A 461373-nucleotide genomic window follows, 5' to 3' on the forward strand; every position below is an offset into this window, starting at 1 on the left:
CACGACCCGGTATTTGATCGGCGCTGTTCCATGTATTGTCATAGGCCATAAATGTTGCGCTAACAAAACCGTCTTCTAATTCATAGGTTTGCTTAAGCAATGCATTTGTTTTATCTAAGTCTTCGTTTATGTCAGTCCAAGGGCCGTCATATCCGGTATGAGAAAAGGCATATAATGTATCGCCACCAGCTATTTCAGCATCGTTAAGCACAACAAAACGATGATAGTTGTCTTCACCTAGCGTAAGTTCAACTTGTCCCTGTTCTACTTTTTTAAACGTAGAGAACGCAGCATGACCTGCACCACTGAAGTCACCAACATCGGCGTAGTAAGATCCCTTTTTGTAACTCAAACGTTCAACCGTCTCTGGTATTAAAAAGTTTAAATCTGTATAACCTTGGCCGTGACCGTGCGAGCGCATGTTAACGGGCATACCATCAACAAAAGTAGAGAAGTCGGTGCCGTGGTCTAAATTAAAGCCACGCAAAAAGTATTGGTTCGCTTTTCCTGTGCCGCTATGTTGAGTCACCACCATTCCAGGAACTAACTCTAATACTTCACCTGTTCTTAATAACGGTCGGATTGAAATCTCTTCTTGGCCAACAAGACCTTCAGATGCGGATATGGCGTCACCGATTAAATTTGTTTTACGACCTTCAACAGTAATAGTTTCAAGCGTATTGCTTGCCTGCTCAGCCGCCTCTGCAGTTTCTGCTGTAACAGAAAATGGCATTGCTGATGATCCTAAAACGATTGGTAACAGCCATTGATTATGCGTCATTTGGTATCCTTTCATGTATTAATTCGGAAAACAGCCAGCAGTGTTTTCTATTGTGGGTATTATACGGATACCTCATAAAATTGGATGCAGATAAAATCTGTTCATATGATTAGTTTGTGGAATAGTCGAATTGTGTGGAAAGCCACCACCAAAGCCTTTGTGTTGTAGACCGTTTTTACAACAAAATGGTTGCTGAGTTATTAATATTCTATAATAATTGCGCGCTTCTTCAGTGAAGCCATACGAGGTTGGCAGCCCGCTACCACGGTGAATTGGAGTATAAAATGAGTGAATTGTTAGGCATTGCCATTTTGATATTATTTGGCGCTTTGTTTGCTATGTCAGAAATTTCCATCGCTGCTTCACGGAAAATTAAGCTCAGAGTTATGTCCGATGAAGGTGATGAAAGAGCAGAGGCGGTAATCCGCTTACAAGAGCAACCTGGCCGCTTTTTTGCCATGATCCAAATTGCGTTAAATGCCATCGCTATCCTCGGAGGGATCATTGGTGAGCAAACACTTACTCCCTATACTTCTAAATTAGTTGCGTTGATATACACCGGTCCCTTAGCGGAGCAAATTAGCTTCTTGTTGTCTTTTCTAGCCATTACATCTTTATTTATACTGTTTGCCGACTTATTACCAAAGCGCATCGCCATGATCATGCCAGAAGCCGTCGCTGCAAAAATCGTTGGTCTAATGAACATCATCACTTATGCCCTTACCCCACTTGTGATGTTTTTTAATAGTATTACTAACCTAGTTTTACGTATTTTTAAAGTGCCAACGGTACGCGAGGACATCGTCACCACGGAAGATATCGTTGCAATGATGGACGCTGGCGCAGAACACGGCTCATTGCGGCAACAGGAGTATCAACTGCTGGGTAACGTGTTTGAGCTTGAAGGTCGTACTTTGCCCACAACCATGACAACTCGAGATGCCATTGTTTATTTCGATTTAAAAGATGACAGCGCCACCATTAGCGCAAAAATCCTTGAGCATCCTCATAATCATTTTTTAGTATGCGATGGTCATTTAGATCGCGTGGTTGGCTCGGTCGAGTCAAAGCAAATATTGCGTCAGCTTCTCAAGGGCGAACCCGCACATTTACAAGAAAGTATCATCCAAAAAGAGCTGTTTTACTTACCGGAAACACTCACGCTTTCAGAAGCCCTCAACGAATTTAAGTCTACAAAGCAACCATTCGCTATTGTGGTCAACGAATACGCCATGATTGTTGGTCTTGTTACGTTAAAAGACTTAATGAATAACTTTATGGGTGACTTGATTAACACACACGGTGAAGAGCAGATAGTGCAACGTGATAGTAACTCTTGGTTAGTTGATGGCGTGACACCTACAGTGGATTTAATAAAACTCCTCAATATTGAGGCTTTCCCTGATAATAACCAATATGAAACCATTGCCGGTTTTTTGATTTATACCTTAAAGCGTATACCCAAACGAACTGATTATGTTGTGCATTCTGGTTATAAGTTTGAGGCGATTGATGTTGATGGCATCAGAGTCGAGCAGCTACTCGTTACACGTTTAACCGACCTGTCGGCCTTAAAATCTGCTGACGGTACAGTCGATTAAACCTTTTAAGTAACGTCGCCTACCACCAAGCTAACTGGTTACCGCTTGGTGGTAGATTTGTATTTATGTATCTGCCTTATTTTTTAAGAACATAAATCTCACCATCGAAGCTGCCTTGAATGGTCAGCCCTTGACTCGCTAACTCTTGTAAGTATTCGATGTGGTCATTAGTGATATTTTGTCCCGGTACGAGTAATGGAATCCCTGGTGGATATGGTGTCACCAAGCCGGCACAGATTCGGTTATTAGCCTTACTCATTGGCACAGATTCACGCTCACCATAAAACGCATCACTTGGAATACATGCTAGGTCTATAGCAGGTAGGTTTTCTGGCAAGCGAGATTTTCTTGTGGATTTTGATAGCTTAACCTTGCCGCTGTCTAATTTTTTCAACGCATTGTACAAGCGTATGATTTTTGATCGAGTACCGCCAAGTGTTAGTAAAACCAAGATGGTGCTGTGAGTATATTTTTCTATCTCTAATCCAATCTCATCTAATAGATATTTATGAATATCCTTTAATGAATATGGTAGTTCGCTAATGTCGATAAGAATTTTTAACGGATCGTGTCCCATATTATCACCACTAAAGTGTGGAAATATTTTCATAAAGTCTTCTTTACCAAGCACTTTAATTTTTTTGAGTGACGCCATCTGTTGTTTAAACTCTCCAACATGATTCAATAATCCGTTGAGTAATTTATACCCTTCCATCTCCAATTGTTTTTGGCAAACATCCAAAGACGCAATAAGCTGATATTTAGGCGACGTGCTCGCGTATATACTGTAAATTTCTCTAAAGAAATCGGCATCAAAGTCAGGATCGTTAATGTGAATATAAGACGCTTGTGAGAACGCCGATACGACTTTATGCGCCGAGTGAGTTATGTAGTCGGCGCCCGCGTGTATAGCCGAGTAATAACGGAAATTTGGATGGAACAATGAATATGCAAACCATGCCTCATCAATAAATACCTTGATGCCGTTTTGGTGAGCATAATCAACAATCTGCTTCAAATCGCTAAGTAAACCGTCGTAAGTACAACCCGTAAGAACCAATAACTTAGCATCTGTGTTTTGATCAATTGTTAACTTAATATCGGCCAACGATGGCGGGGCAAAAATGCCGTATTTGGGATTTAGTATACTTGCCAAATAGATAGGAAAACTTGCCGATTGCAAAATGCCATAATGTACGGATTTGTGACAATTACGGTCAATGATTACCTTATCTCCCTTACGCAACAATGTTTGTAAGATAATCTTATTCGAAGTAGAGGAGCCATTAGTAACAAAGTACGTGTGATTGACTTCAAATGTTGCCGCGGCTGATTCTTGCGCGCGTCCAATGGTGTTTGTGCTATCAGATAAAGAGCCCAGTGAGTCTACCGACACCGACAAATCGCCAACAAACACATTGCGGCCATAAAACTGATAAAAGTCTTTGATATATGGTGAATTTCTAAAACTAGAGCCACCACTATGTCCTGGCGTATGCCAAGAATCATTCGACTCTCCTACGTATCGACGGTAAGCCGTCCAAAATGGCGTTTCTGAGCGATCATCGAAGTCGTTGATCATATAGCCTAAAATCGCTTCAGGATCTGAGATTACTTCATCTTTAAAGAAATAAGATTCTATTTCCTCAGACTCGTTAACGATCTCCAGCCCTTTCGTGTCGTCACCAATAACATAAACCGGCAACTCTAGGCGAATTGCCTTTAACTCTTCAATAAAGTGGCTATATATTTTCTCGCCAGCTGTATTATGTATATCCCAACTAAGAACAACCGCTTGAATATCGCCATCTTCCTTTACACAGTTCAGTGCCTGAGATAGATCTAGAGATTCAATGATATCTATTTGAATATCATCTCGTTCAAAGTTTGGAATAGATTTCGATAAATTAGTTGAGATATCTTGTAGGGTTACAGGATCATGCTCAATTAACAAGATACGAAGTACAGGTAACATAGGTGGATTCGCATTTTAATTTGATAGTTTTGCTAGCATAACCAAAGGATTGGTACTTGTGAAATTAATACTTTGCTAATGCTACCTTAATATTTAACGGTGAATAGGTCACGCTGGTTGTGCCGGTTTGTTTATAAGTGCGAACACTATACTTAACATTGCAAAAGCAGGTACTGTTATCGCTAAAGACAAGGCGCCACTTGGAAAGAAGTACCCAACAACGATGCCAACAATTGACGTTATAGTAAATTGTAAAAAACCAAGCACTGACGACGCTTTACCGGCACATTCTGGGAACGGTGCCAGAGCCATACCAATCGAACTTCCCAGGCTAAAAGAAAAACCAAAGCTTCCAATGCTTAAAAATACTAAATACTGAGTTAATGTATCTGGGTTTGGGATCACAAAAAACATAGCCGATGACAGGATCATCAAGGCTAAGCCGATGTAACAGGTTACTTTTGCTGACGTTCTACTAATCAGTTTGGTTGCACAAAATGCAGCAAACATAATTAAAAATGCGTTACTACCAAATACCAAGGAAAACTCGGTTGGCGTGAGACCTAAGTTGTCAATTAACAAGACCGGAGACTTAACGACATACTGAACAATAAACGCCATTGCCGCCATCGATGCAATGGCATTTGGTATAAATCGTGGATCAGATGTAATGGTCCAAAAACTTTTTGACTGTGGCTTGCTTCGAGCTTTTACTTGCTCACTGCAACTATTTGAATCAGCTTGCTTTTCATTGCAGTTCGACGTTAAAACATGAGTATTGGTTTCGGTCATTTTAGCTTTACTAAATATAAAGGTAACAATACCTAATACCACCAGCAGACCAAAGCAGTAACGCCATCCGAATTGAATTGATATGAATCCACCTAATAAGGGCGCGAGTGCCGGCACAATACTTTGCGCACCATTTAAAATAGAATAGATTTTGGCACTTTCAGCTTCATTAAATAAGTCTCGTACCACGGCCAAAGCAGTTACGGCACAACCACATGCACCAATCCCTTGAATAAGGCGACTAGCGATTAACGTTTCCAAGTTTGTGGCGACCGTTGCCAAAATAGAAGCGGCTATATAAATTAATAAAGAAATAAGGGCGATGGGTTTTCGGCCATATTTATCGGACAAGGATCCTAAAAAAAGTTGGCCTATTCCCATGCTAATTAAATAAAAGAAGATACCGAGTTGAACATTATCAACACTGGTATTTAAGTCGTTGGCAATTAACAAAACAGCGGGAAGATAAATATCAACAGGCAACAAATTCAAAATCATGAAAAACATCATCAACCAAACAATTCCGTTTTTGCTTAGTGTACGTGTATTCCTTGAAAAACTATTTTGCACGTCATTACTGTTTAACGAATCCGACAACTCAGTCCCCTGTCTTTCTATTTATAATACAACGCGGCCACTGTGACTGCTGCGCTGCATTATAAGGCGCTCTTTCTGATAAACAAGCGTGGTGTAGATTACCCTAATCAAAGATCACAAAAGTGATAACTGACTATTTTAAAGGATCATTGTTACGCTTAAACCACCAGCGTCCTTATTTTTCAGATTTAAAGAGCCTGAGTGCGCTAACACGGCCTTTTTAGCAATTGCCAATCCTAGTCCAGCTCCGCCACTATTACGCTCTCTTGCATCACTATGGCGATAAAAAGGTTCGGCTATTTTAGATAATAAATAGTCGGGGATCCCTGGGCCATCATCATCAATAACAATACAAACTTCTTCATCTAACGCTTCAATTTTTACTTCTATGGTTTTATTGGCATAACGAATAGCATTTCGAAGAATATTCTCAATTGCACTGGATATAATATTTTGATCAATTGTAATTGTTATATTGGGAATGGTTTGAATATGAATCTGTTTACCCAATATCTCAGCCTCAAACTCTGCATCTTGCAAAATTGGGCTTAATACATCTGATAACACAGTTGACTGAAGGTCTAAGTGTTGCTGCTTGGTCTCTAAGCGTGACAACATTAATACTGAGCCTATCATCTGATCAAGCTGTTCAGCTTCTTTTTCAATGCGAGCAAGATAATTCTCTCGCTTTTCACCCTTTGTTTCTTTGGCTAATCCGGCTGCCAATGATAAGCGTGTTAACGGTGAACGGAGCTCATGAGATATATCAGCGAGCAATCGCTTTTGCACACCCATCGATGTTTCTAGTTGCTCGGCCATGATATTAAAGTCGCGTGATAATTCCCCGAGTTCATCTTTGCCAATGTATTCTTCCTCAACTCGACTATTTAAATTCCCTTTACCTATTTTATCTGCTGATTCACGTAACGCTCTTATTGGCCTTACAATGCTTCGAGTAAACAAAAAGCTGAGTCCTAATGATACTAGTATTGGTACTGTTAATTTTATCCACAGTGGCATTAAGCTAAACTTGATTAACAACGGCGGATTCCGCTTGGGGCTTATTTCATACAAGTAAAACGTTTGATTGTTGATGGTTAGCTTTGCAGGACCGATCGCGTGATAAAACTCGGTAAATATGTATTGCGGCGTCAGATCATCTAGATCGGATAACAAATTCAAATCTATGTTCGCTGGCAGTGGCGCGCTTAGCACAGACAATTCAGACGTTGGGCCTTTTAAAAATAGTTCTCGCTTACGTGATGAGCGATGCAGCAGTCTTTTTAACTGAGCGCTAGAAGGAATCCCGGCAAAACGCTCTTGAATAAATAATGCATACTTTTGTATTGAGCGTGCTTTTCTATCGTCTAACGGTTTAGATACGAGGTCTGTAAAACTAACCGAGCTAATGACTAATAAGATCACAATTGTTACAGCAATTGAACACCAGAACCAAGCAAACACTTTGAATAACAGGCTATTTAAGCGTCCCATTATTGACCTCCGACCATAATATAACCTGACCCTCTAATAGTATGAATACGTTCATGATGGGAGTATTGCCCGATTTTTTTTCGTAGGTTACTCACGTGCATGTCAATAGAACGGTCATAAGCGGCTAAGCGTCGCCCAAGAACTTCTTGGCTAATTTTTTCTTTGCTGATAATCGAAAGTGGATCTTTTAGTAGCAGGTTTAAAATTTCAAATTCGGTGCCTGTTAACGTTATCGTATTCTGGTTTACTTTCACTGTTCTACTTTGTAGACAAAGTTCTATGTCTTCAAATACAACGGTATGATTGTTCTGCGGTTGAGTAAGTAAATCTACTCGGCGGACCATGGCTTTTACACGTGCTAATAGTTCTCTGTGATTAAATGGTTTAGCAATATAATCATCTGCACCGACTTCCAAACCATAAATACGATCGTAGTCTTCACCTTTAGCGGTGAGCATAATAACGGGAGTTGATTTTGTTTTACGCAGTTGCTGTAAAACTTCGAAACCGTTAAGAGATGGCAACATCACATCAAGCAATATAAGATCAAAAGACGATGTGAGCGCTACATTTAGTCCTGATTGGCCATCATGTATGCACTGAACTGTAAAATCATTACTCATTAGGTAATCAGATAGCAGTTGAGTTAACTCAGTATCGTCATCGATTATTAATACAGACTTATTATTCACATAATTCTCTTTTTTAAACGTTATGTTGGTATTTTATTCAAAAAATCACACTAACCGTTAATCTTTACATTACTTTGCATTGTCTTGGCGTTTATTTGCATTGCACTCGCTAATATTAATTCAACTTAACAAAGCGAGGTGCTTATGAAAACTAAATTACTATTACCTTTAACTGCGTTTCTAGCGTTGGCTAGCGTTACCATTTCAGAACCAGCTCATGCTATTGGTAAACATCAAGGTTATGACATTGAGAAACAAGAACGCACTCCAATGATATTGACAGATAGAGCGGTTAATAAACTTGGCTTGTCGGAAGAACAGCAGGAAAAAATACAGGCATTATATGACCAGGCCAAAGTGACCACTGCAAAAGACAAAGAGCAACTCGGTTCACTTAAAAAGCAATGGAAAACGTTAGCAAAAGAAGATGTATTAAATACTCAAGAACTTGAGGCTGTAGCAAATCAGCAAGCGCAAATTAAAGCGAAACTGAAGGTGAAACGCCTTCAATTGCATAAGGCTGTGCACAGCCTGCTGAGTGAAGATCAACAGGCTATGGTCGCAAAATTAAAACACAAGAAGCGTAAAGGGCAACGTAGACTGCAACGTGGTTAGTCCTTAACGCGTCCGTTCAGATTACTGTAACTTAAAGCTCGAAACTGATTCACTTAATGATGCGGCAAGTTGGGACGTCCCTCTTGCTGCTTTTTCATTGTTTCAGCTACATTGATGTTTTCTTGTGTGTCATGCGACAATTTATCAATAATACAAACGCCTGGTTTGATAAAGATCACGGTCGGCATTTAATACGCCTGAAATAACCAGATTAAAGTTATCGCTAAAAAAGATAAAGCACATTTTGTTACATCAAAGAAAATAAACATTTCGCAATAAATTCGATTTATCTTTAATATTTTCAATACAATAGATTTATGATTAAGGATAATGTAATGAAAAAAATAATCTTAAAAGCGGTAATGGCTATCGCAATTTTCGGGTCAAGTGCAGTCAGCGCGAACGACGTAAACTTTTCCGTTGGAACCGGCTTTCCATACCTCGTGACCGTAGAGGGCGCATACACGGTTAATGACAATTCAAATTTGTTTTTAAACTATAAGATTGGTTTAGATGACGGCTTTGCTTTTGGTTATCAACACGCCTTCGAAAATACAAATCATGTTATCGGTACTTATGTTGGAGCCGTTGGCATTAAAGATAGTAAATGTGACGACTCTCCTGAGGCTACAGACTATATTGAGCGTATTGCATCTTCTTTTGGTTGCGCGTTGCAGTCGGCGTTTGGCGATGAAACAACACAAGGTATAGCCGCTTTTTATGGTTATAGCTTTTCTGGATTAAATAATCCGGGTTGGCACTTACGCTTTGAAGCCGGTTATGGCAACAATAAAAATAGAGAGAACAATACCGGCCATTTTAACTTTAGTGCACGTTATCAGTTTTAACTGAATATTAACTAAACTGCGCCTTTCCTTTTAGCTATAGCCCTCTATTCTTATATGTGTTGTGAAACTAAAATACAGTTAGCAACGTAAACCTCCACGTTAATAATTGTAATTAAAAGGAAAGTAATATGACTAAGGCTTATGCAGCGGAAAGTGCTGGTGCAAAATTAAAACAAGTAGACATTGATTTAGGCGAATTGGGATTACAAGACGTTCTTATCGATGTTGAGTACTGCGGAATTTGTCACTCAGATTTATCGATGATTAATAATGAGTGGGGAATGTCTTCTTACCCTCTTGTGGCGGGCCATGAAGTTGTAGGAAAAATAAGTGCAATTGGCGACAATGTAAAAACCCTCAAAGTCGGCCAAACGGTTGGCTTAGGATGGCACTCTGATTATTGCCAAGCTTGCAATAGCTGTGGTACTGGCGATCATAACCTGTGTGATACAGCCGAGTCGACCATTGTAGGTCGTCATGGCGGATTTGCAGATCAAGTAAAGGCTAACGAAGCTTCTGTTATTGCGTTACCAGAAGGAATGGATGCTACTACCGCTGGACCTCTTTTTTGCGGCGGCATTACTGTATTTAACCCAATGGTTCAATTTGATGTAAAACCGACAGATAAAGTCGCAGTGATTGGTATCGGCGGGTTAGGTCACATCGCATTACAATTTTTAAATGCATGGGGCTGCGAAGTCACTGCGTTTACGTCAAGCGAAAGTAAGACTGAAGAAGCCAAGAAACTCGGCGCACATCACACTATCAACTCCCGTAGCGAAAAAGAAATTGAAGCAGCTGCTGGAAAATTTGATTACATACTATCAACAGTAAACGTTAAGTTAGATTGGAATCTTTATATTTCGACTTTAAAACCAAAAGGTCGCCTTCACTTTGTTGGCGCTACATTAGAGCCTCTTGATGTAAGTGTCTTCGGTTTGATGGCAAAACAACGTTCTATATCGTCGTCACCAGTCGGAAGTCCATCTACCATTAAGTCGATGCTGGATTTTGCATTACAGCACGATATCAAGCCACAAGTAGAGTTTTTTGACTTCGATAAAATTAACGATGCAATTGAACATTTAGAGAGCGGAAAAGCCCGTTATCGCATAGTGTTAAAAAAATAGCGATAACGTAGCTTTGGGTTACTTTGATTAGTTAGTTATTTTGTGCACATTGGCTTTTGTGTACTGTTTAAAAACATTGGCTGAGTTACTTTTAAGTGTTCAGTCAATTTTTTAATTCTTGTTTCATTTGATGGATGTGTCGACAAAAATTCAGGTGGCGCGCCGCTGCTTACTTTAGCCATATTTTTCCAAAGTTTTATTGCCGCTTGCGGGTTAAATCCAGACTGAGCCATCAGTTCTTGCCCAATAATATCGGCTTCTTTTTCATGAGTACGACCGTATGGCATTAACACGCCGTATTGTAGGCCCACACCCAATCCAGCCATTACTAAACCTTGAGTTTGTTGATCTTGCCCAGACAATAAAACCCCAGTTAGCTGCAATGTTCCTTGAGCAACAGAGCTTGAAGATAAGCGCTCATTGGAGTGATTGGCTATAACGTGGCCGACTTCATGCCCCATAATGGCGGCTAACTGATCTTGGTTTTCCGTTATTGCTAAAATACCGGTATACACACCTATTTTACCACCAGGCAAGGCGAATGCGTTAATTTGGTCCGATTCAAATAACACCACTTCCCAATCACCTGAATGTGCCGATTTGCTAACGTTTGGTGTAATTTGGTCAGCGACACATTGAACAAATTTAATTAGGTTTTTATTTTGGCTAATAGGTATTTCTTGTTTCATTTGTTCAAAAGACTCTGAACCCATTGCAGACATTTTCTCGCCCGAAAACATCGTAATTTGACTACGCCCTGTCGGGGAAGTACTACAACCGGACATGACAAATACTAAGCCTATGGCTACGAGAACTTTAATTATTACGTTCATTATTAATGCGCCTTAAAATTATGTTTTACTTACTATAATTTAGATTATTGTAAATGTTGAGCAAATACCCTAATAAATAGCGTATTGAGCCACCCATAAAAATCAAACCATACTTTCAAAAATGCCAAAGCATTGTTTTATATAGATTTAAATAAAAATAAACCTTTGGGCCATTTATTGCTACTAATACCTATATATTAGAATAATAACTAGGGAATCTAATGAAATTAAAAACTATTGCTTCAGCTATCATTATCAGTACAACGTTAACAGGATGCGTAGTCCACGTTGGTCATAGCAACGCAGCTGATATCGAGCTTAACCAGGAGCTAATATTAAATACTTCGGAAGTAGACTCATTGTTTGTCGATAATGGGGCTGGTTCTATTGATATAGTTGGCATAGATGGCCAACAAGACATAAAAGTTATGGCGAATATCTGGACCGATGAAGCGAATAACTACAAATTATCTTTAACAAAGTCGGGAACGCGCGCTGAATTAATTGCACATTCCAATCAATCGTCTTGGAATACAAACGGTAACTCTTCAAAAATAAACTTAACAATCACGATGCCACAGAAATTGGCCTTAGAAATTGACGATGGGTCGGGATCGATTAGCGTCGCAAACTTGAATAACTCACTAACGATTGATGATGGCTCTGGTGAAATTAAAGTGTCCGATGTAACGGGTGTGGTTAAGATTGAAGACGGCTCAGGCGGTATTGAAGCGACTAACATTAATGGAAATTTAACAATATCCGATGGCTCTGGCTCTATCGAGGTTGCAGATGTAACCGGTGACGTAAAAATAAAAGATGGCTCTGGTGAGTTAGGAGTTCGTCGCGTAAGTGGCGGCGTAGACATTGATGACGGTTCTGGCTCTATTAGTGTTGTTGACGTCAAAGGTTTTACTAAGATAATCGATAACTCTGGAAATTTACGCGTTGAGAATATCGATAATACTGTCTACATCGAAGATGGCAGTGGCGATATTACTGTGAGAAATACAAAAGGGTTAGAAATTAACGGTGCAGGTAGTGGTCAGCTATATATAAAAGAAATAAATGGTCCAGTTTCGTTAGATAACTAATAAGGGTCTACCATGAATATTCTGAAACAATTATTCATTCATTTAGTCGGCGGCACTTTAGTATTGCTAGGGCTGATTTTTATAGTCGTTCCTGGACCGTCTTTATTGCTCTTAATACCTGGCCTGTATATTTTAAGTTTTGAATACGAAATTGCGAGAGTATGGCTTAGAAAATGCCAAGTCATGTTAAAAAAGAGTGCAAATTGGCTCGATAATAAAATACGAGCACGACGTTATAAGCACTAACCTGGTCATTATCGTTAAACTTTAGTTTTAGTTTTAGTTTTAGTTTTAGTTTTAGTTTTAGTTTTAGTTTTAGTTTTAGTTTTAGTTTTACGCAGACAATAAAAAAGGCTCCCATTCGTTAGAACAGGAGCCTTTCTTTTATCTTTTTTGTTAATCAGTTTACAGCTGACTGCAACCTCTTAACAACGCAGAATTACGCTACGATTGATGCTACAACACCAGCACCAACTGTACGGCCACCTTCACGGATTGCGAAACGTAGACCTTCGTCCATCGCGATTGGTGCGATTAGCTCAACAACCATCTTGATGTTATCACCAGGCATTACCATTTCTACGCCTTCTGGAAGCTCAACTGCACCAGTTACGTCAGTTGTACGGAAGTAGAACTGTGGACGGTAACCTTTGAAGAATGGAGTATGACGACCACCTTCTTCTTTTGATAAAACGTATACTTCTGATTCGAACTTAGTGTGCGGCTGGATTGAACCAGGCTTCGCTAGTACTTGACCACGTTCAACTTCATCACGCTTAGTACCACGTAACAATGCACCAATGTTCTCACCTGCACGACCTTCGTCTAGAAGCTTACGGAACATTTCAACACCTGTACATGTTGTAGTCGTTGTATCTTTGATACCAACGATTTCTACTGAGTCACCTGTGTTAATGATACCTTGCTCAACACGACCTGTTACTACTGTACCACGACCTGAGATTGAGAATACGTCTTCGATAGGCATGATGAATGGCTTATCGATGTCACGCTCTGGCTCTGGAATGTAAGTATCTAGTGCTTCTGCTAGTTCGATGATCTTCGCTTCCCACTCTGCTTCGCCTTCAAGAGCTTTAAGAGCTGAACCAGCGATTAGTGGAAGGTCGTCACCAGGGAATTCGTATTCTGAAAGAAGTTCACGAACTTCCATTTCTACTAATTCTAGTAACTCTTCGTCATCAACCATGTCACATTTGTTCATGAATACGATGATGTAAGGTACACCAACCTGACGTGAAAGTAGGATGTGCTCACGTGTTTGAGGCATTGGGCCGTCAGTTGCAGCAACAACTAAGATCGCGCCGTCCATCTGTGCAGCACCAGTGATCATGTTTTTAACATAATCGGCGTGTCCTGGACAGTCTACGTGTGCGTAGTGACGAGTTGGAGTGTCATACTCGATGTGAGAAGTATTGATTGTAATACCACGCTCACGCTCTTCTGGAGCATTATCGATTTGTGCGAAATCTCTAACGTCACCACCGTATGTCTTAGAAAGTACTGCAGAGATTGCAGCTGTTAAAGTTGTTTTACCGTGGTCAACGTGACCGATTGTACCAACGTTAACGTGCGGTTTAGTACGTTCAAACTTTTCTCTTGCCATTTTTAAGTTTCCTTAAATTAAAGTGATCTAATTTTAGACCCAAATATTAATAATAAAATTTAATTTCTCGCTGACATTATTGTATCAGCAACATTGTTAGGCGCTTCCGCGTACTTTAGGAATTCCATAGAGTACGAAGCGCGCCCCTGAGTTGCTGAACGCAAGTCAGTGGCATAACCAAACATTTCCGCTAGTGGTACTTGAGCTTTAATAGCTTTCAGTCCTGCCGGAGCTTCATCCATTCCTTCAATCATACCGCGACGTCGATTTAAGTCACCTACTACATCACCCATAGATTCATCAGGTGTGATAACTTCAACTTTCATCATCGGTTCAAGAAGCTTAGGTTTAGCGTCTAAAGCGCCATTCCTAAATGCCATTGATGCAGCAATTTTAAACGCCATTTCGTTAGAGTCAACATCATGGAATGATCCATCGTACAACGTTGCCTTAACGCCAAGCATTGGATAGCCCGCAAGCACACCATTTTTCATTTGCTCTTGGATGCCTTTATCAACAGCTGGAATATATTCTTTTGGAACTGTACCGCCTACAATCTCGTCGGCAAACTCATAAGTAGTTTCACCTTCAATACTAATAGGCTCTAGCTTCAGCCAGACATGGCCATACTGACCACGACCACCTGACTGTCGTATAAATTTACCTTCAACTTGGACAGGTGCTGTAATGCACTCTCGGTATGCAACTTGAGGCTTACCAACATTACATTCAACACTAAACTCGCGACGCATACGGTCGACGATTATGTCTAGATGAAGTTCGCCCATTCCAGAGATAATAGTTTGGCCAGATTCTTCATCAGTCTCAACACGGAATGAAGGATCTTCTGCGGCCAGTTTGCCTAGGGCAACACCCATTTTCTCTTGATCAGGCTTAGATTTTGGCTCTACTGCTATAGATATAACTGGATCAGGGAACTCCATACGTTCTAGCGTAATTTTGTGATCAATATCACATAATGTGTCGCCTGTAATAACTTGTTTTAATCCTACTGCAGCAGCTATGTCACCCGCGTGAACTTCTTTTATTTCTTCGCGGTTGTTTGAGTGCATTTGAACAATGCGCCCAAAACGTTCTTTTTTGCCTTTAACTGGGTTGTATACACTGTCACCAGTTTTAACAACGCCAGAATAGACACGGAAAAACGTTAAGGTACCAACAAATGGGTCAGTGGCGATCTTAAATGCTAACGCAGCAAATGGCGCGTTATCGTCCGCTGGACGCTCACCTTCTGAATCATCTTCATTGATACCTGTAATAGCAGGAACTTCGGTTGGCGAAGGCATAAATTCGACAACCATATCAAGAACGGCTTGAACACCTTTGTTTTTGAACGCTGAGCCACACGCACAAAGAACAATTTCGTTATCAAGAGTACGTTGGCGTAACGCATCTTTGATTTCATGCTCAGTTAACTCTTCGCCTTCTAGATACTTATCCATTAACTCGTCATTAGCTTCTGCAGCCGCTTCGATCATCTCTTGGCGGAATGCTTCAGCGTCATTAACCATGTCAGCTGGAATATCTTCGTAAGTAAAGGTCATACCTTGGTCAGCTTCGTTCCAGTTGATCGCTTTCATTTTGAAGAGATCAACTACACCACGGAAGTTTTCTTCCGCGCCGATAGGTAATTGTACTGGCACAGGGGTTGCCCCCAGGCGATCTTTAACTTGTTCTACAACTGATAAAAAGTCTGCACCTGTACGATCCATCTTATTGACGAAAATCATACGAGGGACATGGTATTTATCTGCTTGACGCCATACGGTCTCTGTCTGAGGTTGTACGCCCGAAGACCCACATAACACTACTACAGCACCATCAAGTACACGCAAAGAACGTTCAACTTCAATAGTGAAGTCTACGTGCCCCGGAGTATCGATAATGTTGATACGGTGTTCATCAAACTGAGCATCCATACCACGCCAAAAACAAGTGGTAGCAGCAGAGGTTATGGTAATACCACGTTCCTGCTCCTGCTCCATCCAATCCATAGTCGCAGCACCATCATGTACTTCACCAATCTTATGAGAAAGACCGGTGTAAAAGAGTACACGCTCAGTTGTTGTCGTTTTACCAGCATCAACGTGAGCCACAATGCCGATATTTCGGTATTGTCCAATCGGTGTCTTACGCGCCATAAATTCCTCTGTGTTCCTGTATTATAATTTTGTTTTCTACCAACGGTAGTGAGCGAACGCTTTGTTAGCTTCAGCCATTTTATGAACGTCTTCACGTTTCTTAACAGCAGAACCTTTGTTATCAATCGCGTCAGCAATTTCGTGAGCTAGACGTAGCGCCATAGATTTCTCACCTCGTTTACGGGCAGCTTCAACTAACCAACGCATGGCTAGAGTGTTACGACGAACTGGACGAACTTCTACAGGAACTTGGTATGTAGAACCACCAACACGACGAGATTTAACCTCGACTGTAGGGCGAACGTTGTCTAGAGCTTCGTCTAAAACTACAAGGTGATCTTTACCTGTTTTTTCAGCAGCTACATCTAACGCGTTGTAGATGATTTTTTCAGCAACAGCTTTTTTACCATCTAACATTACTACGTTGATGAATTTGGTCAGTAATTCCGATCCGAACTTAGGATCTGGAAGAACTTTACGTTGACCTACGACTCTTCTTCTTGGCATTTTAAATTCTCCGGTTGCTTCAGGATAATCCCAAAACTAATAAATTAAGTTTGCTTGGCCTTACTAACGGAGAACCGTTATGATTTTGGCTTCTTCGTACCGTATTTAGAACGGCCTACTTTACGATCGGCTACGCCGGCACAGTCAAGTGCACCACGAACGGTGTGGAAACGTACACCTGGTAAGTCTTTAACACGACCACCACGGATTAAGATTACACTATGCTCTTGAAGGTTATGACCTTCACCACCGATGTAAGATGTTACTTCGTTACCATTAGTTAGACGAACACGAGCTACTTTACGTAGTGCAGAGTTCGGCTTCTTAGGTGTTGTTGTATAAACACGAGTACATACACCACGTCTTTGAGGACATGCGTCCAATGCTTCAGACATATTACGCTTTGTCTTCTGGCGACGAGGCTTACGTACCAACTGGTTAATAGTTGCCATTAAATAAGCTCCTGATTAGTTGTTACTACCCATTTGCGCACTATTGCGCCTCCCCCAAAATTAGGGGTGACGTATTCTAATGTTCAGTTTTTAAACTGTCAATCAAATGCGTCCTGGATCAAGTAAAAAGACGGTATCATGCTCAAATAACTGGATATTCTTTATTTATAGCTATGATCGCCAGTATCTGGCTAATTGATGATTTGCGGTTTTAGCTTGCTCATTTGGTAAAATTTAGGTGATTGACCAAAAAAACACTTAAACGCTTTACTGAAATGACTCGTGTTTAAAAAACCAACTTCAAAACCCGCTTCAGTAATTTGCATGCCTCTTTCCATTAATTTGGCCGCGAGTTTTAAACGCTCTTGCTGTTGAAAGGCAATTGGCGTGCAACCTAGGTGATTTTTAAATACATTAAAAAACTTTGTTCTTCCCATCACTGCAATCTTACATAAATGATCAATATCTATGGGCACTGCCAAGTGACTCAAGATATATTGTATTACCCTATTAATCTGATTAGCTTCTGGATCTTTTGCACTATGTGCAATTATAAAGTCACGGGACTGCTGTCTTAACAGGCGTGCACTGAGCTCATTAATAGCGAGGTCAATAAGGTATGCTCTGTCTGGTGTATTTTCAGAATATAGCGACACTATTCTTGTAAGCAATTGTTGGGTTTGCTCTGAATGGTGAGTGTGCAAGGCGGTTGGATTATATTGCCACTCACCAAAGTCTTGCAACATAGGCGCGCAGCTATTGAGGTTATCAGAGACTTGCTGTACTCGCTCCGAGGCAATCTCTATAGCAATACATGTTGTGGGTGAGTCTAGCTTAGCTATAGGAAAATCAATTTTAACGAGTTGATTTGGTGCCAATATAAAAGACTCATGTGGAGAGAATTCTATGTTGTCTCCGTTAATATGCATTATCTTTTTGCCAGTAACCATTCCACAGAACAGAATCTGGTCTGAGCGTAAGTCTACTTTCTTAGCTACTTGGTAAGTATCGTAGATACCTAATTCGCTGTGCTCTGCGGCAAAGCTAATCTTGTTTTCGACTAATGTTCTCGGTTCTCTTTTTATTATATTGCTAATCATTCTGTCTCCCTGCGGACTGCCAGTTAACAGAAATGAACTAGCAGCAAAGAACTCATTTGAAAATACAACTAATGTAACCTGTGTTTTGTCTAAAAAAACTACAAATATTAAGCACAAAAATAAAACAATAAGCAACTAAATATTAACAGGTATTTATTATGATCTATTCAAAACCCGGAACAGATGGTTCACTCATCACCTTCAAAGATACTTATGCTAATTTTATCGGCGGGGAATGGGTTGCACCAGTAGATGGTGTGTACTTTGACAATGTTAGTCCAGTCGACGGTAAAGCGTTTTGTAAAATACCTCGGTCAAACCATAAGGATATAGAACTAGCGCTAGACGCTGCACACAAAGCAAAAGATGCGTGGGGCAAAACGGCAGCAGCAGAACGTTCTAATAAGCTTTTAAAAATAGCCGACGTTATGGAAGCGAACCTAGAGCTTTTATCAGTAGCAGAGACTTGGGACAACGGCAAAGCAATTCGCGAAACCTTAGCCGCTGACATCCCGCTAGCAATTGACCACTTTCGCTATTTTGCTGGCTGTTTACGAGCACAAGAAGGTTCTTTAGCAGAGCTCGATGAGCATACTATGTCGTATCATATTCACGAACCACTAGGTGTTGTAGGCCAAATTATTCCATGGAACTTCCCTATTTTAATGGCAGCTTGGAAGCTTGGCCCTGCACTAGCAGCTGGTAATTGTGTTGTACTCAAACCTGCTGAACAAACACCAGTTTCAATACTCGTTTTATTAGAGTTAATACAAGACGTGTTACCTGCTGGTGTTTTAAATATAGTGAATGGCTTTGGCGCAGAAGCTGGTGATGCATTGGCTCGCAATAAACGAATCGCAAAAATCGCCTTTACAGGCTCCACTCCTGTGGGTTCTCATATTCTAAAATGTGCCGCTGAAAATATCATTCCTTCTACCGTAGAGTTGGGCGGCAAGTCCCCTAACCTGTTTTTTGCGGATGTTATGGATCACGAAGACAGTTATTTGAGTAAATGTATCGAAGGCGCTGTGCTTGCCTACTTTAACCAAGGCGAGGTTTGTACTTGTCCATCACGTCTTTTTGTCCATGAAGACATTTATGACCAGTTTATTGAGAAAGTTATCCAGCGTAGTTTGGACATAAAACGTGGTGACCCATTAGATACAGAAACTATGGTTGGTGCACAGGCTTCTCAAGAGCAGTTTGAAAAAATCCTATCTTATATTGAAATAGGTAAAAACGAAGGTGCAAAAGTACTTCTCGGTGGTGAAGTTGAAAAATCTGCTGAGGATTTAAGCAACGGTTTTTATATTCAACCGACTTTACTCGAAGGCCATAATAATATGCGAATTTTCCAAGAAGAGATTTTTGGTCCGGTAATTTCTGTGTCTAAGTTTAAGGATGATGAAGAAGCTTTAGCCTTAGCAAATCAAACTGAATTTGGCTTAGGAGCTGGTGTTTGGACACGAGATACAAATAAAGCATTTAAAATGGGCAGAGGCATTCAAGCCGGTAGAGTTTGGACTAATTGTTATCATATGTATCCTGCTCATGCCGCATTCGGTGGATATAAAAAATCCGGAGTGGGCAGAGAGACACATAAAATGGCATTAGAGCATTATCAACAAACCAAAAACTTATTAGTGAGCTACGACACTAACCCGCTAGGCTTCTTCTAATCTGTAAAAGTTTAATAGCCAAAAATAAAAACCCGCAATTAAGCGGGTTTTTGTCTTTACGAACTATTTCTTCGTTATTCAGCGTTTAACGCGTCAGCCAAAGCTTGCTCTGCATCTTCCATTGATACCGACTCTTCAACTTCATCAAATGCAGCAGCAGCTGCTGCTTTTTCTTGATGATAGCTAAAACCAGTACCTGCTGGAATTAAGCGACCAACGATTACGTTTTCTTTAAGACCACGTAGATCGTCACGCTTACCACTTACTGCAGCTTCTGTAAGAACACGAGTTGTTTCTTGGAAAGAAGCGGCTGAGATAAATGACTCAGTTGCAAGTGATGCTTTAGTAATACCTAGTAAGTCACGAGTGAACTTAACTAAATCTTTACCTTCAGCAGCTAGCTTACGGTTAGCGATTTTCACTTTAGATACTTCAACCTGCTCTCCAACTAGGAACTCAGACTGACCTGCATCAGTAATAATTGCTTTACGTAACATCTGACGACAGATAGCTTCGATGTGCTTGTCGTTAATTTTAACGCCTTGCAGTCGGTAAACTTCCTGTACTTCATTAACGATGAAGTTAGAGAATGCTGTAATACCACGTAAACGTAAGATGTCATGTGGAGACTCAGGACCGTCGGCAATAACTTCACCGCGTTCAACTGTTTCACCTTCAAACACATTAAGCTGACGCCACTTAGGAATCATCTCTTCGTGTGCATCACCCTCTACTGGAGTGATAACAAGACGTTTCTTACCTTTAGTCTCTTTACCAAAGCTTACTGCACCGCTGATTTCAGCAAGGATTGCAGGCTCTTTAGGCTTACGAGCTTCAAATAGGTCGGCTACTCGAGGTAGACCACCCGTAATATCACGAGTTTTTGAACCTTCTTGAGGAATACGCGCTAGTACGTCACCTGGAACTACGTTTGAGCCGTCTTTAGCTTCGATTGTAGTAAATGAAGGTAGACGAATTTCCTGCATACCAGAATCACCAGAGTCGATAATTAACTTAGGTTCTTTAGCATTTGCAAGAGATAGATCTTTAACAACAGTACGTGTAAGACCAGTAAGTTCATCAGTTTGAACTTCGGTATTCGCTTCTTCAACGTCAGAGAACTGAACTTTAGCAGGACGTTCTACGATGATTGGATGCGAATGCGGGTCCCAGTTAGCAACAGTATCGTTACCTTTAACTTCCGCACCGTCAGCAATAGTCATTACTGCACCATAAGGAAGTTTATAACGCTCACGCTCACGACCATGGTCATCAATTACTGTCACTTCCGCAGAACGTGAAGTAATAACTAACTTACCATCTGCATTAGTTACGTGTTTAGCGTTATGAAGACGGATAGTACCATCGCTCTTAACTTGAACACTGTTCGCTGCTGTGTTTCGTGATGCTGCACCACCGATATGGAACGTACGCATCGTAAGCTGTGTACCTGGCTCACCAATTGATTGTGCTGCAATTACACCAACTGCCTCACCTTGGTTAATCAAGTGACCACGTGCTAAGTCACGACCATAACATGCCGCACAAACACCAAAGTCATTATCACAAGTAATGATTGAACGTACTTCAACTTCATCAACTGAGTGTTCTTCGATGAGATCACATAGTTTTTCGTCAAGCATTACGCCAGCTTCTACTAAAACTTCATCTGAGTTAGGTGCTGTTACATCATTTAGCGTTACACGACCTAATACACGTTCACGTAATGGTTCAACAACGTCACCGCCTTCAATTAGAGGCTTCATTGTTAGACCTTCAGTCGTACCACAGTCATGCTCGTTGATAACCAAATCTTGGCCAACATCAACAAGACGTCGAGTTAGGTAACCAGAGTTCGCTGTTTTAAGTGCCGTATCGGCCAAACCTTTACGCGCACCGTGAGTAGAGATGAAGTACTGTAGTACGTTCAGACCTTCACGGAAGTTCGCTGTGATTGGTGTTTCGATGATTGAACCATCTGGCTTAGCCATTAGACCACGCATACCAGCTAGCTGACGAATCTGAGCGGCACTACCACGAGCACCAGAGTCGGCCATCATAAATACGCTATTGAACGAAGGCATTGTTTCTTCTTCGCCGTCACGATTGATAACTTTCTCAGTAGATAAGTTGTCCATCATAGCTTTCGATACTTTTTCGTTGGCCGTTGACCAGATATCGATTACTTTGTTGTACTTCTCACCCGCTGTTACTAGACCTTGTTGGAACTGGTCTTGAATCTCAGCAACTTCAGCTTGAGCGTCATCAATTAGGTCGTATTTCGCTTGTGGAATAACCATATCATCGATACCGATAGAGTTACCCGCTAACATCGCGTAATGGAAGCCTGTATACATGATTTGGTCAGCGAACATCACGGTATCTTTGATACCAAGACGACGGTAACACTCATTGATCAACATAGAGATTTGCTTTTTACCAATTGCTTGGTTCATCAGATCAAATGGGAAACCTTCAGGTGCAATCATAGATAATATTGCACGGCCCACTGTTGTATCTTTAATCACTAATTGTGAAGTACGAGTACCATCTTCAGCAATTGTTACTTCATTAATACGTACTTTAACGCGCGCATGTAAATCAGCAACACCACTACGGTAAGCTTTTTCAGCTTCTTTAGTATCTTTAAATACTTGACCTTCGCCACGTGCATTTACGCGGTCACGAGTCATGTAGTAGATACCTAATACAACGTCCTGTGAAGGAACGATGATTGGCTCACCATTCGCTGGAGATAGAATGTTGTTAGTTGACATCATTAACGCGCGAGCTTCTAACTGAGCTTCAAGTGTTAATGGTACGTGTACCGCCATTTGGTCACCATCGAAGTCGGCGTTATATGCCGCACAAACTAATGGGTGCAATTGGATAGCTTTACCTTCAATTAGAACTGGTTCAAATGCTTGAATACCAAGTCTGTGAAGTGTAGGTGCACGGTTAAGCATTACAGGGTGTTCACGGATAACTTCATCTAAGATATCCCAAACTTCAGCAGCTTCACGTTCAACCATTTTCTTCGCGGCTTTAATAGTTGTAGCCATGCCACGAAGTTCTAATTTTCCGTAAATAAATGGCTTGAATAACTCAAGTGCCATTTTCTTAGGTAGACCACACTGATGAAGTTTCAGTGTAGGACCAACGGTAATTACAGAACGACCAGAGTAATCAACACGCTTACCAAGTAAGTTCTGGCGGAAACGACCTTGCTTACCTTTAATCATGTCAGCTAAAGATTTAAGAGGACGTTTGTTAGAACCGGTAATTGCACGACCACGACGACCGTTATCTAATAACGCATCTACCGCTTCCTGTAGCATACGTTTTTCGTTACGTACGATAATGTCAGGCGCAGCAAGGTCTAATAGACGCTTAAGACGGTTATTACGGTTAATTACACGACGGTATAAATCGTTCAGATCTGAAGTCGCAAAACGACCGCCATCTAGTGGTACTAGAGGACGAAGATCTGGTGGAAGAACTGGTAATACAGTCATAACCATCCACTCTGGGCGGTTACCTGAATTACAGAATGCTTCCATTAATTTAAGACGTTTAGTCAGCTTCTTACGCTTAGTTTCAGAAGTTACCGTTGGTAATTCTTCTTTCATCTCTGCATATTGCTGATTGATGTCGATGTCTTTAAGAAGATCAAAAACGGCTTCTGCACCCATTTTCGCTTCAAATTCATCGCCATGCTCTTCTAAAGAATCTAGGTATTCTTCTTCTGACAACATTTGACCTTTTTCAAGAGTCGTCATGCCAGGTTCAGTAACCGCATATGATTCAAAATAAAGAACACGTTCAATATCACGTAACGTCATATCTAGCATTAAGCCAATACGAGACGGTAGTGATTTCAAGAACCAAATGTGTGCAACTGGGCTAGCCAATTCGATGTGACCCATACGCTCACGACGTACTTTAGTTAGGGTAACTTCAACACCACATTTTTCACAGATAACACCACGGTGCTTAAGGCGTTTGTACTTACCACACAAACACTCGTAGTCTTTAACTGGGCCGAAAATACGCGCACAGAATAAACCATCACGCTCAGGCTTGAACGTACGATAGTTAATGGTTTCTGGCTTTTTAACTTCACCAAAAGACCATGAGCGAACGACGTCTGGAGACGCTAAGCCGATTCGAATTGAATCAAACTCTTCGCTTTTATTTTGTTGTTTCAAAAACTTAAGTAAGTCTTTCACTTTTGTTCTCCTGAAGGAGTGAAACATTGAGGCGCAGTATATACGCTACGCCCCACCACTCAATTTAAAGAACCAATCGGTTTCCCGACTAGGCTTATTCTTCTTCCAGCTCGATGTTTAGACCTAGCGAACGAATCTCTTTCAACAATACGTTGAACGATTCTGGAATCGCCGGTTCCATACGATGATCACCGTCCACGATGTTTTTATACATCTTAGTACGACCATTAACGTCATCAGATTTAACTGTAAGCATTTCTTGAAGCGTGTAAGCAGCACCGTAAGCTTCTAGTGCCCATACTTCCATCTCTCCGAAACGCTGACCACCGAACTGAGCTTTACCACCAAGTGGCTGCTGTGTAACTAGGCTGTAAGAGCCTGTTGAACGTGCGTGCATCTTGTCGTCAACCAAGTGGTTAAGTTTCAACATGTACATGTAACCAACGGTTACTTTACGCTCAAATGAGTTACCAGTACGACCATCAAACAGGGTAAATTGACCACTGCGAGGCATATCAGCTAGTTCAAATAAGTCTTTAATTTCTTCTTCAGCTGCACCGTCAAATACAGGTGTCGCAATTGGAACACCAGCACGTAGGTTTTGAGCAAGGCGACGTACTTCATCATCAGAGAAGCTATCAATATCAACTTCTTGACGTGATGTACCTGAAGCATAAACCTTTCCTAAGAATTCACGGATTTCCGCAAGTTCTTTTTGCTCTTTGATCATACGGTCTAGTTTTTCACCTAGTCCACGAGCCGCCATACCTAAATGGGTCTCAAGGATCTGACCGATGTTCATACGCGATGGTACACCTAGCGGGTTAAGTACGATATCTACTGGAGTACCGAACTCATCATGTGGCATATCTTCAACAGGAACAATGGTAGAGATTACACCTTTGTTACCGTGACGACCGGCCATCTTATCACCAGGTTGTATACGACGTTTAACAGCTAAATAAACTTTAACGATTTTAAGTACGCCAGGTGCTAAGTCGTCACCTTGAGTGATCTTGCGGCGCTTAACTTCGTATTTCTTATCGTACTCACCACGAAGTTCTTCGTAGCTTGCAGCTAGATGCTCAAGTTCAGCTTGTTTAACTTCATCAGATAAACTTTGCTGGAACAATTTATCACCTGCAATAGAAGCAACAGTATCAGCATCTAATCCACCAGAGATTAGAAGTTCACGTGTTCTTGCGAACGTGTTGTTTTCTAGAATACGGAATTCTTCGTTTAAGTCTTTTTTCGCTTGCGCTAATTGCATCTCTTCGATGTCTAACGCACGCTTATCTTTTTCTACGCCATCACGTGTAAATACTTGAACGTCGATTACCGTACCAGACACAGAGTTTGGAACGCGTAATGAGCTGTCTTTAACGTCAGACGCTTTTTCACCAAAAATAGCTCGTAGAAGCTTCTCTTCAGGAGTAAGTTGAGTTTCACCTTTAGGTGTTACTTTACCTACTAGGATGTCGCCACCCTTAACTTCTGCACCGATATAAACGATACCTGAGTCATCTAATTTACCAAGCGCTGACTCACCAACGTTTGGAATATCAGAAGTGATTTCTTCAGGACCTAATTTAGTATCACGAGCAACACAGCTTAGTTCTTGGATATGAATCGTTGTTAAACGATCTTCTTGTACAACACGCTCAGATACTAAGATCGAGTCTTCGAAGTTGTAACCATTCCAAGGCATGAATGCTACACGCATGTTTTGACCTAGCGCTAGCTCACCTAAGTCTGTTGAAGGACCATCGGCTAACACGTCGCCGCGTTGCACTGGTTCACCAGAACTTACTGTAGTTTTTTGGTTAATACATGTATTTTGGTTTGAACGTGTGTACTTAGTTAAGTTGTAGATGTCGATACCAGCTTCGCCAGGTAAACATTCACTTTCGTTAACTTTAACAACGATACGTGATGCGTCTGCATAATCAACAACACCACCACGTTTAGCAACCACAGTTACACCAGAGTCTTTTGCTACTACCGCTTCTACGCCAGTACCAACTAACGGCTTATCAGCACGTAGAGTAGGAACGGCCTGACGTTGCATGTTCGCACCCATCAAGGCACGGTTAGCATCATCGTGTTCTAGGAACGGGATTAAGCTTGCAGCTACTGATACAACTTGTTGAGGTGCTACGTCCATATATTGAACTTGGTCGATTGATGTAATCGTAAATTCATTTTTGAAACGACAAGGTACTAGTTCATTAACTAGACGACCTTCTGCATCCATCTCAGCAGATGCCTGTGCGATTACGAACTTATCTTCTTCAATTGCAGATAAGTAATCAATTTCGCCAGTAACCTGACCGTCAACTACTCGACGGTATGGAGTTTCTAAGAAACCATATGAGTTTACGCGAGCATAAACTGACAATGAGTTAATTAGACCGATGTTTGGTCCTTCCGGAGTTTCGATTGGACATACACGACCATAGTGAGTCGGGTGAACGTCTCGAACCTCAAAGCCTGCACGTTCACGAGTCAAACCACCTGGGCCTAATGCAGAGATACGACGTTTGTGCGTAACTTCTGATAGCGGGTTGTTTTGATCCATAAACTGAGATAACTGGCTCGAACCAAAGAATTCTTTGATTGCTGCAGATATAGGCTTAGCGTTAATTAAGTCTTGTGGAGTTGTGTTATCAAGATCACCTAAACTTAAGCGTTCTTTAACAGCACGTTCAACACGAACTAGACCAACACGGAATTGGTTTTCTGCCATTTCACCAACAGAACGGATACGACGGTTACCTAAGTGATCAATATCATCAACATCGCCTTTACCGTCACGTATGCTAATTAGCACTTTCATAACGTCAGTGATGTCTTTTTTGCTTAGAGTACCTTCACCAGTCAAGTCATCACGACTAACTCGACGGTTAAACTTCATTCTACCTACAGAGGATAAATCATAACGCTCTAGAGAGAAAAATAGGTTATCGAATAAAGCTTCCGCTGAATCTTTTGTCGGTGGCTCACCTGGGCGCATCATACGATATATTTCAATTAACGCTTCTAAGCGGTTAGTTGAGCTATCAATACGTAGCGTGTCAGAGATGTATGAACCGTGATCTAATTCATTGGTGTAAATAATTTCGAAAGACTTGTGTCCTGCTTCTGCCATTTTAGCTAGTAATTCTAAGCTAATTAGGTCATTTGCATTTGCAACTAGCTCACCAGTTGACTCATCGATGTAATCTTTTGCGATTACTTTATCAATGATGTACTCATGAGGAACTTCGATTTGATTAATACCCGCTTTTTCCATTGAACGGATGTGGCGAGCTGTAATACGACGACCAGTCTCGACAATGACTTCACCGTCAGCGTCTTTAAAATCGAATGCAGCTGTTTCACCACGAAGGCGAGACGGTTGCAATTCCATTAAGATTTTATCGCCTTTAATTTCAATAGCGATACGATCAAAGAATAGGTCTAAGATTTCTTCTGTAGAATACTCTAACGCACGTAACATGATTGAAGCAGGTAATTTTCTGCGACGGTCAATACGTACGAATAAATTATCTTTAGGGTCGAATTCAAAGTCTAACCAAGAGCCACGGTAAGGAATTACGCGGGCATTGTATAAAACTTTACCTGATGAGTGAGTTTTACCTTTGTCGTGATCGAAGAATACACCAGGAGAACGGTGTAACTGAGATACGATTACTCGCTCAGTTCCGTTTATGACAAAAGTACCGTTGTCTGTCATTAACGGCATTTCACCCATATAAACTTCTTGCTCTTTGATATCTTTAACAGTACCAGGAGCAGCTTCTTTGTCCATTAGAACTAAACGCAGTTTCACACGTAATGGTGCTGCATATGTAACGCCACGAATTTGACATTCTTTCACGTCGAAGACAGGTTCTCCAACGCGATAGCTAACAAATTGTAGTTCGGCGCTACCAGAATAGCTCTTAATAGGGAAAACAGAACGGAAAGCCGCTTCGATGCCATTATTACCGTCTACGTCCGCTTCAATAAACTTATTGTATGATTCAAGCTGAACTTGTAGAAGATAAGGCATGTCCAAAACGTGTTCGCGTTTGCCAAAATCCTTACGAATTCGTTTCTTTTCAGAATAAGAGTAAGCCATGTGGTTCCTCAGCTTGCTGATTTTTGACCCTATAAGCCTGTCTCAATTAAGGAACAGACTACCTTTTAACAGCAAAATTTTGCTATAACCCGCTTCAGTATTAAATCATTACACGCCTTTTGGCATTTACTGAGGCAAATCTGCCCCAAGTTGGTTTGCTATTTAGAGCAAATTTTATAACAACTAAATTTGCCTAAGTGCATGTAATTCTTAAATACAAATGGTGGTATAAAAAAGTTTTACCATCATTTTGTGCACTATAAAAGTTTTTACACAGATATAGCGCAAAAAGGCCGGTGATATTTTATCACCAGCCCATGCCTAAATTTTAGGCAGATAATCTAACAGACGTCAGATTATTTAACTTCAACAGTAGCGCCTGCTTCTTCAAGTGCAGCTTTAAGTTCTTCAGCTTCACCTTTAGAGATCGCTTCTTTAACAGCGATTGGAGCAGATTCAACCATAGTTTTAGCTTCTTTAAGGCCAAGACCAGTCGCGCCACGTACTGCTTTGATCGCTGCAACCTTGTTAGCGCCAGCGCCAGTAAGGATTACGTCGAATTCAGTCTTTTCTTCAGCAGCTTCTGCTGGGCCAGCAGCAACAACAGCAGCAGCTGCAGTTACGCCGAATTTTTCTTCCATAGCTTCAACTAGTTCAACTACTTGCATTACTGACATTTCAGCAATTGCGTCTAAGATTTGTTCTTGAGTTACAGACATTTTATAATTCCTAACTTGTTTAAGCGATTTAATCGCTTGTAATAACTTTCACCTAAAAACTGTATATTTACTAGCAATATGCTAAATAAAATTATGCAGCTTCTTTCGCTTCTTTTACCGCAGCTAGTGTCTTCACTAGTTTGCCTGCAGAAGCTTCTTTCATAACACTCATCAAACGTGCGATCGCTTCGTCGTATGTAGGTAGTGAAGCTAATACTTCAACATCTACTACGCTGCCTTCAAATGATGCTGTTTTAAGTTCAAACTTTTCGTTTTTCTTTGCAAAGTCTTTGAAAAGACGTGCACCAACACCTGGGTGTTCTTTAGAAAATGCGATAAGAGTTGGACCTACAAACGCTTCAGAAAGACATTCGAAGTCAGTACCTTCAACTGCACGTTTAGCTAAAGTGTTGCGAACAACCTTCATCCAAACGCCATTAGCACGCGCTTCTTTACGAAGTGCTGTAATTGCAGTTACAGATACACCACGAGCGTCTGCTACTACTGCAGACAGAGCGTCTTTGGCTGCTTCTTGGACTTCAGCAACTACTGCTTTTTTGCCATCAAGATTTAATGCCATTAGCTTTTCTCCTGGTTGTGGAAACGGATAAACCGTTTACATTATGTTCAAGACTAGTCTTGAACGGTTCCGGTGAAAGCCAGAAGTGGAATCTTCTGGGGTCATCACCATCTGCGTAGGACATTAAGTCAAATAAGATATCTATTTAACACCTACGGTCTTGGATGGAGGCATTGCAAGCAATACCTCAACCCGAATTTTTTACTTGTCAGCTTTGATTGAAGCTTGTTCAATCGCTACGCCAGCACCCATTGTTGTAGAAAGACTAACTTTCTTAACAAATGTGCCTTTCGCAGAAGCAGGTTTTGCTTTTACGATTGCGCCTAATAGAGCTTCTAAGTTTGTTTTGATCGCTTCAGCGTCAAAATCAACTTTACCGATAGAAGCGTGAACAATACCGTTTTTATCGTTTCTATAACGAACCTGACCAGCTTTAGCATTTTTAACTGCTGTTGCTACGTCTGGAGTAACTGTTCCAACTTTCGGGTTAGGCATAAGGCCACGTGGACCTAAGATTTGACCTAATTGACCAACAACACGCATTGCATCAGGAGATGCAACAACTACGTCGAAGTTCATTTCGCCAGCTTTAACTTGCTCAGCAAGATCTTCCATACCAACAACGTCTGCACCAGCTGCTTTAGCTGCTTCAGCGTTAGCGCCTTGTGTAAATACTGCTACGCGTACGTCTTTACCAGTACCGTTAGGTAGTACAGTAGCACCACGAACGTTTTGGTCAGATTTACGAGCGTCGATGCCTAAGTTAATAGCAACATCAAAGCTTTCTGTGAATTTAGCAGTCGCTAATTCTTTAAGTAGAGCTACAGCTTCTTCGATGCCGTATTCACGAGTTGCATCAACTTTTTCACGAATTAAACGTGCGCGTTTTGTTAATTTAGCCATTGATTAACCCTCTACATTCAAGCCCATTGCACGAGCTGAGCCGGCAATAGTGCGTACTGCTGCATCCATATCGGCTGCAGTTAGGTCTGGTTGTTTGGTGTTTACGATTTCTTCCAACTGTGCACGTGTTACCGTACCCACTTTTTCAGTGTTTGGACGACCAGAACCAGATTTGATACCAGCAGCTTTCTTAAGTAAGTAAGATGCAGGTGGAGTCTTAGTTTCGAATGTAAACGAACGATCACTGTAAACAGAAATTACTACTGGTACCGGAGCACCTTTTTCCATTTCACCTGTTTTTGCGTTAAACGCTTTACAGAATTCCATGATGTTCACACCGTGTTGACCTAGAGCAGGACCAACCGGAGGACTTGGGTTTGCCATACCAGCTGCTACTTGCAACTTGATTAGGGCTTCAACTTTTTTAGCCATTTTAGCTTCCTCATTAATGGGTCATCGCCTAGTAAGAACGAGGTTTCTTACTTATCGGCTTCCCGTTTTAAATATTTTATACCTGTCTAAATTCTCACCCAGACACATACAAAAGGGTCGCGCATTATATAGACAATCGCGACCCTTTTCAAGACTGTAATTCGAAATTAACTTCGATTATTTATCTTTTTCTACCTGACCAAACTCAAGTTCAACTGGAGTTGAGCGACCAAATATAAGTACAGAAACTTTAACTCGGCTCTTCTCATAATCCACTTCTTCAACAACACCGTTAAAGTCAGCAAATGGACCTTCGGTAACGCGAACAACTTCACCTGGCTCGAATAATGTTTTAGGCTTAGGCTTATCAACATTTTCTTCTAGGCGGTTTAAGATCGCTTCAGCTTCACGGTTAGAAATTGGCGCTGGGCGATCTGACGTTCCACCGATAAACCCTAGTACACGTGGTGTATTCTTTACAAGATGCCACGCATCTTCATTCATCGCGATTTCTACTAAAACATAGCCAGGGAAAAACTTACGTTCTGAACGACGCTTTTGGCCTGCACGCATTTCTACAACTTCTTCAGTTGGTACTAAAATACGGCCAAAGTAATCTTCCATTGCGTTTACTTTAATGTGCTCTTCTAGAGCTTTTGATACACGACCTTCATAGCCTGAGTAAGCTTGAACAACATACCAACGTAATTTGTTTTCTGCTTGTTCTTCAACATTAATATCTGAATCAGACATGCATTAAGCTCCTATACCTGTAAGTAGAGCTACTGCCCAGCGTAAAAACATATCTAAAAAATAGAGCATAATTGCTATAACGGCAGTAGCAGCAAAAATAATAAATGTAGTTTGAGTCGCTTCTTGACGAGTAGGCCAAATAACCTTGCGAATTTCTTTATTCGATTCTTTAGAAAAGCTAATAAAGTTTCTACCTTTTTCTGTCGTCCCGGCAAAAACGCCAGCTATAACAACAGCAGCAACAACACCAATTGCGCGAATCAGTACTGATTCTTGATCGAACATATTGTTTGCAACAACCGCACCTGCTAATAACGCAATAGCGATTACCCATTTAACTAAATCCAGTCCTTTGTTTGACTGTTCAACATTGGCACTCATCGAAACACCTTAATTACTACATTTGTGAAAATTGTTATAAACCTCAAAGGACAATACTATTCACTAATACTGTTCTTTGAGGTTTGGCAGGGGCGGAGGGACTCGAACCCCCAACCATCGGTTTTGGAGACCGCTGTTCTACCAATTGGAACTACGCCCCTGCAACAACACCATTTATGTCTATTAATCAATCAATAGACAGTTACACCACTTTTGTGAATCTTAATTTTTAAGGGAATCATAAAGTGGGGAGCGCCATTATACTTAACTGGTTTAATGACGCAATTAAAAACTAATTTTCGCTAATAATTTATGGGTTCTTATATACCAGTTTACCTGCGACCCATGTTTCCAGCACATTCGACTTCCATATATTTTCTTTTGGGATAGTAAATATATCTTGGTCTATTATTATGAAGTCAGCATATTTGCCCGCTTGTAATCCGCCAATTATTTTATCTTGGTGCGCACCGTAAGCCGCGTCAATGGTAAATGAACGAAGCGCTTCCGCCATACTCATAGACTGATTAGGACGCCATCCGCCTTTTGGCATATTAGCTCTGTCCTGACGAGTAACGGCAGCATGCAAACCTAAAAATGGATTTGCCAACTCTACCGGGAAATCAGACCCTGAAATAATACGACTGCCTTGTTTTAGAAATTGTTGCCAAGCATATGCGCCTTCTAGTCTACTTTGTCCAATTCGTTTTGGTGCCATTTCCTTGTCTGACGTTGCATGTGTTGGTTGCATCGAAGGGAGAATATTCAATGTTTTAAAGCGCGGAATATCCTCAGGGTGAACAACTTGCGCATGCTCTACACGGTGTCTAAGCTCCTCGCCATTATAGAGAATAGACTCTGGCTTTTTAAATACTCTTTCAAATTCATTTAACGCTATTCGATTAGCTCTATCGCCGATAGCGTGAATATTAATTTGAAATCGATGACTTAGGATTTCATCGAATAAAGGCGTCAGTTTTTCAGGTGATGTAACTAAAAGCCCTACGTTATCCTTATCATCATGATACGGTTGTAATAAAGCGGCTCCGCGGCTACCAAGCGCACCGTCTCCATATATCTTCACACTTCGTATTGATAGGAAGTCTTTATTATCTTTTATGTAACCATGCTTCAACATATCAGAGAGATGGGGGTCTGTTGCAGCGAGCATCGCATAGACACGCACGTCTAAATCGCCTGCTTTAGCAGCGTCTTTATATAGATGATAAGTTTCATGATCGATCCCAGCGTCATGCATACTGGTAACCCCTAATGAAAGTAAATGATCAGTCGCTTTTTCTAAAGCGGCCTTCATTTCACCCTTGGACGGGTTTGGTATTTTATCCATTACAAGTATTTCTGCGTTATCGATAAGTACACCTGTCGGATTGCCTTGCGCATCTTTAACGATTTCACCTCCTGGAGGGGAGATTGTGTCCTTTGTAATTCCCGCTAACTCTAAAGCTTTTGTATTTAACCATGCTGCATGGCCGTCTACTCGACTTAAATAAACTGGGCGATCAGAAATATACTCGTCTAATTGTTTGGCTGTTGGGTATGTATTAGAAGGCCAGATTTCTTGATTCCAGCCGCGGCCTTTAATCCAACTAATATCTGGGTTTTGCTCACTGTAAGCAGCAACTTTTTGGGCCGTTGCCTCAGCGCTACGTATATCACGAACATCCACATTTAATAAATTAAAGCCTAAACCAAGCATGTGTCCATGTCCGTCGACTAAACCAGGCAACATTACTTTCTGTTTCCCATCAATTCGTTTAGCGCTCTTATATTGGTCTATTAATTCGTTATTCCCAATTTTAAGTACTATTCCATTCTCAAAGGCAATAGCTGAGAATGTCACTAAGTTGCGTTCATTTGTGAATGTATATCCTTTGACGTTATGTATTATTGTCGGCTCCGCCATAACGGAAATACTGACTAACAGCGATATTATTGATAGATAAATTTTCATAACACTTCCTTTGATAAACTTCACTAAAACATAACACGATATAGACAACTGTATATTATTATTCGCTGAATATATGAAATCTGGCGACAAAATTTAAAGTTTTATCAATATAAAAAATTCATACTCGACGTTATAAGCACTAACCTGTGATTATCGTTAAACTTTAGTTTTAGTTTTAAGCAGACAATAAAAAAAGGCTCCCATTCGTTAGAACAGGAGCCTTTCTTTTATCTTTTTTGTTAATCAGTTTACAGCTGACTGCAACCTCTTAACAACGCAGAATTACGCTACGATTGATGCTACAACACCAGCACCAACTGTACGGCCACCTTCACGGATTGCGAAACGTAGACCTTCGTCCATCGCGATTGGTGCGATTAGCTCAACAACCATCTTGATGTTATCACCAGGCATTACCATTTCTACGCCTTCTGGAAGCTCAACTGCACCAGTTACGTCAGTTGTACGGAAGTAGAACTGTGGACGGTAACCTTTGAAGAATGGAGTATGACGACCACCTTCTTCTTTTGATAAAACGTATACTTCTGATTCGAACTTAGTGTGCGGCTGGATTGAACCAGGCTTCGCTAGTACTTGACCACGTTCAACTTCATCACGCTTAGTACCACGTAACAATGCACCAATGTTCTCACCTGCACGACCTTCGTCTAGAAGCTTACGGAACATTTCAACACCTGTACATGTTGTAGTCGTTGTATCTTTGATACCAACGATTTCTACTGAGTCACCTGTGTTAATGATACCTTGCTCAACACGACCTGTTACTACTGTACCACGACCTGAGATTGAGAATACGTCTTCGATAGGCATGATGAATGGCTTATCGATGTCACGCTCTGGCTCTGGAATGTAAGTATCTAGTGCTTCTGCTAGTTCGATGATCTTCGCTTCCCACTCTGCTTCGCCTTCAAGAGCTTTAAGAGCTGAACCAGCGATTAGTGGAAGGTCGTCACCAGGGAATTCGTATTCTGAAAGAAGTTCACGAACTTCCATTTCTACTAATTCTAGTAACTCTTCGTCATCAACCATGTCACATTTGTTCATGAATACGATGATGTAAGGTACACCAACCTGACGTGAAAGTAGGATGTGCTCACGTGTTTGAGGCATTGGGCCGTCAGTTGCAGCAACAACTAAGATCGCGCCGTCCATCTGTGCAGCACCAGTGATCATGTTTTTAACATAATCGGCGTGTCCTGGACAGTCTACGTGTGCGTAGTGACGAGTTGGAGTGTCATACTCGATGTGAGAAGTATTGATTGTAATACCACGCTCACGCTCTTCTGGAGCATTATCGATTTGTGCGAAATCTCTAACGTCACCACCGTATGTCTTAGAAAGTACTGCAGAGATTGCAGCTGTTAAAGTTGTTTTACCGTGGTCAACGTGACCGATTGTACCAACGTTAACGTGCGGTTTAGTACGTTCAAACTTTTCTCTTGCCATTTTCAGACCTATTTCAGTTTTATTAAAGTAATACGCTATAAGCGTGGTTTATAAATTTGAAAGTTTGGGCGAGAAATTTTTAGATGGTGCTGATAGGCAGATTTGAACTGCCGACCTCACCCTTACCAAGGGTGCGCTCTACCAACTGAGCTATATCAGCAAAAAATACTTGGAGCGGACGGCGGGAATCGAACCCGCGTTATTAGCTTGGAAGGCTAGAGTAATACCATTATACGACGTCCGCTTTGTTCAATTTCTCGCACAAAGCACAAAAGGTCGCGAGCCGACCTTATTTATATCAAAATAATAATCTTGATATGAGAATGAGATGGTGGAGGGAGGTGGATTCGAACCACCGAAGGTAGAACCGTCAGATTTACAGTCTGATCCCTTTGGCCACTCGGGAACCCCTCCACACTTTATTTGATGGTGCCGGCTGCCGGAATCGAACTGGCGACCTACTGATTACAAGTCAGTTGCTCTACCAACTGAGCTAAGCCGGCACTGCATCAAGTGGTGCGAATTCTATGGTATGAGTTTTGATTGTGCAAGCATAAAACGTCTTTTTTTTGTTTTTTTTGTTTGTTTGGTGATGTTTTAAACAAATAAAACCAAGGTCGGTTAATTAACAATCGCAATTATGATTGTATTAAGAAAATAACGACAAACCCTCAAATATAAGAAATTTATTTTCGACATAATCACACGTTAATAAACGAGCAATTTTTCCTCTATCACCCCCGGTTAATACAATTAATATATTGTTTTTCTCGTTATCGCTTAACTGACGTCTGATTTCCTCTCTTGCTTTGTCAATTGTACCAACGAGACTAAATAGACATCCATTCAATAAAGCAGAAGGTGTGTCTGTACCAATTCGTTCATCGTCTATGTTGTTATTTACAAAAACTAAGGGTGCTCGTTCTACGATTGAGTTTTTCATTAACGTCAATCCTGGTGTAATCCATCCGCCTATATGAGTTTTATTTGGCAAAACAAAATCTATAGTCATAGCAGTACCACTATCAACTACGATTAAAGGTCTATTGGGATAACTTATTGTTGCGGCGAGTACACCTAACCAGCGATCTATCCCTAGGTGTTTAACGTTCTTATATCCACACGTGACGCCAAAACTTATAGGTTCGACCTTAGGAAATATGACTGGAACATCGTATTCTTTTGCTTTAGATTCGACGTCTATAAACAAACTGTATTCTTTTACTTTTGCTATGACAATAACGTCAGCATCTTTGATTAGTGACATAAATGATGATTGAGGTAACTCACTACATCGGTGGTTCTCGAATTTAGCAAACTTAATGTTGGTATTGCCGGCGTCTATAAGTAACTTCACTATCTAGCTTTCCTTAAACTTAATTCACCGCCATAAGCTTTAAATATTCGCTTCGTCAATTCATCTTCTAACATTAGTGAACCCGTATCATCTATACCTAAGCACTTACCCTGCTTTTGTTCCTTTCCACTAGACAAGGTAACAAGTAACCCTTCGTATGCGTTCATTTCGTTCCATACCGAATACAACGTTTCTAATCTGTTTTGCTTAAATGTAATCATTATTTTATCGATTTCCCGCAAAAGCCGTGCGACAAATTCATTTCTGTCGATATTAGAATTGGTGTTGCTCTTAACATCTGTCCAGGGTTGATCTATCTCGATATTATTTGGCATATTGATATTTACACCTATACCGATAACTAAATGGCAAAGGCCATCGCTTTGACCTTCTGCCTCTACTAATACGCCTGCTACTTTTTTATCGTTTATTAGTACATCATTTGGCCACTTTAACTTTGCCGTACCTTCAATAAACTGATTAATACAATTACTAACAGCGATACCAAGCGCTAAACTTAATCCAGCGGCTTCAGATAGGCCGTCCTGTGATTGATAGTAACGAGACAAATAGACATGACTACCATAAGGACTTGCCCACTCTCGGCCTCGCCGTCCCCTTCCATGTGTTTGACACTCTGATATAACGGTATAACCGTCGCTGACTTCGTTAGTCTCACGTAACATTCGAATTAGATGTGCATTGGTTGAATCTATAACGTGATGCAAAGTAATAGTAGAGTTATGCCGATATAAATGACGAATTTTTTCTTCATTTAATAGCGAGAGCGGTTCTGCAAGTCGATAGCCTTTTCCTTTTACGGAGAAGACTTCTAAGCCTAATGTATTAATCCCCTTTATATGCTTCGCCACCGCTGTACGGGAAAGATTTAGTAACTCTGCTAATGCTTGCCCTGAGACGAATTGTCCTCTGGAAAGTTCTTTAATAATTATTAGCTTCGCATCGGTCTCAGCTCGCATAGTAATCTGCCAAGGTAACTTCTTTGTCTTTATTAAAAAAACGAACTTCTGGTTCTAGTTTAATCCCGAAGGTCGAATAGACCGTATCAATGATTTTATTAGCCGCTAACACGACATCTTGCCCTTGCGCTTCGCCGTTGTGGTTCGTTAGTACTAACGCTTGTTTTGGGTTTACTCTTACGTTCCCGAATTCTTTTCCTTTTAGCCCAGCTTTATCAATTAGCCAACCAGCCGCAATTTTAAATGTTCCATCTTTCAGCGGATATGAAGGTAATGAAGGAAATAGTTCAGTAACTCGATTAAGTTCTAACTTAGTAATAATTGGGTTTTTAAAAAAACTACCAGCATTTCCAATAATCATTGGATCGGGAAGTTTGGAATTTCTTATACTACATACTTCGTTAAAAATACTTATCGGTGTTGGGCATTCTAAGTTTTTTAATTCACCATATTCTAAAACTGGACTCCATTCCTTAGGAAGCTTAAATCTCACTGTTAAGATAATGCTATTAGTCGCCAGCTCATGTTTAAAAATGCTATCTCTATACCCAAAGTTACACTCTAGGTTAGTAAGTGAATTTATTTCGCCTGATACTAGGTCAATGTAAACGACTGAATCTATGAATTGGTTAACCTCAACTCCATAAGCTCCAATATTTTGTATCGGAGCGGCACCAACAGTGCCTGGTATTAAAGCAAGATTTTCTAATCCATATACTTCGTTTTCTAACGACCAACTCACCAAACTATGCCAGTTTTCACCCGAGTTTACGTCGATATAATAAAAATCATTGTCTTCAAATAAAGTCTTTCCTAAATACTCGTTTACATAAAGCGGTATAGCTAGGTTTTCTAAAAATAGAGTATTGCTCCCTGAGCCTACTAGCACGAAATCTTTATTTAGTATCTGTCCCACTAAAGCTTTAAAGTCATCTTCTGATGTGATTTTAACTACATCATTAGCGTAATGATTTAATTGAAAAGTATGAAACTGCTTTAATGAATTCAATTTAAGGGACCAAAGTGATTAATATGAGTGTAATTTAACATTAACACAGCATTTACTCACTACTGCTAATAAGAAATTTCTATAGGTGCAAAGTATACGATAGTCTCACTGTAAAAATTTAGCAGAGATAGTATGAAACGCTTCGACAAAACATTAATACTCAAGAGCCGTGCATGCATGGATGCAGGAGTTAGAGCAACGCAGGAGCAGTTGCCGAGAGCGACGAAGTAGCGAGCCGTGATGGTTGGGTATAAATCGGAGGCAATAAAAAACCCCTCGCACATAGTGCAAGGGGTTAGTATGGGAGCCTGGCGGTGAGCTACTCTCGCATAGCAAATGCTACACTACCATCGCCGCAGCTGCGTTTCACTTCTGAGTTCGAAATGGAGTCAGGTGGTTCCACAGCGCTATTGCCACCAGGCAAAGCTGTTTGTAATCGATGTTATAAAAACACCGCTTACGTAAATTGTCTTAACAATCAGAAAGCTGGATATTCAACCAAAATAATTTTGAGTCTCTGTAGGAGAACACTTAAGCGTTGTATGGTTAAGCCTCACGGGCAATTAGTATAAGTTAGCTTAATGCCTCACAGCACTTCCACACCTTACCTATCAACGTTGTAGTCTTCAACGACCCTTTAGGACAGTTAAACTGTCAGGGATGACTCATCTCGAGGCTCGCTTCCCGCTTAGATGCTTTCAGCGGTTATCGATTCCGAACGTAGCTACCGGGCAATGCCATTGGCATGACAACCCGAACACCAGCGGTTCGTCCACTCCGGTCCTCTCGTACTAGGAGCAGCCCCTCTCAATCATCCAACGCCCACGGCAGATAGGGACCGAACTGTCTCACGACGTTCTAAACCCAGCTCGCGTACCACTTTAAATGGCGAACAGCCATACCCTTGGGACCGACTTCAGCCCCAGGATGTGATGAGCCGACATCGAGGTGCCAAACACCGCCGTCGATATGAACTCTTGGGCGGTATCAGCCTGTTATCCCCGGAGTACCTTTTATCCGTTGAGCGATGGCCCTTCCATACAGAGCCACCGGATCACTATGACCTACTTTCGTACCTGCTCGACGTGTCTGTCTCGCAGTTAAGCTTGCTTCTACCATTACACTAACCGTACGATGTCCGACCGTACTTAGCAAACCTTCGTGCTCCTCCGTTACTCTTTGGGAGGAGACCGCCCCAGTCAAACTACCCACCAGACACTGTCCACAACCCCGATAAGGGGCCAATGTTAGAACATCAAACATACAAGGGTGGTATTTCAAGGATGGCTCCACCTGAACTGGCGTCCAAGTTTCATAGCCTCCCACCTATCCTACACATGTAGGCTCAATGTTCAGTGTCAAGCTGTAGTAAAGGTTCACGGGGTCTTTCCGTCTAGCCGCGGGTACACAGCATCTTCACTGCGATTTCAATTTCACTGAGTCTCGGGTGGAGACAGCGTGGCCATCATTACACCATTCGTGCAGGTCGGAACTTACCCGACAAGGAATTTCGCTACCTTAGGACCGTTATAGTTACGGCCGCCGTTTACCGGGGCTTCGATCATGAGCTTCTCCGAGGATAACCCAATCAATTAACCTTCCGGCACCGGGCAGGTGTCACACCCTATACGTCATCTTTCGATTTAGCAGAGTGCTGTGTTTTTAATAAACAGTTGCAGCCACCAGGTCACTGCGACCCACTTCAGCTCCGATAGCAAGTATCTTCACCTAATGTGGGCGTACCTTCTCCCGAAGTTACGGTACCATTTTGCCTAGTTCCTTCACCCGAGTTCTCTCAAGCGCCTTAGTATTCTCTACCTGACCACCTGTGTCGGTTTGGGGTACGGTTCTTAATCATCTGAAGCTTAGAGGCTTTTCCTGGAAGTATGGCATCAATGACTTCATCACCTTAGTGACTCGTCTCGTATCTCAGTATTAGCCGCCCGGATTTACCTAAGCAGCCTACCTACATACTTTCACACGGACAACCATCGCCGTGCTCACCTAGCCTTCTCCGTCCCCCCATCGCAATGATTAAAAGTACAGAAATATTAATCTGTTTCCCATCGACTACGCATTTCTGCCTCGCCTTAGGGGCCGACTTACCCTACCCTGATTAGCATGGGATAGGAACCCTTGGTCTTTCGGCGTGGGGGTTTTTCACCCCCATTATCGTTACTCATGTCAACATTCGCACTTCTGATATGTCCAGCACACTTCTCAATGCACCTTCAGCCACTTACAGAACGCTCCCCTACCTAGCGTAATAAATTACGCTACCGCAGCTTCGGTGTTATGCTTAGCCCCGTTACATCTTCCGCGCAGGCCGACTCGACTAGTGAGCTATTACGCTTTCTTTAAAGGGTGGCTGCTTCTAAGCCAACCTCCTAGCTGTCTAAGCCTTCCCACATCGTTTCCCACTTAGCATAAACTTTGGGACCTTAGCTGGCGGTCTGGGTTGTTTCCCTCTCCACGACGAACGTTAGCACCCGCCGTGTGTCTCCCGGATATTACTTTACGGTATTCGGAGTTTGCATGGGGTTGGTAAGCCGGGATGGCCCCCTAGCCCAAACAGTGCTCTACCCCCGTAAGTATTCGTCCGAGGCTCTACCTAAATAGATTTCGGGGAGAACCAGCTATCTCCCGGTTTGATTAGCCTTTCACTCCTAGCCACAGGTCATCCCCTAACTTTTCAACGTTAGTGGGTTCGGTCCTCCAGTTGATGTTACTCAACCTTCAACCTGCCCATGGCTAGATCACCGGGTTTCGGGTCTATACCTTGCAACTTATTCGCCCAGTTAAGACTCGGTTTCCCTACGGCTCCCCTATTCGGTTAACCTTGCTACAAAATATAAGTCGTTGACCCATTATACAAAAGGTACGCAGTCACAGAACAAGTCTGCTCCTACTGCTTGTACGTATACGGTTTCAGGTTCTATTTCACTCCCCTCACAGGGGTTCTTTTCGCCTTTCCCTCACGGTACTGGTTCACTATCGGTCAATTGGGAGTATTTAGCCTTAGAGGATGGTCCCCCTATCTTCAGTCAAGGTTTCTCGTGCCCCGACCTACTTAATATGTCCAACATGGCTTGTCGTGTACGGGACTATCACCCACTATCGTTGCACTTTCCAGAGCATTCCACTAAACCATGCTGATTCGGCTGTTTCCCGTTCGCTCGCCGCTACTTAGGAAATCTCGGTTGATTTCTTTTCCTCCGGGTACTTAGATGTTTCAGTTCTCCGGGTTCGCTTCGCATAGCTATGTATTCACTATACGATACCCTAAAAAGGGTGGGTTTCCCCATTCGGAAATTCTGGTTTATAACGGTTTTTATCACCTTAACCAGACTTATCGCAGATTAACACGTCCTTCATCGCCTCCAATTGCCAAGGCATCCACCGTATACGCTTATTCACTTAACCATACAACCTTAAATGCTCTCGCAAATTCAGTCGCAGTTTATGTGTCATATTTATTGGTTACTTGGTTTGTATAAGACCAAGAACCTGACATAAATAACGCTTGAGTTTTCTCTTACAGTGATAATCAAAATTATTTTTTTAGTTGTTGAATAACAAATAAATAAACAATAATGTTTACCTTATTTTTTTATCAGCTTTCCAAATTGTTAAAGAGCATGAGTTTATAAAAAACTCTAAACGATGCACACTCACTACAATGTGTATGGTTTAGGGTTTTGAATCGAGAAACTGAGTGTCAGTATGGTGGAGCTACGCGGGATCGAACCGCGGACCTCTTGAATGCAAATCAAGCGCTCTCCCAGCTGAGCTATAGCCCCATACTGAAGTCACGTCATTAAAACGTTGGTCCAAATCGAAGATTTGGTAGGCCTGGGCAGACTTGAACTGCCGACCTCACCCTTATCAGGGGTGCGCTCTAACCAGCTGAGCTACAGGCCTATCGTTTATGCTACAAACTCTCGAATGCAGCTAACAGCTTGCAGCTTTCTCGCTCATTATTCGTAATTAATTATTTGTGTGAACACTCTGAAGGTGTAACTTCGTTTATAAGGAGGTGATCCAGCCGCAGGTTCCCCTACGGCTACCTTGTTACGACTTCACCCCAGTCATGAACCACAAAGTGGTAAGCGCCCTCCCGAAGGTTAAGCTACCTACTTCTTTTGCAGCCCACTCCCATGGTGTGACGGGCGGTGTGTACAAGGCCCGGGAACGTATTCACCGTGGCATTCTGATCCACGATTACTAGCGATTCCGACTTCATGGAGTCGAGTTGCAGACTCCAATCCGGACTACGACAAGCTTTATGGGATCCGCTTACTCTCGCGAGTTCGCAACCCTTTGTACTTGCCATTGTAGCACGTGTGTAGCCCATCTCGTAAGGGCCATGATGACTTGACGTCGTCCCCACCTTCCTCCGGTTTGTCACCGGCAGTCTCCTTAGAGTTCCCACCATTACGTGCTGGCAACTAAGGATAAGGGTTGCGCTCGTTGCGGGACTTAACCCAACATTTCACAACACGAGCTGACGACAGCCATGCAGCACCTGTCTCATAGTTCCCGAAGGCACTAAAGCGTCTCTGCTAAATTCTATGGATGTCAAGAGATGGTAAGGTTCTTCGCGTTGCATCGAATTAAACCACATGCTCCACCGCTTGTGCGGGCCCCCGTCAATTCATTTGAGTTTTAACCTTGCGGCCGTACTCCCCAGGCGGTCTACTTAATGCGTTAGCTGCGCAAGACAACTCTTAAGAGTCAAACTGCTAGTAGACATCGTTTACGGCGTGGACTACCAGGGTATCTAATCCTGTTTGCTACCCACGCTTTCGTACATGAGCGTCAGTGTCGACCCAGGTGGCTGCCTTCGCCATTGGTATTCCTTCAGATCTCTACGCATTTCACCGCTACACCTGAAATTCTACCACCCTCTGTCGCACTCTAGCCATCCAGTTTCAAATGCAGTTCCCAGGTTGAGCCCGGGGCTTTCACATCTGACTTAAATGGCCGCCTGCGTACGCTTTACGCCCAGTAATTCCGATTAACGCTCGCACCCTCCGTATTACCGCGGCTGCTGGCACGGAGTTAGCCGGTGCTTCTTCTGCGAGTAACGTCACACCTAGCCGGTATTAACGACTAAGCTTTCCTCCTCGCTGAAAGTGCTTTACAACCCGAAGGCCTTCTTCACACACGCGGCATGGCTGCATCAGGCTTTCGCCCATTGTGCAATATTCCCCACTGCTGCCTCCCGTAGGAGTCTGGACCGTGTCTCAGTTCCAGTGTGGCTGATCATCCTCTCAGACCAGCTAGGGATCGTCGGCTTGGTGAGCCTTTACCTCACCAACTACCTAATCCCACTTGGGCTTCTCTAAAGGCGGGAGCCGAAGCCCCCTTTGAGCCGTAGCTATCATGCGGTATTAGCAGTCGTTTCCAACTGTTGTCCCCCACCTAAAGGCAAATTCCCAAGCATTACTCACCCGTCCGCCACTCGTCATCTTCTAGCAAGCTAGAAATGTTACCGTTCGACTTGCATGTGTTAGGCCTGCCGCCAGCGTTCAATCTGAGCCATGATCAAACTCTTCACTTAAAAGTTTAATCGCTACCCATTGAATTCTGTTCAAATAAATTTCGTTCAGACACTCAATTGATAGTTACAAGTACTAAGCTGCCTTCCGAAGAAGAACCTTAGTGTGTTTGTTACTACTCATCGGAGTGCCCACACAAATAATTAATTACAAATTGTTAAAGAACGTTCAGAGCCTTTCTGCTCTTGGTCGAGACCTTGTCTCAACCGGGATGCGCATTCTACACTTCCCTAATTCGTTGTCAACGTTTTTATCAAATCTTTTTCATTATGTTGAAGAAGTTTTCTAAACCGTTTTGAGTCAAATCAAACCACCTTTACTTAACGTTTCAAGCCGTTTGATGTCTCCCTGACAACGAGGACGCATTATAGAGATCTAATTCCGTTGCGCAAGTGCTTTTTTCAAAAAACTTACTTTTTTATGTTGTTAGTCCAAATAAGAAGCTAAACGTATCGTTTTTATACTATAAGTCGCTAAAACTGACTAAAAAAAACGCCTTTAAACTTAAATATTTCCAAAACATACCTATTACCTTTGGGGACCTTGCTAAGTAGATAAGTAGATAAGTAGATAAGTAGATAAGTAGATAAGTAGATAAGTAGATAAGTAGATAAGTAGATAAGTAGATAAGTAGATAAGTAGATAAGTAGATAAGTAGATAAGTAGATAAGTAGATAAGTAGATAAGTAGATAAGTAGATAAGTAGATAAGTATAATTTTAGAGTTTTATCGTTTACAACCCATAAAGGTAAAAAAGCCGGGAAAACCCGGCTTTTTTATTTACTCTTCAGTAGCTTCAACTACTTCAGCATCTGCATCAAGTTCTGGTCTATCAACCAGTTCAATGTACGCCATTGGTGCTTTATCACCAGTACGGTATCCACACTTGATAATACGAGTGTATCCACCAGGACGTTCATTGTAACGTTGACCCAAGTCAGTAAATAATTTACCAACTACTTCAGCATCTCTCGTACGAGCAAATGCTAAACGACGATTTGCTACGCTGTCAGATTTAGCCATTGTGATCAATGGTTCAATAACACGACGTAATTCTTTCGCTTTAGGCAACGTTGTCTTGATGATTTCATGCTTCACCAATGAACCCGCCATATTACGGAACATCGCTTGACGATGACTGCTGTTGCGGTTTAATTGACGACCACTCTTACGATGGCGCATGAGCTTTTCCTTCTAACTAATTCGTTTAAAAATTTAGTCGTTATCTAACAGACTAGCCGGTGGCCAGTTCTCTAAGCGCATGCCTAGAGATAAACCACGAGACGCTAAAACGTCTTTGATTTCTGTTAGAGACTTCTTACCAAGGTTAGGAGTTTTTAATAACTCAACCTCAGTTCGCTGTACTAAATCACCGATATATTGTACTTGTTCAGCTTTCAAACAGTTAGCTGAACGAACAGTCAATTCTAGATCGTCTACTGGACGTAATAGAATTGGATCAAATTCTGGCTTCTCTTCTTCTTGAGCTACTTCAGTAACGTCACGTAAGTCTACGAACGCTTCTAACTGTTCTGCAAGAATAGTAGAAGAACGACGAATTGCTTCTTCAGGATCTAAAGTGCCATTCGTTTCCATATCAATGATCAATTTGTCTAGATCAGTACGTTGTTCAACACGAGCACTTTCAACATTGTAAGCGATACGCTCAACAGGGCTGAAAGAAGCATCAAGTAACAAGCGACCGATTGGACGATCTTCTTCGTCTGAGGACACACGCGCAGAAGCAGGAACATAACCACGGCCACGCTGCACGTTTACACGCATAGAAATTTCAGAGTTCGCACTCGTTAAATTACAAATAACGTGCTCAGGGTTGATGATTTCTACATCACCATCGTGCTGAAAATCAGCAGCTGTAACAGGGCCAACACCTGACTTACTTAAAGTCAAAGTTACTTCGTCCTTTCCCTCTACGCGAACTGCTAAACCTTTCAGGTTTAACAAGATTTCAATCACATCTTCCTGTACACCTTCTTTTGCACTGTATTCGTGCTGCACACCGTCGATTTCTACTTCGGTCACGGCACATCCAGGCATAGACGACAACAAGATTCTGCGTAACGCATTACCAAGAGTATGGCCGAAACCACGCTCTAACGGCTCAAGCGTTACTTTAGCTCGAGTTGCACTAACTTGTTCAATATCTACAAGCCTAGGCTTAAGGAATTCAGTTACAGACCCCTGCATTTTATATCCTCTTATGTTTCAACTTTACTTAGAGTAAAGTTCAACAATTAACTGTTCGTTAATCTCTGTAGACAACTCAGAGCGTTCAGGGTGTGATTTGTATACACCTGTCATCGCTTTCGCATCTACGTCAATCCAAGTCGGTTTTTCACGTTGTTCAGCTAACTCAAGAGCAGCAACAATACGACCTTGCTTTTTCGATTTTTCACGAACAGCAACAACGTCTTCTGCAGACACTTTGTAGGAAGGAATGTTCACTACGCTACCGTTAACAACAATTGACTTGTGGCTAACTAGCTGACGAGCTTCCGCACGAGTACTCGCGTAACCCATACGATAAACAACGTTATCTAAACGGCTTTCTAAAAGTTGTAATAGGTTCTCACCAGTATTACCTTTAAGACGTGCCGCCTCTTTATAATAGTTACGGAATTGTTTTTCTAAAACACCGTAAATACGACGTACTTTTTGTTTTTCACGAAGCTGCAAACCGTAGTCAGACAAACGTGGCTTACGCGCACCGTGCTGACCTGGAGCAGTATCGATTTTACATTTAGTCTCTATAGCACGTACGCCACTCTTAAGGAACAAATCTGTTCCTTCGCGACGACTAAGCTTTAGCTTTGGACCCAAATATCTTGCCATGTTCTTTCTCCACTAACAGTCGTTATACACGACGTTTCTTAGGCGGACGACAACCGTTATGAGGAATAGGTGTAACGTCAGTAATGTTAGTGATTTTATATCCCACTGCATTAAGAGCGCGAATCGCTGATTCACGGCCTGGACCAGGTCCCTTAACGAATACTTCAATATTCTTCAAACCGTATTCTTTAGCTGCTTCGCCTGCGCGTTCAGCTGCTACCTGTGCAGCGAATGGTGTTGATTTACGTGAACCACGGAAACCAGAACCACCTGCAGTAGCCCAAGACAATGCATTGCCTTGACGGTCGGTTAATGTAACGATTGTGTTGTTGAAAGACGCATGGATATGAGCCATACCATCAGCAACCTGCTTTTTTACTTTCTTACGTGAACGAGTTGGAGCTTTTGCCATTTCTTGCTACCTCGCCTTATTTAGTAATAGGTTTACGTGGACCTTTACGGGTACGCGCATTTGTTTTAGTGCGTTGACCACGTAGAGGAAGACTGCGACGATGGCGCATGCCACGGTTACAACCTAAATCCATTAAACGTTTAATATTTAAAGTTACTTCACGGCGAAGATCACCTTCAACGGTGTACTTGCCAACTTCTTCACGTAATTTATCTAAATCTTGTTCAGATAATGTTCCGATTTTCGTATCTTCAGCGATACCAGTAGCTGCCAAAATTGCTTTTGAACGAGTTTTACCGATACCGAAAATCGCTGTTAAAGCGATAACTGAATGTTTACGATCGGAAATGTTAATGCCAGCGATACGGGCCACTAACACATCTCCTATAGTTTTGGGTCAGTCGAAAAGCCCGTTAGGATACTCGACCTATGACCATTTGTAAATATGGGCGAGAAAAACTTCCTCGCCCCCATCTTACGTCGTATTAACCCTGGCGCTGTTTATGCTTAGGGTCTGTACAGATTACACGAACAACACCTGAACGTTTAATTACTTTACAGTTACGACATATCTTCTTAACGGAAGCACGTACTTTCATTGCTTTTACTCCGCAATCTAACGGCTATAGCCTTTCAGGTTAGCTTTATCTATCGCTTTCCCTGCAAGGTTCGCCTTCTTAAGAACAGAATCATACTGATGAGACATCAACAGTGTTTGAATCTGCGCCATAAAATCCATGACAACAACAACGATGATTAACAACGATGTTCCGCCAAAATAAAATTGGACATTCCAAGCGATCATCATGAACTCAGGTACTAAACATACAAATGTAATGTACATAGCTCCTGCTAGTGTCAAACGCGTCATCACCTTATCGATGTATTTCGACGTTTGCTCACCAGGTCTGATACCTGGAATAAATGCACCTGAGCGCTTCAAGTTATCCGCTGTTTCTCTCGGGTTGAAAACCAACGCGGTGTAGAAAAAACAGAAGAATATTATAGCAGCTGCGTACAACATAACATATAGGGGTTGTCCCGGTGATAAAGTTAAAGACACTTGTTGCAAAAATTCTGCAACGGCGCCTTCGCCTGTACCAAACCAAGCAGCAATAGTGCTTGGGAACATTATAATACTACCAGCAAATATCGGTGGTATTACGCCAGCCATATTTACCTTTAATGGTAAATGAGAGCTTTGTGCTTGAAACACTTGGCGACCTTGCTGTCGTTTTGCGTAGTTAACAACTATACGTCGTTGGCCACGTTCTACGAATACAACAAAGTATGTAACCGCGAATACAATAACTGCAATCAACAATAGTAACAACATGTGAAGTTCGCCTTGACGAGCTTGCTCTGCTGTTGAACCGATTGCAGATGGCAACCCTGCTACGATACCGGTAAAAATCAGTATCGAAATACCGTTACCAATACCTCGCTCAGTAATTTGCTCACCTAACCACATTAAGAACATGGTACCGGTTACCAAACTAACTACTGCTGTGAAATAGAAACCTGGACCTGGATTTAAAACCAAACCTGGCATCATATTCGGCAAGCTAGTAGCTATACCAAACGACTGGAATGTCGCTAATACAAGCGTGAAATAACGAGTGTATTGACTGATTTTCTTACGACCAGCCTCACCTTCTTTCTTTAGCTCTGCTAAAGAAGGGTGCATCACCGTCAATAACTGCATAATAATTGACGCAGTTATGTATGGCATGATACCTAACGCTAATACCGAAGCACGCTCAAGCGCACCACCGGAGAACATGTTAAACATTTCTACGATGGTACCCTTTTGCTGTTCGAATAATTCAGCTAGTACTGCAGCATCTATCCCAGGAATTGGAACAAAAGAACCCAATCGAAACACAACAATAGCTAAAAAAACAAATAATAATCGTTGTTTTAACTCGGCAAAGCCTGTCTGTCCGCTTTGTAGGTCTAATCCTGGTTTAGCCATAATGTACTTGTCCTTATTCTACTTTTCCGCCGGCTGCAACAATCGCGTCTTGCGCACCTTTAGTAACACGTAGACCAGCTACAGTTACCGAGCGTGCAAGCTCACCAGATTTAACAACTTTAACGAAAAGTATGTCTTTCTTCACTAAGCCAGCAGCTTTCAAAGTTTCTAAAGAAACGATGTCGCCATCAACTTTTGCGATTTCTGACAATGTTACTTCATCAGTTACCAACGATTTACGAGAAGTGAAACCGAATTTCGGTAAGCGACGTTGTAAAGGCATTTGACCGCCTTCAAAACCTGGCTTAACACTTCCGCCTGAGCGTGATTTCTGACCTTTGTGTCCACGACCACCAGTTTTACCTAAACCAGAACCGATACCGCGTCCAACGCGTTTCTTATCCGTTTTAGCGCCTGGTGCTGGAGATAGAGTATTCAAACGCATCGATTACCCCTCCACTTTAACCATGTATTGAACTTGGTTTACCATACCACGCACACATGCTGTGTCTTCCAACTCAACAGTGTGGTTAATACGGCGTAAACCCAAGCCACGTAATGTAGCTTTATGCTTCGGTAAACGACCGATAGAGCTACGTATTTGTGTTACTTTAATCGTCTTCTTAGCCATGGTCTATTACCCCAAAATTTCAGAAACGTTAAGACCACGTTTAGCTGCGATTTGTTCAGGAGAATTCATTCCTGCCAAAGCGTCAACTGTAGCGCGAACTACGTTAATTGGGTTAGTTGAACCGTAACATTTAGATAGTACGTTTTGTACACCTGCTACTTCTAATACTGCACGCATTGCACCACCTGCGATGATACCCGTACCTTCTGAAGCTGGTTGCATGTAAACTTTTGAACCAGAGTGGCGACCCTTAATAGGGTGCTGCAATGTTCCATTAGTTAACTCTACATTTACCATGTTACGACGCGCTTTTTCCATTGCTTTTTGAATAGCAGCTGGAACTTCACGCGCTTTACCATAACCAAAACCTACACGGCCGTTTTTGTCACCAACAACAGTTAAAGCTGTGAACGAGAATATACGACCACCCTTAACTACTTTTGATACACGGTTAACCGCAATAAGCTTTTCTTCGAATTCTGTTTGCTTTGCTTCTACGTTAGACATGAGCTACTCCTAGAACTGAAGACCGGCTTCGCGAGCAGCGTCTGCTAACGCTTTCACACGGCCGTGATATTTAAAACCGCTACGGTCAAATGACACTTTCTCAACGCCATTTTTTACCGCACGTTCTGCTACTGCTTTACCAACCGCAGCTGCTGCTTCAACGTTACCTGTAGAAGCAACCGCTGAACGGATGTCTTTTTCTACAGTTGACGCCGCCGCTAACACTTTACCTTCAGGAGAAATTACCTGAGCGTAAGCGTGACGAGGCGTACGGTGCATTACTAAACGTGTAACACCGTTTTCGATAAACGTTCTGCGAGCGCGCTTGGCACGACGTAAACGAGCTGTTTTCTTATCCATCGTCTTACCTTACTTTTTCTTCGCCTCTTTGCGACGAACGATTTCGTCGCTATAACGGATACCTTTGCCTTTATAAGGCTCTGGCTCACGATAAGCGCGAATATTCGCTGCAACTTGACCAACTAAATGTTTACTTGCACCCTTCACAACAACTTCTGTTTGTGCAGGAGCTTCGATAGTCACACCAGCTGGCACTTCAAAGTCTACTGGGTGAGAGAAACCAAGAGATAGACTTAACACGTTACCTTTTACCGCAGCACGGTAACCGACACCATTAAGGATCAATTTTTTCTCAAAACCAGCACTTACACCAACAACTAGGTTGTTAATGTTTGCACGAGCAGTACCTGCCTGTGCCCACGCGTCGGCAAAACCGTCACGAGGAAGTGTGCGAACTACGTTGTCTTCAACAACAACTTCAACAGCAGGGTTAACGTTTAAAGTCAACTCGCCTACTTTACCTTTAACTTTTACTTCCTGACCATTTACGGCGATTTCAACACCGGCAGGAACATTAATAGGTGCTTTTGCTACACGAGACATTATGACTCTCCTATTAAGCTACGTAGCCGATGATCTCGCCGCCAATGCCCGCTTTGCGTGCAGCACGGTCAGTCATCAAACCTTTTGATGTAGAAACGATAGCTATACCTAGACCACCCATAACTTTAGGTAGGTCTGAAGTCTTCTTATAAATACGAAGACCAGGACGGCTAACGCGTTTGATAGTTTCAATTACTGGTTTGCCTTCAAAGTACTTAAGAGTAACGTTTAATTCTTTCTTAACGTCACCTGATACTTCGTAGTCAGCAATAAAACCTTCGCTCTTCAAAAGTTCAGCCAAAGCTGTTTTTAACTTTGATGAAGGCATTGCAACGGTTACTTTGTTTGACATTTGACCGTTACGTACGCGGGTGAACATATCCGCGATAGGATCTTGCATGCTCATCTTTCAATACTCCCAGATTCTTACCAAGAAGCCTTTTTAAGGCCTGGAACTTCACCACGCATCGCTGCTTCACGAAGTTTAATACGGCTTAAGCCGAACTTACGTAAATAGCCATGTGGACGACCTGTCACGTTACAACGATTACGTTGACGCGCAGGGCTTGAATCACGAGGAAGCTCTTGAAGTTTAAGCACAGCTGCCCAACGATCTTCATCAGACGTGTTAACGTCTTTGATAGTTGCCTTTAAATCGGCACGTTTTGCAGCAAATTTTTCAACTAATTTAGCACGTTTAACATCACGCGCTTTCATTGATTGCTTAGCCATAACTCTACACCTTATCCTTTAAATGGGAAGTTGAAAGCAGCTAACAGAGCGTGACCTTCCTCATTTGATTTAGCAGAGGTAGTAATTGTGATATCTAAACCACGTACCTTGTCTACTTTATCAAAATCGATTTCAGGGAAGATAATTTGCTCGCGTACACCCATGCTATAGTTACCGCGACCGTCAAATGACTTAGGATTCAAGCCACGGAAGTCACGAACACGAGGAAGAGCGATTGTAATTAAACGCTCTAAGAAGTCCCACATACGCTCGCCGCGTAGAGTTACCTTGGCACCGATTGGGTAACCTTCACGGATTTTAAAGCCAGCAACTGACTTACGCGCACGAGTTACAACAGGCTTTTGACCGGCAATAGATGCCATGTCAGCAGTTGCTGCTTCAAGTACTTTTTTATCCGCTAGAGCTTCACCCAGACCCATGTTCAGGGTAATCTTCTCAAGACGTGGGACTTGCATGACAGATGTGTAGCCGAACTGTTTAACTAGCTCAGGCACTACGCTGTCTTTATAAGTATCATGCAGTTTCGCCATCATATACTCCAAGATTAGATAGTTTTACCATTAGATTTGAAGAAACGAACCTTTTTGCCGTCTTCAAATTTAAAACCTACACGATCAGCTTTACCCGTTTCTGGGTTAAGGATCGCAACGTTTGATACGTTGATTGACGCTTCTTTCTCAACGATTCCACCAGGCTGCTGTAGTTGTGGTACAGGTTTTTGGTGTTTCTTGATAAGGTTCACGCCTTCTACGATTAATCTGTCAGTACCAGTGATAACTTTTAAAACTTTACCAGTTTTACCTTTATCTTTACCAGCTATGACGATTATTTCATCTTCACGACGAATTTTGCTTGCCATTTTCAGCTCCTTAAATTACTTCAGGTGCCAATGACACGATTTTCATGAACTTATCACCGCGAAGTTCGCGAGTAACAGGTCCAAAAATACGAGTTCCGATTGGCTGCAAGTTGGCGTTCAAAATAACAGCTGCGTTACTATCGAATCGGATGGCTTGACCATCTGGACGACGAACCGCTGCTTTAGTGCGAACTACCACCGCGTTAAGTACATCACCTTTTTTAACTTTACCGCGTGGAATTGCTTCCTTTACAGTAACTTTAATGATGTCGCCTATACCGGCGTAACGACGGTGAGAGCCACCAAGAACCTTAATACACTGTACGCGACGTGCGCCTGAGTTATCAGCCACATCTAACGTAGTTTGCATTTGGATCATGTTTAGTGCTCCGCTAATTAAATTATACTTCAATGTCCTTTCGGACTTGCTGCTTTCTAGTCATTATTGACTACCCCCTACAAAAGGGCGCGCAAGTATAACTAAGTGATGGTTGAAATACAACCTAATTAAACACGTGATTAAATAATAAACGGTTATTAAATTATAAGTCATTGCCTAGCTTAGTTATCTTCTGAAAGAACAAAACTAAAAATAAAAAACCGGAGCGTACGCCCCGGTTTTATTAGCTAATTACTTCAAAAAAATTAAAGTGTTTTAGCTTTTTCGATTACGTCTACCAAAGTCCAAGTTTTTTTCTTAGAAATTGGAGCGCATTCACGGATTGTAACCGTGTCACCGATACCACACTGGTTAGTTTCGTCATGTGCGTGCAACTTAGTTGTACGCTTTACGAACTTACCGTAGATAGGGTGTTTAACCTTACGTTCGATAGAAACAACGATAGACTTATCCATCTTGTCACTAACTACGCGGCCTTGTAATGTACGGATAGTATCGCTCATTACGCACCTGCCTTGTTTTGTGCAATTACTGTTTTAACACGCGCAATGTTGCGACGTACTTGACGCAGTAAATGTGTTTGAGCTAGTTGGCCAGAAGATTGTTGCATGCGCAAGTTAAATTGCTCACGTAACAAACCTAGTAGTTCAGCTCTTAGCTCTTCTACAGTTTTATCTTTAAGATCGCTAGCTTTCATTACATCACCGTTCTAGTTACAAAAGTGGTTTTGAATGGCAGTTTACGAGCCGCTAAGCGGAACGCTTCACGCGCCAATTCTTCTGCTACACCGTCCATTTCGTAAAGTACTTTACCAGGTTGAATTTCAGCAACCCAATATTCAACATTACCTTTACCTTTACCTTGACGAACTTCTAACGGCTTAGCCGTAATTGGTTTGTCAGGGAATACACGGATCCAAATTTGACCTTGACGTTTTACGTGACGTGTCATTGCACGACGAGCTGCTTCGATTTGACGTGCAGTCATACGACCACGGCCAGTAGCCTTAAGGCCGAAAGTACCAAAGCTAACCTTGTTACCGTTCTGAGCTAGACCACGGTTGCGGCCTTTATGCTGCTTACGGAATTTTGTACGTTTTGGTTGTAACATCGTCTACTCCTACTTAGCGCTTTTGCTACGACGCTTCTTCGCTGGTTTAGGTTGTTTTGGTTCTTCTTGAGAGATTGAACCGAAACCACCAAGTACTTCACCTTTAAAGATCCATACTTTTACACCGATGATGCCGTAAGTAGTTAATGCTTCAGAAGTTGCATAGTCGATATCAGCACGTAAAGTGTGTAGTGGTACACGACCTTCACGATACCATTCTGAACGTGCAATTTCTGCTCCGCCCAAACGACCGCTTACTTCAACTTTGATACCCTTTGCACCAACACGCATTGCGTTTTGTACCGCGCGCTTCATAGCACGACGGAACATAACACGACGCTCAAGCTGGCTAGAAATGCTTTCAGCTACTAGCTGTGCATCTAACTCAGGCTTGCGAATCTCTGCGATGTTGATTTGAGCAGGTACGCCTGTCAATTTTGCTACAACATTACGAAGTTTTTCAACGTCTGCGCCTTTCTTACCAATTACAACACCCGGGCGAGCCGTGTGGATTGTAACTTTGATAGATTTAGCAGGACGTTCAATCGTAATCTTAGAAACTGAAGCGTTCTTTAATTCTTTAGTCAGATACTGACGAACTTTAATGTCGCCATTAAGATGACTAGCGTAATCTTTTGTATTCGCGTACCAGGTAGCAACCCATGGTTTAGTGATACCTAGGCGAATCCCCGTAGGATGTACTTTTTGACCCATTAGTTAATCTCCTAGTCCGCTACTACAACAGTAATATGTGAAGAGCGCTTAAGAACGCGGTCTGCGCGGCCTTTTGCACGAGTCTTAATGCGTTTCATGGTTGGACCTGCGTCTATCATGATTGTCGCAACTTTAAGTTCGTCGATGTCTGCGCCTTCATTATGCTCAGCATTTGCAATTGCAGACTCTAAAACTTTCTTCACTAATACAGCAGCTTTTTTATTGCTGAAATTTAATACGTCTAACGCCTTGTCGACTGGTAGACCACGAATCTGGTCAGCTACCAAGCGAGCCTTCTGAGGAGAAGTGCGGGCAAAACGATGTTTAGCTATAGCTTGCATTATTTACTCCTTACTTCTTCTTAGCTTTCTTGTCAGCCGCGTGACCGCGGTACGTACGAGTAGGTGCGAATTCACCCAACTTATGGCCAACCATTTCGTCAGATACAAACACAGGAACGTGTTGACGACCATTATGGACAGCGATGGTCAATCCAATCATATCAGGAATGATCATTGAGCGACGAGACCAAGTTTTAATTGGTTTCTTGTTCCCGCTTTCCAAGGCTGCTTCAACCTTCTTCAGCAAGTGTAGGTCAATAAAAGGACCTTTCTTGAGAGAACGTGGCATGGTATTACCTCACTAATTATTTATTACGACGACGAACAATGTACTTATCAGTACGTTTGTTCTTACGAGTCTTAGCACCCTTAGTCGGTTTACCCCAAGGAGTAACCGGGTGACGACCACCAGAAGTACGACCTTCACCACCACCGTGCGGGTGATCAACCGGGTTCATTACAACACCACGGACAGTCGGACGAACACCACGCCATCTGCTTGCACCAGCTTTACCAAGCTGACGAAGCATATGCTCAGCATTACCTACTTCACCAAGAGTCGCACGACAATCAGAAAGAACTTTACGCATTTCGCCTGAACGAAGACGTAGAGTAACGTATTGACCGTCACGTGCTAATATTTGCACATATGCACCAGCTGAACGAGCAATCTGAGCGCCTTTACCAGGCTTAAGCTCAACATTGTGTACAGTACTACCTACAGGCATGTTACGCATAGGCATAGCATTACCAGCTTTAATAGGTGCATTGATACCAGACATAATCTGATCACCAGCTTTTAGGCCTTTAGGTGCAATGATGTACTTACGTTCACCGTCTGCATAAAGAACTAACGCGATGTTTGCGCTTCGGTTTGGATCATATTCCAAACGCTCAACTGTTGCCGGGATACCGTCTTTATTACGCTTGAAGTCAACCAAACGATAGTGTTGCTTATGACCACCACCGATGTGACGTACAGTAATGCGACCATTATTGTTACGGCCACCAGATTTAGATTTTTTCTCTAAAAGTGGTGCGTATGGTGCGCCTTTGTGCAAGTCAGTGTTAACTACCTTCGTCATATGACGACGACCAGCAGATGTTGGTTTACATTTTACTAGAGCCATTTTTTACTCTCCAATTACTCTGCTGCGCCGTCTTCAAGATCAAGGCTTTGACCGTCTGCAAGAGTTACGTAAGCTTTTTTCCAATTCTTACGACGACCCATGCGAGCACCAGTGCGTTTTGCCTTACCTTTAACGTTAAGAGAGTTAACTCGCTTAACTTCAACTTCGAAAAGTTTTTCAACAGCAGCTTTAATTTCTTCTTTAGTAGCGTCAACAGCAACTTTGAATACTAACGTGTTGTTAGCTTCAGATGCTAAAGTGGTCTTTTCAGAAACATGTGGAGCTACTAATACTTTTAACAAACGTTCTTCGCTTATCATGCTAGCATCTCCTCAATTTGTTTAACTGCACCAGCAGTTACCAATACTTTATCGAACGCAATTAAACTAACTGGGTCGATTGTTGCCGCATCACGAACGTCAACTTTATATAAGTTGCGAGCTGATAAGAACAAGTTCTCAGATACTTCTTCAGTAATGATCAATACGTCTTTTAAGCTCATTTCATTTAACTTAGCAGCTAGTGCTTTAGTTTTTGGAGTTTCAACTTCAAAGTTTTCAACTACCACGAAACGCTCTTGACGAACTAACTCAGAAAGAATGCTTTGAATAGCACCACGGTACATTTTCTTATTCACTTTTTGTGAATGATCCTGTGGCTTAGCAGCGAATGTTACGCCACCAGAACGCCAGATAGGACTACGAATAGTACCGGCACGAGCACGACCAGTGCCCTTTTGACGCCATGGCTTCTTACCGCCACCGCTAACTTCTGAGCGAGTTTTTTGAGCTCTAGAACCCTGGCGAGCGCCTGCAGCGTATGCAGTAACTACCTGGTGAACTAATGCTTCATTGAACTCACGTCCGAAAGTAGCTTCTGAAACTTCAACAGCGCCTGTTGCGCCTGTATAATCTAATTTCATCACTATTCTCCGGATTACGCTTTAACAGCAGGTTTAATGATGACGTCGCCGCCAATTGAACCTGGTACCGCGCCTTTAACTAGAAGTAAATTACGCTCTGCGTCCACACGTACTAGCTCAAGATTTTGAGTTGTTGTACGTACGTTACCCATTTGGCCGGCCATTTTCTTACCTTTAAATACACGACCTGGTGTTTGGTTTTGACCAATAGAACCAGGAGCACGGTGAGAAAGTGAGTTACCATGAGTCGCGTCTTGCATGCTGAAATTCCAGCGCTTAACACCACCTTGGAAACCTTTACCTTTTGACGTACCAGTTACGTCAACCAATTTAGCGTCATTAAATACTTCTACAGTAATTTCGCTACCAACTTCGATACCTTCGCCTTCATTTGCAGTTAAGCGAAATTCCCACATACCACGACCAGCTTCAACACCTGCTTTCGCAAAGTGGCCAGCTTGTGCCTTAGTAACGCGGTTCGCTTTCTTAGTGCCTGCAGTCACTTGAAGTGCGCGGTAACCGTCGGTTTCTTCGTTACGGATTTGAGTAACACGGTTAGGTGTCGCTTCAATCACTGTAACTGGAATTGATACACCATCTTCTGTGAAGATACGTGTCATTCCCACTTTACGTCCGACTAGACCAATAGTCATTTTGAAACCCCTTTAATCTCTCGATTAACCCAGACTGATCTGAACATCTACACCAGCGGCAAGATCTAAACGCATTAAAGCATCAACAGTTTTTTCTGTTGGCTCAACAATGTCGATTAAACGCTTGTGCGTACGAATTTCATATTGGTCACGCGCATCTTTATTTACGTGTGGAGATACCAATATAGTGAAGCGTTCTTTGCGAGTAGGTAGTGGAATAGGACCACGAACCTGTGCGCCTGTACGCTTTGCCGTTTCAACGATCTCTTGTGTTGACGCATCGATTAGACGATGGTCGAACGCTTTCAATCGGATACGAATACGTTGACTGTTCATTTTATACCTCAAAAGAGCATTTTAGAAAGAGCATAAAAAAACATCGCATTACCCCCGTTTTACCGGATATAAGCGGTGTTTCTTTATCTATTAATTGGACCCACAATTGGGGCCCCTGTACATCAGCTAACAAATCGTTAGCTTTTCAAACCGATAAAAAGAGCATTTTTACATATTTCGGTTTGCCTTAAAGATTCCTCGCGGAAAATTTAAGAGTGCGCATTATAAATATATTGAGTATAAATGCAACACTTTATTGTTAATAACTTAAGCTCAAGCGGTTATCTATAAAGACATACCGCTAAGTGCTTAATTATTGTGCACAATTAAATTTCGTCCGCTGTAAATTCAAATAACAATTCTGCGCCGGACTCTATTTGTTGCTTCAAAGAGTGTATTTTTGGAAGCAATCGAGCAAAATAATAAGTTGCTGTTTTTTGTTTACTTGTCGCGAGCGTTTGTTCAACACCCTCTTCCTTAGAAGCAACTACCATTTTTGCCCACATATACCCGTAAAAAACATATCCGCACAAATGTAAGAAATCCACCGAAGCAGCCCCTAATGCGTTTTTGTCACGAGAAGCTTCATCTAATACAGATGTGGTTACTTCTTTTAATAGAATTGCACTGTCATTAAGTTGTTTCATCATCTCGCCATTTACGCTTTGATTTTCCAAACTAAACGCCAAGATTTCATCTATCAACAGATTTAACGTTTTACCGCCATCCATTGCAACTTTTCGGCCCATTAGGTCTAAAGCTTGAACACCATTCGTACCTTCATATATCTGCGTGATACGACAGTCTCTAACTAATTGCTCTTGTCCCCATTCTCTGACATAACCATGACCACCTAGAACCTGTTGGCCAGCAATACAAGCTTCAAGGCTTGTATCTGTAACAAATGCTTTTGCAATCGGCGTCAACAATTGTGCTTTAGCGTTAGCTACATTTGCTTCATCTTCGTCTTTGGTAAACTTAGATATATCTAATTGAACTGAAACATAAGTTCCAAATGCTCTAGCTGCCTCATTCATTGCTCTCATGTTTAAAAGCATTCGACGTACATCAGGGTGAACAATAATTGGATCACATTCCTTATCGCTCATTCTTTCAACGCCTTTACCTTGCCCTCTGTCTAACGCATACAATTTTGCATTTTGATAAGAGCGCTCAGCGGCACCCAGACCTTGCAGACCGACAAGTAAACGCTCGTAATTCATCATAGTAAACATAGCTGCAAGACCCTTGTTTACTTCACCAACTAGATAGCCTTTAGCTCCATCAAAATTAATAACGCATGTGGCACTAGTATGAATACCCATTTTATGTTCGATTGAACCACATGATACAGCATTGGACTCACCTAGGTTTCCTTGCGCATCAACATTTATTTTGGGTACCAAGAATAGCGATATACCGCGAGAGCCAGCTGGAGCATCAGGCAGTTTCGCTAATACTAGATGAATGATGTTCTCAGTTAAATCATGCTCACCGCCAGATATAAATATTTTACTACCAGTAATTTCGTAACTACCGTCATCTTGCGGTATCGCTTTTGTTTTTATTAATCCTAAATCTGTTCCTGCATGTGCTTCAGTTAAACACATTGAACCAGTCCATTGACCTGAATACATATTCGGTAGGTATAGTTCTTTTAATTCTTCAGATGCATGTGCATTAATAGCCAAACATGCGCCAGCAGTTAGGCCAGGATATAGAGCAAATGCCAAATCAGCCGAACACATCATTTCTTCATGCATTGCCGTAATCGTTTTTGGCATACCCATACCACCAAAGTCTGGATTACCTGCTAATCCGATCCAGCCACCTTCAGCAACGACGTTGTATGATTCTTTATATGTATCTGGAGTCGTGACCGCTCCTTCAGAGAAGATCACACCAACTTCATCTGCAGCTCGACTAAACGGTGCAATTGCTTCTTCTGTTACTTTTGCACTTTCAGCTAAAATAGCGCCAGCCGTTTCAATATCAATTGATTCCGCTAGCTCAGGCGTGTTCTGCCAAAACTCTTGAACTTTAAAAGTATTAAATAACAAAAAGTTCATATCATTTAGTGGGGCATTATATTGACTCATAGTACTCTCTTATTCATTTATATGTTCTGAACTATACAACCATTAAGACTTATAAAACAGGGGAAAACACGTAATACGCGTTTAAACATACGTTAATTGTTCACAAAAGGTTTTAACTTCTTATTTTAATGAAAGTCCCTACTAATAATCTGTAAATCATTCATCTCATTTGATAGGTCGACAAGCTTACCTGCTATCACATGAATGACCTTTCCTTCACGCTCCAGTATGCCTTTTACTTTTACCAGTTTAGACGTTAAAAATGATTTTTTCTGCGCTTTTGCAGTTGCGGCCCAAACAATAACATTGGTATTTCCGGTATCGTCTTCTAGTGTCATAAATGTTATGCCGCCCGCTGTTCCTGGACTCTGCCTTGCGGTAACTAAACCAACAACTGTAACGATGGATTTATTTCGACATTGAGGTAATTCGCTTGCAGGGGTATACCGACCTAATAACCCTGCTTTCCGTAGGAGTTGCACTGGATGAGCATCAAGACTCAAACTAGTTGAGGCGTAATCCTCTAGCATTGATGCCACTTTACTCGGGCTTTCAATGATTTCATTGTAATCACTCTCGTTAGCTTTAAATAGTGGTAAGTCACTTTCTTGATTCATCAGTTTCCACCTAGTGTTATAGCGATCGCCACTAATAATACTTAATGCATTGGCGCTTGCTAATAACTGTAAATCTCTCTTAGTGATTTGCGTATCTGTAAGTTGCGAAAGAGATTTAAACCCTTCTGCATAGTCTTTTCGAATGCATACAATTGTCTTTGCCGAGGCCTCAGATAAGCCTTTAACCATTCGATACCCAAGTCTTAATAAGAGCTTATCATTATCCAGTACCAATTGATGATCCCAGCATGAGTGGTTAATACAAATTGGTAATACAATTACACCATGCCTTTGTGCATCTTGTAATAGCTGCGCAGGACTATAAAAACCCATTGGTAAACTATTTAGTAACGCACAATAAAAAACACTCGGATGGTAATATTTTAACCAAGCAGAAACGTAGGCTAACAAAGCGAAACTTGCGGAATGTGATTCTGGAAATCCATATTCCCCGAAACCACAGATTTGCTGAAATATTCTATTCGCATATTCTTCGGTGTAACCTCTGTCTGCCATACCATTTATAAGCTTGGCCCTAAACCTTTCTAACTCGCCGTCTTTTTTCCACTTCCCCATTGCTCGGCGTAATTGGTCGGCTTCTCCTCCGGAAAACCCAGCGGCTACCATGGCAAGTTTGATGACTTGTTCTTGGAAAATAGGCACACCTAATGTTCTAGATAATACCTCCTCAACGTCTTTTGATGGATACTCAATCTGTTCCTCGCCATTACGACGACGTAAATAGGGATGCACCATTCCACCTTGAATTGGACCTGGGCGAACAATGGCGATTTGAATTACTAAGTCATAATAAGTTTTAGGCTTAAGTCTAGGTAGCATGCTCATCTGCGCTCTTGACTCAATTTGAAAAAGGCCAACGGTGTCAGCATTTTGAATCATCTGATAGACATTTTTATCATCCCCACCAGCTGTAATATCATTAATACTAAGACTTTTTTGGTACAACTCTTTTATATAATCAAATGACTTTCTAATCGCGGTTAACATTCCAAGAGCTAATACATCGACTTTAAGCAAGGCTAAACTCTCTAAGTCATCCTTGTCCCATTGAATAACTGTTCGACCGTCCATCGCAGCATTTTCAACTGGAACTAGCTCATGCAATGGACCTGATGAGATGATGAAGCCACCAACATGCTGAGATAAGTGCCTAGGAAAGCCTTTGATTTGTTCAACTAATGAAACAAATAGTCGTCCTTTTTTAGAATCAACCGTCAAGCCTAACTCAGATAACTGCGAAGACCATGATTCAGATCGATCACGTCGGTTGATATTCTTAATAAAAAAGTCGAGTTGCAACTCTTCAAAACCCAGTGCTTTACCCACCTCTCTAATCGCACTTTTTGTTCTGTAAGTTACAACTGTAGCGGCTATAGCCGCATGGTTTCGGCCATACTTTGAGTATATGTATTGAAAAATTTCTTCTCGGCGTTGATGCTCAAAATCAACATCAATATCCGGCGGCTCGTTTCGCTCCTTGGAAATAAACCGCTCAAATAGAACATTAATCTGAGATGGATCAACAGCTGTAATCTCTAAACAGTAGCAAACTACTGAATTTGCAGCTGAGCCACGACCTTGGTATAGAATTCTTTGACTTTTCGCAAATTGAACAATGTCATATATAGTTATAAAAAAATGTTCATATTGCATCTCTTGAATTAGGTGCAATTCTTTATCAATTAATTTTTGAATATTTTGAGGGATGCCATTTGGAAAACGAAATTGCGCGCCTTTTTTTACAATTTGATTTAAATATTGAGTTGGAGTTAAATTAACCGGTATTAACTCAGACGGATACTCATACCTCAACTCACCTAAATCAAAACTACATTGGTTCGCGATATTTACAGACGCCTCTATATACTCTTTCTTATATAACTTTTGTAATTTAAACAGTGGTCTTAAGGTTTGCTCTGCATTACTAATTGCATCTCGACCTAACTTATCGACTTGTGTTCCGCTTTTAATAGCCGATAACACATGCTGAAGAGGAAGACGACTCATGTCATGCATTAATACTTGCCCGCATGCCACGATGGATAAATTATAGATTGAAGCTATCTTCTCGCAGTTACTAATGTAGCGATGCTCATTTTGTGATAGTTTTCTTGTAATACCGACATACAGACGCTTCTTTATCGATTTATTCAGTCCAAGTAACCAGGCTACATTAAAAGTATCTGTCTCTATTTCGCCGCTCGCATGCCAAATGATCAAACACTCACGGACAGATTTTAAATCCCAAGCATTAAGCTCGTATTTCCCTTTATCACATCGACGCCTCGCATTGGTAATCACTCGGCATAATTCTGCATAGGCTTTACGATTTGGGCAAATCAGCGTAAGTGAGATTTTCCCCTGATAGTTAAAATAGCTTCCTATTATTAGCCTAATATCTAAATGGCTTTGCTTGATATGAGAATAAGCTCTAACTACCCCAGCAACAGAGCACTCATCGGTAATTGCTAATGCTTGGTATCCTAACCTCGCAGCTTGCTCAATATGCTCTTCTGGTGTTGATGCTCCTGTTAAAAAAGAAAAATTGGAGAAACAAACTAGCTCGGCATAATCTACCTTATGGCTGATGTCTTTATCGTTCATGAAAACCACCCATGAACAAACCAATCTTGATGAGACGTGCGATAAATCCAAAGCCACTGACCTTCATTATTTTTAGCAATAAAGTAATCTCGATATATAAGCCTGTCAGTCCACCAGCTCGTTAGGATTCGTTCGGGTCCATGGATTATAACGACCTCTTCAACGAGCTGTGTCGGCGTAGGTTGTAAGTAACTTGGTCTCAACAAAAGGTTACTCACGTTGTTTAATTTTGAAGTGGCTGATTGATGAATGTTGAATGTCAGACTATTCACTTGCTCGGGGTTGATTGTTTCTTGATAGATAGGTCGACTTACAGATGTATTGCCAAGTTTAGCGACTAACTGATTTAAAAGAGAAGTCGTCTCTAGCTTTGTTTCTTTATCACTAAAGATGTCATTCATTCGGGGCTCATATGACTGTAGGTCTGAGCATTTCATTCTTATAGTAACCACAGGCTCTGCTAATTTTACAGACTCCAAGTGAAGTCTAATTAAACTAAGCCATTTTACTTTTCTATACTCGCCACCTGCAGCTTCAATCGTAAAGTCTAAACCCTCATCATATCGGTATAACAAACTAAATATCAGCTGATGGGTAACTAAGTTCCTATTTTTTAGATACTCCTCCAGTTCTTGCAGCAAGGTTTTGATTGGATGAATAAGTATTTCTGAATTTGATATTTCATATAGTAACTCGAGTGTTCTCTGGTAACGCCTTGTTGGAACAAAAAGAGCCATCGGGTACTTAATTTGCCCTGACAACTGCCCTAAGTATTTAAATACAGACAAGTCGAATCGTTTGGATAATGCTTTTAAAGGTATATTGAGCAATTGACCAATGTTATTTAAACCGACTCTACGAAATTGCTCTTTTTGTTTATGTGTTACATCAAGATACCCGACCGGCAAATCATAAAGGTACTTCTGTGCCCTATCTTGATTTTCGTAAAGTGTATTATGATTAGAAAGGGCTAATAACTTAGCGACCAAAGGGCTACTGGCTGAGCTATATGAATATGAAAGCTTTAATACAGACAATTGATTGGTAATAGCCTGCCAATACTTATATACGTTTTTATATAATCTCAGCATAGTATCTATTCTGATATAGATACCATGAGGTAAATCTAGGCAAATATCAGCGGTATACTTATAAAGCCGGTTAGCAATATCATTTAAACGTTCCTCTTCAATTTCTTTTTTATACTCCAATACTTTTATATTCGCTGTCATCGATATAGCCATTGCTAGGCCCATATCTATTTTTATTCCCATGTCTAGTGCTGGTTTATTTAGCTGAACAACACGCATATTTATATTATCAACAATGATTACCGCCTGTGTATTGTCAGCTTCTGTACTATCTAATTGCAAAGAGTGGAAATTTAAGTAGAGCCAAAGCATTACAGATCATGACCTAATTAGTTATTAACAATATTAGGGAAGGCCACAACGTTACTATTTCCGTTGCTTAATTTTATTTGGTCTTCCGTCGTCAACTCACCCCATTTTTGATTCATATCAACGACAAAGGCTTTTGAAGCTGTGCCTCCTTTTTGCTTATCTACTTTTACTTTTATGCCACTCGGATCTGGAAATAGTGACAAGCTAAGCGCACTTGGCAATGATAAAAACTCTGTCTTTGAAATGTTAGAATAGCGATTAACGTTCTGATTTTGCAGATGGGAATACCTTATCAAAACGAGACTTGCGCCACCTCGTTCGCAAGCCAACATTAATCGCCTTACTTGCTTTATAGATAATTGCGCTTGCCATAACACAACCGTGCTGCAACAACCGCTACTCAAAGCCTGTTCGGTGGCCCAAAGTGCTTTTTTATCGTCGTAAACAGGCAATATTAATGTTGATGTTAACTCCAACCCATTTGCTAATAAAAACTCTGCATTTAATTGAATCGGGGGAGCGATAAACACACACTCTTGTTTTTCAGCCTTTTGTTTATTGACTAAATATGGGAATAAAAGCCTAAGTTCACCAATGCCTAATGGTGTTTTTACCTCAATGATCCCTTCTGTTGGAAAACCGCCATGAAGAATTTGATCTAGCTCATCGTATTGTGTGGAGACTTTACAAATATGATTATCATTTTTACAACCATACCAAAGTAAGCCTTTATTTTGATATTCATCTAGTTCTAACATAACACCACCTACTGTTTATTTATACAGTATAATAACAGTTAGAGTTTATGCAACGCGATAAATAAAAAAAGCCACCGATTGGTAGCTTTCTGTTTGAATTATATGGCGTTATTTTAAGCGTACTGTAATGCCGTGGTGATATTGCCTAGTACTTTAAAAAGGACTGTGTTAAACAAGATCAGTAGTCAAAGCCTTGTAACGCCTTAACTCCTGAGTCAAAGGCATGTTTAATATTTTTTACTTCACTTACTGTATCTGCCGCTTCAGCCAACTCACGATGGGCCGCTCGCCCTGTCACGATGACAGACTGCATTTTAGGTCTATTAGCTATGGTTTCTAATACTTCTTCTAATGGTAAGTACTGATATGTAATCATATAAGTCAATTCATCTAATAACACGACATCAATTGATTCGTCTTGTAGAAAGACTTTGGCTTTTTGCCATGTTTCCAATGCGGCTTTTGTATCGCTTTCACGATTTTGGGTATCCCAAGTAAATCCAGTTTTCATAACAGCAAAAGGAACGCCTAACTTTTCTAGAAGATTACGTTCGCCACATTCCCACTCACCTTTAATAAATTGAGCAACCGCTGCTTTTTTATCATATCCAACACAACGGGTAACTACACCAAAACCAGATGTAGACTTACCTTTACCATTTCCTGTTATAACTTGAAAAATGCCCTTTTCCACTTGAGCAGACTCAACTCGTTGATCAACTTGTTCTTTCAAACGTTGCTGACGTTCTTTATGTTTTTGATCTTTAGTTTGTTGTGATTCTTCGTTCATCATTTTCCAAAAGTTATTCTACACTGTTATCCATACAGATTATGTAAGGACTTGGGCCAATGCAACTAACAAAATTTGATAGAAAACCACAAATATAAATAAATTTTTACGAAAAGTGTGCTGTTCTGGTTAATTAATGATAGAATCCGGCGGCTTTTTTTAACCAACTTATTGAGAAGATAGAGTAAGACAATGGCTGACTTATCGAAGTATAGAAATATAGGTATCTTCGCTCACGTAGATGCTGGTAAAACCACTACAACTGAGCGTATTTTGAAATTAACTGGTCAAATCCACAAGACTGGTGAAGTACACGACGGTGAGTCAACAACTGACTTCATGGAACAGGAAGCTGAGCGTGGTATTACTATCCAGTCAGCTGCAGTAAGCTGCTTCTGGAACGATCACCGTTTTAACGTTATCGATACTCCTGGACACGTTGACTTCACAGTTGAAGTTTACCGTTCTCTTAAAGTATTAGACGGTGGTATTGGTGTATTCTGTGGTTCTGGTGGTGTTGAACCACAATCAGAAACTAACTGGCGTTATGCGAATGACTCAGAAGTTGCACGTATTATCTTCGTAAACAAATTAGACCGTATGGGTGCTGATTTTTACCGCGTAGTTAAGCAAACTAAAGACGTACTAGGTGCTAACCCACTAGTTATGGTTCTTCCTATCGGTATCGAAGACGAGTTCTGTGGTGTTGTTGACCTATTATCACGTAAAGCATACATTTGGGATGACACTGGTCTTCCTGAAAACTATGAAATCACGGACATTCCTGCTGATATGGTTGACAAAGCAGAAGAATATCGTGAAATGCTTATCGAAACTGCTGTTGAGCAAGACGATGACCTAATGGAAGCGTACATGGAAGGTGAAGAGCCTTCAATTGAAGACATCAAGCGTTGTATCCGTAAAGGTACTCGTACAATGGACTTCTTCCCGACTTACTGTGGTTCTGCATTCAAAAACAAAGGTGTTCAATTAGTTCTTGACGCTGTTGTTGACTACTTACCATCTCCTACAGAAGTTGATCCTCAGCCTCTTACAGATGAAGAAGGTGAGCCGACTGGTCGTCACGCAATCGTTTCTGCTGACGAGACATTCAAAGCATTAGCATTCAAAATCATGGATGACCGTTTTGGTGCACTTACGTTCGTACGTATCTACTCTGGTATGTTGAACAAAGGTGACACAATCATGAACGCTGCGACAGGTAAAACTGAGCGTGTTGGCCGTATGGTTGAGATGCAAGCAGATGAGCGTAAAGAACTTACTTCAGCACAAGCGGGTGACATCATCGCTATCGTTGGTATGAAAGGTAACGTTCAAACTGGTCACACATTATGTGATCCTAAAGACCCAATTATCCTAGAGGCAATGGTATTCCCTGAGCCAGTAATCTCAATCTCTGTTAAGCCTAAAGATAAAGGTTCAACTGAGAAAATGGGTATTGCGATTGGTAAAATGGTTGCTGAAGATCCAACATTCCGCGTTGAAACAGACCAAGATTCAGGTGAAACAATCCTATCTGGTATGGGTGAGCTTCACTTAGACATCAAAGTTGACATCCTTAAGCGTACTTACGGTGTTGAATTAGAAGTTGGTGAGCCTCAAGTTGCATACCGTGAAACTATCACGCAGCCAGTTGAAGATTCATACACGCACAAGAAACAGTCTGGTGGTTCTGGTCAATTCGGTAAAATCGATTACCGTATCAAGCCTGGCGAACCTGGTTCTGGTTTCACGTTCACATCAACAGTTGTTGGTGGTAACGTACCTAAAGAATTCTTCCCAGCAATCGAAAAAGGTTTTGCTGGCATGATGGAAACTGGTGTTCTAGCTGGATTCCCTGTTCTTGACGTTGAAATCGAACTTTACGATGGTGGCTTCCACGCAGTCGATTCATCTGCTGTAGCATTTGAATTAGCAGCACGTGGCGCATTCCGTCAATCAATTCCTAAAGCAGGTGCACAACTACTTGAACCAGTAATGTTAGTAGACGTGTTCACTCCTGAAGATCACGTTGGTGATGTTATCGGAGACCTTAGCCGTCGTCGTGGCATGATCGCTGGTCAAGAAGCAGGCGCTACTGGTGTTCGTATTAAAGCTGACGTACCACTTTCAGAAATGTTTGGTTACATCGGTTCACTACGTACAATGACTTCAGGCCGTGGTCAGTTCTCTATGGAGTTCAAAAACTACATGCCTTGTCCAAGCAGTGTTTCTGACGAAGTAATTGCAAAAGCAAAAGAAGAGAAAAACGCTAAGTAATTAGCACTAACTCTTAATGGAAAGCCTGCCTAGTGCAGGCTTTTTTGTGCTTAAGATTTACGGCGACCAAATGGTAGTCCGCCAAATAAGACTTATGCTACAATTTACCCCTACAATAAAATTGAAACCAGATTAGAATTATGTTGTGTACACCATCAATCGTATCCAACTAATCTTCTTTATATAGGCTCATCAGTGACTGAACAACAAGGCAAACGACTCAATAAATTCATCAGCGAATCTGGATATTGTTCACGACGCGAAGCGGATAAACTTATTGAGCAAAAGCGCGTTAAAATCAACGGAAAACTACCTGAGCTTGGCACCAAAGTACTAGACGGTGATATCGTCACAGTTAATGGTAAAACTATTAACGCTAGTGCTGAAAATAAGTCAGACCGTGTTTACATCGCCTACAATAAGCCTATTGGTATTACTTGTACTACAGAACGTCATGTTCGTGGCAACATCATAGATGCAATCAATCACCCTCAGCGTATTTTTCCTATCGGACGACTAGATAAACCATCAGATGGTTTGATCTTTTTGACCAGTGACGGTGATATTGTGAATAAAATATTACGAGCGGAGAACGCTCACGAAAAAGAATACGTTGTTGTTGTTGATAAGCCGTTAAACGAGCGTTTTAAAAGTCGTATGGAAAAAGGTATTCCAATACTTGGTACAGTGACAAAACCATGCAGAGTGAAATTACTTGGGCCTAAGAAATTCTCTATCATTCTTACCCAAGGTTTAAATCGTCAAATTCGTCGCATGTGTGAATATTTAGGATTTGAAGTTACTAAGCTACAACGCACTCGCATTATGAACGTCGACTTAAAAGGCCTAAAGCCTGGACAGTGGCGTGAGCTTACTAATCAAGAAATGAATCAAATCAATAAAGCGGTTGCAGGTTCTAAAAAAACAGCCGAATAATTAGCCATATAATCAGACCTCTGTAGTAAAGCCAATAATCGCATCAAAACGATGAAAAAGCCTTAACTACAAAGGTCAGTTAAGCTAATATTTTTTATTGTTTAACGTCGGCTCACTCTTCACTACTAGGTGCTCGAAGCAACTCAAGACGACTTGACCACTGCTCCACAATGGACGAGGAAAAAGAAGCAAAGTCTATTGTGTAGTCTTGCTCTTCAGGCTTATTCATTAAGTCCATTTTTTGGAACAAGTCCGATAGCAGATCTCTTGGGTGAGAAAACAAATCTTCCGTCTTAGCAAATTCACCTTTCAGGTCAGCAGCAAAATTCCCTAATGGTTCTACCTGTCTTAATGCAGCAGCACCGGGACGCAAAGAAGCTTGCTCTGACTGATAAGCCTCAACCGCTCTAACGCTTGTACTTTGACTTAAATCCAGTGCAAAAGCGCTAATCTCTGATGAGTCGTATTCCAACTCCAACGCCTTGTTAATAGCCTCTTGCATGTCACCGTCATAAAAATCTGCCGATAAACTATTAATTTTTTCTAATAAGGCATTTATAGCCTCTAGTTCGTCTTCGTCTAAATCACCATCAATACTTAATGAGAACTGCTGCTGATTGACGACTTCACTATAAGAATACGCATAACTACCACTATATGAATTGCCACCGCCTTGGCCCTGACTAGAAAAACGACCATTACCAGACTCAACCGACGCACCTAAAAACGCACTGGCATTAATTTTTATTGTATCGCCATCTCGTGTTTCAAGTTCAAATTCAAACGAGCGAGACTCTTTTGATTGCAAAGACTGGAATAAAGCTTCGCCGATACGCGCTGGCGGAACTGACTCTTCTGCTGAGTCATCCGGTTGATTTAAACTAACTGGCTTTTCGATGACACTCTGATTTTCACCTAAGTATTCATTCGCTAACTCAAACAAGCCTTCTTTTACTTTTTGTGCTGTTAAAGAAATGTCACTTTCAACATCACCTTCTAACAGGCCCATGTCTGACAAAATACCACTGGCTTCTTCATAACCCTGTTCAAAACCTTTTAAGCCTGCTTCGATTCGACTTTGTAGTTGTTCTGATGTAGCGCCATCGGCTTTGTCCATTTTTAAGCGATTAGTGATAAACCCAAGTATTGCGCTAGATGATGCCTCGGCACGTTTGTATCTTTGTTCAATGGCAGCCTGCTCTAACTTATTAGGTTTGAGGTCTTGCGGAACTGAAATTGATTGCTGCACACGTTTTTGTACCGTTTGATGAAAATACGAAAAGCTCGTGCTTGAAGTTGCGCCGGACAGGGTTACGAATGACGCTGGCGGTGATTTTTTTATTTGCTGTTGGCCATTTTGAGAATTTAGTTCGCCCTTACTGCTGGGTTTGCTCAGCCAATTTTGAAATTGATTGGGGTCGAATTTAATCATTGTTTTATACCTTTGTTTGCCTATTCCCGTTATCGGCAAAAGGTCACAATTATTGAACAATATTCATTCAAATATAGCGCTTATATTGCAACTTGTTGATCAATAATTGCATTTATTCGAAAGGAATTTGCCAATTTTACTAATTATTGAACCTCACTCCCTTTGCTACACTATTTACACTAACTAAAAAGAATAGAGGGCATCATGGGATTACTTGTTGACGGCAACTGGAAAGACAAATGGTATGACACCGATAGCAGTGATGGTAAGTTTGTGCGAGAAGACGCTCAACTACGAAACTGGATCACGCAAGATGGCTCTGCAGGACCTAACGGACAAGCTGGATTTAACGCCGAAAAAGATCGCTACCACCTGTACGTTTCTTTAGCCTGCCCTTGGGCTCATCGAACCTTGATCGTTAGAAAATTAAAATCGTTAGAAGACTATATAGATGTGTCAATTGTAAGCCCAGACATGTTAAAGAACGGTTGGGAGTTCGATAAACAAAATCACAGTACAGGCGATGCCTTGTTTGATTCGAACTTTATGCATCAAATTTATACTCGCAATAAAGCCGACTATTCAGGGCGAGTCACTGTGCCGGTACTTTGGGATAAAAAGCAAAACCAAATAGTCAGCAATGAATCGTCTGAAATTATCAGGATGTTTAATTCTGCATTTAATCATTTGACTAACAATTCACTAGATTTATATCCACCTTCGCTTCAAGCGGAAATTGATGAAGTGAACGACTATGTTTACCATAATATTAATAATGGGGTTTATAAATGTGGGTTTGCAACTCAACAAGAGGCATATGAAAACGAATACAACAAACTCTTTGACGCGATCGATCATATCGAACATCGATTAAGTACAAATCGTTACTTAGTCGGCAACTCGCCAACGGAAGCAGATTGGCGGTTATTCACAACACTCATTCGTTTTGATGCGGTTTATGTGGGCCATTTTAAATGTAACAAACGAACAATAGAGAGTTATCCACATTTATCGGCTTATGTTCGTGAATTGTACCAATGGCCTGGTATTGCTGAGACCGTCGATTTTTACCACATAAAACGACATTATTACTTTAGTCATACTATGATAAACCCGACCCAAGTAGTTCCGGCCGGACCTGCAATCGATTACACCCGACCTCATAATCGAAATGAAATCGGTTAACGGTTACAAACGACAATATTTGTATAATGATTAATTATGGCCTTACAATAAGGCCTTAATTTTATGACGTTGTGTCTTTTATAAAATAGGTAATATCATGAGCCAAGCGCCAAGTTCAGTGGTTATGATCAGGCCACATCATTTCCAACCAAATCCACAAACTGCGGCTGATAATAGTTTTCAAAGTGAAGCAAATACAGACGTTTCGCTAAAAACGCTAGCCTATCAGCAAGTGACTGACATGGTAGCGAAGCTAGAAGCACATGGAATAGACGTTAACTTATTTGACGACACAGGGAGCTCTACCCCTGATTCTGTATTTCCCAATAATTGGTTCTCTACTCACGCTGACGGAAAGATTGCTATATATGCCATGTTCCCAGAAAACCGACGCTTAGAAAGGCGCCCGGATATTATCCAGCACCTCATCAATAAATACAAAGTAAGCCAGGTTATAGATTACTCGCCAAATGAGCATCAAGCACGATTTTTGGAAGGTACTGGTGCAATGGTATTAGATCACTCGGCCCGCATTGCCTTCGCCGTTCGTTCTAACCGTTGCTCTGATCAGCTATTTTATGAGTTTTGCCAACAATTTTCATATCGTCCAGTGCTCTTTGATGCAACAAATAAAGATGGTACACCTGTGTATCACACCAATGTAATTATGACGATAGGAAGCGATTACGTATTGTTAGCAACCGACATGATCAAAGACCCAGAACAGCGCTCTATTGTTCTTGAGGCAATTGAATCTGCAGATAAAATGGTTATTCATCTTAGCGAGCAACAAATTGAACAATACTGTGGCAATGCGTTAGAGCTATCTAACGGCAAAAAGAAATACTTAGCCCTTTCGAGTACAGCGTTTGACGCATTAACCAATGACCAAAAACAAACGCTTTCGAGTCGAGTTAACCTCTTACCATTTGATGTAAACGCAATTGAATATGCGGGTGGTTCTGTACGCTGTATGTTAGCAGGCATTCACTTACCAAAAAGAACCGACCATAAATAACTAAACCGGTTTTTAACTTGAACTGTATAGGTACAATACAATAGAATTGTTCGCCCTCATGGTGAGGCTGTAAAATGAGGATTGCATGATAATCAAATCGACATTTAAACCTGCTTGGTGGCTTAATAATCGCCATTTACAAACAATTGTGCCTAGGTTTTATTCTGTCCCAAATACTTTCAAACCTTTTGAGCAAGAGTTTGCTTTATCAGATGGTGACTTCGTAGAGCTTATCTGGAGTCAGTCACCTGCTTATATCAATGAAAATACGCCTATTGTGATCGTTCTTCATGGCTTAGAAGGTTCTTTTGACAGTTTTTATGCAAAACGAATGATGAATGCCATCCATCAAAAAGGTTGGGTTGGTTTATTAATGCAATTCCGTGGTTGTGGTAAGAAACAAAACCGTCTGGCAAAAACTTATCACTCCGGTCAAACCGAAGATGTCTCTGAGTTGGTGAAATACGTAAACAAAAAGTTTCCAACTAATCCGCTATATAGTGTTGGCTTTTCTTTAGGCGGAAATATGCTCGCCAAATATTTAGGTGAAGAAGGTGATAAGTCGGTATTGTCCGGTGGTATTGTCATTTCAGCGCCACTGGATTTGTCACTATGCGCTCATGCTATTGGGCAAGGATTTTCAGCGGTATATCAAAAGTATTTAGTTGATAAACTGAGAAAAAAAACGAAAGATAAGCTTGCGCTCATGAAAGAGCGCTTTCCAGTAAAAGTATCTGCTGAACAGTTAGATGACATCAAAATACTTACCGAATTTGACGAAGCTGTAACTGCACCAATTAATGGTTTTAAAAGTGCAGCTGACTATTATGCAAAATCGAGCGCAAATAAATTTTTAGGCTCAATAGCAACCCCAACATTAGTTATTCACGCCAAAGATGATCCGTTTATGTCAGCTGAGGTTATCCCTAATGAAGGAATGCTTTCTAATGCGGTAAGATTTGAACTCAGTAAATCTGGAGGCCATGTTGGCTTTATCTCAGGATTAAACCCATTTAAGCCGGTTTTTTGGGCTGAAAAGAGAACTATTGAGTTTATTCAACAAGAGCAGCTAAATAAATTTGGACACACTTTCGCATGATAATTCCTTGGAAAGACCTTAGTAACGAAGCGATAGAAGGCATTATTGAAGAATTTATAATGCGCGAAGGCACTGACTACGGCGAGGTAGAGGTCTCGTTTAATGATAAAAAAGACCAGCTACTACAACAATTAAAAAGTGGCGAGGTTGTATTGGTTTTTTCGGAATTACATGAAACCGTAAACCTAATGCCAGCTAAGACCTTTAGTCCCGACGTGAGTCGTGCGGGATGATCATCGTCGACCAATCCAAAGATTGGTCTGATGCAACAAAAAAGTCCGGGTTTAAAAATGACTCTCTTTCGTTATAACTTAAAGGTTTAAATTCCGAGTCAATAATACGACCACCAGCTTCTTCAACAATGATTTGAGGCGCTCCAGTATCCCACTCTCCAGTTGGGCCCACTCGAATATACAAATCGGCTTTACCTTCGGCAACCAAACAAGACTTTAATGCACAGCTGCCAAGGGAAATAAAACTTAAATCAACACCGTCAATAATGTACTTAGTAATTGAATCCAATTTTTGAACTCGACTAATAGCAACCGTCAAAGAGTGTTTAGCGGTATCAATCTTATTACCACTGATTTTTGACGTTGATGACTTTGTTTGCTTAAACGCACCCTGGTCTTTAGTAGCCCAGTAAGTGTCTTCTGTAACAGGAGCATGAATAACACCTAACACAGGTTTATTGTTTTGTATCAGTGCGATATTAACTGCAAAATCGGGACGGCCGGCTACAAACTCTTGAGTGCCATCAAGTGGATCAACAAGCCAATATTCAGCCCACTGTTTGCGGTCACTAAATACTAACCCTTCACTTTCTTCAGAAATAATTGGAATATTTGGAGTAAGGGACTGTAATGATGAGATAACGATATCATTTGCTGCATAATCTGCACTTGTTACTGGAGAATGATCGGATTTATCGTACTGTTCAAAATCACCGTCTTCAAAATATTCTAATATTGCGCCGCCTGCTTTAATGGCAATATCTTTAACGTCTTCGACTAGTTTTTTGAGATCTGTTTCCATGGCTATTCCGACCGCAACATTCAATTCTGAAAGAATAGTAGAATTTATCTGCCAGCGCCTAATTAAACAACCTAAAAGTCTTTGTTTGATTATAAATTAAACACAACTACAGATTTAATGCGTAAACAGACGAAAAGCTGATAATTCCAATTACTTTATCAGCTTCTGTGCTAAGAATAATGCAGCTACAGATCGAGCCTCATTAAAATCTTTGTGTTCTAATAATTGTTCTGCGTGGTCCCAGTTCCAAATGACTTTTTCTAATGGTTCTGGCTCATCACCCACAAGACTCTCTTCGTATAAATCGAACGCAACGTAAATATGCATTTGAGCGCTAAAGTAACTTGGCGCTGTAGAAACCGTTTTTAACTTTACAAAGCGTTTAGCGCCATAGCCGATTTCTTCTTTTAACTCTCTATTTGCCGCTTGTTCAGGCGTTTCCCCAGGGTCAATTAAGCCCTTTGGAAAACCAAGCTCGTAACTATGAATACCGGCTGCATATTCACGTACTAACATAAACTCATTATCGTTCAAACATGGAACAACCATAACGGCGCCACGTCCTGAACCTTTCATTCTTTCGTATTGACGCTTCTCTCCATTAGAAAACTCTAAGTCTAACTGTTCAATTTTAAACAGCTTACTTTCTGCCACCAGCTCACTGCCATGTACCTTTGGTAAACTTGGAGACTCTGAAATTGAGCTTATTTTTTTCCCTGCCATAACTACCTTCTGCTAAAATCGTTTTATTAACTAACTATAACCACTAAAAATTAGAAATCTATGCTTAATTGGCAGAACATTGATACCGTACTTCTTGATATGGACGGCACATTATTAGACCTACATTTTGACAACCACTTTTGGCTAGAGCATACACCCAAAGCATACGCTCAAGTTCATGGTATGCCTTTAGAGCAAGCAAAGGTGTACCTTAAAGAACAAAACGACGCGGTCTACGGTCAACTTGAATGGTATTGTTTAGACTATTGGCAACGTGAGCTGCAACTACCCATTGTGGACCTCAAGCGAGAAATCCAACATCTAATCCAACTAAGAGAAGATACTATTCCGTTTTTAGATGCGCTCAAAAATGCCAACAAACAAGTTGTTTTAGTTACCAATGCGCACCCTGATTCCTTAAGTTTAAAAGTTGAACGTACTCAGCTTGATAGTCACATCGATCACCTGATCTCGTGTCATCAATTTGGCGCCAGCAAAGAAAGCCAATCTCTATGGACACAACTGCAACAGCACTTGAACTTTGACCCAGCACGGACTCTGTTTGTAGATGACTCAGAACGCATTCTTCACTCGGCTAAAGAGTTTGGTATACAGCACCTACTGGCAGTAGCAAACCCAGACAGCAAACGTGTCGCGGTGCCTATTAATGGATTTGTTAACGTTACAGACTACCGCACCTTACTAAACGATATCAGCTAGATTAAGCGACCTTAGCTCGTCGCAACATTATCCATTCGTTAAAGAAATACCATTAGCGCCTTCTATTCGATAGAAGCTCACTACTTGTTACAGCTGCGTAATGGTTTTTCTTTATCAAAAAATATCGTTATGTCAGCAACGGTAATGCCAAACTTTTTCATCGCGGTTTTATTCATTAACCGATATTCATCTAACTGATACATCCAATCATCCATAGCGAACGTGTACTCTGTATCGCCAAGATTTAGATTTAAGTCATATTTCCAGTTAAATGCAAAACCGATTGCCTCGCCACTCGCGTCGCCGTCAACGTCGCCCGCGGTTCCGGTATATATACCTTGGTTATTCTTCTCTAATTTCCAAACCCGACGGTCAGTTTCGCCATCATCATAATAAAAATATTCATCTAAAACGCCGGATTTGCCATTAGCAGCATCTTTCCAAGTACCAGTCATCTCAACACAAAAGCGTCGAGTAACTTTATCGCTGTAATCTTGGATCATTCCCCAAGCTACTACTTCGCCATCAAAAAAAGTATCTAACTCAAACTTAGGACTGGTATTTTGGTAGTCTTCAACATTCGTACTACACCCTAGTAACAGCGTACTCGCTACTATCGAACAAAAAATTTTTTTCATCATCGAGACCTCTATTTATATGAGAGTAATTTTTTACGCAACTTCGGCTCAGAAGTATCATCTGACAGCCAAATATCTAAAAAGATTTTGCCAAACTCACCACCCTCATGCTCCGCTAAAAAACGGTTGTTATAGAAGAAGACGCTACGGTCTGAAAACATATAAAGCGCTAACCGATCACCTTCTTTTAAATTTGGCCAAATCTCGTTTAGCCAACCAACATATGGCAGATATTCTTGCTCAGCGATCTTCAAATGCTGCCATTGCTCTACGGTACTATCTACCAAGTCTTTAGCTTTAATGTCCCGTTTATATCTAATTTCTAACACTAAAGGTGCCTGTTCATACCATTTTTTGCTGGACACAAATTTACCCGACTGGTTATACAAATAACTGTCATACACGTCCCAAAATAAATAACTAAACTCCGCTTTTCCTGACAACTTGTACGACTCACCATTTGATAGCGTTAGCAGGCCTTTTTCTGTCGAGTAAGTCACTGAATTAAAATTTGTGGTTTTAGACAGTAAGTTTGGCGAGAAAAGCAATAACGACGTTAGCGATACAAGCACAAAGGCGGTAGTAGCAGTTTTGAGTTTTAACATCGATTATGCCTCATTTTTTACTGTGAAATTTGAATCGAACTTTTCGTTCAACTTTTTTGAGCATTGAGATAACAACATAAATACCGGCCCCCAAATAATTGAGAATATAAGAAACGTCCACCAAAAATCATATGGCGTTTCAATTGCGCCCAGCCTTGCGCCAGCTAAATAAGAGAGCGGTCCACTTATTGATCCACCAACAAAAGCGAGCAGAGGCTTTTGTTGAAAGTAAGCCAAACTATGATTTAACGTCATACCAAACGCCGCCCATATTAATACCAGCCAAGGAGGGATAAGGAAGTCGATAACAATACCGTGGTTAAATGAAAAGACGCCGTAAGCCATCACCAAAGAGTCGAGCACCAAACCAGTGACGATACAGAGCGCAATAATTACTACGTCTTCTTTTAAAAAGTGAGTTTTATAGAAGTGAAAAGCTATCAGCAAAGCACCAACCGGCACAAAGCTATTGCCTATGTAAATACAGCCAAACCAAATTGTTTGGAATAAAATAAAATTTAAAAGCATGCACTCAATCCTATGTGAACTCTTTGTTCTACGGACTTAGTGTCAATATAGTTCAATGTAGGAAGGCCGCACAGATGTACGGCCAACTTTGTGTTTTTCTTTGCTTGGGAGTTAGAGCTTTATAGGATAGCGGCCTTGCACGTCTATTCGAGAGAACATGCTTATTCCTTTGTGAATATCTTGCGGTAAACTTTCTGATGGCTTCACATAACCTTGAAAACTAAATGATTCTGGTGAAACTATAGTCGCATCACCTTCTAAACCTAGTTCGTTATTGCCATCAAATTGGGCCACGATAGCTCCTGTGTTACAACTAAGCTGCGCCGTTATTGTCCCTAGTGACATTGGCTGTCCAAAAACCACTTCCGCTTTTGTCCACAGTAGCTCACCTTTTAATTCATCACACATCATTTGAGTCTGAGACGGGTCATTAACGGAACTAACTTGATAGTTGTCTAACTCTAAAATGACACGGCCATTCAGCTCACTAGTCGGAATAGGAAGCTCTGAACGGATACTACTAGCTGGTGCTCGCAGGACAACATCCGATAATGACAATGTACTGAATCCAAATGAAATATTAGCCTTGCCACTTAGTTGCTGTGCATTACGCGCTTGACCAAATTTCATTTCATATGACAATTTACCCGTGAATAAGTCAGCTACTTTTACTTCCCATGTAAGATTTGTAAACTGCCACTTATCTATTTGAATAGCTTGAGCTTTACCAGACCAAAGTGTGCCCTTGAGATTTTGTAAGGCGACATGGTTAGGAATCTCTATATATTTCGCAACAAAACTAATTGGCGTATATAGAACGAAAAAAACAATAAAAGCCCCAACAAACAGAACTAACAACTTTTTAAACGACATTAATTACGCTCCAAATCTAATCGTCTTACTCGAACAACACCTGCGACATCCGATTTAGATATATCTATATTACTTGCGTGAATTCCATGCTTATTTTTTAGCTCAGCAAGCCAAGCCATTAACTGATTAAAGTTAATGTCATCCAGCCCTACTTTTACATTATCTGCAGTTTGTGGTTGTAATCGAGCCAAGGTAATTCGGTTTTTACGTGCCGTAGAATTAATCACTTGTGTCATTGATGATGTATTTCCAACTACAGAAGGATTTTGGCCTGATTGTTTAATGATTGCGATTTGTTGTTTTGCCCAAACATTAAGCTCTTGTTGACTGGAGAGTTTCTTCTTTGAGTCGGCTAAATTATTGGCAACCGAAGAATATGTAGATACCAGTATAAAAACGATAAAACATACACCTAATAATAAAATAAGGCGTTGTTCACTCTGTGATTTCGACTGATATAAAGCGATTAACTTTTGTTTAAAATCGGTAATTCCAGCCATATTATCTCGCCTCCTTAATGCTTAACGAGCCTGTAACAACGTTGCCTTCGTTATTCACGGCGCCTGGGTTTACCAATAAACCCGTTTCCGTAACAGCGACTCGAAAACGTTCGAACTCTTGGAATGATGGGGCTACGGCACTTAACCTAAGTTCATTGCGCTTACCGTCAAACCGCAAATTTTCTACCTTAACACTTTGGAATGACTCAAAAATTGGTGTGAGCGTATTCATTACCGCTAAGTAGTCAAAATTACCATCCGAACTTACGGTACCAGATACTGCATTGACCTTTGACTGCAGTTGACGCTTTAATAAATTTACACGTATCTTTTCATTCGGAAACGCTGCGCGATACATATCTACCAATTCAGTTTTAGCTATTTCTAACCTAGACTGATTTTGTTGCCATTGCGCAATCATCATTACAAATTGAATGACTAATAACACACCACCGAGCACAATCACTGGTCGCCAAATTAACCATGCTTTACTCACTGGTTTTTTCGGTGCAAATTCGCCTTGAAGTAAATTCCATTTTTGTTTTGCCGCTTGCTGAGCCAACAGCAACATTGGTAATTCAGGGTCTTCCGCTATCAAATTTAAATTTTTATCTGCATCTGCTGCTACATCCAACAACAATGGAGGTAGAGGACTAAAGTAGTGTAGTGATTTATCCGACAGCTGCTGAGCGTATAACGCTAACCAATCTTTCTCAATGAAACAACCTTGCCAATTACCTTCACGAATCAAATATCCGTCGGCTAATTCTACTAGGGCGAGGTGTGAATCTTCGTCTGATAGTGGTAAACACAATACCTCTGGTAATATATGCTGTACCGCAATATCGTGCTCCGACAAAACACTCAACCACTCCCCTAACGTGGTTTTGTTCACCACGGCAATATTAACGAAGTATTGTTGCTGTTCTTTATCAAAGCCGGTTTCTTGGATCGCAAAGTGCAACTTATCAATATCTTCAGCTAAATCATCTTCCAACATAAAAGGAAGCGCTTTGAGGATCTGACGTGTCGGCTTCATGGTTGTAAGGTGCCTAATTAAGCGCACATCACCACTGTTAGCAATTACGGTAACCGGACGGCCTTGGGCATAACGAGACAACGAGTCCAGTTCAGCTTGCCCCTGCAATTCACCAGAGACAATTATTTCATTGTTTGAATCAGACCAAACTAGCCACGGTATCGGACTAGTCTTTTGACTGCTCATCCTCAGGATTAGCTTTTCGCTCAACTTCCCCTCCAAATCGACGCCCAATTACCCAAGCCTGATACTGATCATCCAATTGGATAAGGCTTGTTAATGCAAATTTGACGTCGTTATAAGTTGCATTGGTTATAAGTTTAAAAAACCTGCTAGAGACAGTAAATAAACTGCGATCTACCGAAGCTATATTGTTAATTGACTTAACCGGCGCTAAAGCCCAAAAGTCATTGATATCAGTAAACCCTTTGTCAGGTCGCTCTGCAATAATTTCTTGTGCCGTAGCTTCATCAATATTTAGCATTGCCATGAGTAACTCAGGCTCATTTTCTTTTATGGTATTAACATTAATGGCTAATTGATGATGTTGCGGAATTGCACATACATACTTTTTAATTTTGTTAAGTGTTAACGGATCAAACCCTGCTATCACTCTAAGTTCGTTTTCATGGGCTAAAGCGCTATTTGCACTTAAATACGGAAACGCCATTGAGGCATACATATCACCGTCATAACCACCGGCTTCTGTCGCATAGTCATCAGGGTCAATCCAGTCATAAACGTTGTTTGCCAAGTCTTCTAAACTGACATCCGATTCTACTTCTAAGGAATCTAATAACCGAACAAAAATATCTCGTCGATACTTTTGTTGCGTTTTATCCATGTCGGGTTGCCACAGACCGTTTAAATTTAAACAGCTATACAAATCAACAACCTGACCTTGAATCACTCCGTTGTTTACCGGAAAGGCCATTCCTTCCGTTGCCCAACTCTGACCTAAATGAACAACACCATCGTCGTCTTCTAATGTTGCGGATAATAACATCTTAACAAAACTTTCTGAGCCTTTTGCATACTGAAACGCTTGTTGTCTATCGAATAAGTTTTGGGCTCTTGCTATACCAAGTCGTTGAGTTTGCATGAGCTGCGAAGCAATGATCACGCACAACGCAACAATCAACATTACCGAAATAAGTGCAATGCCTTTTTGTTGCTTTACGTTAGTACGGTGCGCTAAATGCATAATTACCGCTCCGCCTTAGTGTTATTGTCATCATCATTTGATGAATCAACATCATCATTCGCCGAATTAGCACCTGATGGAATTGTCGTTACCTTGGCCGTTTTCTCGACAAAAGCAAACATACGCTCAATATCTCCAAAGGCTTCAGTAACAAATGTCAATTTGATCAGTGTCGGTAAACCCGAATCTGGCAGATCGTCTTGCCATTGATTATCATAAAAATAACTTAGTCGTAAATCACTGACACCATCTATTAAGTTTTGAATTCTTGGCTCTTCACCGGTGTCCGCATCAACAAAGTTAAAATACAAACGTTGCAATTTACCTTCGTAAACTCGATAACCGACAGCTTGCAATTCACTTCTAGGTAAAATCATTGCTGGGTTAATCCAACCATCTCGAATAAAGGCAAAACCTAACTCTTCGGAATCGAGTAAATAAGGCTGGGCGATAAAATATTTATCCACAGGAGGCTCGCCATTTAGACGAATTTTACGCTGAACAACTTGCTGTAAATCGTTTTCTATAAACATCATCGCACGTTGAATATTTGTGAGTTGCTCGGTCTGACTTTCAATATGGTCTTTACCCGATATTGTCGTGTTCAGCACCGAATAAGTGGCAACACCCAACATGGCAAATATCGCTAATGACAATAGCATTTCGATTAATGTAAACCCACGATTCCGAACGCTAATCATTGCCACTGACCTTATTTTGAACAACGTAAGTCTCTAAATCATAGATACTATTTTCACTATCTTCGGTCTCATATACTGAAACGGTTACAGAACGCATTTTCGAATCAGCAGTCTCAACTACGGTTTGACGCCAAAACCAAGTCACGCCGGCCATTTTAGCCTCGCCTTTTTGATTTTGTTTTGGTGGCCAGTTTTTTTCCACCTGTAACTCTACTAGGCGGTTTTGCGCTACCCATGAGGCAAAAGTCATTTGCTGTAATTGACCAACATTATTTGCACTTTGGCTTATAACGCTGAGTATGGAGGCACTTGCATAAGCAAAAATCGCTAATGCCAATAACATTTCAACTAGCGTAAACCCTGACATTTTGGATTTTACATGTAAGATTCGTTTAATACGCTTAGTCATTATCGTTCGATATCTCGCTGCGCTTGAGGATCATAAAATTTCACTGGCGCCGTGAACAAACCTTGGATCACAAACATTGCGTCGTTTTCCATTGTCGGAAATTCAAGTTCGATCTCAAACGATGATATCTCCCCAGAGGAAAGAATAAATACTTGAGGGAAGGCTAACTTTTTCTCCTCATCACTGAGGTCCGTTTCGGCGTTTAACGTCTCTTCATCTATAAGTTGCACAGCGCTTAATAAGTTTTTTTCTTGCCATGGCAAACCGTCTAATTTCAACGTGATTATTAAGTTTTCATTAAGAGGTTCAGTATCAAAGGGGCGTTTTGTTATTCGTACCCACTTTTCGCCATCATAGATTAAAAATGCATATTGCTGATCAGACACCGCCAGCCCAAGTTGCTGGTTATTTACTACCGCATACTCAGACGCTAAGTTTATAAGTGCGGTGAGCTTTTGAGATTCTTTTTCAACTAAATCATAAGCATTTGGAGATAGACTAGGGAAACGCACAAGCGATACCAAATAACCAATGATCACAATGACTAACATGAGTTCTATTAGCGTGAATCCCTGGTTATTTTTAAATCTTGAGGTCACCTCTGCACTTCCTAGTTTTATTGGTGCGTTAGCCGCTTATTTATAAGTACTCGTCGGCATTCCAGTTACCAATATCATCCTCAGTACCCGCTTCACCGTCTGGCCCCATCGAAAACAAATCGTACTGACCCATTTCGCCAGGACTAACAAGCTGATACTCGTTGCCCCACTTATCCACCGGCACTTTTTTCAAATAACCATTAGCTGGATAGTTGCGAGGAATAGGTTCCATTTCCGGTTTAGTGACTAGTGCCTCAAGACCTTGTTCTGTCGTTGGGTAAGTGCCACCTTTTAACTTATACATGTCTAAAGTAGACTCTAAGTTACGAATTTCAATTGCTGTACTTTGCAATTTAGCCTCGTCAGATTGACCCATTAAATTTGGTACAACTAGACCGGCGATCATGCCTAAAATAGCAATTACGATCATAACTTCTAACAAGGTAAAGCCTGCTTGTTTATTTGCGTTTGTTTTTTGAAACTTTTTCACTGGATACTCCAACAGTTTTCTTATTGTACTAGGTTAACCTAAAAAGGTTACAAACCAACTAAATTATTCATTTGCATAATTGGCTGCAAAATTGATACTAAAATGAACATGACCATACCAGCCATCACTAACACAATCAGCGGTGTTAACAAGCCAAGGCTAATCTTCAAAGTCGCATCCATTTCGTTATCTTGATTGTCTGCAGCACGCGCTAACATTTGTTCTAACTCGCCAGACTTTTCGCCGCTCCCTATCATATGAATCATCATCGGTGGAAACGTTTTACTTTGCTGCAGCGAGTTCTTTAAAGAACTGCCCTCTCTAACGGCATCAGATGCATCTTTAACGCACTTTTGAATATACTTATTTGTTAAAACTTGGCCTGCTATCTTCATGCCATCCAAAATTGGTACCGCACTTGATGCTAAGATACTTAAAGTTCGTGCAAAACGAGCCGTATTGGCACCTAAAACGACCCTTCCTACCAAAGGTACACTCAATAAAAACTTATCAAATTTTAATCTAATTGCAGGTTGTTTTAGTAAACGCTGAGCGACAATGGATAGACCTAAAACGGCAATCAGAACAAATACACCATAATCGATAATAAAGTCACTTAAATTTAACAACAATTGGGTGCTTCCTGGCAGTGCAGCGCCGGAGTCGACAAATTGCCCAACAATTTGAGGCACCACTGAGGCTAATAAGAATGACACAATACCAATAGCAAATAAGGTCAACATGATCGGATAAATCATTGCTTGTGTTAACTGACTTTTAGTTGCTTGTCGCTTTTCGGTGTAATCGGCTAGCCTGTTTAGCACTTCATCTAAGTGCCCCGACTTCTCGCCAGCAGCCACCATAGAACGGAATAAGTGATCAAAAATATGTGGGAATTCTTTCATGCCGTCGGCTAAGGTGTAGCCTTCTACAACTTTTGAGCGAATCGCCATGATAGTACGTTTTAGTCTAGGCTTATCGCATTGTTCGGCAACCGCCAGCAACGCAGATTCTATGGTCAAAGCAGAACCAACTAACGTTGCTAATTGACGCGTAATTAAGGCTAAATCAGACGCTGAAATAGTAGGTTGAAGCAGTGAAAAGCCAGCTGCAGACTGTTGCTCTTTTTGACTTGCCTTACCAATTTCTAGTGGTACCAAACCTTTTTCACGAAGTTGTTGTCGAACTTGTTTTGAAGTATCTGCTTCGATTATGCCCTTTTTGCTTTTTCCTTTTGCATCTAGCGCTTTGTACTCATATGCAGCCATTAGCTATCCTCGCGCGTGACTCTGAGCACTTCTTCTAAGGTGGTAATGCCCTTAAGCACTTTGTTCATACCATCATCACGAATACTTGGTATCGAATTACGAATATGCTTTTCAATTGCTTGTTCGCCATGTCCGTTGTGAATAAGCTCTCTGATTGGCTCATCAACAACTAACATTTCATGAATGCCAATACGCCCACGGTAACCGCTGAAATTACACTTATCACATCCTTTTGGATGATAAATAGTGATGCCTTGCTCCATCGCATCTTGCTCGCTTAATCCTAACAATTTGAGTTCAGAGGCATCAGGCGTGACTTCAGACTTACATTCTTTACACAGTGTACGAACAAGTCGTTGTGATAATACGGCTAATAAACTAGATGATAATAAAAAGGGCTCAATTCCCATATCTTCCATTCGAGTGATAGCACCCGATGCCGTGTTGGTATGTAATGTCGATATTACTAAATGACCCGTTAAACTCGCTTGTACCGCAATTTCTGCAGTTTCTAAGTCTCGAATTTCACCAATCATTACCACGTCTGGATCTTGACGTAATATTGCGCGCAAACCTCGAGCAAACGTCATGTCCACTTTCGGATTAACTTGTGTTTGTCCAATGCCAGGTAATTCGTATTCCACCGGATCTTCAACGGTTAAAATATTGCGATCCTTACTATTTATATCGGACAGCCCAGCGTAAAGCGTTGTACTTTTACCTGAACCTGTAGGGCCGGTAACCAAAATGATGCCATGAGGCTTTCTTAGTAGCTCCGCAAATTGTTTTTCATTTGCTTCATGCATACCAAGATCGGTTAAGTTTAATCTGGCGTTATTTTTATCTAATAAACGCATTACCACACGCTCTCCGTAGGACGAAGGCATAGTCGAAACACGCACGTCTATCGCTCGACCAGCGATTCGAAGTGAAATTCTACCATCCTGCGGAATACGTTTTTCAGCGATATCCAACTGCGCCATAACTTTGATACGAGATACTAGTAACGAAGCAAGTTTTCGGTTTGGACTAAGAACTTCACGAAGCACACCGTCGACTCTAAATCGAATAACTAGTTCTTTTTCAAAGGTCTCAATATGAATATCCGAAGCGCCTTCTTTGATAGCCTCAGACAATGTCGCGTTAATCAATTTGATAATAGGCGCATCATCTTCACTTTCTAATAGGTCTTCTGTGCCTGGCAGTTCATCGGCAATAGAAAATAAGTCTACTTCATTGCCTATATCTTCCATCAACTGCTGCGTTTCAGACGCATTTCGCTGATAGGCTTGTTCAATGGCAATTTCAAACTCATTGTCAGTGATCACCCGATAAGGCAAAGGATGACCAATTAGGCGCCTCGTTTCTAAAAGCGCCGACATCGGTGTATCGGCTTTAATAAGAAGTTCTGTGTTTGAATCACTGTATGCGATCATCACACCAAATCGCTGAGCAAAACCAAAGGGTAAGCGCTGATTTGCAGGTACATCATCGGCTAATGTTGCGTCTTCAGCATCTAATGACACAGTATCTGCAATTTCTTTTTTTAGTTCGGAGTCTAACTGCATAGTCATTACTCTTCAGAGCCAGGTTTCACTTGCTTTTTTGTCGCGGTAGGTGGATTAACACCTTGTTCTTGGCTCTCTAAATACTCGTTAAAACTAGGCGGTAAAGTTAACGTCTCATTCCACTCTTGTAATACTGGCTGATTAGTCAATGGCATTAATGCTATGCCATCGTCATCACGTTTCATTTGCTCGGCACGAATATAATTATACTTTTGCTGGCTGATATCCGATGCTGATGCGCCGTCACGCAAAATTCTTGGACGAATAAAGACCATTAGATTACGTTTACGCTTAGTGGTGCCAGTTGAACGGAATAGATGGCCTAAAATTGGTAAATCACCTAATAATGGTACTTTAGAGACGCTTTCTTGTACGTCTTCATCTATCAAGCCACCAATAACAATAGTACCGCCGTCTTCTGCCAATACATTTGTTTTGATAGAACGCTTATTAATACCAACATCGACGCCAACTGCGCCACTCACGCTAGACACCTCTTGTTCAATTAATAACTGAACCGCCGAGCCTTCATTAATTTGCGGGGTTACTTTTAGCTTGATACCCACTTCTTTTCGATCAACTTTCTGGAACGGATTGCCGTTATTTGCACTGGCCGTTGAACCCGTTAATATCGCAATTTCTGAACCCACTAAAATTGATGCTTCTTCATTATCAATAGTAGTGATTGATGGCGTTGCTAAGATATTAGTATTGGTATCATTACGTACCGCTTGTAAAACAGCGCCCCAACCACCGTTTACCACGCCGGTAGCAAATCCAGAAATACCACCTAACACTTGAGCTAAGCCTGAATAGTCGCCACGTTCGGTTTTGGTCACTTTGTTTTGGGTGGTATTACCGTTGTCATCAAAACCATTAACAATACTTTCTGTTTCTTGATCACGGGCTTGATAAGCAGCACCAGCAATATTTGAGATTGGTGTAACGCCATTATTAAACTGGGTAAAACCGATATCCGTGCTTCCCCACTGGATACCTAAGTTGATACCGTCACTCTCAAACACTTCAACAATAATCGCTTCAACTAATACTTGTTGGCGGCGAACATCTAATTGACGAATGATTTGCTCTAGTGACCGCATCATGTCTGGCTCAGCGTTAATTACTAAAGAGTTTGAATCTGGGTGAGCTTGAATAGAATAGTCACGCGTTGATGACGTTCGAGCGCGCTTATTCGTGGTATTTGTTGTACCACCTTGCGAGTCTGCAGCAATAGAATCAGATACGCCGGTTAATACTTTCACAACTTCTTCAGAGTTTGCGTATTTTAAATAGTAAACTTTGGTATTGCCGGTGCTTTCTAATTCAGAGTCGAGGCGTTTAATCAACTCAATCACCTTCTCTCTTGCTTCTTGTTCACCCGTTACAATTACGCTATTGGTTCGGTCGTCTGCAACAATTTTTGGAACTAAAAAGTCTGGTTGCCCTTTATTACCAGCAGTTGACTTGTAAATGCTTTCTACAATACGCACCATCTCACTTGCTGATGCATACTCAAGTTTAACAATTATAACTTTTTGGTCGCCGGCTCTATCCACACGGCTAATGATATCGACCATACGATTTACCATCGCCACCGATCCCACAACCATAACTACGTTGGACGGTTCATAATGCACAACGTGGCCACTTCCCGATTGGTCGCTTAGTTGGCGAAGTAAAGGTGATAATTCTCGTACCGATACATTTTTAACTTGAACGACTCGGGTGACCATTTCATCACCTTCACCAAGGTATTCATCTCCTACTACCGGCGTTGGTGAGCTTTTTACATCTTTTGCCCTGATTACTTTTAAAATACCATTACCCATATCGATGACGGCGTAACCATAAACTTGTAAAACATTTAGGAAAAAGTGGTAATACTGCTCTTTCGTTAATAAGTCATAAGAGCGAACATTTACTTTACCTCTTACGGCCGGATCAATAATGATGGTCTTTTGTAAAATTTTTCCGACGATATTGATAAATTCATTAATATCTGTGCCTTTGAAATTAGGCGAATACTGTGTTGCCTGTGCAACAGGTGTTACCCAAGCAGCAGAAAATAAACCAAGAGTAATAATTGCTGAAAATGCTGATACTTTTGCCGAACGCATTACTTTTGATTTAACGTGATTAGATTTACTAAAAAATCCCATTTAAATAAACTCCAGGGCCTTAGAACGCCAACATTATTTGAATCGGTGAATCGTCGCGGATAACAGTTATATCTGCCTCCGTGAGTTCTTTCAATTCATTCATTAACGACAATGCTTGTTGCATGTCGGTTAAATCATAACCATTAATATTTATCGCCAAGTCATTTTGTTTTAAACCCGCTTGATTAAACAAGCTTGGGTCATTACCCGGTGATAACCGATATCCTAATAACTCCCCATTTTCTCTATATGGAGCTATTTTAATAAAATCCATTAACTGTTTTGGATCATCAAACAGCTGTTCTCTTTGCTCGCGAAGTGACTCGGCTAGCTCGTCATCTTCACGTTTATCAATTTGTTCTGGTTCAGCCTGATACTTGCGATCTACTGATGACCTACTCTTAGATTGAGGTCTTGTGGGGCCAACATCCACTGCATCAACATCGATATTGTCGTTTAGTTCGGCGGCGCTACCAGGAATAGTAGTGGAGTATTCGATACCCTCGAGCATTAATGTCTCGTAACCGGCACCGTTAGACAAGATAACCCGGTCTAATAATATTTGACTGACCTTTGCCGATGTACCCTCAATTTTATTATTGATACCGTAAGTGGCTTGTCGACCTGAATACTCGATAATAGCCACTGACGTTTCCGACACTTCGCTTGAATTGTCAGCAACAATGCCGGTTAAGGTTAGGTTTAGTCTAGTTTTAGGCGCGTTAGACGTTACTGGCTTTGGTTTCGGCGCTTCTTTTTTTATCTCTTCTTTACCAAATAAATTTAGTTTAAGTAATGAATCTATTGAGACCGTTGACGCGCTTTGTGTTTGCTGGCCACTGGCAGTAGAGGCTAAAGATATCGTTCCAGCGTTTATAGGTGCGTCGAAAAATTTCCACACTGTGATCGCGGCCAAATAGGCACTATAAATCACTAACAACAAAGTTAATGTTTTAGCGACTTTTGTCTGAGGTATTTTTTGGCCAATTTGGCTGAGTTGCTCTAACAAGCGAGACGACTCCATTTATTATTATTCTCCAAGCAATTCGTAATGAACTTCTAACTGATTGCGGCGCCATACCCTATCAAACTAAAACTAAAAATGCTTGTGCTAGATATCGAAAAAATCAGTATAACCTTTCAAGTAGTTTAAAATCACTATTTATGATAAATTTGCGACGTTTTTTCGGCACATTTAATTAAACTGAAACATACCATGACAGATTCAAAAGTTCGATTAGATAAATGGCTTTGGGCGGCACGATTTTTTAAAACTCGGTCTATAGCTACTGACATGATTAATGGCGGAAAAGTTCATTATAATGGACAAAGATGTAAAGCATCCAAAGCGATCGATGTTGGCGCTGAAGTGAAAATACGCCAAGGCTTTGATGAAAAGGTCGTAAAAATAGTTGAGATTAGCGATAAACGCCGCAATTTTAGTATTGCTCAAACACTTTACGAAGAAACCAAACAAAGTATCGAAAATAGAGAAAAGCAGGCTTTAGCGCGTCAGTCTAGCGCCGCTTTATCACCAAGACCTGATACTAAGCCAGATAAGAAACAACGCCGTACATTACTAAACCTTAAAAATTCAGATTTATTCGAGTAATCAATACCATGACAGATTCAAACAAAAAAGACCTATTGCATCGTTATCTTTTTGATAAGTTTCACGTAAGAGGTGAGTTGGTGCAAATCACTGATTCATACAGTGCGATGTTAGAGAATCATGACTACCCAAATGTTGTGAAGCGTATTTTAGGTGAACTTTTAGCCGCAACTAGCTTGTTAACGGCAACGCTTAAATTTGAAGGCGAGATTAGTGTTCAGTTACAAGGCGATGGCCCATTAAGTTATGCGGTTGTTAATGGCAATAATCATCAACAAATGAGAGCGTCAGCAAAATTTGCTGATGATATTAATGAAGGCTCGTTACTCGACCTTATTGGATCGGGCTATATGGTCATTACCATTGCACCTAAAGGTACCGATAGATATCAAGGCGTTGCGGCGCTTGATAAAGACACACTTGCTGAATGTATTGAAAACTACTTTGAGACGTCTGAACAACTTCGTACTCGTGTATGGCTAGCCACTGACATTGGCGAAACAAAGTGCACGACCGCTGGTATGTTGCTGCAAGTTCTTCCTGTCGAGGAGCGAGCGAAAGAAGACTTTACTCACCTTGAAGCACTTACAAACACGATTACTGATGACGAGTTACTACACTTATCGCCAGAGCAGGTGTTAATCAGGTTATACCATGAAGACAACCCACAACTATTTGAACCTCAAGAAGTCACTTATGAGTGCGGATGTAGTCGTGAAAAAACAGCAGATGCTATTTTACGTTTAACTAAAGAAGATGCGTTGTCGTTAGTTGAAGAACGCGGAGATATTGAAATTATTTGTCAGTTTTGTTTAAAACAGTATCTGTTTGACAAAATTGACGTTGAAGCACTTTATAACAACAACGCGGACACGAATAACGCGACTGTTAACTAAGATTGGCTAGTCACTGTTAACTGTTTATATTTAGAAGATAAAGCAGGTTTAGGCCTGCTTTTTTATTGCCTCTTTATGAGCCATGATCGCCATGAGTCATGAGTCATGACCGACTTTTAACTTTCTAATCTTTAAGCAAAAGCTTAATTGCTTTGGCCATTTTAACTTCATCACCTGGTTTAAAACCATGATGGATAGCTCTTACGATACCTTTACGATCGATTAAGTAACCAACGGGCATAACGCTGACGTTAAAGGTACGACCGACCTTCATATTTTCATCATAGGTATTAATATAATCAACCGGATACTTCTCTAAGAAATCACTGGCAAGTTGCTTTCTTTGATCTAAATTAACAGCGAGTATTTCAAATCCTTGCTGATTATATTCTTTATAAAGCTTATTTAACCTCGGAAAGGACTCAATACACGGTTTACACCAGCTCGCCCAAAAATCTACATAAACTACTTTTCCAAGAAGACTTTTTGTATTTACTCGCACCGTATTTTCAACACGAGGCAATTCAAACTCTGGCAACGGCTCACCCACTTTAACTTTTGCTAACAAATTAAATGAGCTAAACCCGATGAATAGAACCGTTAAAACGATGAGCTTAGTAGGTAATTTCATAGTTATCCTTTATGATTAGTCGTGTGCAATTCGCCAATTTGGCGGAATGTGCAAAACAACAGGAGGTTTTCACTACCGTTTTTAAGAAACTAAGTGTGTAAACTAGAATACTGATTTCCATCCAAAAAGTAAGCAAATAATATGAAAACAATAATATCTAGCGTTGGCCTGATGTTAGTGTTGGCAGTCACTACTGCCTGTTCTGACAAAAAAGTCGAACAAACTAACGTTGAGGTAGAAAAATCACGTATCCAAGCTCACCTAGAATTTTTAGCTGATGACCTTCTAGAAGGTCGTGATACAGGCAGCAAAGGTTATGACCGTGCAGCATTATATGTAGCAACAGAATTCAAAAAAATGGGCCTACAACCTGCTGGTATCGACGGCTCATACATGCAACCAGTCACCTTTCGAAAAGGCTTTTTAGATCAGCAAAGCCCTAAAGCATCAATTATTACCGATGCTGGCACAATTGAATTAAAGTACCCGCAGGATTACATTACTGGTCCTAACATGGCTGCAACAGACTCTACGTTAGAAGCTGAAGTTGTTTTTGTGGGTTATGGCATAGTAGCGGAAGACTTTGGTTACAATGATTATGAAGGACTAGACGTTGAGGGCAAAATTGTTGTTACGCTTCGCGGTCGCCCAGAAGCTTGGCCATCAGAAGAAGGCGCTCACCTAAGTCGTGAAAAAACACGTTTTGCCGCTGAACGCGGTGCGGTTGGTGTTGTATCTCTTCATACGCCTAAACGTGAAAAAGTACGTCCATATACCAGCTCTCTAAACTATTTACGTGCACCATCAATGCGATGGTTAGACAATGAAGGCAATCCTTTTGGTGGTTTTGAAAATATCAAAATGGGTGCTTATTTAAATATTAGTGCCGCTGAGAAACTATTCGCAAACGCACCAACTCCATTAGAAGAAATCTTTAATGCTGATTCAGAAAATTTACCAGTTAAGGGTTTTCCGTTGGATGCAAAGCTTTCTTTAGCGTCTAAGTCAAAGCATGAAGAGATTTCTTCACCAAACGTCGTCGCTATTCTTCCGGGAACGGATCCAAAATTAAAAGACGAGTACGTCGTATTTACAGCGCATCTAGATCACATTGGTTATGCACAAGACGTAAGCAAAAAAGATCGTATTAACAATGGTGCTATGGATAACGCATCTGGCGTATCAATTTTACTTGAAACCGCTCGCGTATTAACAGAATCAGCACCTATGCGTCGCTCAGTTCTATTTACGGTTGTTACTGGTGAAGAAAAAGGACTTCTCGGTTCAAGCTACTATGCTAACAATCCAACCGTTCCTGTGAACGACATGGTTGCGAACATTAACCTTGATATGCCAGTTTTACTTTATGATTTTGCTGACATTATTGCTTTTGGTGCAAACCATAGCTCGATGGGTTCAATCGTAGAAAAAGCCGCTGGCAAATTTGATATTGCATTAAGCCCAGATCCAATGCCAGAGCAAGCAATCTTTACTCGCTCAGATCATTACAACTTCGTTAAACAAGGTGTTCCAGCTGTTTTCTTAATGACTGGTTTTACCTCTAAAACAGAAGGCGAAGATGGCGGTAAAGTTTGGGGTGACTTCTTTGCAAATCACTACCACCAACCAAGCGACTCGTTAGATTTACCAATTAACTACAACTCAGCGAAGCTATTCACTGAAATTAACATTGGTATAGCAAGAGAAGTTGCAGCAGCTGATCAACGTCCAACATGGAATGACGATAGCTTCTTTGGTAAAACATACGGACAGAAAGATAAGTAAACACAGTTCGATTTAACATTGTTTACACATAAAAGCAGCGGCTTATCCGCTGCTTTTTTTATGCGTATAAGTACCTCATAGACCATACAAATACGACCCAAAGAACCCCTGTGTAAAATTGCACAAACTAAATCACTTTCCCATGGTAAATTTTAGACAAAAAAAACCAGTCCGAAGACTGGTTTTAATAATTCTGATTTAGTTAAGAGCCGCTGTAAACTAACGACTCTAACTTTCAGTATTGATTAAGCCGTTTTTAAAATTGGCTTAGGCTCGTCGATATTTGATAGTAGTTCCATATCAAACGTATACTCATCAACGGCAATCGCAAGCTTACGTTTTTCGTTGTAAGCCATCAACTTATCGCTTTCTTCAGCTGTAACAACGTTTGCTTGTAGTGAAACTTCTACTAACTCTTCAAACGTTAATTGCTTAGTTACTTTACCTGTACGCTGAGCTTTCTTAATTTTGTCTAGTAAAGGAAGTACATCTAACTTCGCTTTGTATGCGTCAGAAAGAACAGTGAAACCATCACGACCTTTCATGCTTACTAGGCTTGTTAACTCTTCTTTCGCGCCGTCGTTACGTAACGTTGCTTCAGCTAAGTCTGTAATTAACTTGTCAGAAATCTTAGTTTTACCTAAGAAAGCGTTACCAGTTGATACTTTTAAGAAACCAGCAACAACACGGTTAGGGAAGTTATCAACATAAGCTTCTAATGCTTCTTCAGCTTGCTGTAAAGCCCAACGTGTTCCGTATTCAAAATAAGGTGTTAGTTCTTTACGGTTTTCGCTTTGTAGGTAGAACTTAATGTTACCCATCGCCATGAATAAGAAGCTAAGAATGTCGCCTAAACGTGCAGATAACATTTCTTTACGCTTAAGATCGCCACCTAATACAAGTAATGCAAAATCAGACTGCACGGCTAATACACTTGATAAACGTTTAATGCGCTTCTCAAATTTAGCAACTAGCTTGTCTGGGTTGCTTGAACCACCAACACCTGGAACATATGCCGTTGTTAAACCACGGAAGAAGTTCTTCACGCTGTAACCGATTGTTTTACGGAACAAGGCGTTAAATTTCGCATCTGCGTCTGCTTCTTCTGAGTGAATTGCAGTAATTAAGTCTTGTACGTATGGGTGACAACGAGTCGCACCTTGACCAAAGATCATTAGGTTACGAGTAAGTATGTTTGCACCTTCAACAGTAATACCGATTGGCGTTGCAAAGTAAGCCGTCGCTAAAACGTTGCCCGGACCCATTTGAATTGCTTTACCTGCTTGAACGTCCATCGCCGCTTCTAGCGTATCACGACCAAGCTCAGTCATGTGGTACTTCGCCATTGCAGTAATAACTGAAGGTTTGAAACCTAAGTCCAATGAATTAAGAACTAGGTGACGCATTGCTTCAAGGTTATAAGTTAAACCACCGATAAGTGCTAACTGCTCTTGAATACCTTCAAATTTACCAATTGGCATACCAAACTGTTCACGAATTGCCGCGTACTCAGAAGTAGACTTCAAACATGCGTGTCCCGTTGCACAACCGTTTGCTGGTAATGAAATACCACGGCCTGCACCTAAACAAGCAACAAGCATTTGCCAACCGCGACCAACATTTTTCTGGCCACCAATTACGAACTCCATAGGAACAAATACATCAGTACCACGAGTAGTACCGTTGTAGAAGTTAACACCTAATGGGTTATGACGATTACCAGTTTCTACGCCTTCATAGTCAGCAGGAAGTAGTAAACAAGTAATACCTAAGTCTTTTTCTGCACCAATTAATCCTTCTGGATCAAATACCTTAACCGCTAGACCAACCAAAGTAGCGATAGGTGCTAGTGTAATGTAACGTTTTTCCCAGCTAACACGTAAACCAACAACTTCTTCGCCGTTGTACATGCCTTTAGTTACGATTGCACGGTCTGGAATACCACCAGCGTCAGAACCAGCTTCAGGGCTAGTAAGTGCAAAACATGGGATGTCACGACCATCTACTAAACGAGGTAGGTAGTGATTTTGTTGTTCTTCTGTACCGTAGTGCGCAAGTAACTCGCCTGGGCCTAATGAGTTAGGTACCATTACGGTAGTAGCGATTGGGTTACTCTTAGTTGAGATACGCGCAACGATTGTTGAACTCGCGTATGCGCTAAATTCTAAACCGCCAAATGCTTTTGGAATGATAAAAGAGAAAAACTTGTTGTCTTTTAAGTGCTGCATAACGTGCGGTGGAATGTGATTGCTGTTATGCACTTCCATATCGTTCAGCATTTCTAACAATTCTTCTAAAGGACCGTCAATGAACGCTTGCTCTTCGTCAGTTAATTTTGACGGTGCAGTGTTTAACAGCGTATCAAAATCAGGTGCGCCTTGATAAATAGAGGCTTCAATCCACGTGTCACCTGCGTCTAACGCTTCTTGCTCAGTTCGAGAGATTTCAGGAAGTATTTTCTTGAATTTTGTTCTTAGGCTCATGTTTCGCCCCTCAATATGATTAAATAAAGTATTTCCAAATTAACGCTACTTATCCCTCGGCCGTAACTTATCTTAGTATAGACCATGTTTGGGACAACTCACGCACAACTGGTACGATGTCTTACCAGTTTATTCATTTTTAACAAAAAATAAAGCTAAATTTGCATATATATTACACCTCAGTCGTACGTAATAGCTGACAGGTCGGATCAGAAGGTCTAGTTGTTCGCTATATAAGTACAGGATTTATCGCGATATTTATTTCAAATACTATAACTGATTATTTAATAAACAGTTGGGTAAATAATGTCTCTCGCAATCATATTTAGTCGGGCAAGAATTGGTATCGAAGCACCAATTGTTACTATTGAAGTGCATTTATCAAACGGATTACCTTCCTTTACTATTGTTGGATTACCTGAGACTACCGTTCGGGAGTCAAAAGACCGAGTCCGAAGTGCAATTATTAATTCAGGTCTAGAATTTCCACAGCGCCGCATTACCGTCAACTTGGCGCCCGCTGACTTACCAAAAGAAGGGGGACGCTTCGACTTAGCAATCGCCATGGGAATCTTGGCAGCAAGCAAACAAATTTCCGATAAACAACTTTATCAATATGAATTTCTTGGTGAACTTGGTTTAAACGGCGATATTAGGCCTATTGTTGGAGAAATACCCTCTGCCCTTGCCTGTTTATCGGCAAACCGAACCTGTATATTGCCACAGAGCAATGCAATAAAAGCCACAATCATTGAAAAGGCTTTATTGCTGTCGGCCCACAGCCTTTTTAAAGTGGTAGAACATTTTAAAGGTGGTGATTCGTTAACAACTCCAGAACAAGATTGGTCGTTAGATGAAAACCTACAAAACCATGGTGCTCATACATCAACGCTAGATATGTCCGATGTCATTGGCCAACCTATGGCTAAACGCGCTTTAGAAATAGCTGCTGCAGGTCAACATAACTTACTTTTTTTAGGACCACCAGGCACCGGTAAGTCTATGTTAGCAAGAAGATTAAGTACCATTTTACCGCCTCTAACCGACGAACAAGCTTTGCAATCCGCTGCGGTCAACTCTATTAGTGGTAAGTCTTTTAATTTTAAGCATTGGCGGGAGCGACCGTTTCGAGCTCCGCATCACACATCTACTGCAGTCGCATTAACCGGAGGTGGAAGGCCACCAAGGCCCGGCGAAATAAGCCTTGCCCATCACGGCGTTTTATTTCTAGATGAGCTTCCAGAATTTAGTCGATATACTTTAGATGCACTTCGTGAGCCTTTAGAAACTGGCAACATTTGTATTTCGAGGGCGTCGTTGCAAGTAGAATTTCCAGCGCAGTTTCAGCTCATCGCAGCATTGAACCCAAGTCCAACAGGTCATCATATGGATGGACGATGTACATCGGAGCAAGTTTTAAAATACCTGAGTCGAATTTCTAGTCCATTTTTAGATCGCATAGATCTTCAAATAGAAGTGCCCGCGTTACCAAAAGGCACTTTATCCACAATGCAATCTGAGCGATTGAACGAGCAAGGTATAAATACGGATGCTGTGACTCATGATCCTATGAATAATCTCGATATACGTCACGACAACCAAAGTGAATCATCGGCGTCAATAGCATGTCGAGTTTTGGCTGCTCGGGAAATAATGATGAAACGTGCTGGGAAACCAAACGCCTTATTATCGAGTAAAGAGACAGCAATTCATTGCGCCCTGTCATTCCAAGATTCCAAATTTTTAGAGGACACTCTTTTTAGATTTAAGATGTCCATTCGCGCTTATCATAAAATATTAAAAGTGGCCCGAACCATTGCTGATTTAAACGGTGAGGCCCAAATAGCGCGGTCACATATCGCTGAGGCGCTAGGCTATCGCTCTATGGAACGTTTACTACGACATTTATCTCTATAATCGCGCGCTAAATGATATGTTCCTGTTTCAGCCATTCGTAACAGTCGTCTAACATTTCATCTAGAGGAACTTTGTCATTATAGCCAAGTTCATTTACGGCTTTACTGCTAATCGCCAACACTCGTTCGGTAACCATCAATGCCTTTTCAGGTGTCATGTTTGGTTCTTTCCTCGAAATGATGGACCATAAATTACTACATCGAGCGATAAACTTTAGTAACACTGGCGATATCGTTTTATTGTACTTTGGCTTATTAAGCTTGAGCGCTATTTTATTCACAACTTCTAAAAAGCTGTGATCAACGCCAGCAAGTATATAATTTTCACCTATTGTCCCCTGTGTTACTGCGGATACATGAGCTTTTGCCACTTCACGAACATGACAGTACGAGCCCTCTCCACTTGGTACACCAGGCAATGCGTCATGTTTTATTAATGTAAATAACTGTGACCAATTGTGCTTGTCATAAGGCCCCATGATTGCGCATGGATTTAATATTACCGCTGCTAGACCATGTTCCTTAACTGCATCTTTAACGATCTGTTCGCCGAGGTATTTAGTTTTTAAATAGTTAACCTTTGACGTCAAAGCCGTGCTTGAAGACGCCTCAGTTATTAGCTCTTGATGAAACCCGTATGCTGAAATTGAGGAAGTATGAATGAACTTAGCAATTCCTTTTTTTAACGCGCTTTCAACTATGTACTTTGTTGCAGTGACGTTTACCAAGTACTGTTGATTATTATTACGTTCCCATAAATTAGTATCCCCTGCCAAATGAAACACAACATCTACGTCACTATCTAAACACGCGTCAACATCGGCCGGATTAGTTATTTCACCGGTACGCCAATCCACTGGTATGTCAGCTAACGCACTAGTATCAGAGTTTACACGGCATATTGCAGTTACATGCCAGTTAAGTGCATCCAATTGTCGAATTAAGTTGATACCTAAAAATCCCGTGCCACCCGTAACAAATGCCTTCATAAACTTCCCTATATTTTTCCCATAAAAAAAGGCCAAAACAAATACGTTTGGCCCTCTTTTCAACTTTTAAGTTTTAATTACTTCGCTTTTAGGTGCTTCTTCAAGAACTTTTCAATATGCTTAAAGGCATCTAAACGATTGTTGTACTCATCTAAATAATGCGTGCCTGTTTCATATTCAATGTAGTCAATGTCTACGCCTGCATCGTCTGCAGCTTCATAAAAGTCTGAGGATTGATTAAAATGAACTTGCGTATCCTTTCTGCCATGAATTAATAGAATCGGTGCCTTAATTTTATCTAAAAAGTTTATTGCTGATGCATTTTCTAATTGTTTGGCGTCTGCACTAATACTAATGTCACCAATAGCTTGTTTAGTAAATTCACTTAACGCACTGCGTCGCAAACTATTTTCTCTTGCATGGCGTTCGATATCGCTCACGCCCGCAATACTTACGATACATTTAAATGCATCCGGCTGCTGATACGATGCCGTTAATCCTACATAACCACCATAGCTCCAACCTACGACACATGCATTAGAAGTGTCTACTTTGCCTTGGCTTTTTAACCATTCAACACTGTCGTATACATCATTTTGCATTGCCAAACCCCACTGCTTGTAACCAGCTGTTTGGTAAACCGAACCATAACCACCTGACCCTCTAAAGTTTGGCTGAACAACTGCGTAACCTAAATTTGCCAAAAACTGGACTAGGTAATCAAAGCTTTGGTCATCTCTAGGACCAAACGGACCACCATGCGGAAGTACAACAAGTGGTGGTTTTTTTCCGGCCTGAACGTTAACTGGCATCGTTAAGTAACCATGTAACTGCATACCGTCGCGTGCCGTGTAATCGAATGGTTCTGTTTTTCCTAGTTGCTGGCCCTCTAAATAAGGGTACTGACTAAACCAAAAACCCGCTTTACCTTCGGCTAAATCTAACCAAAAGTACTTTGCTGGTGAGTCATTTTTGTATGCAATGATCATCAATTTTTGACTTGATAAGTCGCGACTACCGATCACTGTTTCATAGTTAGGAAAAGAGTTCGCAACTATTGTATTTACAGACGTGTCATTCCCATTAAAATAATGTGTTTCTTGAAAGTGCTCGGTATAGCTAACGCCAATTGCTCTAGTGCGGTCGCCATTCATAACAACCCTTGATACATCATATTTTGGATGTGAATATACTAAGTCACCAAACTTTGCTGTTTGAGGATCAAATTCCCAAATTGCATCACGGTTTAGTTCTCTATCACTTAATACCCATAATTTTTCATTTTGAATAAGCAATGGCGTAAACGTATCGCCTGACATATTTCTATATTCATTGATTAATGCCCACTCGCCCTCGCCATCTTTACGATACCAATACTGAAGCATTTCAGGTTCATTTTCTTTAACACCAATACCTAACGTTACTCGACCTTTAGAGTCAACAAACCACGAATCTACGTTGTATTTATTTATAAATTGCTTTTCGAATTCATTATTTAAGATGTTGACCTTAAATACAGACTGAGCTTTATCTCTAGCATCAAAAACTTGAACTAGTATGTGATCTTGATCTGTTGGTAAGTTAGATATTAAGCGAACTCTTGTGCCAGCTTGCTTCTCCCACTTTGTGCCAATCGCAATAGGCTGTGGCATAATTTGAAGTAAATTGCTTCCGTCAATATTAACGGCATAATAAAAAGACTTTCGCCAATAATCTTTATTTTGTCGTTGGGAAATACTCGATTCGATAATAAGTCTTTTTGGACCACTCCAAGTTACCTGATCTAAGCGATCTCGATCTTTATCTAGTTTCGCTACAACACTGATATCTTGACTACCAAACTTTGATACAACGACCGCAGGTCCACTCTCTGCCTGGTAAATAGCAGCAATGTGTTTTCCATCTGGAGAGACAGTTACATTTGAAATTAATGGTAAGTGTGCAAAGTGTTGGTAGTTTAACGCGCTTTTAGGCGATGCGGCGACTGTAATCGATAGCATTAAACCGAACGTGAGTAAGAGCTTTTGAAATACTTTCAAAATAAGTCCTTTTGTTTGTTATTTTTATAATATTTATGTAATTCCATTGTTATACAAATAGATGTTAAAAGAAAATAATTTAATTTGGTAGACATATATTGTTACATTTAACCTTCATAGGCTTGCAAAATAACAATGAGCAATAGACACTGATTTTCATTAATAACTTCATGAGATTTAAGTAATGAACAACGATTTAACTAACAGTGCCTCACTAGGCAACGTCGCAATATTTGTCGATGTTCAAAATATTTATTACACCACTAAGGAAGTCTTTAATCGCTCCTTTGATTACCGCAAGTTTTGGAAAAGCATCGAAGAAAAAGGCAATATCGTATGTGCAAATGCCTATGCTATCGATAGTAACAACGACGGCCAGAGAAAATTTCAAGATGCACTTCGTCATATTGGATTTAATGTAAAACTTAAACCATATATTCAACGACAGGATGGTAGTGCAAAAGGCGATTGGGACGTAGGTATAACAATAGATATAATGGATGTTGCGCCCAATGTTAATACGATTATATTGTTATCTGGTGATGGTGACTTTGAGTTACTGATGCGCACCGTTCAGGAACGACACAGCGTTTACACTCAAGTCATTGGAGTAAAGAAACTAACCGCAAATTTACTTATAGATGCGGTTGATCAGTTCATTGAAATTGATGATGCACTTTTAAAATAGTCTTGCCTAAATACTTTTCCATTCACCTTTGTAAATCGCTCCGCAGTACCGCTTATCTTAATCATTTATTCATCTCATTTAATAAAGTTGATACTTGTATTTAAGACATAAAAAAGCCCCTCTGTTTTAACAGAGAGGCCTTTATTATTAATTTACGTATATTTTAAATTATACGATTAACGCTTTGTACGTCTTCTTAGCATAGCTAATGGAAGTAACAGCAATGCTGCCCAACCGAAGCTACCACCAGTATCACGCTTAGGCGGCTCAACATACTCAGGTACGTCTGCAACAGATACCGAACTAGTTGCACTCACTGAGTCTTTACCATCAGAAATAACAACTTGGAAAGTCATTTCGATGTTAGCTGAGATTTCAGGAGCTGTGAACGACATAGTTGCAGTGTCTGCACCAGTGATAGTTACTTCATCGCCACCTGTTTGAGTCCAAGTGTAAGTTAACGTATCGTCCGTGTTTCTATCGAAACCTTCAGCAGTCAATGATACTGACTCGCCTTCGTTTACGCTTACGCTTTCAGTTACAGAAACTAAACGAGGTGCTGAGTTATCACACGACTCAACAACACCTGTTGTTACTTCTGAGAACATTGGTGATGCAACATTGCTAAATGTTACGTTATCAACCCACCAACCGAATGTGCTAACAGCACTGTCAGTTGCAAGTCTAAAGCGGAACTTAACCATGTTACCGTTTAACGCTTCACCAAAGTCAATAACTTCTAAACCACCGTTAGCAGCAGCTGGAGCGAAATTCTGACCAGAGAATACAGGACGACCGGCTAACGGCTGATCTTGTACATCTGAAGGAATGATTTCACTATAACCAGATACTAAGAACTCACCACCGAAGTCTGTAACGTCTTGCCAAGCACTACCGTTAACGCTTAACTCAACAACACCACCGTCATATCCAGACTCTAACCAGTATGCGTGCCAGAATGAAACAGTGAAGTTACCCGCGTATCCTACTTCAAACTCAGTTGTTTCATAACCAACATCAGAGATAGCTGATAAATCAGCCATACGTAATGTTTGCGCACCTAGGTTTGTGCCTGATGCGAAGCTTTGGAAGTATCCAGTGTTCACGCCATCAAAGAAGGCTAGGTCAGAAGCAGCGTCACCACCATCCATCACATTTACAGACCAATCGGCAAACGTACTTGCGTCTTCCATGTCTTCAAATGTGGTTAAGTTAGTAGGATCAACTTTCTCAAAGTCAAAGTTAACAGTCACTGGTAACGTAAAGTCTTCTGCTTCAACTGTAGCATCACCCTCAACTGCCTCAGGGAAAGTTACTACAAAGTCGATATCATCTGCAGTAGACGCGTCATTAATAGTAACTTTTAATGCGTCACTTGTGCTTCTTGTAAATGGTGATAGTGCACCAAATGTTACAAGACCGTCATTTTCGATAGTCACATCTGCGTCACCAACAACCGTGATTTGTGCAGTAATGCCTTCTAAAGGCTCGCTACCCGTATTTGCAACCGTTACAGAAATAGTACCTGTTTCGCCTTTATCTAGAACGCCATCCGCAGTACAGAAGCCAGCAGTTTCACCGTCGTAATCTGCATTTAAATCTACAGATACCGCAGAGAATGTCGCTAGTTTAACCGAATCACTTTCAACTACACCTGATAGGTCAGTTGAGAAACGAGATGGAGATACCGCACCTAGACCCATACCACGTTTAGCGAACGCCGCAATAGCTAAGTCAAAATCAGCGTCGTCATTCGACATTGCTGCAGCTAAAATAGCATCACGAGCTTCTGTGTAAGTTGGTGTTACCGGTGTTAACTTATAACCTTCAACTACATAACGAGACATTCTGTCTTTTGCTTCATCAAAACCGTGCTCGTTTATCATAGAAACATAGAATTCCCATAATGAAACAGCCCAAATTTCACCCGCTCCATGCGGAGAAGCATTTGACGTTGCAGGGAATCCAGCTGGTCCTGCACCCGTAGTAATGTGACCAAATGTGTAAGGGTTAACATCCATATCAGTAGTATATGGTGCACGACGGATACCGTAGAAGAAGTCTGCTACGTATGTACCAACGCCATAACCTAAACCAAATTCTGCATTACCTTCAAGCTCTAGGTCTTCTTTTTTGGTTACAAACAACATTGCATGTACGTCTGACCAACCTTCACCCATGGCGCGGCCTTGGAAGTTAGTTAGACCACTTGCGTTACCGATTAAACGGTTTTGCATGTAGTGACCAAATTCGTGCGCGATTACCGCGTTATCAAATGTAGAGTCTTTAAGTGGGAATGTGCTAAACATGCTTACATCAACCGCTTCATCAGCATCGATTAAGCTGTATATAGATGCACCATCTGCAAAACTTAAGCCTTGAGAAGGAATTGATACAGTGTCATCTGCGCCACCCATTGGAGCTGGTGTGCCATCATCGTTATTGTTTACGATAATAACGCCAATCGCACCGGCTGCTTGTGCGTTAAGTACCTTAGCAGTAAATGCACAAGCACCACGGTCGATAATAGCAATGTTGCCTGCTAACTCTTCTGCGTTAGCCGCTGCCTCACAGCCGTCTGTACCTACGTCAGTACCGTCATCAATACGAACAACAGTGCCTGAAACAGAGTATTGTTGTGGACCAAATGACGCTAATTGGCTTGTGCTTAGTAAGCCTAAGTCGTCAGAGTTAGTTACTGTAATACCCCAATCTTCACCAAGTGTTGCATCTTTGTCTGTCCACAAGAATTGTTGCATTCTTGGGCTACCACCGTCTGCTGGAGTAGACATGTTAGCGTTGTTAAGACCAGAGTTATCTTGTGCTTCTAAGCGAAGCGGATCATTTTCTAAACCGCCACGGCCATAGTTTGAAGCCTGAGCGTTACCAGATGCTTCGTCAAAACCATAATCGTAGTAATAATCGTGTAAGAAGTTAGACATGTAGAATAAGTTAACGATAGCCGCTTTTCTGTTGCCTACGCTATTTGCACGTTTTGTATCGTCTAACACATAATCAAAAGTGTTAGCGCTTGTAGTTTCAGCCGTAAAGTCACCTGGGCTGAAGCCATCTGGTGCAATTACGTCGGCATATGCAACCGCGTTGTTACCCGCTGTAATTGTTGCATCTTCTGCTAACCACGGATCCTGTGTACTAAGGAATGGCATGCTTGAAACTGATACAAGTGGCGCGTCCAAAATTACTGATGTGTCATTGCCCGGTTCAAGAGCAGGAACAACATCACCGTGAGGACCTTGCATTGGGGTTAAGTCATCTTTTGCATAAGCTCTGTAGTGGAAAACAGAGTCATCTACTGTTAGGTTGTTTTTAGAAAGAACTTTGCCAGTATTAGCGTCAACTACATAGCTGTATAGGTTACTTGTAACACTATCAACTTCTGATACTTCAACTTCTAGGTAGTAAGCAGGGATAAGGCCATTGCTCGCGTCAAAGTAAACTTTTTTCGCGCGAGTATCATTACCCACAAGTAAACCATTTTCTGCGCCTTGAGCTTTAAAGTGCGCAAACTTACCTTTTTCTTGAGTTGGAGTTAATGCAACATTAACTTGGTTGTTTGTTGCGTCTTGAAATGCGTTTCTAATTGCTGTTTCTGCACTACCAAATGCAAACGCTGGAGATACTTGACCTTCAGGAACAACGTTGCGAGCTAGGTAACCAGATGATGCAACTAGGTTAAACTCTTTATCCATCATGATATTAAATTCACGATTGAATACTTCTACACCCAATACTTCTTGCTTATATTTTGCAATTCGAGTGCCTTTGCCCTCGTCGTGTAGGTTAGCTAGCTTAACTTGAGATACGCCACCTTTAGTAACCGATTGGCCTAATAGTGCGTTTAAATAGTGATTACTTGCCGCCGCTGCTTTATCTTTTGCAGCAACATCAGATAAGTTAGGTGCTTTAATCGAAGCTGGCGCCCATACAAACGTCGCTTTACCTAGGTCGTTATCATAGTGGCTTTTTAAACCTGAAACTGTAGGTTGAGACGCTAATGCTTTTTGAACAGCCGCATCGTAGCTACCTTTAACTTGGTTAAACTGGTTGCCCTTTACGGTTTTGGTTAGCTGACCTTCTGGCGCAGCTTGAGCAGCCGCACTTGCGAGTACCAAAGATACTGCAGCAGATACGCCCGCCATTTTAAAATCTATCATGTTTATTCCTTGTGTTTTCGATAATAAAACGAATTTATTCCCCTGAAATGCAGGGCAACTGTAATAGCTTGTTGTTTTATATTTATTTACAGTTGTCTCCAAAATAGTCGGAAACCTGTCCTCTTTGCAATACCCTATCTTTATATTTGTTTAGCCACAAATATCACAAATCGTTATAAGATTGATTTTAAAGAGATTTATTCGGTCGTTAATTAATCCATAATATTTTGTTACATTTTTGCACTATCGAGATAATAATTTTCAACGTGTAAACCTGCTCTAATGCAACTAACTAAATTAATAAGGAACTGAAATGGCGCAAAAGACATTAACTATTTTTGGAATTGCTCTCTTAGCAACAACACTGAGTGCCTGTAACAACGAATCATCAACCTCTGAAGTTGAAAAAGAGACTCAAAAGGAAGTGGCATCAACTCCATTGAATTTAAAAGAGTCTCAGGTGACCAGCGAAAAACAGGCCAAAGCTATACCCAAGATGGAGCTAATCGATACTAGAGCTGACGCTACCAAAGGTACGTTACTAATAAATAATACCACTTTAGTTGCACAAGCCCTGCCTGTGGTTAAAGGGGTTGCGTTATTTGATCGTTCTGTAAACCAAACAGCCATTGCGACAGGAAACATAATTGTCGTTACCAAGCCGAACACCCCTATTCTAGGATGGGAAAATAATTACGATATTTCTGAGCTCGCCGAAAATACGTATTCGCTCACACCGAAAAGTCCTTCTGATTTAGTTTTAAACTATAAACAACTGAAAAAAGACCCTAATGTAACAACGATAGAGTTAGAATTGGATTACACGCCTGTTTCCAAACAAGAAACCATGTAACCACCATTAAACTATCAAACCGACTCGAGGGGTATTGAAGTGTCAGCTTCGCCCTCCGGGTCAATACTTATAACTAATTGATATATTTATCGAACGTGGTTTGCCTGGGAAATACCGATCGCCAGAAAAAGAGGAATAATCGGCGCGTTCAGCATATCGTTCGTCCGTTAAATTTTGCAACCTAACACCGAGTAGCACTTTAGCGTTTAATTGGTAGCTTGCCCTAAAGTGAAACAGCGTATGCCCTGGGTAACGGTGTTGATTTTCCACGTCGGTAAAATACTCACCGTTATATTGGCCATGCAACTGCCAAGACCACGCGTTGGATTGATAATTCAAAAATACATTCGCCATTTCATTGGGTGATGTATCTATATCCAGACCAACAATGTCCGAGCCACCAGCGTTTGATTCATTTATACCGGGATTGTTGAGATATGTATGATCTGCAAACGAAGCATTTACAGCCAGACTAAACGTCTCTGTTAATACAGTTTCAAAGCTAATTTCTGCGCCGCGATGTTTGGTTTTAGCACCACTAATATTAAAAAAGTCGGTATTTCGAATGATGCCATTGGATTTTTTATACTGATAAAAAGCGATATCCAACGATAAATTTTCATCTTGGAAACGCCAACCACCATCAAAGCCTTTTAACTCAACAGGATCTAAATCCGCTACGGTTTGCGCTCGTTGTAGTCGATACAACTCCGTTGCCTGTGGTGAACGAAAGCCATGAATTAAAGACCCGTACAATTGACTGTTATTTGCTAACTGATAAGTCGCCCCCAATTGCGGTGACAGTTGAAAATAGTCATCAAATCGATTTTCAGGTCGGCTATATCGACATCCACCAAAACCACAGGCTTGCCCCAACTCGTCGGTGCGGCCTGACACCATTTCATTGCGATAATCAAACTCAATATACTCGGCTCTTGCACCAATATTTAGATTTAGCTCAGGAGACATTTTAATATTAGTCACCACAAAGGACGCTATGTTTTTTGAATCGACCTTGTAGTCATAATGTTTGCCCGTTGGAATGGTTGCCTGCAAAAAGGCAGAGCCCTCTGTTTTCTCATCCTGAAACTGCAACAGCGACATCGCTGCGAGTTCAGCATCAACGCCATAATTAATATCTACAGAGTCATTCACGCGCCAATTATTTGAAGTCTGCACACCTAGGCTCGTTTGACGGTTCTTTTCCGTTGGCTGGCCCGGTAAAAAGTGCTGCATAAACGCCATATTTGAATAGCGTAAATAAGGTGAAATCACGAGCCCATTTTGCCAACGATAGGTTTGATACAAGCGAAAGCCATCGCCCTTTCGATAGGCTTCAGGATTGGCGTTGGTTTTGATAAGCGCTTTGTCTTTATAAGCACCTTCACCGACAAGATAACCTGCCGTTTCCTGATCTAAATTAAAGGCCGTTAACCAACTCGTTACATTGTAATCAGCCGATTCGCCTTGATGTTTTATGGTGCCAACTTGGTGTTTCACGCCCGAGTCATCTCGAAAACCACCATCGTCAACCACTGAAAAAGCTAAGCTCCAATCGCCGATTTGGCTCGCGTGACGCAATTTATAATAGTCGTAACTGCCTAGCGTTAAATCCGTTTCACCGCTGCCATTAGGTAACTGCGGCGTAACTAGATTAACCACGCCATGAAGTCCGTTCGAGCCGTATTGCGAAGCCGATGCGCCCCGTAATATTTCAACCGACTCGGCCCAATAATGATTTGCTTCAAACAATTCATTCACGTTACACATACCCGCCGGACGAAGTGGAATGCCGTTTTCCAATATCAAAAACTCACCACAAGCGCCTGCACCTGTTAACACGGGCGAGCGGATTGCAGCGAGATATTCTTGCCCACTATTGCGATGAAAATTCACGCCTGGCATTTGATTAAACAGCTCTTGAACATGCGCATGATTCGTCAGCGAAATTTGCGTTGCATCAATCACATCAACCGTTCTTGCGACAGCGCTTAAATCTTGTGGCACACGCGATGCAGTGACCACGATGGTTTCGATTTTTTCTTTTGATGATGAAGTGTCTTTTTCTGGGTTGTCTTTTACTACTGAAGTGTTTTGTGCCGGATTGCCATTTACTGAAGTGTCTACTGCCAGACTTTCAGCGAAAGTTTGGGCTGAGCTTTGTAAAGAGACAAACAACATGAAAAGCACAAATAACGCAGCAAAAACGAACCGCTCTTTTGTACTAATTTTAAAAAATTTATTCATTCTAAGACGTTACTCATTTTTAGAAGTTTACTTAAACAATTTAATGGTATTTAAACACAGTTAAGAGCGTTGGTTTCGGTTAATTGGGTTGTACGGTAGTGCCGTAAGTAACGATCTGAGCTCGGACGAAATCAAGCCATCGACAATTTCGCCGCTTGTTTCCATATAAATGACGGCATGGCGCTGCGCAACTTCCAAGTGATATTCATGGGCTGACTGCCCGTATGAGACACATAATCGACTTCTCCGAAATTAACGAATCCCATGGTTTTGCCAAACTCATCATTTGATTGCTCGCGCACAAACAAAAACAGGCGTTTGCCGTTGTCTTTATGCAAAATGTAATCTAGCCCTTTGCCACTATCTGGTCGCGTTGAGTTTTGGCTTTGCCAATGAAACAAGTCTTCGTTGATTGCATAGTCATGATACATGGTCGTTGGTGAAAACTGTTTTGCGTTTTTGTTGAGCGTAACAAACAGAAGCTCGATGTTTTGCTCTCTGATATTAAACACACCTTCTCTCGAGTTCGGTTGCCTTTCAAAGGTTGTCGCACCAAAACCCACTAAAATTTGCTCTCTGGCGTAACGAGCATGCAGTTTAATTGGATGATTGCCCATCATCGGCATAGTTGATTGTTTGTGATGAACTCGCTGAATAAGCAAGTCTGTAACACTGCTAATTTCGGAGACAATGGATGGTTGATTCAGGCTTAAAAGACTCTCCTGTAATGACTCAAATCCGGCGTTAGGTCCAGTCTTTTGCCAAAGATCATAATGCAACATCAAGTCATAAATTGGATTTTCTGAATCGCTTACGTTAAAGCCATTTTTTGCCAATGTATTTATTTGTTTAAGATATTGATGATCGTCACATACTAAGAGCCTAGTTTTAATCATACGAGACAGTTGGCGAAGTAATTCATTATCCGATTCAACGTTCATGCCCTCAGGTGCTTTGCTTGTTCCCGTATCTGAATTATCCACTTCATTTACGTTATAAATCACACCTGCCTCTTCACATAATTCCGTCCATGAGTGTTTTTTATAGATGTCTTCAAGCGCGACTTGCGGGTTCACTTTCATGAAATTATCGAGCGTAATCGATAACGTCGTATGTTGCGGAAAATTTCGGATCAGACCTAACAACCGCTGTCTATTCAAAGTGGCTTGTCTGATATTTTTCAAAATGACGTCTTGGGTTTGCTTAGACAGTTCTATGCGACACCCTAAAGGTGCATGAGGAAAGTCATTTTTGATTTCGTCACTGATCGCCCCATCTGTCTTACCCACCAGCGCTCTAAACTTATGCGCAAAGTCATATTCAGCATTGGCATTACCTACAAAATCGAGCACGGTACAAGCTTCTTTGCCATCGGCCAAACGCAGACCACGGCCGAGTTGTTGTAAAAATATCGTTAAACTTTCAGTCGGCCGCAGAAACAATAACGTATCCACTTCTGGGATATCGACGCCTTCATTAAAAATATCAACGACAAACAGGATGTTAATGGCACCGCTTCGAAGGGCTTGCTGTTTTTGAGCGCGCTCCCGGCTATTATCACTAGTCAAATAATCACAAGAAATGCCTTTTAATAAGAATTGCTTACACATGTATTCTGCATGTTTTTTACTGACACAAAAGCCCAATACTTTCATGCTAGAAACCGACGTCACTATTTCGTTAAGGCTTTGATAAATCTTATCTACGCGTTGCTGATTATGCGTGTACAAATTTGTTAAGGCCGCAATATCGTAACGACCTCGGTTCCAATTTACCGTTCGCAGATCGGTATCGTCATCCACCCCAAAATATTGAAATGGACAAAGATGGCGTCGATTGATGGCTTCCGGTAGACGAATTTCAGCCGCGATAACGCCACAAAAATCATCCAAAATATTAGACCCGTCTTGCCGTTCTGGCGTTGCGGTTAAGCCTAATAAAATCTGAGGCTCAAACTTTTTCAATATACTTCGATAGGAATTAGCGGCAACGTGATGGACTTCATCAATAACAATGTAATCAAAATAGTCGGCCGACAAAGAGAGATTATCTATCTGATTATTTAAAGACTGTACTGAAGCAAACAGGTGTTTGTAACTTTCGGGTTTGTGATTCCCAACCCAGAGCTCGCCAAAATTCGAATTTTTTAATACGCCTCGATACGCAAGCCGTGCTTGTTTTATTATTTCTTCTCGATGAGCAACAAATAGGAATTTAGCATCCGGCTTATCTTTGATAAAACGCGCAAAATCAAACGCCGATATTAACGTCTTCCCCGTGCCTGTTGCGGCCACTACTAAGTTTTTAAATCGCTTATGGAGTGAACGCTCAACATCTAACTGTTCCAAAATTTCTTGTTGGTGATTAAACGGCTTAATGTCGAAAAAATGTGATTGTTCTAATTCATGTCCACCGCTACTACCGATACGCGCTTCTTTTAGCGCAGACTTTAGTTTTTCTTTGGCTTCCACTTTGCCATCAAACAGCTCAAATTCTTTGGAATTCCAATAGGTTTCAAAGGTATTAATGGAACGTTCAATAATGTGAGGGATTTCTTGCGACGTAATCTTTAAATTCCACTCTAAGCCACTAGTCAGGGCCGAATGCGACAAGTTAGAGGAACCAATATAGCCGGTATTAAAGCCGGTATCGCGAATAAAGAGGTAGCTTTTGGCATGCAGTCGTTCTCTTTGGGTATTGTAACTAAGCTTAACTTCGGTGTTAGGCAATGACGCTAAAAACTCCACCGCTTTGGCATCGGTTGCGCCCATGTAAGACGTCGTGATGATCTTTAATTGTTTGCCACTTCGAGTGAAGGCTTCCAACTCCTTTCGGAAGATTCGAATTCCGGTCCATTTAATAAACGACACAAGCCAATAGATCGTATCCGACGAAAGTATCTCGCGCTTGAGTTCACTTTCTAACGACAATCCTGCATTACTACCGCAAAACAATTCACTTTGGGTCAGGCCTGTCAGTGGAAATATATCTTTGACGTATTTTTTAAGATCGGCCGCCACCGGATTTTCAAGTTCATACAGCGCAGTAAGAATTTGTCCTTGGCTATTGAGTAGATTCTCATCAAAAAATTCATCGTCTTGAAGCTTATCTTTAAGCCATAAAATCAGCTGGTTAGATAACTCTATTTGGTGCTGCAGTTGATCGTCGCCTGACGGTAAGCAATTAACCGCATATTCAATAACACGACTCAAAAAACGTGATAGCCATAATGCCGCTTCAGACTGCTCAAGGACACGCTCACCAATATAAAACTTATCTTTGTTAAGACGATCTGAAACGAGATTAGTGATCAGCTGTTCGTAAAGGCCGGTTTGATTCATTTTGTGGGCATTCCATTGTATTTGATTGACTATCTTTGCAGCCTGTACCTAATGAAGCAAGTAAATTTGTGATTACAGAGGTGTCAAAATGGAACTGTATTAATGTTTCCAATTGAGGAGGAGAAACACAACCAATTAAGGCATGAAGAAGAATGGCGCTCCCGGCAGGAATCGAACCTGCGCTTCAACCTCCGGAGAAGTACTCCTGCGAATGTAGCCAATTTTCATCATTTGGTGAAATTCGTTTTTAATAGGTATATCAATTGGTTGGGTGTTTTCGCAGGGCTTACCGATTTACGCCGATTAAGAGCTTTTTGCTTGGTCTGGTCACACACAGGTCACAAAATTGGTGGCTATTTTAGCCACTTTTCTTGCTGATTTACCCCTGCGAAAACAATCAACGTTAGTACGATTCAGATAGTACATTCAAATTGGTATCGACTAAAAACCCAGTTGAATTATGACTAACTAATAGATAGACCTATAATCATCTTCATCATTAGGTATCTAGTATTACTACTTTCGGGCTATTAGCTATAGCTCTTTTTTTATCGAAAACGCTACGGTAAGAAATAGGTTCATATAATAAAATAAAAAAGTCCAAATTATTAGTTAATTATCTAAGACACTTACTTTAGTAAAAAACTTGTGTATTATTTTAAACTCAACTTTTGGGCATGGAGAGATGGATTTTGAAATTAGCTTTAATTACTTATATTTTACTTTTCTTAACAACGTTCAACAGCTTATCAGAAAATTTGGCCGTTCCATTCGAAGGGCAGTTCAAAGAACATTTTAGCTCAAATGTCCCAGTTTCTGGCAATGTACTAATGGGGGCTGTGTATTCAACTGCTACGCTAGGCAACAATTTTTTTCTGAACATAGCAAACGATGTTAGTCATGTATGCTTCAAAGTGGCCTCTATCGATGGTACTTACGTGTCTGAAAATGATTATAATACTGCGAGTATAAGCGCCACAGACAGTACGATATTGTTAGATTACCCAACTAAATTTACAAAAATAGTTAATAATTTCAGCAACGAACAGCTCGCTCCTTTGGCAACGACAGGGAGTTGTTCAGACCAACGTTATCAGCACGTATTGCTTTCCTCTCGCTCCGATACTGTTGAAAGTTCCGACGTACTATTTATGGTTAGTTCAGGAAGAAGTGAAGTTTTTATGCAACTCAAACATAATAATGTTCGTATAAAGGCTAACTGCAAACGACTAGAGTCAGGTAAGCGAACATCTTACGACACAATTTGTAAAGTACCGGCTGCATCATTAGTGGAAGACAAATACAGCGCACAAATCGTAAGACGAAAAAATGGTCGTAGCTTACCACCTACTAAGTTTACGATTCAGAAAAGCAAATGAAGTTAAAACTTAAAGCTATTTTAGCCGCGTTACACCGTAGAATATTAGGATTACATGCTGGTCATTACCTAATACTTCTTGTTGTAGTTACTGCAGCCCTCATCCTGTTAGGTGATCGAAAGAATATTTACAGTGTTGAAGGAATATCACAAACAATAACAGTTGAAACTAGTGGCGCAGATATAAATGAATGGTTTTTTGATAACGGGGTTTTAGTCGCTGAAGACCTTTTTATGCAACCTTTAGAGCTTCAGGAAAGTAATACGTTTAAATTCTCTACTAATTCCAAGCTTAGAATTACATCCTCCAAAAACGGAAATGATTTTCAGCTTTTAATCACTGCACGTAATGACAAAAATGTAGGAGTCTTAGTAAACGAAAGTGAAAGCCAAATTTTAACTGGCTATGTCGAAGTCCTCCTCACGATATCAAGAGACTTCATTCTCCCGTTTGAAGGCAAAGCCTTATTAGGGGAAGATGTTGGCGCTGGCGTTGAGTCACTATTACTAGAAGGGGAAGTAAGCATTCTGGAAAGTAAGTTTATTTCCTCTGGCAGATACCAAGGTGAAAATAACAAATTAGACATGGGTGATAGAGTTTCAATCATAGATAATGATTCAGAATACATTTCAAAGGGATTCGTCCGTGTTACGCGACAAAACGCATTTTATTTTTCAGTGATTTCTGAAGGAGATGGTGTACAGGTTACTCGATTTGGAAACGAAGAAATGATTATCACCCCCTCGATTTGGAGTCGAGTAACCAAAGATCCCGTTGTTGCAGCAATGACATCACTTCTTGCATTGATGTTTTTGTTACTCGAATTTACGACACTTATAAAAACAACCCTCAATAATAAAGATTAGACATGTCAAAACGCCTATTAAATATCATTCTACTAATTTCGTTTAACTTTTCTGCTTATGCAGATAATCCTAGCCAGGTATACATCGAAGGCGATGAAATTGGTCAAGGTTTTTCAGTTAAACGGCTAAATTTGTGCTATTTCATTGCACCACTGCACGTTATTAACGATAGCTATTTTCTAACAGTAAAAGGTAGTGATAATTTACGTTCTTTAGGTGAAGGGCAACCACTACAGCCGTTCGGATATGATTTATCTGTTGGACATATTTCAGGATCATTAGCGAATCATTGTGGAATTGAAATAAATAGACTGTCTGTTGATCAATCTGATATTGATAAAGCAAAAACCATCGTTGTTTCGACAGTAAACAGTGACGGCCTTGTTTCCAGAACGCCTGCTGTTGTCCAAGAAACAGGCCTAGTTTACCTAAGCATAAAACCGCTATCGAGCGACAAATCGTTTTTTAAGGGTATGAGTGGTAGTTTGGTATACTCACAAGGAGCCCCAATTGGTATGCTGCAATCAGTCGACAGTGCTTCTGGTTTTGGCAAAGTATTGAGAATGGATCGGTTATTAGAAACGGTGTCACCTTTTTTCACTTCGTCAGGAAATCAAAAACCTGAACCAGAATCCAATCTTCAAATAAAAGATACAGCATCAAAATCAGACCAATTGAATTACGAAATCAGTCATTGGAGTTCGCCACCAACAAATAGCCACCAATCAATCAAACGAGTTTCGGATGGTAGCATTGAAACTTACTACGAGACTAATTTGAACGGCCGAGCAGCAGAGATAGATCTTTCTCTTTTGGGCTTTAAAAACATTGATTACTTAACGATATCGCTACCTGAAAATTCAGGCATAAAAGACATTGAGATTCTGACATCTAAAAAGAAATCGGGTAAACGAGGTTGGATTTCTTCAGCGAGCGGAACAATTTTACCGAAAGATAACCAGTTTAGAGTGACTTTACATAATGTTAAAGCCCAACGAATAAAACTAAAAATGTATTCTAGCTGGAATAACGAAGGGCTTATCCGTATCTCTGAAATAAATATTTTTAAAACAGACTAAGTGTCGCAGAGAATTGTTGTTTATCACAGACCATAGTACCCTTATAAATAAGGTCTTCGGCTAACTTAAAGTCACCTTTACATCCGGCTGACGTTAAAAATAAATTTAATCCTGATATGGTCGCTAAATATCTATTAGTGCTACCCCTTTTAGTTCTAACTTTGATCGTTCCTTTGCCTTTGTTATATTCATAAACAGTAAAAGAAACTTTCCCACCATATTCATTATAAACTTTTATTGCTGAGTCGCCGTCTGCTGGCTTTAAAAGAGTTACAATAAAATTATCAAGTTCACTGAATCTATTTCGAATGGTTAATGCCACTACAGATTCATCAGACGCATTGATTCCGGCTGAAAAAGCCATCTCTCGCATCGCCAAATCTTTTGAGTTTTGCATTGTATCTATCGCAGCTAATCTAAGTGCTGGGTCGGCACTTTGAAACAAAGTTTTTAATTCGGTTATTTCTGCTGCTCTTTTCTTAATTTCTTCAATTGATGAGTTTGCCATCGTAGGTAATGAAGTCGTATATAGCAGGATTGCAGCCACTGTTCCTATTGCTGTTTTGAACATTTTATTTCCCTATTTGTTTATTAAATTAGTAATTTAGCCATTTTTATAAGTAAAAACAATAGCTATTCTTACACCATTAACCAGTGAGCGCTGACTAGTTTTGTGTATCAATGTTATCCGAACATCGGTACAACCAATTATTTTGTCAAGTAGTTTGGTCTTCATGTCTATGGAGTCGACAAGTATCAAAAGTCACTTTTAGATTCGTAATACCTACCTAAGCACTTCAAATACAAAAATTATTTTAAACTATTTTCTAATTAGAATTTGTACCCAAAAGCAAAATAAAATTGTTCTAAATAAACAACTTAGCGCTCTATAAAATCATTTTATCCCTTATTTGTCAATAACTTACAGGTTATAAAAAACAAAATGCACTTGCAATTAAATTTCAACAGGAGTACTGTACACATCAACAGGTGTTGGAGATGATTTTGCACCTTATACAACAACAAATTGATTAAACGAGACCAATTACGGTCTCAAGCGGCCTGTGAGGTCTCGAGCGCAATGCTCGCATCACAAGTCTTAATTTAAACTTTTGTTATTGTGTAAGGAGTAACCTATGCCACATAACACCATTAAAACCCGACAAGAATTAACTTGTCACCCAAGCGCACTAAGTGCGTTTCAATTAACACAGTCTTTGTTTAGAGACGTTGTGTTGTCAAAAGACCCAACTGGGTATAGTCATGGCATTGATTTAGAAGTTGATTGCCTAATGATGACTAATTCTGGAAGCGATGAATCCGAGCGTTTGTTCGTTTCAGGTTGGTATCCACTTTTTTCAAAAAGTTATTCAGAACTTAGTACGTTTCGTATTGTTCAAGAACTCGAACCCAGTGAGATAGAGCTTATTTCGTGGCGCTATGCATTTCATGCTATCAAGGTTTACTCAGCCAGTAATACAAAGCTAGCTCATCTGCATATTGCAATGCAAGCCTGCCCTTTCAATATAAAACAAAAAATACTTGGAAATCATTATTCAATTTCCGACATCAAAAACGTCGCAATAATCTCTGGTTTTAGCCGAGGCGCAATTCGCAGCCAAATTGCATATTTCAACTCAAATAAACAACAATTAGGAGCGTCTTGTTATGCATAAGCTTCAAATACCACATATTAATAGAACCGAAAAGAAACTCGTTTTCAACCGAGACGATCTAAATGACCTTGATATTGTTGCTCTACTCAAGTGTGCGGCTAATTCAACAGGTCTAACCGAGACGTTACTAATTACGAGTGCCTGCACAGGCCGCCCAATTGACAATATTATCGACAATTTACATAAAGTCAGAATTGTAGAAAAAGACAATTGTGGGATTATGCTTACTGATAGTGAATATCCGGGGTCTAATGATATTAGAGATTCTGCGCACTCTATTATTCTGCCTTACAATATTGCCGAAACGTTACTAAACCAGCAGATTTTTGTACATGAGTTGGACTATATTCAACGACAGGCCAAAAACTTTTTACAAAGAATAAACCACAAATTTTATTCTAGTTTAACGCCGGTAAGAATCGCAAATCTGATAAAAAGCAGAGCATTTAAATTTGACTTGGCCCGCGAAGAGTTCATTTGGCTTAATGAACCAGAGATTGGCCGATGTGGTGTAAGTTGTAAGATCCATACCAACAAAGTTTCCTTTAAAGATAATCTTAGTGATCACGTTAGTGGACTGTTTGTTTGCGCTGAAAAGCCTGAGGCTCCTATTTTAAGTCGAGGCACGACCTTTAGTCCAAGCCCAAACGAGCGGATCATAGAACAATTAGAACGATTAAGAATGTCACCAACGTTGGACATAGTGTCTTTTCACAATCGCTATACGGAATTTACGTTACAGCTATTAGAAGTAGCGACGGGTTACCACGCTGTTAAATACCAATTTAATTCAATTGAATGTTTCGATTTAATAGATGGAAACGTCATGATCGATGATAAGCACTGCAGTGGCCCCGAATCAATTCGTCGACATGACTTGGACGCAATAGCTTTTCAACACCTCAATAACTACCTTGAGCATCTTGAAAACCTGCAAAAATGGTACAAGTGGGATCAGGCCGAAATTTCAAATGATATCCAACAGTCACTAAACGCAAACGCTCCTTTATTTCGATATATTAAAGCAGGAAAATTAGTGTCCGATGCCTGTTCGTCGTTTTCCATATTGCATTCTGTTGACTATAAACCGGTTCGCGGCTTATCCGCTAATGTATAAAGGAGTTCATATATGATTATGAAAAACGCCACATTAGCTCATATGAAGCGCCAACAAAAAAGTTTGGTATGTGATTACAACCGACTAAATACTTTTGACGTCGAGACTTTTCTTCAACATACAGTGGGTACAACTTGCATGGTAAAAAACTTACTCATTGCAAGTCTATGTGTTGGTGAACGGATCGAAAACTTACTTTCTAGCCTGCATCAAATAAAGCTATCTCATGTTCACAATTGTGGTGTGAAGATTAAAGTTCTTGAATTTCCACGATATGAGAACTTTCACGACGAAATGCCACTGGCATTTTTGGAAAGTGAAGGCCAGCCATTTGCAATCCTGCCTTTTGACGTTGCGAGTATCCTTAAGGGTATAGATGTTAAAAGCCTTGATATTGAATTTGTCGTAAAGCAAGCCGACAATTACCTTGCATCACTTAATCAAAAGTTTGACACCAAGCTAACGGCTGTAAGACTGGCTCGTCATCTAAGCCACGTGGGTGCGAAATTTGATCTTTCCTGTGCTGAGTTGGACTGGTTAACCGAATCTGAGCTCGGTCGCCATAGTGGTGCATACTACTTGCAAATTAATGCAGCTGACTTAAAGGCTAAGTTATTTAGATATGTGCAAACTCAATATGAGGCCGCAGGCCTGTCAGCTAACTTCAACTACACAGCACCACACGACACGCAGAGCAAGCGAATTGGTAGTAACCTATATGTTCGGAATGAGCACATAAAAGATAAAAGCTTAGAGCTAGTTGCAACAATAGAAACTCTAAAAAGTTCACCAATTATTAATATTGAAGAGTTACACAACCACTATACATATTTTACATTACAACTTTTAAACCTAGCGACCGGCCACCGACCTGGTGAAGGTCAATACAATACCCTTCAGAATTTTGATGTTGATTCCGGTTATGTTCTTGTTCAGGACAAACGAAGTCGTGGGCCAGGCACATGCCGTCTAATTCCATTGAGTAATATTGCAATTAAACAAATAACACTTTATATCGAGCACCTTTCATCTCTTCAAAAGTGGTGTGAATTAGATGGTTCTGACGTTGTAGCTGATATTGCAAATACCCTGAAATTCAATGCGCCAGTATTTCGATTCATGCGTCATGGCAAACTTATTAGTGCAACCTCTTCGCAATACGCTGCTTATGTTCCAATGGCAGATAAAAATAAGTCCAATTGGAACCGTCATTGGTTGCGAACACAACTTGCAGATCAGCTCTCTATTTTAGAGCCTGCAGTCAACGCGTTTATGGGGCATGAAGACAAACTAGATGAAACCTATTCAAAGTTCAGCTCACTATCTTTGGCTCACATAAAAGCAATTGCTTTGTTCCTAGAAGAATCATTAAAAAATTTAGGTTTCAAACCGCTTCGAGGACTGTGCGCTTGTAGTTCAAAGAAGGTCATTGAATAACTATGAAAAAAGTAGTTCAAAGCTCCCGCAATATAGGGCGAGAGCGGAATGTTTTAAATCACTTGTTTTTGAAACGAACTTCATCGTTTTCACAAATTCATGATGCGACCATTCTGCGCCTTTCATCAGCACATTTAGAGGCATCATTAAACCAGCACATAACAAATGTCGCATTTTTTTCATCTGCTTATTCGTTGTTGGGAGATGAAAAAAAATTATTGGCTCTAATCAATGATATTTTGTTGCAACGGTTAACAATCAAAAACTGCCCGTTGGGTTTCTATATTGAACTGTTTGAACACGATGCAAGGCTTGAACAGATCACACTGTCACACCCTTTCAGACTGTTTTTAGACGCTACAACTCATATTGCAATTCGAGCACTTGTCTCGCAATCAAGTACCACAAGTAAGCCTCTTACCCGAATCACTCTTTGGAAAATTATCGTCCAAGAACTGAGCCTTAACAATCACAAAGTTATTAGGAATCTTAAAGCGTTTTGCCAATCTGCCGTGGCGTTTAATATCACAAAATTTAATTCAAAAATGCCGATGTGGCTCTATTCATATTCAACAGGAAACATAACGAGTTATTGTGCCTGTACAAAAAGTTTTGAACGGTTATTTAACGTTAACATATATGATTTAGGCCAACGTTTTGATATGGGCGCATGTGAAACAGAATTTTTTGAGCTAGGTTTAACAACACCTCCGAGCCAAAAGAAACCAACAAAAAGTGCTGCCAAAATTCCAGGTGAACGAATCGCTTCTGTTTGTTTACAAATAAAACGTTGCTTCATTAAAGACTCGTTAGCGTCACCTTCATGCAATATGTTAAGCAACCTTATAAACTTGAAGTCAGAAATGAAAATTTCGCAAGAGATAATTCTGGTCGCTTGGTTAATAAATTTGTTGCGAAATAAACACCCAACCTCAACTGTCAAGCGCTACTACTATGCTGTCGCGGAATATTGGTTGCTGTCTTTACAAGAACTTTGCATAGAGGAGCTAGACCAACAAGAAGTGACTGAGATCCGAGACGAAATCGAGAACTTTCGCCCTGAGCATGCTTCATCAAAAAATAACCTCAATGTATTAAACCAACTCATGCAGTTTGCCGCTGAAAATTACAATATTGCCCCACCTCTTCAGCTCGAAACCAAAGGGCCCAATGTTCGAAACTACTTAATTTCTGAACACGACTTCAACAATGCATTTAATCAACTCATTGGAAAAATTGAACAGGCAAGCCAAAAACAATTAAGCCTATGTATATTGTTTCTGCTGATGGGCCGCTGCGGATTAAGGCCGTCTGAAGCAGTGAAACTCAAGCTGTCGGACATTGAACTGTCTGAAGAGCTACATCTATATGTTCGACCCAACGTATTTGGTAAGAACAAGACATATTGTGCCAAACGTCAAATACCTGTCGCCTATTTTCTCAAGCCAAATGAGTTATCTTTTTTTAAGCAATATTTGAATCGACGGATTGCTCAGTCCAACACATTTATCGTTAACCCTTTGTTTGCTCCAATCGATATTGAACAGAAGTATCCCTTTTCATTATCTGAACTTGATTTCTATATAAGTCGAATTTTAACAAACGTAACTGAAACTAGACTTGTTTCTTACCATTTAAGACACATGGCAATTAGCAATCTACAAATAACATTATATGGAGAAAAGATATCTTCAACCTACCCACACCCCTTCGATGAAAATCAAAGACAAAAAATAAGAAGCTACATCGACGATGCTCGTCAGCAAAATACTGTTTGGAATATTGCTGGTTTCGCGGGTCACCTGTCCCCGAACACAACATTTGGGACTTACTTGCATAATACCGGTGTGTTGTTGGGATCATTTACTACTCAATTGGATTTTGAACATTCTAAAATATTCTGGTGCAACGTATCCGAACATTCAAAATTGATGTTAGCTCGGCGATTTAATAATGAAGATATATCGGCCAAGAAACTAGAACGAGAGTTTTATTCAAAAAGCCAACCGCTGACCGACGATAACTGTACGGTTAATGCAATCACCCCAAATCAATTTAGCCTTAAATCCCACTACACTTACTCAGATTGTATACATGCGCTAAAAGCTTATGACAAAGTCAATAAACAGCAACTAACGGATATCGAAAAAGCAAAGCTCATACAAGATATTTCTCAGGCAATTTCGGTCCCCAAAAGTCAAATAACAGCCTGGATTAACTCGGCAAAGCTCCTCAATAAACTTCACACTGAAAAGGGATCAAAACATCGACGGTTATTCCCCAAAAACTCGAATCGATTATGCCCTATTGAACCACACACCAGACTAGAAAAAGCCCGAGCTGAAAAGATGTTTCGAAAGCTAAGAATGCATTATGTTGAACATAAAAAAGACATAATTGAATTGTGTAAATACCTACTCAAAAACACCCAGTACGGCCATAGCTATTTGAAATTTTGTTCCATCGCCGACTACCAAAAATTTATTAGCACGGCACTTTTATTCTCAGAAGCAAACGATTGGAAAATAGAAATTGATTCGCCATTAAGAATGAGAGAGGCAGCACTCCAATGGAAACATATAAATAGGGCGGTTAACTTTAAAATTGCAAAAACCTCCGTCGCCAATAGAATTAAATTTCCTGTTGGTCGTGCAAAGTTATATCTTTTGCAGAAGCCAAGCAACCAGTCGTTGTCACCGCCCTCAAAAATAAAACCACGGTATTCGAGCAATGTAATGAAGCACATATGTCATGTTTTAGGAATAATGCTTGCTGTGGAAGTTTGACTTATTGGACTAGTTAGCAAGCAGAATGCAAAAATTAACTGACATTAATTTCCGAAAAATGCATCTGGTTTTATGGCAAGGTTACACCATGTTTTAGCGATTTCTTTGCCGCTGGAGATTTAGTATTCCCGGGCGCAGGAGATGAACTAAATACTACAATTTTAAGGAATACAAGGCATGAAACTGTTGTGTTTTTGCCCTACAATTAATGTCTTAAAGTAACTTTAAAAGAGAACCTCATGGCAGCTTTTAAATGGACAATAGAGCGCGACCACTATCTAAAAGAACAATGGCCCGAAAAGCGAGCCGTTGATATTGCTGATGACCTTGACGTTTCAAAACATGTCATCATGCGTAGAGTAAGAAAGTTAGACTTACCCAAAAAACCGCCTCAACGAGTTCTTAAACACCATTACCATTGGTCTACTTCAATGGACGAATTCCTAAAAGACAATTATCAAAAACAGTCAAACCAAGAACTATCAACCCATCTTAATGTAAGTATTCAAGCAGTCATGCGTCGCAAGAAAAAACTAGACCTATTGAGAAACAAAACTTTACGCACCCACTTTAAGTGGGAAAAAGACGATATTAGCCGCTTAATTACCCTATTCAACGCGCGACAGCCCATTAGTGACATTGCCAAAACAATTGAAATATCAGAGCCTGCCGTAAAACGAAAACTTAAGTCTTTGGGTCTAAGCCGACAGGCACAACGAATTGAGATGATGTAAGCTGTTGTTCGGTGTAGTGAATAGCATTATGGGCTTTGTTTATAGGTTTCTGGCTTTTGAACAATGACACTTTGCAACTAAATCCAATTGTACTGTAGTGGTATGGTGATTTTTGTCATGTAATTAGAGGGTGTTATACGGATGAAAAATATAGCTCAATCATCATTTATTAATTTAAGTTTTAACATAAATAATCTATACTGTTTTTATTTACAGTATTATTGGGGCTTAAATGAAAGTAATCCCGATATTCATCGACGCCGGCATAACAGGTTTCGAGTCTCCAGCCGCTGAATATACTGAGCTGGCATTGTCTCTTGATGAATTACTCATAAAGCATCCAAATGCTACCTTTGTTGGTCTAGCAAATGGTGACTCGATGCAAGGTGTGGGCATTTATGATGGTGACTTATTGATAGTTGATAGGTCTGAAACAACTAATCAAAACGACATCATAGTGGCGAACTATAACGGTAATTTTGTCTGTAAAATCCTTGATAAACAACGTCGACTTCTTTTATCGGCTTCTAGTAGACATAACCCGGTAACGATATCGGATGCAGATGAGTTTCAAATTGAGGGTGTTGTTACTCGCTCAGTACGACTCCACCGCAAAAGCAGAGAGCTTCTATCGTGTATGCCTTAGTCGATGCGGTTGCATTCTATGCAAGTGCAGAAAAGGTGTTCGATCCAACAATACGAAAACGTCCTGTTGTCGTGTTAACCAACAATGACGGATGTATCTGTGCCACTAGTCCAGAGGCCAGAAAACTGAAGATCCCAAAGTTCGAGCCGTACTTCAAACTAAAACCTTACCTAGAGCAGCACAATGTAATTGTGCGTTCATCTAATTATGAGCTTTATGCAGATCTCAGTAGTCGAATGATGAACGTAATTGGCAGGTTCTGTGATAATCAATATATATACTCAATTGACGAAAGCTTTCTCCAATTTACAGGCTTTGCATCGATCATCGATGATTGGCACGCATATGGGCAACAAATACGTTTAGCCGTATGGCGCGAAACCAAGCTCCCTGTGGGAGTTGGATTTGGAATTACACCAACGCTATCTAAAGCAGCAAACCACGCTGCTAAGAAGCTTGATGGATATAATGGTGTTGCAGTTATCAATGATGGATATTCCGCAAATGAAGTCCTCGCGAAAATGTCTGTTACTGATGTCTGGGGAATTGGCGGTCGTTTAGGGAAAAAGCTAAATATATTAGGAATTCACACCGCACTCGATTTAAAGAAACAAAGCCCGAAGACTATGAGGAAACAGTTTTCAGTTGTAGTCGAGCGCACGGTAGAAGAGCTTAATGGAAAAATATGTCTATCTTGGGATGAAGTTAAGCAACCAAAGCAGGAGATTTTTTCGACCAGAAGCTTTGGAGAGCGTATTACAGACATAAATGAATTGAAGTCTTCTTTAATAACACACTGCTCCATCGTTGGAAAAAAGTTGAGAGACCAAGGTTCAATGACAAAGCGGCTAATGATATTTGCTCATAGTTCGCCTCATGAAGATAACTTTTATAAGCGCAGCTTTCTTTATGACTTTCCAGTGGCCACAAGTGACTCTCGCATAATGGCAAATGCAGTGAGTGAAGTTTTGCCACATATATTCAACGACGGTGTCCGATTTTATAAGGCAGGCTTAGGTGCGGTTGATCTTCGTTCTGAGCAATTTATGCAATCAGATTTATTCAATACTACGTCAGATAACAGAAAGCTAATGGATAGTCTCGACAATATAAATAAGATCTTCGGAAAAGGAACACTCCGGCTAGCATCTGAGCAACAATCCCAATCATGGGAGATGCGACGAAATTTTTTGAGTCCAAGGTATACAACTAGATGGCAAGACATACCTAAGATACAGTGTTAACAAACCTCCCAATAAAATAATGGAGCAGTTATGGAAATTCCAAAAGAAGCACTTGAATCATTCGTCAAAGAGCAATTCGAAAACGCTTTTGCTTTCAGCTTGCTGACAAAAGACGGAATGGTCATTACAAAATACGGCGATAAGTACTATATGGAAAACTCAGCTGAAGCAGGCGAAGCAGTGTTGGGGTCGATAGGGAAGATAGGCACCAAGAACAAGTAATATAAACTTTTCGCTTTATGTGCTTAATAAAGTCTGCGCATTCTCATTATGTCGTGGTATTAATGAATGGAATTAAGAGCTACTGAAATAATATGCGCTGACTTGATACTGCCCCAAAACGTGTTAAGGCCAACTGCTCAATAAAGCAAGGTATAGACCTTAAAGTCGTAACTTATGATATCAAGGCCGAGACTTTTCTTAACAATTTTCGATGAATACATAATCACAAATTAACTTAATAAATTGAGTCTAACCATTGTTTAAAATGGCTTGTGTGGGTTTTAATCCATTGACTACAAAGTAAGTAACTGCCTCCGTAAACCTTTTTGTAATAACGCTTCTTATCTTTATCTGAGATTAAATTTGTGGTGGTGAGTATTGGATATGATGACATCTTAAATTTTGTTCTCGAATACTCTAAATCCATCAAGTTTTTAATTTCCTCATCAGAAAGAAGATTATTTTCAAATAGTTCTCTAAAAGAAGTTTGAACTAATTTCCCAATTTTAACTTCTGTATCTAGATCATCATCTGGATTACTTGTTGGCGTGGGTTTTGTTTTTCGTTTACTTCCAAATAACTGAGTCAGTTGATAACTCCGTAAAAATAATTCTGATGTATCGGCCACATCATTAGATAATGAAAGAGTAGGATTGAGAATCCTATCTTCAAAGCTTTCATTTGAAATCATTTCTATCGATGTTTCCAAGCCAAATTCGTCAATAAAATCATTGAGCATTTCTAGTCTATCGTCTAGCTTTTTTTGTTCGCTTGGGTTGATTTTAGGTGTGGCAAAGATAACGGTTTTATTGAATTTACTATCAAAGTAAATTTCAAAAATTAGCAGTGTTCGCAAAAGCTTTTTGGTTACATTAGCAACATTATCTCTGTAATTTAAACCGTTTGAATGAAATGCAACATCTACACCGAATAGTTTGTTATTGTTGAAATCGAAACCGATTACGTCAATCTCAGATGATTTAATCAATTGATTGATTGTTCTAAAGTTACCAAATGGTTTATCGAACCTATTTTGAACTTCGTTGATAATATATTCTAAATCCCCGATAGGCTGATGTGCCCATTTATCAGATATTTTCCAATTTAATTGGGCTATCTGACATTGTTTTATATGTCGTAACCAACTGTAGATTAGGGATTCACCCATTTCTATTTTCATAATAACGTCCCCAAAATCTAAATGTTTGTTTTGGTATAATTTGTATAGTTGATACCCAATCAAATCAACTATGTTTCAAAGGTTCCTATGAAAGTTCAGAAAACCTTAAATTTAGTGTTTCTTTAATGGATGTGACAGATGACGATAACTCTTTCATTAATGGAATCCATATATCGGAGCAATCATCAGTTATTAAGTAGAAACCAATTCCATCAACGATAAAAGTCGCTAAACTTTGTGACTCAGACCATTGATTGATAATACTTCTTCTTTTTTCATAACTTAATTTATTGATTGCTTCTCTTAAAAACAGAATGTAGTCACTGCACTGCTTGTCTTTAGGAAAGCCATTTTGTTTTCTTTGCGTGAAGTCTCGATCATTAAGGGATAGTGATTCAAGGTTTTCTAACAACTCAATGACTGCACTTTCAGATGTTAAGTGTGTTACTTTGCTAGAAATACCGCCACAAGTTGTGCAGTAATAACTATCACATTCAGTTTGGTTTTTGTAATTGTTGAATATCTCTCTAAGATTATGGGGCATTTGAAATCCATTTTTTTATGTTTTTAACCAACTGTAGATCAGTAATCTGTTCTGTGTCCATCCTCGCATAACGTTAGAAAAGAATCTAACTTAAGTGCTTTATGTAGAATAACTGAATAATAGAAATCACTCACATTTTCAAAATGAAGAACCTTTCACTTATGCCGAATTGTAACCGCTCTAGGCTCATAACTACCGCTTTAAAGTCAGTAGTCAACATCTGCTAGTGGCACAAAGCAGACCTTTGGCACTAAAACAAGTTGGAGTGATATTGACCTGAAGCAATTAGCTCTTTGCTTCTTCCTTGGGCAGCAGCGATTTAAGTTTTTCAACAATGTCTTCTAAAACTTTAATAGTACAGCGCTCATGATGTAACAACCCCATCATAATATCTTCATCAAAACATTCCGCATCTGCTATTAAACAATGTTGACTGCGTAATTTTACGAGTAACATTTTTTTAAACACTTCCAATTCTTCTATAACGTCGAACAAATCCATAATAACTTCCAGCTGACTGTTATTAGACTACGTTAACTAAGGACAAAAAAAATCCTATTTTGGGATATTCGAAAGTTCAGATTAGCTATTGTTCATTGCATAGTTACACGGTGTTTGTTGATTCGGGGCTTACTTCATGTATGAAGATTTCTCAGGTTCACGCATTTAGAATGTATCTTCATGAACCTAGAATTAACAACAAAACTGTACTGGATGAGTGCAGATATCAGTTGATTTTAGCTTACAGGTGTACTCTAAATACTTTTCCATAGACCTTGATATATTCAATCGAAGATACGACTCCATTTACCTTTATTGACTGGTATATAAGCATGTTAGATGAAATTCACACTTCTGGGCACTTCGATTTGAACCTACAAACAGCAATGTACTAATCACCAATTAGGCCGAAAGCCCTAAAATTAGCTAGCTTCATTCTCACTGCGAGGGCGAAGCTAACTAATCTACAGTGTTGGATTAACTGAATTTCTATTTGTTTACCCAACGAATAATCCCTGACATGAGTTAAGGTCTGTAGCCATTAGTACTTAGAATCAAAGAAAACCTAGGTTTAAACATTTTGGAATATTTCACTGAAATGTCCCAGATTAATATAAGGGCTTCAAATAACATCATCTCAAGCACTTCGATTGTAGTGTGGATAAGTTCATTTCGAATTAAATAGGGGTAAGGTGAAATGTCTGAATATCATTATCAATGTAGATTTTGTTTATGTACGACTAGTATGTAGCATGAAGATGACGGCCAAGATTCTTTTTATGGAGGGGCAATTGAAGATTGATGACGACTGGGACGACGATTAATGAGTTGATTACAACTTCCTCTGTAAGACAATTAAAAAACGTTAAGTTTTGTAATTGAATTGTTTCTTTGCAATATGAAAGTTTATGTGTCAGGTTTTGAACTAACTCACTCAAGTAACTTAGATCAATTCATTCAAAGAACCTCTAACCCTTTTGCTTTGGATCAAAATATTTTTTCGCATACTTGTTGCAACCACCGTAGAAAAGTTCACTTTCACAATTTCGCAAACATTTCTTCACATTATTTTTGAGTGATTCAAAAAACTCTTCTTTCATCAGATTTGATACTTTACCTTCTTCCAGTTTTTCAACTAAAGAGTCCGCTTTCCTCTTTGGTACACTACATTGTTTATTCTCAACATCTTTATATTGTTCACACGTCAAAGATAAATAATCAATAGGTACTTCACAGTTAGCGTTTGCAAAATTCATGTATAAAGTACAAAAAACTAGTAGTATTTTTTTCATATCGCGGTCTCATAAATATTTGATTTTAAACGATGGTATATTTACTATTTATTAATTACAATTTAATTTTGTGTTCGATAGCCATCAACACACCATGTTAAACTCAGCTGGAGCTTTCTTTGTTAAGCATAGAGGTAGTTACGACCAGACTATGGTTTAAAGAAACCCTCTAAAGTGACAAAATAGTAGCTAATCCTGAGGGGCACGGTTGTTGTGGATGGATTACAGCTAAATTACCCGGTATTATTAACCTTTTACTTCTAAGCTGACTTGGCTCCAGTGATAATATATTTCTAACAAATACTCAAACATCTTTCTAAACATAATATTCAATGACTCACTTTATTATGTAGTGAGAGGTCAAATGTAGATGAAAATTAACGGGTGTGGATTATCGTTAATAATTGGTATCTATCTAATTCAATAGGACAGCGAACTATGAAATTATTTTTTTGTATCTATGCTCTTTTTTCTTCGAGTTTGGCTTATGCTTACCAAGCAAATTGCACTACTAATGATGGTAGAAGTTTCAATATTTCAGTTAGAGATAAAGTTTTAACAGTTGATAATAAATATCACCATCCATACCAAGGAAGAACCGACAAAGGATGGTATGAATATGCTAATTCAAAATATACTTATAAAACAGGCTCCTTCAAAGGTGATGAATTTCCGATTGAGGTTATTAAAGGTAGAGGAAAAAGAGCAAGTGGTCAGTGTCGGTTTAGATAAAGCGTTATAAAATATAAAAACATGCGATGACAGTGTCGCTGTTGATGTCGAACACAGATAAGGATATTACAATGAAGATTTTAATTGCCATAGTTTATACTTTCGCTATATCAATTCCTCACGTGTATGCAACTGGAAATAGATTTAGCATCAAACCAATTGAAGACAACACTCGTTTCTTGTGCGAGGCTGAGTTATTTGAATATGGTAACCAACAATACGCCCCACCAGACAGCTTTAAAGCCGCTTCTATTACTTTCACTAACGCTATGGATAGACTCACTCTTAAGTTTAAGAGTGAGTCATCTATATACAGTTTCGACAGCTTCTTAAAAGTGCCGCATAGCTCTAATGGCGTTGAGAAGGGAACGTTGGGAATGACCTTTTCGCTAAAGCTAGAGAATGGAGAAGCTTATATCCTAGACGTTTTTTCTGAAGGGTCGATGATTCTTTTTGCACCAATTGACGGAAAAAGAATGATCATTACATACAAATGTAAAGATTTGCTTCTCTCGATTACTGAACATTATGCAAATGGTGATATGTTTAAGTATTCTTTGTTTAATAGTGTGTTGAATGTAGCATTACCTCATGAGCCACAAAAAATAGATATTGGTGCTTATGGGCTAGAAAAGTATGTAGCTACTGACAAGCCAAATAGTGTCGTATATACCGTCAGCTCGCAACCAACTGATTTAGAACATGACATAGGCGCTTATAAATCTAGCTTTAAGGAAACACTTGATCAAATACTTACTGTGCCTGCAAAGGCCGATAACCAAACACTAATTTCATTCAATTCTAATTTCGATAGAAAAGCTAATAAGTATTATGCAGAAATGACTACTTGGTATATTCAAGATGGAATTAAAAGATTTAAAAGTGTAAAACGGATAATTTATAAGAAAAAAATATATGACTGGGCTGTGGTGTATTCGAACAGTTCCGACAAAAGTGAAGTTTTTGATAACTTTAAAGACTTCATGGAAATTAACTAAAAAAATTAAAGGTTCTATTTGTCACTACAACTGGAGATGGTTAAATGCCAGTTTATGGTCGTACACAAATGGTAAAACAAGAACTATGCTACTAAAAATCGATGTATTATTGATATACAATTTATCATTAAAGAATTGGGTATTGGTAGGATATTAAGGCTTTTAGTTTCGGTATTAAACAATGGAATGTGTTCTCATATAAATCGGTTAAACTTAATGAAAGAAGTAGTGATACTAGGTACTACCCATGAAATTCAAGAAGGAAATAGACTCTCCGTTGAATTTAAAGCTTACATAAATAAACTTGTTAAAATATACAATATAAGCTCCATTGCAGAAGAAATAGAAGATAGTAATGTGCATATAGCAGCCACAGTTTGTGCCGAGTTAGGTCTATCTCACGAGATTATTGACCCTAATCCAAAATACTATAAAAGATTGGGCATCAAACCCATTGCGGACATAGAATATGAAGTCATGCAATTACATTTTTTGAATGTATCTCCACTCAATCGTGACAAAGTGTCGCCAGAAGTTTTGCTTGATTTCGATTCAAGAATGCGCGAAGAACACAGTTCAAAAAGAGAGAAGGAGTGGCTAAAAAATATTTTAGCTCTTAATACGTGGCCACTTTTGGTTATCGTGGGGGCAAATCATTTCACGTATTTTTCCGATTTATTATTAGAAAACAAAATAAAAGTGCATAAAGCTGCTCCAAATTGGCCTAGAGAAAAATGAACTCCTTCGACAATCATTATTATCGAGTTTAGCTACCCATACTTAACCCTAAATCTCTTGTAAGTAAATTGCCATAATATAATGAATCTAAAATCACATAACAAAGAAATGATTTACCATGAACGTGTCTTATTAGTTCGAGAGCTTCATAATAATTACTTTAAATTATGTCTGCGTTCGTATCAAAGCTGCCTTAATCGTTAATTGTCGCTAGGTCTGCTAATGGCACAAAGCAGACCTTCGGTCCAAACACGTTCCTGTCCCATTCGTTTTATTGGTTGTTATAGGGTGATTTCAGTGCCGTCTCATTTAAGACTAAAACGTGTAGGGAATTACGGTCTTATCATCACAATTATCGCTCGTTATTTCTGAAAGTTTAAAGACTGTCTTCCCAGTTTCGTGATCGTCAATTGCAAACATCATCGGTATATTCACACCGCAATACTGCTGATATTTATAGTAGAAAAACTCTCTTGGGTATTTACCCCAAACAGGATCGATGAATTGCATGGATAATTGTTCGACTGTCGCAGATTTCTCATTGACGGCGGCTGATACACTTGAAAGCTCACCTGCAAGATTTTCGTTATTCAAAGTCACTACAAAGCGGTCTTGAACACCAGCATCAACATTCATCAATACCGTGTCATAGATTTCGTCCCAGTATAAAAAATTAAAAGGATGCTCTCGTTTGGCTTGCTTATGCAAGTAGCTTTTAAGCGGATATTGATGTCTAAGCCGCTTGTTAAATCCAGTATCGGAGTCAAACTTGGTTTCTATGTGTCCAAAGAAACCAAAGTCTTGTTTGGATGCCAAGCTAGTTTGTTCGACTCCAATTTAAAATTATACCAAACTAACTTTTGCGAAATATTTAGTTACTTTCGCTGTTGTCGCACTGCCCTACAGAAGTCACACCAGCCCAAAGAAAAGCCTTTTACTAGTTTATCGACTTTATCTATATCGCGCTCATATCGACAGATAAAGGCAATGGAGTTAGTTTCTGGTGGGAAGATAGCTCTAACGTCATTCATGCCATTGTCTATATTATAAGTACTATCCGCCAACTGACTGATATCTTCACTGTCGAACGCATAACGGGCAAACGCCTTGAGTAAAATTATTTGAGGCACGTCATTATTTTCTAATATCTCTAAGGTATAGTTTGAGTATTTCATTAGCTAGACTCCTTCGCTGAATTATTTAATTTTACTTTGTTTGAAACTGAAGCATAGGCGGTGAGTTGCCCGTTTAAACTGGAGTTTTCAATCAGTAGGTCTGCATTTTGTTTAGCTAACTTATCGCGCTCTTTTTCAATCTCGAGTACTTCTTTTTCTAGACGTTGTATTGATTCGTCGGCCGAGATTTCTGACTGCTGGTAGTTGTCTATCTCTTGTTGATACTTCTTACTCGTATCTTCGAGTCTTGATTCAAATGTAGTCTGGCAGCGTATAAAAGACTGAGTGATGACCGTTTCAAGCTGTTGTTTATGTTGGTTTATCATCTGAAAACCGTACTCTGATATATCTGAAGGCAAGTCATCCAAAGCAATTGACTGGAGGGTATCTAAACCACTGTTCCCTTCTAGTTTTTCTAAATATTGATGCCATACCTGTTTAATGCGTAACAAGCCTCCTTTGAATCCCAAAGCCGCTCGAATTGAGCCTGGGTTAGGAATTTTACCGGCTTGTTGGATCTTCAATCCTGCATCGATAATCATTTTTTCTGAAACTTCTGGTGGTCTCGACATTTTCATCTCCAAACACTCAAAATAGAGTTAGTTTCTTTAGTTTCTTTAGTTTCTTTAGTTTCTTTAGTTTCTTTAGTTTCTTTAGTTTCTTTAGTTTCTTTAGTTTCTTTAGTTTCTTTAGTTTCTTTAGTTTCTTTAGTCCGCAGTGTTCAGAAACTAGGGAGTGTTCTGCAAGCTTCCACCACAATAATAAGTCTGTTAATTTCATCAGATAAGTGAGTGGGCTTGGTGTCTGTAAACGTTAATAAATTTTGAAGCTTTGCTGAGATATCAGGCGCAACTTGATGTAATTGAGAAAGTTCATTTCGACACATTTCAATTGTTAATTTACGACCATCTATCATGGTTCCAAGTGCTGTCTCTTTGAGATCTGAAGTAAATGTCTGTGTAAGGCCTATATTGCCAATTAAAGCAGCAACCAATCCTAAATCACGCTCTTCTTGCGTTAAACTCGAGTACATTGTAATGGCGTACCCTGTTTGAATAGCTTCTGCTAGCAGGCCACCAGCAAAGTTATAATTTTCATAAAGGTTTGCTGGGCAAGTTAAGTACTGTACAGCTACGTGAGGATGCATTATTACCTTTTGGACGAAGACTCGAAGGTTAGCGTCTGAAATACGTGAGACTAGCTCTATTAGCCGAATAGTGCCCCCATCCACAGGACATAATGCCGATGGCAGATAAGTTAGGTGCCGCCCAATTAAGCTGAAGTTTGCGGGTTCTATATATTTTCCTTGCCAATAAACTCCTCGCTGACCTTTTACCAATTGCGCCTCTACATGTACCAAGCTATTTGGCCTCAAGTCACCTGAGATACAGAGCTGGTCGCGGCAAAATATTTTCAATTGATTTGTTGCATCAGAGATGTGTAGCACACTGACCAAATTGCCATTTGAATCGGGTTTAGTGACTTGACCAACTAAATAATAATTCCCTTTAAAGCGAAATGCTGGCTCAATGTTGCTTTGTAAATTTTTGGTTTTAGGGTCTGTTTTGCGATCTGCCATAACTTATTTCTCCAATACGTTTTTAAACATTCTGTTAGCTGCACTGCCATCATTTCGAGTTAAATTGGGCACATAGCGCGAATACACACGAAACAACATTTCGGTATTTGCATGCCCCATTTGTCTAGCAATCCACTCTGGTGATTCACCTGATGCTAGCCACAACGTCGCAGCGGTATGGCGCATCTGATATGGATTTCGTTTTTCTATACCTGCCAATCGTAAAAGTGGATACCAAACCCGCTTTGTGACTGAGTTATGATCAAGCGTTTTTCCGTCTTTAGTGACAAACACATATTCCAAATGCCCTGTCCTTGCATGCATTGCTTTAAAGCATTTAAAGACCTCGTCGCTCATATGAATTTCGCGCTGGCTAAAGTCGTTTTTGGTGTAAGATGACTCGCCGTCTGAAATCGTTTCTCTGATAAGTATTTCGGCCCTATCAAAGTCCACATACTTCCATTTCAACCCATCAATTTCGCTGGTTCTCATGCCAGTAAAAAAGCGGATTAGAAAGTACTCATAAAAATCCTCTCGACAGTTGTCGAGGATTAACCTGATCTCTGGCGCAGTGAATGGCTGAATATGAGACTTAGGCACCTTAAGCGGCTTTATCTTTTGGTGTGGTGACTTGAAGTCAAACCGATCGGCGGCTTCATTTAAAATGGCGCGCAAAATTTTGAGGTGCCGATTGATATGCCCTGGTGAGAATGGCTGACCATTGCTTTTTTTGATTTCACAGAGGTAATTTCTAAACTGCAGAATTTGTGATTTGGTTAGCTCGTCGATGGGTATGTTGCCAAAGTAAGGCAATAAACGGTTCTCTGTAATATTAGTCACCGTTTTCACATAGCTCTTACCCCACTGCACCTTGTTTTCATCAATCCAAGTGCGAGCGAACTCTACTAAAGATGGTTTGCTATTCAACGACGTCACCCTGTTCACGACAGAACGCATTTTTTTCAAGGCTGAGCCCTCAGGAAACGTCGCTTGGTAATCAAACGTTCCTAACAAGATTTCCGCTTCTATCTTGTCGAGGAATGCACTTAGACGTTTTCGGTTCTGCGGCGTATCGTTAAGCTCCGTCTGCTCTCGACATCGAATATTACGATACCGAAAGTCCATATAGAGCTTACCCGTTTCCTTCCTAACATTAATGCTAGCCATTATTGTGACCTCCAACGACTGAACCACCATTTGTCATCGGAATCGCCATGGCTTGTTTGGAAAACTTGCACATATCTCGTTGAATCACTTCCCAGTTGTACAGTATCTTACGGCCGCCAAATGGACGGATGTAATGAATACCCTCAAGCAGAACTGAGTCTTTTAGACGTTCGCGAATGGTGCGGGTGTCGTATTTGATTAATTCTGAAAGCTCTAGTGTCGTTACAAAATTTGAACCTGATTGCATAGCTATCTCCTAAAACAAATGTTAAGTTAGGCGACAAATGTTTATTCAATAATTCAATTTGTCATCCTAAATGACATTATGCATCTCAAAATGCAATTGTCAATAACTTTTTGTTATTTTAAATGACATTATGCTACTTAAGAGGTTAATCGGCATGATTAGGTGTCACTTGGCTCGCCTCATGGGTGAGAGAAAAATGAAGATAATGGACGTAGCGAGAGAAACCGGTCTAAATCGAAATACTGTTACGCTACTTTATAAAGAAACAGCACAACGAATCGACCTTGATGCGATCGATAAGCTGTGTGATTTGTTTGATTGTGAAGTTGGAGAGTTGTTGGAGAAAGTTGGTTAATTCCGAAGCGTACAAAATATTTATTTTTTTTGCAAAAATCGGTTCCGCACGTAAGTCAGAAGTGGGAAAATAGTGCGAACCTGAAAAGCTCTTGCATGTCACAATTGTTTATAGGAGCTAGATTGTTTCCGGACATAATTGAGTTGGAACATTATGTAAAAGCGGCGAATTAAATTCTCATTATGTTAAATCCCCATAGAGTGACCAAAAATCAAATGGCTAAAAACTGACGGTTTACTTTCTTAGCTTAGCTAATCGTAATATTAACTGTTGTTTTTTTCAGATAATATACAAGTGACTCTATGATATTCATCACCTTTGTGGGTATTGCTATATAACATTATTTAGGTACGGACTCGGTTCACCATAAGAAGATACATAAAGTTTTTTTATCGCTCTAGTTGCTGCTACATGAAAGAGGGCTCTTTCACAATCGTTGTAGGCCTTTTCTCCCATTGCATCGATCTGCTTTTTATTCATGAGAGGCATAATCCCTTCATTCATTGAACAGATAAAAACATAGCGAAATTCTAGCCCTTTTATCCTGTGCATAGTAGCAAATCTAACTCCTTGTTTATCACGTTCATCATTTTTTCTGCCTAATACTTCTACATCAACACCGTTTTTTATAACCTCACTAGCAAAGTAATCTCTTTCTTTTTTAATCCGAAATACGACACAGACATCACTTAACAGAACTTCATTATTCTTAAGTTCTTCAATATTCCGTATCAACCAGTTGACTTCATCTTTTCTAGATTCTAGCAATTCAATAGTTGGCTCATTTCCTTGAGTAAGCGAATGGTAATCAGTATCAGAGTCTAAATTTCCATCCATGTCATCGACCTGCATGTTATTCAAAATGGCACTCGCGAAGGTTCGTGTTTGTTCAGTAGTTCTGTAATTTATCTTTAACTTGTTTCCTCGCCCCCTTATATCAATTCCACAGTGGCTCATTATTGCTTTTCGGTTATAAATTCTTTGATGACTATCACCAACAATAAATAAATCATTTTGTTTTTTAGGTACAACACTACGAAGCAGCGTTAACGCCTCGGGCCCCATGTCTTGTCCTTCATCAACAATCACTGACTGGTAGCCTAACTTCATTTTTCCTTGTTCAATCAATTGAACTGCATCTAGCATTGCCTGATTAAATGTTCGATAACCTTTTTGAACCAAATTAGAAATCATCACCTCAAAAACCGGCCAAATTTGAGTTCTTTGTTGGCGATTAAGCCTAGTTACTCTGCCTGTTCTAAAGGCTTTAATGTAATCATCTTCGGAATTAATTTGTTGAGGAACTATTACTTTTTCCCACTCTTCTTGATAAAAAATATTTGGAAATGTTAGATCATGAGGTACCGATTGAAAGGCTTTTTCCCAAAAAAATATGTAATCTTGAGTGTGATTAAATAATATATTATATGGATATTTTGTTTTCCTTAATTGCTCTAAGACCCATTTATCAATATTTTGAACCTCAATTTTTCTTTGTATCTTTGCTGAGCAAATTTTTGACAAATTATTCTTAATATCTGCTGCAAGGTTCGCTGTATATGTTGTTAAAAGTACTTTTTCATTTGTACTAGCACACCGCTCAGCCAACCACTTTGCGCGATGCATAGCAACTACTGTTTTGCCTGTACCTGCTCCCCCCAAAACGCGTACTGGACCGCTCCAATTTTTTTCCACTAATCGTCGTTGGGAAGAATGTAAAAAAACCCTCCAATGCTCTAATGGCTTTGAAAGCATGTTATTTAGCTCTTCTTCTCCATCAATAACTTTAAAAAAACGTTGAGAATAATCACGGCTCAGCGCTGCTGCAAAATCGTTGATATCAACAGCTTCATCACTTTTCTTACAATACTCTTGCTTTAAATTTTCCCAACTTTCACCCATAGCGGATAAATATATAGCTTCGTAGGCTTCCACAGGTAGTTTTGATTGAAAGCTTTCTAGCTGGTTTAGGGTAGTAACATTGAGTAGCGCAGATATATATTCACTTGGTATTCCGACCAGCTGCAACTTTTCTTGAGTTAATCCTATCGAAATTTTGGCCGAATTATCTAGATTCGAAATATTCGGCGAAAGTGGAACTTCTTCAATATGTGTTGTGTTAGCTTCAAAAACTTGCATTGAGCCCGTAAACTCATTGACTTGGCACTTCTTTCTGCATGCCCAGTCATATGCGTCATCATGTTTAGCTACAAATACCAATAAAAAAGTATGTCCGAAATCAGGCTTTTTTACTATTCCTCGGAAGTTTTGATCAATTCGTACTGAACGGTATGATGGATCCGCAGCATTGTTTATTTTTTCATAGTTGATGCCGTTAGACATAGGGTTTCTCATAAACTTAGAGAAAAACTGTAAAACCCTATTTTGAGCATTTCTTGGAATTGAGGCAAAAGCATTCATACACTCAATTGAAATGGCAACTTGTACATCCATGATACGCCTTCAAATTAGATATAAATTAATCACAAAACTTATTAGACTTTAGGAAAATATCTAAAGGCTTCAATAAGGTTATTAAGTGTTTTAAATCTTGTTTTAGATTAGGAGTATCAAACCAAGTTGCAGGCAATTGAATTATCAACCCAATTTCGGTGATCTCAAACCTAACCCCATGTGGTAATGAAGGTTGAACCGCAATAATATTTTTTGCCATCGGGCCACTATATTTTTTGGATTTAGCCTCATCTGTAAAGTCTAAGATCCAAATTGAAAGCGTTGACAAGTTATTATTACACAACAAGCTTAATTCGAAGCCAGCTTTTGCCTTTAAATTTTTGATGATATAGCTTTTATAATTACCTAAATCTCTATCAGATAATTCTAACCAATCAAGTTTTGATATATCAAAACTAGAACTTTCATCGCTAATACAGGCTGGAGCTTTTATTTCAGTAGAAGAGTCATCAAATAAATCTATTTGAGGTTTGGAATCGTTATTAGCCTTAGGTGCACTTTCTGCAGAAGCACTATTTTTGGATGAAGAAATTAACTCTGATAATGAGTTATTAAGCAATCCAGCTCGAAAGTCTTGGATAAAAGAACGAAAATGACTAGAATTTTCTCTTTCCGTCGAACTCAAAAAACTATAGCCAAACCTTATGGAGACAAAAGCTTCTGATAAATTAAAAACTTCTTGACCAATATTTTCTTTCATCTGTTCTTTGATAGCGCCTAGACTTTCTATAGTGGGGTTTAGCAGAACTAAAATAATAGCTCTTAATAAAGTCACTCCATCATCTGTAAACTTTAGATTAATATCGCTTCCTTCCAGAATGCTTGATACTATCGAGGTCCATCGCTTAAATTTAGGAGAGTTTTGCACCTCAGCTGGAGAGTTATTTATTATCTGTTGATATATCAACGCAGGATCCCATCCCGCATCAACACCATTATTTAAACAGATATTAAAAAAAGTACATGCTAGTTCGATATTTTCTTTATCTGCACCATTAACTTCAAGTAAAAAGCTAATCAAATCCTGTTTATTGCAACTTCTCTCCAAAAGATTGGTTCGAAAATCAGGGTTAGATTTTTCAACAAGAGATTTGCGATGAACGAGTAAAGTAACACCATCTTCAAACATCATTTCATTAGTGAACTCTAGTTTGCTAACATCTTTTGGATAAGTTGTTTCTATTTTAAGCGCTAACTTGTTCTCTTGCGATGAGTCTATAACGTCACAAATCAAGTTATTTATATCGAAATTCTCATAATGTCTTTCAAGAAAAGTATTTAACGATTCAGTAGACGGAAAGACGACTCTGTCCACCAAAGAAAACGATATAAATCTATCAGGACTGTATTCACACAGTTTGAGTGCAACAAGGTCATCACTGAATACCCCCATAGATTTCATCGAAATCAATGTTGAAAAGTCGACGGCTAAATTACCGGATACGTTTATACAAAATGAAGTTGGAATAACCTCATAAGCAAGTACATAACGACTAAAATACTTTTTGGGTAGAAGTACGAATACTTCTTCGGCAAGGTGCTTCATTAAATTTAATCCATTGCTTTGTATTCTATCAGTCCTGAGTCAATGCTTGGAATATGCTCTAGAATTGAACCTTCACACCTTCCACATTCCGTTCTCATTAAAAATAATTCTGAACGAGCTCTAGAACAAATGACATACAAATTCATCTTAAAAGAGGTCAAATCTGTATCATTAAATGAAAAATTTTGAAGTTGAGGGACAAATACTATATCAAATTCAAGACCTTTACAGCTCCTTCTATTTAATACAGTTATTATCCCTTTCTTATCGAATGAAAGAGATTCACTTTCCTTTGCATTTTTGCTCGTATATGACTGAACCTTATAATTACTGATTTCTTCCGTCAACATCTTTACAAAATATGTTCGATCCTCTTCGGAATCAACTATGATACCTACTTCTTGAGCCCCTCTATACTTTAGAAAAGCCTTAATGTAACTTACTTGTTCGGTATCTGTTTTTGTTGTAATTAATTTCGGGACACTGCCTTCTCGCTCAGGCAATTCAGGCATCCCTGTGTCAAGCCCTACGTAAAAGTAACTCGATAATTTTGCAATTTGTTTAGTGTTCCTAAAATTTTTTGTAAGGCTAAATTCGCGCTCATTCTTTATCTTCAGTGCACTCCTAATATCATCAATTGATGAATTACTGCCTTCCTCTAATCTTTGGTTTTCATCAGCTAAAATAGTAAGGCCACCCTCATTTAACTGTTTAGCAGCCAACCTTAAAAATTTAAACATATTTGGACTGAAGTCTTGCGCTTCATCTATTATTAGGTGTCCCCAATCAATATGATTGCCTTTATCAGACTCGAGGTACATATCTAACATTTGCTCCCAATGAAATACCCACTTAGATATTTCAGGTGGATCAATCGTAGTTTCTGAAGGTAGCCATTTATTGAAGTCATTAGGGCTTTGCTTAAGCTGCATTGCCGTAATCCACCAACTCTTTTTTGATGGCTCATATCGGGCGCCAGCCATTTTTACTTGTTTTCTATCATGGAAAGTATTTTCAAGAAATATTATTTTTTTATCGTCAAATTCTCTCCAGCACTGCGATTTAAAATTACTAGAATTCACATACCACTTTTTATAATTACCATCAAAACGCGCTCCCAAAACTTTAACTGATTCTCGTTCGGCATAACTTATATCAAGGTAGATAGGAGCTTCATCGTTAGGGTTGTACGTATCACTAACCCTTTCTATTTTATGCTCTTTCCACCATTTAGGGAGCCAGCTATGTAATGTACTCGAATGTATATTACCTTCCATAGTCGAAGCAACATTCTCCGTATATTTCCTAAGGACACGATTGAACATCAAAACTACAGCATTAGAGTTCCTTTTTGCTATAACTTGAGCACGAAGGAAAGCTATCACTGTTTTGCCGGTACCTGGTGGGCCCGTAACTAGTATACTCCCATCAATAGGCGCGTCTTCAAAAATATCTTGTTGCTCTTCACTGATCTGTCTAGCATTTGGCATTTGCATCAATAATGCCCCTCAGAGACTTGATTCATAATCGAGCTGAAAAGGCCATGCTCCCCATTCTCTCCTATCAATAATTTTCTATCTAAGAGAAGGTTATTGTGTTCACAGCTTGTTTCTGAAATTAGAGTACATGAATGACAAGCGGCCTTGTTCAATCCCATAACCCCTTGAGAATCTAACTCACTGCAAACAGGGTCATTAGAACACCAATTTGCAGTTTCTAAAGCAGCTATTATTGCAGGGAAAAGCCTGTTGGCTTCTCCTTGTTGCACAAGCCCTCCTAAACTCCCCTCTGAATCACCATCCGCCGTATATATAAGAATCCCTGCTTGACCTTCTGAAGAATAAATCCTTTCTCTAATAGAGCCACTTGAATAGCCACTTTCAAAACTAAGTTGTCTAATTAGTAGGTGGGCAAAAGTATGCAACATTATAAATTTAGGAGATGGAAAAGGTAAGAAAGTTGATTTCATTTCTCCACAACGTCGCTCCACCTCATGAAGTCTTGGAGTTATAAACGAACTTTCTAGGTTTTCCCATTCATTCAGCGCATTTGCATTAAATTCAATGAATATCCCTTCACCATAGACTTCACAAGCAGGTAACCAAGAATATTTAGTTCTTGTATCTTTCATTGGTATAATGTCATCGCTAGGACTAATCCTTTCAAAACCGCAGAATGCTCGTACTTCTCTAAGCTTGTCTAATAGGACAACTTGCTTTATTAAATTTTCACAACCAAACGTTTTCTCTCCTTCCCATTTTGCTTTTCGAGCTTTAAAGGTTGTTGTTTGCAAACTTCGAGGGTCGCCTTTACTTAAAATTTCCCATTCGGCAAGTCGTAAGTCTTCATCTTTAGGTATTTTAAATTCTCTGCTTGCTTCGCCATTATTGCTGACGGCGTTAATTATTTCTTCTACGCTAAAATCGAATTCTTCTGCTAACTCTTCAGCATAACTCCTTGCTACTTTTTCTTTTCCATTTTCGAGTGCTCTTTTAAGATCAAAGTAATCATCTGTTTCACCTATAATATTAATTATTGGGTTACCTGTAGATGAAACAGTTATTGGGATATCCAATGCAGACCTAATAACAGGAAAGTACAAATTACTTGCCCCTCGTTGAAGGACATGTAATGGCTCATCGCAAGAACGTTCGTGACCTTCTTTAAACTCCCAAGGCTGCCTGTCTGAACAAGGTATAGGCAGTGCTTTTTCATTCATTATATCTGCAAGAGAGTTACTTGCTCCGCATCCTGGATTTCGACATGTAACCTTCAGGGAGCCTAGACCACTGCCTTGATTTTTTACTGTCTGAAAATATAAATGCTCTTTTGGGGCGCTACATTTTTTTCCTTGTTTCATATGAGCCCACAAATCCCAAGGGACATCTTGCAAGTGACCTTTGTTGCAAGCGGCAACAAAACGCATTGGGACTAAAGTTCTTTTTGTACACGCACTGTTTCCACATATAGGAATGCCATTTTCATTTGTTGTATCTTCTCTTTTCCATTGCTTTAAATAGCGGCATTTAGGACAAAACATCCACCTAGGGAACCTATAAGTTGTTAATGAATTTTCTTTGTGCACATGGCCCCAACGTTGTTTAACTACAGGAGGCTTCTTCAAGGACCAAACACCTGCTTCTTTCGTCAAACGATCTAGTTTGATTTCTTCTAAATTCCTAGGCCAATGACTAATATCCATAAGTATTAGAGATTCGTCACCTATATCTATAATTGAACCAGGGCCAAATGGGCTAATAAGCTGCGAGCTACGATAGCTTCTCTGTAAATTAGTCATTTTTTTCACCTCGGACCAATAAATGTGTTTCAGTGTCAACATTACGCATAGAGTTTAGAGTTTTCCATGCTTCGCTATGTTTTTCACTATCGAATGCTTTAAACAAAGGACGGTGCTGATGGCCGCTACTTGCTTCATATCGGTTAATTGGCTTATCTTTCCTATTTGCTCGCTCGTGCCAATCATCGACTAAACTATCTAGATAATCGAATACTACGTCACACTCCTTAGGATCCATCCCGAACATTGATTGCCTTATTCTTTCAATAAAGACTTTCAAAATTTTTTGAAATTCAGAGGATTCTTTATCAAAATACTGTGCACTGTCATTACGTTGTAAATACCCAGTTACTCTAACTATAGAGATAAGCGAGGCGTGCAACGCCCTTTCTATTGCAGGTAAGGCCCACGGAGTTACGCTAGTAGGCTCGACAAATCGATACAATGCTTGATGGTAACTTTTAAAAGTTTCATAGTGAGATCTATCTCGAGGTTTTGTTGGAGAATATTGGGTTACAACTATTCCAGGAGGCCTTTTTTTATCACGCCCTACTCGACTTGACGCCTGAATGTATTCAGCTGTAGATTTAGGCTGCCCTCCTATAAGCATCATGCCTAATCGTCCTATATCAACACCAACTGAAATCATATTGGTACAAGGTAAAACATCAACAGGGTTCCCATGTTGAACTGTACACTCTAAATTGCTGAGTACTTCAGGAATACGAGATCCCTTGACATTGGCACTTAACTCTTCGACTAAGTCGACTGTTCTACATTCGCTATGGTTTTTGGCAATAACTTCTATACGTGCTGGAATATCATCCCTAGCTAACGTCATGGTTTTACCTAACTCACGGCGGCTATTATGATATATTGGCAATGTCCAGTAACTGTCTAATATCTTATCTTGCAACCCTAGCTCAATCGGCGATTGCAACATTGCAGCACCGGTTTGAACCATTGCTGTTTGCCCTGTATGCCCCGACGGCATAATACCTAAGTATATGCGGCCTGGATTAGTTTTATCTTCTTTAGAAAAGAAAGAGTCTGATTCATCTGTCCCTGACGGAGGGAAAATATTCACACTGCGACCAAACAATTTGTTTACTTGTTGCTCTGCACTTCGAATTGTAGCTGTAGCAGCAATAACTTTTGGCTCACTACCTTTAATTTTCATAATGCTGTCAAAACCAGCTTCATAAATTCCTGCAATGGTACCAAGTGGCCCTGAAATTAGGTGCAATTCATCTTGAATAATTAAACTTGGGGGCTTCGATTTGTTGGAGCCAAAAAATGATTGTGCTTCTGCTTTCCAAGTCAAACGAGCAAATTTATCAATAGTTCCAATTAATAATGTAGGGGGTTGCTGGTATAAGGCTTCATCAACAACTTGAATTGGTAGTTTTGAATGAAATTCACACTTTTCACTTGGACAGAAGAACCTAAAAAAGCTACTAGGGTTACAGTTCACCCCATAGTCTGTTGAATCTTCGCTATGGCTATTAGGAAATATGCTCGTGCCACACCATGGACAAGCCTGCAATTGAAATGGATTTTCAGGTTCATCAGAATCGCGCTCTCGAGCGAATTCTTTATAGGCATCTTTAAAGGAGTTTGGAGCACTAGCAGAACCCACCCATAATCCTAAACTAAAAGGCTCTTTACCAAATGTTTCCTCATCGGAATCTCTTAATATTTCTAAAGCACAAATTAAACTACCAGCACGTTGAAACTGCTGTGAAGTTAATAATCTAAGAGTGTAGCGCTTAATTACTGCTGTTCCGCCTCCTTGACTAGCTAATGTAAGGCGACGAAATATCATTTCCCAAGCGGCTACAGCAAGATAGGCTTCTGTTTTACCACCACCTGTAGGAAACCATAGTAAATCTACTTGATTATGGGATGAAGAAAAATTTCCATTTTTGTCTGGAATCAATGACTCAATGACAAGCAATTGAAACGCTAACTGAAATGGCCTCCAATTAAATTTACCAACCTTTTCCTTGCCAAAATAATCTGGCGTATTGTAACCCCAATTTTTTGGTTTTGATTTTCCTGCATAATCACTACTTGAATGGATCATTTGCATCAACATAGCTTTATTCGCTAGACGAAATGCTTTCATAGCTAACGGATTAGCTCTCAACATCGAGATCCCAGAATCCATCCGCTCAGCAGTATTTCTAAGTTGTTTAATAATTTTATTTTTTGCTTCTGAAAACCTCTTCTCAAGAAGTGTGCCGTCAAGGCCATCGATCCATTCTCGATAGGCATCTACTAATAGTTCATAATCACTCAATAAAGACTTTGAGGAGTAATTTTCAATATCAGCAATGCGGTGAATACTCAAAGTCTCCGATGTTAGGCCTGAGCTGTCAGGTAAATCTAGTTCAGTAGTAAATCCTTTAACTTCATGAGAAGGCATGGCTTGGGTACGAAGTTCGCTCGGAAGCTCAATATCATCCCAATCTACCGCTATACCGTGACCAACAGCCCATGGAACCCTATTTCTGTATGTTAGTTCTAGCTCTTTTTGTTCATAATCTAGCTTAAACCTATCGCTGCTAGGGTACTCTTTAAAGCATCCTTTCAGGGTTTTGACTTTGATGCTACTTTGAAACAAGCAATCTTCTGGGTTCAAGCGCTCTCCAGATGAGGCTTGATTCGAAAAAGCAATGGTAACTATATTTCCACTCAAATAGCGCCTGACAGTTACATCTAGTCTTGCATTTCCATTGAATAGAGGGTGTTTTTTATTTCCGCTTTCATCTAACTTAATATCGAGTGAAAAAGACAACGGTTCTCTTCGCCACTGATTGTCTTGCCCCTTAGAATACTTACCCGCACAAACATCTATTTTTAGAGAAGTATCAGGCGAAACTGCAAATGAAAGAGCCATAGATGAAGGTTTAAAGTCATTACTTAATGCTTCGGTTGTCGAGCCTTCACTATCATCTTCATCTGATTCATCGGTACACGCCGCTGGAGGAAACAGCGTACCCATCAAATAACGTTTGTGTGGGTAGTCTTTGATTAATTCTTCAGGGCCCCCTTGAGGCCCTATTAGCTGACTTCTAAAATATTCAATTAATTGTTCACGAGCTTCTATAAACGCACTTTTCTGCACTTGTTACTTCCTTATACTAGTACAACTAATTTTGATGACAATTTTTATATCAATTGAAATATGCAATGTAAACTATTGATATTATTTTATTTCATTATTCTAATGAATGCATATTTTAGAGGTTATGGAAACATAAGAATAGCTTTTAGTACAGGTAATTAAATTAGACTTATATTTGATTGCGATTGATTAATATATAGCTAAAACTTAAAAGCTTATCTCCAGTAATGAGTTTTGAAATGCGTTCCATCGGATCGACGCAATAACACTGAACTGGTTCTGTAGTGACACAGTGATTTTGGCCACCTAATTAGAGAATGTTATGATTTATTGTGGTTGGTTTCCCCAACTCTTTGGCGCATAGATGCTAACGTAGAATCTCTGCATTGGAAATATCAAACTACAACCATATCGCTAACAACAAACTTTTCCACATTTGTTATTAATTTATTTGTTCCTTTTTGAGCACATGGACGCCAAATTTATTGTCTTAAAATCCAATTTCAAACCCATCACAGATTTATGCAAAGGTAAGACTTTCGGTTTTAAACGACTTTAATTGCTCGATAATCGTTGTTAATCTCACATTATCAAAATGTTATTTATAAACAATAAGTAAACGGATTTATTAGTGAACTACGATTTAAACCACCTAGACCATGTTGGGCTCTCATCTGTAATAGACGTTTTCCAAATATTAAAAAGCCACAATTGTGAAACTGCAATTATCAAGAAGCTGGCGAAAAACAATAACGATAAAAACCAGGTTTATATTCACAAAGATATAAGTGTTTTCAATTCCATGTTTGACCTGACGTTCAATGAACGCGATGAAAGCACCAGTGTTACAAAATATGCGTCAAAGCCAGGAGAGCGAATTCCCGAGGCCATCTTTAATGATTTTTCTTGGGTTTCCGTCAATGGCTCGCTTCATAAAGTAAATGACTGTAAAGCAATACTTTATGCACAATACCCTGAAACCCGCCTTTCTCGATTTCAAACCGAAATAAGAGAAATGCCACGCTCGATGTCGGTTGAATATACAAAGCGGCCTGAAATGAAGAGTAGGTATCTATTTATCGGTGCAACTAAATCCGGTGCAGCTATCGCGATAATGGTCGTGGATCCACAAGAGCCTTTTAATGACGAATACAAAAAGCTAGACGACGCGGTTGCATCTGGAGTTATTAAGTTTTCTAATCTAGGACGCTCAGATAACAGAAGTGAACAACTTAAAAGTGCTTTGACCCAACACGCTCTCGGAAAAACAATGAAAGGTTGTCGTCTTAATACCGCTGGTGAAGAGATCCCTTTTAATAGCACACAAGTTTGCGGCTACACCTTAGAAGCTGCACTAGGAATAGTACCAAATGCTGATGGAGAGGGTGATATTTTCGGAATTGAACTCAAAGCAATATCTAAAAAGAAAGTGACTTTATTTACACCAGAACCCGACGGTGGACTATATAAACAAGACTTCAAAGCATTCATGAGAAAGTATGGTTATGAAAAGGAGCAAGGTGTATTTAGGTTCACGGGCATACACCGATGCAACATCCTTACGCCAAAGACAGGCTTAACTATGAAAATTCTTTGTAAGGTCCTAGTTGATAAAAAAACGAAGACATTCCGAGACGCTGAATACGACCCAAACCGGAATATTAATGAACAAGTAAAATCACTCAGAGTTTCACTCGTTGACTCTGAAGGAAACGATGCTGCAAGCTGGTCATTTGAGAAGCTATTAAATAAATGGGGCGTTAAACATAATGAAACCGTTTATGTTCCAGCAACAAAAACTGACAACACAGATAACGATGAGATTACATCTGGCTTCAAACACAAAGTTACATTTTCTGATGAAGTACTTTGGTGTAAAAGAACCGATATTTCTCGTTTATTTAATGCAATTTACGATGGGACTATCGTCTTTGATCCTGCCCCTAAATTTGTAGAGCATGACTTGTCTAAAACTAAAAAGCGCTCCCAATGGCGACTAAACAATATTTTTAAAGATGCTGAAAAGTTGTATGAAGAAGTAGAAATAGTTAAAAAATAAGATACTGTATAAAAAATCAGATCTAGGTGGAAAAAAGGGAGTAATGTGTGATAGATTCCACTTATTAATCCCCGAAGTAGAAAACTAGCAATGTACGTTAAAGAAATCATCCAAGCAGATAAAGTTGCTGAAGAGCGCATTCATCAACAGAAGAATGAAACTGATAAACTGCTTAAATTATTGCTAACTATTTATGATCAAAAGACTTTAGCTCTAAAGCTTAACTGCGAAGAAACAGGGTTATCATTAAAAGAAATTTCACGTGAAAAACTTAACGCGTGGAAGAAAGCCCCTTCTAGCAGCAATATATTAATAAACGAAGATACAATCGAAAAAATTAAACTCGCCCTTCTACCGCAAAAGCCATCTCACTGGGACAACCCGAGATTTAAATTCATTGATCTCTTTGCTGGTATTGGCGGTCTTCGCAAAGGGTTTGAGGAAATAGGTGGTAAATGCGTGTTTACTAGTGAGTGGGACGCAGACGCAAGAAAAACGTACCTTTCTAATCACTTTGTAGATGAGTCTGAATTACCCTACTTTGTAGACACTCCGGAAGAAAACCCTGATAAGAATCAGTCGTTCATGGACATAACGCAAATTACAAAAAGTTCTGACCATGCGTTCAACGAAGATGAACGAAAGCAACACATCCTAAAACATATTCCACAACATGATGTATTGCTAGCAGGCTTTCCTTGCCAGCCGTTTTCATTAGCTGGTGTTTCCAAGAAAAATAGTTTAGGTCGTGCGCATGGCTTTGAATGTGAAACTCAAGGCACACTATTTTTCGATGTAGAGAAGGTGTTAGAAGCTCGGAAGCCAAGGTTTTTTGTATTAGAGAATGTTAAAAACTTAAAGAATCACGATAAAGGCAATACTTTTGCAACTATCATTAGAGCATTAGACAAGCTTGGTTATTTTATATCTGATGTTACTGACCAAGGTTCTAATATTGAAGAAGCAATTGCGGTCGTCCGAAAAAGAAAACCTGAACCAATTATTATTGATGGAGCAAAGTTCACTCCCCAACACAGAGAACGTGTTGTCATCGTAGGTATACGAAAAGACTTATTAAAATCCAAGCCGGAATTTGCTCAATTCTCATTGAAAGATGTTGCACGGTTTTATCCGGAGTCGAGATTGACACTCGCTGAAGTCCTATGTGAGTTAAAAGAAGAGCAACGCAAGAAGTACACACTTACTGAAAATCTTTGGAGCTATCTTTACCATTACGCTCTGAAGCACCAGACAAAAGGTAATGGCTTCGGATTCGGCATGGTTGACCCAACAGACCCAAACGCAACAACAAGAACACTGTCTGCTAGATATTATAAAGATGGTTCTGAAATTCTAATCAATCAAAATGGCGTTGAACAAGACTATTTAGATGACAACAAACCTGCCGCGATTGAAAAGAATCAAGAACGCGAAGCATTTGCGGTCGAATATGCGAACTCTAAAAAAGAATCAGAACCTAACTGCACAGTTGATGAATATAAGCTTTGGATAAAAGAAGCAGAAAAAGCGTATGACCAAGAAAAGGGAAGATATTCACCATCTTTTGACGCAAGCTACAAAACCCCTCGCCGATTGACGCCCAAAGAGTGCGCACGACTTATGGGGTTCGAAAAACCCGAAAAATACCGTCAATCTGAATTTGATACTGACTTTAGAATCGTATGTGCCGACAATAAAGCTTACAAACAATTTGGTAACTCCGTTGTCGTGCCTGTTTTTCGTTCAGTCGCTAAGTTATTGGAGCCTTTGATTAAAAAGTATTAATTCTTTAATAGCTTGTTTGTGGAAAGAGGTTTTGGAGTCAAAGGACGGCTTAGAGCCATTAACAACCTTTGATTTATAGCCTCATGTTAAGAGTACTGTTTGGATGGATTGTTTCAGCTAAATATTCCATCAAGTCTTTAATTATATAAATCATTTTATCTGCACACTCTTCGGTAATTTCAACTTTTCTTCCATGAACAATAGAGTCTCTACAATCTAATACAATATCAATAAAAGATTGATAATGCTTATTGCTTTTAAAGGCTTTATTACCTGTAACAAGAGCAATTGCTTCTTCCCTACTAATATTTTTCTTCTTACCTTTAGTCTCTAAGTAAAATTGATCATCTATCTGCTGTTCTGTAATACCTCTATTTAATAATGCTCGTCTAACTTCCCTAAAGACCCAGTGTTCAAAAGAAATAACAGCAAAGACACAAAAAGTATTGAAATCTTGTTGTCGCCTGTATTTATTAGCGAGCTGTCTATATTTTGTAGAGGGATCTTCTAAATAACCTTGGGTTAGAGCGTTTTGTAATGAGAGCATTTTGTCTTTAGGCATGTCACAGCCAAGCATAACCCCTGTTCCACGCTTATCATAAACTCCCATCTCCCATACACTTTCTCCTTTAATATTTTTACCACGCATTTTGTGCCAGGGACTCAGTCTTGAAACATTAACTTCAGGAATCCAATCTTTTGTTGAATCATTCATAACCTTGTAAAGATAGATAAACTTTTCAATAAACTTTGTTGCAAAATTTACGACCTTAATATGCTTTATAGTTCCATTATCGTCTTCTATGTGAGAGTTTATAGGGTACTTTACAGGGTCTGTGGACATTATTTTCAGCATAAATACAGAGTATGAATATTCTCCGTAAATATCTTCCATCCCAAGAGTCATTCCCCAACGTTCCTGATCATTACTTACAACTTTATGAAGCCTTAATTCGGCACCAAAGTTACCAAGTACAATTGCAATAGGAGGTTCATTATTGGGGTTACTTTGGTCATCGAGGGAATCAGGAATCAAAATCACAGCAGGTAAACGGCCACCAACGTATAACTCAGTTATGGTCTCATCAGATATTTGAGATTCTTCGAATTCAGTAGCACTCCCTTTTGCACCAGTAAGTCCATTTAAAACCGTTCTCAAAACATACTCCTTGGCAGTAAACCCCAAGTAAAGGGCTGAAAATTATCGGCTAAGCTTGTGTAGTGAAGCCGAACCGAGCCTAGCGTTAGCAGTCCCGCTTTATTGGCTTGTTAGTTGCTACTCGCACAACTTTTTTACACAACTCAACAAACTCAGAATATGCTAAATCATTTTTGGCATCATTAGTTTGCCAAGAGCATATCTTAAAATTTGCTTTTCCTAACCCATCATCAACATGATCAACAGATGGCAGCATAGCAAATAATTTTTTATAGTTTCTTCCATGAAGCTTAGATTGTTCATTGTCATATTTACTGAGTAAAGACCAATCAAGTTTTTCTAGAGTGTATGCGTCAAGTCCGTCAGACTCTATAACAGCTCGATGAATTTCTACTTTATATTCTGCAACTGTTGCAGAGTCATTTCCGCGCTCACGATCCCTTTTTACGTGTGCCCTTGCTTTTCTGGCTAGCCACTTTTCATATACTGCCTGATCTACTATTTCAGATAGTGGAGATACAAGTTGATATTTCTTCATAATTTCCTAGGTAGCTACCTGTGTATTATCCAGCACTCTCTTTAAATCAGCCACTTAAAAACACCTAGGCTGCACATAAAAATAAAAGCGTTTAATGTTTTAACACTTTAAATGAAGTAATTCTAGTTATTGCAGGTAGAGATCCTTAAAACAAGCACGGTCAGTGTGACCTTCCGAAGATCACTCAATGCTGACCTATAGAGTAGTTGCGTCAACTCGTACTAACTTTAATACGTTGAACATTCAATATTGGCTTATCGTTAAAGATTAATAGCGGCGATAAAAAATGCGGATTAAATTATTGGGCGGTTCAAAAAAATTTTGGTCACAATCTGGTCACAGAGCCAATTTTCAGCGATTTTTGGTCACAAGGTTTACGGACATTTTAAAGATTGGAATTTTGTAGAATGGCGCTCCCGACAAGAATCGAACTTGTGACTTAGACTCCGGAGGTCCACGTGATATCCACTTCACCACGGGAGCATTTACTAACTTTTTGTATTTTCGACCTTGCGTCGAGGTGTTTCAAATTTGGTGCATTTGTGCCAAAACGGCGTAACCCTCAATTTGGGAGTTGCCAAATGGCGTAGCCTCCGGAGGGTCGCGTGATATCCACTTCACTACGGGAGCAGTTAAGATGTGGGGAATCATACGCACTTTAAAAGATTGAGTCTAGCGTGTTGGTTTTTAGACGGTTAATTTTTATTCTCGGCAAAATTATGTTAAAAAAACTCGTGCCTTTTACTATAGTTTCGTAAATATCAGCTATAGTTTTACTAAATTTTATTTAATTATGTTCAGGAGATAACCAATGTCATTAATGACGGTGGATCAAGTTGCAGAGTTTTTAGGTGTTAAAGATGTTCGGGTTATTCGTTTAGAAAGAGAGCATTTATTAAATGCAGCGGATAAAGATGATGATGGAAACCCATTGTTTGAAAAAGCAGACGTAGAAAAATACAAAGAAATTGCGTTGCGTTTAGGTGGCATCTGAGTGATACCCCTAGCGCTTAGAACTGCTGGATTATCGAGGTTATGTTATTGTGCAGATCTCGATACTCTTGTGATTTAAAGTTATTTTTTTCGGCCCAATCCACGGTGACTAGCCAATAATATACTAGCCAAATATCTGCGTCAGAAGAAAAATCGACATAACTAAACCCAGCCTGCTTAGCATAGTCTGCCAATATTTGATGGAACTCATGTCGCGTCAACTGGTTTTCAATTGCAAACGCTGCCAAATCCCAACGAACATCACCAAAACTAGCGTACTCCCAATCTATTATTCCTACTTTTTCAGATTTGCTGTGGTAAATATTGCCTAGTGATAAATCACCATGTAGCACTCCTCGGTATTTACTAATTGATAACGTGTTATAGCAGTCAAATAACTTACTTTTAACGGGCATGCCACTGTTCGGTAAGTATTTTTCAAGCAATAAAACGGGGTTAGGTAATTGTAAATCTTGAAGCTCGGGCCAACGCCCAAATGAATGAACGTGCCTCAAGCAAGTGATTAGGTTAGTTCTGTCAGTACTATATATAATCGGTGAAATCGCGGGTACGTCGCTAAGCACTGCGTATCTAATATTGCCATGCTCTATCACTAAAGCTTGAGGTACTGCTATAGGTGAAGGCTTAGATAGATTTAAACATGACACTGATAATTCGTGCACATAGTTAGTTTCTGCGATTCGTTTTAAATACCATACACGATTATTTTCAAGCTGAGCTTTATATACCAAATTACGGGCATTTTTTTCTAGCTGAAAAGAGCTAACTGGGCTATCAAAAAGCTCAGTTAGCTTTTGTTTTATTGCTAACTTATCCAACCGTTGCAGCTCTCTTCGGCTCAGGCAGTTCGTCTCGCCACTCTATATAACCTTTGATGGCTAAAAAAGTATAAAGCACAAACAGCGCGGCTGTTGGTAAGTAGCCCATTTCAAAATAAAGGTATATGGATGCTAGATTGATAACAAACCAGTAAATCCAATTCTCCAATACTTTTTGGGTTACCATATAGGTTGTATATACAGCAAAACAGGTGGTAAAAGAGTCCCAATAAGCCATTCTTTGTGGCGTATATTGATCAGCAAGATAACCAACAACAATACTTATTACAGTAAGAATTATTACTATCTTCAAATGTCGATTTAACGACCACGACTGAACTCGTTTTTCGCTGTTATCTTCTAGGCCACCATTCCATTGCCACCAGCCATAAATTGCCATTAGCAAATAATAGAAGTTTAAAACACTCTCCAATAATAATGCTCCTTGCCAAAACAAGTTCATATATATAAGAGTGCTGATGAACGCAGCTGGCCAACACCAGCTGCTCTGCTTTATTGCCAATAGTAAATATAGTAGGCCGGTAAAGACACCTACATATTCCCATATGGACATAGCATTAAAACCACTAAATAGTTGTTCAATCATAGTGTTCTAGTTACTTGCGTACTTATTGCCATACTTTGCCTGTAAATCTCCTGGAATAAATTTACAAACAAAAATACTAGTGCCGTACTTTTCAAAGCTCAGTTTTAACTCTGAAGATAATGCAGCCATTACAACATCATAGTCGCCAAACAGTTGAGTACTCATATAGTTTGTTATAACGCTTATACCGTTGTAAGTATTAATCCTATCAATAAAGTCTTGAATCGCTGACACGTAATCATCTTCGGTTAGTGGATACTTACTTATTTCTACACTTAGTTTCATAAATATAGCTCCTAAAAGAACACGTCTAATTTAATACCAAACACTCTTGGCTCACCAAGTTGTTCGTATGACTTGGCTTCATATCCATCACGAGGGTCATTACCAAAATAGAAACCTCTTACGCCGTAGTCCTTATTGGTTAAGTTACGCACCCAAAGAGTGATGTCAAACTGCTCAGCTTGGTATGTGACTGATGTATTAACTAAATTAATAGCCTGTGACTTTTCATCATGGCTAAACGAATAGAAATAATCATCACGGCCGTTAATTGACGCGTTCCAACGTACGTTATCCATTAACTGCCAATCAAAACCTAATTGATATTGATAACCAGGTGCATGAGCTTGTTCACGCCCATTAATGTTTACTCGAACATCTTCCCAAGTATCAGGATCGGTTTCCAAACGGTACATATCGTCTATTTCAGTACTTAGCAAAGCCAGACCTGCATAAACCGTTACATCATTATTTAGTCTATATTCAACGTTACTTTCTAAGCCATAGTTGCTACCGGTCGGCGTGTTCGAAACATAGCCAACAAACTCTGGCTGCGCGCCGGACTCACGTACTTCTTTTTCGTTGGTAAACCATTGTTTAATCTGCATGTCGTGACGACTTGAATAAAACAATACTGCGCTAGCTTTAAGCCCTTTATCACGATTGTTATAACGTAAACCAAGTTCAACGTTATTCAAAATTTCTGGTTCAAAACTACCGTTTTCTCTAAGCAACAAATAGTAAGACTCCAAACCAGGCTCATTTAATTTGCTTAATGCTTCGCCATTAGCACCACCAGATTTAAAACCGCGACTTAATCGAACATAAGCCATCGACGATTCATCATATTGTTTTGTCGCCGTTAAGTGACCACCAAACATAGTATCTGATGTGTTTTGTGAAACTAAATTTGAGTCGTTATAGTCGCCATCGTGTTTCTCGATACGCAAGCCAGCCGACAGGTTAATGTCTTTTTCAAGCTCATAACGAGTTTCACCATAGACCGCAAAGTTTGTTTGCTCATAGTTACTCGTAAAGTCGTTGGACAACCAGGTATATTCTCTTGTTAAATCAACGTCTTTTGATTGAATATATACGCCCGCTACCCAACTTTGGTCTTTACCGACCAAGCGAACATCTGCCTGATTAGCAACGCGGTCACGTAAATAGTTGTCGGTCGAAGAGTATTCATCTGGATGTAAACCAACATAAGACCAGTCTTCGTCATAACCATAGGCTAAATCAGTATTATTGTGGCTCAAAAATACGGTTAAATCGGCGTTGTCGAACCCTTGATAAAGAGTTCGTGCTGCCAACGCTGTGGTTTGTTGTTTATCTTTGCCCGGCTCATCGGATAATGTATTGCGGTTTTGGTCGAGTGAAAACCCATCATAACCATTGTTAATATCAAAATGATGAAGTACAAATTGAGTAGAAAGTTGACTATTAAATTCTACGTCTAATAATCCGCGAAACGAAAGTTCGTCTATATTGTTTGTATCGTCTCTATCTAATGTAATGTTTTCAACATACCCGTCGCTAGACAATTTATTTAACGAGAAGCGTCCTTGTACATCTTTTGACAGCTCAGTACCTGCCGCAACACCTACGTTCATTAGGCCATAGTTACCGACTTCTAAGCGGAATTTGTTCGGTGCACTTTCTTCTGGCTGTGAGCTGTACATGTTAATAAAGCCAGCCATTGCATTCGCGCCTACGCTGCTACCTTGCGGTCCTTTAAATACCTCAACTTGGCCAATATCGAATAACGAGGCTGAAGTACCAATACCTGAGTAGTCAATTCCGTCGATTGCCATCCCAACCGATGGGTTTATCGGATCAACAAATTGACTGCGTTCACCAATACCGCGAATTTGAATAAAACGCGCACGTGAAGCTCCTGCGGCAAAGTTAACATTGCCTAACTGTTGAATTGCATCTTGGAAATGACTGGCGCCTGACTTTTCTAGGCTCTCTTGGGTGAGGATTTGTAGTGAGTTCGCCGCCTTGCTTTCTGGCGTAGGCAGTAATTCACCTTTTACTTCGATAGTTTCGATATTAGTGGTAGGTTCAGATTCAGCATTAGCTGACAAAGAAACAAACGGTAGTGCAGATAAAACTGCAATTGCAGTAATGTTAAGTTTCATATTTTGGATCTCTTGTAGATAAAATAAACAAAAGACCCGGTCGTAAGCGAGTAGTCCTGGATTTACCATCCCTACGCCGGTACAAGCCGGATCAGGTTCTAAGGGTTCGATTAACGTCTCAGTATGTCGCGAATTTCGCGCATACACCCCTTGGTGTTCGGGCGCCATTTTATTGATTTAAATAAAAAAAGCTACCCCTGATTAATTTAAAATCATTCCAATATGAGGAATATCATCCTCAAGATACATTTTTGTTACGGTTTGAAAACCCAGAGATTGATAAAAATTCTCTAGATGCTGCTGTGCTGAAATTTTGCATTCAACCTCAGGCCAATATTGCTTTACAGCGTCTATGGCGGCTCGCATCATTGGTGCCGCAAGTCGCTTGCCTCGATAATCTTCCATTATTAGTACGCGACCAATGGCAGAATAGTTTTCATAAGCCAAACCAGGCGCCATCAAACGACAAGTGCCAACTAACTCATCACCATGATAACCAAACAGTTGATAACAATTTTTGGACTTATCTACGCCATCTATATCGGAGTAGATACAATTTTGCTCGACCACAAATACATCACTGCGCGCTTGTAAAATATCGTACAGCTCACCTACCGATAATTGTGAAAACGCTTTAATTTGCCAGTCAATTTTTAAATCCGTCATGTTCTGCTACTTATTTTTTTCACTGAACGATAATGTAATCACGTTTATCGCAAAATTAATAGATACACTTGGTTTTTTAGTGAGCAGTGCGTTATTCTGCGGGCTTCTGAACAATCTAATTAGGTTTATCATTATGAGTCAATTTTTTCGTACCGCTTTTCTTGTTTGTTTATTTATCGCGCCTTTCTCTAGCTTGTCAAATGACGCAAAAGAATTGGAATGGTCAGACTTAGTACCTAAAGATATGGTTCAGAAAATACCTACTATCGAGGAAATTGGACATGCGATGGCTGGGCCTCAATCTATCAATGCACCTGTTGTTAAAGAGTTAGATGGGCAAACGGTAAAAATACCCGGCTTTGTTGTGCCATTAGAAGGTGATGATGAGCTAGTGACTGAGTTTTTATTGGTTCCTTATTTTGGTGCCTGTGTTCATGTACCGCCACCGCCATCAAATCAAATTATTCACGTTACCTTTAAGAAAGGAGCAGCCGCTTCGTCTATGTATGACCCAATATGGGTAACTGGTAAAATTGCCACTGAAACATGGAAAGGTGAACTTGCTCAGGTCGGTTATACTATGCAGGGCATTGAAATTGCCCCATATGACGACTTTTAATTATTTACGCTGACGAATAATTTCATTTTCTAAGTCGGTAAATTGCTCATCGACCTTGCTACAAACGAAGCGAAGATTATAAGCAGATATTTTGGGATTAAATTCGCCGTTTTGGCAATACGTCCCGTAAAAAGCCATTAACTCACGAGAACTTTTTGTGATCTCTTTCACGTAATCTTCTTCATTAGGCTTAAATGAATCAAACTGGGTACTGATTTCGTCGTAAATACGTTTTGATACTTTGCCGCGAGAATATTCACTTTCGGCAGCTTGGCCAATTAACGTCGCAAGATACACTCTCATCTGATTAATTTGAGGCTGATCTACGGTTAGTAGCGTAATAATTAATATAACAAAGATTAAAAATTTCATGGTAACTCCAATTTGAACAACTGCCTTTTGGGCATCAAACTTAAGAAAGCGTCGATCTATAGAATTAGATCAAGGTTTTACAATTTAGTTTCATTTATATTTATGTTTCTGACATATAATTGATATTAGGCAAAATAACAGGTATCGCAATGAACGATCGCATTGATATTAAGAACATTCCTGCCGACGTAAAGGTATACAAACCTAAAGTTGAAGCAAATGCAACTTATAACCTACGAAGTCGCATATATGTGCGAGCAGTAAAAGGCTTGCACCAAGCTATTCGTAGAAAAATGGGCATTTTTTTCCTAGGGCTATTTGCCGTTTTGCCGTGGATAAATTGGAATGGACAGCAAGCTATTTTGCTCGACATTGTAAACCAGCAATTTAATATTTTTGGTTTGACCCTGTGGCCGCAAGATTTAACCATTTTTTCGTCACTGCTTATTGTTTCTGCCTTTTTACTCTTTGTAGTAACCACATTTTACGGACGAGTCTGGTGTGGGTATATGTGTCCGCAAACAGTATGGACCTTTATGTTTATCTGGTTTGAAGAAAAAATTGAAGGCTCCGCAAACAAACGTAAAAAATTAGATTCCATGCCATTGAGCTTTGACAAGGTATGGAAAAAAACACTAAAACATACGTCTTGGTGGATTGTCTCATTACTTACATCGCTTACCTTTATTGGCTATTTTGTACCGATTGATCAATTGTTTATCGACTTTTTCACTTTTGAGTCTTCGGCTATGGTGGTTGGTTGGACTTTATTCTTTGCTGGCGCTACCTATGCCAATGCTGGGTGGATGCGCGAGATCATGTGCCTTCATATTTGTCCATACGCACGCTTCCAGTCGTCAATGTTCGACAAAGATACCTACACGGTGACATATGATGCAGCCCGAGGTGAGAAACGAGGACCTCGTCCAAGAAAATCTGATCCTAAGGAGCTTGGTTTAGGCGATTGTGTTGACTGTAACTTATGTGTGCAGGTTTGCCCTACCGGTATCGATATTCGTAATGGCTTGCAGTACGAATGCATAAACTGTGGCGCTTGTATTGATGCTTGTGATGAAACAATGGATAAAATGAATTATCCAAAAGGCCTAATTTCGTATACGACGGAGCATAGCTTAGAAGGCAAGCCGACTAAAAAATTCCGCTCAAAGTTAATTGGCTACTTACTCGTTACCGTAGTGATGTCGGTTGCGTTTGTTTGGCAAGTCGCGTCGCGTGTACCGTTGGAGTTAAATATCGAACGCGATAGGAACGTGTTATATCGCACTAATAACGATGGTTTGATAGAAAACACCTTCACTTTGCAAGTTCTGAACAAAAGCCAGACGAACCAAAGTTATTCAATTACTATTGAAGGGCTAAATGAATACCAATTTTATGGTGAAACTTCTTTTTCTGTCTCGGCCGGTGAAGTGTATAAGCAACCTGTGAGTATAGCGGTTGACCCATATGAATTAAAACGCCCGGTAACGGACATAAAAATAATTATTCGAAGCGATGACGGTGAGTTAGAAGTTTCGGAGGAAACACGATTCTTTAAGGGACGTTAATGCCACAATTTGATTTTTCAGAGCTAGGTCCAGACTTGATTCTAGATGCAATAGAGTCGACAGGGATATATCCTGAGTCTGGTTTATTGCCGTTAAACAGCTATGAAAATAGGGTGTATCAGTTTTTAGGCGAAGATAAAAAACGTTACGTTGTAAAATTTTATCGACCACAGCGTTGGAGTAATGAACAAATTATTGAAGAGCACGACTTTTCAATTGAGTTAGCAGATCAAGACATTGAAGCTGTGGCGCCACTATCGTTTGATGGTAAGACGTTATTAGAGCACGGCGGTCATAGATTTAGCGTATTTCCAAGCGTTGGCGGTCGAATGTTTGAGCTTGATGATCTTGATCACTTAGAGCGACTCGGTCAGTTACTTGGTCGCATACATAGTGTTAGTGATGCGAGTGAATTTCAGCATCGAAATAAGATTGATATCGCGACTGATTTAAACGAGGCCGCTTCATATCTTAAAGAAAGTGGCCTTGTGCCAAGTTATTTACATGCCGCTTTTTTTCCAGACTTACAAAAGGTCGTTGAGCTGAGTTGTGAGCGACTACCGACGCAACTAAAAAATATACGTCTGCATGGCGATTGTCATACCGGTAATATTTTGTGGCGCACTGGCTCAAATACCGATGACGCGATCTTAGTGGATTTTGATGATTGTATTACAGGTCCTGCAATTCAAGATATCTGGATGATGCTTAGTGGTGACAGAGCACAACAAATTCTTCAATTAGATACCTTGCTAGAAGGTTATGAGATGTTTCGCCCATTTAACCATGCAGAATTCGCAATTATTGAACCGCTTCGCGCACGCAGAATGTTGATGTACATGACATGGCTTGCAAAAAGATGGTCAGATCCTGCATTTCCAAGGAACTTTTCTTGGTTTAATACAGACAAATACTGGGAACAACAGGTATTGGCACTAAAAGAGCAACTATCAGCAATTCAACAACCACATCTTAAATTAGGTTTTTAATCGTTATTTTAGTGTTGTAATCAAAATACGTAACAGCAATAATTGTGAAAAACACAAGGGAATCATTTAATGAAGAAGATATTTACTTTACTCGCAGCCTGCTTTTTTACTCTTTCGGTATCAGCGCAAACATTAAAAGAAGGCGTTCATTACGAAGTTATAAGCGAGACAGCAACCAAAACTCCAGAAGTAAGAGAGTTCTTTTCTTATTATTGTCCACACTGTTTAAACTTTGAACCACTTGCAAAACGCTTAGCAGAAAAAGCAAAAAATTCAGACTTTAAATTTGAAAAAAGCCATGTTGATTTTTTAAGAGCGGCGGGCCCAGAAATTCAATTTATGCTTACTAAGGCTTTAGTTGCTTCTGAAAAGCTGAACAAACCTGGCGTGAACGACGCAATATTTCAATACATTCACAAAAACCGTTCGGTATTTACTAGTGAAAAAGACGTTCGCCAATTATTTATCGCTAATGGTGTAACTGGTGAAGAGTTTGATAAAACATTCAATAGTTTCGCGGTAAAAGCACAAGCGAAAGGTATGAAAAAGCTTCAAAACGAATATGCACAAAAACGTGTATTAACAGGCGTTCCTACTTTTATTGTTAATGGTAAATACAAAATCATTAACCAGGGTTTTGATGCTCGTACCTATGGCGAACTTTTTGAACAGTTAGAAAGTGCCGCATTACAATTAGTAGAAAAAAAATAAGATTTAGTCTTTGATTTCTAATTTAATTACACCGTGGTTGACGGCCAACAAGCGTGTTCAACCCGGTGTATTTGAAATTCGCCTCGATAGCTTTCCTCACCCCCTTTCATATCATGTAAAAGTCCATAAGCGCAGAAAAAATGCGGCGATGGAAATACATAATGGTACTGTTGTAGTAAAGGTTCCCCCTCATTGCAACCAAGCTATGGTAGAGACGTTCATGTCTCAACAACAGCAGTGGCTGAAACAACGTCTTCGTCATTCAGCAACTTCTACTGCATTTAAAAGAGCTTACGAAAGTGGTGAACCTATCTGGTTTTTCGGCCAAAAGCTTCAACTTGAAATAATACGAGACGCAAAAACCGCTTGGTATCTTAATCAGGATTCAGAAGTGATAACGATTTCTGTGTCTCATAGGGTTAAGGACGTAACTAAACACGTTAGAGCGCAACTACATGCCTTTTACATGTATCAAGCCTCGCGCTATTTACCAAAAATAGTGAAACAGCAGGAAAGTCGTTTAGGGTTAGTGAGTACGTCGTTAGACTTCAAGTTTTACCAATGGCGCTGGGGATGTTGTTACAGCAGTGGCAAGATTATATTCAACCCATTATTGCTATCGGCGCCGAAAGAGCAAATTGATTGCGTGATCATTCATGAACTTTGCCACCTAAAGCACATGGATCATAGCAAGGCATTTTGGTCTTTAAATAAAAAATACTGTAATGAGTGTGAAAATACGAAGAAATGGTTAAAGCAATATCATAATGAAATCTACTTCCCGCCGACATAACGGTTAAGCGACCGCCGTAAAAGCCTCAATCGTGTTCGATTCGTTTATGTAGCTATTGTTGTAACGCTGAGAGACAACACTAGCGGTTTTTGCAACCTGATCACTAACATTCGGGGATGACGCTAGAGTTTGTATGTTGTCGCCGTTAACTGACATGTCTTCAGGAGCTGTATTTTGTTCGAAAGACGCGGATACTGACTCGGCAACGGCTTTTCTATTTTCCTCTGATTCTCGCACTAGTTCAACACGGGCTTCAGCGATGTTTTGACTTGCCTGCGCAGCGACCTTACGGTCTTGCGATGATGGTTCTGCAGGAGCTAGTGCAGCGGCTCGAACCGTTTGCATTTTCTCTATTGTTTCTTGTGGCGTTGCGCCTTCAGACACATCAATTGAGACTTCACCGCCTACTGCGTATTTTTTGCCGTCTGGCCCTGTTTCATACTCGTAACTTGGGGAGCCAGCGTAACTGCCGCCTACCGCTGCATGAGCAAGCTCATGGTTTCTCACCTCGGCATCTCGGGCTGATAATTGCTGTATTTCTTTAAGCTCTTGCTCTCGTTCTTGTTGTTCTATTTGTTTTTCATCAGGTTCGCTAGCGTCAGCATTGTCACCTGGGTTAATTATTGTACTAGCGCCTTCAGGTACTCCTGAGTCATCCTTAGGCTCACTGTCTTGTGACTGCCCCTGCTGTTGCGAGTCACTATCATTACTTTGACCCTGCGGGTCTTCAGGAATGACTTCGTTACTTTTAGGAAATAGTCGGTCGTAAGTTACGTTATCGTTTGCCGGGCCACGGGTGTCTTGTTCACGCGATTTTTGCGGTACATTCGCTTCGACTTGCGTTGGAGCTGGCACAACCTCTTTTATGGCATTACTACGCGCCAACGCTTCAGTAGATGGCACTGATGCATTCACAACAACTTGTGGAATATGCGGCGTAATATTTAAAGCCATAACTAAATGTGACCTCGTTGATTAACTATATATTGCTCAAAAAACACACTACCAAACTTTTTATCATTAAACTTTTGTGTCTATTAACGTGCCAATAACTTCATCGGCTGTTTGAATCGTTTTTATATTCGCTTTTGCCAAATGCTCATTAACCACTAAGTTAACGGCCTCCGTTGTTAAGCTTACTTCAGGTCGTGCTTCAACTGCCGATGCAGTAGCGTTAACCGCTGACGTATTGTCCGTATTTAAACGACTAATATTATTCGCTGCTTCAGCTAAGCCTCTTTCTGCGGTTTGATAACCATTTAAACCTGATTGAATCGCACTTGGAATTGATTTTAACTCCATATCGACCTCCGTTTTAAAGCTTACTTCTTGTGTTTAATTATTAACCAAAACCACTTATTTTAAAAATGATTATTTGCTATATGAAATTAAGTTTATAGACATATTTAATTAAAGTTAGTTCGCAGCCAACGGATAAACTCATCTTTGTTTGATATAAATGGCGCGTGAGAATCTTTATTTTGAACGCTAATTCGTATTGTTGGTAACTTTTCCGATAGTCTTTGCGCAGTCGTCAATGGAACTAGAGAGTCTCGGCCACCAAACAAGGCAAAAACAGGCGGTTGTATTGTTGCTAAAGTATCGCGTAAGTCCACTTCTTCTAGCATTTTAAGGCCAGCAACTAACGCCTTAGGATTCGGTGGATTGGCTGAAAAAACCCAATCTTGAATGTCCTTCAAATCTTTTTTAATCGACTCACTGCCCAATGCTTGAATTTTCAAGAAGCGTTTTACCGTTTGTTCATGGCTGACGGTAAGTTGGTTCGAAAATGCCTGAAGTACCTCGCTTTTTATGCCCGGCCAATTACCCTCGGCTACAAACTTTGGCGTACTTGCAACTAATCCTAAAGATAACGTCTGCGCTGGGTATATGTTGGCAAATTTTTGTGCGAGCAAACCACCTAACGACCAACCAATTATATGACTAGGCTCGCGGACTTCTGATTTTAACCACGCAACCAGTGCCTCGATATCATAAGGGCTAGGACAATTGAGGTTGTCACCATAACCAGGCATATCCAAGACCTTAATCCGATGCACCAATGAGGGCTCACAGGCATTAATTACGCCATTCCAAACCTGCTTGTTCATTCCCCAACCATGGATCAGGATTATTGGCGCATTGTTCATCTGTGTTTTATACCTAGTTTTTAGTCTGAATAATAAGGATATATATGCAGTTTACTCTGGTCAGAGCGTGGTTTCAAAGCCAAACACCTTGCTGTTTATGTAGCGGAAAAATCAAGCGCACATCCAGCTATACCAATCCTCTAATCTGTAGAATATGCAATACCACCCTTTCTATATTGCCTTGCGGGTTAGATATTACAGAGAACTCTGTTGCGGAGCAGTTAGTGTGTAGAAATGTCGATGGTATTGCTGTAATCGGCATTTACCAATGGCCATTGTCTGCGTGGCTAACAAAACTGAAGTTTAACCAGCAACTGCACTTTAGTCGCCTCATTGGTTATCTATTAGCGCGCCAGGTTGAACAACAAGACTGGCCTAAAATTGAATTAATTTGCGCCCTTCCACTACATTACAGACGCTGGGTAATTCGAGGTTTTAATCAATCACAGGTTATTTTGACTGAATTTTTACAAGAAATAGATATTCCCATGTACAACGGCTTGTTAAGACGCCGACATACTAAGGCTCAATCAACACAAAATAGAGCAAACCGATTATCGAATTTAGACGAGGCGTTTGTGGCAACCATACCCATTCATGGCAAAAGCGTATTAATAATTGATGATGTGTTAACGACCGGAGCAACGTTAAAGGCAGCCACCATTGCCTTAAAAAATGCAGGCGCCACACGTGTATATGCTGCTTGTGGCGCCATAAGGTTAGTTAATTAATATCTTACTGCTGGTGCCAAAAATAGGATGTTAACAAATAACCGACTTGAGCCATACATGATTGCTCTAAAGTTAGGATTGTCAGTCATTCCAATAACAACACCTCGACCCATAGTTTGGGATACAAGGCTACTTGCCCCTGCTATTTTTTCTACATTTGTATTGTCGGCATAACCTGACAACAATGGTGTTTCGGTATAAGAGGCAACGCCACTAAATGGCACTTTAGTTTCAAGCATTAAATCTGTTCTATTTTTAAATAACGGAATGGTTTCGTTACTTAATCCAAATGTTAACGGGTGGCTTAGATCTAGTTTAGCTTCAAAAAATGCACCTGCCACACGTTGCTTGCCACCTAAGGCTTCTTTATCTGAAAAGACCAGCTCTTCGGCATTAAAACGTTTGAACATTTCACTTTGCGAAATAGTATCCACGCGTAATAAGCTCTGTTGCGCTAACCATAAAGCTGCGCGTTTTTGACCCCAAATAATACCGCCTTGTTTAGCAAATTCTTTTAAATCATCGGCTAAGCTTTCGTCTTTTTTAGAGTAACTACCGTCTGTTAATACCACATGCGTGTATTCAGTCAAATCAACATAAGGTAGGCGACTTTTTTCAACAATGGTGGGAGAGAAACCAACATGACTATCAAGCAAGTACCATGTTTCGCCCACTTCATATAGATTGGTACCCGGTCCGCCTACCAATAACACTTTCGGTAAGGTGACAGGCATCATTAAACGACTACCAAGATCGATCCCCGAAGCGGTCAAACCACTTTTTATCGCATAAGTTGGTACCGGAAATTTAACTAATGCTGCGGCCAGCTTTTTTTGCCAGCCTTGTGTTTGGATACCAGCATGGATCAGCATAGTGCCTGCAGCAAATTGTTTGTTTTGGAATTTACCTTTTACTTGGGCGTCGGCACTAAAGGTTTTTAACGCAGAGCGCACTTTTATACCGTCATTTAGTAAATGATAAACCAAGGCCGGCGCGTTAAAGTCGTGCCAGTCAATCGCGATACTATAAGCGTTGCTTGGCAATTCCTTATCGGCATTCATGTTTTGTAAAGGTTGTCTCCATGCCGTTTTTTCAAGCTTTAATTTTCTTGCTGATTTCACTTTTTCAAATTCGATATTAAAGGCGTAAGCTAAGTTCCAGCTTGATACATCATAAAAGGTATTGTCGTTAAACGAGGTTTGTGTAGAAAATACTGATTGTATTAACCTTACTTGTGGCTGATTTAACGGTATAAAAACAGAATCCGCCTTACTTACTAACTTATCATTTAATTTTGTGTCTTCACGAAGCGGATAGGCATTAATATTATGTTGTTTAAGTAAACTCAGCAGCTTGTTAAACCGTGTTTTGTCATGAGTTTCTGTTAACAAGTAACCATCATAGTTTGCCGATTTGACTAACTTTTTAACGCTATCTTTAAACTCATCTTGAAACGCTTTTAGTTTATCTGCGTTATTCAAACTGCCTTCCAGAGTTGAGAAGGTCGACATAACCTGATGCTTTACCGTTGTTGGAAAGTCTAAGTCACCATTAATGGACTCTTGAATATGACCTCGGCTTGATGCTTGCTCAAACAAAATCCCGATACTGCCGTGCAAGTCTGGGTAGGTTGAGCCTTTTCCTGCATAAAAATCATCGAAGGCTTCTTCGGTAAAATATAATTTATTCGCCTCATCAAATGCTTTGGCATGATAAGTCGCTAACTCTTTGGTCAAGCTTACGTTTTTATCTGGTGTTAATGGGTTTTTCCTTGATGGGATGCCAGGCTGGAAGAAAAACGAACTGTTCGTACCCATTTCATGATGATCGGTTAATACATGTGGACGCCATTGCTGATATTCGGCAATACGCGCTTGAGATTCTGGATGTTGAAGCAATAACCAGTCACGATTCAAATCAAACCAATACTGATTTACTCGACCACGGATCCAACCTTGAATGTGTTCACGATTATTTGGATCTTTGTTGATGTTTTTACCTTTATGTTGATTTGCCCATAACGCAAATCGACTTAGGCCATCTGGGTTAAGGCTAGGGTCGATAATTATTATCATGTCATTTAAATACGCCTGAACCTGCTTACTATTGGAAGCCGCTAAATAATAGGCCACCAGCAATGATGCGTTACTGCCCGACGATTCGTCGCCATGAACACTGTAATTCAAGTTAACGATTAATGGCGCTGACTGACTATTCGACTCGTTTTTTTCATTGTTGTAGAAATAGCGTGATCGTTGCTGTTTTAATTTTTCTAATTCTTGATGGCGATTAGGGTGTGTGATGGTTACATGCAACAACTCACGATGCTGATGAGAAAAACCAATCGTTTTAACAGAAACTCTATCACTTGCGGCAGCTAATGCTTTGTAATACGAAACCAGTTGGTCGTGACGAACATGCCACTCTCCAACTTGATAGCCTAAAATTGACTCTGGCGTTGGTACATTTTTGTCGAACTGCTCGTTCGGTAGGTAAAAGCTAATGTCTTTTTTTAACGACGTTGAGGCAACCGCACTTGCGATCGATACAACGAAGAACAGCGCTACAGTTAGCAAGGAAATTATTTTTGTCATTGTGTTTTGTCGTCACCATTTTTCTTTTAATACGCTAAACATATCAATTAAGTACACGAAACAACAAGTCTGTCTAAACTTTAGTCGTTGAATCGCAGTATTTAGGGGTTTATTTGTTCAGATTTGCCCTCACATAGAGACTAGGAAAAGTCGTCAAGGTTGCAGTAAATAAGCGATAGACGTATCATTGCAAATAACCGAGTAAATTAGTCAGATATTAATTATGATAAAGATTTCAGAAGCGGCTCAACAACACTTTGTAAAGTTGTTAGATACGCAAGCACCAAACACAAGAATTCGTGTATTTGTAGTAAATGCAGGTACAAGTAGCGCAGAATGTGGCGTTAGTTATTGCCCTGAAGACTCTTTAGAGCCAGAAGACAAAGTGATTCCATATAATGGCTTTGAAGCGGCAGTAGACGAAGAAAGTCAGCCATTTTTAGAAGATGCTGAAATTGATTTTGTTACTGATCAAATGGGTTCACAATTAACGCTAAAAGCCCCTAATGCTAAAGCTCGTAAAGTATCGGATGATGCACCTTTAAAAGCACGTTTACAGTACTTTATAGAATCTGAAGTTAACCCAGGCCTCGCAAGCCACGGTGGCCATGTAAACTTGGTTGAGCTTACAGAAGATGGCACAGTGATACTTCAGTTTGGCGGTGGTTGTAATGGCTGTTCTATGGTTGATGTAACGCTAAAAGATGGCATCGAAAAGCAGATGTTACAACAATTTGAAGGTGAAGTGACTGGTGTTAAAGACATCACTGAGCATCAGGCTGGCGAGCATTCTTATTACTAATCCTTGATTAGCTATTTAGATGAATAAACCTGATAAATTACAGCGAATACTAGTGCGACGAGGCGAGAATCCTCAGCGTAGTGTTCGCTTTTTTTTAGCGGGTTTATTTTGCTTTGTGCTTGGCATTGCAGGTCTTTACTTAGGGGCAAGTGCGTGGATTTGGTGGCAAATACCGGGCATCGCACTAATGATCATTGGTGTTTTAGTGACGCTCTATGGTTATGTTGGCATCGTTGCTAACCGCCTTGCGTTCTTTCGTCATCAAGCGCAATTAAATAAAGAAAAATACAAACACCTAGAGTGACCTTCGTAACATAACTCCTTGAGATACTCCTCTGGCTAACATAAAGCTTGTAAAAGCACCCCACAATACGTGGTTACTAAAAATAGACTCGTATTGACTAAATATTAAAATCACCGAGAAAAACACCAACGCTGCAATCAGCATGCTATTTCTCATTTTTTTATCCCAGCCAAGACCAACAAAAACACCATCAAACAAGAAACTGAGAAAGCAGCTCATCGGCATTATAACTATCCAAATATGATAATCTGCTAGTGCTAATTTTAATGAGTTAATATCGGTTAGCATCCAGATGATTAAGTCTACGGTCAAAAAATAAAATACGGTGTAAGCAAGCGCAAAACAAAAACCAATTTTTATGCCTTGCACTATATAAGCGACTAGTCGCTTTTGTTTTTTTTGACCTAAGCTATTTCCAACTAATGACTCTAAAGCAAAAGCCACACCGTCTAAAGAAAAACTAATAAACAAAAAGAACTGCATTAGTAGTGAATTTATGGCGACCGTTTGACTGCCAAATTGCGTGGCGTAAATAGTCATAAATGATAAACAGGCTTGCAGTAGTGCACTGCGAGCAAATAAATTGCCGTTCATTTGGAGTAATTTGAGCCAGCCCTTTAAAATTGCCTGCTTCTTTAATAACACCAATTTAAGCTCAGGCAATATTAGATATAGGATCATCGCCAGCTGGACAATTTCGGCTAATATCGATGCATACGCCACTCCGGCAACGCCTAGCGACAACACAGGTACAAACAATATGTCCGCAAACAAATTAACAAGATTGCAGACAATCAGTGCTTTCAAAACCCATTTAGTTTTACCAGAGCCGATCAAAAATCCTGTTAATGCCATATTTGCTAAAACGAACGGTGCCGCCCAAATACGAATATCAAAATAGGTTTTAGCCGCCTCGTAAGTTGCTTGCATTGAGAGATCATCACTTGATAACCATTGCAATAAACTAAATAACGGTGATTGGAGTAAAATGAGTAATAATGCCAATATAAAACTTAGCAATAATGCTTGGTACAGATGAGTCACTGCCAACACAGGTGATTTCTCTCCCCTCGCCTTTGCAACTAAGCCTGTTGTCGACATTCGTAAAAAGCCAAGCAACCAAAAAATGACGGAAATAAATAAGCTAGCTAACGCTGTGCCCGCTAAAAAATGACTATCTGGTAAGTGACCTATTACGGCAGTATCAACAAATCCCAACATAGGAATGCTAATATTTGCTAGAATCATGGGCCAAGCTAAATGCCAGATTTTTATATTAATGCGGGTACCTGACCACGCAGAGGATTGAAAAAGAGATATCATATGAAACATTTACTATTAAAACCTATTGGGTTTACTTTATTTTTAACCGCCCTTTTGAGCTCTCTTTGGCATCAGAAAGTAACAGCAGCAACGGTAGTACTGTACCACCATGTGAGTGAGAGTACTCCTAAATCTACAAGTGTCTCTCCAGAACAATTCGAAGCACACTTAACAATGATTGAAGAGTTAGGTTTAGAGGTCGTTCCCCTCACAACAATCGTAAATGCGATTAAATTACAGCAACCTGTGAATAAAAATTGGATTGCCATTACATTTGATGATGGATTTAGAAATGTCTATGACACTGCTTTTCCGATGCTTAAAAAACGCAACTGGCCTTTTACCGTGTTTGTAAATCCATTAATGGTAAAACCAAGCAAACTATATATGGATTGGTCACAGCTAAAAACCTTAACGGAACATGGTGTCGACATCATGAATCACACACTTGAGCATGAAAATTTAGTTCAAGATGGCCTTTCTCTTCAACAAATTGAGACTAACTTATTAGTTGCTGAGGAAATGATCAAAGAGCAGCTAGGCCAAAACCACAAAATGGTAGCGTATCCTTTTGGTGAGTATTCTGATCAGATAAAAGGCGTTTTAAATAAGCTTGGTTTTGTCGGTTTTGCACAACATTCTGGCGCAGTTGGAAACAATAGCGATTTGTTAGCACTCACTCGCTTTCCAGCCAACGGTATTTATGCAAACCCAAAAACTCTTAAAGCGAAATTAAAAAGCTTAGCATTTGATATTGAAAGTCAAACGCCAACAGAAACGCTTATTAGTAATATCGATAATATACCTGAACAACAAGGTCCTCTATGGCAAGTAAAATTGGCAAATAAAGACTTTTACCAGAGCCAATTAGCGTGTTTTATTACGGGTCAATCAGGCGCAGTAAAGCCAACTTGGAAATCAGAACTAGAATTTGAAATTGCCGCACCTAAAACCCTACAAACAGGGCGAGTTAAGTACAATTGTACCGCGCCTTCCATAAACAACAGTGGTCGCTTTTATTGGATGAGTAAATTATGGATAACCTTACCAGACGATATGGCGACTAACGTTAAATCTAAGTACGAAACCGAAAATTAGAATTTATTTACACTACTCGGGTCGCTAATTCAGCTAAACGGTTAGCGATCTTGTTTAAAGGGAGCTCTTGCATACCAGCTCCTAATTCTTTGGCCGCGCGAGGCATACCATAAACCACACTCGAACTTTCATCTTGCGTGATGGTGTAAGCGCCAGATGCCTTTAAATTAAGTAAACCTTTGGCGCCATCGGCACCCATACCAGTTAAAATTACGCCTGTGCTGTATTTCCCCATATATGCGGCAACAGAATCAAAAAGCACATCAACAGCTGGTTTGTGGCGGTTAACCGGCTCTGAATCGTCCAGCTGACAAAACAATTTACTGCCTCTTTTTAACACCGTTAAGTGTTTATCTCCAGGAGCAATATAAATATTGCCTGGTTCAATAATTTGACCATGTTGGGCCTCGTGCACCGACATCTGGCACACTTTGTCTAGGCGTTCTGCATAGGTTTTACTAAAGACCGGCGGGATATGTTGTGTCACCACAATAGGGCAAAAATTGGCTGGTAAATTAATGACAACGTCTTTGATTGCTTCTGTGCCACCAGTGGATGCGCCAATCGCAATTAAGTGGTTTTTTCTAAACTCAAGGTTTTGACTGGGAATAACAGGTGGTGTTGCACTGTCCCGTTTTCTAGCTCTCAATATTTGGCTAAGATTTACATTGGCTGCGGCTCTAATTTTGTCTCTTAGAATATCGGCATAACGGCTTAAGCTGTCTTGAACGTCAACCTTTGGCTTCTCTAAAAAATCAACAGCGCCAATAGACAAGGCTTCAAGGGTAATGGGCGCGCCATCGGCGGTTAAGGTTGACAACATAACCACAGGCATTGGCCGTAATCTCATCAGGTTTTTAAGAAAAGTTATGCCATCCATTTTAGGCATTTCAATGTCTAAAGTGAGCACATCTGGGTTGAGTAGTTTAATTAAATCACGCGCTTGAAACGGATCCTCCGCTTCACCCACTACCGTCATGTCCTGAGATGCATTAATTATCTCAGTCAGAATCATCCTAATTAATTTAGAGTCATCGACGATTAATACCTTGATCATTAACTTACCTTTTAAAACAATTCTATGTCTGATTGAGCATGTAAAGGCGTCTCAATCACGGATTGGTACTTCACTTCACGCAGTTTGATTGTGTCGTTGTGCATACTTTGTAAACGTTTAACCATGCATCGCCCCTCAAGCGGGTAAAATAGGATTTTACGTGGCCATGGACCGCCAACATCAGAACCCAGCATTGGTAATTCTTCTTTGGCAATAAACTCCTTAGCAAACGAAATATTCTGATCACCGATTGGCGTTTGCATATCCTTAATAATATTACCGCCACCAAATAGCTTTACTTTCATTCTATTACGGTGACCGCCATGTTTAATAATTTCATTGATAAGGCACTCCATCGCCCAAATGCCATACCGACAGCTGTAGCTATCGTGAAATTCCCATTTATTTTGGCTATGGTCATTCCCTTTTAGTGGCAACATAAAATGATTCATACCACCAACTCCAGCAACCTCATCCCATATACATGCTGAAATACAAGAGCCTAAAACCGTAGCAATCGCTTCATTTTGTTTCGTTACATAAAACTCGCCGGGCAATATCTTCGCAACGACTATATTGCGACTCGTATCAACATATCGTTTGATCTGTTCAAAGCCAGGAAGAGTAGGCGTAAATAAGGGAGTTGTCACGGCATTAACTTCTGATAGATATTGTGACCTAAGCCTTTATATTGCTTGTTTTCACGTCCCATAGATTCTGAGTGACCTAATATTAAATAGCCACCTGGCGCCAGTAACTCGGCATATCGGTTAAAAAGACGAATTTTCGTTTCGTGATCAAAATAAATAATAACGTTGCGGCAAAATATAACATCAAACGGGCCTTTCATTGGCCACTCGTGCAATAAATTAAGCTGTTTGAAACTGATATCTTTTTTTAAAATATCTTTCACTTTATAACGATTGCTATTGCCATCCGTCAAAAAGTATTTTTTTAAGTTGGCAGAGTCGACACCCGACATCTGACTTTCTGAATACACACCTTCTCGAGCCGTCGCTAGAACATTTGTATCTAGGTCAGTTGCTAATACCTTAAAATCCCAATTTGTTGGAATTTTATTACCTATACACATCGCAATAGAGTAGGGCTCCATTCCTAAAGAACATCCGGCAGACCAAATACGAATGCGATGGTCGTCTTTATGTCTAGCTATCATCTCGGGCAATGCCGTATTTTTTAAAAACTCAAAATGATGATTTTCTCTAAAAAAAGATGTGAGATTAGTGGTAATTGAGTTTATAAACTCGCCAAATTCCTGTTCCTTGTTGTCATTTAGGTAGTTAATATATTCCGCAAATGTCGTCATGTTCAACTTTCGAACACGTCGAGATATTCTGGCGTATACCATGTCTTTTTTCTGCTCCGACAATACAATGCCACATGCCTCGTAAACACTTTGGCTGATAAAGCTGTAATCCTTATCAGTCATTAGGAACTCTTTATTTTCCAACTACCTACTCCTTTTACGTTACGATGGAAACCTCACTATCTATCGGTTTTAGCTAAAACTCCTGCCACTCCTCATCGCTTGACGAAGGTGTCGGTGATACCGGCGATTTAATATTGAGCTGATTCTGGTTGTCTGCATTGGCTGGGCCAGCGTTATTGGATATTTGTGGCATACGTCCCTGCTGAGAGTCGGACAGCTTAAAGAAGCTCAGTAATTCTCTCATTGAACGAGCTTGCTCAGACATAGACTCGCCGGCCGCTGATGCTTGTTCTACTAGTGCCGCATTTTGTTGCGTCATCTCATCCATTTGCGAGACGGCTTTGTTTACTTGCTCAATGCCTGATGTTTGTTCTACCGACGCAACACTAATATCACCTATCGTGTCGTTTACTTTTCTCACCGCCATTACTATTTCTTGTAACATTTCACCCGACTGATTAACTAAAGCAGTGCCGTCTTCTACTTTTGATACTGAGTCTCTAATTAAGTCTTTAATTTCTTTTGCGGCCGCTGCAGAACGCTGTGCGAGATTACGAACTTCACCCGCTACCACAGCAAAACCTCTACCTTGTTCACCGGCTCTAGCAGCCTCAACGGCAGCGTTTAATGCAAGTAGATTGGTTTGGAATGCGATTTCATCTATCACGCCAATGATGTCAGCGATTTTTTTACTTGCTTCGTTTATTTCCGCCATGCTTTCAACAGCGCGACCGACCACACTGCCACCCGACTCTGCTTTACTCGCCGCTTCTTCCGCTAGATCGTTGGCCATTTGCGCATTATCAGCATTTTGTCTTACCGTTGCGGTCATCTCCTCCATGCTTGATGCGGTTTCTTCAAGCGAAGATGCTTGCTCTTCAGTTCGCTGACTCAAGTCCGCGTTACCTTGCGCGATTTCTTCCGCCCCCGAAGACACTGTCGTAGCTGAACGATCGATTTGACCAATAACCTCGGTCAATTTATCTACCGTTGCATTGGCGTCTTGCTTTAATTTGTTAAATAAACCCTGATACTGCTTTTCAATTCGTCGCGTTAAGTTACCGTGCGCTAAGGCTTCAAAAATATTGACCGTATCTTGAATAACCCCTTCAGCAATACCAACGACTTGGTTTAAGCCCACGGAAAGTTGCTTAAAGAAACCTTCTTTGTCCGCTTCTGATATACGTACGGTTAAATCACCGTTAGTAGCTGCATTAATAACATTCGCTATTTCACCTTGAATATTCATTTCTTCTGTTTTATCTATCCACTCAACAATAGTGCCAAGGCGGTTGCCTGCCGAGTCAAACCAAGGAGAAGCGAACAGTTCAAACGTTAAAACACCCACTGTTATATTAGTTTGATACGGTTCTGCTAATTTTTTCAGCATGCTACGTTGATGAGATGCATCTTTATGAAAGTCATCAACACAAGTACCAATGAGGCTATCAACATTAAAATTACTTAAAACCGTCTTTAATTGCTTTTCTCTCTTTCTAAACATTTTGATGACTTCATTGTTCATATAAACAATTTCTAAGTCATTATTTGCTATCATCACGTTGGCTTGGCAAAGTGTTAATGCTTGTGCCAAATTAGCCGCTTTTTTAGCATCTTCTTCAAGCTTCTTTTGCTCGGTTATGTCTGTAGCGTACTTAACCACCTTGAGTGGTTTCCCATCCAAATCAAGTATTGGGTTGTAAGATGCTTGTATCCAAACCTCTCGACCACCTTTCCCAATAAGCTTATATTCACCGCTATCAAATTCACCACGATTTAACTTTGCCCAAAAGTCTTTATATTCTTGACTTTGTGCAACACCTTCTGGTGCAAACATACTATGGTGGCGACCTTTGATTTCATTCAAGGTATAACCGAATGTGTTTAGAAAGTTATTATTTGCAGTTATGACGGTTCCGTCTAGTTCAAACTCAACAACCGCTTGAGACTTGTGAATGGCTAGCAATTGCTCGTTTGACTCAGAGGCTTTTTTCTTTTCTGCAGTAACATCAGTCGCATATTTGACGACTTTAAATACTTTATTTGTGCTATCCATAACTGGGTTGTAGGTAGCTCGGATCCATATGTCTTCACCACTTTTTGTAAAACGCTTAAATTCATTCGATTTAAACTCACCTCTAGCTAGATCTTGCCAAAACTTACGGTATTCATCACTCGCCGCATAATCTCGATCAACAAATAAGCTGTGGTGCTTCCCTTGAATTTCCTCAAGGCTATAACCCACCACATTTAGGAAGTTGGTATTGGCCGTTTTAATCGTACCATCAGGTTTAAACTCAATTACCGCTTGAGACTTACTTAACGCCTCAAGGACCAACTTTTCTGTCGAACTTGACGTACCTATTAATTTGTTTAACAAACCCATACCATCACCTGCCTCGTTATATTGATAACACTTTTTCTAAGTCCAAAAGTACAACCATTTTGTCGCCTACGTTAATTAGGCCTTCTATATAATTTTTTGTTTCTGAGTCACCCACATCAGGTGCCTTTTTGGCATTCTGTTTTTCAATGTTATAAACATCTGATACCGCATCAACAACAATGCCCATGATCTTGCTTTTTTGCCCTATTAACACTTTTACAATAATGATGACCGTTAGATCGTTGTACTCCACCTTTTTAAGGTTAAACCTAAGCCTCAAATCGACAACAGGTACAACAGTTCCCCTCAAGTTAATCACTCCTTTGACGTAATTTTCGGCGTTAGGAATGCTCGTCATTTTTTCCCAGCCTCTAATTTCTTGTACAGACAGTATTTCTATTCCGTACTCCTCGTCATCCATCATAAATGTTAAATATTGAACTAAATCTGCATCATTTGAGGTGTGTTCGTGCTTTTCTATGATTACTTCATTCATGTCACACCGCCTCCGACAAAGGCTTTTCAAAATCTAAACCTGCTTGACCTGCTTTTTTAAGCCCAGCCATTTTAACAACACTTGAAATATCGATAATTAAAGAGATGCTACCGCTACCTAAAATGGTCGCGCCTGATATGCCATCTACTTTTTTATAATTATCTTCAAGACTTTTAATAACAAACTGTTGTTGTGCCAGCAGTTCATCAACTAATAACCCTACTTTTTCGTTATCACTTTCTACAACCACTAACAAACCGTCTTTAAGTGACTGGCAGGCTTCGGGGTGATTAAACAGTTGGTGCATACGTAAGATAGGAATATATTCTTCGCGAAGCCTTAATACGTCGATGCCTCCGCCAACCGAGTTAACTTTACGTATATCTATTTGCAACGACTCTACTATTGAGACTAAAGGAATGATGTAGATATGGTCGCCAACTTTGACCAACTGACCGTCTAGAATTGCCAGTGTTAGTGGTAATCGAATCGTAAAAGTAGAACCAAACCCGGGCTCAGAAACAACCTCAACCGATCCATTTAATGCGTTGATGTTGCGTTTAACCACGTCCATGCCAACGCCTCTACCAGAAATATCGCTGACCTCATCTGCGGTAGAAAAACCTGGCTGAAAAATAAGCTCATTAATCTCTTGATCAGATAAATTCGCGTCCTCTGGGATTAAACCATTTTGAATCGCTTTACTTTTTATCTTTTCGGTATTTAGACCTCGACCATCATCAATGATTTCAATAACGATGTTTCCACCTTGATGATACGCATTAAGTATTACTTGCCCTACTTCACCCTTGCCAGCGGCAATACGTTCAGCGGTAGTTTCTAAGCCATGGTCAAGCGAGTTTCGGATTAGGTGCACCATAGGATCTGAGATTTTTTCCATCACAGTTTTATCAAGCTCAGTACCTTCACCTTTAAGAACTAAGTCTACCTGTTTATCAAGCTTTTGAGAGATGTCTCTGACTAAACGAGGGAATCTTGAAAACACAAAGCTTATTGGTAACATCCTGATCCGCATCACATTTTCTTGCAAATCACGGGTGTTGTGGGCAAGTTGTGCTAAACCTTCGCGCAAGGCTAATAACTTAGCGTGATCAAAGTCTTCACCTTCACCAAGCTCATTTAACATAGCTTGCGTAATAACGAGTTCACCCACCATGTTAATAAGTGAATCCACCTTATCTGTGCCAACTCGAATAGAGCTAGACTCCTGTTTTGTCGATTCATTTTTATTAACAGAGGGTTTGGTGTTTACTGGTCTAAAGTCACCATCTTTGAGTCTGTTTTTATCATCAGATATAGGTTTGTTTTTAAGTTCTTCGGGCGTCGATTCTTTAGACGTAGATACGACAGGTTCTGTAACTGTATCTAATTCACGAGGCGGAGCAGGCGGTGCAGTCGCATTTACCTCTTCATCCGGCGCGACCTCATCACCAAATTGAGCAACGAGCTTAATGCTAATCTCAGCATCATCTTCTACCCATTCAAATATACTTTTAATTGCCTCTTCGTCACTGGTTGTATCAAGCGAGATAGTCCAGCCTAAGTAACAGTCATCAGGTATCAAATTACTTAATTCTGGTACGTTATTTATGTTTGCCTGGACAGATAACTCTCCGTGCTCCCGCAAATCTTCAAATATGAACAGAGGCTCGTTGCCAGTTTTAAAAACATGAGGTTCTGGTACAAAGGTAATTTCAAAGAAGTTTGTTAACTGTATCTTGTGCGGACTTTCATCCGGTTGCGCTTCCGGTTGTGCCGCAGAATTGCTATCTGTTTGATTCTCCGGTGATGGCTGTGATGTATTGTCACTATTAAGAATATTCTCAAATTTGATTCTCAGCTCATTTGCTTCTTCCGACTCCTGAGGTGCATTATTTTGAATGGCCGCCAGCATATTTCTTAAACAATCAATGGACTTAAGCATCAAGTCAACGTGATTTGACTCTAATGCACGTTCACCATTTCTGATTTCATCAAGAAGTGTTTCGATAACATGCGTGAAGTTTGCAATCGCATTAAAGCCAAAGGTGCCACTGCCACCTTTGATTGAATGGGCCGCTCTGAATATGTTATTGATTATTTCACTGTCTACATCGCCTGGTTCCAAGTTAAGGAGCTCAGATTCCATAGTCTCTAGGCCTTCAAAACTTTCATCGATGAAGACTTCGTAAAATTGGGAGAGATCTATACTCATACTCAGGTCTACCTATTAGTAAAACAGAACTATCGAGCTACTTTTTTTATAACCGTTAACAGTTGTTCGGGATTAAAAGGCTTAACAATCCAACCAGTTGCCCCGGCAGCCTTACCCTCGCCCTTTTTATTGGCTCCAGATTCTGTTGTTAACATTAAGATAGGTGTAAATTTAAACTGTGGTAGTTGCCTCAAGTTTTTGACCAATTCTATGCCGTCCATATTAGGCATATTCACGTCTGATATTATCACATCAAACTCTGCATCTTTTGCAACTGCCAGTGCTTCAACGCCGTCTTTTGCCTCTGTCACATTGTAGCCGGCATTTTTCAAAGTGAAGCCTACCATCTGCCTCATTGACGCTGAGTCATCAACGGCCAAAATCTTTTTCATAAAATCACCTTCCCCACAAAGCTAAATTTTTAATCTGGTAAATTAAGAAACTCTTTTACTCCAAGCTGTTGCGCTATATTCGATAAAACAGAGCTCTTGCCTTGCCATGAAATAGCGTTGTTAGTTGCAGAAAGAGACTTTTGCAACGCACACAACACTTGAATGGAAGCCGTATCGGCATCATTCACTTCGCTAATGTCTATACAGATTTTCTGGTCTGTAGACAAAAGATTGAGAAGTGATGCGCTGAGTTGTTCAGCTTCACTGATATGTAATTTCGATGCTAATTTCATCTGCTCAATAGCGTTTAGTAAAAATCGTTTAATTTTAGCCTAGTAGGAAATATTCAGATTTCCAGATAATTAAATTTATTACCGATTTTTATTTTACTGAGATGAGCTTAAAGTCTTCTAACATTGTGGTGGGATTAATGGAGGGAACCTGGCCTAATTCAACTTCAGGTTTAAACATAGCGTGAATTTCACCCTGTGGATTAATGAGTACAACTGAACCGCTGTGATCAACGTAATAACCGTCTTCGACCTCTGCCGGCGGGATGGAGTACATCAAACCAAGGTTGCGAACGAATGGATATAGAGCCTTGTGTTCAGCTCGTAACCCTAAAATAGATTGATGAAAGTAATTGGTATAATCCCTTATATTTTCTACTTTATCTCTTTTTGGATCGACGGATAAAAACAACACTTGAGTATTGGGAGCAACTTCTTCAAGTTGAGGTATCAAGCCACTTAGTTTCATCATGGTTGTTGGGCAAACATCAGGGCAAGACAAATAACCTAAAAACAAAAAGCTCCACTTACCCTCTAAATCACCATTAGAAAAGGACGCGCCAGTTTGCGTTGTTAGCACAAAGTCATCGATAGCTCTCGGTTGTTTATACAAGTGAGTTTGTTCTGAAACCCCTACTTCTTGTTCAACAGAAAAGTAAACGCCCGCTGAGAATGCCATAAGCGCCAATATTGCTATTAAAAAAATCTGAGTCTTTTTCATGTTTTAAAATCTAATGATGTAAAAGTGATCAACTAACAAAGCAACAAATAAAATAAGTAAGTGCCAAATTGAAAACTTAAAAGTATCCATTGCAATGTTTTTATCGTCTTTGACTTTTAATTGCCATGCATATTTAAGAAAAATAAGATTGAGTATTGTACTGGAAACTAAATAAATTAGCCCCGTCATCGCGATTAAATAAGGTAAAAAGCAGACCAAAGTTAGTAATATTGTATAAAGCACAATCGCATTTTTAGTAAACGCTAGACCATGGGTTACAGGCAGCATTGGAATATTAACTCGCGCATAGTCGTCTTTTCGATGAATAGCCAACGCCCAGAAGTGTGGTGGAGTCCAAGTAAATATGATCATGACAAGTAAAAATGCGTTTGGGTGTAATTCTCCAGTCATGCTAACCCAGCCTAATAACGGTGGCATAGCACCGGCTAATCCACCAATTACAATATTTTGTGGCGTGAGTCGCTTCAATACTAGGGTATATACAACAGCATAACCAAATAAACTCGCTAATGTTAACCAAGCCGATAATGGGTTGACCGCGGCATACAAAATCACAAAACCAAGCACAGCCAAGGCAAACGAAAAAATAATCGCTTGTTGATTTGAAACCCGCCCTTTAGCAATCGGTCTATTGTACGTACGTGCCATTTTGGCATCTATTTTTTGATCTACTATGTGATTCATGGCCGCAGCGGCTGCAGATAAAAACCCAATCCCAATTGACGACACCAATAGCAAATCAAGCGCGGGCCAGCCAGGTTGCGCTAACACCATTCCAACAATGGCCGTAATCACCAACATAAATACGACTTTTGGTTTAGTTATTTCATACAAGTCTTTTAACAAACCGGTAAAAGACGAAAACGAGCTATTTATAGTATTAATGTAAGGCATGATTACGCTCCTTGTTGTACTAAAATGCTGCTATCTGGGCTAGTAGACGGCGCCGATTGATTAAAGTGTGCCTGCTGCTGTAGCTTTCTTTGGCGATGTAGGTAATGCCACAATACAAGCAAACTTGCCATTAACATCAAACCAACAAAGTTATGTGCGACGGCGACATACAGTGGTAAATGAAAAACAACATTCGATATACCTAATGAGATTTGAACCGCTGTTATCAGCGTTATCACAATTGCAAATGGCCGTAATTGAATTTGTTTATATAGACTAATGACCAGTAACAAAAGAAACGCAGTAACAACCATGGCTCCTATTCGGTGAAGAACGTGAATTGTCATTCTTGCTTCATAAGGGAAGACGCCATATTCATAGTCTTCAAATCCGTGCGGCACAGATAATGCGCTATCTAGATCAAACTTCTGTTGCCAACCAGGCTCACAAATAGGTAAATCTGTGCAAGCCACTGCCGCATAATTGGCAGCGGTCCAACCGCCAAGCGCAATTTGAAGCACAACTAATAAAAAGCCAACTTTGACAAAATTTCTTAGCAATGTCGTAATCTTTATTGAGGCAGGAATGTCATGCAGAATATCTTGTTGGCTTAAACACTGTGATCGCAGTTTCAGCGTCAATAGCAATATTAAACAAAAGGTCGTAAAGCCACCTAAAAGGTGTCCCATTACAACAAGCGGCATTAGATTCATAGTTACGGTTAACATGCCCAATACGGCTTGAAAACTGACTGTAGCTAGCAGCAATCCGGTTAATTTCACATGCTGCCGAGCTTTTATGCTCAGTATAAACATAGCTAATACAAACAAGCCTAAAGCACCCGCAAAATAGCGATGAACCATTTCATTTCGCGCTTTATGATATTCAACGGGACGTTCAGGAAAGGCGGCTTCGGCGTGTTCTATATGTGCGGCTTCTGTTGGAACAGTTAAAAAACCATAACATCCAGGCCAATCTGGACAGCCTAAACCAGCATCAGTAAGTCGTGTGTAAGCGCCCAATACAATGACGACACATACCATTAACAAAGACAGTAGTGATAGCTTATAACGAAAATTTAACATCAGAGCCCTTCTTATTTTTATTATTGGGGTGTTCAATTATTAACCCATACGAGCATAATTTAATAGCTTTTTCAAATCAGACAGGATGTCTTTGCTTGTCTTTATCGTATTGTCCCGGTCAGCGCTTCCTTGGTAACGAAGGATGACTTTACCCATAGGATCAATTACATAAATATAGCCGCCACTTAGGTCGGTATTATTTGCTGAATAGGTCTTTGTTGCCGGGTAATTGTTTAAAGGTAACGAGTCCGTTAACACCCATGCATTAACGCGTTTTTGAAGCTTACCTAAAGCAAGATAAGTTTGGTTTAGTCCGTACAATTGTTCTTCGCAAAAGCTATCACACTGTTGAGTTTGCGGTTGATATACAATGCTCCACATGGGGGTTTCTGTTTTAATTTTAACCACCACTTCTTTTTGCAAAAACTCGCCTTTGTTGGTTGCGGCTGGCGTGTACCATCCCATTTTTAAAACCAAATATGCTAACACTAGCGGCACGGTGGCCATTGCTACAAATATTCCAAAAAAAGACTTAGACTTCATTGGTGTTCCTTCTCTTTAACTATGTTAGTACTACGAACGCTTGCGAACACAAATACAACTAAGCTCGCGAACGCCAACAAAAACCACTGGACCGCATAGGCGATATGTTTCTCAGGAGGCATCACGACCGGTTTATATAACTGTGGATGCCCGGCTACACTATTGGTATCAGCGTATAAAAATACCGGTTTAACGGTCATTCCACTGCTGTATTTAAAATCTACAATCACGTTTACCGACTGAACTCGTTTAGGGAACGTGTCTCCTTCAATAACATCGCTGAGCGTAAATTGTTGAAGATCGGTTGTTTTAAGTAACCCATTAATTTCTAATTCATAGGGCAAGTCAATTGACGGTAATTCTGCGCGTTGCTTTGGTGCCCGCCACCAACCTAAGTTAACCAAGATGATAGTTTCTGATAACTTTACTTGAGCAGGTACTACGACATCGTAGCCAACTTGCCCATTAAATATTTTGTTATCAACTAACCAAACAAAATCTGTTTTCAACTCCAAGTCTAGTTGGGTGGTTTGAAAGTTTAAACTCGCTAACTTTCCTGTGTTTAGTCGAGCTAAAAACTCCGTTTGGCTCACTCGTTCTGCACTTTGTTGCGCTAATAACTCTTGCTTTTGCTTGGCTCGCTCTAATTGCCAAAAGCCTAACTTGCACAAAATCAAAAATACCGTCACAGTAAGAATGATCGACAGAGGTGTGAAACTAAAACGCTTTAATATTTGCATTAACTTTTCATTACCGAACTACAAACGACAAAATTATAGGTAAGACAATGGAATTTATGATTAAAGCCATCATCGTTATATTACTTTTTAGCATCATCTTTAACTTGTTTAAGGCGATGTTTACTATGTTAAAAGGCGATGAAAATGCACCACCTATGTCTCACTTTATTGGCAGAAGATTAGCCTTTACCGCTGTCCTTATGATCTTGCTGCTAGTATTGTTAGGGCTAGGTATTATTGAACCAAATCCAAGCCCTTACACTAAGGTTTAAACCCACCTATAAGATGTAAACAAAGATAAATAGACACACCCATACAACATCAACAAAGTGCCAATACCAACTTGTCGCTTGAAATCCAAAGTGGTTTTCAGGGGTAAAATGCTCTTTAAGTACAATCCTAAAAAACATAATAATTAACATTATCGTGCCCAACGTGACGTGCAAGCCATGAAAACCGGTTAACAAGAAGAATGTATTACCGTAAATACCACTTGATAACATTAAGCCCATTTCACGGTACGCATGCACATACTCTTCAACCTGCAAGACCAAAAAGATACAGCCAAGTAAAATAGTGACACCCAAGCCAATCTTTAATTGAGTACGTTTATTTTGTTCTAAACCAACGTGCGCGAAGTGCAAGGTAACCGATGATATTAATAAAATTATGGTGTTATATAGAGGCAAACCAGTCCAACCCATTGCTTCTGTTGTTGTGCCATCTGGAGTTTTTATAAGTGGCCAAATTGCCTCAAACGCCGGCCAGAGTACTTCATGAGTACTAACGTTATTACTGGCTCCACCTAACCAAGGTACCGAAAACATTCGTGCGTAGAATAGCGCACCAAAAAAAGCACCAAAGAACATGACTTCAGAAAAAATAAACCAACTCATTCCCTGTTTAAATGAGCGATCCATTTGTGCGCTGTACATCCCTTTCATTGACTCATCTATTACATTTCGAAACCAACCTACCAACATAAAAATGATAGTTAAAATTCCGGCCAGTAATAAATAACCGCTAAAACCAGACTCGCCTTTTGTTACGTCATTAACATAACCACCAGCACCAAATGCAATAAAGAATAAACCCACTGCGCCGACAATTGGCCATGGACTTTGTGCTGGGACGTAATATTTTTGATATTCACTCGACATTTTTTTTGCCCTCTCTGTGAGCATTATTATTCTGAATCAGCAAATAAGTCTGCAAACGCAGACGGTTCTAATTTGTCACTAATATCAAACAATGTGTATGACAGTGTGACAGTGCTATATTCCGGTGGTAGTTCAGGATCAATGTAAAACTGCAAACCTAAGCTTGCTTGTTGACCCTGTTCCAACGGTTGGTGATTAAAGCAAAAGCATTCAATTTTATTAAAATACGTTGCTGCAAGCCCCGGACTTACCGATGGAATAGCTTGTACCACCATGTCGCCTGCTGATTGATTTGAAACTAAAAAGTTAACTTCATGTTGTTCGCCTGGGTGGACTTTAATGCGTTTTACTTCTGGTTTAAAAGTCCACGGTAAATTGCCTTGTGTGTGAGCGATAAACTCAACCGTTACGGTTCGATTCATATCAATGACTGTCGATTGGGTCGCAGCTTGATTACTCGTTTTTCCATTTAAACCGGTAATATCACAAAACACATCGTACAAAGGCACGAGCGCAAAACCAAAGCCAAACATAAAGACAACGGTTAATACCAACTTCTTAATCAGTTTGGTTTGGGCTGTTTTATTCGCTTCATTTACGCTCATATACCTACTCCAGAATACACTCTTCTATTTGATTTTTGGTGGCGTCTCAAATGTGTGATAAGGCGCAGGAGAAGGAACTTCCCACTCTAACCCTTCGGCACCTTCCCAGACTTGGTCAGTTGCTTTTTCACCACCTTTTATGCACTTGTAAACAACTGCAACAAACAGAAGTTGAGATAAACCAAATGCAAAGCCTCCAATACTTATAATCGCGTTAAAGTCAGCAAACTGTGTCGCGTAGTCAGGAATACGGCGAGGCATTCCAGCTAAACCAACAAAGTGCATTGGGAAAAACAACACGTTTACTGAAACTAACGACAACCAAAAGTGTAACTTGGCTAAACCTTCATCGAACATATGACCTGTCCATTTAGGCAGCCAATAGTAGGCACCGGCCATAATGGAGAAGATCGCTCCTGTTACTAGTACATAGTGGAAATGCGCAACCACAAAATAAGTATCATGGTATTGGAAATCCGCTGGTGTAATGGCTAGCATCAACCCTGACAAACCTCCTATAGTAAACAGCACAATAAAGGCAATAGAGAACATCATAGGCACTTCAAACGTTAACGCTCCTCGCCACATAGTAGCGACCCAATTAAAGACTTTTACGCCTGTGGGCACAGAGATAAGCATAGTGAAGTACATAAAGAACAATTCACCGGCTAATGGCATACCAGTGGTAAACATGTGATGTGCCCAAACCATGAATGATAATATGGCGATAGACGCGGTCGCATATACCATAGAGGAATAGCCAAATAAGCGCTTACGACTGAAGGTAGGAACAATTTGAGAGATGATGCCAAAAGCTGGCAAAATCATAATGTACACTTCAGGATGACCAAAGAACCAAAATATATGCTGGAACAATACTGGGTCACCACCGCCGGCTGCACTAAAGAATGACGTCGCGAAATACTTGTCGGTTAAAACCATAGTTACCGCACCAGCTAATACCGGCATAACCGCTATCAGTAAGAACGCAGTAATTAACCAAGTCCAAACAAACAGAGGCATTTTCATGAAGGTCATGCCCGGCGCTCTTAAATTAAAAATGGTTACGATGACGTTAATCGCACCCATAATCGAAGAGATCCCCATGATATGAACCGAGAACACAAAAAACGCGGTACTGTCGCCACTATAGGTCGTTGATAATGGTGCATAGAAAGTCCAACCGAACGCAGGGCCACCACCTTCCATAAATAACGACATAAGTAAAATTAAAAACGCAAATGGTAATATCCAGAAGCTCCAGTTATTCATTCTTGGTAACGCCATATCTGGCGCACCAATCATCATAGGAACCATCCAGTTTGCCAAGCCTACAAATGCTGGCATTACCGCTCCAAACACCATGATTAAACCGTGAACCGTGGTCATTTGATTAAAAAAGTTGGGTTCAACGATTTGTAAACCCGGTTGGAATAGCTCGGCACGAATAACCATGGCCATCGCCCCGCCAATGAAAAACATTAGCAAGGAAAATAAAAGATATAGTGTACCTATGTCTTTATGATTTGTTGTTAACAACCAACGCATAATGCCTTTTGGGGCACCATGGTGTTCATGGTCGTCGTGATGATCTGTTGCACTACTTTCTAAAGAACTCATGACATGCCTCCTTATTGACTTGTTAGATAAGCGTTGATCTGTGCAGCTTGCACTGCATCGCCGGTATTATTACCCCAAGCGTTGCGCTCGTAAGTGACAATAGCAGCTAAGTCTTTTAAACCAAGTTGCTTGCCATAACCTTGCATAGCCGTGCCAGCCTTACCATTCACTACAATGTCAATGTGTGCCCCTAAGTCTTCCAGTGCAATCTTGCTGCCTTTTAATGCAGGGAAAACACCAGGAATACCCTCACCTGAGACTTGATGACACGCGGCACAGTTTGCAATGTAAGCTTTTTCACCAACCGCCATTAACTCGTCGTAAGACATATTCATAGCTAGTAATTTCTGCTCTTCTTCTTTAGCAATGCGCGCCATTTCCACTTCTTGTTTCATCCAAGCGTCAAAGTCACCTTGCTCTTTCGCAATAACCACTATTGGCATAAAACCATGATCTTTTCCGCATAACTCAGCACACTGACCTCGGTATACACCTGGCTCATTTACTTTTGTCCATGCTTCGTTAATAAAACCTGGGTTTGCGTCTTTTTTAACAGCAAATTCTGGTACCCACCATGAGTGGATAACGTCATCTGATGTTATTAAGAATCGTACTTTTTTACCGGTAGGAATAACGAGGGGGCGATCAACTTCTAGGAGATAATTATCTGACTTAGCGCGTTTATTTGCTATTTGCTCGGGTGCAGTTGCCAATAAACTGTAATATTCCAAGTCATGATCAAAGTATTTGTAATGCCACTTCCACTGAGAGCCTGTGACTTGAACGGTAAGATCAGCATCGCTGGTATCTTCCATTTCAATCAGTGTTTTTGTAGCAGGAAAAGCCATACCGATTAAGATGATAAATGGAATCGCTGTCCATATAATTTCAACTTTGGTGCTTTCATGAAAATTTGCAGGGGTTACGCCTTTTGATTTTCGATGATGGAGCATTGAATAGAACATTACCCCAAACACCAAAATCGCTATCACACAACAGATGTAAAAAATGATCATGTGCAAATCATAAACATTTGCACTCACGTCTGTTACCCCTTTAGTAAGGTTAAGACGCATATCATTCGCCATTGCGGAATTAGCAAATACGGCAGTTGGTACCAACCAACTTAATTGCTTAGCAGTCACACAGAATCCTCCATAATGAAAAACAATAAGGGATTCTGTACGACCCAACTCAGTACCAGCCAGGACTTATCGCACAACCTTAGTGCAGCCCTAGACAGTTCTCCCCGAATGTTTTTTAATTATTATTTTTATAGTCCTAAGTTACTTAGCGTAACCCGACGTTGATTTAGATTAATTTTTATTCAACTAAATTAACGTATATCTTTTAACCAAGGAGTGCAAATTTTAATCGATGAAAGAAAGCCAACTGAACATAAAATGAACAGTCGACTTTGGGCAATTAGCTAGAGACTTTTCTTTGGAGGGAGCGCAGAGTTAGCAAAAATAAGGCCTGCAACCAATGACATCAGAATAATTAGCGATTGTTGACCAGCCGTTTCTGCAGAAGCAAAACCTTCACCAGCAATATATGAGTTCAAACTAATGAATGTTTTACTGCCGGGAACGAGAACAATGAGTCCCTGCATGGTAACAATTACTGCTGGCGCATTCGCTAATCGAGAAAACAGATTGCCGTAAATACCGACCATGAACGCGCCTAAAAACGCCCCAATGCCTAAATCAAATGATAGAGCGGCATAATGACTTGACCCATAGGCAATAAAGCCAATGAGCAGTGACCAAACTATATGACGACGTCGAGTTCTAAATGCGATTATAAGAGAACAACCTAATGTGAAAATTGCTAACCATGCCGTCCAAGGTGGTAGCAGCTCAGACTGCACAAACTCAACCTCACCAAACATAAGTTGACCCATTTCCACGCCTACAAACGCACCAAAGTACAGCTTAAATAACATCATTACCGCATCCATGATTTTTGCTGTACCGGATACTAGGTGACGTGCCGACAATTCTTGCAAGCCTATAGTTAAGGCTAGACCTGGAATCAAGACAATAATAGATGACAATACCGCGAGTCGAATATTGATACCCGGATCCAAATAAGCAGCAATTGCACAAGCGCCCATTGCAGACATCATGGCTACTAGTGGCTCTAGCATATTGGCAATGCCTTTTGATCGCTCAGACCACAATATAAATAAGTAAACAACAATACCGAGTAAGCCGGACCATAATGCGTTGTTCCAGCTGGTATTCATTAGCATTGCAAAAGCACAACCCGACAAAGCAAATGAAAAGCCGGTTGCCAAACGCCCATACGGGTTCGGCATAAACTCAATTTCATCGAGGCGCAATTGTGCTTCTTCAACACTTAGTTCACCACCAAGCACCAAATCTACGACATCATCCGTTCGTGATAATGAGCCCATATCAAGATCGCCTGGTTCAACTCGCGCTGCGTGGGTATATTCATCTTCATGACCTTCAGTCCATAATACAAAGGTCATAGACGTTGGCGAAATTATAAATGACGAGCGCAGGCCCAGACCATCGGCAAGCGTCATCAAATGCGCCTCTAATCGATATGCAGGTGTCCCATATTTGTGGAGCATTTTGCCTAAACGAACAATAAACTTTCGTTTCTGCTTAAACGCCTCATGCTGGTCTTGCATTTTAGTCGCCTTTTACATCATTTAATTTAGATTTATCTGAAACCGGCTCAGCAATTAAGTCTAACCGTTCGTGTTCAAAGTCCGAGTGGTTTGGTTCAATTTGTGGCATTTTTTTCGTCACTTTATTTGAGAGCTGATTAAATCGCTCTACTTTACCAGCCAAACCTTGTTTTCCGGCAAGCCCTTTTACAGTCTCATTGTATTGGTTACTAACCGTATTTAATGACTTGCCTAATTTTTGTAGCCGCTCAGCAACAATACAAACTTGGTTGTAAATATCACCGGCACGTAAACTAATCTCTTTTGCCTCAGCGTTACCTTGTTCAATACGCCAAAGGTTTGCGACTGTTTTTAAGATAGGCATTAATGTTGTGTGTGAAACAAGAATTACGTTTTTCTCGTAGCCGTAGTTAAACAAGTCTTTTTTATGCTTTAAAGCTTCAATATAAGCTGGCTCTATAGGCATAAACATTAATACAAAACTTGGACTTCGCAACCCTATCAAGTTCGAATAGTCTTTTTTAAACAAATCATTAATATGATTTTTAATTGCGTTACAGTGTTCATCAAGCGCGCTGTTCATTTCCGCGTCAGTTTCTGCCGCAATCGCCTTATCATAAGCCACCAGCGATACCTTACTATCAATAACAATATGCTTGTCATCGGGTAGTTTAATAACAAAATCTGGTAATCGACGATTTCCCTCTTCATCCACAAGATTCTCTTGTGTATTGTAGTGATCGTCTTTCATTAATCCGGCTAATTGCAGCGTACGTTCTAATTGTATTTCACCCCAGTTACCTGTGGTTTTTTTATCACCTTTGAGTGCCGTTGCAAGGTTGTTCGCCTCACTGGTCATTTGCATACCGACTTCAAGCACTTTTTTTAATTCTGAACTCACCGTCGCCTGACCTTTAATCGACTCGCTGTGAACTTCGTTTACTCGTTTCTGGAAGCCTTCAACTTGCTCTTTGAATGGGCGCAGTATTGCATCTAATTCTGTTTTATTAGACTGGCTAAAGGATTGGCTTTTTTCTTCGAGTATTTTGTTAGCTAAGTTAGCAAATTCCATTTTTAATTGCGTACGTTGCTGCTCGACTTGTGCCTGCTGCTGCTCAAAATGTTGCTGTTTTTCAACTAAGCTCGTTTTTATTTCTGTTAACTCAGAGTTAAGTTGCATCAATTCTTGCTGTTTTGAATGAAGTTGTTGCTGCCATTGAGCACTTTGCTCTTTTTGCTCACTAATCGTTTGATTACGTTCGTTTATGCGGGTTTGTAAACCTTCTACCTCTGACTTTAGCGAGGCGACTTGCTGCTGAGATAATTGCGTTTGGGTTTGGAAGTTTAGTGCACGCTCTTGTTGCTCTTTTACCGCGATTTCCAATTCCGCTACTTTAGCTAAATTTTGTTGCGAGTTTAACGACACTTCTTGTAATTGCATCGACAAGGCTTGTATTTCACTTTTCCCACGAAATACAGCTCTTAACAAGATTAGTAAAACAATAACTAAACACCCGATAACAATATCGGATTGGCCAAATTGGAGGTCAAAATTTTCCACGAATCAAACACTTCTCTGCAAAGTAAATTATTTTGTCATTGTGCCTACCTCACCATAAAAATGGAATGACAAAAGCTGAGTTTGTTTAAATTACTTGAGAATAGCGTTTTTGATTTAGTTGGCTGGCCAAATATCGGTCGAAGGTCATACAAATATTACGAACAAACAGCCTTGCTTTTGGGTTAATGACAATTTCGCTGTCGGAGTAACGTAACATGCCATCTTCTTCAAATGGCACCAGGCTAAGTAACTCTTTTGAAAAATAACTCAAAAAATCAACACCCCATTTACTCTCAACGTATTCAAATTTAATTAAAAAATTACACATTAAATGTTTAATTATGTCTGCTCTTACTAAGTCATCATGCGTCAAAATACGCCCAGGTAACTTCGGAAACGGATTTGAGTAGCCAGAAGGCTTTTCAATATTTGATATAAATGCCGTTGTTAAGTTTTGTGTGTCATAGACATCGTAATAATCTGAGATCTTTTTGGGATTTTGCATATATACGTTGCCTATGTAACTAATTGCCGATGCGCCTATGGCTAATAAATCCGAGTCGGCTAGTAACGTATAGCCTTGAAAATTTCGATGCAGCTCTCCAAGTTCTTGTGCAGAAACTAAACGGTCCGACGGCTTAGCAAAATGATCAAATCCAATAGCGACATAACCCGCTTGTTCGCATAAAACCTGGTTCGCTAATAACATCAACTCAAGTTTTTGCGGTGGCGTGGGTAACCATTCGTCTTTAATTTTTCGCTGAGAGGCAAAACGGCTAGGTAAATGTGCATAACTGAATAGCGATATTCGATCCGGATTAAATGCAACAACATCGCGCAATGTTTGCTCAAAAATAGTAATGCTTTGATGAGGAAGGCCATAAATTAAATCAACGTTTATGGATTCAAAACCCAGCTGTTTTGACCATTCTAATACTTTCGATACTAGTTCATTGGACTGCTGTCGGTTAATCGCCTTTTGCACTTCTTCATTAGTATCTTGCAAACCAAAACTTAGTCGGTTTACACCACAGTCTCTGAGCGTTGTTAATAGTGAAAAAGACACGTGTCGCACATCGAGTTCAACACTAATTTCAGCCTTATCTTCAATAATAAAATCATCATTTATGGCTTTAAATATTTGTTGAAATTGCTCTTTAGTCAGAAAGTTTGGTGTACCACCGCCAAAATGAATTTGATTTACAGGTTTGTTTCTTAACGCCACACTCCGTGCTCTGAGCTCTTTAAGCATCATTTCGACATAGCGATTCGATTTTTCTTGATGCCTAGAGACAATTTTGTTGCAACCACAGTAAAAACAGAGCTCAAAACAAAAAGGGATATGGAAATATAACGACAGATGTTTATTTTCAGAACCTTTCGCTGCTGCAAGTTGAAAATTGTCAGTAATAGATTGGTTAAATTCTAGTGCGGTTGGATATGACGTATACCGCGGGCCATTGACGTTATACTTTTTTAGCCATTGTTGCTCTGTAATCATCACTATCTCTCTTAAAAAAAGAGCCACCTTTAAAAGTGGCTATCAGAATAAGAGCAGTGTATTTAATAATAGTGAAATGGAACTTGATTTAGCTCAATTCAAGTTTAAATAATCTAAAGTGAATATTTAACCGCACTATCTAACAAAGCTCGATAATTGATTTTACCTTTATTGCACTTTTCAATATCGTCTTGTTTAAAAACATAATAAAGCTGTGATGCATCATTCACATAAAAAGTCATAAACTTATCTTCTTTGAGGCTTTTTAGTCCTGAACCAAAATCACATACCAACTCACTAATTGTAAAAGCATAGGTTTTCGCCAGTTCTTGCTGTTGCTTTCTTACTTGCTCTTTTGCTTTTTGAGCCGCTTCCCTTACTGTTTTTTGATGCTTAACCATTTCGTTATTGATATTTTTTAGTTGCGTTTTTAAGCCCTGCATTTCCGCTTCTAATTTTTTAATCTGCTGATCAGATTCACCATTGTTAATATCGCTGACTAGTTCAGCATCCCTAATTTCTCGCTCAACCTGTCTTGCTTTGCGCTCCAACTTACTTGCTTGTTTAGACAGCTCTCGCTGCTTTTTACGAAGTTCGTTTTTTGCCTCTCGCATTTCTTTGCGTGCTTTGATGTTGTCGCCACCAAGCGATTCAGCAAGCATTGTTGCTTTGTGTATTTCAAACTCAATGTCTTCAATATCACTATGGCTCATTTCAAAAAAGTGTTCGGTATTTTCCGTTTCCATGCGGATTTCAACAAGCTCTTCTAGGTCGCGTTCAAGCTTCGACGTGGAGGGTGTGCCCGGCTTTGGTGGTGGCGGTGGAACAAACGCTGAATCACTATTTGAGGAGAAAACATTGCCATTTTTGCTGATGAATATGTTCGGTGCGGCAAATCGATTATTCGCACTAATTTCAAATAGCATACCTTGATGGGCAAGGTAACTAGCTGAAACTTGTCCGGAGTTTCGACCTAACTTATCCTTTAACGTTGTTTGTAAAATCGTCGACATTACTTTGATATCACGTTTAACGTTGTTCAGGTGTTGTTCAGGTAATTCATTTTTTGCGCTCACAGACAATGACGCTAATGTGAATCCGCTTAATATCATTGCTACTATTGCGCTATTTAATTTACTTTTCATGACTCTCTCCTACAGTATTTAGTCTTCAGCGGTTGTTAAAGTTGAGCTGTTATTTGCGTTGTAGTTGCTGCTATTAAGCGCCACCATTTGAAATTTATATTGCAGTTCGCCCAGCTCGGATTGAAAGTACCTAAGATCAGCCGCTCGTTGCTCTTGTATTGCGGTTACAAAGCGTTGTAAATCCTCTTTTCGCTCTGTACGACTGCTATCTATTAAGTAATTCGCTAATTTCACCGTTCTTTGCGTTTGATTTTCTTCTAGTTGTGTAATGGCATCCTTTATTTGCTGATGATTTTGCTCGTTCCATAAGGCAACTTGGTTTTGAATGAAGACTTGTTGTTCTTTTTGCCACAGTAACTTTTGTTGCTGTGCCGTTAATAATTGAACGGAGCCGTCATGCCATTGCACTTTCAAATCAAAAACAAACATGACACAAACTATGAAAGAAAATGAGACGGCCAACACTGACATTGCGCTTTGTTGCCACCAATGACTTGTTTTATCTGGACGAGAAACAAACGTCGAACTTCTGTCCCACTTAGGGACATCAAAACGTTGTTCAATCTGCTCATTTTGTTGTTTTAGCATTTCTATTAGATGCACTTTTTCTTGGTATTCAGACGACGCCATCAATTTTTCCAATTCCAACGGAGATAAAGCCTCACCATTGCTCCACGCAAAGAATAACTGCTCTAAAGACTGATTTTTCTCATGCGGCATAATCACTGTCCTCAATTAAAAGCTTTAATTTATTAAGACCGGTGTAAAAACGGGACTTAATAGTATTTGTCGAAATTCCCATTTGATCTGAGATTTCTTCAAATGTAAGTTGTTGAAATATTTTTAGTTCTATAATGAGTCGTTGCTCTAGACTAAGTGATGCCATCATCTGCATTAAGCCGGCACTATTTTGCAACTGTTCTAAATTTATTTGCGGGCAACTATCGACGGTTTCTGACTCATAATTATCAAGCTCTTGATCATCACTAAAAGTAAGCTTTTTCTTACGAAAAAAGTCCATGCATCGATAATAGGCTAATGACAGTAACCAAGTTTTAAAGCTACTTTGATGTTTAAAGTCTGATAAATTACGACAAACTGAAACAAAGGTTTCTTGCATCAAATCCAAAGCATCAGCTGGATTATTTGTCATTCTCAATGCATAGCCATAAACACACTTTTCATAGCGTTTGACTAATTTGCACCATGCAGACTGACTGCCGCCTAATGCTTTTTTGATTAATGTTTTATCGTCTTGAATTAAAAACAAAACTATCCCTAATACTCGTTGCCATATGCATTTTTAGCATCTTTGTATCTATAGTCGTGAGGAGTTTGTAAAAAGTTTTAATTTTCTTATTATTTTTTTTGCTAGTTGCTAGTTAAGAGAAAAATTGAGGGCGAGAGATGGGTACACTAATTTCTAAAACTTAAGTACTACTTTTAACGAGCTATCCAAATACTTGTCATCAATAATACCCATAGCATTTGGCCTTGAACTAACAAACCGTTTTACTTCCTGAGAGCTTGTAAACTCAACCGGTGCGATTCCACGACCTGTAAAAGACAACTTTGCCCAATAACCCGTATATTGTGACTCGTTCTTATTTAGCACTTGAATGTTAAAACTTTCGCGAATTGAATTGCCTGCTAACAAGGTTGCTAAGGTGGCTTTTTTGCCATTACTGAAAGCGCCTTTTTTGCCTAGGTAAAGTTTTTTGATATCCGATGTTGATATCTTCGCGGTATTTTCGGCATTAATAACCACCACATTTCCAGCTATCGATGTACAAGAGAAGCAAAAAATAAATGATACAACCAACTGCTTAATTTTCATTATTGGTCCTGCCGTTAAAAAGTAAAATCTAATGACATAAAAAATGCGCTACTGTCTGTTTTTCCATCCTGATTTTGGTCGACAAACACAGCAGCATCGCCTTTGTCGTTAAATTTTAAAAGTTCAAACTTTATCGCTGTCGCGGGACTTAAGTCATACCTTGCACCAACACCTACAGAGGTATAATAATCATCCAACGTCCCTGTAACGCCATCTTCATAGCCATTACTTATGCCACCAGGGGCAATAAACCTAAAAGTTCCCTGAAATTCCGAGTAGTAAATATAGGGCGTCCATTTATCAAGTCGGTAAGCAAAAGAAGTAAACCAAGATGTGTAAATATTGTCATAATCATTCCACTCAGCGAGTGCTAATATACGGTCTGCGTCATATTGAAGTGAAACATCGATAAATTGAGTGTCGACCCATTCGCCGCCAAATAACGGATTTGATGGGTATTGCCCTTCTGCGTACGAGGTGAAATTTTCTTTACCATCAAGATAAGATAACCGGAGCGTTATCGATTCATAATTTGTGTCAACAACGATCCCTTTCATTTGTTCATACTTTTTTGTTGTGCGGATTTCTCTTAGCCCGCTAAAAGTCCCGTTCTGATCATAAAGTTGCTCACCTTTATATTTATCTAATAGGGTTATCAGTTTATTAGGATCGGTATCTTGTTGCCCTGCATACAATCGAATTGTTGACGTTACGTCGCCAAAGTCTAAATTCATATCTAGACTCAAACCTTGATAATTGGTAACGGCCAATGAGTAGGCATCTGATGGAACTCGAACCCAAGGGTATGCGACGCCGACATCCATGTAATCTGAGAAATGATAAACCGGTAGTCTCATTTTGCCGACTTTAAAATTAATATCGGGTGTCACACTGTAATTGGCATAAAACCACTCAAGTTGTGGTTCAAAATCATTAACACCTCTAAGCATAACTTGCCCTATGATGTTTAATGAATCATTTGCAGCATAACGAGCCTGCACGCCAAGCCTAGACTCACTTTGTAACTCAATGCCGTGTGTGTATTGTCCTGCTCCGTCAGGTAGCCTAGCCCAATAACCATCTCCATCAATGACCACGCCACCCACAATACTTCCAAAACCACTTAACTTTACTTTTTCGTTAGCAAGTAAGTTAGATGACACTGATGCCAATAATAAGTAGGTAATTATTGCTGCTCGTTTCATACTTCCGCCAAATTATTCTGCTCTACATCGAGTATAGACAAGTTTTAACGGATTGAATTTATAGGTATAAAAAAAGCCACATTGAACACAATGCAGCTTTTCTATTTAAGTAGGTTTAAGTATTAATTACTTAACTGGCGTTAACCATCCCCACTTATCTTCAGTCGTGCCGTTGAATAGACCAAAGAACATATCTTGAACTTCTTTTGTAATAGGTCCGCGCTTACCATTACCTACATTAATGCCATCGACACTTCTTACTGGGGTAACTTCTGCAGCTGTACCACACATAAGGATTTCGTCTGCTAGATATAAGGCTTCGCGTGGTATATTTTGCTCGCGCACTTCATAACCTCTATCACGAAGCAAGGTCATAATAGTGTCTCGAGTAATCCCTGGTAAAATTGCCGCTGTAACTGGGGTCGTAGTTACAATACCGTTACGAATAACAAATAGGTTTTCACCTGCACCTTCAGAAACCATACCGTTCACATCTAGTGCGATACCTTCACCGTAACCATGTCGACGAGCTTCCATAGATATAAGCTGCGAAGATAAGTAATTACCGCCAGCTTTTGCACCGGTTGGCATAGTATTCGCTGCTAAACGATTCCAGCTAGAAACACCGGCATCTACGCCTTTTTCCAACGCTTCCTCACCTAAGTAAGCGCCCCACTCCATTGCTGCAACTAATACATCGGCTTCAGTATTAAATGGAACCGCTAAACCTAAACCAATTTCGCCATAAAAAGCTGCTGGACGTAAATATGCTGATTTAAAGCCATTTTTTACCACTACATCTTTTTGCGCTTGATTCATTTGTTCGTGAGTAAAAGGAATCGTCATGCGATAAATTTTTGCTGAATCAAATAGACGTCTTGTGTGATCGTCTAGGCGAAAGATACAAGTGCCTTTATCTGGCGTATTGTAGGCACGAACGCCTTCAAATACTGATGAGCCGTAATGAATGGCGTGACTTAACACGTGAACTTTCGCGTCGCCAAAAGGAATGAGTTTGCCGTTAAACCAAATGGTTTCTGCTGATGATGGTAATGCCATGGATTTTCCTCCAATTTTTATTTGGCGCAATTCTGCCTTATCAAATCGGGAATAGCACTGTTTGGGGAAAATTGGTGGTAGAAAATAACCGCGAGGTTGTCAGCTTTTTTTACCACCCAATTAGCTAAGTGTTTATTTTTTAAGAACTTCGAAATTACCATTTAAGAGCTTAGGTAAACCTGTAGGCCCAATGTAATGAAGTGTACCTGTCGCTACTAACACTGACTTTTTCTCTAAAATAGGATTTAACGTCTCTTTCCAAGCTTGGTTGCGTTCAATTAATAAGAGTTGCTCAAGCTGTGTATCATAGCTACTCGACTTTAATGTCTTATTATAAATATCTTCAAATACACTAATATCGCTATTAATCCATGCTTCCAACATTTTGCTTGGCATATCGGACATATTATTTAGTTCATCTAAGGTGTCTTCTAACATGTCGTCGTAATTAATATCGTCAGCGCTTTCAAATAAACGGTTAAAAATATTAAGTTGTTGTGAAAAAGTCTCAAGCTCAACAATCTGTTTGTTTTTGAGCTTCGCATATTCAATTATTTGCTGATCGATACCATGTTCAGCTACTAAACCCATTTTTTGATAAGACATTTGCACCATAATTACGGCGACCATCCAAGGTTTAAACTTTTCGTATTGAAAAATATCGACCCCAAATTGTTGTAAATAACCATTCACCCTAGTTGCCATAAGTGGCGAAATAACCTGAGTAATCGTCGTATCACCAGGCAACATAGCAAGTTCTAGTATGGCTTGTTGTTGCTGAAGCTGACTAATATCCGAAAGATCAAGCTCTACGGCAACAACCTCTACCGCATCAATTAAAGCTTTCATTCTTGGTGATAACGTTTTTATACGTTCGTCACCAACGTGGATAGTACCAACTAAGTAGTCATCTTTGTGCACGCCAGTTCCCTGCCACACAGGCTCGGCAGATACGGTAAAAACGACTAAAGTCGCTAACAAAAAAGAGGCTAGTAATTTCATTTTCTACTTCTTAAATTTTTTAATTAGGGCTTGTTTTACAACGTCAGGTACAAATGCAGAAACATCACCATAATGCGCAGCAACATCACGAACAATTGTTGAAGATATGTGACTTGTTTCAGAGCTAGGCGTTAACAACACACTTTCTAAATCTTCATTAAGTTTACGGTTCACACTCGCTAATTGATATTCATATTCAAAGTCAGCTACAGCCCTAACTCCGCGGATAAGGACCGTGGCATTTTTCTGTTTAGCGTAGTCAGCTAATAATCCCTCAAACCCTTCCACTTCTATATTATCTAAGTCTGAAACAGATGCTTTTACCAATTCAACACGTTCTGCTAAGTCAAACAGAGGCTGCTTACGAGAGCTCATCGCTATAGAAATAATGACCTTATCAAACAGCTTGGCTGAGCGACGAATTAAGTCAATATGGCCATTTGTGATTGGATCGAATGTGCCTGGATAAATTGCTGTAACCATTAATGTGTTTCCTAAACGTTAACTATACTTTGGCACTATAACACCATTCTTGTTTTGCGTTAAAAAGTTACATTTTGAAAGACTCTAAACCCTTTTATCACGAAAACCACTAGAGCTAATGATCTAATCTGTGTTTAAATACAGTCCATTAATCCGATTCCTTTATCGATGATTCACAAAGGACTGCTTAACTGGCGCTTTTTGCCAATTAGCTATTAACCGAGACTGGATATGAAAACCAAAGATCGTATCGTTCAAGCAAGTATTGAGTTATTTAATGCACAGGGCGAACGCAATGTAACGACTAACCACATTGCATCGCACTTAAATATTAGCCCTGGCAACTTGTACTATCACTTTAGAAACAAAGAAGAAATCATTCGCAATATTTTCGAAAAATATGCACAACACATGCAAGTTTCATTTGAGCCGGTAAAACCAAGTGAAGACGCTGTAGAGATTTTATCGAACTATTTAGATGCGGTATTTTCGGCTCTATTTCACTTCAATTTTTTATACGATAACTTGCCAGTCATCATGGCAAGAGACCCTGAGCTCAAAACGCAGTACTTAGAAATTCATGTAAAAATGATGGATAAAATACATGCCTTAGTTCTTGGCTTGCAAAACGCAAAAGTTATAGAAATTGAGCATGATGACATTGAAGATTTTGCGAATATAATTAAGCAACAAGTTACTTTTTGGATTAGCTATTGTAAAACTAGCCAAGAAGACACCACAATTACCGACGCATTAATTTATAACGGCTTGTTAAAAGTACTACTATTGTTTAAGCCATATGTAACAACTGAGTTTAAAGAGATCGTTAGTCAACTGACTGCTCGATATAAATCTTTAGCTAACGTTGAATCTTAATTTAAGGGTAAATAATGTTTGATTTAAAAGCCTGTTATCACGCTAACCTTCAGCAACATTTAGAACTTTTTCAGCAAATGGAAGCTTATTTGCCACAGGCAGAAGAATTAGCAAACGCCTGTTTTGACGCGTTAAATAAAGGCGGAAAAATAGTATTCTTTGGTAATGGCGGCAGCGCTGCTGATAGCCAACACTTAGCCGCTGAATTTGTTGTTCGATTTAAAAAAGAGCGTCGCGCTTTAGCCTCGATTGCTCTTACTACTGATACGTCAATTTTAACCGCCAATGCCAATGACTACTCGTTTGATTCGGTATTTTCACGACAAGTAGAAGCCTTAGTGAAAGAACAAGACGTTGTTATTGGATTAACCACCAGCGGAACCAGCAAAAATATTAATTTAGCATTAGAAGCAGCCAACGAACTGGGCGCATATACTGTAGCGCTAACAGGCAGAGACGGTGGCGCGGTTAAAGACATTGCTAAGCTTCCTATCATTATTAAAAATGACATCACTGCACGTATTCAAGAGGCTCACATGTTTATTGGTCACTGGTTATGCGAAGCCATTGATGAACTTGTAACTCAAAACGACTAAGATTCGGAATAGTTAATGTTTGATCTTTCTATATTCAGCCAACTTTCTAACAATAATATTTTAGTAGTTGGTGATGTCATGCTAGACCGTTATTGGACCGGTGATTCACAACGAATCTCTCCTGAAGCGCCTGTACCGGTGGTAAAAATATCAGAACTAGACGATAAAGTAGGTGGTGCGGCCAACGTAGCACGAAACATCGCCCACCTAGATGGCAAAGTTACGTTAATGGGGATCATTGGTGAAGATGAAAATGGCGAACGCCTGACACAGCTTTTAAAAGATGAACAAGTCACTGCAAAGTTACTTACCCAAAGTACACAGCCAACTATTACCAAGTTACGCGTTATTAGTCGCCAGCAACAAGTGGTACGTTTGGATTTTGAAGAGTCTTTTGCCAGTGACCATGCCAAGTTATTAGTGGAACAATTTAAGCAAGAACTAGCTAATCACCAATTTGTTGTATTTTCCGACTATAACAAAGGGTCTTTAAGATACATCGGTGAGATGATTCAAGTTGCCCGAGCTGCCGGAAAAGTGGTGTTAGTTGATCCTAAGTCAAAAGATTTATCAGACTATTCAGGTGCTTCAGTTATAACACCTAATAAAACAGAATTTGTTGCCGCTGGCGGTGTTGTTGATAGTGAAACGTCTATTGTTCAATCTGCACAGCGCATTATGCAAGAGTGTAATATTGAATCAATATTGCTCACTCGCAGCGAACAAGGCATGTCTGCAATTACAAAAACAGACAAAGTTGATATGGCTGCGCAGGTATTAGAAGTGTCTGACGTTACTGGCGCCGGCGATACTGTAATCGCAACACTCGCAATGATGATGGCTGCTGGACTAGAGTTAGCGGATGCAGCTAAAGTAGCTAATTTAGCCGCAGGTGTTGTAGTAGCTAAATTAGGCGCAGCAACAGTGTCACCAGAAGAATTGTATCGGGTGGTAAATAAGCATTTATTTGCCTCCAAGCAGCGACATTACCAAACGCCATTTGATGATGTGTTGCAACATATTAAGTTTGCTCGTCAAAGTGGTGAAAAAATAGTATTCACCAATGGTTGTTTCGATATTTTACATGCAGGCCACGTTCATTATTTAGAACAAGCTAAAGCGCTTGGTGACAGACTTGTTGTTGGTTTAAATAATGATGCTTCTATCACTCGCTTGAAAGGGCCTGGTCGTCCGGTGAACCCGCTTGAACAACGTGCAACGGTTATAAGTGGCTTAGCCAGCGTAGACTGGGTTATTCCATTTGGTGAAGTCAACGGTAACGAATTTGATGACACGCCGTATGACCTAATTAAACTTATTGCGCCGGATGTTTTAGTAAAAGGTGGCGATTACACGCCTGAAAGCATTGTTGGTGCAGACATCGTTCAATTAAGTGGCGGAGACGTTGCAGTGATTGAGTTTGTTGACGGATGTTCTACAACCAAAATAATTGAAAAGATTAAGCAATAAATTTTCGAGCCTTTGTCTTATTCGCTTTCATCGGCAATAAGTTCAAAGGCTTGCTTAGCGACGACAACTCCATTTAGTAACACTTCTATATAATGTAATCCGCTATAATAACGTCTTGTATTTATAGGCTTAAACGAGTGAACCTTGTCGAAACTCACTTGCTTATTTATCATTATCGTTTCTTTCCATTTAAATACTTTTGCTATGTGTTGGCCTCGTCCTCTCAAATGATGCACTTGATAGTCCACTAACACCGCTACTGAATCGTTATCAGCAATATTTTTATGTAATGTTAAACCCAAGGTTAACGACTCACCGACTTTCACCATTGACTTATCAATGCTAAACGTAGCGGAAATATTGTCTGGTGGGCAATAACCAAATACACCTAAAACATTGATATTGCCTCGTTTAATTAAAGTTCGACACGCATGTTTTACCATACGGTGAGTGTTTTTATCGGCTTGAGTCGATAACCAACGTTTTGCGATATCTACAACGAAATCCGGATGCGTTTTACTGATGTCATTTAAATGATTTGCCACACTTCTTCGAACATACTCTGACTCATCGGACTTAAGCTTTTCTAAATGTGGTTTTACCCAATCTGGATTAAGTTTAAATTCCGGAAGTTGCATCGCCCATGGTAGTAACGGACGAGTACCTTCGCTTACTAAGCGCCTGACATGGTGGCAGGGATCTGAACACCAAGGCAACATAATCGCCAAACACTTACTAGGCTGAGATAACAATAAATGCCGTATACCAAATTCACTGGTAAACCTTTTAGTCAGTGTTTTTAGCGCATCTAATGCCAGCGCTAAATCATAGTTATCCAGTCGCCCAACATACTCGGTAAAAGGCATAACCATCCATCCTGCTACACCATTTTCGTTGGTTGTGATGTCTTTTAAGTCATGGTTATCTTTAACTGGCGCCAGCACACTGCATAACGCACGAACGGAATCTGATTGATCCGTTGGCAAACATTGTTGCAGAGCAATTACAATTTGTTCGCTACGCTGCTTTAATTCATGTTTTTCAATATTATGACTGGCAAGTGTAATAAACTTATTTTCATCAAAAGAAAAAGTGGTTTTGGTGAAGTAATCAGATAAAAGCTGCCCAGTAATGATTATTTGAGGTTTATTAAATACCGCTTTCATTGATCATTTATAATGTCATAAACAACGGTAGTGATTGTGGCGGTCATTTCAGCATGCGACATAATCGCACCTAAGCCAGCTTTGCCTATTGCTTCACGAACCTCTCTGTTAGCAAACCAATCGTTTAACACTTCTAAAAACTCAGGCTCAGAGTTAGCAATGACCATCGCACCTGCGCGAACTAGTTCATCACAAACCTCAGGATTATTGTATATATGCGGCCCCATAATGACCGGCTTAGCATAGGCAGAAGCCTCTAAGGGGTTATGTCCTCCTTTCTCGGCGATAGAACCACCAACAAAAGCAACATCTGCAGCGCCATATAACTTATTTAACTCACCCATTTTATCAACTAACAAAACATCAATTTTATCGGTGACCGGCTCGTCTAAACTTCGTTGAGCTATTTTAACGTCTTGTACTATCAAATATTCCAACACTTGTTGAAAGCGCTCTGGGTGCCTTGGCGCAATAATAAGTAACAATTCTGGATATAGCTTTTTTAGTTTTTTATAAGCAGATATAACCACTTCTTCTTCTTCAAGGTGTGTACTACCAGCAATAAAGACCAGTCTATTTTCGACGTTAAATTCTGCTCTTGTTAACTGGCTTAATTCATCCGACGGCAGCTCTATATCAAATTTTAAATTACCTACAATTTGAATGTTCTGATCGCTCAAGCCAAGCTCAATGTATCGGTCAAAGTCATCTTGGTTTCTTGCTAGCACCTTAGATAAAGACTTTATCATTGGTTTCGCTAACCAACTAAAGCGCTGATAACCACGTTTTGTTGAGTCGGTCATCCGTGCATTAACAACAACAACTGGGATCTTTTTGGCCTTACATCTTCGAATTAAATTTGGCCAGAGCTCAACTTCCATTATTAACGTCGCCACAGGTTTAACTTTTCTCAATAATGACGACATCATCCAAGGCAAATCTACCGGCAAGTAGGTATGAAATACTCGCTTTTGAATTTCATCGGGTAACTTTCTTGATAGCTGCTCTTTACCGGTTAACGTATTCGTGGTTACAACAATGTAGTGTTCTGGGTGTTGTTGTAGAATTTGTTTGATTAAACCTGATGCTGCGGTTACCTCTCCCATTGAAGCACAATGGATTAGCAACGACTTGTTTTTTAGGTGTTTTGGTAAACGCTTTGGAACTAAACCGAATTTCTGACCCCAAGCAATATCCATTTTGACGTTTGCTTTCGCTTTTGCGTTGAACACTTGAATAGTGTAACGATGCAATAGAAACAGCAGCCACTTGGCGACCTGAAGTCCACCGACTATCAGCAGTAATAGGTTATAAAAAGTTAACGCAAGCAATTGCTTCATTTTTGATATCCCACCAGCAAGTCGCTCCAATTTTGCTCTGTATAATAAAAAATCGTATTAAGTGTTTTTTCTTTTTCCAAAGAACGTTTCAGACGCTCTAAATTGGCCTGTTTCCAACTATCATTTGGCGACAAGTTAAATGCACATCGATCAAAGTCAATCAACGTAATATCTGATTGATTTGAAATAAGTATATTATGAATATTCAAATCTGCATGAAAAACATGATGATCATGGAAAAGACGAATGGTTTTACCTATTTCATTCCATACAGTAGGCGTTAAATCTTTTTTAAGCAATAAGTTATAAGCATCTTTTGCTCCTTCAATACGCTCAATTAGTATGTCATTGCTAAACCAACCAAAACCATGACTAACCACTTGGCACGCCAATGGCCTCGGTACTGGTAAATTAAGACTCCACATTTGGCTTAATAAATCAAACTCTCTCACGGCTCGAGACGATGAAAGAGTTTTAAAGAAAAACTTGTCTTTGTTGAAGTGTCTAACCAACCCGCCGCGATAATAGTGACGTAACACCATTTCTACCTGCTGCTGCTTATTATCTTGTGTCTGAATAAAATAAGTGGTGAAACGACCTTTTGACGTACCTGATACGTTACCCGCTTTTAACCAAAATTCTGGATTAAACCAATCCCCATTAATCAAACCATCAAACTCCGACAGGAACTTGAAGTGTCTGTTGCCAACCTTCGCTTGTTTTGATTCTAAAGAATTTGGTTTTTTTAACACTTTTTGCACGTTTCTTTTAAGTCTGAATTTAGCTAAGATCATACCTTAGCTTAACCTATTTACGCCAATTCGTTTTTTGGAGCTTTTTTTGACCTCTTCATTACAGTCTATATGTATACTCAGGCTTTCTGCCATCGGTGATGTATGTCATGCCGTTGCTGCAATTCAAGCTATTCAAAAACAACATCCGCAAGCAAAAGTTACTTGGATTATAGGCAAAGTTGAATACCAACTACTAAAAGACTTGCCAGGTGTAGAGTTTATTATTTTTGAAAAAAGCAAAGGCAAACAGGCGTATACACAATTAAAGCATGACTTAGGCGATCGTAAGTTTGACGTGTTATTGCATATGCAAGTGGCACTAAGAGCAAACTGGGCAGCACGATACATAAACGCAAAACAAAAAATTGGTTTTGACTGGGGACGTGCCAAAGAATTGCACGCTCTATTTACTAACTCAAGAATTAGAGCCCAGCAAGAGCCACATGTATTAGAAGGCTTTTTTGCATTTGCCGAAAAAGTTGGTGTCCCAAGTGAGGCGATTAATCATTTAACATGGAACATTCCAGTTTCAGACCAAGATATAGAATTTGCTGAAAGTGTCTTACCTAACAATGAGCGCCATATAGTTATCGCACCAGCTGCAAGCAAAGCAGAACGCAACTGGCTAGCAGAACGTTACGCTGCAATTGCAGACTATGCTGATGAACAAGGTTTTAAAGTAAGTTTGTGTGGTGGACCTGGTCCGCTAGATAGAAGTATCGGCAATGACATTATCGCAGCCTCGAACTGTTCAATTCAGGACTTGATTGGAAAAACATCACTAAAACAAATGCTAGCTGTACTTAATCGCGCTAGCTTAGTCATCGCCCCTGATACTGGACCTGCGCATATGGCTGTTACTCAACACACACCCGTTTTAGGTTTATACGCTCATTCAAATCCCAAACGCACTGGGCCGTATCTATATCAAGATTATGTTTGCAACGTCTACCACAAACACATTCAACAACAAAAAGGGAAACCGGCTGAGCAATTAAAATGGGGAACTCGAGCTAAAGGTAAAAACCTAATGGCTGATATAACTATTGAAATGGCAAAGCATAACTTTGACCGCTTGGTTAAGGATTTTTCATTGTGAGCAATAACGTAACAAAACAAAAAGCATTATTTTTAGATCGTGATGGCGTAATAAATGTCGATCACGGTTACGTCAGTGATCCTAAGAACTTTGACTTTATCTCTGATGTCTTTGACGTTGTAAAGCGCTTTGCTGACGATGGTTTTCTCATTGTCGTTATTACCAATCAGTCTGGTATTGGTCGCGGATATTATGATGAAGCGCAATTTCAGCAATTAACCCTTTGGATGAATCAAGAGTTTATCAAACATGGCGTAAATATCGCTGCAGTAAAGTTTTGCCCTCATCACCCAGAAAAAGCACTACCGGAATATTTATGCTCTTGTCATTGCAGAAAGCCACAACCAGGCATGATTTTAGAAGCCATAAGTGAACTTGATATTGACCCTGCACAATCTATTTTTGTTGGTGATAAAGAATCTGACATGCAAGCGGCTAGATCCGCTAACGTCCAGTTTAAGTACTTAGTAGAAAGTGGACAGACATTTTCGGATCAGCAAGCAAAAGCGGCAGATGCTGTTTTTAATAATTTAACTGAGCTAAAAGAAACTTGGTTTGCGCAGGCTAAGGCTTAGTCGCTACTAAAGAATACAGCATAGGCACAGGTTCATTGTTTTGGATAAGTTGAAACTTACCAGAACTCGTTTCTTGTAAGCCGTCAAAACAGTCATAAGGACTATAGTCATGCTCGTTAAATTGACTAATAACTAAACCCGCATCGATCAACGCCGTTAGCACCTCACTAATTGAATGCGCCCACGTTACGATATTTTGCTCCTCATCCCCACTATTTTCGGTATACGTTGACTCCGACTCGTGAAACGGTGAGTGTGTATTAAAATACGGATATCCGGCCATCACGTCATGAAACGGGTGAAATTCGACTAAATGGAACTGACCGCCAGACTTTAGCGAGTCTGCAATAACCTTGGCCCATGTTGTCAGCTCAGGCAACCAACATAAAACACCGTAAGAACTAAAGACCATGTCGTATTGCTGGTTATCAACCTGACGAAGTTGTAATACATCAGAGCAAATAAAAGTCGCATTAAGGTTAGTAGTTAATGCCAGCTCATTGGCTTTATTTATTGCTACAGCGGATAAATCTACGCCCGTTACGCTAGCGCCGAGTCTCGCTAACGAGAGCGAGTCTAACCCGAAGTGACACTGCAAATGCAACAGAGACTTATCTTTTACGTCACCGAGTTGATTTATTTCTATAGAGTTTAGCGTTGAGTCACCTTTAATAAAACCAGTTACATTGTAAAATGACGATTCGGCATGAATCTCAGTCCTTCTATCCCATGCACGTTGATTAATTTCTAAGTGTTCCATATTCGCTCACAACTCATTATGTTCTGTAAGGTTATTTTTACCATTCCCTGCTCGGATGTCTATCCTAAATGCTGACGAGCTGAAATAAAAGCAGTACAATCGCCGACACTTAGTGGCAACTCTATGTTAGCCACCCACACTCATATTGGAGCAACTTAAATGCGCGCAGCTGGATTTTTCAAAAACCTTAATGAGCAAATCGATCAAGTAAAAGAAGATGGCTTGTACAAGTCAGAACGCATTATAACGTCACAGCAAAAGTCCAGCATCAACGTTGGCCAACAGCAAGTATTAAACTTTTGTGCAAATAACTATTTAGGTTTGGCAAATAACCAAGCGTTAATAAATGCAGCTCAAGAGGGTTTAGACAAGCATGGGTTTGGTGTTGCTTCAGTAAGATTTATTTGCGGCACGCAAGATATTCATAAAGAGCTCGAAGCTAAAATCAGCGATTTCTTAAAAACCGAAGACACTATCCTTTACAGCTCATGTTTTGATGCAAATGGTGGTTTGTTTGAAACTATTTTAAGTGCCGAAGATGCGATTATTTCAGACTCACTTAATCACGCCTCAATTATAGATGGTGTTCGCCTATCAAAATGCAAACGATACCGCTATGCCAACAACGATATGGCCGATCTTGAAAAGCAATTACAACAAGCCGACGCAGATGGTGCACGATTCAAGCTAATTGCTACCGATGGTGTATTCTCAATGGATGGTGTTATTTGTGATTTAAAAACCGTTTGTGACTTGGCTGATAAATACGATGCATTAGTAATGGTTGATGATTCTCACGCTGTTGGTTTTGTTGGCGAAAATGGTCGTGGCACGCACGAATACTGTGATGTTTTAGACCGCGTAGATATTATTACCGGAACATTAGGCAAAGCATTAGGCGGTGCATCTGGCGGTTATACTTCAGGTAAAAAAGAAGTGATTGAATGGCTACGTCAACGCTCTCGCCCATATTTATTCTCGAATTCACTAGCACCATCAATTGTAACGGCATCACTTAAAGTATTAGATATGTTAGAGCAAGGGTCAGCTCTGCGTGACACCTTGTGGTCAAACGTCACTTATTTTCGCGAAAAGATGTCGGCGGCAGGTTTCACCTTAGCGGGTAAAGATCACGCCATCATTCCTGTAATGTTGGGTGACGCAAAGTTAGCCTCTATGTTTGCCGACAAAATGTTAGAACGTGGTATATACGTTGTTGGATTTAGCTTCCCGGTTGTTCCTAAAGGTCAAGCTCGTATTCGTACTCAAATTTCAGCGGCTCATACGCAAGAGCAACTTGATAAAGCTATTAATGCCTTTATGGAAGTTGGTAAAGAACTTAAGGTAATTTAATCATGAAGGCATTAGCAAAGTTAAAGTCTGAAAAAGGCATTTGGATGACCGACGCTGAAAAGCCAGTGATGGGTCACAATGACTTATTAATAAAGATTCGTAAAACTGCAATTTGCGGCACTGATATGCATATTTACAATTGGGACGAATGGGCACAAAACACTATTCCTGTGCCTATGGTTGTTGGCCATGAATACGTTGGTGAAGTCGTAGATATGGGCCAAGAAGTAAAAGGGTTTACAGTTGGAGATCGTGTATCTGGTGAAGGACATATTACTTGTGGCCATTGCCGAAACTGCCGAGCTGGACGTGTACACTTATGTCGAAACACAACCGGTGTCGGCGTTAACCGCGAAGGCTCTTTTGCAGAGTATTTAGTTATTCCGGCATTTAACGCATTTAAAATTCCAGATAATATTTCTGATGAACTAGCCTCTATTTTTGACCCATTTGGTAACGCTGTTCACACTGCTCTCTCTTTTGATTTAGTCGGTGAAGACGTGTTAATTACCGGTGCTGGACCAATTGGTATTATGGCCGCAGCCGTTGCAAAACACGTGGGCGCGCGTCACGTTGTTATCACAGATGTAAACCCTTACCGCCTTGAACTGGCAAAAAAAATGGGTGCAACTCGTGCTGTTAACGTATCTGAAACAAATTTAAAAGACGTAATGAATGACTTAGGCATGACTGAAGGTTTTGATATTGGCCTTGAGATGTCTGGCGTACCTAGTGCATTCAGCTCAATGCTTAACAGCATGAACCACGGTGGTAAAATTGCCATGTTAGGTATTCCACCTGCGAGTATGGCCGTTGATTGGAATCAGGTTATTTTTAAAGGCCTAATCATTAAAGGCATATATGGCCGTGAAATGTTTGAGACTTGGTACAAAATGGCGAGTCTTATCCAGTCTGGTTTAGACATTTCACCAATGATCACGCACCAGTTTCACGTTGATGACTTCCAAAAAGGCTTTGATACCATGGGTTCAGGGCAATCAGGTAAAGTTATCTTAAACTGGGATTAACCAAAGCTAGCTGAGAAGGAATTTAGTAATGTCAGACTTAAAAACGAAACAAACAGAGGCAAGCCCCTCAACGTTTATAAGCTCGATTAGCGATGATAAAAAGCGTTCAGACGCTAATACGCTTTTAACGATTATGTCTGACATTACTCAACAACCACCCGCTATGTGGGGCGATAGCCTCATTGGTTTTGGTCTCTATAAGTACCAATACGCAAGTGGCCGTAAAGGCGAATGGTTTAGAGTTGGTTTTTCTCCTAGAAAACAGAATATTACCTTATATATTATGAATGGGTTTAGCCAATACCAACACCTGCTGGAGCGACTCGGCAAACACAAAACAGGTAAATCTTGCCTGTACATAAGTAAATTAGAAGATATTGATGTCGATGTGTTAAAACAAATGATCGCACTTTCATATCAAGCTCGCTTTGATAGCGAAATTTAACACTATCCCCGCCCAAAGGACTTTACATGTTTAGCAACGAACAACTTGATATTGATTTTCTTCCAGACTTTAATGTTGTTGATTATCAAATGATGGACCCTAAATCTCCTATAGAGCAGCTCATTGGATGGTTAATCACTTTTTTCATTGTTGCAGCCGTGTTAGTGACAGGCTGGCTAGTTCTTGGCATACCTAACGATATCATTTTGTACATTACTGGCGCTTTTGCTGCCGTTATAGTCTGGGTCGTTTACTATATTTTCGCGAGTCACAAACAAAGAGGCATTGCCCTCAGAGAACAAGATATTTTGTATCGTCGGGGGCTTATTTGGCGAACCACAACAATTATCCCTTTTAATCGTATACAACATATAGAAACACAACGTGGTATTTTTGAACGTAAACTGGGGTTAGCAACAATAAAAATATTTAGTGCTGGCGGACTTTCTTCAGACCTAGTTATCCATGGGTTAAGCGTTTACAGAGCATCACAGATAAGACAGCTCATTTTAGAAAAGGCAAATTCGGAAGCATTTAATAATGACTAATGTAATAGTCGATTCTACAAACAAAAGTGAATCTGATTGGCAACGCTTGTCGCCCTTTTCTATTGTGTTCTTTATTTTTAATTTTACGATTCGCTTTATAAAAGACGGCATTATTAACTTAGCACCCGCGCTCGCTATTTTCATCACTCAAGTTGAAGACAAACTATTTTGGTTGGGCATAGCAGGTATAATATTTGTGATTGGCCTCATTATTTACTCTATTCTTTACTATCAGAATTTTCGTTACCGCGTAACGGAAGGCCAAGTTATTCTTCGCCGAGGCATATTAAATAAAGAACGCACTACCTTAGCCTTTGAAAAAGTACAAAATGTGAATCTTGCTACACCATTTTATTTTGAGCCATTAAAGTTAGTTAATTGCATTTTCGACTCGGCAGGCTCGGCACAGAAAGAGATAAGTCTTCCCGGTATTTCTATTGATTATGCTGAAACTGTTCGAGCAGATATATTCAGCTACAAACAGAAGCTATCCACAGTTGAGTCTAATGACGACATTAATGAAGCAAACGAGCAAAGTGATGCTTTTACTTCGTCAGACCCTCTAATTAAGTTATCACTTGGTGAAATTGCTCGATTTGGTTTGTCGTCAAATATGACCTTTATTTTGCTAGCCGTATTAGCACCATTTATGGACTCAATCGTTGACTTTGCAAAGGCTTCAATCGTTCCCAACATTGTCAGCTTGTTAGATGTTCTCTTCCCTCAAAGCCCGTTATTAAATGTCTTTGCCACCCTATTTTTTGTCACCGTTGTCATTTTATTTGCCGTATTGTTATCAGTACTTTCCTCTATTGTTCAGTTTTATAATTTTGAATTATTTGACGAAGGCAAACAACTAAAGCGAACTGCTGGGTTATTTGAAAAGCATCAAATTTCAATTGCTAAACATCGAGTTCAAGCAATTTCTATCAAGCAAAATTGGGTATTCAAGCTACTACGACGCGTCACTATGCAATTTCATCAGTTGGCCATTGCCCACGGCCAAAATGCGAAGAATAAAAACAATCTGTCAATTCCAACATTATCTCCTGACGCTTGGCATAGTGTTGTTCATACAACATACGAAAATTTAGATGCCGAGCAGATTAGCTTTATAGGTATAAGCACTAGATATCTATCTCACTGTATCGCGGTATTCTGGCTCGCACCATTAACCGTAGCAGCGCTACTACTTATGCACCTTGATACGTCTTGGATTTGGCTAATTGCCTGTACACCTGTAGGTGGTTTGCTGGTATATCTCCGTTGGCGACGTTTTGGGTTGTGGTTTAATGACGATTATGTCGCAATAAGAAGTGGCTTTATCGGTCAAAAAATATCTATTATTCCGCTTTATAAAATTCAGAATATTGGGCAAGTTCAAACGCCGATGTTACGTAGGAATAATTTAGCAAGCGTTGTACTACAACTACCTTATGGAAAAGAGACAATACCTTTTCTTCCAAAAAGAAAAGCGCGTGCCTTCTTAAACTTATGTGCTTATAAAATGGAAAGCAGTACTAAGCACTGGCTTTAATCGCGCCAGAATGCCGGTGTAAATAGAACTAACAAAGTGAATACTTCTAAGCGCCCAAATACCATGGCTAGCATTAGAACCCATTTGCCAGTATCTGTAACACTAGAGTAGTTTTGTGCAACTTCACCAAGACCAGGGCCTAAGTTATTTAGGCTCGCTGCCGTCGCTGTAAATGCCGATAAGTTGTCCAAACCCGTTCCAACCAACGCCAGCATTATTAATACAAACACTAAAGTGTAAGCAGAGAAAAAGCCCCAAACAGCTTCAACAACACGATCCGGCAGTGCTTTTTTACCAAGCTTTATTGAATATATCGCTTTAGGGTGAACCAGTCGATTAAGCTCGCGCATACCTTGTTTGAACAGTAATACAACTCGAACTACTTTTAGTCCACCGCCGGTCGAACTCGCACAACCACCAATAAACGAGCTGAATATTAACAATATTGGTAAAAATACTGGCCATGCTGCAAAGTTCGTTGTAGCAAAACCTGCTGTAGTAGACATGGACACAGACTGAAGTAAAGCTTGGTCTAGCGCCTCTAAGCGACCACCATATACCTCATACTCCACCAACATATAAAAACACAATATTGCTAACGCTAATTGTATTGCCAAAAAAGCTTTGTATTCTGGATCTCTAAGGTAATGCATCAAGGACTTATTTCTAAACGCAGCAAAGTGCAATGAAAAGTTTGCGGCTGCAATTAACAAAAACACCACGCAAACCATGTTGATTGCAGGACTATTGAAATAGGCAAGGCTCGCATCATGAGTCGAAAACCCGCCAATTGCGATAGTTGAGAACGCGTGGCAAATCGCATCAAACATAGACATACCAGCAATCCAATAACACAGACCACATGCTAATGTGAGTATGACGTATATGTACCACAAGTGCTTTGCCGTATCGGCTATTCGTGGCGTCATCTTGCTGTCTTTCATTGGGCCTGGGGTTTCAGCACGATATAACTGCATACCACCAACACCTAATAACGGCAAAATAGCGACAGCTAATACGATAATACCCATACCGCCTAACCATTGTAATTGCTGTCGGTAAAATTGAAATGACTTAGGAAGCTCATCCAACCCAGTTAATACTGTTGCGCCAGTAGTGGTTAGTCCTGAAAAGGATTCAAAAAACGCATCGGCAATTTTAATTTCAGGTGATACAGAAAAGACGAAAGGTAAGGCACCAAATGAGCCCAGAACTAACCAAAAAAAGACAACAATTAAGAAGCCTTCCCTTGCTCTTAGATCTGATTTTTGATGGCGATTCGGATAGTAAATTAAACCACCTGCACCAAGAGCAAAGAAAAACGCGAGAACAAAAGGCAAAGCGCCACCATCACGATAAAAAACCGAAACGATGGACGGTGGTAACATGGCTAAACTGAAGATACAAACCAGTAAGCCTAGTATTCGAATAATGGCGCGATATTGCATTGTTTTTCTTATTCTTAATTACAGTCTGGTTATTCTAAACCAAGATCTCGTGTCATGTTCTCATTTTTCTCACGATGCACGATAATATTGTCTTCGATGCGAATCCCACCAAAAGGTTTCAGCTCTGTAACTTTATCCCAATTAACCATGGCGTGACGTTCTGTACCAACTAAATCGCCAAGAAGTGAATCAATGAAGTACAAACCAGGCTCAACGGTAAACACCATATCTGCTTCAATTGTACGAGTTGTTCGTAAAAAAGGGTGCTGTTTTGGCGAGGCAATGTGCGTGCCGCGCTCATCAGCCATAAAGCCGCCAATGTCGTGAACTTGCAATCCTAAGTGATGACCCAGACCATGTGGGAAAAACGTACTTGTTAAACCGCTTTCAACCGCTGTATCTGCACTTACATTGGTAATTCCAAACTCTTTTAGTATTGCGCCAATGTGTTGGTGCGTTTGAATGTGCAAATCAACGTAGCTGCCACCTGGTTTTAAAGCGTTACCCATCTTAACGGTAACATCATCCAATGATTTTATAATATCACTGAACTGATTCTGCTCTTTTGTATAAGTACGAGTAATATCAGCTGCATAGCCATTGCATTGCGCGCCAGCGTCAATTAAGAAGCTACGATGTTGTTTAGGGGCCGCGCGGTCAAAGTGGGTGTAGTGCAAAATGGCTGCATTTTCGTTTAACGCGACAATATTGCCATAAGGTGTATCATTTTCCATCTGCTGACTTGCAGCTAAGTAAGCTTGCTGAATTGAGTACTCTGAACCACCAGCTAAGAACTCATTTTTTGCCGCATTATGAGACAGCACGGCTAATCGGTTTGCTTCACGTAAACAATGTTTTTCATAATCCGATTTATAAGCTCTGTGGTAGTGAACAAAATTAACAACTGGCTCAGGATTAATATGCCCAAAGTTTAGTGCTTTAGCAACGTCTACATATTCGCCTAAATACGCAAAATTAGCTTTGTCATACGGCAGTAACTTTTCTACTTCTGAAGGGTTTTTCAGATATTCAATATCAAAACATTCGGTCCAATACTCTGTCGGTTCATCTGGTACTTTATGCCAAAAGTCGACTGGACGATAAAATATGAGTTTAGGCTTGTCAGTGCCATTTACAATCAACCAACAATGAGGATTATCAATAACAGGAACCCAAGCCTTAAACTGAGGGCTAGGCTTAAATGGGTAGTACATATCGTCTAAGAATTGACGCATAGGCTGACCACTATGAATGACAATTCCGTCTAAACGCTCTTTTTGTACAATGTCTTTTGTTAACGCCTGCAAACGTTCAATATGAGCTGGATATGTCGCCGCTAAGTTATTCATTAGTGTCATTTTCTATACTCCTATTTGTATGTAGTTAGGAGTGTAACACCGATATTTTGATACATTAAGCGCAGTCGTTAAATTTCCGGTTCAACCGTTAGACTTGTGATGTCAGCTGTAATACTTGTCTCTTCGTTCAGAAGATGCTGGTAAACTTGTTTATATGCAACCACCGCCTTTACATAATTCCTTGTTTCTTTATACGGTATTGACTCTATCCAAGCGTCAGCATTTATTGATGTTTCTGGTAACCACTTTTTAACTCTATTAAAGCCCGCATTGTATGATGCGGCGGCCAACACTAGATTTTGATCCGTTTTTGACAACAACTTCTCAAGATACGATGTGGCATACAATAAATTAGTATCTGGCTCGAACAAGTCGTACTTAGAGATACGCTGACGAGCCACTACTGAGGCAGTTGCAGGTTTGATTTGCATTAAACCGGCGGCTCCCGCTGATGAAAAAGCATCTTCAATGAAAGAACTTTCTCTACGAATAATCGCGTATATGAGACTCGCGGGTAAATCACTATTCAACGCATGCTTCTGAATAATATCTTGAAATGCCAAAGGAAAACGCAGTTCTACGTCATTTAAGTAATCAACTTTTGATAAGGTAAATATTGGTCTGTCTACCCAGCCAGACTCGGCGGCCAACTCAGCGGCTGCCAACATCAAATCATCAGGTAAATCGCTGACTAAGTAGTTCCACTCTTGTCTCGCTCGTAAAAGAGAATTATTGTTGAACAATGCTAACGCTCGTTGAAATGTGGGGTGGTTTTCGATTTGAGCTTTTACCGAAGCTTCAATTTCTAGCGGTTCGTGTCGCATTTTAAGTTTTTGGTCTAACGCAGATGCTGCCATAAAACCATAATAATCTCGGCGTTCTGCTAGTTCGCTTAATAATCGAGTTGCGTACTGCAGGTTACCTATTTCCATTTCTGATCGTGCCCGCCAAAAAACAACCGCTGGATCGACTTGAAACAATTCCGGTAATTGATTAACTGTAGTTAACACGATATTCCAGTTGTTGGTTGCTAACGCTCTTGCTAATCGCCACTGCTTAACACTTTCATCAACAATGTCGTCAGGTAGTTTATTTAAAAGCGTTAGTGAAATGGGCGATTTATTCACGGCCAATGCAACCGCTACCGTTTTATCAATATAAACGCTACCATCAACCTTTGAAAACACTGACTTTCCACTAACCACCCACCACTTATAAAAACGCTCAGGGTTTGCAAACGCTAACTTACTGGCTTGTGTGAGTAAAATTCCTAATTCATCTTTGTTTTTCAACAAAAAGAACCCTCGCTGATAAATTGAGTTAGGGTTAGACGCTGCTTTAATCCACAAGTCACTCAGATATTTTTTATGATCGGGCAAATATCGTTTTAAATAACGCACTAAATTAAAGTTTTTAGATAATGCCGCCAACTCTATTCGTTTCAAAACGATGTCACTCGTTACTAAGTTGCTGTCAAACCACTTGTTAAAAACACCATCACACTGTTTCGGTAACGACTTGTTAGACACCCAAATATTTACGATCTCATTATGCAAACTTGTTACCTTTGCATTGCCGTCAAGTTGCCAACTCAAATACTGGCAATCTAAAGTAAGATCTTTTCCGTACCGAAAGGCATCGAAAAACGCGTCACGGTAATTGTTATTGGCTAAATAATACAGCCACTTAACCTCTAGAGTGGTGGTAAACGGTGCACCTTTATATTCATTAATAAATTCATTGATGACCGCTTTTTTATCAATACTTAATGTTTTACTTAAATAAGAAGCCTTCGCATAAGGGAATAAAGGATGCGAGTTAAAGTGGTTTACAAGGCGTAAGTATTCGTCAGTATTACCTGACGATGCGATGTCTTCAAACTCCTCAAAAAGAAGTTCGGGTGTATAATTTATGTTCTCGCTGCTCGCTTTGTTTGTAGCACCTGCAAACAGTGGTGCTGATATAAAAAGAACAATACAAGCAAAGCTTTTTTTACCGAGTTTTACAGCCATGAACAATCACCAAAGATGTACTGAGTATTTTAGTCTAAACTAACTTAACAAAAATCGTTGAGTGTTTGACCTTATTTTTAATATTCTTTGAGCAAATATTAATTTGTGCACTTTTCCTTACATGCCTATTTAAGGAAAAACATTGATTTTTGCGGTATTTAAGGCGACACTCACAAGACAATATCAACTGGTCGTACCATTTAATTTTGGGAGTACAACAATGATTTTTAAAGGCCAAACTGTCAATGTAACTATGGGTGAGCATGGAATTGCCCACTTTACATTCGATGCCCCTGGTTCAGTCAACAAGTTTGATCAACAAACTATTCAAGACTGTAAAGATGCAACAAAAGCGATTAATGAAGACAGCTCAATCAAAGCAGTGTTGTTCCGTTCTGCTAAATCAGCCTTCATTGTGGGTGCTGACATTACTGAGTTTTTAGACACGTTTAAACAAGACGAAAACATTCTTGTAGATTGGGTAAAGTCTAGCTCTGACATGTTTGACGGCATCGAAGACATCAAAGTCCCAACACTAACGGCGATTTCTGGGTTTGCGTTAGGTGGTGGTTTTGAACTTTGTCTAGCAACTGACTTCCGTGTTGTAGACGAAACTGCACAAGTTGGTTTACCAGAAAACAACTTAGGCTTAATTCCAGGTTTTGGTGGTACGGTTCGTTTACCACGAGTTATTGGACCTGATAATGCTCTTGAGTGGATTACATCTGCCCGTCCTAAAAAGCCAAAAGATGCGCTTAAAATGGGTGCGGTAGACGCGTTCACTAGCAACGATAAGATTATTGATGTAGCAACGTCTATGTTGTTACAAGCGATTGAAGGCAAACTAGATTGGCAAGCTCGCCGAGCTCAAAAACTAGCACCTATTCAATTTAGCCCTACTGAATTAGAAAATGCTGTGACTGTTGCCAAAACAATGGTAATGGCAAAAGCGGGTAAACATTACCCAGCTCCAGTTGCGGCAGTTGACAGTGTGTATGAATCTGCGGGTATGACCCGTGACGAAGCGATGCGTGTTGAAAACCGTTACTTTGCAAAATTAGCTAAAACCGATGCGGCGACGGCCATGATTGGTAATTTCATGAATGACCAATATGTTAAAGGTTTAGCGAAAAAGGCGGGTAAAGTTAATACCCACGAAGTTAAGCAAGCTGCCGTATTGGGCGCTGGCATCATGGGTGGCGGCATCGCTTACCAGTCTGCGTCTAAAGGTACACCTATTGTGATGAAAGACATCGCACAAGGCGCGCTTGATCAAGGTATGGCAGAAGCATCTAAAATACTAAACAAAAAGTTAGCTAAAGGCCGAATTGACGGTGTTAAATTAGCGACAACGCTAAACAACATTCAGCCATCATTGAGCAACGAGTCATTAAAGTCAGCTGATTTTATTATTGAAGCCGTTGTTGAAAACCCGAATGTAAAAGCCTCTGTTCTTGCTGAAGTAGAAGGCTTAGTTGAAGATAACGCCATCATTACTTCAAACACGTCAACAATTTCTATTAATCGTTTGGCGAAAAGCCTTAAGCGTCCAGAAAACTTCTGTGGTATGCACTTCTTCAACCCAGTGCCATTAATGCAGTTAGTAGAAGTTATCCGCGGCGAAAACACATCTGATGCCACTATTGCAGCTACTGTTGCATATGCGACTAAGATGGGTAAAACGGCAATTGTAGTTAACGACTGTGCTGGTTTCTTCGTAAACCGCGTATTGTTCCCTTACTTCGCAGGTTTCAGCTTATTACTTAACGACGGCGCACACTTTGCGCAAGTTGATAAAGTAATGGAACGTGAGTTTGGCTGGCCAATGGGTCCTGCGATGTTATTAGACGTTGTTGGTATTGATACTGCTGATCATTGTACTGACGTTATGGCTGAAGCCTTCCCAACTAGAATGCAAAAGCTAGCAAAAGACCCTATTTCTGTTCTTTACGGCAACAAAATGTTTGGTCAAAAGAACGGTAAAGGCTTTTACGAGCACTCTAAAGACAAGCGCGGACGTCCTCAAAAGCAAATTAAAGATGAAACACTATCTTTATTGGGTGACGTTGCTGCAATGGACAAAGAGTTTGACAAAGCAGACATCATTGACCGCTTAATGATCCCTATGATTAACGAAACGATTCGTTGTCTTGAGGAAGGTATTGTTGCCTCTCCTTCTGAAGCTGATATGGCGCTTTTATACGGCATTGGTTTCCCTCCATTCCGCGGCGGTGTATTCCGTTACGTTGATACGGTAGGTCTTGCTAACTTTGTAGCTAAAGCTGATAAGTACAAAGATCTAGGCGAAATTTATCATGTAACTGATAAAACTCGTCAAATGGCTGAAGCTGGTCAAACTTTTTACGGCACATACACAGGTAAGTAGGAGCGAATAAAATGAAAAATGTAGTGATTATAGATTGCGTTCGTACTGCAATGGCAAAAGCCAGAAATGGTATGTTCGAAAATGTACGTGCTGAAGACTTATCAGCGGCAGTAATGAAGTCTTTGCTAGAGCGTAACCCAAAGGTTAACCCAGCAGAGCTTGATGATGTAATCTGGGGTTGTGTAATGCAAACTCTAGAGCAAGGTTTTAACGTAGGCCGTCAAGCTGCTTTATTGGCCGGTATTCCAACTTCTGTGCCTGCAGTTACGGTTAACCGTTTATGTGGTTCATCTATGCAAGCTTTGCATGATGCTGCAAACAAGATCATGGCGGATCAAGGCGACATGTTTATCATTGGTGGTGTTGAGCACATGACTCACGTTCCAATGACACATGGCTTAGATTTCCACCCAGGATTAAACTTAAACACAGCACAAGCTGCAGGTTCAATGGGCCTAACAGCTGAAGCGCTTGCTCGCAAGCACGGTATTACCCGTGAGCAACAAGATGAGTTTGGTGTTCGTTCACACCGTTTAGCTTATGAAGCTTCTCTAGAAGGTCGTTTTGCTAATGAAATCATTGCTGTTGAAGGCCATGACGAAAACGGTGCATTAACCATGTGCGATTACGACGAAGTTATTCGTCCACAAACCACTATGGAAACTGTTTCACCACTTCGTCCAGTGTTTAACCCGGTAAATGGTACAGTAACAGCTGCGACATCTTCAGCTTTATCTAACGGTGCCTCTGGCATGTTAGTGATGAGCGAAGAAAAAGCCAATGAGCTTGGTCTTAAGTATCGCGCTAAGATTAAAGCAATGGGTGTGTCTGGCTGTGAGCCTTCAACTATGGGTTGGGGTCCAGTTCCTGCTACTGAGAAAGCGCTTAAACGTGCCAACATTGATATTCAAGATATAGGTCAATTTGAATTAAATGAAGCATTCGCTGCTCAGGCATTGTCAGTTGTTAAAGGCTTAGGCATTGAAAATCGTATGGATGATATTAATCCAAACGGTGGTGCTATTGCACTCGGTCACCCATTAGGTTGTTCAGGCTCTCGTATTTCGACGACTCTGATTAACAACATGGAAAGAGCTGACGCTAAGTATGGTCTTGCGACAATGTGTATCGGCTTTGGTCAAGGTATTGCGACTATTTTTGAACGTCCATAACCTCAACTAACATCATGAAACTAAAGTGCAATGGGGATGATTCATTGCACTTTTTTTTTATCGCTATAAAATCCCATTCATCTTTTGTTACATTTAGCTATTAATAACTATTTTAGCTAGAACCATTAGAGACATAGTTATGATAGAAACGGATAAGATCCTAGATGCTTTAGGCCTGCGTTGTCCAGAGCCAGTAATGATGATTCGAAAAGAAGTTCGTAGCATGGCCATAGGGGAAACTCTGTTAGTAAAAGCCGACGACCCTGCTACAGTGAGAGATATTCCATCTTTTTGTCGCTTTATGGGGCATGAACTTATCGAGCAAAATATTGACGAAACCCCTTTTATTTTTGTTTTAAAAAAGGGAACATAAATAAAGGCATTTTAAAGGATTTCTCGTAATGCAAAAAAAGCATGAAAAGTGGCATCGCTATATAAACACAGATAATGTGCAGAACGTGGAACAAGTTCGCCAGAACACTTCGTTATTGGCAATGATTTCATTGGCTATTGTAGTTTTATCTGGACTACTTATTGCTAATTACGATAAATACTCGCCTTTCCTGTCGTCGTCTCTTGCCGGAACACTGATTCTGGTTTTAATAAGTGCGTTTTTGTTTTACTTAACGTCCTTTAAACAACTCGGCAGAATTGTACTTTGCACTGGCGTATTGATATTTAATGCTTGTTTAATTTACTCAGGTGGAACCGAGAACACCGCTTTATATTGGGTAATGTATTACCCCCTTATTGTCTACTCTATTATGGGTCCCAAATGGGGTTCGTACTTCTCCGGCGCTTTTGTTGTGATGAGTTTTTATATGTTATATACAGACGGTATCGTAATAGCCAGCTATGGTGACGCTGAGAAGAGTCGCTTTTTACTTTCTGCATTAGTCATCATTATATTTTCTTTTATTAACGAATATTATCGTTATCAAAGCCATTCAAAAATTGAGACGGTTTCCATCAAGCACAAACAAGATGCAAATACTGACGCACTTACAGATATTCCGAATCGACGTTTTTTAGAAGCGTCGTACTTTCCATATTTAAAGACCAACGCAGGCCTACTGTTGCCAGCTTCATTAATAATGACGGATATAGATCATTTTAAAGTAATAAATGATACTTATGGACACGATGTTGGCGATAAAGCCATCGTACATGCTGTTAATGTAATTAAAAAAGCATTGCGGAATACTGACGTTCTGTGCCGTGTTGGCGGTGAAGAGTTTTTAATTTGTATACCTCAAATGGGTATCGATAAGGCAACAAAGATAGCCGAAAAAATTAGGGTCTCATTGCAGGAGACACCTCTCATTTTAGAAGATGGTAAGCCATTAACTATCCGAAGTAGTTTTGGCGTTTCAGAAATCACAAGTAGCGATGACTTTAGTACCGCTATAAAGTCTGCAGACGACAGGCTGTATAAAGCTAAAGAACAAGGCCGAAATAGAGTTGTTGCATTCTAACGTTATCATTAAATAAGTTTATAGCTCATTAATTAATAGTCGATTAATAACTAAGTTAGTAAAGTAATTTCCAGCTTAATCGTGTCTAATTTTCTGTGATGGTGATACTGACGATTTGCCCTTGTACAAGATCAAGGGTAAATGTGTAACTGCCCTTCTTTTTTGGAAATAATGTAAAAGCGTTTGTAAGTGGCATTAAGCGATCGTTATTTTTTTTCGACGTGCAAGTTAATAACCGTGTTTCATTTAACTTTATCTCTTTATTCGTTCCTTCGGAAACACCACAGTTCCGGCCAACAGACCAAGCCTTATCAGCAATTTTAATATTATAGGGTTTACCGTCATTTTGAATCTCTGCCACAACTTTGGCTTTTCCATCCTCAAACGTTTTAAACTCATACTTTGCCTGTGCTTCCCACCAAGAAAATTCAGAACGCAAATAAATTCCAGTTGAGTCCTTTTGTGCATGATTTGCACAACTTGATAGCAGCATAGTGACAATAATTATGAATGTGTTTTTCATTTTATTTCTCGTTTGATAATGACTATTTTGGTGTTTGCCATGTTTTTACTAATCCATTTAATATTAGGCAATTATTAGCTGTCATAATACGAAGCAATATTGAGGCCAAATACCCAAGTAAAAAAAAGCCCAGTGTTTAAACTGGGCTTTCATATCAAATGTAAGGCTATAAAACTGAAATATCAGCCGTGTGCATAAACAAAGACTGTAAACGCCCCAGAATCGCATAACGGTTGTTTTTAATAGCTTCGTTTTCATCATTAACCATTACATTTTCAAAAAACGAATCAATTTCTGTTTGTAATGCGGCTAACGCCGTTAATCCTTTGCTATAATCGCCGTTAGTAAAATCAGCTTCAACACCTGGGGCGATAGCTGTTATTTTACTTACGAGTTGTTTTTCTGCATCTTCAGAAAGTAATGTTTCATTTATTGCATCAAAACTCGTCTTTGCGTTTTTATTCAATATGTTATTTACACGTTTGTTTGCTGCAGCTAACGCTTTTGCTTCAGGCAATTTAGAAAACTCGACTACCGCTTTTAGGCGTTTATCAAAGTCTAATGCAGAGGTAGGCTTTTTAACTTCAACAGCTCTTATAACTTCAACGGTTACACCGTGATCACGATAGTGCGCCTCGAAACGGCCTAACATGAAATCAAACACATCATTTATAACATTGGTATTTGTTAACTTATTGCCAAATAACGTTGATGAGAATGTAGCAAGATCTTTAAAATCTAGAACGAGTTCTTTCTCTATCATGATACGAATAATACCAATCGCTGCGCGACGCAATGCGAATGGATCCTTATCACCCTTAGGAAATTGGCCGATTCCAAAAATACCCACTAACGTGTCAAATTTGTCTGCTAAGGCAACCGCACATGCTTCTAGTGATGTCGGTAATTCATCACCAGCGAAACGTGGTAAATACTGCTGGTATAACGCGTCCGCAACTACTGGGCTTTCACCGTCATTTAGTGCGTAGTATTTACCCATCACACCTTGTATGTCGGTAAACTCCATAACAACTTCTGTCATTAGATCAGTTTTTGCTAACAAACCCGCTCTCTTAGCATGATCGGTATTAGCATTAATTTGCGTTGCGATATAACCCGCCAGTTCCGAAATACGTTCTGACTTTTCTTTTAATGTTCCAAGTTGCTTTTGAAACAAAACACTCTCTAAGCTGCTAAGTCTAGATTCAAGGGTCTTTTTCTTGTCAGTATTGTAAAAGAATTCAGCATCTGCCAATCGAGGACGAATTACTTTTTCATTTCCTTCGATAACAGCACTTGGTTGCTTACTCTCAATGTTACTTATAAATAAAAACTTCGGTAACAAACTTCCGTTTTCGTCTAACATAGGAAAGTACTTTTGGTCGTCCTTCATTGTATAAATTAAGGCTTCTTGTGGTACTTCTAAAAACTTGTTTTCAAATGTTCCAACTAATGCAACTGGCCATTCAACTAATGATGTAACTTCATCTAACAAATCGACGTCGTCTTTAACAACAGCATTATTAACCTCACATATTTGTGCGATTTGAGTTTTAATTGCGGTTTGACGCTCATTAAAATCAACCATTACATAAGCTTGCTTTAGCTCTTCTACATAACTATCAGCATTAGTAATGGTGACTTTGCCACGATGATGAAATCTATGACCTTGCGATTGATTTGAAGATGTAAGACCAAGTACCTCAATTGGAATTACTTTGTTACCGAACATAGTAATTAGTGTATGCACTGGACGTATGAATTCTGAATCACTTGAACCCCAACGCATTGGTTTAGGGATCGGCAGCTGTTTTAACGCTGCTTTAACAAATCCTTCTAGTAAATCGTTTAGCGTTTTTCCTGGTACCACAGCTTTGTGAAGTAACCATTCGCCTTTGTCAGTCGATAACCTAGTCGCTTCAGAGATATCGATTCCACAACCCCTTGCCCAGCCGAGGGCAGCTTTTGTAGCATTACCGTCTGCATCAAACGCTGCGGATGTCGCTGGACCACGTTTTTCTACTGATTTGTCAGCTTGATTAAATTCTAAATTTGTTACTCGGATAGCTAATCTTCTTGGGGCTGCTAGCCATTCTATATTGTCAAAGCTTAACTCTGCTTGCTTAAGCTGTGCTTCAAAGCCATCTTTAAAGCTTACCGCTAGTTTCTTGAGGGCTTTTGGTGGTAGTTCTTCCGTACCTAGTTCTATTAAAAAATTATCTTTCATATTAATGCCCTACTATTTTGAAACTTGATCGCTACACATTGGGAAACCTAATGCCTCACGAGCATCATAATATGCTTGTGCAACGGCTTTTGATAAAGCTCGAACTCGTAAGATATAGCGCTGACGTTCAGTTACGGATATCGCATGGCGAGCGTCTAACATGTTGAATGCGTGTGACGCTTTCATTACTTGCTCATACGCCGGTAAAGGTAAACTTTTTTCAATTAGTAGCTGACTTGCTTTTTCGGCATCATCAAACTCTTTAAAAAGTGTATCTACGTCCGCATATTCGAAGTTGTAGGTTGATTGTTCAACTTCATTTTGGTGGAAAACATCGCCATAAGTTACTTTGCCCATAGGGCCGTCAGTCCAAACTAAGTCATAGATGCTATCTACGCCTTGTAAGTACATAGCTAAACGCTCTAAACCATATGTTATTTCGCCAGTAACTGGTTTGCATTCAAGTCCACCAACTTGTTGGAAGTAGGTAAACTGTGTTACTTCCATTCCATTTAGCCAAACTTCCCAGCCAAGCCCCCAAGCACCGAGTGTTGGTGACTCCCAGTTGTCTTCTACGAAACGAATATCATGGACTAGAGTATCGATACCTAGCTCTTCTAAAGAGCCAAGGTACAGCTCTTGGATATTGGCTGGCGATGGTTTTAACATTACTTGAAACTGGTAATAATGTTGCAAACGATTAGGGTTTTCGCCATATCGACCATCTGTCGGTCTACGACACGGTTGAACATAAGCCGAACTTATTGGCTCAGGCCCCAACGAGCGTAAAAACGTCATAGGATGGAACGTTCCGGCCCCAACAGGTAAATCCAAAGGCTGGATTATTACACAGCCTTGTCTGGCCCAATATTCTTGTAACGCCAATATTAGACCTTGGAATGTATCGATATTATATTTGCTCATGATTTATCTTTACCAATTTTACTTTGTCGTAAAAGTTCAAACTCTTAAATAAATAAAGCCTAGCAGTTTAGAACGACTAGGCTTCTTAAATTAATGTAAAAGTTACACGTCTAAGTTAGCAACTTTAAGAGCGTTCTGATCAATAAACGCTCGTCTAGGTTCAACATGATCGCCCATCAGTGTTGTAAACAGCTGGTCACAACCAATTGCATCTTCAATTGTAACTTGCAGCATACGACGTGATTCTGGATCCATTGTTGTTTCCCAAAGTTGCTCTGGATTCATTTCTCCCAGACCTTTATAGCGCTGAATGTATAAGCCACGCTTCGATTCTTTCATTAGCCAGTCTACGGCCATTCCGAAATCGTCTACAGGGAAACGTTTTTCACCACGGCTTACGTAAGCGCCGTCTTCCAATAAATCAATATTGATTTCGCCAACAGAACTTATTTCTTTAAACTCTGTAGAGTTAATAAAGTCTTTTGTAAGTGTATAGTCTCGGTCTACACCATGCTGACGAACACGGATTGTTGGAACCCAAATATTACGCTCTTCATCGCGGTTGATAACAGCATTATAGATTACTGACTCTGTTTCTTTATCGTTAAGATATTTAACAAATGACTCTAGCCAGTCAGTAATGTTTGCTTCGTCCTTCAACTGGTCATCCGTCAACGGACGGAAGAACATTAGGTTACGTAATATTTCTATATTAATTTTTTTCTTAAGCCTAGAAATACCGTTTTCAGCTTTGTGATACTGTTTGATTAACTTTTCTAATTCAACACCGTTTATTGCCGGCGCATCTTGATTTACATGAAGCGTAGCTCCCTCAAGTGCAAGTGTTGTTAAGTATTCAGTCAATACTTCATCATCTTTAATATAGCGCTCTTGCTTACCTTTTTTAACTTTATATAACGGTGGTTGCGCAATATAAATATAACCACGCTCTACAAGCTCAGGCATTTGACGATAGAAAAATGTAAGTAAAAGAGTTCGTATATGCGATCCATCGACGTCGGCATCGGTCATGATAATGATATTGTGGTAACGCAATTTTTCAGGATTATATTCGTCTCGACCTATACCACAACCGAGAGCTGTTATAAGTGTTCCAACTTCCTGAGAAGAAATCATTTTATCAAAACGCGCTTTTTCAACGTTAAGAATTTTACCTTTTAGAGGCAATATTGCTTGGTTTTTACGATTGCGACCTTGTTTCGCAGAACCACCGGCCGAGTCACCCTCCACTATATATAGTTCAGATTTTGACGGGTCTTTTTCTTGGCAATCGGCAAGCTTACCAGGCAAGCCTGCTATGTCTAATGCACCTTTTCGGCGTGTCATCTCACGGGCTTTTCTTGCAGCTTCTCGCGCTCTCGCCGCATCCACTATTTTCATAATGATGTTTTTAGCAACCGCCGGGTTCTCAATTAGGTATTCACCTAACTTTTCACCCATTGCTTGTTCGACTGCCGATTTAACTTCTGAAGAGACTAATTTATCTTTTGTTTGAGAAGAAAATTTAGGATCTGGTACTTTTACAGAAATTACAGCCGTTAAACCTTCTCTTGCGTCATCACCACTAGCAGAAACATCTACAGAGCTTTTTCCTTTGCCTTTGTTCAGACCTTCAGATGTCATGTAGTTGTTCAGCGTACGAGTTAATGCGCCGCGGAATCCACTTAAATGAGTTCCACCATCTCGCTGAGGAATATTATTTGTAAAACATAAAATGTGCTCTTTATAAGAGTCATTCCATTGCATCGCAACTTCAACAACGATGCCGTCATCTTTTTCTAATGAGAAGTAGAAGATCTCTTCATTAACAGAGTTTTTATTCTGATTTAAATATTCTACAAAGGCTTTGATACCGCCTTCAAAGAAGAAGTGTTCTTTCTTATCTTCGTCACGCTCATCCATAATACGAATTGAAACGCCAGAGTTTAAGAAAGAAAGCTCTCGTATACGTTTAACCAATATATCAAAGTGGAAAGTCACATCTGAAAATATTGATGCACTAGGCCAAAAACGAACTTCAGTACCAGTTTCGGTTGCTTCACCAACTACTGCTAGAGGCTCTACAGGCTCACCTAAATGATATTCTTGTTCATGTACTTTGCCATCACGACGAACGGTCAAAACAAGCTTGTCACTTAATGCGTTTACAACTGAAACACCAACACCATGAAGGCCACCAGATACTTTATATCCAGAGTCTTCTCCACCGAATTTACCACCGGCGTGAAGAACGGTCATGATCACTTCCGCAGCTGATACACCTTCTTCAGGGTGAATTTCTGTCGGGATTCCACGACCGTTATCTCGAACAGAAACAGATCCATCCAAGTGAATTTTTACAACTATATCGCTACAGTGGCCGGCTAAGGCTTCATCAATAGAGTTATCTAGTATTTCAAACACCATGTGGTGTAGGCCAGAACCATCATCAGTATCACCGATGTACATTCCAGGACGTTTTCGAACTGCATCAAGGCCTTTTAAGACTTTAATACTAGACGAACCATATTCATTTTCTACGGACATAACTGCTCCATATTCTCTGGTTTAATTGCTCCATGTTCCACGTGGAACACATTCACAGAATTAGTATATTTTTTAAATTCCATTGCTATTTTACTTTCTATCCCTGTTACAAATACTTGAGCTTCAGAATTTAACAACATCTCAAGCATTGTTTCACGCGTAAACTCATCTACTTCCGAAGGCAAGTCATCAATCAAAAGTAACATATTTTTGTTACTTATGTTTTTTACCAACCTAACCATCCCGACTTCCAGTAAGTAAAACAACATTTTACTTTGGCCACGAGATAGCATATTTGTAATATCTTCACCGTTTTGGGTAAAGAGTATATCGGCCTTGCTTGGGCCGAAACCTACTTGTCTATATTTCTGATCCTTAAATATTTGCGTTCTTATCGCATTATCTAAGTCATCTGTTGCATCAAAAATTTTCGATTTATATTTAATTTCTATAGCTTTCAGTAATTCTACTGTTTCTTGATTTTGTAACGAACTAGTCAATTCATTAAGCATTGGCTGCAGTAGGCTTACTATAAATTGGTTTCGATAGTCTTCTACTTTCGCTGCGCTATTAACCAAACCTTTATACCAAAACACAAGTTCTCTCTGGTCCGCGTTACCCGTTTTTAATAACGCGTTTATTTGCTTCTGCTGCTTTTGATAGTCTGACCAACACTTTTGATATTCATGTTCCACGTGGAACAACCCAAAATCTAAAAAACCTCGGCGAGCTTTGGGACTACTAAAAAACACGTCAAAACTTTCTGGTGTTATTAGTTGAACTGGAAATAATGACGTGCCTTCTGACAACCTATTAAGAATCTCGCCATCAAGCTTTAATCGACTATTTCCTTTTTCGTCTAGATCAAGACCTAAACGGTGTTCACCATTTTGTTCTAATAGAGCAGCAACTGCTAAATAACTTTCATCGACATTGATTAAATGATTTCGTTTATTACTTCTAAAAGACCTTGCTCTACTTAAAAAATAAAGAGCCTCAAGTAAACTCGTTTTACCGCTTCCATTCTTACCGTAAAAACAGTTAACGCTAGCGCTTGTATCAATTGATATGTTTTTTAAGTTTCTAAACCCAACAACATTTACTTTTTTTACAAGCATTAAAATAACGAGCCTAAAGCTTCATTGGCATAACGACATACAAACTTGAAGCGTCGTCAAAACCTTCAATTAACGCACTACTATTTGCGTCAGCCAGCATAATTTTAACCGTATCAGTATTAATGTTGTTTAATACGTCAATAATATAAGAAACGTTAAAGCCTATTTCTAAATCGCCGCCTGCGTAATCTACTAACGCAGTTTCCTCTGCTTGTTCTTGTTCAGGATTATTTGCGCTAACCAATAATTCACCGTGACTTAGGTTTAAACGCACACCTTTGAACTTTTCGTTAGACAAAATAGAAACTCGTTGAAAGACATCTTTAAGCATATTCTTATCTGCAACGATAGTCTTATCGCCACCTTGAGGTAATACACGACGATAATCAGGAAAACGACCGTCAACAAGCTTACTAGTGAAAACAAATTGCTTATCAATGATTCTTATATGATTATTACCAAGGTGAATTTGTAATAGCTCATCATTGTCTTCAACTAAGCGTAAAATCTCTAAAACAGCTTTACGAGGGACAATCACTTGTTTCTGCTCTTTTACCCCAACGGCTATTGGCTGCTGGGCTAATGCCAGACGATGACCATCTGTAGCAACGGTTCGAATAACATCAGACTCTAGCTCAAAAGACATACCATTTAGATAATAACGAACATCTTGGTTTGCCATAGAAAAGTTGATACGCTCAATTAGAGCTCTTAGCGTATGTCTTGATATTTCTATCTGGTCGTCCGATTGCCACTCTTCTAAATTTGGGTAATCACTTGCTGGAAGAGTTGATAAGCTGAACCTACTCTTACCTGATTTAACGACCGCCGAATGGCCATCTACTTTTAATTCAATTTCCGCATCACCTGGAAGTGATCGGCAAATATCAAATAACTTCTTAGCTGGTATTGTAATAGCACCCGCTTGAATAACGTTATCTGCTGTCGTTGACGCCACCAATTCTACTTCCATATCCGTACCAGTAAATTTTACGGAATCTAACGACGCTTCAATTAGCACATTAGAAAGAATAGGAAGCGTATGCTTACGCTCAATAGCACCAGAAACCATAGTTAAAGGTTTTAACAATGAATCTTTACTTATAATAAAATGCATTTATCCATTCCCCACTATGACGACAAAATTCGCATTAAGTTTTGCACGTCTTCTTTTATCTCGTGACTTTCTTCTTTTAATTCTTTTATTTTACGACAAGCGTGAAGCACGGTCGTATGATCTCGCCCACCAAAGGCGTCGCCAATTTCAGGTAAGCTATGATTTGTTAATTCTTTTGCCAAAGACATAGCAATTTGTCTTGGTCTTGCTACAGAGCGACTGCGGCGTTTTGACAAAATATCCGCCACTCGTATTTTGAAGTATTCAGCAACGGTTTTTTGAATGTTATCTATTGTTACCAATTTATCTTGAAGGGCAAGTAAATCCCGCAACGCTTCTTTAACAAAATCAATAGTAATTGGTCGACCGGTAAAATTAGCATTAGCTATTACTCGGTTCAATGCGCCTTCAAGCTCTCGTACATTTGAACGCAACCTTTTGGCAATGAAAAACGCGACCTCTTCAGGTAACTTAACTTTGCTCTGATGTGCTTTTTTCATCAGAATTGCCACTCGAGTTTCTAATTCAGGCGGTTCAATTGGCACGTTTAATCCCCATCCAAAACGACTTTTAAGTCGATCTTCAACACCATCTATCTCTTTAGGGTACCGATCCGACGTTAAAATTATCTGCTTGTTTCCTTCCAACAATGCATTGAAGGTATGGAAAAACTCTTCTTGGCTACGATCTTTTTTAGCAAAGAATTGAATATCATCTATCAGTAGTGCGTCTAACCCGCGATAGTAACGCTTGAACTCTTCAATCGCATTATTTTGCAGTGCTTTAACCATATCCTGAACAAAACGCTCTGAATGCATATATACAACTTTAGCGTCTTTCTTATTCTGGATGATCCCATTGCCAACGGCGTGCAATAAGTGAGTTTTACCTAAACCTGTTCCGCCGTATAGGAATAATGGATTGTATGCGCCACCTGGATTATCAGCTACTTGCATTGCGGCCGCTCTAGCTAACTGGTTACTGTTACCTTCAACAAAGCTATCGAATGTATAAGAGTCATTAATATTTGAGCGAAATACAGCCTTAGGTCTTGCAGCCTCTTGCTGAACAGAAGTTGGAGACGGACTAGACGACGAAGGTACACTCTGCTGCTGAGTTCTATTAACGTTACTTGTCGCAGCTGCGTGTGAAATAGTTTGTGGTTGTGTATTAACTTTTGAGCCAACATCGAAGTTCAAACTAGGCGCTGGAGAACCGTCACTATATTGAACAAGAAGTTCATTAATACGATTCATATATTTATCTCTTACCCAATCTAATACAAAACGATTAGGTGCGTACAGGGTAATTAACTGTTCTGAACTGTGGAGTTGCAGAGGCCTAATCCACATATTGAATTGTTGTTGAGACAACTCTTGTTCTAAAACCTGTAGGCAATTTTGCCAAAGAGACTGATACACTGAATATCCTATTATGATGTCCGGTTATAATTAATACACTTTGTAAAAGCGCACCGGCTATTATGCCTTAATTTTATCCACAAACTCAACCAACAATGAGCATTAAAACAGTATTAAATTTAACTAAATATTAATCACTGTGTTGGTGGTGTAATTGCGTCCCTAATAATCACGTTTTAAAGCAAAAAGACGGATGAATTAGACGACTTTTACGTTTCATTTAAAACAATGTTATCCACATTTTTTTCTTATTTGCACCTCGTATTGTGAATAAAATATGAACTTAAAAATTAATAGATCATTTTCATTGACTAAAAGAGGATCAATCTATATTATTCGGCGTCCTTTTTTGGGGCCCTGCAGGGGTCGCGACCTGCGGGATAATTTGTAGTAATAACCGATCGGATGGATTTAATATGAAACGTACATTTCAACCTAGCGTACTAAAACGTAAACGTACACACGGTTTCCGTGCTCGTATGGCAACTAAAAACGGCCGTGCTGTTCTAGCTCGTCGTCGTGCGAAGGGACGTAAAGTTCTTTCTAAGTAAAAAGTGGATAACTTCACTTTTACAAGGGAGTTACGTTTAGTAACTCCCTCGCACTTTTCCCGCATATTTGACCGCCCGGTCAAAGCTGTTTCAGACCACTTTACACTTCTTGCTAAATATAACGATTTAACACACCCTCGTGTTGGACTTGTTGTTGCCAAAAAGAAAGAAAAAACTGCCGTTGGTCGAAATCGTATTAAGCGTATAGCACGAGAAAGTTTTCGTTTAAATCAACACGCATTGCCAAATATTGATATAGTAGTCATTGCTCGAGATGGTATCGGCAAAGTTGACAACGAGAAACTAAATAAACAGCTGAATAAATTATGGAAAAAAATCGCGCTCCGTTGCGAACAATCCTTAAAAAAATAGTCCGTGGCTACCAAGTCCTTATTAGTCCTTGGTTCCCGGCTAAATGCCGTTTTTATCCTAGTTGTTCAGAATACACTATTGAAGCATTAGATAAGCATGGATCTGCAAAAGGTTCTTGGTTAAGTGCCAAACGTATTCTAAAATGCCACCCTTTTAGTGATGGTGGATTTGATCCAGTACCAAACTCAACATCAATTAACACAGAAAATAAAGAGAAGTAAGCGCTATGGAATCGCAACGTTCGTTCTTAGTTATTGGTTTAGCCTTGGTTAGCTTTTTGCTATTCCAACAATGGCAAGTCGATTACAACACGCCAGTACCTCAGCAAACATCGCCTGAGAATACACAAGTCATAACTGATAATGGTATGCCTAAAGCTAGTGTAAATAACACTTCTGCTGATTTACCTGAGTCAGACACGGCACCAGTAACCGAAGTTGCAAAAGTAGCTTCTACACAGCTGATAAAAGTTACGACTGATGCTCTAGAGGTTTTAATCGACCCTCGAGGTGGTGACGTTGTTTCAGCCGTGTTACTCGAATATGACCGTACACATTTGTCTGAAGAAAAGTTTGTACTACTACAACAAACCCCTGCTTATGTTGCAATGTCAGGTTTAGTTGGCGCTCAAGGTCCAGATGCTTCAACAGATGGCCGTCCAGTTTATAGTGCAACTCAACAAGAGTGGCTATTACAAGACAATAGCTTGGTAGTGCCGTTAACATTTACATCTAAAGACGGTTTGTCTGTTGTTAAAACATTTACTTTTAAACGTGCAAAACACTCGGTAGATGTCTCGTTTAAAGTAACAAATAACAATTCAACAGTTGCTCAGGTTCAACCTTTTTATCAGCTAAAACAAGATATCGTTGAACACGAAGGTAGCATGATGATGCCGACTTATCGTGGTGGTGTTTACTCAACTGCGGACGAAGCCTACGACAAATACGACTTTGACGACATGGCCGATGAGCGCTTAAACAAAAATACGCTTGGCGGTTGGGTTGGTATGATCCAACATTACTTTGTTAGTGCTTGGGTTCCAGCACAAACGGATCAAAACAATATTTACTCTCGCGTAATTAATAATGGTGGCGCTGCAATCATTGGCGTTAAGTCACCTGCTATTAGTATTCAACCAGGTCAAACAATAGAAACAAACTCAACGTTGTTTGCAGGTCCAAAGAACCAAGAAGAATTAAGTCAAATTCACGACACTCTTGATTTAACAGTTGATTACGGTTTTTTATGGTTTATTAGTCAAATTCTTTTCTCTGGTTTAGCGTTTATATATGGCGTAGTTGGTAACTGGGGTATCGCAATTATTATCATCACTATTGTCGTGAAAATGATCCTTTATCCACTGACGAAAAAGCAATACGAGTCGATGGCTAAAATGCGAGCTTTACAACCAAAAATGGAACAACTAAAACAACGTTTTGGTGATGACCGTCAGAAGTTTGGTCAAGCAACCATGGAACTTTATCGTAAAGAAAAAGTGAATCCGATGGGTGGTTGTTTACCTCTGTTACTACAAATGCCAATCCTGTTGGCATTGTATTGGGTATTCCTAGAAAGTGTTGAACTCCGTCATGCGCCGTTTGGCTTGTGGATCACAGACTTATCAGCAAAAGACCCGTACTTTGTATTGCCAATTCTATTTGGTGCATCAATGTTCTTAATGCAGAAGTTATCTCCAACGCCATCAGCTGATCCGATGCAACAAAAAATGATGACCTGGATGCCAGTATTATTCTCGGTATTCTTTTTGTGGTTCCCATCAGGTCTAGTTTTATACTGGTTTGTTTCTAACTTAATTTCTATTATTCAGATGTTAGTTATATACAAAAATATAGATAAAAAAGCGGCTGCCAAAAAAGGCTAACCCCTTAACCTGAAAAATAAAGTACAATTAAAGGCGGCCTGAGGGTCGCCTTTTTCAATTTAAACGCAACAGAGACCAGATATGACCAGCCCATTTGAAAACAATGACACAATTGCAGCTCAAGCAACCGCACCTGGAAAAGGAGGTGTAGGTATTATTCGCGTATCTGGACCAAAAGCAAAAGACATTGCAGCTCATATTGTTGGTCGTTGTCCTGAGCCTCGTCAAGCTGAGTATATGTCTTTCAAGTCTTCAGACGGCACAACGCTTGATCAAGGCATCGTGTTATTTTTTAAAGGACCAAACTCCTTTACTGGTGAAGACGTTGTTGAGTTCCAAGGCCACGGCGGTCCAATTGTTATTGATCTCATTTTACAAGAAATCACAAAGATAGATGGATTAAGGTTAGCTAGAGCGGGTGAGTTTAGTGAACGTGCGTTCTTAAATGACAAAATTGACTTAACTCAAGCTGAAGCCATTGCCGACTTAATTGAAAGCAACTCTGTACAAGCGGCTAAATCAGCGCTTCAATCTCTGCAAGGCGAGTTTTCTAACAAAATAAACAGCCTTGTTGAAAAAATGATTCAACTGCGGATTTATGTAGAAGCAGCCATTGATTTTCCAGATGAAGAAATCGACTTTTTATCTGACGGAAAAGTAGCGAATGATCTTGATGGCATAATCGACTATTTAGACTCGGTAAAACATCAGGCCCAGCAAGGGGCAATTATTCGTGAAGGAATGAAAGTCGTTATTGCAGGCAGGCCTAATGCAGGTAAGTCTTCATTACTTAATGCGCTATCAGGTAAAGACAGTGCGATTGTCACTGACATCGCAGGAACCACCAGAGACGTATTAAAAGAACATATCCACATCGATGGTATGCCGTTACATATTATCGATACAGCAGGCCTTAGAGAAAGCCCTGATACCGTTGAACAAATTGGTATTGAGCGAGCATGGCAAGAAATTAATGATGCCGACAAAGTATTGTTAATGGTTGATGCAACAAGTGGAGAGAATATAGATCCAAATGATATTTGGCCTGAGTTTATGGATAAGCTTCCAGAAAATATGCCTCTTAGTATCATCCGAAATAAAATTGACCTAATTGGTGAAAGCACTTCTCAAGTAACAGAGATTAACGATATTCCGGTCATTTCTATTTCAGCTCAGCAACAGCTTGGTATTGAAGAACTGAAACAACATTTAAAAGCGGCAATGGGTTTTCAAGGAAGTACGGAAGGTACCTTTATGGCTCGTAGAAGACACCTTGACGCATTAAACAAAGCCTACTCACACTTACTTCAAGGAAAAGAACAACTTCATTCATTTATTGCCGGTGAAATTTTGGCAGAAGAATTAAGAATCGCTCAACAACACCTCAATGAAATTACCGGTGAATTTAGCTCAGATGATTTATTAGGCAGAATATTTAGTTCGTTCTGCATAGGTAAATAGGTAAATAGAAGAATAACCATGATTAAGATTATAGTTGGCACAGAAACCGGCACCGCAGAATATGTCGCAGATGAAGTTTTAGAGCTGTTAAATGAACATGATTTAAATGCTGAAGTGATTGATCAACTATCGGACTTACCGCTGTCCGATAAGGAAACCTTGCTTATTTGCACGTCAACACATGGTGCTGGTGACGTTCCAAACAATTTAAAGAACTTTGAGAAGTGGCTAAAAACGGCCCCAAACTTAGAGAGTAAAAAGTTTGCGGTTATTGGCTTAGGGGACTCCAGTTACGATACGTTCTGTCAAGCAGCTATATCATTAGATGAATTGTTATCTAGCGCAAACGCAACCCGTATGTTTGCACCAATTTTAGCGGACGCGATGTCTGATGAACTTCCAGAAGACATCATTCTTCCTTTATTAAAAGTTCAATTGGATAAATTAGCTTAAACATAACTATCTTCAATTTTGCGTCTTCATTAAAGATAGCGTCAATGTAATGAGCAGCGATACATAAAGCACATCACTGCTCGTTTTTTTATACTACCTTACCTAGTTTGCAGTTAAATCAATCTGGTAAAACGCAAGTCCATCTTTATTAACTCGAACCGGATTCGTAATAGTAATCGCGTTAATATTTTCCGATACTTTTTGTGCTTTTAAAGACGGCGAAGAGGTAAAAAAGACATCTAATTTGGCCAAAGTTTTAATTGGTTTAAAACGCCAGTTACTATCTGGAAGCGCCTTAATACCGGCTCCTTTATTCATATTAGATTGGGCTTGAATATAACTTCTTAATACAGTTCTGTTTTCGTCTGGTCCTTCAAACGTCTCTCTTGAAACTCCATCTATATTTGGAAACTTGCCCCCACCAGATGCTCTGTAATTATTAGTGACCACAAGAAACTCACCGTCTAGATTAATTGGAATCCCTTTATATTTAAGATTTACAATACGATGAGCTGATTTGTTTTGAAGATGCCCTTCTGTGTTATAGCGAGAAGGCTGCGTGATATCAATTTCATAAGTAACACCATCAATGACATCAAAATCAAAACTAGGAAACGAATCATTTAACAAATACTGAGGTTCTGAAGATGTTGGGTCTATCTGATTAAACTGACCTGCTGAACGCTCTAGCCATTCCTTTACATCTTGTCCTGTTAGTTTTATTACTCTAATTGTATTTGGAAACACATATAAGCTAACAACATCTAATAACGAGACCTTTCCTGCTTCAATATAAGTAAAGTCCTCAGAGCCGTTCCTACCTGCTCTAAATGGTGCTGCTGCAGATAAAACAGGCAGGCCATCAAGCTCAGTTCCTAATATAAAACGTTTACCCCAGTCTATTTGGGCGTTAGCTACAATTTGAATTGAAGGATCATCCTGCACCAAAGAGAAATAACTATTAATAGGATGTGCAAGTTCAGCAAAAGATTCTGATATCCACTTTATGGTAGCTTCATGCTCTGCCTTAATAGCTTCAGAAACTGCTTTATCAGCTTCAGCAAGATCAACAAAAGTATCATTTCGTTTTGAACCACTAGCGATTGCTCTGACAGAAACAGTAGACTCCTTGATAGACCATTGGCCGTTATCGCTTAACGTTAACTCTAAATCAATTAAACCTAGGTGATTACCAAAAAAGCCCGGCATAACAGCAGGAACACCATTGAGTTTACCAGTTTTATTATTTATACCTAAATGCTCAAAACCATCAAAAGTAGGATCGCCCGGAAACAATCGATGATGATGTCCAAACAAAATAGCATCAATGCCAGGGACTTTAGATAACATCAAGGCAACATTCTCTGCACCTTCTTTATGATCTTGCATCGACAAACCAGAGTGAGGAATAGCGATGACAATGTCCGCGCCTTTAGCTTTCATTTCTGGAACAAATTTTTGTGCTGTTTTTATGATGTCTTCTGCAAATACTTTTCCTTCAAGATGACTTTTATCCCATTGCATTATTTGAGGAGGAACAAAGCCAATGTAACCAATATTGATGTCATAAGTATGACCATTGCCATCATCCAACGTTTTAGCCTTTATAAGGTATGGCAAGAAAGTGTTAACTACTTCATCGTTTTTACTTTTCTCATAAACGTTTGCGCTTATATAAGGGAAGTTTGCACCTTCGATAGAGGCTTTTAAGAACTCAAGACCAAAGTTAAACTCATGATTACCAATATTTGCTACATCGTAATTCATTAAATTCATCGCTTTAAAAGCAACATGTGTATCGCCGGCCAATATGCTATCTCTACGAATTTGCGCTTCATAATCACCAAGAGGGCTATTCTGCAATAGATCACCATTATCAATTAAAACAGAATTGAGCACTTCTGATCGTGCCTCTTTGATCAAAGTTGCCGTGTTAACAAAACCTATCGATTCCGTCTTTGTTTTTCTAAAATAGTCATAATTAGCGAAGTACATATGGATATCTGTAGTCTCCATAATACGTAAAGTTAAAGTTGGAGACACCTCTTCCTTAGCAGGTTCTGGTACTGAGCAGGCTGCTATAAAAAGAATAAAAACCAGAGAAACTGACTTAAAAGAAAAATATAATTGCATAAAACCGATTATCCAAATAACAAATTAGACCTAGATCATAAACGATTACGGCTCTTTTTTTATTTAATTTTAAACTTGATCGCATTTATTTGCCTGGATCTAAAAAATATAACGATCTTTTTTAACATAGGTAATTAGATCTACTTATACACATCAACATAGCCAAATTAGCCGATCATTAACCTGATCACAGGATTAATCCTAGTTACTAACAATATGCACACAGAGATGTTATTTAGTTATATCTCCTGTGCATAAGATCGTTAAGATCGTTTGATCTAACTGGAGATATCCAGATGGTAACTTTTACATCGTATTTGGCTGTGGATAAAAGAGCTACTTATCCAAGGGTTTAAACACACTTGATCCAAGTTAGATCACAGTTATTGATCGCTATAAGATCCTATTTTAATTAAAGAAAAATAGCTTACACACAGAAAACTAGATACTTAATAGTAATAAAAATAAAAGATCTTTAAATAGATCTTATATTAATAGAGTGATCAGAAACTTATAATTTAGACCATTCCCTGAGTAAAAAATAACCTTTTCAATCCTTATCAAACCAAGATAGAATACGCGCCCTTTTTTAAGGATCCGTTTTTTAGTTGTATTGAGGTAATCATGATCTTTTCTGAACATTTTGATGTCATCGTTGTTGGTGGTGGACATGCAGGTACTGAAGCTGCTTTAGCGGCAGCGCGCATGGGACAAAATACGCTTTTGCTAACGCACAACGTAGATACGTTAGGCCAAATGTCATGTAATCCAGCAATTGGCGGTATTGGAAAAGGTCATTTAGTAAAAGAAATAGATGCTCTTGGCGGAGCAATGGCGCTTGCTGCTGACGCTGGTGGTATTCAGTTTAGAACCTTAAATTCTTCAAAAGGCCCAGCCGTTAGAGCAACAAGAGCTCAAGCAGATCGTCAACTTTACAAAGCAGCAATCCGTACAACTTTAGAAAACCAAGAGAACTTAAAGATATTTCAACAATCTTGTGACGATCTTATCGTAGAGAACGATCGTGTGGTTGGTGTTGTGACTCAAATGGGCCTCAAATTCAAAGCCAAAAGCGTTGTGTTGACTGTTGGAACCTTTTTAGGTGGAAAGATACACATTGGTTTAGAAAATCATTCAGGGGGGCGCGCAGGCGATCCTCCTTCAATCGCTTTAGCGGATCGTTTAAGAGAATTACCATTCAGAGTTGATCGCCTAAAAACAGGTACTCCTCCGCGCATAGACGCTCGAACAGTAGACTTCTCTGTCATGCAAGCGCAACCAGGTGACACACCAACACCAAATTTTTCTTATATCAGTAAAAACGGGTGTCATCCGGAACAGATCCCTTGTTTTATAACTTACACGAACGAGAAAACACACGATGTTATTCGTGGTGGTTTAGATAGATCTCCGATGTACTCAGGCGTTATTGAAGGTATAGGTCCTCGATACTGCCCTTCAATTGAAGACAAAATTGTTCGATTTGCAGATAAAGATAAGCACCAAATATTTGTAGAGCCAGAAGGCTTAACTACTCATGAGCTATATCCAAATGGTATTTCTACAAGCTTGCCTTTTGATGTACAAATAGAGTTAGTTCACTCAATTGCAGGTTTTGAAAACGCACATATCACTCGTCCTGGTTACGCAATTGAGTATGATTATTTTGATCCACGTGATTTAAAACAGTCATTAGAAACCAAATTTATTGATGGGCTCTTTTTTGCTGGCCAAATCAACGGCACAACTGGTTATGAAGAAGCTGGTGCACAAGGTTTAATAGCAGGGTTAAACGCTGCATTGCATGCACAAGAAAAAGAAGCATGGTCACCAGGTCGAGATCAAGCTTACATAGGCGTTTTAATTGATGATTTAGCAACGCTTGGTACTAAAGAACCATATCGTATGTTCACTAGCCGTGCTGAATACAGACTCTTGTTAAGAGAAGATAATGCGGATCTTCGTTTAACAGAAAAAGGTCGAGAGTTAGGTCTTGTATGTGACGAGCGTTGGAAAACATTTAATGAAAAAATTGAACAAATAGCGGTTGAGCAAGAAAGATTAAAATCAAACTGGATCCATAAAGATCATGCTGCTTTAGATCAAGTAAACGAGTTATTGAAAACCCCAATATCGCGTGAGGCAAGTTTAGAAGACTTAATTCGCCGTCCAGAAGTTCGTTATGAAGATCTAATGAACATTGAAGGTGTGGGTCCTGCAAATGAAAATAAACAAGCCGCTGAACAAGTTGAAATACAGATCAAATATCAGGGTTATATTGATCGTCAATTATTAGAGATCGCAAAACAACAAAAAAATGAAGATACCGTAATCCCGAGTGATTTTGATTACGCTTCTATTAGCGGTTTATCAAATGAAGTGATTGCCAAGCTTGAAGATGCTAGACCCGATACCGTTGGTCAGGCTGCTCGTATTTCTGGTATTACACCAGCGGCAATATCAATGATTTTAGTGTATTTGAAAAAACACAACGCTTTAAAAAAATCAGCGTAAACTTCTTCCATAACATAATAAAAATATTCTCTAGGTATGGCGAGCATTGCTCGCTATACTTTCTTATCTCATTTTAAAAATCGCCAAATTTAAGCCATGTTAAAAAATAAACTTATTCAATTGTTAGAAAAAACAGACTTACATTATTCTGATTTACAAATAAACCAATTAGTTGGTTATGTTGAAATGCTTAATAAATGGAATAAGGCTTATAATTTAACCTCGGTACGTGATCCTCAACAAATGCTAATAAAACATATTGTTGACAGTTTGGTGGTAAGTCCTTACTTACAGAAAACACCAAATAAAAATAATAAATTTATTGATGTAGGTACAGGTCCTGGTTTACCAGGAATGCCGTTAGCGATTGCCAACCCAGATAGTGAGTTTACTTTGTTAGATTCGCTTGGGAAAAGAATAAGATTTATTACACAAGTTAACCACGAACAGGGTATAAAAAACGTTACACCAATGTTAAGCCGCGTTGAAGATCACCATGGCGAATATTCAGGTGTTTTAAGTCGAGCATTTGCTTCAATCTCTGACATGGTTCACTGGAGTCATCACCTTGTTGCAAAAGATGGCCGTTTTTTCGCCTTAAAAGGTCAACTTGATCAAGAAGAAATTGAAGCTTTACCTGAATTTGTTAAAGTTGAAGAAATTATTCAATTAACCGTGCCTGAATTAGAAGGTGAGCGTCATTTAGTTGTGTTGAGTAAACGTAACGATTGATTAAAGGGATTGAGACTAACGTGGCAAAAATAATAGCAATAGCCAATCAAAAAGGTGGAGTTGGTAAAACAACTTCAGCCGTTAACTTAGCGGCTTCTATGGCAGCAACAAAACGTAAAGTATTGTTGATTGATTTAGATCCTCAGGGCAATGCAACCATGGGATCGGGTATCGATAAGTACGAAGTCGAATATAGCGCCTACGATTTATTGGTTGAAGACGTACCTTTTGAGCAAGTTGTCGAAACTGAAACATCTGGTGGGTATCATGTTGTGGCCGCTAACGGCGACGTTACTGCTGCTGAAGTTAAAATGATGGAAATGTATGGTCGTGAATTACGATTAAAAAATGCATTGGATAAAATCAAAGATCAGTATGATTTTATTTTTATTGACTGTCCGCCATCATTAAACATGTTGACTGTAAATGCGATGGCCGCAGCGGATTCTGTAATTGTACCTATGCAATGTGAATATTATGCACTTGAAGGGCTTACCGCTCTGATGGATACTATTAGTCAGCTTGCTAGTATCGTAAACCCTAAATTAAAAATAGAAGGCATTTTACGGACGATGTACGATCCAAGAAACAGGCTAGCAAATGATGTTTCAGAACAGTTAAAACATCACTTTGGTGATAAAGTTTATCGTACAGTTATCCCAAGAAATGTCAGATTAGCCGAAGCGCCTAGCTTTGGTTCACCTGTTATGTATTATGACAAATCGTCATCAGGTGCAAAAGCTTACCTTGCATTAGCTGGTGAGATGTTACGTCGATCAAATAAAAACGCTACGGCGTAAATAAATAATTAAATTGTAGTGTAAAGGATATATATGTCTCCCCGTAAACGTGGATTAGGTCGAGGTCTTGATGCTCTTTTAGCAACTCAAGCGCACAATCAACCTCAAGTTGCTGATCAAGAAGTGACTGACGAAAATACAGAACGTAAAAATTTAATCAATTTAGCTATAGAGTTGCTTGTTCCTGGTAAATACCAACCACGTAAAGACATGTCTCCAGAAGCGCTGGAAGAATTGGCCGCTTCAATTCGTAATCAAGGCATCATTCAACCAATCGTTGTTAGGCCAATAAATGAAGAGCAATATGAAATTATAGCTGGTGAACGTCGCTGGCGTGCTTCACAAATTGCCGGGTTGGATACGGTGCCGTGTTTGATTAAAGACGTGCCAGATGAAGCTGCGGTTGCGATAGCATTAATTGAAAATATTCAAAGAGAAGACCTAAATGCAATGGAAGAAGCTATTGCATTACAACGATTACAAGATGAGTTTGAGTTAACCCATCAAGAAGTAGCTGATGCTGTTGGTAAATCACGTACATCGGTTTCAAATTATTTACGCTTAAATAAATTGGAAGATGATGTAAAAACTCTAATGGAGCATGGAGATTTAGAGTTTGGCCATGCAAAAGTACTACTTGCTTTATCTGGTGATGAACAGATTCTAGCAGCACGAAAAGTAGTAGCAAAAGATCTTACAGTTCGAGATACTGAAAAATTGGTGAATAGCTTAACGCAAGAACAAGCCGAAAAAACCATCGTTGAAAAAGACCCAGACGTTAAGTTACTAGAGCAACAGCTGATAGAACGGTTAGGTGCTAAAGTTGATATAAGCTATAACCGCAAAGGTAAAGGTAAAATGGTTATATCTTACACATCGCTTGATGAGTTAGATGGCATAATTGCCCACTTAACTAACGAAAAATAATTATATTTTGTAAAAGTGGTAGTGACAAAAAGTAAATTATTAAAAAACAACACTTTATTGTCACTGCTCAATTATGAAAAGTAGCTTTATTACACATTGATAATATAAATTAAGCTTTTTGTTTCAAAGAACTATCCATCAATAACTCTACATGTAAATTTATTACCAAATAGTATTGTTCAACCACATTTATTATTCCCTTCGTAAAAAGCCACTCATACTTGCAAAACCTCTATTTAAACGTATAATTTCGCCTGATTTTATCCTAGTTAACGGTGAAATTATCACTATGATTGATTTGTCGTCGATTAGCAGGATTATAAATAGACAACACTTGTAGGAAAATGGCTTTGGTACAACACGTTTCAACCAAGCATCGTAATAACGCCTTTAAGTTTTTAGCGTTTCAAACATGCTTTGCTGTTGTTATTGCCTTTTGTATTGGAATTATTTGGGAAGTGCGAACAGGACAGTCCTTTTTTATAGGCGCCATGTTAGATGTACTTCCCTCTTTTGTCTTTACTGTATATGCATTTAGATTTACAGGCGCACAACGAATTCAACAAGTTGCTGCGTCGATGTATCGCGGAGAGACAGTAAAGATAATGATCACTGGCGCACTATTTGTTTTTGCCATTAAGTTGCTACCGGTTGTATTTCCGGCATTATTTGCAGGCTTTTTGATAATGAAAATAAGTCAGTTTTCACAATCAGTTTTATTAAAACTTTAAACTTTAAACATTTGGGAAATAAACAATGTCTGGTGAACTCACTACTCAGGGTTACATCAAGCACCATTTGACGAATGCGTCAGTGGGTGAAGGTTTTTGGACATGGCACGTTGATACGTTGGCATGGTCAATCATCTTAGGCTTGGTGTTTATTCTTTCGTTTCGTAGCGTAGCAAAAAAGGCAACCGTCGGTGTGCCTGGTAAGTTTCAATGTTTTGTTGAAATGATTGTGGAATTTGTTGGTCAAAGTGTTAAAGACACTTTCCACGGCAAAAACCCTCTAATTGCACCGCTAGCATTAACTATATTCGTATGGGTTCTACTAATGAACTTTATGGATATTATTCCAGTTGATTGGTTACCAACGCTAGCTGCTTTAATTGGTGGTGAGTCATGGGAAACAATTGCTTCTGGTAACTCTCACATCTACATGAAGGTTGTTCCTACAACAGACTTAAACATGACAGCAGCTTTAGCGCTTGGTGTTTTTGTTTTAATGATTTATTACTCAGTTAAGATCAAAGGTTTTGGCGGTTTCATGAAAGAGCTATACGCTCACCCGTTTAATACACCTTGGTTGTACTGGTTCAACTTTATATTAGAAGTTATTTCACTACTTGCGAAACCTATGTCTTTAGCGCTTCGTTTGTTTGGTAACTTATATGCAGGTGAATTAATCTTTATATTGATAGCCGGTTTAATGGGCCTTTGGCAATTACCAGCTCACTTTATATGGGCAGCGTTCCACTTGCTAGTAATCCCGCTTCAAGCATTTATTTTCATGATGTTAACCATCGTGTACTTGAGCTTGGCGCACGAAGAACACTAATTTTTCGGGATAAAATTAGAACAGCTTAGCTGGACCCGAAGGGTTAAGGGCAGGAAGCCCGCAAAGAATTACTTTTTACATTTAACTTTAAACTTTAAACATTAAAAACTGGAGATACATATGTTATTTATCGCTGTTGCTCTACTAATCGGCTTAGGTGCTCTTGGTACTGCTATTGGTTTCGGTCTATTAGGTGGCAAATTCTTAGAATCAGCTGCTCGTCAACCTGAACTAGCACCTCAGCTACAAGTAAAAATGTTCATCGTAGCGGGTCTTATTGACGCTATCGCGATGATCGGTGTAGCTATCGCGTTATACATGTTGTTCGTACTTGCTTAATCAAACATTTTCATTCGAACAATATTATTAAGTAAGGAGAGCGTTAATGAATCTTAATGCAACTCTATTAGGCGAATCTATCGCATTTATCGTTTTTGTTTGGTTCACAATGAAATATGTGTGGCCACCACTAAACGGTGCAATCGAAGAACGCCAAAATAAAATAGCGGATGGTCTTGCTGCCGGTGAACGTGCAGAAAAAGACTTAGAACTTGCTCAAGAAAAAGCAAAAGAACAGTTGAAAGACGCTAAAGTTCAAGCTGCTGAAATCATTGAGCAAGCGAAAAAGCGTGCAACGCAGATCGTTGATGAAGAAACAACTCGTGGACACGAAGAGCGTGAGAAAATCATTGCTCAAGGTCAAGCTGAGGTTATCGCTGAGCGTAACCGAGCTAAAGAAGAGCTTCGTCAACAAGTTTCTGTTTTAGCCATTGCTGGTGCAGAGAAGATTTTAGAGCGTCAAATAGATGCTGCTGCCCACAGTGATATCCTAGATAAACTAGTTGCAGAACTATAAGCAGAGGAATAGAGCAAATGTCTGAATTGACTACAGTAGCTCGTCCCTACGCCAAAGCTGCGTTTGATTTCGCTGTTGAAAGCGGAGCAGTAGCTGAATGGCTTGATATGTTAACGTTTACCGCAGAAGTGGTTAAAAACGAAAACATCGAAGCTTTTTTAGCAGGCTCTCACTCACCAGAGACTACTTCTGATTTATTTATCAAAGTATGTGGTGAACAACTGAATGAACGAGGCCAAAATCTTGTAAAGATTATGGCTGAAAATGGACGTTTAGTTGCCCTTCCTGCAGTTGTTGAATTGTTCGCTGAACAAAAAGCACTGTACGAGAATGAAATTGAAGTTGAAGTAACTTCTGCAACTGAATTAAGCGAAGCGTATCAAGTTACATTGGCCGCTTCTTTAGAAAAACGTCTAGCACGCAAAATTAAGCTGAATTGCAACATTGATAGCGCGGTTGTCAGCGGTCTGTTAATCAAGGCGGGTGATACCGTTATTGATGCGACAGTTCGTGGCAAATTAGACCGTTTATCAAATGTATTGCAATCGTAATTGGGGATTTGAGCATGCAACTTAACTCAACTGAAATCGCCGAACTGATCAAAAAACGTATTGAACAGTTCGACGTTGTCAGCGAAGCTCGTAACGAAGGTACAATCGTATCTGTTACAGATGGTATCATTCGCATTCACGGTCTTGCTGACTGTATGCAAGGCGAAATGATTGAGCTTCCTGGTAATCGTTACGCTATCGCACTTAACCTAGAGCGTGACTCTGTAGGTGCAGTAGTTATGGGTCCTTATGCGGACCTACAAGAAGGTACAAAAGTAAAATCAACTGGTCGTATTTTAGAAGTTCCAGTTGGTGACGCACTACTTGGTCGTGTTGTTAACACACTAGGTGAGCCAATTGATGGTAAAGGTCCAATTGATGCAGCTGGTTTTGAAGCTGTTGAAAAAATTGCACCAGGTGTAATCGAACGTCAATCAGTAGATGAGCCAGTTCAAACTGGTTATAAGTCTGTTGATGCAATGATTCCAGTTGGTCGTGGCCAGCGTGAATTAGTTATCGGTGACCGTCAAACAGGTAAAACTGCGTTAGCAATCGATGCAATCATCAACCAGAAAAACTCTGGTATTAAATGTGTATACGTAGCAATCGGCCAAAAGGCTTCTACAATTGCAAACGTGGTACGTAAGTTGGAAGAGCACGGTGCATTAGAAAACACCATCGTTGTTGCTGCTACGGCTTCTGAGTCTGCAGCGTTACAATTCTTAGCTCCTTTCTCTGGTTGTACTATGGGTGAATACTTCCGTGATAACGGTCAAGATGCACTTATCGTATATGATGATTTGTCTAAGCAAGCTGTTGCTTACCGTCAAATTTCATTGCTTCTTAAACGTCCTCCTGGTCGTGAAGCATACCCAGGTGACGTTTTCTACCTACATTCACGTCTACTAGAGCGTGCTGCTCGTGTAAATGAGACATATGTAGAGCGTTATACTGAAGGTAAAGTGACTGGTAAAACTGGTTCACTTACAGCACTTCCAATCATTGAAACTCAAGCGGGTGACGTATCAGCATTCGTTCCGACTAACGTAATTTCAATTACTGACGGTCAGATCTTCCTTGAGTCAGATATGTTTAACGCAGGTATTCGTCCAGCAGTTAACGCTGGTATCTCGGTATCTCGTGTTGGTGGTGCAGCTCAAACTAAGATCATCAAGAAGCTAGGTGGCGGTATTCGTCTAGCACTTGCGCAGTACCGTGAATTAGCGGCCTTCTCTCAGTTTGCATCTGACCTAGATGAAGCGACTCGTGCTCAGTTAGAGCATGGTCAGCGCGTAACTGAGCTTATGAAACAGAAGCAATATGCTCCAATGTCAATTGCTGACATGGGTGTTTCATTATTTGCTGCTGAAAAAGGTTACCTGAAGGACATCGAAGTTTCTAAAGTATTAGACTTCGAAGCAGCTTTAATCTCATTCATGAACAGTGAGCACACTGAACTAATGAATGACATTAATGCGACCGGTAACTTCAACGGCGATATCGAAGCAAGCTTGAAATCTGGCATTGAAAAATTCAAAGCCACTCAAACTTGGTAAATAAGTTGAGAGAAAGTTTCGGCTTTCTCTTTCGTTGAAAGTTAATCGGAGAATCACATGTCCGGCGCAAAAGAGATTAAAGGTAAGATCGGGAGTATTAAAAACACTCAAAAGATCACCAGTGCTATGGAAATGGTTGCGGCTTCTAAAATGAAGAAAGCTCAAGACCGTATGGCGTCAAGCCGTCCATATGCGCAAACAATGCGTAAAGTGATTGGTCACATTGCAAACGGTAGCCTTGAGTATCGCCATCCATATTTGGAAGAGCGTGAGGTTAAACGTGTAGGTTATGTGGTAATTTCGTCTGACCGAGGCCTTTGTGGCGGTTTGAACTCGAACGAGTTTAAAGCTGTTGCAAACGACGTGAAAAAATACGTTGAAGACGGTGTTGAAGTAGACTTTGCAGCTATAGGTACTAAAGCTGTAGGTTTCTTTAACCGATTTGGTGGCAAAGTAGTAGCCGCTAAAACAGGCTTAGGTGATGCACCATCTGTTTCAGATGTAGTAGGTGCAGTACGCGTTATGTTAGAAGCGTATAATGAAGGCAAAATCGACCGCTTGTTCGTGGTTTACAATAAGTTTGTAAATACCATGACTCAACAACCAACGATCGATCAGTTACTACCTTTACCAAAAGCAGAAAACGAAGACATGTCTCATAAATGGGATTACATCTACGAACCAGATCCAAAAGTATTATTGGAAAAGTTATTGGTTCGCTATGTTGAATCTCAGGTATATCAAGGCGTTGTAGAAAACGCTGCGTCAGAACAAGCTGCGCGTATGGTTGCGATGAAAGCCGCTACCGATAACGCAGGCGAGTTAATTGACGGTTTACAATTGGTATACAACAAGGCACGTCAGGCCGCCATTACTCAGGAAATTTCTGAGATATGTGCTGGTTCTGCAGCGGTTTAGGTTTAAAAACAATTTTAGAGGAAATGTCATGAGTCAAGGTAAGGTCGTACAGATCATTGGCGCGGTTGTGGACGTAGAGTTCCCACAAGATGCAGTACCTGCGGTATATGACGCGATTAAAGTAACTAGCGGTGGCCTAGAGGGTCTTACGCTAGAAGTTCAGCAGCAGCTAGGTGGCGGTGTTGTTCGTGCAATCGCTCTAGGTACTACTGACGGTTTAGCACGTGGTGCGCAAGTAGTTAGTACTGGTAAAGGTATCGAAGTTCCAGTTGGTACAGCTACATTAGGTCGTATCATGGACGTATTAGGTAACCCAATTGATGAAGCGGGTCCTATTGGTGAAGAAGAACGTTACACGATTCACCGTGCAGCGCCTTCTTATGAAGAACAATCTAGCTCAACTGAGCTTTTAGAAACTGGTATCAAGGTTATCGACCTTGTATGTCCATTTGCTAAAGGTGGTAAAGTTGGTCTATTCGGTGGTGCCGGTGTTGGTAAAACCGTAAACATGATGGAACTTATCCGTAACATCGCAATCGAGCACAGCGGCTACTCAGTATTCGCCGGTGTTGGTGAGCGTACACGTGAAGGTAACGATTTCTATCATGAGATGAATGAATCAAACGTACTAGATAAAGTATCTCTAGTTTACGGTCAGATGAACGAGCCTCCTGGAAACCGTTTACGCGTAGCGTTAACTGGTTTGACAATGGCTGAGAAGTTCCGTGACGAAGGTCGTGACGTTCTTTTCTTCGTTGATAACATCTACCGTTACACACTAGCAGGTACAGAAGTATCAGCACTTCTTGGTCGTATGCCATCAGCGGTAGGTTACCAGCCTACTCTTGCTGAAGAAATGGGTGTACTTCAGGAGCGTATCGCTTCTACTAAGACTGGTTCAATCACTTCAATCCAAGCGGTTTATGTACCTGCGGATGACTTGACTGACCCATCACCAGCAACAACGTTTGCTCACTTAGACGCGACAGTTGTACTATCTCGTGATATCGCATCAAAAGGTATTTACCCGGCGATCGATCCACTTGATTCAACATCTCGTCAGCTTGATCCATTAGTTATTGGTCAAGAGCATTACGATACTGCACGTGGTGTACAAACAGTACTTCAACGTTATAAAGAACTAAAAGACATCATTGCGATTCTTGGTATGGACGAATTATCTGAAGAAGATAAGCAGACTGTATCTCGTGCTCGTAAGATTGAACGTTTCTTATCTCAACCTTTCTTCGTTGCAGAAGTATTCACCGGTGCATCTGGTAAATACGTTTCTCTTAAAGACACAATTGCTGGCTTTAAAGGAATCTTAAACGGCGAATACGACAGCCTACCAGAACAAGCGTTCTACATGGTTGGTTCGGTTGAAGAAGCTTTAGAAAAAGCTAAATAAGAATACGTAAATAGGAGCGTAAAATGGCTGCAATGACTGTCCACCTAGACGTAGTAAGCGCGGAACAGAAATTATTTTCTGGTCTTGTTGAAACGTTGCAGGTAACAGGTAGTGAAGGTGATTTGGGTATCTACCCAGGTCACGCGCCTTTACTTACTGCCATTAAACCTGGCATGGTACGCGTAGTTAAACAGCACGGCGAAGAACAATTCTTCTACGTTGCCGGTGGTATTTTAGAAGTGCAACCTGGTAGTGTATCTGTGTTAACGGATATCGCAATTCGAGCGGAAGATCTAGATGAATCTGCGGCATTAGAAGCTAAGAAAACGGCTGAAATGCATATAGAGGACTCTGGGAACGACTTTGAATACGCAGAAGCTGCAGCGCAGCTTGCACGCGCTATCGCACAATTACGTGTTATCAAACAAATTCGTAAAGGCTAATTCAGCTTCCTTACAGATGTTTTTGAAAACCCAGCTTATGCTGGGTTTTTTTATGCCCAATTTTTGTGCAAATAAAACTTCCCTTTTTATAAAATATGTAATAAAAACGCCACAGATTTGTCGCAAACAATCTATATAACTAGCCAATAGTATTTGGCGATTCGTTTATTTTAATTTGATAGGTGGATTTAATATGGAAAACATTAGTGCAGGCAAATACAATTATTACGACGATCATAACTTCCCGCATGGGTTTCGTCGTAGTGGCGTATTTACAATTAGAGAGGCTGAGTATTTAGAGTCTCATGGACATACATTGCGAGAGTTGGAAGCAAAGGTTAGAGCGCCAGAAAATGATGATGAGCTACACTTTCAACAGGCTATATGTGAGGGAATTGAGAGTGAAAGTTTTGCGGTAAAAGCCTGGCGTAAATACAAGCAAGCAATTCAAGCGCGTTCAGAGCGAATATTCCTTTCACGCCACGATGGAGCTAGTAACTTTTTACCAATGGATTAATTAAATTATCGCTGTATATTGATAAAGTTTTACGTAAACTAACGCTATCAATTTAAATGCTAGGGTTAATATGAGTCACAATATAGCGATAAAACCTCAGGCCGAACAAGACGCTATTCAACACGATTTGATGGCGTCTTTCTGGGCTTATAAAGAAAAAAGAGGCTTAATGAGCCGCCCAGAAATCATAAAGTATATCCACCAGCACTTTGCTGAGCCAAGCTTGCAAGAGCACTTAATGCAACGATATGAATTTTTTAAGTCTATGTAAAACTGATAGTTTAGTTCCACATGGAACTTAATTAATTTTCAAGCAAACCTCTACGCGCGTATGAATACTGCCTATTACAAAATTTGGACGACAGTACAGCTAATTCCAGAAGGCAAGGTTTGCAGCTATGGGCAAGTTGCAGATTTAGCGGGACTTCCAGGTAGAGCCAGGTTGGTTGGGAAAAGCTTACAATTTATTCCAAAAGATGGTGTTAATGACCAGCCGGTTCCTTGGTTTCGAGTTGTTAGATCATCAGGTGAAATAGCGTTTAAGCCAGGAACACCAGAGTTCATAAATCAACGCAGTTTATTAATGGGTGATGGTATAACTGTAAAAGGTCGCAGAGTAAATCTAAAAGATCATCAATGGGTTGTTAACCTGACCGACATACTATTTACCATTTCAGGGTAGCAACTTAGAAAACTTAAAACATTGATTTCCGTTTTCATCTAGTTTTATAAAGAATATACGTTAGACTCAAATAACTAGTCGGTTTGTATTTGGGTATCAGAATGGAATTGCAATCATATCAACAAGCTCGTTTATCAAGAGATCCTCGCTTTGATGGCGTATTTTATGTTGCTGTAAAAACGACGGGGATATTTTGTCGCCCTATCTGTCCGGCTACTCCCCCTAAAGAACAAAATGTAGAATACTTTCAAACTGCTAACGAAGCATTGGTTTCTGGATATCGTCCATGTCTTCGATGTAGGCCAGAATCAGCGCCATTCTCACCGGCATGGAACGGCACACAAACCACTGTACAAAGGGCACTTAATATTATTCATGAAGAAGGCTTTCATGCCTTAAAACTTGGTGATTTGGCTACTAGATTAGGTATAACAGATCGGTATTTAAGAAAGTTATTTGTAGAGAAGTTAGGAGTGTCGCCAAAACATTATGTTCAACACCAACAAATATTATTTGCAAAGTCCCTACTACACCAGACACATATGCCGATTCAAGATGTAGCGTTTGCGAGTGGATTTAATAATGTTCGTCGTTTTAACGATAGTTTTAAAAAAATAACAACAAAAACGCCTTCAGAAATCCGCAAACACCCTGCTACCGATGATCCAATTCGTTTACAACTTAACTATCAACCTCCTTTTGATTGGGAGCACTGGCATAATTTTGTAGAGTTCAGAAAGATATCCTCAATGGAGCACGTGGGAACGAGTTCATACGGGCGTACATTCTTATGGCCTGATGGGGATAACTTCGTCAAGGGACGCTTTAACGCTGTTCACCGGCCAGATAAGCAAGGATTTAACGTTAGTATTGTTATCGACGATCCAAAATACCTTTATTCGGTTGTTCAAAAAATAAGGCAAGTATTTGATCTTAATGCCAATGTAGGTGTGATTACAAAAGCGTTAATGACCGCAGGCTTGCCAGAACACAACGTAACGCCGGGTATCCGAATACCGAGTTGTTGGACCGTTTTTGAGGCAGGCGTCCGAGCTATTTTAGGCCAGCAAGTTTCTGTTAAAGCAGCGACAAACTTACTAAATCAACTTGTCGAAGAACTAGGTGATAAAGATACTATCGACGGTACTGAATATAGATGGTTTCCTACACCACAAAAAATAGCAAAATCTCGATTATTGTTCTTAAAAATACCGGATGCCAGAAAACAAACACTTATCCGTTTAGCAAAGTATTGTTTAGACAATCCAACGGCAGATCCACAGATGTGGTTAACATTAAAAGGCATTGGTCCTTGGACCGTCGAATACGCGCAAATGCGTGGATTATCTAATACTGATATTTGGTTAGAGAGCGATTTGGGGATCAAGAAAGCATTAGATATATTTCCATTAATTGAACCTGATAACGCCTCCCCATGGCGGACTTATCTAACCTTTAATATGTGGAATATGTTATGAGTGCCGTTAAACAAGCTATGCCTATAAGCTTATTAACCAGGTGGATAAAGTCTCCAATCGGACTTATTGAAATAGGTATAAATACCAAAGACGAAAAGGGTGATGCTAGCTTATGGTATGTAGAGCTTATAGCTAAAGAACAAATAAAAAATCTGCATAATGATGATAAGCACCCTTTGCTGGATTTAGCGCAAACTCAGCTAGATTGTTACTTTAAAGGCCAGTCATACAACTTTGATTTGCTATTAGAATTCCAAAGTAGCTATGGGACAAAATTTCAGAAACAAGTTTGGCATGCCCTGACAAAAATACCGTTGGGAGAAACCTGGTCTTACGGTCAATTGGCCGCTTTTATCAATAACCCTAAAGCTGTAAGGGCCGTGGGTGCTGCAAATGGTAAAAATCCGTTAGCGATAGTTGTCCCATGTCACAGGGTTATAGGAGCAAATGGCACACTGACAGGATACGCTGGTGGTTTGGATAACAAACAAAAATTACTCGATTTTGAAAAATCACTAGTAAGATAACCTAGTGAGTTAAAAAATAACTCCATGCTGTCACAGTAATGACACTTAATGATGTAGAAAAAACAACTGTCGTAGCGCTTATGCCTTCTTGCACCTTATGTTTAGCAGAGAGAATAAAGGCATTAACACCTGTAGGACTGGCGGTTAGCAAAACAACAATTAACGTCGCTTGTGATGGTAGCTTAAACAGATAGGTCGCTAAAAGATAAACAACACCGGGTAACATAATTAGCTTGATAACACTCAATACAAACGCCTCAGACCGATTACCTTTGATCGGCAAGTAATTCATCGCTGCACCTAACCCAAACAATGCTAATGGAATTGCAGAGGTCGATATCATATCTAATGGCTGTAACAGTAGATTGGGAAGCTTCACACCAGATAGGTTAAATAACAGACCCGCAGAAATACTTACTACAATTGGATTTTTAAGGCTCTTTATGATGTTTTTAAGCGTAAGGGAGTTGATATAAAGTTCGGTAATAATAAATAACATCGCACTATGAAAAGCTATTAACACAAAAGCCTGTCCCGCTATTTTTTCTCCAAGTAAACCTATCAGTACTGGAATTGATATTAATACTGTATTTGAGTAGGTACCAGTGAGAGACGATACCGACGCGTTGGCGTTACTACGCAGACCCACCTTTTTTAAAATAGTAAATAAACCAAAAAAGGTGATCAATATACCTAAATACATAGCCGCAAACCAAGTCCATGACAAGCCAGACGATAAATCGGTTTGAGATGTACTTTTGAATAAAAAGAGTGGTATCAAAAACGTAAAGCATAGTGACGACAATGAATCTATCTGGTGTTTTGAAAGCCATTTAAAGCGAGCCAATAAAAAACCCAAAAAGCAAATGATGGCCAGTGGCAAAATGATTGAAAAAGTTATCACCTAAAAGATCCAATATTCGATAACTAAACCAATAAATACAATTAGACCAACATAATGATTGTCTAAAAACGCTTTAAAACATTTTGACTTATCTCTGTTTCGACAGTCCCATAATTGCATCACAAACATAGTTGCACTTGCTGCAATTGCTATAGTCATTGGCCAATGCCAACTTAGGTAAGCATGCAACTGTACAAATAACCAAAGCGTAGTTAATTGTAATAGACCTATTATAAGTAAATCATTTTTACCAAATGCAATCGCCGTCGACTTTACGCCTATTTTTAAATCATCTTCTTTATCAACCATTGCGTAAAAAGTATCGTAGGCAATTGTCCAAGTTAAATTTGCAAAATAAAGGACCCACATCTCAATAGGAAGATCAGCTTGTACTGCCATAAATGCCATTGGAATCGCCCAACTAAAAGCAGCACCTAAAACAACTTGGGGAAAGTGAGTATATCGTTTCATAAATGGATAAATAGACGCTAAAAGTAAACCTCCGATAGACAAAATAACAACATAAATGTCTAGAGTTAATACTAAGAAAAATGCACTAACGATAAGTACAAAAAATAACTGAAGTGCTTCTGTTGGTGTGACTTTGCCTGATGGAATCGGCCGTTGTGATGTTCTAGACACATGGCCATCAAACTTTCTGTCGGCATAATCATTGATAACACAACCGGCAGAGCGCATTAATACCACTCCTAAGACAAATACTAGAGTGTAGTGCCAGTTTGGAACGCCGAAAGATGCTATCCACAACGCCCACAAAGTCGGCCATAACAATAAATAGATACCAATCGGTTTGTCCATTCTCATTAACTGTAGATAGGAGCTGAAATTGTTGAATGATAATTGCCAGCGCAATGCTTTAGTCCTCTATATTAATGATTAATGCAGGTAAGAAACACTCGTTCACAAGTAATGGTTTATCATTAAGATGAAAGACAGATCTGCGAATAAAACAAGGCTCTACAATTGGTTGATTTAGGTGTTGTTCAATATATGAGCCTAGATGTGAGGCCTTTTCTACTAGAGAGACTTCAATTTTGCCACGTTTAGCATGATGGCTTTGAAACAAAATCTGCCCTAATGACTGATTCCCAAGTTCGGCAAGTCTTGCCTCTGTTCCAATAATGGTTGACTCAGGCATGACGGTTTGTGCATAGATAAGAGGCGTATCACCCTGTTTTAATACAACTTCTCTAATAAGAGCAACATTGTCAGATGTATTTAATATTTTTTTCGTAGTAATACTAAGAGGTTTATAACATTGATTTATGACTTCTACTGAGAAAGACACACCGAGTTCTTTAACTTTTACAGTTAATGAACTTTCAGCACAGACCCAATGCTGTATTCCTTTTTTCAGGGCCAAAAGCTCATTGTCTTCGGCGGTTTGCCAATTTTCCGGTAAATCAATAGGAAACAAAATAATCATCTCATTTAAGTACGAAAACGTATGGTAGCAAAAATTATCTTAACTTCTCAAAATAAAAGCTGGTAGAACCTATATAATTCACTAAAATTAGCGCTAACTGATAAAAACAAAAGGTGAACGTTTTGTTACGTATTTTGATCGCAATAATTATATTAACCAGCTCATTCGGCTCGCAGGCAGCGGATGAAAAACCAAATGTTGGTTACTATGGTTTTGAGCCAGATATCATTACAAACTATGTAAGTAATAAAAGACGAATCGGATTTGTAAGAATTACGGCAGAGTTAATGATTGAAGACGTACAAAATGTACCAGTTGTTGAACATCATGCGCCGTTACTGCGCGACGCCATTATAGATATATTGATTCGTCAGCCAGAACAAAAAGTGAAATCGATGACTGGCCGAGAAGAAATAAGAATGTTGATTTTAGAAAAACTAAAAGAGCTGATGGAAAAGGAAACCGGTCACCCAGTAATTAAAGACTTAATCTTTACTAAGTATTTATATAGCTAAGGTGACGTAGTTAGCTAAGCGAAAGTTTTATAATCAAACAATAAGGGAGCTTGACTCCCTTTTTTTATTTTAACTTTTTAACGAGTAGTAAGCCCAACATTACCCCGGCAAGTAAACCACCTAAATGAGCCCAATTTGCCATTGGGATAGGTAATACGTCAATAAAGCCAACAGCCATCCAGACTAACAAAAAGATAAACAGGTTATTTGGAAGAAATAGCTTTGTTGACTTATGGATAGCACCGCATGTCCAAACAAAACCAGCAAGGGCATAATTGACACCCGACAAGCCTGCAAATTGATCATTGACCAAATAAGCTTGCAAGACATTTGATACTAACGCTGAAATAATAAAAACTTGAAAGAGAGTGATATAACCGAGAGTTTTTTCTACTTTTCCACCTAGATACCACCACCACGCCAGATTAAACAAAAGGTGTACAGCGCTTAAGTGCATAATAGCGGGAGTAATTAATCGATATGGTTCAGACAAGGTCCAGTTAAACTTAAGTGCAAAAAACACTTCTCGATACCAGCCTAAATATGACACGACAAAAATGACAATACATAAAGCCGTGATTGCACGAGTTAACAAACCAACACTTGACCATATAGTAAATAACCCCAAACTTTGGCTAGAGGTTGAGACTACAGGCTCTGCAAGTTGCCAAGATGCGCTTAAAAAATCTTCGTGGTGTGGATCGGCAATAAATCGTTCAAATGCCAACTGAACATTTTTTAAGTCACTATCAGATGTATAAATAGAGTAGCTAATGAGACCACTATCGTGTGCTTCTTCTACACGAAAAGATAAACCATTTACTTTGAGATAATCACAAAAAGCTAAACACGCTCTTTGCGATCCCAATTGCCCAATAAAATTCATCGGCTAATGATCAGAGCTTACAAATGGAAAGTTCTGGCGCCACATTTCAAATCCACCATCTACGCTATACACGTCTTCAAACCCTTGTTCTACTAAATACTGCGCTGCACCTTGTGAGCTATTACCGTGATAACAGAAGACTAAAACCGTTTGTTCGAAGTCGTTATTCTGGGCGAAAGTATTTAACGTGCCATTTGTAAGGTGAAACGCGTTTTCAACATGTGCGGCAGAAAATGACTGCTCATCTCTAATATCAGCTATCACAACTTGGTTATTGCTGATCATTTCATTTGCGTCAGTAATACTAATTCGCTTAAAAGTAGACATAAAAATTCCTGAAAGACCTTAATTTATTTATCATAATACTTACTTTAAGAGCCGATTATAGGTTTGTTATGCTCGCAATAAAAATTAATTCGCTAGAAATACTCGAAAAAGTCTGCCATGACTTCATGTCGCAACAAATTGTTCATGACACTGCGCATGATATTAATCATATAAAGCGAGTTGTAAAAAACGCGACCATTATCGCTGAAGCTGAGAAAGCTGACTTATGGGTTGTTAAAGCTGCAGCTTGGTTACATGATTGTGTCACTTTCGCAAAAAATGATCCTAGAAATAGTACTTCAAGTCATTTGGCAGCTAAAAAGGCCGTTGAGTTCTTATCAATAAACGGCTTTCCTGAGCATAAACTAGAGTCGGTATTTCATGCCGTGGAAGCCCATAGTTATAGTGCAAATATAACGACTAAAACGTTAGAAGCTGAGGTTGTTCAAGATGCTGATCGCCTAGATGGCCTGGGCGCAGTTGGTATTGCCCGTTGTTTTGCAGTTTCGGGCAAACTTGGAAGTAAGATATATCATTGGGATGATCCATTTTGCGAAACAAGAACACCAAATAGTAAAACCTCTGCCATTGATCACTTTTACGAAAAGCTATTTAAAACAGCGGATTCAATGAAAACCAAACATGGAAAGCTATTGGCAAAACATCGAGTTGAGTTCATGGAAGCTTACTTAAACCAACTAGGTTTAGAAATTGATTAAACACGAGCGTTTGGTTAAAAATTAATCTATAGTGCAATTGGTATAATAAAAAAAACATATGGACTATGAACAAGTCATGGCAACAAACGGGTTACCAACTTAAGTGCTGGTGGCCCATATTTGAAAATAAATATCTAGAAAACAAATACAATAGAGAACGTTTTGCTATAAATGCAGTTGCGATTGCTCGTGGTATATTTGTTTTATCGCTGTTTTTTGCCCTTTTTTTAATATCTGATCGATTTGTTGAGTTTTTAGCGCCTGAGGTAATGCTAATAAACATGTTTATTAAACTGTTTGTTGGTATTGCGGGTTTGATTTGTTATATGACAATTACTCGAAATTTAAAACCGAGTGTTGTTCATAAAACTGTAAATGTTTTTTTAGGTTTATTCCTCTCCGCTTTATTTATCACCTTTTATATATACAGCAAATGGATGACTGCTCCCGCAACGCTCTTTGAGTTGGCAATATGTTGTTCCTTTTTAACAATATTAGTTTATATTTTTGTACCATTAAATTTAGTTCAACAATGTGTAACCGCGTTAGCTCTCATTCTACTATATACATTAGCAGCCATATTTTTGTTCTCAGCTGAAGACTCTCGTTTAGGCTTTGCAACAACGTTTATGTTCCTATCAAACACAATCGGTTTATCAATGTCTTACACAATAAACAAAAATTTTAGGATCGCATGGTCTGTAGAGCAGGAAAAAGAACGTGATAATCAATTATTAAAGACAGAAATTCAGCAACGAAAAAAATTAGAAGAGCAATTAAAACGGTTGGCTATGACAGATGCGTTAACGGGTATTGATAACCGTCGTAGCTTCATGGAGCATTTGAGTAGAGAGAAAAAACGTTCAGACCGACAATTCACATCGTTAAGTATAATTACTTTTGATATTGATTTATTTAAACATATTAATGATCAGTTTGGTCATGAGGTTGGCGATAAAGTATTAGTGGATGTGGCTTCTGTAATACAAGATCGACTTCGGGAAACGGATATTTTTGGCCGAATAGGAGGCGAAGAATTTGCAATCCTTATGCCGGACTCAACAAAAAAAGAAGCACTACAATTAGCCAATTCCCTTCGAGTTGCTCTTATGCAACACGCTATTGTCCATGAGAAAAAAGCAATAAAAGTAACAGCCAGCTTTGGAATTGCACAATACCAGACAAATGAACCAGTGGATATTTTACTGCGTAGAGCTGATAAGGCAATGTATGATGCAAAAAGCTCTGGACGAAATTGTGTAAGTGATAAGTCCGATGATTAAACTTTTATAGATTAGGAATAGATTTGGCTTTAAAATTTTACCGTAACTTTTCATCCCCCATTCGAGCGCTCAGTTTTGATTTAGACGACACTCTTTATTACAACGAAGAGGTTATACACATAGCCGAACAAAAGCAGTTTGAATTCTTGTGTCGTAAAATTCCAGATATTAAATCAGCGGGAATAGCCCCTTGGTTACTGCTAAAACACCAGTCACTTTCGCGAAATCCCAGTTTAAAGCATGATGTAACGTTGTGGAGAAAAGCGTCAATAGAATTAGGCTTAGCGCCATATAAGATAAATGATTTAGATAGAAGTAAATTAATAGAACAAGCCTTCAATGTGTTTTACCAAGCGCGTTCAAATTTTCAAATTGAAGATAAGACATTTAAGGTGCTGGATGCATTAAAAAGTAAATATCCTCTGGTTGCAGTGACGAATGGGAATGCCGATATTAATAGACTTGGGTTAGCCGATTACTTTGTTGGCTACTACCGTGCTGGTGCAAACGGCAATAAAATGAAACCGCACCCAGACATGCTCAATATGGCGGCCAACCACTTAGATGTAAAACTGAGTTCAATTTTACACATCGGCGACAATATAAAATCAGACTTAAAGTCGGCACAAAATGCTACAACCAATAGTTTTTGGTATAACCCTGCAAAGGAACCCATGTCGGTTGGTGCTTCATTACCGAATGCTGAATATTCAGACTTGGATGATTTACTACAACTGCTATAATCAAAACCTGTTTTTATATCCAGTTTAAGGCCTCAGTACATAATGGACGTTTTTATTCCTCATCAGGAACCAGATCATCACGGTTTAGCCGCGCTCAAACTTAATGAATTAAATGAACGTCAACACGAAGCTGTTACTGCTCCTCCGCAGAATATGCTGGTATTGGCCGGTGCAGGTTCAGGAAAAACCAAAGTTTTAATTAGTCGAATTGGTTATTTGATCAGAGCGCATCATGTATCACCATACTCGATTATGGCGGTAACCTTTACTAATAAAGCAGCGACCGAAATGCGCCATCGTTTAGAATCCGTAATGGGGCATGGTACGGTTGGTTCTCAGTTTAGTAACCATGGCATGTGGATAGGAACGTTTCATGGTCTTGCGCATCGCTTTTTAAGAACTCATTTCAGAGAAGCAAAACTTCCAGAAAGCTTTCAAGTAATCGACTCTGACGACCAGCATAGGTTGATTCGTCGTTTATTAAAAAGCCTTAATCTTGACGAAAAACGTTATCCGGCCAAACAGATCATGTGGTACATCAATGGTAAAAAAGACGAGGGACTAAGGCCAAAGCATATCGATACCTTTGATCCGACTGAACAAGTAATGTTGAAGGTTTATGAAGCTTATCAGCAAGCATGTGATCGTGCTGGCCTAGTAGACTTTGCTGAAATACTGTTACGTAGCCATGAAGTTTTAGCAACACATGCAGACGTATTAAGCCACTATAGAAAACGCTTCCGTCATGTATTAGTAGATGAATTTCAAGATACCAATAGTATTCAGTATGCTTGGATTCAATTAATATCAGGCGGACACCCTGGTGGCGTAGCCGATGGCGAAGATCAATCTTACGTCATGATTGTTGGCGACGATGATCAGTCTATTTATGGCTGGCGTGGTGCAAGAGTTGAAAATATTCACAACTTCCAAAAAGACTTTGCCGATGTAGAGACTATTCGCTTAGAACAAAACTACCGCTCCACTGCTAATATTCTTAAAGCTGCAAATGCAGTGATTTCAAACAACAGTGATCGTTTAGGTAAAGACCTATGGACAGAAGATAAAGAAGGCGATCCAATAGCGGTTTACTCTTCGTTCAATGAATTAGAAGAGTCTCGTTTTGTAGTTGGAAATATTCAAAAGTGGCAAGAAGATGGAGGCAGTCTTTCTGACACCGCCATTTTATATCGCAATAACGCTCAATCTCGAGTACTTGAAGAAGCATTATTACGAGCAGGTTTAAAATATAAGATTTATGGCGGTCTTCGATTCTTCGAACGTCAAGAAATTAAAGATGCACTGGCCTATTTAAGAATATTAGCAAATCGTGATGATGACGCTGCGTTTGAGCGAGTAATAAACACACCCGCTCGCGGTATTGGTGATAAAACACTGCAAACTATTAGAGATGCAGCGCGAAGCCAGAGCATTACAATGTGGCAAGCAAGTGGTCGATTAATTAACGAGAATAGATTGTCACCTCGGGCTTCTGGAGCATTAAAAAAGTTTATCGAGCTGGTGGAAACGTTAGAAACAGACGTATCAGAGCTACCGTTGCACGAACAAGCGGATCAAGCAATACAGGCGTCAGGTCTTAAGGCTATGTATCAAGCAGAAAAAGGTGAGAAAGGCCAAACTCGAGTAGAAAACTTAGAAGAACTTGTGACGGCATGTAAGCAGTATGAGCCGGACGAAAACATGGAAGAAATGCCAATACTTTCTGCATTTTTATCTCATGCCTCTTTAGAGTCGGGTGAGTCGCAAGCTGACGACTATGAAGAAGCTGTTCAGTTAATGACTCTTCACAGTGCAAAAGGACTAGAGTTCCCACTTGTATTTATGGTGGGTGTGGAAGAAGGAATGTTCCCAAGTCAGCAAAGCGCTGATGCTCCAGAACGACTGGAAGAAGAGCGCAGACTGGCATATGTCGGTATGACAAGAGCACGCCAGCGCCTATTTATTACTTATGCTGAAGTGCGTCGGATGTACGGACAGGAGCATCATCATCGTCCGTCTCGCTTTATTTCGGAAATACCGGAAGAGTGTCTTTATCACGTAAAATTGACCACATCGGTTAGCCAACCAGCTTATCGAAGCAGTAGCTCTAGCTATGGCAGCTCCACTGGGTATGGCTCCGGTTCTGGATACTCTCCAAAACCTAAAGCGGCAACGAGTCATATTAAATTCACAGGAACTGGCTTTTCGCTTGGACAGCGTGTTGTGCATGCAAAGTTTGGTGAAGGCACAGTACTAAATTGTGAGGGTGATGGAGAGCATGCACGAATACAAGTTAATTTTGATCAGTTTGGTGCAAAATGGTTGGTTACCACTTACGCGAAATTAACAGCGATATAAATGACTCAGTTTGACGATTACATTACGCATTTACACAGTGAATTAATCCAGCAAAAACAGCGCGGGTTAGTTCGCCTGTGTGGTCCTCAAGCGGAGTGTTATCAACAACTAAGTACGTTATTAACAGTATCTACAGTCAACTCTGAAAAAAACACCCCAAAGCACGTTACAAAAAAAAATGATTATAAAGAGTCATTGCCAACTATTGACCACCTTGATGTCGTAGCATTTTTAGAGCCTGCTTTAATTAACGATCAGTCTGTACAACGAAAAAACGAGTGGCGACTTAAGAAGTTCCGAAAATATCTAGGCCAAGAATGTGATGTGTTAATTTATGATGCATACCAAGGGTTTAATGCCGATGCGTTTGCCGCTTTATCAGGCATTGTTCGGCAAGGTGGTGTTTTGGTCCTGATAACACCATCAGATGAAAAATGGCTAACGCTAGATGATCCCGAACAATATCGATTTCTTGCAGAGCGTTATCAACCTAAAGATTTAACGAATAACTTTGTTTTGCATTTATTGTCGGTACTTCAACAAAACCTCAACAACGGGGTCTATGTTTATAATCTTACAAACCTCTCGGAGTCGTTGGCCGAAGTAAGCCCAATAAAAAAAACGTCTTCGAGTATTTTGTCAAAAGCAAAACATTCAACAACCAACCATTTAGAAAATATTGACGTATCTACCGACTCAAAGTATGTCACTGCAGATCAAAAATATGTAGCTGGTAAGATTCACGAGTTATTAGGAGGTTTGCAGAGTAGATACCCTGTAGCTGATCAGCCATTCGGCCAGAGATTGTTAATTAGTGCCGATCGAGGCCGAGGAAAGTCTTCAGCGGTTGGTTTAAGCACTGCGGATTGGGTGAACCATAACGTATCCGCTGATATTGAATTTAATATTGTTGTTACCTCATCTAGCAAAGAGTCGACATCAATACTGATCGAGCACTTTGAGAGTGTAATTGCGAACCCTAAGCATAGTGCTGTCTTTTATTCACCCGATCATATTATTGAGCGAGGGAGTCAACAAATTGATGATATAGACTTATTGATTATTGATGAGGCCGCTAGCATTCCAGTTTCAGTGGTGCAACAACTAGTAAATAAAGTAAATAAAGTCATTTTGGCAACGACTATTCACGGATATGAAGGAACAGGTAGAGGGCTAGAGTACAAACTGAAACCCTGGTTAGTTAAAAACTCTAGTTTCTTTCAGCACCTAACAATGAAGCAACCCATTCGTTGGACTGAATCAGATAATTTAGAGCGAATAATTAATACCAGCCTATGTTTTTGTGTGGATATAGATGCTACGAACAAGAGGATTCAGGAGACATCCCCTCTGGATATAGCCTTAGATACTTTAACGTTGAAACGTGAAGTACCTTTGGATTTAGTGAAAAGCGGTCAAGTAGCCAAGCTATTTGGTTTATTAACCGAAGCACACTATCAAACAACGCCAAATGACTTGCGGGCGATGTTAGATAATCCAAGTATTCAAATATTTTCGCTTTATCAAGGGAATCAGGTAGCTGCTACAGCACTAATATCCTTAGAAGGTGGTTTTGACGCAGATAATGACAAGGAATTAATGGGGTCTATTTGGCAAGGTGTTAGACGACCAAGAGGCCATTTAGCACCCCAATCATTAATCGCACATTGTGGTTTTAAAAATGCCGGTTATTTTAATTATGCAAGAATTGTTAGGATTGCAGTATCCCCGCATTGGCAGTCAAAGGGTGTTGGAACCGTATTTTTAAACAAACTCGAATGTCATTTTAAGCAACATGGGAACATCGACTTTTTAAGCACTAGTTTTGGGTACGATGTAAAAGTAATAAACTTTTGGCAAAAAAGTAAATTTATGACAGTGCGTTTAGGCTTAAAGCCAGATGCGAGTACAGGTTTGGTGAGTGTATTAATGCTTAAAGCGTTGCAAAAATCGACCTCTTGCTGGGCCAAGCGCTGGAGCGCCCGATTTTATGAAACCTTGAAAATGGAAGTAGATGTTGGGTGGCGAGAATTGTCTGATCGCCAAAAGCTGTCACCACAAGGGGAGTATCGTCAAAGCGATTCAGATTACCTAACTTGGTCAACACAACAAAATCACGCTGATTTACGATGTTTATCGCAGTTTTACCGTTCACCTGACTCCTGTTTATTGGCTATTCGTAAAATTACAGAATCGTCCGATGCAGAAATACCGGCCTTAATTGACGATAAGTTTATTACAGGTGTTTCAAACAAGGTTTTAATTAAATCTTATAACTTCTCTGGGGAAAAAGAGTTAGTCAGCGCTATTAGAGCGCAGTCCTCTATTCTTTTAAATCGAATAAACCAATAAAACTAAAGGAACAACGCTGATACTTGGAATAACTTTTCTACTTCATGAATATGTTTTTTGTTAATAAGAAATAGAATTACGTGATCTTCACTTTCTATGACGGTATCGTCATGAGCGATAATCACCTCTGCATTTCTTACAATCGCGCCAATGGTTGTCTGAGGTGGAAGTTTTAGTTCTTGGATCGAACGACCGACTACTTTCGAGGTATTTTTATCACCGTGAGCAATCGCTTCAATTGCCTCTGCTGCGCCACGTCTAAGTGAATATACATTAACCACGTCACCCTTTCTAACATGAGTTAATAACGCCGATATAGTGGCTTGTTGTGGAGATATGGCAATATCAACATCTCGACCTTGAACCAAATCAACGTATGCACTTCGTTGAATAAGAACCATGGTCTTTTGTACGCCCATTTTTTTTGCCAACATGGCAGACATGATATTAGCTTCGTCATCATTCGTGACGGCAATAAATACGTCGGTTTGTTCTATCTGTTCTTCCGCGAGTAACTCTTGATCAGACGCATCGCCTGTAAATACGGTTGTATGCTCTAATAATTGCGATAAGCGTTCAGCTCGTTCTTGATTAACCTCAATCAATTTTACTCGATAGCGTTTTTCTAATATTTTTGCCAGACCTGCACCTATATTACCACCGCCTACAATCATTATCCGTTTATAGCTATCTTCTAGCTTTTGCAGCTCTTCCATAACTTGGCGAATATGCTTTGTCGCAACAATAAAAAAGACCTCATCATCCGCCTCAATCACGGTATTACCGACCGGCTTAATCGCTTGACCTTTTCGATATATTGCAGCAACGCGCGTTTCAACATTTGGCATGTGTTCTTTCAACGTTGAGAGGGCGTAACCAACTAATAAACCACCGTAGTAAGCTTTTACTGCAACTAATGAAACTAAACCGTTTGCAAATTCTAGGACTTGTAACGCCCCCGGCGACTCAATTAAACGATGGATGTATTTAGTAACAAGCTCTTCTGGAGCGATATATTTATCAACAGGCAGGTCACTATTTTGAAACAGTTGTTCTTGATAAAGAAGGTATTCTTGAGATCGGATACGAGCTATTTTTTTTGGTGTATTAAAAATACTATATGCAACTTGGCAGGCCATCATATTTACTTCATCACTGCGAGTAACAGCAATTAGCATATCAGCATGCTCAGCGCCTGCTTGCCTTAATACATCGGGATGAGAGCAGTGACCAACTACAACTTGTAAGTCATATTTATCTTGCAGGGCGTGAAGTGGCTCTGCGTCAATATCTACCATAGTGATGTCATTTTCTTCACCAGCTAAATTTTCCGCTAGTGTGGCACCAACCTGGCCTGCTCCTAAGATAATTATCTTCATAGTATTGGGCTTGCTAACCTATCAATTTTATTGTTGTTTTTGTATGCGACAGTAATAGAATCCATCCATACTATGCTCACTCGGTAAAATTTGCCAGCCTGGATTTTTTTCCGACTCAAGCGTGTTAAGTGGTGTATCAATTGGGATAAGTTTAGCATCAGCATGGCTTGACAAAAATGCAGCCATTAAATCTCTATTTTCACTCGGCAAAATAGAACATGTTGCGTAAACCAAAGTACCGCCGGGCTTCAATCGAGCCCATAACGTTTTAAGAATATCTTTTTGAACGTGAGCTAAGTTATCAATGTCTTCTGAACGCCTAAGCCATTTTATGTCTGGGTGACGTCTTATAACACCAGTTGCTGAACAAGGTGCATCCAGTAATATACGATCGTAAAGCGTATCAGGTAACGTAGCTGGAATCGTTAAATCACCACATACTAACGTTGCTTGCTCTGATAATCGCGTTAAGTTTTCTGTCACTCTATCTAGTCGAGTTTGATCGATATCTGCGGCTGTTACTTGGCAATTCGCTAAATCTAAAATATGACAAGTTTTACCGCCAGGAGCAGCACAGGCATCTAATATAACGTCGTTGTCCTGAGGCGCTAAAATATGAGCGGCATGTTGAGCCGCACCATCTTGCACAGTAAACCAACCTTGTTCAAAACCTGGGAGCTTATCGACAGGCTTGGGTGAGGCCAACAAAATGGCATTCTTATCAGCTAATGGTTGAGAGTACTCAATTTTCGCTTCTTCTAACGCATCGCAAAATTGTGCCGTTGATACGTTGTTAGTATGAACCCTTAACCACATTGGAGCGCGCTCTAAATTGGCATTTAGGATATCTTGCCAATTTTCAGAATAGGCTTCTTGAACTCGCTTTATGAACCAACTAGGGTGGCTAAAGTCGGTTACTGGATTTGATATTTTGGCAAAAAGCGCATCTCTATTTCGCATAAAGTTGCGCAAGCAAGCATTGATAAGCCCTTTTAATCCCTGAGCTTTAAGGCTAACTGCAGCTTGCACTGTTTCAGCAACTGCAGCATGTTGTGGAATGCGCATTTCTTCAAGCTGATAAATACCAATAATAATTAAGTGATGAAATACGCGTTGTTTGCCTTTTAACTTTTTTGTAAGTAATTGATTGGTAATTGCATCATACTTTGGAAAAAAGCGAATAGCTCCAAAACACATTTCTTGCAGTAGAGCGTGATCTTTGGCTGCTATTTTTAATTGAGCTTTGGGTAAAGCTTCGGATAAAGAAGTTCCTTTATCCATCACAGCCAGTAGCGTTTCTGCGGCCGCTGCTCTTACATTATTAGTTTTCATTTGAGCAATATTCCTGGTGTTACCCATTCACTTCGGCCGTTAACAAAGTCAGCAGCAGTCATGGCTTTTTTACCAGGAGGTTGAAGCTGAAGAAGATTAAGAACTCCGTTCCCAGTAACGACTTTTACACCGTTTTTATCGGCGGATAAAATGGTCCCGGCAGGTTCATGTGATGATTCATCAAGCACTTTGGCTTGCCATACCTTTACTGTATTACCGCTCAATTGTACGGTCGCCACCGGCCAAGGTTGATAACCTCTTATGTTCCGCTCAATTTGCTCGGCTGACTCGTTCCAGTTTATAACCGCTTCTTCTTTCGTCAGTTTGTGTGCGTAGGTGGCATCATCGTTATTTTGTTGTGTAGGAGCGATATCGCCACTCGCTATTTTATAAACAGCAGACACCAGCGCTTTAGGACCTAGTTGCTGTAACTTTTCATAGACACTGCCGCTTGTATCAGAATCAGAAATGTCACATTTTTCAATAAATAGCATGTCACCAGTATCAAGACCAACGTCCATTTGCATAATGGTTACGCCAGTTTCTTTATCGCCCGCTAATACTGCTCTTTGTATAGGAGCCGCGCCCCGCCACTGTGGCAAAATAGAGCCGTGTACGTTTATACAGCCAAGTTTTGGCAGTTCAAGGACTACCTTTGGCAAAATAAGGCCATAGGCGACAACGATCATTAAGTCTGCGTTTAGCAAAGCAAGTTCGCGTTGTGCATCTTCATCTTTCAATGATACCGGTTGATAAACTGGAATATCATGTGCAAGCGCAACTTGTTTAACAGCGCTAGGTTGCAACTTTTTACCACGACCGGCTGGGCGATCTGGCTGAGTGTAGCAAGCAACAATATCGAATTTCTCAGAAATAAGATGTGAAAGATGTTCTGCCGCGAACTCTGGAGTACCGGCAAAGATTATTCTTAATGGCGTTGAGGACATATAATACCTAGGCTTCTTGAGCTGCTAATTTTGCTTCTTTTGCTAACTTTTTCTTAATGCGTTCGCGTTTAAGAGGAGATAAGTAATCAACAAAAAGAACACCATTTAAGTGGTCAGTTTCATGTTGGATACAAATAGCTAATAAACCTTCAGCTTCGTATTCAAAAGGATTGCCATCACGGTCTAATGCTTTAACTGTGACTTTTTCAGCACGATCAACTTTTGCATAACAATGAGGTACAGACAAACAGCCTTCCTCATTAATCATACTGCCATCTTTGGCAATGATTTCTGGGTTAATAAATACGAGTGGTTCTTCTCTGTCTTCAGAGCAGTCTGCTACAAATAGTCGAACATGCTGATCAACCTGAGAGGCTGCAAGTCCTACACCGTTTTCGTCATACATGGTTTCAAACATGTCATCGATAAGTGTTTTTATAGTGTCATCAACCACTTCAATAGGTTTTGCGACTGTGCGTAATCGCTCATCAGGGAAACGTAATACGTTTAATATTGCCATAATTTATCTATGCCTCGCCAAATAACATCGTGTACTTGTAATTTTAACTGTTTAGATTCACTATTAACAGAACAACATGTTGATAATAATAATTATAGGAAAAAGGGAATGCGTGTACTAATCCGCTTAATGACGCTTGCGCTTGTTATTAGTTCACTTCACATATCTTCATTAATAGCTGATACATTAACGATCCGCAAAGATGCGCCTTCGGAATATGTCGTGAAGAAAGGTGACACACTTTGGGATATATCAAGTTTATTTCTAAACGATCCATGGTTATGGCCAAAATTGTGGAAATTCAATCCGCAGATTAAAAACCCGCACCTTATTTACCCGGGTGATCAACTAAAACTAGTTTATGACGCCGATGGTTCGCCAAAGTTGGTCATGGCTAAACGATCGTTTAGCTTATCTCCGCAAAAACGCATTGCCTATAAAAAAGACGAACCTATTCCAATGGTCCCTTTAAATGCAATCGAATCCTTTCTGAGTTATGAACTGGCACTTGATGAAGATACGTTAGAAGGTTTGCCGTACGTATTAGGTACAGATCGCACTGTAAAAAGAGCATTACCTGGTGACTTACTCTATATTAAAGGTGACTTAAAATCTGAAAGTAAGTTTGCCATATACCGTAAAGGCAAGGCGTATGTTGATCCAGACTCAGAAGATATTTTAGGTTATGAAGCTGTGCTTGTTGCAGTAGCCGATTTAATTAATTCAGGTGACCCTTCAGAGGGTGTGCCCGGAAAAATTAGAATAACAACAGCCAAACAAGAAGTAAGAGCAAGTGACGTTGTTATGCCTATTCGCCAAGGGCAAGACTTACCAGCCTTTTTTAAAATGGCAAAAGTTACGACTGAGCTAGACGGTACTATTGTAGCGACGCCGTCTGATTTAGCAGGCGTAAGTAAATACGATGTTGTTATTATTAATAAAGGACAAGATTCTCAGGTTTCAGCGGGCAATATCCTTACTATATCTCGTAAATCACCTACTGTTGTTGATCAAGGTCTTGGTCCTAAATATCAAGAAGATGCAACAAGATACGAAAAGTTTGTTGGTGTTGTTAAAAACCTATTTAGAGGTGATGAACATAAAGGTATATATGACATGCCGTATGAAGAAGTTGGCCAAGTCATGATTTTCAAAGTTTATGAAAAAGTAAGTTATGGAATTATAACAAAAAACTCATCACCTATTTATGTTGGAGATAAGATTAACACTCCTAATTTGTAGGTGATCCAAATGGAGCGCTTATTAAATGAGAGAGTGGTTGATTCTGTTGCAATGTCCTGGGTTGGGCGTTGCAACTCTTCTTAAGGTTTGTAAGGAGCTTAACAGCTTAACGGAATTGTGTTACCAGTCTGAACATCAGTTAAGTAAGATGGGGTTGTCCTCAAAACAGATTATCTTCTTACAGCAAAGCATTAAGCATCCACCTAATCACCTCGTTAACACTGAAAATTATATTATCAGCCATAAAATTAAGCTGGTTTCCATAGAAGATAAGCTTTATCCCAACAGCTTAAAACAAACATCAAGACCGCCAATTGTTTTATTCGCTCAAGGTAATGTTGAATTATTGTCACAACCACAAATTGCATTTGTTGGCTCTCGCGCTCCAACTGCTTATGGTATTGAGGTCACAAAGTATCTTGCTTCTGCTCTAGTAAAAAGCGGACTAGTCGTCACAAGTGGTCTTGCGTTAGGAATTGATGGTGTTGCACACCAAGCAACGATAGACGCTGGTGGGTATACAATAGCTGTTATGGGTTCTGGACACGCAAATATATACCCCAAAAAGCACAGACAATTAGCGGCTAATATAATTTCTACAAATGGCCTTTTATTATCAGAGTTTCTTCCATTCGATACGCCACAGTCTTTTCATTTTCCTCGTCGTAATAGAGTGATTGCTGGGTTGAGCTACGGAACGGCTGTAGTTGAAGCGGCTTTAAAAAGTGGCTCGTTAATAACGGCAAAATATGCGTTAGAGGCCAATCGAGATGTGTTTGCAGTGCCCGGAAATATATTTAGCCCTGTATCAACGGGTTGTCATAATCTGATACAAAATGGCGCTAAGCTTGTACAATGTCCGGCCGATATATTAGAGGAGTATGAACAGCTGATCTGCTCTCATGACGTAAACGTATCTTATTCAAGTAGTTTTAGTAATATTGATAAAAACAACTTGGCAGAGTCACAATTGTTAGCTAGTGTTGATCATGAAGCCACCTCAGTTGATGTCATTTCACAGCGTTCAAATTTGCCAGTGGATCAGGTATTAAAAGAATTGTTGGAATTGGAAATTTTGGGGTATATAAACGCCGTGCCCGGCGGATATATCAAGGTAAACACTAACTTTAATAATAAATAACAAAGGGGCAAGTTATGTTTGATATCCTTTTGTACCTTTTTGAAAACATTGTCAACGATAGCGCAGAGTTATGGGTTGACGAAGGCGAGCTTACAAAAGAGCTTAAAAAGGCTGGTTTTCATGAAGATGATATTTATAAAGCGCTGATGTGGTTAGAAGATCTTGCTGATCTGCAATCTAACGATATAGCACCTTTCATTATCGGGCAAACCGCCCTTTCTACTCGTATTTATACGGTTGCAGAGACAATGAAGTTAGATACTGAGTGTCGAGGCTTTTTGTTATTCTTAGAGCAAATTAATCTGTTAGATGTAGCGACTAGAGAAATGGTTATTGACCGCGTTATGGAACTTGAAGAGTCTCAAATTGGTCTTGATGACTTAAAGTGGGTTGTATTAATGGTATTGTTTAATGTACCAGGTAAAGAAGCCGCATTTGAGCAAATGGAAAATCTTGTGTTCGAGGAACCTGCAGGTCTAATTCACTAAAAATAGTCGTTTAACATAAAATTTCATTGCTAAAACAAATGGAGTGGCTAAGATCCACTCCATTGTCTTCATAACATCTTGGTATTTATGACTTCTGACTCGAAGCTCAACCTTTCTTCTAATCAAGCTAATAAACAATACTGTCCTAAATGCGAGGCAGAGCTGAGTATAAAGTCTGGCAGCAAAGGTGCTTTTTGGGCTTGTACTGGTTACCCCGTTTGTGATTTTACTAAACCAATGTCAACACAATCAGAAGTGCAAGTTGTAAAAGTGTTAGATGATGTGTGTTGTCCTATTTGCGAAGATGATCTTGCGGTTAAATCTGGCCGTTACGGTATGTTTATTGGTTGTATGAACTACCCTACCTGTAACTTTATTGTTAAAGAAGACGATGATGAAGATTACGAACCGGTTCCGTGCGTAGAATGTGGAAAAGGCGAGCTTCATCAGCGATCAGGAAAAAAGGGTAAGGTATTTTATGCATGCGACCAATATCCTAAATGCGACTTTCTTTTGAACGATAAGCCTCTGAACGAGATCTGCCCTTCGTGTGAAAGTCCTATACTTGTAATAGACAAAAATAATACTAAACGCTGCATAGTTAAAACATGTAGTTATGAAATCGAATAAGTCACTAATACGATACAATTTGAGCAAAGAAAATGACTGAATCAACGTTAATAAATCCTACAAATGAAATTGAAGCATTACAGCAAGGCTGTTTAATTGTTTATCCTACTGAGGCGGTTTGGGGCATTGGCTGCGATCCGGATAACGAAGATGCGGTGATGAAGCTATTAGAAGCTAAACAACGTCCAGTTGAGAAAGGTCTTATATTGGTGGCACAAAACCTATCACAGTGCCATGACTACTTTGATTTTGATAAAGTTCCAATTGAAAAACGCCCAGAAATCTTTTCGTCTTGGCCAGGCCCTGTTACATGGTTACTGCCAGCCAAAGCATCTGCACCTAAGTGGATTACCGGCGGCAGTGATATGATAGCTATTCGTATCAGTGCGCACCCTACTATTCAGCGAATTTGTCGAACCTTTAATAAACCGATTGTATCGACTAGCGCCAATAGAACAACTGAGCCGGTTTGTAAAAACTTGGCAGAAGCTATAAAGGTGTTTGGATCGCAAGTTGCCATTTATGTCGATGAGGCCTTAGGCGGAAGTGAAAAGCCTTCAGTTATTAAACATTCAATCACTGGCGAAGTATTTAGGAGTTAAGTTTTGCAAGAACATAAGTTATTGGAACAAGCGAAGTCCTTTTTTATGGAACTTCAAGACTATATTACTAATCAACTAGCCAGCATGGATGGTGGTCAATTTGAACAAGACCAGTGGGAACGAGAAGAAGGTGGTGGCGGCCGAAGCCGAGTGCTTAAAGACGGCGTTATCTTTGAGCAAGCGGGTGTTAATTTTTCGCATGTATTTGGTGCGAATATGCCAGCATCAGCGACTGCACATAGGCCAGAGCTAGAAGGTCGCAGTTTTAATGCTTGCGGAGTGTCTCTCGTTATTCATCCGCGTAACCCTCATATACCAACGACACATGCAAATGTAAGATTTTTTATTGCCGAAAAAGAAGGTGCTGAACCCGTATGGTGGTTTGGAGGTGGTTTTGACTTAACGCCTTATTACCCCATCGAAGAAGATGTGGTTCATTGGCATCAAACCGCTTTTGATATTTGCAAACCATTTGGAAAAGATGTTTATCCAAAATATAAAAAGTGGTGTGACGAATACTTTTATTTAAAACATAGAGATGAGACTCGAGGCGTCGGTGGATTATTCTTTGATGATTTAAATGAATGGGGCTTCGATAATTGTTTTGCATTTACTAAAGCGGTTGGTAACGGTTTTATAGATGCCTATAAGCCTATCGTTGAGCGTAGAAAAGATTCAAGCGTTTCAGACTCTCAAAGACAATTTCAATTATATCGCCGCGGCCGTTATGTAGAGTTTAATTTAGTTTATGACCGTGGAACCCTATTTGGCCTTCAAACTGGAGGGCGAACTGAGTCTATATTAATGTCGATGCCGCCTTTAGCTCGGTGGGAATATCAATACACGCCTTCTGATGGCTCTGCAGAAGCTGAGCTTTATGAAAGGTATTTGAAGCCACAGAATTATTTGAATTTATAAAAGCGAATATTGCGAAATGACTAATAAAGGCACTTAATTTAATAGAGTGCCTTTTTGTTACTGATTAATCATATGAGCAGCAAGTTGATCAAACTTCATTCTCAAATCAGCTTTTAGTACAGGGTCGTCTGCTAGAACTATATCTAAAGCATTAGTCATACAAATCATCCATTGTTGATACATTTTATCGTCAATAGCAAAAGGAAGGTGGCGAGCTCGAAGTCGCGGATGTCCATATTTCTCAACAAACAAATCAGGTCCGCCTAACCAGCCACTTAAAAACTCAAAAAATTTAATTCTAATTGCGTTCATAGGCTTTGGATGGATATCATGAAGCTCTTTCGCTTCGGCATTTGTTTCCATTTGGTCATAAAAGGTGTTTGCGAGTAATAGCACTTTATCTTTGCCCATTCGCTCATAAGGAGTTTGCTTAGGCGAAAGGTGTGAATGATATTGATTAGACTGGGTCGATTTAGAGCCCATTAGTTTTGATTTCAGTTTATTTAACATAAGAAACCTATGAATAAGTTTTTAGTAATTGGTAATCCAATCGCGCACTCGAAGTCGCCTATTATACATCAACAGTTTGCGAAACAGTTGAATATTAAAATGACTTACGATAAGTGCTTGTTGGAGTCTGAGGAATTTGAAGTAGAAATTAAAAAGATGTTTGCGGATGGACTTTCGGGAACCAATATTACTTATCCATATAAAGAGCGAGCTTACAATCTATGTGATCAAGTATCAGCGCGCGCTGAGTTATCCAAAGCGGTTAATACTCTTTATATGAAAGATGGCGTTTTGTGTGGTGATAATACCGACGGTCAGGGTTTAGTGCAGGATCTATTATTTAATAAATTAGAGTTGCAGAATAAACATATACTTATAATTGGTGCTGGTGGGGCGGTTAGAGGATGCATACCTTCACTATTAGAAGTTAAGCCTGCGCACATAACGATAGCTAACCGAACAAAAGGCAAAGCTATGCAAATTGTCACTGAAATGGGTAGTGACTCTCTAAGTGCAATTAGTTTGATGGACGTAAGAAATAACTACGATATCGTTATTAATGCTACTTCGTTATCAATATATAACGAAGTACCTGAAATGAATCCCTGTGTATTTGAAAACGCCATAGCTGCCTATGATATGGTTTATTCGCAACAAGAAAATGCATTCTTAAAATGGGCGTTGGCGAATAATAGTGGCATTAAGGTGATTGACGGCTTAGGTATGCTAGTAGAACAGGCGGCCGAAGCGTTTTATGTTTGGCACAAAGTTCGCCCCAATACCGAAAAAATAAGAGACTTTTTAGTTAATAGTTAATAGTTAATAGTTAATAGTTAATAGTTAATAGTTAATAGTTAATAGTTAATAGTTAATAGTTAATAGTTAATAGTTAATAGTTAATATAAGGGCTTAAGTAGCGCCCTTATATTAACTAAATATGGCAATGTCGATATTAGTTAGCTTGTTCTTCTATATATTCATTTTTTAACAACACATAATTACTCGATGAAATTGTTAAAAATGCCCTTTCGTCTTCTTTTAGTGGTCTTGCTTGCTTCACTGGGTTGCCAACATAAAGATATCCACTTTCTAATTTTTTATTCGGTGGAACTAAAGAGCCCGCGCCAATAATTACATCGTCACCAACCACAACACCGTCCATAATAATAGCGCCCATACCTACGAGTATACGATTGCCTAACTCACAACCATGTAACATAGCTTTATGTCCAATTGTGACGTCCTCACCTATTATTAGTGGATTTCCAGTTGGGTTGCTTTTAGACTTTCTAGTAACGTGCAGCACACTTCCGTCTTGTACATTAGTGCGGGCGCCGATCGAAATAGTATTAACATCACCTCTAGCTGCAACTAATGGCCAGACACTTACGTCTTCCCCTAACTTGATATCACCATAAAGAACAGCGCTATCATCTATGTAACAGCTTTCTTTTATTGTAGGCGTTATATTTTTATAAGATTTAATGTTTCTCATGATTAGCTCCCAAAGGCTAAGGTAAGGCTTAAATATCCTACTTTTTGAACAAATAAGCCAATAAATATGCGGTTTGTAGTTATTATAGCCAAACAAAAAACTTTTTCAAAAAAGCACTTGCGCAACGGAATTAGATCTCTATAATGCGTCCTCGTTGTCAGGGAGACATCAAACGGCTTGAAACGTTAAGTAAAGGTGGTTTGATTTGACTTAAAACGGTTTAGAAAACTTCTTCAAAAAAACGAAAAAGATTTGATAAAAACGTTGACAACAAATTAGGGAAGTGTAGAATGCGCATCCCGGTTGAGACAAGGTCTCGACCAAGAGCAGAAAGGTTCTAAACGTTCTTTAACAATTTGTAATTAATTATTTGTGTGGGCACTCCGATGAGTAGTAACAAACACACTAAGGTTCTTCTTCGGAAGGCAGCTTAGTACTTGTAACTATCAATTGAGTGTCTGAACGAAATTTATTTGAACAGAATTCAATGGGTAGCGATTAAACTTTTAAGTGAAGAGTTTGATCATGGCTCAGATTGAACGCTGGCGGCAGGCCTAACACATGCAAGTCGAACGGTAACATTTCTAGCTTGCTAGAAGATGACGAGTGGCGGACGGGTGAGTAATGCTTGGGAATTTGCCTTTAGGTGGGGGACAACAGTTGGAAACGACTGCTAATACCGCATGATAGCTACGGCTCAAAGGGGGCTTCGGCTCCCGCCTTTAGAGAAGCCCAAGTGGGATTAGGTAGTTGGTGAGGTAAAGGCTCACCAAGCCGACGATCCCTAGCTGGTCTGAGAGGATGATCAGCCACACTGGAACTGAGACACGGTCCAGACTCCTACGGGAGGCAGCAGTGGGGAATATTGCACAATGGGCGAAAGCCTGATGCAGCCATGCCGCGTGTGTGAAGAAGGCCTTCGGGTTGTAAAGCACTTTCAGCGAGGAGGAAAGCTTAGTCGTTAATACCGGCTAGGTGTGACGTTACTCGCAGAAGAAGCACCGGCTAACTCCGTGCCAGCAGCCGCGGTAATACGGAGGGTGCGAGCGTTAATCGGAATTACTGGGCGTAAAGCGTACGCAGGCGGCCATTTAAGTCAGATGTGAAAGCCCCGGGCTCAACCTGGGAACTGCATTTGAAACTGGATGGCTAGAGTGCGACAGAGGGTGGTAGAATTTCAGGTGTAGCGGTGAAATGCGTAGAGATCTGAAGGAATACCAATGGCGAAGGCAGCCACCTGGGTCGACACTGACGCTCATGTACGAAAGCGTGGGTAGCAAACAGGATTAGATACCCTGGTAGTCCACGCCGTAAACGATGTCTACTAGCAGTTTGACTCTTAAGAGTTGTCTTGCGCAGCTAACGCATTAAGTAGACCGCCTGGGGAGTACGGCCGCAAGGTTAAAACTCAAATGAATTGACGGGGGCCCGCACAAGCGGTGGAGCATGTGGTTTAATTCGATGCAACGCGAAGAACCTTACCATCTCTTGACATCCATAGAATTTAGCAGAGACGCTTTAGTGCCTTCGGGAACTATGAGACAGGTGCTGCATGGCTGTCGTCAGCTCGTGTTGTGAAATGTTGGGTTAAGTCCCGCAACGAGCGCAACCCTTATCCTTAGTTGCCAGCACGTAATGGTGGGAACTCTAAGGAGACTGCCGGTGACAAACCGGAGGAAGGTGGGGACGACGTCAAGTCATCATGGCCCTTACGAGATGGGCTACACACGTGCTACAATGGCAAGTACAAAGGGTTGCGAACTCGCGAGAGTAAGCGGATCCCATAAAGCTTGTCGTAGTCCGGATTGGAGTCTGCAACTCGACTCCATGAAGTCGGAATCGCTAGTAATCGTGGATCAGAATGCCACGGTGAATACGTTCCCGGGCCTTGTACACACCGCCCGTCACACCATGGGAGTGGGCTGCAAAAGAAGTAGGTAGCTTAACCTTCGGGAGGGCGCTTACCACTTTGTGGTTCATGACTGGGGTGAAGTCGTAACAAGGTAGCCGTAGGGGAACCTGCGGCTGGATCACCTCCTTATAAACGAAGTTACACCTTCAGAGTGTTCACACAAATAATTAATTACGAATAATGAGCGAGAAAGCTGCAAGCTGTTAGCTGCATTCGAGAGTTTGTAGCATAAACGATAGGCCTGTAGCTCAGCTGGTTAGAGCGCACCCCTGATAAGGGTGAGGTCGGCAGTTCAAGTCTGCCCAGGCCTACCAAATCTTCGATTTGGACCAACGTTTTAATGACGTGACTTCAGTATGGGGCTATAGCTCAGCTGGGAGAGCGCTTGATTTGCATTCAAGAGGTCCGCGGTTCGATCCCGCGTAGCTCCACCATACTGACACTCAGTTTCTCGATTCAAAACCCTAAACCATACACATTGTAGTGAGTGTGCATCGTTTAGAGTTTTTTATAAACTCATGCTCTTTAACAATTTGGAAAGCTGATAAAAAAATAAGGTAAACATTATTGTTTATTTATTTGTTATTCAACAACTAAAAAAATAATTTTGATTATCACTGTAAGAGAAAACTCAAGCGTTATTTATGTCAGGTTCTTGGTCTTATACAAACCAAGTAACCAATAAATATGACACATAAACTGCGACTGAATTTGCGAGAGCATTTAAGGTTGTATGGTTAAGTGAATAAGCGTATACGGTGGATGCCTTGGCAATTGGAGGCGATGAAGGACGTGTTAATCTGCGATAAGTCTGGTTAAGGTGATAAAAACCGTTATAAACCAGAATTTCCGAATGGGGAAACCCACCCTTTTTAGGGTATCGTATAGTGAATACATAGCTATGCGAAGCGAACCCGGAGAACTGAAACATCTAAGTACCCGGAGGAAAAGAAATCAACCGAGATTTCCTAAGTAGCGGCGAGCGAACGGGAAACAGCCGAATCAGCATGGTTTAGTGGAATGCTCTGGAAAGTGCAACGATAGTGGGTGATAGTCCCGTACACGACAAGCCATGTTGGACATATTAAGTAGGTCGGGGCACGAGAAACCTTGACTGAAGATAGGGGGACCATCCTCTAAGGCTAAATACTCCCAATTGACCGATAGTGAACCAGTACCGTGAGGGAAAGGCGAAAAGAACCCCTGTGAGGGGAGTGAAATAGAACCTGAAACCGTATACGTACAAGCAGTAGGAGCAGACTTGTTCTGTGACTGCGTACCTTTTGTATAATGGGTCAACGACTTATATTTTGTAGCAAGGTTAACCGAATAGGGGAGCCGTAGGGAAACCGAGTCTTAACTGGGCGAATAAGTTGCAAGGTATAGACCCGAAACCCGGTGATCTAGCCATGGGCAGGTTGAAGGTTGAGTAACATCAACTGGAGGACCGAACCCACTAACGTTGAAAAGTTAGGGGATGACCTGTGGCTAGGAGTGAAAGGCTAATCAAACCGGGAGATAGCTGGTTCTCCCCGAAATCTATTTAGGTAGAGCCTCGGACGAATACTTACGGGGGTAGAGCACTGTTTGGGCTAGGGGGCCATCCCGGCTTACCAACCCCATGCAAACTCCGAATACCGTAAAGTAATATCCGGGAGACACACGGCGGGTGCTAACGTTCGTCGTGGAGAGGGAAACAACCCAGACCGCCAGCTAAGGTCCCAAAGTTTATGCTAAGTGGGAAACGATGTGGGAAGGCTTAGACAGCTAGGAGGTTGGCTTAGAAGCAGCCACCCTTTAAAGAAAGCGTAATAGCTCACTAGTCGAGTCGGCCTGCGCGGAAGATGTAACGGGGCTAAGCATAACACCGAAGCTGCGGTAGCGTAATTTATTACGCTAGGTAGGGGAGCGTTCTGTAAGTGGCTGAAGGTGCATTGAGAAGTGTGCTGGACATATCAGAAGTGCGAATGTTGACATGAGTAACGATAATGGGGGTGAAAAACCCCCACGCCGAAAGACCAAGGGTTCCTATCCCATGCTAATCAGGGTAGGGTAAGTCGGCCCCTAAGGCGAGGCAGAAATGCGTAGTCGATGGGAAACAGATTAATATTTCTGTACTTTTAATCATTGCGATGGGGGGACGGAGAAGGCTAGGTGAGCACGGCGATGGTTGTCCGTGTGAAAGTATGTAGGTAGGCTGCTTAGGTAAATCCGGGCGGCTAATACTGAGATACGAGACGAGTCACTAAGGTGATGAAGTCATTGATGCCATACTTCCAGGAAAAGCCTCTAAGCTTCAGATGATTAAGAACCGTACCCCAAACCGACACAGGTGGTCAGGTAGAGAATACTAAGGCGCTTGAGAGAACTCGGGTGAAGGAACTAGGCAAAATGGTACCGTAACTTCGGGAGAAGGTACGCCCACATTAGGTGAAGATACTTGCTATCGGAGCTGAAGTGGGTCGCAGTGACCTGGTGGCTGCAACTGTTTATTAAAAACACAGCACTCTGCTAAATCGAAAGATGACGTATAGGGTGTGACACCTGCCCGGTGCCGGAAGGTTAATTGATTGGGTTATCCTCGGAGAAGCTCATGATCGAAGCCCCGGTAAACGGCGGCCGTAACTATAACGGTCCTAAGGTAGCGAAATTCCTTGTCGGGTAAGTTCCGACCTGCACGAATGGTGTAATGATGGCCACGCTGTCTCCACCCGAGACTCAGTGAAATTGAAATCGCAGTGAAGATGCTGTGTACCCGCGGCTAGACGGAAAGACCCCGTGAACCTTTACTACAGCTTGACACTGAACATTGAGCCTACATGTGTAGGATAGGTGGGAGGCTATGAAACTTGGACGCCAGTTCAGGTGGAGCCATCCTTGAAATACCACCCTTGTATGTTTGATGTTCTAACATTGGCCCCTTATCGGGGTTGTGGACAGTGTCTGGTGGGTAGTTTGACTGGGGCGGTCTCCTCCCAAAGAGTAACGGAGGAGCACGAAGGTTTGCTAAGTACGGTCGGACATCGTACGGTTAGTGTAATGGTAGAAGCAAGCTTAACTGCGAGACAGACACGTCGAGCAGGTACGAAAGTAGGTCATAGTGATCCGGTGGCTCTGTATGGAAGGGCCATCGCTCAACGGATAAAAGGTACTCCGGGGATAACAGGCTGATACCGCCCAAGAGTTCATATCGACGGCGGTGTTTGGCACCTCGATGTCGGCTCATCACATCCTGGGGCTGAAGTCGGTCCCAAGGGTATGGCTGTTCGCCATTTAAAGTGGTACGCGAGCTGGGTTTAGAACGTCGTGAGACAGTTCGGTCCCTATCTGCCGTGGGCGTTGGATGATTGAGAGGGGCTGCTCCTAGTACGAGAGGACCGGAGTGGACGAACCGCTGGTGTTCGGGTTGTCATGCCAATGGCATTGCCCGGTAGCTACGTTCGGAATCGATAACCGCTGAAAGCATCTAAGCGGGAAGCGAGCCTCGAGATGAGTCATCCCTGACAGTTTAACTGTCCTAAAGGGTCGTTGAAGACTACAACGTTGATAGGTAAGGTGTGGAAGTGCTGTGAGGCATTAAGCTAACTTATACTAATTGCCCGTGAGGCTTAACCATACAACGCTTAAGTGTTCTCCTACAGAGACTCAAAATTATTTTGGTTGAATATCCAGCTTTCTGATTGTTAAGACAATTTACGTAAGCGGTGTTTTTTATGACATCGATTACAAACAGCTTTGCCTGGTGGCAATAGCGCTGTGGACCCACCTGATTCCATTTCGAACTCAGAAGTGAAACGCAGCTGCGGCGATGGTAGTGTAGCATTTGCTATGCGAGAGTAGCTCACCGCCAGGCTCCCATACTAACCCCTTGCACCATGTGCGAGGGGTTTTTTATTGCCTCCGATTTATACCCAACCATCACGGCTCGCTACTTCGTCGCTCTCGGCAACTGCTACTTCGTCGCTCTCGGCAACTGCTCCTGCGTTGCTCTAACTCCTGCATCCATGCATGCACGGCTCTTGAGTATTAATGTTTTGTCGGTAGCCGAAGCTCGTATGTACTTAATCTATTTGTTTTTCAGAAAGTGCGTATAATTCATTAATTAAATTAACACAGGGTCATATATGTTTACTTTAGATCATCGCATAGAGCGAGATTCAATTCTGATTGCAGATATGCCGATTAGCCAATTGAGAATACAAGATGATCAACGTTACCCTTGGCTAGTTTTAGTTCCGAAAATAGAGGGTGCGACAGAGATTCATTCGCTTAAGGCTGAGCAAGCTCAACAGTTGATATTAGAAAGCAATGCCGTTGCTAAAGCTTTAAAAGCCGTGACGCAGTGTAAAAAAATTAATATTGCTAATTTAGGGAATGTTGTAGAGCAATTACATTGGCATATAGTGGCAAGGTTTGAAGATGACTTAACCTGGCCAGGACCTATTTGGGGAATTGGTAAAGCAGAACCATGGGATAAAAAAAAGAGACTCGCTTTTGTTGAGTCTCTTCTTAAAGAAATTCAGCTAAATAAAAATACTAATGTTATTCCCATTTAATACTGAATTTAAATATAAAGTCTTTGTTGTATATACAAGCTTGGTAATGCCAAGCTTAATAACATATACGACTAACTAAATTATTAAAGATTGTCGTTTAAAAACTCAGTAAGTTGAGTTTTACTTAAAGCACCTACTTTTGTTCCGACTACCGCGCCATTTTTGAAAAGCAATAGAGTCGGTATACCGCGTACACCAAACTTAGGAGGTGTATTTGGGTTTTGGTCAATGTTTAACTTAGTAATCGTTACTTTGTCAGACATTTCTTCTGCAACTTCGCTTAGAATAGGAGCAATCATTTTACAAGGACCACACCATTCTGCCCATAAATCTACTAAAACAGGCTTGTCACTGCTGATAACCGAATCGAAACTATCGTCAGTTATGTTAATAATTTTGTCGCTCATTTCTTACTCCGCGTTTAATATATAAATAATGTACTTCTATTGTGATTAATTTGTTTCTTATTGCAAGGCTAAAGGTTATGCTTATCCGTTATGACTAAGACACATTTAACTGAAACAAAATTTTCCGACTTTTCAATACATCCAGATGTATTAAAAGCCCTATCCTCTGCTGGTTATGCAAATTGTACCCCGATTCAGGCTATGTGTATGCCTTTAATCGAAAAAGGTGCCGACATTGCTGGTCAAGCACAAACAGGGACCGGAAAAACCATCGCATTTCTTACTGCGACCTTTAATAAACTTCTCAATGTAGAAGCAAAAGGTCAACCAAGAGCTATTATTTTAGCGCCAACCCGAGAGTTAGCCATTCAAATTCACAAAGACGCAGTTGCGTTTGCGGAAGCTTCTGGTTTAACACTCGGTCTTGTTTATGGGGGCGAGGGCTACGAAAGTCAACGCAAACAATTAGAACAAGGGGTAGACGTACTGATTGGTACGACTGGTCGCGTAATTGATTATTTGAAACAAGGTATCTACAACTTAGATAGCATTCAAGCTGTTGTCTTAGATGAAGCCGATCGTATGTTCGATTTGGGTTTTATTAACGACATTCGCTATCTGTTTAGTAAAATGCCTCCAAGCACAGAACGTGTAAACTTAGTTTTCTCAGCAACTATGAGTTACAAAGTTAAAGAACTTGCTTATTCACACATGAATGAACCAACGCATGTTCAAGTAGAGCCTGAACGTATGACAGGTACACGAATTTCTGAAGAGTTGTTTTATCCAGAATCGGATAAAAAGCCACTATTGCTTCTCTCTCTTATCGAAGATGATTGGCCAGAAAAAGCAATCGTATTTACGAATACCAAACACTCGTGTGAGCAAGTATATAACTGGTTAAAAGCAGATAAGCATCGCGCAGGCTTGTTAACTGGTGATGTGAACCAGCGAAAACGTTTATCCATACTAGAAGCCTTTGCCAAAGGTGATATAGATTTCTTAGTTGCAACAGACGTTGCCGCTCGTGGACTTCACATCCCAGAAGTATCGCATGTCTATAATTATGATTTACCGGATGATCGTGAAGATTATGTTCACCGAATTGGCCGCACAGGTCGTGCAGGTGCAAGCGGAAGTGCGATTAGTTTTGCTTGTGAATCGTATGTTTATAACCTTCCAGCGATTGAAGAATATATTGGTCATGCTATACCAGTTAGCCAATATGATTCAGAAGCGTTGCTAGATGATGTTCCAAAGCCTCGTTATACAAAACGTAGACATCATCATGGTCAACGTCGCAGAAGCTCCTAATATCAGTTGAGGCTGTAATTAGATGGACAATAATACTAGCTATGCAGTCGTAGACCTAGGGTCGAACAGCTTTCATATGATGATCGCTCAGGTAATTGCAGGTAGTGTTCAAATTATTGGCCGAGTAAAACGAAAAGTCCGACTTGCATCAGGGCTAGACAGTAACATGATGCTTTCGGATGAAGCTATGCAAAGGGGTTGGGAATGTCTCAATCTTTTTGCAGAGCGACTCCAAGATATCCCGCGACAAAATATTAAAATATCTGGTACCGCAACATTACGTTTAGCCACCAATGTAGATACCTTCCTAGTCAACGCTGAAAGAATATTGGGCCACTCAATTGAGATAATCTCAGGTGAAGTAGAGGCTCAAACAATTTATAAAGGTGCAGCTTATACTTCAAGTTCAGATAAAAAGAAGTTAGTCGTCGATATTGGTGGTGCAAGCACTGAGCTAATTGCCGGTGAAGGTCATGAGCCCAAGATATTTTGTAGTATCAATGTCGGTTGTGTCACTTACTTAGAGCGTTACTTTCCAAATGGTCGATTGTCTAAAGCAAATTTTTCTAATGCCATTGCTGCCGCAGAGATTGAAATTAATAAAGTTAGAGATAAATACAATGACTTTAATTGGCAGGAAGAAGTCGGTGCGTCAGGCACAGTACAGGCAATTCAAGAAATACTAATGGCACAAGGTTTTGACGAAGTTATTACGTTAGCGCGTTTAGAAACCATACAGGCTCAAGCAATTGAATACGAACACCTAGAAAAGTTGGCGATTAAAGGTCTTGTTCAAGAGCGTCGTCATGTTTTCCCAAGTGGCCTTGCCATACTAATCGCAATATTTAAACAGCTTGGCCTAAATGGTATGACACTCGCTGGCGGCGCATTAAGAGAGGGGCAGTTATACTCAATGTTGCCAGAACTCACCAAGCTAAATGTAAGACAACGAACAATTAACAGTGTTATCGCACGGTACCATATTGACCAGGCACATGCACAAAGGGTAGCCGATGTGTGTATTGCAATAGCAAAGCAAACTCAACCAGGCTGGAACCTAGCCCAATTTGAAGCAATCGATATGCTTAGATCGGCAGCTTTAGTTCATGAGATTGGGTTACAAGTGTCTTATAAAGACCAACAAATTCATGCCAGTTATCTATTAGCTAACTCCAATCTTCCAGGGTTTACGTCAGCTCAAAAGAAGCTATTAACGGCAATCGTACGAAACCACAGAGATGATATAGATACAAATGCAATATCACAGCAAACTTCTACCTCAGTATTGCTTGCAACGCGGTTAATTAGAATTATTAGATTGGCAGTTATATTATCGTTACGTCGTTCAGACGAAGTATTGCCAGAAATTAAGGTTTCAGTTGAGCAAGAGAAGTTGTCTATACATCTACCAGAGGGATGGTTAGATAAAAATCCATTAAGCGCTGCAGAGTTACAACAAGAAGCCAGCTATCAAGGGGTGCAAGGCTGGCAACTTATTCTAGTTTAAGAAGATATTTCTAATACATTAGAAATATCTATTTGTTATTAAGCCACTTTGCAGCGGATTTAGCAAAATACGTTAAAATACCATCTGCGCCGGCGCGCTTAAACGCGAGTAAAGACTCCATCACTACAGGTTCTTCAGCAAGCCAGCCATTTTGAATGGCAGCCATATGCATGGCATATTCCCCACTCACTTGGTAAGCAAAAGTAGGTACTTCAAACTCAGTTTTAACACGTCGAACTATATCCAAATATGGCATGCCAGGCTTAACCATAACCATATCTGCACCCTCTTGTAAGTCTAATGCTATTTCTCGCATAGCTTCATTTGAATTTGCAGGATCCATTTGATACGTTTTTTTATCCGCACCCTTTAAATTACCAGCTGAACCAACAGCGTCGCGGAATGGACCGTAATAACTAGAGGCGTACTTTGCGGAATAAGCCATGATTTTTACATTATGAAAGCCGTTATCCTCAAGAGCCTGTCGAATTTCACCAATTCGGCCATCCATCATATCTGAAGGTGCAACAACATCCACGCCCGCTTCGGCATGAGAAAGCGCTTGTTTCACCAGAGTTTTGGTTGTCACGTCATTTAAAACGTAGCCGTTATCATCAATGATTCCATCTTGCCCATGGACGGTAAACGGATCGAGAGCAACGTCTGAGATTACGCCGATATCAGGAAATGACTCTTTAACAGCTTTAATCGTTTTTTGAGCTAAACCCTGCGGGTTATAGGCTTCTTCTGCAAGTTCAGTCTTTTGATCAAGAGGCGTAACCGGGAATATGGCAATCGCAGGAATGCCAAGCTCAACCAGCTCTTTAACTTCGTCTAATAATAAATCAATGGATAAGCGCTCAATACCAGGCATAGACTCAATAGTTTCACGTCTATTTGTTCCCTCTAGTACAAACATTGGATAAATTAAGTCGTTTACTGTAACTGAATGTTCTTGCATCAGGCGACGAGAAAAATTATCGCTACGCATTCTTCGCATGCGGATGTTTGGAAACTGACCTGTACTTTTATCTAACATTACTTATTCCTCTATTTTTTGAACTACAACGCAGTTACGACCTTGGCTTTTGGCTGCATAAAGAGCCTTGTCGGCACACTCGACAAACTGCTCAGGGGATAAGTTATGCTCTTTCCCCGTACATGCGACACCAAGGCTTACCGTACACTTTACGTTACCAGATGATGTAGCGATTGACGCACTTTCGATATTTTCTCTAACTTTTTGCGCTAACATGTCAGCACCAGAAATTTCAGTATTTGGCAGTAAAATAGCGAATTCTTCGCCACCATACCTAAATACTTCATCAGAAGAACGGTTTAGCAATTCTTCAGCAATGTGAGCGACCGTTCTAATGACTTCGTCACCAGCAACGTGTCCGAATTTGTCATTGACCGACTTAAAGTGATCAATATCAAACATAATCAATGAAAGTGGTGACAACTCTCGTCGTGAACGTCTTATTTCAGCTTGAATTCGTTTGTCAAAGTGACGACGGTTATGAATGCCTGACAAAGCGTCTAATGTATTTATTTTTTCTAGCTCAGTATTTCTATCTTCAAGCTCACGTAATGTTAACTGTAACTCTAAATTTTGTTCTGCCAGCTGGGTTTGCAAATCATCTGTTAATTCCACATCGACGTCGTTAATTTGTAGTGTGGTATTTTTGTCTCGTTCTATTTGTCTTTTAATCATGCTTACAGAAAGAATGCTTACGATGACTAACATAGCTAGTTGTAATAAGTCTAAATTAGTAAATGGTAAGTTAGCTTGAGTAAAGCTATTTACTGCTATAAAAAGCATGGTTGCGAGTAACACTGCAATCCCTAAATTTAAGTCTTGATCTTCGTGAACGCCCTGCTTCCAGAGCCAAAATCCGGAATATATATGAAAACTACAAATAACTATCGCGGCTGCCATTATTAAATACAGACCCCATTGGTAACTCAGATAAAAAGTTAATGGGATAATCAGTACAGAGGCGATAGCAATAAACAAAAAACTACGAGTTAATGGGTGTTGTTCATAGACACTGCTAATGTAATTTCGCGCTAATAAAGCCGAGCAACCCATAGCAATACAGCTAAATAGAAATACCGCATGTTGCTGCATTAACGGATAGTCTGGCCATATATAGTGAAACGCATAACCATTCATGGTTAAAGTAATCATCAAAAGAGAAAGCATTAGAAACGCATCAAGAATCGCGTTTTGAGACTGACTGAAAACATAAACAATGACATATGCAAATATCGCAGCGAGAATAATACCAATAAATAGGCCAGCCATCAGACGGTCATAGTTTTCCTGTTGCTGAAATACTTCTTTTTGCCACAACACTAAGGGAAAGTTAACAGTCCCTTCCGATTGAACCGCGATATATACTTCTATCGTTTCACCAGCCAAGAGTGACACTGGAATGACAAATGATTCTTGTAATACAGGGCGCAACTTAAAGTTATAGTTATCACCTAGATTTTGAACACTGCGTACCTTGCCATTATTTAAAATGTAAAAAGTAACGTTGTCTAACAAGGCATTATCTAGTTCAACATACAAAGACGTTGGATTAGGATTTCGGTTGTTTAAACCAAAACGAAACCAATGAACGCGTTGATCGTAACCTAACTTGATGAAGTCTTCAGTTAATGAGCTCCAACCTTCTATAGGTGGAGCTTCAAGAGGATCGTCATTGCCAATGTTGTACTCGACATATGGAACTAAATTGACAGAGCCCTTGTTTAAATCAATTTGATACGGGACGGGTTCAGCCGTCGAAAAAAATGACAAGGCAACAAAGATAAAGATAACGAAGTTACGCATGGCTTTTGCCGCCCTTAATAATTATTTACGAGGCTTTACTAAAGTAGCTAAAAACAAACCTAACTCAAATAATAACCACATGGGTATCGCGAGTAACGTTTGACTAATTACATCTGGCGGCGTTAGCAACATCCCAAGAATAAACGCGCCTACCACCACAAATGGACGTTTTTCTTTTAATTTCGCAACTGTAGTTACACCAGCCCAGCAAGAAACAAAAACAACAATCGGGACTTCAAACGCTAAACCAAAAGCAAAAAATAATTTTAGAATAAAATCTAAATAACTGCTTATATCTGTGGCAATGGTAATGCCCTCGGGAGCAACACTGGTAAAAAACGCAAACACAATTGGAAAAACAATAAAGTATGCAAAAGCGATCCCGCCATAGAACAAGAAAACCGACGAAAAAAGTATTGGCCCAGCAAGTTTTTTCTCATGACTATAAAGTCCTGGCGCAATGAACCCCCACATTTGGTGAAGAATTATTGGAAACGCCAACATAATTGAAAACATGAATGCCATTTTAAAAGGTGTAAAGAAAGGGGCTGCGACATCAGTAGCAATCATGCTGGCACCATCGGGCAATACGTCTAAAAGTGGTTGTGACACCTGGGTGTAAATATCGTTAGCAAAATAAGCTAAGCCGAGAAAACAAATTAATACAGCAAGCACAGAACGAATTAAACGTTGTCGAATTTCAATAAGGTGTTCTATCAGCGGAGAGCTTGGAGTTGTCATGCTTTAGGTTCGTTTGTGTTAGTGACTGGATCGTTCGGCTTATTAATAATTTGCTTATCATTATCTTCAGCAACTGATGCTGACTCATCAATAAAGTTGGGGTTTACACTTTTAGCCGCTGCTTTAAGTTCATCAACAGAGTTTTGTAGTTCAGGTGACAGCCCCGTTAAACCACTTTTTTCTGCTTCTTTTAAATTTTGATGAAGCTCATGAATACGCAATTGTTCGTTAACCTCTGCCGACAAACCTTGAGTCATTTGTGACAGCTTTCGTTTCATTTCAACCAATTTTCTAAGCGCACCAGGAAGTTTATCGGGACCTAAAACTATAGTGCCTACAATTGCTATAACGATAAATTCCCAGAAGCCCATATACTACTACTTATCCGTTTCTTTTTTAGCTTCAGCTTTAAAGTCTGCGTCTTTAGTTAGTTGTTCTGACGCATTATCTTTGTTTTCTATAGGGGGTTCATCATTCACTGACTTTTTAAAACCTTTTATGGCAGAACCAAGGTCTGTGCCTATATTTTTTAATCGTTTAGTTCCAAACAAAAGAACCACGATTGCTAAAATAATCAATAGTTGCCAGATACTTATGCCACCAAAACCCATAATAAACCCCTTTTAAAAAATTCCTGCTATTATAAAGTGATATTAGACCAAATCATATGTGTATGACTCACTTTAACGCTGATAATTAATGGATACTATGTATAAATATAACCTACAAGGATTGGTAGTTATAGTTCTATTATTGTTCTGTAACAAAAGTACATCAAAACAGCTTTTTGCAGTAGATGTTGATTCAACAGATACATGTATTTCCTCACCTAAAGAATCGCAAACTGACAACCATAAAAACCCTTTGAATCCGTGCCCAACCGCAACTGAAAAGTTAACAAAAAGTGCAGTAAAGGGTGAACAACAAGCCCTTGATGATGTGTCCCGAAAATTCCAAGAAAATCAGAAAGAAGAACGATTAAAAGTACTATTTGTTGACGTGAACTCAATGATGGAAACCGTTGGCTCATCTATGGATTGGACGGCTAATTGGATCGACAGTAAATTTGCCGAAACCGAGCAAGGCAAAAACAAAGCTAAAGCATGGGGGCACATAAACATTGGTTGGGAGCCTCGACAGGGGGAATGGTCGAATTTACCGGTAAAATTTAGAGTAAGAGCAAAATTACCTAACTTAGAAAATAAAGTAGAACTTATATTGTCGGATAACGAACAAGAAGATCTCAATAGCTTACCTTATGAGACAGTGCGTCCGGAGGCGCTAAAGTCCAGTCAGCGATCGCTTGGCGCAGCTGTGCGGTTTATGCATGCAAGTACAGAGCACCTGTCTAGCTCCTCGCGTATCGGTACCGGCGATGGGCAAATGTATGTTAGATCTAGCATTACTTACAATGAAAAGTTTTGGTCAGATAAACTGATCATAAATCTGCAACCGTCTGTTGAATACTATTATTCCGATGGTCTAGCGGGGCGACTTTTAATTGATACTGCTTACGCCATCAATCTAAAAAATGAGCTTAGGTTTAGCTACCTACTTCAAGACCGAGAAAGTTACGAAGCGGCGACTTGGCGTAACGGTATATATTCCATTTCAGCATTAACTGATAAAACAGCGTTAATTATTGGTGCGACGGCTGCTGGAGTTGTAGAGCCCGATTATCGGCCGGAGTTTTACAAATTCAGTGTCCGTATTAGAAAAAAAGCCATTCGTAGTTGGATATTTTTAGAATTTGAACCGTTTGTAGAGTTTAATAGAGCTAGGCTGGTGGATGATCCAATAAATGGCCATATTTATGGTGATTTTGAGCGGGATATAGGTGTTGCGCTCCGTTTTGAAGCGCATTATGGATTTCACTAAATTAATTACGCAGTTTCCATGCATTAATTACCGCTAATATGGCTAGTAAACAGTCTGCAGTAAACCATCTAATATCGCCGTTCACATCGGCAAATAAAGTTATTAGCAAAACTGCCACAGAACTGAGACTAAAAATGCATAAACGCGTAAGAAAACGCTGTTGTTGATGTTGCATCAGTTTATATTCCGTCACAAAGTCTTGTTTGACCTGCGGAAGACTCTCAATACTTTTTAAACTGCTGAAGACCAACTCTGGCATTTGAGGTGCTTTTTCAAGCCAATATGGTAGGTTCTGTTTGGTATGCTTTAAGAAAGCTTTCACGCCCATTTGTTCGTTAACCCAGTCTTCCAAAAACGGCTTCGCGGTCTCCCACAAGTCCAATTGAGGGTAAAGTTGCCTTCCTAACCCTTCTACATAAAGTAATGTTTTCTGGAGTAGAACAAGTTGCGGTTGAACTTGCATTTCAAATTGGCGAGCAGTATCAAATAACCCAATAAGCACTTGAGCAAATGAAATATCTTCAAGCGGCTTGTTAAAAATTGGCTCGCAAACAGAACGAATGGCCATTTCAAACTGTTCTACATTAATATGGCTTGGAACCCAGCCTGATTGCACATGCAGTTGAGCCACTTTTAGATAATCACGATTAAAGAACGCAACAAAGTTTTCGGCTAAGTAACGCTTATCTTCTGAGTTAAGAGTACCGATAATGCCAAAATCAATACCTATGTATTTTGGATCAGACGGGTTTTCACGTGATATAAAAATGTTACCAGGGTGCATATCAGCGTGAAAAAAACTATCTCGAAATACCTGAGTAAAAAAGACACGAACGCCACGTTCTGCTAACTTCTTTAAATCAGACCCTTGTGCATGAAGCTGCGCGATATCGGATACAGGAATACCATAAATGCGCTCCATCACGAGTACATTCTGCGAGCAGTAATCGCTATATATTTCTGGAATGTATAAATCATCTGACTGGTCAAAGTTACGGCGTAGCTGTTGTCCGTTCGCGGCTTCTTGTTGAAGATTTAGTTCGTTTAAAATGGTCTTTTTATATTCTTCTACAACTTCCACGGGACGAAGTCGCTTGGCTTCTTTTAGAGCCATATCGACTAAATTTGCAAATCCAAGCATAAGTGCAACATCGGCCTGAATTAACTTATCGATATTAGGTCGAATAACTTTGACAATAACTTCTTTATTAATAGGCTCTTCGGTACTACCAACATTAATCGTCGCCGTGTGAACTTGTGCTATCGAGGCTGAAGCTAGAGGTTTGACATCAAAGTCGGTAAACAAGTCTTCGATATTTGCTAAGCGCAAATCCTTTTTTATCGTATCAATGGCAAGACTTGAGTCAAAAGGTGGTACTTGATCTTGTAACTTACTCAGTTCAAAACTCAATTCTACAGATAGCAAATCCTTGCGGGTTGAAAGCATTTGCCCAAACTTAATCCAGACGGGACCAAGGCGCTCTAACGCAAGTCTTAGATTAACGTGTTCAGATTGTGACGCTGACACTTTCGGATACCAAAACAGCAAAGATAATCCAGCTCTCACATACCAAGGTATAAGTTTTTTAGGTATCAGCGCAAAAATTCTGAAGTATAAAAAAGTGTGAAAAATTTGAAAGAAGCGAATTAGTCTCACATCTTTTCCTTAATAGAGTTTAATGATGCTATTAGTTTTTCGGTGCGCGCAGAAATTAAATCTACTTGATTGGAAAATAGCTCTACTTCAATACTACTTGGAACCACTTTTAGCTCCTCAGTAAGTGCTGTTTGAACAGTATAGTCAAGGTCAACTTGCTTACGCTTAAGCGTATCAACAGCTTTTTTGCCCGAGCTGAACACCTTGTGTGTGAGACCGTCACCTAAATAAGAAGAGCACCATTCTTGCCAATCAATACCGTTGTCCATAAACAAAGCTGAAAACTTTTGGGCGACACTTAGTTCACCTTCAAGTTCTAGCAAATCTTGCTTTATTAGTGAGGTAATTTGAGTTGCATCCGAGAGCTTCTTTAAATGTGACAATTCAGTTTTAACAAAACAATCTCTTATTGAGGTTTCGCTAGACAGTCTAAGTTTGCCGTTATAAACACTCAAATTAACAGACAATTTGATGTCGGTTAACTCAACACTTAATGATTTACCCTCAAGCGAACCAAGTTTATCTGCAGCAGAATGATCATGTGCGAGCGCTTTATTGAGCGCAGGTTCCGCAATAGAAAATAAGGCCTGCTGCACTAAAATCAAAACTTAAATCCTTTGTGCAAAGCAACGATACCGCCCGTTAAGTTGTGATATTCAACTTGTTCAAACCCAGCTGTTTCCATCATCGACTTAAGAGTATCTTGATCTGGGTGCATGCGGATTGATTCTGATAAGTACTGATAGCTATCTTTGTCGTTTGCAATAACGCCACCCATCGTTGGTAATATATTAAACGAATAAAAGTCGTATGCTTTATTTAACCAGTCCTGCTGAGGTTTAGAAAACTCTAAAACCAATAAACGGCCTCCTGGCTTTAATACTCTAAAAATCGACGCAAGTGCATTATCTTTATTTGTAACATTTCGTAAACCAAACGCGATAGTGACAAGGTCAAAAGTATTGTCAGCAAAGGGTAATGCCTCAGCATTAGCTTGCACGTATTCAATGTTACCGACATAACCTTTGTTACGTAATTTTTCTCGACCAACTTTAATCATGGAGTCATTAATATCGGCAAGAACAACTTGGCCAGTAGAACCAACAATGTCACTGAACTTGCGGGTTAGGTCACCAGTCCCGCCAGCTAAGTCTAAGACTTTATTTCCAGGTCGAACGGCACTAGCATCAATTGTAAAGCGCTTCCAAAGACGATGAACGCCAAACGACATTAGGTCATTCATAATGTCATATTTAGCTGCAACCGAATGAAAAACACTCGCGACCATTTTTTCTTTGTCGTTTTTATCTATGGTTTGGTAGCCGAAATGGGTCTTGCCTGATGATTCATTGTCAGTTTTCATTTGATCTTCACGTCATACTGGAATAAGTTGTCGTTAGTTTACTGAAATGTTGGATGAATACCAAATAACAGTGACGAAGAAATGTAATACTATTGTTGTTTATGCTTGGTTTAGAATAAATATCTTTAATAATTGTAAAGTTATTTGCTAGACTTATTTTTGACGAATAAATTTTGAGCGAACGAATGCGAATTTTGGTTGTTTTTGTAACCATGCTGTTTAGCATATCCCTTGCCGATGCAAATCAGCAGGCTTTGTTGCGCGTGCAATGGCAACAGCTTTCGCTTCAAAACAATCTTTTATCTGACGCTGAAAAGTTAGAACGTATCCAAGCATTAAGCTCACTTATCTCGCTGAATAAAAATTCTCCAACGCAAGTTGTTCAAACCCCACTAGAACTTTTTGAAAGTGGCGAAGCAACAGAAGCCGAGCTCGCCTTCTCAAAATGGATAATGGCAAAGAAGCTTGGTTTACCAGCGGAGCAGTTTCGCTTGGTATACGTACAAAATAAAGAAAACTTGTCTAGACAGGTTTGGTTAGCTTGGTTTGGTGACGATCAAGTAAAATTAATAACATCATCGGACATTATTGAGCGTTCAAGCTCAGTAAAAAAATATCAATCAGAAGTAGAAATCATATCTGTTGTTGATCCTGAACACATTTTAACTAGCCGTAACAATGCTCGCGTGACAAATGGTGCACAACAACTCACTATTATTTAAGATAAATATCGCAGGGATTTATGAAGTTATCACGGCAATTAGTTGTTATTCAAAGTGTCATCATTGCACTTTTAGTTATTGGATATGCGTGGCTTTCATTACTTAATATTCGTCAGTTAACGATTCAAGAATTAGTTAATCAATCTAATACATCCGTTCAATATTTAGTTGCCCCCATTCAACAAGCCGTTATAGAAGGTAATGAAGCGGCCTACAAATCGAAAATTGATACGTATTACGATTCTGGTAACTATTCTAGAATTTCACTTTTTGGTAACGATGATTTAATGCCTAGGTTGTATGAACGAAACGACTTAGATCAAACCGCGCAAGTTCCTATCTGGTTTATAAAACTTTTTCCGGTTGACCCTATTATAGGCAAAAAAGAGATATACCAAGGGTTAGATCGATTAGCCTACTTAGAAGTTCAAATTCATCCATTCGCGTTTTATCAATTTGTTTGGAAGCAATTTGTCGATATTATCGTGGTTACCGTATTTGTTGCATTGGTTGCGTGGGCACTTGGTTTTGCATTAATCAATATTGTTTTGCAGCCTATTATTGCAGTAAAAAGACAAGCTGCAGCCGTGACCAATAAACACTACCCGCAGATTACTAAGCACTCAGGAATTGCTGAATTTGAGCAACTTATTGAAGTGCACAACACTATGACAAATCAAGTAAAAGCACTATTTTCACAGCAGCAAAAGCAATTAGACAGCCTGAAAGAAAGTTTGTACCACGAAGCAAGTTCAGGTTTACCTAATCGTGAGTATTTTCAACTTACGTTATCCGATTTTCTTAATCGAAAAAATGAGCGATTAATGGGTGGATTGGTCATGATCCACTTACATGATATTACTAAGCTTAGGCATGAAGAGAGCTTTTCTGCTTACCAAGAGGTGGTCGAGTACGTCATTAAGGTGGTTGAGCGCGTAACCGGTATGGGTAAAAATGCGCCACTGTTTCAGCTTAATGAACAAGACTTTGCGCTTCTTTTATTGCATCAAGGTACATCAGAAATCCTTGAATACAGCAAGCTTATTGTAAGGCAGCTTGAAGATTGTGAAGCGTTAAATCAACTCGGTGGATGTTATTTAGGGGCCAGTGAGATATTGGAGCAAGATACGCCTCAGTCAATCACAACAAGAACGGATGAAGCGTTAAAACATGCTAAGAAGGCGGATAAACGTTTCTACATGGATAAGTCTAGTGGCGAGTCTAATAGCAATGCACTTTTCAAATCCAAAGAAGAGCTGATTCACGCAATAAACAAAGCTCGAATAGAGTTTTTTGTTCAGCCTGTTGTCGACCCAGTTTCTAATGAAAAGTTATTTACTGAGTTATATACCAAGCTTTCTGTCGACGAAGTGACTCTCTCATTACCTCAACTACTTATTCTGGCTGAGAAGTATGAAGTAACGGAAAACCTTGATAAGAAAATACTATTAGAAGTGCAGAAACATTTTCAGCTTGGTGCGTTAAATGGAAAAATATCAATTAATGTATCAGCATTCTCGTTTCATTCTGTGGCGTTTCAAACTTGGCTCTTTGCTTGGTTGTCTGAAGAGCCTGATGTTGCAAAAAGTATTATCATGGAATTTGATGAAATTGATTTAGCACACACCACACAGGCGCGTGAAATTAGCTATAAGTTGGCCAACAATGGTGTAGAACTAGCGATTGATCATTTTGGTCGTGGTTCTAGCAGTTTGTCACGTTTTTCAGATATGAAACTACATTGGTTAAAAATTGATAGCCGTTATATCCAGAAAGATTTGACCAATACTAATCGTGATTACTTAAAAATGATCTGTGAGCTGGTGGACAAATTAGGAGTGAAAGCAATTATTCCTAACATCGAAACTGATGAGCAAGTGACTTTGGCGCAAGAGGTTGGTTGTGCTGGTATTCAGGGCTTTAAAATCGCGAAACCAGTGTCTATATTTGAACAGATTTAGTCAACAAAAACGCGATTTCGACCTGTTGCTTTTGCCATTCTAAGAGCAGAGTTTGCGCGTTGTATTGTGCCATCAAGGCCAAGTTTGTCATTAAACTCTGTAACACCTAGTGATACAGTGATCTTAGGCAGTTTTTCTTTGCTCTTTGCATTTACAAATTGCAGTTTTTCTACACCAAGTCTAACTTTTTCTGCGACTTCTTTAGCCGCTTGTTTTGATGTCTCAGGAATAAGAACCAAAAACTCTTCACCACCAGTTCGAATTGGTAAACCAGAATCTGAAACATAACTTTTAACTTTCTGGGCTACTTTGGACAAGATGACATTACCGACGGTTACGCCATAGTTATCATTAAACTGTTTAAAGTGATCTAGGTTTATAGCAATGGCAGCTATTTTTGTAATATCATTTTCTAACCACATATCAACAGTTGCGTTCATTACGCTTCGGTCAAATAAGCCGGTCAGCTGATCAAGTTTACGACTTTCTTCAACTTCGTTAATTTGTTGTTGTAAGGCTGCAGTTCGCTTTTGCGCCTGCTTTAATGCATTCACTAAAACCTTTTGCGCACTTTTCATCGAAGAAGTAACTTTTAATAATCGTTCAATGACTTGTTGAGACGTTTGAATATCACTTTTATCTAATAGTAATAAACCTTCATCAAGCATAGTAATGTAATTTGACGTGTCTTTTTGCGCTTTCGAGGCGTGTCGGGTTGTTGCGTCGACAACGGCATTTATATCTTTTACTAAAGCGCCTTGGTTATCATCTGCAACGAGCAAGTGTCTTTGAAATAAAGACTCCATAAGGAATGAGTCGATTGTGCGACCAGATTTGATATCAGAATCAAGTTCACGATTTAAATCTGCGTTCGAGTCAGCGACATATTCATAAACCACACTGTAGTTTATAGGACTAGCTGGCAAGCGATATTGCTTTAAAAAACCCAAAGCTTTTTGAAGCTTTTGGTCTGCTTGCTCCATAGTATCCTGATATTTCATTAAGTACCGACTCCGAAACGACTAACTAAAATGCTTCATGGGGATTGCAGTGGAATATGTATATACAATCTCAATTACACAAGAATATTTTTATAGGTTAGGCTAGTAAACTAAATTCCTTTTATTTTCAGGTCAAGGAAATACTGTAATAATCAGTGTTTAATTCTATATTTTTACAAAATGCACAATAAGAGAATAAATGTCAGTACTAAAAGCGCGCAGTGATGCTCAAAAGTTAGCCAAAAAGCAAGCGATCATAGACGCAGCCAATCAGCTTTATAGCCAAGGTGACCTTCCTTCTATCCAGCAAATAGCAAACCAAGCCGGGGTCGCAAAAGGGACCGTGTACCTTTATTTCTCATCAAAAGAAGGCATATTTTTAAATATATATGAACAATTGTGGATAGACTGCGTTAATAGTTTTGAGCGTGTTGAAAAGCCTGAACGATCATTTAAAGGTTCTGAAAAATCAACCTGTCACCTTTTGCCAGTTGTAAACTATTGGCTAGAAAACCCCAGGTTTAGTCGCCTACTAGCAATGAAGGATGCGCTTCTAATGCCGAGTCTTTCTAAACAAGAGTTGGCTGAATTTAATCAAAACTGTCGAGATGTGCTGTTAAAAAAGGCGCGACAAATATCGTTAATAAATGTGGACTCAGTGCGCATAAATGAATATGCCGATCTAATTGATTTAACAATAAAGTTAATCCAATTGGTCTGGCTACAAGATTCTATGTATGATACTCAGCTCCCTGATAAGCAGAGCTTTTGTCGAAACGTAGAACAAGTCGTTGCTCCTCATTGGAATTGCTTTCAAGACAAGAACGAAGCCAACAAGCCTAGGCGCAAAGGTTGGCGGTCTTTATTAGGAACATCGAAAAGTTAATTAACAGGAGAGTAAAAATGAAGTCGGGTGTTACGTCTGTATACTTTAAAAAAGCCGTTATATTAGTTATCTCTATGTTGTTAATGTCATGCGCTACCGTTAATTCTTCAGCTAGCAACAGCAATAAAGCATTTCAAGTTACAGCCGATCAGGTGTGGCAAACCTATCTAAAAGCAAACCCGTTAACGGCAAGCTACTTTGGAGACTCTGATAGTGCGGCAAAACTGCCAGACCTATCCCCTGAGGGAATCAAAGCAAACCAACAATTATTAATTGCCTTGCTTACTGAATTAAAAACATTTGAACGCTTAGCTTTATCTGAACAGAATCAAATTAACTTACAGATATTAACTCATCGTCTACAAAACGATTTAGATCAAATAAAGTTCAAAAGCCACTATATGCCATTAACAGCGGAAGGTGGATTTCATACTTCACTTGCTTTTTTACCGGCCAATACCAAACTCTCGTCTACAACGGATATAGATAATTACCTGCAAAGACTTAAAGCCTTCAAAGTATATTTTGAGCAAAACATATATTGGATGAAAGAAGGCATTAAAATTGGCTATACGCAGCCACAGATAGTGCTAAACGGCTATGAGCAAAGTATCGATGGCTTGATTGCCAGTGACCCTTCAAAAAGCATTTTTTACCAGCCATTCGCTAAGTTGGACTTTCTTGCAGAAAGTGAACGCCAAGAGTATCAGCAAAAAGCGAAATCGGTTATCAGACAGTTTGTAAATCCCGCATACCAAGCGTTTCGTGATTTTATGATTAATGAATATACCCCGAACGCTAAGCGCTCTATAGGGATTAATTCGATACCAAATGGCATTGCGTATTACCAAAATCGGGCTAAACACTACACCACAACAGAGCTGACGGTAGAGCAAATTCATCAACTTGGTTTGGATGAGGTTGCTCGTATACGCTTAGAAATGGCAAAAGTGATAGAACAAGTTGGGTTTGAAGGAAGTTTCAGCGAATTTTTAAACTTTTTAAGAACCGATCCTCAGTTTTATGCAACATCGCCAAAACAACTGCTGATGGAAGCGAGTTATATTGCTAAAAAAATGGATGCAGAATTACCTAAACTGTTTCAATTGCTACCTAGAACACCTTATGGCGTTGCGCCTGTGCCTGAACACATCGCCCCTAAATATACGACGGGTCGATATGTCTCGGCGGCAAAAGATATCGATGCCGGATACTATTGGGTAAATACTTATGCCTTAGATAGACGCCCTTTGTATGAACTTGAAGCGTTAACTCTTCATGAAGCCGTACCGGGTCATCATTTGCAAATCTCGTTAACGAGAGAGCTTGAAAACACGCCAAAATACCGCTCGTCATATTATCTTTCTGCGTTTGGAGAAGGTTGGGGACTGTATTCGGAGTGGCTTGGGCTCGAAGTGGGATTTTATCAAGACCCTTATTCAAACTTTGGCCGACTGACATACGAAATGTGGCGGGCCTTAAGGTTAGTGGTTGATACCGGTATGCATATTAAAGGCTGGAGTAGGCAGCAAGCGATTGATTATATGACTCAAAATAGTGCACTATCCGCACATAATATCCAAACGGAAGTGGATAGATATATATCGTGGCCTGGACAAGCCTTGTCGTATAAAATCGGTGAAATCACGATTAAAAAGCAGAGACAAAAAGCAGAACAGGCATTAGGCGCTAAGTTTGATGTAAGAGCTTTTCATTACCATGTCTTGAAAAATGGCTCGGTAACACTATCTCAGCTTGAACGACAAGTTCAAGATTACATCAATACAGTAAACAAAAATTAGAGAGTAAAAGGAATCTGTCGTGGTAGTAAATAAATTTACCCGATTCTTATGGAAGCAATTTAGCCAAATCACTTGGCCAGCTTTAATAACACTACTTGTGTTGCACGCCACGCTTAGTTGGACACTGCTAAGGTGGGCAAATGAGTTATCGTTACTTGAGTTTCATGAGTATCTATATTATTACGTCGTAACGACCAGTACGGTAGGTTATGGCGATTTAAGCCCCGCGAGTGAGGCTGGCAAATATATTGTTGCACTGTTTCAAATCCCTCTTGGTTTAGCGATTTTTGGAGCGCTGTTAGGGAAAATGGGTCAATCGATTAGTAAGGTGTTGAGGCAAGTTATGACTGGTGAAAAAGATTTTCGTTATTTAGATACACATATCTTAATTTTTGGTTGGCATGAGCGCCGAACACCAAAAATAATTGAGCATATATTAGGTGACAATAAGCGCATGCAACGAAAAATACTACTTTGTGTTACCCAAGACATGCAACACCCATTTTATGACAACAGTATGGTTGAGTTTGCTAAACTTAAATCCTTCACTGACAACGATGAGTTAGATCGTGTTGCGGCTAATCATGCTGACAGAGTGATTGTGGATTGTGAAAATGATGATATGACGTTCACTACAGCACTCAAGCTCAGTAAAATCATTGCAGATGACTGCCATATATCGGCTTATTTTGATGAAGATGAAAAGGTAGAAATGCTAAAAAACTACACAACCAATGTAGAAGCCAATTCGTCAAGAACCGCAGAAATGCTGGTTCGCTCAATGCAAGACCCAGGAAGTAGCAAACTGCTTGAAGAGATGATGTCGACGTTGTGTGGTGAAACGCAGTTTTCTACTGAGGTTCCAATTGATGCCCCAATTAGCCAATTTGGACAATTATTCTATTATTTAAAACAGCAACATAATGCAATTTTACTTGCGGTAGCAAAAGATCGAATTGGTATGGAAATGAAATTGAACCCAAGTAACGATTTCGAAATTCAACCAGGATCTGTTATCCACTACGTATCAAAACAACGTCTTATGGCAAATGAAATAGATTGGCACGCTGCCTGTAAGCACGCCATAAATTAGGGTTACAAATGAGTAAAGTGTTAGAAGATTTACTAGGGCATTTAGCTCTAGAAAAAATTGAAGAAGGCCTATTTAGAGGTCAGAGCCAAAACCTTGGTTTTGGTAGAGTATTTGGTGGCCAAGTTATTGGGCAGGCATTGAGTGCAGCAAAAGAAACCGTCGAAGATAGGTTTGTTCACTCATTTCACAGCTACTTTTTACGTCCAGGTGATGACAAAAAGCCGATTGTCTATGATGTGGAAAATATTCGTGATGGTCGCTCATTTAGCACCAGACGAGTAAGAGCGTTACAGTATGGTAAGCCAATCTTTTATATGACAGCGTCATTTCAAACTGAAGAGGTTGGCTACGAGCACAGCCCTGAAATGCCAAATGTTGCGGGTCCAGAAGGACTAAAATCCGAACACGAGTTTTTCCAAGAAAACATCGACAAAATACCCGGCACTTTGCGATCTATTATTGCAGGTGAAAAGCCAATCGAAATCCGCCATGTTCAAGTAAATGACCCGTTTTCGCCACAGAAAATGCCGGGGCGCCGTCAGGTCTGGATTAAGTCCAATGGCAGTCTTCCGGATGATGAGCGTATTCATCGATATCTATTGGCTTATGCGTCTGACTTTAACTTTTTACCGACGGCGCTATTCCCTCATGGTCGCAGTCACATCCTGCCAGACATGCAAGTGGCTACGTTAGACCACTCAATGTGGTTTCATCGTCCGTTTAGAATGGATGATTGGATTTTGTTTGATATGGACAGTACTAGCGCTAGTGGCGGTCGTGGGCTAGTTAAAGGTCAGTTCTTTAATCAAAAAGGTGAGCTTATAGCCTCGGCGATGCAAGAAGGGGTTATTCGAGACTATAAAGCGTTTCCAAAAGATTAGTGAGTGCCAGTGGTTCAACTAACTAAAACATGGGATTGCTAATAGTACCGTTGAGTATTATTAGAATTAGCATACAAAAAAGCCCCAGACTATTGATAGTCTGGGGCTTTTTATTAAACAGTAATAAGTGTAGCTAAACTTAAAACCCGTTCTATTTAAAAGTAATTAACCTAATGATTGCAACGATTGCAAAATGTCAGATTCTAACAACGAGTTAATTTGATCTGCCGCTAACTTGCCATCATCAGTAAGGTGCATAAGGCCAGCTTCATCTGTATGCACATATTTTTGCTCTTTTAAACATGACACAAAGCTAGAGATGATTTTCTTATCAAAATATTCAGGTGCTTTAATGTCATGCAGAGTTAATAGTCGTTTAGCAAGCTTCAAACAATCGCTTTCTAGCTCGCCACGTTGAATACCGTGAACTTGTTGGATGCGGTTGAACGTTAATGCATAGCGCTGCAACGTATCTTTCATTATTTTGGCTAATAAACTCAGCTGCAAACTACCCATAGAAGAACGGTTTTTAATCGAAATAAAGTCGTCTTTCGTTTCTATAATATCGTTGTCAGTAAAGTAATTTAGTGTTTTCTCTACGTACCCATCAACATCGCTGGTGGTAATAAACATCTCGTTTTTTAACAATGGCAGAATATGTTTAACCTTTTGTTGAATCAACTCTCGAGTTGTTTTTCCGGCATGAGTAAGCTCTGCCGCAACGATAGCCGCGATCGCAAATAGATGAACGACGTTATTGCGATAGTAACTCATCAATATCGCATTTTTATTGTCTAACTTAATGATTGTGCCGTACTCATCACTGTCCGAGTCTACTTTTTCTAATAAAATAGCTTCATCAATTATCTCTGATGCTGATTCACTTGGCGTTTTAACTAAGTTTGAATATGGCACTGATGTTTGCAGGCCAATATAAAATTCAATTAACGACTCCATTTCAACACGAGGAAGCGCATGGCTGTCAGAAGTTAACAGTGCTAACGCCGATAAATTAACTGTGTTTAATACAGCGGCATCATTTATCGAGCCCATGACTTTATTTGCCGTATGATTGACCACAGGCGTTAACCAAGTTGGCTTTACAACATCAGTTGGATTGATGAGTGAACGCCACTCTGGAGCTTGATCATTTAAAATTTCATTTAGACTGATAGGTTCACCAAAATTTACATCACCGTGTCCGTAATTCTTAAGATTTTTTAAGGCTTTAAAAATACCAAAAATAGACTCACTTTCTTTGCTTTTGCCTTTGAGTTCGCTCAGATACGTATTCACTTCCATCACATGTTCGTAACCAATATAAACAGGCACTAACGTGATTGGGCGATCAACACCACGTAACATAGATTGGATCGTCATCGCTAACATACCGGTTTTAGGTGACAACAAGCGTCCAGTTCTAGAGCGTCCACCTTCTGTGTAGTATTTAACCGGATAACCCTTAATAAAGAGTTGTGAAAGATACTCACGGAAAACCGCCGAATATAATTTGTTGCCTTTAAAGCTGCGTCGTAAAAAGAAAGCGCCAGCTTTTCTAAAAATAGGGCCTGCAGGCCAGAAGTTCAGGTTAATACCAGCGGCAATATGCGGTGGAACAAGTCCTTCATGGTAAATAACATAAGTAAGTAACAAGTAATCCATATGGCTACGGTGACAAGGCACATACACAATCTCATGGCCTTTTTGCGCCAAATCTCTTAGCTTGTCGGCATTGTGGACACGAATGCCATTGTATATTTTGTTCCAAACCCAAGTTAAAACGCGAGAACCCATACGAATATAATTTTCGTTGTAATCACCTGCGATTTCTTCCAGTAGTTTTTTAGCATTAGCTTTGGCTTCATCTAGAGAAATGTCTTTATCTTCCATTTCCTCCTGTAACGCTTTTTTTAATGCGGGGCTAGCCAACATACTATTAAAAAAGGCTTGGCGAGCCATTACTTTTGGGCCTGTTGCTACAATTCGCTGGCGTTCAAAGTGAATTCGCGCCACGCGTAATAGCTTATGAGCTGTATCTTCAGACGTACCAAAGTCGTTAACCATTTTTTGTAGAGATACCGGCTTACTAATACGAATAAAACTATGACGACCATATAAAAGAACGATCATCATTTTTCTAAATGGAGTAGTTTGTAATTTTTGCGTAATGATATCCATTAAGCGCGTTTTACGATTGCTGTTTTTCACCGTGCCAGGGTTTCTTCCCCAACAAATCATTACCGGGACAAATTGTATATCTTGTCCGGTGCGCTCAACCAACTCAAGCATTGCCTGACCGGTTTTTAAAGCGCGTTTAGCATGGTGTTTCTCATTCATAAAAATAGAGTCAACGGGCTTTACACCAATAGTGCGTTTTACTGACTCACCTTCAATGTCGATTTTACCAAATGGTGAAGGTAGGTTAAGGCGTTTAGCCGCTTGTTTTAAGGCTAACTTATCCGTGTACGAGTTAGTCATAAGGACATAAGAAATCGGTTTGCTTGAATCAATACCGTTCTCGGTATTTTTCTCGTCTGTGACTAGTTGTGTGCGGATAAACGGACGAGTTAACCAGTACATCAATACATTTAAAATGGACATAAAAACCTTAATACAAAAATGAAAGCAACGGGGGATTTTAACAAAGGTTAACTAAAATCCCACCATTCTTATTAATTTTATGTTGCACAACCGGAATGCCTGTATATACTGACAGTTATGTTACTGTATGGAAAAACAGATGATGCGCCCACTTACTGCAAGACAATCAGAAATTTTAGACTTAATTAGAGATTCAATTACCTCAACAGGAATGCCACCTACACGAGCGGAAATTGCTAAAACCTTAGGCTTTAAATCAGCTAATGCTGCTGAAGATCACTTGAAGGCATTAGCAAAAAAAGGCTTTATCGAAATGCTTCCTGGCACCTCTCGCGGCATTCGATTAACTGAAGAAGTGGCCAATGACGATATTGGTTTGCCATTAGTGGGTAAAGTAGCGGCTGGTTCGCCAATATTAGCTATGGAACACGTTGACCGACATGTAAATGTTGATCCTGGTATGTTTTCACCAATGGCCGACTTTTTATTGAAAGTTGAAGGTGAAAGTATGAAAGATATTGGTATTTTAGATGGTGATTTGTTAGCGGTGCATAAAACGCAAACTGCTAGAGATGGCCAAGTTGTTGTAGCAAGAGTTGAAGAGGATGTAACGGTTAAACGACTAGAGCGCAAAGGTAGCCAAGTAATTCTCCATGCAGAAAACCCAGAGTTTGACCCAATCAAAGTAGACTTAAACTATCAAGACTTTGCCATTGAAGGATTGGCGGTAGGCGTAATCAGAAACTCATCTTTGATGTAACCGAACAGATTAATTTATTTAAGAGTTGTTAAAATCAACTTATTTTAGAAAACTCTTTTAATAGCCTGATGGGCGGTGACATGCCGTCCACTAGCTTATCCTCATCAATTGCATCAAGTATATCTTTTATAATTTGTAGGTTTTTTGGCTTCTCGCAATCCAGATTCATCATGTTCATTGACCAACGACTAAATAATCTGAAGTTTGCTGGTTCAAAGTAAACTTTTTTAACTTTGTGATGCCTATCGTCGAGCTGAATTTTTTTGTACAAACTTAAAATTACCTTCATATCTCCTTCTAAAACTTGGAGAAAAACGCCACCGTTGTAAATCAAGTTTCCTGTTACATCTAAGTTTGTATTGTTACTTTTTGCTTTTGTTAATAATTGACTTAACTTTTCGTCACTAAAGGCTTTTGTTGCTCTGCTAATATAGACTAATTGATAAAGGCTCATTACTTCGAATCCTATTTATTGGAGTTGTCATAAGCATAGTTAAAAACAAGCAATGTTGCCGATAAATTGTCGAAGTAATTATTATCGTTTAGCTATTGGTTCTGGGATTGTGATTTGATGCTAATTGCTCGCTAGTCGACTTCTCTTTTTCTACAAACTTAAGCCATTGAGTAGCCATTTTTTGAACATTTTTATATTCCGCCGCCATATTTAATGCGTCGATGGCAGCTTCAAATTCTTTTAAGTTAAAGTGAGCCATACCAAGGGCGAGATATAAATTACCGGGATTTGATAGTTGACCGCGCTGTTCTGCTTCAAATGCAGCACTGATCACTTCCCTATATTTTCCTTGCTGAAGTCTAATTTCGGCTATTTGCTGGTGGGCGATACCAGTATCTTCTAATGCAGATAGTACTTCTAAAGTCTCTACAGCTTTATCGTATTCTTTAGCGGTTAACCATGCTTGTGATAAAAACTTAACGTTTTTTACGTTTTTGATTAATACATTTTGGTCAATTCCCTGCTGCATTACCAAGGCCGCTTTGTATGGTAAGCCATTAAAGTAATATATTTGAGCAAGATTTCTAAAGTCGGATTGCTTAGAAATATAACCTTGCTGATAGGCAGCTTCTAATACCGCAAGTTGTTTATCTTCGGCACCCGTTTCGCCGTACATGCCAGCTAATTGCACCCAGTATTCAGGCTTGTTAAAACGGCGTACCATTTCTTCTAAAATTGAGGCCACTTTTTTAGGTTGTTTTAACTCGAAATAGGCGGCGCGTTGCAGTACAAACCAGTTTTCTTTTGGTTCAACTTCCTGAGCTTTTGCTTCCGCTAAAGCCAAATCTATATATTTAGCCGCAGCCTTGTAGTCTTTGCCTTGATAGCTTGCTTGGGCTTTAAGTACATTATTCTTAACCGGGATCTCACCTTCGTTAATGCTTTCCCAGCGTTCTAAAAATGAGATGGTTTTCGTGTATTTTTCGCTAGCCATGGCCAGCTGTGCTAACGAGAAAAGTGTACTTTTTTCTAGTGATTCCGGAATAGGATCTTGAGCGATAACTTGTTCAAAAGCGGACATTGCTTCAGCCATTCGCTCTGCGTTGTAATATATAAAGCCATAAAAGTTATACATCATGGCGGTTTCGTAGCTGTTTAAACTGCCTGATTTCGCTTTTACGGAGTCTAATACTTCTAATCCACCTTTTACGTCACCATCATCAGCAAGTTGCTGTGCTCTTGCTAACTGGCTATATACTCGTGAGTTTAATGACGGCGTACGCTTTCGCTTTTGTTCCGCGTGCGCGTTGGCAAAATCAACACTAGGTACAATACCAACAAATGAGCTGCCTAAAAGTAGACCCGTTGCGATGAGAGAGGACGTAATAAGTGTTTTCACAGTAGTTGCTCCGAATTATCCGTTAATTTCAAAAGTAATGCGGTTTTGTACACCACTTACTTCCGTTGCTTCGCCATTGACTACGCGAGGCTTATATTTAAACTTAAGGGCTGCGTCTAAAGCTGCTTGATTGAACAAACCTTCAGGGTTTGCTTCTATCACAATAGGTGACTTAACTGCGCCGGTTTTATCCACCACAAATTCAACAATTACGTAGCCTTCAATACCGCGCTGTAAAGCTCTGCGAGGATATACTGGCGATACTTTAACGATTGGTAAATATTCACCATCGCCTGACTCGAGTGCTAATCCACTTTGTAAAGCCATATCACCACTAACATCTGCGCTAAAATCAAAACCAGCGTCACCTGCATCTGCAATGTCCGGAGACATTTGAGGTTGCTCCATCGGCGGTGGAGGTTCTTGTGGCTGAGGTGGCTTTTTCGGTTTACGATCTTTCTTTTGGACGGTTTCTTCAGGCTTTAAACGAATAAAGTCTAAAACGCTGCCTTGTGCCGGATCAGTCATTGCTGAGTCGCCCGACTTAATCAGCGCCTGCATACCGTAAAACAAACCCGTTGTGATAATTGCTGCAATAACAACGGCCGTTAAAATACGAGTGAACATAATAGGTTTCCTAGCTTTCTAGCGCCGCAATAGAGACGTCAAACGCGCCCGCTGCTCTAGAGGCATCCATCACCTTAATTAACGTTTCAGTTGTCGCTTTTTTATCAGCTTGAATCACCACTGAACCTTGCGGGTTTTCAGCTTTTAGACGTTCAATGTTTGCTTGTACTGCACGAACATCAACTTGACGTTTATTAATCCAAATTTCACCTTTATCAGAAATAGCCACCAAGATACTGGCACGTTCTTTTTTAACAGCGGTTGCAGCTTCAGGTCGGTTAACATCTATACCTGCTTCTTTCACAAACGAAGCGGTGACAATAAAGAAGATCAACATGATAAAAACAACATCTAACATTGGTGTTAAATCAATGTTCTCTTGCTCTTCTTCTTGCATCAAATTGGCTAATGGCGCTCTCATTTTATTCTCCTAACAAATGCCTGGACCCTAGTGGTCCATCGGCAAATGGTCTTCTAATAGTTCAATTTCACGTTTGGTTTTGCGTTGCACCCATGTGTTAGCAAAAACCCCTGATAATGCTCCAACCATGCCAGCCATTGTTGGAATAGTGGCTTTTGACACACCACTCGCCATTGAGCGTGCATTTCCGCTGCCGCTAATCGCCATTACATCAAATACTTCAATCATTCCGGTTACCGTACCTAGCAAACCCATAAGCGGACATAAGGCTACAAGTGTTGCTATGAGTGGCAAGTTAACCGTTAATTTTTGTTTTGCTCTGGCAATGTAAGCTTGTCTAATTTGCTCAGCATTCCAAGAGTCTCTTTCACTTCGAGTTTTCCAGCGGCGAATTAACTCGCCTTGATATTGTTTGTAACCGCTAAGCGTGTATAAAACGCGTTCTAAAATTAACAACCACATTACAAAAATCATTGCTGCGATGGCGCTGAGAACAACGCCACCCGTGTCCATAAACTCTCTAATTGCTTCTAAAGTCTCTGTGAAAAACAACACAGTGCACTCCTTGGTTGCGATACGTTACAGTTTGTCACTCGTCGATGAAGCAGACGGTTTAGACTCAGCGTTAGATTGCTTTTCAGAACGCTCTGCTATAATGCCGGCGCTTTGTTCTTGTAATACAAACAAGATGTTCTTACTGCGTGTATTCAACATGGTAGATAAAACAACCGTTGGAATAGCGACAACAAGGCCAAGTACAGTAGTCATAAGTGCTGTTGAGATACCGCCAGCCATTAATTTCGGGTCGCCAGTACCAAACAAGGTGATGGCTTGGAAAGTTTTGATCATACCGGTTACGGTACCTAGCAGGCCCAGTAGCGGAGCAATTACCGAAACAATTTTAACTAAGGTAAGATTACGAGTGATCTTTGGCATCTCGCGCAGAATAGCTTCGCTTAACTTAAGCTCTAAGGTATCGAATGAAACATGCGGATACTGATCTTTAACTTTTAAGATACGGCCCAGAGGATTGTCATCTTTAGGCGTATCTGTTTTCATTTGGCGTTTAACTTTTGCACTGATTAGGCTTAGTGACACAAAACGCTCAAAGGCAATTAAGAAAGCGATTAAACCAATACCAATAATGATATAACCAACGGTACCGCCTTGGTCTACACGCTCTTTAGTGCTAGGCGCTTGAACTAAAAGGTTTAATATTGAACCGCCTGTAGGGTCTAGTGCAAAAGGAACGATTTCATTGTTTGAAGACTGCAGTTCGGCTGCGGTATCAGTAAAGCGTCCTGTCGGTTGGCGAACAAGCTCTGCAACTGTACCTGTTGTTGGCGACACCGTAAGGTATTTCCCGTCAGCAACTAATGCAAAAGCACCCACACGAACCACTTCTTTGTTAACTTTAGCTCCGCCGGCTTCAACCACATCAGTCTCAAAACGAACCACTTTGCCTTGTTCAGTCATTTCTTTTTGAAGTTGGAACCAAACTTGTTCAATTTGCTCAATTGAAGCAAGCTTTGAAGAGCCACCCATGCTTTGAGCTAGTTCTTCAAAAAATACATCTCTTCCAGGGAATTGAGCAGAAACGTTAGAAGTTTTAAGTTTACTAGCGGTATCGCCTGATACTTGCTGTAAAACACCAAACAGCTCTTTAAGAGAGCCCATTCTTTTATTCAGCGCTTCTGAAACATCCGCCAGTTTAAATTCGTTTTGTTCAAATTCGGTTTCAAGCTTTTCAGACAATGCTAATGCATCATTTTTTTCTTTATTCGCTTGATTTAGCAAGTCCGTTTGCGCTGCTTTTTCTGCATTAAAACGAGCTTCACGATTTTTATTTTCTTGAGTTTGATTTAGCTTACCTTTCTCAAGTTGTTGCAGTAGTTGATCTAAATTTAAAGCCGCTGGTGTAGCTTGAGCACTCACTGAAAAGGCAAGTCCTGCGCCTAATATAGCCAACAAAGTTGGTTTAAATAAGTTAATCATTTTGTATAAACCTTTCTAATTTTACTATGTGGTTACGGCGCTGCTTTTATTGGCATAACCAATAAATCAGGTGCTAGTTGTTTTTTCGCCATTCTCAGGCCTTTAGTGATGTGCATACGAAACTCATCTTCGGCTTGTTGCCAGCTTTTTGTTTGGTTATCCCATACACCAGCAATAGAACCGTCGCGAGTGATGTACATCAGAGCAACACGGCCAATTCGTAAAAAATCGACATCACGTTCCTGACCATCAACGTTAATTAAGCCGGAGTAAGCTTCTATGCTACGTCCGTAACCCATTTCAACTTGATAAGCTTCCAATACACGACGAAACTTTTCTGAAACAGCAACGTCGGCTCTATCCATCATGTTTTTTAAATTAGAAACACGTTCTGCACGTTCCGTTGGTAGGAAAGGAACGTCTAGCTCAACAAATTGCTGAAGACCATCAATCATTCGGATCATTAACGGAGTAATTTGACGTTCAATAACGGAGACACGGTCAATATCGGCATTCAAAGACTTCATTTCGTCGTACTGACTTTGAAGCTGCTTTTGAAGCTGTGCGTTGTAAATGTTTAGGCCTTCAATTTCTTTATTGACCATTTGGTATTGTTGAAACTTTGTTTGTGTTTGATCGGCAATACCATTAATTTTTTGTTGTGAAGTCACAGCAAGGCTAGATATTTCTTTACCGGCTTTTATTACGGGTTTCAGGTCGTTAGCTTGGACAGCAAAAACAGTATTTAAGGCTAAAGCGCCAGTAATTACCGCTAAATTGAACCGTTTCATTTAATTACTCCATCAAATCAAGATGCAGCAATTCTAGGTAGGATAAATGTCAGTTAGACGACAGGAATGTTAAAGTTTTGTTGCAACTGTCATAGAGGCGTCATAAAAAAAGCGACATTATGTCGCTTTTAATAGAACTTAATCGTCATACAGACTTGAAGTGAGTTCCTTCTGAGCCGGTATATACAAGCTAATTATAAATTAGCTTTCTGATTTATGAACATGAACATCCATTTGTGGGAATGGAATATTAAGATTTTCTTTCGGGAATGTCTTATAAACGCTTTCGTTCATGGCAAAATAAACAGGCCAGTAATCACTTGATTTTACCCAAGCCCTAACTACAAAGTTTACTGAGCTATCTGCTAATGAGTGTAATGCAATAAATACTTCAGGATCTTTAAGAATACGATCATCGGCATCACATAACTCTTTGATTACGCGCTTTGCAACATCAGCATCATCACCATACGCAATACCAAAAGTCCAATCGACACGACGACGTGGCTCTTTAGAATAGTTCACCATTGAAGCGTTATTTAACGAGCCGTTTGGGATAATAATAGTTTTGAAGTCACCGGTTCTCAATATTGTGTTAAAAATCTGAATTTGAGAAACAGTACCAGCGAAACCTTGCGCTTCTATAAAATCACCAACTTTGTAAGGCTTGAAGATTAAGATCATCACGCCGCCAGCAAAGTTTTGTAATGTACCTGATAATGCCATACCAATTGCTAAGCCGGCAGCACCCAAAATAGCAATGAACGAAGTCATTTCTATACCAATCATACCAAGCACGGTAATGAATAAGAGTACTTTGAGTAGTATATTTACTATTCCACTTAAAAAGGGTTTTAAAGAGGCGTCGGTATTGCCTTTGTTCAGCATGCTGTCAAAGCCTTTACTAAAGAGCTTAACAATGAACAAACCTATAATTAAAACGAGAATCGCTGAGCCTAATTTAGGCGCATATTCAAAGCCCATATCAATAGCTTTGTTGACGAGTTCGGTATTCAGTTGCATGGTGTATCCTTCCAAATTATTGTTATTAATGGAGATGCTAACAATTTAACTGCAAAAAGCGAATTACAATTACGCACAACAAATTGAAACGCCAGTTCATTTAGTCATCAGATTTAAAAGTAAGCGTTTATAAATTTTCGTCAAGTGAAAAAGGTCATTCTTGTGAATATGTTCGTTTATTTTGTGAATACTGTGATTTGGTAAGCCAAGCTCTATAACTTGAGCGCCCTTATTTGCAATAAAGCGCCCATCGGATGTGCCACCAGATACGGATAACCGAGGAAATATACTTATTTCGCTGAAAATGGCTTTTTCTGCCTCAATAATTAAGTCAAAGCTTTGTATATGTGAGTCAACATCGTCTCCGATATACTGTGAATCGTCGATTTCTACTGATGTTAGATAGGGAATACAAGGTCTAGACCAAACGACATTAATATCGCTAGTTAACTGCTTAAGTTGCATCAAACCATCATTAATGCGTTTAATGATTTGTTCTTGAGTAACTTTGTGGCTATATCGGACGTTAAATTGCAACGTGCATCGCCCCGGTATAATGTTATCGGTCCATTCACCGGTGTTTATACCGGTAATTTGTAAATGCGTGCCAGGGAAATCTTTAGTACCCTCATCCCAAGACAAACTGCTCAACCAACTGCCTAATGTCATGGCTTTATGTGCCGCATTGTTTGCAGATGTGGGATAGGCGACATGCCCTTGTTGGCCAAAAATAGTAATTTCACCAGACAAAGACCCACGACGGCCTATTTTCAACACATCACCCACCTGCGATTGGCTGCTAGGCTCTCCAACAATACATAAATGTGGCAACTCATTACGATCTTCTAACTTCTCGATAATTTCTTGGGTACCAAATTCAGCTTCACCCTCTTCATCACTGGTTATTAAAAAATAGAAAGTGAATTGCTCAAAGTCTAAATGAGTAACTACCATTTCAACGGCTGCCAACATTGCTGCTATGCCGCCTTTCATGTCAGCGACACCGCGACCTGTGATTTTTTCACCGTCAATATCTAGTGTGAAAGGGTCAGAGGACCAATTTTCAGGGTAAGGTGCAGGAACAACGTCGGTATGACCAGAAAACGCCACTCTTATAGGGCCATTACCTATCTTAGCGATCAAGTTGCTAACACCTTGCTTTTCAAAAGACTCTATTGAAAAGCCAAGTTGTTGTAATATTCTAGAAATATATTGTTGGCAACCGGCGTCATTCGGAGTCACAGACGGTCGGTGAACCAACTGCGTTAAATGTATTAATGCTTGTTGAAGTTCAACAGATTGATCAGAATGCAAAGCGGCGTCAACGGCCATGTTAGGTTCAATACTTGAACGAGCTGGTGCGCTAGTGGCGCGGGTCTCAGGAGAAGTCTGCATGATCTACATATTATTTATTAAAAGTTAATCAATTAAAGCGACTTAATGTGACACATAGGTTACTGCTAAGTGAATGTATTATGACAATAATGTAACAACAAAAAGCCACCTTACGGTGGCTTTCATAACGTTCAATTATTAACGTTAATAAGTCATTAATCGAATTCGTAAGTATAGGAAATGCTAATTCCCATACCCACTTCTTTTTCACGGATCACAATGTCTGACTGGGTCACTTCTTGATCTTCGTTTAATAGGTTTTTAACCTTAAATTTAATCTTAGAATTAAAGTCAGGGTAGTAAGTATAAACTAAATCTAACGAATGAAATGGTTGCTCGTAGGCATCGTCACGACCCGCAACACCGGCAGCAAGGATACGTTCACCAAACACGTTGTAAACTAATGAGCCACTGTGGTTACCGTCAGAAGAGTCGTAGTTTAACTGCAAGTTAACAACATATTCTGAATGACCGGTCATACGCTTAACTGGGTTTGTTAAATTACCCGCAAAGGCGGCGTCAATCTCAGCTTCAGAATCTGACAAAGTAACGTTACCTGATGTAAATAAACCATCAGACAATGATGTTAAGTCGTATAACCATTCTGCCTCAATACCATAAACTTTGGCTGTTTCGCCATTTGTAAAGGTTGCTGAATAATCGTCATCACCAATTCGTAACACAGTCTCAATTGGTGCTTCTATGTCTTTATAAAAAGCCGCAATTGAGAAGTTATCGCCAGCATCACCATAGTACTCATACCGTAAATCTAGGTTTTTGATTGGGCTGCTTTGCAAACCAACGCGACCAAACGTACGAATGTCTGTAAGTGGGTCAAAGTAGGATACTGGCACAACTTCACGTAAGTCTGGACGAACAATGGTTTCGCCATAACCTAAGCGAACTTGATAGTTTTGACCGGCCATGTAAGTAAATGAAAGTGCGGGAAATATGTCATCTTCTTGAATAGTACCATCGGCAATTTTTTGCTCATCATAAAAGATATCTAAGTCTTCTTGAGTGAAAATTAAAGATGAAGTACCAATTGAGCTTTGTTTAAACTCTTCCCAGCGAAAACCGCCACTAACACGCCATGCATTTTGATAAATCATGTCAAATGCGCCATAACCAGCATCAATTTTTTGAGCCGCTAAGTAATCATCGGCATCAGGGGCGGTCGGTTCATTAAATGACAACAAAATACTTTGACCGTTTAAGAACTCATCGGTCAAATATTCGCTATTTGATAATGGGTCTTGCGAACCGTCATTAATTTCAATAGCCACACCAGAGTTATTATTGACGGCAAAACTAGACGTTTCATAAATTCGAGCGCGGTCGCTAAAGTCGTAACCGGCTTTAAATTCAAGTTCAAAGTCACCCGCATAAACAGGTAAAGTAAAGTTACCGCCGTAAGACGTTACTCTATCTTCCATGTCCGTGTATGAGTACACCGCTCGGTTTTGGTCGCCAGTGATAATGGAGTTGGCATAGTCGCCACCCTCATAATTATCTCTAAAGCGATACGTCGTATTTACCGGAATATCTGTGGTGGCTTTTGAGCGTGTATATTGCCAATCAAAGCCGATACCACTGATATCGACCAAGGTATGCTGGCCGACAAGTTGAGTTACTTGTAATTCACGTTCTTCGAATTTAAAGTCATGATTTCGATTTGCACGACCATCACCCACAATAGAAAAGACTGAACTGCCACCTGGGCTTTGCTGTATTGAAACATCAGTTTCATCTTCGCTGTCTGTTAACAGTAAATTAGACAATGACACACTGTGCGTATCGTACTTTACACCAAAGTTAAGAACCGCATTCATGCGCTCAGATTCCGTGGTTTCAACAGAGTCTTTCATCGTTTCAAAACAAGAGTTTTGAGCATCATCAGCGGTGTTTAACTCTTTTGCACAGTTATCAGCAAAATCTTTTGAAAGAACCGCAGTGCGCTTTTCTGATGCATCCCATGTTGTGTCGTAAGCCACAGAGGCTAAAAAGCCTAATTCAACATCGTAGTCTTCTAATACAAAGCTATTGCCGATGTGAGCTTTAACATTATAAGCAGGATCAAGCGAAGACTTCGACAAGCCCATTTCTCTTGGTAAAGACTTTAATAGCTCTTGGTTTATTAGATTGGCTTTTTCACCAGCCGAACTCATATCGTCAGACACCAACCCGTTTTTATTGACGATTGATGCCGTATCAAAGTCACCACGATAAAAAGAAATGGCTTCTTTTAGATTGCTAGATATGCCTGAGTCATCACGGTTGTAGGTAAATCCATTGTCCGCAGATGTGTCGTAGCTCGCGCCAACTTCAATACCGGCGGTAAATTCTTTTGGTACTGTTTTAGTTCGAATATTTATCGCACCGCCACCAAATGCCGCTGGCATAGATGGTGAGTAAGCTTTTTGAACCGAAAGGCTCTCAATAATGCTAGATGGGAAAATATCTAAAGGTACTACGTTTCTGGTTAAGTCTGGCGACGGAATATTCGCGCCATTTAAACGTGCGCTTGAATAACGTTCACCTAGTCCTCGAACATAAATAAATTTACCGTCTACGAGTGTAAGGCCTGTTACTCGGCGAAGAGCAGAAGCAGCGTCACTATCGCCAGTACGAGATAATTGCTCAGCACCTAAAATATCGGCTACAAATGCTTGCCCACGTCGTTCTTCGATTACTGCAGCGGCACTGCCTTGTAGACGAGTGCCAACGGCAACCACCTCTTCTATTTCATCCTCATCGGCAGCGATGGCTATATTGGCTTGAGCCAATAAACCAAGCGTGACCGCTGCGCTGATGGTTTTGAGTTTGCGTCGATTTAACATGTTTGAATCCTAATTGGGTCATCAACAAAAAGGCGCCTGTAGAAGATTTCCGTTCATAAGGCGCCCATTTAATTAATCAAGTGATTAGTCGTTAGAAGCAGCAGTTACTGCCATTTCAACCCACTTGTACCAATTAGATGTTGTGTCTTGGTCTGATACCGCACCAATAAAGTTTGCTGCACCCGTTGCATCCGCTGCTACTGTAATAGCCGTTGAGCTCGTGTTTGTTGCAAAACCGTCAGCGGCTAATACGTCTGAGCTTGCTGCGATACGTTGGTTAACACCACCGTTGTCAAACCACTCTGTTTTAGCTGTGCCTTGCAGTGAAACAGGTGCGCTTGTTCCAAATGTCGCCTCACCCGCAAATTCAGATGCACAAGCCATAACTGAGCCGCTGAATGTGATTGCATCCGCATTTTTCTCACCATCAGACTTGTGCTCAACACAAGAAGTATTGGCGCCCGCTTCTTTAACAATTAATACATTTTTGTACATAGACTTAACTGAATCATCAAACTTAAAGGCTTGAGAAGGGTCGTCATCACGTACTGAATTAGCATCGGTAGTAATAATCGTCACGTTTGAAATAGTCGGGTTTGTGACTGGCGCTTCAGCCGACGTATCGCCCTTTTCACCATCAGTTTCAAAACCGTTATTGCCCATATTTGCAACTTGGCCGTCACGCGTATTTACCGTACCGTGCTTAACAAATAGGAATTCAGCCGAACCCTGCCAACCTGCGTCAAAGTCAAATGAATCATCTTGAGTATCAGTTACCGCAACGTGTGAAAGCGTAGTTGCACCACCAAAGATCTCAATGCCGTCATCAAAACCTTGGTGAATATGGATGTAATCAAAAGAAGAACCAGAGCCAACTGCGTTAAGCGTTAATGAATTTAAGTCGTCGCCTTCACCGCCTACACGAGGGCCTGAGCCGGCGTACCATACTTTGGCATATTTGATAGAACCACTTGAGTCAGCGTTGTCGTTACCGCCAAAGTAAGAAGTAATACCTTCAGAAGCTACGTTACAAGTGGATGCCGCACGTTCTGCATCAGTACATTGGTCAGTAATACCGTTACCGTTAATGATGATTCCGCCCCAGTCTGCAAACTGTGCGCCTTGGCCTGCATCGTCTAAGCGAGGGAAAGCGTTAGCAGAGGTAAATACGATTGGCGCATCGATAGTACCAATCGCTTGAATTTTAGCACCACGAGCAATACGAATAATCGCTTCACCTGATTTAAACGCTAACATTGCGCCAGGTTTCACTGTCATTGTCGGCCCATTCTCTGGCACAACAAAGCCCGTAGTTGTATCGCCATCTTCACCAATTTGAAGAGCGTTATCAAATACGTGAACACCGCCATTTGGTAAGGCTTCAAACGTTATGTTTGACATGATTGATATATTTTTGCTCGCGAATGAGTCATTGTATAAACAGTCATCGCCAGATTGAACACCTTCAACAGTACCCACTGAAGACTCGTAACTTGCGCATTCTACTTCAACAACTGGCTCAGGTGCCGCAACATTGTTTGAGTTGTTTACACTGTTATCAGTCACTGTGCTGTTGTCATTTACAGTAGGGGTAATGTTAATGTCGCCGCCACATGCTGTTAAAGAAACGGCTGCTGCTACAAGTGAAATACGAAAGATGTTTTTAAGTTCCATTTTGCTCTCCGAAAGTCGAACTGTTTTATTTAAATTTAGGTATATAAAAAAGTTAATCTGAAATATCTGCAGCACAATCTACTGAATAAAAATGACAGATTTAAGAAAGCAAGATGACGCTTTGATGACAAAGTGTTCGTTTTAATAAAAACGACTTAACGGAGATGAGACTCAGATTGAGGCTATTTTGTTAGACAAATATTTGTAGCTTAAGGTGGAATTTTTGGCATAAAGGAAATGATTAAACGCAGAGATAATCTCGTTAATTTCATTTTTAAATTGAGGGTATTTATCAATTAGCAGGCTTTTATGTTGCATTAATGTCAGTGAATTAAAAGCTGGTATTTGAGTGTTTTGTGCATGATCTGAATAGGCGATCAACTCCGGGTTGTCGGCTTTATGTGAAAGTTGTTTATACAGCTTCTTAATCAGTTTTTCAGTTAATGACATGGTTTGGCGGGCGCGTAATTTAGAAAAAGTAAACCAGCAGAGTAACATGACAATAATCGCGATTATCGCTAACACTAGATGATGCCACTTTAAGTTTTGTGTCATCGATGAAATAAAATTTTGTCGCTTAGCCTGATCAAAGTCTAACACCCAAACTGTCCAGTAATAGTCTAAAGACTGAATGTGTTGCCTTAACATGTTTAACCAAGGAGTTTGTTTTACTATCGACAGTGCATCGTTTGTTGCCTGATTTGTCAGTGATAAGGCTTGATCAATACCTTGGTTAATGCGGGTTGGAGAAACCGCAGCGGTAGGATCGGTACGTTGCCAATTGAGCTTGTTTGCTGAATATTCCACCCAAGCATGGGCACTGCTGTCGTAAACATTAAAGTAATTACCATTAGGGTTAAGCTCGCCACCATGGTAACCAGTGACAACACGCGCAGGAATACCCTTTAAACGCAATAAAACCGCATGAGCGCTGGCAAAGTGCGCACAAAAACCGGTGCGTGTATCAAATAAAAACTGATCTACGTGATCACCGGTTAAACGCGGTGGTGATAAAGAATAGGTAAAGTTATTTTCAGCAAAATAGTTAAGTATCAAACGGTTGTACTCATCAATATTGCCGTTAGCATTTAACCATAAAGCGTCCGCTAGCTGTTTTGTTTTTAGTAGCGAAGTGGCTGAGCCTTTACCTTTGGGTTGTGCAGAAATAGGTAATCTTGTGTTAATAGCAACATCACTCTCGGTTAACGCTAATATGTTGGCCTGAGCAAGCAGTTTAGCGTCGTACTTCACTCGTTGCGTTACATTTTTATTGCGAATGAGTCGAGTATCGTTAAGTAGAAATATGTCTTGATTATTACTAACACTGGTGCCGTAGCTATATAACCATGAACGCTGATTAGGCTCAGCAATAACCGAATAGTTCAGGGTTTGTTCGGCGCTTTGTATGAGCTGTTTTAACGCTGATTTCTCAATTACATCACGACTCGACTTTGTTGTTTTACGTCTCTCTGCTTGACGCCACGATTTACCGTCAAACTCCTCCATAGTTAAAACTCGCCAGTACCTGTCTGCGTGGCGTGGATTTGTCATGTTGGTAAATTCTGCGCGAAAGGCCAATCTTGATGATTTGGCAACGTTAGCAATATCACCAGGTGTCATACTATCGTTCAATCCGGTTGGTGTTATTTTTTGTTGCGGCAATTTCCAAAAAGGGGTGAGAGAAGGCATAACAATAAATAGTAAGCCACTGCCAACTACACCAGTTAAGATCATGATAGAAAACGATTTTAGACCAAAGTTAGACTTTAAAGGCGCATTAACATCTGACTGTAACAAATGATGTTGAGTTTGAAATAATGCGAATATACCCACCATTAAAATAACAAAACCAAGTAGCGCATATTCAAGTGATTGTTGATAGATAAAAGAAACAGACACCAACAGTGCGATAGTTATAAAAACCTGAATACTCCATGTCGTCTTTTTATGATTTGCGGTAAATAGCCACATCACAGAGCCTGCAAATAACAAGTTCACCATACTATTTAACAGCCCGCTACTCATACTTTGTGGCACTATCATCAAGGCGAGGCACAGTGCGCCAATGTTTTTCATTACGTTGCCACTAAAAAAGGCAGTTAAGTTTGGCCTTTGATAGGCAGACCATACCTTACCAATCACAAGCAATATCGATGATGAAATAATGCTAATTATCAATGCTTCTTTTAGCAAAACAATAGATGCAAGCAACGCGACGCCAAATGACACTATGGCGAGCTGAGGCAAACGATTATTAGTTATTTTCATCATTGCCAGTACTCGATTGTGCAAAAGTGGCTAAAGTTGATAAACAATGATCAAGGTGTACTTGTGAAGCACTTGGCGCAACGGTAATAGTTGGAAATGCATTGTGCCGCAAGTATAAGCCAAAAGGTTTATTAGCTTGATGTAGTTCTAAACAGGCGGCGGTAAGCTGACTTAATGCAAGCTCTAATGATGACGAGGGCACTGACTCCAACGATAAAAATACGCTGTGCAGTTCTGAATCTACAAACTCTTTTAGCATTAAATTATCACCAGAAGACTTAGCCACTTGCTTCCAAGCCACGTGCGATAAACTAGCACCTGGTACATAGCTTTTTATGCCCTCAAAGTTGGTGTCACCGCTGTTAATTACATCGATATCATTGCCCAACCCCAAATCATCCTGTGCCGCTTGTGCAATCATTTGCCAGTCAGAGGTTACGGGTGTTGGGTAAACCACTATGGTTGAGCTCGCTCTGAAGTAGCTCCAAGCTTTGATTAGACCAAAGGGAAAGTCGCTACGAAAAATAATTGGTGGCAACGTAAATTTGCCTCGACTGCTTTGGTTAAGAGATAAACTAAAAATCGTTGGCTGACTTACCGAACGCTTAAGAAGGTGCCTTTTACCATCGACTATTGCCGTTAAATGTTGGGCTTTGTTGTTTGAAGTTGAATGAGAAATGTCAAAGGTCAAAGTGCAAGGTTGCCCCGCGTAGACATTATTAACACTTAGTAACTTTATAGTAAGACCGTTTAGATTGTTAAATCCGGTATGAATTGCGTAAATACCAATACTGATGATAAAAAAACAAACCAGTAAAATAGGGTTATTTTGGTAATTAGTTCCTAAAATAAACAAAACCAGAATACAGAGCAACAACCAAAACCCATGGCTATTGGGCATAATAAAAATGTTTTTATGGCCTAATGACATCTGATTTGACGGCGGAAACCGTCTTGTTAGCCAACTTTTTAATGGTGATTGAAACAGGCTAGTCATGAACTGGCACAGCTTCCAATATTTGTGCGCTAAAGTCAGTGTTAAACATCGTTCCTCGTCCAGCCCGAAGTCGATGTTCGGCAACGGGACCAAAGACGGTTTGTATATCATCTGGCGTCACAAAATCTCGACCGCTAATATAAGCAAAAGCTTGCCCTGCCGACATCAACGCAACACCTGCTCGAGGTGATAAAGCGTTAGGGAATAAATTCTCTGTACGTGAGTAGGCTAACAATCGCATTACGTAGCGAATGACCTCGTCCGACTTATGAACTTGAAGCGAAGCATGTTGAAGTTGGGCTAAGTCATCAGCCGATAAAATCGCCATGCTCTTAGGATCGTTGAGGTCAGCGGCGCTACTAGAGCTTAAGTTTGTCGAACGAGTCTTACTCAGTAACTTAAACTCAGCATCGGCTGGTGGATAACCAATTTGGATTCGCATTAAAAATCTGTCTAACTGAGACTCTGGCAGCGGATAGGTGCCACTTTGATGTGAAGGGTTTTGTGTAGCGATAACAAAATGTGGATTTGGCAGAGTGTGAGTGGTTCCATCAATACTAACTTGTTGCTCTTCCATGGCTTCTAGAAGCGCACTTTGCGTCTTAGGATTCGCTCTGTTAATTTCATCGGCAAGCAGTAGTTGCGAAAAAATAGGACCTTTATGGAAGGTAAATGCTTGCTGCTGCTGATCAAAAATAGATACCCCAATAACATCAGCGGGTAACATATCAGATGTAAACTGGCAGCGCTGGTAGTCTAAGCCAAAGGCATCGGCTAATGCATGCGATAAGGTGGTTTTGCCCATACCTGGCAAGTCTTCAATAAGAAGATGACCATTGGCTAATAAACAAGTCACCGCTAGCTGTACTTGCTCTTGTTTACCTAACAATACGCTATTGAGATAAGCTAAAACGTCATTAAGTTTTTCTCGTTGCAGTTCTATAGCCATGTGTATCCTTATTGGTTCAATACCTTAGTGTTAGTGATGGTCATAAAAAAGTAAACATACAATTTACATTGATATTCTTGTGGTTATGATTAAGCTTATCGTCATCCGACCAGTGGAGTATCTATTTTGCATTCAGCCCAAATCCAACAAAGCTCACATTTTGTAGAGTGTCATGGCCATCAATTACATGTTCGTCGAATTCATACGGAAAATTCCGAGCAAAGGCGCACTCCAATTCTAATGCTCCATGGTTCTATCGAAAATGGTCGTATTTTTTATACTAAGTCAGGAAAAGGCTTAGCTGGTTATCTAGCAAAACAGGGATTTGATATTTTTGTCGCGGATTACCGTGGTCGAGGTTTTAGTACTCCATCGGTAAAAGAAAAAAACGATCATGGTTATCATGACGTGACGACAAAAGACATTCCTGCGTTGGTAGACTATGTCTTTCAAGAAACTCAACAAGCATGTCATGTGATTTGTCATTCTTGGGGTGGTGTAATGTTTGCAAGTGCTTACATTCGATTTCCTGAATTACACAAAAAAGTAAAGTCGATGGTAAAGTTTGGTACTAAGCGCCAAGTGACAGTGATGAACATAGAGCGTTTACTGAAAGTTGATCTGTTTTGGAAGTGGTTTGCGCCTTGGTATACAAAAAAAGCTGGCTACTTAGATGCAAAAAAAATGAATGTAGGAGCTGATTCAGAGCCAAGACAAGCGTTAATAGAAAGCATCGCTTGGGTAAAAAAGAGTGAATGGATCGATCCCGTTGACGCTTTTGATTATGCGGAGGCTGCTAAGACGACAAATTGGCCACCGACATGGCACTTAACGGGCGTTAAAGATTACTCATTGGGACACCAAACCGACGTAAAGCTGTTTATGGATGAATGCCAAAATCCGAACGCCAGTTTTACACTTCTTTCCAAACAAAATGGTAACGCTAAAGACTACGACCACATTGATATTCTTACCGCGCCTGCAGCGATAGAAGATCATTTTCCCCAAGTGTTAGACTTTTTGAATAAACATGATGGGTAAGGTGTAATGCATCGTACCCAAACTAAATAGGTTACTTTGATAAGGCTAAAAACGGCTAATTACCTAGTGCCAACCAAACCGCGACCATCATCATGAGGGAGCCCGAGATTTTATTAAGTCTTTGCACGTTTTGGCTTTTGGTTAGCACTCGACCTATGGTTTTTCCGCCGGTAGCGTACATCATCATGCATACAAATTCAGAGCACATAATAATAAGCACAAGTACGGTTAATTGTGCCGGTAAAGCAAGATCTGGATTAATAAATGGAGGCAAGAGCGAAACCTGAAACGCCCAGCCTTTAGGATTTGCGAGCGCCGTTACTAAGCCCTGATTAAATAAGCCTACGTTTGAGTGAATAACGGCATTGTCTGGGTTATCAGATATTGCCATTTTTCCCTTACTGCGCCACATCTGAACGGCTATCCACGCTAGATAACCTGCACCAACAAATTTTAACACCGTAAACAAGGCTGGAAACTTTAGCATTAAAGCAGCCACACCGATAACAGCAGCAACCGCCACGATAGCAACACCAATGACTTCGCCTAACATCATCCATAATGTACGTTTTACTCCAATAGTCATACCTAGCGTCATCGCTAATGTCATGCACATGCCAGGGGTTACGCTGACAATAAAAAAGGTAGGAATAAATACCGCGAGTAAAGTTAAATCGACCACCAAAGGGCTCCGTTTGAAGTATACGAACTGGCAAAATAAAAACGCTAGAGTAGTGATTTAATTTTAAAATGGCAAATAAAAACCCTCTTGCGTATCAGGCGCTAAGAGGGCTTTTGGTACAAGCTAAATTGCTCTAGTTAGAGTAAAAGTGCTTATTCTGAATCAGCAACTGGTTTTGTATAGTTTGTATAGTCAGTGCTATCTATTTTTGTTGATACTTTGCTCTTACGACGGAAGATGTTCTTAAAGTCTTCTAAGCCCATGTATAAACAAGGTACTAAAATCAGTGTAACAAACGTCGCGAATAAAACAGCAAAACCAAGTGCAACCGCCATAGGCACAACAATTCGTGCCTGTAAGCTGGTTTCAAACATAATAGGCAATACGCCCACAAATGTTGTAATTGATGTCAGTGTTATTGCCCTAAAGCGCACACAGCCAGCGTCAATAACTGAACGTGCCACAGATTGACCTTGTTTACGCATTTGGTTTACATAGTCTGTCATTACTAAGCTGTCATTGATAACAACCCCTGCCGCTGCAATGAGGCCGAACGTTGACATCATGCTCAAATCCATGCCAAACAAGTAATGCCCCCAAACTGCGCCAACAAAACCATAAGGAATAACCGACATTATGATTAATGGTTGGGCATAACTCTTCAGCGGTACGGCTAATAAAATGTAAATCATTAGCAAACCAGCGACAAAGAACATGATCTGCTCGTTTTGCTGTGCCTGTTCTTCTTCAATGGATCCACCAAGTTCAGTCTTAACACCAGGAAAATCTGATTTCAGCTTAGGTAACAGATCGTCTTTGATGCGTTTTACCACTTCATTTGGCTCCACCACAACTTCATCAATTGAGCCGTATATATAAACACTACGGAACCCATTCTCACGACGAATGTAACTTATGCCTGGCTTTTCAGTAAGGCTTACAACATCTCCTAACATCACTTCTTTACCAGAAGGCGTGGTCACGATGGCGTATTTCAATTCACTGAACTGTTCGCGTGTTAATTGTGGGTAACGCACCATGACACGAATTTCCTCACCGCCACGTAATACACGCTGAGCTTCACCACCGTAGAAACTTGCGCCAATTTGACCTGCAATTGATTGCAACGATAAGCCTAAGTCATAGGCTACCGGCTTAAGATCTAATTGAATCTCTTTGCTAGCAGGGTCAATGGTCGAGCTGATATCAAATAAACCTGGTTCCTGTGAAAGCATCGTAATGAACTCTCGACCTGCAATATTAAGTTGTTCTAAGTCTGGGCCATAAAGCAGGTAACCGAAGTCGCCTCCACCTTGGCCACCGCCACCGCCCATTAGTTGGTCTTGTACGGTAATAGATTTCATGCCAGGAATATCTGGCATTTGTTCACGCCAACGACGCGCGATTTCAAAGGTATCAAATGGACGTAACTCTTCATCAACCAAAGGAATAACGATGCGACCTGAGCTGCGATCTTGGTTAAACGCTAATATATCACGGACCATTTTCTGACCAGTTTCTTGTTCAACTTCTCGGTCAACTCTTTGTACCATAGCTTCAATTTTTTGAATTGCGTCAATGGTTTGTTGGTCAGATACCGTTTGGTTCATTTCAATTCGAATATCAGGGAAATCGTGAGGTACTTTAGGTTGAGGTACAAAACGGACATGACTCCCCGCCATCATCGCGATGCTGACCAGTAATATACCAACAAAGGCCATCATCACTGCCCAGCGCCACTCAACACATTTTTTTAAGAAATTTTTGTACTTAACATTTACAAAATAATTAAAGCGCTTATTAAAGCGATGGCGAAGGCTGTTTTCTTTAATCGGGCTAAATTTAGTGTGAGCTAAGTGAGCAGGCAAAATTAATTTTGACTCTATCAAGCTAAATATTAAACAAAATACCACCACAGTCGCGATGTTATAAAAGAACGAACCCTGTGGGCCACTTGATGCAAAAAACGGAGCGAATACCGCAATGGTAGTTAACACACCAAAGGTTGCCGGAGTCGCGACTTTTTTAGCGCCACGTACGACATTCTCTACACCGCCTCCATGTTTTTCTATTTCGGTGTAGGCACTTTCACCGATGACAATGGCGTCGTCCACCACAATCCCTAGCACCATAATAAATGCGAAAAGTGATAAAACGTTAATGCTTACGCCGAATACCGGCATCATCATGACTGCGCCTAAGAAACAAACAGGCAAACCAATCATCACCCAAAAAGCCAGTCTAAATCTGAGAAATATCGTTAGCATTATGGCAACTAAGATAGAGCCCTGAAAAAGATTCGATAGCATCATGTTGAGTCGAGCTTTTAAATAGTAGGTCATGTCTACTAATACTTTTAGCTCCATGCCCGCTGGAAGCGTAAGGTTACGCTGTTCAATATAGCTATTAACCGAATTTGATACAGCGATTGAATTCTGATCTTTCGTGGCATTTACTTGGATAAATACCGAGTTTTGACCAGAGAATTTGTTGTATCGAACACCTTCGGTAAATCCATCTTTAATGATGGCTACGTCTTCTAACAAAACTTTAGAACCGTTCTCACCAATCTTCACAGGTATTAACCGAAACTCTTCGCCGTTATAAAATTGATTTTCAATTCGAACCGCAATTAAACCAGCGTCAGTACGTAATTGACCGGCCGAATAGTTTGCCGAATATCGACGAATAGCTTGGGTAATGTCGGTTAGTGTGAGGTTGTATTTACGTAATTGTTCAGGTTGAATTTCAATAGCAATTTCTTCAGCAGGAGCGTTTACGGTTACTAACGACACGTTATTTAACTGCAAAAGCTCATCTTCAATTTGTTTTGCTATGGGTTTTAGTTCTTCAACGGACATATCCCCGACCAGAGACATCTCTATAACTTGTTGATTAAATTCTATTTGCCTAACATTAACCGGCTCCATGGCGGCGGGAAACGTCGCGATACTGTCAATTCGCATTTTAACTTTGTCGAGCACTTCGGCTAAATCTTTATCAGGGTCGATTTCTAGTGAAACTTGGCCTGAATTTCTAAACGCTCGTGAATACATCTCTTCAATTTCAGTTACGTCCTTCAACGCTTCTTCAATTTTGATCAAGATGCTTTCTTCAATTTCTTGTGGAGACGCGCCACGATAGGCCGCACTCACTTGAATATAGTTAATCTCTATATTTGGAAACATCTGACGCTGAATTGTAAAATAGCTTATTAAACCCATAACGATGATAAATACCATCATGAGGTTAGCCGCTACCGAGTTATTCGCGAAAAAGGCAATGAGTCCCGTTTCTTTTTTTTGTTTGATTTCAGACATGAGCGTTATGCATCCTTATTGCTTTGAGCAACAGACGTTGGAACTACATTTGAATCATCTTCTGGCTTGTCGTTCTTTTTGTCAGACTCACCCGCTAACTTAACTTTCATACCATCCTGAGCGTACTCTGGAATTGTCATAATAAGTTGGTCTTCTGGGTTTAAACCACCACTGATTAGGAACGTTTTGCCTTCTTCTTTAACTACTTCAACTTTCTTCTGCTTTAACGTGTTGTTATCGCCTAATACCCAAACTCGGTTATTTGTTACTAAATCTTGAGAAAGTTTTACTATGTTATTCAAGCCTTGACCATCAAAGCTTACTTCAACGTATGTGCCAAACATTAAACGAGGTAAGTCAGCTTTTAGACCATACGGATCTTCAACTTCAACCACTATGTTACCCATGCGCGTTGCTTGGTCAACGATGCCCGTGTCACGAACAATAGTGCCATTGCGTGTACTTGAGAACTTTTCACGAGTCGATATTTCAGCACGTAAGCCAGTTAACGTATTTGGAAGAAAAGTGCGATCGAAGCCTGCAACAGGGAAAACAATTTCTGCTTTTTCAACGTTATATAATTCACCGACATTCGTACCTCGATTAACAAATTGGCCAGTACCTAAGTCACGCTTAATGATTAGGGCGTCGTAAGGCGCAAGTACTCGGCAATTGTCTAAATCACGTTGCGCTAACTTAACTGAACCTTGTGCCAGCTTTACAGCGGCTTCAGCGCTCATTACTTGTGGTTTACGTAGATATAAGTCAGAAACACGCTCATTTGGCATCGATTTGGCTTCGCGCTTTGCTACTTCGGCACGACCTTGTTCTTCGATTAATTGGGCCTGAGCCGTTTTTAATTGTGATTCGGCTTGCAGTAAGGCGACTTCATAAGTGTCAGATTCAATTTCAAATAACACTTCACCACGTTTTACTAAACCACCTTCAACAAAATTAGGGTGCCACTTAACCACTTCGCCAGAGACTTGTGCTGAAATCATGGTTTTTTCAAGTGGCGTCACCGCGCCATATCCTCGAATTCTTATTTGATGGAATTCTGGGTTAACTTGTTGAACGGTTACAGTAGGACGGGTATCAATTTCTTTCTTTTCAGGCGGTTTAGGGCCATTACTTTGAACAATATAAAACGCAACAGCGCCACCTAATAATATGACAACAGGGGCTGCAATCTTTAACCATTTTTTGCTCATGACTTAATCCATTTAAAATTTGTTAAGGTAGTTATAAAGTTAAACTAGCTTTGTGTAGTATATTAAAACACTACAAGCAGAATGTGAGCTTTCACAATTGTAAGAAAATGTGTGATATTTTTCCTACAAATAAGAAAAAACTAATAAATATCTATAACTTATTGACGCAATAGTAACCTGCTACCGAACCTTTAATCTATAAATAAAAATTGAATTTCAATGTATAAACTTCGTCAATACCAACAAGAAGCCGTTGACGCAACCGTCAGCCACTTTCAGAAGACTAACGAACCGGCGGTTATCGTGCTCCCAACGGGTGCAGGTAAGAGCTTAGTTATAGCTGAGTTAGCCAGAATTGCCCGACGAAAAATATTGGTGTTAACTCACGTTAAAGAGTTAGTTGAACAAAATCATCAAAAGTTCCATGATTACGCCGAGCAAATGGACGTAAAAAGTGGTGTGTTTTCAGCTGGTTTGAGTCGTAAAGAAACAAAATATCAAGTTACATTTGCAAGTGTGCAATCAGTAGCACGAAACCTAGAAAAGTTTGCGCAAGAATATTCGTTGATCATTATTGATGAATGTCATCGAGTAAGCCACTTTGAAGAAGAATTAAAAGTAACTTCAGACCAGGACTCGTTAACCCAAGAAAAGCTGAATCCCTACAAGGGAACAAATCCAAACAATGAAAAGCCTGTAAAGGCAAAAACAAGCAATCAGTACAGTCAAATTGTAAGCCAATTAAAATCACACAATTCCGAGCTTAAAATTTTAGGATTAACCGCCACTCCTTTTCGATTAGGGCTTGGTTGGATTTATCAATATCACTACCACGGTTTTGTGAGATCATCACAAGCAACACCATTTAAAAAATGTATTTACGAATTACCTTTGTCTTACATGATAAAAAACGGCTTTTTAACGCCACCAAAATTAATAGATGCAGCAGTAGAGCAATATGATTTTTCTGCGCTGCAATCGAATAAGTTTGGCGAATTTGATGACGCCGAAGTCAATGAGTTATTGGGTAAATACCCTAGAGTGACAGAAGGCATCGTGGAGCAAATTCAATTGCTTACACAAGGTGATCTCCATAGTCGTGACAAAAATAATGAAAATGGACGAGCAGTTGAGAGAAAGGGCGTAATGATTTTTGCCGCCACAGTTAAGCACGCCAAAGAAATTGTCGGTTACCTTGAATCTAAAAATGAAAGTGTCGATGGTGTTTCAAAAGTCGCCTTGATCACTGCCAAAACAAAAAACGACGAACGGGCACAGCTGATTCGTGACTTTAAAACCCAGAAAATAAAGTACTTAGTTAACGTATCGGTATTAACAACAGGGTTTGATGCGCCTCATGTGGATCTAATTGCGATTCTTAGACCCACGCAGTCTGTGAGTTTGTATCAACAAATTGTAGGGCGCGGTTTGCGCTTATCTGAAGGAAAACAAGATTGTTTAGTGATTGACTACGCTGGAAATGGGATAAACATCTTTCACCCTGAAGTAGGCGAGAAAAAACCGGACTCAAGAAGTGAATTGGTTCAAGTGTTTTGTCCATCGTGCGGTTTTGCCAATACGTTTTGGGGCATAACAGACAACGACGGAAAAGTGCTTGAGCACTATGGTAGAGCTTGCCAAGGCATTCTTGAAATGCCGGAAGAGAGCGACGAAGATCAAGAGGCTATGGCCTGTGACTACCGCTTCCGGTTTAAAGAATGTCCCACTTGTAATGCTCAAAATGATATTGCCGCCCGTGAATGCCACGATTGTAAAAATCAGCTTGTCGATCCCGATGAAAAGCTAAAAGAAGCCTTAAAGCTCACTAACCGAATGGTTATTAGATGTAGTGGTATGACGTTTTCGGAACACAACGGGGCGCTAAAAATCGTTTACTATGATGAAGACGGTACAGAGCTAAAAGAGTTTTTTGATTTGAGTTCTGAAAAGCAACGTGCTGTTTTTAATTTGCAGTTTGGTAGACGATTTAGGAACTCTAGCGAACCGCGAAAGTTTTTGTCGCTGAATGAGGTCTTAAAAGAGTCACAGGGATTTATTATTCCAGACTTTGTTATTGCTAAAAAAGATCCAAAACGAAAATCGAAAACACATATTGTTTGGCAAGTTCAAGAAAAAATCTTTGATTATAAAGGTAAGTATCGAACCGCTAATGAACTTTAACTTCAATACCAATACCAATACCAACAAAAACTTTATTATCATTAAAGGGTGTTTAAAGAATGAACAAAGGGTTAGTAAATTGAGTAGTTCGAACGTGAGGCTTTTAATTTCGGCGCTGGTGGCCTTTAGCTTTTATTTTGCGTGGGCGTATTGGGCTAATTTAAGTGACGCCATACCAATGAGTACCACCATTCAAGCTGCCTTTGTACAAGGTGCGTATAGCGGCTTAATGACACTATTATTTACTTGGTTGCTAGAACGTTCTGTATCTAAGTTTCACGGTCACTGTTTTTCACTAGCGTTTATGATGCCAATACTTTGTAAATTTCATTCTAAGTCGACGCAGAATCAAGCCATAAAAAAAGCCTTCATGCATGGGTTAAACCAATCAGCTCGATACTTTGAGGGAAGAAAACTTCCAGGCGCGTTACTCGCACCATTATTGCCATTATTAATTCAAAGTGGCTTAGTCACGCTGGTGAATGTCATAAACCAAACACCTAACCTTTGGTTAACGGTAGCGCCGAGTATTATATTTTCTGGTATTTATGGATACAGTTATACCGCTACTTTAATCCGAACTAAAAACTAAAAATAAAAAAGGCCCTAAGTAATTAGAGCCTGTTTAGATAACCGTTTAGGTTTAATTAGCGATCAACCTAGTGATCAACGCCTTTTGACTTCAAGTACTCATCGTAGCTACCGCGGAAATCGATGACCTTGTTGCCTTTGATTTCTAAAATACGGTTTGCCAGTGAAGAAACAAACTGACGGTCGTGAGAAACAAAGATTAACGTGCCTTCGTAGTTCTCAAGTGCCATGTTTAAAGACTCAATAGATTCCATATCCATGTGGTTAGTCGGCTCATCGAGCAATAACACGTTAGGTGTTGCCATCATCATTTTACCAAACAACATACGGCCTTGTTCACCACCAGATAGTACCTTTACAGACTTTTTAATATCATCAGATGAAAACAACATTCGACCTAAGAAGCTACGTATGCTTTGCTCATCGTCATTTGGACGACGCCATTGACTCATCCACTCAAACAAGTCCATGTCGGTTTCAAAATCTGCTGCGTGATCCTGCGCGTAATAACCCATTTTCACGTTTTCAGACCATTTAACAAAACCTGAGTCAGGCTCTAAGTCACCTTGCAAGGTACGAAGTAGTGTTGTTTTACCTGCACCGTTTTCACCAATAATGGCAATGCGCTCACCAACATCAACCATAAGGTTAAAGTTCTCAAATAAAGGGCCTTCATCAAAACCCTTTGATAAACCTTCAATTTCAACGGCTTGACGATAAAGCTTTTTCTCTTGTTCAAAACGAATGAATGGATTAACACGGCTAGACGCTTTCACTTCATCTAACTTAATCTTTTCCATTTGTTTTTGACGAGACGTAGCTTGACGCGCTTTTGAAGCATTAGCAGAGAAACGTGCAACAAATGATTTTAACTCATCAATTTGGGCTTTTTTCTTAGCGTTGTCATTAATCATACGAGCGCGTGCTTGTGTAGCCGCTAACATGTATTCGTCATAGTTACCTGGGTAAACGCGAAGCTCACCGTAGTCTAAGTCAGCCATGTGAGTACATACTGAATTTAAGAAGTGACGGTCATGCGAAATGATGATCATAGTTGAGTTACGTTGGTTAAGAATGTCTTCTAACCAGCGAATTGTATCGATGTCCAAGTTGTTGGTTGGTTCGTCGAGCAATAAAAAGTCTGGTTCTGAAAACAGTGCCTGAGCGAGTAAAACACGCAGTTTAAAGCCTGGCGCAACTTCGCTCATTAATCCGTAATGCAACTCAGTGCCAATGCCAACACCGAGCAATAATTCACCTGCAGATGATTCAGCTTCGTAACCGCCCATTTCTGCAAATTGCGTTTCTAAGTCGGCTACTTTCATACCGTCTTCTTCAGACATTTCAGGTAACGAGTAAATACGGTCGCGTTCTTGTTTAACGTCCCATAACTCTTGGTGGCCCATAATAACCGTGTCTAGCACTGAATATTCTTCAAAACCAAACTGGTCCTGGCGAAGTTTACCTAAACGCTCACCTTCACCGTAGCTTACATTACCGCTTGAAGGTGCTAATTCACCGCCAAGGATTTTCATAAACGTTGACTTACCACATCCATTTGCGCCAATTAAACCGTAGCGGTTACCGTTACCAAATTTAACCGAGATATTTTCGAATAATGGCTTCGCGCCAAATTGCATTGTGATGTTAGCAGTAGTGATCACGTTATTGAGTTCCTCTTGGGGTCGTGCTTAAGTAGCGCTTAATAAACGCCGTAAAATAATTATTAATACAAGGCTATTACATTAGTATTAATTTAGGGGCGGGATTTAAACAAAATTTCGTCAATTTTTCCAGTCTAGTCTGGTATTTCGAAGAAAATAGTGGTCTTAAACAAAGTTAGTTTTGAAAGGGGTATAAAACGTTTACGACATATAATTTTACATAAATATTATTAAACTAATGGCGAACTTTTCACCAAGTCTTTAGTCTACAAGCTCATCAAATATTTCAAATTAAAATTAAATTAATTCAGGGACGTATATGAAAACCAAAACTTTTCTTTTAACTGGTGTCTTTATGTTTGCACTTGGCGGTTGTATGAGTATGCCTATCTCTACCATGTACAAAATGAGTCAACTTTCTCCAATTGATATGAAACCAGCGGAAGTTCGTATTGCCATTCGCACGAATGAAGCGGTTGATGTACAAACGGGTGCGGCCAAAATTCGAATGAAATATGAAACCACAGGTGACGAAACAAGTTCGCCAGTGTTGCGAGAGCATAAGGCATTAGTTGAGGCCGTAACAGATCTTAAAGCGGACTTTTCGCCGATTCTTCTAGAAGACATTGAGCCTCGAGAGCGTATTACCATTCTTAAACTGTCAGAAAGCGATGCAGAAGCAATCGCAGAAACACTAGCGATTGCGAAATCAAATAAAGCGAACGGCATTAAAGGGACTGGCAACTTTTCCATATCGATGAGTAGTAATTGTTTTGGTAATTTAGAGCAGTTTGAGGAATTAGAAGTCGACTTGTTTTTGCAGACGGATGCGCAAGAAGGCTACTTTCTATTTTTAGAAGACATCGACATTATTGAAGAAGCTAAAGACAATAACGTCGACTTGAAAAAAACCAATAAATGTAACGCCGAGTAACTAACCGGCAGAATGAACAAATATCGCTTAATCTAATTCTATTAATGATTGATAAGCTTTTGAATATTCAAACTGCTTAATTAAATCAAGAACCTGATCGTATTTTCTACAGTTCTTGTCATCTAAAATAGAGACCAATAAATTAAGGAAAGGCTGCGTAATCAACTCATGGTTATGTAGCTTTTCTCTTAAGGTGATTAACATGTCTGATAAATCCCCATCGTTAGTTAACTCTAGGCCGTGCGACGGTGATGAGCCCTGATTTAGTTCTAATACCCGGTGGCAATCGTGAATGCTAGCTGTGACGCAGTCATAAAGTGGTTTGAAGTTTATACATTCAACATTCACTTTTTGGGTAAGTTGTAGGTCTAGCTCGGTGCTAATCTCATTTAATTGTTGCAGGCCTAAGGCGCCAGAAGATCCTTTTAGAGTATGGATTAGCGAGTGAAGCTCAGGTCCATTATTAAGCTTTATTGCTTGTTGAACTTCGTTATTAAAAGATTCGTATTGTTGCACAAACATTTCAATAATTAACAAGTAAGTTTCTGGCTGACCAAGTTCGTTAATACTGGCAAGGCTTGGTTGTAAAACATGTAACTGTTCTGGGTACAGAATAGGGTGAGACATAACCGGCTCATTGGTATTTGAGAATGACGTATTCATGGGTGAAACCTAAAAGTTGAATTCGAGCTTAATTATAGCAGTGTTTGATTAAATAACCGCTAACCAATCATGCGCTATTGCTTGGTTACGACCGCCTTCTTTAGCTTGATAAAGCATTTCATCAGCTTGGGCAATCAGCTCAACAATATTATAAGATGCGCTTAGTGTATCTGTAACACCAATACTCATCGTGACGAATTCTGACACCGAAGAAAACTCATGCTGAAGCGCAGTTGTAGCGAGTTTGCTGCGAATTTTGTCTGCAAACAGCATGGCGCCACTTGCAGGGGTGTTGTATAAAACAATGGCAAATTCTTCACCGCCAACTCTAAAAGCAAAATCCGACGGACGGCGACATTCACTTTTAATGCAATTGGCAACCTCACGGAGACATTTGTCGCCTTGCGGATGGCCGTAATGGTCGTTGTAAGCTTTAAAAAAGTCGATATCCAAAGACAAAAGTGAGACTGGCACGCCTTCTCGTTCGCCACGCTTTAACTCTTGCTGCAATTGCTCGTCAAACGCACGGCGATTACCTAGTTCTGTTAGTGCATCAACATTTGCATAATGTGACAACAACTTGGTTTTACGTAATTGCTGTAGTTGGACATTAATTCTAGCGACTAGTACTTGTTGGTTTAAAGGCTTGTAGATGTAGTCGTTTGCGCCAACAGATAAACCTTCTGCTTCGCGTTCGTTTGAGTGATGACTTGTCATAAATACGATACTGAGATTGTCATTAAACTCGTGTTGAGAGCGAATTTCTCGGCAAATTTCAAAACCGTTACCATCAGGCAAATTAATATCTAGCAAGACTAAATCAATATCGTTATTGGCGAGGGTTTTTAATGTGTCGGAACGATTTTTGGCAATAAAAAGGTCATAGTTCATGCTTTGCAAGTGACTAATCACTGTTTGAATTTGAGTCGCGTCATCATCTACAACTAAAATTTTTGCGTTATTTGTTTTTATCATTATCGCTTCATATCCCAATGCCGGTAGCCGTAGAATACGGAGACTTGATACGGTTTGCAATATGCAACAACACTATGAAAAGGTTAAATTATTTAAGTTTGATAGGAAACTGGATTACAAACGCGTTAAATCCTGATTATACTAAATAAAAAACCACTGAGTATGGCATGAAAAAAATATTGCTTCTTTTGGCGGCATTTAGCTTTTTTATAAACGCTAAAGAGCCTTATATCATAGGTCTGGATGCGGATTTATCAGCGGTTGCAAAAGATGGCGGTGAGGCAATACAGCGTGGCGCTCTAATAGCGATAGATGAAATTAACAAAAAAGGTGGCGTTTTAGGCCGCAAATTAAAGCTCGTAAGCAAAGATCATCGTGGCAACCCTGCACGCGGTAAGCACAATATAAAATCATTTTCGAGCATGCCGAATGTGATCGCTTTACTTGGAGGCGTCCATACGCCAGTGGTTATGCAAGAGTTACCTTTAATACATGAGCATAAAATTCCTTTTTTGGTACCTTGGGCTGCAGGTACGGCAATAGTTGATAATGACTTTGAGCCGAATTTTGTTTTTCGTTTATCGGTCCGTGATGCAGAAGCTGGCTCGGTATTAGTTAATGCGGCTAAACAAGATGGTCACGAAAAAGTTGCATTATTACTGGAACAAACCGCTTGGGGTCGATCTAATAGCATATCTATTGAGTCGCAAAGCGTCTTATCTAACATCAAAGTTACTCATACAGCTTGGTTTAATTGGCGTCAAAAGTCGATGCAAAAGGAGTTGCAACGCATAAAGCAAAGCGGAGCAACTGCCATTATGCTGGTGGCAAATGCGCCAGAAGGGGCCACTATCATTCGAGAGTTAGCGTCTAATCCAGAGTTTAAAGAATTGGCTGTTTATTCTCATTGGGGCATCGCAAGTGGTCAATTTGTTCAAAGCGTCGGTGTCGAGTTATTGCAACAAATCGACATTTCAGTTTTACAAACCTATAGTTTTTTGCGACCTACAAATGAGACTTTAAACAAGCAAGTGTTATCTGCCTACATAAATCGATTTGATAGCGACGCAACCGCAGAAAATATTCCTGGCGCAACTGGCTTAGCGCATGCATACGATCTAGTTTATTTATTGGCAAGAGCTATAGAGCTAGGTAAATCGGTAGATTCTGATAGTATACGAAAAAACTTAGAAAAACTTAATAAGCACAATGGCTTAGTTAAGACATATGAGCCGCCGTTTACCGCTAGTCGTCATGATGCATTAATGGCGCAAGATTACTTTATGGCAAAATATAACGAATCAGGATTTTTAGTACCAAACGCCAATGCAAAGAAATAGACCGCTATATAAAATACTGATTCAGCAAGCGATGCCTAAGGTCATGTCGATGGCCTTGATTGTCTCGGTTGTGCTATTCATCAGCTTTTTTCTATTTATTGAAGATCAACTTAATAATCGTCATCGAGCGCAATTAGAGCAAATTGAAAAAATTGCGGTAAATAATATCGACAATATCACTACGCAAGTTTCCAACCTAGCAAAAAACGACCTTATTATTAATAGCTTAATAGATTATGAACAGCGAGAAAATTATCTTTCGGTGTTCTTCCAGTCGTTAAAAATAACCAATAGTAATGATATCGCGATTGGCTTTTTAAACTTCAATGCAGAGCCGATTGTAGTAAAAAATTGGACCTTATTCGAACTGAATCACAAAAACTTTAACTGGCGAAGTGAAGTGCTTGAACAAGGTCAAATTAATGTAGACGTTTCAAAACACGGTATTTTAATAGCTGCGCCTGTTATGTACGGCGCAACCGCAGAAGGCGCAATTGTTGTTTATATAAAATCGTTACAAGATGTCATTTCGTATTCATCAAGCTTAGGTGTTCAAGTCTTAGTGAATGACGAATACGAAGTAATGTTTAGTTCTCAACCAGACCAACTGCCGCTTGGTACAGTCATTAGCGAGAAAAAATTGTCAGGCACATTTTCGGTAAAAGCCGAAGGTCGATGGTGGCGAGCATTTAGTGTCGAACGACTAACAAAAGCCTATCAAGATGTTTTACAGCTGTTTGTGATGGTGTTTTTTCTTCTGATGGTTGTTATTTTTGCGACAAACTATAGTGCCCGTATTTCGGCAAAAATAGCGAGCCAAGCATTAAAATCATTACGCGATAGTATCAGTGAAGCAAGCAAAGGCCGGAGTCCAATTAACCAACCTATATCTCGTCGAGAGCCGAGTGAAGTAGTTGCAATCAAGGCGTCGGTTAACTTTTTATTACATGACTTATTAAATACATCATTATCGCGAGATCGTTTTGAAAGTGTCATAAATTCAATGTCAGAGCCGTTACTGGTATTAGATCATAACTTTAATAGCGTATTGCAAAACAACAGTATGTTTGAACTTGGATTAGAGTACCGAGTTACCCTGCCTGATGATTTTAACCTAATTTTCCCACAACAAACTTGGCAAGAACTAGAACAAAAAAACAGAGTAGAAATTGATTACAGTAATTACGGTACGTTAACCTCCAGACCGCTAGTGCTTGAGTGGCGACTGAATCATTATATTAGCGATGGACAAGAAATTGGCTTTGTTTTGGTGGCGACAGATTTAACCAAACAAAAGGATTTGATGTTTGAACTTCAGATGAAGAACAAAGCCATAGATGAAGCAAGTACAGCGATTGTTATTTGCGATATGCTAAATGGTGACCAGCCTATTGTTTACGCTAATGAAGCATTTTTAGATTTAACAGGTTACCCTTTAGAGGAAGTGCTAGGAAAAAATTGTCATTTTCTACAAGGAGCGAAAACTAGCCCAACCAAAATTGAGGCGATGAGAACGGCGATATCTAAGCGAGAAACATTAGACATTACAGTCATAAATTATAAAAAGAACGGCACACCATTTTCAAACAATCTAACACTCAGTCCAATTATTAATGATTCAGGTGTACTCACCCATTATATCGGCTTTCAGCATGATGTAACCGAGCAGCAGCGCACTGCAAGCTATTTAAAACAAGCCAAAGAGCGTGCAGAGCAGTCAGCAAAAATGAAGTCAGAGTTTTTAGCTAGCATGAGTCATGAAATTCGCACACCAATGAACGGTGTTATTGGCACGTTAAGTTTAATGCTAAAAGAAGAGCTAGGACAACAACAACGAGAATACGCTGTCATCGCTAAAGATAGCGCAGAGTCATTGTTATCTCTGATAAATGATATTTTAGACTTTTCAAAAATTGAAGCTGGAAAATTGGAAATTGAAACACAAGAGCTTGATATAGAGTCCTTAACTCGCTCGGTATTTAGAACCTTTAAAGCTGCGGCAGACGCTCAAGGCTTAGTGTTTACATTGGATATGACGAAAGTCAATGAAGCCTTTGTATTAGGTGATGCTAGTCGCCTACGTCAGGTAATGAATAATATTATTGGCAATGCGTTAAAGTTTACCCAAGAAGGTGAAGTCAGTATAAGCGTTGAAACAAAGCCTATAAATCAGAGCACTATTGAATGTATATGGCATATCAAAGACACAGGTATTGGCATTAAGGCAAGTCGAATAAACTCTATCTTTGAATCTTTTACTCAAGCAGACTCGTCGACAACACGTGAATTTGGTGGGACTGGACTTGGATTATCCATTTCAAAACAGCTTTGCCAGCTAATGGGTGGCGACATAAAGCTTAACAGTGAGCTTGGCGTTGGCAGTACATTTTCCTTTTCTGCACGGTTAGGTGTTAGTTCAAACACCGACAATGTACTATTTAAAGAAGTGGAAAAGGCGCAACCATTTGAGAAGGTTACGATGCGAGCCTTGCTCGTTGAAGACAATTTGATTAACCAGATGGTTGCAAAAAAAATGCTTACGGAAAGTGGTTTAGACATTGAAGTTGCTGTTAATGGCGCTAAAGCATTAGAACGCTTAAGTGAGTCACAGCAACGAGAGTTTGATGTGGTATTTATGGACTGTCATATGCCGGTTTTAGATGGTTACGAGGCTACGCAAGCAATTCGAAATGGCGAAGCGGGCGAACATAATAAAAGTATCCCAATTATCGCTATGACAGCCAACGCGATGAAAGGTGACAAAGAGAAGTGCTTTGAAGCTGGTATGGACGACTACACACCGAAACCGATTGATCTAGGCGTATTGCAAAGTTTGCTTACAAAATGGCATTTAAAGCTACATGGTTAAACAAACAGAAAAAGCGCATTGATAGACACTTCGGCGCTTTTTCTGCTTTTAGTTGCCATTAAAAACGCTCAATAGTCCACTGTGTAGCAATGATGGCAATAACCAACGAACCAGCCGGCATTAACCATCGTTGATACCAGTTAAATTCCCGAGCCAGTATTAATAGTGGCAATGTCACCGCTAAAATCGCCAACTGACCAATTTCAACACCAAGGTTAAAGGTTAGGACACTGAGCAATTGGTATTCATTAGATAGCCCTAGCTCTCCAAGCACTCCTGCAAACCCCATTCCGTGTAACAAGCCAAAACCAAAGGTAACCCAGCCTAGTCTTATCACAACAGGCCAAATATTATTTAAAGCGGCAACAACTACAGAGATCGCAATCCCTATTTCAACCCATTTACTACTTGGTGCAATAATGCCCATTGCCGTTGCGGTTAAGGTGATAGAGTGAGCAATCGTAAATGCAGTCACAATCCAAGCGGTTTGCTTCAAAATTTGTACTTTTGATGGACTCGCTAGCCATTTGTTTTGCTCACGTATCAATACACAAGTGAGTAATAACGCAATTAAAAATAGGATGTGATCAAGACCCATCCAAATATGCAGAATTCCTTGATACAAATACTCAACAGCGGTTGAATATGCCGTTACTTGATCAACCCCAACAAAGCCTTCGCTGTCCGTTATATCGTAGACAAAGCTCGTATTATTTATAGAAATTAACGATTTATGATTAGAATCAAAATCAAAAAAAGCGTCGTATTTTATCGCAAACGCACCTGTACTTTGGCAATTAACAAGAATAGGAATGTCTAAATAAGGCAGATTAAAGTGGCTATCTAGTTTTAGCGGCCCTTGGCTAGAAACAATGCATTGACGTTCTTTTTGCGTAATGGTTAAAACACGTTTAATAAATTGTGAAATGGCGGATTGTTGAAGCGTAACTTCTTGCCAAGTGATGTTGCCATCGTTGTTGATATCAAAATCGATGACTTGTTCTAAGTCTTTAACTTCCACTTGCCATTTACCTAATAGGTTTTGTGGTTTTTCAGATTCTGATTTTAGTGTCAGATAGCTGGTGCTCAGCTGGTGGCCAAATGATGAAAAAGAAGCTGATAAAAGAAACACAAAAACAATAAATTTACTTTTGAAATTACTCATTTTCTAGCTCCTTGAATCTCGCTTTAGCCTTAGCAAGTAAAATTTTGTCAGATTCAAGTTTTGCTTGTTGCCAATTAATGGTGGCCCAATACAAGGCTTTATCACTGTTGATGTCAATTGTTAGATAATACAATGCGAGATCGGCTGCATGGAAAGTATCTTGGCGTCGCTCTCTTAGTTCAATGCGTTCTGATATGAGGGCTTGCCATTTAGGTGTTTGGCTTTGAATGTCTTGCTTTTCTGCTTGGGCAAGTCTAAGTAGCAGCGCATCTTCCAGGTTATTTGGCTCTGAGACCAAATTGCTAATTGTGTCTATTACGGCGGTATAGTTTGATAATGCTAACTGTGCATCGGACCATAAAACGAGAATACTTACGGGCGCTTCATTTAAATCAACATTGGCTAAATGTTTTAATGTTTGTTTTGGTTGGTTAAGTCTAAACGCCATTTCAGCTAATACGTGTTGGGTTGCCTGGCTTGTTGGCTTGTGAGCAACGATAGATTGCAAATTTTTGTAACTGGTTTCCAACTTTCCATTATGGCTTTCTGCATCGAGTGCGCAGGTGCTTACCGTTTCGACACTTGCTCGTCCTAGTAGCTTTAAACAAGCGAGTTTAGCAGCTTCAAATTTACCCTTTGTTTGTAACATATTTGCCTTTAGTAATAACGGATTAATAAGGTTTGGATCGGATTTTAAAATCGTGTTTATAACAGTGAGTGCGTCACTAAATAGATGCTCTCTTTGTAAAACACGAGCATACAAATAACCGACTTTAGCGGTGGGGTTGGCTTGATATCGCTTAGCTAATTCGGTTTTCAGAAAGCCTTGACTAACTTCAGTTTTACCCACACTTTGGCTACGTAGCACTAACCTCTCTAACTCAATAATTGATAGATCTTCGTTGTGGCGAACGGTCGTTTTTGCAACAAGAAAGTCAGGTTTAGGAACATAAGACTCGGCGTTAGCCGTTACGCTAATCGTCAATAAAAAAATCGTCGCTAATGTCTTCATTATTTGTCCTTTTTATAAAACTGGTTGATTAAAAAAAGCCGTCCTTGGCAATGTAAAGTGAACTCGATTTTTAAAAAAATTTAAAAGTCGACGAGCAACTCGTCAAAGTCTGTCTCAACTTCAGTATTTAAATAATGACGACCATTAACACTAAGCGGTAAGCTAGATGGTTCTTGGCGAAACGCTGATCTAACCTGAGTCGAAAAATCAACTGGCAGTTGCTCAATAGTGATGTTTATCGTTCCTATAACTGGTTGGTTTACACCATCTGAAACGGAAAACTCAAAACTGTCTTCGCCGGTCACTTCAATGTTTGGCGTATAAACATAGTTACCGTTGCTTGCAACGGAAACAGTGCCTAACTTAGGTTCAGTAACCAAAACGAAAGCCAGCGGGTCATTTTCCTTGTCGCTTGCCAACAACATGTCGGTGACGGGCACTTCAGTTTGGGTGATCACGCTTGCGGTAACTGCCTGTGGTTTGTAGTTCACTTTAGATTTGTCGTTGTCACTGTTACAAGCTGAAATAGCAAGCACAGAGGCCAAAGCGCTAACCCTAAGTAAGTTCATGTTATTCATGTCAGTACTCCTATTTTGAACCCGCTAGAGGCGTTGCTAAATAAGGGAACGACGCGTCCATCATGGTTGCATCTAGAGGTGCACCATCGGTGAACGGAACTAAACCTGTATTTGCATCTTCTGGCGCACATAGGCCTAAATCAGTATCGGTACCATTAACTGGAACTGGGTGACATAAACGACCCATAACAACGCGCAGCGCAATATCTACTACATCATCACCAGGACGACGGCCATTTGGGAATCCCGCTAAGTCATTGCCCGCAACACCAAATGCCGATTGGTCTGCTTGACCTGTGGCCGCGATACCCGTATTTAAACGAAGCATTTCCGCGCCCGTTACAGTTGCTTGTTGATTCACGCCAGGGAAGCCTGTTAAAAAGGCCGTAACTAAGTCATTACGTGGGAAGTTAGTTGGTGCTAACGTTTCCATGTTTGTGCCTAGCGTTGTGTTTACCGCGTCTTTAAACAAAATGTTTAGAAGCTCTGGTAAAGATGGGTGAGTTACGTAGTCGATAAACTGACCATCGTTTTGTGGGTGAGATGAAGAAAAAGTATCTTTATCTTTTAGGCCAATCACTAACTCGTTCACCAAAGGGTTCCCTAAACGAGACACTTGAGTTAACGCACCACCGCTGACACTTGGTTTTTCAAAGGTTGCATTTGGATTTAAGATACGAGCTTGAGGAAGACTCGCCGTTGTCCATGTACCAATCGTGCCATTGCCTTCACCTGTTACGCAGGCTTTTGGTACTTCAATCGCAATAGAAGTTACATTCTTATCCGCTAAGTCATCATTACTGTCCGACTGAGTGATACCACCAGGGAAACCTTCGCCATCACCGGCGCCTGGAGCGCTGTCACCTTCAACTGGTACATAGTTCACTAAGTCAAAAGTCTTACCAAGGTTTACAACAAATGGGTCTTTACGTTGACCAACAAATACTTTTGCCATGTTGTCACAGCCAGGAATAGAGACTTGATAGACAAATTGGTCAGCGTAAGCTTGGTAGTTCGCCATTGATGTGAATGTTTTATTACCTACATAATCTAATGGCTTACCAAATTCATTGGTATTGGTCATTGGATTGGTGAGCGTGGTTTTTGTACCCGTGCGCTGTGGACCGGTAATAACTGACATTGAGTAGCTTTCGCTAAAATTAACCGCGGCGTTGTTGCCTGGCGCGATTCCACCGATGTTCTTTAAAGGTACTGCAACGGTTCTTTGATTGCCTTCTGGGCCAACGGTAAGGGCAATACCTTCATTATCTTGCGCTAATTTGCTTTTAAAATTAAAGGCGAATGTCATATCTTCAATGGCGTCGCCATCGCTATCAATATGAATGCTATACGTAGCATCTGGATCCATCGCAAAGTAATTTGGACCGCCGTAAGCGTCTTGCAGAGGAATGTAATTGGCGATTAGCGTGACGTACTCGCCACGGCCTTCTTCGTAACTATTAAATGCGTAAAAATCTGTTGAGTCTAATGCTGCAAATCGAGCAATGTTTGGTGCTTCTCTATGACTCGAGGCATCACTTGCCGTGCTGAAAAGAGTACTGCATACAGCCAGAGCGACTAAAGATGGAGTTAACAATTTCATGACTTTATCCTTTGTTTTATTAAGAAGTCATGAAGAAAACGCGCGAGGTTTTGCATTGGATGCAGAAAAAGTGAAATTAATTGAAATAACTAAAAATTAGTTTTTTAGACTGATAATCAGACACAAAAAAGCCAGACTATTTTACCAGTCTGGCTAAATTCACAAAATATTTTAAAGCGGCCTGATTAACCATTAACCGCTCAAATAGTCTTTCTTTATAAAACCACTAAGTCAGTGGTATACAATACTTCCGTTGGCGATCCTGTTGGTGAGCCACCTAGTGGTTCTAAACTAACGGCTAGCAAGGCAATATCTTCAGCTTTAAAACGACCATTCCTCACTAAGATTTTTACGCCATCTTTAGGCAATAAACCTAATGAAATTGGCGCATCTTGGCCTTTTAATATCATCCATAATTCGTAATCTTTGTCCGCTCTCGCCTCTAGCGAGGAACTTGCCTTAACCATTAAGTTTTGGTCTTGAACATCAACTAACCATAATGGTGCTTTGGCTTCATTCTTAAAAACAGCAAGTTGACTGCTTTCAAAGGTATCAACTGGCAACGGTTTTTCTGATTGCCAAATAACAGCAGCAAGAGCGATACACGCAACCGACGCGGCCATAGACCAAACTTGCAGGAACCTGCTCTTCTGTTTTTTCGGTGTTTCTTTAACTGTATTGCCTTCATCATTGCTGGCTTGGGCTTGAATATTTAGGGCAACCACATTGGAATCAATTCGTTGGCTGATCCTTTCCCAAACTTGCTGATCAGGTGTCACCGACTCAATTGAACTGGCAAGCCGGTTTAAATGCTGCTCCCATTTCCAAGTCGCCTCGCGGGCGCGCGTAGACGTAAGCATGAGTCTAGAGTATCTATCACGAGCTAAACCAACCAAAGTGCCTAACACGTACTCTGCTGCCAACATGTCTATGAGTTTTTGATTTTCATAATTCATAACGTTAAACACCTTTGTAATTGTTGTAAGCCACGTCGAATCCAACTTTTTACCGTACCTAATGGTGACGATACATGATCAACTAACTCATAATGGGTTAGGCCTTTGTAATAAGCTAAATGAATAGCTTGGCGCTGCTGTTGATCTAACTGCTCAATACAGTCGACTAACTTATTGTCGCTGTTTGACTCGTACTCGACGGTTAAGTCAGTTTCATGGTTAACTTCAACGTTTTCCAAGTCTGCACTATGCTCCCCAGTGAGGGTTTGCTCCTTTCGCACTTTATTGTAGCGAATCAGATCTAAGCTTCGATATCGAACAATGCTAATCATCCACGAAATCACCACACCTTTACTGGATTGATAATCGCTCGCGTTGTGCCAAATTTTAATAAACGCATCTTGCAAAGCTTCTTCGGCCAGAGCCGTGTTCTTCAGCATTTTTAAGCTTATGGCATACAGCTTGCCGCTGGTGGCACTATACAATTCAGCAAATGCCTTTTTGTCGCCTTTCGCAGTTGCACTGAGAAGAGGCAATAATTCATCATGTTCCATATTTGACCTATCGTTGGTTGTTATTTCTGTAACGTCGCAAAACAAAAACTGGATGCAGAAACAGCGAACTTTTTTTATACCCTAACAGGTCGAAGTGAAAATGCGCTAAAAATATATTACAAAGTTAGTAAAGTGCTTAAAAAACTAGTTGTATTGCCATTTCAGGTTTATATTCAAAGCATTACTAATGGACCTTGATAGGCAAGGATCCACACCTAAACCGTAGGCGAAATAATGCTAGACAATGACTTTATCGATTTGTTGAAAACGATCATAAGACAACCCAGTGTGGTTGGCGCAGAACATTCGTTTTTTAGGGTTTTACAACGAGAACTTGAAGAACGAGGCGCCAAAGTAACTTGGTACGAGGGTTTACTTGTTGCGCAAGGCTCGGATCCATTCAGCGCCATGTTCTCTGCTCACATTGATCGACATGGATTGATTTGCACTGGCCCTAATGAATTTCAATATGCGGCGTTTATCTCGGCAAATAAAACAGACTTATTAAATAACTCAGTTTCTGAAGAGCTGATGACTAAGGTAACTGAGCGGTTTAAGTCGGAAACAGTATATGCATACGAACCTTGGTCTGGTGTTTATCGTGGTAATGGGGTCATAAAAAATAGCTACGTCTGCGAATATCGCAACAACCTCATATTCGAAATTGAAGGTTTAGAAGACGTCGTGGCGGGAACGCCCATCGCCTTTAAAGACAAGTTGAAAATTACCGAAGAGCGATTATCAGGACAACTTGATAATGTGCTAACGGCAGCCGCACTTGTGCACTTATTCAGTCAAGGGTTTCAAGGTACGGCATTTTTTACTGCGCAAGAAGAAGCAGGCAAAAGCTGGCGTTATCTTTTAGAATGGTTTCGCCGTTTTGGTGGCAATACCAATAAGTTATTTGTTGTGGATACAAGTCCATTTCCAAATGTAGAAACGGCTAATTTACAATTGCTGGTGCTTAGAGAAAAAGACGCGAATGCACACTTCAATTCATCATCCACTGCGATGATTGCAAAGCTATGCGAAGACAATAACATAAGTTACATATACAAAGATAAATATGTCGAAGACGATAATGCATTGAGAGTGAGCCGAGGTGAGCCTCCGCATTCTTTAGGAAGCACTGAGCTTGGGCGAATTATCGCGGCCTCAAATGGGTTGGTTGACGGCACAACAATACAAATACCAACGATTGGGTACCACACGATGCAGGAATCAGCGTCGGTGAAGTCGGTGCAGGCATTCTTGGATTTGTTACAGGTGCTTGCAAAAAAGACAACCGAGTAAATTGACTATCGAGATGCTTTAAAAAATTTTATTTTTCGCTAAGGTTTGGTTTAGAAAGTCCATCAGCTTTGGAATGTCCTTATCAATAACAATAGGCATGGTAAGTTCGCCATCCTTTCTAAATCGACCTGAATGCACGTAAATACTATTTTCATGTAAACCAACAGCTAAACAGCCCGCTCGCTGTAGTTGCACATAAGCTTGGTACATTAACTCTATGGCATCGTACGTAATGCCAGCACTCGGTTCTGGCCGTTGCAGCATAACCCACTTTGTTACAGGCGCAGCTACGCGCAATATCTCTTCCGTTATGGCTCTAACGCCAGCCGCGTTAAACCCTTCCGCATAGTCACAATAAACCAAGTGGCCTTCTAGCCATACTTTAAAACTACCATGAGCCGGATCTTGCATTTACCGCATTCCTAAATCGTTTGTTTATAATTTATCTAAATTTCTATCATCAAATAACGAGCAGATGCAATCTTTTTAATTAGATGAGTAATATAGAAATAAAGCGAACCTATTTGGTGCAAAAACATCCGAGATTTGATCAAATTGGTGCAACGACAACAGATGCCTCAAGGCACTACGAATTATAAAGCTTTATAAAACAGAATAGTACAAAAAATAGACAAAGTGGTACGTTTCTTTCTTATAAAAAAGTACACCAGCTGTAACTATTAACCGAAATGTAAAACTTGAGGAGAGAGCCATGCGTGGTCTTTTTGATATAGTGAACGATGCTTACACCGAAGTATATAAACTGACACATTTGGGATTTAGTCAATTCGATATGGACACTAAACTGTTTAACAGCGAAATGAACAAAGATCTGTTTGAAGGCAGCCCTAATTTTTTTAATGACGAATCTAACGGACCAGACAGCTCGAGCGATTAATAAGAAAAAGAACAAAGATAGCAAACTTCAAAGCAGTAAAGTGAAGAAAATAGCACCATTTCTAAAGGTTAAAGCCAACGCCTTACTGTTTTTTTATAGGTGATAAAATCACTACCAAATAGCTTCTCTAAAAACTGTTCTTCAGGGATGATCTGGTATTTATTTAAATACAACACAAAAAAAGCAGTAAAAACAAAATTTAACGGGTTGGCCAAATATATTAAATAGCCAATTAATACCGACAGCATACCAACATACATTGGGTTTCTAGTGTGTTTATAAATACCAGAATTCACCAACGTGGAAACATTTTTAGTATTGACTGGGTTTACGGTGGTTTTATGAATTTTAAAGGCCACGACACCTGCTAACGCGAAAGATATTCCAATAAGCCCAAACAGCAATAGCCCAATTAAATTGAATGAATAAGTCAGATTCAAATCGGCGAAAACATGATTCGTTAAAAACATGCACAACGCACATATGGCCAATAGAACTAACGGAGGGATTTTTTGCTCAAGTTTCATAGTCATAGCCACTTCGTAATAAAATCAAAAATACTTTTGTCGTTATCAGCGAAATATTATTAGATGACATTTATGGTGATACTTTCAGTTATCTGTTTCGCAAAGGATGTTAGCTTCTCACTGTACTCTTCACATTTAGAAGTTGTTTTCTCGTTTGATATGTTAATGAATATATAAGTTTTATTATTTACGGCGTTTGCCAAAAGTAACTCGCATTTCATTCCATCTACATCAAGCATGTATTCTACGCCTTGACTCGTTTCATTTTTGAATGAAGTTTCTATCTCGCTATTTTGAAATACCTGATAGTCGTTATTAGCATATGCACTTTTAAGAAACTGTTCAGAAAAGGCCTGTAGTAAGGGGTATGGGTTTTTTGTGTCTCTAAAAATAAAGGCAGTGGCGAATATTTCTTTATTCTTTAGGAAAAATCGAACGTTTGGCCCGTCAGCCTCGACTTTTGTTACGTTATTAGTTGCATGTAATTGCAATCCAGACATCGGGTATGCGTGAAGTTGCTCCAGTGAATGGGCGGTAAACGATAGAAGCGAAATCAGGGTAACTATGAATAGAGTTTTCAAAGGCTTTCCTTATATATTGAGCGTTATTAATATGTCTTAGCTTCAATATGAAAAGCCAAATTAATGTACCGAAAAAGACTAAAAACAGCTGTTCTTAGTCTCTCATTTGATTTAAATACGGTTTGTTACTTTTCCGCGATAGTTTTTAGGTTTTCGTGGATCTTGAATAAAACAATAAGTAACTCACACCAAATTCTTGATCCGATAGAACCAAAAACAATGATACCTAACCCTGCAAAAAATCCGCCACCATATTGAGTAAACATTGCGCTCAAGCCGGAAATTACACAGCCTAAAAGCATAAGCCAATAAATAAAAGTGATAATTTTAGGGGTTAACATTGAATCAAAAACAAAAATGTTTTTCACGGGTAAATCCTTTTTAAGTAAAACTCCAGTTAAATATACGCTAGGCAATCGGAGTTATAAAAAGCCTAACAATCGATTTTTTAGATATCGGCGTATCATTTATTTCTACGCTAACTTACCAGAAAATATAGTTAATTCAATTACAGAAATAGTTACTCCAATATAGCGAAGCAAGTGGCAAAAATTTACGTGCGCAATTTGCACACCAATTCGGCAGACTTGAGGTATAATAAAACCATTATTCGTCAACAATTGAGCATCATGGCATCTTTCGCAAAACTCGGACTTAACAAAACCCTTCAATCCAATACCAAAACATTAGGCTACAGTAAGCCTACTTACATCCAAGAAAAAGCCATTGGCGCGGTCCTATCAGGTACAGATACCTATGCGATTGCACCAACAGGAACGGGTAAAACGGCGGCGTATTTATTGCCGATTTTACAAGAGTTAAGTCAGGTTGATTATAGCGAAGAGCAAGTCAGACCGATCCGAGCATTGTTCTTAGTGCCAACTCGTGAGCTAGCCTTGCAGGTTGAAGAATCGATTGGCTTATATGGTAAAGGGCTAGGCCTTCGTACTATTAGTATTTTTGGTGGCGTTAGAATGCAATCGCAAGCGAATCGTTTTAAACGCGGAACCGATATTTTGGTTGCAACACCAAAACGTTTAATGGACATGCTAAAAGCAAAAACAATCTCACTTGAAAAGATTCAGTTTTTTGTAATGGATGAAGCAGATCGTTTAGTTAGTATGGGTATTCATAGCGAACTTAAACATATGATGGCGTTAATGCCTTCTAAAGCACAAAAAGTTCTGTTTTCGGCCACGGACTCAAAAGCACTAAACAAATTTAGTAAAGAATACCAAAACCGCGTGAAGCTGATTAAAGGTGGCGATATACAGCCCGCTCTCGATCAGATTGTCCATACTATGTATCGCGTTCGTCGTGAAGAAAAACACGAACATTTATATGCCTTGTTAAAACGTCTAGACAGCACACGTGTATTGATTTTTGCGCATAGCAAACATGAAGTGAACTACCTAAATAAGCTATTAAACGAACAAGGTTTTGTAACAACGGGTATTCACAATGACATTTCACAAAAAAAGCGTCAGCAACGACTAGAAGGTTTTAAAACAGGTGAGTTTAACTACCTAGTTGCAACCGACATTGTTTCGCGTGGTATCGATATTGATGATTTATATTATGTGGTTAACTTTGATTTGCCAGTTAACAATAACGACTACCTTCACCGAGTAGGTCGTACCGCAAGGACTAAAACAAACAAGCTGGCGACTAAAAAAGCTATGGCGACTAAAGAAATGCAACAAACGTTGTCTAAGCAAATCGTTGACGAGAACAAGTCTAACTTTAGTTCGGCGCCTGAAGAGCAAAATGTTATTAATCGAAATGACATCAATGGCCATGTTTTTTCACTAGTTGGCCCAGATCAAGAACGCCTAGTGCCGCTTATCATTAAAGCGGTAGGTAAAGACATCAAGCTAGAACGCCCTACTTGGAGACTTGAACGATAAGTCAGTGTAGCAACAATTAGCTATCCTTAATCCAAAATAAATAAAGCCCTTAAACGGGCTTTTTTTGTGGCTCAGAGGTACGCGCTATTTTTGAAGAAAGCCCAAATTTTATGACGAAAGTAAAACAAGCGAAAAGTTAGGCGATTAATTGCCAATATTTTTCAGTGGATTTTAATGGATGCTTACTGGAAGAGTCTTGGGAAATGGTGCCCCTCCCTGTGTCGATTTGACGGTGGAATTGGGGTTGTGGTTTCGAGTTTGAGACAACGATATTCTGGTGTTTTGTCGGATGCCGACATGAGTGTGTCGGTTAAGTGTATGAGACCGAGTAAGAAATAAAGTATGATTTGCTTATCATTATAATAATTCTAAAAACTTAACTTGATTATGGCGTTACTACGGACGGTTTTACTTTTTATATTCATCTATTCGGCATCATCAGCCGCGCAATTTTTACCGAACCCTAACTACACCAGCTATAACATTGAAGATGGTTTATCAAATAGTATGGTATACACCATTGCTCAAGACGGTGATGGTTATATGTGGTTTGGTACAGAGGATGGGCTGAACCGTTTTGATGGTCAGAATTTCAAGGTATACCGCTATAATCCGACAGATGCAAATAGCTTGGTGGGAAATAGTATTAATCAAGTTTATCTGGCACCTGACAATTCTCTATGGATAGCGACCCATAATGGGATAAGCCAATACCATAAAGAGTCAGATAGTTTTACCAGATATGATAGCTCAAAAGGTCTGTCTCACAACAATATTCAATCAGTGCTGAAAGTAGGTAATGAGCTATGGTTAGGCACAGATAATGGGTTAAATGTAGTTAACATAACTACGCAAGAGGTATCGACTTTTCCTGTCAGTGATAATGGTAATGGAACCAATCATAAATCAATTCGTTCATTGGCAAGACAAGGTAATTATATTTGGATTGCGACTTGGGGTGGCGGTTTAAATCGCTATGACCTTACGTTAAAACGCTTTGATTACTTCCGTCATGATTCGAATGATGATCGCAGCCTGAGTTCTGATACAGTCTATACATTGTTTAATACGACTGAGAACGAAATTTGGATTGGCACTGTACTTGGTGGCTTAAGCCGATTTAAAGCAGATTGTGAGTGCTTTGAACGATTTAACCCAAATCCAGAGTATCAGCAGTTGACTGTACCTAACTTGGCTGAAGGCGCAGATTCGCTGTGGATTGCAACCAATAATGGTCTGAGCCAATTTTCATTTAAAACCCAAACGTTCAGCAATTACCCAATGCTTAAACCTTATGAGCTTGGCAATATCACCCGCGATGTTCGCTCAGTGTTTATAAGTCGTGATGGAACTATTTGGCTGGGCAGTTTTCAAGGTGGTGTGATAGCCATTCCTGCTATTGGTTTTGCAATTCAAACTTATCAGTATTCAGAACAGGCTCAAAATAGCCTTTTATCAGATGATATAAATTCATTAATGATCAACAATGGTTATCTCTGGACTGGCGCTGTTGGTGGCTTATATCGCTACCCAATTTCAGATGATGGTCGGCTGGGTAAAGCAGAGTTAGTGCTTGATGCCTTTACCCTAAAAATAGAACCGTCTCATGACGGCAGTTTTTGGCTGGCAACAAATGATGGTTTATATCATCTTGATGCTGAACTGAATACGCTCTCACATAATGACCATTCCAAACTAATACCTGATATTGCTGGGGAAGGCGCAGTTTTAGATGTAGTTGAAACTACACAAGGCCAGATCTTTGTTGCGAATTGGCGTGGTGGATTAACAACGCTGGTGGATGAATATCAGGGCGATTTTAAGCAAGTGGGTGTTAGTGGTGATGCACGAGGCATTAAAGCAAACGCCAATATATATGCTCTTGCTGAAGGGCTAAATAACCAACTTTGGGTTGGAACAATGAATGGGGTGAATCGGTATGATATCGAAACGGATATGATCCATCACTACTCATTACAGTTAAACGAAATCCAACCCCAAGTTACTGTGTACTATCTCTATGTCGATGGTGCAGAGCTATACCTTGGCACCAGCAACGGAGTTTATCAATATCAACCATCTTCAGATACGTTTAAGCATTATCCGTTACCGTTAAAAAGTCACTACATACAGGCTATAACCAAGGAGTCGCAAAACATCTTTTGGTTATCGACGTTTAATGGTCTGTATCGTTGGAACAAATCAACGAATCAACTAAAAGCATTCTTTAAACGCGATGGGTTACAAAGTAGTGAGTTTAATACCAAAGGTGTTGCAACTGGCGTCGATGGAAGCCTGTATTTTTCAGGCATTGATGGTGTTTCAAAAATTATTCCCGAGCGATTAGTGCAAGGTGATTCTGCCGCTAGTTTGAGATGGATTTCACCCGATAGCAAAGCATTAGTTAGTGATGCACTTAGTTTAGAGTTCATGGCGTCAACAGACACGATAGCACTTGAGTACTTCGTTGATGATTACTTTCAACCCGAACAACGCCAATTTAGGTATCGTTTAAATGAAGGGAAGTGGATTAATAATGGTAGTGCTAGCAGTATTCAACTCAGTGGTTTAGCAAAAGGCTTGTATCGCATTGAACTCCAATATTCACACGATGGAATAGAATGGAATAACGCACAAAGCAACGTAAATATCTTGGTGAGCCCACCTTATTATCAGTCAGATATTGCACTCACCCTATATTTCTTATTATTGATATTCACAGGCTATGGTTATTATCGGTATCGAACAAGCTTTCTATTAAGGCAAAAAACGCAACTTCAGAAAACAGTTGATGAAAAAACGGCTGAGCTAGCTTCTACGTTAGAGCTAAAAAATCAGCTGTTTGCCAATATATCTCATGAGCTTAGAACTCCTATTACTTTAATCAATGCACCAATTGAACAATTAGCTCAACAACCTAATTTAACTGAGCAGCAGCAAAAGCTTATTCATTTGGCTCAGAATAATGGCAAGCGATTATTTGGATTGGTTGAGCGGATATTGCACCTGAGTAAAGTTGAACAAAAAGAAAAGCAAGTTGAGCCTATTAATATCGATGACTTACTTATACGTTATGTGATTGCCTTTGGGCCTTTGATGCAGCAAAAGAAGATTAGACTACAACAACATCTTAGTAGTAATGCAATCATAGAAGCAGATAAAGAAGATCTGGTTTCGATACTTGAAAACCTGCTATCCAATGCATTGAAATACACAAGTGTTGGAGGTTGGGTAAAACTCGATTCAATGCTGGTCGATGGTAAATATCAGCTCATTGTTGAAAATCAACACTCAGGATTAGCATATGAGCAAACAACCAAAATATTCGATCGATTTGAACGCTTAGGGCAATCCGATTCTGAGCAAGGGTTTGGTTTGGGGTTATCGCTGGTAAGAGATATATGTAGCCAAAATGGTTGGAAGATAACCTGCTCAAGTAAAACAGGATCAGTCGCTTTTACTTTAACGGTTGATGATTTTTGCATAGAAAGCAACCAAGAGTCTCCAGCTCAAAGGCAAATAATAGAACTTGGTGCTGGTAAAGTAGCATCCAGCAATCAAGAACAACAATCAATACTGATTGTCGAAGACAATGATGAACTTCGTGGCTTCTTGGTTGATTTATTATCAAGTGATTACAAAGTTTCCAATGCAGTCAATGGTTCAAAAGGATTAGAGTTCGCCATTGAACACATTCCAGATTTGATAATCTCAGATGTCATGATGCCAGAAATGGATGGTTTCTCGTTAGTTAAAGCCCTTGCTGAGCATGATAATACCAGTCATATCCCAACTATATTATTAACAGCTAAAGCGGATGAAGAAAGTGAACTAAAAGGGCTCGAATTGGGGGCGGTAGACTACATAGCAAAACCCTTTGAAGCTCGTCAATTACTCCTAAAAGTTAAAAATACACTAGAGCGCCAGAAGCTAAGATTTAAAACTCAGCAAAATCATGATGAACCCGTTGAAAATATCGTTAGTGAGCGCGATCAAAAATTCATTGAGCGTTTCAATCTAATAGTCGAAAAAAATTATGCTGATAATGAATTCAGTGTCGAAAAGCTCGTTGATTCAATTGCCATGAGTGAAAGGCAGCTACAACGAAAGTTAAAGGCACTATTTAACCAAACGCCAGCCGAGTACATTCGAAATTACCGATTGCTAAAAGCAAAGGAACTCTTATTAGCAGGTAAATCCATTTCGTTAACTTCTGATTTAGTGGGCTTTAATTCTTCAAGTTATTTCAGCCGAAGTTTTAAAACGGCTTTCGGGCAGTCACCAAAAGAGTTTATAACTCAGTCACCTAAGTAAAATACATGGCCGACAAAGCAAAAAGTCGGCAATGTACATCTTTCTGTCGGATTCGTTCATAGCATAACTTATTAATTTATATAGATTATATAAAAAGAAACTAAATTTATAAGGTGAGTTGTGAGATTACTATTTACTATATTTTTATTGACGTTGGTTGGTTGCAATACTACTTCCAATCCAAAACTGTCTCCAGAACAAATGAATAAAATCAAACTGGATACAGAGTTAAAAAGGAAGGCTTCATTAGATAATTATAAACGTTCAATTACTAGCGGTGAGTTCACGGGGGACGTTTTTGATCAACATTCTCCTCTGAATGATTATATGTTTGATCAAGAAATGGACGCTGAATGTACCAACAAAGTGGGCGGTGGAAACAACTGGAGCTACCAACGCCAATATAACGCATCGGCTCAATGTAGTTGTAACTCCAAAGTTAGTTACAATTATTGTCGTAGAGGTAACAAAAGAAGAAATGAACTTGGTCTAAAAGAGATGCAATCAATTAGGCAAACTGCATGCAAAAAAGACAGTCTAGCTAAAGCAACATATAGGAACTTATTGGGTATTCATTCTGATATAAAAAATGCCCAAAAAAAATTTCCAAACGATATTACGAAATTTAAAGCAGAAGCCTTCAGTTCTATCAAAAAAATGTGTGAAAGCTCTGTTTACCAAGCTGCTAATTATCCCTTAGATACAAATTATTCGGCGCCTAGAGTTGAATTGCCTGGCATTTGTTTCGTCACTAACAGCGTAATGGCAAAAAACTTGAAATTACCAGGCTCAGAAAGCTACGTTAAATCAAACTTTGACGAAGCAAGTGTGAAAAATTGCGTAAATTACTTTACTGCTCAATATGACGAACAAGTGACAGAATATAAAGTCGCTAAGAAGAACAGAGAAGAAAGAAAAAAGCAAAAAGCGCAACTCGCAAAACAAAAAGAAGCAGATCTGTTAGCAAAATTGAAGAAAGAAAATCAAGCAAAACGCAAGTTTGAAAAGCGATTTGAACTATCAATAAAAACCGGTGAATTGTCTTTTGTTTTAGATAAATCCAACACTTCCTCTCATGGCGATGCGCAGGGTATTCAGGAACTCTTTTACTTTGGTACCACTTCCTATTTTACTTATTTAGATCAGTTGAACTCTCAAGTGTTTACACCTCCAGTTAAAGGAGAGTTTGAAACTACTACAGAATATAAAAAACGGAATAAAACCGAACTTGCAAAATTTAACCAATCGTTACTGGAAAAAAAGCGAGTGTTGCCTAAAAAGTTAGCCGAATATTTAAGTGAGTCAGTGGGTAAAGTCGTTGTTGATTCCGTGTTATACGATGCAGATTCGGAAACATTCACAATAGAACTAACATCAGTCTCTGGAGTGCACCTTATCAGTTTGAAATTAGCAACGGAGGCTAAAGACGCGCAGTTAATTAAAAAGAAATTGGGAGAATCACACCCCTTTATGATTTTTGATTATGGCAAGGACTTAACTACTGCAACGTTAAAGAGAGTGGTTTTAGCTTATCGTAGCAAAGACCCTCATAGCTCGCAGTTATTTAATCCTCAACATAAAAAAATTGAACTTACCCTCAATAAAACTCAAAGCAAAGCTTGGGTGACTGCATATCAAGAGAAGAAAGAAGCTGAGAGGTTAGAACGAGAACAAAAAGAGCTTGCAGAAAAAAGGCAAATAGCTAAACAGTTTCCGTATATAGCCACCCTTTCTTGTGGTTATGGCAGGCTAGTAGTTTGTTTGGGGAACGATGGTAGCCTGAGTTACAGAACAAGCAACCGGAGCGTAACATTGACTCCAAATGAACTCGCACAATCAAGTGAATATGAATTTAGGCTAACCAAAGACTTCGAAATTCATGCGCAAAACGGTGGTAGAAGGGGACAGGTCTTATCTTTAGAAATTAGAGACTTAGTGTCAGGGAAAGTTCTTTATTCTGAAAGTGTATCAAATCCTTATGAAAGGATTAAAGTGCAAGATTAAATAGTTTTGTATCTAAAAGGTTGGGGTGTCCTCCAACCTTGTAGATTGAACTTCACTCAATTTTATTTCAATAATGTTGAGCAAGTAATTCGTCGGTAATGTACAAGTAATTGTCGGTGGAGTGAACACTTAAAGTCATTTTATTTCATATGGTTAAGCCTATGTTTTCTTTCTTACCAACAGGTTGGAAGCTAACTGGGTATTAACATTAAAAGGAAATGAAGATGATAAGAAGTAAAGTGACTTTAGCAATATCACTGGCATTTGGCTTAGTTCTTAGTGGTTGTGGAGGTAGTTCTTCAGGTGATGATAATCAATCCGTAACCCCTACGGCAAAAGTATTAACTGTAACTGGCAAAGCTATTGATGGTTATATCGTTGGTGGAACGGTATTTTTGGATATCAATGGTAACGGTAAAGCCGAACCCAATGAGCCACAAAAAGACACCGAAGAAGGTGGCGATTACACTCTAGACGTTCCTGAAGAAGATGCTGAGTGTTTGACATATTCTGCAATCATTGTCGATGTGCCAGCAGGTGCATGGGATGAAGGCTCTGAAGATGAAGGTGTTGAAGCTCATGAAGTAACTGAACCCTATCAAATTGTATTGCAGCCCACTTTTGAACCAATCACAGAAGAAGACTTCACTAACGGTTTAGTCAGAAATATTTCCCCTTTAACTACAGTGGTATGGGAAGCGATTGAGCGCAGTTATCCACCATTTGCACAAAACAAAGGTAACAACCCGAATGATAGTGCCTCAAACGCTAAACATTGCCATTACCTGAAAAATCACGATCAAGCTGTACAAGAGCTACAACAAGAAATTGAAGATGCAGTTAATGGTTTAGTTCAGTTTTACAACCTATCAGCGGATCAAATGTATGCTGACTTTATTGCGGATAAAGACTCTGAAGCCTTTCACGCTGCGCAAGATATTATGAAAGGACTAAAAGCAGCCTACAAGCGTAAAACTGACTTAAGAGAACAATACTCAGATTACCCAAATGCTGAGATCCGAGTATTTGTGCATCGAAACCCAGAGTTAGATGAATATTTTCAAGTTGATAACGGCTGGTATCGTGACGAAATCGTATTTCTGGGAACGGAAGATTTTATCGAATTTAGCAAACTACAAGATACAAACAAGCTGGATAAAATTGACTTCATCACCAGTAAGTTTCATGAGTTAGGCCAAGAGTGGAATGATCAAGATAAGAATGGCTGGCTAAGTGTTAGAAAGGACGCGTACAGAGATTCTGACGGTAAATACCGCTGCGCGAAAAACGAAAGAGTCAGTTTTGATGTTGATGGGATTCATTATGAGTTAGGTAATGGTTCTGATTCAGATGTTTTAGCTGACTCGTTTGAAAATTGTAACTTTGATGATTTTTCGAATCCTTATGAGAGAAACTATAACCTTAGATATAAAGACAGTGAATCAATATATAGTGCAGAGTTCTACTTTAGAGCAGAGCAAAGTCGCTTTACGGAATTGTCTGAGTGGAAAGAATTTGAAGGTAAAAACGAGCTTGATGCCCAGCAGATGTTAGATATCTTAGTGCTAACTCCTTATAAGTGGGAAGATGAAGTAAATATTGATACTGCATATTGGCGTAAACGTAAAGAAGAAGGTGATGTACAAATTGATGTCGATAATGAAAACAACTGGCAGAGAGCAACTAAGCAAGCAGATGGAACGATATTATATGAGTGCAGTACGGATGGTGAAAACTGGAGAGAATGTGGCGAATAATTAATAAGTTATTCGTTCCGTAATTGGCGATCTAAATGATCGCCTTTTTTGTTGTCTTGAAATACAAACTGATTAGAATGTTACTGGATATTCGCAACCATAAAAGGTAACCGATAGTATTACCGGAGAGAAGAAACGAGTAAAACAACCTAAGAAGCTAAGACAGTGGTTCTATCAAGTGTTTAAGCATTTGAAACATGAAAGCAAAGAGCGTTTCATAGTGGTGAACTTGAACAGCCAGCATCAAATTATCAATTATGAAGTTATAGCGATTGGCACGGTAAATCAGAGAATAGTAAGTAGTTATTTACTATATCTCACGTATTTAGTGAAATGGTGCCCCCTCCCTGACTTGAACAGGGGACCTGCCGATTATGAGTCGGATGCTCTAACCAACTGAGCTAAGGGGGCTTAATGAAGCGCAGGAAGTATAAGCAAAGTTAAATTGCTTGTCACTCCCTGATTTGCTTCTATGTTATTAATTGCTTAATGTTTAATCAATTCTTTTCTTGTTCTTCTAAAAACTAGCAATAATAAGCTCAATGACAACAATAAATACGACATACTTGAGCCACTACTTGATGTGTCATCAGTTTTTATAACAATAATTGGTGGTGCTTCTAATACCAAATCAAATTCAGCTGAGGTTGATGCGTTAAAAATATCACTGATTGTAACTCTAACGGTATAAGTGCCAACTGCTGTCGCATTAAATGTTGGCGTGGCTGAGTCGGTATCAGTTATGGTCGCTCCGTCTGGGCCTGCCGTAACTTCCCATAAATATGTGAGCGGGAAGTTAGCATCATCAGTTACGTTACTAATGCGAGAGCTTAGCGAATAGTCACTATAAAGTGTTTCAGACGCACCGCTCACAGCAAAACTAGGCGCGATGTTGGAGTCGTCATCATATAAGTTAATTAAAACTTCTGACACAAAACTGGCATCACTAGGTGTTGCTGATGTGATTGACAAGATTACTTGTTCTAGCGATTCAGCTTCATCGTCATTATTTACCGCAACGGTAATTGTTTTTGAGCCCAGTTCACCATCGTCCCAACTGACAGTGTCATTAATAAACGTCAATTCATTAGTCGCATTGGCACTTGTAGTTGGCGCTACGCCAACGGTTACCGAAACCGCACCTGTATTACTCACAGAGCGCGTTAAGCTAAAGCTCAGCTGATTATTGCCTTGTGCATCGGTAAGACCTTCAAAAGCCGTTACTTCCTCGTCAGTAAAGTCAATTTGACCATAATTACCTTTGCCTGCAATAACGCCATAAGCTGATTTGTTTTGTCCCAACGTTACGCCACCGGTCACATTAAAAAGCTTAAGCTTAAAGCGTTCTCTAAATTCATCATCGTCTGTGTCTAAGGTAACAAGAACATCTATTTCTTTGCTACTCGTATCGCCATCTGCCCATGTAAGAGTGCCAGTGGAAGCGGTAAAGTCATCACCATCGGCAGACAGTTGTAATGTTTCATAATCAACACTGACCGCGCCAGTTGCGCCATCAACTCGTTCAACAACAAAGGTCACCGCGTTACCTTCTTCCGCAGCATAAGATGACTCAGTTAATTGGATTTTACCGGCTGCTACGTCACGAGTATTGTCGGTTAAAATATATAACCCTGAATTAATATCGCTAGCGAGAACTAATCCACTTGGTAAAAAAGGATAAACTCCCCAGGCACCATTAAAACTATTGTTATTACTCACCGGAAAGGTATCAAAGTTACCCACTTCAACCGGAGCAATTGGGTTGGTGATATCTAAAATGGTAATGCCTTTTTCATAATTCGACATGTAATAACGATTGCCACGAACATAACCATTGTGATCGATCGCCCGTGTATTGCCTACCCACGAACCACTATAGGTAGGTTGCGTAAGATCTTGCACATCAAACACGTACAAGGTGGTATTGATGCCGTTATAAAGTTCGTCTTGTTCGTCATGCAAAAATATGTATTTTTTATCTTCACTCCACCAACCAGAATGCACGTATTGCGCACCTTGATATGTTGCCGAACCAAGCTCTGTGGTGTTTGAAGGAACTGTTTGGTCCCAAAGGCGCATTTCATTTTCATTAAAGTCGACAAACACATCACATAAATTAGAAGCTTGATTACATTGCTCTTGAGCGCGTTCATCTGTGACCACCATCGAGGTCCCGTCATGTGTGTAATCATTTCGCGATTTATCTAACGGTACATAAGCCGAAGAAATATTTTCAGGGTTAGCCAACGAATAACTACGGTGGGCACCGCCATAAGACGGAGAGCCCATGACATGCAAACGAGAAACATAGTCGTTAATTGCTACGCCCGTGGTGTAATCAACATTAGATATGTAAACGTTATGCGCTCTGGCATTACTGCGATCAGTTTTAACTAGTGATACTGACTCAGGCAGATCATTTAAGTCGATAATAGCAACGCCACCATTGGCCCCATCGGTGGACACATAAGCGTAAGCGGCCCAGCGAACATTTGCTTTGTCGTAATATTGATAGACCTTGATATCACGCCATGAGGCACTTACGCCAATAACCGTGCCGACTTCAATCGGATTAGAAGGATCACTTAAATCAAATACAGCAACACCGTTACGCACGCCAATTAAGGCATATTCAGTATCGGTATTAAGATCGACGTGTCCCCACACATCGTTTCCTGCACCAGGTGTACTGCTCATTGCAGTTAGCGGTACGTGTGCAACTAGATCCATATTGTTGCATTGAAAGTCGCCAGCCATGTTATCAACACAGGCCATGTCTTTTTGTGACAAGCTTAAAGCCTTCACCGCCGATATTTTTGCATCTAGTGCGATGCGTTTTTCTTCTGACATGGCTTTTATATCAGAAATAGGATTAAAACCTTTATCGCTTAATACTTGGTGATACTCCGCTGGAATACCATGAATGTAAGTTGGGTTTTTAGTAACACTTTGACTTTTATATTTATCAGTAGGAGAGTAACCACCCTTAACGGTTATAAGAGAACCAGTAAGGTAAAAAATGTCGGAAACGTCGGTAAGGTAATAATTACCTGCGGCGACATAGACAATATCGCCTTTGTTTGATTGAGCAGCGGCAAAGCCTATGGTTTTACAAGGAGTAGCAACTTTGTCGCATCGACCTTCGTCAACCCCGGTTGTTGACACGTATCTAGGTTTGTCGTGTTCGGCATGAGACCAAACAACAAAACTAATGAAAATAAGACTTGCGGCCGATACTATCTTAAACATTTTTATATCTCCTTGTTTCAATATCTTATTATGGGCAGGAAAAGTATAAATTATCCACAAAATAAGTGTAAAAGTTGTTACATCTCGGCATGAAACTTGGTTACAATCAAACACAGTTGGCGTTATCTATAAGCAGTAATAGGAAGTATTGTGCACAATTTTAAGTTTTCTCAAGAAGGCAAAGACACTTTTATCGCGTTGCATTGTGAGCGTGATACAAAGGCTGTGCGCGAGAAAGACATAATAGATGCATTTGAAGAGTCGTATTTTTTTGAAGCCTTTTTACTGCACGACGAAGTAGCAAATTTCACTGAACTTGTTAACGAAAAAATTGCCGAAATAGAAAAAGGTGAATTTGAAACGGCAGATGTTGGCCATAAAATTGCCGAATTACGTGATGCTGAACTTACCGTAACGCTTAGCCCAGATAAAATGGTTGGTCGACTTAAAATTGTTAGTGCTTATGGCGGTGAAATGCCGTCTATCGACGATGTAAAGACCGCGTGTAAATTACAAGGTGTGCGTTTTGGTCTTAAGCGCTCTAAAGTTGAAAAACTGCTAGAAAAGGGTTTTGACGCAGCGCCCGGTGAAATATTTGAAGGCGACATCGCCTTTGGACTAGAGCCTAAACACGGCAAAAACGCCTACTTCAAACCGCTGGTAGAATTATTTTCAGATAAACTTCGCAAACCCGCTGAGAAAGAAGGCGGGAAAGTCGATTTACGCGATTTAGGCGATATTGAGACAGTAAAGCCAGGCCAAAAAATATATCAAAAAATCCCCCTAACCGACGGCAAGCCAGGTCGGAATATTCTTGGCGATGATTTGCCTCCCACTCCTGGTAAAGACGCTGAGTTAGAATTGTCGCAAGGTACCATTATCGATGAACGTGACCCTAATATTTTAGTCGCCAGTCGTGAGGGATTAGCCCGTGTGATAGATGAACGCATGGAAGTCGACAATGTTTACACCATCAGCGAGCTGACACCAAAACAAGGTCATATCAAGTTCAACGGTACCGTTATTATTAGTGGTGATGTGTCGCCAGAAATGCGTGTTGTTGCTACCGGCGACGTTGTAGTTGGTGGATTTGTCGAGTCTGCATCTATTCGTTGCCAAGGTGAAATTACTGTTATTGCTGGTGCGTCTGGTAAGTTACTAGAGCCAGAACAGCCAGGTCGCCAATACAACTGCTTATTAGAAGCTGGTAATCGCGTTAATATTGCCTTTGCAAACCAAATCGATATTCGTGCTAAGCGTGATGTGTTTGTACATAAACAATTATCGCACTGTAATGTGGTAGCTGCATCACTTCGAGTTGGCCAAGGCACTAAAGCAAATGGCAAGTTAATCGGTGGTAATATCGAAGTCAGTAAAGGTATTGAAGTTGGTCATTTGGGAGCGCCTGCGGGGGCAGATACTAGAATATCGATGAACCGCACTTATAAAGTCTTTAAACAAAAAGAAGATATGTTGTGGGAAAAAATTCATCCGCTTTCTGAAGAGCAAGACAAACTTAAAGACAAGCTGAAAATGCTTATGTCGAATGAACAAAAACAAGAACTGAAAATGAAAATTGCTAAGTTATCAAAACAAGTTAGCAAGTTAAGCTATCAGCGTAAGCGCATTATCCAACGGCGTCGTGATTATATGGATGTTATTGAAATCCATGTGAATCATACTTTATATAATGGCACGCTAGTTGAGTTTGGGGGTAAAAACCTTTCCAACGATCGTCAACGCGGCCCTTCAGTTATTCGCTTAAACGAGCAGGTGATAGAGATTGAACCTAAGTAAGAAATCTGGCAGCAAAGACAAAACGCCTTATTTCTTAATTGTTTTTAATCCAGTCCAAAATACCAAACGACAACAATTGTTAGCGCAGTTGATAACGGCATTAAAAGTAAAAAAGTTACAATATAGCCTGTATCCTACCGAAGCTAATTTGACGGCAAATCAGCACTATTTTAAACATCATCTAAATGAATTCAGCGACATTATTGTATTGGGCGGAGATGGCACATTCAACGTTGTTATCAACTGCGTGTTGCAAGATGGCCTTAATACTAATATTGCCATTGGGTTATTGCCTGCTGGCACAGGAAACGACTTTGCTAAACGTTGGTATGATGCCACGCAATACCCGAAAGGACTAAGTAACCCGCAATTAATCGATATTGTAATCGCAGACAAGACGAAAACATTATACATAGGTGAGTGTGCATTCAACGGTAACACGCGCTACTTTCATAATGTGCTAGGGGTTGGTTTTGATGCGGTTATAGCCAAACAACTCGTACATAAAAAGTCTATGTTCAAATCGTTGAGCTATTTGGTGGCCGCCGCACGCTATATTCCTTTTTATCGTGAGCCAGAGTCTGAGTTGTTGCTTAGCAGCAATGAAAGTAGCTCTTCAAACAATTACATAAACGTTAACACCTACAGGTATAAAAATTTAATAACCGCCTTCGCCAATAGCAAGTTTTTTGGCGGTGGTTTACCTATCGCACCAAGTGCAAATCCAATGGACGCAAATTTACATTTAATTAGAGTGCCGAAGTTAGCCTTGCATCGAAAGTTAGCATTATTAACTAAATTAACAATGGGCAAACATCTAGCCGAAAAAGAAGTGCATCACGAAATACTGACTAGTGATCATCAAGGTGAAATCATTAAGGATGGGCTTGAAATAGAAGCGGATGGTGAGTTTATTGGCGAGACGCCATGTTTGGTAAAACTCTCATCTCATACTCTTAAAATAAAAGCATGAGATGAAATTGTATAGACAACTTTTAAGCGGGTTGCTTAGAAGTTTACAACTAGCGTTACCGCTGTTTCTGTGTCTGTTTTGTCTAAACCAGGCGCAACGTCTGAGTTAGTGATTGTCTTGTAGCTAACTTTCATTTTCATCATGTCAGTAAGCGTTGCTTTAAGCGCTGTTTCAGTAATTGTACGCGTATTGAAATCGGCATATTCTAAGCTTACGTTTTGAATAAACGTTGCAGACTTAGATATTTTCCAATTGTACGCACCAGACGCACGACCAACAAAACCATCTTCAGTTTCGCCAGCTTGAGTTTCTGCTTTTGTATAACCAGGACCAACGTTGATGTCTAAGTGCATGTTGTCTTTTTCTAATGCACGGAAGCTATAACCAGCTGCAACAGTTGTGTATTTTTCGTAAGCGCCAAACTCATCGTTTGTGTAGCTACCAAATACGAATAGTGCAGACTTAGGACCTAACTTGTAGTCGCCTTGAGCAGAAATTGTGAATCTGTCATCGGTAGTTTCTGTTTCTTTTTGGCCGGCAGCGTTAACAATTTCATTGTCTTTTTTCAGAATGTCGAATGTGTATGTGTTTTTCCATTCTTCTAAATTTTGTATAACGGTAATATTACCAAAGAAAGAAGACGACTCAGTATTACCTGTGGTAATTAAAACACCGGCTTCTGCAGATACTTCTAACGGGTTTACTTCTTCGTTTGCAAACGCAGAAGGCGCTAAAATAGCCGCTGTTAAAAGGCTAAGTGGTAAAATCTTTGTCATTATAAATTCCTTGTCGTCTCGTTAAATATTCATTACTAGTGTTAATGAAGTCTCTGTAGATAACTTCGGTATATTACTTTCAACTTCAGTATTGTGTGTTGCCTTAAACCCAACCTTCATTTGCATAGAGCTGGTAAGTCGAGTGTTTAGCGATGTTTCAGAAATCGTTCGGGTGTTAAATCCGGCGGTTTCAATTGAAACGTTTTGCACAAATCGTGCGTAATCAGTGAAGTCCCACTTAAATGCGGCAGAACCACGAATGATTAAACCTTGTTCAGTTTCGCCTTCAGACGTTAAGCCTTTAGCATAACCTGGACCTATGTTTAGGTCTAAAACCATATCATCTTCATTTACAGCTCGGAAACTATAACCGGCTACTATGGTCGCATATTCAACGTATGCAGCAAATCGATCGTCGGTATAACTGTAAAAGCCGAACACCGCATCGGTGTCAGTTAACTCGTAGTCTGCTTGCAAATTAAAAATGTATTTTTCGGCACTGGTTTTAAAAACTTCTTTTTGCTGTTCGGCATCATACACGTCATCTTTTTTGTAAAGTGCGTTAAACGAGTATTGCATACGCCAGTTTTGCCATTCGTGGTTAGCATTAGCTTTTGCTAAAAACGACGTAGATTGAGTTGTACCAGACGTAATCAAAATACCTAACTCAGCAGACATATCCCATGTTTTATCTTTGAACATAGGTTCTAACTCAAAGTCATCATCATCGCGTAGTAAAGTTTTTGCATTTGTGAGTGCCGGAAAAAGAAGGGCACTAAAAAGAAAAATGCAGAGATAAGTTTTAACCATGAATCACCAAAATAAACCAGAGAGCTTGAGCGAGCGCATTGTAATTTAATTAGGCTAAATACTCTACCGTTTGAGGCACTTAGTTGTATATTTTTTATTCTTTTATTTAACGGGTTGTGATTATCGCGTCAATCAAGGAAAATGCGCGCTGTTTCTAGAGTGGATGCAGGCTCTGACTAACCTAAACCTGAAATTATTGGTGATTTAACAAACATGAACAAAGATTTTGACGTAGTAATAATTGGTGCTGGCGCCGCTGGATTAATGTGTGCCGCGCAAGCTGGTTACCGAGGGCGCCGTGTGCTGGTCATTGATCATGCCAAACAAGCAGGTAAAAAAATCTTAATTTCAGGCGGCGGTCGCTGTAATTTTACCAATATGGACGTTGAGCCAAATAACTACATCTGTAGTAATCCTCACTTTGTTAAATCCGCTTTATCTCGATATACACAGTGGGATTTTTTAGGTCTTATTGCCAAATATAATGTGGCTTACCATGAACGTGATTTTGGTCAGCTATTTTGTGATGACAGTGCTAAAGAAATTGTTCGAATATTAATGTCCGAATGTGACGCAGCCAATGTAACGGTGCGTTTAAGAACCGACATTAAACGTATAGAAAAAGTAGACTCAGGCTTTGTGGTTGAAACACCTTCGATGAACTATCAATGTGAAAGTGTGGTCATTGCCACAGGCGGCTTATCAATGCCCAAACTCGGTGCAACGCCTTTTGGTTATCAAGTGGCGGAGCAGTTTGGTTTGCCAGTATTTCCAACTAAAGCGGGCTTAGTGCCAGTAACTTTGCATCAACAAGATAAGGATGCACTGTCTGAATTATCCGGAGTGAGTTTGCCTGTGCGTATTGAATCTAACGACGGCACTACATTTGCGGCCGACATGTTGTTTACGCACAGAGGTTTATCGGGTCCAGTTGTTCTGCAAATTTCTAATTATTGGCTACCGGGTGAAGCGTTAAGTATCAATTTACTCCCTAATTTGGATGTGACGGCAAGCTTAGATGAACAAAAGCAGCAGCACCCAAATCAAAGCTTGAAAAATACCTTAGCAACCTGGTTACCAAAGCGTTTTGTTGAGGTACTTCTTGAGCAACAAAAGCTAACGGACAAACCATTAAAGCAATTGCAGCATAAAGAAATTGCACAAATCATCAATATGTTAGAAGCCTGGCAGATAAAACCAAATGGTACTGAAGGCTATCGTACTGCAGAAGTGACGTTAGGCGGAGTGGATACGAATACTATCTCATCAAAAACCATGATGTGTAAAACCGTTCCAAATCTTTATTTTGTTGGTGAAGTGTTAGACGTAAGTGGTTGGTTAGGTGGCTATAATTTCCAATGGGCTTGGGCTAGTGGCTGGGCAGCTGGACAAGATTGTTAAAAAAATGTGTAAAAAAACTTTTTAACTTTATCGTTGTTTATTCAAAATAATTACACATCGGCAACGTTAATTGGCATAATCAAATGTCTAAAAAATAAAAATCCAAACAAGGACGTAATATGAGTAATCTTAAAACAGGTCTATCTATTATTGCTGCTGCAATTGTAGCGACAGCGGTTGTGGGACCAAAAGTGGTTGGCTCTCAGTTTGAGTCAGTAATGCAGGCTCAAGTCGCCAAGTTAAATGAAACTCCAGGATACACGGCTGAAATCACCGAGTTTGAATCTTCTTGGTTTGCCTCAGACGCTAAAATTAGCATTAGCCTAGATTTAGACGCCTCTTCAGTAAACACCGATGTAAATGAAGAGCCGATGGAGCCGATTACGTCAATTATTGATGTAACTGCGCAACATGGACCGCTACTTTTTAATGATGTAGCAACATTCGGTTGGTTAACAATGACAGCCAGTGTTGATGGTCGTTCAATTTCTGAAAATATAACGACAGAAAATAACCAACCTTTATACCAAATTACCGATCATATGACTCTATTGGGCAATCATTCGTTTAACGATATGATGCCTGCGTTAGAATTCAACTGTGTTGGTTGTGAGCAACCTCTTAAAATCGTATACAAAGGATATGAAGGTGCAGGCCAAACCTCTAGTTCAGGTATTGTTTACCAAGGAAAAGGTTTAGCAACCGAGTTTTATGTCACAGAAGGTGAGTTAATGTTCGGTAACATGAATGTCGACTTCACTGGCGATGTATCAATGGAACAATTGTTTGCTATGGGCTTTTACGACTCAACAGCAAGAATGTTGATTGAAGATGTGACCTATACAAACGCCCTTACAGGCCAAAAAGTTGAACTTACTGGGTTAGCGTTAACGACAGATACACAACTTGACGAAAAAACTCAGTTAGCCAATATGTCGATAGGTTATGCCCTAGAAGCATTTAAAGATGGTCAATATGATGGTCAAGACTTTGATGTTGAGTTTGAGTTTACAAACATTGATAGCGAGTTCTTAAAGGCGTATGAAGGCTTCTTAAAACAAGCAAATGAACTGATCGACAGCGATCCAGAACAATATAACTCGCTGCAAGCTGAATTTATTGGTAAACACGTTCTTGCATTAGTCGAAGCAAATCCGCATGTAAATTTAACTAAATTAAATGGTACGTTTGCACAAGGCAGCTTTAATGGCCAGCTAGACTCGGAATTAGTTAATATTACGGCATTACCTGAGAATATTGCAGATCCTAAATTTTGGTTAACTCACGCTAAAGCCAATGGTGAGTTGCTTATTGATAAAGGACTAGCAAACTACTTTGCGCAACTGATGGTAGCCTCTCAGATTCGCCAAAATCCGCAAGCTCAAGGTATGCCAGAAGAGCAAATTCAAGAAATTGCACAAGCTCAATCAGGAACCGTAATTAACTCGTTAATTCAGCAAGGTTTCATTGTGGAATTAGAGAAACAATTCGTATCAAAAATTAGCTTACTTGATATGCAATTCATGATTAACGATCAGCAAATTCCTCTGCCTTATTAATTTTCCATAAAAGCTATAATGTCTAAAGCCTGAGCATATATGTTCAGGCTTTTTAGTTTTAGTCTGCAATTAATTGGGATTTTTATTACTTTTGATCCTAATCTAATGAAACATCGTTAGTTTTTACTATTCTTTTGTTATTGTTGTTCACTTAAGAGTTCGATATGGTCGAGCTTAATCATCCTTACGGACAGGAACTTATATGTCAGATTTAACACTCGCACTTGCATTAGTGGGAATCATTTCAATTGCTTGTCAGTTTTTTGCGCATAGAGTAAAGCTGCCCGCTATTTTGTTTTTGTTACTTGCCGGGATTTTTGTAGGCCCCGTTACAGGCACAATTAACGCCGATCAGCTTTTTGGTGACTTACTGTTCCCGGTTGTGTCGCTGTCGGTAGCTATTATTTTATTTGAAGGTGCCTTAACGCTAAAAATAGCCGACATTAGCGGGCATGGCGCTATGGTACGAAACCTATGTAGTGTTGGCGTACTAGTAACTTGGCTGGTGGTAACACCATTGGCCTATATTGGTTTAGACATATCGCTCGGCTTGGCGGCTTTATTTGCTGCAATTGTGACTGTTACAGGTCCTACCGTAATAGTGCCTATGTTAAGAACCGTACGACCAAAGGGAAATGTGGCTAATATTTTACGTTGGGAAGGCATTGTAATTGACCCAATAGGGGCGTTATTTGCGGTATTGGTGTTTGAGTTTTTAATGACTCAACAAGATGCTTTTACTCATACATTATGGGCATTTGGACAAACCGTATTGTCAGGATTGGCCTTTGGTACGGCAGCGGGTTATTTTTTAGGTCGAGCTATTCGCGGCAACTGGTTCCCACACTATTTACAAAATACGGCTGTGTTGACCATAGTACTGGGCGTATTTGCAATCTCTAATGCAATGGCTCATGAGTCTGGTTTATTAACGGTGACAGTTGCCGGTATGATTTTAGCCAACATGAAGAATGTTAACGTTGATGATATTTTAGAGTTTAAAGAAACGTTAAGCGTTCTGTTAATCTCAGGTTTGTTTATTTTATTGGCTAGTCGTATCGACTTTGCTGAGATTCAAGCGGTGGGCTTTGGTGCAATTGTTGTCATTATCGGCCTTATATTTATTGCTCGCCCGTTAAGCGTATTTATTTCGTCAATTGGTACTGGACTGCCATTAAAAGAACTTATGTTACTTAGCTGGATAGCGCCTCGAGGCATCGTTGCGGCCGCGGTATCCGCGCTATTCTCGTTAAAACTTGAAGAGCAAGGTTACGAGCAAGCTAGCGTTTTAGTGCCAGTGGTATTCTTAGTGATCATTGCCACGGTTGTTTTGCAAAGTTTAACTTCGACCAAAGTTGCAGAAATCCTAAAACTTCGTGAGCCTGAGCCAAATGGTTTCCTATTATTTGGTGCGAGTGACTTCTCTAGAGCGTTAGCGGCAGAACTTAAGAATAACAACATTGCGACAACCATTGCCGATCCAAACTGGGATGCAATTAAAAAAGCGCGTATGGAAAATGCTCGCACCTACTTTGGTAATCCTATTTCTGATCATGCATCTCGACGTTTGGATTTATCAGGAATTGGTAATTTACTAGTACTGTCACCTTATCGGCAGTTAAATCCTATGGTAATGACGCACTTTGAACATGAGTTTGGTCATGAAGCTACTATTTTAGGCTTAGCAACTAGTGACAATGCCAGTATGGAAAGCCATCAAATATCAGAAGGTTTTGCTAAAAAATTAACGTTATTTGGAGAGAGTGTCACGTATGGTTACCTTGCGAGTGCCATGAAAAAAGGGGCCGTCATTAAAACAACGAATATTAGCGAAGACTTTACTTTCCAAGACTATTTGAACAAGTACGATCGTGACTTAATTCCGTTGATCAGTATTAGTGAGAAACGTGTTGAAGTATTTAAGTCAGATAAAAAGACAGCACCAAAAGGTGGCTGGAAGATTGTGAGTTTAATTTTAAACCCATCTAAAGTTGCGTCGGATAAAAAGCTTGAAGCGGCAAAAGCTACAGGCAGTATCAAAGATGGCGCGTTACCGTCGGATCCTGAACCAGAAAAATAGTTACTAACGGTAATGGATAAGCTATAAAAAACGCCCTTTTAAGAAGGGCGTTTTACTTGTACTTTTATTAAAGTTCAGCGAGCTTACTATTATAAAACGTTAATAGTTACGTTAACGTTGCCACGAGTCGCATTAGAATATGGGCAAACCTGGTGCGCTTTTTCTACTAAAGCTTTTGCTTCATCTTTATCCATATCGCCTAACGACACATTTAGCTCTGCTTCAATACCAAAACCGTGTTCAATTGGACCAATAGAAACACTGGCATTAATAAAAGTATCCTCAGGCAGTGATTTTTTGTCGCCGGCGGCAACCGCCTTTAGGGCGCCAATAAAACAGGCCGAATAACCCGCGGCAAATAGCTGCTCTGGGTTAGTACCGTCACCGTCATTGCCACCAAGTGCTCTTGGTGCGCTTAAAGATAGTTCTAATTTACCGTCATCAGATTTTGCAGTACCACCATCACGGCCACCAGTAGTGTGAGTGTGGGCTGTATATAATACTTTTTGTAAGTCGCTCATAAAATCTCCTTGATTACTTAATACCTTACTGTAGCAACTTACGGAGATTCTGCGTGATTAGATCTTTTAAATTATTTATCAGAGCAAAGAAACACTTGCGAAGGATCAACTAAAAAACGACTTCCTAAAGCTTCGCGACCCAGCAACATTAGATAGCTCATGTCAGAACGGTCCGTTAAGGTGATTTCAATGTCAAATGTTAATCCACCAATTACCATCGGAGTTTTAATCACATAACGTTGTTCTGACGTGCCATTAGACGATTTGATTCGCCTAATGTCATGTATCTCGGCTTTACAGGATACGATTTTACTAACGTTATGAATATCAGGGTGAATATCAAACTGTACTGCTCGTTTACCATCTAGCTTGCATTTGACAATATTATCAACATGCAAAGATGATGTTTTGGCGCCAGTATCAACACGAACTTCGAGCTCAGAAATTGTGAGCTCTGGTAATTCAACTACTTCTAAATTTCCAACAATTAGTTTATCAGTCATGCTTTTATCTCTATTGCTGTTCTAAGCCACCAGACAACTCTGGCAATAATTGTTCTTGAACGTTTTCAATATGTTCAACAATGTCATCATCTTCTTCAGTAAAAAAGGCAATGTGGAACATAGCTTCACCTTCTTGCACCAAAGGAATATTTTGTTGACCAATAATGATGCCATTCTTTTCGGCAATCACTTTGTTAATAACGTTACCGTAAGGACTACCAATCTCAGCCAATACATCGCCTTTTTCAACCTTGTCACCTAATGACACTCGAGTATTAAAAATACCACTGGCATTAGCTCGGTACCACTTGCTGTTTTTGGCAACGGCACAAGATACCGGTTTGTGTTTGTTTTTACGTAACATACCAAAGTGTCGAAGGATATTTTTAACACCTTTGACACCGGCACGAATAGAAAACTCATCAAAACGCAATGCTTCACCAGCTTCGTACAACAAGATCTTAGTTTTTGTATGGCTGGCCGCTTCTCGCAGTGAGCCTTCTAGTATCTCAGCGTTTAATACTACCGGCACACCAAACAACTGTGCTAACTCACTCGTTTCTTGGTCTTCTAAGTTAGCGCGAATTTGTGGCAAGTTAGATCTATGTATCGCGCCTGTATGCAAGTCGATACCATAATCACATTTACTAACAATTTCGGTCAAAAACTTGTTTGCAACACGAGATGCTAATGAGCCTTTGGCTGAGCCAGGGAAGCTACGGTTTAAATCACGCCTGTCAGGCATATAACGGCTTTGGTTTACCACACCGTAAACGTTAACAATTGGCACCGCGATTAAGGTGCCACGTAATATCTTAAATTTAGGATTTGAAATTACACGACGGATAATTTCTATGCCGTTGAGTTCATCACCATGGATAGCGGCACTAACAAATACAGTCGGTCCTGGTTTTTTTGCACGAAACACATGAATCGGCAAGGAAACATCGGAGTCTGTGTACAGTTTAGCAACGGGTAATTCTAACTTAACATTTGTGCCAGGAAGAATTTCATTACCATCGATAATCAACGAGCTTTGCGCCATTAACCTTTACCTTTAGTACGGTTGTTGTTTGGTTTTGCATTCTTTTCAATAAACTCAAACACCATTTTCGCAACATCTTTACCTGTTGCCGTTTCAATACCTTCAAGACCTGGCGAAGAGTTTACTTCCATCACCATAGGTCCACTTGCCGATTGTAATAAATCAACACCACAGAAGTTTAAGCCCATCGCTTTTGCTGCGTTTACTGCTGTTTCACGTTCAGCTTTTGATAATTTAACCAGAGTTGCGCTACCACCACGGTGTAGGTTAGAACGGAATTCACCTTCTGCACCTTGACGCTTCATCGCTGCAACCACTTTGCCGCCAATCACTAAACAACGAATGTCCGCACCGCCCGCTTCTTTAACAAACTCTTGTACTAAAATGTTTGCTTCTAGGCCCATGAACGCTTCGATAATTGCTTCAGCTGCCTTGTTAGTATCTGCTAGTACTACGCCAATTCCCTGCGTACCTTCAAGTAACTTAATAACGAGAGGCGCGCCACCAACATTTTTAATTAAATCTTTAATTTTATCAGGGCGACTCGCAAAACCAGTACGAGGTAGGCCAATGCCTTTACGCGACAATAATTGTAACGAGCGTAATTTATCGCGTGAACGACTAATCGCTACCGACTCATTCACAGAGAAAGTACCCGTCATTTCAAACTGTCGAACTACCGCAGTTCCGTAAAAAGTGACCGACGCACCAATACGCGGAATAACAGCATCGTATTTAGGTAAGTCTTTACCGTGATAACGCACTGTCGGTCGGCTTGAAGTGATGTCCATATAACAATGAAGCGTGTCGATAATATCAACTTCGTGACCTAGTGCTTCACCCGCTTCTTTTAAGCGACGTGTAGAGTACAGGTTTTCATTACGGGACAAGATGGCGATTTTCATTAGTAGCCTTAATAAATTAATTTTTAAAGAAAAAGTGTCTGAGCGTCATCGCTCGGGTATCCCACAAGACTAGAACAAAAACCCAGGAAATTAGAACCTTTTTTTCAGTTTTGATGAAAATAATTTATAGAGTAATGGATAAAAAAAAGCCCCTCACATACTATAATGATTCAAGATTACATATTTCAGTATTTCTAAGGGAATATTAGGTACTGAAGGGTCTCAATTCACAAGGAGTCGACATTGATATATCGAGTAGTAATTCTATTGGCTGTACTTGCCCTTTGGACAACGTCGGCTATTGCCTCTGAAGCCATGGAAATCAAGGCTGAGCCTTATGTCAAAACCAATACTAGAGTTGGTCAATTAGCGTTTTTTAAGACCTATCAACAGTCGTTTAAGTCAGCGGGTAACGTCATTGAATTATCGTTAGAAGAGGGTCAAACCTTTAAAAAAGGCGATGTATTAGCAAAAGTCGACACCGACGATCTGTCATCTGAATTAAACCAACTAATTGCAGAAAAGGCATTCGTTAATAAAGAGATTGAACGACTCAAAAAACTTAAAAAAGTGAATGCCGTTTCTCAAAGCGATGTCGACCGACAGAAGTCTCGCTCCTCACAACTTAGAGCACAAATCATTCGTACACGAGAGTTTCTCGATGCTGCACTAATTGTTGCGCCGTTTGATGGTGTAGTAATTAGTCGTTATATCGATGCCGGTGAATTTGTTAACGCCGGTCAAGCCGTCATTTCAATCGCGCCGGTTGCAGATAACTTAGTGGTTGAAGTAGCAGTACAAGATCAATTGTTGATGCATTTGGCCGTTGGTCAAAAAATTATGTTAGAAAATCGTAGCAGCGACGCAAAGCTTTTAGGCGAAGTTAAAACCGTACCGCAAATGCCAGAAGCTAATACAGGCCTATTTGTTGTAAAAATTATGATCACTGATACTGAGAATACGCGAGTTGGCTCGCTATACAATGTCACCTTAACGCAGTCAATGAACATGGTTTACCCGATCCCTGCCGATTATGTACAACTAGACTTTAATCAAACGGCTATCTTAATGCTCAACAACGATGGCAAAAAAGCGACACCAAAGCGTTTGAAAGTCATCGACCATAATTCAGAGTATGTTTACGTTAAAGCAGACTCTCAATCGTCAATCAATATCGTAAAAATGGATTAATGCATCTATGTTGCACTCGGTAAACCAATACCTGTCAAAAAATATTCGCTTGTTAGGTTTGTTGCTAGCGATGGTTTTTTTGCTCGGGGGCAACTCGTTATTAACCATGCCAAAGGCGGAAGATCCGCAGTTTTTGTTACCGATAAATGTTGTCGAAGTCATTGTCCCTGGCATGTCGCCGTTACTTTTGGAAACTCAGGTAATTGAACCAATAGAGCGATCACTTGGGCTGGTTGAAAACATAAAAACGATAGAATCAAGAGCGCGTCATGGCTCTGTGAATATGATTATAAAGTTTATTCACGGAACTAACCCAGAAGATGGTTTCGACGAAATTGTTCGTGCGGTTACACGAATAAGAGGAGAGCTACCGGATGATGTGCAGAATGTCATCTTCTTTAAAGCGTCCCCAACCACAGTTAATGTTTTACAGTTAGCTATTTCGCATCCTGACAATGATTGGCAAACCATTCAACGCGGTGCCAATAAACTAAAAAACCTATTGCAAGCGTTACCAAATATCCAACAGTCCGAAGTATGGGGCTTGCCTCAGTTAGTCGTTGCGGTAGATGTTGATCCTGCAAAACTGATTCGCTATAAAGTTAATATTCAAGAAGTAATGGCGGCAGTCGCGGAAAGAGGTCAATCAACACACGCAGGATATATCGATGATAAACAAGTTAGGTTTACGATAAACTTGTCCGGTGAGTATAAAGATATATCGCAACTGCAAAATACAGTGATCAAAATGCACGACTCAGCGCAAATTACCCTCGCTGATGTAGCAAGTGTAAAAATAGACTTTAATAACCCTGACAACTTAGCGTTTGTAGCCGATAAACCAGTTGTTTTTGTCACCGCTCAACAGCGTATGGGCGCCAACATTTATGAACTTGGTGGACAAGTCGAGCAGGTGCTTGCCGAATTTTCTACATCTCATCCAGACTTACAAACTCAAACTATATTTGCTCAAGAAGATAGTGTTCATTATCGAATTAACGGCTTTTTAAGAGATCTCGCGAGTGGCCTTTTATTAATTTTAGTTTGCCTGTTTTTCTTTATGGGCTTCAAACAGTCGTTTTGGGTATCTTTGGCGTTACCAATTACTATTTTTGCAACGCTAACGATTATGAACTTGATGGGGTTTGTATTGCAGCAAATGACCATCGCCGGACTTATCGTGGCCTTAGGACTATTAGTAGATAACTCTTTAGTAGTCGTCGAACAATTTGTGAAGGTACAAGATAAGGTGTCGAGTCGAATTGAGGCAATTAAACAGGTGATTAGTGATGTTGGTTTGCCATTAATGTCCGGCACGTTAACTACGGTATTTGCGTTTTTACCGTTATTGCTATTACAAAGTGACACCGGCGACTTTATGAGAGCCTTGCCTGTATCTGTCTCTATTTCATTACTGGTGTCGTTAGTCGTTGCTCTTATTGTTTTACCGGTATTAATGAGTGTGTTTGGTGTTTCAAAGGAGTCGAGTTGGACACTGTCGTACAAGTTAAATAAGTTTGCCGAGGGTTGGTTCTCTAAACTGTTAAATAAGCTGTTAGTGAGACCTATCTTGGTGCTTTTGGTATTTGCAGTTGGGTTATTTGCTTGTATTAGCTTAATGTCGAAAGTGGGCGTAAGTCTATTTCCAAAAGCAGAGAAAAGCATGCTGGTGGTTAATTTAGAAACGCCGGTACAGTCCTCACTTGCCTTTACTCAAGAGTCTGCGTTAAAGCTAAGCGAAGAGTTACAAAAGTTAAAATATGTAAAAAATGTGGTGACAACCGTCGGTGCCACAAGTCCACGCATATACTACAACCATACGTCAGATCGTGGGCGTGCCAATTATGCACAGTTAATGGTGATAGCTGACAATTACGAAAAAGATAAAATTCAAAGCATGATTAATACGATACGAACTAAATATGCGAATTCTAGTTTAGGGAAAATCAACGTCTTTGAATTTCAACAAGGTCCAGTAACCGACAGGCCTATTACGTTTAGAATATTAGGTGACGATTTAGATCAGCTTGCTAATCGGGCCGCAGAATTACAGGCCTACATCGAAAGCCTTGAACATACTTTTGATGTGCGCAACATCACGGCAGAGTCTGGTTTTGCTTACGATATAAAAATAGACGAAATTAAAGCAAAGCAGCGCAATGTCGATCTTGCTTCGGCGGAGCAACAAGTGAGTTTAATGATTGATGGCGAGTTTGCAGCAGAAATTAACGACCGTTTTGGTCAGGCCTATCCAATTTTAATTCGTAGTCAGCAAGAATCGGTAGACGCGTTAGAGTCACTGTATATCAAAAATAATGCCGGTCTTGATATTCCTTTATCAGCGATTGCATCGATACAAGCCACACGTTTAAAACCGGCGTTTTATCATTATCAACGTATTAGAATGGCTCGCGTTTCTGCCGATGTGGTTCAGCCTGGCAATGTGGCTGAAATCACAGCAAAAATTGAAGACTACTTGCAAAGCTTGTCGTGGCATAACGGCTTAAGCTATAAGGTTGGTGGCGAAGAAGAGGCACGAAAAGAGAGTTTTGGTGGGTTATCACAAATACTCATCGTGGTAGTGGTAAGTATTTTTGTGCTGCTATTTATTCAGTTTAATAGTTTTGCACAGCCATTAGTTATTATAAGTCTGTTACCCATTGCCTTTGCCGGATCGGTATTTGGTATGTTCATAACTAGCTTAAGTTTTTCCATGATGGCGTTTATTGGTTTAATTAGCTTGATTGGTATCATGGTGAACGATGCAATTATTGTGGTGGATGGTTTTAATCGAGGCCGTTATCGTTTTAACTCAGCGAAAGAAGCGATGGTCGCGTCGGTAGCGAGTCGATTCACGCCAGTCATTCTTACCTCATTAACGACAGTGGTAGGTTTGTTACCATTAACACTCTATGGTGGTGATTTATGGCAACCTATGGGTACCGTAATAATTACAGGGTTAGCATTTACTACCTTAGCGTCGTTAATTTGGGTGCCGGCCCTAACGCTTATTTTAACTAGGCGTAAATAATAGCAGTAATAATAAATCTTAAAGTTTGATAATTTTAATTGCTTAGCCACAAATTCGTTAAAGGCTAGAGCGAGTATGTTAAGCTTTCGCACATAAACATAGAAAGTTACTTTGATGGAGAAATTAAGTAATGTACGAGGAGTTTTTTGGGTTAACACGCAAGCCATTTCAGTTGACCCCAGATCCTGAGATCTTTTTTGCTAGTACAGGTCATCAAAAGGCGCTGTCCTATTTACAATATGGCCTTACTCAAAGCGAAGGTTTTATTGTTATTACAGGCAATGTAGGCACAGGTAAAACAACAATCGCCAATCACTTAATTTCACAGTTAGAAGAAGAAAATATTGTCGCTCGACAGCTAGTTACGCCTAACTTATCTCCAGACGATTTAATAATATCTATAACCAAGTTATTTAGGCTACACCCAGAGGGCGATACTAAAGCCGCTCATATTGCTGAGTTAACTGACTATATGCGTCGTTTGAGTGCGATGGGACGCAGAATGTTGCTTATCATAGATGAAGCCCAAAACTTACCGGTTGAGTCTATTGAAGAGCTGAGAATGTTATCGAATATTCAGGTTGATGGTAAGTCGATTATCCAAAGCTTTTTACTCGGTCAAACGGAACTAGAAGGTGTACTGAGTGCACCAATCATGGAGCAGTTTAGGCAACGAGTCATCGCATCTGCAAGCCTAAACCCACTCGGTGAGTTAGAACTATATAATTATATAAACTTCCGCATGAATAAGGCTGGTTGGCAAGGGGAGCCTTTGTTTTCGCAAGAGGCTGTGTCTTTAGTACATAAATTCACAGACGGAATCCCTCGTAAAATCAATACCTTTTTAGATCGCGTTCTGTTATTCACCTTTATGGAAGAAAAACATACCATAGATGTTGATGTTATTAATGACGTGATCAAAGAGGTTTCAAGTGAGCTTAATCATCAGGTAGATGACGTCCAAACTATTCGACATTCTGGTATACCAGCGACGGCTTCTAATCCAAATGCTGGTGGTAATAAAACTGATTTATCAGGCAGAGATAAAGACTTTATGCCATCGGAGTCTGAGCTTGCAGATCTTAACTCTGCATTAATGGGCAGTGGACTAAATACCGAAAAAATTGAAACGCTACTAGAGTCTATTTTAATGATGAGTCGTCGTTCTTTATTGGTACAAAGTCAGATTCTAAAAGAGCTAAAAATTCAAAATGAATCAAGCGCAAACTCAGCTGACACTAGTACTGACAATAAAACTTAACTAGCTAGCTGATGTTAGAAAACCGATAATTTGACATTTACGCACAAATTCCCATGTTAAAAATATTTGACATGAAAAATCTTTAGCCCTATATTTGACCCATTATCAATGTTAAGTATTTTTAACATAACTATTAGGCCAAACTAAGGAAAAGTCATGTCATTTCACGAGAAATCAGCTTGGGTAATGTTAATTGCATTATCTATAACAACAGCACTATATATTTCTAGCTTACTTGGGTTATCAAGTGTTGCTGGTCATCTTATAGAACCTTCATTACCTATGTTAATTGCGTACACAATTGTACTCGTGGTGATATCGGTAGTGGGACAAATCGTTATTGCCATTTTGGCGCCTAAAGACGCTAATTCTGCATTAGATGAACGAGATCAAGGTATTCTTGTTAAGGCAAGTCATTGGTCTAGCTTTATTCTGGGCTTTGGTGTGGTGTCAGGTTTGATTCATTATCTAGTATTAGCCGACGGTGGCCTGTTGTTTTATATCGTATTTGGTAGTTTAGTATTTAGCCAAATAACTGAATATATCGCGCAAATCGTCTTATATCGAAGAGGGTTTTAAGTGTGGCTAAATTAATTCCTATCGCTAATACGGTAAAAGAATTAAGAGAGCGCCATGGCAATATGACTCAAGGACAATTGGGTGACTTAGTGGGTGTTACTCGCCAAACGGTTGCAGCAATTGAACAGCGTCGATATTCACCATCATTAGAAACGGCGTTTCGAATCGCTAGAGAGTTTAATGTTGGTTTGGACGATCTATTTACCTGGCAGGGCGACTAGTAACCAGGGCGACTGATCATAAAGTGCGATTCATGCATTAGGCATTCAACGTTATTAAAATATGAGTAGATAAAGCCAGAATTAATCTGGCTTTATGTCTTTTAAATTGTACTTATCAATCAAAGAATAAAGGGTTGGGCGTGTTACTCCAAGCAGTTCAGCCGTGCGTGAAATATTATGCTTTGCCTGTGCAAATGCGGTTCTTATAGCCTGGCTTTCGGCGTTTTCTCTTACCGCTTTTAAATTCAGCTCGGTCACTTCATTGTCACTTGAAGCAACATTATAAAAACCTAAATCTTCAGCGGTAATTAAATTAGCATCAGAAATAATTACTGCTGACTTTAATTTGTTTTGTAGCTCACGAATATTACCCGACCAATTATGGTTCATCATGGCTTGAATGGCATCTTCCGAGAAACCTCGTACATTCTGCGAAAACTCTTTATTAAAAATATTTAGAAAGTGCTTTGCTAATACAACAACATCACCACTTCGATCGCGTAACGGTGGAATTTCTATCGTGACTTCACCGACACGATAATATAAGTCTTCACGAAACTCTTCACGCTTTGACATATCTGGTAAATCACGATGTGTCGCGCAAATAACCCGAACATTAACGGAAATTTCACTACGCCCGCCAACACGTTCGATTACACGCTCTTGTAAAAAACGTAACATCTTGGCTTGTAAATTTAATGGCATATCGCCAATTTCATCTAAAAATAAAGTGCCACCGTTCGCAAACTCGACTTTACCTTTGGTGGTTTTAGCGGCGCCGGTAAATGCACCTTTTTCGTAACCAAAAAGCTCACTTTCTAACAAATTATCTGGAATAGACGCGCAGTTAATTGCAACAAACGGCCCTTTGTTTCTCGGACTAGCATCATGAATGGCGCGTGCGAATACTTCTTTACCTGTACCACTTTCGCCAAGCAATAAGGTAGTGATGTCTGCTTTCGCAATTCGCTCTGCTAAACGACATGCCTTTTGAATATCAGGGCTATTTCCAATAATACCACCGAACGGATTTTGGCCATGTTGCAACGAGCGATGTTCGGCTTCTAATTTAGCAAGGTGGAAAGCGCGACCAACAATAATCGACAGCGTCTCCATATCAATAGGTTTCTGATAAAAATCGTAAGCTCCTAGCTCAATCGCTTTTAATGCATTGGCTTTGTCAGAGTTGCCAGTAACAACAATAACTTTGGTATTCGGCGCGAGTGACATTATTTCAGCAAGAATAGCTAAGCCTTCAGAAGCATTGGCCGGGTCAGGTGGCAAGCCCAAATCTAACGTAACAACTTTTGGCTCATGGCGGCGTAATTGAGAAATAGCTTTTTGACGGTCCTCGGCAAAAATCAATTCATAATCAGATAAGCCCCATTTAAGTTGCTTTTGAATACCTAAGTCGTCTTCAACAATTAATAACTTGTCCATTAGTCTTCCCTTGTCGTCAGAGGTAAGCACATCACAAAAGTGGTGCCAATTCCCAAATCACTATTTACCGTTAATATGCCACCACTTTCTGCAGCAAAGGTTTTTGCTTCGTATACACCAACGCCCATGCCTGCATTTCCTTTTGTGGTTTCAAATGGCTTGAATAGTTGATTATCAATGAAATCTTGGCTCATTCCAATGCCTGTATCGGAAATAATAATCTTAATATCTTGCTTATGGCTGTCCAATGTAAGCTTCACCAGAACAGATCCGTTTTCGTCTGTTGCTTGTTGGGCATTGTCGATGAGATGGCCGATAACGGAACTAAACCTGTCTTTATCAAGTGCAATTGATAGCTCGTTTGGGTGTGCAACAAATAACGGCTTAGGTTTAGCATTTTGAAATTGTTCAACAACTTCCGATAACGTCCGATTAACCTCTATCAGGGCCTCCGAGCTTCTTTGTTGCTGTTTGTCCTTCAGCTGCGTTAGCATTTTATCCATGCGAACCTTAGTGTGCTCGAGCGTTTCAAAGGTATCATCTATAAATTCTGGGTTATCTCTAAACTTCTTGCTGTTACTAACAATCATACCGATTTGAGCGATAACGTTTTTAAGGTCATGTACAACAAACGCTGACATTCTATTAAAAGCAGCAAATTTTGCGTTCTCTTCTAGCCGTTCTTTTGCTTCACCTGATCGAATAAAGCTACTTACCTGTGACGATACTGCGGTTAGATAGTCTCGTATTTCCCAGTTAATTTTAATTCGGTCGGCATTTTTACTGGATAATAAAAAGCAGCCATGTAGTTCTTTATTAATAAAGATTGGCAAGACTATTTCTATGCCGTCGGCCATTAACGCCTCGACTTTGCAGTCACTAAAATGAGTTTTATATTCTTCTCGGTCAAAATCTGGCAAGTCTAAAATCCAGTGACTTTTATCTAGCTTTGGAATGAGGCAATGTAATTCAAGCATGCCTTTGTGTGACAGTCCAAAAACATCGGGCGTGGTTAATTCTAAGTGTTCATGTCTACGCACGATATAAGCACCGGTAGAATAATGTAGCGAGCCACAAACCCCTTTAAGGCTAGTAACGTAAAAGTCTTTATCGCCTTCCGCTTCATTTAGGGTATTTGTTAACTTTAACCACTCTTCGCGATAGTCAAACTGATTTGCGTAAAAATGCTTTTGAATATAAGTGCGGAAATATTTGCGAAGTGACTCTGAAATAAAGATATAAGCCAAAGCAACTAAAGCTCCAGCAATAAATACCGTTTGTATTACTCCTGACCAAGAAGCCCCAATTTGCTGAATAATGTAGCCCGTCAACGCCATGATCAACAGATAAATACCTGAAAACAGCAAGAGAGAACTGTTTAATACAACATCTCTAGAGATAAATACGCGTAAATTCCATGCCGAAACTCGTTTCATGCTCAGCAATAGGAAAGGCGTTAACATCGCATATATATAGGGTCTCGAAGCTAAGTAATTAATATCAACATTACTTAATAACAAGGCATTCGACATCATCACTAAGTGAAAAATGTTTACCATTGCCAAGCCCAATACCAAAGGCTTATAAGCCCATTTATTGTCACCTGCACTACGATAAATTTGTTCAATAAGAATAAGCTGAATGATGCTACCAAGCAGGCTCGCGCCAATAATAATTTGCAGTTCTAAAGCGGGACTTAAAAGTGGAGAAAATATCGCCATATTAAATATGACAACTAGAAAGCCAATAGTTAGTACAAACTTACCTCTAATAAAACTGCTAATCTTTTCGTGCTGCGAGTCTAATATTGCCAGTAACAAAAGCGTCCACATTGCAATTTGAAAAGATTCTAGCAATGGTGATATGAAAAACGGTGAACTTGATACAGAAGCGCCTAGCGCATAACCAATCACCCAAATAACCATGGTTATATAGGTAAGTAAAAATATTGAACGAACCGGACCTTTTGCTCGACTACCAAATAAAAGCGCAGCATTGGTTAAATATCCAAGCAAACATAAAGTTAGGCCGATAAAATATGCGATTTCCACAACTAGTTCCTGTTTTAATTATTATGCTAGTTACTGACTACTGACTACTGACTACTGACTACTGACTACTGAGGCACTTGTTTAAGCAACTCATGTATTTCTGAAACAGGAATCGCATAACTAATACCACTAGGATCTGATAATACACTCTCACGGGTCTTTTTCACTAGCACACTATTAATAATGGCGATGACCTTTCCAGATTTAACCTCAACAACCGGGCTACCGCTATTGCCAGGGTACGCTGTAACATCAAGTTGATATACAAAAAGTGGGTCGCGAAGCCTTTTAATCATTTCAATTGATAACTGACTGGCATTTTGTTGAGGAATCGCTTGAGGCACAAAGGCTGACACATAACCAATATTAATTGCTTTAAACAAACCCAATACCGAACCAATTGGCAAACCGGCCATCATAATTTGGCTGCCAGCCGGCGCGTTATATTTAGCACCGCTTAATTGCATTGCGGGTAGAGGTGCATCTATTTTAATAATCGCAACATCGGCACGTTCGTCCTGTGCAATCAACGTCGCGTTATAAAAGCGAGCTTTAGTACTCTCACCAACATGCACCGAAATCTGCGCTTTATCCGCCAAGTATTCATCACCATTAACCACATGATGATTAGTCGCAATGATGCTACTCGTAGCGTTTGAGCTAACAACAAAGCCTGTACCGCGTAATTGATATCGTGGTGCACTTAACGGGTTATAAACACCGACACCAACAACCGATTGCTTAGTTGCGTTGGCCAATTCAATGAGCTTGTTTGGCTCGTGGGCTTGTGCATTAGACACTAAAAAAGGAGTAAATATCACACATAGCAATGCATACAATGCAACGACTGATCTAGAACCGCAAAACTGATTAACCAAGCCTGTCATTTTGTTTATCCTTTGATTTATCTTCTAAATAGCGTTCTTTAAAGTTATATATAAACTTTCGACATAAGTGCGGTATTAAAATATGTATTGGCATTTTAATGAGGTGGCTTCGCATATATAGCCAAAATAATGCAAAGCGTTGTCTAATACCATCTTGCTCTACAGTGTCGGCGCTAAATACAAAGTGATAAGACGGCAAGGTAACTTGCGCAGTAATAAAGCGTCGATTAATGAGCTGTTCTACAGAATCGAAACCCTTTTTATCGCCAATATTTAGTAATACAAAGTATAACGCCAACTCAATATAAGTCTCTAGTCCTAACGCCCTAGCTCTGTCTAACAACCGGCTAGATGCATTGGCGTCGCTTATTTCGTTATATAAAATAATTAAGTCTGTAATGTCTCGAATAGCGTGAGGAAACTCACCTTCAGTAAACAAGTGAGTTGCGCTATGAATAAACCTATCGATCTCGTCTAGAGTTTGCATTTTTAACTGTGGTAACAATACCGCGTTTAACCGATTTGCATTGAAGTGCTTTTTGTTCGTCAAAGGCAAGATGTTGTGATGTAAATCTATCGTAGTGAACCTTTTGTTGTGCACTAAAGGTTGAATTTCATGCATCCACTCTCGAAAATAACGTTTGTCATAATCAGTTTCTTTATTATGAAAATAACCCAACGTCATCAAGGCTATTTCTGCTTCCCGCAATTGGGCCTTGTCGACAAGAATATCGATATCGTTAAAAATTCGGCCATTGCTAGTATCTGATGATAGCGCAATATAAGCCGCGCCTTTTAAAACAGTAGAAGGGATGTTTCGCTCAGACAAGCAAGTGGCTATTTCGTTAAGCTCTCTGTTAATGTTAACTTTTTGTTGAGCGACAAACTTATTGGAATTAGCGAAGTGAATCTTTACTTTATTTGGTACAAATTCTTCACAATGATGCACTTGAATTCGCCACCATAATCGCCCAAGCATATTTTGATCTCGACCATGAGTGACAACTTTACTCCACTCATCTAGCGTTAAATGCTCGATCTTTGCGGGGTTATTATATATTGAGATTAAAAGATTACTCATGATTGCAAACTCTCAAACCAGTCTATGGCAGCTGAATTATCACTATATTGCAAAGAGTAGCCTTGAATGCCATCAACAAAGTTAGTCAATGTATTAAAACCTGATAAACCTAAAATATTATAATTAAATGAGTTTTCAATAACCGAAAAAAACACCTTATCTTGACTCATGGCTTCTGAGTAAATATCGGTATTCACGACATATTTTGGAAAAATAACATGGGTGGCTTTGGACTTGATGTTAATGTTTTGCAACGCACTATCTGGCGCTTTAAATAGGCATACATCACCTTTGTGCGTATCACGAACAATATCTGAATGGATAGCATTAGGGAAAGCATTTTGCACTACATCTATAGATTGGTTTTTTAGGTTAATTGGCCTAGCTAGAGGTTGTATTAAGCCCGAATCGGTATCTATTAAGGTTAATTCATCAGAAAGCAACCGCCATCCAGAGTACACCAACAAAGCGGTTAAGGTACTTTTACCTGAACCAGGCGGAGCTGGCATTACGATACAAACTCCCTCTTTTTCAATAACTGCAGCGTGAACAATTAAATATTGGTGGCTATGGGAAGAAATACACCAGTTTAATCCCCACTCAAACATGGGAAAAGCCTGTGAGGCACCAATAGGTGTAAAAGGTTCGTTATCGCCTAGCGAAAAAATGCATTGTTTTCTTACGAAGCGTCTAATAAAAGACTTGGAGGTTCGTAACCTAATTTCAAAATCAACAAAACTATTGTCGGGAAGAGCAGTAAATTCGGAGTAAATTTTTGAGATTTCTTGATAAACAACATCAAAGTCACTATCAACAGACACAGAAAAAGGACCGACATCAAACTTGAGAATATTTCCTTTTTTCAACTGTGATTGGGGTAATTCCTTTATCTTCAACGACTAGCTCTCTATCAGTGCTCTCTTTTGTAACGAGTCTACCGTATTATTAACAGCCGACAAAGCTTCATCTTCAGTACAACCGTAGTCTTTTATAATAGTTGCAGCTAAGGCTTGCTTATCTGGTGCGCCGGAACTTAATAGGGTAAAAAAGTCTTGGTTATCTAAGGGAACAAAGAGGGTTTCAGAATGCGTGGTGTGGTAGATATAAGTACCGTGACCCTCATGAGTGCGGGTCACAATACCAGGATAAAACTTTAACAAACCGTATCAGCTTCCCAACTCATATCTTCCTGACCTTCATGAATCAGGTTAGTTAAGATTAGCTTAGCATCAGTATACGACACTCGGCCTTGTTCGTAGTCTCTACAGAAGTTACGGATCTCTTCTTGTGTGTAAGGGTAACCGCTTGCGCCATACAATGGATCAGCATTTAGATAGGCTGTTAGCATGAAGCGGTCGACCTGGGTGACTGAATGACCATTGATATTGGCTGTTTCGCCGCCTTTAGTCCAGTTGCTAGGTGAAAGAACATCTCTAACTTGGGCTGCCAATAACGACCCCGGGAAAATACCACCAATACCACCATAAAACTTGTCGTAGTAAAAGTCTGGTAATTTGCTACCGCCTTTTGATGTTTGGCATTCGTTGTCATTGCTTGTCACGCGAGCTGATGAACTCGAACGTTTAGGGCCTTTATTTTTGTCATTTTTGTGCTCATGGAAATAGCCAGGGCTAAAACCGTTAAAACGCGTGATTCTGGAAGTAGAGGACATTCCCGCAGATTGGTGACTAGAGTTCGCATTTCCAGTCGCCCACACAGGTGCGGCCGCGATTGCCGTTATTACTGGGGCAACCTTTGCACTTTTGATCAGGAGCTGTCGTCTAGAGGCTTTTAATGCGCCCTTAACGTCGTTTTTTTGATTTTCCATGTTTCTTACCACCAGAATTTATTACAGAGCTTTGTTTAATTATAAACAGACAAGCCGAAATTATAAACATAATTGTGCAATTTATAGGCCGTGTTTTAACTTGTTGATTTTGTTTGTTTTTTATTCCTGCTTAGAAGCTATTGTTAAATATCCTGACAGTAAATAAAATGCCAACTTTTGCGCTAGGATATTTACCTAAGTAAAGCGGGTTTATTAAATACAAATATGCGCGTAATTTGTAATTAAGGTTTTGAAATCTATTTAACTTATTTTAAAGGCAAAATATGAGGAATAAGCTTTACTAATTTATAACGCACAGAACATCATTAAAATGGTTTTACAAATGAAAAATTTAAAGGCACTGTGTAAGTGATAAAGGAACGCAGTTTAGGACAATTGTTATGAATTTCTTGAAAAGTCTATCTAAAAAACCTGTAATAGGTGGTGCGGTTAGATATTTGATGCAAGTGTTAGCCAATCAACAAGCGAAAAGTATTGCTAACCATTTCTCTGAGTATTTGCAACCAACAGTAGCAATGACAGAATCTGAAAAAGAAAAGGCATTCGCAATAAGACACGACGTTTATTGTGAGGAATTAAAATTTGAACCGCTTAGAGAGTCTAGACTGGAAAATGACGAATTTGACAAGCAGTCTATCCACTGCCTCATACAACACCGCTCTACGGAAAAATATGCCGGTACGGTTAGAATGGTATGTTCTAACTCTCCTGAACAACTATTACCAATAGAAAAATATTGCCTAGACTCAATTGATCATCCAACCCTAAACCCAAACCTATTTAAACGCGAAGAAATTTGTGAGATTTCGAGATTAGCAGTACCTTCAGAATTCAGACGTCGACAATCAGATAAGTTTAAAGGTGCTGCGACAGGTGCAATTAATGAAACAGTTTATTCTGAACGTGAATTACGTTGCTTCCCTTTTATTGCGGTAGGTTTATATCTTTCTGCTGCGAGTGTGGTTATGAAGGCCGGCGTAAAACATGTCTTTGTTATGATGGAGCCTAGATTAGCTCGAAGCTTAAAGTTTGTCGGGATAGAGTTCGAACAAATTGGTCCTGTTGTTGACTACCACGGCAAGCGAGCACCTTACTACATAGATCCTTATTCGTTGCATAAAACACTAAGCCCTGGATTTCAGCTATTATTTAAAAATATCATTAATGATCTTTCTTTGGACAACAAAGAAAACTTCGATGCAGAATTAATAGGTGTACATGCCTTTCCAAAAAAACTAATCCAAACTGAGTCATAAGTCGGGCCAAATTATGTTTAATTACGATGATGCTTTTTCAAGAAATATAGGTTGGGTAACGGAGGCCGAACAAGCCAAACTAAAAAACAGCAGAATCGCCTTTGCAGGTTGTGGAGGCGTTGGTTCTGCACATGTAACTGCACTGGCTCGTTTAGGTGTCGGAAATTTTAACATCTCTGATTTTGACGAATATGAAGTACATAACTTTAACCGTCAGCTCGGAGCTTATATGTCTACCATTGATGAGCCTAAATGCTCGGTGATGGGCAAAGTCATCAAAGATATTAATCCAGAAGCAGATGTGAAAGAGTTTCCAACAGGAATCTTTGAAAATAACGTTGATGAATTTCTCGACAACGTAGACATTTACGTTGACTGCTTAGACTTTTTTGCGCTTGAAGCACGAAAGTTAGTTTTTAAAAAATGTGAAGAAAAGCAAATTCCCGTTATAACAGCAGCGCCTTTAGGTATGGGCAGTGCCTATTTGTGCTTTATGCCAGGTAAAATGTCTTATGAGCAGTATTTTAGGTTTGAAGACAAACAAACGGAAAATGAGCAATTAATCCAATTTTTAATTGGCCTGTCACCATCAATGTTACAACGTAAGTATTTGGTTCTACCAGAAAAGGCTGATTTTAAAGCAAAAAAAGGGCCTTCTACGATAATGGGTGTGATGTTTTGTGCAGCGGTTGCAGCATCTAACGTATTAAAAGTACTACTAAACAGAGGTGACGTGATTGTCGCACCGCATGGCCTCCACTTTGATGGTTACACCAACAAACTCAAGAAAACCTACTTGCCATTTGGAAACCGCGGTATCAAGCAGAGACTAATGTACAAGATAGCGCACAATATAGTTAATAAATAGACTGTCTAACTTTTTTACAAAGTATAATTTAAAAACAGTGAATTAAGAAAAAAGTTATTACAAATCAACATATTATATTGTTGGCAAGTAACTTGCTTTGTACTAGGCAGTACGATACGTTTTGTATCACACAGCTTACAACTCCATTAAGGAAAGTGTTATGAAAACATTTAACAAAGCTTTAGTAGCAACAGGATTAGCAATTGCTTCATGCGCGTCGTTTGCAGATCCTATTGTTATCGATACATCATACATGGCAGGTTATCCAACAGATCTAGCACCACTAGACGCAGATGGTAATTCACTAACTGCAGGTGTAGAGGCTCTAACAATTAACGCGAGTAGCACAAACGTTTCAAATTACGTTGATACTAACGGAGTTGCTGGCATTCAAACAGGTGACTATGTTTTTGACTTAGTTCAAAACCGTGGTATTGGCTTAAACTTAGGTTCTGCAACTCAAAACGGATCTAACACTGAGTTATATGGTTCTGGTTGGGCTTTTGACATTGATTACATGTTAGAAGGCTTTGCAGCTATAGTTCCAGATGCAACAACTCCTACAACTAACTATGTTGGTGTGTTTACTGGTGGTTGGGCGAACATAGACCTAACAAATTTATACAATAATACAGTTTATGACGACGTACTTAAACTTGAATTAACAGCGTCTAACGGTACACCTATTTCAGGTGGTCAAAATGCGTTAACTTTTACGTTTAAAATTGTTGACGTAGTTTCTGGTCTTTTCTTCTCAAACGGAAATGACTTAGCTGACCTACTAGGTGCAAATGTTGTACTTAATATGAAAGCAAACGCTGACTTACAAAATCAAAGTAATGCTCCAGTGTTAGCTGGTACATACGATATCGGTGGTACTACATATGACAAGTACACTAGAACAACTTCATTAGGTTCTATTGACTTACGTCTAGTATCTGAACCATCAACGTTAGCTATCTTCGGTTTAAGCCTTTTAGGTTTAGCTGGTGTAGCAAGACGTAAAGCTAAATAAGACTTAGCTTAAATAAAAAAAACCAGTTGATAATCAACTGGTTTTTTTGTGTCTGTTATTTACTATCGCCCATCAGTTCATCTGACTAACGATAAGTTTCTTTTCCAATAAACCAGCATGATCTGGTGCAATGACTAAGCCTTTTTCAATCCACTCTTTTGCATTGTCTTTTTGTTTTAAACTTAAATAAATATTAGCAATAGTATCTATAACCTGGCTATTGTTTGGCGCAATTTCTGCAGCTTTTAATGCAAAGCTTAATGCCTCTTTATGTTTGCCTTGTTCAGTATATAAATAAGCGACATTATTTAATGCGACTAAATTTTTATCGTTTAGAGTAAGTAACTTAGAGTAGTATTTTAACGCTTTTACTTTATCTAAATATATAAAGTGATTTGCCAAAATAAAGGTAGCATTTGCATCATTTGGTTTACTTTCTACATGTTGCTCTAAAAACGTAATACCTTTATCTGTATTCTTGTCTTTTGTGTAAGTAATGTAAATAATCGCTGCAGTGCCATTTGAATCCCATTTCTCGTAGCTTTCCAAAAGAATTGGTAAAGAGTCAGAATAGTTTCCTTTCATTGCGATAATTTGGCCTGTCACTCGAAGGCCCATACCAGAAGTTCGAATGTCGTCTGTCACATTCTCCATCACACTTTCTGCTAGTTTTATTTTGCCTGTGTTAATTGCGTGGTAGGCTTTAAATAATAAAAACAAAGAATTATCAGGGAATAAGGCCAACGCCTTTTCAGCCGTTTCTATAGTCAGTTTATGTAACCCAAGCGTTTCAGTGATTTGCAATTTGTTGGCCCAACTCACCGGTTTATTTGGCGAAGCCTTAATCCAACTATCTGCTACCTCTAAGGCTTGTTTGATATTATTGGTTAAAATCAATAGACGAGTTTTCATTTGCCAAAACTCTGCCGACTTGCTAGTTACCTTATCTAAAACACTTAACGCCTTTTCATACTCTTTTTGTTGTGAATATATCTTGGCTAAAAAGATAGTAAGAGCTTGGTTATTTGCATTCGAAATCGTAGTCTCAATATGCTCAATGACACCGGATAGCTGAGCGTCTTCGGAATTCATTGCTAGCGAGTAATACAATTCTACTGCTGGAAAGTATTGAGGTTGCATAGCTAAAACATTACGAACAATGTTCGTTGCTTTGTTATAGTTACCTGCATCAGCCGCTTTCGAAGCCGCATACATTTGTGCCGCAATATTTGACTTGTCGAGCTCTAAGGCTCTTTCAAGATTAGAGTTTCCTTGCTGCTTATTGCCCATCGCTAATTGAGATATACCCATTAAGCTATAAGCGCTCGCACTCTCTGGTTTATCTTTTAGCCATGCTTGCGCTACATCTAAAGCTTTTTGATACTCACCAGACTGCAAATAAGCTGCCGCTAAATTAGAACGAGTTAAATCAGAATCTGGCGCTAAGGTTACGGCCTCTTCTAAATCCTCTAGTCCACTGATGTCCGATAACGAGAGTTTAAATGTACCTAACTGGCGCTTTAAGTCCGAAGATACGTCTTCCTGCTCTAGTTTTGCCAAAGAACGTTCTAGTAGTTCAATCGCTTCACTGGCACCGGCCTCATTGCCAGCTTTTATAAACTCATAAGTAATTTGCGACAGCAACTCTGGTTCTACAGAACCAGAAATATCTGATAATGCTTGGCTTGCGGCATCGTTATGACCTAATTTAATCTGTGCCAGCAATAACGCGCGCTTTCCAGGATGCGTACCATCTAGCTTCTTAGATAGTTTTTCTAAATGATTTAACGCCTGATTGTAATTATTAAGTTGGTACGCACTTAACCCAGCAACAGTTCGATTTGTATCGTTATCTTCACCAGACTGAATCGCCTTTTCCATATAAAGTTGAGCACTTTCAAAGTTACCCTCTCTAAACAGCGCAACCCCTTTTACTTCATTTGCGTAAGGGTGGTTTGGTACTAGCTTGAGAATGATGTCAGCCTGCTCAAGAGCCTTATTATTTTGGTCTAAACGAAGATAAGAATGCGCCAAGTGAAAGCGAATAAAATTCGCATTTGGCATTAACTCTAAGTGCGTTTTAAAGTCTTTAAGTGCAGCTTCATAATTATTTGATGCGCTGTAGAGATAACCACGAAGCAATATACCATCGGTAAAGTCAGGGTTTTGGGTAATTACGTTATCTAAAATATTAATGGATTCAGAAAAATCATACTGCTTATTCGCTTCATTTTCTTTAAAGGTAATATAAGCGTGAGCAAGAGCAACAAAAGGCGAATTGTCATTACTTTCAACGACACTTTTTAAGATCTCAAGTCCCTCTGGCTGATTTAATTTATCAAAAGCGATACCTCGAAAGGTATTAAACTGGATAGTTTCAAGTTCTGAAAATGTGTTTAAATCAACGTCAACAGTAACGTCAATCTCAGTGATCTGTTGATAATCATTTTGTAAGTACAAAACCCTAACTAAATTGGGAAATACCGCTTGTTCAGGGGCGCCATTTTGCAAAGAAACGTTAAGCTCCTTTTCTGCCGCGTCTAAAAAGCCTCGCTTTAAATACAAATCAGCTAAAATTAATCGAGCGTTAGAGTCATTAGGCGCGTCTTTAATCGCGTTTTTAAACTCAATAATAGCAGCATCATAATCATTGTTCTGCAGAAAGCTTTTGCCTGCAATAATCGACTCTTCCGGTGAGTTTTTCCCGCAGCCAACAAGAGCTAATGCGACAGAAGTGGTGAGAATAGACTTTGATAAGTTCATAATTATTCCATTAAATTATCTACAGACTCTTTATATCATCTGTGGTGATTAATTTCTAACCAAATAAGCCTTAACTTTGCTGAGAGTACTCTCTATGACAAAGCTGGCTTTTTTTCGGCGCAAAGTGTAACAGGCAAATTCGGTTGTTATATCGGACAACTGTTGTTTGTAGCGACTTTGCCCCGCTAAAAAATCGTAATAGTTAAGGTTTTGAAATTGCGCATATTTAACTGACTCTTGATGAAGCAATAAGCCCAATTTTATTCGACTATTATTCTGAGGTTTTAAACAACTTAAATAAAAATATGCAGTAGTAGCATCAATAAATATGTAGTTAACGCCAATAACTTGATTATTTAACCGCGCGACAATACACACCACTTTTTGATCGTTGTTATTTTGCTCACATAATTTTTTATGAAAACGAATAAAAGCGTCATTGCAAAAACCACTTGGGGTTTGCGAAGAAGCCCATTTATCAATATGCCAAGTTTTAGCAAAATTTAAACACTCAAACGCAGCATCGTGGTTAGTAATATACTCAATCTCTAAGTCGCCGAGCTTTGACAATTCCAGTCTTGTTTTATTAATTTGTTTAAACGAAGACTTGGAAAACTTATTTGGGTAATCTTGTATTTTTGAGTCGGTTAATGCGGTTTTAAATCCGAGCTGTTTGCTGTCCAGTTCAAACGTAAATGAATGAGCATGATTTTGGTTAAACAAACTCTGTTTTAATGCATTATAAGAGTTTGACTCAGCGACATTAACGATATATTCATCTACATTTTGCGAACGAGAGTTAGATGTTAACAGCGATTGCCACATAGCCGTTCTAATCTGGTGGCTGGAAATCGCGTCCCCACTGGACAGAAGGAAATCATTGTACTCAATCCAAATCTGATCAAGCTTATCGTTACCAGTGCGATGTAAATGCCATTGTTTTGATGTAACAAAGCCGTGGCGACGAACATGAGTTTCACAGAAAATACCAAAGCCGAGTAGGTCGTCCAAAGCATAGTCGTCCAATGTATAGTCATTCAAAGCATCGTTATTCATCGAAGGCTTATTGACAACGGTGCTGACGGCCCGAACCACATAAACATTGTCAAAATTGGGCAAAATCGACAGCCAACTGCCAATCCAATTCCAAGACAGAAAAAAGCATCCGGCACTTCGTTCAAACAAAGCGATCCATTCTTGCTCTAACTGTTCAAGCGGATATTCCTTAAGTGGAATAACCTTTATCGTAGGATTTAACAATATCGTTACTGAATTTTTGATGAGTCTGGTGTTATAGTAAAGTTAGTCTTTATTGAATGCCATGATTATATGAACAAAGTAGCGATAAATAGTTGTCTTAACAGAAAAAAGGTCGTCCACATCGTACCAAGTTTTGGTTGTGGTGGGCTGGAAAAAGTCGTGGTAAACCTGATCAATAACTCAGAACATTACAATGTTAAACATGTACTTATTTCACTAACGACTGACTTTGAATTAGCAAAGGAAATCGACGTTCCCGTTGAAGTCTATTGTTTAGGTAAGCAACCGGGCAATGACATATTGAGTCATGTTAAATTGTTTCGGTTGCTAAAGCGGATAAAACCAACGGCATTTCATACTTATAACTTCGGCACCATCGAATATCATTTAGTTGCTAAATTAGCTGGTGTGCCAGTTACCGTGCATTGCGATCATGGCCGTGGTGGTGACGATCCAGCGGGAAAAAATAAATTTAACAATCGCTTCAGGCAACTCATTTCAAAATTTATCGACCACTATATTGTGGTGTCGTATGACTTATATCGATGGGTGACGGAAACGTTAAAAATCAGCGAAAGCAAAGTCCAACTTATCTTTAATGGCGTCACAGTTGAAAAATACGTAGCAGAAAATCATGCCTCAGACACGCCCGCGAGTAGCAATCCGCCATTTATGATCACAACGGTTGGCCGATTAGACCCAATTAAAAATCAAAAGTTATTATTGTCGGCGTTTGATTTGGCTAAAAAGACCTACCCTAATTGGGAAAATGTAAAACTTCAGTTGGCAGGCAATGGCCCAATTTACCAAGAACTTGTCGATTTTAAAGATAAGTTAGCCAGTGCTGATGATATCGACTTTTTAGGATTCAGATCTGACATTCCAGACATTCTTAAGGCTACCGACTTATTTGCTTTATCATCAAATTATGAAGCCATGCCAATGACAATACTTGAAGCCATGGCACTAAAGCGACCAGTGATCACAACCAACGTTGGTGGAATCGCCAAATTTATTTCTGAGCAACATGCCTGGTTCGTAGAAAGTAAAAATGTAGAACAATACGCAGAAACATTGAATGAAATTAAGTTAGACCAAACGGCGCGCGAACAAAAAATTGAAACAGCACACCAACTGGTTTACGACAATTACAGCATGGATAAAATGGTCGATGCCTACTTAGGGCTATATCAAATAGAAACAGCGTAAAGTCAGCATCAGTAGTTAGCTGCTATCCCAGCAGTTAAGGAAGGTTTCGCACAATTGGTGGGCCAATCATTTTAGTCACCCACAACGGCAACTTTTGCCAAACCTTAATGGCAAGATCAAACTTAGCGCTACTTGGCGATAGATTTGGTACCTCGCCACCCTCTGGCACCCAATGATACCAATAACATTGCAGCGGCTCTGCGCCCCATTGTTTCTTAAATTTATAAGTACCAGCATCAACGGTAGAACGGCCAAAATCAAATTGTTTAAAATCATTCTCAATGGCGTAACTTAAAATTTGCCAATACAAATACATATTCACAGAAATTCGGTTGGCGTAACGCACTGTGCTTGCCCATGGGATCTCCATACGGTCTTTGTAGTGCATTAAAAAGCCAGTCGATACAGGTTTGCCTTGCCAATACACAACACACAGCAACGAGTTATCTGGAAAGGTCTCTAAAATGGCTTTAAAAAAAGTCTTGCTGTAAACCGGCGTGCCTAAGTCGCGCATGTTCAAACAAAATACTTCGTAAAAGTCTTCCAGTAACTCTACGCCACCAAATTTATGAGACACACCTTCACGTATAGGCCTTTTTATTTGCGAACGACGCTTAGAACCAATTGCTTTGCCTAATAACTCTGGTGTTTCTGGCAAGTCCAAAATCATATTAACTTTTTGCGTCGAAACCGGCATGGTTTTTAATAATGATTCAGCGCTTTCTATGGCGCGAAATTGAATATGACTTACTTTGTTTTGTTGCGCTGCTTCAATCGCTGCAGAAATAAGTTGGTTCTCAACCGCTACTGAGTCAGCCAATACAGAGCCATAATTAAAATAAGGCATCGAAACCATATAATTGCCAAACAACCAGCTGTCTAAATTGATAATTGGCAAAACTCCGACAATGGTATCGTCGGTATTTTTAGCAATAAAATAGTATGCTTTTTGGCCAAATGAAGCTTCTATCAGACTTAACCAATCGCTTTTATGATAAAGACTAGAAAGAGGGTGATCACTTACATACTTATCCCAAGCTGCAAACTCATCAGGTGGTAAAATTGAAACAGAAATCAAAGCATTTTCCATAATGTTAAATGTTTTTTGGAGTACCGGCGATACGCACAAAATCCATGATCTTTTCGCGCTCAGAAATGCTCGGTAAAAATGGGTAGGCTTCTAGCTTGGCATCTTCTCGGCTCATATACCACTCGTTGCCAGGCACCATTTGCGGCACATGGTTCAAATCGCCAATAAACATATTACCGCGATTAATAAACTCATCGTCTAACTGTTTTGAAATGAGCACATTTGGCCGAGTGCGATCAAAAAAGATTAAGTTATTACGCAATTCGATACGGTTAACGGCAAACTGTCTAGCTTTCTTTTCTAGTCCGTAGGCAATGAGTTGGCTGTTTGATGAGTTATCGCCTTGTTGCAAAATACTATCACGAACAATTAATTCGCCGTATTCCGCCATGTCGATTAAACGACTATCAACACCGTCTAAAGAAGCCAATAGGCTATTTTCAACAATTACCCGTTTAGAACGCGATTTAATGCCAGACCCCTCACTTTTAGTACTTAATATTTGGCTGTAGCGAACCTTAAGCTCATCGGCAATGATATACATTCCGTGTGAATAACCATTGCGATTACCAATGCGTTCAAACTTAGAAAACTCGATATGTACAAAGCCTTTTACGCGACTTGTTTTTACACCCGATTGACTGTCATGTACATACAAGTCTCGGATGGTTATGTTTTCGCCTTCAAATCGAATGCAAGCGCCATTGCCATCAGGCACCGCTATATTTTTGCATTCAATGGACTCAACCACCACGTTTTTACCCGTTAATACTAACGCAGCTTTACCATCAGCGGAGGCACCATCAAAAACAACGCCCGGCTCACCTAAAATAGAAATATCATTTTTAGTGATGTATACACCGTCTTTATAGACGCCTTTTTCTAAATAAACGGTGCTGCCATCTTGAATTGCCGCCACCGCACTTTTTAACGAGTCAAAAGGCATACCATCAACGATAACTTTTTCTGCATGCAAAACAGAGCTAAAACACAGCGCAATAAATAAAATTAGGCTTTGGCCAAATCCATTGTTGTGCTTCGTCTTTTGCATCAGGTTATCCTTGTTTATAATAAGCCGCGAGTATCAATCACGACTTTTTTCGCAAACGCATTTTTATCCGCTGCTTTAAACTCTTTGTGATCAACCAATATCACCACAACGTTAGCTTTGTCTAAAGCCGACGCTAAGTTTGCAAACTCGATACCTTGGCTAGCTAAATTATCTGGCAGTGCTTTAATATTTGGTTCTACCGCAATCAACTCACCAACGCTGGCGTTCGCAAGTTCTTGAACAATTTGCACAGCTGGACTTTCGCGTAAGTCGTCAATATCAGCTTTAAATGCTAAGCCTAAACACGCAATAACAGGGCGTTTAAATTGATCCGCCGCTTCTTTTATCTGTGACACTACATAATGCGGTTTAGCATCATTGGTTAAGCGCGCTTGTTTAATTAGCTTAGCCTGTTCTGGGCAACTATCGACAATAAACCAAGGGTCAACAGCAATACAATGACCGCCAACACCAGGACCTGGATTCAAAATATTCACTCGAGGGTGACGGTTCGCCAGTTTAATTAATTCCCATACGTTAATATGAAGCTGGTCACAAATGGTTGATAGCTCATTGGCAAAGGCAATATTTACATCACGGAATGAGTTTTCAGTTAGTTTAGCCATCTCAGCGGTTCGGGCATTGGTAACAATACATTCACCACGAACAAAGGTTTTATAAAGCTCAACGGCTGCTGCACTACAAGCTGGCGAGATACCGCCAATAACGCGATCATTTGATACTAATTCTTGCAATACATAACCCGGTAATACGCGCTCTGGGCAGTGAGCCACTTTAATGTCGGCTTGTTCACCAGCATCTTGTGGGAAGGTTAAGTCAGGGCGGGCTTCTTTTAACCAGCCCGCTAATTTTTCTGTAGCGCCAACAGGAGACGTTGACTCTAAAATAACTAAATTGCCTGCCTCAATAACAGGCGCAATCGCTTTTGCTGCAGACTCAATATAACTTAAGTCAGGCGAGTGAGAATCGTCGTTGCCATGTTTAAACGGCGTTGGCACCGCAATCATAAAGGCATCGGCTTTTTCAACTTGAGTCGTAGCACGTAAAAAACCAGTAGACACTACACTTTTAACAACAATATCTAAGTCCGGTTCAACAATGTGAATATTACCGGCGTTAATGGTATCTACTGCGTGTTGGTTAATCTCTACACCAACCACTTTAACACCCCTAGAGGCAATAACCGCTGCTGTTGGCAAGCCAATATAACCTAAACCAATTACCGAAACTGTTTCAAAAGTCATGTTTATAATTCCTCAACTAACGTTTGCACAATGCGTTGACATGCGAGTCCATCGCCATACGGATTATGCGCTTGTGACATGGTGTTATAGTGCTGCTCATCATCTAGGAGCAGTAGGGTTTGTTCTACAATGTTTTGCTTGTTGGTGCCTACTAATATAACGGTGCCGGCATCTACTGCCTCTGGACGTTCTGTAGTGTCACGCATAACTAATACCGGCTTGCCTAATGACGGCGCTTCTTCTTGTACGCCACCAGAATCGGTAATAATTAAATAACTCTGGTTCATTAGGTATACAAACGGTAAGTAGTCTTGAGGTTCAATTAAAAACACATTGTCTAACCCCGACAATAACCGATTTACCGGCTCCCGTACGTTAGGATTCATGTGCATAGGGTAAACAATTTGTACGTCTGGGCGTTGTTTCGCTATGTTCGCTAACGCCTGGCAAATACGTTCAAAACCATCACCAAAACTTTCACGACGGTGGCCTGTGACTAAAACGAGTTTTTTGGTGGGGTCAATAAAATCAAACTGCTGTGAAAACTGAGTAGCCAGAGAAGTATCACTATCAAGCTTTTGTTTTACCCATAACAAGGCATCAATAACCGTGTTACCCGTCACCGAAATGCTACTGGCGGTTACATTTTCTTTAAGTAAGTTATTTTGTGACGATTTAGTTGGCGCAAAATGAAATTGTGTGATGGCGCCCGTTAGCTTACGGTTTGCCTCTTCCGGCCACGGTGAATAAATATTGCCGGTTCTAAGGCCTGCTTCAACATGACCTACTTTAACTTGTTGGTAAAACGCCGCCAAAGCTGCGGAAAACGTCGTTGATGTGTCGCCATGCACCAATACAATATCAGGTTTAAATTCAGCAATAACCGACTTAATGCCCGCTAATATGTTGCTAGTAACATCGTATAAGTCTTGGCCTGGCTTCATAATGTTTAAGTCGTAGTCAGGTGTAATTTCAAATAACTGCAGTACCTGATCCAACATTTCTCGGTGTTGGGCGGTGACGCAAACTCGCGAATCAATATGTTCTGACTCGGCTAGTTTATGAACCAAAGGTGCCATTTTTATTGCTTCAGGGCGTGTACCAAATACCGTTAATACCTTTTTCATTTACGTTGCCTATTTAAATTTCCGTAGCCTGCATTTAGATTGTTATTCTGCCACTAGCGCCACAATAAATATAGTCATTATGTATCGCTATCGCACATTAGGTTATTCACAAAGAAAACAACTCCGTGTACTCTTGTTAATCGCGCTGATAAGTAAGGATACAAAAGAAATGTTACATTTTGGTTTAAGCCTATTGGCCTGCATAAATAGAATAAAACATAAAGAACATCCACTAGCGGTATTGTACTTTCATCGCGTTCTTAACGAACCGTCATTATTTTGCCCCGACGACATTACCTCTGCTAATTTTGAAGTGTTGCTCACCAAGCTAAATAAATACTTTAAGATATTTTCCTTAAGCCAAGCGCTGGCATTGATTGAGCAAGGTAAGTTGCCTCCAAAGGCATTAGTGCTAAGCTTTGACGATGGATATGCCGATAACTTTGATAACGCACTGCCAGTTTTTGAGAAGCTCGGCATAAAGGGTAGCTTTTTTATTGCCACAAAAGGTACTGAACAAGGTTACTTGTGGAATGATGAATTGGCCGAGTCGTTAAAAAATACCATGGCAACGCAGTTTGGTATGTTCGATCAGTCATTTGTGCTTAATACCGAACAAGAAAAAGCTAACGCATACTTATACTTAGTAAATAAAATTAAGTTTTTAGCAAATCAAGAACGTGATGAAGCACTTAACGCCATTTACAAAAAGATAGGTCGTTTTGAGCCGGATAGGTGCATGATGACTGCACAACAATTAAATGAACTAGCCAAACTGGGCCACGATGTTGGCGCGCATACGCACTCTCATAGTATTCTTGCGATGCAGAAGCCTGAAGTAGCAAAACAAGAAATGGCTAAGTCGGTGGAGTATTTAACTGATATTTTGGGTGAAGCACCGCCGCTATTTGCATACCCAAATGGTTGGTTTGGCCGAGACTTTACCTCGGAGCATCAACACATGCTAAATGAACTTGGCATTCAATATGGTGTAGCAACAAATGATGGTGGTATTACGTCTAAAACTAGTTTGACGGCTTTGCCACGATTTATGCCACATCGAAAAGAGTTTAATCAGTTTTGTTTATCAATATTAAAAATAGCCGGAGAGTAACAGCCCGTGAGCGCCACTAAAACCGTTCTGATGATAGCCTTTGAGTTTCCACCAAGCAATGGCGCGTCGGTTCCACGCATCGAGAGTTTTTATCGATACCTAAAACAGTGGGGCTGGGAAGTTATTGTATTAACGGCAGACCCGAGCGCATATTCAAAAGTGGATGCAACTTATCAAGACGGGCCAGACGATAAAATTTACCGAACTCGAGCACTCGATGTGCAGCGCGACTTGTCGTACAAAGGTAAGTACTTTTCAATTATGGAAACACCTGATCGCTGGGGCCTTACATGGATACCTTCGTCGGTTAGAGTGGGCGCAAAGTTAATTAAAAAATACAAGCCCGACGTTATTTGGTCTTCAGCACCAACGCCAAGCACACACTACATAGCCAATAAATTATCAAAACAAACTGGCTTGCCTTGGGTAGCCGATTATCGTGACCCTTGTCATTACATGAATGGTAGCGCAGGGCGATGGTTAGACTTCATACATAAAAAAATTGACCGCCAAGTGATGCGAAACTCAGCACACCTTACCTACGCAACAGCCGCAGTGCGCGATTTATACCAGGCTAAGTATGGCGCTTTAGTTGAAAGTAAAAACACCGTAATTGAAAACGGTTTTGACGAAGCAAACTTTGAACGCCTCGCCGCATTAAGTTCGGTGGAGCGAGCGAATACGCCCTTTGATTCAAAAAAATTCTCAATGTATTACAGTGGTGTTTTATATGCACATGGTCGCGATCCGGTACCCATTTTTGAAGCCATAGCCATGTTAAACAACGACGGTTTAGTGAATGCGGAAAACTTTGAATTAATATTTCAAGGGGCTGGCAATGGCGAAGAGTTTAGCGATGCACTAACCACATTAGGCATTACTGACTTAGTTCAGTTTATTGAACCTGTGCCCTTTATTAACGCATTAAATAACATGACACGAGCCGATGCATTAGTGCTTATTCAAGACGCCCGATTTAACAAACAAATTCCGGGCAAAGTATACGAATACCTGCGAACGCAACGTCCTATGTTAGTAAAAGCGGATTCACAAGGTGCAACTTATAAGTTAGCCTCATCATTTGATGGCGTGGAAACAGGCATGGCAGCAGAAGAGTTGGTATTAGGAATTACAAAGCTAATTGGCAGTAAAAATGAGCAGGGTCAGGTTACTGTATATCAAAGAGATCTAACAGCCTATAACCGTGAGCAAAAGGCAAGGCAGTTAGAGCAGATATTAACGTCTATTAAATAAACGCAATCGATAGAATTTTGATCATGAATAATGTAAAAGCAGTACTTTTAAAAGTACTAGTTAAGTTTGTTAAATTCAGCAGTGGCTCTTTTATTATACTTTTGATGGGTGCTTTTTTATTATTACAATCCTCTTCCTTGATTGAAGATAAGGCCCAACTTAGTTCCGAAGAACTTAATCAGGCAAAGAACGCCTTTAAAACTCTATCTGAACAGCTTAGTTCGAATTCATCTTCATTTAACATTAGCTTAACATCGATAGAGTTAAACTCCACCGCAAAAATGATTAATCACCTTTGGCCTCATACCGTCGCTCATATTGCGACATCAGAATATGGAATGCTCCTTTCAACCTCATCTAGAGTGAATTTACTCGGGGAGTTTTATTTAAATACGAGGTGTATTGTTACAAATTCGTTAACCGGAACAGTTGAGTTTGACCAGTGTTATGTTGGCTCCCTTCCAGTCAACAGTTGGTTGGTAAAGTTAATTATGTATCAATCATTAAAAGTGATAGTGGGGAGTGAATTTGTTAGAACATTCGATATTGCGTTAAGTAATATAGTTTTTAGTGAGGCTGGAATTACAACACATGGTGAGAAATCACGGTATTTAAAAGAAAACATAAACGCTTCGCTATATAAGTTTAAAGAAGTTGCCAAGTCATATTCACAAACATCAGATATAGATAAATCATTGATCCAACTATATATCAATGAATTGAGCGTGATTAATTCTAATCAATTTCATGATTACTTAATGGTACTATTTAAATTAGCAGCTGAACGCTCAATTGATAACGATCCAGTAAAGGAAAATAGTGCCGCTATTTGGGCTTTAGGCGCAAAGTTTGGTAGTCATCACTTCTCTAGTATCTGGGAGATAGAAATACCAAGAAATGCAGATAAACCTTTTCCTCAGCTGAGAGGTAGAGAAGATCTTACAAAGCACTTCGTTTATTCGGCAGTTCTTCAGCTCATAGGCGACTCTAGCTTAAGCTTCTCGATAGGTGAGACTAAAGAGCTACTTGACTCTTTGTCAGGTGGCTCTGGTTATAGTTTTGCCGACTTAGCGGCGGATATCGCAGGACTTCAATTTGCAGAATTTGTAACTTCAAATGAACGCAACGCTCTATCTGTTCAGGGATTGTTGAGTAATGTAGATAATGAAGATGTTTTTTTTCCTTTTGTACATGACTTTCCTGAAGGGTTGAATGAAGCGACTTTTAAAAGACTTCTTAGCTCAAAATATTCTGGCCAGTATTTAGAAATTAGAAACGAAATATCCGCTAGGATAGACAATCTGAAACTTTATAATTCAGGTTTAGGCAAAGATATGCAAAGCCTCCAAGAGACATGGTCTGAACCTAACCAATATGGATTAGATTTCTATCATAAAGTTGATACTCACATTCATACAAAGTATTCAGACGGTGGTTATACCGTTAAGCAAATTGCCGATAAAGCCGCTCAATTTGGTTGTGAGGCTGTTGCAATTACAGACCATTCAGACTTGGATTTGAAAAGGGTTTTATCAATTGAGTTTTTTGAAGACTTAAAATATGCCCAACAAAGTCATCCGTATTTAACGATTATCCCTGGACTCGAATGGAATATACCACCGCTAAATGGCAGGGAGCATGTGACAGTATTACTGCCGGAGTCGAGCTATCTGCAAGATAACCTCATAAACTTCAGGAAGCAATTTGATCACTTTAATCGCTATGAAGCTCAGCTATTGTCGCCAATAACAGGGTTAAATTGGTTAAACCAATTATCAAATCGTGAAAATGGAGCGAAACCAGTACTAATATACAACCACCCCAATAGGAAAGATTTTCAAACTACAGAAAATGCGCATGACTTTGCATATTGGCGAAAACACTCTAACTTGGTTGTGGGTTTTTCAGGAGCTCCGGGCCACCAAAAAATGAAAAACGATAAAAATGGATCCTATGAAAATAGTCTTAAAACTATCAATGGTTGGGACCCTAGCGTGGCGAGAACTGGAGGTGAGTGGGATAAATTATTGCAAAAGGGCTATAAAGTGTGGGCCGCGAGAGCCGCCTCTGATTTTCATAATACCGATATGGATTATTGGCCTTGTGAGTTTTCCTCAACCCATGTTAAGTCTCGCTCAAATAGTCACAATGATATTCTTACAGGCTTAAGAAGGGGAAACATTTGGGCTCAACATGGTAGCTTTGTAAAAAAACTGAGCTTTACAGCCACAGTACAAAACCAAGTTGCACAAATAGGTGAAGAAGTTGTAGCTGAGTTTGGTGAAGAAGTATTAGTTGAGCTCAACGTCAATTTGGCGGATCTTGATTGGCAAGGAAATGAGCCTCAACTTAATCAGGTTGAATTAGTAATAATTACTGAAGATGAAATTAAATCAAAAACCTTTGATTTGAACCACAAAACAGACAAACAAATAAAATTGCAACATCGTATGACATTGGCATCGGATAAACTAATATTTAGGTGGCGAGGTACAAATAAGCAAATAGGTCAGGCTGATTACCTTTTTTATACAAACCCAATCAAAATAAAGAAGCGGCTATAAACAGCTTCTTATGACTATTAACAAGACAAACAGCCTTATTGTTCGTTGCTTTTCTCCGAAGATTCAAAGTTATCAGTATCTTGAACAAGGTATAGAGGCCTTTGTTTAACTTCGATAAAAATTCTAGCTAAATACTCCCCAATAATGCCTAGGCACATAAGAATGAGGCCACCGATAAATAGTGTTACCACCATTAAGGATGCGTAACCTGGAGTGTCAATCCCAAAAATAAGGGTTTTGAAAATCAAATATATACCGTAAATAAACGTGAACATTGAAATAGCGCCACCAACATAGGACCAGATCTTAAGTGGTAACGAAGTAAACGAAATAATACCTTCTAAGGCCAATCTGTATAATTGAACGTAATTCCATTTTGTTGTACCTGCAACACGTTCAGGTCTCGTGTATTCAATAGTAACTTGCTTAAAACCCAATGACGCAAAAAGTCCTTTCATGAAACGGGTTCTTTCTCTATACGTTTTTAGAGCATCAACTACTTTTCTATCAAGTAATCGAAAATCACCAACGTTATTTGGAATTGATATATCTGAAATTTTATCGATAAGGCGATAGAACAGGCTTGACGTTATTCTCTTTACTTGTGAATCCGACTTCCGGTCTACTCTTTTAGCTAATACCATGTCCGCACCACGTTGCCATTCTGTAATCATTTCCCCTATTAACTCAGGAGGATCTTGAAGGTCACAATCGATAGGAATGGCAGCGTCGCCTGTACAGTAATCCAAGCCAGCAGTTAACGCTGTTTCTTTTCCATAATTTCTTGAAAGGTTGACAACTTTTATTCTGAAATCAGATTGAGCGGCGAGTTTTAATTTATCTATGGTGGAGTCTGAACTTCCGTCGTTAATACAAACAATTTCATACTCAGCGTCAAGTGTTGAAAACTCTTTTCGTATAGCATCAAAAAAGATATCTACCACTTCTTCTTCGTTAAACATGGGAGCAACTAGCGAAATAGTGGGGTGTTTTAGAGTTTTCAATTTACAGATCCATTTGTCATTATTAATTATTATAAATAGTGATGTTAATTATTAACTATTTTTTATTTAAGTTACCAGTGTAGACTACTACAGACATCAAAAATTAATAAGAAATAAAACGAAAGCTAAATATGAAATACGTAATTTTAAAAAGAATTTCTAAGTTTTTTAGCATAGGATTGCTTGCAACCTTTATACATATAAGTGTGTACAGTTGTGCACTTTCCTTTGAGTTAGCCTCGGCCCAAAAAGCAAATTTTGTTGGATTTGTAATAGCGTTCATATTTTCGTTTGTGGGGCAGACTTTTATTACGTTCGAATTGAAAAAAAGTGAATTTACTGCAACTGTTTTTATTAAGTTTTGTAGCATTGCTATATTAGGATATTTAATTAATGCGTTTTGGGTGTATTGTATTAAAGAAGTACTGTCACTTAATCCGCAGTGGGCTGTTGTAGCAATAGCTGTTTTAACACCTGCAGTGACTTTTTTATTCTTATCAAAATGGGTGTACAAGGAAGCAACCGTAAATGACTAATTTCAAATCTGAATTTATTGAAGAAGTTAAATACTTTAGGATTGATACTGCAAATATCAATAGTTTGCTACTCGTACTAGCAATTTTTTTATTATGGGGACTGCCTGTTATTACGGGTAATATCTATCATCAGGATGACATATACAGGGCTGTCACTGGAAATTACGATTGGTATGGATTAGGTCGACCCGCTGCGCAAGAGGCTTCTAGAGTGCTGTCAGGTAGTGGATTTGTACTACTGGACGTAGCACCTTTGACTCAAATCGTTTCACTTGTATTGTTGGCCTACGCGTCACTGCAATTATCAAAGTTTATACATCGAGAGTATGACCAAAAAATACTTCTGACGGCAACCGTACTTTTTTTAAATCCTTATTTTTTATATAACTTATATTATCGATTTGATGCCATAGGTATGGCTCTTGCGGTATTTTTAGTCACGGCGTCTTTTACAATTTTTCCTCAAAGTAGATTTAAAGTATTGTTTTCTATTGGTCTTCTTTTTGGTGCACTGTCAAGTTATCAGCCTGTTGTAAACATGTTTATTGCACTCGTTGGGCTAGAAGTCGTTTTACTCTTAAACTCGGAAAAAAAGAAACAAGTTTACAAAGTGCTAGCTTTACGTGCGTTTACATTTGTAGGTGCTTACGTTTCTTATTTTCTAACCATAGGTTTGGTCGTTGGAAGTAGAACAGAACGTTCTTCAATTGTGCCACTAAATCAGGAAGGCTTTGTTAAGGCCTGGAATAATATAGAAAACTTTGTTTTATATGCAGCAAAGCTTTATAGCATGCCAGCATTTTTAGTTGGGTTATTGTTGGTGACTCTTGTTGGTTTCGCGTTAACATGGCGGTCTATCCCTAAAAGTGCCAACACACTTATCGTTGTTGGTATAACACTTTTAATCATTACCATGTCGATGTTTGGTCCATTATTTATACTTAATGGTACCTTAGTTCATTTTAGAACACAGCCTTCCACTATGGCATTATTTGCACTAATTTTGGTTGCATTTGTATGCTATCGCAGTAGTTTAGACAAACTTGCCTTAATTCCCATTTTGATAGTTACATCAATTAGTTACCAAATAGGAAGTGCTTATAATGCTCAATATAAATATGATCAAGCGCTAATAGATAATATTGCTCATGAAGTTTCAAAATTGCCACAAAATTTTGAGCAAGTAATTGTTACTGGAAAAAGTGAGACAGCGTTATTTGCTATAAATGCGATGTCCGAAAACGTATTAATTCCGAGCTTTGTTATACCAGCAACAAGTTGGCAATTAGACGGCAGGTTAATGGCTGCAGGAATAGATAAAATTACCTTTCTTTGGGGAGGAGACAAACGAAAACTTGTCAAAGAATTTAAAGCTGAGCGGTGTAGTTCTGCACAGCTTATATTGAGGTCAAAACACTTCAACATCTATGAATCTGCTAATAAAGTTATTCATGTTTCCGTCGGAAAAACTAAAGAAGCGTTCTGTGATTAGCTCTTCCAGTTTTGTCGGATATATTTTAAAGCTGGCTTTTCAACATAAATCATAATGTTATGAGCTAATAGCAAGGAAACAATCAGCGCAGCAGAAATACTAAGCTGTGGCGGTATACCATGTTGATAGCCGTAATTTATAATAACGTAGCCAATACTTTGATGAACTAGATAAAGAGAATAAGAAATAGCGCCCAAATAGGTAAGAAAGTTAATTCTAAAAATCGGAAGGCGTCCTTTAATTATGGCGAAAAACATAAGGAAAAAGCCTGATAGACCAATTGCAGTTTGGATGGAGTTTTTTATATATAAAGAAATCACGCATAGTACGAGTAATGCAACAGTTTTTTTAGTGTAACTGGATTGCATGATTTTAAAAAAAACAATTCCTGCTGCAAAAAACTCAATGTAATCAATTATAAAAAGTTTTTTTAAAGCGTTGTGAATAGGTAAGTCGAATAGGGCAATTAACGCTGCAATAATAACCCAAGGAATAAAAATATTTTCAATTTTAGAAAGGTAGTTCAGTTTAAAAATAGCAACCATCCAGACATAAAATGCCATTTCTAATGTTAAGGTCCAATATGCTCCATCAACATGCTGAAATCTAAAGTACTCGTGTATCATGGTTAAGTTGGCTAAGAAAGTTGTAAAGTTTAGCTGTAAAAACTCTACATTGCTTAAAGATGTAACAATGAAGGTAATAATAACCGCACACCAAAATGTGGGGTAAAGCCTTGAAAATCTAGAAACAACAAACTCTCTAACATTAGAAACTCTTCCAATACTCCAGAAAATAACGAAACCACTGATAATGAAGAATAGCTGTACACCGTAAAAACCATAGCTAAACAGTTCGCTAACGTAAAAATCATGACCAAACAAGCGGTTATAATGATACAAATAGTGATAAATAACGACCGCCATTGCGGCGATTCCTCTAAGTCCATCTAACTCTTTTAGCCTACTAGTATTCATTATTAACTCCGTTTATAAAACTTGCTTAGCACACCAATCCCAGGTGTATTTGTTTAAGTTAGCAGCTTGAGTGACTCGGTCTGTTTCTGTGAGCAGCAGGTCGCTTAAGTCTTTAGTAATTGCATCAATGTCGTCTACTTTAACTACGGTACCTAGATTGGGTTCGCTAGTCATAATCTCAGGTACGCTACCAACATTAGTAGCTACGGCAGGACAACCGCTGGCTAATGCTTCGGTTAATACATTAGGGCTACCTTCACCTCGGCTAGATAAACAAAATACATCGGCGGCGTTATACCAGGTAATAAGTTCATTATTTGGAACCGCACCCATAAAATGAACATGGTCTTTAAGGCCTAGGGAAGTTACTAATGCTTTTAGCTCTTTACGGTAATCACCTTCGGCTCCTTCTGAGCCTAAAATATAAAAGTGTGTGTTGTTTAGTCCTAGTTGTAGAATGATCTTTTTAAGGGCTTTAATAACAACGTCAAAGCCTTTGCGGTGAATAAGTGCACCTACGCCTAAAATGATCTTTTGATCTTGCGGTAAGTTTAGCTTGGCTCGACATTCAGCTTGATCGATATGATAAAACGCATCGGTATCGACACCATTTCTAACCACTGTAGTTTTTGAACGAGTATTGGCAATTTTATCTGCCGTGTCGGCCATTTCTTCGCTCAACGAAATAATGCTATCAACTTTACTAAGATAATGAGCAACCAAAGTTTCTCTTACATCACCGTCTTGCTGGTGGAAGGCTTCCATACCACGTAACGTAACTCTATAAGGTACTTTGTAGTAGTTGCTAAGGTAATCACCTGTTGGTAAGTCTGGAAAGGTCCAGTGAAGATCCACTAAATCAAACTCAAAACCAATTTGTTTAATAACATTCTTTACTGCTTGTTTATACGTTATTACTTCTAAACCTTTAAAGTGGCCAGGAATAGAAAAGAACCGTGGATGATAAATTGTAATGCCATCTCGTTCGGTTTTAAATGGAATATTGGCTAAGTGTTTAAACTTATGTATAAAGCCATGAACTGGAGACCACGGAATAGGGTTAATCACAGTGACATTGGCATATTTACTCATTGCTTTTAAACGATTAAAAACAAAGATCCCATGATTTGGACGCTCAACGTTTGGGAATAAGTAGCTAATGGCGAGAATGTTTTTATAGGCCATATTAATTTAGTCCGTATTCTTCCTAAGCCACTCTTCTAGCACCACTAATTGCCACAACGTTTTATGGTGGTCATATTTATTGGCATTGTGCTCAGTGATGAGTTGTTGGATTCGTTCCACTTTAAAGAACTGGTGTAGCTTGGAATCGTCCGACAATAACAAGTCTTGTGCGTAGTCTTTTAGCTCGTTTTGGAACATCATTTTTAGTGGTGTTGGGAAGCCCATTTTTTTACGATAAATGATGTCGTTTGGCAGTATGCCTTCCATCATTTTTTTGAGTGGGTATTTGCCTTCGCCTTTTTTGATTTTGTGGTGCGACGGTATGGTGGCTGCAAACTCAACTAAACGATAGTCTAAAAAGGGTACTCGTAATTCAACGGATGTTGCCATGCTCATACGATCGGCTTTAATTAGTAAGTCATCCACTAGCCAAGTTTTTGTATCAAAGTAGAGCATTTTGTTGAGCTGGTCTTGGCCCTGCATATTTTCAAATAGCTGTTTTGAATATGCACCATGATTGGTTTTGGCTTTTTCTGATTCTAGCTGTTGTTTAAATTCGGGCTTATATAAGGCTTCTTTTGAGGCGTCTGGATAAGTAGACATGCCTTTATAGCGTTGCTCTATAGGTTGTGTGGCCATGTTTAGGTATTTAGATACCTTATGGCTTTTGCCCAATAACTTGTTTGAAATTCCTGCAAAAAACTCACTGCCGCTTTGTCCAACTACACCACGATATTTTTCCAATACATTCATGTATTGGTATAAGTCATAACCAGCAAATATCTCATCAGAACCTTCGCCCGACAAGGCAACGGTGACTTTTTCTTTAGCAAGCTTAGAAACGAAAAATAGCGATATTGCGGCCGCTTCTGTTACTGGCTCATCCATTAATTGAATGTATTCTGGGATGAAGTCTTTAAACTGTTGTGGGGTGATCTTAAGTTCGTGGTGATCGGTGCCAAACTTCTCTGCCACCATACGAGCGTATTGAGTTTCATCGAAGTTTTTACCAAAGTCATAAGCAATGGAGAAGGTTTTAAGTGGCTCTTTCACTTTGTCAGCCAGTAAACCAACAACAGCACTTGAATCAATGCCACCGCTTAAGAATATACCTAGTGGCACGTCACTGCGAAGTCGAAGGTCAATAGCGCTCTCAAGTAAGTGTTTACTTTCGTTTAAATAATAGTCAAAACCTTTGTCTTGGGTATTATCAAACTTAAGATCCCACCACTGAGTAATACTCATTTGTTTGTTTTTAATAATGGCATAATGACCCGGCATTAATCGATTAATGCCTTGGTGTAAGGTTTTTTCGCCGGGAATATAACCAAAGCTCATGTAGTCGTCGATAAGCTCGATATTAAGGCTTGGCAAGGCAGCTAAGCCCTTTAAAATAGCTTTGGTTTCAGACGCAAAGATTAATTCGTTGTCGTCTTGGTAATAATAAACAGGCTTAATACCGAGGCGATCACGAGCCAGAAACAGTTCTTGAGTTTGGTTATCCCAAATCGCGATAGCAAACATGCCATTAAATTTATGCAAACATTCAACACCGTATTCTACATAAGCTTGCAAAATAACTTCGGTATCTGTTCCGGTTTCAAAGGTATAGCCTTTCTGTTCTAATTCAGCGCGAATTTCTATGTAGTTATACACTTCGCCGTTGTATGAAATAACAAAACGACCTGTTTGTTCAATTCGCGGCTGGTGGCCAGCTGGAGTAGGATCTAAAATGCTCAAACGTAAATGTGCTAGGGCACAATAGCTATCGTCTGAAATCCACAGTCCATTATCATCAGGTCCACGATAAGGCATAGTGTCTCGCATGGCGGCAATACGTTCTGCATCCGCTGCGTTATTGTAATTAAGTGTTCCTAGTATACCGCACATATAAATTTACCTATCGGGTATGCCTCTGAGAATATGTATAGCTTTTGTTAGACGGTAGCTACGGTGTATATTGGAGGGTATGAGTCGTGATAAAATACTTCGCTTTGTGAATTTTGTCGCCTCTTCATCATTCAACCAAGTTACTGATGTTGTGCGAGCTGACATAGTGTGTTCGAAAATACTTCTGTTCTTATGGTACTTACTTCCAAATAAATATGTTTTTTTATCTAGTAAAAAACCTAAAATACTAGAATGGGTCCTATTCGTGATAATGCGTTTTGCATTGGAATGAATTCTTAACCAATGATCGAATGAAATAGCTTCCTCAGCCGGATCCAAGTATATTTTTGTTATATCTTTCGTACCCGCTACATTTGATGCTTCGTTGTCTATGCGATATCCATGAAGCGTATAACGTTCATTCAAAGATCCTATTTTCTTTTTTAGTTTGTTTATATTTGTATAAAACGCAGTGTCTTTATCTAGTAGAAGCTGGCTATTGTCAGTTAAAGTTGGAAAGTTCTGTAAGAAATTAAAAGTTGTTTTTTCTCGTGTATAAAAATACAGCGATTTGCAATTTAGTTTAGATAACGAGTCTGTAAAGACCGAATCAAGAAACTGCTTGTCTTTTGATGCAGTACATGGTCCTTGAATAACAATATTGCTGGTGAATTCACATGCGTGTTTTAAACACTTATATGCACGACCGGTGCACCAAGGGTTATATCCGCCACCGCCATGCAAATAAATAACTTTATCAGTATGGAACGTCGTTAAAAACTCTTCGGCAGTCATAGTTGTGAAGCTAATGTCATGTTGTTCAGCTAGATGTTCCGCACCTAGGTAAATTAGATCATCTCCCCAGTTTCCCCCAGGTTTTACAAAGATGAATGTTTCGTTTTTGTGTTTCTCGAATAATTTATTAAGATCCATTTCTTATACTATAACCTCTTCTAAACCCAACCATCTTTCCTAAACAGAAAGCTACTTTATTGATATGGAAAAACCGTGTCCTTTCTCGTGGGAGTATAAACTTTAAAGTATTCACCACAAACATTTTGTATAGATATAGTGGAATATTGAATAGTATCCGGCCTTTTGGAGATCCTTCTAAAATAGAGTCCGTTAGGCCATGTCTATAGGTTCTCTTTAAAGTCCATGTTGTGGTGCAGTTGTCTTTTGGTATGTAGTGATGCACATTAGCTCCAAAACAAAAAAGGCCGGTGAAGCCTTTGGAGATTATTTTTTCCATTAGTCGCGTTTCTTCGCCTACAAGTCCTGAGTTATTACCAGACGCAGAGCCGGCATCATAACCTCCCACTGACTTCGCCAAATTAACTAGGATACCGTGATTACCGCCTAAAAAATCAGGACTGTCTATTACCTGATCATACTTGAAAGGGTGATAGCCAACTACTGATTTTGGAAGATAAGGCTTTAAATAATTAGCTGGCTGGCGCTCATAAAGAGGAGTAAGGGGGCCACCGAAAAAACCAATCTGTTGTCCCTTGTATAGCTCTAATGAGTTAAAATATGAAACAAGACTATTTTCATCGAATGTTATGTCATTATCAAAAAAGAATATTACATCCGAAGTTGAGGTATCTAATGCTAAGTTTCTTGCCTTTGAGAGATTACCCTCATCTAAATTTAGATATTTAACGGGTATCAAGGGTTTAAAGCTTTCTACTACAGAATGAGCACCACACCTCCCCCCATTTTCTACGACCCAAATAGTATCAACATTATTAGGCATGTTAACATTTGCTAATGAGGAAAGGCATCGCTTCAACATTTTGATGTTTTTGTATTGAGGTATCGCAATATCCATTTTCCAATTTGACGGTAACCCCATAAAAACCTCTTGCGTTGTATGATTTTCTATCTTTCTTTGAGTGAAGATAATATACTTATTTTTAAAGTCTGTTAAGGAACAAATAGCAATGAAGGTATCAGTTTTATTAGCGACCTTTAAAAGAGATGGAGCTCTTACGCAAACATTAGAAGGTTATTTAAAATTAGTTTCAAATAGTGCCGATTTTGAAGTTTTGGTAGTCGATAACGCAGTACTCCCTTCAACAAAAGCATTGGTTGCTTCTTACTTAACTCAAGGGCTAAATATTAAATATATCGAGTGTGCTAAGCCGGGTAAGAATGCGAGCTTAAATAAAGGCTTAGACTATTTAAGCGGAGATCTTATTGTTTTAACAGATGATGATGCAATTCCCTCATCAGACTTTATTTGTAACTTTATACACGCAGCCGAAAAACATGTGAATGTCGATGTTTTTGGAGGTGCAATTTTACCTTTTGGTCCAAATTTACCATCTTGGGTAGACGTCACCAATAGTTATATGCAAGGTGCTTATGTAATTCGGCCAAAAACGACAAAAGACAAAAAGGTTCGACCTACATACATCTGGGGCCCTAATATGGCTGTTCGAAAGTCTATTTTCGATTCTGGCTTTAAATTTAATGAAGCTATTGGCCCTAACGGAAATAACTATGTTATGGGAAGTGAAACTGAATTTCTGAATAGACTAGAAAAGGCTGGCTATAAAGCGATGTTCTTACACTTGCCATATGTTTTACACCAGATTAGAGACGAGCAGTGTTCGATAAAGTGGTTAATGGGTAGAGCTGATCGACAAGGTAAGGGCTTGGCTTACCACAAGTACTCTAATGGCCTAATTCCAAGCTTACACGAAGCAAGAGAAAAAATATCTAAAAACAAAATTGAACAAATTAAAGAAGTGTTTAAGGGGTTATTAACTATAAATACTTCTCGGATCATTAGTGCGCTCTATGTTCTAAGACTAAAACGATCTGAATTCAACTCATTATTTAACGACTGAATATTATTTTGAAAAAAGCATTTTTCTGGTCTTTTGCGACTAATTATCTAGGCATTGTCATAAACTTTATATCGGTTATTGTTTTGGCTAGACTGTTAACGCCGAGTCAAATAGGCACTTTTGCTATTGCGAGCGCAATTTTTGCCATCGGACAAATATTTCGAGATATGGGGGTCTCTAGTTATTTGATTAGGGAACGGAACCTCTCTGAAGCAAAAGTAAGCGGTGCATTGGCTATTGTTTGGATACTTTGTACATCCATCGCACTTATACTTTTTACAATAGCCAACCCGATTTCAATTTTTTATAAGCTACCTGAATTAAGCAAAATTTTTCAAATTTTGGCGGTCAATATTTTGATAATCCCATTTGGAACTGTCGCACAAACACTGCTAAGAAGAGAAATGAACTTCAAAACCCTAGGTGGCATTGAGTTGGTCAGTCAAACAATTCATTTAGTTGTTGCTGTGTCATTAGCATTACATAACTTCGGTGCATCAAGTTTAGCCTGGGCCTCATTATCTGCTACGATATGTACGTTACTTTTACTGAATGTTTTGGTTAAAAAAAATAAAAGGTACCTTCCGAAGTTGGGCGAAATCTCAACCGTTTTTCCATCTATTTCAACAATTGGTTTTGCGAATGTATTAGCGACGCTTAATAATCGTTCGGCATCACTTATTATTGGAAAGAGTCTTTCAGAGGGGGCCGTTGCCATTATGGATAAGTCGTTAGTAGCCATTGAAATGTTGAATCAGTTGCTAATGAAAGCTATTCAAAATGTACTATTACCGCTTTTTACTAAAGTACGTGGACAAAGAGGAGACTTAAAAAAAGTCTACTTACTTATTACTGACTATACCTTGCTGATGGCACTTCCTTTCCTTTTTTACATTGCTGTGCTTGCGGAATTTGTTGTTTTAACTTTATTTGGAGAGCAATGGGTAGAGGCAATACCGCTAATCCCTGTTTTTGCACTTTCCGCCGCATTTGGCCTATCGACACGTTATTTTTCTGAAATAACAATTTCGTTAGATTTAGAAAGAGTATTATTAAAGCTTAATCTTATTGTTTTTGTTTCCAAAGTGATTTCAATTATTTTCGCTAGTCCTTATGGGTTAATTGGTATTGCGTATGTTTTATTGGCAATTTCTATGTTCCGTGCGTTCTATATAATGTTGCTATTGAAGCGCTTTGTCGGCATTGGGTTTCTGGATTTTTTACGCTCTATAAAGGTAACTTTATTTGTAACATTAATATCTACAACTCCATATTGGCTTGGTAACTTCTATTCAGTAGACTTTCAATTTTATAATGCTGTAGTACCTTTATTTCTAATTGTTGTTGCAGTATGGCTTAGTGCAATCTACATCACAAATCATAGTGCCAAAGTTGAAGTTATTAATATATATAAAAAATTACGTAAATGAATCTTTTTTGTGCTCGAAATGCCAAAGCTAAACAACCGAAGGCGTTGTATGCTGTATATTCCTTTAGGTTTTGTTTGTCTAAGCTAATTCTGGACTTAGTTGCAGCTTATTTTTATCAAGTTAAATGTATTTTCAAATTTTAATATTTGTAGGAAACAAATTATGTTTGCACCAATAAGCGTTGTTATACCTGCCTATAACATGGAAAATTTGATCACCAAGACGCTTGATAGCTTGACTGCTCAAACGGTAAGCCCAACTGAAGTTATTGTGGTTAATGATGGTTCTACTGATCTAACTCTAGCCGTTGTTCAAAGTTGGCTTGACTCTAACGACACTAATTTTAGCGTTCAAATTATTGATAAAACTAACGGTGGACTGTCTAGTGCCCGTAATTGTGGAATAAGAGCTGCGAGTTACGAACTGATTGCCCTGTTAGACTCCGATGATCGTTATGAACCTAAGTTCATCGAGACTGCACTTTCTGCCTTCGAAGCTAAGTCGGGTCTTGCTTTGTTTTTTGCAAATCAAAGAGTGGTTGATGAACATGATCAAAAAATGATTGAGTGGCTTGAAATAAAGTCTATTACAGAGTGTCGCTATTCCAAGTTGGTTGGAAATATTAACTTACTCAATGAATCGATTATTCCCAAATTAGTGAACGGCAACTTTATTTCGTGCAGTGCCTCTGTATTTAACAAGTCATTTTTTAATTTAGATGAGTTATACGATGAAAGCCTAAAAGCGGGCGAAGATGTGGAGTTTTTGATGCGTGTTTTGCGCGATAAGCACGTTGCTTTTACTTATGACGAATTAGCAATCGTATTGAGACATTCTGGTAGCATTACTCAATCGAAGCGTCATGTGGTGCATATGGGGCGTATCTTTGCGCTTAATAAAAACTATAAGTATCTACAAGCGCATGGTGTTGATGTAGAAGGCATAGTTAAGCAGCAGTTTGCGCATTGCTATTATCAGTTATCACTATTAGGTTTAAATCAATTAATTAGCTTTTCAAAAGAGTCTAAAGCGACTTTAGGTATTTATTACGGACCGAGTCTTAAAGATTATTTACGTGCTTTCATATCAACGTTTAATAAATAAGATTAGCTTAATGATATTTAATATATTGGCAACAGAAGGATTTAGTTTGAGCGCCTGTAAATAATAATGAAAAGAAGTCTTAAGCAGCCTTTGTTGTCGATAATAAAAACCTAAATGACTCGCATGTTGGCTAATTTTCTTTTTATAAAGTGAACGAGTTGTTGATGTTAATAGTTGTTTATAACGCGTTAGATTTTTTATATGTGAGTCGTAGGTGCCAACTAACATTTTTTCGTTTTGTTTTGTAATGCTATTCGGGTTAATTCTGTATTGTGATAGTGCTTGAGGGCAATAGCCTATCTGATTATTGCTCACCAACCTAAACCACAAATCTAAATCTTCGCCAATGGTAAGATCGTCATCGAAGCCAAAACCGTCTTTTAATAAACTCGATTTAATACAAATGGTAATCGTATGTATAGCTGTGGTTTCGCAGGCCATAAATTGCAAAAACTGCTTATTAAAAATCACTGTATCTGGCGTGTATGACACAAGGTGATCAAATCGTTTTTCTAGTGCTTTTTCTAAAAAGTCACGATTATTTAAGTAGGCGTTTTCGAGTCGATTACCTTGCTCGTTGATAGTGGAGAAATCAGAGAACCAAAGGGGTGTGACAGGGTTTTTCAAAAAAAACTGTTGGCACTGGGCGAGCCTGCTCGGTTCATAGGTATCGTCTGCATCTAAAAAGCAAATGTATTCACCCGTTGCCCTTTTTAAGCCGTTATTGCGGGCTATACTTGGCTTACCACCGTTATTTTGGTTCAAATAGATAATTCGTGGCTCTTCTTTTGCCCAAGCTTTTACTTTATCGAGTGTTGAGTCCGTTGAACCATCATTTACAATAATCAATTCCCATAATGGGTACTCTTGTGCAGTGACAGATTTTATCGCAATGTCGATAAATTTTTCTGCGTTATAAGCCGGCATAATGATTGAAAACTTCATTCTTTGGCCTTTTTCTTAAGCATTAAATCAAAGGCGGTAATAAATGCGAACATCCATATCGATATTTCCATAACTTTACTATTAGAAAATTGACTCGCAGCTAAAACGCCCATATAACCGCTTAATAGCCCTAGTGCGATTAATCGGTTTTGATTACTATAGTCTCTATCTTTAATTATCCTGAGCGCAGTAAAAAGACAGGTTAAGACCAACATAAAATATAAAAAGCCGCCTATTATTCCGTGATCGGTGAAAATACTCATAGTAAGATTATGAGATCCACGTACCCCGCCTAACGCTGTTTTAGTTAAATATTCCGTCGGAATGTAATAAGGACTCAACAACAGAGTGGTTCGATGACCACCACCAATAATTAAGTTTGTTTTAAACATTTCAATTTGGGCATTTATGATGACCATACGTGATGCTGCGCTTCTTTCTTGAATTTGACCTTCTTCATCTGCGGTCATAGATTCAAACCGGTCAATAATCATGTTGATGGACAACGTTGATATGGCTAATAAGGCCACAATTGCCCATTTTAATAAGCGACCTCTAAAGTCTTTGGTGGCAAAAAACATTGCTGAAAAACCCGCAACAGCTAAAGCGCCAATTGCGCCTCGACTGCCGGTCATAATAATTAGGTTGCCAATAAAGGCGAGGGGGATAAAAATTAGATAGTTATACTTTTTAAAATATTCGGATAAAAACACAAAAGCACCCATCATAAGGATAGGAAGCATGTGTATAGCTAGCAGGTTGGAATCTTCGATACTTGGCAGACCTGCATTTTCAAAGCGACCACCGGAATGAGTTTGTAATGCATTGAGTCCAATATAACCTGCTCCGGCAATATTGGTCATAATGACCCAAATAAGTCGCTTTTTAGAATTAACGATGGTAATAATCAGAAAGTATAGAAGCACTACTTTTATAAGTAAAACTAAGTATTCAGAATGCCAGCTAGGACTTATTGCAAAAGGGGTTTGGGCCGCTACAAACGCTAAAAAAGCGAGTAAATATTTTGATGATTTTGCAGTGAGCCACTCGCTTTTGTTTTTTTCGTGCATAAACGTACTCATCAAAGTAATTAGAGCAACAATAAACGTCCAACGCAGTTCAGGAATATAAGCACCCCAATACTTACCAGGTGGATGCATGTAAAAAACAAAAAAGTATAACAATAGGCCCACGTACGGGCGTTTGAGTGCTACTAAGCACCCAATGCTAAATACAGCTAAAAAACCAAGTGCGGTAATTGGCATAAGATTAGCCTTTACTCGGGTTTTGGTGAAGTGCTAACTTTTGGCCTATATCAACCGCACGCTTCGAATTCTCGTGCCACACAAACCCTTTGTCGATGACGCTTTGCTTTACGGCTTCGCGTTTGTGTTTGTAGTTTACGTAGTTTTCTATGGCTTCGTTAAGGCTGGCCTTAAAGGATTGCTGGTTGCCTTTTTCAAAAAATACGGCGGTGTTGTCGCTGAGTATTTCTTCTATGTTGGGTGTTCGCGGTGCAATAATCAGTGAGCCAACGGCCATGTATTCAAACATTTTTAATGGTGAGGCATAGGCGGTCACGTCTGGCTGCAACGAGATATCAAACTGTTTTACAAAATCCAGTACCTTGTCGCGGGTCACTAAGCCTTTAAATTCAACTTTGTCGGCAATGCCTAAGTCGGCAGCTTGTTGTTTTAGCTCTGGCAAAATAGCACCATCACCAATGCACACTAGTTTTAACGGTAAGTGTTTATGCTCGGCAATGGCTTCAATGGCTTTGTCCATTCCATGCCAAGGATTGATAAAGCCGGTAAAGCCAATCACTATGTTGTCTTTTTCTAAATCAATAGGCGAGGCGAGCATTTCGTCAATAAATGGCTGACGTACGCCGTTATGTACTACGGTAATTTTGCTATCAGCTACACCGGCATCGCGCAAATGATCCGCCAAAACGTCGGTTACTGGTAAACAATGATCAGCTCCACGCCATGTATAGTTTTCTACTTTTTTTGCCAGCCACTTTAATGACAAACCACTATAACGGCTGCGTTCTTCAACAAGCGGCGCATTAATTTCTAAAATAAGCGGTACTTTAAAAAGTTTTGATGCCCAAATGCCGGCTGGCTGATAAAGATTGTAACGTTCGTAAATAAACTCAGGCTTAAATTGTTTTATCGCCACGGCGAGTTTAATGAAAACCCATAAGCTATAAGTAAGTTCTAATAATTCATAGATAAAGGCGGGCAGTGCGGCTTTTAATTTACTTACAAATCCACCGTCGTGACCAAAGTCAGACTGTTCGTTTACTTGTGGCGCCACAAACTTGAGTTCATGACCTTGCTCTAAAAGTGCGTTGGTGAGTTCTTCTACGTGAACAAACTGACCGTCTTTTGAAGCAATGCGATGGTGGTATAAAATTTTCATTATTTTACGATTCTTTATTTATTAAATTGGCTTTCAAAAATTCGGCAAATACTGTGAGAGACCAAAGTGTCATGCCAATGTTCTGCTTGCCTGAATAATGCGAGTCTATGAGTTGCTCAATACCGTCCATATTAAACCAATTGCTCGATTTTAAAACGTCTAATTGCATGCGCTTTTTGAGCTCGGACTTGGTCATCATTCTAAACCATTCATCCATGGGTGAGGTAAAGCTTTTTTTGCTTCGCCCTGTTACCCAGCTAGGTAATAAATGACTAGCGATTTGACGCAACAGTAGCTTGGCTTTTCGGCCTTTGATGTTTTGCTCACTTGATTTTGGTAACCATTGTTCCACTAAACGATGATCTAAAAATGGCACTCTCGCTTCGATACTATTGGCCATTGTAGTGCGGTCAACTTTAGTAAGAATGTTGCCCGGCAAATAGGTCTTAAAATCAATATATTGCGCTTTTTTGATAACGTCTTTATTCGTTATTTTACTCGCATACTTCTCGAAATGCGCTTTTGAGCTATAACCCTTTAGTGACGCCGTGAATTCTGGCGTAAATATTTGTGCTAAAACTTCGGGAGGATTAATGCTCATGGCTTGATGGAAATTAGTCACAAAATCGTTATTTAAGGCTGCCAATGTTGATTGCGCTCTTAAAAATTGTGGTGCCCAAGGCATTGCCGGGTAAACATTAGCTAAAAATGCAAACACAGGTTTACCGATGGATTTTGGTAACAGTTGTTTGATTTTGTTTTCTAGGCGCAATAATCGGTAATTACGGTAACCAAGAAAAAGCTCGTCGGCGCCGTCGCCACTGAGCATAACCGTTACTTGTTTTTTTGCTTGTTTGGTTAGCAAGTAAGTGGGAATGGCTGAATTGTCGGCAAAGGGTTCGTCGAACATGGCGATTAGTTCGGGCAAGTAATCAAAGGTGTTACACGATACGCTAATGCCAATATGATTTGTTTTTAAATACGTTGCGACAGTTTCTGCTTGTGCGGACTCATCATATTCTCTTCGGTCAAAGCCCATGGAGTAGGTCGATACGTTTTGGTTTTTATTCATTTCACTGACGATAATCGACGAGTCGACGCCACCAGATAAAAACGCGCCCACAGGAACATCCGCAATGGTTCGCTTGTTAATGGCATCGCTTAACAGCATCTGGCCGTTGTTGAGCTCTTGCGCACTCGTGCTCGTTTCATTGGTATTGATGTTATTTAGACAGTCCCAATATTCCACTGGGTTTACGCTAATATTGTTGAGCTCGATGGTGACTTTATGACCCGCAGCCAGTTTGTTAATGCCTTGATAAATAGTATTAGGCTCTGGTACATATCCCAACGAGAAGTAGTCATGCACAGCAGACAGTGAATATTGTTTTTCGATACCGGGATAAGCAAGTAAGGCTTTGAGTTCTGAGCCTAATAATACTGTGCCGTCGGGTAGCTGTGACCAATACAGTGGTTTAATACCAAGTCGGTCACGCGCAAAAAACACGCTATTACTCGTTTGGTCGTAAATCGCAAAGGAAAACATGCCGTTAAACTTGTCTATACAGGCCTCGCCCCATTCTAACCAGGCGTGCAATAGCACTTCGGTATCGCATTTTGAGTTAAACTCATGGCCGAGCTCTATCAACGATGCTCTAAGTTCATTGTGATTGTAAATTTCACCGTTGTAGACCAAAGCAACATCATTTTTGATTAAAGGTTGATGACCATTGTCGATATCGATAATTGATAAGCGGGTATGGCCGAATCCGACGGTTTCATGGTTATTAATAAAATATCCACGGTCATCGGGGCCACGATGATCTAACGTCGCCGTCATTTCCTTTAGCAACAAATCCGTGTTTTTTTCCAATAAAGGACTAATGATGGCAACAAATCCGCACATGGTTAGCTGTGCCTAGCCATTTTTTTATACAGCCCGCTCAAACCCCAAAAGTAACGATGCTTTTTAAATAGGTAAAACAAACCACCTAAGTGAGAAAAGTGAAACTTGCTGAGTTTAAAACCTCGAGAGAGCTCTTGTGCGTCATGGATCATTTGAGTGTGCGGCAAGTAAGTGATCTTAAAACCCGTTTTCCATACTCTAATGCAGTAATCTACGTCTTCTGGTGAGTAAAAGATTTTTTCGTCTAATAAGCCGGTTTTCTCGACACATTCTCGGCTAATCAGCCAACACGCCGATATGGCATAATCTACATCAACAGGGGCCGTAACTTTGCTAAGCGGGTGTTCGTTGGCTTCTATGTTTTTTAAGAATAAAAAGCGTTTGGCTTTTTGTAAAAGTGTTGGGAATACATCACAAGATAGTTGGAAGTTACCGCTAGCGTAAGTCAGTTTAGGGACCACAATGCCACATTCAGGGTTTTTCTGGCTATAGCTTAGCAAGGCGTCAAGACAAGTTGGCGTAATGTAAGCGTCTGAGTCTAAAACTAACACAAAGTCGCCCGTAGATTCTTTTATTGCACTGTTTCTTGAAAAAGTCGTACCGGTATTTTCTTTAAAAAATATGGGTTTAATAATATCTGGATGTTGTGCTTGGTACTGCTTTAATAATTCAACACTGCCATCTTGGCTACCGTTGTCGACGATAAATATTTCAGAGCCCTGTTCATACTGGCGATAAGCCACTAACAAGGAGTCTAAGCAACGAGGTAAGGTGTTAACTGAGTTAAATGACAATATGACGGCTGACACTAACATGGCTATTGTTCCTGTTGAATAAATTGGCCAAATAACAATTCTAATTGTTCTTGGCTGACATCGGCCTGATCCGCTGACATGATTAACGCTTGTCCACCAAAGTCGGTTTGCAACAATTTATTGATGACTTGATGACCTTTGATTTTCCACGTGTTCGCTGACACAAATCCATCGGTTTTATAAACCATTAGAATATTTCGTTTTTTACCAACTAAGCTAACAATTTGAGTGTATTGCACTTCAATTATTTGCTCACCTATTGTGATAGGTTTCATTTTTTTCGATTTGATAGACCAGCGGTCTGGATTAAATAATCGGTTTTCGAAATTAATCAGTTCTTTGTCATCGGCTTCTGTTGCAAACAGTACTTTGTATGTTGTTACCGCTTGGTTGTTTGACCATGTATTTAATTCGATACTATCCGCGTTAGGAAAGTAAACCGCCCAAGGTGTCATTGGTTGTTTATACAAGTCATTTATTTTTGATACGTGCTCACTGAGTTTACTTGCAACAGCAACATCAGGTTGCGCTTGTTTAATCAGGTTGGCACTCAGCGGTGCAATGGCTAACGCTATCGCCACCACTAGGTAAGCGACGCCAATATTTCTTGGTGAGTCGGTAGTAGTGTTTTTGTTTTCTGCTTTAGCGTTTTGTTCTTCATCAGCAGAAACCGGTTCTATTTGATCTGACAAGGCATTACCAAGCCAAATGAGCATGATCATTACAAAGCTAAAAAATACCCACCCGTAAACGATATGATCAAACCCTGTTGCAGCTTCAATATTGCCTAAATGTGCAATAACGATGATTAGGAAAACTCGCATACCATTTGCGAGTATCGGCACAAAAATACCTGCCGATATCATGACTAAACGGCGTTTATAGCTGTCGATATAAAGCAGGGCATAAAAAATAGCGATGGTAATAGATGAAATTAGAAAGCGGATACCACTGCACGCTTCGGCAACAAGAAAATTACCCGCTGGAATGGAAATATAAAGCCCGTCGCTGTAAACGGGAATTCCCACAAATTCAATCATGGCAATGGATAATACGGCAGTAATTTGTTGCAAATGAGGGATAAGAAAATCACCTACCGGTACCGCTAAAAATAAAAACAGCAATGCACTTTTTAGTTGCCACAGCGCTTTAAAACCATAAAGAGCCCACACAACAAAAGGTATAATGGCCACTAAGCTTAGTTGTGCGAGTAAGTTTATTTGCGCGAGTTCGCTGATTAACCAACAGGCACTAAAAAATAGAATACCTAACGCCGCTAGAGGCTGTGATGCATTAACTTTTAAAGGCTTACGTTGCAGTCGCGAAAAGATCAGTACTGCGGTGAGAGGCACGATAAACAAACCGTGACTATAGGTTTCCGAGTTCATCCATAAATGAACCATATCGGCTACGGTATCGAGATAAAACAATACAAGCAGTGCGACTAGACACACTGCTTCGATAACAGCGCGTTGCATTGCTTTGTTGGTCCTTAACGTATTAACAATATCCATATTAGTCTTCTAAATATACGTTCTGCATCGTATCCCACTGATAGTCAGTGAGTAGTCTTGCAATTTTACCTTCCATTTTGTCTAGGTTGATGTAGTGCCTAAACTTTGATTTGAAGCTTGCATCTTTAACGCGAGGTTGGTTTGGATCAATTTCCCACGGGTGGAAATAAAAACTATAAGGTGCAGACTCTTGTTCCATAAATTTGTTAATGCGACGTTTAGAAAGCCAATAAGGGAATAAGCGGAAGTAACCGCCACCGCCAATGCCGGTGTTTACGTCGTCTTTGCGAATTGTCGGGATAGGTATTTCAATAATACCTTCTGGACGCTCATATTTAAATCGTGGCCAGTTGGGAACGCCATACAAATCGTGTTCAATTGGGTAGGTGCTAGAGCTATATTTAAAACCCAGCTCTACAAGTATTTCGTAAGCCCATTGATTTGAATCGTTAATACTAAAGCTTGGTGCGCGGTATCCGGCAATAGATTTGCCTAAGGTGTCTTCTAAAAATGATTTAGAACGGTAAACATCTTCTTTGAATACGCTTTGGCTTTGGGTTGTTGCACGTTGATGAGCAAAACCATGACTTGCAACTTCATGTCCGCGACGGTCAATTTCGGTAATTAAATCTGGAAACTTTTCGGCAACGGCACCAAGTATAAAAAATGTTGATTTTGCGTTGTGGGCATCAAACAAGTCTAACAAGCGACGTGTATTATCATTCACTCGGTGTTCTAAGCTTGGCCAATCTTTTTGTGAGAACAAAGAGTCAAAAGCAGAAACGTGGAAGTAGTCTTCCACGTCAACGGTCATCGCATGAGTAGTTGCTTTGTTTGGCTTACTGCCCGACATAATTAACGACCTTTACCAAATAGGATAATTTCGAAGGTACGAACTAAAATCAATAAGTCGAGCAAAATGCTGCGACGCTTGATGTAATACAAATCAAATTTGAGCTTTTCTAGCGAGTCATTAACACTTGAACCATAAGGGTAATTAAGTTGTGCCCAACCTGTTAAGCCTGGTTTAACGTTGTGACGATGATTGTAATACGGTATTTCTTTGATGAGTTCTTTTACAAACTCCGGGCGTTCTGGACGAGGCCCAACAAAGCCCATTTCGCCTTTAAAAACATTAAACAACTGCGGCAATTCATCAATTCGGTATTTACGTAATGCATTACCAATTTTTGTTACGCGGTCATCGGTTTTTTGAGCCCATTGTGCACCGTCTTTTTCGGCATCTTGGCGCATACTTCTAAATTTAATAATTTCGAATAACTGGCCATCCATACCAACACGGGTTTGCTTGTAAAAGATAGTGCCACCTTTTTTGCGACCGTCTTCAAGATAGATAAGTGCCATGGTGATAAGTATCAGTGGCCAAGTTAGTGCAAAGACAAACACGGCTAAAATAACATTTAATACATAATCGGCTGCAACACGGATGTAGTGACGAGATTGGAACCCGTTCGAGTAAATAACCCAAGACGGATAAATAAGGTTGACGGCAACTTGCCCTGTTTCTTCTTCAATAAAGTCCAGAATGTCTTTAACGACTACGCCGCCCATCTTACAGTCGAATAGTGCTTCTAACGGCAGTGACCCTCGGCGCTCATCTGGTGCAATTACAATTTCATCAATTTGATTTTCTTGAATAAACTCATGTAAGTTGTCTAGGGAGTCAAGCTTGATTATATTTTCACGCTTTAATTCATCTTCTTTATCTGATGCTAACGGAATAAAACCAACTAATGAAAAACCACGGCGGTCTGACTCGCGACGCATACGCTTTTCAATTATTGACGCTCTTTCACCTGCTCCGATTACCACTACACGTTTTTTTGTAATACCAAACATTTCGAACGTGCTGGCCAAATAACGAATGGTAAAAACAAGAACAACAATGGTTAATACGTATGATGCAAATAAAAGAGGAAGAACTTCTGAAGAGGTAAAAATATTAAAAACAATAATTTCAAAGATGGCAAAGGTCATTACGCCACTAACTAGACACCGACGAAATATACCAATATGGCTGTCTCGTAATTTTATATCGTATAAACCAACGGATAGGTTGGTAACAATAAACAAACTAGCGATAGCTATTGGCAATACCCACCATACTTCTTTATAAGCTGGCAATAGTGGTAAGTCATAAACTTCTATAGCCCAAAAGCCTATTAGACCTACAGATAGAGCAACTAGCCAATCCATAATCATTAACGTGTTACTACGTTGATTAATAGGCTTTTGATGAAATACCTTTTTCAAGTCAGTTCCTAGTCGTTGTGAAAGTTGTTATTGTTTTTGTAACAGATACTTTAACTGATTGTAAGCATACTGTCATTTCGAAAAAATATAATAGTTCACATTTATTATGATTTGATTACAATCACTATTGATACATATTATGGACAACAAAAACAAGAGTGAATTTGCCGTGAAAATATTAATTATATTAATGTGTGTACTAGCCATGATTGGCTGTTCAACAAATCGTTTGCCACCGGCAACGGTTAAACCTTCCGCAATTGCTAGTGTTGATGACTATCAATATCTAATTGGCCCAGGCGACTCGGTTAATATTTTTGTTTGGCGAAACCCTGAGGTTTCAGGCAGTTTTGTTGTTCGCCCCGATGGTATGATTACCACATCTCTTGTCGAAGACATTCCTGTTTCCGGCAAAACGCCAACCCAATTAGCGCGCGAAATCGAAGTTGTGCTTGGGCAATATATTAAATCACCTATTGTAACTGTTAGTGTTGGTGGCTTTGTCGGGCCATTTACCGAGCAGGTTCGTGTAATTGGTGAAGCAACAAACCCGATGGCTGTAAATTATCGTCAAAACATGACTCTGCTTGATCTTATGATTCAAGTTGGCGGTTTAACTGAGTTTGCTAATGGCAATAGTGCGGTGCTAGTTCGTGTTATTAACGGTCGACAAACAGAATTTGAGATAGAGCTTGACGATTTAATAAAGCAGGGTGATATCAGTGCAAATGTAGATATTTTACCTGGCGATATTATTATCATTCCGGAAGATTGGTTCTAATTGGTCGCGTAAAAAGTAGTTTTTAAGTAGTAAGTAGTTAAGCAAAGGATTATTAAATGCAGGATCTGCAGGCCACCATTCAACAAATACTGGATTATATAAAAGGTATTTGGATTAAAAAGCGGTTTATTATCATATCAACTTGGTTGATATGTCCGCTGGGATTATTTTTAGTGGCAAAAATGCCCGATGTATATGAGTCAAAGGCGAAGATATACGCAGATACTCGTTCTATGCTTAAGCCACTGCTAAGAGGGTTAGCAATTCAAACAGACTCGAAAGAAGAAATTAATGCTATTGCACGTACATTAAAATCAACGCCAAACTTAGAAGATATTGCTCGTAAAGCAGATTTAGACATTAGCGCTAAAACGCCTCAAGAATTCCAGGGCATTGTTGAGAACTTAAGAAATAAAATTATTTTTAATAGTTCGGGTCGTACGAGTATTTATAGTATTTCATTTGAGCACCCAGACCCGCAAATTGCCAAACGCGTTGTATCACTAACGTTAGATAAATTTGTTGAGTCGGCATTAGGTCAAAATCGTCAGGACAGCACCACGGCAAGTAACTTTTTAGATGAACAGTTACAAGAATATGCTACTCGATTGGCAAGTTCAGAGCAGCGTTTAGCTGATTTTAAAAAGCAGTATGGTGACTTGTTGCCAGAGTCTGGCGGTTCGGGTTATTACCAGCAACGAGGACAGTTAAAAACTCAAATTGAGTCAATTAATTTAGAGTTGTCAGAAAAGCAAACGCAATTACAGAGTTTAAAAAGTAAATTTGCCACTAGTACTACCAATGAAGGCAACCCTGATAACGTAAATATCGCTACTCAGTACGATCAACGCATTGCTCAAATGCAGGCAAATTTAGATGATTTACAAATTCGTTTTACCGATAAACATCCAGATGTTCTGCAAACAAGAGAGCGTTTAGAATCATTGCAGCAACAACGTAAGTCGGAAATCGATCAGCTAATGAAAGGACTGTCAAATGGTGAGTTGGCCGCTGGCAGTCTAAGTGAAAATGCAATTGTTCAACAACTCACTATCGTGATTAACAATTTAGAAAGTAATATCGCGTCATTAAATGTTCGTAAGCAAAGTTATGTTGAAAAACTAGACGTGCTTGAACAAAAATTAGAGTTGATTCCAGATATTGAGGCGAAACGTACGGCGTTAAATCGTGACTACGGCATTACCAAACGAAAGTACGAAGAATTACTCAGTCGCAAAGAATCAGCAGATTTATCCCGTAAGGCCGACTTATCTGCTGAAGATGTGCAATTTAGAATTATTGATCCGCCTGTTGTGCCACTAGCGGCATCAGGGCCAAAACGTGCCTTGTTATACACAGGTGTGTTAATTGTTAGTTTTGGTGCTGGCGTAGCCTTGGCCTTTTTGTTTAGCCAGTTAAATCCGGTAATCATCAATGCTAATCATTTAACAAAAATTACTGGCCGACCTGTATTAGGCGCAGTCACAGATATTAACTTAGCAGAAATCAATAAACGTGATCGACGCAGAATGTGGGTATTTGCTGCCTCATCCTCCGTAATTCTTGGTTTATATTTGGTGTTTATGTTCTCAGAGATTGTGATGAAAAAGACACCGTTGCAGTTAATGGAGAGATTCATATGAGCTCTATAGAAAAGGCAATGAAACGCCAAGGTGAAAAAGCTAAATTTGGTCAACCAAAAGCAGCTGAAGGTGAGATTGAACAAGCAGCAACGCCTAATGACCAAACAGATGCGTCAAAGCATGTAGCACAACCAGAGTCAGAACAAGTTAAAAAACAAGATCAGGTGTTGCCGTCGGATAATCACCAAACCGAGTTGAGCTCACCGATAAGTACCAATAAAGACTTAGTGATTGATTTTGAAATGCTTGAAAGCAAGGGTTTTGTTGCTTTATCTCGTAAGCGTACGTTAATAAACGAAGAGTTTCGTAGCATTAAGCGGAAAGTGTTAAATAACGCGTATGGCGGTTTGGCCAAAACGCTTCATCATGCGAACCTGGTGTTTGTATCAAGCTCACGACCGAATGAAGGTAAAACCTTTACAGCGGTTAATTTAGCGTTAAGCATTGCGTTAGAACAAGACAAAACGGTGCTGCTAGTAGACGCTGACGTGCTCAAACCGAGCGTGTCAAAAACCTTAGAAATAGGCGCGAACGTTGGTTTAATTGAATATTTAACCGGTGAAGAGAAAGACGTTTCATCTGTTATTTATCATACCAATATTGAAAATCTAAAGGTTATTCCTGCTGGTTTACCACATCACTTATCAAACGAATTATTAGCAAGCGATAAAATGCTCAAGCTCTGTAAAGAGTTTGCCAGTCGTTACCCTGACCGAATCGTTATTTTTGATTGCCCTCCGCTTTTAGGTGTTAATGAAACGGCACTGATGGCAGAGCAATGTGGCCAAGGCGTGATTGTGGTAGAAGAGAACAAATCAAAAGTCTCGGAAGTAAAACAAGCCGTTGATTTATTACCAGAGACGATGGCGGTAGGGTTTGTACTTAATAAAGTGACCGACCCAACTGAAACTCAGGGTTATGGTTACTATTACGGTTCAGGAGCTTAATTTCAAATGAGCAAACAGCAGAATCAAAGAAGTCGAGCAATTAAAAATGCGTCATCACGTCGCGCTAATGACTTTGTTATATCTGCTGTTGCCATGTTTGTTGCTACTTGTTTAGGAACTGTGACAACGAGTGCAGTCGCCACTGAAATAGAAATCAAACCTAAAATTACGTCGATATATACCTATGTTGTTGACCCGGAGTTTAATGGTTTTGAATTGGATTCGTCGGTTGAAGATGGCAACCAAACTTTAATGCTTACGCCGAGTATTTCAATGCTCGCTAGTGGCGCTGTTTGGAATGGTCAATGGACCGTTTCGCACACTAAAATAGAGCAACTAGAGTCTAATTTTGAAAATACCTCTTTCAGCGATATCTCGCTAAATAATCAATTTAACTTTGTTAAAGATCGCGTGGTATTTTCCGCGAATGCTAGTCGCAAGAACCAAAATATTGATAACCGTTTTGCTGGTGTCTCAGATCCTATTTTTGGTCAAAGCGAATACGTCGATGTTGATAATGGCACATTAGGATTAACCGTAAAAAACAAATCGGGTTCCGACTGGCGTAATAGTCTGAATTATTCGTATTCGGCGACTCGCTTTGATGAAGATCAGTTAGCAAATACCAGCACACGGTCAACGCAACTGGTTAAAGGCGATAGACAGAACGCGGAAGTTCGGCTCGCATATGGTTCACGAGCAAACCAAGTAAAGGGTGAGTTTCGACTAGCTGGAAATAGTAACGATAGAAATGTTCGTGGCAAGCAAAGTAACATAGCAGCCTCTTTTAATTTGGAACTACCTATGTGGTCGGCGCTTGATTTTGTATTAAGTGGTTCAGCATCACGTAACTCCATAGCAAATTCGAGTTTTGAAGACTCTAATTTGGATAATGAATTTTATGGCGCTGGTTTAGCGTGGCGTTTCAGCGAACGCTCATATATCGCGGTAACCTACAATAAAGATACGCAGGGTCAAACCCGTTTTAGTGATGCTGATGAGGAGTTTGATGATACTTTTGTTGGCTATCGTTTGGTATTAGAGCCGAGTAAACGAACTTCGCTAAGTTATGAAAACAGCCGACGTTTTTACGGTGAGTCACATAACTTTAAATACAACAAGTCGGGCAACCACTGGAATATTAATGTTGGATATGCTGAAGATTTAACGAGCCAGTCTAGGTTGGTTAACGATCCTATTTCTGCTGGTATTTATAGTTGTAATCCTATTTCGCTAGAAAGAGTGGACTGTATTCCGTTATCAAGAATTCCAGACAGACCAGACCCAAGACGTGAGTACATTGAGTTCTTTGATCCGAACTTTTTTATTGATGAAGAGTTAGTGTTATCTAAGGGATTAAATGCGTCTGTGTCGTATAAAGGCCGTAAGAGTACGTTAACTTTGTCGTATGCAAAAAGTAAGCGTCAGTTTTTAGAACGTGACAATGATGAGTTTGGTAACGAACAAGACAGTGAGTCTTTTTCTATTAACTATAACCATAGAATGTCGCGCCGAACGTCTTTTAATGCATCAGCAAACCAAACTGACGTTGATTCAAATGGTACAAGAGGCGACAGAAAAGGCTTTCAAGCAAGTGTAGGTTTGGAGCGTAAGTTAACAAGAAAGGCAACTGGAAAATTGAATATCCGCCGCTTTGATAACGACGGAAATTCAATTGGACAAAATAGAAAAGATACTCGGTTGGAAGTGCAGTACTCTTATCAATTTTAAATCAATTTTAATGCGCGTTTTGATGCATATTTAGGTTAGTTGTTACATCTAACTCAACGTCATCTTTCATTTCTTCCATTGGCGCCTCAGCGTCCATAACATTCTTTATGAAATACCAAGTGTAAAAAATCATCAAGCCTAGTGTTAATGCTAAAATACCAAAGCTCATAAACAATACTGGATCGCTCATAAAGTCACGAAACATAGATTCAATATTAAATTCGTTAAACATAATCGTTCTCCTTTTTTCTATGCCTTCAATTTAGCTCCTTGGTGTAATTTAATAATGATCTAGATCATGCTTTTTAGGTGTGCGTTTAATAAGCGAATTAAACATTGATTTAGATCATATTAAATAATCGCTAACAAACGTATTTACATTGATATGATATAGTGTATCATTTTTCTATATCATTAATTTAGAGAGTAAAAGCTTGTGTTTTTAAATCGATTTTTTGCAACTTCTTTGTGTGCAGTTAGTGTTTTAAGTGCAAGTCCGGCGTACGCTGCACATAGTATCGAAGGACTAGTTAAAGACGCGAAAGGCGCACCAGTCAAAAATGCCAAAGTCTTTGTACATGGTAGTACCTTAGTCGTTACCACAGATCAAAGTGGCCGCTTTAAATTAACTGAACAAATGAAGCATATCGAAGAGTTGCACGTGGTTGCATCAGGATTTAATCATGCTTCAGTTAAACTTTCTGAAAATATTACTAGTTACAATATTGTACTGTCGCCTAGCCTAATTGAGCGTATTGACGTTACTGCGACGCCACTTCACGGTTCTACTTTGGAGTCTGCAACGCCAATTTCTGTGTTGAGTGACCAAGAGTTAAAAAACAAACATGCTTCAACATTAGGTGAAACATTAAAAGCAGAGTTAGGTGTGCATTCTTCCTATTACGGTCCTGTAAGTAGCACGCCTATTATTCGTGGTTTAGATGGGCCTCGAGTTCTTATTGCGCAAAATGGTTTAGATGTAGGTGATGCTTCTAGAGTTGGCCCAGATCATGTGGTATCGACAGAAACAAGTACCGTAAAACAAATTGAAGTATTACGAGGTCCTGCAACATTGTTTTATGGCAGTGGCGCTATTGGCGGAGTCGTGAATGTGGTTGATAACCGTGTACCACGAGAATTAGAGCGAAGCTCTGAATGGCAATATTCCTTTGGCACAGTGGCAGATGAATCGGAGTTGTCGTTTGCATTAAACGGTGGGGCAGAGCAAGCCTTGTCAGGAAAAGATATTGCTTGGCATGTTGATGCTTTTTATAGAGACAGCAGTGATTATGATGTGCCTGCCGATCCTGAGTTGCATGTAGATGAAGATGAAGAAGAACATGCTGAACACGCTGAAGATGGTCATGGCTCTTTTACGCTAGCGAATAGTGCCTCTCGTTCAAAAGGCGGTACTGTTGGCGCAAGTGTGTTATTGGATAACGGCTTTGTTGGTGTTTCGGTAGGTTACCTAGACCGTTTGTACGGTATACCTGGTCACGCGCATGCACATGAAGAGCACGATGAGCATGAAGAGCATGAAGAACATGAAGAACATGAAGAGCACGAAGAACACGCAGATGAGCATGAAGGTCACGATGACCACGATGAGCATGGTGAAGAAGGCTTTGTAAAAGGCGATATGCGTCAAACTCGTGTGCAGTTAATTTCTGAGCTTACTTTTAAAAATTCATGGATAACAGGTTTAAATACTAAGTTTGGTGTAACAAATTATCAGCACCAAGAGCTGGAGTTTGATGGGATTGGTGGCGTAGAAGTCGGTACTCAGTTTAATAATGATGCATGGGAACTTCGTAGTGATATGTTACTCGCTGATTTAAACGATTGGCATGGCGCTTTAACGTTCGATATAAAATCATCTGACTTTGAAGCAATAGGTGAAGAGGCATTTACACCGCCATCAAAAACTAAGTCGTACGCTATTGGACTGCTTGAAGAAAAGCACTTTGACAATGTGTTGGTGCAACTAGGTGCCCGTGCAGAACAAGTATCTATAGATTCAGATTTGTACTCGTTTGATTTCTCACCAGTGAGCTTATCAGCGGGTTTAGTTTATGATTTTGCTAGTGGTTATAACATAGCCGCGTCGTATACTCATTCTTCTAGAGCACCTTCTGCAGGCGAATTGCTTTCATACGGACCTCATATTGGTACCCGTTCGTTCGAACTAGGTGCGATTTTTGACTCAATAGATGGAGCTACATCTCTTATAGAGTCGGACATGGTGGAAGAAACATCGAATAACATAGAGTTGAGCCTTAGAAAATTTGAAGGCGATGTGGGTTTTGTTGTTAATGCCTTTTTTAATCAAGTAGATGATTTTTATTATCAAGCTAATACTGGTGAAGAGTTAGATGAGTTGCCGGTATACCGTTATGAGGCCAGAGACGCTGAGTTTTATGGTGTTGAAGCGCAGTGGATTTGGCAAGCTAACCAAGACTTGAAGATCACAGTACAGGCAGACAGCATCAATGGAAAATTAACATCAGGTGAGTATTTACCGCGTATTCCACCAACTAGATTAGGCACTACTTTTGACTACGAGTTGGAAAATACCAGTATTGAACTGAGTGTGATGCATCATTTTGAGCAAGACAAAACGGCAGCGATGGAAACAACAACGGATAGCTATTCTATGGTTGATATAAAAGTTAACCATTACTTACCGTTAGCTGGAATGGATACAACCTTGTTCTTTAAGATTAATAACTTGTTTGACGAAGAAGCCCGAGTTCATTCGAGCTTTTTAAAGAACGATACCTTGTTACCTAGTCGCTCATTTGTTGTCGGTATTAGAGGTATGTATTAACAAAGCTTGATAACGTCCCCAGTTATTAGGTACTGAGACGTCAGCTCGATATTCGGCGGCGTCTCTTTTCATCATGTCACACAGCAACGATTGTTCTTGTTGCTCAAATAACAATTCTGCTTCTAATAGGTGATGACGAATGTCTTCGTAATGATTGATTTGAGCTTTTTGCTGTTTAAACGTCTCGCGATTGACACGAATGGCTTGAGTAAATTTTCTAGAGAATTGACTGATGTAGTTATGCAAAATAGTGAGTTCTTGATCACTTATTTCAATGGTTAAGTCGTCGCAATATAAACAAAATAACGCTAGGTTGACGTTCCCATCGTAACTGTTTTGCCAGCCTAAGAGTTCGTTTTGAAGCTCATCTTGCTGATAACTGGTTACACTAAACTGCCAAAGCTCAGTTGGCTCAATTAGATTCGTCATACTCGCTCCTCATCACTTCCATTTGTTCTTCATATTCAAACCATTGCATTTCTATGTCTTCAAGCTCACTTTTTAATTTTGCTTGTTCACTTAAAAGTTGGTTTAAATCTGACTTTCTTGACTCAGTATAGAGGTCAGTGTCGCCCATTGCCTCTTCAATTTCACTTAGCCTTGTTGTCATTTTTTCTTGTTGCTCAACTAACTTATCAGCTTTTTTCTTAATTGGGGATAGGGCTTTACGTAGTTCTGCTTCTTTTCGCTTTTGATCTTTTTTGGCAACGGCAGAATTCACCTTGTCGTTACTTGTGTCTTTGTCTTGATTGGCCTGACGATCTTGGTCAAGCAACCAGTTGTGATAATCGTCTAAGTCACCGTCAAATGGTGCGACTTGGCCACTATCAACTAAGTATAGGTCATCACAGGTTGATTTTAATAAGTGACGATCGTGGGCAATAAGTATCATAGCGCCTTCAAAACCTTGTAAGGCAATTGCTAAGGCTTGACGCATTTCGATGTCTAAATGGTTAGTCGGCTCATCGAGAAGCAATAAGTTTGGTTTTTGAAAAACGATAAGGGCTAACACTAATCGAGCTTTCTCACCGCCGGAAAAGCTGTCAATTTTGTCTAGAGCTTGATCGCCGTTAAAGCCAAATCCACCTAAATAGTCACGAGCCATTTGTTCTGTCATGGTGCGATCTAGTGCCTGAACATGATCAACCGGACTTTGACCAATTGATAAGGTATCCAATTGATGTTGCGCGAAATAACCAATACGTAAGTGTTTACTATGTTCAAATTCACCAGAAAGAGGCGGTATGTCTCTAGAAAGTGTTTTAATTAAGGTGGATTTACCAGCGCCATTTCTACCTAGCAAGCCAATTCGACTGCCTGGTACTAGGTTCATTCTTATTTTAGATAAAATAGCGGTATCGCCGTATCCGGCTTCTACCTGGTCCATTTTAATAATTGGGTTTGGGATATTAGATGCTGGTCGAAATTCGAAATGGAATTGTGAATCAACGTGCGCTGGTGCAATTTTCTCCATGCGTTCGAGCATTTTTACTCGACTCTGTGCTTGTTTGGCTTTGGTCGCTTGGGCTTTAAACCGGTCGATAAAAGATTGAATGTGTTTAATTTCAAGCTGTTGTTTTTCAAAGTTAGCTTGTTGCTGGGCGAGTTTTTCTGCGCGCTGAGTTTCAAATGTTGAGTAATTACCTGTGTAACTATTTAGACTGTTGTTTTCTACGTGCAGAATGCCTTGGCAAATATTGTCGATAAAGTCTCTGTCATGGGAGATTAATAAAATGGTCCCTTCGTATCTATTTAGCCACTTTTCTAACCAAATTACCGCATCTAAATCTAAGTGGTTAGTTGGCTCATCTAGTAGTAAGCAGTCACTATCAATCATAAGTGCTTGGGCTAAATTTAGGCGCATTCGCCAACCACCAGAAAAACTCTTAACAGGACGTTGTTGTGCGTCAGCATCAAAACCTAAGCCATTTAGCATTTCACCTGCTCTGGCTGGAATGGTGTAGGCGTTAATCGTTTCTAAATCATGATGGATTTGGGCAATTTGATGGCCATTATTCTCAAGTTCGGCTTTTGCTAATGCTGCTTGAAGCTGACAATATTTTTCGTGGCCATCTATCACGTAGTCTAATGCCGATTTGTCTAGTCCTGGTGTCTCTTGCTTTACCCACGCTAGCTGCCAACCTTTTGGATAGGAGATTTCGCCACCGTCATTAGACAGTTCTCCACGGATCATATTGAACAGCGTCGACTTACCACAACCATTTGCGCCTACTATGCCTATTTTATGGCCGGGATAAATAGTGGCAGAGGCTTGTTGGAATAAGACTTTGTTACCAAGTTGTAAGTCGAGTTGTGAAATTTGCAGCATAGAGAATATAAAGTCCTAAAATTTTTAACGTGGGAATGGTATATGTTGCTTAACAAAACGTATACCCAAAGGACGGCTTTTTTGTTTAAATAGCGCCTGTTTTGAATTAACGGTTTTTTACGTCGGGTTTTATTCAACTAACTTAATTGCATTTCGGTAATTATCGTAAGTTAATAGAGTCACTTGAGGTAACTGGGAACATACGATGACTAAAAAGAAAAAGAGATTTATTGCTGGTGCAAGTTGCCCTGAATGTAAGGCGATGGATACCATGATGTTATTTATGGAAAATAACGTTGAAAAAGTTGAGTGTAAGTCTTGTGGTCATCAAATGACGCAACCGGACGGTGCCGTTCAAGGCGCAACTCGCCAATTTGAACAAGTCATTGGTGTGTTTACGCCTGGCGATTAGGTACAGTTAGATTATTTTATGTAATCTTTGGTACCGCTATTTTTAGTAGTGCGGAGGAGGTGTCTCTTCTGCCTGCGATGCCACTGGCGAGCCTTTGTCTTGGCTAAATTTTTGGGCTAGCAGTTCAATCTGACGTTTCATCGTCGCCTGAGCTAAATTTAGCGTCGTGATTTCAGCATTTAGCTGTTCAATTGTATCTTCTTGAAAAGCGAGTTGGCTTTCTAGCGACTCTACTTTTAAAGTTAGCTCTTGCAGTTTATCTGTGCTCACTGTCGATATCCCATATTTCATTTAACCCAGCTGAACTTTCGCTAACGACTTGGGTTTCGTTATTTATAAAGCTGGCACTATACACTACAGCACTTTGCGGACGCGAGCCTTTCCTAGGGGTAACAAGCCATTGTTGTAACTGTTTGCCGGTTTTTACATCCCATAATGTAAGTTGTCGGGTTGGTGCTCCGGTGAGTAGCCATTTGCCGTTGTCACTAAATCGCGCACTGGTAAATATTTCTTGGCGATTAATGTAATCAAGTTGTGAAATCGTTTGGCCCGTTTTTAAGTCCCAAATACGAGCTTGTTTTTTACTATCTGCGGTAAATGCATAACGAGCTTTTGGGTCTAATGCGACAAATATGACGCGACTCGCATGTCTAAATTTATGTATGACTTGGCCACTGCTGGTATCCCACAAATAAGCGGTTTGATCGCTAGAGCCCGTCAAGACATACTTTCCGTTTGGTGCCATATCAAGACTATTAATTGCATTGTTAATTTGTACGGACTCACCCTGCTCATCTAATAGGTTGCGCTGGTGGCCTAAAAACTCCAGTCGACGTCCACTTTCTATGGTGATGTGGGTGATCATGCCGTTGCTTTTACCTAAAACAATGTGCTTTCCATTATTTGAAACATCGATGGCGCGTATTGTTCCAAGCGCTAAACATTGCTCTCCCGCCGCAAAGTCTACATCTATGCATTTGTCGCGATCGATAACGCTAATTTGTGAGGCTTTTGGTAAATCGGAGGCAGGATTATTACGGTTGACCCAAGCATTTGAACCATCGTCGTCACTAATTTGAACTTTTGACTTTCTAACTTGCCAAAAACCTACGTTTTCACCACTGGTAATGTCCCACAGTGAAAAATTATGTTTATCGGCCAATACCGCATGAGAGTCATTATCGGCAATAGAAGTTGCAAAGATGACATTGCTGTTGCTCATGATTGAGGTGCTTTCGCCATCATCGAAGCTAAGTGGTTGCTGATCAATATTGTGTGACCATTGATATTTAGCACCGTTGGCATTGAGATCCCATAAAGCTACCCCATGATATAAGGTGGATACGACGGAGTAATTTCCGGAACTGGAGATGCTTGCCGCAAAGGCACCGGTTTGGGCATGCTCAAACTGTTGTTTTGGCTTATCGCCAGCAGGTTGGCAGCCACTAATTAACGTAGTTGCAATAAATACGATAGATACAAAAAGAATTTTAATTCGCAAACTGAGCCTCGATTTATTTATTAGCTTGGTTTTCTAGCGTTTTAGGGTTTTTCTTTACATTGTTACTCGCTAGTATAGGCTACATCTAATTGAAAAATGTAGCATTAGATTTATAAGAATAATGGAGAACACATGAATAAAGCAGTAAAACTAACTGCAATTGCTGCGGCAGTCGCACTTTTAGGCGCTTGTGGTAATGCGGAAAAAGCGCAGGTTAAAGTTGAATCTGAAGCCGATAAGCAAAGTTATGCACTAGGTGCATCTATGGGTCGTTACCTAAATAATAATCTTGAGAAGAATGCTGAGATTGGCATTGAGCTTAAAAAAGATATGATTTTAGGCGGTATTGAAGACGCGTTGGGTGACAAAGTTCAGTTTACTGAAGAAGAAATTGAAACTGTTATGAATGCTTTAGAGGCTGATGTTCGTAAGCGTGGCATGGAGCATCAAGAGAAGTTGGCGTCAGCGGCTCAAGAAGAAGGCAAGCAATTTTTAGTTGAGAATGCAAAACGCAGTGAAGTAACAGTAACTGAGTCTGGCCTTCAATATGAAGTTTTATCTGAAGCAGAAGGCGAAAAGCCAGCGGCAGCTGACACAGTAACTGTTCATTACCACGGCACGTTAGTTGACGGAACAGTATTTGACTCTTCTGTCGATCGTGGTCAAACAACTAGCTTCCCGTTAAATCGAGTTATCCCTGGTTGGACTGAAGGTTTACAGTACATGAGCAAAGGCTCTAAGTATAAGTTCTACATTCCTTCTGAGTTAGGATATGGCGCGCGTGCTGCAGGTTCAATTCCTCCACATTCAACACTTATTTTTGAAGTTGAGCTATTTGATATTCAAAAAGCACCAGCAGCAGAATAATCGTTTGAAACCTAGTTTTAAACACACAAAAAAAGCGCTATAAGCGCTTTTTTTTATATCTAAATTATTGATACAAGGGCAGTCGACGAATTCGGTCATCGATTGCTTGTTCTATAAGTTTGTATTCTATGCTGTGCTTATTGCCTAGTTCGTCTTTAAACTGCGTAGCGCTTAACCCTTCCGGAAGTTGGTCTACCATAGGGAAAAAGACACTTTCATCTTTAATTCCGGCCAGCATCTGTTGTGCTTGGCGAGCTTGTTGCTCGTTGTATACAACAAATTGACTAAAGCTTAATCCAGCTTTATCGGCGGCTAAGTCAGGAAAGCTGTAACCACTGCCACCTTCATTGGCGTCATATAGCTCTTTTATTTCACCTATGTTGAGGCCAATTTGTTGGCCGCCTAGCTGCTCTAAAATAGCCGAATATAAAAAGTGTAAGGTAAGATCCTTACGGCCGTGAACCACTGGTGTTTGAAGAGGCTTAGAGTCTGGTGGAATATTTAGCCCAGCAATTTTTGCAAATTTACTGTTGCCAAAATAGGACGCAAGTGCCCATAAGGCATGTCTATTCTCACTCGCCGCACTAAGAGATGGTTGCGCTATGAGGTTACTGCGCGCCTCCTGAAACACTAATCCGACATAGTAGGAAAGTTCTTCGCTGTTTGCTTTATTTCGTTCGAGCAAGGTCACATAGTCATAGAATTTTTTTGCATTAAATCGTTTACCTACCGCTATATCAGTCGCCTGCTGTTTTAATGATTTAAATGAGTCTTTAACTAATTGAACTAATAAAGGTGGCCGTTCGGTGGTGAGTGTTAACGATGATGTTTTAACTTGTATTTGCTCAAACAGCATTTGAACAAGTTGCGCCGGTTTTGGCTTCATTGCTCGTTTTAATGTGCCTAATACCAACGGTTCAGCAATAAAGTGCGGCAATAAAATACTGCCTAGCTTGCAGTGCTCTATTATAAATTTTTCAGCTTGCTGCTCCATTGAGCAATAGGCATTTAAGTACAAGTCTTTATGTGAGAAGTCTATCAATTGGCTAAGGTTGTAACTAATTGCACTTGTATAAATAGACCCAGAAACGTAATTCTCAAAACTAGCATTATTTATAGTGTGCGCTGCTAAATCTGAGAGTGCATCTAGTTCGGACTGATACATTACCAAGCTAATTACTTCAGATTCACTTCGTAACTCCGTGAGTAGTCGTTGTAATGAAGATTTTGCCGCTGCCACTTGCATTGGCGTTAATACTTTATTTTCGAGCGTGATGGGTTTAAAGGATATAAGTGCAACGGCAACCATCACTACAAGGAATACCAACACCAAAAAAAACTTAAACAAAAACTTCATATCAACTGCTTATATCAATCTAACTATGTTTACTATGAAGAATATGAATTAGCTCGTCTTCTAACTCCATACGTTGTTCAAGAGTGGTACCAACTTCAGATAAGTCATAATCGAAAGCGTTAAGTTCTTTGTCTGATGGAAGGTTGGCATATTTGTCATTAAAATCTACGAGCAGCTGTGTGGTCTCCGTTATTAAAGGATACAGCCTTTGAGCGAGTGCAGCACTTTCAGCACCATTTTCCGAACATTGTTTAACGATACTATCGTATATCTCAAAGTGACCTGCGGATAAGTAGTCGATGAGGATTTGGCAAAAATTAGTGATCGCTACATGGTCTGGTAATGAGTTTTTCACTGATTCAAAAGGTGGAAGTCCAGCCAACTGACAATACTTCACTAGCAGCTCTTGTCGCTCAGCTAGCCATGCATCGATGACCGTATTTGCGCCGCCATATTTTTGTTGAGTTTTTTCCTGCCGAATTAACATTTAGAGTCTTCCTCTTTGAAAGTACAGTTGTTTTCCGTCTGTTAAATAAAATTATAAGACATAAATTTAGATTTAGCATAACGGAAATGTGATGTTTCGGTTTACACTAGTGCTCAGTGGTTTTGAACCTTAAAGGAGCAATGATGATTCAACACAGTATTCCATTTTCACCTGAATTAGAAGGCTGGTGGTGCGTTATTTTAACTCATCAGATCTATTTGCCTGGCCCAAAGAATAAAATTCCATTTGGTAGCTTTGATGATCTCGCAATAAATATAACTAGACCTGATGTTGTGCATCAAATTGGTGAGTATGATGGCGATCCTGTGTACACCTTAGATGCTACGCACATTCTTGCGTCAGAATCGGATCTGGAACTCGATGAATTTGTTGGCCTTCGTAGTATTTTGTTTGAGCAGAATGAGTTATTTGAATTTGCAGCGCGTGCTTATCAGGTTCAGTTATTTTTAAAAACCCATCAATACTGCGGACAGTGTGGATCACCAATGCAAATTATTGATTGGGAACTCGCAACATTATGCGAGCCGTGCAAGCACCGTTGTTATCCGAGGATCTCGCCCGTTGTTATTGTTGCTATTCGCAAAGGTTCACAAATCTTATTGGCTAAAAATAAACGCTCTACGGCTAATATATATAGCGTATTAGCTGGTTTTGTAGAGAGTGGTGAAACCTTAGAGCAGGCTGTACATCGCGAAGTTTTTGAAGAGGTCGGGATTAAGGTTAAAAATATTAAGTATGTTAAGAGTCAGCCTTGGCCGTTTCCGCATTCGTTAATGGTTGGATTTGTTGCAGAGTATGATTCTGGCGAACTTAATTTGTGCGATGATGAGATTGAAGCTGCCGATTGGTTTGAATTTGGCGAAGACATGCCACCAGTTCCACCATTTAAAACGATATCTAGGCAATTAATTGAGCACACAAAGAGATTGGTACATAAGTAGTGCAGAAAAGAAAAAACCACTCATAAGAGTGGTCGAATTTTTCTAGCGCGTGAGCTCATTAAAATGAGTTTTTATTATAGTTTTTCTTGAGCGCGAAGTATTTATAGCAAAGCATGGATCAGTGTGCAAGAAATAACCTAAAATTGATTTCGAATAAAAAAAACGCTTTTTATACACTTTCAATCTATAGAGACAATTAGCGGGTTCTGGTAGAATCGCGCCAGCATATTTATTAGAGAAGAGCCGATGACTGAATTAAAGAATGATCGTTACTTACGTGCGTTATTACAAGAGCCTGTAGACCGAACTCCAGTATGGATGATGCGTCAAGCTGGACGCTATTTGCCAGAGTACCGCGCAACAAGAGCTGTTGCTGGTGATTTTATGTCGCTATGTAAAAATGCAGAGTTAGCATGTGAAGTGACTATGCAGCCATTACGTCGTTACCCGTTAGATGCGGCAATTCTTTTCTCAGATATATTAACTATTCCTGATGCGATGGGATTAGGTTTATATTTTGAAACGGGTGAAGGCCCACGTTTTAAAAATCCGATTCAATCAAAAGCGGATATTGATAAATTACCTATTCCTGATCCAGAGGGCGAACTGCAATACGTAATGAACGCAGTGCGTACTATTCGTAAAGAGTTAAATGGCTCTATTCCATTGATTGGTTTTTCAGGTAGTCCTTGGACTTTAGCAACCTACATGGTTGAAGGCAGTGGGACTAAGACATTTTCTAAAGTTAAAGGCATGATGTATTCAGAGCCTAAGATGATGCACCAATTGTTGGATAAGGTAGCGGACTCTGTTACTAGCTACTTAAACGCGCAAATTGCTGCGGGCGCGCAATCGGTAATGATTTTTGATACTTGGGGTGGTGTATTAACGCCACGTGACTATGAAGAGTTCTCTCTAAACTACATGAGCAAGATCATTGATGGTTTAACTCGTGAGAATGAAGGTCGTAAAGTTCCAGTTACCTTGTTTACTAAGAACGGTGGTCAGTGGCTTGAAAAAATGGCGGCGACAGGTTGTGATGCACTAGGTCTAGATTGGACTATGAACATTGCAGAAGCAAAAGCACGTGTCGGCGACAAAGTAGCACTTCAAGGTAATATGGATCCAGCAATGCTTTATGCGACGCCAGATCGTATTCGCCAAGAAGTACAAACTATTTTGGCTGACTACGGCGATAAAGGAACAGGCCACGTATTTAACTTAGGCCACGGCATTACGCCAGATGTATCGCCTGAGAATGCGGGTGCCTTTATTAATGCCGTTGTTGATTACAGCCCGAAGTACCATAAATAAAAATAACTTTTAGCAAGTTGACTAATACGTAGCTTGCTTTATTTGTTTGCAATACAATTACAACGTATAAAAAAAAGCGCCAAGGTTTCTCTTAGGCGCTTTTTTTATGTCTGCTATAGACATTCACTTGATTGCAGATTTACTGAATTTAGAAATCTGCAACCGTGGTAGATCTTAAAACAATCTATTTAAGCCATTTAACGCTGCAACGCGATAAGCTTCAGCCATTGTTGGATAGTTAAACGTGGTATGAATAAAGTATTCAATCGTATTTGCTTTTCCTTTTTGCTGCATAATAGCTTGACCAATGTGAATGATCTCAGCCGCTTGTTCTCCAAAACAGTGAATACCTAAAATTTCTTTGGTTTCACAGTGGAACAAGATTTTTAAACCACCTACTGGAGTGGCACCGATTTGTGCACGAGCAAGGTGTTTAAATGATGAACGACCCACTTCATAAGGTATTTTAGCGGCCGTTAGTTGTTGTTCTGTTTTACCAACCGATGACATTTCTGGAATGGTATAAATACCTGTTGGAATATCTTCAATAAGTTGGCCTTCAGTAGGAAGATGCAACATATATTCGGCTGCAATTCGGCCTTGATCGTAAGCCGCACTTGCTAGGCTTGGATAACCAATTACGTCACCTACTGCAAATACGTTGTCAGCCGCTGTTTTGTATGTTGAATCTACTGCTAAACAACCACGAGAGTTAGCTTCTAAATTGATGGCAGAAAGGTTTAATGAATCTGTATTACCAGTACGACCATTAGCAAAAAGAATACAGTCGGCTTTCATACGTTTGCCTGACTTCAGCGTCATGATGACGCCATCTTCTTGTGCTTCAATTTTTTCGTATTCTTCACCGTGGCGAATAACGATACCGCTATTCCAGAAATGATAACTTAGTGAGTCTGTCATTTCTGCGTCCATAAATGACAATAGGCGATCTCGAGTATTGATAAGATCTACCTTACAACCTAAACCTCTAAAAATTGAAGCGTATTCACAGCCGATAACACCAGCACCATAAATAATGATGTTTTTAGGTTGGTGTTTTAGCGATAAAATCGTGTCGGAGTCATATACACGAGGGTGTTTAAAATCAACATCAACAGGATTGTAAGGTCGAGATCCTGTAGCAATTACAAAGTTCTCGGCAGTAAGGTGTTCGATTGAACCATCAAGCAAAACTATTTGAAGCGTGTTTTTATCTACAAATGAAGCCGTACCGTGAATAATATCCACTTCGTTACGATTATAGAATCCGCCACGTAAGCGAACCTGATCACGAATGACTTTGGTTGTATGTTCTAGGATGTTTTCGAATGTTAGCGACGCTGCTTTTTCCGATTTATTAAACAGTGGGTTGCTGTTGTATTCGATAAGTCGACTTACAGAGTGTCGAAGCGCTTTTGACGGGATTGTGCCCCAGTGTGTACAACCACCACCAACTTGAGTGTGTTTTTCGATTACCGCTACACGCTTACCTGCTTTAGTCAGGTTCATTGCAGCACCTTCACCACCTGGTCCCGTGCCGATTACAATCGTATCGTAATCGAACTTTTGTGGTTTTTCACTTGCTTGGTTTTTTTGTTTTTTATCGCTCACAAATACACCCTTGTCGCTTCAACATAAAAGGAATGATGTTCAATCATCTAATTCTTGTAAGTTTAACAAAGAATTAAAACTTAGAGAATTATTCATTTTAGTAAAAGTTTTGTATTTATGTAGCTAATTTATTGCTAATTAGCCTATTTAAGCCGGAATTTCGTTAATGAGCGCCTGCCACTCTTGTTGTCTCATTTTTATTTGTGACTGCAATAGTTTGTAATTAGTTTTCAGTTCTGCAAGTGCGGCGTCAGATATCGCTTGTTTTTTCGCGGTAAGGTATGCCGATTTGATCTCAACATATCGTTTAAATTCTTCAACGAGGTGATGATATTCAGCGTCCAGTTTATTTAACAAGTCGGTTTTACCTTGTAAAGTGACGAGCTTTTGAGTGGCAAGTTGCTTTTGCATTTTCCACTTCGCCGCCTTTATTTTTTCTTCCGGTACTTTTCTAAGATTATTGGTTAAGCCTACAAAGGTCATGGCTTTTATAAACCATTTAGTTGGGTCGAAGTGCCACCATTTGATGCCATTTCTGTAATCGTTTTCGAAGATGTGGTGATAATTATGGTAACCCTCACCATAGGTGATAAAAGCAAGCAGACCATTGTCTTTAGCACTATTTTTGTCGGTGTACGGCTGTTTACCCCAAATATGGGCCAGTGAGTTTATAAAGAAAGTAAAGTGATGGCTTAATACTAAGCGCAATACGCCAACCGTTAGTAACATGCCCCAAATATCATTAAAAATAATACCAAGCGCAATAGGAATGCCGAAGTTAAGCGTCATTGCGAGTAACAGGTAGTGTTTGTGTTGCCACATAACTATTTTGTTCTTTTGTAGATCTCGACAGTTGCTGTAATCATCATATCGCTCTGGTTGATGGTCTCGTAACATCCAGCCGATATGACTAAACCAAAACCCTTTTTTAGCGGAGTATGGGTCTTTACCATTCTGGTCAACAAATTTATGATGTATTCTGTGGTCAGAAGACCAGTGTAATGCACTGTTTTGCAATGCAAATGCACCGCCTAACGCTAAAATAAATTGTAAAGCTGGATGTGCTTCGTACGTTCGGTGGGACCAAAGGCGATGATAACCAACGGTGATAGACATGCCAGCAAAACCTAATGCTATTATTGTGGCAACCAGATGTTCGGTTTGATAACCATAATGGTAGCCATATAAAGGTACACCTATTAATGCAATTAAAAATGTAGATAAAAAAACGAACACGTTGGTCCATAAAATAGGTGGTTTTGACATACTTAATACTTAGCTAACAGACGTACGCTGAGTTTAGAAGATGCGATAATAAATGCAACGAATAACTTTATAAATGATAGCGATTGCTTGTTGTTATTAAGTTTAAAGTTTGTGAGACACCGGAATCTAATATTAGGTAAACGATGAATAACGATACAGGTCAAACACTCGTAAGAACAAGAGCTCAACAGAAAGAACAAACTCGACGCGCCATTATCGACGCTGCGTTTCGTCAGTTAAGTCCAGATCAAAGCTTTGCTAATTTGAGTTTGCGTGAAGTAGCTCGAGAGGCGGGCATTGCTCCGACTTCGTTTTATCGTCATTTTAAGGATATGGATGAGTTAGGTTTGACGCTGGTGGATGAAGCGGGATTAATGTTAAGACAATTAATGCGTCAGGCTCGTGCTCGGATTGATAAGGGCAAAGGTAGCGTGGTGCAAACGTCTATTTCTACCTTTATGGAGTTTGTTGAAATTAATGGCAATGAGTTTAGGCTTTTGCTTCGTGAACGCTCTGGCACATCTAAAGCTTTTCGACTGGCGGTAAACAGAGAAATTCAACACTTTGTTGAAGAGTTGACGGAATACATTCAAACCAAAACTAATTCAAATCATCAAGATGCACTTTATGAAGCCGATGCATTAGTGACGATAGTTTTTAATGCTGGGGCAGAAGCATTGGATTTAAGTCAGGAAAAGCGAGAATTGTTGTCGATAAAAGTGGTTCGTCAAATGCGTTTTATTGCAAAAGGCTCGGAATCGATGCGACATGCTAAAAAGTAGATGGCTATTTTTACGTTTAATTCCATTTGCTTAAAAATATAGATGATTAGAAGCAAAGCTAGTCAGGATAAGACTTTCAGGTATGTGACACCTCACTGTCATATTGTGACACTAACCACAGACATATGACAAAACGCATGACTGTCCTGTTAGTGTCGTCACAGGTTTAGGAAATATTTGTTTTACTGAGTCCCACATTGAGTAACACAAATACATAAGGATTTTAAAAATGACTTCGGAAAAAGATAATAATTTAGAGAGTAATCTTGCTGAGAATAATAAGGTTGTAACTACCAACTCTGAAAATAGTAATGTTAATCCAGTAGTTGAGAGCGATGCTGTTAAGAAGCTCTCTGGCATCAGTTTATTTTCAGATGGTTTTAGATTTCATTTTGAGGTAGGAGGTCACCAGATTGAAGCGTGGGGGTCGAGTAAATCAGGAAAAGAGTCGGTTACGTTGGATGGAAATCTTGTCTCAGAAAATCGTAGCTTAAGGCGAAAGTCATTGCATTCATTTGAACATCAAGGCGTTTTATACGAAGTTGAGTTTAATATGGTCAATTTACTGACGTCGGAATTACACTGTTCGCTGATTAAAGATGGGGTACATGTCGACACCCAGAAAGTTATGCCTAAAAGCACATCGTCGAAAAAGGAGTTTTTTAAAGGCTTTTTTCTTTGGTTTGGAATCGGTGCCATTTCTGGTTTTGTTGGTATGACTTTACTTTTAAACTTTTTAGATAAGTAACTCTGGAGAACTAAAATGGATATAAATGCAGAGTTAATTAAAACAAAAAGAACAAGTCAGAATTGGACTCAACAACATTTAGCTGATGCTTGTGGAGTCAGTCTACGAACTATTCAACGTGTTGAGCGGTATGGGAATGCTTCAAGTGAAACTGTGATGGCCTTGGCTTCTGTTTTTGAAATTCAACAGTCAGAGATTATTGTGCCAGAAAACCCTGTGATTGAAATGGAATTGATAGCAGATGGAAGTAGCAAAAAACTAGAAAAAGTCGTGCAGTTTATAGTTACGCTTTCAACTGGGATGCTAATAGGTGCTGGATTAGTGGTACTTTTTGTTAAGGATGTAGCATGAAACAATTAATAGGTAATGAAGAGTATAAGTCTATTTGGGATGAACCAGGTGTTTTGACCTTAGCGATCATTGTCGGGGCGACCTATCTGTTTGGATTAGGTGTCACTATTGGTCGTCTTCTAGGTAAGTTTTTAGCGTAAACAAAATTAAGGATTAGATATGTTTAGTAAAGATTTTTTATTTGAAGTTAAGGGTAAAGAAATCCGAGTTTGTAACAACTGGATTAGAGGTATTAAGCTATACGTAGATGGCGACTTTAAAGACCAAGATAAAACGTTATTTGCGTTCTCGGATAAAACGCTATTAAGCGCAAATTTAGGTGATGGCATTATTTTAGAGATTGTGCCGGTATCGACCGCTTTTACTGTTGAAATGGATGCCTATTTGCGAGAAGGTCAAACGAGAACATTGATATACAGTTCATATCAGAGGCTATCTTTAAAAGAAAAAAGGATCGCTGGGGATTTAGCGCAGAGTAGCTAACTTAGATGATGCTATTAAAGAGTACGGTTTAGATTAGTTTTATAATGAGAGTTCTAGATATATCAAATATAGAGAGCAAAAAGCCCATATGGGAAAATCACCATAGTGGGCTTTTTTATCGCAAGATCTTTAAGGCTAAGACTAAGACTAAGACTTAGCCGTAAGAACAACCCCACACTCTAAATGATCGGTATATGGGAATTGATCAAACACAGCAAACTTTGAAACGTCGTGTGTTTTACTTAACTCTAATAAGTTGTCGTGCAGGGTATTAGGGTTACACGATATATATATGATGGTTTCATATTGTTGAACCATTTTAACCGTGTCATCGTCTAAACCTGCTCTAGGCGGATCGACTAAAATTGTATTGCAGTTGTAACTCTTTAAATCGATACCTTCTAATCGATTAAATGTACGTGTTCCATTCATCGCTTCGGTAAAGTCTTCCGCTGACATTCTTATAATATCAACGTTATCTATTTTGTTTGCTTCTATATTGTATTGAGCAGCTTGTACTGATGTTTTCGATATCTCAGTCGCTAATACGCGATCAAACTTGTCAGCTAAAGCGAGTGAGAAGTTACCAGCACCGCAATATAACTCTAATAGATCGCCTGTATATGCTTTAGCGTTTTTGGCCCAGCTCAACATATCTTCACATAGCTTAGCGTTTGGTTGGGTAAAACTATTTTCTACCTGCTTATATATATAAGGTTTGCCATCAACGGTTAGCTCTTCAATGACAAAATCACGATCTAAAATTACCTTTTGTTTCCTGGCACGCCCAACAAAGTCAATGGTGTATTTTTCAGATAGGCGAGACTTTAAGGCTTTACATTGTTCAATCCACTCGTCGTCTAACTGTTTGTGATAAAGCAGGCTCACCAATACTTCTCCGGTTAGGGTAGAAAGGTAGTCTATTTGAAACAGTTTCCGGCGCAGCACTTCGTTTGGCTTTAATTCGTCAATGATGTCTTTCATCACACTATTAATAAGCTCACTTGCTGGTGGAAAGTGATCTATTCGGATCTTTTCTTTAGTTTCCTTGTCGAACATGATGTGAAACAGGTCGTCGCCGTCATGCCAGACTCTGAATTCTGAACGCATTCGGTAATGCAGTGTCGGCGATTTATATACATCTATAGACGGAATAGAAAATTCATTAAACTGTTCATTAACAATTTGGATCTTTTTGTCTAGTAACGAGTCGTATTGTTCTGGTTTGATCGAACTTAATGGCATAGGGATAAATTCATAATAATGGACATAATGATGCATTTTACTCAATAAATGACTAAAACACTAAATTTGGCAATAAAAAAGGCCGCTAATGCGACCTTTTCTTAAAGTTAAGTGTGAATTACTTGTCGTTTGCTAAACGTACTTTAAGCATACGTTCTTGAAACTCAAAGTCATTCAAAGAGTCGATCACTTTAGTGCTATCTGCCGTAGCGATCTCTACAAAACCGAAACCACGACGTTTGCCTGTTTGCTTATCTCGTAATAAACGAACAGAAAACACGGTACCGTATTCGCTGAAAAGCTCACGAACACTTCCTTCGTTTGCACGATAAGGAAGGTTACCCACATATAACGTTGTTGTATTTGCTGCCTGCTCTTCTGAAGAACCAGTGAATGAAGCAACAAGACCTGCTACTACCGCACCAATCGCAAAGGCTGCAGATGCAGGGACTTCAGAACCAACAAAATGAAAAAGAACCGCACCGATAACTGCTACTACTATAGACGGTACGAATACCGAAGAATTAAAAGACATATTCCATACTCTCAAAAAAGTTTTAAAAAACATAAATGTAAACACGTGATCGTTCACGTAAGGCATATACTATTACCTACAGAGGGATTTACAAGTTATTTCTTGGTCATAATTTAGCAGAATGATCCATTTTTTACACAGATCGAACAAGATCTGTTCAAACGATCTAAAAAGATCGGATTATTTGCAATTAGTGCTTGCGCTATTTCTAAAACTCCCTAAAATGCGTCCTCGTTGTCAGGGAGACATCAAACGGCTTGAAACGTTAAGTAAAGGTGGTTTGATTTGACTTAAAACGGTTTAGAAAACTTCTTCAAAATAATGAAAAAGATTTGATAAAAACGTTGACAACGAATTAGGGAAGTGTAGAATGCGCATCCCGGTTGAGACAAGGTCTCGACCAAGAGCAGAAAGGCTCTGAACGTTCTTTAACAATTTGTAATTAATTATTTGTGTGGGCACTCCGATGAGTAGTAACAAAACACACTAAGGTTCTTCTTCGGAAGGCAGCTTAGTACTTGTAACTATCAATTGAGTGTCTGAACGAAATTTATTTGAACAGAATTCAATGGGTAGCGATTAAACTTTTAAGTGAAGAGTTTGATCATGGCTCAGATTGAACGCTGGCGGCAGGCCTAACACATGCAAGTCGAACGGTAACATTTCTAGCTTGCTAGAAGATGACGAGTGGCGGACGGGTGAGTAATGCTTGGGAATTTGCCTTTAGGTGGGGGACAACAGTTGGAAACGACTGCTAATACCGCATGATAGCTACGGCTCAAAGGGGGCTTCGGCTCCCGCCTTTAGAGAAGCCCAAGTGGGATTAGGTAGTTGGTGAGGTAAAGGCTCACCAAGCCGACGATCCCTAGCTGGTCTGAGAGGATGATCAGCCACACTGGAACTGAGACACGGTCCAGACTCCTACGGGAGGCAGCAGTGGGGAATATTGCACAATGGGCGAAAGCCTGATGCAGCCATGCCGCGTGTGTGAAGAAGGCCTTCGGGTTGTAAAGCACTTTCAGCGAGGAGGAAAGCTTAGTCGTTAATACCGGCTAGGTGTGACGTTACTCGCAGAAGAAGCACCGGCTAACTCCGTGCCAGCAGCCGCGGTAATACGGAGGGTGCGAGCGTTAATCGGAATTACTGGGCGTAAAGCGTACGCAGGCGGCCATTTAAGTCAGATGTGAAAGCCCCGGGCTCAACCTGGGAACTGCATTTGAAACTGGATGGCTAGAGTGCGACAGAGGGTGGTAGAATTTCAGGTGTAGCGGTGAAATGCGTAGAGATCTGAAGGAATACCAATGGCGAAGGCAGCCACCTGGGTCGACACTGACGCTCATGTACGAAAGCGTGGGTAGCAAACAGGATTAGATACCCTGGTAGTCCACGCCGTAAACGATGTCTACTAGCAGTTTGACTCTTAAGAGTTGTCTTGCGCAGCTAACGCATTAAGTAGACCGCCTGGGGAGTACGGCCGCAAGGTTAAAACTCAAATGAATTGACGGGGGCCCGCACAAGCGGTGGAGCATGTGGTTTAATTCGATGCAACGCGAAGAACCTTACCATCTCTTGACATCCATAGAATTTAGCAGAGACGCTTTAGTGCCTTCGGGAACTATGAGACAGGTGCTGCATGGCTGTCGTCAGCTCGTGTTGTGAAATGTTGGGTTAAGTCCCGCAACGAGCGCAACCCTTATCCTTAGTTGCCAGCACGTAATGGTGGGAACTCTAAGGAGACTGCCGGTGACAAACCGGAGGAAGGTGGGGACGACGTCAAGTCATCATGGCCCTTACGAGATGGGCTACACACGTGCTACAATGGCAAGTACAAAGGGTTGCGAACTCGCGAGAGTAAGCGGATCCCATAAAGCTTGTCGTAGTCCGGATTGGAGTCTGCAACTCGACTCCATGAAGTCGGAATCGCTAGTAATCGTGGATCAGAATGCCACGGTGAATACGTTCCCGGGCCTTGTACACACCGCCCGTCACACCATGGGAGTGGGCTGCAAAAGAAGTAGGTAGCTTAACCTTCGGGAGGGCGCTTACCACTTTGTGGTTCATGACTGGGGTGAAGTCGTAACAAGGTAGCCGTAGGGGAACCTGCGGCTGGATCACCTCCTTATAAACGAAGTTACACCTTCAGAGTGTTCACACAAATAATTAATTACGAATAATGAGCGAGAAAGCTGCAAGCTGTTAGCTGCATTCGAGAGTTTGTAGCATAAACGATAGGCCTGTAGCTCAGCTGGTTAGAGCGCACCCCTGATAAGGGTGAGGTCGGCAGTTCAAGTCTGCCCAGGCCTACCAAATCTTCGATTTGGACCAACGTTTTAATGACGTGACTTCAGTATGGGGCTATAGCTCAGCTGGGAGAGCGCTTGATTTGCATTCAAGAGGTCCGCGGTTCGATCCCGCGTAGCTCCACCATACTGACACTCAGTTTCTCGATTCAAAACCCTAAACCATACACATTGTAGTGAGTGTGCATCGTTTAGAGTTTTTTATAAACTCATGCTCTTTAACAATTTGGAAAGCTGATAAAAAAATAAGGTAAACATTATTGTTTATTTATTTGTTATTCAACAACTAAAAAAATAATTTTGATTATCACTGTAAGAGAAAACTCAAGCGTTATTTATGTCAGGTTCTTGGTCTTATACAAACCAAGTAACCAATAAATATGACACATAAACTGCGACTGAATTTGCGAGAGCATTTAAGGTTGTATGGTTAAGTGAATAAGCGTATACGGTGGATGCCTTGGCAATTGGAGGCGATGAAGGACGTGTTAATCTGCGATAAGTCTGGTTAAGGTGATAAAAACCGTTATAAACCAGAATTTCCGAATGGGGAAACCCACCCTTTTTAGGGTATCGTATAGTGAATACATAGCTATGCGAAGCGAACCCGGAGAACTGAAACATCTAAGTACCCGGAGGAAAAGAAATCAACCGAGATTTCCTAAGTAGCGGCGAGCGAACGGGAAACAGCCGAATCAGCATGGTTTAGTGGAATGCTCTGGAAAGTGCAACGATAGTGGGTGATAGTCCCGTACACGACAAGCCATGTTGGACATATTAAGTAGGTCGGGGCACGAGAAACCTTGACTGAAGATAGGGGGACCATCCTCTAAGGCTAAATACTCCCAATTGACCGATAGTGAACCAGTACCGTGAGGGAAAGGCGAAAAGAACCCCTGTGAGGGGAGTGAAATAGAACCTGAAACCGTATACGTACAAGCAGTAGGAGCAGACTTGTTCTGTGACTGCGTACCTTTTGTATAATGGGTCAACGACTTATATTTTGTAGCAAGGTTAACCGAATAGGGGAGCCGTAGGGAAACCGAGTCTTAACTGGGCGAATAAGTTGCAAGGTATAGACCCGAAACCCGGTGATCTAGCCATGGGCAGGTTGAAGGTTGAGTAACATCAACTGGAGGACCGAACCCACTAACGTTGAAAAGTTAGGGGATGACCTGTGGCTAGGAGTGAAAGGCTAATCAAACCGGGAGATAGCTGGTTCTCCCCGAAATCTATTTAGGTAGAGCCTCGGACGAATACTTACGGGGGTAGAGCACTGTTTGGGCTAGGGGGCCATCCCGGCTTACCAACCCCATGCAAACTCCGAATACCGTAAAGTAATATCCGGGAGACACACGGCGGGTGCTAACGTTCGTCGTGGAGAGGGAAACAACCCAGACCGCCAGCTAAGGTCCCAAAGTTTATGCTAAGTGGGAAACGATGTGGGAAGGCTTAGACAGCTAGGAGGTTGGCTTAGAAGCAGCCACCCTTTAAAGAAAGCGTAATAGCTCACTAGTCGAGTCGGCCTGCGCGGAAGATGTAACGGGGCTAAGCATAACACCGAAGCTGCGGTAGCGTAATTTATTACGCTAGGTAGGGGAGCGTTCTGTAAGTGGCTGAAGGTGCATTGAGAAGTGTGCTGGACATATCAGAAGTGCGAATGTTGACATGAGTAACGATAATGGGGGTGAAAAACCCCCACGCCGAAAGACCAAGGGTTCCTATCCCATGCTAATCAGGGTAGGGTAAGTCGGCCCCTAAGGCGAGGCAGAAATGCGTAGTCGATGGGAAACAGATTAATATTTCTGTACTTTTAATCATTGCGATGGGGGGACGGAGAAGGCTAGGTGAGCACGGCGATGGTTGTCCGTGTGAAAGTATGTAGGTAGGCTGCTTAGGTAAATCCGGGCGGCTAATACTGAGATACGAGACGAGTCACTAAGGTGATGAAGTCATTGATGCCATACTTCCAGGAAAAGCCTCTAAGCTTCAGATGATTAAGAACCGTACCCCAAACCGACACAGGTGGTCAGGTAGAGAATACTAAGGCGCTTGAGAGAACTCGGGTGAAGGAACTAGGCAAAATGGTACCGTAACTTCGGGAGAAGGTACGCCCACATTAGGTGAAGATACTTGCTATCGGAGCTGAAGTGGGTCGCAGTGACCTGGTGGCTGCAACTGTTTATTAAAAACACAGCACTCTGCTAAATCGAAAGATGACGTATAGGGTGTGACACCTGCCCGGTGCCGGAAGGTTAATTGATTGGGTTATCCTCGGAGAAGCTCATGATCGAAGCCCCGGTAAACGGCGGCCGTAACTATAACGGTCCTAAGGTAGCGAAATTCCTTGTCGGGTAAGTTCCGACCTGCACGAATGGTGTAATGATGGCCACGCTGTCTCCACCCGAGACTCAGTGAAATTGAAATCGCAGTGAAGATGCTGTGTACCCGCGGCTAGACGGAAAGACCCCGTGAACCTTT

At 39.9% G+C, this 461373-nt stretch carries 410 protein-coding genes, 13 tRNA genes, 8 rRNA genes, 1 pseudogene and 1 riboswitch (2 of these 433 running past the window's edge); of the genes and pseudogenes, 168 read left to right on the plus strand and 264 right to left on the minus strand.

Annotated elements, in window-relative coordinates; all coding sequences use genetic code 11:
* Nucleotides 1-781: the 5' portion of a TonB-dependent receptor gene (locus J9318_RS00270; RefSeq protein ID WP_244731755.1), read on the minus strand. 1328 nt of this gene lie to the left of the window's left edge; the window shows 781 of its 2109 coding nt (coding positions 1-781); the start codon lies at nucleotides 779-781; the stop codon falls past the left edge of the window.
* 284 nt (nucleotides 782-1065) lie between these two features.
* Between J9318_RS00270 and paeA the strand changes: the two genes are divergently transcribed.
* The gene (paeA, locus tag J9318_RS00275) at nucleotides 1066-2382 is read left to right on the plus strand and encodes a polyamine export protein PaeA (RefSeq protein ID WP_210560542.1); all 1317 of its coding nucleotides are present in this window, start codon (nucleotides 1066-1068) and stop codon (nucleotides 2380-2382) included.
* A 76-nt stretch (nucleotides 2383-2458) separates the two neighbouring features.
* Here paeA and J9318_RS00280 read toward each other — a convergent pair whose 3' ends face one another.
* The 4 genes from J9318_RS00280 to J9318_RS00295 form a co-directional block, all read right to left on the minus strand.
* Nucleotides 2459-4357 carry an aminotransferase class V-fold PLP-dependent enzyme gene (locus tag J9318_RS00280; protein WP_210560543.1) on the minus strand — a complete coding sequence of 633 codons (1899 nt, stop codon included), beginning with the start codon at nucleotides 4355-4357 and terminating at the stop codon, nucleotides 2459-2461.
* A 108-nt stretch (nucleotides 4358-4465) separates the two neighbouring features.
* Nucleotides 4466-5659, minus strand: a complete 1194-nt coding sequence (locus J9318_RS00285; RefSeq protein ID WP_244732101.1) for a multidrug effflux MFS transporter — start codon at nucleotides 5657-5659, stop codon at nucleotides 4466-4468.
* A gap of 225 nt (nucleotides 5660-5884) precedes the next feature.
* The gene (locus tag J9318_RS00290) at nucleotides 5885-7240 is read right to left on the minus strand and encodes an ATP-binding protein (protein WP_210560545.1); all 1356 of its coding nucleotides are present in this window, start codon (nucleotides 7238-7240) and stop codon (nucleotides 5885-5887) included.
* The gene (locus J9318_RS00295; protein WP_244732104.1) at nucleotides 7240-7863 is read right to left on the minus strand and encodes a response regulator transcription factor; all 624 of its coding nucleotides are present in this window, start codon (nucleotides 7861-7863) and stop codon (nucleotides 7240-7242) included. The genes J9318_RS00290 and J9318_RS00295 overlap by 1 nt, the downstream gene beginning before the upstream one ends.
* A 213-nt stretch (nucleotides 7864-8076) precedes the next feature.
* Between J9318_RS00295 and J9318_RS00300 the strand changes: the two genes are divergently transcribed.
* Complete coding sequence (locus tag J9318_RS00300) at nucleotides 8077-8547, plus strand: Spy/CpxP family protein refolding chaperone (RefSeq protein WP_210560547.1); 471 nt, start codon at nucleotides 8077-8079, stop codon at nucleotides 8545-8547.
* Between the two features lie 53 nt (nucleotides 8548-8600).
* Here the strand turns inward: J9318_RS00300 and J9318_RS14090 are convergent, their stop codons facing one another.
* Nucleotides 8601-8735 carry a hypothetical protein gene (locus tag J9318_RS14090; RefSeq protein ID WP_280518177.1) on the minus strand — a complete coding sequence of 45 codons (135 nt, stop codon included), beginning with the start codon at nucleotides 8733-8735 and terminating at the stop codon, nucleotides 8601-8603.
* 147 nt (nucleotides 8736-8882) lie between these two features.
* Between J9318_RS14090 and J9318_RS00305 the strand changes: the two genes are divergently transcribed.
* On the plus strand, nucleotides 8883-9395 hold the full coding sequence (locus tag J9318_RS00305; protein ID WP_210560548.1) for a hypothetical protein: 513 nt from the start codon (nucleotides 8883-8885) through the stop codon (nucleotides 9393-9395).
* Between the two features lie 128 nt (nucleotides 9396-9523).
* The gene (ahr, locus tag J9318_RS00310) at nucleotides 9524-10525 is read left to right on the plus strand and encodes an NADPH-dependent aldehyde reductase Ahr (RefSeq protein ID WP_210560549.1); all 1002 of its coding nucleotides are present in this window, start codon (nucleotides 9524-9526) and stop codon (nucleotides 10523-10525) included.
* A gap of 35 nt (nucleotides 10526-10560) precedes the next feature.
* Here the strand turns inward: ahr and J9318_RS00315 are convergent, their stop codons facing one another.
* Nucleotides 10561-11358, minus strand: a complete 798-nt coding sequence (locus tag J9318_RS00315) for a M48 family metalloprotease (protein ID WP_210560550.1) — start codon at nucleotides 11356-11358, stop codon at nucleotides 10561-10563.
* A gap of 221 nt (nucleotides 11359-11579) precedes the next feature.
* Here J9318_RS00315 and J9318_RS00320 point away from each other — a divergent pair, with 221 nt between their 5' ends.
* Nucleotides 11580-12452, plus strand: coding sequence for a DUF4097 family beta strand repeat-containing protein (locus J9318_RS00320; RefSeq protein WP_210560551.1), 873 nt, complete (start codon nucleotides 11580-11582; stop codon nucleotides 12450-12452).
* Nucleotides 12453-12464: 12 nt separating this feature from the next.
* Entirely contained in the window at nucleotides 12465-12698 is a 234-nt protein-coding gene (locus tag J9318_RS00325; protein WP_244731757.1) for a PGPGW domain-containing protein, read from the plus strand.
* A gap of 193 nt (nucleotides 12699-12891) precedes the next feature.
* Here the strand turns inward: J9318_RS00325 and tuf (J9318_RS00330) are convergent, their stop codons facing one another.
* The 5 genes from tuf (J9318_RS00330) to J9318_RS00350 all read right to left on the minus strand — a co-directional run bounded on the left by tuf (J9318_RS00330) (nucleotide 12892) and on the right by J9318_RS00350 (nucleotide 18297).
* Nucleotides 12892-14076, minus strand: coding sequence for an elongation factor Tu (gene tuf, locus J9318_RS00330; RefSeq protein WP_210560552.1), 1185 nt, complete (start codon nucleotides 14074-14076; stop codon nucleotides 12892-12894).
* Nucleotides 14077-14135: 59 nt separating this feature from the next.
* Complete coding sequence (gene fusA / locus J9318_RS00335; RefSeq protein WP_210560553.1) at nucleotides 14136-16238, minus strand: elongation factor G; 2103 nt, start codon at nucleotides 16236-16238, stop codon at nucleotides 14136-14138.
* Nucleotides 16239-16274: 36 nt separating this feature from the next.
* A complete protein-coding gene (rpsG, locus tag J9318_RS00340) occupies nucleotides 16275-16745 on the minus strand; it encodes a 30S ribosomal protein S7 (RefSeq protein ID WP_210560554.1) in 471 nt (156 codons plus the stop codon).
* Between the two features lie 77 nt (nucleotides 16746-16822).
* Nucleotides 16823-17197 (minus strand): 30S ribosomal protein S12, encoded by a 375-nt coding sequence (rpsL, locus tag J9318_RS00345; RefSeq protein WP_155696585.1) that lies wholly within the window; start codon nucleotides 17195-17197, stop codon nucleotides 16823-16825.
* A gap of 191 nt (nucleotides 17198-17388) precedes the next feature.
* A complete protein-coding gene (locus tag J9318_RS00350) occupies nucleotides 17389-18297 on the minus strand; it encodes an AraC family transcriptional regulator N-terminal domain-containing protein (RefSeq protein ID WP_210560555.1) in 909 nt (302 codons plus the stop codon).
* Nucleotides 18298-18455: 158 nt separating this feature from the next.
* Between J9318_RS00350 and exaC the strand changes: the two genes are divergently transcribed.
* Nucleotides 18456-19976 (plus strand): acetaldehyde dehydrogenase ExaC, encoded by a 1521-nt coding sequence (gene exaC, locus J9318_RS00355; RefSeq protein ID WP_210560556.1) that lies wholly within the window; start codon nucleotides 18456-18458, stop codon nucleotides 19974-19976.
* A gap of 74 nt (nucleotides 19977-20050) precedes the next feature.
* On the opposite strand, the gene rpoC is transcribed toward exaC, so the two are convergent.
* From rpoC to cobO, 56 genes are all read right to left on the minus strand, one after another.
* Nucleotides 20051-24205 (minus strand): DNA-directed RNA polymerase subunit beta', encoded by a 4155-nt coding sequence (gene rpoC, locus J9318_RS00360; protein ID WP_210560557.1) that lies wholly within the window; start codon nucleotides 24203-24205, stop codon nucleotides 20051-20053.
* A gap of 94 nt (nucleotides 24206-24299) precedes the next feature.
* Entirely contained in the window at nucleotides 24300-28328 is a 4029-nt protein-coding gene (rpoB, locus tag J9318_RS00365; RefSeq protein WP_210560558.1) for a DNA-directed RNA polymerase subunit beta, read from the minus strand.
* 356 nt (nucleotides 28329-28684) lie between these two features.
* Nucleotides 28685-29047: a 50S ribosomal protein L7/L12 gene (rplL, locus tag J9318_RS00370; protein WP_210560559.1), complete on the minus strand. Its 363-nt coding sequence runs from the start codon at nucleotides 29045-29047 to the stop codon at nucleotides 28685-28687.
* Between the two features lie 91 nt (nucleotides 29048-29138).
* The gene (gene rplJ, locus J9318_RS00375; RefSeq protein WP_210560560.1) at nucleotides 29139-29627 is read right to left on the minus strand and encodes a 50S ribosomal protein L10; all 489 of its coding nucleotides are present in this window, start codon (nucleotides 29625-29627) and stop codon (nucleotides 29139-29141) included.
* A 201-nt stretch (nucleotides 29628-29828) separates the two neighbouring features.
* Nucleotides 29829-30530, minus strand: a complete 702-nt coding sequence (gene rplA, locus J9318_RS00380) for a 50S ribosomal protein L1 (protein ID WP_210560561.1) — start codon at nucleotides 30528-30530, stop codon at nucleotides 29829-29831.
* Between the two features lie 3 nt (nucleotides 30531-30533).
* Nucleotides 30534-30962 carry a 50S ribosomal protein L11 gene (gene rplK, locus J9318_RS00385; protein ID WP_210560562.1) on the minus strand — a complete coding sequence of 143 codons (429 nt, stop codon included), beginning with the start codon at nucleotides 30960-30962 and terminating at the stop codon, nucleotides 30534-30536.
* A gap of 177 nt (nucleotides 30963-31139) precedes the next feature.
* Nucleotides 31140-31715: a transcription termination/antitermination protein NusG gene (gene nusG / locus J9318_RS00390; protein ID WP_210560563.1), complete on the minus strand. Its 576-nt coding sequence runs from the start codon at nucleotides 31713-31715 to the stop codon at nucleotides 31140-31142.
* 3 nt (nucleotides 31716-31718) lie between these two features.
* Nucleotides 31719-32096, minus strand: a complete 378-nt coding sequence (secE, locus tag J9318_RS00395) for a preprotein translocase subunit SecE (protein ID WP_210560564.1) — start codon at nucleotides 32094-32096, stop codon at nucleotides 31719-31721.
* An 84-nt stretch (nucleotides 32097-32180) separates the two neighbouring features.
* Nucleotides 32181-32257 (minus strand) — tRNA-Trp (locus tag J9318_RS00400).
* A 149-nt stretch (nucleotides 32258-32406) separates the two neighbouring features.
* A complete protein-coding gene (locus J9318_RS00405) occupies nucleotides 32407-34068 on the minus strand; it encodes an amidohydrolase (RefSeq protein WP_210560565.1) in 1662 nt (553 codons plus the stop codon).
* Between the two features lie 282 nt (nucleotides 34069-34350).
* A complete protein-coding gene (gene tuf / locus J9318_RS00410; protein WP_210560552.1) occupies nucleotides 34351-35535 on the minus strand; it encodes an elongation factor Tu in 1185 nt (394 codons plus the stop codon).
* A gap of 84 nt (nucleotides 35536-35619) precedes the next feature.
* A tRNA-Thr gene (locus J9318_RS00415) sits at nucleotides 35620-35695 on the minus strand.
* Nucleotides 35696-35705: 10 nt separating this feature from the next.
* Nucleotides 35706-35779: transfer RNA gene (locus tag J9318_RS00420), tRNA-Gly, on the minus strand.
* 85 nt (nucleotides 35780-35864) lie between these two features.
* Nucleotides 35865-35949: transfer RNA gene (locus J9318_RS00425), tRNA-Tyr, on the minus strand.
* A gap of 13 nt (nucleotides 35950-35962) precedes the next feature.
* Nucleotides 35963-36038 (minus strand) — tRNA-Thr (locus J9318_RS00430).
* Nucleotides 36039-36184: 146 nt separating this feature from the next.
* The gene (locus tag J9318_RS00435; protein ID WP_210560566.1) at nucleotides 36185-36892 is read right to left on the minus strand and encodes a type III pantothenate kinase; all 708 of its coding nucleotides are present in this window, start codon (nucleotides 36890-36892) and stop codon (nucleotides 36185-36187) included.
* Nucleotides 36892-37872, minus strand: a complete 981-nt coding sequence (gene birA, locus J9318_RS00440) for a bifunctional biotin--[acetyl-CoA-carboxylase] ligase/biotin operon repressor BirA (protein ID WP_210560567.1) — start codon at nucleotides 37870-37872, stop codon at nucleotides 36892-36894. The genes J9318_RS00435 and birA overlap by 1 nt, the downstream gene beginning before the upstream one ends.
* Nucleotides 37862-38881: a UDP-N-acetylmuramate dehydrogenase gene (gene murB, locus J9318_RS00445; RefSeq protein WP_210560568.1), complete on the minus strand. Its 1020-nt coding sequence runs from the start codon at nucleotides 38879-38881 to the stop codon at nucleotides 37862-37864. Before murB ends, birA begins: the two co-directional genes overlap by 11 nt.
* 306 nt (nucleotides 38882-39187) lie before the next feature.
* Nucleotides 39188-39302: ribosomal RNA gene (gene rrf / locus J9318_RS00450) — 5S ribosomal RNA — on the minus strand.
* Between the two features lie 121 nt (nucleotides 39303-39423).
* Nucleotides 39424-42304, minus strand: a 23S ribosomal RNA gene (locus J9318_RS00455).
* 301 nt (nucleotides 42305-42605) lie between these two features.
* A tRNA-Ala gene (locus tag J9318_RS00460) sits at nucleotides 42606-42681 on the minus strand.
* A gap of 44 nt (nucleotides 42682-42725) precedes the next feature.
* A tRNA-Ile gene (locus J9318_RS00465) sits at nucleotides 42726-42802 on the minus strand.
* Between the two features lie 108 nt (nucleotides 42803-42910).
* Nucleotides 42911-44444: ribosomal RNA gene (locus J9318_RS00470) — 16S ribosomal RNA — on the minus strand.
* A 778-nt stretch (nucleotides 44445-45222) separates the two neighbouring features.
* Nucleotides 45223-45624, minus strand: coding sequence for a 50S ribosomal protein L17 (gene rplQ, locus J9318_RS00475; protein WP_210560569.1), 402 nt, complete (start codon nucleotides 45622-45624; stop codon nucleotides 45223-45225).
* 33 nt (nucleotides 45625-45657) lie between these two features.
* Complete coding sequence (locus J9318_RS00480; protein WP_210560570.1) at nucleotides 45658-46650, minus strand: DNA-directed RNA polymerase subunit alpha; 993 nt, start codon at nucleotides 46648-46650, stop codon at nucleotides 45658-45660.
* Nucleotides 46651-46674: 24 nt separating this feature from the next.
* The gene (gene rpsD / locus J9318_RS00485; protein WP_210560571.1) at nucleotides 46675-47295 is read right to left on the minus strand and encodes a 30S ribosomal protein S4; all 621 of its coding nucleotides are present in this window, start codon (nucleotides 47293-47295) and stop codon (nucleotides 46675-46677) included.
* 22 nt (nucleotides 47296-47317) lie between these two features.
* A complete protein-coding gene (gene rpsK / locus J9318_RS00490) occupies nucleotides 47318-47707 on the minus strand; it encodes a 30S ribosomal protein S11 (protein ID WP_155696621.1) in 390 nt (129 codons plus the stop codon).
* Between the two features lie 16 nt (nucleotides 47708-47723).
* On the minus strand, nucleotides 47724-48080 hold the full coding sequence (gene rpsM / locus J9318_RS00495) for a 30S ribosomal protein S13 (RefSeq protein WP_210560572.1): 357 nt from the start codon (nucleotides 48078-48080) through the stop codon (nucleotides 47724-47726).
* Between the two features lie 112 nt (nucleotides 48081-48192).
* On the minus strand, nucleotides 48193-48306 hold the full coding sequence (gene rpmJ / locus J9318_RS00500) for a 50S ribosomal protein L36 (protein ID WP_105051509.1): 114 nt from the start codon (nucleotides 48304-48306) through the stop codon (nucleotides 48193-48195).
* 17 nt (nucleotides 48307-48323) lie between these two features.
* Nucleotides 48324-49682: a preprotein translocase subunit SecY gene (gene secY / locus J9318_RS00505; RefSeq protein ID WP_210560573.1), complete on the minus strand. Its 1359-nt coding sequence runs from the start codon at nucleotides 49680-49682 to the stop codon at nucleotides 48324-48326.
* A gap of 13 nt (nucleotides 49683-49695) precedes the next feature.
* Nucleotides 49696-50127: a 50S ribosomal protein L15 gene (gene rplO / locus J9318_RS00510; protein WP_210560574.1), complete on the minus strand. Its 432-nt coding sequence runs from the start codon at nucleotides 50125-50127 to the stop codon at nucleotides 49696-49698.
* 3 nt (nucleotides 50128-50130) lie between these two features.
* Entirely contained in the window at nucleotides 50131-50313 is a 183-nt protein-coding gene (rpmD, locus tag J9318_RS00515) for a 50S ribosomal protein L30 (RefSeq protein WP_155696627.1), read from the minus strand.
* 6 nt (nucleotides 50314-50319) lie between these two features.
* Nucleotides 50320-50820: a 30S ribosomal protein S5 gene (gene rpsE, locus J9318_RS00520; protein ID WP_210560575.1), complete on the minus strand. Its 501-nt coding sequence runs from the start codon at nucleotides 50818-50820 to the stop codon at nucleotides 50320-50322.
* A 9-nt stretch (nucleotides 50821-50829) separates the two neighbouring features.
* Nucleotides 50830-51180: a 50S ribosomal protein L18 gene (rplR, locus tag J9318_RS00525; RefSeq protein ID WP_210560576.1), complete on the minus strand. Its 351-nt coding sequence runs from the start codon at nucleotides 51178-51180 to the stop codon at nucleotides 50830-50832.
* A gap of 9 nt (nucleotides 51181-51189) precedes the next feature.
* On the minus strand, nucleotides 51190-51723 hold the full coding sequence (gene rplF / locus J9318_RS00530; RefSeq protein ID WP_210560577.1) for a 50S ribosomal protein L6: 534 nt from the start codon (nucleotides 51721-51723) through the stop codon (nucleotides 51190-51192).
* 13 nt (nucleotides 51724-51736) lie between these two features.
* On the minus strand, nucleotides 51737-52129 hold the full coding sequence (gene rpsH / locus J9318_RS00535; protein ID WP_210560578.1) for a 30S ribosomal protein S8: 393 nt from the start codon (nucleotides 52127-52129) through the stop codon (nucleotides 51737-51739).
* A 20-nt stretch (nucleotides 52130-52149) separates the two neighbouring features.
* The gene (rpsN, locus tag J9318_RS00540; RefSeq protein ID WP_210560579.1) at nucleotides 52150-52455 is read right to left on the minus strand and encodes a 30S ribosomal protein S14; all 306 of its coding nucleotides are present in this window, start codon (nucleotides 52453-52455) and stop codon (nucleotides 52150-52152) included.
* An 11-nt stretch (nucleotides 52456-52466) separates the two neighbouring features.
* On the minus strand, nucleotides 52467-53006 hold the full coding sequence (gene rplE, locus J9318_RS00545; RefSeq protein ID WP_210562316.1) for a 50S ribosomal protein L5: 540 nt from the start codon (nucleotides 53004-53006) through the stop codon (nucleotides 52467-52469).
* 14 nt (nucleotides 53007-53020) lie between these two features.
* Nucleotides 53021-53335 (minus strand): 50S ribosomal protein L24, encoded by a 315-nt coding sequence (gene rplX / locus J9318_RS00550; protein WP_210560580.1) that lies wholly within the window; start codon nucleotides 53333-53335, stop codon nucleotides 53021-53023.
* Between the two features lie 10 nt (nucleotides 53336-53345).
* Complete coding sequence (gene rplN / locus J9318_RS00555; RefSeq protein ID WP_155696642.1) at nucleotides 53346-53714, minus strand: 50S ribosomal protein L14; 369 nt, start codon at nucleotides 53712-53714, stop codon at nucleotides 53346-53348.
* Between the two features lie 266 nt (nucleotides 53715-53980).
* The gene (gene rpsQ, locus J9318_RS00560; RefSeq protein WP_210560581.1) at nucleotides 53981-54238 is read right to left on the minus strand and encodes a 30S ribosomal protein S17; all 258 of its coding nucleotides are present in this window, start codon (nucleotides 54236-54238) and stop codon (nucleotides 53981-53983) included.
* Entirely contained in the window at nucleotides 54238-54432 is a 195-nt protein-coding gene (gene rpmC, locus J9318_RS00565) for a 50S ribosomal protein L29 (protein ID WP_155696646.1), read from the minus strand. Before rpmC ends, rpsQ begins: the two co-directional genes overlap by 1 nt.
* Complete coding sequence (gene rplP / locus J9318_RS00570; protein WP_155696648.1) at nucleotides 54432-54845, minus strand: 50S ribosomal protein L16; 414 nt, start codon at nucleotides 54843-54845, stop codon at nucleotides 54432-54434. The genes rpmC and rplP overlap by 1 nt, the downstream gene beginning before the upstream one ends.
* A gap of 9 nt (nucleotides 54846-54854) precedes the next feature.
* Complete coding sequence (gene rpsC / locus J9318_RS00575) at nucleotides 54855-55559, minus strand: 30S ribosomal protein S3 (protein ID WP_155696649.1); 705 nt, start codon at nucleotides 55557-55559, stop codon at nucleotides 54855-54857.
* 11 nt (nucleotides 55560-55570) lie between these two features.
* Nucleotides 55571-55900, minus strand: a complete 330-nt coding sequence (gene rplV / locus J9318_RS00580) for a 50S ribosomal protein L22 (protein ID WP_210560582.1) — start codon at nucleotides 55898-55900, stop codon at nucleotides 55571-55573.
* Nucleotides 55901-55910: 10 nt separating this feature from the next.
* A complete protein-coding gene (rpsS, locus tag J9318_RS00585; RefSeq protein ID WP_155696653.1) occupies nucleotides 55911-56189 on the minus strand; it encodes a 30S ribosomal protein S19 in 279 nt (92 codons plus the stop codon).
* 16 nt (nucleotides 56190-56205) lie between these two features.
* Complete coding sequence (rplB, locus tag J9318_RS00590; RefSeq protein WP_155696655.1) at nucleotides 56206-57030, minus strand: 50S ribosomal protein L2; 825 nt, start codon at nucleotides 57028-57030, stop codon at nucleotides 56206-56208.
* Between the two features lie 14 nt (nucleotides 57031-57044).
* Nucleotides 57045-57350, minus strand: coding sequence for a 50S ribosomal protein L23 (gene rplW, locus J9318_RS00595; protein ID WP_155696657.1), 306 nt, complete (start codon nucleotides 57348-57350; stop codon nucleotides 57045-57047).
* A complete protein-coding gene (gene rplD, locus J9318_RS00600) occupies nucleotides 57347-57952 on the minus strand; it encodes a 50S ribosomal protein L4 (RefSeq protein WP_210560583.1) in 606 nt (201 codons plus the stop codon). Before rplD ends, rplW begins: the two co-directional genes overlap by 4 nt.
* Nucleotides 57953-57966: 14 nt before the next feature.
* Nucleotides 57967-58605 (minus strand): 50S ribosomal protein L3, encoded by a 639-nt coding sequence (gene rplC, locus J9318_RS00605; RefSeq protein ID WP_210560584.1) that lies wholly within the window; start codon nucleotides 58603-58605, stop codon nucleotides 57967-57969.
* Between the two features lie 24 nt (nucleotides 58606-58629).
* Nucleotides 58630-58941, minus strand: coding sequence for a 30S ribosomal protein S10 (gene rpsJ / locus J9318_RS00610; protein ID WP_105051487.1), 312 nt, complete (start codon nucleotides 58939-58941; stop codon nucleotides 58630-58632).
* Nucleotides 58942-59267: 326 nt separating this feature from the next.
* On the minus strand, nucleotides 59268-61040 hold the full coding sequence (locus J9318_RS00615; protein ID WP_210560585.1) for an acyl-CoA dehydrogenase C-terminal domain-containing protein: 1773 nt from the start codon (nucleotides 61038-61040) through the stop codon (nucleotides 59268-59270).
* A 125-nt stretch (nucleotides 61041-61165) separates the two neighbouring features.
* Nucleotides 61166-64282: an error-prone DNA polymerase gene (locus J9318_RS00620; protein WP_210560586.1), complete on the minus strand. Its 3117-nt coding sequence runs from the start codon at nucleotides 64280-64282 to the stop codon at nucleotides 61166-61168.
* Nucleotides 64279-65685, minus strand: coding sequence for a Y-family DNA polymerase (locus J9318_RS00625; RefSeq protein ID WP_210560587.1), 1407 nt, complete (start codon nucleotides 65683-65685; stop codon nucleotides 64279-64281). The genes J9318_RS00620 and J9318_RS00625 overlap by 4 nt, the downstream gene beginning before the upstream one ends.
* A 17-nt stretch (nucleotides 65686-65702) precedes the next feature.
* Nucleotides 65703-66443, minus strand: a complete 741-nt coding sequence (locus J9318_RS00630; protein WP_210560588.1) for a recombinase RecA — start codon at nucleotides 66441-66443, stop codon at nucleotides 65703-65705.
* Between the two features lie 178 nt (nucleotides 66444-66621).
* A complete protein-coding gene (cobO, locus tag J9318_RS00635; protein ID WP_425314323.1) occupies nucleotides 66622-67233 on the minus strand; it encodes a cob(I)yrinic acid a,c-diamide adenosyltransferase in 612 nt (203 codons plus the stop codon).
* A gap of 192 nt (nucleotides 67234-67425) precedes the next feature.
* On the opposite strand from cobO, the gene fusA (J9318_RS00640) reads away from it, so the two are divergent.
* Nucleotides 67426-69513 (plus strand): elongation factor G, encoded by a 2088-nt coding sequence (gene fusA / locus J9318_RS00640; RefSeq protein ID WP_210560590.1) that lies wholly within the window; start codon nucleotides 67426-67428, stop codon nucleotides 69511-69513.
* Between the two features lie 195 nt (nucleotides 69514-69708).
* A complete protein-coding gene (rluF, locus tag J9318_RS00645) occupies nucleotides 69709-70449 on the plus strand; it encodes a 23S rRNA pseudouridine(2604) synthase RluF (RefSeq protein WP_210560591.1) in 741 nt (246 codons plus the stop codon).
* 112 nt (nucleotides 70450-70561) lie between these two features.
* On the opposite strand, the gene J9318_RS00650 is transcribed toward rluF, so the two are convergent.
* A complete protein-coding gene (locus J9318_RS00650; protein ID WP_210560592.1) occupies nucleotides 70562-71881 on the minus strand; it encodes a DUF5610 domain-containing protein in 1320 nt (439 codons plus the stop codon).
* A 204-nt stretch (nucleotides 71882-72085) separates the two neighbouring features.
* Here J9318_RS00650 and J9318_RS00655 point away from each other — a divergent pair, with 204 nt between their 5' ends.
* The 4 genes from J9318_RS00655 to J9318_RS00670 all read left to right on the plus strand — a co-directional run bounded on the left by J9318_RS00655 (nucleotide 72086) and on the right by J9318_RS00670 (nucleotide 75416).
* Nucleotides 72086-73066, plus strand: a complete 981-nt coding sequence (locus J9318_RS00655) for a glutathione S-transferase family protein (protein WP_210560593.1) — start codon at nucleotides 72086-72088, stop codon at nucleotides 73064-73066.
* Between the two features lie 97 nt (nucleotides 73067-73163).
* Nucleotides 73164-74084: a citrulline utilization hydrolase CtlX gene (gene ctlX / locus J9318_RS00660; RefSeq protein ID WP_210560594.1), complete on the plus strand. Its 921-nt coding sequence runs from the start codon at nucleotides 73164-73166 to the stop codon at nucleotides 74082-74084.
* 85 nt (nucleotides 74085-74169) lie between these two features.
* The gene (locus J9318_RS00665) at nucleotides 74170-75183 is read left to right on the plus strand and encodes a hydrolase (RefSeq protein WP_210560595.1); all 1014 of its coding nucleotides are present in this window, start codon (nucleotides 74170-74172) and stop codon (nucleotides 75181-75183) included.
* Nucleotides 75180-75416 carry a YheU family protein gene (locus J9318_RS00670; protein ID WP_210560596.1) on the plus strand — a complete coding sequence of 79 codons (237 nt, stop codon included), beginning with the start codon at nucleotides 75180-75182 and terminating at the stop codon, nucleotides 75414-75416. The genes J9318_RS00665 and J9318_RS00670 overlap by 4 nt, the downstream gene beginning before the upstream one ends.
* Here the strand turns inward: J9318_RS00670 and cysQ are convergent.
* Entirely contained in the window at nucleotides 75388-76218 is an 831-nt protein-coding gene (gene cysQ / locus J9318_RS00675; RefSeq protein WP_210560597.1) for a 3'(2'),5'-bisphosphate nucleotidase CysQ, read from the minus strand. The two genes, J9318_RS00670 and cysQ, sit on opposite strands and share 29 nt — an antisense overlap.
* A 150-nt stretch (nucleotides 76219-76368) precedes the next feature.
* On the minus strand, nucleotides 76369-76941 hold the full coding sequence (nudE, locus tag J9318_RS00680; RefSeq protein ID WP_210560598.1) for an ADP compounds hydrolase NudE: 573 nt from the start codon (nucleotides 76939-76941) through the stop codon (nucleotides 76369-76371).
* Nucleotides 76942-77001: 60 nt separating this feature from the next.
* On the opposite strand from nudE, the gene yrfG reads away from it, so the two are divergent.
* Nucleotides 77002-77661, plus strand: coding sequence for a GMP/IMP nucleotidase (gene yrfG / locus J9318_RS00685; RefSeq protein WP_210560599.1), 660 nt, complete (start codon nucleotides 77002-77004; stop codon nucleotides 77659-77661).
* An 80-nt stretch (nucleotides 77662-77741) separates the two neighbouring features.
* Here yrfG and J9318_RS00690 read toward each other — a convergent pair whose 3' ends face one another.
* The 15 genes from J9318_RS00690 to gspC all read right to left on the minus strand — a co-directional run bounded on the left by J9318_RS00690 (nucleotide 77742) and on the right by gspC (nucleotide 91269).
* The gene (locus tag J9318_RS00690; protein ID WP_342345691.1) at nucleotides 77742-78302 is read right to left on the minus strand and encodes a DUF3833 domain-containing protein; all 561 of its coding nucleotides are present in this window, start codon (nucleotides 78300-78302) and stop codon (nucleotides 77742-77744) included.
* An 8-nt stretch (nucleotides 78303-78310) separates the two neighbouring features.
* Entirely contained in the window at nucleotides 78311-78904 is a 594-nt protein-coding gene (locus J9318_RS00695) for a chalcone isomerase family protein (RefSeq protein WP_210560600.1), read from the minus strand.
* A gap of 3 nt (nucleotides 78905-78907) precedes the next feature.
* Entirely contained in the window at nucleotides 78908-79432 is a 525-nt protein-coding gene (locus J9318_RS00700; protein WP_210560601.1) for a DUF2878 domain-containing protein, read from the minus strand.
* A 111-nt stretch (nucleotides 79433-79543) separates the two neighbouring features.
* Nucleotides 79544-80305 (minus strand): type II secretion system protein N, encoded by a 762-nt coding sequence (locus J9318_RS00705; protein WP_210560602.1) that lies wholly within the window; start codon nucleotides 80303-80305, stop codon nucleotides 79544-79546.
* Nucleotides 80305-80805 carry a type II secretion system protein M gene (locus tag J9318_RS00710; RefSeq protein ID WP_210560603.1) on the minus strand — a complete coding sequence of 167 codons (501 nt, stop codon included), beginning with the start codon at nucleotides 80803-80805 and terminating at the stop codon, nucleotides 80305-80307. The genes J9318_RS00705 and J9318_RS00710 overlap by 1 nt, the downstream gene beginning before the upstream one ends.
* Before the next feature lies 1 nt (nucleotide 80806).
* Nucleotides 80807-82030 carry a type II secretion system protein GspL gene (gene gspL, locus J9318_RS00715; RefSeq protein WP_210560604.1) on the minus strand — a complete coding sequence of 408 codons (1224 nt, stop codon included), beginning with the start codon at nucleotides 82028-82030 and terminating at the stop codon, nucleotides 80807-80809.
* A complete protein-coding gene (gene gspK, locus J9318_RS00720) occupies nucleotides 82011-83048 on the minus strand; it encodes a type II secretion system minor pseudopilin GspK (protein WP_210560605.1) in 1038 nt (345 codons plus the stop codon). The genes gspL and gspK overlap by 20 nt, the downstream gene beginning before the upstream one ends.
* Nucleotides 83049-83050: 2 nt before the next feature.
* The gene (gene gspJ, locus J9318_RS00725; RefSeq protein WP_210560606.1) at nucleotides 83051-83749 is read right to left on the minus strand and encodes a type II secretion system minor pseudopilin GspJ; all 699 of its coding nucleotides are present in this window, start codon (nucleotides 83747-83749) and stop codon (nucleotides 83051-83053) included.
* Complete coding sequence (gene gspI, locus J9318_RS00730) at nucleotides 83742-84158, minus strand: type II secretion system minor pseudopilin GspI (protein ID WP_210560607.1); 417 nt, start codon at nucleotides 84156-84158, stop codon at nucleotides 83742-83744. The genes gspJ and gspI overlap by 8 nt, the downstream gene beginning before the upstream one ends.
* Nucleotides 84158-84757, minus strand: coding sequence for a type II secretion system minor pseudopilin GspH (gspH, locus tag J9318_RS00735; protein ID WP_210560608.1), 600 nt, complete (start codon nucleotides 84755-84757; stop codon nucleotides 84158-84160). The genes gspI and gspH overlap by 1 nt, the downstream gene beginning before the upstream one ends.
* A gap of 40 nt (nucleotides 84758-84797) precedes the next feature.
* A complete protein-coding gene (gene gspG / locus J9318_RS00740; protein ID WP_210562318.1) occupies nucleotides 84798-85187 on the minus strand; it encodes a type II secretion system major pseudopilin GspG in 390 nt (129 codons plus the stop codon).
* Nucleotides 85188-85294: 107 nt separating this feature from the next.
* Nucleotides 85295-86515 carry a type II secretion system inner membrane protein GspF gene (gene gspF / locus J9318_RS00745; protein ID WP_210560609.1) on the minus strand — a complete coding sequence of 407 codons (1221 nt, stop codon included), beginning with the start codon at nucleotides 86513-86515 and terminating at the stop codon, nucleotides 85295-85297.
* Nucleotides 86515-88083: a type II secretion system ATPase GspE gene (gspE, locus tag J9318_RS00750; RefSeq protein ID WP_425314324.1), complete on the minus strand. Its 1569-nt coding sequence runs from the start codon at nucleotides 88081-88083 to the stop codon at nucleotides 86515-86517. The genes gspF and gspE overlap by 1 nt, the downstream gene beginning before the upstream one ends.
* A 5-nt stretch (nucleotides 88084-88088) precedes the next feature.
* Complete coding sequence (gene gspD / locus J9318_RS00755; protein WP_210562319.1) at nucleotides 88089-90203, minus strand: type II secretion system secretin GspD; 2115 nt, start codon at nucleotides 90201-90203, stop codon at nucleotides 88089-88091.
* 61 nt (nucleotides 90204-90264) lie between these two features.
* The gene (gspC, locus tag J9318_RS00760; RefSeq protein WP_210560611.1) at nucleotides 90265-91269 is read right to left on the minus strand and encodes a type II secretion system protein GspC; all 1005 of its coding nucleotides are present in this window, start codon (nucleotides 91267-91269) and stop codon (nucleotides 90265-90267) included.
* Between the two features lie 192 nt (nucleotides 91270-91461).
* On the opposite strand from gspC, the gene hslR reads away from it, so the two are divergent.
* Nucleotides 91462-91857, plus strand: coding sequence for a ribosome-associated heat shock protein Hsp15 (gene hslR, locus J9318_RS00765; RefSeq protein WP_210560612.1), 396 nt, complete (start codon nucleotides 91462-91464; stop codon nucleotides 91855-91857).
* Nucleotides 91858-91865: 8 nt separating this feature from the next.
* The gene (gene hslO / locus J9318_RS00770) at nucleotides 91866-92753 is read left to right on the plus strand and encodes an Hsp33 family molecular chaperone HslO (RefSeq protein WP_210560613.1); all 888 of its coding nucleotides are present in this window, start codon (nucleotides 91866-91868) and stop codon (nucleotides 92751-92753) included.
* A 124-nt stretch (nucleotides 92754-92877) separates the two neighbouring features.
* Here the strand turns inward: hslO and J9318_RS00775 are convergent, their stop codons facing one another.
* Nucleotides 92878-93384, minus strand: coding sequence for a TlpA family protein disulfide reductase (locus tag J9318_RS00775; protein ID WP_210560614.1), 507 nt, complete (start codon nucleotides 93382-93384; stop codon nucleotides 92878-92880).
* A 141-nt stretch (nucleotides 93385-93525) separates the two neighbouring features.
* Here J9318_RS00775 and J9318_RS00780 point away from each other — a divergent pair, with 141 nt between their 5' ends.
* Complete coding sequence (locus J9318_RS00780; protein ID WP_210560615.1) at nucleotides 93526-95169, plus strand: M28 family metallopeptidase; 1644 nt, start codon at nucleotides 93526-93528, stop codon at nucleotides 95167-95169.
* Nucleotides 95170-95414: 245 nt separating this feature from the next.
* On the opposite strand, the gene J9318_RS00785 is transcribed toward J9318_RS00780, so the two are convergent.
* Entirely contained in the window at nucleotides 95415-97652 is a 2238-nt protein-coding gene (locus J9318_RS00785; RefSeq protein WP_210560616.1) for an acyl-CoA dehydrogenase, read from the minus strand.
* Nucleotides 97653-97958: 306 nt separating this feature from the next.
* On the opposite strand from J9318_RS00785, the gene J9318_RS00790 reads away from it, so the two are divergent.
* Entirely contained in the window at nucleotides 97959-99569 is a 1611-nt protein-coding gene (locus tag J9318_RS00790) for a YifB family Mg chelatase-like AAA ATPase (protein ID WP_210560617.1), read from the plus strand.
* Nucleotides 99570-99576: 7 nt separating this feature from the next.
* On the opposite strand, the gene J9318_RS00795 is transcribed toward J9318_RS00790, so the two are convergent.
* Together J9318_RS00795 and J9318_RS00800 are read right to left on the minus strand one after the other, a co-directional pair.
* The gene (locus J9318_RS00795; protein WP_210560618.1) at nucleotides 99577-100557 is read right to left on the minus strand and encodes an NAD-dependent epimerase/dehydratase family protein; all 981 of its coding nucleotides are present in this window, start codon (nucleotides 100555-100557) and stop codon (nucleotides 99577-99579) included.
* 77 nt (nucleotides 100558-100634) lie between these two features.
* The gene (locus tag J9318_RS00800) at nucleotides 100635-102596 is read right to left on the minus strand and encodes an alpha/beta hydrolase family protein (RefSeq protein WP_210560619.1); all 1962 of its coding nucleotides are present in this window, start codon (nucleotides 102594-102596) and stop codon (nucleotides 100635-100637) included.
* Nucleotides 102597-102780: 184 nt separating this feature from the next.
* Between J9318_RS00800 and J9318_RS00805 the strand changes: the two genes are divergently transcribed.
* Nucleotides 102781-103284: a LabA-like NYN domain-containing protein gene (locus J9318_RS00805; RefSeq protein WP_210560620.1), complete on the plus strand. Its 504-nt coding sequence runs from the start codon at nucleotides 102781-102783 to the stop codon at nucleotides 103282-103284.
* 176 nt (nucleotides 103285-103460) lie between these two features.
* Here the strand turns inward: J9318_RS00805 and J9318_RS00810 are convergent, their stop codons facing one another.
* On the minus strand, nucleotides 103461-107459 hold the full coding sequence (locus tag J9318_RS00810; RefSeq protein WP_210560621.1) for a rhombosortase-dependent M36 family metallopeptidase: 3999 nt from the start codon (nucleotides 107457-107459) through the stop codon (nucleotides 103461-103463).
* Nucleotides 107460-107772: 313 nt separating this feature from the next.
* On the opposite strand from J9318_RS00810, the gene J9318_RS00815 reads away from it, so the two are divergent.
* On the plus strand, nucleotides 107773-108312 hold the full coding sequence (locus J9318_RS00815) for a hypothetical protein (RefSeq protein ID WP_210560622.1): 540 nt from the start codon (nucleotides 107773-107775) through the stop codon (nucleotides 108310-108312).
* Between the two features lie 60 nt (nucleotides 108313-108372).
* On the opposite strand, the gene J9318_RS00820 is transcribed toward J9318_RS00815, so the two are convergent.
* Nucleotides 108373-110559 carry a TonB-dependent receptor gene (locus tag J9318_RS00820; protein WP_210560623.1) on the minus strand — a complete coding sequence of 729 codons (2187 nt, stop codon included), beginning with the start codon at nucleotides 110557-110559 and terminating at the stop codon, nucleotides 108373-108375.
* Between the two features lie 131 nt (nucleotides 110560-110690).
* Nucleotides 110691-113900 (minus strand): DUF3427 domain-containing protein, encoded by a 3210-nt coding sequence (locus J9318_RS00825; RefSeq protein ID WP_210560624.1) that lies wholly within the window; start codon nucleotides 113898-113900, stop codon nucleotides 110691-110693.
* 692 nt (nucleotides 113901-114592) lie between these two features.
* On the opposite strand from J9318_RS00825, the gene J9318_RS00830 reads away from it, so the two are divergent.
* From J9318_RS00830 to J9318_RS00840, 3 genes are read left to right on the plus strand one after another with little or no spacing between them, the layout of a single operon-like run.
* On the plus strand, nucleotides 114593-115279 hold the full coding sequence (locus tag J9318_RS00830) for a hypothetical protein (RefSeq protein WP_210560625.1): 687 nt from the start codon (nucleotides 114593-114595) through the stop codon (nucleotides 115277-115279).
* On the plus strand, nucleotides 115276-116145 hold the full coding sequence (locus J9318_RS00835; protein WP_210560626.1) for a hypothetical protein: 870 nt from the start codon (nucleotides 115276-115278) through the stop codon (nucleotides 116143-116145). The genes J9318_RS00830 and J9318_RS00835 overlap by 4 nt, the downstream gene beginning before the upstream one ends.
* Nucleotides 116146-116147: 2 nt before the next feature.
* Nucleotides 116148-117224 (plus strand): hypothetical protein, encoded by a 1077-nt coding sequence (locus tag J9318_RS00840; protein WP_210560627.1) that lies wholly within the window; start codon nucleotides 116148-116150, stop codon nucleotides 117222-117224.
* Here J9318_RS00840 and J9318_RS00845 read toward each other — a convergent pair.
* Nucleotides 117211-117795 (minus strand): hypothetical protein, encoded by a 585-nt coding sequence (locus tag J9318_RS00845; protein WP_210560628.1) that lies wholly within the window; start codon nucleotides 117793-117795, stop codon nucleotides 117211-117213. The genes J9318_RS00840 and J9318_RS00845 overlap by 14 nt on opposite strands.
* A 565-nt stretch (nucleotides 117796-118360) precedes the next feature.
* Here J9318_RS00845 and J9318_RS00850 point away from each other — a divergent pair.
* From J9318_RS00850 to J9318_RS00885, 8 genes are all read left to right on the plus strand, one after another.
* A complete protein-coding gene (locus J9318_RS00850) occupies nucleotides 118361-118900 on the plus strand; it encodes a hypothetical protein (protein WP_210560629.1) in 540 nt (179 codons plus the stop codon).
* A complete protein-coding gene (locus J9318_RS00855) occupies nucleotides 118893-120017 on the plus strand; it encodes a hypothetical protein (RefSeq protein WP_210560630.1) in 1125 nt (374 codons plus the stop codon). Before J9318_RS00850 ends, J9318_RS00855 begins: the two co-directional genes overlap by 8 nt.
* Before the next feature lie 12 nt (nucleotides 120018-120029).
* Entirely contained in the window at nucleotides 120030-121454 is a 1425-nt protein-coding gene (locus J9318_RS00860) for a site-specific integrase (RefSeq protein WP_210560631.1), read from the plus strand.
* Nucleotides 121455-121456: 2 nt separating this feature from the next.
* Nucleotides 121457-124240 (plus strand): site-specific integrase, encoded by a 2784-nt coding sequence (locus J9318_RS00865; protein WP_210560632.1) that lies wholly within the window; start codon nucleotides 121457-121459, stop codon nucleotides 124238-124240.
* 239 nt (nucleotides 124241-124479) lie between these two features.
* Nucleotides 124480-124974 (plus strand): hypothetical protein, encoded by a 495-nt coding sequence (locus tag J9318_RS00870; RefSeq protein ID WP_210560633.1) that lies wholly within the window; start codon nucleotides 124480-124482, stop codon nucleotides 124972-124974.
* A gap of 232 nt (nucleotides 124975-125206) precedes the next feature.
* A complete protein-coding gene (gene umuD / locus J9318_RS00875) occupies nucleotides 125207-125620 on the plus strand; it encodes a translesion error-prone DNA polymerase V autoproteolytic subunit (RefSeq protein WP_210560634.1) in 414 nt (137 codons plus the stop codon).
* Nucleotides 125608-126864, plus strand: a complete 1257-nt coding sequence (locus J9318_RS00880) for a Y-family DNA polymerase (protein WP_210560635.1) — start codon at nucleotides 125608-125610, stop codon at nucleotides 126862-126864. Before umuD ends, J9318_RS00880 begins: the two co-directional genes overlap by 13 nt.
* 30 nt (nucleotides 126865-126894) lie before the next feature.
* Nucleotides 126895-127086 carry a hypothetical protein gene (locus J9318_RS00885; protein WP_210560636.1) on the plus strand — a complete coding sequence of 64 codons (192 nt, stop codon included), beginning with the start codon at nucleotides 126895-126897 and terminating at the stop codon, nucleotides 127084-127086.
* Nucleotides 127087-127321: 235 nt separating this feature from the next.
* Here J9318_RS00885 and J9318_RS00890 read toward each other — a convergent pair whose 3' ends face one another.
* The 4 genes from J9318_RS00890 to J9318_RS00905 form a co-directional block, all read right to left on the minus strand.
* A complete protein-coding gene (locus tag J9318_RS00890) occupies nucleotides 127322-128266 on the minus strand; it encodes a hypothetical protein (protein ID WP_210560637.1) in 945 nt (314 codons plus the stop codon).
* 85 nt (nucleotides 128267-128351) lie between these two features.
* Nucleotides 128352-128810, minus strand: coding sequence for a hypothetical protein (locus tag J9318_RS00895; protein ID WP_210560638.1), 459 nt, complete (start codon nucleotides 128808-128810; stop codon nucleotides 128352-128354).
* A gap of 285 nt (nucleotides 128811-129095) precedes the next feature.
* Nucleotides 129096-129311, minus strand: coding sequence for a hypothetical protein (locus tag J9318_RS00900; RefSeq protein WP_210560639.1), 216 nt, complete (start codon nucleotides 129309-129311; stop codon nucleotides 129096-129098).
* Nucleotides 129312-130279: 968 nt separating this feature from the next.
* Nucleotides 130280-130603 carry a hypothetical protein gene (locus J9318_RS00905; protein ID WP_210560640.1) on the minus strand — a complete coding sequence of 108 codons (324 nt, stop codon included), beginning with the start codon at nucleotides 130601-130603 and terminating at the stop codon, nucleotides 130280-130282.
* Between the two features lie 438 nt (nucleotides 130604-131041).
* Here J9318_RS00905 and J9318_RS00910 point away from each other — a divergent pair, with 438 nt between their 5' ends.
* The 3 genes from J9318_RS00910 to J9318_RS00920 all read left to right on the plus strand — a co-directional run bounded on the left by J9318_RS00910 (nucleotide 131042) and on the right by J9318_RS00920 (nucleotide 133071).
* Complete coding sequence (locus J9318_RS00910; protein ID WP_210560641.1) at nucleotides 131042-131335, plus strand: hypothetical protein; 294 nt, start codon at nucleotides 131042-131044, stop codon at nucleotides 131333-131335.
* A gap of 71 nt (nucleotides 131336-131406) precedes the next feature.
* Entirely contained in the window at nucleotides 131407-132333 is a 927-nt protein-coding gene (locus J9318_RS00915) for a hypothetical protein (protein WP_210560642.1), read from the plus strand.
* A 216-nt stretch (nucleotides 132334-132549) separates the two neighbouring features.
* Complete coding sequence (locus J9318_RS00920; RefSeq protein WP_210560643.1) at nucleotides 132550-133071, plus strand: hypothetical protein; 522 nt, start codon at nucleotides 132550-132552, stop codon at nucleotides 133069-133071.
* 315 nt (nucleotides 133072-133386) lie between these two features.
* On the opposite strand, the gene J9318_RS00925 is transcribed toward J9318_RS00920, so the two are convergent.
* From J9318_RS00925 to J9318_RS00950, 6 genes are all read right to left on the minus strand, one after another.
* Nucleotides 133387-133887 (minus strand): hypothetical protein, encoded by a 501-nt coding sequence (locus tag J9318_RS00925; RefSeq protein ID WP_210560644.1) that lies wholly within the window; start codon nucleotides 133885-133887, stop codon nucleotides 133387-133389.
* Nucleotides 133888-133946: 59 nt separating this feature from the next.
* Complete coding sequence (locus J9318_RS00930) at nucleotides 133947-134246, minus strand: hypothetical protein (protein WP_210560645.1); 300 nt, start codon at nucleotides 134244-134246, stop codon at nucleotides 133947-133949.
* Nucleotides 134246-134818 carry a DNA-binding protein gene (locus tag J9318_RS00935; protein WP_210560646.1) on the minus strand — a complete coding sequence of 191 codons (573 nt, stop codon included), beginning with the start codon at nucleotides 134816-134818 and terminating at the stop codon, nucleotides 134246-134248. The genes J9318_RS00930 and J9318_RS00935 overlap by 1 nt, the downstream gene beginning before the upstream one ends.
* 149 nt (nucleotides 134819-134967) lie before the next feature.
* Nucleotides 134968-135825, minus strand: coding sequence for a hypothetical protein (locus J9318_RS00940; RefSeq protein WP_210560647.1), 858 nt, complete (start codon nucleotides 135823-135825; stop codon nucleotides 134968-134970).
* A gap of 3 nt (nucleotides 135826-135828) precedes the next feature.
* A complete protein-coding gene (locus J9318_RS00945; protein WP_244731762.1) occupies nucleotides 135829-136950 on the minus strand; it encodes a site-specific integrase in 1122 nt (373 codons plus the stop codon).
* Nucleotides 136951-136984: 34 nt separating this feature from the next.
* Nucleotides 136985-137239: a hypothetical protein gene (locus J9318_RS00950; protein ID WP_210560649.1), complete on the minus strand. Its 255-nt coding sequence runs from the start codon at nucleotides 137237-137239 to the stop codon at nucleotides 136985-136987.
* A 196-nt stretch (nucleotides 137240-137435) separates the two neighbouring features.
* Between J9318_RS00950 and J9318_RS00955 the strand changes: the two genes are divergently transcribed.
* Nucleotides 137436-137594: a helix-turn-helix domain-containing protein gene (locus J9318_RS00955; RefSeq protein WP_425314325.1), complete on the plus strand. Its 159-nt coding sequence runs from the start codon at nucleotides 137436-137438 to the stop codon at nucleotides 137592-137594.
* Between the two features lie 330 nt (nucleotides 137595-137924).
* On the opposite strand, the gene J9318_RS00960 is transcribed toward J9318_RS00955, so the two are convergent.
* From J9318_RS00960 to J9318_RS00980, 5 genes are read right to left on the minus strand one after another with little or no spacing between them, the layout of a single operon-like run.
* Nucleotides 137925-140048, minus strand: coding sequence for a 3'-5' exonuclease (locus J9318_RS00960; protein WP_210560651.1), 2124 nt, complete (start codon nucleotides 140046-140048; stop codon nucleotides 137925-137927).
* 25 nt (nucleotides 140049-140073) lie between these two features.
* Entirely contained in the window at nucleotides 140074-141615 is a 1542-nt protein-coding gene (locus J9318_RS00965) for a hypothetical protein (protein ID WP_210560652.1), read from the minus strand.
* Nucleotides 141616-141620: 5 nt separating this feature from the next.
* Nucleotides 141621-143111: a DUF5710 domain-containing protein gene (locus J9318_RS00970; protein ID WP_244731979.1), complete on the minus strand. Its 1491-nt coding sequence runs from the start codon at nucleotides 143109-143111 to the stop codon at nucleotides 141621-141623.
* Nucleotides 143111-144913, minus strand: coding sequence for a DUF1998 domain-containing protein (gene drmB / locus J9318_RS00975; RefSeq protein ID WP_210560654.1), 1803 nt, complete (start codon nucleotides 144911-144913; stop codon nucleotides 143111-143113). Before drmB ends, J9318_RS00970 begins: the two co-directional genes overlap by 1 nt.
* Nucleotides 144906-148043, minus strand: coding sequence for a helicase-related protein (locus J9318_RS00980; protein WP_210560655.1), 3138 nt, complete (start codon nucleotides 148041-148043; stop codon nucleotides 144906-144908). The genes drmB and J9318_RS00980 overlap by 8 nt, the downstream gene beginning before the upstream one ends.
* Before the next feature lie 631 nt (nucleotides 148044-148674).
* On the opposite strand from J9318_RS00980, the gene J9318_RS00985 reads away from it, so the two are divergent.
* Both J9318_RS00985 and dcm read left to right on the plus strand, forming a co-directional pair.
* Nucleotides 148675-150102 carry an MvaI/BcnI family restriction endonuclease gene (locus J9318_RS00985; RefSeq protein ID WP_210560656.1) on the plus strand — a complete coding sequence of 476 codons (1428 nt, stop codon included), beginning with the start codon at nucleotides 148675-148677 and terminating at the stop codon, nucleotides 150100-150102.
* 90 nt (nucleotides 150103-150192) lie between these two features.
* Nucleotides 150193-151887: a DNA (cytosine-5-)-methyltransferase gene (dcm, locus tag J9318_RS00990; protein WP_210560657.1), complete on the plus strand. Its 1695-nt coding sequence runs from the start codon at nucleotides 150193-150195 to the stop codon at nucleotides 151885-151887.
* Nucleotides 151888-151960: 73 nt separating this feature from the next.
* On the opposite strand, the gene J9318_RS00995 is transcribed toward dcm, so the two are convergent.
* The 3 genes from J9318_RS00995 to J9318_RS01005 all read right to left on the minus strand — a co-directional run bounded on the left by J9318_RS00995 (nucleotide 151961) and on the right by J9318_RS01005 (nucleotide 154067).
* Nucleotides 151961-153046: a hypothetical protein gene (locus J9318_RS00995; RefSeq protein ID WP_210560658.1), complete on the minus strand. Its 1086-nt coding sequence runs from the start codon at nucleotides 153044-153046 to the stop codon at nucleotides 151961-151963.
* An 85-nt stretch (nucleotides 153047-153131) separates the two neighbouring features.
* Nucleotides 153132-153584, minus strand: a complete 453-nt coding sequence (locus tag J9318_RS01000; RefSeq protein ID WP_210560659.1) for a hypothetical protein — start codon at nucleotides 153582-153584, stop codon at nucleotides 153132-153134.
* Between the two features lie 408 nt (nucleotides 153585-153992).
* Nucleotides 153993-154067, minus strand: a tRNA-Arg gene (locus J9318_RS01005).
* 328 nt (nucleotides 154068-154395) lie between these two features.
* Here J9318_RS01005 and J9318_RS01010 point away from each other — a divergent pair.
* Nucleotides 154396-154578 carry a helix-turn-helix domain-containing protein gene (locus J9318_RS01010; protein ID WP_210560660.1) on the plus strand — a complete coding sequence of 61 codons (183 nt, stop codon included), beginning with the start codon at nucleotides 154396-154398 and terminating at the stop codon, nucleotides 154576-154578.
* 16 nt (nucleotides 154579-154594) lie between these two features.
* On the opposite strand, the gene J9318_RS01015 is transcribed toward J9318_RS01010, so the two are convergent.
* From J9318_RS01015 to J9318_RS01035, 5 genes are all read right to left on the minus strand, one after another.
* Complete coding sequence (locus J9318_RS01015) at nucleotides 154595-155416, minus strand: phosphotransferase (protein ID WP_210560661.1); 822 nt, start codon at nucleotides 155414-155416, stop codon at nucleotides 154595-154597.
* The gene (pnuC, locus tag J9318_RS01020; RefSeq protein WP_210560662.1) at nucleotides 155409-156023 is read right to left on the minus strand and encodes a nicotinamide riboside transporter PnuC; all 615 of its coding nucleotides are present in this window, start codon (nucleotides 156021-156023) and stop codon (nucleotides 155409-155411) included. The genes J9318_RS01015 and pnuC overlap by 8 nt, the downstream gene beginning before the upstream one ends.
* A gap of 6 nt (nucleotides 156024-156029) precedes the next feature.
* Nucleotides 156030-156308: a YkoF family thiamine/hydroxymethylpyrimidine-binding protein gene (locus tag J9318_RS01025; protein WP_210560663.1), complete on the minus strand. Its 279-nt coding sequence runs from the start codon at nucleotides 156306-156308 to the stop codon at nucleotides 156030-156032.
* 11 nt (nucleotides 156309-156319) lie between these two features.
* The gene (locus tag J9318_RS01030; protein WP_210560664.1) at nucleotides 156320-158452 is read right to left on the minus strand and encodes a TonB-dependent receptor; all 2133 of its coding nucleotides are present in this window, start codon (nucleotides 158450-158452) and stop codon (nucleotides 156320-156322) included.
* 51 nt (nucleotides 158453-158503) lie between these two features.
* Nucleotides 158504-158613: riboswitch (TPP riboswitch) on the minus strand.
* A gap of 40 nt (nucleotides 158614-158653) precedes the next feature.
* Nucleotides 158654-159118 carry a GNAT family N-acetyltransferase gene (locus tag J9318_RS01035; protein WP_210560665.1) on the minus strand — a complete coding sequence of 155 codons (465 nt, stop codon included), beginning with the start codon at nucleotides 159116-159118 and terminating at the stop codon, nucleotides 158654-158656.
* 133 nt (nucleotides 159119-159251) lie between these two features.
* Here J9318_RS01035 and J9318_RS01040 point away from each other — a divergent pair, with 133 nt between their 5' ends.
* The gene (locus tag J9318_RS01040; protein WP_210560666.1) at nucleotides 159252-159737 is read left to right on the plus strand and encodes a DUF3299 domain-containing protein; all 486 of its coding nucleotides are present in this window, start codon (nucleotides 159252-159254) and stop codon (nucleotides 159735-159737) included.
* Here the strand turns inward: J9318_RS01040 and J9318_RS01045 are convergent, their stop codons facing one another.
* Nucleotides 159738-160109, minus strand: coding sequence for a hypothetical protein (locus J9318_RS01045; protein ID WP_210560667.1), 372 nt, complete (start codon nucleotides 160107-160109; stop codon nucleotides 159738-159740).
* Nucleotides 160110-160258: 149 nt separating this feature from the next.
* On the opposite strand from J9318_RS01045, the gene ccoG reads away from it, so the two are divergent.
* The 4 genes from ccoG to J9318_RS01065 all read left to right on the plus strand — a co-directional run bounded on the left by ccoG (nucleotide 160259) and on the right by J9318_RS01065 (nucleotide 164170).
* On the plus strand, nucleotides 160259-161677 hold the full coding sequence (gene ccoG, locus J9318_RS01050) for a cytochrome c oxidase accessory protein CcoG (protein WP_210560668.1): 1419 nt from the start codon (nucleotides 160259-160261) through the stop codon (nucleotides 161675-161677).
* Complete coding sequence (locus J9318_RS01055) at nucleotides 161677-162666, plus strand: serine/threonine protein kinase (RefSeq protein ID WP_210560669.1); 990 nt, start codon at nucleotides 161677-161679, stop codon at nucleotides 162664-162666. Before ccoG ends, J9318_RS01055 begins: the two co-directional genes overlap by 1 nt.
* A gap of 69 nt (nucleotides 162667-162735) precedes the next feature.
* Entirely contained in the window at nucleotides 162736-163377 is a 642-nt protein-coding gene (locus tag J9318_RS01060; RefSeq protein ID WP_210560670.1) for a thiol:disulfide interchange protein DsbA/DsbL, read from the plus strand.
* A gap of 10 nt (nucleotides 163378-163387) precedes the next feature.
* A complete protein-coding gene (locus J9318_RS01065) occupies nucleotides 163388-164170 on the plus strand; it encodes a M48 family metallopeptidase (protein WP_210560671.1) in 783 nt (260 codons plus the stop codon).
* A gap of 3 nt (nucleotides 164171-164173) precedes the next feature.
* Here J9318_RS01065 and J9318_RS01070 read toward each other — a convergent pair whose 3' ends face one another.
* The 3 genes from J9318_RS01070 to bioH all read right to left on the minus strand — a co-directional run bounded on the left by J9318_RS01070 (nucleotide 164174) and on the right by bioH (nucleotide 166320).
* Nucleotides 164174-165124 (minus strand): putative metalloprotease CJM1_0395 family protein, encoded by a 951-nt coding sequence (locus tag J9318_RS01070; RefSeq protein WP_210560672.1) that lies wholly within the window; start codon nucleotides 165122-165124, stop codon nucleotides 164174-164176.
* 66 nt (nucleotides 165125-165190) lie between these two features.
* A complete protein-coding gene (locus tag J9318_RS01075; RefSeq protein WP_210560673.1) occupies nucleotides 165191-165472 on the minus strand; it encodes a hypothetical protein in 282 nt (93 codons plus the stop codon).
* A 104-nt stretch (nucleotides 165473-165576) separates the two neighbouring features.
* Nucleotides 165577-166320: a pimeloyl-ACP methyl ester esterase BioH gene (gene bioH / locus J9318_RS01080; protein ID WP_210560674.1), complete on the minus strand. Its 744-nt coding sequence runs from the start codon at nucleotides 166318-166320 to the stop codon at nucleotides 165577-165579.
* A gap of 44 nt (nucleotides 166321-166364) precedes the next feature.
* Here bioH and J9318_RS01085 point away from each other — a divergent pair, with 44 nt between their 5' ends.
* A complete protein-coding gene (locus tag J9318_RS01085) occupies nucleotides 166365-167051 on the plus strand; it encodes a ComF family protein (RefSeq protein ID WP_210560675.1) in 687 nt (228 codons plus the stop codon).
* On the opposite strand, the gene J9318_RS01090 is transcribed toward J9318_RS01085, so the two are convergent.
* Entirely contained in the window at nucleotides 167048-169645 is a 2598-nt protein-coding gene (locus J9318_RS01090; protein ID WP_210560676.1) for a M14 family metallopeptidase, read from the minus strand. The genes J9318_RS01085 and J9318_RS01090 overlap by 4 nt on opposite strands.
* Before the next feature lie 223 nt (nucleotides 169646-169868).
* On the opposite strand from J9318_RS01090, the gene nfuA reads away from it, so the two are divergent.
* On the plus strand, nucleotides 169869-170447 hold the full coding sequence (gene nfuA / locus J9318_RS01095; RefSeq protein WP_210560677.1) for a Fe-S biogenesis protein NfuA: 579 nt from the start codon (nucleotides 169869-169871) through the stop codon (nucleotides 170445-170447).
* A 19-nt stretch (nucleotides 170448-170466) separates the two neighbouring features.
* Nucleotides 170467-170751, plus strand: coding sequence for a hypothetical protein (locus J9318_RS01100; protein ID WP_210560678.1), 285 nt, complete (start codon nucleotides 170467-170469; stop codon nucleotides 170749-170751).
* Here the strand turns inward: J9318_RS01100 and J9318_RS01105 are convergent.
* Nucleotides 170743-172083 carry an MATE family efflux transporter gene (locus J9318_RS01105; RefSeq protein ID WP_210560679.1) on the minus strand — a complete coding sequence of 447 codons (1341 nt, stop codon included), beginning with the start codon at nucleotides 172081-172083 and terminating at the stop codon, nucleotides 170743-170745. The two genes, J9318_RS01100 and J9318_RS01105, sit on opposite strands and share 9 nt — an antisense overlap.
* Between J9318_RS01105 and J9318_RS01110 the strand changes: the two genes are divergently transcribed.
* Nucleotides 172075-173172: a polysaccharide deacetylase family protein gene (locus J9318_RS01110; protein ID WP_210560680.1), complete on the plus strand. Its 1098-nt coding sequence runs from the start codon at nucleotides 172075-172077 to the stop codon at nucleotides 173170-173172. The genes J9318_RS01105 and J9318_RS01110 overlap by 9 nt on opposite strands.
* Before the next feature lie 7 nt (nucleotides 173173-173179).
* Here the strand turns inward: J9318_RS01110 and J9318_RS01115 are convergent, their stop codons facing one another.
* The 13 genes from J9318_RS01115 to J9318_RS01175 form a co-directional block, all read right to left on the minus strand.
* A complete protein-coding gene (locus tag J9318_RS01115; protein ID WP_210560681.1) occupies nucleotides 173180-174229 on the minus strand; it encodes a protein-glutamate methylesterase/protein-glutamine glutaminase in 1050 nt (349 codons plus the stop codon).
* Nucleotides 174230-174240: 11 nt separating this feature from the next.
* Nucleotides 174241-174879: a chemoreceptor glutamine deamidase CheD gene (gene cheD, locus J9318_RS01120; protein WP_210560682.1), complete on the minus strand. Its 639-nt coding sequence runs from the start codon at nucleotides 174877-174879 to the stop codon at nucleotides 174241-174243.
* Entirely contained in the window at nucleotides 174876-175679 is an 804-nt protein-coding gene (locus J9318_RS01125) for a CheR family methyltransferase (RefSeq protein WP_210560683.1), read from the minus strand. Before J9318_RS01125 ends, cheD begins: the two co-directional genes overlap by 4 nt.
* A 73-nt stretch (nucleotides 175680-175752) precedes the next feature.
* The gene (locus J9318_RS01130) at nucleotides 175753-178065 is read right to left on the minus strand and encodes a methyl-accepting chemotaxis protein (protein ID WP_210560684.1); all 2313 of its coding nucleotides are present in this window, start codon (nucleotides 178063-178065) and stop codon (nucleotides 175753-175755) included.
* A gap of 16 nt (nucleotides 178066-178081) precedes the next feature.
* The gene (locus J9318_RS01135) at nucleotides 178082-178561 is read right to left on the minus strand and encodes a chemotaxis protein CheW (RefSeq protein ID WP_210560685.1); all 480 of its coding nucleotides are present in this window, start codon (nucleotides 178559-178561) and stop codon (nucleotides 178082-178084) included.
* Nucleotide 178562: 1 nt separating this feature from the next.
* Nucleotides 178563-180776 carry a chemotaxis protein CheA gene (locus J9318_RS01140; RefSeq protein ID WP_210560686.1) on the minus strand — a complete coding sequence of 738 codons (2214 nt, stop codon included), beginning with the start codon at nucleotides 180774-180776 and terminating at the stop codon, nucleotides 178563-178565.
* 29 nt (nucleotides 180777-180805) lie between these two features.
* Nucleotides 180806-181168: a response regulator gene (locus tag J9318_RS01145; RefSeq protein WP_210560687.1), complete on the minus strand. Its 363-nt coding sequence runs from the start codon at nucleotides 181166-181168 to the stop codon at nucleotides 180806-180808.
* 29 nt (nucleotides 181169-181197) lie between these two features.
* A complete protein-coding gene (locus J9318_RS01150; protein WP_210560688.1) occupies nucleotides 181198-181461 on the minus strand; it encodes an STAS domain-containing protein in 264 nt (87 codons plus the stop codon).
* 88 nt (nucleotides 181462-181549) lie between these two features.
* Nucleotides 181550-182179, minus strand: coding sequence for an SCO family protein (locus J9318_RS01155; RefSeq protein WP_210560689.1), 630 nt, complete (start codon nucleotides 182177-182179; stop codon nucleotides 181550-181552).
* Between the two features lie 3 nt (nucleotides 182180-182182).
* The gene (cyoE, locus tag J9318_RS01160) at nucleotides 182183-183094 is read right to left on the minus strand and encodes a heme o synthase (protein ID WP_210560690.1); all 912 of its coding nucleotides are present in this window, start codon (nucleotides 183092-183094) and stop codon (nucleotides 182183-182185) included.
* A 2-nt stretch (nucleotides 183095-183096) separates the two neighbouring features.
* Nucleotides 183097-184179 (minus strand): COX15/CtaA family protein, encoded by a 1083-nt coding sequence (locus J9318_RS01165; RefSeq protein ID WP_210560691.1) that lies wholly within the window; start codon nucleotides 184177-184179, stop codon nucleotides 183097-183099.
* A 39-nt stretch (nucleotides 184180-184218) separates the two neighbouring features.
* A complete protein-coding gene (locus J9318_RS01170; RefSeq protein WP_210560692.1) occupies nucleotides 184219-184722 on the minus strand; it encodes a hypothetical protein in 504 nt (167 codons plus the stop codon).
* The gene (locus tag J9318_RS01175) at nucleotides 184719-185462 is read right to left on the minus strand and encodes an SURF1 family protein (RefSeq protein ID WP_210560693.1); all 744 of its coding nucleotides are present in this window, start codon (nucleotides 185460-185462) and stop codon (nucleotides 184719-184721) included. The genes J9318_RS01170 and J9318_RS01175 overlap by 4 nt, the downstream gene beginning before the upstream one ends.
* Nucleotides 185463-185509: 47 nt before the next feature.
* Here J9318_RS01175 and J9318_RS01180 point away from each other — a divergent pair, with 47 nt between their 5' ends.
* Complete coding sequence (locus J9318_RS01180; RefSeq protein ID WP_210560694.1) at nucleotides 185510-185734, plus strand: DUF2909 domain-containing protein; 225 nt, start codon at nucleotides 185510-185512, stop codon at nucleotides 185732-185734.
* A gap of 6 nt (nucleotides 185735-185740) precedes the next feature.
* Here the strand turns inward: J9318_RS01180 and J9318_RS01185 are convergent, their stop codons facing one another.
* The 15 genes from J9318_RS01185 to coaD all read right to left on the minus strand — a co-directional run bounded on the left by J9318_RS01185 (nucleotide 185741) and on the right by coaD (nucleotide 201302).
* Complete coding sequence (locus tag J9318_RS01185; protein ID WP_210560695.1) at nucleotides 185741-186622, minus strand: cytochrome c oxidase subunit 3; 882 nt, start codon at nucleotides 186620-186622, stop codon at nucleotides 185741-185743.
* Nucleotides 186623-186648: 26 nt separating this feature from the next.
* Complete coding sequence (locus J9318_RS01190; RefSeq protein WP_210560696.1) at nucleotides 186649-187227, minus strand: cytochrome c oxidase assembly protein; 579 nt, start codon at nucleotides 187225-187227, stop codon at nucleotides 186649-186651.
* Between the two features lie 24 nt (nucleotides 187228-187251).
* Entirely contained in the window at nucleotides 187252-188847 is a 1596-nt protein-coding gene (gene ctaD, locus J9318_RS01195) for a cytochrome c oxidase subunit I (protein WP_210560697.1), read from the minus strand.
* A gap of 11 nt (nucleotides 188848-188858) precedes the next feature.
* Nucleotides 188859-189935 (minus strand): cytochrome c oxidase subunit II, encoded by a 1077-nt coding sequence (gene coxB / locus J9318_RS01200; RefSeq protein WP_244731982.1) that lies wholly within the window; start codon nucleotides 189933-189935, stop codon nucleotides 188859-188861.
* A 341-nt stretch (nucleotides 189936-190276) separates the two neighbouring features.
* Entirely contained in the window at nucleotides 190277-191449 is a 1173-nt protein-coding gene (locus tag J9318_RS01205) for a threonine/serine exporter family protein (protein ID WP_244731985.1), read from the minus strand.
* 61 nt (nucleotides 191450-191510) lie between these two features.
* On the minus strand, nucleotides 191511-193070 hold the full coding sequence (locus tag J9318_RS01210; RefSeq protein WP_210560699.1) for a DNA recombination protein RmuC: 1560 nt from the start codon (nucleotides 193068-193070) through the stop codon (nucleotides 191511-191513).
* Between the two features lie 85 nt (nucleotides 193071-193155).
* Complete coding sequence (hemN, locus tag J9318_RS01215; protein WP_210560700.1) at nucleotides 193156-194571, minus strand: oxygen-independent coproporphyrinogen III oxidase; 1416 nt, start codon at nucleotides 194569-194571, stop codon at nucleotides 193156-193158.
* Between the two features lie 113 nt (nucleotides 194572-194684).
* Complete coding sequence (locus J9318_RS01220) at nucleotides 194685-195716, minus strand: hypothetical protein (protein WP_210560701.1); 1032 nt, start codon at nucleotides 195714-195716, stop codon at nucleotides 194685-194687.
* Nucleotides 195717-195734: 18 nt separating this feature from the next.
* The gene (locus J9318_RS01225; RefSeq protein WP_210560702.1) at nucleotides 195735-196436 is read right to left on the minus strand and encodes a hypothetical protein; all 702 of its coding nucleotides are present in this window, start codon (nucleotides 196434-196436) and stop codon (nucleotides 195735-195737) included.
* Nucleotides 196426-196986, minus strand: coding sequence for an RNA polymerase sigma factor (locus tag J9318_RS01230; protein ID WP_210560703.1), 561 nt, complete (start codon nucleotides 196984-196986; stop codon nucleotides 196426-196428). Before J9318_RS01230 ends, J9318_RS01225 begins: the two co-directional genes overlap by 11 nt.
* 153 nt (nucleotides 196987-197139) lie before the next feature.
* Nucleotides 197140-197553 carry a phosphate ABC transporter substrate-binding protein gene (locus tag J9318_RS01235; RefSeq protein ID WP_210560704.1) on the minus strand — a complete coding sequence of 138 codons (414 nt, stop codon included), beginning with the start codon at nucleotides 197551-197553 and terminating at the stop codon, nucleotides 197140-197142.
* Nucleotides 197554-197567: 14 nt separating this feature from the next.
* Entirely contained in the window at nucleotides 197568-198758 is a 1191-nt protein-coding gene (locus J9318_RS01240) for a hypothetical protein (RefSeq protein ID WP_210560705.1), read from the minus strand.
* A 126-nt stretch (nucleotides 198759-198884) separates the two neighbouring features.
* Entirely contained in the window at nucleotides 198885-199817 is a 933-nt protein-coding gene (locus J9318_RS01245; RefSeq protein ID WP_210560706.1) for a branched-chain amino acid transaminase, read from the minus strand.
* A gap of 132 nt (nucleotides 199818-199949) precedes the next feature.
* Nucleotides 199950-200819, minus strand: coding sequence for a TraB/GumN family protein (locus J9318_RS01250; protein ID WP_210560707.1), 870 nt, complete (start codon nucleotides 200817-200819; stop codon nucleotides 199950-199952).
* A 3-nt stretch (nucleotides 200820-200822) separates the two neighbouring features.
* Entirely contained in the window at nucleotides 200823-201302 is a 480-nt protein-coding gene (gene coaD, locus J9318_RS01255; protein WP_210560708.1) for a pantetheine-phosphate adenylyltransferase, read from the minus strand.
* A 231-nt stretch (nucleotides 201303-201533) separates the two neighbouring features.
* On the opposite strand from coaD, the gene J9318_RS01260 reads away from it, so the two are divergent.
* Genes J9318_RS01260 through hldE form a run of 3 tightly spaced genes read left to right on the plus strand, consistent with a single transcriptional unit; the run spans nucleotide 201534 to nucleotide 204244 of the window.
* A complete protein-coding gene (locus J9318_RS01260) occupies nucleotides 201534-202178 on the plus strand; it encodes a TetR/AcrR family transcriptional regulator (protein ID WP_210560709.1) in 645 nt (214 codons plus the stop codon).
* Nucleotides 202179-202192: 14 nt separating this feature from the next.
* Nucleotides 202193-202774 (plus strand): D-sedoheptulose 7-phosphate isomerase, encoded by a 582-nt coding sequence (locus J9318_RS01265; RefSeq protein WP_210560710.1) that lies wholly within the window; start codon nucleotides 202193-202195, stop codon nucleotides 202772-202774.
* Between the two features lie 15 nt (nucleotides 202775-202789).
* On the plus strand, nucleotides 202790-204244 hold the full coding sequence (gene hldE / locus J9318_RS01270; RefSeq protein ID WP_210560711.1) for a bifunctional D-glycero-beta-D-manno-heptose-7-phosphate kinase/D-glycero-beta-D-manno-heptose 1-phosphate adenylyltransferase HldE: 1455 nt from the start codon (nucleotides 202790-202792) through the stop codon (nucleotides 204242-204244).
* A 17-nt stretch (nucleotides 204245-204261) separates the two neighbouring features.
* On the opposite strand, the gene J9318_RS01275 is transcribed toward hldE, so the two are convergent.
* From J9318_RS01275 to J9318_RS01285, 3 genes are read right to left on the minus strand one after another with little or no spacing between them, the layout of a single operon-like run.
* Complete coding sequence (locus J9318_RS01275) at nucleotides 204262-205410, minus strand: DNA alkylation repair protein (protein WP_210560712.1); 1149 nt, start codon at nucleotides 205408-205410, stop codon at nucleotides 204262-204264.
* Nucleotides 205407-206750: a 3-deoxy-D-manno-octulosonic acid transferase gene (locus J9318_RS01280; protein WP_210560713.1), complete on the minus strand. Its 1344-nt coding sequence runs from the start codon at nucleotides 206748-206750 to the stop codon at nucleotides 205407-205409. The genes J9318_RS01275 and J9318_RS01280 overlap by 4 nt, the downstream gene beginning before the upstream one ends.
* Nucleotides 206747-207544, minus strand: coding sequence for a 3-deoxy-D-manno-octulosonic acid kinase (locus tag J9318_RS01285; RefSeq protein WP_210560714.1), 798 nt, complete (start codon nucleotides 207542-207544; stop codon nucleotides 206747-206749). Before J9318_RS01285 ends, J9318_RS01280 begins: the two co-directional genes overlap by 4 nt.
* 46 nt (nucleotides 207545-207590) lie before the next feature.
* Between J9318_RS01285 and J9318_RS01290 the strand changes: the two genes are divergently transcribed.
* Together J9318_RS01290 and gmhB are read left to right on the plus strand one after the other, a co-directional pair.
* Nucleotides 207591-208643 carry a glycosyltransferase family 9 protein gene (locus J9318_RS01290; protein ID WP_210560715.1) on the plus strand — a complete coding sequence of 351 codons (1053 nt, stop codon included), beginning with the start codon at nucleotides 207591-207593 and terminating at the stop codon, nucleotides 208641-208643.
* Nucleotides 208640-209218 carry a D-glycero-beta-D-manno-heptose 1,7-bisphosphate 7-phosphatase gene (gene gmhB, locus J9318_RS01295; RefSeq protein WP_210560716.1) on the plus strand — a complete coding sequence of 193 codons (579 nt, stop codon included), beginning with the start codon at nucleotides 208640-208642 and terminating at the stop codon, nucleotides 209216-209218. The genes J9318_RS01290 and gmhB overlap by 4 nt, the downstream gene beginning before the upstream one ends.
* Here gmhB and J9318_RS01300 read toward each other — a convergent pair.
* Entirely contained in the window at nucleotides 209208-209978 is a 771-nt protein-coding gene (locus J9318_RS01300; RefSeq protein WP_210560717.1) for a class I SAM-dependent methyltransferase, read from the minus strand. The genes gmhB and J9318_RS01300 overlap by 11 nt on opposite strands.
* A 159-nt stretch (nucleotides 209979-210137) precedes the next feature.
* On the opposite strand from J9318_RS01300, the gene J9318_RS01305 reads away from it, so the two are divergent.
* From J9318_RS01305 to J9318_RS01325, 5 genes are read left to right on the plus strand one after another with little or no spacing between them, the layout of a single operon-like run.
* Nucleotides 210138-211331, plus strand: a complete 1194-nt coding sequence (locus J9318_RS01305; RefSeq protein WP_210560718.1) for a glycine C-acetyltransferase — start codon at nucleotides 210138-210140, stop codon at nucleotides 211329-211331.
* A gap of 2 nt (nucleotides 211332-211333) precedes the next feature.
* Nucleotides 211334-212359 (plus strand): L-threonine 3-dehydrogenase, encoded by a 1026-nt coding sequence (gene tdh, locus J9318_RS01310; RefSeq protein WP_210560719.1) that lies wholly within the window; start codon nucleotides 211334-211336, stop codon nucleotides 212357-212359.
* A 28-nt stretch (nucleotides 212360-212387) separates the two neighbouring features.
* Nucleotides 212388-212804: a DUF1801 domain-containing protein gene (locus J9318_RS01315; protein ID WP_210560720.1), complete on the plus strand. Its 417-nt coding sequence runs from the start codon at nucleotides 212388-212390 to the stop codon at nucleotides 212802-212804.
* A gap of 26 nt (nucleotides 212805-212830) precedes the next feature.
* Entirely contained in the window at nucleotides 212831-213352 is a 522-nt protein-coding gene (locus tag J9318_RS01320) for a PH domain-containing protein (RefSeq protein ID WP_210560721.1), read from the plus strand.
* Nucleotides 213345-214889 (plus strand): PH domain-containing protein, encoded by a 1545-nt coding sequence (locus tag J9318_RS01325; RefSeq protein WP_210560722.1) that lies wholly within the window; start codon nucleotides 213345-213347, stop codon nucleotides 214887-214889. The genes J9318_RS01320 and J9318_RS01325 overlap by 8 nt, the downstream gene beginning before the upstream one ends.
* On the opposite strand, the gene J9318_RS01330 is transcribed toward J9318_RS01325, so the two are convergent.
* The 3 genes from J9318_RS01330 to J9318_RS01340 form a co-directional block, all read right to left on the minus strand.
* A complete protein-coding gene (locus J9318_RS01330) occupies nucleotides 214886-216337 on the minus strand; it encodes a TrkH family potassium uptake protein (RefSeq protein WP_210560723.1) in 1452 nt (483 codons plus the stop codon). The two genes, J9318_RS01325 and J9318_RS01330, sit on opposite strands and share 4 nt — an antisense overlap.
* 29 nt (nucleotides 216338-216366) lie before the next feature.
* Nucleotides 216367-217686, minus strand: coding sequence for a Xaa-Pro dipeptidase (gene pepQ / locus J9318_RS01335; RefSeq protein WP_210562321.1), 1320 nt, complete (start codon nucleotides 217684-217686; stop codon nucleotides 216367-216369).
* 77 nt (nucleotides 217687-217763) lie between these two features.
* On the minus strand, nucleotides 217764-219707 hold the full coding sequence (locus J9318_RS01340) for a lytic transglycosylase domain-containing protein (RefSeq protein WP_210560724.1): 1944 nt from the start codon (nucleotides 219705-219707) through the stop codon (nucleotides 217764-217766).
* A gap of 220 nt (nucleotides 219708-219927) precedes the next feature.
* Between J9318_RS01340 and fadB the strand changes: the two genes are divergently transcribed.
* The 4 genes from fadB (at nucleotide 219928) to J9318_RS01360 (ending at nucleotide 224740) form a co-directional block, all read left to right on the plus strand.
* Nucleotides 219928-222093 (plus strand): fatty acid oxidation complex subunit alpha FadB, encoded by a 2166-nt coding sequence (fadB, locus tag J9318_RS01345; protein ID WP_210560725.1) that lies wholly within the window; start codon nucleotides 219928-219930, stop codon nucleotides 222091-222093.
* 11 nt (nucleotides 222094-222104) lie between these two features.
* On the plus strand, nucleotides 222105-223265 hold the full coding sequence (gene fadA / locus J9318_RS01350) for an acetyl-CoA C-acyltransferase FadA (protein ID WP_210560726.1): 1161 nt from the start codon (nucleotides 222105-222107) through the stop codon (nucleotides 223263-223265).
* Between the two features lie 139 nt (nucleotides 223266-223404).
* Entirely contained in the window at nucleotides 223405-223638 is a 234-nt protein-coding gene (tusA, locus tag J9318_RS01355) for a sulfurtransferase TusA (RefSeq protein WP_210560727.1), read from the plus strand.
* A gap of 28 nt (nucleotides 223639-223666) precedes the next feature.
* Nucleotides 223667-224740, plus strand: a complete 1074-nt coding sequence (locus J9318_RS01360) for a GGDEF domain-containing protein (RefSeq protein ID WP_210560728.1) — start codon at nucleotides 223667-223669, stop codon at nucleotides 224738-224740.
* An 85-nt stretch (nucleotides 224741-224825) separates the two neighbouring features.
* On the opposite strand, the gene J9318_RS01365 is transcribed toward J9318_RS01360, so the two are convergent.
* The 7 genes from J9318_RS01365 to dnaA form a co-directional block, all read right to left on the minus strand.
* Nucleotides 224826-225263: a hypothetical protein gene (locus J9318_RS01365; RefSeq protein ID WP_210560729.1), complete on the minus strand. Its 438-nt coding sequence runs from the start codon at nucleotides 225261-225263 to the stop codon at nucleotides 224826-224828.
* A gap of 166 nt (nucleotides 225264-225429) precedes the next feature.
* Complete coding sequence (gene glyS / locus J9318_RS01370) at nucleotides 225430-227490, minus strand: glycine--tRNA ligase subunit beta (protein ID WP_210560730.1); 2061 nt, start codon at nucleotides 227488-227490, stop codon at nucleotides 225430-225432.
* A 12-nt stretch (nucleotides 227491-227502) separates the two neighbouring features.
* A complete protein-coding gene (glyQ, locus tag J9318_RS01375; protein ID WP_210560731.1) occupies nucleotides 227503-228414 on the minus strand; it encodes a glycine--tRNA ligase subunit alpha in 912 nt (303 codons plus the stop codon).
* 102 nt (nucleotides 228415-228516) lie between these two features.
* Nucleotides 228517-230961, minus strand: a complete 2445-nt coding sequence (gene gyrB, locus J9318_RS01380) for a DNA topoisomerase (ATP-hydrolyzing) subunit B (RefSeq protein WP_210560732.1) — start codon at nucleotides 230959-230961, stop codon at nucleotides 228517-228519.
* Nucleotides 230952-232079 (minus strand): DNA replication/repair protein RecF, encoded by a 1128-nt coding sequence (gene recF / locus J9318_RS01385; protein ID WP_210560733.1) that lies wholly within the window; start codon nucleotides 232077-232079, stop codon nucleotides 230952-230954. Before recF ends, gyrB begins: the two co-directional genes overlap by 10 nt.
* Before the next feature lie 13 nt (nucleotides 232080-232092).
* The gene (gene dnaN, locus J9318_RS01390) at nucleotides 232093-233196 is read right to left on the minus strand and encodes a DNA polymerase III subunit beta (RefSeq protein WP_210560734.1); all 1104 of its coding nucleotides are present in this window, start codon (nucleotides 233194-233196) and stop codon (nucleotides 232093-232095) included.
* 14 nt (nucleotides 233197-233210) lie between these two features.
* Nucleotides 233211-234617, minus strand: coding sequence for a chromosomal replication initiator protein DnaA (dnaA, locus tag J9318_RS01395; protein WP_210560735.1), 1407 nt, complete (start codon nucleotides 234615-234617; stop codon nucleotides 233211-233213).
* Between the two features lie 416 nt (nucleotides 234618-235033).
* On the opposite strand from dnaA, the gene rpmH reads away from it, so the two are divergent.
* The 6 genes from rpmH to J9318_RS01425 all read left to right on the plus strand — a co-directional run bounded on the left by rpmH (nucleotide 235034) and on the right by J9318_RS01425 (nucleotide 239339).
* On the plus strand, nucleotides 235034-235168 hold the full coding sequence (rpmH, locus tag J9318_RS01400) for a 50S ribosomal protein L34 (protein ID WP_155696850.1): 135 nt from the start codon (nucleotides 235034-235036) through the stop codon (nucleotides 235166-235168).
* 3 nt (nucleotides 235169-235171) lie between these two features.
* Nucleotides 235172-235540 (plus strand): ribonuclease P protein component, encoded by a 369-nt coding sequence (gene rnpA / locus J9318_RS01405; RefSeq protein WP_210560736.1) that lies wholly within the window; start codon nucleotides 235172-235174, stop codon nucleotides 235538-235540.
* Nucleotides 235495-235761, plus strand: coding sequence for a membrane protein insertion efficiency factor YidD (gene yidD / locus J9318_RS01410; RefSeq protein ID WP_210560737.1), 267 nt, complete (start codon nucleotides 235495-235497; stop codon nucleotides 235759-235761). The genes rnpA and yidD overlap by 46 nt, the downstream gene beginning before the upstream one ends.
* A 5-nt stretch (nucleotides 235762-235766) precedes the next feature.
* The gene (yidC, locus tag J9318_RS01415; protein ID WP_210560738.1) at nucleotides 235767-237425 is read left to right on the plus strand and encodes a membrane protein insertase YidC; all 1659 of its coding nucleotides are present in this window, start codon (nucleotides 235767-235769) and stop codon (nucleotides 237423-237425) included.
* 81 nt (nucleotides 237426-237506) lie between these two features.
* On the plus strand, nucleotides 237507-238886 hold the full coding sequence (gene mnmE, locus J9318_RS01420) for a tRNA uridine-5-carboxymethylaminomethyl(34) synthesis GTPase MnmE (protein ID WP_210560739.1): 1380 nt from the start codon (nucleotides 237507-237509) through the stop codon (nucleotides 238884-238886).
* An 18-nt stretch (nucleotides 238887-238904) separates the two neighbouring features.
* Nucleotides 238905-239339, plus strand: coding sequence for a flavodoxin domain-containing protein (locus J9318_RS01425; RefSeq protein ID WP_210560740.1), 435 nt, complete (start codon nucleotides 238905-238907; stop codon nucleotides 239337-239339).
* A gap of 102 nt (nucleotides 239340-239441) precedes the next feature.
* On the opposite strand, the gene J9318_RS01430 is transcribed toward J9318_RS01425, so the two are convergent.
* Nucleotides 239442-241472 (minus strand): bifunctional 2',3'-cyclic-nucleotide 2'-phosphodiesterase/3'-nucleotidase, encoded by a 2031-nt coding sequence (locus J9318_RS01430; RefSeq protein ID WP_210560741.1) that lies wholly within the window; start codon nucleotides 241470-241472, stop codon nucleotides 239442-239444.
* A 624-nt stretch (nucleotides 241473-242096) separates the two neighbouring features.
* On the opposite strand from J9318_RS01430, the gene mnmG reads away from it, so the two are divergent.
* From mnmG to J9318_RS01520, 18 genes are all read left to right on the plus strand, one after another.
* Nucleotides 242097-243986: a tRNA uridine-5-carboxymethylaminomethyl(34) synthesis enzyme MnmG gene (gene mnmG / locus J9318_RS01435; protein ID WP_210560742.1), complete on the plus strand. Its 1890-nt coding sequence runs from the start codon at nucleotides 242097-242099 to the stop codon at nucleotides 243984-243986.
* Between the two features lie 96 nt (nucleotides 243987-244082).
* A complete protein-coding gene (rsmG, locus tag J9318_RS01440) occupies nucleotides 244083-244718 on the plus strand; it encodes a 16S rRNA (guanine(527)-N(7))-methyltransferase RsmG (protein WP_210560743.1) in 636 nt (211 codons plus the stop codon).
* A gap of 20 nt (nucleotides 244719-244738) precedes the next feature.
* The gene (locus J9318_RS01445) at nucleotides 244739-245518 is read left to right on the plus strand and encodes a ParA family protein (protein WP_210560744.1); all 780 of its coding nucleotides are present in this window, start codon (nucleotides 244739-244741) and stop codon (nucleotides 245516-245518) included.
* Nucleotides 245519-245551: 33 nt separating this feature from the next.
* Nucleotides 245552-246445, plus strand: coding sequence for a ParB/RepB/Spo0J family partition protein (locus tag J9318_RS01450; protein ID WP_210560745.1), 894 nt, complete (start codon nucleotides 245552-245554; stop codon nucleotides 246443-246445).
* 344 nt (nucleotides 246446-246789) lie between these two features.
* A complete protein-coding gene (locus J9318_RS01455) occupies nucleotides 246790-247176 on the plus strand; it encodes an ATP synthase subunit I (protein WP_210560746.1) in 387 nt (128 codons plus the stop codon).
* A gap of 25 nt (nucleotides 247177-247201) precedes the next feature.
* The gene (gene atpB, locus J9318_RS01460) at nucleotides 247202-248005 is read left to right on the plus strand and encodes a F0F1 ATP synthase subunit A (RefSeq protein WP_210560747.1); all 804 of its coding nucleotides are present in this window, start codon (nucleotides 247202-247204) and stop codon (nucleotides 248003-248005) included.
* Nucleotides 248006-248125: 120 nt separating this feature from the next.
* Nucleotides 248126-248344, plus strand: a complete 219-nt coding sequence (gene atpE / locus J9318_RS01465) for a F0F1 ATP synthase subunit C (RefSeq protein WP_105051295.1) — start codon at nucleotides 248126-248128, stop codon at nucleotides 248342-248344.
* A 46-nt stretch (nucleotides 248345-248390) separates the two neighbouring features.
* The gene (gene atpF / locus J9318_RS01470; protein ID WP_210560748.1) at nucleotides 248391-248861 is read left to right on the plus strand and encodes a F0F1 ATP synthase subunit B; all 471 of its coding nucleotides are present in this window, start codon (nucleotides 248391-248393) and stop codon (nucleotides 248859-248861) included.
* Nucleotides 248862-248878: 17 nt separating this feature from the next.
* Complete coding sequence (gene atpH / locus J9318_RS01475) at nucleotides 248879-249412, plus strand: F0F1 ATP synthase subunit delta (protein ID WP_210560749.1); 534 nt, start codon at nucleotides 248879-248881, stop codon at nucleotides 249410-249412.
* 14 nt (nucleotides 249413-249426) lie between these two features.
* Nucleotides 249427-250968, plus strand: a complete 1542-nt coding sequence (atpA, locus tag J9318_RS01480; RefSeq protein ID WP_210560750.1) for a F0F1 ATP synthase subunit alpha — start codon at nucleotides 249427-249429, stop codon at nucleotides 250966-250968.
* Between the two features lie 57 nt (nucleotides 250969-251025).
* Complete coding sequence (gene atpG, locus J9318_RS01485) at nucleotides 251026-251886, plus strand: F0F1 ATP synthase subunit gamma (protein ID WP_210560751.1); 861 nt, start codon at nucleotides 251026-251028, stop codon at nucleotides 251884-251886.
* A 28-nt stretch (nucleotides 251887-251914) separates the two neighbouring features.
* Nucleotides 251915-253294 carry a F0F1 ATP synthase subunit beta gene (gene atpD / locus J9318_RS01490; protein ID WP_210560752.1) on the plus strand — a complete coding sequence of 460 codons (1380 nt, stop codon included), beginning with the start codon at nucleotides 251915-251917 and terminating at the stop codon, nucleotides 253292-253294.
* Between the two features lie 23 nt (nucleotides 253295-253317).
* Nucleotides 253318-253737 (plus strand): F0F1 ATP synthase subunit epsilon, encoded by a 420-nt coding sequence (locus J9318_RS01495; protein WP_210560753.1) that lies wholly within the window; start codon nucleotides 253318-253320, stop codon nucleotides 253735-253737.
* Nucleotides 253738-253930: 193 nt separating this feature from the next.
* Nucleotides 253931-254254: a DUF413 domain-containing protein gene (gene maoP, locus J9318_RS01500; RefSeq protein ID WP_210560754.1), complete on the plus strand. Its 324-nt coding sequence runs from the start codon at nucleotides 253931-253933 to the stop codon at nucleotides 254252-254254.
* Nucleotides 254255-254324: 70 nt separating this feature from the next.
* Nucleotides 254325-254525, plus strand: coding sequence for a DUF3283 domain-containing protein (locus J9318_RS01505; RefSeq protein WP_210560755.1), 201 nt, complete (start codon nucleotides 254325-254327; stop codon nucleotides 254523-254525).
* A gap of 60 nt (nucleotides 254526-254585) precedes the next feature.
* Nucleotides 254586-254936: an MGMT family protein gene (locus J9318_RS01510; RefSeq protein WP_210560756.1), complete on the plus strand. Its 351-nt coding sequence runs from the start codon at nucleotides 254586-254588 to the stop codon at nucleotides 254934-254936.
* Between the two features lie 101 nt (nucleotides 254937-255037).
* The gene (locus tag J9318_RS01515) at nucleotides 255038-256414 is read left to right on the plus strand and encodes a DNA-3-methyladenine glycosylase 2 family protein (RefSeq protein ID WP_210560757.1); all 1377 of its coding nucleotides are present in this window, start codon (nucleotides 255038-255040) and stop codon (nucleotides 256412-256414) included.
* Complete coding sequence (locus tag J9318_RS01520; RefSeq protein ID WP_244731767.1) at nucleotides 256411-256941, plus strand: methylated-DNA--[protein]-cysteine S-methyltransferase; 531 nt, start codon at nucleotides 256411-256413, stop codon at nucleotides 256939-256941. The genes J9318_RS01515 and J9318_RS01520 overlap by 4 nt, the downstream gene beginning before the upstream one ends.
* Before the next feature lies 1 nt (nucleotide 256942).
* Here J9318_RS01520 and J9318_RS01525 read toward each other — a convergent pair whose 3' ends face one another.
* From J9318_RS01525 to J9318_RS01535, 3 genes are read right to left on the minus strand one after another with little or no spacing between them, the layout of a single operon-like run.
* Nucleotides 256943-257845, minus strand: coding sequence for an AEC family transporter (locus J9318_RS01525; RefSeq protein ID WP_210560758.1), 903 nt, complete (start codon nucleotides 257843-257845; stop codon nucleotides 256943-256945).
* Complete coding sequence (ubiA, locus tag J9318_RS01530; protein ID WP_244731770.1) at nucleotides 257846-258664, minus strand: 4-hydroxybenzoate octaprenyltransferase; 819 nt, start codon at nucleotides 258662-258664, stop codon at nucleotides 257846-257848.
* Nucleotides 258665-258722: 58 nt separating this feature from the next.
* Nucleotides 258723-259283, minus strand: a complete 561-nt coding sequence (locus tag J9318_RS01535) for a chorismate--pyruvate lyase family protein (RefSeq protein WP_210560760.1) — start codon at nucleotides 259281-259283, stop codon at nucleotides 258723-258725.
* 122 nt (nucleotides 259284-259405) lie between these two features.
* Here J9318_RS01535 and J9318_RS01540 point away from each other — a divergent pair, with 122 nt between their 5' ends.
* A complete protein-coding gene (locus tag J9318_RS01540) occupies nucleotides 259406-259807 on the plus strand; it encodes a flagellar basal body-associated protein FliL (RefSeq protein WP_210560761.1) in 402 nt (133 codons plus the stop codon).
* 64 nt (nucleotides 259808-259871) lie between these two features.
* Here the strand turns inward: J9318_RS01540 and glpG are convergent, their stop codons facing one another.
* Nucleotides 259872-260693: a rhomboid family intramembrane serine protease GlpG gene (gene glpG, locus J9318_RS01545; RefSeq protein WP_210560762.1), complete on the minus strand. Its 822-nt coding sequence runs from the start codon at nucleotides 260691-260693 to the stop codon at nucleotides 259872-259874.
* A 3-nt stretch (nucleotides 260694-260696) separates the two neighbouring features.
* Nucleotides 260697-261020: a thiosulfate sulfurtransferase GlpE gene (gene glpE, locus J9318_RS01550; protein WP_210560763.1), complete on the minus strand. Its 324-nt coding sequence runs from the start codon at nucleotides 261018-261020 to the stop codon at nucleotides 260697-260699.
* Between the two features lie 68 nt (nucleotides 261021-261088).
* On the opposite strand from glpE, the gene J9318_RS01555 reads away from it, so the two are divergent.
* The 5 genes from J9318_RS01555 to J9318_RS01575 all read left to right on the plus strand — a co-directional run bounded on the left by J9318_RS01555 (nucleotide 261089) and on the right by J9318_RS01575 (nucleotide 268475).
* Nucleotides 261089-261739 (plus strand): HD domain-containing protein, encoded by a 651-nt coding sequence (locus J9318_RS01555; RefSeq protein WP_244731773.1) that lies wholly within the window; start codon nucleotides 261089-261091, stop codon nucleotides 261737-261739.
* A gap of 65 nt (nucleotides 261740-261804) precedes the next feature.
* A complete protein-coding gene (locus tag J9318_RS01560) occupies nucleotides 261805-263022 on the plus strand; it encodes a GGDEF domain-containing protein (RefSeq protein ID WP_210560764.1) in 1218 nt (405 codons plus the stop codon).
* A 23-nt stretch (nucleotides 263023-263045) separates the two neighbouring features.
* Nucleotides 263046-263765, plus strand: coding sequence for an HAD-IA family hydrolase (locus tag J9318_RS01565; protein WP_210560765.1), 720 nt, complete (start codon nucleotides 263046-263048; stop codon nucleotides 263763-263765).
* 42 nt (nucleotides 263766-263807) lie between these two features.
* Nucleotides 263808-266123 carry a DNA helicase II gene (gene uvrD, locus J9318_RS01570; protein ID WP_210560766.1) on the plus strand — a complete coding sequence of 772 codons (2316 nt, stop codon included), beginning with the start codon at nucleotides 263808-263810 and terminating at the stop codon, nucleotides 266121-266123.
* On the plus strand, nucleotides 266124-268475 hold the full coding sequence (locus J9318_RS01575) for a GNAT family N-acetyltransferase (protein WP_210560767.1): 2352 nt from the start codon (nucleotides 266124-266126) through the stop codon (nucleotides 268473-268475).
* A 2-nt stretch (nucleotides 268476-268477) separates the two neighbouring features.
* Here the strand turns inward: J9318_RS01575 and trkA are convergent, their stop codons facing one another.
* The 4 genes from trkA to def are packed head-to-tail and all read right to left on the minus strand — an operon-like array spanning nucleotide 268478 to nucleotide 272653.
* Nucleotides 268478-269854 carry a Trk system potassium transporter TrkA gene (gene trkA, locus J9318_RS01580; RefSeq protein ID WP_210560768.1) on the minus strand — a complete coding sequence of 459 codons (1377 nt, stop codon included), beginning with the start codon at nucleotides 269852-269854 and terminating at the stop codon, nucleotides 268478-268480.
* 27 nt (nucleotides 269855-269881) lie between these two features.
* Nucleotides 269882-271186, minus strand: coding sequence for a 16S rRNA (cytosine(967)-C(5))-methyltransferase RsmB (rsmB, locus tag J9318_RS01585; RefSeq protein WP_210560769.1), 1305 nt, complete (start codon nucleotides 271184-271186; stop codon nucleotides 269882-269884).
* A complete protein-coding gene (fmt, locus tag J9318_RS01590; protein ID WP_210560770.1) occupies nucleotides 271183-272133 on the minus strand; it encodes a methionyl-tRNA formyltransferase in 951 nt (316 codons plus the stop codon). The genes rsmB and fmt overlap by 4 nt, the downstream gene beginning before the upstream one ends.
* Nucleotides 272134-272140: 7 nt before the next feature.
* Nucleotides 272141-272653 carry a peptide deformylase gene (def, locus tag J9318_RS01595; protein ID WP_210560771.1) on the minus strand — a complete coding sequence of 171 codons (513 nt, stop codon included), beginning with the start codon at nucleotides 272651-272653 and terminating at the stop codon, nucleotides 272141-272143.
* A 108-nt stretch (nucleotides 272654-272761) separates the two neighbouring features.
* Here def and J9318_RS01600 point away from each other — a divergent pair, with 108 nt between their 5' ends.
* The 6 genes from J9318_RS01600 to hemF all read left to right on the plus strand — a co-directional run bounded on the left by J9318_RS01600 (nucleotide 272762) and on the right by hemF (nucleotide 277674).
* Entirely contained in the window at nucleotides 272762-273895 is a 1134-nt protein-coding gene (locus J9318_RS01600) for a LysM peptidoglycan-binding domain-containing protein (protein ID WP_210560772.1), read from the plus strand.
* A gap of 25 nt (nucleotides 273896-273920) precedes the next feature.
* Complete coding sequence (gene dprA / locus J9318_RS01605) at nucleotides 273921-275036, plus strand: DNA-processing protein DprA (RefSeq protein ID WP_210560773.1); 1116 nt, start codon at nucleotides 273921-273923, stop codon at nucleotides 275034-275036.
* Nucleotides 275037-275050: 14 nt separating this feature from the next.
* On the plus strand, nucleotides 275051-275524 hold the full coding sequence (locus J9318_RS01610; protein ID WP_210560774.1) for a DUF494 family protein: 474 nt from the start codon (nucleotides 275051-275053) through the stop codon (nucleotides 275522-275524).
* Nucleotides 275525-275611: 87 nt separating this feature from the next.
* Nucleotides 275612-276154: a DNA topoisomerase family protein gene (locus J9318_RS01615; RefSeq protein WP_210560775.1), complete on the plus strand. Its 543-nt coding sequence runs from the start codon at nucleotides 275612-275614 to the stop codon at nucleotides 276152-276154.
* A gap of 32 nt (nucleotides 276155-276186) precedes the next feature.
* Nucleotides 276187-276756 carry an L-threonylcarbamoyladenylate synthase type 1 TsaC gene (tsaC, locus tag J9318_RS01620; protein ID WP_210560776.1) on the plus strand — a complete coding sequence of 190 codons (570 nt, stop codon included), beginning with the start codon at nucleotides 276187-276189 and terminating at the stop codon, nucleotides 276754-276756.
* 45 nt (nucleotides 276757-276801) lie between these two features.
* Nucleotides 276802-277674, plus strand: a complete 873-nt coding sequence (hemF, locus tag J9318_RS01625; RefSeq protein WP_210562324.1) for an oxygen-dependent coproporphyrinogen oxidase — start codon at nucleotides 276802-276804, stop codon at nucleotides 277672-277674.
* Between the two features lie 57 nt (nucleotides 277675-277731).
* Here hemF and J9318_RS01630 read toward each other — a convergent pair whose 3' ends face one another.
* The gene (locus J9318_RS01630; RefSeq protein ID WP_244731776.1) at nucleotides 277732-278184 is read right to left on the minus strand and encodes a group II truncated hemoglobin; all 453 of its coding nucleotides are present in this window, start codon (nucleotides 278182-278184) and stop codon (nucleotides 277732-277734) included.
* Between the two features lie 9 nt (nucleotides 278185-278193).
* On the opposite strand from J9318_RS01630, the gene aroE reads away from it, so the two are divergent.
* The gene (aroE, locus tag J9318_RS01635; RefSeq protein ID WP_210560777.1) at nucleotides 278194-279000 is read left to right on the plus strand and encodes a shikimate dehydrogenase; all 807 of its coding nucleotides are present in this window, start codon (nucleotides 278194-278196) and stop codon (nucleotides 278998-279000) included.
* 136 nt (nucleotides 279001-279136) lie between these two features.
* Here aroE and J9318_RS01640 read toward each other — a convergent pair whose 3' ends face one another.
* Nucleotides 279137-279679 (minus strand): gamma carbonic anhydrase family protein, encoded by a 543-nt coding sequence (locus J9318_RS01640; protein ID WP_210560778.1) that lies wholly within the window; start codon nucleotides 279677-279679, stop codon nucleotides 279137-279139.
* A 507-nt stretch (nucleotides 279680-280186) separates the two neighbouring features.
* Here J9318_RS01640 and J9318_RS01645 point away from each other — a divergent pair.
* The 6 genes from J9318_RS01645 to J9318_RS01670 all read left to right on the plus strand — a co-directional run bounded on the left by J9318_RS01645 (nucleotide 280187) and on the right by J9318_RS01670 (nucleotide 286147).
* Nucleotides 280187-281720: ribosomal RNA gene (locus J9318_RS01645) — 16S ribosomal RNA — on the plus strand.
* Nucleotides 281721-281828: 108 nt separating this feature from the next.
* A tRNA-Ile gene (locus J9318_RS01650) sits at nucleotides 281829-281905 on the plus strand.
* Between the two features lie 44 nt (nucleotides 281906-281949).
* Nucleotides 281950-282025, plus strand: a tRNA-Ala gene (locus J9318_RS01655).
* 301 nt (nucleotides 282026-282326) lie between these two features.
* Nucleotides 282327-285207, plus strand: a 23S ribosomal RNA gene (locus tag J9318_RS01660).
* Nucleotides 285208-285329: 122 nt separating this feature from the next.
* Nucleotides 285330-285444, plus strand: a 5S ribosomal RNA gene (gene rrf, locus J9318_RS01665).
* A 271-nt stretch (nucleotides 285445-285715) separates the two neighbouring features.
* Nucleotides 285716-286147 carry an HIT family protein gene (locus tag J9318_RS01670; protein ID WP_210560779.1) on the plus strand — a complete coding sequence of 144 codons (432 nt, stop codon included), beginning with the start codon at nucleotides 285716-285718 and terminating at the stop codon, nucleotides 286145-286147.
* A gap of 83 nt (nucleotides 286148-286230) precedes the next feature.
* Here J9318_RS01670 and trxA read toward each other — a convergent pair whose 3' ends face one another.
* Nucleotides 286231-286554, minus strand: coding sequence for a thioredoxin TrxA (gene trxA, locus J9318_RS01675; protein WP_210560780.1), 324 nt, complete (start codon nucleotides 286552-286554; stop codon nucleotides 286231-286233).
* A 90-nt stretch (nucleotides 286555-286644) separates the two neighbouring features.
* Here trxA and rhlB point away from each other — a divergent pair, with 90 nt between their 5' ends.
* Nucleotides 286645-287868 (plus strand): ATP-dependent RNA helicase RhlB, encoded by a 1224-nt coding sequence (rhlB, locus tag J9318_RS01680; protein WP_210560781.1) that lies wholly within the window; start codon nucleotides 286645-286647, stop codon nucleotides 287866-287868.
* Between the two features lie 22 nt (nucleotides 287869-287890).
* On the plus strand, nucleotides 287891-289375 hold the full coding sequence (gene gppA, locus J9318_RS01685) for a guanosine-5'-triphosphate,3'-diphosphate diphosphatase (RefSeq protein ID WP_210560782.1): 1485 nt from the start codon (nucleotides 287891-287893) through the stop codon (nucleotides 289373-289375).
* A gap of 28 nt (nucleotides 289376-289403) precedes the next feature.
* Here the strand turns inward: gppA and hemB are convergent, their stop codons facing one another.
* The 5 genes from hemB to tatA are packed head-to-tail and all read right to left on the minus strand — an operon-like array spanning nucleotide 289404 to nucleotide 293569.
* Nucleotides 289404-290414 (minus strand): porphobilinogen synthase, encoded by a 1011-nt coding sequence (hemB, locus tag J9318_RS01690; protein ID WP_210560783.1) that lies wholly within the window; start codon nucleotides 290412-290414, stop codon nucleotides 289404-289406.
* Between the two features lie 3 nt (nucleotides 290415-290417).
* Complete coding sequence (locus tag J9318_RS01695) at nucleotides 290418-292217, minus strand: sensor domain-containing diguanylate cyclase (protein ID WP_210560784.1); 1800 nt, start codon at nucleotides 292215-292217, stop codon at nucleotides 290418-290420.
* A gap of 21 nt (nucleotides 292218-292238) precedes the next feature.
* Nucleotides 292239-292958, minus strand: coding sequence for a twin-arginine translocase subunit TatC (gene tatC, locus J9318_RS01700; RefSeq protein ID WP_210560785.1), 720 nt, complete (start codon nucleotides 292956-292958; stop codon nucleotides 292239-292241).
* Nucleotides 292955-293329: a Sec-independent protein translocase protein TatB gene (gene tatB, locus J9318_RS01705; protein ID WP_210560786.1), complete on the minus strand. Its 375-nt coding sequence runs from the start codon at nucleotides 293327-293329 to the stop codon at nucleotides 292955-292957. Before tatB ends, tatC begins: the two co-directional genes overlap by 4 nt.
* Nucleotides 293330-293335: 6 nt before the next feature.
* Nucleotides 293336-293569, minus strand: coding sequence for a Sec-independent protein translocase subunit TatA (gene tatA, locus J9318_RS01710; RefSeq protein WP_210560787.1), 234 nt, complete (start codon nucleotides 293567-293569; stop codon nucleotides 293336-293338).
* 97 nt (nucleotides 293570-293666) lie between these two features.
* Here tatA and J9318_RS01715 point away from each other — a divergent pair, with 97 nt between their 5' ends.
* Nucleotides 293667-294836, plus strand: a complete 1170-nt coding sequence (locus J9318_RS01715; RefSeq protein ID WP_210560788.1) for a hypothetical protein — start codon at nucleotides 293667-293669, stop codon at nucleotides 294834-294836.
* A gap of 1 nt (nucleotide 294837) precedes the next feature.
* On the opposite strand, the gene ubiB is transcribed toward J9318_RS01715, so the two are convergent.
* From ubiB to ubiE, 3 genes are read right to left on the minus strand one after another with little or no spacing between them, the layout of a single operon-like run.
* Complete coding sequence (gene ubiB, locus J9318_RS01720) at nucleotides 294838-296493, minus strand: ubiquinone biosynthesis regulatory protein kinase UbiB (protein WP_210560789.1); 1656 nt, start codon at nucleotides 296491-296493, stop codon at nucleotides 294838-294840.
* The gene (locus J9318_RS01725) at nucleotides 296490-297089 is read right to left on the minus strand and encodes a ubiquinone biosynthesis accessory factor UbiJ (protein ID WP_244731988.1); all 600 of its coding nucleotides are present in this window, start codon (nucleotides 297087-297089) and stop codon (nucleotides 296490-296492) included. The genes ubiB and J9318_RS01725 overlap by 4 nt, the downstream gene beginning before the upstream one ends.
* A 5-nt stretch (nucleotides 297090-297094) precedes the next feature.
* Complete coding sequence (gene ubiE, locus J9318_RS01730; protein WP_210560791.1) at nucleotides 297095-297856, minus strand: bifunctional demethylmenaquinone methyltransferase/2-methoxy-6-polyprenyl-1,4-benzoquinol methylase UbiE; 762 nt, start codon at nucleotides 297854-297856, stop codon at nucleotides 297095-297097.
* Nucleotides 297857-298041: 185 nt separating this feature from the next.
* On the opposite strand from ubiE, the gene J9318_RS01735 reads away from it, so the two are divergent.
* On the plus strand, nucleotides 298042-298578 hold the full coding sequence (locus tag J9318_RS01735) for a hypothetical protein (RefSeq protein ID WP_210560792.1): 537 nt from the start codon (nucleotides 298042-298044) through the stop codon (nucleotides 298576-298578).
* Between the two features lie 20 nt (nucleotides 298579-298598).
* A complete protein-coding gene (locus tag J9318_RS01740; protein ID WP_210560793.1) occupies nucleotides 298599-300539 on the plus strand; it encodes a bifunctional diguanylate cyclase/phosphodiesterase in 1941 nt (646 codons plus the stop codon).
* Here J9318_RS01740 and J9318_RS01745 read toward each other — a convergent pair.
* Nucleotides 300536-301540 carry a GGDEF domain-containing protein gene (locus tag J9318_RS01745; RefSeq protein ID WP_210560794.1) on the minus strand — a complete coding sequence of 335 codons (1005 nt, stop codon included), beginning with the start codon at nucleotides 301538-301540 and terminating at the stop codon, nucleotides 300536-300538. The two genes, J9318_RS01740 and J9318_RS01745, sit on opposite strands and share 4 nt — an antisense overlap.
* Nucleotides 301541-301739: 199 nt before the next feature.
* Between J9318_RS01745 and J9318_RS01750 the strand changes: the two genes are divergently transcribed.
* From J9318_RS01750 to tesB, 4 genes are read left to right on the plus strand one after another with little or no spacing between them, the layout of a single operon-like run.
* On the plus strand, nucleotides 301740-302426 hold the full coding sequence (locus J9318_RS01750) for a TetR/AcrR family transcriptional regulator (RefSeq protein ID WP_210560795.1): 687 nt from the start codon (nucleotides 301740-301742) through the stop codon (nucleotides 302424-302426).
* A gap of 17 nt (nucleotides 302427-302443) precedes the next feature.
* A complete protein-coding gene (locus tag J9318_RS01755) occupies nucleotides 302444-304228 on the plus strand; it encodes a DUF885 domain-containing protein (protein ID WP_244731778.1) in 1785 nt (594 codons plus the stop codon).
* Nucleotides 304229-304247: 19 nt separating this feature from the next.
* Nucleotides 304248-305321, plus strand: coding sequence for a potassium channel family protein (locus tag J9318_RS01760; protein ID WP_210560796.1), 1074 nt, complete (start codon nucleotides 304248-304250; stop codon nucleotides 305319-305321).
* An 8-nt stretch (nucleotides 305322-305329) separates the two neighbouring features.
* Nucleotides 305330-306202 carry an acyl-CoA thioesterase II gene (gene tesB, locus J9318_RS01765; RefSeq protein WP_210560797.1) on the plus strand — a complete coding sequence of 291 codons (873 nt, stop codon included), beginning with the start codon at nucleotides 305330-305332 and terminating at the stop codon, nucleotides 306200-306202.
* A gap of 165 nt (nucleotides 306203-306367) precedes the next feature.
* Here tesB and plsB read toward each other — a convergent pair whose 3' ends face one another.
* Nucleotides 306368-308803, minus strand: coding sequence for a glycerol-3-phosphate 1-O-acyltransferase PlsB (gene plsB / locus J9318_RS01770; RefSeq protein ID WP_210560798.1), 2436 nt, complete (start codon nucleotides 308801-308803; stop codon nucleotides 306368-306370).
* 142 nt (nucleotides 308804-308945) lie between these two features.
* On the opposite strand from plsB, the gene lexA reads away from it, so the two are divergent.
* Nucleotides 308946-309563, plus strand: a complete 618-nt coding sequence (lexA, locus tag J9318_RS01775; protein WP_210562327.1) for a transcriptional repressor LexA — start codon at nucleotides 308946-308948, stop codon at nucleotides 309561-309563.
* Nucleotides 309564-309597: 34 nt separating this feature from the next.
* On the opposite strand, the gene J9318_RS01780 is transcribed toward lexA, so the two are convergent.
* The 14 genes from J9318_RS01780 to J9318_RS01845 form a co-directional block, all read right to left on the minus strand.
* Entirely contained in the window at nucleotides 309598-310017 is a 420-nt protein-coding gene (locus J9318_RS01780; RefSeq protein WP_210560799.1) for a BLUF domain-containing protein, read from the minus strand.
* An 88-nt stretch (nucleotides 310018-310105) separates the two neighbouring features.
* The gene (locus J9318_RS01785; RefSeq protein WP_244731782.1) at nucleotides 310106-311416 is read right to left on the minus strand and encodes a tetratricopeptide repeat protein; all 1311 of its coding nucleotides are present in this window, start codon (nucleotides 311414-311416) and stop codon (nucleotides 310106-310108) included.
* Between the two features lie 15 nt (nucleotides 311417-311431).
* On the minus strand, nucleotides 311432-312043 hold the full coding sequence (locus J9318_RS01790; protein WP_210560800.1) for an energy transducer TonB: 612 nt from the start codon (nucleotides 312041-312043) through the stop codon (nucleotides 311432-311434).
* 10 nt (nucleotides 312044-312053) lie between these two features.
* The gene (locus tag J9318_RS01795) at nucleotides 312054-312464 is read right to left on the minus strand and encodes an ExbD/TolR family protein (RefSeq protein WP_210560801.1); all 411 of its coding nucleotides are present in this window, start codon (nucleotides 312462-312464) and stop codon (nucleotides 312054-312056) included.
* Between the two features lie 27 nt (nucleotides 312465-312491).
* The gene (locus J9318_RS01800; protein ID WP_210560802.1) at nucleotides 312492-313019 is read right to left on the minus strand and encodes a MotA/TolQ/ExbB proton channel family protein; all 528 of its coding nucleotides are present in this window, start codon (nucleotides 313017-313019) and stop codon (nucleotides 312492-312494) included.
* Nucleotides 313020-313043: 24 nt separating this feature from the next.
* The gene (locus tag J9318_RS01805; protein WP_210562329.1) at nucleotides 313044-314456 is read right to left on the minus strand and encodes a MotA/TolQ/ExbB proton channel family protein; all 1413 of its coding nucleotides are present in this window, start codon (nucleotides 314454-314456) and stop codon (nucleotides 313044-313046) included.
* Nucleotides 314457-314491: 35 nt separating this feature from the next.
* Entirely contained in the window at nucleotides 314492-315250 is a 759-nt protein-coding gene (locus J9318_RS01810; RefSeq protein ID WP_210560803.1) for a DUF3450 domain-containing protein, read from the minus strand.
* Nucleotides 315251-315451: 201 nt separating this feature from the next.
* The gene (locus J9318_RS01815; RefSeq protein WP_210560804.1) at nucleotides 315452-316273 is read right to left on the minus strand and encodes a mechanosensitive ion channel family protein; all 822 of its coding nucleotides are present in this window, start codon (nucleotides 316271-316273) and stop codon (nucleotides 315452-315454) included.
* A 96-nt stretch (nucleotides 316274-316369) separates the two neighbouring features.
* Nucleotides 316370-317668: a succinyl-diaminopimelate desuccinylase gene (dapE, locus tag J9318_RS01820; RefSeq protein ID WP_244731785.1), complete on the minus strand. Its 1299-nt coding sequence runs from the start codon at nucleotides 317666-317668 to the stop codon at nucleotides 316370-316372.
* A gap of 155 nt (nucleotides 317669-317823) precedes the next feature.
* Nucleotides 317824-320508: a TonB-dependent receptor plug domain-containing protein gene (locus J9318_RS01825; RefSeq protein ID WP_210560805.1), complete on the minus strand. Its 2685-nt coding sequence runs from the start codon at nucleotides 320506-320508 to the stop codon at nucleotides 317824-317826.
* Nucleotides 320509-320592: 84 nt separating this feature from the next.
* A complete protein-coding gene (locus J9318_RS01830) occupies nucleotides 320593-322182 on the minus strand; it encodes a hypothetical protein (RefSeq protein WP_210560806.1) in 1590 nt (529 codons plus the stop codon).
* A gap of 171 nt (nucleotides 322183-322353) precedes the next feature.
* Nucleotides 322354-324453: a transglutaminase TgpA family protein gene (locus J9318_RS01835; protein WP_210560807.1), complete on the minus strand. Its 2100-nt coding sequence runs from the start codon at nucleotides 324451-324453 to the stop codon at nucleotides 322354-322356.
* On the minus strand, nucleotides 324437-325447 hold the full coding sequence (locus tag J9318_RS01840) for a DUF58 domain-containing protein (protein WP_210560808.1): 1011 nt from the start codon (nucleotides 325445-325447) through the stop codon (nucleotides 324437-324439). Before J9318_RS01840 ends, J9318_RS01835 begins: the two co-directional genes overlap by 17 nt.
* On the minus strand, nucleotides 325440-326396 hold the full coding sequence (locus tag J9318_RS01845) for an AAA family ATPase (RefSeq protein WP_210560809.1): 957 nt from the start codon (nucleotides 326394-326396) through the stop codon (nucleotides 325440-325442). Before J9318_RS01845 ends, J9318_RS01840 begins: the two co-directional genes overlap by 8 nt.
* A gap of 126 nt (nucleotides 326397-326522) precedes the next feature.
* On the opposite strand from J9318_RS01845, the gene J9318_RS01850 reads away from it, so the two are divergent.
* Entirely contained in the window at nucleotides 326523-327437 is a 915-nt protein-coding gene (locus tag J9318_RS01850; protein WP_244731788.1) for an alpha/beta fold hydrolase, read from the plus strand.
* Between the two features lie 55 nt (nucleotides 327438-327492).
* Here the strand turns inward: J9318_RS01850 and J9318_RS01855 are convergent, their stop codons facing one another.
* From J9318_RS01855 to J9318_RS01865, 3 genes are all read right to left on the minus strand, one after another.
* Nucleotides 327493-328119, minus strand: coding sequence for a LysE family translocator (locus J9318_RS01855; RefSeq protein WP_210560810.1), 627 nt, complete (start codon nucleotides 328117-328119; stop codon nucleotides 327493-327495).
* Between the two features lie 152 nt (nucleotides 328120-328271).
* Nucleotides 328272-331439 carry an efflux RND transporter permease subunit gene (locus J9318_RS01860; protein WP_210560811.1) on the minus strand — a complete coding sequence of 1056 codons (3168 nt, stop codon included), beginning with the start codon at nucleotides 331437-331439 and terminating at the stop codon, nucleotides 328272-328274.
* 5 nt (nucleotides 331440-331444) lie between these two features.
* Complete coding sequence (locus tag J9318_RS01865) at nucleotides 331445-332650, minus strand: efflux RND transporter periplasmic adaptor subunit (RefSeq protein WP_210560812.1); 1206 nt, start codon at nucleotides 332648-332650, stop codon at nucleotides 331445-331447.
* A gap of 219 nt (nucleotides 332651-332869) precedes the next feature.
* Here J9318_RS01865 and J9318_RS01870 point away from each other — a divergent pair, with 219 nt between their 5' ends.
* Nucleotides 332870-334831, plus strand: coding sequence for a DEAD/DEAH box helicase (locus J9318_RS01870; RefSeq protein WP_210560813.1), 1962 nt, complete (start codon nucleotides 332870-332872; stop codon nucleotides 334829-334831).
* A complete protein-coding gene (locus J9318_RS01875; protein WP_342345692.1) occupies nucleotides 334821-335423 on the plus strand; it encodes a hypothetical protein in 603 nt (200 codons plus the stop codon). Before J9318_RS01870 ends, J9318_RS01875 begins: the two co-directional genes overlap by 11 nt.
* A 67-nt stretch (nucleotides 335424-335490) precedes the next feature.
* Here J9318_RS01875 and J9318_RS01880 read toward each other — a convergent pair whose 3' ends face one another.
* Complete coding sequence (locus tag J9318_RS01880) at nucleotides 335491-337086, minus strand: ABC-F family ATPase (RefSeq protein WP_210560814.1); 1596 nt, start codon at nucleotides 337084-337086, stop codon at nucleotides 335491-335493.
* Between the two features lie 319 nt (nucleotides 337087-337405).
* Here J9318_RS01880 and J9318_RS01885 point away from each other — a divergent pair, with 319 nt between their 5' ends.
* Entirely contained in the window at nucleotides 337406-338020 is a 615-nt protein-coding gene (locus J9318_RS01885; RefSeq protein WP_210560815.1) for a hypothetical protein, read from the plus strand.
* Nucleotides 338021-338047: 27 nt separating this feature from the next.
* Here the strand turns inward: J9318_RS01885 and J9318_RS01890 are convergent, their stop codons facing one another.
* Together J9318_RS01890 and J9318_RS01895 are read right to left on the minus strand one after the other, a co-directional pair.
* Nucleotides 338048-338683: an Hpt domain-containing protein gene (locus J9318_RS01890; protein ID WP_210560816.1), complete on the minus strand. Its 636-nt coding sequence runs from the start codon at nucleotides 338681-338683 to the stop codon at nucleotides 338048-338050.
* A 48-nt stretch (nucleotides 338684-338731) separates the two neighbouring features.
* Complete coding sequence (locus tag J9318_RS01895; RefSeq protein WP_210560817.1) at nucleotides 338732-339658, minus strand: diguanylate cyclase; 927 nt, start codon at nucleotides 339656-339658, stop codon at nucleotides 338732-338734.
* 167 nt (nucleotides 339659-339825) lie between these two features.
* On the opposite strand from J9318_RS01895, the gene J9318_RS01900 reads away from it, so the two are divergent.
* On the plus strand, nucleotides 339826-340998 hold the full coding sequence (locus tag J9318_RS01900) for an ABC transporter substrate-binding protein (RefSeq protein ID WP_210560818.1): 1173 nt from the start codon (nucleotides 339826-339828) through the stop codon (nucleotides 340996-340998).
* On the plus strand, nucleotides 340985-343867 hold the full coding sequence (locus J9318_RS01905; protein ID WP_210560819.1) for an ATP-binding protein: 2883 nt from the start codon (nucleotides 340985-340987) through the stop codon (nucleotides 343865-343867). The genes J9318_RS01900 and J9318_RS01905 overlap by 14 nt, the downstream gene beginning before the upstream one ends.
* Nucleotides 343868-343925: 58 nt before the next feature.
* Here J9318_RS01905 and J9318_RS01910 read toward each other — a convergent pair whose 3' ends face one another.
* The 6 genes from J9318_RS01910 to J9318_RS01935 form a co-directional block, all read right to left on the minus strand.
* Nucleotides 343926-345032, minus strand: a complete 1107-nt coding sequence (locus tag J9318_RS01910; RefSeq protein ID WP_210560820.1) for a HupE/UreJ family protein — start codon at nucleotides 345030-345032, stop codon at nucleotides 343926-343928.
* On the minus strand, nucleotides 345025-346044 hold the full coding sequence (locus J9318_RS01915) for a tetratricopeptide repeat protein (RefSeq protein ID WP_210560821.1): 1020 nt from the start codon (nucleotides 346042-346044) through the stop codon (nucleotides 345025-345027). The genes J9318_RS01910 and J9318_RS01915 overlap by 8 nt, the downstream gene beginning before the upstream one ends.
* 80 nt (nucleotides 346045-346124) lie before the next feature.
* The gene (locus tag J9318_RS01920; RefSeq protein ID WP_210560822.1) at nucleotides 346125-346622 is read right to left on the minus strand and encodes an Ig-like domain-containing protein; all 498 of its coding nucleotides are present in this window, start codon (nucleotides 346620-346622) and stop codon (nucleotides 346125-346127) included.
* Nucleotides 346623-346632: 10 nt separating this feature from the next.
* The gene (locus tag J9318_RS01925) at nucleotides 346633-348225 is read right to left on the minus strand and encodes a DUF4331 domain-containing protein (protein ID WP_210560823.1); all 1593 of its coding nucleotides are present in this window, start codon (nucleotides 348223-348225) and stop codon (nucleotides 346633-346635) included.
* Between the two features lie 215 nt (nucleotides 348226-348440).
* The gene (locus tag J9318_RS01930; RefSeq protein WP_210560824.1) at nucleotides 348441-349181 is read right to left on the minus strand and encodes an anti-sigma factor; all 741 of its coding nucleotides are present in this window, start codon (nucleotides 349179-349181) and stop codon (nucleotides 348441-348443) included.
* Nucleotides 349178-349735, minus strand: coding sequence for a sigma-70 family RNA polymerase sigma factor (locus J9318_RS01935; protein ID WP_210560825.1), 558 nt, complete (start codon nucleotides 349733-349735; stop codon nucleotides 349178-349180). Before J9318_RS01935 ends, J9318_RS01930 begins: the two co-directional genes overlap by 4 nt.
* A gap of 234 nt (nucleotides 349736-349969) precedes the next feature.
* Between J9318_RS01935 and J9318_RS01940 the strand changes: the two genes are divergently transcribed.
* Nucleotides 349970-351028, plus strand: a complete 1059-nt coding sequence (locus J9318_RS01940; protein ID WP_210560826.1) for a peptidase M42 — start codon at nucleotides 349970-349972, stop codon at nucleotides 351026-351028.
* Nucleotides 351029-351046: 18 nt separating this feature from the next.
* On the opposite strand, the gene J9318_RS01945 is transcribed toward J9318_RS01940, so the two are convergent.
* On the minus strand, nucleotides 351047-351439 hold the full coding sequence (locus J9318_RS01945) for a hypothetical protein (RefSeq protein WP_210560827.1): 393 nt from the start codon (nucleotides 351437-351439) through the stop codon (nucleotides 351047-351049).
* A 301-nt stretch (nucleotides 351440-351740) separates the two neighbouring features.
* Here J9318_RS01945 and J9318_RS01950 point away from each other — a divergent pair, with 301 nt between their 5' ends.
* Nucleotides 351741-351926: a hypothetical protein gene (locus tag J9318_RS01950; protein ID WP_210560828.1), complete on the plus strand. Its 186-nt coding sequence runs from the start codon at nucleotides 351741-351743 to the stop codon at nucleotides 351924-351926.
* A gap of 68 nt (nucleotides 351927-351994) precedes the next feature.
* Here J9318_RS01950 and J9318_RS01955 read toward each other — a convergent pair whose 3' ends face one another.
* From J9318_RS01955 to J9318_RS01965, 3 genes are all read right to left on the minus strand, one after another.
* Entirely contained in the window at nucleotides 351995-352453 is a 459-nt protein-coding gene (locus tag J9318_RS01955; protein WP_210560829.1) for a methyltransferase family protein, read from the minus strand.
* Between the two features lie 59 nt (nucleotides 352454-352512).
* Entirely contained in the window at nucleotides 352513-353034 is a 522-nt protein-coding gene (locus tag J9318_RS01960; protein WP_210560830.1) for a hypothetical protein, read from the minus strand.
* 125 nt (nucleotides 353035-353159) lie between these two features.
* Nucleotides 353160-353402, minus strand: coding sequence for a DUF4282 domain-containing protein (locus tag J9318_RS01965; protein ID WP_210560831.1), 243 nt, complete (start codon nucleotides 353400-353402; stop codon nucleotides 353160-353162).
* A 174-nt stretch (nucleotides 353403-353576) separates the two neighbouring features.
* On the opposite strand from J9318_RS01965, the gene J9318_RS01970 reads away from it, so the two are divergent.
* The 5 genes and pseudogenes from J9318_RS01970 to J9318_RS13990 form a co-directional block, all read left to right on the plus strand.
* Entirely contained in the window at nucleotides 353577-354941 is a 1365-nt protein-coding gene (locus tag J9318_RS01970; RefSeq protein ID WP_244731792.1) for a DEAD/DEAH box helicase, read from the plus strand.
* A gap of 387 nt (nucleotides 354942-355328) precedes the next feature.
* Nucleotides 355329-359255, plus strand: coding sequence for a hybrid sensor histidine kinase/response regulator transcription factor (locus J9318_RS01975; protein ID WP_210560832.1), 3927 nt, complete (start codon nucleotides 355329-355331; stop codon nucleotides 359253-359255).
* Nucleotides 359256-359375: 120 nt separating this feature from the next.
* The gene (locus tag J9318_RS01980; protein WP_210560833.1) at nucleotides 359376-361259 is read left to right on the plus strand and encodes a hypothetical protein; all 1884 of its coding nucleotides are present in this window, start codon (nucleotides 359376-359378) and stop codon (nucleotides 361257-361259) included.
* A 224-nt stretch (nucleotides 361260-361483) separates the two neighbouring features.
* Entirely contained in the window at nucleotides 361484-363016 is a 1533-nt protein-coding gene (locus tag J9318_RS01985) for a hypothetical protein (protein ID WP_210560834.1), read from the plus strand.
* A 178-nt stretch (nucleotides 363017-363194) separates the two neighbouring features.
* Nucleotides 363195-363257 (plus strand): annotated as a pseudogene (locus tag J9318_RS13990) (hypothetical protein); the annotation flags it as partial.
* A gap of 93 nt (nucleotides 363258-363350) precedes the next feature.
* Here the strand turns inward: J9318_RS13990 and J9318_RS01995 are convergent.
* Nucleotides 363351-363427, minus strand: a tRNA-Ile gene (locus J9318_RS01995).
* Nucleotides 363428-363502: 75 nt separating this feature from the next.
* The gene (locus tag J9318_RS02000) at nucleotides 363503-366265 is read right to left on the minus strand and encodes a choice-of-anchor B family protein (protein ID WP_210560835.1); all 2763 of its coding nucleotides are present in this window, start codon (nucleotides 366263-366265) and stop codon (nucleotides 363503-363505) included.
* Between the two features lie 150 nt (nucleotides 366266-366415).
* Here J9318_RS02000 and J9318_RS02005 point away from each other — a divergent pair, with 150 nt between their 5' ends.
* A complete protein-coding gene (locus J9318_RS02005) occupies nucleotides 366416-368062 on the plus strand; it encodes a flagellar assembly protein A (protein ID WP_210560836.1) in 1647 nt (548 codons plus the stop codon).
* Nucleotides 368049-369035: a diacylglycerol/lipid kinase family protein gene (locus J9318_RS02010; protein WP_210560837.1), complete on the plus strand. Its 987-nt coding sequence runs from the start codon at nucleotides 368049-368051 to the stop codon at nucleotides 369033-369035. Before J9318_RS02005 ends, J9318_RS02010 begins: the two co-directional genes overlap by 14 nt.
* A 35-nt stretch (nucleotides 369036-369070) precedes the next feature.
* On the opposite strand, the gene J9318_RS02015 is transcribed toward J9318_RS02010, so the two are convergent.
* Both J9318_RS02015 and J9318_RS02020 read right to left on the minus strand, forming a co-directional pair.
* The gene (locus tag J9318_RS02015; RefSeq protein WP_210560838.1) at nucleotides 369071-369811 is read right to left on the minus strand and encodes a DUF481 domain-containing protein; all 741 of its coding nucleotides are present in this window, start codon (nucleotides 369809-369811) and stop codon (nucleotides 369071-369073) included.
* Between the two features lie 21 nt (nucleotides 369812-369832).
* Nucleotides 369833-370621: a DUF481 domain-containing protein gene (locus tag J9318_RS02020; protein WP_210560839.1), complete on the minus strand. Its 789-nt coding sequence runs from the start codon at nucleotides 370619-370621 to the stop codon at nucleotides 369833-369835.
* 213 nt (nucleotides 370622-370834) lie between these two features.
* Between J9318_RS02020 and J9318_RS02025 the strand changes: the two genes are divergently transcribed.
* From J9318_RS02025 to J9318_RS02035, 3 genes are all read left to right on the plus strand, one after another.
* Nucleotides 370835-372022: a BaiN/RdsA family NAD(P)/FAD-dependent oxidoreductase gene (locus tag J9318_RS02025; protein WP_210560840.1), complete on the plus strand. Its 1188-nt coding sequence runs from the start codon at nucleotides 370835-370837 to the stop codon at nucleotides 372020-372022.
* 119 nt (nucleotides 372023-372141) lie between these two features.
* Complete coding sequence (locus J9318_RS02030) at nucleotides 372142-373581, plus strand: YdgA family protein (RefSeq protein ID WP_210560841.1); 1440 nt, start codon at nucleotides 372142-372144, stop codon at nucleotides 373579-373581.
* A 202-nt stretch (nucleotides 373582-373783) separates the two neighbouring features.
* Nucleotides 373784-375661 carry a cation:proton antiporter gene (locus J9318_RS02035; RefSeq protein WP_210560842.1) on the plus strand — a complete coding sequence of 626 codons (1878 nt, stop codon included), beginning with the start codon at nucleotides 373784-373786 and terminating at the stop codon, nucleotides 375659-375661.
* Between the two features lie 89 nt (nucleotides 375662-375750).
* Here the strand turns inward: J9318_RS02035 and J9318_RS02040 are convergent, their stop codons facing one another.
* The 4 genes from J9318_RS02040 to rimK form a co-directional block, all read right to left on the minus strand.
* A complete protein-coding gene (locus J9318_RS02040) occupies nucleotides 375751-376182 on the minus strand; it encodes an organic hydroperoxide resistance protein (RefSeq protein ID WP_210560843.1) in 432 nt (143 codons plus the stop codon).
* Between the two features lie 71 nt (nucleotides 376183-376253).
* The gene (locus tag J9318_RS02045) at nucleotides 376254-376685 is read right to left on the minus strand and encodes an ATP-dependent zinc protease family protein (protein WP_210560844.1); all 432 of its coding nucleotides are present in this window, start codon (nucleotides 376683-376685) and stop codon (nucleotides 376254-376256) included.
* Between the two features lie 10 nt (nucleotides 376686-376695).
* Complete coding sequence (locus J9318_RS02050) at nucleotides 376696-377730, minus strand: succinylglutamate desuccinylase/aspartoacylase family protein (protein ID WP_210560845.1); 1035 nt, start codon at nucleotides 377728-377730, stop codon at nucleotides 376696-376698.
* Nucleotides 377730-378635, minus strand: a complete 906-nt coding sequence (rimK, locus tag J9318_RS02055; protein ID WP_210560846.1) for a 30S ribosomal protein S6--L-glutamate ligase — start codon at nucleotides 378633-378635, stop codon at nucleotides 377730-377732. Before rimK ends, J9318_RS02050 begins: the two co-directional genes overlap by 1 nt.
* 243 nt (nucleotides 378636-378878) lie before the next feature.
* On the opposite strand from rimK, the gene J9318_RS02060 reads away from it, so the two are divergent.
* The 5 genes from J9318_RS02060 (at nucleotide 378879) to J9318_RS02080 (ending at nucleotide 384918) form a co-directional block, all read left to right on the plus strand.
* Nucleotides 378879-379826, plus strand: coding sequence for an efflux RND transporter periplasmic adaptor subunit (locus J9318_RS02060; RefSeq protein WP_210560847.1), 948 nt, complete (start codon nucleotides 378879-378881; stop codon nucleotides 379824-379826).
* Nucleotides 379827-379833: 7 nt separating this feature from the next.
* Nucleotides 379834-382857, plus strand: a complete 3024-nt coding sequence (locus J9318_RS02065; protein WP_210560848.1) for an efflux RND transporter permease subunit — start codon at nucleotides 379834-379836, stop codon at nucleotides 382855-382857.
* A gap of 130 nt (nucleotides 382858-382987) precedes the next feature.
* Nucleotides 382988-384118, plus strand: a complete 1131-nt coding sequence (locus J9318_RS02070; protein WP_210560849.1) for an ExeA family protein — start codon at nucleotides 382988-382990, stop codon at nucleotides 384116-384118.
* A gap of 156 nt (nucleotides 384119-384274) precedes the next feature.
* Entirely contained in the window at nucleotides 384275-384697 is a 423-nt protein-coding gene (locus J9318_RS02075) for a hypothetical protein (protein ID WP_210560850.1), read from the plus strand.
* Nucleotides 384698-384699: 2 nt separating this feature from the next.
* Complete coding sequence (locus J9318_RS02080; RefSeq protein ID WP_210560851.1) at nucleotides 384700-384918, plus strand: helix-turn-helix transcriptional regulator; 219 nt, start codon at nucleotides 384700-384702, stop codon at nucleotides 384916-384918.
* An 81-nt stretch (nucleotides 384919-384999) separates the two neighbouring features.
* On the opposite strand, the gene prsR is transcribed toward J9318_RS02080, so the two are convergent.
* From prsR to J9318_RS02115, 7 genes are all read right to left on the minus strand, one after another.
* Entirely contained in the window at nucleotides 385000-386358 is a 1359-nt protein-coding gene (prsR, locus tag J9318_RS02085; protein ID WP_210560852.1) for a PEP-CTERM-box response regulator transcription factor, read from the minus strand.
* Entirely contained in the window at nucleotides 386358-388409 is a 2052-nt protein-coding gene (gene prsK / locus J9318_RS02090; protein ID WP_210560853.1) for an XrtA/PEP-CTERM system histidine kinase PrsK, read from the minus strand. Before prsK ends, prsR begins: the two co-directional genes overlap by 1 nt.
* Nucleotides 388410-388474: 65 nt before the next feature.
* Nucleotides 388475-389296: a trypsin-like peptidase domain-containing protein gene (locus J9318_RS02095; protein ID WP_210560854.1), complete on the minus strand. Its 822-nt coding sequence runs from the start codon at nucleotides 389294-389296 to the stop codon at nucleotides 388475-388477.
* Nucleotides 389280-390377, minus strand: a complete 1098-nt coding sequence (locus J9318_RS02100; RefSeq protein ID WP_210560855.1) for a nucleotidyltransferase domain-containing protein — start codon at nucleotides 390375-390377, stop codon at nucleotides 389280-389282. Before J9318_RS02100 ends, J9318_RS02095 begins: the two co-directional genes overlap by 17 nt.
* Nucleotides 390374-391273, minus strand: a complete 900-nt coding sequence (locus tag J9318_RS02105; protein ID WP_210560856.1) for an HprK-related kinase A — start codon at nucleotides 391271-391273, stop codon at nucleotides 390374-390376. The genes J9318_RS02100 and J9318_RS02105 overlap by 4 nt, the downstream gene beginning before the upstream one ends.
* Before the next feature lie 3 nt (nucleotides 391274-391276).
* Nucleotides 391277-391537 (minus strand): hypothetical protein, encoded by a 261-nt coding sequence (locus J9318_RS02110; RefSeq protein ID WP_210560857.1) that lies wholly within the window; start codon nucleotides 391535-391537, stop codon nucleotides 391277-391279.
* Complete coding sequence (locus J9318_RS02115; protein WP_210560858.1) at nucleotides 391531-392205, minus strand: hypothetical protein; 675 nt, start codon at nucleotides 392203-392205, stop codon at nucleotides 391531-391533. The genes J9318_RS02110 and J9318_RS02115 overlap by 7 nt, the downstream gene beginning before the upstream one ends.
* A gap of 401 nt (nucleotides 392206-392606) precedes the next feature.
* Between J9318_RS02115 and J9318_RS02120 the strand changes: the two genes are divergently transcribed.
* The 3 genes from J9318_RS02120 (at nucleotide 392607) to J9318_RS02130 (ending at nucleotide 395365) form a co-directional block, all read left to right on the plus strand.
* The gene (locus tag J9318_RS02120; RefSeq protein ID WP_210560860.1) at nucleotides 392607-393482 is read left to right on the plus strand and encodes a PEP-CTERM/exosortase system-associated acyltransferase; all 876 of its coding nucleotides are present in this window, start codon (nucleotides 392607-392609) and stop codon (nucleotides 393480-393482) included.
* 13 nt (nucleotides 393483-393495) lie between these two features.
* Nucleotides 393496-394350 carry a ThiF family adenylyltransferase gene (locus J9318_RS02125; RefSeq protein WP_210560861.1) on the plus strand — a complete coding sequence of 285 codons (855 nt, stop codon included), beginning with the start codon at nucleotides 393496-393498 and terminating at the stop codon, nucleotides 394348-394350.
* A gap of 160 nt (nucleotides 394351-394510) precedes the next feature.
* Nucleotides 394511-395365 carry a PEP-CTERM sorting domain-containing protein gene (locus tag J9318_RS02130; protein WP_210560863.1) on the plus strand — a complete coding sequence of 285 codons (855 nt, stop codon included), beginning with the start codon at nucleotides 394511-394513 and terminating at the stop codon, nucleotides 395363-395365.
* Nucleotides 395366-395437: 72 nt separating this feature from the next.
* On the opposite strand, the gene prsT is transcribed toward J9318_RS02130, so the two are convergent.
* Together prsT and J9318_RS02140 are read right to left on the minus strand one after the other, a co-directional pair.
* Complete coding sequence (prsT, locus tag J9318_RS02135) at nucleotides 395438-398128, minus strand: XrtA/PEP-CTERM system TPR-repeat protein PrsT (protein WP_210560865.1); 2691 nt, start codon at nucleotides 398126-398128, stop codon at nucleotides 395438-395440.
* A gap of 48 nt (nucleotides 398129-398176) precedes the next feature.
* Nucleotides 398177-399388 (minus strand): GNAT family N-acetyltransferase, encoded by a 1212-nt coding sequence (locus J9318_RS02140; protein WP_210560866.1) that lies wholly within the window; start codon nucleotides 399386-399388, stop codon nucleotides 398177-398179.
* A 69-nt stretch (nucleotides 399389-399457) separates the two neighbouring features.
* Between J9318_RS02140 and J9318_RS02145 the strand changes: the two genes are divergently transcribed.
* A complete protein-coding gene (locus J9318_RS02145; protein WP_210560868.1) occupies nucleotides 399458-400597 on the plus strand; it encodes a glycosyltransferase in 1140 nt (379 codons plus the stop codon).
* A 34-nt stretch (nucleotides 400598-400631) separates the two neighbouring features.
* Here J9318_RS02145 and J9318_RS02150 read toward each other — a convergent pair whose 3' ends face one another.
* From J9318_RS02150 to wecB, 4 genes are read right to left on the minus strand one after another with little or no spacing between them, the layout of a single operon-like run.
* Nucleotides 400632-401675: a FemAB family XrtA/PEP-CTERM system-associated protein gene (locus tag J9318_RS02150; RefSeq protein WP_244731795.1), complete on the minus strand. Its 1044-nt coding sequence runs from the start codon at nucleotides 401673-401675 to the stop codon at nucleotides 400632-400634.
* A 16-nt stretch (nucleotides 401676-401691) separates the two neighbouring features.
* Nucleotides 401692-402738 (minus strand): right-handed parallel beta-helix repeat-containing protein, encoded by a 1047-nt coding sequence (locus J9318_RS02155; RefSeq protein WP_210560871.1) that lies wholly within the window; start codon nucleotides 402736-402738, stop codon nucleotides 401692-401694.
* A gap of 14 nt (nucleotides 402739-402752) precedes the next feature.
* Complete coding sequence (gene wecC, locus J9318_RS02160) at nucleotides 402753-404003, minus strand: UDP-N-acetyl-D-mannosamine dehydrogenase (protein WP_210560873.1); 1251 nt, start codon at nucleotides 404001-404003, stop codon at nucleotides 402753-402755.
* Nucleotides 404004-404005: 2 nt separating this feature from the next.
* A complete protein-coding gene (wecB, locus tag J9318_RS02165) occupies nucleotides 404006-405130 on the minus strand; it encodes a non-hydrolyzing UDP-N-acetylglucosamine 2-epimerase (RefSeq protein WP_210560874.1) in 1125 nt (374 codons plus the stop codon).
* A 169-nt stretch (nucleotides 405131-405299) separates the two neighbouring features.
* Here wecB and J9318_RS02170 point away from each other — a divergent pair, with 169 nt between their 5' ends.
* From J9318_RS02170 to J9318_RS02180, 3 genes are read left to right on the plus strand one after another with little or no spacing between them, the layout of a single operon-like run.
* Nucleotides 405300-406244 carry a polysaccharide deacetylase family protein gene (locus J9318_RS02170; RefSeq protein ID WP_210560876.1) on the plus strand — a complete coding sequence of 315 codons (945 nt, stop codon included), beginning with the start codon at nucleotides 405300-405302 and terminating at the stop codon, nucleotides 406242-406244.
* 6 nt (nucleotides 406245-406250) lie between these two features.
* On the plus strand, nucleotides 406251-407498 hold the full coding sequence (locus tag J9318_RS02175) for a glycosyltransferase (RefSeq protein WP_210560877.1): 1248 nt from the start codon (nucleotides 406251-406253) through the stop codon (nucleotides 407496-407498).
* A 23-nt stretch (nucleotides 407499-407521) separates the two neighbouring features.
* A complete protein-coding gene (locus J9318_RS02180) occupies nucleotides 407522-410062 on the plus strand; it encodes a PHP domain-containing protein (protein WP_210560878.1) in 2541 nt (846 codons plus the stop codon).
* 35 nt (nucleotides 410063-410097) lie between these two features.
* Here J9318_RS02180 and J9318_RS02185 read toward each other — a convergent pair whose 3' ends face one another.
* Nucleotides 410098-411066 (minus strand): glycosyltransferase family 2 protein, encoded by a 969-nt coding sequence (locus J9318_RS02185; RefSeq protein ID WP_244731799.1) that lies wholly within the window; start codon nucleotides 411064-411066, stop codon nucleotides 410098-410100.
* Nucleotides 411067-411197: 131 nt separating this feature from the next.
* Here J9318_RS02185 and J9318_RS02190 point away from each other — a divergent pair, with 131 nt between their 5' ends.
* A complete protein-coding gene (locus J9318_RS02190; RefSeq protein WP_210560880.1) occupies nucleotides 411198-411602 on the plus strand; it encodes a GtrA family protein in 405 nt (134 codons plus the stop codon).
* Nucleotides 411595-413094: a glucosyltransferase domain-containing protein gene (locus J9318_RS02195; protein WP_210560882.1), complete on the plus strand. Its 1500-nt coding sequence runs from the start codon at nucleotides 411595-411597 to the stop codon at nucleotides 413092-413094. Before J9318_RS02190 ends, J9318_RS02195 begins: the two co-directional genes overlap by 8 nt.
* Here J9318_RS02195 and J9318_RS02200 read toward each other — a convergent pair.
* The 5 genes from J9318_RS02200 to J9318_RS02220 are packed head-to-tail and all read right to left on the minus strand — an operon-like array spanning nucleotide 413091 to nucleotide 419001.
* A complete protein-coding gene (locus tag J9318_RS02200) occupies nucleotides 413091-414071 on the minus strand; it encodes an acyltransferase family protein (RefSeq protein WP_210560886.1) in 981 nt (326 codons plus the stop codon). The genes J9318_RS02195 and J9318_RS02200 overlap by 4 nt on opposite strands.
* A 12-nt stretch (nucleotides 414072-414083) precedes the next feature.
* Nucleotides 414084-415256, minus strand: a complete 1173-nt coding sequence (locus J9318_RS02205; RefSeq protein WP_210560888.1) for a glycosyltransferase — start codon at nucleotides 415254-415256, stop codon at nucleotides 414084-414086.
* Between the two features lie 6 nt (nucleotides 415257-415262).
* A complete protein-coding gene (gene asnB / locus J9318_RS02210) occupies nucleotides 415263-417146 on the minus strand; it encodes an asparagine synthase (glutamine-hydrolyzing) (protein ID WP_210560890.1) in 1884 nt (627 codons plus the stop codon).
* Between the two features lie 6 nt (nucleotides 417147-417152).
* A complete protein-coding gene (locus J9318_RS02215) occupies nucleotides 417153-418079 on the minus strand; it encodes a polysaccharide pyruvyl transferase family protein (RefSeq protein ID WP_210560892.1) in 927 nt (308 codons plus the stop codon).
* Nucleotides 418069-419001 (minus strand): glycosyltransferase family 2 protein, encoded by a 933-nt coding sequence (locus J9318_RS02220; protein WP_210560899.1) that lies wholly within the window; start codon nucleotides 418999-419001, stop codon nucleotides 418069-418071. The genes J9318_RS02215 and J9318_RS02220 overlap by 11 nt, the downstream gene beginning before the upstream one ends.
* A gap of 88 nt (nucleotides 419002-419089) precedes the next feature.
* Here J9318_RS02220 and J9318_RS02225 point away from each other — a divergent pair, with 88 nt between their 5' ends.
* From J9318_RS02225 to J9318_RS02235, 3 genes are all read left to right on the plus strand, one after another.
* Nucleotides 419090-420001 (plus strand): glycosyltransferase family 2 protein, encoded by a 912-nt coding sequence (locus J9318_RS02225; protein WP_210560901.1) that lies wholly within the window; start codon nucleotides 419090-419092, stop codon nucleotides 419999-420001.
* An 8-nt stretch (nucleotides 420002-420009) separates the two neighbouring features.
* Nucleotides 420010-421431 carry a lipopolysaccharide biosynthesis protein gene (locus J9318_RS02230; protein WP_210560902.1) on the plus strand — a complete coding sequence of 474 codons (1422 nt, stop codon included), beginning with the start codon at nucleotides 420010-420012 and terminating at the stop codon, nucleotides 421429-421431.
* Nucleotides 421432-421593: 162 nt separating this feature from the next.
* Nucleotides 421594-422535 (plus strand): glycosyltransferase family 2 protein, encoded by a 942-nt coding sequence (locus J9318_RS02235; RefSeq protein ID WP_210560904.1) that lies wholly within the window; start codon nucleotides 421594-421596, stop codon nucleotides 422533-422535.
* Here the strand turns inward: J9318_RS02235 and J9318_RS02240 are convergent.
* Genes J9318_RS02240 through J9318_RS02275 form a run of 8 tightly spaced genes read right to left on the minus strand, consistent with a single transcriptional unit; the run spans nucleotide 422518 to nucleotide 432362 of the window.
* Nucleotides 422518-423480: a glycosyltransferase family 2 protein gene (locus J9318_RS02240; RefSeq protein WP_210560913.1), complete on the minus strand. Its 963-nt coding sequence runs from the start codon at nucleotides 423478-423480 to the stop codon at nucleotides 422518-422520. The genes J9318_RS02235 and J9318_RS02240 overlap by 18 nt on opposite strands.
* Nucleotides 423477-424745: an O-antigen ligase family protein gene (locus tag J9318_RS02245; RefSeq protein WP_210560914.1), complete on the minus strand. Its 1269-nt coding sequence runs from the start codon at nucleotides 424743-424745 to the stop codon at nucleotides 423477-423479. Before J9318_RS02245 ends, J9318_RS02240 begins: the two co-directional genes overlap by 4 nt.
* Before the next feature lie 4 nt (nucleotides 424746-424749).
* Complete coding sequence (locus tag J9318_RS02250) at nucleotides 424750-425904, minus strand: glycosyltransferase family 4 protein (RefSeq protein ID WP_210560921.1); 1155 nt, start codon at nucleotides 425902-425904, stop codon at nucleotides 424750-424752.
* A 4-nt stretch (nucleotides 425905-425908) separates the two neighbouring features.
* The gene (gene asnB / locus J9318_RS02255; protein WP_210560924.1) at nucleotides 425909-427810 is read right to left on the minus strand and encodes an asparagine synthase (glutamine-hydrolyzing); all 1902 of its coding nucleotides are present in this window, start codon (nucleotides 427808-427810) and stop codon (nucleotides 425909-425911) included.
* A gap of 2 nt (nucleotides 427811-427812) precedes the next feature.
* Nucleotides 427813-428625: a glycosyltransferase family 2 protein gene (locus J9318_RS02260; RefSeq protein ID WP_210560929.1), complete on the minus strand. Its 813-nt coding sequence runs from the start codon at nucleotides 428623-428625 to the stop codon at nucleotides 427813-427815.
* A 2-nt stretch (nucleotides 428626-428627) separates the two neighbouring features.
* On the minus strand, nucleotides 428628-430139 hold the full coding sequence (xrtA, locus tag J9318_RS02265; RefSeq protein WP_210560934.1) for an exosortase A: 1512 nt from the start codon (nucleotides 430137-430139) through the stop codon (nucleotides 428628-428630).
* Between the two features lies 1 nt (nucleotide 430140).
* Nucleotides 430141-430992 (minus strand): XrtA system polysaccharide deacetylase, encoded by an 852-nt coding sequence (locus J9318_RS02270; RefSeq protein ID WP_210560936.1) that lies wholly within the window; start codon nucleotides 430990-430992, stop codon nucleotides 430141-430143.
* Between the two features lie 2 nt (nucleotides 430993-430994).
* The gene (locus J9318_RS02275; RefSeq protein ID WP_210562335.1) at nucleotides 430995-432362 is read right to left on the minus strand and encodes a TIGR03013 family XrtA/PEP-CTERM system glycosyltransferase; all 1368 of its coding nucleotides are present in this window, start codon (nucleotides 432360-432362) and stop codon (nucleotides 430995-430997) included.
* A gap of 190 nt (nucleotides 432363-432552) precedes the next feature.
* On the opposite strand from J9318_RS02275, the gene J9318_RS02280 reads away from it, so the two are divergent.
* From J9318_RS02280 to J9318_RS02295, 4 genes are read left to right on the plus strand one after another with little or no spacing between them, the layout of a single operon-like run.
* Nucleotides 432553-433194: an XrtA/PEP-CTERM system exopolysaccharide export protein gene (locus tag J9318_RS02280; RefSeq protein WP_210560937.1), complete on the plus strand. Its 642-nt coding sequence runs from the start codon at nucleotides 432553-432555 to the stop codon at nucleotides 433192-433194.
* Between the two features lie 56 nt (nucleotides 433195-433250).
* Nucleotides 433251-434837: an XrtA system polysaccharide chain length determinant gene (locus J9318_RS02285; protein ID WP_210560938.1), complete on the plus strand. Its 1587-nt coding sequence runs from the start codon at nucleotides 433251-433253 to the stop codon at nucleotides 434835-434837.
* Nucleotides 434834-435784, plus strand: a complete 951-nt coding sequence (locus J9318_RS02290; RefSeq protein ID WP_210560940.1) for an XrtA-associated tyrosine autokinase — start codon at nucleotides 434834-434836, stop codon at nucleotides 435782-435784. Before J9318_RS02285 ends, J9318_RS02290 begins: the two co-directional genes overlap by 4 nt.
* 6 nt (nucleotides 435785-435790) lie before the next feature.
* Nucleotides 435791-437515, plus strand: a complete 1725-nt coding sequence (locus tag J9318_RS02295) for a porin family protein (RefSeq protein WP_210560942.1) — start codon at nucleotides 435791-435793, stop codon at nucleotides 437513-437515.
* A gap of 7 nt (nucleotides 437516-437522) precedes the next feature.
* On the opposite strand, the gene J9318_RS14120 is transcribed toward J9318_RS02295, so the two are convergent.
* Nucleotides 437523-437747, minus strand: a complete 225-nt coding sequence (locus J9318_RS14120; protein ID WP_342345693.1) for a DUF3149 domain-containing protein — start codon at nucleotides 437745-437747, stop codon at nucleotides 437523-437525.
* Between the two features lie 204 nt (nucleotides 437748-437951).
* Between J9318_RS14120 and J9318_RS02305 the strand changes: the two genes are divergently transcribed.
* Nucleotides 437952-440342: a TonB-dependent receptor gene (locus J9318_RS02305; RefSeq protein WP_244731805.1), complete on the plus strand. Its 2391-nt coding sequence runs from the start codon at nucleotides 437952-437954 to the stop codon at nucleotides 440340-440342.
* Here the strand turns inward: J9318_RS02305 and J9318_RS02310 are convergent.
* Nucleotides 440310-440771, minus strand: coding sequence for a TIGR02444 family protein (locus J9318_RS02310; RefSeq protein ID WP_210560944.1), 462 nt, complete (start codon nucleotides 440769-440771; stop codon nucleotides 440310-440312). The two genes, J9318_RS02305 and J9318_RS02310, sit on opposite strands and share 33 nt — an antisense overlap.
* Complete coding sequence (locus tag J9318_RS02315; protein WP_210560946.1) at nucleotides 440755-442671, minus strand: ABC transporter ATP-binding protein; 1917 nt, start codon at nucleotides 442669-442671, stop codon at nucleotides 440755-440757. The genes J9318_RS02310 and J9318_RS02315 overlap by 17 nt, the downstream gene beginning before the upstream one ends.
* Nucleotides 442672-442876: 205 nt before the next feature.
* Between J9318_RS02315 and J9318_RS02320 the strand changes: the two genes are divergently transcribed.
* Nucleotides 442877-443083, plus strand: a complete 207-nt coding sequence (locus J9318_RS02320) for a YheV family putative zinc ribbon protein (RefSeq protein ID WP_210560947.1) — start codon at nucleotides 442877-442879, stop codon at nucleotides 443081-443083.
* Between the two features lie 42 nt (nucleotides 443084-443125).
* On the opposite strand, the gene J9318_RS02325 is transcribed toward J9318_RS02320, so the two are convergent.
* Both J9318_RS02325 and J9318_RS02330 read right to left on the minus strand, forming a co-directional pair.
* Entirely contained in the window at nucleotides 443126-443353 is a 228-nt protein-coding gene (locus J9318_RS02325) for a SlyX family protein (RefSeq protein WP_244731809.1), read from the minus strand.
* The gene (locus J9318_RS02330) at nucleotides 443340-444584 is read right to left on the minus strand and encodes a WD40 repeat domain-containing protein (RefSeq protein ID WP_244731812.1); all 1245 of its coding nucleotides are present in this window, start codon (nucleotides 444582-444584) and stop codon (nucleotides 443340-443342) included. The genes J9318_RS02325 and J9318_RS02330 overlap by 14 nt, the downstream gene beginning before the upstream one ends.
* 132 nt (nucleotides 444585-444716) lie before the next feature.
* Here J9318_RS02330 and fkpA point away from each other — a divergent pair, with 132 nt between their 5' ends.
* A complete protein-coding gene (gene fkpA / locus J9318_RS02335) occupies nucleotides 444717-445451 on the plus strand; it encodes an FKBP-type peptidyl-prolyl cis-trans isomerase (protein ID WP_210560949.1) in 735 nt (244 codons plus the stop codon).
* A 64-nt stretch (nucleotides 445452-445515) separates the two neighbouring features.
* Here fkpA and J9318_RS02340 read toward each other — a convergent pair whose 3' ends face one another.
* On the minus strand, nucleotides 445516-446808 hold the full coding sequence (locus J9318_RS02340; protein ID WP_210560951.1) for a YfiM family lipoprotein: 1293 nt from the start codon (nucleotides 446806-446808) through the stop codon (nucleotides 445516-445518).
* 19 nt (nucleotides 446809-446827) lie between these two features.
* A complete protein-coding gene (gene rsd, locus J9318_RS02345) occupies nucleotides 446828-447295 on the minus strand; it encodes a sigma D regulator (RefSeq protein WP_210560953.1) in 468 nt (155 codons plus the stop codon).
* 140 nt (nucleotides 447296-447435) lie between these two features.
* On the opposite strand from rsd, the gene nudC reads away from it, so the two are divergent.
* Both nudC and hemE read left to right on the plus strand, forming a co-directional pair.
* Nucleotides 447436-448257 carry an NAD(+) diphosphatase gene (gene nudC, locus J9318_RS02350; protein ID WP_244731816.1) on the plus strand — a complete coding sequence of 274 codons (822 nt, stop codon included), beginning with the start codon at nucleotides 447436-447438 and terminating at the stop codon, nucleotides 448255-448257.
* A 246-nt stretch (nucleotides 448258-448503) separates the two neighbouring features.
* The gene (hemE, locus tag J9318_RS02355) at nucleotides 448504-449571 is read left to right on the plus strand and encodes a uroporphyrinogen decarboxylase (RefSeq protein WP_210560955.1); all 1068 of its coding nucleotides are present in this window, start codon (nucleotides 448504-448506) and stop codon (nucleotides 449569-449571) included.
* 174 nt (nucleotides 449572-449745) lie between these two features.
* On the opposite strand, the gene sthA is transcribed toward hemE, so the two are convergent.
* Both sthA and J9318_RS02365 read right to left on the minus strand, forming a co-directional pair.
* Nucleotides 449746-451080 (minus strand): Si-specific NAD(P)(+) transhydrogenase, encoded by a 1335-nt coding sequence (gene sthA / locus J9318_RS02360; protein WP_244731997.1) that lies wholly within the window; start codon nucleotides 451078-451080, stop codon nucleotides 449746-449748.
* A 249-nt stretch (nucleotides 451081-451329) separates the two neighbouring features.
* A complete protein-coding gene (locus J9318_RS02365) occupies nucleotides 451330-452448 on the minus strand; it encodes an acyl-CoA desaturase (RefSeq protein ID WP_210560958.1) in 1119 nt (372 codons plus the stop codon).
* 143 nt (nucleotides 452449-452591) lie between these two features.
* Here J9318_RS02365 and fabR point away from each other — a divergent pair, with 143 nt between their 5' ends.
* From fabR to J9318_RS02390, 5 genes are all read left to right on the plus strand, one after another.
* On the plus strand, nucleotides 452592-453230 hold the full coding sequence (gene fabR, locus J9318_RS02370) for an HTH-type transcriptional repressor FabR (RefSeq protein ID WP_210560959.1): 639 nt from the start codon (nucleotides 452592-452594) through the stop codon (nucleotides 453228-453230).
* A 229-nt stretch (nucleotides 453231-453459) separates the two neighbouring features.
* Entirely contained in the window at nucleotides 453460-453978 is a 519-nt protein-coding gene (locus J9318_RS02375; RefSeq protein WP_210560960.1) for a hypothetical protein, read from the plus strand.
* A 15-nt stretch (nucleotides 453979-453993) separates the two neighbouring features.
* On the plus strand, nucleotides 453994-454329 hold the full coding sequence (locus tag J9318_RS02380) for a helix-turn-helix domain-containing protein (protein ID WP_210560961.1): 336 nt from the start codon (nucleotides 453994-453996) through the stop codon (nucleotides 454327-454329).
* Nucleotides 454326-454469 carry a hypothetical protein gene (locus J9318_RS02385; RefSeq protein WP_210560962.1) on the plus strand — a complete coding sequence of 48 codons (144 nt, stop codon included), beginning with the start codon at nucleotides 454326-454328 and terminating at the stop codon, nucleotides 454467-454469. Before J9318_RS02380 ends, J9318_RS02385 begins: the two co-directional genes overlap by 4 nt.
* Nucleotides 454470-454488: 19 nt before the next feature.
* On the plus strand, nucleotides 454489-454812 hold the full coding sequence (locus J9318_RS02390) for a hypothetical protein (RefSeq protein ID WP_210560963.1): 324 nt from the start codon (nucleotides 454489-454491) through the stop codon (nucleotides 454810-454812).
* Between the two features lie 147 nt (nucleotides 454813-454959).
* Here J9318_RS02390 and trmA read toward each other — a convergent pair whose 3' ends face one another.
* Nucleotides 454960-456057, minus strand: coding sequence for a tRNA (uridine(54)-C5)-methyltransferase TrmA (gene trmA, locus J9318_RS02395; protein WP_210562341.1), 1098 nt, complete (start codon nucleotides 456055-456057; stop codon nucleotides 454960-454962).
* Between the two features lie 118 nt (nucleotides 456058-456175).
* Complete coding sequence (locus J9318_RS02400) at nucleotides 456176-456592, minus strand: RNA recognition motif domain-containing protein (protein ID WP_210560964.1); 417 nt, start codon at nucleotides 456590-456592, stop codon at nucleotides 456176-456178.
* Between the two features lie 588 nt (nucleotides 456593-457180).
* Between J9318_RS02400 and J9318_RS02405 the strand changes: the two genes are divergently transcribed.
* The 4 genes from J9318_RS02405 to J9318_RS02420 all read left to right on the plus strand — a co-directional run.
* Nucleotides 457181-458714, plus strand: a 16S ribosomal RNA gene (locus J9318_RS02405).
* A gap of 108 nt (nucleotides 458715-458822) precedes the next feature.
* Nucleotides 458823-458899 (plus strand) — tRNA-Ile (locus tag J9318_RS02410).
* A 44-nt stretch (nucleotides 458900-458943) separates the two neighbouring features.
* Nucleotides 458944-459019: transfer RNA gene (locus tag J9318_RS02415), tRNA-Ala, on the plus strand.
* 301 nt (nucleotides 459020-459320) lie between these two features.
* Nucleotides 459321-461373: ribosomal RNA gene (locus tag J9318_RS02420) — 23S ribosomal RNA — on the plus strand; it runs 828 nt beyond the window's last position.

Origin of the sequence: Psychrosphaera aestuarii, assembly GCF_017948405.1 — a bacterium.
Taxonomy (GTDB): Bacteria; Pseudomonadota; Gammaproteobacteria; order Enterobacterales; family Alteromonadaceae; genus Psychrosphaera; species Psychrosphaera aestuarii.

Bases quoted from the DNA above. Each gene is read 5' to 3' on its own strand.
- paeA (WP_210560542.1), top strand. From the start codon at position 1,066: ATGAGTGAATTGTTAGGCATTGCCATTTTGATATTATTTGGCGCTTTG.
- J9318_RS00280 (WP_210560543.1), bottom strand. From the start codon at position 4,357: ATGTTACCTGTACTTCGTATCTTGTTAATTGAGCATGATCCTGTAACC.
- J9318_RS00285 (WP_244732101.1), bottom strand. From the start codon at position 5,659: ATGATGTTTTTCATGATTTTGAATTTGTTGCCTGTTGATATTTATCTT.
- J9318_RS00290 (WP_210560545.1), bottom strand. From the start codon at position 7,240: ATGGGACGCTTAAATAGCCTGTTATTCAAAGTGTTTGCTTGGTTCTGG.
- J9318_RS00295 (WP_244732104.1), bottom strand. From the start codon at position 7,863: ATGAGTAATGATTTTACAGTTCAGTGCATACATGATGGCCAATCAGGA.
- J9318_RS00300 (WP_210560547.1), top strand. From the start codon at position 8,077: ATGAAAACTAAATTACTATTACCTTTAACTGCGTTTCTAGCGTTGGCT.
- J9318_RS14090 (WP_280518177.1), bottom strand. From the start codon at position 8,735: ATGCCGACCGTGATCTTTATCAAACCAGGCGTTTGTATTATTGATAAA.
- J9318_RS00305 (WP_210560548.1), top strand. From the start codon at position 8,883: ATGAAAAAAATAATCTTAAAAGCGGTAATGGCTATCGCAATTTTCGGG.
- ahr (WP_210560549.1), top strand. From the start codon at position 9,524: ATGACTAAGGCTTATGCAGCGGAAAGTGCTGGTGCAAAATTAAAACAA.
- J9318_RS00315 (WP_210560550.1), bottom strand. From the start codon at position 11,358: ATGAACGTAATAATTAAAGTTCTCGTAGCCATAGGCTTAGTATTTGTC.
- J9318_RS00320 (WP_210560551.1), top strand. From the start codon at position 11,580: ATGAAATTAAAAACTATTGCTTCAGCTATCATTATCAGTACAACGTTA.
- J9318_RS00325 (WP_244731757.1), top strand. From the start codon at position 12,465: ATGAATATTCTGAAACAATTATTCATTCATTTAGTCGGCGGCACTTTA.
- tuf (WP_210560552.1), bottom strand. From the start codon at position 14,076: ATGGCAAGAGAAAAGTTTGAACGTACTAAACCGCACGTTAACGTTGGT.
- fusA (WP_210560553.1), bottom strand. From the start codon at position 16,238: ATGGCGCGTAAGACACCGATTGGACAATACCGAAATATCGGCATTGTG.
- rpsG (WP_210560554.1), bottom strand. From the start codon at position 16,745: ATGCCAAGAAGAAGAGTCGTAGGTCAACGTAAAGTTCTTCCAGATCCT.
- rpsL (WP_155696585.1), bottom strand. From the start codon at position 17,197: ATGGCAACTATTAACCAGTTGGTACGTAAGCCTCGTCGCCAGAAGACA.
- J9318_RS00350 (WP_210560555.1), bottom strand. From the start codon at position 18,297: ATGATTAGCAATATAATAAAAAGAGAACCGAGAACATTAGTCGAAAAC.
- exaC (WP_210560556.1), top strand. From the start codon at position 18,456: ATGATCTATTCAAAACCCGGAACAGATGGTTCACTCATCACCTTCAAA.
- rpoB (WP_210560558.1), bottom strand. From the start codon at position 28,328: ATGGCTTACTCTTATTCTGAAAAGAAACGAATTCGTAAGGATTTTGGC.
- rplL (WP_210560559.1), bottom strand. From the start codon at position 29,047: ATGTCTGTAACTCAAGAACAAATCTTAGACGCAATTGCTGAAATGTCA.
- rplJ (WP_210560560.1), bottom strand. From the start codon at position 29,627: ATGGCATTAAATCTTGATGGCAAAAAAGCAGTAGTTGCTGAAGTCCAA.
- rplA (WP_210560561.1), bottom strand. From the start codon at position 30,530: ATGGCTAAATTAACAAAACGCGCACGTTTAATTCGTGAAAAAGTTGAT.
- rplK (WP_210560562.1), bottom strand. From the start codon at position 30,962: ATGGCTAAAAAAGTTGAAGCCCTAATCAAGTTGCAAGTAGCAGCTGGT.
- nusG (WP_210560563.1), bottom strand. From the start codon at position 31,715: ATGTCTGATTCAGATATTAATGTTGAAGAACAAGCAGAAAACAAATTA.
- secE (WP_210560564.1), bottom strand. From the start codon at position 32,096: ATGAGTGCCAATGTTGAACAGTCAAACAAAGGACTGGATTTAGTTAAA.
- J9318_RS00405 (WP_210560565.1), bottom strand. From the start codon at position 34,068: ATGAAAATTTATCTATCAATAATATCGCTGTTAGTCAGTATTTCCGTT.
- tuf (WP_210560552.1), bottom strand. From the start codon at position 35,535: ATGGCAAGAGAAAAGTTTGAACGTACTAAACCGCACGTTAACGTTGGT.
- birA (WP_210560567.1), bottom strand. From the start codon at position 37,872: ATGCGAGCTGAGACCGATGCGAAGCTAATAATTATTAAAGAACTTTCC.
- rplQ (WP_210560569.1), bottom strand. From the start codon at position 45,624: ATGCGCCATCGTAAGAGTGGTCGTCAATTAAACCGCAACAGCAGTCAT.
- J9318_RS00480 (WP_210560570.1), bottom strand. From the start codon at position 46,650: ATGCAGGGGTCTGTAACTGAATTCCTTAAGCCTAGGCTTGTAGATATT.
- rpsD (WP_210560571.1), bottom strand. From the start codon at position 47,295: ATGGCAAGATATTTGGGTCCAAAGCTAAAGCTTAGTCGTCGCGAAGGA.
- rpsK (WP_155696621.1), bottom strand. From the start codon at position 47,707: ATGGCAAAAGCTCCAACTCGTTCACGTAAGAAAGTAAAAAAGCAGGTT.
- rpmJ (WP_105051509.1), bottom strand. From the start codon at position 48,306: ATGAAAGTACGTGCTTCCGTTAAGAAGATATGTCGTAACTGTAAAGTA.
- secY (WP_210560573.1), bottom strand. From the start codon at position 49,682: ATGGCTAAACCAGGATTAGACCTACAAAGCGGACAGACAGGCTTTGCC.
- rplO (WP_210560574.1), bottom strand. From the start codon at position 50,127: ATGCGTTTGAATACTCTATCTCCAGCACCAGGCGCTAAAACGGATAAG.
- rpmD (WP_155696627.1), bottom strand. From the start codon at position 50,313: ATGGCTAAGAAGACGATTAAAGTAACACAAATACGTAGCTCTATCGGT.
- rpsE (WP_210560575.1), bottom strand. From the start codon at position 50,820: ATGTCTAACGTAGAAGCAAAGCAAACAGAATTCGAAGAAAAGCTTATT.
- rplR (WP_210560576.1), bottom strand. From the start codon at position 51,180: ATGGATAAGAAAACAGCTCGTTTACGTCGTGCCAAGCGCGCTCGCAGA.
- rplF (WP_210560577.1), bottom strand. From the start codon at position 51,723: ATGTCTCGTGTAGCAAAAGCACCTATTAATGTTCCTGCCGGTGTTGAA.
- rpsH (WP_210560578.1), bottom strand. From the start codon at position 52,129: ATGAGCATGCAAGATCCTATCGCGGATATGTTCACCCGCGTACGTAAC.
- rpsN (WP_210560579.1), bottom strand. From the start codon at position 52,455: ATGGCTAAGCAATCAATGAAAGCGCGTGATGTTAAACGTGCTAAATTA.
- rplE (WP_210562316.1), bottom strand. From the start codon at position 53,006: ATGGCGAAACTGCATGATACTTATAAAGACAGCGTAGTGCCTGAGCTA.
- rplX (WP_210560580.1), bottom strand. From the start codon at position 53,335: ATGGCAAGCAAAATTCGTCGTGAAGATGAAATAATCGTCATAGCTGGT.
- rplN (WP_155696642.1), bottom strand. From the start codon at position 53,714: ATGATCCAAATGCAAACTACGTTAGATGTGGCTGATAACTCAGGCGCA.
- rpsQ (WP_210560581.1), bottom strand. From the start codon at position 54,238: ATGAGCGATACTATCCGTACATTACAAGGCCGCGTAGTTAGTGACAAG.
- rpmC (WP_155696646.1), bottom strand. From the start codon at position 54,432: ATGAAAGCTAGCGATCTTAAAGATAAAACTGTAGAAGAGCTAAGAGCT.
- rplP (WP_155696648.1), bottom strand. From the start codon at position 54,845: ATGTTACAACCAAAACGTACAAAATTCCGTAAGCAGCATAAAGGCCGC.
- rpsC (WP_155696649.1), bottom strand. From the start codon at position 55,559: ATGGGTCAAAAAGTACATCCTACGGGGATTCGCCTAGGTATCACTAAA.
- rplV (WP_210560582.1), bottom strand. From the start codon at position 55,900: ATGCAAGCTATAGCTAAACATCGTTTTGCCCGCACTTCTCCTCAGAAG.
- rpsS (WP_155696653.1), bottom strand. From the start codon at position 56,189: ATGCCACGTTCTCTCAAGAAAGGTCCTTTTATTGACCTACACTTGCTG.
- rplB (WP_155696655.1), bottom strand. From the start codon at position 57,030: ATGGCTCTAGTAAAATGTAAACCAACATCTGCTGGTCGTCGTCATATG.
- rplW (WP_155696657.1), bottom strand. From the start codon at position 57,350: ATGATAAGCGAAGAACGTTTGTTAAAAGTATTAGTAGCTCCACATGTT.
- rplD (WP_210560583.1), bottom strand. From the start codon at position 57,952: ATGAAATTAGATTATACAGGCGCAACAGGCGCTGTTGAAGTTTCAGAA.
- rplC (WP_210560584.1), bottom strand. From the start codon at position 58,605: ATGACTATTGGTCTAGTCGGACGTAAAGTGGGAATGACACGTATCTTC.
- rpsJ (WP_105051487.1), bottom strand. From the start codon at position 58,941: ATGAACAGTCAACGTATTCGTATCCGATTGAAAGCGTTCGACCATCGT.
- J9318_RS00615 (WP_210560585.1), bottom strand. From the start codon at position 61,040: ATGAGTCAATATAATGCCCCACTAAATGATATGAACTTTTTGTTATTT.
- J9318_RS00620 (WP_210560586.1), bottom strand. From the start codon at position 64,282: ATGAACGATAAAGACATCAGCCATAAGGTAGATTATGCCGAGCTAGTT.
- J9318_RS00625 (WP_210560587.1), bottom strand. From the start codon at position 65,685: ATGCTTTGGCTCTACTTAAATTTCCACTCTTTGCAATTAGATAGTACA.
- J9318_RS00630 (WP_210560588.1), bottom strand. From the start codon at position 66,443: ATGTTAGAACTAGATGAATATCAAAATAAAGGCTTACTTTGGTATGGT.
- cobO (WP_425314323.1), bottom strand. From the start codon at position 67,233: ATGAACGAAGAATCACAACAAACTAAAGATCAAAAACATAAAGAACGT.
- fusA (WP_210560590.1), top strand. From the start codon at position 67,426: ATGGCTGACTTATCGAAGTATAGAAATATAGGTATCTTCGCTCACGTA.
- J9318_RS00650 (WP_210560592.1), bottom strand. From the start codon at position 71,881: ATGATTAAATTCGACCCCAATCAATTTCAAAATTGGCTGAGCAAACCC.
- J9318_RS00655 (WP_210560593.1), top strand. From the start codon at position 72,086: ATGGGATTACTTGTTGACGGCAACTGGAAAGACAAATGGTATGACACC.
- ctlX (WP_210560594.1), top strand. From the start codon at position 73,164: ATGAGCCAAGCGCCAAGTTCAGTGGTTATGATCAGGCCACATCATTTC.
- J9318_RS00665 (WP_210560595.1), top strand. From the start codon at position 74,170: ATGATAATCAAATCGACATTTAAACCTGCTTGGTGGCTTAATAATCGC.
- J9318_RS00670 (WP_210560596.1), top strand. From the start codon at position 75,180: ATGATAATTCCTTGGAAAGACCTTAGTAACGAAGCGATAGAAGGCATT.
- cysQ (WP_210560597.1), bottom strand. From the start codon at position 76,218: ATGGAAACAGATCTCAAAAAACTAGTCGAAGACGTTAAAGATATTGCC.
- nudE (WP_210560598.1), bottom strand. From the start codon at position 76,941: ATGGCAGGGAAAAAAATAAGCTCAATTTCAGAGTCTCCAAGTTTACCA.
- yrfG (WP_210560599.1), top strand. From the start codon at position 77,002: ATGCTTAATTGGCAGAACATTGATACCGTACTTCTTGATATGGACGGC.
- J9318_RS00690 (WP_342345691.1), bottom strand. From the start codon at position 78,302: ATGATGAAAAAAATTTTTTGTTCGATAGTAGCGAGTACGCTGTTACTA.
- J9318_RS00695 (WP_210560600.1), bottom strand. From the start codon at position 78,904: ATGTTAAAACTCAAAACTGCTACTACCGCCTTTGTGCTTGTATCGCTA.
- J9318_RS00700 (WP_210560601.1), bottom strand. From the start codon at position 79,432: ATGCTTTTAAATTTTATTTTATTCCAAACAATTTGGTTTGGCTGTATT.
- J9318_RS00705 (WP_210560602.1), bottom strand. From the start codon at position 80,305: ATGTCGTTTAAAAAGTTGTTAGTTCTGTTTGTTGGGGCTTTTATTGTT.
- J9318_RS00710 (WP_210560603.1), bottom strand. From the start codon at position 80,805: ATGGCTGGAATTACCGATTTTAAACAAAAGTTAATCGCTTTATATCAG.
- gspL (WP_210560604.1), bottom strand. From the start codon at position 82,030: ATGAGCAGTCAAAAGACTAGTCCGATACCGTGGCTAGTTTGGTCTGAT.
- gspK (WP_210560605.1), bottom strand. From the start codon at position 83,048: ATGCATTTAGCGCACCGTACTAACGTAAAGCAACAAAAAGGCATTGCA.
- gspJ (WP_210560606.1), bottom strand. From the start codon at position 83,749: ATGATTAGCGTTCGGAATCGTGGGTTTACATTAATCGAAATGCTATTG.
- gspI (WP_210560607.1), bottom strand. From the start codon at position 84,158: ATGACTAAGCGTATTAAACGAATCTTACATGTAAAATCCAAAATGTCA.
- gspG (WP_210562318.1), bottom strand. From the start codon at position 85,187: ATGATCGTAATTGCTATTTTAGGCATGATCGCCGGTCTAGTTGTACCA.
- gspF (WP_210560609.1), bottom strand. From the start codon at position 86,515: ATGGCTGCATATGAGTACAAAGCGCTAGATGCAAAAGGAAAAAGCAAA.
- gspE (WP_425314324.1), bottom strand. From the start codon at position 88,083: ATGCAGTTAGACTCCGAACTAAAAAAAGAAATTGCAGATACTGTGTCA.
- gspD (WP_210562319.1), bottom strand. From the start codon at position 90,203: ATGCGTTCGGCAAAAGTATCAGCATTTTCAGCAATTATTACTCTTGGT.
- gspC (WP_210560611.1), bottom strand. From the start codon at position 91,269: ATGGAGTCGTCTCGCTTGTTAGAGCAACTCAGCCAAATTGGCCAAAAA.
- hslR (WP_210560612.1), top strand. From the start codon at position 91,462: ATGACAGATTCAAAAGTTCGATTAGATAAATGGCTTTGGGCGGCACGA.
- hslO (WP_210560613.1), top strand. From the start codon at position 91,866: ATGACAGATTCAAACAAAAAAGACCTATTGCATCGTTATCTTTTTGAT.
- J9318_RS00775 (WP_210560614.1), bottom strand. From the start codon at position 93,384: ATGAAATTACCTACTAAGCTCATCGTTTTAACGGTTCTATTCATCGGG.
- J9318_RS00780 (WP_210560615.1), top strand. From the start codon at position 93,526: ATGAAAACAATAATATCTAGCGTTGGCCTGATGTTAGTGTTGGCAGTC.
- J9318_RS00785 (WP_210560616.1), bottom strand. From the start codon at position 97,652: ATGAGCCTAAGAACAAAATTCAAGAAAATACTTCCTGAAATCTCTCGA.
- J9318_RS00790 (WP_210560617.1), top strand. From the start codon at position 97,959: ATGTCTCTCGCAATCATATTTAGTCGGGCAAGAATTGGTATCGAAGCA.
- J9318_RS00795 (WP_210560618.1), bottom strand. From the start codon at position 100,557: ATGAAGGCATTTGTTACGGGTGGCACGGGATTTTTAGGTATCAACTTA.
- J9318_RS00805 (WP_210560620.1), top strand. From the start codon at position 102,781: ATGAACAACGATTTAACTAACAGTGCCTCACTAGGCAACGTCGCAATA.
- J9318_RS00810 (WP_210560621.1), bottom strand. From the start codon at position 107,459: ATGATAGATTTTAAAATGGCGGGCGTATCTGCTGCAGTATCTTTGGTA.
- J9318_RS00815 (WP_210560622.1), top strand. From the start codon at position 107,773: ATGGCGCAAAAGACATTAACTATTTTTGGAATTGCTCTCTTAGCAACA.
- J9318_RS00820 (WP_210560623.1), bottom strand. From the start codon at position 110,559: ATGAATAAATTTTTTAAAATTAGTACAAAAGAGCGGTTCGTTTTTGCT.
- J9318_RS00825 (WP_210560624.1), bottom strand. From the start codon at position 113,900: ATGAATCAAACCGGCCTTTACGAACAGCTGATCACTAATCTCGTTTCA.
- J9318_RS00835 (WP_210560626.1), top strand. From the start codon at position 115,276: ATGAAGTTAAAACTTAAAGCTATTTTAGCCGCGTTACACCGTAGAATA.
- J9318_RS00840 (WP_210560627.1), top strand. From the start codon at position 116,148: ATGTCAAAACGCCTATTAAATATCATTCTACTAATTTCGTTTAACTTT.
- J9318_RS00845 (WP_210560628.1), bottom strand. From the start codon at position 117,795: ATGTTCAAAACAGCAATAGGAACAGTGGCTGCAATCCTGCTATATACG.
- J9318_RS00850 (WP_210560629.1), top strand. From the start codon at position 118,361: ATGCCACATAACACCATTAAAACCCGACAAGAATTAACTTGTCACCCA.
- J9318_RS00855 (WP_210560630.1), top strand. From the start codon at position 118,893: ATGCATAAGCTTCAAATACCACATATTAATAGAACCGAAAAGAAACTC.
- J9318_RS00860 (WP_210560631.1), top strand. From the start codon at position 120,030: ATGATTATGAAAAACGCCACATTAGCTCATATGAAGCGCCAACAAAAA.
- J9318_RS00865 (WP_210560632.1), top strand. From the start codon at position 121,457: ATGAAAAAAGTAGTTCAAAGCTCCCGCAATATAGGGCGAGAGCGGAAT.
- J9318_RS00870 (WP_210560633.1), top strand. From the start codon at position 124,480: ATGGCAGCTTTTAAATGGACAATAGAGCGCGACCACTATCTAAAAGAA.
- umuD (WP_210560634.1), top strand. From the start codon at position 125,207: ATGAAAGTAATCCCGATATTCATCGACGCCGGCATAACAGGTTTCGAG.
- J9318_RS00885 (WP_210560636.1), top strand. From the start codon at position 126,895: ATGGAAATTCCAAAAGAAGCACTTGAATCATTCGTCAAAGAGCAATTC.
- J9318_RS00890 (WP_210560637.1), bottom strand. From the start codon at position 128,266: ATGAAAATAGAAATGGGTGAATCCCTAATCTACAGTTGGTTACGACAT.
- J9318_RS00895 (WP_210560638.1), bottom strand. From the start codon at position 128,810: ATGCCCCATAATCTTAGAGAGATATTCAACAATTACAAAAACCAAACT.
- J9318_RS00900 (WP_210560639.1), bottom strand. From the start codon at position 129,311: ATGGATTTGTTCGACGTTATAGAAGAATTGGAAGTGTTTAAAAAAATG.
- J9318_RS00905 (WP_210560640.1), bottom strand. From the start codon at position 130,603: ATGAAAAAAATACTACTAGTTTTTTGTACTTTATACATGAATTTTGCA.
- J9318_RS00910 (WP_210560641.1), top strand. From the start codon at position 131,042: ATGAAATTATTTTTTTGTATCTATGCTCTTTTTTCTTCGAGTTTGGCT.
- J9318_RS00915 (WP_210560642.1), top strand. From the start codon at position 131,407: ATGAAGATTTTAATTGCCATAGTTTATACTTTCGCTATATCAATTCCT.
- J9318_RS00920 (WP_210560643.1), top strand. From the start codon at position 132,550: ATGAAAGAAGTAGTGATACTAGGTACTACCCATGAAATTCAAGAAGGA.
- J9318_RS00930 (WP_210560645.1), bottom strand. From the start codon at position 134,246: ATGAAATACTCAAACTATACCTTAGAGATATTAGAAAATAATGACGTG.
- J9318_RS00935 (WP_210560646.1), bottom strand. From the start codon at position 134,818: ATGTCGAGACCACCAGAAGTTTCAGAAAAAATGATTATCGATGCAGGA.
- J9318_RS00940 (WP_210560647.1), bottom strand. From the start codon at position 135,825: ATGGCAGATCGCAAAACAGACCCTAAAACCAAAAATTTACAAAGCAAC.
- J9318_RS00945 (WP_244731762.1), bottom strand. From the start codon at position 136,950: ATGGACTTTCGGTATCGTAATATTCGATGTCGAGAGCAGACGGAGCTT.
- J9318_RS00950 (WP_210560649.1), bottom strand. From the start codon at position 137,239: ATGCAATCAGGTTCAAATTTTGTAACGACACTAGAGCTTTCAGAATTA.
- J9318_RS00955 (WP_425314325.1), top strand. From the start codon at position 137,436: ATGAAGATAATGGACGTAGCGAGAGAAACCGGTCTAAATCGAAATACT.
- J9318_RS00960 (WP_210560651.1), bottom strand. From the start codon at position 140,048: ATGGATGTACAAGTTGCCATTTCAATTGAGTGTATGAATGCTTTTGCC.
- J9318_RS00965 (WP_210560652.1), bottom strand. From the start codon at position 141,615: ATGAAGCACCTTGCCGAAGAAGTATTCGTACTTCTACCCAAAAAGTAT.
- J9318_RS00970 (WP_244731979.1), bottom strand. From the start codon at position 143,111: ATGCAAATGCCAAATGCTAGACAGATCAGTGAAGAGCAACAAGATATT.
- drmB (WP_210560654.1), bottom strand. From the start codon at position 144,913: ATGACTAATTTACAGAGAAGCTATCGTAGCTCGCAGCTTATTAGCCCA.
- dcm (WP_210560657.1), top strand. From the start codon at position 150,193: ATGTACGTTAAAGAAATCATCCAAGCAGATAAAGTTGCTGAAGAGCGC.
- J9318_RS01000 (WP_210560659.1), bottom strand. From the start codon at position 153,584: ATGAAGAAATATCAACTTGTATCTCCACTATCTGAAATAGTAGATCAG.
- J9318_RS01010 (WP_210560660.1), top strand. From the start codon at position 154,396: ATGTCATTAATGACGGTGGATCAAGTTGCAGAGTTTTTAGGTGTTAAA.
- pnuC (WP_210560662.1), bottom strand. From the start codon at position 156,023: ATGATTGAACAACTATTTAGTGGTTTTAATGCTATGTCCATATGGGAA.
- J9318_RS01025 (WP_210560663.1), bottom strand. From the start codon at position 156,308: ATGAAACTAAGTGTAGAAATAAGTAAGTATCCACTAACCGAAGATGAT.
- J9318_RS01030 (WP_210560664.1), bottom strand. From the start codon at position 158,452: ATGAAACTTAACATTACTGCAATTGCAGTTTTATCTGCACTACCGTTT.
- J9318_RS01035 (WP_210560665.1), bottom strand. From the start codon at position 159,118: ATGACGGATTTAAAAATTGACTGGCAAATTAAAGCGTTTTCACAATTA.
- J9318_RS01040 (WP_210560666.1), top strand. From the start codon at position 159,252: ATGAGTCAATTTTTTCGTACCGCTTTTCTTGTTTGTTTATTTATCGCG.
- J9318_RS01045 (WP_210560667.1), bottom strand. From the start codon at position 160,109: ATGAAATTTTTAATCTTTGTTATATTAATTATTACGCTACTAACCGTA.
- ccoG (WP_210560668.1), top strand. From the start codon at position 160,259: ATGAACGATCGCATTGATATTAAGAACATTCCTGCCGACGTAAAGGTA.
- J9318_RS01055 (WP_210560669.1), top strand. From the start codon at position 161,677: ATGCCACAATTTGATTTTTCAGAGCTAGGTCCAGACTTGATTCTAGAT.
- J9318_RS01060 (WP_210560670.1), top strand. From the start codon at position 162,736: ATGAAGAAGATATTTACTTTACTCGCAGCCTGCTTTTTTACTCTTTCG.
- J9318_RS01070 (WP_210560672.1), bottom strand. From the start codon at position 165,124: ATGGCTTTAAATATTACGCCGCATATTCCACAAGTTGTTGTGAATGCA.
- J9318_RS01075 (WP_210560673.1), bottom strand. From the start codon at position 165,472: ATGGAGTTAAAATCAATTCCAAGTGCGATTCAATCAGGTTTAAATGGT.
- bioH (WP_210560674.1), bottom strand. From the start codon at position 166,320: ATGAACAATGCGCCAATAATCCTGATCCATGGTTGGGGAATGAACAAG.
- J9318_RS01085 (WP_210560675.1), top strand. From the start codon at position 166,365: ATGCAGTTTACTCTGGTCAGAGCGTGGTTTCAAAGCCAAACACCTTGC.
- J9318_RS01090 (WP_210560676.1), bottom strand. From the start codon at position 169,645: ATGACAAAAATAATTTCCTTGCTAACTGTAGCGCTGTTCTTCGTTGTA.
- nfuA (WP_210560677.1), top strand. From the start codon at position 169,869: ATGATAAAGATTTCAGAAGCGGCTCAACAACACTTTGTAAAGTTGTTA.
- J9318_RS01100 (WP_210560678.1), top strand. From the start codon at position 170,467: ATGAATAAACCTGATAAATTACAGCGAATACTAGTGCGACGAGGCGAG.
- J9318_RS01110 (WP_210560680.1), top strand. From the start codon at position 172,075: ATGAAACATTTACTATTAAAACCTATTGGGTTTACTTTATTTTTAACC.
- J9318_RS01105 (WP_210560679.1), bottom strand. From the start codon at position 172,083: ATGTTTCATATGATATCTCTTTTTCAATCCTCTGCGTGGTCAGGTACC.
- J9318_RS01115 (WP_210560681.1), bottom strand. From the start codon at position 174,229: ATGATCAAGGTATTAATCGTCGATGACTCTAAATTAATTAGGATGATT.
- J9318_RS01125 (WP_210560683.1), bottom strand. From the start codon at position 175,679: ATGACTGATAAGGATTACAGCTTTATCAGCCAAAGTGTTTACGAGGCA.
- J9318_RS01130 (WP_210560684.1), bottom strand. From the start codon at position 178,065: ATGGGTTTGTTAAACAAATTAATAGGTACGTCAAGTTCGACAGAAAAG.
- J9318_RS01135 (WP_210560685.1), bottom strand. From the start codon at position 178,561: ATGAATGAAGTAATCATAGAAAAGCACGAACACACCTCAAATGATGCA.
- J9318_RS01140 (WP_210560686.1), bottom strand. From the start codon at position 180,776: ATGAGTATAGATCTCTCCCAATTTTACGAAGTCTTCATCGATGAAAGT.
- J9318_RS01145 (WP_210560687.1), bottom strand. From the start codon at position 181,168: ATGAAAAAGATTTTGGCCGTTGATGACTCAGCGTCAATGAGGCAGATG.
- J9318_RS01150 (WP_210560688.1), bottom strand. From the start codon at position 181,461: ATGAAATTAGCATCGAAATTACATATCAGTGAAGCTGAACAACTCAGC.
- J9318_RS01155 (WP_210560689.1), bottom strand. From the start codon at position 182,179: ATGAAAAAGACTCAGATTTTTTTAATAGCAATATTGGCGCTTATGGCA.
- cyoE (WP_210560690.1), bottom strand. From the start codon at position 183,094: ATGCCTTACATTAATACTATAAATAGCTCGTTTTCGTCTTTTACCGGT.
- J9318_RS01165 (WP_210560691.1), bottom strand. From the start codon at position 184,179: ATGTTAAATTTTCGTTATAAGCTATCACTACTGTCTTTGTTAATGGTA.
- J9318_RS01170 (WP_210560692.1), bottom strand. From the start codon at position 184,722: ATGAAGTCTAAGTCTTTTTTTGGAATATTTGTAGCAATGGCCACCGTG.
- J9318_RS01175 (WP_210560693.1), bottom strand. From the start codon at position 185,462: ATGCAAATATTAAAGCGTTTTAGTTTCACACCTCTGTCGATCATTCTT.
- J9318_RS01180 (WP_210560694.1), top strand. From the start codon at position 185,510: ATGGAATTTATGATTAAAGCCATCATCGTTATATTACTTTTTAGCATC.
- J9318_RS01185 (WP_210560695.1), bottom strand. From the start codon at position 186,622: ATGTCGAGTGAATATCAAAAATATTACGTCCCAGCACAAAGTCCATGG.
- J9318_RS01190 (WP_210560696.1), bottom strand. From the start codon at position 187,227: ATGAGCGTAAATGAAGCGAATAAAACAGCCCAAACCAAACTGATTAAG.
- ctaD (WP_210560697.1), bottom strand. From the start codon at position 188,847: ATGAGTTCTTTAGAAAGTAGTGCAACAGATCATCACGACGACCATGAA.
- coxB (WP_244731982.1), bottom strand. From the start codon at position 189,935: ATGGCGAATGATATGCGTCTTAACCTTACTAAAGGGGTAACAGACGTG.
- J9318_RS01205 (WP_244731985.1), bottom strand. From the start codon at position 191,449: ATGCTCCACAAATATGGGACACCTGCATATCGATTAGAGGCGCATTTG.
- hemN (WP_210560700.1), bottom strand. From the start codon at position 194,571: ATGATTACAGAGCAACAATGGCTAAAAAAGTATAACGTCAATGGCCCG.
- J9318_RS01220 (WP_210560701.1), bottom strand. From the start codon at position 195,716: ATGAAAAGTAAATTAAATAGCGCAATAGTAGCAATGATATTAAGCGGA.
- J9318_RS01225 (WP_210560702.1), bottom strand. From the start codon at position 196,436: ATGCCGCATGAGAAAAATCAGTCTTTAGAGCAGTTATTCTTTGCGTGG.
- J9318_RS01235 (WP_210560704.1), bottom strand. From the start codon at position 197,553: ATGAAAATTAAGCAGTTGGTTGTATCATTTATTTTTTGCTTCTCTTGT.
- J9318_RS01240 (WP_210560705.1), bottom strand. From the start codon at position 198,758: ATGAAACGAGCAGCAATAATTACCTACTTATTATTGGCATCAGTGTCA.
- J9318_RS01245 (WP_210560706.1), bottom strand. From the start codon at position 199,817: ATGGCATTACCATCATCAGCAGAAACCATTTGGTTTAACGGCAAACTC.
- J9318_RS01250 (WP_210560707.1), bottom strand. From the start codon at position 200,819: ATGAAATTACTAGCCTCTTTTTTGTTAGCGACTTTAGTCGTTTTTACC.
- coaD (WP_210560708.1), bottom strand. From the start codon at position 201,302: ATGGTTACAGCAATTTATCCAGGCACATTCGATCCAATCACAAATGGC.
- J9318_RS01260 (WP_210560709.1), top strand. From the start codon at position 201,534: ATGAAAACCAAAGATCGTATCGTTCAAGCAAGTATTGAGTTATTTAAT.
- J9318_RS01265 (WP_210560710.1), top strand. From the start codon at position 202,193: ATGTTTGATTTAAAAGCCTGTTATCACGCTAACCTTCAGCAACATTTA.
- hldE (WP_210560711.1), top strand. From the start codon at position 202,790: ATGTTTGATCTTTCTATATTCAGCCAACTTTCTAACAATAATATTTTA.
- J9318_RS01275 (WP_210560712.1), bottom strand. From the start codon at position 205,410: ATGAAAGCGGTATTTAATAAACCTCAAATAATCATTACTGGGCAGCTT.
- J9318_RS01280 (WP_210560713.1), bottom strand. From the start codon at position 206,750: ATGAAGCAATTGCTTGCGTTAACTTTTTATAACCTATTACTGCTGATA.
- J9318_RS01285 (WP_210560714.1), bottom strand. From the start codon at position 207,544: ATGATCTTAGCTAAATTCAGACTTAAAAGAAACGTGCAAAAAGTGTTA.
- J9318_RS01300 (WP_210560717.1), bottom strand. From the start codon at position 209,978: ATGGAACACTTAGAAATTAATCAACGTGCATGGGATAGAAGGACTGAG.
- J9318_RS01305 (WP_210560718.1), top strand. From the start codon at position 210,138: ATGCGCGCAGCTGGATTTTTCAAAAACCTTAATGAGCAAATCGATCAA.
- tdh (WP_210560719.1), top strand. From the start codon at position 211,334: ATGAAGGCATTAGCAAAGTTAAAGTCTGAAAAAGGCATTTGGATGACC.
- J9318_RS01315 (WP_210560720.1), top strand. From the start codon at position 212,388: ATGTCAGACTTAAAAACGAAACAAACAGAGGCAAGCCCCTCAACGTTT.
- J9318_RS01320 (WP_210560721.1), top strand. From the start codon at position 212,831: ATGTTTAGCAACGAACAACTTGATATTGATTTTCTTCCAGACTTTAAT.
- J9318_RS01325 (WP_210560722.1), top strand. From the start codon at position 213,345: ATGACTAATGTAATAGTCGATTCTACAAACAAAAGTGAATCTGATTGG.
- J9318_RS01330 (WP_210560723.1), bottom strand. From the start codon at position 216,337: ATGCAATATCGCGCCATTATTCGAATACTAGGCTTACTGGTTTGTATC.
- pepQ (WP_210562321.1), bottom strand. From the start codon at position 217,686: ATGAATAACTTAGCGGCGACATATCCAGCTCATATTGAACGTTTGCAG.
- J9318_RS01340 (WP_210560724.1), bottom strand. From the start codon at position 219,707: ATGGCTGTAAAACTCGGTAAAAAAAGCTTTGCTTGTATTGTTCTTTTT.
- fadB (WP_210560725.1), top strand. From the start codon at position 219,928: ATGATTTTTAAAGGCCAAACTGTCAATGTAACTATGGGTGAGCATGGA.
- fadA (WP_210560726.1), top strand. From the start codon at position 222,105: ATGAAAAATGTAGTGATTATAGATTGCGTTCGTACTGCAATGGCAAAA.
- tusA (WP_210560727.1), top strand. From the start codon at position 223,405: ATGATAGAAACGGATAAGATCCTAGATGCTTTAGGCCTGCGTTGTCCA.
- J9318_RS01360 (WP_210560728.1), top strand. From the start codon at position 223,667: ATGCAAAAAAAGCATGAAAAGTGGCATCGCTATATAAACACAGATAAT.
- J9318_RS01365 (WP_210560729.1), bottom strand. From the start codon at position 225,263: ATGAAAAACACATTCATAATTATTGTCACTATGCTGCTATCAAGTTGT.
- glyS (WP_210560730.1), bottom strand. From the start codon at position 227,490: ATGAAAGATAATTTTTTAATAGAACTAGGTACGGAAGAACTACCACCA.
- glyQ (WP_210560731.1), bottom strand. From the start codon at position 228,414: ATGAGCAAATATAATATCGATACATTCCAAGGTCTAATATTGGCGTTA.
- gyrB (WP_210560732.1), bottom strand. From the start codon at position 230,961: ATGTCCGTAGAAAATGAATATGGTTCGTCTAGTATTAAAGTCTTAAAA.
- recF (WP_210560733.1), bottom strand. From the start codon at position 232,079: ATGCTTGTAAAAAAAGTAAATGTTGTTGGGTTTAGAAACTTAAAAAAC.
- dnaN (WP_210560734.1), bottom strand. From the start codon at position 233,196: ATGCATTTTATTATAAGTAAAGATTCATTGTTAAAACCTTTAACTATG.
- rpmH (WP_155696850.1), top strand. From the start codon at position 235,034: ATGAAACGTACATTTCAACCTAGCGTACTAAAACGTAAACGTACACAC.
- yidD (WP_210560737.1), top strand. From the start codon at position 235,495: ATGGAAAAAAATCGCGCTCCGTTGCGAACAATCCTTAAAAAAATAGTC.
- yidC (WP_210560738.1), top strand. From the start codon at position 235,767: ATGGAATCGCAACGTTCGTTCTTAGTTATTGGTTTAGCCTTGGTTAGC.
- mnmE (WP_210560739.1), top strand. From the start codon at position 237,507: ATGACCAGCCCATTTGAAAACAATGACACAATTGCAGCTCAAGCAACC.
- J9318_RS01425 (WP_210560740.1), top strand. From the start codon at position 238,905: ATGATTAAGATTATAGTTGGCACAGAAACCGGCACCGCAGAATATGTC.
- J9318_RS01430 (WP_210560741.1), bottom strand. From the start codon at position 241,472: ATGCAATTATATTTTTCTTTTAAGTCAGTTTCTCTGGTTTTTATTCTT.
- mnmG (WP_210560742.1), top strand. From the start codon at position 242,097: ATGATCTTTTCTGAACATTTTGATGTCATCGTTGTTGGTGGTGGACAT.
- rsmG (WP_210560743.1), top strand. From the start codon at position 244,083: ATGTTAAAAAATAAACTTATTCAATTGTTAGAAAAAACAGACTTACAT.
- J9318_RS01450 (WP_210560745.1), top strand. From the start codon at position 245,552: ATGTCTCCCCGTAAACGTGGATTAGGTCGAGGTCTTGATGCTCTTTTA.
- J9318_RS01455 (WP_210560746.1), top strand. From the start codon at position 246,790: ATGGCTTTGGTACAACACGTTTCAACCAAGCATCGTAATAACGCCTTT.
- atpB (WP_210560747.1), top strand. From the start codon at position 247,202: ATGTCTGGTGAACTCACTACTCAGGGTTACATCAAGCACCATTTGACG.
- atpE (WP_105051295.1), top strand. From the start codon at position 248,126: ATGTTATTTATCGCTGTTGCTCTACTAATCGGCTTAGGTGCTCTTGGT.
- atpF (WP_210560748.1), top strand. From the start codon at position 248,391: ATGAATCTTAATGCAACTCTATTAGGCGAATCTATCGCATTTATCGTT.
- atpH (WP_210560749.1), top strand. From the start codon at position 248,879: ATGTCTGAATTGACTACAGTAGCTCGTCCCTACGCCAAAGCTGCGTTT.
- atpA (WP_210560750.1), top strand. From the start codon at position 249,427: ATGCAACTTAACTCAACTGAAATCGCCGAACTGATCAAAAAACGTATT.
- atpG (WP_210560751.1), top strand. From the start codon at position 251,026: ATGTCCGGCGCAAAAGAGATTAAAGGTAAGATCGGGAGTATTAAAAAC.
- atpD (WP_210560752.1), top strand. From the start codon at position 251,915: ATGAGTCAAGGTAAGGTCGTACAGATCATTGGCGCGGTTGTGGACGTA.
- J9318_RS01495 (WP_210560753.1), top strand. From the start codon at position 253,318: ATGGCTGCAATGACTGTCCACCTAGACGTAGTAAGCGCGGAACAGAAA.
- maoP (WP_210560754.1), top strand. From the start codon at position 253,931: ATGGAAAACATTAGTGCAGGCAAATACAATTATTACGACGATCATAAC.
- J9318_RS01505 (WP_210560755.1), top strand. From the start codon at position 254,325: ATGAGTCACAATATAGCGATAAAACCTCAGGCCGAACAAGACGCTATT.
- J9318_RS01510 (WP_210560756.1), top strand. From the start codon at position 254,586: ATGAATACTGCCTATTACAAAATTTGGACGACAGTACAGCTAATTCCA.
- J9318_RS01515 (WP_210560757.1), top strand. From the start codon at position 255,038: ATGGAATTGCAATCATATCAACAAGCTCGTTTATCAAGAGATCCTCGC.
- J9318_RS01520 (WP_244731767.1), top strand. From the start codon at position 256,411: ATGAGTGCCGTTAAACAAGCTATGCCTATAAGCTTATTAACCAGGTGG.
- ubiA (WP_244731770.1), bottom strand. From the start codon at position 258,664: ATGGACAAACCGATTGGTATCTATTTATTGTTATGGCCGACTTTGTGG.
- glpG (WP_210560762.1), bottom strand. From the start codon at position 260,693: ATGAATTTTATTGGGCAATTGGGATCGCAAAGAGCGTGTTTAGCTTTT.
- glpE (WP_210560763.1), bottom strand. From the start codon at position 261,020: ATGTCTACTTTTAAGCGAATTAGTATTACTGACGCAAATGAAATGATC.
- J9318_RS01555 (WP_244731773.1), top strand. From the start codon at position 261,089: ATGCTCGCAATAAAAATTAATTCGCTAGAAATACTCGAAAAAGTCTGC.
- J9318_RS01560 (WP_210560764.1), top strand. From the start codon at position 261,805: ATGAACAAGTCATGGCAACAAACGGGTTACCAACTTAAGTGCTGGTGG.
- uvrD (WP_210560766.1), top strand. From the start codon at position 263,808: ATGGACGTTTTTATTCCTCATCAGGAACCAGATCATCACGGTTTAGCC.
- J9318_RS01575 (WP_210560767.1), top strand. From the start codon at position 266,124: ATGACTCAGTTTGACGATTACATTACGCATTTACACAGTGAATTAATC.
- trkA (WP_210560768.1), bottom strand. From the start codon at position 269,854: ATGAAGATAATTATCTTAGGAGCAGGCCAGGTTGGTGCCACACTAGCG.
- rsmB (WP_210560769.1), bottom strand. From the start codon at position 271,186: ATGAAAACTAATAATGTAAGAGCAGCGGCCGCAGAAACGCTACTGGCT.
- fmt (WP_210560770.1), bottom strand. From the start codon at position 272,133: ATGTCCTCAACGCCATTAAGAATAATCTTTGCCGGTACTCCAGAGTTC.
- def (WP_210560771.1), bottom strand. From the start codon at position 272,653: ATGGCAATATTAAACGTATTACGTTTCCCTGATGAGCGATTACGCACA.
- J9318_RS01600 (WP_210560772.1), top strand. From the start codon at position 272,762: ATGCGTGTACTAATCCGCTTAATGACGCTTGCGCTTGTTATTAGTTCA.
- dprA (WP_210560773.1), top strand. From the start codon at position 273,921: ATGAGAGAGTGGTTGATTCTGTTGCAATGTCCTGGGTTGGGCGTTGCA.
- J9318_RS01610 (WP_210560774.1), top strand. From the start codon at position 275,051: ATGTTTGATATCCTTTTGTACCTTTTTGAAAACATTGTCAACGATAGC.
- J9318_RS01615 (WP_210560775.1), top strand. From the start codon at position 275,612: ATGACTTCTGACTCGAAGCTCAACCTTTCTTCTAATCAAGCTAATAAA.
- tsaC (WP_210560776.1), top strand. From the start codon at position 276,187: ATGACTGAATCAACGTTAATAAATCCTACAAATGAAATTGAAGCATTA.
- hemF (WP_210562324.1), top strand. From the start codon at position 276,802: ATGGAACTTCAAGACTATATTACTAATCAACTAGCCAGCATGGATGGT.
- J9318_RS01630 (WP_244731776.1), bottom strand. From the start codon at position 278,184: ATGTTAAATAAACTGAAATCAAAACTAATGGGCTCTAAATCGACCCAG.
- aroE (WP_210560777.1), top strand. From the start codon at position 278,194: ATGAATAAGTTTTTAGTAATTGGTAATCCAATCGCGCACTCGAAGTCG.
- J9318_RS01640 (WP_210560778.1), bottom strand. From the start codon at position 279,679: ATGAGAAACATTAAATCTTATAAAAATATAACGCCTACAATAAAAGAA.
- J9318_RS01670 (WP_210560779.1), top strand. From the start codon at position 285,716: ATGTTTACTTTAGATCATCGCATAGAGCGAGATTCAATTCTGATTGCA.
- trxA (WP_210560780.1), bottom strand. From the start codon at position 286,554: ATGAGCGACAAAATTATTAACATAACTGACGATAGTTTCGATTCGGTT.
- rhlB (WP_210560781.1), top strand. From the start codon at position 286,645: ATGACTAAGACACATTTAACTGAAACAAAATTTTCCGACTTTTCAATA.
- gppA (WP_210560782.1), top strand. From the start codon at position 287,891: ATGGACAATAATACTAGCTATGCAGTCGTAGACCTAGGGTCGAACAGC.
- hemB (WP_210560783.1), bottom strand. From the start codon at position 290,414: ATGTTAGATAAAAGTACAGGTCAGTTTCCAAACATCCGCATGCGAAGA.
- J9318_RS01695 (WP_210560784.1), bottom strand. From the start codon at position 292,217: ATGCGTAACTTCGTTATCTTTATCTTTGTTGCCTTGTCATTTTTTTCG.
- tatC (WP_210560785.1), bottom strand. From the start codon at position 292,958: ATGACAACTCCAAGCTCTCCGCTGATAGAACACCTTATTGAAATTCGA.
- tatB (WP_210560786.1), bottom strand. From the start codon at position 293,329: ATGGGCTTCTGGGAATTTATCGTTATAGCAATTGTAGGCACTATAGTT.
- tatA (WP_210560787.1), bottom strand. From the start codon at position 293,569: ATGGGTTTTGGTGGCATAAGTATCTGGCAACTATTGATTATTTTAGCA.
- J9318_RS01715 (WP_210560788.1), top strand. From the start codon at position 293,667: ATGTATAAATATAACCTACAAGGATTGGTAGTTATAGTTCTATTATTG.
- ubiE (WP_210560791.1), bottom strand. From the start codon at position 297,856: ATGAAAACTGACAATGAATCATCAGGCAAGACCCATTTCGGCTACCAA.
- J9318_RS01735 (WP_210560792.1), top strand. From the start codon at position 298,042: ATGCGAATTTTGGTTGTTTTTGTAACCATGCTGTTTAGCATATCCCTT.
- J9318_RS01740 (WP_210560793.1), top strand. From the start codon at position 298,599: ATGAAGTTATCACGGCAATTAGTTGTTATTCAAAGTGTCATCATTGCA.
- J9318_RS01745 (WP_210560794.1), bottom strand. From the start codon at position 301,540: ATGAAATATCAGGATACTATGGAGCAAGCAGACCAAAAGCTTCAAAAA.
- J9318_RS01750 (WP_210560795.1), top strand. From the start codon at position 301,740: ATGTCAGTACTAAAAGCGCGCAGTGATGCTCAAAAGTTAGCCAAAAAG.
- J9318_RS01755 (WP_244731778.1), top strand. From the start codon at position 302,444: ATGAAGTCGGGTGTTACGTCTGTATACTTTAAAAAAGCCGTTATATTA.
- tesB (WP_210560797.1), top strand. From the start codon at position 305,330: ATGAGTAAAGTGTTAGAAGATTTACTAGGGCATTTAGCTCTAGAAAAA.
- plsB (WP_210560798.1), bottom strand. From the start codon at position 308,803: ATGTCCATTTTAAATGTATTGATGTACTGGTTAACTCGTCCGTTTATC.
- lexA (WP_210562327.1), top strand. From the start codon at position 308,946: ATGCGCCCACTTACTGCAAGACAATCAGAAATTTTAGACTTAATTAGA.
- J9318_RS01780 (WP_210560799.1), bottom strand. From the start codon at position 310,017: ATGAGCCTTTATCAATTAGTCTATATTAGCAGAGCAACAAAAGCCTTT.
- J9318_RS01790 (WP_210560800.1), bottom strand. From the start codon at position 312,043: ATGTTCACTCGTATTTTAACGGCCGTTGTTATTGCAGCAATTATCACA.
- J9318_RS01795 (WP_210560801.1), bottom strand. From the start codon at position 312,464: ATGAGAGCGCCATTAGCCAATTTGATGCAAGAAGAAGAGCAAGAGAAC.
- J9318_RS01810 (WP_210560803.1), bottom strand. From the start codon at position 315,250: ATGAAACGGTTCAATTTAGCGGTAATTACTGGCGCTTTAGCCTTAAAT.
- J9318_RS01815 (WP_210560804.1), bottom strand. From the start codon at position 316,273: ATGCAACTGAATACCGAACTCGTCAACAAAGCTATTGATATGGGCTTT.
- dapE (WP_244731785.1), bottom strand. From the start codon at position 317,668: ATGCAGACTTCTCCTGAGACCCGCGCCACTAGCGCACCAGCTCGTTCA.
- J9318_RS01825 (WP_210560805.1), bottom strand. From the start codon at position 320,508: ATGTTAAATCGACGCAAACTCAAAACCATCAGCGCAGCGGTCACGCTT.
- J9318_RS01830 (WP_210560806.1), bottom strand. From the start codon at position 322,182: ATGGAACTTAAAAACATCTTTCGTATTTCACTTGTAGCAGCAGCCGTT.
- J9318_RS01835 (WP_210560807.1), bottom strand. From the start codon at position 324,453: ATGATGAAAATAACTAATAATCGTTTGCCTCAGCTCGCCATAGTGTCA.
- J9318_RS01840 (WP_210560808.1), bottom strand. From the start codon at position 325,447: ATGACTAGCCTGTTTCAATCACCATTAAAAAGTTGGCTAACAAGACGG.
- J9318_RS01845 (WP_210560809.1), bottom strand. From the start codon at position 326,396: ATGGCTATAGAACTGCAACGAGAAAAACTTAATGACGTTTTAGCTTAT.
- J9318_RS01860 (WP_210560811.1), bottom strand. From the start codon at position 331,439: ATGTCTGAAATCAAACAAAAAAAAGAAACGGGACTCATTGCCTTTTTC.
- J9318_RS01865 (WP_210560812.1), bottom strand. From the start codon at position 332,650: ATGAGCAAAAAATGGTTAAAGATTGCAGCCCCTGTTGTCATATTATTA.
- J9318_RS01870 (WP_210560813.1), top strand. From the start codon at position 332,870: ATGTATAAACTTCGTCAATACCAACAAGAAGCCGTTGACGCAACCGTC.
- J9318_RS01875 (WP_342345692.1), top strand. From the start codon at position 334,821: ATGAACTTTAACTTCAATACCAATACCAATACCAACAAAAACTTTATT.
- J9318_RS01885 (WP_210560815.1), top strand. From the start codon at position 337,406: ATGAAAACCAAAACTTTTCTTTTAACTGGTGTCTTTATGTTTGCACTT.
- J9318_RS01890 (WP_210560816.1), bottom strand. From the start codon at position 338,683: ATGAATACGTCATTCTCAAATACCAATGAGCCGGTTATGTCTCACCCT.
- J9318_RS01895 (WP_210560817.1), bottom strand. From the start codon at position 339,658: ATGATAAAAACAAATAACGCAAAAATTTTAGTTGTAGATGATGACGCG.
- J9318_RS01900 (WP_210560818.1), top strand. From the start codon at position 339,826: ATGAAAAAAATATTGCTTCTTTTGGCGGCATTTAGCTTTTTTATAAAC.
- J9318_RS01905 (WP_210560819.1), top strand. From the start codon at position 340,985: ATGCAAAGAAATAGACCGCTATATAAAATACTGATTCAGCAAGCGATG.
- J9318_RS01910 (WP_210560820.1), bottom strand. From the start codon at position 345,032: ATGAGTAATTTCAAAAGTAAATTTATTGTTTTTGTGTTTCTTTTATCA.
- J9318_RS01915 (WP_210560821.1), bottom strand. From the start codon at position 346,044: ATGAAGACATTAGCGACGATTTTTTTATTGACGATTAGCGTAACGGCT.
- J9318_RS01920 (WP_210560822.1), bottom strand. From the start codon at position 346,622: ATGAATAACATGAACTTACTTAGGGTTAGCGCTTTGGCCTCTGTGCTT.
- J9318_RS01925 (WP_210560823.1), bottom strand. From the start codon at position 348,225: ATGAAATTGTTAACTCCATCTTTAGTCGCTCTGGCTGTATGCAGTACT.
- J9318_RS01930 (WP_210560824.1), bottom strand. From the start codon at position 349,181: ATGAATTATGAAAATCAAAAACTCATAGACATGTTGGCAGCAGAGTAC.
- J9318_RS01935 (WP_210560825.1), bottom strand. From the start codon at position 349,735: ATGGAACATGATGAATTATTGCCTCTTCTCAGTGCAACTGCGAAAGGC.
- J9318_RS01940 (WP_210560826.1), top strand. From the start codon at position 349,970: ATGCTAGACAATGACTTTATCGATTTGTTGAAAACGATCATAAGACAA.
- J9318_RS01945 (WP_210560827.1), bottom strand. From the start codon at position 351,439: ATGCAAGATCCGGCTCATGGTAGTTTTAAAGTATGGCTAGAAGGCCAC.
- J9318_RS01950 (WP_210560828.1), top strand. From the start codon at position 351,741: ATGCGTGGTCTTTTTGATATAGTGAACGATGCTTACACCGAAGTATAT.
- J9318_RS01955 (WP_210560829.1), bottom strand. From the start codon at position 352,453: ATGAAACTTGAGCAAAAAATCCCTCCGTTAGTTCTATTGGCCATATGT.
- J9318_RS01975 (WP_210560832.1), top strand. From the start codon at position 355,329: ATGGCGTTACTACGGACGGTTTTACTTTTTATATTCATCTATTCGGCA.
- J9318_RS01985 (WP_210560834.1), top strand. From the start codon at position 361,484: ATGATAAGAAGTAAAGTGACTTTAGCAATATCACTGGCATTTGGCTTA.
- J9318_RS02000 (WP_210560835.1), bottom strand. From the start codon at position 366,265: ATGTTTAAGATAGTATCGGCCGCAAGTCTTATTTTCATTAGTTTTGTT.
- J9318_RS02015 (WP_210560838.1), bottom strand. From the start codon at position 369,811: ATGACAAAGATTTTACCACTTAGCCTTTTAACAGCGGCTATTTTAGCG.
- J9318_RS02020 (WP_210560839.1), bottom strand. From the start codon at position 370,621: ATGGTTAAAACTTATCTCTGCATTTTTCTTTTTAGTGCCCTTCTTTTT.
- J9318_RS02025 (WP_210560840.1), top strand. From the start codon at position 370,835: ATGAACAAAGATTTTGACGTAGTAATAATTGGTGCTGGCGCCGCTGGA.
- J9318_RS02030 (WP_210560841.1), top strand. From the start codon at position 372,142: ATGAGTAATCTTAAAACAGGTCTATCTATTATTGCTGCTGCAATTGTA.
- J9318_RS02035 (WP_210560842.1), top strand. From the start codon at position 373,784: ATGTCAGATTTAACACTCGCACTTGCATTAGTGGGAATCATTTCAATT.
- J9318_RS02040 (WP_210560843.1), bottom strand. From the start codon at position 376,182: ATGAGCGACTTACAAAAAGTATTATATACAGCCCACACTCACACTACT.
- J9318_RS02045 (WP_210560844.1), bottom strand. From the start codon at position 376,685: ATGACTGATAAACTAATTGTTGGAAATTTAGAAGTAGTTGAATTACCA.
- J9318_RS02050 (WP_210560845.1), bottom strand. From the start codon at position 377,730: ATGGCGCAAAGCTCGTTGATTATCGATGGTAATGAAATTCTTCCTGGC.
- rimK (WP_210560846.1), bottom strand. From the start codon at position 378,635: ATGAAAATCGCCATCTTGTCCCGTAATGAAAACCTGTACTCTACACGT.
- J9318_RS02065 (WP_210560848.1), top strand. From the start codon at position 379,834: ATGTTGCACTCGGTAAACCAATACCTGTCAAAAAATATTCGCTTGTTA.
- J9318_RS02070 (WP_210560849.1), top strand. From the start codon at position 382,988: ATGTACGAGGAGTTTTTTGGGTTAACACGCAAGCCATTTCAGTTGACC.
- J9318_RS02075 (WP_210560850.1), top strand. From the start codon at position 384,275: ATGTCATTTCACGAGAAATCAGCTTGGGTAATGTTAATTGCATTATCT.
- prsR (WP_210560852.1), bottom strand. From the start codon at position 386,358: ATGGACAAGTTATTAATTGTTGAAGACGACTTAGGTATTCAAAAGCAA.
- J9318_RS02095 (WP_210560854.1), bottom strand. From the start codon at position 389,296: ATGACAGGCTTGGTTAATCAGTTTTGCGGTTCTAGATCAGTCGTTGCA.
- J9318_RS02100 (WP_210560855.1), bottom strand. From the start codon at position 390,377: ATGAGTAATCTTTTAATCTCAATATATAATAACCCCGCAAAGATCGAG.
- J9318_RS02115 (WP_210560858.1), bottom strand. From the start codon at position 392,205: ATGGAAAATCAAAAAAACGACGTTAAGGGCGCATTAAAAGCCTCTAGA.
- J9318_RS02120 (WP_210560860.1), top strand. From the start codon at position 392,607: ATGAATTTCTTGAAAAGTCTATCTAAAAAACCTGTAATAGGTGGTGCG.
- J9318_RS02125 (WP_210560861.1), top strand. From the start codon at position 393,496: ATGTTTAATTACGATGATGCTTTTTCAAGAAATATAGGTTGGGTAACG.
- J9318_RS02130 (WP_210560863.1), top strand. From the start codon at position 394,511: ATGAAAACATTTAACAAAGCTTTAGTAGCAACAGGATTAGCAATTGCT.
- prsT (WP_210560865.1), bottom strand. From the start codon at position 398,128: ATGAACTTATCAAAGTCTATTCTCACCACTTCTGTCGCATTAGCTCTT.
- J9318_RS02145 (WP_210560868.1), top strand. From the start codon at position 399,458: ATGAACAAAGTAGCGATAAATAGTTGTCTTAACAGAAAAAAGGTCGTC.
- J9318_RS02155 (WP_210560871.1), bottom strand. From the start codon at position 402,738: ATGCAAAAGACGAAGCACAACAATGGATTTGGCCAAAGCCTAATTTTA.
- wecC (WP_210560873.1), bottom strand. From the start codon at position 404,003: ATGACTTTTGAAACAGTTTCGGTAATTGGTTTAGGTTATATTGGCTTG.
- wecB (WP_210560874.1), bottom strand. From the start codon at position 405,130: ATGAAAAAGGTATTAACGGTATTTGGTACACGCCCTGAAGCAATAAAA.
- J9318_RS02170 (WP_210560876.1), top strand. From the start codon at position 405,300: ATGTTACATTTTGGTTTAAGCCTATTGGCCTGCATAAATAGAATAAAA.
- J9318_RS02180 (WP_210560878.1), top strand. From the start codon at position 407,522: ATGAATAATGTAAAAGCAGTACTTTTAAAAGTACTAGTTAAGTTTGTT.
- J9318_RS02190 (WP_210560880.1), top strand. From the start codon at position 411,198: ATGAAATACGTAATTTTAAAAAGAATTTCTAAGTTTTTTAGCATAGGA.
- J9318_RS02195 (WP_210560882.1), top strand. From the start codon at position 411,595: ATGACTAATTTCAAATCTGAATTTATTGAAGAAGTTAAATACTTTAGG.
- J9318_RS02200 (WP_210560886.1), bottom strand. From the start codon at position 414,071: ATGAATACTAGTAGGCTAAAAGAGTTAGATGGACTTAGAGGAATCGCC.
- J9318_RS02205 (WP_210560888.1), bottom strand. From the start codon at position 415,256: ATGGCCTATAAAAACATTCTCGCCATTAGCTACTTATTCCCAAACGTT.
- asnB (WP_210560890.1), bottom strand. From the start codon at position 417,146: ATGTGCGGTATACTAGGAACACTTAATTACAATAACGCAGCGGATGCA.
- J9318_RS02215 (WP_210560892.1), bottom strand. From the start codon at position 418,079: ATGGATCTTAATAAATTATTCGAGAAACACAAAAACGAAACATTCATC.
- J9318_RS02220 (WP_210560899.1), bottom strand. From the start codon at position 419,001: ATGGGGTTACCGTCAAATTGGAAAATGGATATTGCGATACCTCAATAC.
- J9318_RS02225 (WP_210560901.1), top strand. From the start codon at position 419,090: ATGAAGGTATCAGTTTTATTAGCGACCTTTAAAAGAGATGGAGCTCTT.
- J9318_RS02235 (WP_210560904.1), top strand. From the start codon at position 421,594: ATGTTTGCACCAATAAGCGTTGTTATACCTGCCTATAACATGGAAAAT.
- J9318_RS02240 (WP_210560913.1), bottom strand. From the start codon at position 423,480: ATGAAGTTTTCAATCATTATGCCGGCTTATAACGCAGAAAAATTTATC.
- J9318_RS02245 (WP_210560914.1), bottom strand. From the start codon at position 424,745: ATGCCAATTACCGCACTTGGTTTTTTAGCTGTATTTAGCATTGGGTGC.
- J9318_RS02250 (WP_210560921.1), bottom strand. From the start codon at position 425,904: ATGAAAATTTTATACCACCATCGCATTGCTTCAAAAGACGGTCAGTTT.
- asnB (WP_210560924.1), bottom strand. From the start codon at position 427,810: ATGTGCGGATTTGTTGCCATCATTAGTCCTTTATTGGAAAAAAACACG.
- J9318_RS02260 (WP_210560929.1), bottom strand. From the start codon at position 428,625: ATGTTAGTGTCAGCCGTCATATTGTCATTTAACTCAGTTAACACCTTA.
- xrtA (WP_210560934.1), bottom strand. From the start codon at position 430,139: ATGGATATTGTTAATACGTTAAGGACCAACAAAGCAATGCAACGCGCT.
- J9318_RS02270 (WP_210560936.1), bottom strand. From the start codon at position 430,992: ATGTCGGGCAGTAAGCCAAACAAAGCAACTACTCATGCGATGACCGTT.
- J9318_RS02275 (WP_210562335.1), bottom strand. From the start codon at position 432,362: ATGATTATGGATTGGCTAGTTGCTCTATCTGTAGGTCTAATAGGCTTT.
- J9318_RS02280 (WP_210560937.1), top strand. From the start codon at position 432,553: ATGGACAACAAAAACAAGAGTGAATTTGCCGTGAAAATATTAATTATA.
- J9318_RS02285 (WP_210560938.1), top strand. From the start codon at position 433,251: ATGCAGGATCTGCAGGCCACCATTCAACAAATACTGGATTATATAAAA.
- J9318_RS02290 (WP_210560940.1), top strand. From the start codon at position 434,834: ATGAGCTCTATAGAAAAGGCAATGAAACGCCAAGGTGAAAAAGCTAAA.
- J9318_RS02295 (WP_210560942.1), top strand. From the start codon at position 435,791: ATGAGCAAACAGCAGAATCAAAGAAGTCGAGCAATTAAAAATGCGTCA.
- J9318_RS14120 (WP_342345693.1), bottom strand. From the start codon at position 437,747: ATGTTTAACGAATTTAATATTGAATCTATGTTTCGTGACTTTATGAGC.
- J9318_RS02310 (WP_210560944.1), bottom strand. From the start codon at position 440,771: ATGACGAATCTAATTGAGCCAACTGAGCTTTGGCAGTTTAGTGTAACC.
- J9318_RS02315 (WP_210560946.1), bottom strand. From the start codon at position 442,671: ATGCTGCAAATTTCACAACTCGACTTACAACTTGGTAACAAAGTCTTA.
- J9318_RS02320 (WP_210560947.1), top strand. From the start codon at position 442,877: ATGACTAAAAAGAAAAAGAGATTTATTGCTGGTGCAAGTTGCCCTGAA.
- fkpA (WP_210560949.1), top strand. From the start codon at position 444,717: ATGAATAAAGCAGTAAAACTAACTGCAATTGCTGCGGCAGTCGCACTT.
- J9318_RS02340 (WP_210560951.1), bottom strand. From the start codon at position 446,808: ATGAAGTTTTTGTTTAAGTTTTTTTTGGTGTTGGTATTCCTTGTAGTG.
- rsd (WP_210560953.1), bottom strand. From the start codon at position 447,295: ATGTTAATTCGGCAGGAAAAAACTCAACAAAAATATGGCGGCGCAAAT.
- nudC (WP_244731816.1), top strand. From the start codon at position 447,436: ATGATGATTCAACACAGTATTCCATTTTCACCTGAATTAGAAGGCTGG.
- hemE (WP_210560955.1), top strand. From the start codon at position 448,504: ATGACTGAATTAAAGAATGATCGTTACTTACGTGCGTTATTACAAGAG.
- sthA (WP_244731997.1), bottom strand. From the start codon at position 451,080: ATGAACCTGACTAAAGCAGGTAAGCGTGTAGCGGTAATCGAAAAACAC.
- J9318_RS02365 (WP_210560958.1), bottom strand. From the start codon at position 452,448: ATGTCAAAACCACCTATTTTATGGACCAACGTGTTCGTTTTTTTATCT.
- fabR (WP_210560959.1), top strand. From the start codon at position 452,592: ATGAATAACGATACAGGTCAAACACTCGTAAGAACAAGAGCTCAACAG.
- J9318_RS02375 (WP_210560960.1), top strand. From the start codon at position 453,460: ATGACTTCGGAAAAAGATAATAATTTAGAGAGTAATCTTGCTGAGAAT.
- J9318_RS02380 (WP_210560961.1), top strand. From the start codon at position 453,994: ATGGATATAAATGCAGAGTTAATTAAAACAAAAAGAACAAGTCAGAAT.
- J9318_RS02385 (WP_210560962.1), top strand. From the start codon at position 454,326: ATGAAACAATTAATAGGTAATGAAGAGTATAAGTCTATTTGGGATGAA.
- J9318_RS02390 (WP_210560963.1), top strand. From the start codon at position 454,489: ATGTTTAGTAAAGATTTTTTATTTGAAGTTAAGGGTAAAGAAATCCGA.
- trmA (WP_210562341.1), bottom strand. From the start codon at position 456,057: ATGCCATTAAGTTCGATCAAACCAGAACAATACGACTCGTTACTAGAC.
- J9318_RS02400 (WP_210560964.1), bottom strand. From the start codon at position 456,592: ATGTCTTTTAATTCTTCGGTATTCGTACCGTCTATAGTAGTAGCAGTT.